At 61.1% G+C, this 436,148-nt stretch carries 428 protein-coding genes and 5 tRNA genes (1 of these 433 running past the window's edge); 244 read left to right on the top strand and 189 right to left on the bottom strand.

Annotation, left to right across the window (positions count from 1 at the left end; translation table 11 throughout):
• The coding region (locus BUA42_RS09465) for an acetyl-coenzyme A synthetase N-terminal domain-containing protein (protein WP_143152657.1) at positions 1-163 on the bottom strand (163 nt) is incomplete at its 3' end.
• Between the two features lie 491 nt (positions 164-654).
• Between BUA42_RS09465 and ade the strand changes: the two genes are divergently transcribed.
• Entirely contained in the window at positions 655-2,349 is a 1,695-nt protein-coding gene (ade, locus tag BUA42_RS09460) for an adenine deaminase (protein WP_072777518.1), read from the top strand.
• On the opposite strand, the gene BUA42_RS09455 is transcribed toward ade, so the two are convergent.
• A complete protein-coding gene (locus BUA42_RS09455) occupies positions 2,346-3,221 on the bottom strand; it encodes a LysR family transcriptional regulator (protein WP_072777424.1) in 876 nt (291 codons plus the stop codon). The two genes, ade and BUA42_RS09455, sit on opposite strands and share 4 nt — an antisense overlap.
• Before the next feature lie 106 nt (positions 3,222-3,327).
• Between BUA42_RS09455 and BUA42_RS09450 the strand changes: the two genes are divergently transcribed.
• Both BUA42_RS09450 and BUA42_RS09445 read left to right on the top strand, forming a co-directional pair.
• Complete coding sequence (locus BUA42_RS09450) at positions 3,328-4,881, top strand: proton-conducting transporter transmembrane domain-containing protein (protein ID WP_072777423.1); 1,554 nt, start codon at positions 3,328-3,330, stop codon at positions 4,879-4,881.
• 32 nt (positions 4,882-4,913) lie between these two features.
• Positions 4,914-7,301: a YbcC family protein gene (locus BUA42_RS09445; protein WP_143152670.1), complete on the top strand. Its 2,388-nt coding sequence runs from the start codon at positions 4,914-4,916 to the stop codon at positions 7,299-7,301.
• Positions 7,302-7,307: 6 nt separating this feature from the next.
• Here BUA42_RS09445 and BUA42_RS09440 read toward each other — a convergent pair whose 3' ends face one another.
• Positions 7,308-8,570: a 3-phosphoshikimate 1-carboxyvinyltransferase gene (locus BUA42_RS09440; RefSeq protein WP_072777421.1), complete on the bottom strand. Its 1,263-nt coding sequence runs from the start codon at positions 8,568-8,570 to the stop codon at positions 7,308-7,310.
• A 163-nt stretch (positions 8,571-8,733) separates the two neighbouring features.
• Between BUA42_RS09440 and BUA42_RS09435 the strand changes: the two genes are divergently transcribed.
• The gene (locus tag BUA42_RS09435; protein ID WP_072777420.1) at positions 8,734-9,732 is read left to right on the top strand and encodes an ArsJ-associated glyceraldehyde-3-phosphate dehydrogenase; all 999 of its coding nucleotides are present in this window, start codon (positions 8,734-8,736) and stop codon (positions 9,730-9,732) included.
• Positions 9,729-10,994 (top strand): organoarsenical effux MFS transporter ArsJ, encoded by a 1,266-nt coding sequence (gene arsJ, locus BUA42_RS09430; RefSeq protein ID WP_072777419.1) that lies wholly within the window; start codon positions 9,729-9,731, stop codon positions 10,992-10,994. Before BUA42_RS09435 ends, arsJ begins: the two co-directional genes overlap by 4 nt.
• On the opposite strand, the gene cobA (BUA42_RS09425) is transcribed toward arsJ, so the two are convergent.
• The 13 genes from cobA (BUA42_RS09425) to BUA42_RS09360 all read right to left on the bottom strand — a co-directional run bounded on the left by cobA (BUA42_RS09425) (position 10,991) and on the right by BUA42_RS09360 (position 27,751).
• Positions 10,991-11,890, bottom strand: coding sequence for a uroporphyrinogen-III C-methyltransferase (gene cobA, locus BUA42_RS09425; RefSeq protein WP_084066179.1), 900 nt, complete (start codon positions 11,888-11,890; stop codon positions 10,991-10,993). The genes arsJ and cobA (BUA42_RS09425) overlap by 4 nt on opposite strands.
• Positions 11,887-14,517 (bottom strand): nitrate reductase, encoded by a 2,631-nt coding sequence (locus tag BUA42_RS09420; protein WP_072777418.1) that lies wholly within the window; start codon positions 14,515-14,517, stop codon positions 11,887-11,889. The genes cobA (BUA42_RS09425) and BUA42_RS09420 overlap by 4 nt, the downstream gene beginning before the upstream one ends.
• On the bottom strand, positions 14,517-14,849 hold the full coding sequence (nirD, locus tag BUA42_RS09415; RefSeq protein ID WP_072777417.1) for a nitrite reductase small subunit NirD: 333 nt from the start codon (positions 14,847-14,849) through the stop codon (positions 14,517-14,519). Before nirD ends, BUA42_RS09420 begins: the two co-directional genes overlap by 1 nt.
• Positions 14,846-17,284: a nitrite reductase large subunit NirB gene (gene nirB / locus BUA42_RS09410; RefSeq protein WP_072777416.1), complete on the bottom strand. Its 2,439-nt coding sequence runs from the start codon at positions 17,282-17,284 to the stop codon at positions 14,846-14,848. Before nirB ends, nirD begins: the two co-directional genes overlap by 4 nt.
• 5 nt (positions 17,285-17,289) lie before the next feature.
• The gene (locus tag BUA42_RS09405; protein WP_072777415.1) at positions 17,290-18,975 is read right to left on the bottom strand and encodes an ABC transporter ATP-binding protein; all 1,686 of its coding nucleotides are present in this window, start codon (positions 18,973-18,975) and stop codon (positions 17,290-17,292) included.
• A 6-nt stretch (positions 18,976-18,981) separates the two neighbouring features.
• A complete protein-coding gene (locus BUA42_RS09400; RefSeq protein ID WP_072777414.1) occupies positions 18,982-20,058 on the bottom strand; it encodes an ABC transporter permease in 1,077 nt (358 codons plus the stop codon).
• 96 nt (positions 20,059-20,154) lie between these two features.
• A complete protein-coding gene (locus BUA42_RS09395) occupies positions 20,155-21,516 on the bottom strand; it encodes a CmpA/NrtA family ABC transporter substrate-binding protein (RefSeq protein ID WP_072777413.1) in 1,362 nt (453 codons plus the stop codon).
• A gap of 262 nt (positions 21,517-21,778) precedes the next feature.
• A complete protein-coding gene (locus BUA42_RS09385) occupies positions 21,779-22,954 on the bottom strand; it encodes a CmpA/NrtA family ABC transporter substrate-binding protein (protein ID WP_072777411.1) in 1,176 nt (391 codons plus the stop codon).
• The gene (locus BUA42_RS09380; protein ID WP_072777410.1) at positions 22,951-23,535 is read right to left on the bottom strand and encodes an ANTAR domain-containing response regulator; all 585 of its coding nucleotides are present in this window, start codon (positions 23,533-23,535) and stop codon (positions 22,951-22,953) included. The genes BUA42_RS09385 and BUA42_RS09380 overlap by 4 nt, the downstream gene beginning before the upstream one ends.
• Before the next feature lie 122 nt (positions 23,536-23,657).
• A complete protein-coding gene (locus BUA42_RS09375; protein ID WP_072777409.1) occupies positions 23,658-24,101 on the bottom strand; it encodes an RbsD/FucU family protein in 444 nt (147 codons plus the stop codon).
• Positions 24,102-24,159: 58 nt separating this feature from the next.
• On the bottom strand, positions 24,160-25,200 hold the full coding sequence (locus BUA42_RS09370) for a substrate-binding domain-containing protein (protein WP_072777408.1): 1,041 nt from the start codon (positions 25,198-25,200) through the stop codon (positions 24,160-24,162).
• 26 nt (positions 25,201-25,226) lie between these two features.
• The gene (locus BUA42_RS09365; protein WP_072777407.1) at positions 25,227-26,237 is read right to left on the bottom strand and encodes an ABC transporter permease; all 1,011 of its coding nucleotides are present in this window, start codon (positions 26,235-26,237) and stop codon (positions 25,227-25,229) included.
• Complete coding sequence (locus BUA42_RS09360) at positions 26,234-27,751, bottom strand: sugar ABC transporter ATP-binding protein (RefSeq protein WP_072777406.1); 1,518 nt, start codon at positions 27,749-27,751, stop codon at positions 26,234-26,236. Before BUA42_RS09360 ends, BUA42_RS09365 begins: the two co-directional genes overlap by 4 nt.
• 131 nt (positions 27,752-27,882) lie before the next feature.
• On the opposite strand from BUA42_RS09360, the gene mtnK reads away from it, so the two are divergent.
• The 6 genes from mtnK (at position 27,883) to BUA42_RS09330 (ending at position 33,665) form a co-directional block, all read left to right on the top strand.
• Positions 27,883-29,142, top strand: a complete 1,260-nt coding sequence (gene mtnK, locus BUA42_RS09355; RefSeq protein ID WP_072777405.1) for an S-methyl-5-thioribose kinase — start codon at positions 27,883-27,885, stop codon at positions 29,140-29,142.
• Entirely contained in the window at positions 29,139-30,242 is a 1,104-nt protein-coding gene (gene mtnA, locus BUA42_RS09350) for an S-methyl-5-thioribose-1-phosphate isomerase (RefSeq protein ID WP_072777404.1), read from the top strand. The genes mtnK and mtnA overlap by 4 nt, the downstream gene beginning before the upstream one ends.
• A gap of 3 nt (positions 30,243-30,245) precedes the next feature.
• Positions 30,246-31,244, top strand: a complete 999-nt coding sequence (locus BUA42_RS09345; RefSeq protein ID WP_072777403.1) for a sugar-binding transcriptional regulator — start codon at positions 30,246-30,248, stop codon at positions 31,242-31,244.
• Positions 31,241-31,921 (top strand): class II aldolase/adducin family protein, encoded by a 681-nt coding sequence (locus tag BUA42_RS09340; protein WP_072777402.1) that lies wholly within the window; start codon positions 31,241-31,243, stop codon positions 31,919-31,921. Before BUA42_RS09345 ends, BUA42_RS09340 begins: the two co-directional genes overlap by 4 nt.
• A gap of 10 nt (positions 31,922-31,931) precedes the next feature.
• Entirely contained in the window at positions 31,932-33,011 is a 1,080-nt protein-coding gene (locus tag BUA42_RS09335) for an aldo/keto reductase (protein ID WP_072777401.1), read from the top strand.
• A 99-nt stretch (positions 33,012-33,110) separates the two neighbouring features.
• Positions 33,111-33,665 (top strand): tetratricopeptide repeat protein, encoded by a 555-nt coding sequence (locus BUA42_RS09330; RefSeq protein ID WP_143152656.1) that lies wholly within the window; start codon positions 33,111-33,113, stop codon positions 33,663-33,665.
• Positions 33,666-33,706: 41 nt separating this feature from the next.
• Here BUA42_RS09330 and BUA42_RS09325 read toward each other — a convergent pair whose 3' ends face one another.
• The 6 genes from BUA42_RS09325 to BUA42_RS09300 form a co-directional block, all read right to left on the bottom strand.
• On the bottom strand, positions 33,707-34,306 hold the full coding sequence (locus BUA42_RS09325) for a dihydroxyacetone kinase subunit L (protein WP_072777400.1): 600 nt from the start codon (positions 34,304-34,306) through the stop codon (positions 33,707-33,709).
• The gene (locus BUA42_RS09320; RefSeq protein WP_072777399.1) at positions 34,303-35,304 is read right to left on the bottom strand and encodes a dihydroxyacetone kinase subunit DhaK; all 1,002 of its coding nucleotides are present in this window, start codon (positions 35,302-35,304) and stop codon (positions 34,303-34,305) included. Before BUA42_RS09320 ends, BUA42_RS09325 begins: the two co-directional genes overlap by 4 nt.
• A 30-nt stretch (positions 35,305-35,334) precedes the next feature.
• A complete protein-coding gene (locus tag BUA42_RS09315) occupies positions 35,335-36,348 on the bottom strand; it encodes an ABC transporter permease (protein ID WP_072777398.1) in 1,014 nt (337 codons plus the stop codon).
• Positions 36,349-36,355: 7 nt separating this feature from the next.
• On the bottom strand, positions 36,356-37,357 hold the full coding sequence (locus BUA42_RS09310) for an ABC transporter permease (RefSeq protein WP_072777397.1): 1,002 nt from the start codon (positions 37,355-37,357) through the stop codon (positions 36,356-36,358).
• Complete coding sequence (locus BUA42_RS09305) at positions 37,354-38,850, bottom strand: sugar ABC transporter ATP-binding protein (protein ID WP_072777396.1); 1,497 nt, start codon at positions 38,848-38,850, stop codon at positions 37,354-37,356. Before BUA42_RS09305 ends, BUA42_RS09310 begins: the two co-directional genes overlap by 4 nt.
• Positions 38,851-38,925: 75 nt before the next feature.
• Entirely contained in the window at positions 38,926-39,915 is a 990-nt protein-coding gene (locus tag BUA42_RS09300) for an autoinducer 2 ABC transporter substrate-binding protein (RefSeq protein WP_072777515.1), read from the bottom strand.
• Between the two features lie 228 nt (positions 39,916-40,143).
• Here BUA42_RS09300 and BUA42_RS09295 point away from each other — a divergent pair, with 228 nt between their 5' ends.
• Genes BUA42_RS09295 through BUA42_RS09270 form a run of 6 tightly spaced genes read left to right on the top strand, consistent with a single transcriptional unit; the run spans position 40,144 to position 46,722 of the window.
• Positions 40,144-41,118, top strand: a complete 975-nt coding sequence (locus BUA42_RS09295) for a sugar-binding transcriptional regulator (RefSeq protein WP_072777395.1) — start codon at positions 40,144-40,146, stop codon at positions 41,116-41,118.
• Positions 41,119-41,153: 35 nt separating this feature from the next.
• Positions 41,154-41,966 carry a sugar phosphate isomerase/epimerase family protein gene (locus tag BUA42_RS09290; RefSeq protein WP_245818984.1) on the top strand — a complete coding sequence of 271 codons (813 nt, stop codon included), beginning with the start codon at positions 41,154-41,156 and terminating at the stop codon, positions 41,964-41,966.
• Between the two features lie 19 nt (positions 41,967-41,985).
• Positions 41,986-42,999, top strand: a complete 1,014-nt coding sequence (locus tag BUA42_RS09285) for a thiamine pyrophosphate-dependent dehydrogenase E1 component subunit alpha (RefSeq protein WP_072777393.1) — start codon at positions 41,986-41,988, stop codon at positions 42,997-42,999.
• A 5-nt stretch (positions 43,000-43,004) separates the two neighbouring features.
• The gene (locus BUA42_RS09280; RefSeq protein ID WP_218588622.1) at positions 43,005-43,988 is read left to right on the top strand and encodes an alpha-ketoacid dehydrogenase subunit beta; all 984 of its coding nucleotides are present in this window, start codon (positions 43,005-43,007) and stop codon (positions 43,986-43,988) included.
• Positions 43,985-45,202: an acetoin dehydrogenase dihydrolipoyllysine-residue acetyltransferase subunit gene (locus BUA42_RS09275; protein ID WP_084066178.1), complete on the top strand. Its 1,218-nt coding sequence runs from the start codon at positions 43,985-43,987 to the stop codon at positions 45,200-45,202. The genes BUA42_RS09280 and BUA42_RS09275 overlap by 4 nt, the downstream gene beginning before the upstream one ends.
• Positions 45,203-45,228: 26 nt before the next feature.
• Positions 45,229-46,722: an FGGY-family carbohydrate kinase gene (locus BUA42_RS09270; protein WP_072777392.1), complete on the top strand. Its 1,494-nt coding sequence runs from the start codon at positions 45,229-45,231 to the stop codon at positions 46,720-46,722.
• 70 nt (positions 46,723-46,792) lie between these two features.
• On the opposite strand, the gene BUA42_RS09265 is transcribed toward BUA42_RS09270, so the two are convergent.
• A complete protein-coding gene (locus BUA42_RS09265; protein WP_072777391.1) occupies positions 46,793-47,695 on the bottom strand; it encodes a LysR family transcriptional regulator in 903 nt (300 codons plus the stop codon).
• A gap of 95 nt (positions 47,696-47,790) precedes the next feature.
• Between BUA42_RS09265 and BUA42_RS09260 the strand changes: the two genes are divergently transcribed.
• The 10 genes from BUA42_RS09260 to BUA42_RS09215 all read left to right on the top strand — a co-directional run bounded on the left by BUA42_RS09260 (position 47,791) and on the right by BUA42_RS09215 (position 57,018).
• Positions 47,791-48,456: a YceI family protein gene (locus BUA42_RS09260; RefSeq protein ID WP_072777390.1), complete on the top strand. Its 666-nt coding sequence runs from the start codon at positions 47,791-47,793 to the stop codon at positions 48,454-48,456.
• 198 nt (positions 48,457-48,654) lie between these two features.
• Positions 48,655-49,476: a fumarylacetoacetate hydrolase family protein gene (locus BUA42_RS09255; RefSeq protein WP_072777389.1), complete on the top strand. Its 822-nt coding sequence runs from the start codon at positions 48,655-48,657 to the stop codon at positions 49,474-49,476.
• On the top strand, positions 49,473-50,090 hold the full coding sequence (locus tag BUA42_RS09250) for an RraA family protein (protein ID WP_072777388.1): 618 nt from the start codon (positions 49,473-49,475) through the stop codon (positions 50,088-50,090). Before BUA42_RS09255 ends, BUA42_RS09250 begins: the two co-directional genes overlap by 4 nt.
• A gap of 20 nt (positions 50,091-50,110) precedes the next feature.
• Positions 50,111-51,175 (top strand): C4-dicarboxylate TRAP transporter substrate-binding protein, encoded by a 1,065-nt coding sequence (locus tag BUA42_RS09245; RefSeq protein ID WP_072777387.1) that lies wholly within the window; start codon positions 50,111-50,113, stop codon positions 51,173-51,175.
• 31 nt (positions 51,176-51,206) lie between these two features.
• Positions 51,207-51,740 carry a TRAP transporter small permease subunit gene (locus BUA42_RS09240; RefSeq protein WP_072777386.1) on the top strand — a complete coding sequence of 178 codons (534 nt, stop codon included), beginning with the start codon at positions 51,207-51,209 and terminating at the stop codon, positions 51,738-51,740.
• On the top strand, positions 51,737-53,056 hold the full coding sequence (locus BUA42_RS09235) for a TRAP transporter large permease (RefSeq protein WP_072777385.1): 1,320 nt from the start codon (positions 51,737-51,739) through the stop codon (positions 53,054-53,056). Before BUA42_RS09240 ends, BUA42_RS09235 begins: the two co-directional genes overlap by 4 nt.
• A 9-nt stretch (positions 53,057-53,065) precedes the next feature.
• On the top strand, positions 53,066-53,806 hold the full coding sequence (locus tag BUA42_RS09230; RefSeq protein WP_072777384.1) for a class II aldolase/adducin family protein: 741 nt from the start codon (positions 53,066-53,068) through the stop codon (positions 53,804-53,806).
• Complete coding sequence (locus BUA42_RS09225; protein ID WP_072777383.1) at positions 53,806-54,258, top strand: (2Fe-2S)-binding protein; 453 nt, start codon at positions 53,806-53,808, stop codon at positions 54,256-54,258. Before BUA42_RS09230 ends, BUA42_RS09225 begins: the two co-directional genes overlap by 1 nt.
• Positions 54,255-56,336, top strand: a complete 2,082-nt coding sequence (locus BUA42_RS09220; protein WP_072777382.1) for a xanthine dehydrogenase family protein molybdopterin-binding subunit — start codon at positions 54,255-54,257, stop codon at positions 56,334-56,336. The genes BUA42_RS09225 and BUA42_RS09220 overlap by 4 nt, the downstream gene beginning before the upstream one ends.
• 10 nt (positions 56,337-56,346) lie before the next feature.
• The gene (locus tag BUA42_RS09215) at positions 56,347-57,018 is read left to right on the top strand and encodes a GntR family transcriptional regulator (protein WP_072777381.1); all 672 of its coding nucleotides are present in this window, start codon (positions 56,347-56,349) and stop codon (positions 57,016-57,018) included.
• Between the two features lie 638 nt (positions 57,019-57,656).
• On the opposite strand, the gene BUA42_RS09210 is transcribed toward BUA42_RS09215, so the two are convergent.
• The 10 genes from BUA42_RS09210 to BUA42_RS09170 all read right to left on the bottom strand — a co-directional run bounded on the left by BUA42_RS09210 (position 57,657) and on the right by BUA42_RS09170 (position 68,114).
• Complete coding sequence (locus BUA42_RS09210; RefSeq protein WP_072777380.1) at positions 57,657-59,390, bottom strand: thiamine pyrophosphate-binding protein; 1,734 nt, start codon at positions 59,388-59,390, stop codon at positions 57,657-57,659.
• On the bottom strand, positions 59,387-59,713 hold the full coding sequence (locus BUA42_RS21315) for an AMP-binding enzyme (protein WP_218588621.1): 327 nt from the start codon (positions 59,711-59,713) through the stop codon (positions 59,387-59,389). Before BUA42_RS21315 ends, BUA42_RS09210 begins: the two co-directional genes overlap by 4 nt.
• Positions 59,710-60,918, bottom strand: a complete 1,209-nt coding sequence (locus BUA42_RS09205) for a class I adenylate-forming enzyme family protein (RefSeq protein ID WP_281249783.1) — start codon at positions 60,916-60,918, stop codon at positions 59,710-59,712. The genes BUA42_RS21315 and BUA42_RS09205 overlap by 4 nt, the downstream gene beginning before the upstream one ends.
• 23 nt (positions 60,919-60,941) lie before the next feature.
• Positions 60,942-62,447 carry a fumarate hydratase gene (locus BUA42_RS09200; RefSeq protein WP_072777379.1) on the bottom strand — a complete coding sequence of 502 codons (1,506 nt, stop codon included), beginning with the start codon at positions 62,445-62,447 and terminating at the stop codon, positions 60,942-60,944.
• Between the two features lies 1 nt (position 62,448).
• Positions 62,449-63,894, bottom strand: a complete 1,446-nt coding sequence (gene citF, locus BUA42_RS09195; RefSeq protein WP_072777378.1) for a citrate lyase subunit alpha — start codon at positions 63,892-63,894, stop codon at positions 62,449-62,451.
• Positions 63,887-64,699 (bottom strand): HpcH/HpaI aldolase/citrate lyase family protein, encoded by an 813-nt coding sequence (locus tag BUA42_RS09190; protein WP_072777377.1) that lies wholly within the window; start codon positions 64,697-64,699, stop codon positions 63,887-63,889. The genes citF and BUA42_RS09190 overlap by 8 nt, the downstream gene beginning before the upstream one ends.
• 15 nt (positions 64,700-64,714) lie before the next feature.
• Positions 64,715-65,458, bottom strand: coding sequence for a glucose 1-dehydrogenase (locus BUA42_RS09185; RefSeq protein WP_072777376.1), 744 nt, complete (start codon positions 65,456-65,458; stop codon positions 64,715-64,717).
• 4 nt (positions 65,459-65,462) lie between these two features.
• Positions 65,463-65,894: an ester cyclase gene (locus BUA42_RS09180; RefSeq protein WP_084066175.1), complete on the bottom strand. Its 432-nt coding sequence runs from the start codon at positions 65,892-65,894 to the stop codon at positions 65,463-65,465.
• Between the two features lie 15 nt (positions 65,895-65,909).
• A complete protein-coding gene (locus BUA42_RS09175; RefSeq protein WP_072777375.1) occupies positions 65,910-66,857 on the bottom strand; it encodes a glutathione S-transferase family protein in 948 nt (315 codons plus the stop codon).
• 108 nt (positions 66,858-66,965) lie between these two features.
• Positions 66,966-68,114, bottom strand: coding sequence for a CaiB/BaiF CoA transferase family protein (locus tag BUA42_RS09170; protein ID WP_072777374.1), 1,149 nt, complete (start codon positions 68,112-68,114; stop codon positions 66,966-66,968).
• 117 nt (positions 68,115-68,231) lie between these two features.
• Here BUA42_RS09170 and BUA42_RS09165 point away from each other — a divergent pair, with 117 nt between their 5' ends.
• Entirely contained in the window at positions 68,232-69,182 is a 951-nt protein-coding gene (locus BUA42_RS09165; protein WP_072777373.1) for a LysR family transcriptional regulator, read from the top strand.
• Here BUA42_RS09165 and BUA42_RS09160 read toward each other — a convergent pair.
• The 10 genes from BUA42_RS09160 to BUA42_RS09115 all read right to left on the bottom strand — a co-directional run bounded on the left by BUA42_RS09160 (position 69,179) and on the right by BUA42_RS09115 (position 77,315).
• Entirely contained in the window at positions 69,179-69,580 is a 402-nt protein-coding gene (locus BUA42_RS09160; RefSeq protein ID WP_072777372.1) for a FixH family protein, read from the bottom strand. The two genes, BUA42_RS09165 and BUA42_RS09160, sit on opposite strands and share 4 nt — an antisense overlap.
• Complete coding sequence (locus BUA42_RS09155) at positions 69,568-70,257, bottom strand: ATP-binding cassette domain-containing protein (protein ID WP_072777371.1); 690 nt, start codon at positions 70,255-70,257, stop codon at positions 69,568-69,570. The genes BUA42_RS09160 and BUA42_RS09155 overlap by 13 nt, the downstream gene beginning before the upstream one ends.
• Positions 70,250-70,990 (bottom strand): ABC transporter ATP-binding protein, encoded by a 741-nt coding sequence (locus BUA42_RS09150; protein ID WP_084066174.1) that lies wholly within the window; start codon positions 70,988-70,990, stop codon positions 70,250-70,252. The genes BUA42_RS09155 and BUA42_RS09150 overlap by 8 nt, the downstream gene beginning before the upstream one ends.
• Positions 70,975-71,865 carry a branched-chain amino acid ABC transporter permease gene (locus tag BUA42_RS09145; RefSeq protein WP_072777370.1) on the bottom strand — a complete coding sequence of 297 codons (891 nt, stop codon included), beginning with the start codon at positions 71,863-71,865 and terminating at the stop codon, positions 70,975-70,977. The genes BUA42_RS09150 and BUA42_RS09145 overlap by 16 nt, the downstream gene beginning before the upstream one ends.
• 1 nt (position 71,866) lies before the next feature.
• The gene (locus BUA42_RS09140) at positions 71,867-72,754 is read right to left on the bottom strand and encodes a branched-chain amino acid ABC transporter permease (protein WP_072777369.1); all 888 of its coding nucleotides are present in this window, start codon (positions 72,752-72,754) and stop codon (positions 71,867-71,869) included.
• A 4-nt stretch (positions 72,755-72,758) separates the two neighbouring features.
• Entirely contained in the window at positions 72,759-73,478 is a 720-nt protein-coding gene (locus BUA42_RS09135) for an ABC transporter ATP-binding protein (protein WP_245818983.1), read from the bottom strand.
• A complete protein-coding gene (locus BUA42_RS09130) occupies positions 73,471-74,241 on the bottom strand; it encodes an ABC transporter ATP-binding protein (protein WP_218588619.1) in 771 nt (256 codons plus the stop codon). Before BUA42_RS09130 ends, BUA42_RS09135 begins: the two co-directional genes overlap by 8 nt.
• Positions 74,241-75,155: a branched-chain amino acid ABC transporter permease gene (locus BUA42_RS09125; protein ID WP_072777366.1), complete on the bottom strand. Its 915-nt coding sequence runs from the start codon at positions 75,153-75,155 to the stop codon at positions 74,241-74,243. Before BUA42_RS09125 ends, BUA42_RS09130 begins: the two co-directional genes overlap by 1 nt.
• 12 nt (positions 75,156-75,167) lie before the next feature.
• The gene (locus tag BUA42_RS09120; protein ID WP_072777365.1) at positions 75,168-76,058 is read right to left on the bottom strand and encodes a branched-chain amino acid ABC transporter permease; all 891 of its coding nucleotides are present in this window, start codon (positions 76,056-76,058) and stop codon (positions 75,168-75,170) included.
• A 69-nt stretch (positions 76,059-76,127) separates the two neighbouring features.
• On the bottom strand, positions 76,128-77,315 hold the full coding sequence (locus tag BUA42_RS09115; protein ID WP_072777364.1) for an ABC transporter substrate-binding protein: 1,188 nt from the start codon (positions 77,313-77,315) through the stop codon (positions 76,128-76,130).
• A gap of 359 nt (positions 77,316-77,674) precedes the next feature.
• On the opposite strand from BUA42_RS09115, the gene BUA42_RS09110 reads away from it, so the two are divergent.
• The 4 genes from BUA42_RS09110 to BUA42_RS09095 are packed head-to-tail and all read left to right on the top strand — an operon-like array spanning position 77,675 to position 81,086.
• Positions 77,675-78,472, top strand: coding sequence for an SDR family NAD(P)-dependent oxidoreductase (locus BUA42_RS09110; RefSeq protein ID WP_072777363.1), 798 nt, complete (start codon positions 77,675-77,677; stop codon positions 78,470-78,472).
• A gap of 11 nt (positions 78,473-78,483) precedes the next feature.
• A complete protein-coding gene (locus tag BUA42_RS09105) occupies positions 78,484-79,080 on the top strand; it encodes a glutathione S-transferase family protein (RefSeq protein ID WP_072777362.1) in 597 nt (198 codons plus the stop codon).
• 18 nt (positions 79,081-79,098) lie between these two features.
• Positions 79,099-80,523, top strand: a complete 1,425-nt coding sequence (locus tag BUA42_RS09100) for an aldehyde dehydrogenase family protein (RefSeq protein ID WP_072777361.1) — start codon at positions 79,099-79,101, stop codon at positions 80,521-80,523.
• 32 nt (positions 80,524-80,555) lie between these two features.
• A complete protein-coding gene (locus BUA42_RS09095) occupies positions 80,556-81,086 on the top strand; it encodes a peroxiredoxin (protein ID WP_425435029.1) in 531 nt (176 codons plus the stop codon).
• Between the two features lie 173 nt (positions 81,087-81,259).
• On the opposite strand, the gene BUA42_RS09090 is transcribed toward BUA42_RS09095, so the two are convergent.
• From BUA42_RS09090 to BUA42_RS09080, 3 genes are all read right to left on the bottom strand, one after another.
• Positions 81,260-81,934, bottom strand: a complete 675-nt coding sequence (locus BUA42_RS09090) for a hypothetical protein (RefSeq protein ID WP_072777360.1) — start codon at positions 81,932-81,934, stop codon at positions 81,260-81,262.
• Positions 81,935-82,172: 238 nt separating this feature from the next.
• Positions 82,173-82,379 (bottom strand): cold-shock protein, encoded by a 207-nt coding sequence (locus BUA42_RS09085; protein WP_072777359.1) that lies wholly within the window; start codon positions 82,377-82,379, stop codon positions 82,173-82,175.
• Positions 82,380-82,952: 573 nt separating this feature from the next.
• Positions 82,953-83,180, bottom strand: coding sequence for a hypothetical protein (locus tag BUA42_RS09080; protein WP_072777358.1), 228 nt, complete (start codon positions 83,178-83,180; stop codon positions 82,953-82,955).
• Positions 83,181-83,277: 97 nt separating this feature from the next.
• Between BUA42_RS09080 and BUA42_RS09075 the strand changes: the two genes are divergently transcribed.
• The 3 genes from BUA42_RS09075 (at position 83,278) to BUA42_RS09065 (ending at position 85,703) form a co-directional block, all read left to right on the top strand.
• A complete protein-coding gene (locus tag BUA42_RS09075; protein WP_072777357.1) occupies positions 83,278-83,664 on the top strand; it encodes a hypothetical protein in 387 nt (128 codons plus the stop codon).
• On the top strand, positions 83,661-84,470 hold the full coding sequence (locus BUA42_RS09070; RefSeq protein ID WP_143152654.1) for a hypothetical protein: 810 nt from the start codon (positions 83,661-83,663) through the stop codon (positions 84,468-84,470). Before BUA42_RS09075 ends, BUA42_RS09070 begins: the two co-directional genes overlap by 4 nt.
• Before the next feature lie 342 nt (positions 84,471-84,812).
• On the top strand, positions 84,813-85,703 hold the full coding sequence (locus BUA42_RS09065; RefSeq protein WP_072777355.1) for a transglutaminase family protein: 891 nt from the start codon (positions 84,813-84,815) through the stop codon (positions 85,701-85,703).
• 60 nt (positions 85,704-85,763) lie between these two features.
• Here BUA42_RS09065 and BUA42_RS09060 read toward each other — a convergent pair whose 3' ends face one another.
• From BUA42_RS09060 to BUA42_RS09030, 7 genes are read right to left on the bottom strand one after another with little or no spacing between them, the layout of a single operon-like run.
• Positions 85,764-87,239, bottom strand: coding sequence for a M81 family metallopeptidase (locus BUA42_RS09060; RefSeq protein ID WP_281249782.1), 1,476 nt, complete (start codon positions 87,237-87,239; stop codon positions 85,764-85,766).
• Between the two features lie 30 nt (positions 87,240-87,269).
• Positions 87,270-88,223, bottom strand: coding sequence for an ABC transporter ATP-binding protein (locus tag BUA42_RS09055; protein ID WP_072777353.1), 954 nt, complete (start codon positions 88,221-88,223; stop codon positions 87,270-87,272).
• Positions 88,207-89,169 carry an ABC transporter ATP-binding protein gene (locus BUA42_RS09050; RefSeq protein ID WP_072777508.1) on the bottom strand — a complete coding sequence of 321 codons (963 nt, stop codon included), beginning with the start codon at positions 89,167-89,169 and terminating at the stop codon, positions 88,207-88,209. The genes BUA42_RS09055 and BUA42_RS09050 overlap by 17 nt, the downstream gene beginning before the upstream one ends.
• Before the next feature lie 2 nt (positions 89,170-89,171).
• Positions 89,172-90,038 (bottom strand): ABC transporter permease, encoded by an 867-nt coding sequence (locus tag BUA42_RS09045; RefSeq protein ID WP_245818980.1) that lies wholly within the window; start codon positions 90,036-90,038, stop codon positions 89,172-89,174.
• Between the two features lie 11 nt (positions 90,039-90,049).
• The gene (locus tag BUA42_RS09040; RefSeq protein WP_072777352.1) at positions 90,050-90,979 is read right to left on the bottom strand and encodes an ABC transporter permease; all 930 of its coding nucleotides are present in this window, start codon (positions 90,977-90,979) and stop codon (positions 90,050-90,052) included.
• Positions 90,980-91,010: 31 nt separating this feature from the next.
• Positions 91,011-92,591 (bottom strand): ABC transporter substrate-binding protein, encoded by a 1,581-nt coding sequence (locus BUA42_RS09035; protein ID WP_072777351.1) that lies wholly within the window; start codon positions 92,589-92,591, stop codon positions 91,011-91,013.
• A gap of 35 nt (positions 92,592-92,626) precedes the next feature.
• Positions 92,627-93,523 (bottom strand): MurR/RpiR family transcriptional regulator, encoded by an 897-nt coding sequence (locus BUA42_RS09030; RefSeq protein ID WP_072777507.1) that lies wholly within the window; start codon positions 93,521-93,523, stop codon positions 92,627-92,629.
• 146 nt (positions 93,524-93,669) lie between these two features.
• Here BUA42_RS09030 and BUA42_RS09025 point away from each other — a divergent pair, with 146 nt between their 5' ends.
• The gene (locus BUA42_RS09025) at positions 93,670-94,791 is read left to right on the top strand and encodes an NAD(P)/FAD-dependent oxidoreductase (protein ID WP_072777350.1); all 1,122 of its coding nucleotides are present in this window, start codon (positions 93,670-93,672) and stop codon (positions 94,789-94,791) included.
• A 413-nt stretch (positions 94,792-95,204) separates the two neighbouring features.
• Here the strand turns inward: BUA42_RS09025 and BUA42_RS09020 are convergent, their stop codons facing one another.
• The 7 genes from BUA42_RS09020 to BUA42_RS08990 all read right to left on the bottom strand — a co-directional run bounded on the left by BUA42_RS09020 (position 95,205) and on the right by BUA42_RS08990 (position 102,475).
• The gene (locus tag BUA42_RS09020) at positions 95,205-96,401 is read right to left on the bottom strand and encodes an oxidoreductase (RefSeq protein WP_072777349.1); all 1,197 of its coding nucleotides are present in this window, start codon (positions 96,399-96,401) and stop codon (positions 95,205-95,207) included.
• 279 nt (positions 96,402-96,680) lie between these two features.
• Positions 96,681-97,118, bottom strand: a complete 438-nt coding sequence (locus tag BUA42_RS09015) for a transposase (protein WP_143152653.1) — start codon at positions 97,116-97,118, stop codon at positions 96,681-96,683.
• Positions 97,119-97,317: 199 nt separating this feature from the next.
• Complete coding sequence (locus tag BUA42_RS09010; RefSeq protein WP_084066172.1) at positions 97,318-98,067, bottom strand: FkbM family methyltransferase; 750 nt, start codon at positions 98,065-98,067, stop codon at positions 97,318-97,320.
• The gene (locus BUA42_RS09005; protein ID WP_072777346.1) at positions 98,057-99,157 is read right to left on the bottom strand and encodes a glycosyltransferase family 4 protein; all 1,101 of its coding nucleotides are present in this window, start codon (positions 99,155-99,157) and stop codon (positions 98,057-98,059) included. The genes BUA42_RS09010 and BUA42_RS09005 overlap by 11 nt, the downstream gene beginning before the upstream one ends.
• Positions 99,154-100,080 (bottom strand): lysylphosphatidylglycerol synthase transmembrane domain-containing protein, encoded by a 927-nt coding sequence (locus BUA42_RS09000; RefSeq protein WP_245818979.1) that lies wholly within the window; start codon positions 100,078-100,080, stop codon positions 99,154-99,156. Before BUA42_RS09000 ends, BUA42_RS09005 begins: the two co-directional genes overlap by 4 nt.
• Positions 100,077-101,714 carry a sulfatase-like hydrolase/transferase gene (locus BUA42_RS08995; RefSeq protein WP_072777345.1) on the bottom strand — a complete coding sequence of 546 codons (1,638 nt, stop codon included), beginning with the start codon at positions 101,712-101,714 and terminating at the stop codon, positions 100,077-100,079. Before BUA42_RS08995 ends, BUA42_RS09000 begins: the two co-directional genes overlap by 4 nt.
• A 2-nt stretch (positions 101,715-101,716) precedes the next feature.
• Positions 101,717-102,475: a CDP-alcohol phosphatidyltransferase family protein gene (locus BUA42_RS08990; protein WP_072777344.1), complete on the bottom strand. Its 759-nt coding sequence runs from the start codon at positions 102,473-102,475 to the stop codon at positions 101,717-101,719.
• 87 nt (positions 102,476-102,562) lie between these two features.
• Between BUA42_RS08990 and BUA42_RS08985 the strand changes: the two genes are divergently transcribed.
• From BUA42_RS08985 to BUA42_RS08975, 3 genes are all read left to right on the top strand, one after another.
• A complete protein-coding gene (locus BUA42_RS08985) occupies positions 102,563-103,120 on the top strand; it encodes a cytochrome b (RefSeq protein WP_072777343.1) in 558 nt (185 codons plus the stop codon).
• A gap of 92 nt (positions 103,121-103,212) precedes the next feature.
• Positions 103,213-104,796, top strand: a complete 1,584-nt coding sequence (gene mdoH / locus BUA42_RS08980; RefSeq protein ID WP_072777342.1) for a glucans biosynthesis glucosyltransferase MdoH — start codon at positions 103,213-103,215, stop codon at positions 104,794-104,796.
• The gene (locus BUA42_RS08975) at positions 104,793-106,298 is read left to right on the top strand and encodes an OpgD/OpgG family glucan biosynthesis protein (protein ID WP_072777341.1); all 1,506 of its coding nucleotides are present in this window, start codon (positions 104,793-104,795) and stop codon (positions 106,296-106,298) included. Before mdoH ends, BUA42_RS08975 begins: the two co-directional genes overlap by 4 nt.
• Positions 106,299-106,317: 19 nt before the next feature.
• On the opposite strand, the gene BUA42_RS08970 is transcribed toward BUA42_RS08975, so the two are convergent.
• Positions 106,318-107,049, bottom strand: a complete 732-nt coding sequence (locus BUA42_RS08970; protein ID WP_072777340.1) for an endonuclease/exonuclease/phosphatase family protein — start codon at positions 107,047-107,049, stop codon at positions 106,318-106,320.
• Positions 107,050-107,141: 92 nt separating this feature from the next.
• Here BUA42_RS08970 and BUA42_RS08965 point away from each other — a divergent pair, with 92 nt between their 5' ends.
• The 6 genes from BUA42_RS08965 to BUA42_RS08940 all read left to right on the top strand — a co-directional run bounded on the left by BUA42_RS08965 (position 107,142) and on the right by BUA42_RS08940 (position 112,125).
• Positions 107,142-107,537, top strand: a complete 396-nt coding sequence (locus tag BUA42_RS08965) for a 6-pyruvoyl trahydropterin synthase family protein (RefSeq protein ID WP_072777339.1) — start codon at positions 107,142-107,144, stop codon at positions 107,535-107,537.
• Complete coding sequence (locus BUA42_RS08960; RefSeq protein WP_072777338.1) at positions 107,530-108,297, top strand: class I SAM-dependent methyltransferase; 768 nt, start codon at positions 107,530-107,532, stop codon at positions 108,295-108,297. Before BUA42_RS08965 ends, BUA42_RS08960 begins: the two co-directional genes overlap by 8 nt.
• Positions 108,298-108,370: 73 nt before the next feature.
• Positions 108,371-109,174: a RibD family protein gene (locus BUA42_RS08955; protein WP_072777337.1), complete on the top strand. Its 804-nt coding sequence runs from the start codon at positions 108,371-108,373 to the stop codon at positions 109,172-109,174.
• 56 nt (positions 109,175-109,230) lie between these two features.
• Positions 109,231-110,343 (top strand): GTP cyclohydrolase II, encoded by a 1,113-nt coding sequence (ribA, locus tag BUA42_RS08950; RefSeq protein WP_072777336.1) that lies wholly within the window; start codon positions 109,231-109,233, stop codon positions 110,341-110,343.
• Entirely contained in the window at positions 110,340-111,308 is a 969-nt protein-coding gene (locus BUA42_RS08945) for a zinc-dependent alcohol dehydrogenase (RefSeq protein WP_072777335.1), read from the top strand. Before ribA ends, BUA42_RS08945 begins: the two co-directional genes overlap by 4 nt.
• Positions 111,298-112,125, top strand: coding sequence for an inositol monophosphatase family protein (locus tag BUA42_RS08940; protein ID WP_072777334.1), 828 nt, complete (start codon positions 111,298-111,300; stop codon positions 112,123-112,125). The genes BUA42_RS08945 and BUA42_RS08940 overlap by 11 nt, the downstream gene beginning before the upstream one ends.
• 722 nt (positions 112,126-112,847) lie before the next feature.
• On the opposite strand, the gene BUA42_RS08935 is transcribed toward BUA42_RS08940, so the two are convergent.
• The 8 genes from BUA42_RS08935 to BUA42_RS08900 all read right to left on the bottom strand — a co-directional run bounded on the left by BUA42_RS08935 (position 112,848) and on the right by BUA42_RS08900 (position 123,483).
• Positions 112,848-114,389, bottom strand: a complete 1,542-nt coding sequence (locus tag BUA42_RS08935; RefSeq protein WP_178346885.1) for a mechanosensitive ion channel family protein — start codon at positions 114,387-114,389, stop codon at positions 112,848-112,850.
• Positions 114,390-114,506: 117 nt separating this feature from the next.
• Positions 114,507-115,886, bottom strand: a complete 1,380-nt coding sequence (locus BUA42_RS08930) for a GntP family permease (RefSeq protein ID WP_072777332.1) — start codon at positions 115,884-115,886, stop codon at positions 114,507-114,509.
• Positions 115,883-116,923, bottom strand: coding sequence for a patatin-like phospholipase family protein (locus BUA42_RS08925; RefSeq protein WP_072777331.1), 1,041 nt, complete (start codon positions 116,921-116,923; stop codon positions 115,883-115,885). The genes BUA42_RS08930 and BUA42_RS08925 overlap by 4 nt, the downstream gene beginning before the upstream one ends.
• 75 nt (positions 116,924-116,998) lie before the next feature.
• Positions 116,999-117,445: a hypothetical protein gene (locus tag BUA42_RS08920; protein WP_072777330.1), complete on the bottom strand. Its 447-nt coding sequence runs from the start codon at positions 117,443-117,445 to the stop codon at positions 116,999-117,001.
• 26 nt (positions 117,446-117,471) lie between these two features.
• Positions 117,472-118,527 (bottom strand): alpha/beta hydrolase, encoded by a 1,056-nt coding sequence (locus tag BUA42_RS08915; protein WP_072777329.1) that lies wholly within the window; start codon positions 118,525-118,527, stop codon positions 117,472-117,474.
• A complete protein-coding gene (locus BUA42_RS08910; RefSeq protein ID WP_072777328.1) occupies positions 118,524-121,601 on the bottom strand; it encodes an efflux RND transporter permease subunit in 3,078 nt (1,025 codons plus the stop codon). The genes BUA42_RS08915 and BUA42_RS08910 overlap by 4 nt, the downstream gene beginning before the upstream one ends.
• A gap of 10 nt (positions 121,602-121,611) precedes the next feature.
• Positions 121,612-123,087 carry an efflux RND transporter periplasmic adaptor subunit gene (locus BUA42_RS08905; protein WP_072777327.1) on the bottom strand — a complete coding sequence of 492 codons (1,476 nt, stop codon included), beginning with the start codon at positions 123,085-123,087 and terminating at the stop codon, positions 121,612-121,614.
• 18 nt (positions 123,088-123,105) lie between these two features.
• Positions 123,106-123,483, bottom strand: a complete 378-nt coding sequence (locus tag BUA42_RS08900; RefSeq protein ID WP_072777326.1) for a DoxX family protein — start codon at positions 123,481-123,483, stop codon at positions 123,106-123,108.
• Positions 123,484-123,594: 111 nt separating this feature from the next.
• On the opposite strand from BUA42_RS08900, the gene BUA42_RS08895 reads away from it, so the two are divergent.
• From BUA42_RS08895 to BUA42_RS08855, 8 genes are all read left to right on the top strand, one after another.
• A complete protein-coding gene (locus BUA42_RS08895; protein ID WP_072777325.1) occupies positions 123,595-124,500 on the top strand; it encodes a LysR family transcriptional regulator in 906 nt (301 codons plus the stop codon).
• Between the two features lie 443 nt (positions 124,501-124,943).
• A complete protein-coding gene (locus BUA42_RS08890) occupies positions 124,944-125,819 on the top strand; it encodes a helix-turn-helix domain-containing protein (protein ID WP_072777324.1) in 876 nt (291 codons plus the stop codon).
• Between the two features lie 1,690 nt (positions 125,820-127,509).
• Complete coding sequence (locus tag BUA42_RS08885) at positions 127,510-128,184, top strand: hypothetical protein (protein ID WP_143152651.1); 675 nt, start codon at positions 127,510-127,512, stop codon at positions 128,182-128,184.
• A 10-nt stretch (positions 128,185-128,194) separates the two neighbouring features.
• Complete coding sequence (locus BUA42_RS08880) at positions 128,195-128,428, top strand: helix-turn-helix domain-containing protein (protein WP_281249781.1); 234 nt, start codon at positions 128,195-128,197, stop codon at positions 128,426-128,428.
• Between the two features lie 406 nt (positions 128,429-128,834).
• Positions 128,835-129,185, top strand: a complete 351-nt coding sequence (locus tag BUA42_RS08875) for a hypothetical protein (protein WP_178346884.1) — start codon at positions 128,835-128,837, stop codon at positions 129,183-129,185.
• A complete protein-coding gene (locus BUA42_RS08870) occupies positions 129,182-130,858 on the top strand; it encodes an Ig-like domain-containing protein (protein WP_072777320.1) in 1,677 nt (558 codons plus the stop codon). The genes BUA42_RS08875 and BUA42_RS08870 overlap by 4 nt, the downstream gene beginning before the upstream one ends.
• Positions 130,859-130,872: 14 nt before the next feature.
• Positions 130,873-132,531, top strand: a complete 1,659-nt coding sequence (locus tag BUA42_RS08865) for a DUF4214 domain-containing protein (RefSeq protein WP_072777319.1) — start codon at positions 130,873-130,875, stop codon at positions 132,529-132,531.
• A gap of 861 nt (positions 132,532-133,392) precedes the next feature.
• Positions 133,393-134,235 (top strand): DUF6544 family protein, encoded by an 843-nt coding sequence (locus BUA42_RS08855; RefSeq protein WP_072777317.1) that lies wholly within the window; start codon positions 133,393-133,395, stop codon positions 134,233-134,235.
• A 25-nt stretch (positions 134,236-134,260) separates the two neighbouring features.
• On the opposite strand, the gene BUA42_RS08850 is transcribed toward BUA42_RS08855, so the two are convergent.
• From BUA42_RS08850 to BUA42_RS08780, 14 genes are all read right to left on the bottom strand, one after another.
• Positions 134,261-135,328: an alpha/beta fold hydrolase gene (locus BUA42_RS08850; RefSeq protein WP_178346882.1), complete on the bottom strand. Its 1,068-nt coding sequence runs from the start codon at positions 135,326-135,328 to the stop codon at positions 134,261-134,263.
• 10 nt (positions 135,329-135,338) lie between these two features.
• Complete coding sequence (locus tag BUA42_RS08845) at positions 135,339-136,070, bottom strand: alcohol dehydrogenase catalytic domain-containing protein (protein ID WP_084066169.1); 732 nt, start codon at positions 136,068-136,070, stop codon at positions 135,339-135,341.
• Positions 136,071-136,081: 11 nt separating this feature from the next.
• Complete coding sequence (locus BUA42_RS08840) at positions 136,082-137,170, bottom strand: alpha/beta fold hydrolase (protein WP_072777315.1); 1,089 nt, start codon at positions 137,168-137,170, stop codon at positions 136,082-136,084.
• Positions 137,171-137,245: 75 nt separating this feature from the next.
• Positions 137,246-138,337: an Acg family FMN-binding oxidoreductase gene (locus BUA42_RS08835; RefSeq protein WP_072777314.1), complete on the bottom strand. Its 1,092-nt coding sequence runs from the start codon at positions 138,335-138,337 to the stop codon at positions 137,246-137,248.
• Positions 138,338-138,412: 75 nt separating this feature from the next.
• The gene (locus BUA42_RS08830; protein WP_245818978.1) at positions 138,413-139,597 is read right to left on the bottom strand and encodes a serine hydrolase domain-containing protein; all 1,185 of its coding nucleotides are present in this window, start codon (positions 139,595-139,597) and stop codon (positions 138,413-138,415) included.
• On the bottom strand, positions 139,597-140,430 hold the full coding sequence (locus BUA42_RS08825; RefSeq protein WP_072777312.1) for a CPBP family intramembrane glutamic endopeptidase: 834 nt from the start codon (positions 140,428-140,430) through the stop codon (positions 139,597-139,599). The genes BUA42_RS08830 and BUA42_RS08825 overlap by 1 nt, the downstream gene beginning before the upstream one ends.
• A 638-nt stretch (positions 140,431-141,068) precedes the next feature.
• Positions 141,069-141,668 (bottom strand): alpha-ketoglutarate-dependent dioxygenase AlkB, encoded by a 600-nt coding sequence (locus tag BUA42_RS08820; protein ID WP_072777311.1) that lies wholly within the window; start codon positions 141,666-141,668, stop codon positions 141,069-141,071.
• A complete protein-coding gene (locus BUA42_RS08815) occupies positions 141,628-142,221 on the bottom strand; it encodes a Rossmann-like fold-containing protein (RefSeq protein WP_178346881.1) in 594 nt (197 codons plus the stop codon). Before BUA42_RS08815 ends, BUA42_RS08820 begins: the two co-directional genes overlap by 41 nt.
• 394 nt (positions 142,222-142,615) lie before the next feature.
• Complete coding sequence (locus BUA42_RS08810; protein WP_072777309.1) at positions 142,616-142,915, bottom strand: type II toxin-antitoxin system RelE/ParE family toxin; 300 nt, start codon at positions 142,913-142,915, stop codon at positions 142,616-142,618.
• 8 nt (positions 142,916-142,923) lie between these two features.
• Positions 142,924-143,190 carry a hypothetical protein gene (locus tag BUA42_RS08805; protein ID WP_072777504.1) on the bottom strand — a complete coding sequence of 89 codons (267 nt, stop codon included), beginning with the start codon at positions 143,188-143,190 and terminating at the stop codon, positions 142,924-142,926.
• A 456-nt stretch (positions 143,191-143,646) separates the two neighbouring features.
• The gene (locus BUA42_RS08800) at positions 143,647-145,290 is read right to left on the bottom strand and encodes a mechanosensitive ion channel family protein (RefSeq protein ID WP_072777308.1); all 1,644 of its coding nucleotides are present in this window, start codon (positions 145,288-145,290) and stop codon (positions 143,647-143,649) included.
• 15 nt (positions 145,291-145,305) lie between these two features.
• Complete coding sequence (locus tag BUA42_RS08795; protein WP_072777307.1) at positions 145,306-146,685, bottom strand: GntP family permease; 1,380 nt, start codon at positions 146,683-146,685, stop codon at positions 145,306-145,308.
• Complete coding sequence (locus BUA42_RS08790; RefSeq protein WP_143152650.1) at positions 146,682-147,032, bottom strand: hypothetical protein; 351 nt, start codon at positions 147,030-147,032, stop codon at positions 146,682-146,684. Before BUA42_RS08790 ends, BUA42_RS08795 begins: the two co-directional genes overlap by 4 nt.
• 504 nt (positions 147,033-147,536) lie before the next feature.
• Entirely contained in the window at positions 147,537-148,217 is a 681-nt protein-coding gene (locus BUA42_RS08780; RefSeq protein WP_072777304.1) for a FadR/GntR family transcriptional regulator, read from the bottom strand.
• Positions 148,218-148,368: 151 nt separating this feature from the next.
• Between BUA42_RS08780 and BUA42_RS08775 the strand changes: the two genes are divergently transcribed.
• From BUA42_RS08775 to BUA42_RS08725, 11 genes are all read left to right on the top strand, one after another.
• A complete protein-coding gene (locus tag BUA42_RS08775) occupies positions 148,369-149,307 on the top strand; it encodes a fumarylacetoacetate hydrolase family protein (protein ID WP_072777503.1) in 939 nt (312 codons plus the stop codon).
• A gap of 60 nt (positions 149,308-149,367) precedes the next feature.
• Positions 149,368-150,396, top strand: a complete 1,029-nt coding sequence (locus BUA42_RS08770) for an ABC transporter substrate-binding protein (protein WP_084066168.1) — start codon at positions 149,368-149,370, stop codon at positions 150,394-150,396.
• A complete protein-coding gene (locus tag BUA42_RS08765; RefSeq protein ID WP_072777303.1) occupies positions 150,393-151,202 on the top strand; it encodes an ABC transporter ATP-binding protein in 810 nt (269 codons plus the stop codon). The genes BUA42_RS08770 and BUA42_RS08765 overlap by 4 nt, the downstream gene beginning before the upstream one ends.
• Positions 151,199-152,065, top strand: coding sequence for an ABC transporter permease (locus tag BUA42_RS08760; RefSeq protein WP_072777302.1), 867 nt, complete (start codon positions 151,199-151,201; stop codon positions 152,063-152,065). The genes BUA42_RS08765 and BUA42_RS08760 overlap by 4 nt, the downstream gene beginning before the upstream one ends.
• A complete protein-coding gene (locus tag BUA42_RS08755) occupies positions 152,058-153,113 on the top strand; it encodes an Ldh family oxidoreductase (RefSeq protein ID WP_072777301.1) in 1,056 nt (351 codons plus the stop codon). Before BUA42_RS08760 ends, BUA42_RS08755 begins: the two co-directional genes overlap by 8 nt.
• Positions 153,114-153,174: 61 nt before the next feature.
• Positions 153,175-153,861 carry a fumarylacetoacetate hydrolase family protein gene (locus BUA42_RS08750; protein ID WP_072777300.1) on the top strand — a complete coding sequence of 229 codons (687 nt, stop codon included), beginning with the start codon at positions 153,175-153,177 and terminating at the stop codon, positions 153,859-153,861.
• Positions 153,862-153,889: 28 nt separating this feature from the next.
• Positions 153,890-154,714, top strand: a complete 825-nt coding sequence (locus BUA42_RS08745) for a sulfite exporter TauE/SafE family protein (protein WP_072777299.1) — start codon at positions 153,890-153,892, stop codon at positions 154,712-154,714.
• 275 nt (positions 154,715-154,989) lie between these two features.
• A complete protein-coding gene (gene dusA, locus BUA42_RS08740; protein WP_072777298.1) occupies positions 154,990-155,997 on the top strand; it encodes a tRNA dihydrouridine(20/20a) synthase DusA in 1,008 nt (335 codons plus the stop codon).
• Positions 155,998-156,115: 118 nt separating this feature from the next.
• A complete protein-coding gene (locus BUA42_RS08735; protein WP_245818977.1) occupies positions 156,116-156,778 on the top strand; it encodes a phytanoyl-CoA dioxygenase family protein in 663 nt (220 codons plus the stop codon).
• A 164-nt stretch (positions 156,779-156,942) separates the two neighbouring features.
• Positions 156,943-158,031 carry a calcium-binding protein gene (locus BUA42_RS08730; protein ID WP_072777296.1) on the top strand — a complete coding sequence of 363 codons (1,089 nt, stop codon included), beginning with the start codon at positions 156,943-156,945 and terminating at the stop codon, positions 158,029-158,031.
• 112 nt (positions 158,032-158,143) lie between these two features.
• A complete protein-coding gene (locus BUA42_RS08725) occupies positions 158,144-158,596 on the top strand; it encodes a hypothetical protein (protein WP_072777295.1) in 453 nt (150 codons plus the stop codon).
• Positions 158,597-158,668: 72 nt separating this feature from the next.
• Here BUA42_RS08725 and BUA42_RS08720 read toward each other — a convergent pair whose 3' ends face one another.
• The 3 genes from BUA42_RS08720 to ccmI are packed head-to-tail and all read right to left on the bottom strand — an operon-like array spanning position 158,669 to position 160,610.
• A complete protein-coding gene (locus BUA42_RS08720; RefSeq protein WP_072777294.1) occupies positions 158,669-158,899 on the bottom strand; it encodes a DUF1289 domain-containing protein in 231 nt (76 codons plus the stop codon).
• A 4-nt stretch (positions 158,900-158,903) separates the two neighbouring features.
• The gene (gene ruvX, locus BUA42_RS08715; RefSeq protein ID WP_072777293.1) at positions 158,904-159,377 is read right to left on the bottom strand and encodes a Holliday junction resolvase RuvX; all 474 of its coding nucleotides are present in this window, start codon (positions 159,375-159,377) and stop codon (positions 158,904-158,906) included.
• 3 nt (positions 159,378-159,380) lie between these two features.
• Entirely contained in the window at positions 159,381-160,610 is a 1,230-nt protein-coding gene (gene ccmI / locus BUA42_RS08710; protein ID WP_072777292.1) for a c-type cytochrome biogenesis protein CcmI, read from the bottom strand.
• Between the two features lie 185 nt (positions 160,611-160,795).
• On the opposite strand from ccmI, the gene BUA42_RS08705 reads away from it, so the two are divergent.
• The 5 genes from BUA42_RS08705 to BUA42_RS08685 all read left to right on the top strand — a co-directional run bounded on the left by BUA42_RS08705 (position 160,796) and on the right by BUA42_RS08685 (position 166,898).
• The gene (locus BUA42_RS08705) at positions 160,796-162,040 is read left to right on the top strand and encodes a sarcosine oxidase subunit beta family protein (RefSeq protein ID WP_072777291.1); all 1,245 of its coding nucleotides are present in this window, start codon (positions 160,796-160,798) and stop codon (positions 162,038-162,040) included.
• Between the two features lie 148 nt (positions 162,041-162,188).
• Positions 162,189-162,518, top strand: coding sequence for a sarcosine oxidase subunit delta (locus BUA42_RS08700; RefSeq protein WP_072777290.1), 330 nt, complete (start codon positions 162,189-162,191; stop codon positions 162,516-162,518).
• A 68-nt stretch (positions 162,519-162,586) separates the two neighbouring features.
• The gene (locus BUA42_RS08695; protein WP_072777289.1) at positions 162,587-165,604 is read left to right on the top strand and encodes a sarcosine oxidase subunit alpha family protein; all 3,018 of its coding nucleotides are present in this window, start codon (positions 162,587-162,589) and stop codon (positions 165,602-165,604) included.
• A complete protein-coding gene (locus BUA42_RS08690; protein WP_072777288.1) occupies positions 165,597-166,169 on the top strand; it encodes a sarcosine oxidase subunit gamma in 573 nt (190 codons plus the stop codon). The genes BUA42_RS08695 and BUA42_RS08690 overlap by 8 nt, the downstream gene beginning before the upstream one ends.
• 120 nt (positions 166,170-166,289) lie before the next feature.
• Entirely contained in the window at positions 166,290-166,898 is a 609-nt protein-coding gene (locus tag BUA42_RS08685) for a superoxide dismutase (RefSeq protein ID WP_072777287.1), read from the top strand.
• A 72-nt stretch (positions 166,899-166,970) separates the two neighbouring features.
• On the opposite strand, the gene BUA42_RS08680 is transcribed toward BUA42_RS08685, so the two are convergent.
• Entirely contained in the window at positions 166,971-167,480 is a 510-nt protein-coding gene (locus BUA42_RS08680; RefSeq protein ID WP_072777501.1) for a hydrolase, read from the bottom strand.
• A gap of 180 nt (positions 167,481-167,660) precedes the next feature.
• Here BUA42_RS08680 and rarD point away from each other — a divergent pair, with 180 nt between their 5' ends.
• Positions 167,661-168,611, top strand: a complete 951-nt coding sequence (gene rarD / locus BUA42_RS08675) for an EamA family transporter RarD (protein ID WP_072777286.1) — start codon at positions 167,661-167,663, stop codon at positions 168,609-168,611.
• Here the strand turns inward: rarD and BUA42_RS08670 are convergent.
• Positions 168,518-169,069: an LOG family protein gene (locus BUA42_RS08670; RefSeq protein ID WP_072777500.1), complete on the bottom strand. Its 552-nt coding sequence runs from the start codon at positions 169,067-169,069 to the stop codon at positions 168,518-168,520. The two genes, rarD and BUA42_RS08670, sit on opposite strands and share 94 nt — an antisense overlap.
• Before the next feature lie 112 nt (positions 169,070-169,181).
• Here BUA42_RS08670 and BUA42_RS08665 point away from each other — a divergent pair, with 112 nt between their 5' ends.
• The 3 genes from BUA42_RS08665 (at position 169,182) to BUA42_RS20940 (ending at position 171,886) form a co-directional block, all read left to right on the top strand.
• Positions 169,182-170,615 carry a LysM peptidoglycan-binding domain-containing protein gene (locus BUA42_RS08665; RefSeq protein WP_072777285.1) on the top strand — a complete coding sequence of 478 codons (1,434 nt, stop codon included), beginning with the start codon at positions 169,182-169,184 and terminating at the stop codon, positions 170,613-170,615.
• Between the two features lie 168 nt (positions 170,616-170,783).
• On the top strand, positions 170,784-171,368 hold the full coding sequence (locus BUA42_RS08660) for an HNH endonuclease (RefSeq protein WP_072777284.1): 585 nt from the start codon (positions 170,784-170,786) through the stop codon (positions 171,366-171,368).
• 68 nt (positions 171,369-171,436) lie between these two features.
• A complete protein-coding gene (locus BUA42_RS20940; RefSeq protein ID WP_143152648.1) occupies positions 171,437-171,886 on the top strand; it encodes a hypothetical protein in 450 nt (149 codons plus the stop codon).
• Positions 171,887-172,268: 382 nt separating this feature from the next.
• On the opposite strand, the gene eda is transcribed toward BUA42_RS20940, so the two are convergent.
• Together eda and edd are read right to left on the bottom strand one after the other, a co-directional pair.
• Positions 172,269-172,913 (bottom strand): bifunctional 4-hydroxy-2-oxoglutarate aldolase/2-dehydro-3-deoxy-phosphogluconate aldolase, encoded by a 645-nt coding sequence (gene eda, locus BUA42_RS08655; RefSeq protein ID WP_072777283.1) that lies wholly within the window; start codon positions 172,911-172,913, stop codon positions 172,269-172,271.
• Positions 172,914-172,955: 42 nt separating this feature from the next.
• A complete protein-coding gene (gene edd / locus BUA42_RS08650; protein ID WP_072777282.1) occupies positions 172,956-174,767 on the bottom strand; it encodes a phosphogluconate dehydratase in 1,812 nt (603 codons plus the stop codon).
• A gap of 198 nt (positions 174,768-174,965) precedes the next feature.
• Between edd and BUA42_RS08645 the strand changes: the two genes are divergently transcribed.
• From BUA42_RS08645 to BUA42_RS08635, 3 genes are read left to right on the top strand one after another with little or no spacing between them, the layout of a single operon-like run.
• Complete coding sequence (locus BUA42_RS08645; RefSeq protein ID WP_072777281.1) at positions 174,966-175,604, top strand: DUF6778 family protein; 639 nt, start codon at positions 174,966-174,968, stop codon at positions 175,602-175,604.
• A gap of 55 nt (positions 175,605-175,659) precedes the next feature.
• A complete protein-coding gene (locus tag BUA42_RS08640) occupies positions 175,660-176,856 on the top strand; it encodes an RSP_2647 family RNA methyltransferase (protein WP_072777280.1) in 1,197 nt (398 codons plus the stop codon).
• Complete coding sequence (locus tag BUA42_RS08635; protein WP_072777279.1) at positions 176,853-177,398, top strand: RSP_2648 family PIN domain-containing protein; 546 nt, start codon at positions 176,853-176,855, stop codon at positions 177,396-177,398. Before BUA42_RS08640 ends, BUA42_RS08635 begins: the two co-directional genes overlap by 4 nt.
• Positions 177,399-177,447: 49 nt before the next feature.
• Here the strand turns inward: BUA42_RS08635 and BUA42_RS08630 are convergent, their stop codons facing one another.
• From BUA42_RS08630 to BUA42_RS08615, 4 genes are all read right to left on the bottom strand, one after another.
• Complete coding sequence (locus tag BUA42_RS08630; RefSeq protein ID WP_072777499.1) at positions 177,448-178,629, bottom strand: LysM peptidoglycan-binding domain-containing M23 family metallopeptidase; 1,182 nt, start codon at positions 178,627-178,629, stop codon at positions 177,448-177,450.
• A gap of 61 nt (positions 178,630-178,690) precedes the next feature.
• Positions 178,691-179,332 (bottom strand): protein-L-isoaspartate(D-aspartate) O-methyltransferase, encoded by a 642-nt coding sequence (locus BUA42_RS08625; protein WP_072777278.1) that lies wholly within the window; start codon positions 179,330-179,332, stop codon positions 178,691-178,693.
• Positions 179,332-180,120: a 5'/3'-nucleotidase SurE gene (gene surE, locus BUA42_RS08620; RefSeq protein ID WP_072777498.1), complete on the bottom strand. Its 789-nt coding sequence runs from the start codon at positions 180,118-180,120 to the stop codon at positions 179,332-179,334. Before surE ends, BUA42_RS08625 begins: the two co-directional genes overlap by 1 nt.
• Positions 180,121-180,240: 120 nt before the next feature.
• The gene (locus tag BUA42_RS08615) at positions 180,241-180,897 is read right to left on the bottom strand and encodes an SDR family oxidoreductase (RefSeq protein ID WP_072777497.1); all 657 of its coding nucleotides are present in this window, start codon (positions 180,895-180,897) and stop codon (positions 180,241-180,243) included.
• Positions 180,898-181,010: 113 nt separating this feature from the next.
• Here BUA42_RS08615 and BUA42_RS08610 point away from each other — a divergent pair, with 113 nt between their 5' ends.
• Positions 181,011-181,601, top strand: a complete 591-nt coding sequence (locus tag BUA42_RS08610) for a biotin transporter BioY (protein ID WP_072777277.1) — start codon at positions 181,011-181,013, stop codon at positions 181,599-181,601.
• Positions 181,602-181,803: 202 nt separating this feature from the next.
• The gene (locus BUA42_RS08605; protein WP_072777276.1) at positions 181,804-183,219 is read left to right on the top strand and encodes a cryptochrome/photolyase family protein; all 1,416 of its coding nucleotides are present in this window, start codon (positions 181,804-181,806) and stop codon (positions 183,217-183,219) included.
• Positions 183,220-183,239: 20 nt separating this feature from the next.
• Here BUA42_RS08605 and BUA42_RS08600 read toward each other — a convergent pair whose 3' ends face one another.
• A complete protein-coding gene (locus BUA42_RS08600; protein ID WP_072777275.1) occupies positions 183,240-183,899 on the bottom strand; it encodes a hypothetical protein in 660 nt (219 codons plus the stop codon).
• A gap of 194 nt (positions 183,900-184,093) precedes the next feature.
• Between BUA42_RS08600 and BUA42_RS08595 the strand changes: the two genes are divergently transcribed.
• From BUA42_RS08595 to BUA42_RS08560, 8 genes are all read left to right on the top strand, one after another.
• Positions 184,094-185,302, top strand: a complete 1,209-nt coding sequence (locus BUA42_RS08595) for an SAM-dependent methyltransferase (RefSeq protein WP_072777274.1) — start codon at positions 184,094-184,096, stop codon at positions 185,300-185,302.
• A 1-nt stretch (position 185,303) separates the two neighbouring features.
• Positions 185,304-185,744 (top strand): TrgA family protein, encoded by a 441-nt coding sequence (locus BUA42_RS08590; RefSeq protein ID WP_072777273.1) that lies wholly within the window; start codon positions 185,304-185,306, stop codon positions 185,742-185,744.
• A gap of 6 nt (positions 185,745-185,750) precedes the next feature.
• Positions 185,751-186,887: an NUDIX domain-containing protein gene (locus tag BUA42_RS08585; RefSeq protein ID WP_072777272.1), complete on the top strand. Its 1,137-nt coding sequence runs from the start codon at positions 185,751-185,753 to the stop codon at positions 186,885-186,887.
• Positions 186,888-186,940: 53 nt separating this feature from the next.
• Positions 186,941-187,975: a cysteine synthase A gene (locus tag BUA42_RS08580; RefSeq protein ID WP_072777271.1), complete on the top strand. Its 1,035-nt coding sequence runs from the start codon at positions 186,941-186,943 to the stop codon at positions 187,973-187,975.
• Complete coding sequence (locus BUA42_RS08575) at positions 187,972-190,401, top strand: DUF3772 domain-containing protein (RefSeq protein ID WP_084066167.1); 2,430 nt, start codon at positions 187,972-187,974, stop codon at positions 190,399-190,401. The genes BUA42_RS08580 and BUA42_RS08575 overlap by 4 nt, the downstream gene beginning before the upstream one ends.
• Entirely contained in the window at positions 190,398-191,126 is a 729-nt protein-coding gene (locus tag BUA42_RS08570; protein ID WP_072777270.1) for an alanyl-tRNA editing protein, read from the top strand. The genes BUA42_RS08575 and BUA42_RS08570 overlap by 4 nt, the downstream gene beginning before the upstream one ends.
• Complete coding sequence (locus BUA42_RS08565; protein WP_072777269.1) at positions 191,126-191,503, top strand: hypothetical protein; 378 nt, start codon at positions 191,126-191,128, stop codon at positions 191,501-191,503. Before BUA42_RS08570 ends, BUA42_RS08565 begins: the two co-directional genes overlap by 1 nt.
• A gap of 66 nt (positions 191,504-191,569) precedes the next feature.
• Positions 191,570-191,659, top strand: a tRNA-Ser gene (locus tag BUA42_RS08560).
• Between the two features lie 242 nt (positions 191,660-191,901).
• On the opposite strand, the gene BUA42_RS08555 is transcribed toward BUA42_RS08560, so the two are convergent.
• The 20 genes from BUA42_RS08555 to iolD form a co-directional block, all read right to left on the bottom strand.
• Positions 191,902-193,395, bottom strand: coding sequence for a tripartite tricarboxylate transporter permease (locus tag BUA42_RS08555; RefSeq protein ID WP_072777268.1), 1,494 nt, complete (start codon positions 193,393-193,395; stop codon positions 191,902-191,904).
• A complete protein-coding gene (locus BUA42_RS08550) occupies positions 193,392-193,883 on the bottom strand; it encodes a tripartite tricarboxylate transporter TctB family protein (protein ID WP_084066166.1) in 492 nt (163 codons plus the stop codon). The genes BUA42_RS08555 and BUA42_RS08550 overlap by 4 nt, the downstream gene beginning before the upstream one ends.
• A 38-nt stretch (positions 193,884-193,921) precedes the next feature.
• A complete protein-coding gene (locus BUA42_RS08545; protein WP_072777266.1) occupies positions 193,922-194,911 on the bottom strand; it encodes a tripartite tricarboxylate transporter substrate binding protein in 990 nt (329 codons plus the stop codon).
• A gap of 99 nt (positions 194,912-195,010) precedes the next feature.
• Positions 195,011-195,889, bottom strand: a complete 879-nt coding sequence (locus BUA42_RS08540) for an isocitrate lyase/PEP mutase family protein (protein WP_072777265.1) — start codon at positions 195,887-195,889, stop codon at positions 195,011-195,013.
• A gap of 4 nt (positions 195,890-195,893) precedes the next feature.
• A complete protein-coding gene (locus BUA42_RS08535; RefSeq protein ID WP_072777264.1) occupies positions 195,894-197,168 on the bottom strand; it encodes a TRAP transporter large permease in 1,275 nt (424 codons plus the stop codon).
• Complete coding sequence (locus tag BUA42_RS08530; protein WP_072777263.1) at positions 197,165-197,662, bottom strand: TRAP transporter small permease; 498 nt, start codon at positions 197,660-197,662, stop codon at positions 197,165-197,167. The genes BUA42_RS08535 and BUA42_RS08530 overlap by 4 nt, the downstream gene beginning before the upstream one ends.
• Before the next feature lie 59 nt (positions 197,663-197,721).
• Positions 197,722-198,714 (bottom strand): TRAP transporter substrate-binding protein, encoded by a 993-nt coding sequence (locus tag BUA42_RS08525; RefSeq protein WP_072777262.1) that lies wholly within the window; start codon positions 198,712-198,714, stop codon positions 197,722-197,724.
• 438 nt (positions 198,715-199,152) lie between these two features.
• Positions 199,153-199,722 (bottom strand): hypothetical protein, encoded by a 570-nt coding sequence (locus BUA42_RS08520; RefSeq protein ID WP_143152647.1) that lies wholly within the window; start codon positions 199,720-199,722, stop codon positions 199,153-199,155.
• Positions 199,723-199,919: 197 nt separating this feature from the next.
• Complete coding sequence (locus BUA42_RS08515) at positions 199,920-200,297, bottom strand: hypothetical protein (RefSeq protein WP_178346879.1); 378 nt, start codon at positions 200,295-200,297, stop codon at positions 199,920-199,922.
• Between the two features lie 60 nt (positions 200,298-200,357).
• Complete coding sequence (locus BUA42_RS08510) at positions 200,358-201,266, bottom strand: dynamin family protein (protein ID WP_072777259.1); 909 nt, start codon at positions 201,264-201,266, stop codon at positions 200,358-200,360.
• 12 nt (positions 201,267-201,278) lie between these two features.
• Positions 201,279-203,342, bottom strand: coding sequence for a dynamin family protein (locus BUA42_RS08505; protein ID WP_072777258.1), 2,064 nt, complete (start codon positions 203,340-203,342; stop codon positions 201,279-201,281).
• 139 nt (positions 203,343-203,481) lie between these two features.
• Positions 203,482-204,711, bottom strand: coding sequence for a P-loop NTPase family protein (locus BUA42_RS08500; RefSeq protein WP_072777257.1), 1,230 nt, complete (start codon positions 204,709-204,711; stop codon positions 203,482-203,484).
• Entirely contained in the window at positions 204,708-205,625 is a 918-nt protein-coding gene (locus BUA42_RS08495; protein WP_072777256.1) for a PP2C family protein-serine/threonine phosphatase, read from the bottom strand. The genes BUA42_RS08500 and BUA42_RS08495 overlap by 4 nt, the downstream gene beginning before the upstream one ends.
• Positions 205,609-206,745 (bottom strand): FHA domain-containing protein, encoded by a 1,137-nt coding sequence (locus BUA42_RS20825; protein ID WP_084066164.1) that lies wholly within the window; start codon positions 206,743-206,745, stop codon positions 205,609-205,611. The genes BUA42_RS08495 and BUA42_RS20825 overlap by 17 nt, the downstream gene beginning before the upstream one ends.
• 11 nt (positions 206,746-206,756) lie before the next feature.
• Positions 206,757-208,115, bottom strand: a complete 1,359-nt coding sequence (locus BUA42_RS08485; RefSeq protein ID WP_072777255.1) for a serine/threonine protein kinase — start codon at positions 208,113-208,115, stop codon at positions 206,757-206,759.
• Positions 208,116-208,442: 327 nt separating this feature from the next.
• Positions 208,443-209,429, bottom strand: a complete 987-nt coding sequence (gene iolG, locus BUA42_RS08480) for an inositol 2-dehydrogenase (protein WP_072777254.1) — start codon at positions 209,427-209,429, stop codon at positions 208,443-208,445.
• Positions 209,426-210,268, bottom strand: a complete 843-nt coding sequence (locus tag BUA42_RS08475; protein WP_072777253.1) for a class II fructose-bisphosphate aldolase — start codon at positions 210,266-210,268, stop codon at positions 209,426-209,428. The genes iolG and BUA42_RS08475 overlap by 4 nt, the downstream gene beginning before the upstream one ends.
• Positions 210,265-211,107 carry a 5-deoxy-glucuronate isomerase gene (locus BUA42_RS08470; RefSeq protein ID WP_072777252.1) on the bottom strand — a complete coding sequence of 281 codons (843 nt, stop codon included), beginning with the start codon at positions 211,105-211,107 and terminating at the stop codon, positions 210,265-210,267. The genes BUA42_RS08475 and BUA42_RS08470 overlap by 4 nt, the downstream gene beginning before the upstream one ends.
• A 3-nt stretch (positions 211,108-211,110) precedes the next feature.
• On the bottom strand, positions 211,111-212,109 hold the full coding sequence (gene iolC / locus BUA42_RS08465; protein WP_072777251.1) for a 5-dehydro-2-deoxygluconokinase: 999 nt from the start codon (positions 212,107-212,109) through the stop codon (positions 211,111-211,113).
• Complete coding sequence (iolD, locus tag BUA42_RS08460) at positions 212,109-213,974, bottom strand: 3D-(3,5/4)-trihydroxycyclohexane-1,2-dione acylhydrolase (decyclizing) (RefSeq protein WP_072777250.1); 1,866 nt, start codon at positions 213,972-213,974, stop codon at positions 212,109-212,111. The genes iolC and iolD overlap by 1 nt, the downstream gene beginning before the upstream one ends.
• Before the next feature lie 110 nt (positions 213,975-214,084).
• Between iolD and BUA42_RS08455 the strand changes: the two genes are divergently transcribed.
• Genes BUA42_RS08455 through BUA42_RS08445 form a run of 3 tightly spaced genes read left to right on the top strand, consistent with a single transcriptional unit; the run spans position 214,085 to position 217,247 of the window.
• The gene (locus BUA42_RS08455) at positions 214,085-215,179 is read left to right on the top strand and encodes a Gfo/Idh/MocA family protein (RefSeq protein ID WP_072777249.1); all 1,095 of its coding nucleotides are present in this window, start codon (positions 214,085-214,087) and stop codon (positions 215,177-215,179) included.
• Between the two features lie 21 nt (positions 215,180-215,200).
• On the top strand, positions 215,201-216,097 hold the full coding sequence (locus BUA42_RS08450) for a TIM barrel protein (protein WP_072777248.1): 897 nt from the start codon (positions 215,201-215,203) through the stop codon (positions 216,095-216,097).
• 16 nt (positions 216,098-216,113) lie between these two features.
• A complete protein-coding gene (locus BUA42_RS08445) occupies positions 216,114-217,247 on the top strand; it encodes a Gfo/Idh/MocA family protein (protein WP_072777247.1) in 1,134 nt (377 codons plus the stop codon).
• On the opposite strand, the gene BUA42_RS08440 is transcribed toward BUA42_RS08445, so the two are convergent.
• Complete coding sequence (locus BUA42_RS08440) at positions 217,248-218,246, bottom strand: LacI family DNA-binding transcriptional regulator (protein ID WP_072777246.1); 999 nt, start codon at positions 218,244-218,246, stop codon at positions 217,248-217,250.
• Between the two features lie 150 nt (positions 218,247-218,396).
• Here BUA42_RS08440 and BUA42_RS08435 point away from each other — a divergent pair, with 150 nt between their 5' ends.
• From BUA42_RS08435 to iolB, 5 genes are read left to right on the top strand one after another with little or no spacing between them, the layout of a single operon-like run.
• Complete coding sequence (locus tag BUA42_RS08435; RefSeq protein ID WP_072777245.1) at positions 218,397-219,344, top strand: sugar ABC transporter substrate-binding protein; 948 nt, start codon at positions 218,397-218,399, stop codon at positions 219,342-219,344.
• A 60-nt stretch (positions 219,345-219,404) separates the two neighbouring features.
• On the top strand, positions 219,405-220,517 hold the full coding sequence (locus BUA42_RS08430) for an ABC transporter permease (RefSeq protein WP_072777244.1): 1,113 nt from the start codon (positions 219,405-219,407) through the stop codon (positions 220,515-220,517).
• A gap of 1 nt (position 220,518) precedes the next feature.
• Positions 220,519-221,313 (top strand): ATP-binding cassette domain-containing protein, encoded by a 795-nt coding sequence (locus BUA42_RS08425; protein ID WP_072777243.1) that lies wholly within the window; start codon positions 220,519-220,521, stop codon positions 221,311-221,313.
• Positions 221,314-221,322: 9 nt separating this feature from the next.
• Positions 221,323-221,559 (top strand): hypothetical protein, encoded by a 237-nt coding sequence (locus BUA42_RS08420; RefSeq protein WP_072777242.1) that lies wholly within the window; start codon positions 221,323-221,325, stop codon positions 221,557-221,559.
• The gene (iolB, locus tag BUA42_RS08415; RefSeq protein WP_072777241.1) at positions 221,552-222,361 is read left to right on the top strand and encodes a 5-deoxy-glucuronate isomerase; all 810 of its coding nucleotides are present in this window, start codon (positions 221,552-221,554) and stop codon (positions 222,359-222,361) included. The genes BUA42_RS08420 and iolB overlap by 8 nt, the downstream gene beginning before the upstream one ends.
• Before the next feature lie 47 nt (positions 222,362-222,408).
• Here the strand turns inward: iolB and BUA42_RS08410 are convergent, their stop codons facing one another.
• A complete protein-coding gene (locus tag BUA42_RS08410; RefSeq protein WP_072777240.1) occupies positions 222,409-224,070 on the bottom strand; it encodes a Na/Pi cotransporter family protein in 1,662 nt (553 codons plus the stop codon).
• Positions 224,071-224,231: 161 nt separating this feature from the next.
• Between BUA42_RS08410 and BUA42_RS08405 the strand changes: the two genes are divergently transcribed.
• From BUA42_RS08405 to BUA42_RS08365, 9 genes are all read left to right on the top strand, one after another.
• Positions 224,232-225,050 carry a DeoR/GlpR family DNA-binding transcription regulator gene (locus tag BUA42_RS08405; protein ID WP_245818976.1) on the top strand — a complete coding sequence of 273 codons (819 nt, stop codon included), beginning with the start codon at positions 224,232-224,234 and terminating at the stop codon, positions 225,048-225,050.
• 37 nt (positions 225,051-225,087) lie between these two features.
• Entirely contained in the window at positions 225,088-226,062 is a 975-nt protein-coding gene (gene phnD, locus BUA42_RS08400) for a phosphate/phosphite/phosphonate ABC transporter substrate-binding protein (RefSeq protein ID WP_072777238.1), read from the top strand.
• A gap of 66 nt (positions 226,063-226,128) precedes the next feature.
• Positions 226,129-226,923: a phosphonate ABC transporter ATP-binding protein gene (gene phnC, locus BUA42_RS08395; RefSeq protein WP_072777237.1), complete on the top strand. Its 795-nt coding sequence runs from the start codon at positions 226,129-226,131 to the stop codon at positions 226,921-226,923.
• Positions 226,920-227,735: a phosphonate ABC transporter, permease protein PhnE gene (gene phnE / locus BUA42_RS08390; protein WP_072777236.1), complete on the top strand. Its 816-nt coding sequence runs from the start codon at positions 226,920-226,922 to the stop codon at positions 227,733-227,735. Before phnC ends, phnE (BUA42_RS08390) begins: the two co-directional genes overlap by 4 nt.
• Positions 227,735-228,550, top strand: coding sequence for a phosphonate ABC transporter, permease protein PhnE (gene phnE / locus BUA42_RS08385; protein ID WP_072777235.1), 816 nt, complete (start codon positions 227,735-227,737; stop codon positions 228,548-228,550). The genes phnE (BUA42_RS08390) and phnE (BUA42_RS08385) overlap by 1 nt, the downstream gene beginning before the upstream one ends.
• 5 nt (positions 228,551-228,555) lie before the next feature.
• Positions 228,556-229,452, top strand: a complete 897-nt coding sequence (locus BUA42_RS08380; protein WP_143152646.1) for an HAD-IIA family hydrolase — start codon at positions 228,556-228,558, stop codon at positions 229,450-229,452.
• 113 nt (positions 229,453-229,565) lie between these two features.
• The gene (locus BUA42_RS08375) at positions 229,566-230,582 is read left to right on the top strand and encodes a medium chain dehydrogenase/reductase family protein (RefSeq protein ID WP_072777233.1); all 1,017 of its coding nucleotides are present in this window, start codon (positions 229,566-229,568) and stop codon (positions 230,580-230,582) included.
• A complete protein-coding gene (locus BUA42_RS08370; RefSeq protein ID WP_072777232.1) occupies positions 230,579-232,000 on the top strand; it encodes an amidohydrolase family protein in 1,422 nt (473 codons plus the stop codon). The genes BUA42_RS08375 and BUA42_RS08370 overlap by 4 nt, the downstream gene beginning before the upstream one ends.
• A 21-nt stretch (positions 232,001-232,021) precedes the next feature.
• The gene (locus BUA42_RS08365; RefSeq protein ID WP_072777231.1) at positions 232,022-232,588 is read left to right on the top strand and encodes a DUF6544 family protein; all 567 of its coding nucleotides are present in this window, start codon (positions 232,022-232,024) and stop codon (positions 232,586-232,588) included.
• 866 nt (positions 232,589-233,454) lie between these two features.
• Here the strand turns inward: BUA42_RS08365 and tcuB are convergent.
• From tcuB to BUA42_RS08345, 3 genes are read right to left on the bottom strand one after another with little or no spacing between them, the layout of a single operon-like run.
• Complete coding sequence (gene tcuB / locus BUA42_RS08355) at positions 233,455-234,543, bottom strand: tricarballylate utilization 4Fe-4S protein TcuB (protein ID WP_072777229.1); 1,089 nt, start codon at positions 234,541-234,543, stop codon at positions 233,455-233,457.
• Entirely contained in the window at positions 234,533-235,927 is a 1,395-nt protein-coding gene (gene tcuA / locus BUA42_RS08350) for an FAD-dependent tricarballylate dehydrogenase TcuA (RefSeq protein ID WP_072777228.1), read from the bottom strand. The genes tcuB and tcuA overlap by 11 nt, the downstream gene beginning before the upstream one ends.
• Positions 235,924-236,586, bottom strand: a complete 663-nt coding sequence (locus BUA42_RS08345) for a GntR family transcriptional regulator (protein WP_072777227.1) — start codon at positions 236,584-236,586, stop codon at positions 235,924-235,926. Before BUA42_RS08345 ends, tcuA begins: the two co-directional genes overlap by 4 nt.
• 74 nt (positions 236,587-236,660) lie before the next feature.
• Here BUA42_RS08345 and BUA42_RS08340 point away from each other — a divergent pair, with 74 nt between their 5' ends.
• Positions 236,661-237,734, top strand: a complete 1,074-nt coding sequence (locus BUA42_RS08340) for an AbrB family transcriptional regulator (RefSeq protein ID WP_072777226.1) — start codon at positions 236,661-236,663, stop codon at positions 237,732-237,734.
• Positions 237,735-237,745: 11 nt separating this feature from the next.
• Here the strand turns inward: BUA42_RS08340 and BUA42_RS08335 are convergent, their stop codons facing one another.
• Together BUA42_RS08335 and BUA42_RS08330 are read right to left on the bottom strand one after the other, a co-directional pair.
• Positions 237,746-239,122: a sensor histidine kinase gene (locus BUA42_RS08335; RefSeq protein WP_084066163.1), complete on the bottom strand. Its 1,377-nt coding sequence runs from the start codon at positions 239,120-239,122 to the stop codon at positions 237,746-237,748.
• Positions 239,119-239,793: a response regulator transcription factor gene (locus BUA42_RS08330; protein WP_072777224.1), complete on the bottom strand. Its 675-nt coding sequence runs from the start codon at positions 239,791-239,793 to the stop codon at positions 239,119-239,121. The genes BUA42_RS08335 and BUA42_RS08330 overlap by 4 nt, the downstream gene beginning before the upstream one ends.
• A 141-nt stretch (positions 239,794-239,934) precedes the next feature.
• On the opposite strand from BUA42_RS08330, the gene BUA42_RS08325 reads away from it, so the two are divergent.
• The 7 genes from BUA42_RS08325 to BUA42_RS08295 all read left to right on the top strand — a co-directional run bounded on the left by BUA42_RS08325 (position 239,935) and on the right by BUA42_RS08295 (position 248,220).
• Positions 239,935-241,047 carry a type 2 periplasmic-binding domain-containing protein gene (locus BUA42_RS08325; protein ID WP_072777223.1) on the top strand — a complete coding sequence of 371 codons (1,113 nt, stop codon included), beginning with the start codon at positions 239,935-239,937 and terminating at the stop codon, positions 241,045-241,047.
• Between the two features lie 68 nt (positions 241,048-241,115).
• Positions 241,116-243,131, top strand: a complete 2,016-nt coding sequence (locus BUA42_RS08320) for a tripartite tricarboxylate transporter permease (protein ID WP_072777222.1) — start codon at positions 241,116-241,118, stop codon at positions 243,129-243,131.
• Entirely contained in the window at positions 243,128-244,189 is a 1,062-nt protein-coding gene (locus tag BUA42_RS08315) for an isocitrate/isopropylmalate dehydrogenase family protein (RefSeq protein WP_072777221.1), read from the top strand. Before BUA42_RS08320 ends, BUA42_RS08315 begins: the two co-directional genes overlap by 4 nt.
• Positions 244,186-245,259 (top strand): 4-oxalomesaconate tautomerase, encoded by a 1,074-nt coding sequence (locus BUA42_RS08310; RefSeq protein ID WP_072777220.1) that lies wholly within the window; start codon positions 244,186-244,188, stop codon positions 245,257-245,259. Before BUA42_RS08315 ends, BUA42_RS08310 begins: the two co-directional genes overlap by 4 nt.
• Before the next feature lie 10 nt (positions 245,260-245,269).
• Positions 245,270-246,934 carry a thiamine pyrophosphate-binding protein gene (locus tag BUA42_RS08305; protein WP_245818975.1) on the top strand — a complete coding sequence of 555 codons (1,665 nt, stop codon included), beginning with the start codon at positions 245,270-245,272 and terminating at the stop codon, positions 246,932-246,934.
• A gap of 63 nt (positions 246,935-246,997) precedes the next feature.
• Positions 246,998-247,237, top strand: coding sequence for a hypothetical protein (locus BUA42_RS08300; protein WP_072777219.1), 240 nt, complete (start codon positions 246,998-247,000; stop codon positions 247,235-247,237).
• On the top strand, positions 247,234-248,220 hold the full coding sequence (locus BUA42_RS08295; protein ID WP_072777218.1) for a D-2-hydroxyacid dehydrogenase family protein: 987 nt from the start codon (positions 247,234-247,236) through the stop codon (positions 248,218-248,220). The genes BUA42_RS08300 and BUA42_RS08295 overlap by 4 nt, the downstream gene beginning before the upstream one ends.
• 5 nt (positions 248,221-248,225) lie before the next feature.
• Here the strand turns inward: BUA42_RS08295 and rraA are convergent, their stop codons facing one another.
• Positions 248,226-248,714 (bottom strand): ribonuclease E activity regulator RraA, encoded by a 489-nt coding sequence (gene rraA, locus BUA42_RS08290; RefSeq protein ID WP_072777217.1) that lies wholly within the window; start codon positions 248,712-248,714, stop codon positions 248,226-248,228.
• Positions 248,715-248,755: 41 nt separating this feature from the next.
• On the opposite strand from rraA, the gene BUA42_RS08285 reads away from it, so the two are divergent.
• The gene (locus BUA42_RS08285) at positions 248,756-249,499 is read left to right on the top strand and encodes a TSUP family transporter (protein WP_072777216.1); all 744 of its coding nucleotides are present in this window, start codon (positions 248,756-248,758) and stop codon (positions 249,497-249,499) included.
• Here the strand turns inward: BUA42_RS08285 and BUA42_RS08280 are convergent.
• From BUA42_RS08280 to hisD, 8 genes are all read right to left on the bottom strand, one after another.
• Positions 249,496-250,374: an NAD(P)-dependent oxidoreductase gene (locus BUA42_RS08280; protein WP_072777215.1), complete on the bottom strand. Its 879-nt coding sequence runs from the start codon at positions 250,372-250,374 to the stop codon at positions 249,496-249,498. The genes BUA42_RS08285 and BUA42_RS08280 overlap by 4 nt on opposite strands.
• Before the next feature lie 45 nt (positions 250,375-250,419).
• Positions 250,420-251,493, bottom strand: a complete 1,074-nt coding sequence (locus tag BUA42_RS08275) for a 4-oxalomesaconate tautomerase (protein ID WP_245818974.1) — start codon at positions 251,491-251,493, stop codon at positions 250,420-250,422.
• A gap of 17 nt (positions 251,494-251,510) precedes the next feature.
• Positions 251,511-252,182 carry a 4-carboxy-4-hydroxy-2-oxoadipate aldolase/oxaloacetate decarboxylase gene (locus tag BUA42_RS08270; protein ID WP_072777214.1) on the bottom strand — a complete coding sequence of 224 codons (672 nt, stop codon included), beginning with the start codon at positions 252,180-252,182 and terminating at the stop codon, positions 251,511-251,513.
• Positions 252,182-252,913, bottom strand: coding sequence for a PIG-L deacetylase family protein (locus BUA42_RS08265; RefSeq protein ID WP_072777213.1), 732 nt, complete (start codon positions 252,911-252,913; stop codon positions 252,182-252,184). The genes BUA42_RS08270 and BUA42_RS08265 overlap by 1 nt, the downstream gene beginning before the upstream one ends.
• 75 nt (positions 252,914-252,988) lie before the next feature.
• Positions 252,989-253,402, bottom strand: a complete 414-nt coding sequence (locus tag BUA42_RS08260; protein WP_072777212.1) for a universal stress protein — start codon at positions 253,400-253,402, stop codon at positions 252,989-252,991.
• A gap of 27 nt (positions 253,403-253,429) precedes the next feature.
• Positions 253,430-254,410: a zinc-dependent alcohol dehydrogenase gene (locus BUA42_RS08255; protein WP_072777211.1), complete on the bottom strand. Its 981-nt coding sequence runs from the start codon at positions 254,408-254,410 to the stop codon at positions 253,430-253,432.
• Positions 254,407-255,168: an SDR family NAD(P)-dependent oxidoreductase gene (locus BUA42_RS08250; protein WP_072777210.1), complete on the bottom strand. Its 762-nt coding sequence runs from the start codon at positions 255,166-255,168 to the stop codon at positions 254,407-254,409. The genes BUA42_RS08255 and BUA42_RS08250 overlap by 4 nt, the downstream gene beginning before the upstream one ends.
• Complete coding sequence (gene hisD, locus BUA42_RS08245) at positions 255,161-256,468, bottom strand: histidinol dehydrogenase (RefSeq protein WP_072777492.1); 1,308 nt, start codon at positions 256,466-256,468, stop codon at positions 255,161-255,163. Before hisD ends, BUA42_RS08250 begins: the two co-directional genes overlap by 8 nt.
• Positions 256,469-256,665: 197 nt before the next feature.
• Between hisD and BUA42_RS08240 the strand changes: the two genes are divergently transcribed.
• Positions 256,666-257,688, top strand: a complete 1,023-nt coding sequence (locus BUA42_RS08240) for a LacI family DNA-binding transcriptional regulator (protein ID WP_072777209.1) — start codon at positions 256,666-256,668, stop codon at positions 257,686-257,688.
• Between the two features lie 94 nt (positions 257,689-257,782).
• The gene (locus tag BUA42_RS08235) at positions 257,783-259,225 is read left to right on the top strand and encodes a cobyric acid synthase (RefSeq protein ID WP_245818973.1); all 1,443 of its coding nucleotides are present in this window, start codon (positions 257,783-257,785) and stop codon (positions 259,223-259,225) included.
• Between the two features lie 5 nt (positions 259,226-259,230).
• Here BUA42_RS08235 and BUA42_RS08230 read toward each other — a convergent pair whose 3' ends face one another.
• Positions 259,231-259,995: a DeoR/GlpR family DNA-binding transcription regulator gene (locus BUA42_RS08230; RefSeq protein ID WP_072777207.1), complete on the bottom strand. Its 765-nt coding sequence runs from the start codon at positions 259,993-259,995 to the stop codon at positions 259,231-259,233.
• 198 nt (positions 259,996-260,193) lie between these two features.
• Between BUA42_RS08230 and glpD the strand changes: the two genes are divergently transcribed.
• On the top strand, positions 260,194-261,789 hold the full coding sequence (glpD, locus tag BUA42_RS08225; RefSeq protein WP_072777206.1) for a glycerol-3-phosphate dehydrogenase: 1,596 nt from the start codon (positions 260,194-260,196) through the stop codon (positions 261,787-261,789).
• Between the two features lie 79 nt (positions 261,790-261,868).
• Positions 261,869-263,359 carry a glycerol kinase GlpK gene (gene glpK / locus BUA42_RS08220; protein WP_072777205.1) on the top strand — a complete coding sequence of 497 codons (1,491 nt, stop codon included), beginning with the start codon at positions 261,869-261,871 and terminating at the stop codon, positions 263,357-263,359.
• 18 nt (positions 263,360-263,377) lie between these two features.
• Here glpK and BUA42_RS08215 read toward each other — a convergent pair whose 3' ends face one another.
• The gene (locus BUA42_RS08215) at positions 263,378-264,370 is read right to left on the bottom strand and encodes an NAD(P)H-quinone oxidoreductase (protein ID WP_072777204.1); all 993 of its coding nucleotides are present in this window, start codon (positions 264,368-264,370) and stop codon (positions 263,378-263,380) included.
• A gap of 225 nt (positions 264,371-264,595) precedes the next feature.
• On the opposite strand from BUA42_RS08215, the gene BUA42_RS08210 reads away from it, so the two are divergent.
• Positions 264,596-265,885, top strand: coding sequence for an O-acetylhomoserine aminocarboxypropyltransferase/cysteine synthase family protein (locus BUA42_RS08210; protein WP_072777203.1), 1,290 nt, complete (start codon positions 264,596-264,598; stop codon positions 265,883-265,885).
• A gap of 65 nt (positions 265,886-265,950) precedes the next feature.
• Here BUA42_RS08210 and BUA42_RS08205 read toward each other — a convergent pair whose 3' ends face one another.
• Positions 265,951-266,643, bottom strand: coding sequence for a metal-dependent hydrolase (locus tag BUA42_RS08205; protein WP_072777202.1), 693 nt, complete (start codon positions 266,641-266,643; stop codon positions 265,951-265,953).
• A gap of 140 nt (positions 266,644-266,783) precedes the next feature.
• Between BUA42_RS08205 and bchE the strand changes: the two genes are divergently transcribed.
• The 7 genes from bchE (at position 266,784) to BUA42_RS08170 (ending at position 273,763) form a co-directional block, all read left to right on the top strand.
• Positions 266,784-268,448, top strand: coding sequence for a magnesium-protoporphyrin IX monomethyl ester anaerobic oxidative cyclase (bchE, locus tag BUA42_RS08200; RefSeq protein ID WP_072777201.1), 1,665 nt, complete (start codon positions 266,784-266,786; stop codon positions 268,446-268,448).
• A complete protein-coding gene (gene bchJ / locus BUA42_RS08195; RefSeq protein WP_072777200.1) occupies positions 268,441-269,031 on the top strand; it encodes a bacteriochlorophyll 4-vinyl reductase in 591 nt (196 codons plus the stop codon). The genes bchE and bchJ overlap by 8 nt, the downstream gene beginning before the upstream one ends.
• A gap of 231 nt (positions 269,032-269,262) precedes the next feature.
• A complete protein-coding gene (locus tag BUA42_RS08190; protein WP_084066162.1) occupies positions 269,263-270,444 on the top strand; it encodes an HWE histidine kinase domain-containing protein in 1,182 nt (393 codons plus the stop codon).
• A gap of 127 nt (positions 270,445-270,571) precedes the next feature.
• Positions 270,572-270,859 (top strand): Asp-tRNA(Asn)/Glu-tRNA(Gln) amidotransferase subunit GatC, encoded by a 288-nt coding sequence (gene gatC / locus BUA42_RS08185; RefSeq protein ID WP_072777199.1) that lies wholly within the window; start codon positions 270,572-270,574, stop codon positions 270,857-270,859.
• Positions 270,859-272,343, top strand: coding sequence for an Asp-tRNA(Asn)/Glu-tRNA(Gln) amidotransferase subunit GatA (gatA, locus tag BUA42_RS08180; RefSeq protein ID WP_072777198.1), 1,485 nt, complete (start codon positions 270,859-270,861; stop codon positions 272,341-272,343). Before gatC ends, gatA begins: the two co-directional genes overlap by 1 nt.
• 23 nt (positions 272,344-272,366) lie before the next feature.
• Positions 272,367-273,104: a hypothetical protein gene (locus BUA42_RS08175; protein ID WP_072777490.1), complete on the top strand. Its 738-nt coding sequence runs from the start codon at positions 272,367-272,369 to the stop codon at positions 273,102-273,104.
• Entirely contained in the window at positions 273,068-273,763 is a 696-nt protein-coding gene (locus BUA42_RS08170; RefSeq protein WP_072777197.1) for an N-acetylmuramoyl-L-alanine amidase, read from the top strand. The genes BUA42_RS08175 and BUA42_RS08170 overlap by 37 nt, the downstream gene beginning before the upstream one ends.
• Before the next feature lie 96 nt (positions 273,764-273,859).
• Here BUA42_RS08170 and BUA42_RS08165 read toward each other — a convergent pair whose 3' ends face one another.
• Positions 273,860-275,257, bottom strand: coding sequence for a helix-turn-helix domain-containing protein (locus tag BUA42_RS08165; protein WP_072777196.1), 1,398 nt, complete (start codon positions 275,255-275,257; stop codon positions 273,860-273,862).
• Between the two features lie 46 nt (positions 275,258-275,303).
• Positions 275,304-276,533 carry a multidrug effflux MFS transporter gene (locus tag BUA42_RS08160; RefSeq protein ID WP_072777195.1) on the bottom strand — a complete coding sequence of 410 codons (1,230 nt, stop codon included), beginning with the start codon at positions 276,531-276,533 and terminating at the stop codon, positions 275,304-275,306.
• Positions 276,534-276,709: 176 nt separating this feature from the next.
• Here BUA42_RS08160 and BUA42_RS08155 point away from each other — a divergent pair, with 176 nt between their 5' ends.
• The 7 genes from BUA42_RS08155 (at position 276,710) to BUA42_RS08130 (ending at position 283,001) form a co-directional block, all read left to right on the top strand.
• On the top strand, positions 276,710-278,242 hold the full coding sequence (locus BUA42_RS08155) for an acyl-CoA carboxylase subunit beta (protein ID WP_072777194.1): 1,533 nt from the start codon (positions 276,710-276,712) through the stop codon (positions 278,240-278,242).
• Between the two features lie 5 nt (positions 278,243-278,247).
• A complete protein-coding gene (locus tag BUA42_RS08150) occupies positions 278,248-279,126 on the top strand; it encodes an Abi-alpha family protein (protein WP_072777193.1) in 879 nt (292 codons plus the stop codon).
• Positions 279,127-279,540 (top strand): DUF6497 family protein, encoded by a 414-nt coding sequence (locus BUA42_RS08145; protein ID WP_245818972.1) that lies wholly within the window; start codon positions 279,127-279,129, stop codon positions 279,538-279,540.
• A gap of 214 nt (positions 279,541-279,754) precedes the next feature.
• Positions 279,755-279,901, top strand: coding sequence for a lipoprotein (locus BUA42_RS21155; protein WP_178346878.1), 147 nt, complete (start codon positions 279,755-279,757; stop codon positions 279,899-279,901).
• Between the two features lie 60 nt (positions 279,902-279,961).
• Positions 279,962-280,321, top strand: coding sequence for a hypothetical protein (locus BUA42_RS08140; protein WP_072777192.1), 360 nt, complete (start codon positions 279,962-279,964; stop codon positions 280,319-280,321).
• A gap of 337 nt (positions 280,322-280,658) precedes the next feature.
• Complete coding sequence (locus BUA42_RS08135; RefSeq protein WP_072777191.1) at positions 280,659-280,874, top strand: hypothetical protein; 216 nt, start codon at positions 280,659-280,661, stop codon at positions 280,872-280,874.
• Positions 280,875-281,000: 126 nt separating this feature from the next.
• Complete coding sequence (locus BUA42_RS08130) at positions 281,001-283,001, top strand: acetyl-CoA carboxylase biotin carboxylase subunit (RefSeq protein ID WP_072777190.1); 2,001 nt, start codon at positions 281,001-281,003, stop codon at positions 282,999-283,001.
• Positions 283,002-283,092: 91 nt separating this feature from the next.
• Here the strand turns inward: BUA42_RS08130 and BUA42_RS08125 are convergent, their stop codons facing one another.
• Positions 283,093-283,560 (bottom strand): DUF4174 domain-containing protein, encoded by a 468-nt coding sequence (locus tag BUA42_RS08125; protein ID WP_072777488.1) that lies wholly within the window; start codon positions 283,558-283,560, stop codon positions 283,093-283,095.
• 210 nt (positions 283,561-283,770) lie between these two features.
• On the opposite strand from BUA42_RS08125, the gene scpA reads away from it, so the two are divergent.
• The 6 genes from scpA (at position 283,771) to BUA42_RS08095 (ending at position 289,268) form a co-directional block, all read left to right on the top strand.
• On the top strand, positions 283,771-285,900 hold the full coding sequence (gene scpA, locus BUA42_RS08120; protein ID WP_072777189.1) for a methylmalonyl-CoA mutase: 2,130 nt from the start codon (positions 283,771-283,773) through the stop codon (positions 285,898-285,900).
• A gap of 123 nt (positions 285,901-286,023) precedes the next feature.
• Positions 286,024-286,638, top strand: a complete 615-nt coding sequence (locus BUA42_RS08115; RefSeq protein ID WP_072777487.1) for a VOC family protein — start codon at positions 286,024-286,026, stop codon at positions 286,636-286,638.
• A complete protein-coding gene (locus BUA42_RS08110; protein WP_072777188.1) occupies positions 286,635-287,114 on the top strand; it encodes a GNAT family N-acetyltransferase in 480 nt (159 codons plus the stop codon). The genes BUA42_RS08115 and BUA42_RS08110 overlap by 4 nt, the downstream gene beginning before the upstream one ends.
• Positions 287,115-287,157: 43 nt before the next feature.
• A complete protein-coding gene (locus BUA42_RS08105; RefSeq protein ID WP_072777187.1) occupies positions 287,158-287,841 on the top strand; it encodes a molecular chaperone DjiA in 684 nt (227 codons plus the stop codon).
• Positions 287,841-288,872 carry an endonuclease/exonuclease/phosphatase family protein gene (locus tag BUA42_RS08100; protein WP_072777486.1) on the top strand — a complete coding sequence of 344 codons (1,032 nt, stop codon included), beginning with the start codon at positions 287,841-287,843 and terminating at the stop codon, positions 288,870-288,872. The genes BUA42_RS08105 and BUA42_RS08100 overlap by 1 nt, the downstream gene beginning before the upstream one ends.
• 36 nt (positions 288,873-288,908) lie before the next feature.
• A complete protein-coding gene (locus BUA42_RS08095) occupies positions 288,909-289,268 on the top strand; it encodes a hypothetical protein (RefSeq protein WP_072777186.1) in 360 nt (119 codons plus the stop codon).
• Between the two features lie 3 nt (positions 289,269-289,271).
• On the opposite strand, the gene BUA42_RS08090 is transcribed toward BUA42_RS08095, so the two are convergent.
• The 4 genes from BUA42_RS08090 to BUA42_RS08075 all read right to left on the bottom strand — a co-directional run bounded on the left by BUA42_RS08090 (position 289,272) and on the right by BUA42_RS08075 (position 294,362).
• The gene (locus BUA42_RS08090; RefSeq protein WP_072777185.1) at positions 289,272-290,330 is read right to left on the bottom strand and encodes a YeeE/YedE family protein; all 1,059 of its coding nucleotides are present in this window, start codon (positions 290,328-290,330) and stop codon (positions 289,272-289,274) included.
• Positions 290,331-290,562: 232 nt separating this feature from the next.
• Entirely contained in the window at positions 290,563-291,543 is a 981-nt protein-coding gene (locus BUA42_RS08085) for an ABC transporter permease (protein WP_072777184.1), read from the bottom strand.
• Positions 291,536-292,573, bottom strand: coding sequence for an ABC transporter permease (locus BUA42_RS08080; protein WP_072777183.1), 1,038 nt, complete (start codon positions 292,571-292,573; stop codon positions 291,536-291,538). Before BUA42_RS08080 ends, BUA42_RS08085 begins: the two co-directional genes overlap by 8 nt.
• A gap of 82 nt (positions 292,574-292,655) precedes the next feature.
• Positions 292,656-294,362 (bottom strand): peptide ABC transporter substrate-binding protein, encoded by a 1,707-nt coding sequence (locus tag BUA42_RS08075; protein ID WP_072777182.1) that lies wholly within the window; start codon positions 294,360-294,362, stop codon positions 292,656-292,658.
• A 267-nt stretch (positions 294,363-294,629) separates the two neighbouring features.
• On the opposite strand from BUA42_RS08075, the gene BUA42_RS08070 reads away from it, so the two are divergent.
• From BUA42_RS08070 to BUA42_RS08045, 6 genes are all read left to right on the top strand, one after another.
• The gene (locus BUA42_RS08070) at positions 294,630-296,450 is read left to right on the top strand and encodes an ABC transporter ATP-binding protein (protein WP_072777181.1); all 1,821 of its coding nucleotides are present in this window, start codon (positions 294,630-294,632) and stop codon (positions 296,448-296,450) included.
• Between the two features lie 27 nt (positions 296,451-296,477).
• Positions 296,478-297,413, top strand: coding sequence for an exonuclease/endonuclease/phosphatase family protein (locus BUA42_RS08065; protein WP_072777485.1), 936 nt, complete (start codon positions 296,478-296,480; stop codon positions 297,411-297,413).
• Positions 297,414-297,418: 5 nt separating this feature from the next.
• Positions 297,419-298,585: an acetylornithine deacetylase gene (gene argE, locus BUA42_RS08060; RefSeq protein ID WP_072777180.1), complete on the top strand. Its 1,167-nt coding sequence runs from the start codon at positions 297,419-297,421 to the stop codon at positions 298,583-298,585.
• Positions 298,585-299,931 carry an NAD(P)/FAD-dependent oxidoreductase gene (locus BUA42_RS08055; protein ID WP_218588618.1) on the top strand — a complete coding sequence of 449 codons (1,347 nt, stop codon included), beginning with the start codon at positions 298,585-298,587 and terminating at the stop codon, positions 299,929-299,931. The genes argE and BUA42_RS08055 overlap by 1 nt, the downstream gene beginning before the upstream one ends.
• Before the next feature lie 77 nt (positions 299,932-300,008).
• Positions 300,009-301,181, top strand: a complete 1,173-nt coding sequence (locus BUA42_RS08050) for a M20 aminoacylase family protein (RefSeq protein ID WP_072777178.1) — start codon at positions 300,009-300,011, stop codon at positions 301,179-301,181.
• A gap of 18 nt (positions 301,182-301,199) precedes the next feature.
• Positions 301,200-302,363, top strand: coding sequence for a M20 aminoacylase family protein (locus BUA42_RS08045; protein WP_072777177.1), 1,164 nt, complete (start codon positions 301,200-301,202; stop codon positions 302,361-302,363).
• A 56-nt stretch (positions 302,364-302,419) separates the two neighbouring features.
• Here the strand turns inward: BUA42_RS08045 and rsgA are convergent, their stop codons facing one another.
• The gene (rsgA, locus tag BUA42_RS08040; RefSeq protein WP_072777176.1) at positions 302,420-303,448 is read right to left on the bottom strand and encodes a ribosome small subunit-dependent GTPase A; all 1,029 of its coding nucleotides are present in this window, start codon (positions 303,446-303,448) and stop codon (positions 302,420-302,422) included.
• A 211-nt stretch (positions 303,449-303,659) separates the two neighbouring features.
• On the opposite strand from rsgA, the gene BUA42_RS08035 reads away from it, so the two are divergent.
• From BUA42_RS08035 to BUA42_RS21535, 22 genes are all read left to right on the top strand, one after another.
• Positions 303,660-304,466, top strand: coding sequence for a glycosyl transferase (locus BUA42_RS08035; protein WP_072777175.1), 807 nt, complete (start codon positions 303,660-303,662; stop codon positions 304,464-304,466).
• Positions 304,467-304,641: 175 nt separating this feature from the next.
• Positions 304,642-305,904 (top strand): beta-ketoacyl-ACP synthase II, encoded by a 1,263-nt coding sequence (gene fabF / locus BUA42_RS08030; RefSeq protein ID WP_072777174.1) that lies wholly within the window; start codon positions 304,642-304,644, stop codon positions 305,902-305,904.
• A 3-nt stretch (positions 305,905-305,907) separates the two neighbouring features.
• Positions 305,908-307,068, top strand: a complete 1,161-nt coding sequence (mltG, locus tag BUA42_RS08025; protein ID WP_072777173.1) for an endolytic transglycosylase MltG — start codon at positions 305,908-305,910, stop codon at positions 307,066-307,068.
• 31 nt (positions 307,069-307,099) lie between these two features.
• Complete coding sequence (locus tag BUA42_RS08020) at positions 307,100-307,843, top strand: sulfite exporter TauE/SafE family protein (protein WP_072777172.1); 744 nt, start codon at positions 307,100-307,102, stop codon at positions 307,841-307,843.
• A gap of 246 nt (positions 307,844-308,089) precedes the next feature.
• Complete coding sequence (locus BUA42_RS21150; protein WP_072777171.1) at positions 308,090-308,431, top strand: hypothetical protein; 342 nt, start codon at positions 308,090-308,092, stop codon at positions 308,429-308,431.
• The gene (locus tag BUA42_RS08010) at positions 308,355-309,722 is read left to right on the top strand and encodes a DNA-packaging protein (RefSeq protein WP_084066160.1); all 1,368 of its coding nucleotides are present in this window, start codon (positions 308,355-308,357) and stop codon (positions 309,720-309,722) included. The genes BUA42_RS21150 and BUA42_RS08010 overlap by 77 nt, the downstream gene beginning before the upstream one ends.
• A 267-nt stretch (positions 309,723-309,989) precedes the next feature.
• Positions 309,990-311,165: a phage portal protein gene (locus tag BUA42_RS08005; RefSeq protein WP_072777170.1), complete on the top strand. Its 1,176-nt coding sequence runs from the start codon at positions 309,990-309,992 to the stop codon at positions 311,163-311,165.
• The gene (locus BUA42_RS08000; RefSeq protein WP_072777169.1) at positions 311,158-311,385 is read left to right on the top strand and encodes a GTA head formation protein, RCAP_rcc01685 family; all 228 of its coding nucleotides are present in this window, start codon (positions 311,158-311,160) and stop codon (positions 311,383-311,385) included. The genes BUA42_RS08005 and BUA42_RS08000 overlap by 8 nt, the downstream gene beginning before the upstream one ends.
• Positions 311,386-311,399: 14 nt before the next feature.
• On the top strand, positions 311,400-311,942 hold the full coding sequence (locus tag BUA42_RS07995; RefSeq protein WP_178346877.1) for an HK97 family phage prohead protease: 543 nt from the start codon (positions 311,400-311,402) through the stop codon (positions 311,940-311,942).
• Positions 311,943-311,972: 30 nt separating this feature from the next.
• The gene (locus BUA42_RS07990; RefSeq protein WP_072777168.1) at positions 311,973-313,154 is read left to right on the top strand and encodes a phage major capsid protein; all 1,182 of its coding nucleotides are present in this window, start codon (positions 311,973-311,975) and stop codon (positions 313,152-313,154) included.
• A gap of 171 nt (positions 313,155-313,325) precedes the next feature.
• Positions 313,326-313,919: a head-tail connector protein gene (locus tag BUA42_RS07985; RefSeq protein ID WP_072777167.1), complete on the top strand. Its 594-nt coding sequence runs from the start codon at positions 313,326-313,328 to the stop codon at positions 313,917-313,919.
• On the top strand, positions 313,916-314,251 hold the full coding sequence (locus BUA42_RS07980; protein WP_072777166.1) for a head-tail adaptor protein: 336 nt from the start codon (positions 313,916-313,918) through the stop codon (positions 314,249-314,251). The genes BUA42_RS07985 and BUA42_RS07980 overlap by 4 nt, the downstream gene beginning before the upstream one ends.
• Positions 314,248-314,658: a DUF3168 domain-containing protein gene (locus BUA42_RS07975; protein WP_072777165.1), complete on the top strand. Its 411-nt coding sequence runs from the start codon at positions 314,248-314,250 to the stop codon at positions 314,656-314,658. Before BUA42_RS07980 ends, BUA42_RS07975 begins: the two co-directional genes overlap by 4 nt.
• 35 nt (positions 314,659-314,693) lie before the next feature.
• Positions 314,694-315,110 carry a phage major tail protein, TP901-1 family gene (locus BUA42_RS07970; RefSeq protein ID WP_072777164.1) on the top strand — a complete coding sequence of 139 codons (417 nt, stop codon included), beginning with the start codon at positions 314,694-314,696 and terminating at the stop codon, positions 315,108-315,110.
• Between the two features lie 2 nt (positions 315,111-315,112).
• Positions 315,113-315,433, top strand: a complete 321-nt coding sequence (locus BUA42_RS07965) for a gene transfer agent family protein (RefSeq protein WP_072777163.1) — start codon at positions 315,113-315,115, stop codon at positions 315,431-315,433.
• Positions 315,430-315,639 carry a rcc01693 family protein gene (locus BUA42_RS07960; protein WP_072777162.1) on the top strand — a complete coding sequence of 70 codons (210 nt, stop codon included), beginning with the start codon at positions 315,430-315,432 and terminating at the stop codon, positions 315,637-315,639. The genes BUA42_RS07965 and BUA42_RS07960 overlap by 4 nt, the downstream gene beginning before the upstream one ends.
• The gene (locus tag BUA42_RS07955) at positions 315,626-316,276 is read left to right on the top strand and encodes a phage tail tape measure protein (RefSeq protein ID WP_072777482.1); all 651 of its coding nucleotides are present in this window, start codon (positions 315,626-315,628) and stop codon (positions 316,274-316,276) included. The genes BUA42_RS07960 and BUA42_RS07955 overlap by 14 nt, the downstream gene beginning before the upstream one ends.
• 12 nt (positions 316,277-316,288) lie before the next feature.
• Entirely contained in the window at positions 316,289-316,921 is a 633-nt protein-coding gene (locus BUA42_RS07950; protein WP_072777481.1) for a DUF2460 domain-containing protein, read from the top strand.
• Positions 316,921-317,808: a DUF2163 domain-containing protein gene (locus BUA42_RS07945; RefSeq protein WP_072777161.1), complete on the top strand. Its 888-nt coding sequence runs from the start codon at positions 316,921-316,923 to the stop codon at positions 317,806-317,808. Before BUA42_RS07950 ends, BUA42_RS07945 begins: the two co-directional genes overlap by 1 nt.
• The gene (locus tag BUA42_RS07940) at positions 317,805-318,254 is read left to right on the top strand and encodes a C40 family peptidase (RefSeq protein ID WP_072777160.1); all 450 of its coding nucleotides are present in this window, start codon (positions 317,805-317,807) and stop codon (positions 318,252-318,254) included. The genes BUA42_RS07945 and BUA42_RS07940 overlap by 4 nt, the downstream gene beginning before the upstream one ends.
• Entirely contained in the window at positions 318,254-322,159 is a 3,906-nt protein-coding gene (locus tag BUA42_RS07935; RefSeq protein ID WP_072777159.1) for a baseplate multidomain protein megatron, read from the top strand. The genes BUA42_RS07940 and BUA42_RS07935 overlap by 1 nt, the downstream gene beginning before the upstream one ends.
• The gene (locus BUA42_RS21535) at positions 322,156-322,524 is read left to right on the top strand and encodes a DUF7742 family protein (RefSeq protein ID WP_483869260.1); all 369 of its coding nucleotides are present in this window, start codon (positions 322,156-322,158) and stop codon (positions 322,522-322,524) included. Before BUA42_RS07935 ends, BUA42_RS21535 begins: the two co-directional genes overlap by 4 nt.
• Here BUA42_RS21535 and BUA42_RS07930 read toward each other — a convergent pair.
• Positions 322,434-322,817, bottom strand: coding sequence for a TraR/DksA family transcriptional regulator (locus tag BUA42_RS07930; RefSeq protein ID WP_245818971.1), 384 nt, complete (start codon positions 322,815-322,817; stop codon positions 322,434-322,436). The two genes, BUA42_RS21535 and BUA42_RS07930, sit on opposite strands and share 91 nt — an antisense overlap.
• Before the next feature lie 38 nt (positions 322,818-322,855).
• Here BUA42_RS07930 and cysE point away from each other — a divergent pair, with 38 nt between their 5' ends.
• Complete coding sequence (gene cysE / locus BUA42_RS07925) at positions 322,856-323,665, top strand: serine O-acetyltransferase (protein ID WP_072777158.1); 810 nt, start codon at positions 322,856-322,858, stop codon at positions 323,663-323,665.
• A 114-nt stretch (positions 323,666-323,779) separates the two neighbouring features.
• On the opposite strand, the gene BUA42_RS07920 is transcribed toward cysE, so the two are convergent.
• The 4 genes from BUA42_RS07920 to pdhA are packed head-to-tail and all read right to left on the bottom strand — an operon-like array spanning position 323,780 to position 327,738.
• Positions 323,780-325,090: a pyruvate dehydrogenase complex dihydrolipoamide acetyltransferase gene (locus BUA42_RS07920; protein ID WP_072777157.1), complete on the bottom strand. Its 1,311-nt coding sequence runs from the start codon at positions 325,088-325,090 to the stop codon at positions 323,780-323,782.
• Between the two features lies 1 nt (position 325,091).
• Positions 325,092-325,346, bottom strand: coding sequence for a hypothetical protein (locus tag BUA42_RS07915; RefSeq protein WP_072777156.1), 255 nt, complete (start codon positions 325,344-325,346; stop codon positions 325,092-325,094).
• Positions 325,343-326,725 (bottom strand): pyruvate dehydrogenase complex E1 component subunit beta, encoded by a 1,383-nt coding sequence (locus BUA42_RS07910; protein WP_072777155.1) that lies wholly within the window; start codon positions 326,723-326,725, stop codon positions 325,343-325,345. Before BUA42_RS07910 ends, BUA42_RS07915 begins: the two co-directional genes overlap by 4 nt.
• Positions 326,725-327,738, bottom strand: a complete 1,014-nt coding sequence (gene pdhA, locus BUA42_RS07905) for a pyruvate dehydrogenase (acetyl-transferring) E1 component subunit alpha (RefSeq protein WP_072777479.1) — start codon at positions 327,736-327,738, stop codon at positions 326,725-326,727. Before pdhA ends, BUA42_RS07910 begins: the two co-directional genes overlap by 1 nt.
• A 282-nt stretch (positions 327,739-328,020) precedes the next feature.
• Between pdhA and BUA42_RS07900 the strand changes: the two genes are divergently transcribed.
• Entirely contained in the window at positions 328,021-329,775 is a 1,755-nt protein-coding gene (locus tag BUA42_RS07900; protein WP_072777154.1) for a hypothetical protein, read from the top strand.
• A gap of 60 nt (positions 329,776-329,835) precedes the next feature.
• Here BUA42_RS07900 and BUA42_RS07895 read toward each other — a convergent pair whose 3' ends face one another.
• Positions 329,836-330,138 carry an FtsB family cell division protein gene (locus BUA42_RS07895; RefSeq protein WP_072777153.1) on the bottom strand — a complete coding sequence of 101 codons (303 nt, stop codon included), beginning with the start codon at positions 330,136-330,138 and terminating at the stop codon, positions 329,836-329,838.
• 152 nt (positions 330,139-330,290) lie between these two features.
• Positions 330,291-331,466: a phosphoglycerate kinase gene (locus BUA42_RS07890; protein ID WP_072777152.1), complete on the bottom strand. Its 1,176-nt coding sequence runs from the start codon at positions 331,464-331,466 to the stop codon at positions 330,291-330,293.
• Positions 331,467-331,591: 125 nt separating this feature from the next.
• Between BUA42_RS07890 and BUA42_RS07885 the strand changes: the two genes are divergently transcribed.
• The 3 genes from BUA42_RS07885 to BUA42_RS07875 all read left to right on the top strand — a co-directional run bounded on the left by BUA42_RS07885 (position 331,592) and on the right by BUA42_RS07875 (position 333,852).
• A complete protein-coding gene (locus tag BUA42_RS07885; protein ID WP_072777151.1) occupies positions 331,592-332,098 on the top strand; it encodes a peptidylprolyl isomerase in 507 nt (168 codons plus the stop codon).
• On the top strand, positions 332,091-332,639 hold the full coding sequence (locus BUA42_RS07880; RefSeq protein ID WP_072777150.1) for a peptidylprolyl isomerase: 549 nt from the start codon (positions 332,091-332,093) through the stop codon (positions 332,637-332,639). Before BUA42_RS07885 ends, BUA42_RS07880 begins: the two co-directional genes overlap by 8 nt.
• 247 nt (positions 332,640-332,886) lie before the next feature.
• Positions 332,887-333,852, top strand: a complete 966-nt coding sequence (locus BUA42_RS07875; RefSeq protein WP_072777149.1) for a DUF3179 domain-containing protein — start codon at positions 332,887-332,889, stop codon at positions 333,850-333,852.
• Here BUA42_RS07875 and BUA42_RS07870 read toward each other — a convergent pair.
• Positions 333,810-334,685 (bottom strand): GNAT family N-acetyltransferase, encoded by an 876-nt coding sequence (locus tag BUA42_RS07870; RefSeq protein ID WP_072777148.1) that lies wholly within the window; start codon positions 334,683-334,685, stop codon positions 333,810-333,812. The two genes, BUA42_RS07875 and BUA42_RS07870, sit on opposite strands and share 43 nt — an antisense overlap.
• A 77-nt stretch (positions 334,686-334,762) precedes the next feature.
• Entirely contained in the window at positions 334,763-336,013 is a 1,251-nt protein-coding gene (tyrS, locus tag BUA42_RS07865; RefSeq protein ID WP_072777147.1) for a tyrosine--tRNA ligase, read from the bottom strand.
• A 54-nt stretch (positions 336,014-336,067) separates the two neighbouring features.
• On the opposite strand from tyrS, the gene BUA42_RS07860 reads away from it, so the two are divergent.
• Positions 336,068-337,168: an anhydro-N-acetylmuramic acid kinase gene (locus tag BUA42_RS07860; protein ID WP_072777146.1), complete on the top strand. Its 1,101-nt coding sequence runs from the start codon at positions 336,068-336,070 to the stop codon at positions 337,166-337,168.
• Between the two features lie 272 nt (positions 337,169-337,440).
• On the opposite strand, the gene moaA is transcribed toward BUA42_RS07860, so the two are convergent.
• Complete coding sequence (gene moaA / locus BUA42_RS07855; protein ID WP_072777145.1) at positions 337,441-338,445, bottom strand: GTP 3',8-cyclase MoaA; 1,005 nt, start codon at positions 338,443-338,445, stop codon at positions 337,441-337,443.
• A gap of 80 nt (positions 338,446-338,525) precedes the next feature.
• On the opposite strand from moaA, the gene BUA42_RS07850 reads away from it, so the two are divergent.
• Positions 338,526-339,026, top strand: coding sequence for a hypothetical protein (locus BUA42_RS07850; RefSeq protein WP_072777144.1), 501 nt, complete (start codon positions 338,526-338,528; stop codon positions 339,024-339,026).
• On the opposite strand, the gene BUA42_RS07845 is transcribed toward BUA42_RS07850, so the two are convergent.
• The 3 genes from BUA42_RS07845 to glmU are packed head-to-tail and all read right to left on the bottom strand — an operon-like array spanning position 339,015 to position 342,888.
• Positions 339,015-339,698 (bottom strand): DNA alkylation repair protein, encoded by a 684-nt coding sequence (locus tag BUA42_RS07845; RefSeq protein ID WP_072777143.1) that lies wholly within the window; start codon positions 339,696-339,698, stop codon positions 339,015-339,017. The two genes, BUA42_RS07850 and BUA42_RS07845, sit on opposite strands and share 12 nt — an antisense overlap.
• An 18-nt stretch (positions 339,699-339,716) precedes the next feature.
• Positions 339,717-341,534, bottom strand: a complete 1,818-nt coding sequence (glmS, locus tag BUA42_RS07840; protein WP_072777142.1) for a glutamine--fructose-6-phosphate transaminase (isomerizing) — start codon at positions 341,532-341,534, stop codon at positions 339,717-339,719.
• 4 nt (positions 341,535-341,538) lie between these two features.
• Complete coding sequence (gene glmU, locus BUA42_RS07835; RefSeq protein ID WP_072777141.1) at positions 341,539-342,888, bottom strand: bifunctional UDP-N-acetylglucosamine diphosphorylase/glucosamine-1-phosphate N-acetyltransferase GlmU; 1,350 nt, start codon at positions 342,886-342,888, stop codon at positions 341,539-341,541.
• A gap of 105 nt (positions 342,889-342,993) precedes the next feature.
• Here glmU and BUA42_RS07830 point away from each other — a divergent pair, with 105 nt between their 5' ends.
• Positions 342,994-343,656: an HAD hydrolase-like protein gene (locus tag BUA42_RS07830; RefSeq protein ID WP_072777140.1), complete on the top strand. Its 663-nt coding sequence runs from the start codon at positions 342,994-342,996 to the stop codon at positions 343,654-343,656.
• Between the two features lie 84 nt (positions 343,657-343,740).
• Here BUA42_RS07830 and BUA42_RS07825 read toward each other — a convergent pair whose 3' ends face one another.
• Positions 343,741-344,196: a CreA family protein gene (locus BUA42_RS07825; protein ID WP_072777139.1), complete on the bottom strand. Its 456-nt coding sequence runs from the start codon at positions 344,194-344,196 to the stop codon at positions 343,741-343,743.
• A gap of 9 nt (positions 344,197-344,205) precedes the next feature.
• Entirely contained in the window at positions 344,206-344,664 is a 459-nt protein-coding gene (locus BUA42_RS07820) for a pyridoxamine 5'-phosphate oxidase family protein (protein WP_178346876.1), read from the bottom strand.
• 150 nt (positions 344,665-344,814) lie between these two features.
• Here BUA42_RS07820 and BUA42_RS07815 point away from each other — a divergent pair, with 150 nt between their 5' ends.
• From BUA42_RS07815 to gph, 43 genes are all read left to right on the top strand, one after another.
• Positions 344,815-345,978: an isovaleryl-CoA dehydrogenase gene (locus BUA42_RS07815; protein ID WP_072777137.1), complete on the top strand. Its 1,164-nt coding sequence runs from the start codon at positions 344,815-344,817 to the stop codon at positions 345,976-345,978.
• A complete protein-coding gene (locus tag BUA42_RS07810) occupies positions 345,978-346,277 on the top strand; it encodes a hypothetical protein (RefSeq protein WP_072777136.1) in 300 nt (99 codons plus the stop codon). Before BUA42_RS07815 ends, BUA42_RS07810 begins: the two co-directional genes overlap by 1 nt.
• Positions 346,274-347,836 (top strand): AMP-binding protein, encoded by a 1,563-nt coding sequence (locus BUA42_RS07805; RefSeq protein ID WP_072777135.1) that lies wholly within the window; start codon positions 346,274-346,276, stop codon positions 347,834-347,836. Before BUA42_RS07810 ends, BUA42_RS07805 begins: the two co-directional genes overlap by 4 nt.
• Positions 347,833-348,321 carry a lysozyme inhibitor LprI family protein gene (locus BUA42_RS07800; RefSeq protein ID WP_072777134.1) on the top strand — a complete coding sequence of 163 codons (489 nt, stop codon included), beginning with the start codon at positions 347,833-347,835 and terminating at the stop codon, positions 348,319-348,321. Before BUA42_RS07805 ends, BUA42_RS07800 begins: the two co-directional genes overlap by 4 nt.
• 1 nt (position 348,322) lies before the next feature.
• On the top strand, positions 348,323-349,924 hold the full coding sequence (locus BUA42_RS07795) for a carboxyl transferase domain-containing protein (RefSeq protein ID WP_072777133.1): 1,602 nt from the start codon (positions 348,323-348,325) through the stop codon (positions 349,922-349,924).
• 12 nt (positions 349,925-349,936) lie between these two features.
• Positions 349,937-351,877, top strand: coding sequence for an acetyl-CoA carboxylase biotin carboxylase subunit (locus BUA42_RS07790; protein ID WP_072777478.1), 1,941 nt, complete (start codon positions 349,937-349,939; stop codon positions 351,875-351,877).
• The gene (locus tag BUA42_RS07785) at positions 351,874-352,494 is read left to right on the top strand and encodes a glutathione S-transferase family protein (RefSeq protein WP_072777132.1); all 621 of its coding nucleotides are present in this window, start codon (positions 351,874-351,876) and stop codon (positions 352,492-352,494) included. The genes BUA42_RS07790 and BUA42_RS07785 overlap by 4 nt, the downstream gene beginning before the upstream one ends.
• Complete coding sequence (locus BUA42_RS07780) at positions 352,491-353,162, top strand: glutathione S-transferase family protein (RefSeq protein ID WP_072777131.1); 672 nt, start codon at positions 352,491-352,493, stop codon at positions 353,160-353,162. Before BUA42_RS07785 ends, BUA42_RS07780 begins: the two co-directional genes overlap by 4 nt.
• 48 nt (positions 353,163-353,210) lie before the next feature.
• Positions 353,211-354,065: a hydroxymethylglutaryl-CoA lyase gene (locus BUA42_RS07775; RefSeq protein ID WP_072777130.1), complete on the top strand. Its 855-nt coding sequence runs from the start codon at positions 353,211-353,213 to the stop codon at positions 354,063-354,065.
• Positions 354,065-354,589: a DUF6653 family protein gene (locus BUA42_RS07770; RefSeq protein WP_072777129.1), complete on the top strand. Its 525-nt coding sequence runs from the start codon at positions 354,065-354,067 to the stop codon at positions 354,587-354,589. Before BUA42_RS07775 ends, BUA42_RS07770 begins: the two co-directional genes overlap by 1 nt.
• Positions 354,586-355,362, top strand: coding sequence for a crotonase/enoyl-CoA hydratase family protein (locus tag BUA42_RS07765; RefSeq protein WP_072777128.1), 777 nt, complete (start codon positions 354,586-354,588; stop codon positions 355,360-355,362). The genes BUA42_RS07770 and BUA42_RS07765 overlap by 4 nt, the downstream gene beginning before the upstream one ends.
• Complete coding sequence (locus tag BUA42_RS07760; RefSeq protein ID WP_072777127.1) at positions 355,359-355,730, top strand: NADH dehydrogenase; 372 nt, start codon at positions 355,359-355,361, stop codon at positions 355,728-355,730. Before BUA42_RS07765 ends, BUA42_RS07760 begins: the two co-directional genes overlap by 4 nt.
• Positions 355,727-356,146: a VOC family protein gene (locus BUA42_RS07755; protein WP_072777126.1), complete on the top strand. Its 420-nt coding sequence runs from the start codon at positions 355,727-355,729 to the stop codon at positions 356,144-356,146. The genes BUA42_RS07760 and BUA42_RS07755 overlap by 4 nt, the downstream gene beginning before the upstream one ends.
• Before the next feature lie 187 nt (positions 356,147-356,333).
• Positions 356,334-356,699, top strand: coding sequence for an NADH-quinone oxidoreductase subunit A (locus tag BUA42_RS07750; protein WP_072777125.1), 366 nt, complete (start codon positions 356,334-356,336; stop codon positions 356,697-356,699).
• Positions 356,690-357,223, top strand: coding sequence for a NuoB/complex I 20 kDa subunit family protein (locus tag BUA42_RS07745; protein WP_281249780.1), 534 nt, complete (start codon positions 356,690-356,692; stop codon positions 357,221-357,223). Before BUA42_RS07750 ends, BUA42_RS07745 begins: the two co-directional genes overlap by 10 nt.
• Positions 357,220-357,435, top strand: coding sequence for a YodC family protein (locus tag BUA42_RS07740; RefSeq protein WP_072777123.1), 216 nt, complete (start codon positions 357,220-357,222; stop codon positions 357,433-357,435). The genes BUA42_RS07745 and BUA42_RS07740 overlap by 4 nt, the downstream gene beginning before the upstream one ends.
• Before the next feature lies 1 nt (position 357,436).
• Entirely contained in the window at positions 357,437-358,048 is a 612-nt protein-coding gene (locus BUA42_RS07735; protein ID WP_072777122.1) for an NADH-quinone oxidoreductase subunit C, read from the top strand.
• Entirely contained in the window at positions 358,048-358,221 is a 174-nt protein-coding gene (locus tag BUA42_RS21145) for a hypothetical protein (RefSeq protein ID WP_178346875.1), read from the top strand. Before BUA42_RS07735 ends, BUA42_RS21145 begins: the two co-directional genes overlap by 1 nt.
• Positions 358,222-358,638: a GFA family protein gene (locus BUA42_RS07730; protein WP_072777121.1), complete on the top strand. Its 417-nt coding sequence runs from the start codon at positions 358,222-358,224 to the stop codon at positions 358,636-358,638.
• 4 nt (positions 358,639-358,642) lie between these two features.
• Positions 358,643-359,044, top strand: a complete 402-nt coding sequence (locus BUA42_RS07725) for a nuclear transport factor 2 family protein (RefSeq protein ID WP_072777120.1) — start codon at positions 358,643-358,645, stop codon at positions 359,042-359,044.
• Positions 359,045-359,054: 10 nt separating this feature from the next.
• Complete coding sequence (locus tag BUA42_RS07720) at positions 359,055-360,284, top strand: NADH-quinone oxidoreductase subunit D (RefSeq protein WP_178346874.1); 1,230 nt, start codon at positions 359,055-359,057, stop codon at positions 360,282-360,284.
• Positions 360,281-360,574, top strand: a complete 294-nt coding sequence (locus BUA42_RS07715) for an NADH dehydrogenase (protein ID WP_072777119.1) — start codon at positions 360,281-360,283, stop codon at positions 360,572-360,574. Before BUA42_RS07720 ends, BUA42_RS07715 begins: the two co-directional genes overlap by 4 nt.
• Before the next feature lie 58 nt (positions 360,575-360,632).
• Complete coding sequence (locus BUA42_RS07710) at positions 360,633-361,844, top strand: NADH-quinone oxidoreductase subunit E (RefSeq protein ID WP_072777118.1); 1,212 nt, start codon at positions 360,633-360,635, stop codon at positions 361,842-361,844.
• 31 nt (positions 361,845-361,875) lie between these two features.
• On the top strand, positions 361,876-362,700 hold the full coding sequence (locus BUA42_RS07705; protein WP_143152644.1) for an NADH-quinone oxidoreductase subunit E: 825 nt from the start codon (positions 361,876-361,878) through the stop codon (positions 362,698-362,700).
• A 16-nt stretch (positions 362,701-362,716) separates the two neighbouring features.
• On the top strand, positions 362,717-362,935 hold the full coding sequence (locus BUA42_RS07700) for a DUF5337 domain-containing protein (RefSeq protein WP_072777117.1): 219 nt from the start codon (positions 362,717-362,719) through the stop codon (positions 362,933-362,935).
• 3 nt (positions 362,936-362,938) lie between these two features.
• A complete protein-coding gene (gene nuoF / locus BUA42_RS07695) occupies positions 362,939-364,237 on the top strand; it encodes an NADH-quinone oxidoreductase subunit NuoF (protein WP_072777116.1) in 1,299 nt (432 codons plus the stop codon).
• A 154-nt stretch (positions 364,238-364,391) separates the two neighbouring features.
• Positions 364,392-364,724, top strand: coding sequence for a hypothetical protein (locus BUA42_RS07690; protein ID WP_072777115.1), 333 nt, complete (start codon positions 364,392-364,394; stop codon positions 364,722-364,724).
• 91 nt (positions 364,725-364,815) lie between these two features.
• Positions 364,816-365,211 carry a DUF5333 domain-containing protein gene (locus BUA42_RS07685; RefSeq protein WP_072777114.1) on the top strand — a complete coding sequence of 132 codons (396 nt, stop codon included), beginning with the start codon at positions 364,816-364,818 and terminating at the stop codon, positions 365,209-365,211.
• 194 nt (positions 365,212-365,405) lie between these two features.
• Positions 365,406-367,424 (top strand): NADH-quinone oxidoreductase subunit NuoG, encoded by a 2,019-nt coding sequence (gene nuoG, locus BUA42_RS07680; RefSeq protein ID WP_072777113.1) that lies wholly within the window; start codon positions 365,406-365,408, stop codon positions 367,422-367,424.
• Positions 367,425-367,429: 5 nt separating this feature from the next.
• Positions 367,430-367,831, top strand: coding sequence for a hypothetical protein (locus BUA42_RS07675; RefSeq protein ID WP_072777112.1), 402 nt, complete (start codon positions 367,430-367,432; stop codon positions 367,829-367,831).
• Between the two features lie 7 nt (positions 367,832-367,838).
• Positions 367,839-368,867, top strand: coding sequence for an NADH-quinone oxidoreductase subunit NuoH (gene nuoH, locus BUA42_RS07670; protein ID WP_072777111.1), 1,029 nt, complete (start codon positions 367,839-367,841; stop codon positions 368,865-368,867).
• 11 nt (positions 368,868-368,878) lie between these two features.
• A complete protein-coding gene (nuoI, locus tag BUA42_RS07665) occupies positions 368,879-369,373 on the top strand; it encodes an NADH-quinone oxidoreductase subunit NuoI (RefSeq protein WP_072777110.1) in 495 nt (164 codons plus the stop codon).
• A complete protein-coding gene (locus BUA42_RS07660) occupies positions 369,370-369,780 on the top strand; it encodes a carboxymuconolactone decarboxylase family protein (RefSeq protein WP_072777109.1) in 411 nt (136 codons plus the stop codon). The genes nuoI and BUA42_RS07660 overlap by 4 nt, the downstream gene beginning before the upstream one ends.
• Positions 369,777-370,379, top strand: coding sequence for an NADH-quinone oxidoreductase subunit J (locus tag BUA42_RS07655; RefSeq protein ID WP_072777108.1), 603 nt, complete (start codon positions 369,777-369,779; stop codon positions 370,377-370,379). Before BUA42_RS07660 ends, BUA42_RS07655 begins: the two co-directional genes overlap by 4 nt.
• Positions 370,376-371,011: a hypothetical protein gene (locus BUA42_RS07650; RefSeq protein WP_072777107.1), complete on the top strand. Its 636-nt coding sequence runs from the start codon at positions 370,376-370,378 to the stop codon at positions 371,009-371,011. The genes BUA42_RS07655 and BUA42_RS07650 overlap by 4 nt, the downstream gene beginning before the upstream one ends.
• Before the next feature lie 88 nt (positions 371,012-371,099).
• The gene (gene nuoK / locus BUA42_RS07645; protein ID WP_072777106.1) at positions 371,100-371,405 is read left to right on the top strand and encodes an NADH-quinone oxidoreductase subunit NuoK; all 306 of its coding nucleotides are present in this window, start codon (positions 371,100-371,102) and stop codon (positions 371,403-371,405) included.
• 5 nt (positions 371,406-371,410) lie between these two features.
• Complete coding sequence (gene nuoL / locus BUA42_RS07640; RefSeq protein ID WP_072777105.1) at positions 371,411-373,483, top strand: NADH-quinone oxidoreductase subunit L; 2,073 nt, start codon at positions 371,411-371,413, stop codon at positions 373,481-373,483.
• On the top strand, positions 373,483-375,030 hold the full coding sequence (locus BUA42_RS07635) for an NADH-quinone oxidoreductase subunit M (protein ID WP_072777104.1): 1,548 nt from the start codon (positions 373,483-373,485) through the stop codon (positions 375,028-375,030). The genes nuoL and BUA42_RS07635 overlap by 1 nt, the downstream gene beginning before the upstream one ends.
• A gap of 13 nt (positions 375,031-375,043) precedes the next feature.
• Entirely contained in the window at positions 375,044-376,486 is a 1,443-nt protein-coding gene (gene nuoN, locus BUA42_RS07630) for an NADH-quinone oxidoreductase subunit NuoN (RefSeq protein ID WP_072777103.1), read from the top strand.
• Positions 376,487-376,644: 158 nt separating this feature from the next.
• Positions 376,645-377,379, top strand: coding sequence for a biotin--[acetyl-CoA-carboxylase] ligase (locus BUA42_RS07625; protein WP_072777102.1), 735 nt, complete (start codon positions 376,645-376,647; stop codon positions 377,377-377,379).
• Positions 377,380-377,391: 12 nt separating this feature from the next.
• Positions 377,392-378,165, top strand: coding sequence for a type III pantothenate kinase (locus tag BUA42_RS07620; protein ID WP_072777101.1), 774 nt, complete (start codon positions 377,392-377,394; stop codon positions 378,163-378,165).
• Between the two features lie 3 nt (positions 378,166-378,168).
• Positions 378,169-379,836 (top strand): ribonuclease J, encoded by a 1,668-nt coding sequence (locus tag BUA42_RS07615; RefSeq protein WP_072777100.1) that lies wholly within the window; start codon positions 378,169-378,171, stop codon positions 379,834-379,836.
• Positions 379,833-380,495: a phosphoglycolate phosphatase gene (gene gph / locus BUA42_RS07610; protein WP_072777099.1), complete on the top strand. Its 663-nt coding sequence runs from the start codon at positions 379,833-379,835 to the stop codon at positions 380,493-380,495. Before BUA42_RS07615 ends, gph begins: the two co-directional genes overlap by 4 nt.
• A gap of 96 nt (positions 380,496-380,591) precedes the next feature.
• Here gph and BUA42_RS07605 read toward each other — a convergent pair whose 3' ends face one another.
• From BUA42_RS07605 to BUA42_RS07590, 4 genes are all read right to left on the bottom strand, one after another.
• Positions 380,592-382,043 (bottom strand): DEAD/DEAH box helicase, encoded by a 1,452-nt coding sequence (locus BUA42_RS07605; RefSeq protein ID WP_072777098.1) that lies wholly within the window; start codon positions 382,041-382,043, stop codon positions 380,592-380,594.
• A gap of 218 nt (positions 382,044-382,261) precedes the next feature.
• Positions 382,262-384,025: a glycosyltransferase family 2 protein gene (locus BUA42_RS07600; protein WP_084066157.1), complete on the bottom strand. Its 1,764-nt coding sequence runs from the start codon at positions 384,023-384,025 to the stop codon at positions 382,262-382,264.
• A gap of 78 nt (positions 384,026-384,103) precedes the next feature.
• The gene (locus tag BUA42_RS07595) at positions 384,104-385,711 is read right to left on the bottom strand and encodes a peptide chain release factor 3 (protein WP_072777096.1); all 1,608 of its coding nucleotides are present in this window, start codon (positions 385,709-385,711) and stop codon (positions 384,104-384,106) included.
• 54 nt (positions 385,712-385,765) lie between these two features.
• Positions 385,766-386,251 (bottom strand): hypothetical protein, encoded by a 486-nt coding sequence (locus tag BUA42_RS07590; protein ID WP_072777095.1) that lies wholly within the window; start codon positions 386,249-386,251, stop codon positions 385,766-385,768.
• A 140-nt stretch (positions 386,252-386,391) separates the two neighbouring features.
• On the opposite strand from BUA42_RS07590, the gene BUA42_RS07585 reads away from it, so the two are divergent.
• Together BUA42_RS07585 and BUA42_RS07580 are read left to right on the top strand one after the other, a co-directional pair.
• Positions 386,392-387,171: an SDR family oxidoreductase gene (locus BUA42_RS07585; RefSeq protein ID WP_072777094.1), complete on the top strand. Its 780-nt coding sequence runs from the start codon at positions 386,392-386,394 to the stop codon at positions 387,169-387,171.
• 3 nt (positions 387,172-387,174) lie between these two features.
• A complete protein-coding gene (locus BUA42_RS07580) occupies positions 387,175-388,317 on the top strand; it encodes a hypothetical protein (protein WP_072777093.1) in 1,143 nt (380 codons plus the stop codon).
• 89 nt (positions 388,318-388,406) lie between these two features.
• Here BUA42_RS07580 and BUA42_RS07575 read toward each other — a convergent pair whose 3' ends face one another.
• From BUA42_RS07575 to BUA42_RS07555, 6 genes are all read right to left on the bottom strand, one after another.
• Positions 388,407-389,099 (bottom strand): M48 family metalloprotease, encoded by a 693-nt coding sequence (locus tag BUA42_RS07575; protein ID WP_072777092.1) that lies wholly within the window; start codon positions 389,097-389,099, stop codon positions 388,407-388,409.
• Between the two features lie 72 nt (positions 389,100-389,171).
• Complete coding sequence (locus tag BUA42_RS07570; RefSeq protein WP_072777091.1) at positions 389,172-389,603, bottom strand: OsmC family protein; 432 nt, start codon at positions 389,601-389,603, stop codon at positions 389,172-389,174.
• Positions 389,604-389,664: 61 nt separating this feature from the next.
• Positions 389,665-390,849, bottom strand: a complete 1,185-nt coding sequence (locus tag BUA42_RS07565; RefSeq protein ID WP_072777090.1) for a vWA domain-containing protein — start codon at positions 390,847-390,849, stop codon at positions 389,665-389,667.
• Positions 390,850-390,946: 97 nt separating this feature from the next.
• Complete coding sequence (locus tag BUA42_RS21140; protein WP_178346873.1) at positions 390,947-391,114, bottom strand: hypothetical protein; 168 nt, start codon at positions 391,112-391,114, stop codon at positions 390,947-390,949.
• A complete protein-coding gene (locus BUA42_RS07560; protein ID WP_072777089.1) occupies positions 391,111-392,481 on the bottom strand; it encodes a DUF2927 domain-containing protein in 1,371 nt (456 codons plus the stop codon). The genes BUA42_RS21140 and BUA42_RS07560 overlap by 4 nt, the downstream gene beginning before the upstream one ends.
• A gap of 2 nt (positions 392,482-392,483) precedes the next feature.
• The gene (locus BUA42_RS07555) at positions 392,484-392,936 is read right to left on the bottom strand and encodes a GNAT family N-acetyltransferase (RefSeq protein ID WP_072777088.1); all 453 of its coding nucleotides are present in this window, start codon (positions 392,934-392,936) and stop codon (positions 392,484-392,486) included.
• 278 nt (positions 392,937-393,214) lie between these two features.
• Here BUA42_RS07555 and BUA42_RS07550 point away from each other — a divergent pair, with 278 nt between their 5' ends.
• The gene (locus BUA42_RS07550; RefSeq protein ID WP_072777087.1) at positions 393,215-394,330 is read left to right on the top strand and encodes a THUMP domain-containing class I SAM-dependent RNA methyltransferase; all 1,116 of its coding nucleotides are present in this window, start codon (positions 393,215-393,217) and stop codon (positions 394,328-394,330) included.
• Positions 394,331-394,377: 47 nt separating this feature from the next.
• Here BUA42_RS07550 and BUA42_RS07545 read toward each other — a convergent pair whose 3' ends face one another.
• Positions 394,378-395,220 carry an AAA family ATPase gene (locus BUA42_RS07545; RefSeq protein ID WP_072777086.1) on the bottom strand — a complete coding sequence of 281 codons (843 nt, stop codon included), beginning with the start codon at positions 395,218-395,220 and terminating at the stop codon, positions 394,378-394,380.
• Between the two features lie 166 nt (positions 395,221-395,386).
• Between BUA42_RS07545 and dksA the strand changes: the two genes are divergently transcribed.
• From dksA to BUA42_RS07520, 5 genes are all read left to right on the top strand, one after another.
• Positions 395,387-395,809, top strand: coding sequence for an RNA polymerase-binding protein DksA (dksA, locus tag BUA42_RS07540; RefSeq protein WP_072777475.1), 423 nt, complete (start codon positions 395,387-395,389; stop codon positions 395,807-395,809).
• Positions 395,810-395,879: 70 nt separating this feature from the next.
• Positions 395,880-397,058: an FAD-dependent monooxygenase gene (locus tag BUA42_RS07535; RefSeq protein ID WP_072777085.1), complete on the top strand. Its 1,179-nt coding sequence runs from the start codon at positions 395,880-395,882 to the stop codon at positions 397,056-397,058.
• Positions 397,059-397,133: 75 nt separating this feature from the next.
• A complete protein-coding gene (locus tag BUA42_RS07530) occupies positions 397,134-398,102 on the top strand; it encodes an XdhC family protein (RefSeq protein WP_178346872.1) in 969 nt (322 codons plus the stop codon).
• Positions 398,099-399,097, top strand: a complete 999-nt coding sequence (locus tag BUA42_RS07525; protein ID WP_072777083.1) for a molybdopterin-binding protein — start codon at positions 398,099-398,101, stop codon at positions 399,095-399,097. Before BUA42_RS07530 ends, BUA42_RS07525 begins: the two co-directional genes overlap by 4 nt.
• 98 nt (positions 399,098-399,195) lie before the next feature.
• Positions 399,196-399,612 (top strand): Hsp20/alpha crystallin family protein, encoded by a 417-nt coding sequence (locus BUA42_RS07520; protein ID WP_072777082.1) that lies wholly within the window; start codon positions 399,196-399,198, stop codon positions 399,610-399,612.
• A gap of 56 nt (positions 399,613-399,668) precedes the next feature.
• Here BUA42_RS07520 and infC read toward each other — a convergent pair whose 3' ends face one another.
• The gene (gene infC, locus BUA42_RS07515) at positions 399,669-400,214 is read right to left on the bottom strand and encodes a translation initiation factor IF-3 (RefSeq protein ID WP_072777081.1); all 546 of its coding nucleotides are present in this window, start codon (positions 400,212-400,214) and stop codon (positions 399,669-399,671) included.
• 204 nt (positions 400,215-400,418) lie between these two features.
• Between infC and BUA42_RS07510 the strand changes: the two genes are divergently transcribed.
• On the top strand, positions 400,419-401,255 hold the full coding sequence (locus BUA42_RS07510; RefSeq protein ID WP_072777474.1) for a hypothetical protein: 837 nt from the start codon (positions 400,419-400,421) through the stop codon (positions 401,253-401,255).
• Between the two features lie 66 nt (positions 401,256-401,321).
• Here BUA42_RS07510 and BUA42_RS07505 read toward each other — a convergent pair whose 3' ends face one another.
• The 6 genes from BUA42_RS07505 to cobA (BUA42_RS07480) form a co-directional block, all read right to left on the bottom strand.
• The gene (locus BUA42_RS07505; RefSeq protein ID WP_072777080.1) at positions 401,322-402,182 is read right to left on the bottom strand and encodes a ferredoxin--NADP reductase; all 861 of its coding nucleotides are present in this window, start codon (positions 402,180-402,182) and stop codon (positions 401,322-401,324) included.
• Positions 402,183-402,291: 109 nt separating this feature from the next.
• Entirely contained in the window at positions 402,292-402,690 is a 399-nt protein-coding gene (locus BUA42_RS07500; RefSeq protein WP_072777079.1) for a DUF934 domain-containing protein, read from the bottom strand.
• Positions 402,687-403,457 carry a phosphoadenylyl-sulfate reductase gene (locus BUA42_RS07495; RefSeq protein WP_084066155.1) on the bottom strand — a complete coding sequence of 257 codons (771 nt, stop codon included), beginning with the start codon at positions 403,455-403,457 and terminating at the stop codon, positions 402,687-402,689. Before BUA42_RS07495 ends, BUA42_RS07500 begins: the two co-directional genes overlap by 4 nt.
• Positions 403,457-405,130, bottom strand: a complete 1,674-nt coding sequence (locus BUA42_RS07490; protein ID WP_072777078.1) for a nitrite/sulfite reductase — start codon at positions 405,128-405,130, stop codon at positions 403,457-403,459. Before BUA42_RS07490 ends, BUA42_RS07495 begins: the two co-directional genes overlap by 1 nt.
• A complete protein-coding gene (locus BUA42_RS07485) occupies positions 405,130-405,432 on the bottom strand; it encodes a DUF2849 domain-containing protein (protein WP_072777077.1) in 303 nt (100 codons plus the stop codon). The genes BUA42_RS07490 and BUA42_RS07485 overlap by 1 nt, the downstream gene beginning before the upstream one ends.
• Positions 405,432-406,238, bottom strand: coding sequence for a uroporphyrinogen-III C-methyltransferase (gene cobA, locus BUA42_RS07480; protein WP_425435027.1), 807 nt, complete (start codon positions 406,236-406,238; stop codon positions 405,432-405,434). Before cobA (BUA42_RS07480) ends, BUA42_RS07485 begins: the two co-directional genes overlap by 1 nt.
• Positions 406,239-406,361: 123 nt before the next feature.
• On the opposite strand from cobA (BUA42_RS07480), the gene BUA42_RS07475 reads away from it, so the two are divergent.
• Complete coding sequence (locus BUA42_RS07475) at positions 406,362-406,817, top strand: Lrp/AsnC family transcriptional regulator (RefSeq protein ID WP_072777076.1); 456 nt, start codon at positions 406,362-406,364, stop codon at positions 406,815-406,817.
• Positions 406,818-406,897: 80 nt separating this feature from the next.
• On the opposite strand, the gene BUA42_RS07470 is transcribed toward BUA42_RS07475, so the two are convergent.
• Positions 406,898-408,076 carry a cytochrome P450 gene (locus BUA42_RS07470; protein ID WP_072777075.1) on the bottom strand — a complete coding sequence of 393 codons (1,179 nt, stop codon included), beginning with the start codon at positions 408,074-408,076 and terminating at the stop codon, positions 406,898-406,900.
• Positions 408,076-408,816: a triose-phosphate isomerase gene (tpiA, locus tag BUA42_RS07465; protein ID WP_072777471.1), complete on the bottom strand. Its 741-nt coding sequence runs from the start codon at positions 408,814-408,816 to the stop codon at positions 408,076-408,078. Before tpiA ends, BUA42_RS07470 begins: the two co-directional genes overlap by 1 nt.
• A gap of 122 nt (positions 408,817-408,938) precedes the next feature.
• Between tpiA and BUA42_RS07460 the strand changes: the two genes are divergently transcribed.
• The gene (locus BUA42_RS07460; protein ID WP_072777074.1) at positions 408,939-409,847 is read left to right on the top strand and encodes an isopenicillin N synthase family dioxygenase; all 909 of its coding nucleotides are present in this window, start codon (positions 408,939-408,941) and stop codon (positions 409,845-409,847) included.
• A 73-nt stretch (positions 409,848-409,920) separates the two neighbouring features.
• Here BUA42_RS07460 and BUA42_RS07455 read toward each other — a convergent pair whose 3' ends face one another.
• The 5 genes from BUA42_RS07455 to BUA42_RS07435 all read right to left on the bottom strand — a co-directional run bounded on the left by BUA42_RS07455 (position 409,921) and on the right by BUA42_RS07435 (position 412,498).
• Positions 409,921-410,319: a HesB/IscA family protein gene (locus BUA42_RS07455; RefSeq protein ID WP_072777073.1), complete on the bottom strand. Its 399-nt coding sequence runs from the start codon at positions 410,317-410,319 to the stop codon at positions 409,921-409,923.
• A gap of 26 nt (positions 410,320-410,345) precedes the next feature.
• Positions 410,346-411,062, bottom strand: a complete 717-nt coding sequence (locus tag BUA42_RS07450; RefSeq protein ID WP_072777072.1) for a DUF3307 domain-containing protein — start codon at positions 411,060-411,062, stop codon at positions 410,346-410,348.
• A 49-nt stretch (positions 411,063-411,111) separates the two neighbouring features.
• Positions 411,112-411,744, bottom strand: coding sequence for a hypothetical protein (locus tag BUA42_RS07445; RefSeq protein ID WP_072777071.1), 633 nt, complete (start codon positions 411,742-411,744; stop codon positions 411,112-411,114).
• A gap of 64 nt (positions 411,745-411,808) precedes the next feature.
• Positions 411,809-412,132: a TfoX/Sxy family protein gene (locus tag BUA42_RS07440; protein ID WP_072777070.1), complete on the bottom strand. Its 324-nt coding sequence runs from the start codon at positions 412,130-412,132 to the stop codon at positions 411,809-411,811.
• A gap of 3 nt (positions 412,133-412,135) precedes the next feature.
• Positions 412,136-412,498: an SUF system Fe-S cluster assembly protein gene (locus BUA42_RS07435; RefSeq protein ID WP_072777069.1), complete on the bottom strand. Its 363-nt coding sequence runs from the start codon at positions 412,496-412,498 to the stop codon at positions 412,136-412,138.
• Between the two features lie 98 nt (positions 412,499-412,596).
• On the opposite strand from BUA42_RS07435, the gene tgt reads away from it, so the two are divergent.
• Complete coding sequence (tgt, locus tag BUA42_RS07430) at positions 412,597-413,724, top strand: tRNA guanosine(34) transglycosylase Tgt (protein WP_072777068.1); 1,128 nt, start codon at positions 412,597-412,599, stop codon at positions 413,722-413,724.
• A 6-nt stretch (positions 413,725-413,730) separates the two neighbouring features.
• Here the strand turns inward: tgt and BUA42_RS07425 are convergent, their stop codons facing one another.
• Positions 413,731-414,579 (bottom strand): hypothetical protein, encoded by an 849-nt coding sequence (locus tag BUA42_RS07425; RefSeq protein ID WP_143152643.1) that lies wholly within the window; start codon positions 414,577-414,579, stop codon positions 413,731-413,733.
• Between the two features lie 404 nt (positions 414,580-414,983).
• On the opposite strand from BUA42_RS07425, the gene lon reads away from it, so the two are divergent.
• The 5 genes from lon (at position 414,984) to BUA42_RS07400 (ending at position 418,634) form a co-directional block, all read left to right on the top strand.
• Positions 414,984-417,395 (top strand): endopeptidase La, encoded by a 2,412-nt coding sequence (gene lon / locus BUA42_RS07420; RefSeq protein WP_072777470.1) that lies wholly within the window; start codon positions 414,984-414,986, stop codon positions 417,393-417,395.
• A gap of 201 nt (positions 417,396-417,596) precedes the next feature.
• Positions 417,597-417,986, top strand: a complete 390-nt coding sequence (locus BUA42_RS07415) for an HU family DNA-binding protein (RefSeq protein ID WP_084066154.1) — start codon at positions 417,597-417,599, stop codon at positions 417,984-417,986.
• 19 nt (positions 417,987-418,005) lie between these two features.
• Positions 418,006-418,080, top strand: a tRNA-Val gene (locus BUA42_RS07410).
• Between the two features lie 49 nt (positions 418,081-418,129).
• Positions 418,130-418,426 (top strand): GCN5-related N-acetyltransferase, encoded by a 297-nt coding sequence (locus BUA42_RS07405; protein WP_178346870.1) that lies wholly within the window; start codon positions 418,130-418,132, stop codon positions 418,424-418,426.
• A gap of 132 nt (positions 418,427-418,558) precedes the next feature.
• Positions 418,559-418,634 (top strand) — tRNA-Val (locus BUA42_RS07400).
• A 32-nt stretch (positions 418,635-418,666) separates the two neighbouring features.
• Here the strand turns inward: BUA42_RS07400 and BUA42_RS07395 are convergent.
• Complete coding sequence (locus BUA42_RS07395; protein ID WP_072777066.1) at positions 418,667-419,491, bottom strand: LytTR family DNA-binding domain-containing protein; 825 nt, start codon at positions 419,489-419,491, stop codon at positions 418,667-418,669.
• 233 nt (positions 419,492-419,724) lie between these two features.
• On the opposite strand from BUA42_RS07395, the gene BUA42_RS07390 reads away from it, so the two are divergent.
• The 5 genes from BUA42_RS07390 to BUA42_RS07370 all read left to right on the top strand — a co-directional run bounded on the left by BUA42_RS07390 (position 419,725) and on the right by BUA42_RS07370 (position 422,086).
• Positions 419,725-420,663, top strand: coding sequence for a pirin family protein (locus tag BUA42_RS07390; protein WP_072777065.1), 939 nt, complete (start codon positions 419,725-419,727; stop codon positions 420,661-420,663).
• A 56-nt stretch (positions 420,664-420,719) separates the two neighbouring features.
• On the top strand, positions 420,720-421,460 hold the full coding sequence (locus tag BUA42_RS07385; RefSeq protein WP_072777064.1) for a helix-turn-helix transcriptional regulator: 741 nt from the start codon (positions 420,720-420,722) through the stop codon (positions 421,458-421,460).
• 88 nt (positions 421,461-421,548) lie between these two features.
• A complete protein-coding gene (locus BUA42_RS07380) occupies positions 421,549-421,773 on the top strand; it encodes a hypothetical protein (RefSeq protein WP_143152642.1) in 225 nt (74 codons plus the stop codon).
• 130 nt (positions 421,774-421,903) lie between these two features.
• Positions 421,904-421,980: transfer RNA gene (locus BUA42_RS07375), tRNA-Asp, on the top strand.
• Positions 421,981-422,009: 29 nt separating this feature from the next.
• Positions 422,010-422,086 (top strand) — tRNA-Asp (locus tag BUA42_RS07370).
• A gap of 6 nt (positions 422,087-422,092) precedes the next feature.
• Here the strand turns inward: BUA42_RS07370 and BUA42_RS07365 are convergent.
• The 3 genes from BUA42_RS07365 to BUA42_RS07355 all read right to left on the bottom strand — a co-directional run bounded on the left by BUA42_RS07365 (position 422,093) and on the right by BUA42_RS07355 (position 425,008).
• Positions 422,093-422,953 carry an alpha/beta fold hydrolase gene (locus BUA42_RS07365; protein ID WP_072777062.1) on the bottom strand — a complete coding sequence of 287 codons (861 nt, stop codon included), beginning with the start codon at positions 422,951-422,953 and terminating at the stop codon, positions 422,093-422,095.
• Positions 422,950-423,516, bottom strand: a complete 567-nt coding sequence (locus BUA42_RS07360; RefSeq protein ID WP_072777061.1) for a hypothetical protein — start codon at positions 423,514-423,516, stop codon at positions 422,950-422,952. Before BUA42_RS07360 ends, BUA42_RS07365 begins: the two co-directional genes overlap by 4 nt.
• Before the next feature lie 118 nt (positions 423,517-423,634).
• Positions 423,635-425,008, bottom strand: coding sequence for a M20/M25/M40 family metallo-hydrolase (locus tag BUA42_RS07355; protein ID WP_072777060.1), 1,374 nt, complete (start codon positions 425,006-425,008; stop codon positions 423,635-423,637).
• A 304-nt stretch (positions 425,009-425,312) separates the two neighbouring features.
• On the opposite strand from BUA42_RS07355, the gene hemA reads away from it, so the two are divergent.
• From hemA to ispG, 3 genes are all read left to right on the top strand, one after another.
• Entirely contained in the window at positions 425,313-426,536 is a 1,224-nt protein-coding gene (gene hemA / locus BUA42_RS07350; RefSeq protein ID WP_072777467.1) for a 5-aminolevulinate synthase, read from the top strand.
• A gap of 127 nt (positions 426,537-426,663) precedes the next feature.
• Entirely contained in the window at positions 426,664-428,259 is a 1,596-nt protein-coding gene (locus BUA42_RS07345; RefSeq protein ID WP_072777059.1) for a helix-turn-helix domain-containing protein, read from the top strand.
• A gap of 109 nt (positions 428,260-428,368) precedes the next feature.
• A complete protein-coding gene (gene ispG, locus BUA42_RS07340) occupies positions 428,369-429,490 on the top strand; it encodes a flavodoxin-dependent (E)-4-hydroxy-3-methylbut-2-enyl-diphosphate synthase (protein ID WP_072777058.1) in 1,122 nt (373 codons plus the stop codon).
• 36 nt (positions 429,491-429,526) lie between these two features.
• Here ispG and BUA42_RS07335 read toward each other — a convergent pair whose 3' ends face one another.
• Entirely contained in the window at positions 429,527-430,285 is a 759-nt protein-coding gene (locus BUA42_RS07335; RefSeq protein WP_072777466.1) for a DsbA family protein, read from the bottom strand.
• A 19-nt stretch (positions 430,286-430,304) separates the two neighbouring features.
• Entirely contained in the window at positions 430,305-431,642 is a 1,338-nt protein-coding gene (locus BUA42_RS07330) for a M48 family metalloprotease (RefSeq protein ID WP_084066153.1), read from the bottom strand.
• 57 nt (positions 431,643-431,699) lie between these two features.
• On the opposite strand from BUA42_RS07330, the gene BUA42_RS07325 reads away from it, so the two are divergent.
• From BUA42_RS07325 to BUA42_RS07315, 3 genes are all read left to right on the top strand, one after another.
• Entirely contained in the window at positions 431,700-432,854 is a 1,155-nt protein-coding gene (locus tag BUA42_RS07325; RefSeq protein ID WP_072777465.1) for a pyridoxal phosphate-dependent aminotransferase, read from the top strand.
• Positions 432,855-432,954: 100 nt separating this feature from the next.
• Positions 432,955-434,172, top strand: coding sequence for an N-acetylmuramoyl-L-alanine amidase (locus BUA42_RS07320; RefSeq protein ID WP_084066152.1), 1,218 nt, complete (start codon positions 432,955-432,957; stop codon positions 434,170-434,172).
• 114 nt (positions 434,173-434,286) lie between these two features.
• On the top strand, positions 434,287-436,148 hold the 5' portion of the coding sequence (locus BUA42_RS07315; protein WP_072777056.1) for a penicillin-binding protein 1A. Its footprint extends 691 nt past the window's final position; the window shows 1,862 of its 2,553 coding nt (coding positions 1-1,862); it begins with the start codon at positions 434,287-434,289; its stop codon lies off the right edge, out of view.

Below are 436,148 nucleotides of genomic sequence, written 5' to 3'. Positions count from 1 at the left end.
AGTCCAGACGCTCCGCCTGCTCGGCCCAGAACCCCTCACTGTCACTCACCGACCGCGCATACATCTCCTCATAACGCGCCGCATCAACATGGGCGCGCGATACCAATTCCGAAGATGGCGGGTACACCGTGTCGCCCGCGTCGGTTGTAGGTAGGTCTTTCATAATCTGGGTCTCCCTCGCATCACCCGGTCCCATCGGGCGGAAAATAGCGATCACAGATGCGTTATCGCCGCTCGACCACGATCATAGAGGGCTGTGAAAACAAATAAATAAGTAAATATAAATCATGAGGTTAGCTGTAAAATATTTTCAGACTATTCCGCAAAGCTGAAAACAAAATTACAGGACGCAACGTAACTTCTTCAAAAGCCACAAATCTTCAATTGCTCAATTTTCGGGCGAATCGCGCAAATGCGACAGGTCGCCCCAGTGGCATGTACCAAATAGTGGGTGTGACAAATTGATCCGGTATGCCGTTGTATGCCGACTAAATCCGGAAACGCTCACGCCGCAGGCCTGTGCCCGTCTTCTAAGCGACTCACCCCGCGAAGAAACGGGATGCGTCGTTTCCTGCTTTGGCGATCTTTCATGTTTTCGCTAACGTGATCCTCGAAGAGACGCACCTGAAAGACAAGGACACCCCCGTGGCAGACATGACCAAACTTGAACGCCGTATCGCGGTCGCCCGTGGTGACATGCCCGCCGATCTGGTTCTGAAGGGTGGACAGGTTCTTGACCTCGTCACGGGCGATCTGATGGACGGAGACGTCGCCCTGTGTGACGGGGTCATCGCAGGCACATCCGGCACCTACGCGGGCACACAAGAGATCGATGTGTCTGGCCACATCCTCGTGCCCGGCTTCATCGACACGCATCTGCACATCGAAAGCTCTCTGGTTACGCCGTTCGAATTTGATCGATGCGTTGCGCCGCACGGGGTGACCACCGCGATTTGCGACCCGCATGAGATTGCCAATGTCATCGGGGCCGAGGGCATCCGGTATTTTCAGGAGGCCAGCCGACATACTTTGATGGACATTCGCGTGCAGCTGTCGTCCTGCGTGCCGTCGACCCATATGGAGACCGCTGGCGCTACCCTGTCGGCCGAGGATCTGGCGCTGCTCATGCATCATCCGTCCGGTATCGGACTGGCTGAATTCATGAATTACCCCGGCGTGATCTTTCGCGACCCCGAGGTGATGCGGAAGCTGGCGCTCTTCGACGGCGGCCATATCGACGGCCATTGCCCGCAGTTGAGCGGGCAGGATCTGAATGCCTACATCGCCGCCGGGATATCGACCGAGCATGAAGCGACCACGGCGGAGGAGGCGCGGGAAAAACTGCAGAAGGGGATGCGGGTTCTGATCCGCGAAGGGTCTGTGTCGAAGGACCTGACCGCGTTGCAGCCTTTGCTGACCGAACGGACCGCGCCGTACATGTGTCTGTGCACCGATGACCGCAACCCGCTCGATATCGCGGAGGAGGGGCATCTGGATCACATGATCCGCACCCTGATCGCCAAAGGCACCGCGCCGCTCGCGGCCTATCGGGCGGCGTCGTTGTCAGGGGCAGAAGCCTTTGGGCTCAAGGATCGCGGTCTGATCGCGCCTGGCAAGCGGGCGGATATCGTTGTCCTGCGGTCACTTGAAGCATGCGACGTGCAACGTGTGTTCTGCGCCGGTGTCGAGGCCACTATGGACGCCTTTGCACGCCGCAAGACGACTGACCCTGTCGCGCGACACTCGGTCAAGGCGCCAAAAGTGACCCCCGCAGATTTCCGCGCCAAAGCCAACCGCGAGACGACGGACGTGATCGGCATTCTGGAGGGCAAGATCCTCACCGAGCATCTGCACGAAACCATCGCGGTAGAAGATGGCGACAAAAGGCCGGACGCCGCCCGTGACCTTGTCCGCATCGCGGTTGTCGAACGGCACGGCAAGAATGGCAACATCGCCACCGGTTTCGTCAAAGGCTTTGGCCTGCAGGGCGGGGCCATCGCCTCAACGGTATGCCATGACCATCACAATATTGCATGCGTCGGTGTAGACTACGACGACATGGCCTTGGCCGCCAATCGCCTGACCGAGATCGAGGGTGGGTTCGTGGTGGCGAAGGGTGGGCAAGTCCTCGCAGAACTGGCCCTTCCGGTGGCTGGCTTGATGAGCCTTGAGCCGTTTGAAACCGTCCGCGACAAACTCATCGATCTGCGGGCGGCCGCAAAAAGCCTTGGCGTTACCTTGCAGGAACCCTTTTTGCAGCTGGCCTTCCTTGCCTTGCCTGTCATTCCCGCGCTCAAGATCACCGATCGGGGTATGGTGGACGTCACGAAGTTCGAGATCATTTCCTAGGTGTTTGAGACATCCAGCAATTCCGCCAGAAGCGGGTTCGGGTAACGGCGGTTCAGCGTGACGGCGTAGAACAGCTCGTGCAGGTCCAGCATCGCCGCCTGTTTCAGCTCACCCCGTTTCAGTTCGTCCTGCACGACAATCGGCGGTACAACGGCCAGACCGGTGCCTTGCCGCGCGAGAAGACGGATCATTGCCATGTCGTCGATCTCGGCTGCGATCCGGGGCGTGGCCCGGACACGGCGCAGGAGGGCGTCAAAGCCGGCGCGGATTTGCGTCTCGCGCGTAGGCAGGATGAGGGGGTGCTCTGCGATCAACTGTTCCAGCGGCTGGTTGCCCGACACGCGGTCCTTCGTCCCGAAGAGACCCACGGTCTGGTCTGCCAGCTTCTGCGTCACATAAGACGTCAGCGCGTCCTGGGCGGGCGGGGTATTGGTGAGGAGCACGTCAAGGTTCAGGCTATCCAGAGCGGCGTAGAGCTCGGGCGCGCTGCCCGACCGCAAAATGACCTCCACGTCAGGACGCCCCAGAACAGGCTTCAGGAACGATAGCTGAAAGTTGCGAGACAGCGTCGACAGGGCACCGACGCGCAAGGCGCGGGCGGGGCGTGCGCTTTCACGCAGCGTGTCGAGCAATTCCTCGCCCGTGGCAAAGATGGTGTCTGCATGGTCCAGCGCGATCCGACCGGCCTCCGTGAGATGCAGCGCGCGGCCACGACGTTCGAACAGAGCCTGACCCAAACGGCCTTCGAGCTGTTTGATCTGCGCCGAAAGGGCCGATTGCGAGAGGTTCATGCGTTCCGCTGTGCGAGTGAGGTTGCCGTCATGCGCAACGGCCCAGAAATACCGCAGGTGATGATAGTTGAGATCGCTCATTCGTTCACATTAATAGAACGAAAATCATCAAACAATGTATTTTTATTAATACACCTCCTGCGCTACTTGCCCTTTACGACATGAGCAACGAGAGGGGTCTCGCACCATGATCACTGCACTTCCACTGCTGGCACCGGCGATCTTTGCCTTGGTTGGCCTGATCTACATGCGCACCGATATGGCGCGCGGCTCTGCGCAGTTGCGCATCGGCGAATATGCGGGCCTTGGGGCACTTGCAGTCTCGGTCATTTCCCTGGTCGTCTTGCTCACATCGGGTCCGGCAACCAGCGCATTGCTTGGCGCTTCGGATATGGGGCTGTCCGCCCGGATCGATGCCGTCAGCGTCACGATGCTCATGCTGGTAAGCTTCATCGGCTGGATCGTGATGCGGTTCGCAATCACCTATACCGATGGCGAGGCACAGCAGACCCGGTTTCTGGGGTGGCTGAGCCTTGGTCTGGCCTCGGTTTTGCTTCTGGTCACCTCGGGCAATCTCATCCAGCTCATTATCGGTTGGGGTGCGGTTGGCATCTGTGTCAACCGGTTGCTCCTGACATATCCCGAACGTGCAGCGGCGCAGCGGGCCGCGCGGAAAAAGGCGATCTGTTCGGCGGCGTCTGACGTCGGTCTGATTGCGGGCGCTTTCGCGCTGGCATCGGCCTATGGCACGGCGGATATCGCGACGATCCTCGATGCGGCACGTGCCGGTGAGGGCGGAACAGCGGCGATTGTCGCCGTGGCGCTTCTGGCGATCTCTGCCCTGTTCAAGTCGGCGCAAATCCCGACGCACGGATGGCTGACCGAAGTGATGGAAGCCCCGACGCCGGTGTCTGCGCTTTTGCACGCGGGTGTTGTGAATGCCGGTGGGTTCCTGCTGATGCGGTTCGCAGATGTGTTGCTGCTCGCGCCCGGTATTTTGTCTATCCTTGTGATGATCGGTGGTGTGTCAGCGCTCTTTGGCGGTCTCGTGATGCTGACCCAGCCTTCGGTGAAGACGTCGCTCGCGTGGTCCACCGTGGCTCAGATGGGCTTCATGATCATGCAGTGTGGTCTGGCACTTTTCCCGCTCGCGCTTCTGCACATCGTTGCGCACTCGCTTTACAAGGCGCACGCCTTCCTTGCTTCGGGCGGTGCTGTGGCACAGGTCAACTCAATCCGGCGTCCCGGTCCGGTCGCTATCCCGAACGGCAAAGCTGTGTTGAAGGCGTTTGCGATCGCACTGGCGATTTACGGGACAATCGGCCTGCTCTTGGGCATCGACGGGAAGTCGGCCCAGGCCATCGCCCTTGGCGCGGTTTTGGTCATGGGTGTGGCCTATCTGCTGGCGCAAGGTCTGGCCGATGCCGCCCCCGAGGTTCTGACGCGGCGTATGGCGCTTTACTCGGTCGCGACCACACTCAGCTACTTTGCGCTGCAGTCCATGGCGATCTGGGTGACCGCGGGGGCCCTGCCGGCGACACCGGCACCCGGCCCGCTGGAATGGGCGCTCATGGTACTGACGATCCTGAGCTTTGGTGCCGTCGCACTGGCGCAGGCCACCTTCCCGAATTGGGCGACACATCCGTCCGCGCAGGGCCTTCGCGTGCATCTGTCGAACGGGTTCTACCTCAACGCGGTGTTTGACCGGGTGACCGGCGGCTGGGCCGCGCGGTCCCGGTAATCCAGAGAACAGGAGTATTTGATATGCTGACGATGGTTGAACGGTTCTCTGGCCCCGCGCTCGAGATCATGGCGGGCGCGAAAACCGCCGCCTCCCACATCCCGCCGCTTTGGGCGCTCGACGCCACGGTCGCGGTGAACCCCTACGTGGGACAGGCGGGTGAACCCCTGCAAATGGCCGCCGCGCGTCTGGCGCGGGTGGCGGGTGTCCGTACGGTGCCGGAACGGGCGCATTTCAAGGCCAAGCTGGACGCCCATGACCTGAGCATCGGTGACCTTGAAGCCGGTCTCGCCGAGGTGCCGGAACTGCAAGCGTCGGTCGAAGACCTCATCGCGGCCATGTCGCAAGAGCCCGCCGCGCCCAAGACGCTGCCGACGATTGCGGACCTCGCGGAAGAGGTGTCCGACATCAACTGGCCGGATTTCGTGGCCGAGCGGATCGGGCACTGGGCCTCGGGCCATTACGACGTCGGTCAGGCCCTGTGGCCCGCGCCGAAAACGCGGGTGTGGCTGTCCTGGCGGTCCTTCGCGCAGCGCGACCTGACGCCCGAAATCTTTGGTCTGACCGGGTTTGCAAGCCGCGTCGCGTCCATGTCCATGTCCGCGCGGGGGGCTTTGACCAAATGCGCCGAGGACATGGGGATCACGGCCGCCGCGTCCGAAAGCTACTTCCACACGCTGCTGATGCGGCTGGGGGGCTGGGCGCAGTTGGCCTCGGGTGAGGCGTTCCGCGCGAACCTCAAAGGCGAAGGCAACAACGACATCACCGACCTTCTGACAGCCAAGCTCGTATTCGAAGCCGCGCTTCTGGCGAGCTACGAGGACAAGATCGGTGAGAAGTGGAAAGAGGTGCTTTCCGCCCATGCCGAACCTTTCGCGCCGTCGCAGGACGATCTGATCGACGCGGCGCTTCAGGCGGCTGCGGATCATGCCGCCGCCCGGAAACTGGACGAGACACTGGCGCAGCCCGCTGCAGAGAAAGTCGAGACACCGAAGGTGCAGGCGGCGTTCTGTATCGACGTGCGGTCCGAAGTGTACCGTCGCGCGCTCGAAGCGACAGGCAACGGGATCGAGACGATCGGCTTTGCCGGCTTCTTTGGGATCGCAGCGTCGCACAACGCCTTCGCCTCTGACGTGGAAGAGGTGCGCGGACCAGTGCTGATCAATCCGGGCGCGCAGAGCGCCGCGACCGATCCCGACGCAACCGACACGCTCACGCGGGTTGCGCGGCGGGTGACGCGGGCATGGGGTCGGTTCCGGCTGGCCGCCGTGTCGAGCTTTGCCTTCGTCGAAGCCACCGGGCCGCTATACGTGGGCAAACTCGTACGAGACGCGTTGGGCCAGAAAGGTCCGAATCTGGGCAAAGACCCGGCCCCGGCTTTGTCGGATCGTATCGGCACTGAAGACCGCGTCGGTATGGCGGGTGCAATCCTGTCGGGCATGTCACTCAAGTCCGGCTTTGCAAAACTGATCCTGCTCGCCGGTCACGGCGCAGGGGTCGTGAACAACCCGCATTCCAGCGCGTTGCAGTGCGGGGCCTGTGGCGGTCACGCTGGGGATGTGAACGCGCGGTTGGTGGCGCTGTTGTTGAATGATCCGGAGGTGCGCAAGGGCCTCGTAGAGAAGGGCATCGAGGTGCCGGAAGACACGCTCTTTATCGCCGGCCTGCACGATACGGTCACCGACGAGGTGATGCTGTTCGAACAGGATCTGCCAGCGGGTCACGCCCACGATGCGGACCTTGCCAACCTCAAGTCGGCGCTCAAGCTTGCAGCCAAAGCCACCCGGACCGAGCGTGCCGGACGGTTGCCGCGTGCTGAAACGCAGGCGTCCATCCTCGGCCGGGCCAGCGACTGGTCGGAAACACGGCCCGAATGGGGTCTGGCTGGCTGTTCCGCCTTCATCGCGGCTCCGCGTGGCCGGACGGCAGGGCGCAGCCTTGAGGGGCGGTCGTTCCTGCACAGCTACAACTGGCAAGAGGATGAGGGCTTCAAGGTTCTGGAGCTCATCCTCACGGCGCCCGTGGTCGTCGCAAGCTGGATCAGCCTGCAGTACTACGGTTCCTCCGTTGCTCCGGATGCGTTCGGTGCGGGCAACAAGCTATTGCACAACGTCACCGGCGGCATCGGTGTGATCGAGGGCAACGGCGGCGTGCTGCGCGGAGGCTTGCCGTGGCAATCGGTGCATGACGGCGACAAGTTCATGCATGATCCGCTGCGCCTGAGCGTTGCTGTTGAAGCCCCGCGCGAGGCGATCACCGAGATTTTGAACCGGCACGACGGTGTGGCCGCGCTGTTCGACAACGGCTGGCTAAAGCTCTTCGCAATGGACGAAGAAGGGCGGCTTGGCTGGCGGTACAAGGGACATGGCCAGTGGGACAGCCTGCGTGGTGGGCCCGAACAGGCGATTGCCGCTGAATGATCCGCGTCAGGGCTGGGTGATGTCGACCGACACGCCCAGCCCGCGCAGCACGTCCCAGTAGCTTGGGAAGGTCTTGTTCACGCAGTACGGGTCTTCGATCCGCACGCCGTGGACCATCAGTGCAGCCAAGGCAAAGCTCATGGCGATCCGGTGGTCGGCGTAGCTGTCGATCAGACAGTCGCTGATCTGTCCCGCCAAAGACGGATCACCTTGCACGACCAGATCGTCGCCCTCGACCGTAGCAAGATCGGCGCGAATTGCCGTCAGACCGGCGTGCACCGCTTCGATCCGGTCACATTCCTTCACGCGTAGGTTCTCGATCCCCGTGAAGCGCACGGGCGTTTCGTTGAACGCGGCAAGTACCGCAAGAGTCGGAATGGCGTCCTGCATTTGCGAGCCGTTGATGACGGACGGCATATGCGGGAAGGCCGTGATCATGTCGTAAGCCTTCGCGTCTGGCTGGTTCATACCGTCGGGCGCGATGCCGATATCTATGTTGCCGCCTGTCAGCTTTTCCATCGCCCAAAGATAGGTTGCGGCACTCGCATCCGGTTCAACCGGGTAGGCGGTGGCAGTGTACCCGCCGGGCTGAACCACGATGGTATTCGCGGTTGGAAACTCGACCGTCGCGCCGAACGCCCGCATGACCGCGGCCGTGATGTGCAAATAGCCAACCGCGCCGATCTGGCCTCCGCCGATGGTGATGCAGGTCTCGCCATCCCCCATCGCGGCAAGCATCATGATGGCCGAGATGTACTGGCTAGACAGTTTGCCGCTGACCTCGATATCGCCGCTGTGAAACGCACCGGTGCCCCGGACGATGACCGGGGGGCAGCCTGTCTCTGAGGTCGCGTCCACACCCATCGCGCGCAGGGTGTCCAGTAATGGCTCGATTGGGCGTTTCTGCATGTGTTCGTCGCCCGTAACGATGGTCTCGCCGTTCACCAAGGCGACCGCCGCTGTAAGGAAGCGGGTCGCGGTTCCCGCGTTGCCGAGGAAGAGCGGCTCAGCCGCGGGCGAAAGCGTTCCTGTCCCGTGCACCTCGACCGTGGTGTCGTCCACCTCGGTGATCTTGACCCCCATCGCACGGAGCGCGGCCATCATGTACTTGGTGTCGTCGCTGCGCAGGATGCCCGTGAGACGGCTTGTCCCACGTGCCAGGCCCGCCACGAGAAGCGCACGGTTCGTCACGGATTTTGACCCCGGCAGCGTCACACGCCCCGTCAAAGGCGCGGTCACGGGGGTTACTGTGGCAATCGGCAGGGGCATCGGACAGTCTCCGGCAGAGCGAACACAGGCGGGTTTACGCAATTTGGCCCGCGCCGCAATCGGAAAAGGTGGGTGTATCCGGTAGGGTTTCCGCTCATCTGTTACAAAACTGTGATGCGTGGCATGCTAACTGCGCGCAACTCTCAGATAACGGCGGATGCTCATGACCACCTACGCGCTAAACGGCCTTGGCCGCATCGGCAAACTGGCCTTGAAACCCTTGCTGGAGCGTGGGGCGCCGATTGCATGGATCAATGATGCTGTCGGCGACCCGGCGATGCACGCACATCTGTTCGAGTTCGACACGGTCCATGGCCGTTGGGATGCCACGTTCGCACATGATGCCGACAGCGTGACGATCGATGGCACACGCTTGCCGTTCATCGGTACGTCCGACCTGAGTGCGCTGCCCTTGGACGGGGTGGACGTGGTGATCGACTGCACCGGGATTTTCAAATCAGAGGCGAAAATCGTACCGTATTTTCAAGCACGCGTAAAGAAAGTTGTCGTGTCCGCACCGGTCAAGGACGGACCTACGGCGAATATCGTTTTCGGCGTGAATCATGACATCTACGATCCGGCCAAACACCACATCGTTACCGCGGCAAGCTGCACCACCAATTGCCTCGCGCCCGTCGTGAAGGTTTTGCATGAGAATATTGGCATAAAGCACGGAAGCATAACAACTATCCACGACGTAACAAACACGCAAACCATCGTGGATCGCCCCGCCAAGGACCTGCGTCGCGCACGGTCGGCCTTGAATTCCCTGATCCCCACAACCACCGGCAGCGCAACCGCGATCACGCTGATCTATCCCGAGCTTCAGGGGCGTTTGAATGGTCACGCGGTGCGGGTGCCGCTGTTGAACGCGTCGTTGACTGATTGTGTGTTTGAGATGGAGCGCGCCACGACCGAGGCGGAGGTCAACGCCTTGTTCGAGGCAGCGGCGGAAGGCGACCTGAAGGGCATCCTAGGCTACGAGACGCGCCCGCTGGTGTCGACCGATTACACCAATGACACGCGGTCGAGCATCGTGGACGCCCCCTCTACGATGGTGGTCAACGGCACACAGGTGAAGGTCTACGCGTGGTATGACAACGAGATGGGTTATGCACACCGCCTCGTCGATGTCGCGCTGATGGTTGGGAACAACCTGTGAACCGACCCGAGGGCCTTTCTGCCTATATCGCCGTGACGGCGGCCTATTGGGCGTTCATGCTGACCGACGGCGCGCTGCGCATGCTCGTGCTTTTGCATTTCCATACGCTGGGTTTTTCGCCGATCCAGTTGGCGTATCTGTTTGTCCTTTACGAGATTGCTGGCATGATAACCAACCTGTCCGCGGGCTGGATCGCCGCGCGGTTTGGGTTGACGTCTACCCTTTATGCGGGCCTCGGCATTCAGGTGCTGGCGCTTCTGGCGCTTGCACAACTGGATCCGACCTGGGCGGTGGGCGCGTCGGTCGTGTGCGTTATGGCGGTGCAGGGTGCGTCGGGCGTGGCCAAGGATTTGGCCAAAATGTCGTCCAAATCCGCGGTAAAGCTGTTGGCCCCGACCGAGGGCGGTGGTCTGTTCCGCTGGGTGGCGATCCTGACGGGATCTAAAAACGCGGTGAAGGGCCTTGGCTTCCTCCTCGGCGCGGCGATGCTCGCTCTTTTTGGCTTTGTCCCGGCGACCTACGCGATGGCGACGGTGCTGGCCGTGATCCTGATCGCCATCGTTCTGTTCATGCCGTCCGGGCTGCCCAAAGGACGCAAGGGCGCGAAGTTCTCCGAGGTGTTCTCGAAATCGTCCAACGTGAACTGGCTCTCGGTTGCGCGGGTATTCCTGTTCGGTGCGCGGGATGTCTGGTTCGTCGTCGGCATCCCGATCTACTTCTACGCAGTTCTGTCGGATGGAACGGAGGCAGGCAATCGCGCGGCGTTCTTTCTGATCGGGACGTTTATGGCCGGGTGGATCATCCTTTATGGCATCGTGCAGGCCAACACGCCGAAACTGTTGCGGGCCGCGCACCGCGACGCGGGTGCGCTTGTGCGGGACGCGCGGGTCTGGGCGCTTCGGTTGCTGGTGGTGCCCTGCGCCCTGACCTTGGCGGCGATACTGTCGCCCGAGCCACAAACTTGGCTTACGGTGAGTTTGGTGATTGGGCTGCTGGTCTTCGGCGCCCTCTTTGCCGTGAATTCAGCGCTGCATTCCTATCTTATCCTCGATTTCACGCACAACGAGCGGGTCACGATGGATGTCGGCTTCTACTACATGGCGAACGCGGGCGGGCGGTTGATCGGCACAGTGCTGTCCGGTCTGAGTTACCAGATCGGCGGCCTGGCGCTGGTGCTTGGCACCGCGTCCGTCATGGTCGCCTTGTCCGCGCTGGCGGCGACGCAGCTTCGGGCCGACGCGGAAATGGGTGTCGCAGGTTAAGCCAGAGCGGCGGCGGGTTCGGCGGCTGAGGTGACGTTCCCCGAATTGGCACTCGGCCAGGTCACGAGGATCATCGCGCAGCCGATAATGCGCTTCGACGCCAGAGTGTCGGCGAAGGTGGCGGCTGTTGCGGTGTATCGCCGTTCCGTGCGCTTTGACGCATCCACGACGATGTGCACCGGCGCGTCCTGTGGCAATCCACGCGCCAGAAGGGCCGCGCTGATCCGTGCGGACTGGCGCACCGACATATAAAGCGCCGTCGTCGTTCCAGGGCCGGCGAACCGCGCGCTTTGGGGCAGGGGATCGCCCTCACGGCTCATCCCCGTCGTAAGGATCAGAGTGTCGGCAATGCCACGTTCCGTCAGGCTTTGCCCCAAAGACGCGGCTGCGGCAGAGGCCGATGTGACGCCGGGCACGATTTCGACAGGGATGCCTTCGGCGCGGGCCGCTGCCAGTTCTTCGCCAGCGCGCCCGAATATGCCGGGATCACCGGATTTCAGACGCACCACGCGGCGACCTTTCAGCGCTTCCGATACGATCACCGCGTTGATGCGGTCCTGCGGCCACGCATGCGCGCCCACATGTTTGCCGACAAACACACATTCGGCGTCCTTGCGCGCCAAAGCAATGACGTCTTGACCGACGAGCCGGTCATAGAAGACGACATCCGCCTGCTGGATACGTTCGACAGCGCGGAGCGTAAGCAGGTCCTTCGCTCCGGGTCCCGCGCCGACCAATGCGATATGCGCCCGATGAGGCACGCCGCTCGTTGGTGCTACGGTCTTATCGTTGGAGAAAACGGGCGTCTCTGACTGCCCGAACACGCGCCGCAGGATGTTCGGCAACCGGATCGGGCCTCCGCGCGCAATCGGGGCGGATAGGGGGAAACGCATCATTCGGCTGCCTCCAATTTCGTATGAGCAGACAGAAGGGCTGCCAGTTCGGGGCGGCAGGAACCGCAGTTCGTTCCGGCCTGCAGCGCGGCGCCGATGGCATCGACATCCATGAGCCCTTGGGTTTCGATCGCGGTCACGATGGTGTTGATCCCCACGCCGAAACAGGAACACAGCGTCGGACCCGGATCGGGGCGATCCGCCGGGGACCGACCGGTCAGCACATCGGGCGCGACTTCACCGGGCAGGGTTGTGAGATAGTCCCGCATGACCGCGACAGGTCGCGGCGACACGAAGAGCGCAGCGATCAACCTGCCGTCCTCCTCGAACGCGACACGCGCGATGCTGCGGGCGGTGTCGGCGACGAGCGACATACTGGCGTCCGGCAGGCCGAAGAGGGTTCGGGCGGCGGTTTCCCAGTCTGCGACGGGCGACAGGCCTGCCAGCTCTGCGCGGGTGCCTTTGGAAGTGGCGGCCACAGCCCAGTATTCGGTGTCGAGCGCCATCTCGCGCGAGGAGACGGCGAAGCCGTACCAGGCGGCGTTGAATTTGGTAACGGAAACCGTGCTGGCTTTGCTTTCGGGCTGGCCGGACACCGGGTCGACATTGGCAGCGACGACCGCGTCGATCCGGCCCGTTGGTGCAGTTTCACCGGTCCAATGGATGGGGGCGAAAAGCTGACCCTTTGCGACCGCATCCGTGATGCGGACCCGGAGGGTTGCGCTGCCGGTTTCGCTTTTGACAAGGGCAAGGTCGGCAGCCTCCAGTCCGAGCGATACTGCATCCTGCGGGTGAATATCGACGAAGGGTTCGGCATAGTGTGATGACAAGCGGGCCGACAGCGCCGTCCGGGTCATCGTGTGCCAATGGTCGCGGACACGACCGGTGTTCAGGACGAAGGGAAACGCATCGGAGGGCACCGAGGCCGGCGCTTTATTCTGCACCGGCAGAAGCTGCGCCTTGCCGTCCGGATGGAAGAATCTGCCGTCCGCAAAGAAGCGACCGCCCGATCGGGTTTTTGTGACAGGCCAACGGGTTGGTTCGAATAGCTCATACTCTGCATCATGTAGCTGGCTGAGGGCAGAGATATCGAAGTCGCGCCCGAAACGACCGGCGATCCCGGACAATGCGGCATGCTCGCGGAAGATCTCTGCGGGGGTCTGGTAATCGAAGGCCTTGGCAAACCCCATGCGACGCCCGACGTCCGCGAGTATGTCCCAATCCGCGCGCGCGGCACCCGGTGCGGGCAGCACCGCGCGCTGGCGGCTGATGGTGCGGTCGGAATTGGTGACGGTCCCGTCCTTTTCGGCCCAGGCCGTGGCAGGGAGCAGCACGTCACAAAGTCGCGCCGTGTCGGTTTTGGCGGTGATGTCGCTGACGACCGTGAAGGGGCACTGCGCGATGGCGTCCCGCACTCCGTCCGCGTCCGGCAAGGACACTGCAGGATTGGTGTGAATGACCCAGAGCGCCTTGATCCGCCCGTCCTTCACCGCGTCGAACATATCGATGGCTTTCAGGCCTGGAGCGGTGGGCATCTTGGGGGCCGACCAGAAATCCCGCACCGCCGCGCGGTGATCGGCGTTTTCAAGGTCGAGGTGGCAGGCCAGCATATTCGCCAAGCCGCCGACTTCGCGGCCTCCCATGGCGTTCGGTTGACCGGTGACCGAGAAGGGGCCCATCCCGGGTTTGCCGATCCGGCCCGTCGCAAGATGGCAATTCAGGATGGCGTTGACCTTGTCCGCGCCGCTGGTGGATTGGTTGACGCCTTGGCTGAACACGGTGACGACACGTTCGGTGTTGAGCCAAAGCCGACAGAACGCATTCAGCTCTCCTTCGCTCAACCCTGTGGCGGCGACGTTGTCGCTGTAGGCTGACGTCAGCGTGGTGTCGAAGCCATTGGTATGCTTCAGAAAGTCCCTGTCAAACGCACCGCCTTCGTAGATCTTTGTGAAAAGGTGATTGAACAGCGCCACATCACTGCCTGGCTTGAGCGCGAGGTGCATCTCGGCGCCATCACAGCTTGCCGTGCGGCGTGGATCGATCACGACGATCTTGGTACCACGCTCTTTTTTCGCCGCGATGATGCGTTGATAGAGCACCGGATGGCACCAGGCGAGGTTGGAACCGACGAGCACGATGAGATCGGCTTCTTCGAGGTCTTCATAGGTGCCCGGTACCGTATCCGTGCCAAAAGCCCGCTTGTGCCCCGCCACAGTGGACGCCATGCACAGCCGCGAGTTCGTATCGATATTGGCGGAGCCGATGAAGCCTTTCATCAGCTTGTTGGCGACGTAATAGTCTTCGGTCAGCAACTGGCCCGAAACGTAGAAGGCAACGCTGTCTGGACCGTGCTCCGCAATCGTGTTTGAGAAGCGATCGGCAACGTGCTGTAGCGCTGTGTCCCAAGTGATTTCCGCACCATCCACGATGGGCGCGAGAAGACGGTGTGCCAAGCCGACCGTATCGCCAAGTGCCGATCCCTTTGAGCAGAGTCGTCCTTTGTTTGCCGGATGCTCCGGATCGCCCCGGACCGCCAGGCCACCGTGCCCGTCCGGGCGCAGCAGCACGCCGCAGCCGACCCCGCAATAGGGGCAGGTGGAGCGTGTTTCAGGAAGACCGGAGCCGTCCATCACGCGGCGCTCCGCTGTTCCACGGCGTCTCCGTCGATAAGGATACGGTTGTTTTCAAGACGCACGGGGTAGGTGGCGATGCGACCTTCATCGGCCCCTTGGGCTTCGCCCGTGTTCAGGTCGAACACCCAGTTGTGCAGCGGGCAGGTCACTTTCTGGCCATGCACGATGCCTTCGGCCAAGGGACCGCCCTTGTGGGGGCAGGCGTTCGATGCTGCGAACACTTCGGCCTCAGCCGTGCGGAACACCGCGATACATCCGATCCGCGTTTTGAGAAGGCGCGCGCCGAGGACGGGGATGTCCTCGACATGTCCGATATCGATCCAGTTCATTCTGCAGCCTCCAGTGTCAAATCCGCCAGAGGCGCGTAGGTGTCGGCCTTTTCTTTCGCGTGTTCTGCCCACGGGTCCTTGCGGTAGATGGTTTGCGAAAGCTCGAACCGGTCGACGAGCGTCTTGCGGTTTGCGAGATCGTCCACCACGGTTTCCTTGACCCAATCGAGGCCCACCTTGGCGACCCATTTGTAGATGCGGTCGAGATACTTGGCGTTTTCGCGGTAGGCCTGGGTGACGGCGAGGACGATCTCAATGCACTCCTCCTCGGTCGGGACCTGGCAAAGGAGTTGCGTCTCCTTGACGTCCATGCCAGCCGCGCCGCCGATGCCGATCTGGTACCCGCTGTCGACACAGACCACGCCGATATCCTTGCACGTCGCCTCGGCGCAGTTGCGCGGGCAGCCCGAGACGCCGAGCTTGACCTTGTGCGGTGTCCACGACCCCCAGAGCAGCTTTTCGAGCTTGATCCCAAGCCCCGTGCTGTCCTGCGTGCCAAAGCGGCAGTGATCCGTACCGACACAGGTTTTGACCGTGCGAAGGCCCTTGGAATAAGCGTGGCCCGAAACCAGCCCCGCCTTGTTCAAATCGGCCCAGATCGCGGGCAGGTCTTCGCCTTTGACGCCCAGAAGATCGATGCGCTGGCCGCCGGTGACCTTCACGGTCGGCACGTTGTACTTGTCCGCCGCATCGGCAATCGCGCGTAGTTCGGTCGGGTTGGTGATCCCGCCCCACATCCGGGGAACGACGCTGAACGTTCCATCCTTCTGGATATTCGCATGTTTGCGTTCGTTGACGAACCGGCTTTGGGGGTCGTCCTGATATTCGATCGGCCAATCCGCGATGAGATAGAAATTCACGGCTGGGCGACAGACATGGCAACCGTTCGGTGTGGTCCAGCCAAGCTCCTGCCAGACCGCCGCCTGGCTTTTGAGTTCCTGACTCTTGATCAGGCGCCGCACGTCTTCATGGGCCAGATCGGTGCAGCCGCACATCGGTTGCGCCTGCGGCATCTGGAAGTCGTCGCCCAGCGTGACTTGCAAGAGCTGTTCGACCAGACCGGTACAGGTCCCGCAGGATGCGCTCGCCTTGGTTTTGGCGCGCACGGACCCGAGATCGGTCGCTCCGCCTGAGATGGTGTCGGTGATGGTGGATTTGCAAATGCCGTTGCAACCACAGATTTCCGCGTCAGGCGGCAACGCTGCAACGGCTGAGAGAGGGTCCACGGCGGCACCCCCTTGATAGGCGGGGCCGAAGATCAGCGTCTCGCGCATCTCATCGATGCTTTCTCCGCTTCTGATCTTGTCGAAGAACCAGTTGCCGTCAGCCGTGTCACCGTACATGACGCACCCAACAAGCCTTTCGCCTTCGATCACCAGACGCTTGTAGACCCCGCGTCCCGGATCGCGGAAGACGATGTTTTCCCGCGTATCACCGTCCGCAAAATCGCCCGCGCTGAACAGATCACAACCAGTGACCTTGAGCTTTGTCGACAGCGATTTCTGTTTGAATGCGGCCTGCTCACCCAGAAGCGTCTGCGCGAGTACCTTCGCCTGATCGTAAAGCGGCGCAACAAGTCCAAACAGCGCGCCGTCATGCTCTACACATTCGCCGACGGCAAACACGTTCTCGTCAGAGGTGAGCATCTGGTCATCCACATGGATGCCGCGACCCACTGCCAGTCCGGCCCCTTTCGCTAGCGCGACGCACGGCCGGATACCTACGGCCATGACCAGCAGGTCGCATGGCAGTTCGGTGCCGTCTTCCAAGAGCAGCGCCTTGACCTTTCCGTCTTCGCCAAGGATTTCTTTGGAATTGGCCTGCAGGCAAATCTTGATGCCTTTGCTTTCCAGAGACTTCTTCAGCAGATACCCCGCTGCTTCGTCCAACTGGCGCTCCATCAGGTGGCCCATGATGTGCACGACGGTGACGTCCACACCGCGCGCCGCCATGCCCGCTGCCGCCTCAAGGCCAAGCAAACCACCGCCGATAACCACAACCTTGTTGTCCGGACCAAGCGACATCATTCGCTCGGTATCCTCAAGATCGCGGTACGCTATGACACCGTCCAGATCGTGCCCGGGCAGGGGGATCATGAAGGGATCAGACCCTGTGCCAAGGATCAGCTTGTCGTAAGGGACGTGACCGTTCTCGCCTTCGACCACCTTCAATTCGCGGTCGATCTTCAACACTTTCTCGCCGAAGCGGCAGGATACGTTGTGATCCGCATAGAATGCGTCGTCGTGTGTGACGATCTCTTCGTACGTCTTCTCGCCCGACAGAACCGGGGACAGCATGATCCGGTTGTAGTTGCCGCGCGGTTCGGCGTTGAAGAGGGTGATGTCGTAGGCATCCGGTGCGGCTTCGACCAGGTGTTCGATGACCCGGCCTGTCGCCATACCCGCGCCAATGATGACCAGTTTCTGTTTGCTCATGGCTTTTACTCCGCTGCCATCGGCGCAGGGGCCGGAGCTTTGGGTTTCGGTTTCGCGCCGTGCTCGTATTCCTCAAGGAAATCGAGTACTTCTTGGCGGTAGTTGTAGTAATCCGGGTGTTCGAGAAGCGCCTTGCGAGTCCGGGGGCGTGGCAGGTCGACCGACGTGATCTTGCCGATCGTGGCCTGCGGGCCGTTGGTCATCATGACCACGCGGTCGGCCAACAGGATGGCCTCGTCCACGTCATGAGTCACGCAGATGGCCGTCACCTTGGTGCGCGACCAGACTTCCATGAGAACCTCCTGAAGCTCCCAGCGGGTCAGGCTGTCGAGCATGCCGAAAGGTTCATCCAGCAGCAGGAGCTTTGGCGACAGGGCGAACGCCCGGGCGATGCCGACACGCTGCTTCATGCCGTTCGACAAGTCAGCCGCGGATTTGTCCATCGCGTCGCCGAGCCCCACGCGTTCGAGGTAGTATTCGACCACGTCCTGCCGTTCGGCCTGGCTGGCCTTCGGGTAGACCTTGTCCACGCCAATCGCCACGTTCTCTTTTGCGGTGAGCCACGGAAAGAGGTTCGGCGACTGGAAAACGACCGCGCGTTCCGGGTCGGCGCCCTCGACGTGGCGACCGTCCAGCTTGATCGCACCTTCCGAGATTTCATTCAGTCCGGCGGCCATGGTCAGGACCGTGGATTTCCCACAGCCGGAGTGGCCGATCAGCGAGATGAACTCGCCGCGGTCGATCTTGAGGTCGAAATTCTCGACCACGGTAAGCGGACCTTTCGGTGTCGGGTAGACCTTGTGAAGCTGGCTGAAGTCGAGGAACCGGTTCTCGATCATACCTTCCTGCGCCTTTGCCACCGCAGTCGGGACGCCGTGGATGGGTGTCACGTTCGGGAGGATCTTGCTGCCTTCGACCCGCGCTTCGATCCCAACATCCATCAGATACTTGGTCACATCCTTGCGCAGGGCCTTGAACGTCTCGTTCGTGTTCATCGCGATGCGATCGCGCGGGCGGGGGATGGTGACCTTGAATTCATCACCCAAGGTGCCGTCCGGGTTCAGCGCGATGATGCGGTCGGCGAGGATAATGGCCTCGTCCACATCGTTGGTGATGAGGACACAGGTCTTTTTGTCCTCTTCCCAGATTTGCTCGATCTCGTCCGCGAGGTTGGCACGCGTGAGGGCGTCGAGTGCCGACAGCGGCTCGTCAAGAAGCAGTACTTCTGGGTTCATCGCCAGGGCACGAGCGACGTTCACCCGTTGGCGCATGCCGCCGGACAGCTCTGCCGGGCGACGTGTGGTGGCGTGGCTGAGACCCACCATCTTGACATAGTGGTCGACCTTCGCGCTGCGCTCGGCAGCGCTGAGGCCGGGAAAGATCGCATCAACGGCAAGGCCGACATTTCCGTTCACGGTCAGCCACGGCATGAGCGAATAGCTCTGGAAAATCACGCCGCGTTCGGGACCGGGTTCCGTGACAGGCGCGCCCTTGAAGGTGACCTCCCCGGTGGTCGGGGTATCAAGGCCGGCCATCAGGTTGATCAGCGTGGTCTTGCCGGTGCCGGAGAAGCCGAGGAGGACAAGGAACTCGCCCTCTTCGACATCGAGATTGATGTCTTTCAGAACCTGCGTCTGACTGGTGCCGACGCCGTAACTTTTCGAGACATTTTTGAAGGACAGAATGCTCATCTGAGATCACCGATTGTTCGAGAAGGTGAAGAGCGACTGCAGGGCGTACATCACGCGGTCCAAGAGGAAGCCGATGATGCCGATGGTGAGCACAGCCACCATGATCTTGGCGAGTGAGGAAGACGATCCGTTCTGAAACTCGTCCCACACAAACTTGCCGAGGCCCGGGTTCTGCGCGAGCATCTCTGCCGCGATGAGCACCATCCAGCCAACGCCCAACGACAGGCGCAAACCGGTGAAGATGAGCGGCAGCGCCGACGGAAGGACCAGCTTCGTGATCTTGGTATAGGTGTTCATTTTCAACACCTTGGAGACGTTGATCAGGTCCTTGTCGATGGAAGCCACGCCAAGCGCGGTGTTGATCAGCGTCGGCCAGAGCGAGCAGAGCGTCACAGTGACCGCGGAGATGACAAAGCTTTTGGCAAATAATCCGCCTTCGGCTGCTGCCAGGGCCGAGACGACCATCGTCACAATCGGCAGCCATGCAAGTGGTGAGACCGGTTTGAAGATTTGGATCAACGGGTTGAGCGCTGCGTTGGCGGTCGGTGACAGACCGGCGGCGATGCCCAGCGGCACGGCGACAACCGTCGCGATCAGGAAGCCGAAGAACACGGTTTGGATCGACGTCCAAATCTGCTGGTAGTAGGTCGGCGCGCCTGTATAGGCGCGTTCGCGCGGTTCCTGCCCGTTGGCGATGCGGCGTTCGTTCAGTTCTGCGACCTTCGCTTCGAAATCGGCCTTCTTCGCCGCTTTGTCGAGCGCGTCTTCATGCAGGTTTACCGCTTCTTCCCAGACCTGCGCTGGTCCGGGGACCGCGCCGAGCGAGGTTTGCACTTTCGGTGCGAGGGTGGCCCAAAGCATGAGGAAGGCGCAGATGGCGAGGATCGGAACGATCAGCAGGCGCCAGATTTCCTTGACCTGCGCTTGCGGGTTGTCCCCGGCGGCGGCTTTCAGGATGGGGGTGAGCCAACTCAGACCCAGAACCTGGAACCATTTGTCGGCAGCATTGATGCGTGTGAACAGACGGGCTTTGCGCGCTTCGCGGTCTGCAACGTCAGAGAAATTCGGATCGACGGTTGTCATCGGGTCGCGTCCTTAATGGATGGGCTGGCGCGCTCATCGCTCGTGATCGAGCTCTTTGCGAAGAGAGCCGAAAGGCTCGATGAGCGCGCGGCCGTGTCAGCCTTGGATTTCGTTTCCAACGACGATCTGCTCACCTTTCAGACCAATCGGCAGGCTTTCGAGGTAGGCGTTCGGGGACCGGCCGTCGTAGGGAATCCCGTCGATGATGTCCTCTGCGGGCGTGGCGGCTTTGTAACCGTCGCTGTCCCACGGGAAGTCTGCTTCGTTTGCCAGTCCCTCGTCGACCAGGGCGCGTGCGGCGTCCAGGTAGATGTCCGGCTTGTAGACCGACTTCGCGATCTCGTCGTACCAGCTATCCGGCTTGGGCTCTGCGATCTGACCCCAGCGGCGCATCTGGGTCAGGTACCAGACGGCGTCCGAATAGAACGGGTAGGTCGCGTTGTAGCGGAAGAAAACGTTGAAGTCGGGGATATCGCGTTTGTCGCCCTTTTCGAACTCGAAAAAGCCCGTCATGGAGTTGGCGATGACGTCGTAATCGGCGCCCACATATTCGGGGCGGGACAGGATCTCCACCGCTTCGGGGCGGTTGGCGTTGTCGTTTTCATCGAGCCACATCGCTGCGCGGATCAGCGCCTTGACGACGGCCTTTGTGGTGTTCGGATTTTCATCCGCGAATTCTTTGGTAATTCCAAAGACTTTCTCGGGATTGTTCTTCCAAAGTTGATAATCGGTGATGACCGGCACGCCGATGCCCTTAAACACGGCCTGCTGGTTCCACGGTTCACCGACGCAGTAGCCGTGGATGGTTCCGGCTTCGAGTGTCGCAGGCATCTGTGGCGGCGGGGTTACGGAGAGGAACACGTCCGCACCGATCTGGCCGGAGATGTTCTCGGGCGAGTAATAACCCGGCTCCAGACCACCGGCGGCCAGCCAGTAGCGCAGTTCGTAGTTGTGGGTGGACACCGGAAACACCATGCCCATGTTGAACGGCTCGCCGCGCGCCTGGAAATCTTCGACCACCGGCTTCAGAGCGGCTGCGCTGATCGGGTGTTGCGGACGACCGTCTTCCATCGAGGGGATATGCGGGCGCATCTGTTCCCAGATTTCGTTCGACACGGTGATGCCGTTGCCGTTCAGATCCATCGAGAAGGGCGTGATAATGTGGGCTTCCGTCCCGTAGCCAATGGTCGCCGCAAGCGGTTGTCCCGCAAGCATGTGAGCACCGTCAAGCTGCCCGCCGATCACACCGTCCAGAAGCACCTTCCAGTTCGCCTGTGCCTCAAGCGTGACGAACAGGCCTTCGTCAAGGAAGTAGCCCTGTTCATAAGCAACGGCCAAAGGCGCCATATCGGTCAGTTTGATGAAGCCGAAGGTCAGCTCGTCCTTTTCGAGATCCTGCGCAAGCAGCGGGGAAGAGAGCGCGGTGGTGGCAGCAAGAGCCGCGATCAAGCGTATCATGGGAGATGTCTCCTACGTGTGGTGGCCGGGGAGGGCCGGAAAAACAAAAAAGCCGCTGACACACCCTGTCGATCAGACAGAGGGTCGAGCGGCTTTGCTCAGGATGTTCCCGTTCAGTGGGAAAATTCGGATCGGAGACGCCATTGCCTTCGATGAGGGAGATGTATCCAACGGCTCTGCGCTGCGGCAATGAAAATCTGATGAATTACGACCATCGTGCTGCGTTGCAGCATGGGTAGACGTGAAAGTGATTATTTTTTGGTCAGCTTTTCGCGGACGGATCAAAAATGCGTCCGTCGAAGAAGCGGTCGGGATGCAGAATCAACCGTCCGGTTTCCGACGCCACCGCTGTCGCGTGAGCCAGAGAGCCCTCCAGCTTCTCCGACGCGCCGGGCATGTCAGATGTCGTTTGGCTCAATTCCTGCCGGTATAGATCAGACCTGAAGACCGAGCCCGCCGCGCGCATTGCTTCACCCACGTCGAACCCGCTGCGCTGAGCCATACGCGCGCCGATCCATTTCGCCTGACTGCGCCACGGGAAATTGGCGGCACCCGCATTGAACTCCAGCAGATCGTCAACCTGGCGCTGGTCTCCGTTGCTGGAAATGGTCAATCGCCCAGACAAAGCCCTGTCGATCAGCTCGGACGATACGTCGAGATATTCCTTTCGGGACAACAATGTCGCTGCAGCGGTGCGGCTTTCCGGCAAGGACAACCAGCGCCCGGCTTTGAAGGTGGCGCGCATCAGGCGACCGAGGAGATGCGGTTCGGTCTCGGCCCAATCCGACCGCACGGCCAGCACCTTTTCCGGTGCAAAGGCCCAAATGGACTTCGCAGGCAAGAGGAGTGCCCCGGCACCGGACTCCACGGTGACCGAGCCCCATGGTTCGCCCACGCAGAAAGCGTCGATCTCACCGGCAGCCATCGCCTGTGCCATCAGTGGCGGAGGTACCACGCGGATGGTGACGTCCAATCCGGCAAGTGGCGTATTCTCGAACCAGTAGTGCAACAGCTCGACATGCATGGAGAACGGGAACGGGACGCCGACGGTCAGTCTGTCGTCGATCACAGAGGCCAAGGCGGCCCCTGCATGGGCGGCGTCATCGAAGCTGAAGTCGTGCCCCGCGCTGCGCAGTTTGTCTTCGAGTGGGCGACCGACCCCGATGACGTTGCCGTTCACAGATGTGACCGACACGGCGGACAGGGCCGTCCGGACACCGCCCAGCCCTAGCGCCATCGCCACCGGGACGGGGGACAGCATGTGGGCTGCATCGACGCGGCCGAAAGCGAGCATGTCACGAACGGATGACCATGACGGTGCCGCGATCAGATCGAGCGACAACCCCTCCGCTTCGGCAAATCCCAGGTCTTGCGCCACGATCAACGGCGCGGCATCGACCAAAGGCATGTAGGCGACAGGGAGAGTGACGGTCTTCACGACAGTAACCCAGAGGCCGTGACCAAAGCCTCGGCCACATCGGCCACCTTGCGCCCCTGGTCCATCGCGGTTTTGCGCAGCATGGCATAGGCTTCTTCCTCGCCCACGCCGCGCGCTTTCATCAAAACGCCTTTGGCGCGGTCGATCACCTTGCGTTCTTCCAGCGCGCGTCGCGTCTCGGCCAGTTCGGTGCGCATCTGGCGCACCATCTGGAAGCGCGCGATGGCGGCGTCCATGATCGGTTTCAGGCGTTCGGCCTTCAGCCCGTCAACGACATAGGCGGACACACCCGCCTCAATCGCGGCGGTCGCCAATCCACCTGCCGCGCCAGAGACGAACATCGCGACGGGGCGCTCCAACGGTCCGGATGCCAGTGTCAGCTCTTCGAGCATGTCACGGGTCGGATTGTCGATGTCGATCAGAACCACATCCGGTTCATGCGCCGCGATCTGGCGCGCAAGACCCGACACGTTGCCGATGACGAAAACGTCGCAGTCCTCGGATGCCTTGAGCGCATCGACAATCGCAATCGCGCGATCCCGATCCTCTTCCACCACCACAACTGTAAGCCGGTCTGCCATGCCGCGCAGTTTTGCGACGGTGTTTTGTGCGCGGCAAGGCAAACTGGCTCAGTGCGACAGTGTTTCAGTCGCAGGATGACCGAGAGCGGCCAATTGCCTGTTTTTGCATCACTTCCGATGCTTTAGAAGATCACGCCCTTGCGCAGGATGAAGCAGCCGAAGGGGCGGTCCTCGGAGCACTGCACCACGGCAAAGCTGTGGCCCGCACGGCGATAGAAAGCCTGCCGTTCAAGGCTTGCGAGGATGCCGCCCTCGGGCAGTCGCGGACCCAGAAGCTCCCACACGGCAGTATGGGCATCCGACAGGGTGTCGGGTTCGCCGTCGATCTCCATCCGCAGCACGGAATGGGTGTGAAAGGTATCAAGCGGCATAAGCGTCGTGATGAGGTCGGCGACGTGCACTGCGTCATGGCCGGGATACTGGATCACCTGCGTCTCGATGCAGCCAGCGGCGGACCATGTCGCCGGGTAGTTGCGGTCGGCAATGACGATCTCGTCGCCATGCCCCATCAGGGCCAGGGTCGAGAGAAGCTCGGGGGTGACGCGCGGGTCAATTCCGATCAGCATATGCGGTCTCCGTCAGGCGGTGCCCGATCCCGCATGGGCGGAACCGGGCGGTGTAAGGTCAGCGCGGCGGCAGCGGCATCCAGTCGGCCATCGCCACATCGGCATGCTGGAACTGGGGCATCTTCGAACCGAGGTCCTCCATGTTGCGGATGTCCTCATCATTCAGGAAAGCCTGCGTGATGAGCGTCGGCGGCACGATCACCGACGCGCCGGGGTCTTCGCCCGCCAGCATCAGCGCGAGCGCGCGGACCGAGACCTCCCCGACCACGGCCGGGTTGGTGGCGACGGTGGCTTTCCATCCACTTCCGGCCTCGCGCATGAGCGCAATGTCGGCTGTCGAGATGTCGGCGGAATAGATGCTCAGATCGCCGCCGATGCCGAGCTCGTCTGCCGCGATCTTTACGCCCTTGGCGAACTCATTATAGGGCGCGAAGAAGACGCTGATATTCGGGTTCGCTTGCAGCGCCGCGCGTGCCTGATTGGCGTTCGAGTTGGCAATCGGATTGTCGAGCGTGCCGATACGGGCCGCTTCGGTGATGCCCGGGTTGGCCTCTTTCACCTCTTCCCACGCGACGTGGCGACGGTCGAGCGGCGCGATGCCCGGAACGTAGACATAGCCAGCCGCGAAGCTGTCGCCGTTGTCTTCTATCGCCTGTTCAAGCGCGAGTTTGCCGAGCAAGTAGTCGGACTGTTCGATCTGCGGGATGGCCTCGTTTTCGACATTCACGTCAAAGGCGACGACCTTGATGCCCGCATCGACGGCGCGTTGGGCAGCTTCGCGCATCGACTCGGTCAGACCGTGCTGGATGACGATCCCGTCCACGCCCAAGGCGATGGCCTGATCGACCATGTCGGCCTGCAGCGCGGCATCCTGTCGGCTGTCGAAGACCCGCAGGTTCACACCAAGCGCCGCGGCCTGATTTTCGACCCCGGACAGGTAGGCCTGAAAGAAGTCGCCCGTGGACAGGTATCGCACCAGCGCGATGGTCACGTCGCCGGGATTGTCGAGCGGGGCAGGGGCCTCTTGCGCCGCCGCCGCGCCTGCGCCAAGCGCGAGGCTTGTCGCGCTGGCCAGGGCCATGAAGTGACGTCTCAGCATGTTGATATCCTCCCTATCGCTGATTGTCAGTGTCCCGCGCCCGTGCGGCGCGAGGACAGGTAGAAGGTGAAGACAAGGGCGGCGACAAGCACCGCGCCCTTGACGAAATCCTGAGTGTAGTAGGGCGCGTTCATCATCGTCATGCCTTGCAGAAGGATGCCGACGAAGAGCGCACCGATGGCGGTGCCGAAGGCATTGGGTCGTGCGGCACCAAGCACCGCAAAGCCGATTAGCGCGGCGGCGACGCTGTCGAGAAGAAGGTTGTTCCCGCTGGCAATGTCGCCCCGTCCAAGGCGCGCGGCCAGCAGGATACCCCCGATGGATGCGGTGACACCCGAAATCATGTAGGCCGCGATCTTGTAGGCGTTGACGGGTGTGCCCACGAGGCTTGCCGCTCGTGCATTCGATCCGATGGCGTACATCAGCCGACCGTGCCGGGTGAAGCCGAGGAAGAGCCAGATCAGGACCGCGATGCCGATGAAGATCACAACCGGCATCGGTAGGAGGCGTTCGATGAAAAGATCAAACCGGTGGCGACCCAACCACAGGAAAGCGGCAGAGAATGTGCCCTCGGCCACTGTGCCGTCGTTCAGCGTCATGCCAGTAGCAATGGAATTGCCCTGGGTCGGGATGCGTTGCAGACCGATAAGCAGGAACATCATGCCCAGCGTGGCCAGCAGGTCCGGCACCCTGAACTTCACGATCAGCAGCCCGTTGATGAAGCCCACAAGCGCCCCCATGCCGAGGCAGAGCGCTACGGCAACGATTGCGGAGTGTTCGAGGATCACCATGGAATAGGCCGACAGCATCAGCGCAGATGTGGCCACGGCTCCGATGGACAGGTCGAAGCCGCCAACCACGAGCGTGCAGGTCACACCAAGCGCGAGGATGCCGGTGATGGCCACCGATTGCAGGACAAAAGCGGCGGAAAGCGGCCCGAAGAACCCGGGCGCGGCGAGGCTGAAATAGACGATCAGACCGACGAGCAGGATGAGAAATCCATAGCGAATGGCGAAGTCGAGAAGGCGGTCGTTCATGGTTGTGCGCCCGTCGTCGGGATGTCGGACCCCGAGATGTCGGCGACCAGCGCCGCAAGGTCGATATTCTGGTTCCGGTGCTCCCCGACGATGGCGTTTTCGTGCAGCACGACGATACGGTCCGCGATCTCCAGCGCCTCATCGATCTCGGCGAGGAAGACCAGAGTCGCCCGTCCTTGGGCCGTGGCCCGGATGTGGCGTCCGATATCGCGGCGCGCGCCGATATCGACGCCCTGAAACGGCTCGTCGAGCAAGAGCACCTTGGCCTGCTCCAGCAGCCAACGGGCGATCATGACCTTCTGCTGGTTGCCGCCGGACAGCGTGCCGATGCTGTCTGTCACCGTCTGGCAGACGATGCCAAGCTGGTCGACCATCGCTTGAGTGCGGCCGCGTTGTCGGCGCGCGTCGAGAAAGGACCCGACGCTGAGGCTTTTGAGGAAGGGCAGGGTCATGTTGTCGGCGATGCCGAAATCGGGGACCACGGCGTTGGTGCCGCGATCCTTTGGCGACAGGAACACACCTTGCGCGATGGCGTCCTCTACCGATCTTGGCGAATATGCAGCGCCGCTGATGCGCATGGTCCCCGCCGCGGGGCCGGCCATGCCGAACAGGATTTCCGCCAGACGGCTCTTGCCGCTGCCGAGAAGGCCCACAAGAGCGACGACCTCACCATCGCGCGCCTCCAGGTTGATGGGCGCAGCGCCGCTGTGTAGCCGCAGGTCCGACAGTTCCAGCACCGGCGTTGTTCCGTCTTGCACGGTAACGTCCACCTCTGTCATCCGGTGGCCCAACATGGCGGTCACTGCGGCTTCGTAATCGAGAGGCGCGGTCTCGAACAGGCCCGATATCGCGCCATCGCGCATCACGACGATCCGGTCGGCAAGACGGCGGATGTCCGACATGCGATGCGAAATATAGAGGATCGCCACGCCCTGGTCGCGCAACCGGTCTATCAGCGCGAAGAGCCGGTCGGCTTCGGTAGCGGACAAAGACGAAGTTGGCTCATCGAGGATCAGGACCTTCGGCGCACGCGCCATGGCCCGGGCAATGGCGATCATCTGCCGGTCGGCGACCGCGAGGTCCGACACGCGCGCCTTGAGGTTCACGTCGATGCCCATGGCTGCGGCGACCTTGGCAGCTTCTTCGCGAAGCTGCGTTTCCCGGACAAAGAGCCCGTGGCCGCGTTCGACCAACCGGTCGAGCATCAGGTTATTGGCAACGTCCAGATCCGGGATCACACCGTCATCAATCGACTGATGCACGGTAACGACGCCTTTTCGGATGGCATCGGCGGCGTCATGTGGTGTGAAGCGGTCTCCGGCCAGCGTCATCGTGCCGCCATCCGCCGGGTGGTGGCCGCAGATCACTTTTACAAGCGTGGATTTTCCGGCGCCGTTCGCCCCCATGAGAACGGTCACCGACCCCGGTGTCAAAGACAGGTCGATGCCGCGCAGAACGTGATTCTTGCCGAACGATTTCTGCAAATCGCGTACGGAAAGCGCGTCGCCAGCCACCCCTGTCCTCCCTCTTGGTGACGATCACGGTAGGCGTGTCTGAATACATTTGTCAAATGGTTTGACATAAGTATAATTTGCCAGCTACCCATGCGTAAGAGGGAGATGATTGCAGAAGGGGGAGGCCGCCAATGGACGCACGTTCCGCGTATGAGGCGCTGACTGTTGAGACACTTCCAAACCGGCTGAGCAGCGTCGAGGTTCTGGCCGGAAAGGTCGGGCCGGACCCATCGGTATGGCAGGTGCAGGAGGTTGGTGACGGCAACCTCAATCTGGTTTTCATCGTCAGCGGACCAAACGGCGCGGCCATCGTGAAACAGGCCTTGCCCTATGTGCGGTTGGTCGGGGACAGCTGGCCATTGCCACTGTACCGCGCGTTCTATGAGTACCACGCGCTTACACGTCAGGCGGCGCGGGATCCGGGGTCCGTGCCGGAGCTCTACTATTTCGACGAGACGCAGGCGCTCATCGTGATGGAGTACCTCTCCCCGCATGTCATTCTGCGCCGCAAGCTTATCGCGGGGGAACGCGTGGGCGGGCTGGCCGAATTCCTCGGTCGCTACTGCGCCCGAACCGCGTTTCGCGGGTCCGAGTTGTCGATGGCCAGTCCCGACAAGAAAGCGGATGTGGCGCTGTTTGCGGGAAACGTGGAAATCCCGGCAATCACCGAATCGCTTGTGTTCACCGACCCGTATTACGACGCCGAGATGAACAACCACACCGACGGGCTTGACCCGGTGGTGGCCAAGCTGCGCGCGGATGTCGGTTTGAAGGTCAAGGCGCAGCAGGCGTTGCAGCGGTTCGTGTCGAACACCGAAACCATGGTGCATGGGGATTTGCATTCCGGGTCGATCATGTCGACGGGCAGCGACAGCCGGGTGATCGATCCCGAGTTCGCACAATACGGGCCTATGGGTTTTGACATCGGCATGCTCTGCGCGAACTTCCTCATGGCGTATTTTAGTCAACCGGCGCATCGCGGCGATGATCTGGCGGCCTATCAGGAGTGGATCCTCGGGGTCATCACGCAGGTGTGCGCCGTGTTTGAGAGCGAGTTTCGGCACCTTTGGAAAACCGAACGGACCGGGATCCTCTACCCGGCGGCCCTTTTCGAAGATCAGGGACACGACAGTTCTCCGGCCTGCGATGCGGTGCTTGCGGGCGTCTGGCGGGACGCCTGGGCGGTTTGCGGGATCGAGATGCACCGGCGGTGTCTGTCGCTTGCCCATAACGCGGATTTCGAAGAGATCGCCGATACGACGGTCCGCGCTCCTTTGGAGGCACGCAATCTGATGATGGGCGCTGCACTGATCCATGCGGCAGACACGCTCGCCGGTGCGGAAGACGTCTGTAACATGGCGCGCGAATTCAACGGAAAGGACGTTCTATGAAGATCGATGGCACACACTACCGATCCCTCTGGTGGAACGCCGAAAAGGACGTTCTGGAGATCATCGACCAGCGTTGGTTGCCGCACGATTTTCGTGTCGTGCCAGTGGCGACGATGCAGGACTTCGCCGATGCGATCTACCAGATGCGGGTGCGTGGTGCACCGCTGATCGGCGCCACGGCGGCCTATGGCATGGCGCTGGCGATGGCCGAAAACTCGTCAGACGCCAACATGGATGCGGCCTGGACCTTTCTTGAAAAGACCCGGCCCACCGCCATCAATCTGCGCTGGGCGCTGGATCGGTGTCGCGCGGCGCTGCGACCCTTGCCCGAGAGCGATCGCGCGGCAGCGGCCCTGCAGCTCGCGCACGAGATTGCCGACGAGGATGTCGAGATCAACCGCCGGATCGGTGAACATGGGTTGGCCCTGATCCGCGATATCGCCGCCAAGAAGCCCGCCGGCGAACCGGTGCGCTTGCTCACCCACTGCAACGCGGGTTGGCTGGCGACAGTGGACTGGGGCACCGCGACCAGCCCGATGTACCAGGCGCATGATGCGGGCATCGCCTTGCACGTCTGGGTCGATGAAACGCGCCCGCGCAATCAAGGCGCGCTGACCTCGTGGGAGCTTGGCAAACACGGCGTTCCGCACACCTATATCACCGACAATGCGGGCGGGCATCTGATGCAGCATGGGATGGTCGACATGGTCATCACCGGCACCGACCGCACGACCCGGCGGGGCGACGTGTGCAACAAGATCGGCACGTACCTCAAAGCGCTGGCGGCGCATGACAATGGCGTGCCGTTCTACGTCGCCCTTCCATCGCCGACCATCGATTGGACGGTGAGCGGCGGGGTAGCAGAGATCCCCATCGAGGAGCGCGATGCGCAAGAGATAACGCATATTCAGGGCGTGACGGAGGCCGGTGAGATCGGCACCGTTCGCGTCACGCCCGAAGGCACGCCCGGTGGCAATCCGGCTTTTGACGTGACCCCCAACCGTCTGGTGACCGGGCTGATCACCGAACGAGGTGTTTGTGCAGCGTCGGAAGAGGGGCTTGCCGCGCTGTTCCCGGATTTCGCTCAGGCGGCCGAGTAGGGCATGGCGGCCCCGGCACCTTCATTGGCCAAACCACGCGGTGTCGTCGACGCGACCCGTTTGCCCGTTCGTGACGACACGCCCTTCATCGAGGCAGCCTGGCTCTATTACCACGACGGGCTGAACCAGAACGACATCGCCGCCCGTATGCGGATCAGTCGGGCGTCGGTGGTGAATTACCTGAACGAGGCCCGCGCACGCGGCTGGGTGCGGGTGCATCTGGACAGCGATGTGTTCCGGGGACACCGGCTGGCGGCAGAGCTCTGCACCACCTACGGGCTGACCGAGGCATTGGTCGTGCCCGACAACCCCGAGGATCCCGACGGCGCCGGTCGCGTCACGCGCGCGGCGGCGGATTGGTTGCCACGGTTGCTGGAACCGGGGGATCGGCTGGGCGTGTCCTGGGGAGCGACGGTCTACCAGATGGCGCAACAGGTGCCGCAGCATCTCGTGCCCGATCTAACGGTGATCCAACTGCTCGGCTCGCGCCCGGCCGCGCTTGGGTTCGCGGCAGAGGCCTGCACGGCGATGCTGGCGCAAAAACTGGGTGGGCAATGCATCAACCTGCACGTGCCGCTGATCCTGTCGAACAAAGAACTGCGCGACGCGCTGTGCGAGGAACCGGTCGTCAAGGCACAGCTTGAAGCTTTGGCGACCTGCAACAAGACCGTATTGGCCTGTGGGACCTGTGATGCTGACGCGCACGTCGTTCGTAGCGGTATTCTCAGCCCGGACGACATTGCGGCGTATCGCGAGAAAGGCGCGGAAGGTGTGATCTGCGCGCGGCTGATCGATGGCGCCGGGCAACCTGTCGTGGCCGAGGTGGAAGAGCGGATGATCGGCGTGTCGCTCGACCAGATGAAAGGCAAGGATATGGCGCTTCTCGTGGCGGCGGGTCCCGGGCGCGCCCGGTCAGCCCGAGCCGCACTGCTTGGCGGGTTTGTGACGCATCTCGCGACCAGCACCAGTGTCGCCGAAGATTTGATGGACTTGGCGGCATGACGCCCGCCGCCCCTTTGCCGGACAATACCGAAACGCGTCAGACCCTGATTGACGCGTGCCTGTGGATGAACGATCGGCATCTCAATCAGGGCACTTCCGGCAATATTTCGGCCCGGATCGACAGGGGCATCCTGATCACCCCGTCAGGCGTGCCGTATGAAGAATTGACGCCCGCGTCACTGGTGACGATCCCACTCGACGAACCGCCATCGGAGACTGGACCCAAGCCGTCGACCGAGTGGCCGTTTCACCAGGGCATGCACCGCGCGCGCCCCGACATGCCCGTGGTTCTGCACGCACACCCGCCCTATTGCAGCGTCCTGGCAGTGCAACGGCGCAAGATCCCGGCGTGCCATTACATGATCGCGGCGTTTGGCGGGAATGATGTGCCCCTTGCGGACTATGCGCTCTTTGGCAGTCCCGAACTTTGTGCAAACATGGCCGAGATCATGCAGGATCGGCACGGCTGTCTGATGGCCAATCACGGGGCCACGGTGCTGGGCGAGACTGTCGAGAAGGCGCGGTGGCGTCTTGAGGAATTGGAGACGCTGGCACGCACCTATCTTTTCAGCAGCATCGGCGGCGCGCCGCACATCCTGAGTGATGACGAGATTGCAGAGGTGATGGACGCGTTTCAGTCTTACGGGCCGCGTCACACCGGCGAGACCACGGACTAGGGGGGAGATCATGGAATATCGCACTTTGGGTCGCACCGGGCTGAAGATCTCGGTCATCACCATGGGCACGTTCACCTTTGGCGGACGCGGGGCGTTCGGGCGCACCGCCAGTCAGGGAGTGGACGAGGCGCGGCGGCTGGTGGACACCTGCATCGACCATGGCGTGAACATGTTCGACACCGCCAACATGTACTCCACCGGCTTGTCGGAAGAGATCCTCGGCGAAGTGCTGGAAGGCCGGTATGACGACATCATGGTGACGTCGAAGGCGCGCATGCCGATCGGGGAGGGGCCAAATGACGAGGGCGTGTCGCGCTGGCATCTGATCCGCGAATGTGAGCGATCGCTCAAGCGGCTGCGCACTGACCACATTGACCTCTATTACATGCACGAATGGGATGGTCTGACTCCGGTCGAGGAGAAACTGGCGGCGCTCGATACGCTGATCCAGCAGGGCAAGGTGCGCTATGTTGGGTGTTCCAACTACTCGGCGTGGCAGATCATGAAGTCCCTCGCCGCCGCGCCCAGCCATGCGAGCCGTTTCGTTTCGCAGCAGATCCATTACACCATCGAGGCACGCGAGGCGGAATACGAATTGCTGCCACTTTCCGTTGATCAAGGGCTGGGCGTGCAGGTCTGGTCCCCGCTGGCCGCGGGATTACTCTCCGGCAAACACCGGCGCGACTCCGGTCCGGCCGAAGGGTCGCGGCAAGCGGCGGGATGGGACGAACCGCCGATCCGCGACATGGATCGGTTGTGGGATATCGTGGATGTTTTGGTCGAAATCGGTGAAGCGCATGACGTCGAAGCGGCGCAGGTCGCCTTGGCATGGTTGTTGACGCGACCGGCGGTGGCCTCCCTGGTGGTCGGCGGTCGCGTTCCGGACCAGTTCGAGCGCAATTTCCGAGCGGTCGATCTGAAACTCTCGGACGAGGAACTGACCCGCCTGAACGATGTCAGCCGCCTGCCGTTGATCTATCCTTACTGGCACCAGCACAATTTCGCCCGACCGCGGTTTTCCGAAGCGGATCAGGCACTGCATGCGGATTACCCGGATCGGCATTACGGTGGTGAGGACCCATTGGTATAGAGAACTGAAGCGCGGCACGATTGGGACACTCGTCTGCGACCTTGGTCATGGTGACCCGTGAAAGGCGCGCTGGTAGAGTAGCCGTGCGGAGGCACCGATATGACCAACCTTTTTGTAGCTATGTCAGTCACTATGATCGCCAGCGTAGCCTTTGCGGATCCTCCCGCCACGGTTGAAGACGACCTCGGGATCCTGAACCCGCAAGACACTGGGCGCGAGATGCTCACGCGCAAGATCGAGATGGGTGTGATTGACTCCATCACCTGTTCGCTTGGGATCAACGTCACGAAGAATGACAACTTCGAACTGGCCCGAGAGTTGACACAACGTTGCGCAGAAGCGGGGTACACAAAGGCGATGACCTGGATGAGCCAGCTTGAGAACAACGGCTTGGGCGGCGAATACAATCCTGATGCGTCAGCAGAATGGGACCGCCGGGCGGCTGAGGCGGGCGATCCCGTCGGCAAGTTCAACTACGGTCTGGACCTCATGCGTGGTCATGGCGTTGCGCAGGACGAAACGCTTGGGCGCGAATATGTCGATCAGGCTGCCAAAGACGGGCTGGAGATCGCAAAGCGGCTGCAGGGCGCGGATTACGATCTTGATGCGGTGACACCGGACGCCGACAACTGGAAGTACGGACCGCTGTTCTGAAGACTGGCTTTGTCGGCTGTTCTTCTCGTGATGGAACGCATCTACCTGTCCACCGCTGCCTTGACCACGCGCTGCATCGCCAACATCCCCGGATCGTCCATTCCGACGCTTTTCTCACCGAAGATTCGCGCGCGGCCGACGGTGGCGGGTTTGTCGCGGAAGTCATCGAGTGCCTTGTCCACGGCGTCGGCTGCGGCGGTGGACATGTCGTCGGCTCCTTCTGTGGCTTTCGCAACGTAGTCGAGACTGTCCAGCACGGTTTTGCCGCCAAGTTCGGCCTTACCGCGCTCTTTCATCTTGTCCCGCGCGCCTGCAATGAGATCTGGTACGGCGGCGTGATCAATTGCCTCTTGGCCCCGCAAGGTTTTGGCGGCGCTCATCAGCCCAGTCGCCATTAGCGTCCCGTAGGAGGACCCGGACGATTTGGTGAACGCCTGCGCACATTGGAACAGCGCCATGCCGACATCGTCGGGAAGATCGTCCTTCATCGCCAGGATAGCGCGCATACCACGGGTCATGGTGACACCGAGATCGCCATCTCCAAGCGCGCCGTCGGCGGCGTTGAGCATGTCGAAGTCGCGCTCCATGGCCGCCGCGATGCGGTCGATGGCGGCTAGAAGCGTGTCGCGGGTGATGGTCATCCGACCCTCCAGAAAGCGCAATCGCACGGCGCGTTCAGCAGCTTCTCCAACTCGTCATCCAGCTTGCACAGCGTAAAGGACACGCCCGCCATTTCCATGGAGGTGGCATAGCGGCCCACAAGTGGCATAACGATGGTCGCGCCCGCGTCTTCGAGCCGGGTTTTGACGATGCGGTAGAGGATGTAGAGCTCTTCCGGTGGGGTCGCACCCAGCGAGTTGACCATGACAGACACGCGGTCACCGCTTGCCAAAGGCATGTCGGCCAGCAGGCGATCCATCATCTCTCCCGCGATCTCATCCGCCGTCTGCAGCGTTCCGCGCCAGACGCCGGGTTCGCCATGGATGCCCATGCCCATTTCCATCTCGTCTTCGGCGATCTCGAAGGTCGGTTTGCCTGCTTGCGGCACCGTGCAGGGCGAGAGCGCCGCGCCGATGGAGCGGCAGGCGTCAGCGGCTTTCTGGGCGACGGTGGTCACGCCCTCAAGGTCGCGGCCTTCTTCGGCGGCAGCGCCTGCCATCTTGAACGCGTAGACCATACCCGCAACGCCCCGGCGCTTCTCGGCTTCCTCCGGCGGGGCGGAGGCGACATCGTCGGCCAGAAGCACCGTGGTGCAGGTGATATCCTCGAACTCGACCAGTTCTCCGGCCATGTCGAAGTTCATCACGTCGCCGCCGTAATTGCCGTAAAGCCGCAACACGCCTGCACCGCTGTCGGCGGCGCGAATGGCGTCTGCCATCTGTTCGGCAGAAGGGGAGGCGAACACGTCACCGATAGCGCAGGCATCAAGAAGCCCTTCGCCCACGTAGCCGGTGAACACGGGTAGATGGCCTGATCCGCCGCCGGTCACGATCCCGACCTTACCGTCTTTGCCGGTCTTGGCCCGCGCCACGACCTTGCCGCTGTCGCCGTGCAGACGGTAGTATTCAGGATGCGCGGCAGTCAGCCCCGCGAGCATCTCATCCACGTAGTCTTCGGGTTTGTTGAGTATCTTCTTCATCTTGTCCTCCCCTCGATCAGGATGCGGTCTTCATTTCGGTGTTTTCGCAAAACTGCCGCGCAGGGCGGTGACGGCGTGGGTGTTGATCACCATGACAAGGATGAGCAATGCTCCCCAGATCAGCTCTCGCGCGAAGTTGGACACCTGCAGCATGTTTAGGCCGCTCGACAGGAACTGCATCGACAGCACCGCGAGCACCACGCCGATCACCCGCCCGTAGCCGCCATAGGGATTCACGCCACCCAGAACGGCAATCAACACGGCGAGCAGCAGATAGGATGATCCGTAATCGGCCTTGGCAGAGTTCGCGCGGCTCATGATGATCAGCCCGGCAACGGACGAGAACAGCCCTGCGATGACGTAAACCTTGATCAGCATCCGGTTGATGTCGATGGCCGCGTAAAGCGCAGCAAGCGGGTTCGCCCCGAACATGGTGACCCGCAGGCCAAAAGCGGTCCGCGTCAGGATCAGGTGCAGCACAATGGCCAGAAGCGCGAAGAGGATGAGCGGCACCGGGATGCCGAGAACCTGCGCATTGCCGATCACCGCCACCGTATCCGGGAACCCCATCACGGCGCTGCCGCCGGTCATGGCGATGGCGAAACCTGTAAAGACCAGGCCCGAACCGAGTGTGGCCAGGATTGGTGGCAAGCCGAAGAACGCGACAAGGCAGCCGTTCACCAACCCGGCCAATGCCCCGATGCAAAGCGCCGCGGCAATGGCGAAGCTCAGCCAGATCACCGATTGCGACGCTGGCATCGCGGGGTCGGCGAATTGGGTCAGGATGATCGCGGCCACCACGGCGGACAGGTTCGCCACACCAACGACCGAAAGGTCGATCCCGCCGGTTAACATGGTGATGGTCATGGCCAGCGCGAGGATGGCGAATTCCGGGAACTGAAACGCCATGGAGGTCAGGTTCTGCGCCGACAGGAACCGGTCAGGCGACAGCACTGACATCAGGCCGAAGACAAAGACGGCGATGATGAGCAAGCGGAATTCCGGTGCTGAGGTGATGGTTTTTGTGGAGGCGTGGTCTGTCATGTGTGTCTTACCCCGCGCGCGCCGCGGCCCGCTTGGCCCGGTAGGCCGGAACGCCCGTGCCCAAGAGGATCAGGATGCCGATAGTCACCGATTGCCATGTGGTGGGAATCCCAACGACGATCAGGCTGTTTTGGACGATCACAATAAGTGCCACGCCCAGAAGTGTGCCGGTCAGCGTACCGTACCCTCCGATCAGGCGTGCGCCACCCAGAACGACGGCGGCGATCACCGACAGTTCCAACCCGACAAGCGAAAACGGGTCCGCCATGCGCCCGACCGAACCATGGATGATGCCTGCGAGACCAGCCAAGGCGCCGACATAGACGTAGACAAAGAACTGGGTCCATTTGACATTGATCCCGATCCGCCGCGCGCTTTCGACCGAGCCCCCGATGGCATAGATCGACCGGCCCAGCATGGTTTTCTTGAGAATGAACCACGTCAGCACGATCACGAACACAAGCGCCAGAGCGGCCCAGGGGATCGAATAGAAGTTGCCCGCTTCGGTCGTACCCCGCGCCAGCACCCCGCGCGAGAAATCGCGCATGTCGGGCGGCAAGTCCGAGATGCGCTGCGATCCGATGAAGGTGAGCAGGAACCCCCGGAAGATCGACAACGTCCCAAGCGTGACGATGAGGGTAGGCAGACCCAGAAACGCTATGAAAAACCCGTTGAACGCCCCCAGAAACGCGCCGAACGCCACAGACACCGCAAAGATCAGCGGCCACGGCGCGTCTGGCCAGATCGCGAGAAACAGCACTGTCGAGGAATACATCGCAAAGACGGCAATCGCGGTGAAACTCACGTCTATCCCGCCCGACACCAGCACCAGCATCGCGCCCACGGCCAGAATGCCGATCACGATCGACGCGCGCAGCAGGTCGGATACCGTCGTGATGGTGAAGAAACGCGGGTCAGAGAGCGTTGCAATGATGCAGAAAAGCGCAATGACACCGGCCACCAGTGTCTCGTTGCGGGTCCAGAAATCCTTGGGCAGCCAACCGGTCATGAGGCCAGCCTGTGCGCAAGGTCGTCTTCGGTGACAGAGCGGCCGTCCAGCTCATCTATGATGCGTCCGTCGCGCATGACGAGAATGCGATGACAGGTGGCCAGCAATTCCGGCAAGTCATCCGAGATCACGATGATCCCGATACCCTGCGATGCAAGATCGCGGATGATATCGTGAATGTCGGCCTTGGACCCCACGTCAACGCCGACGCTGGGGCCGTTCAGCACGAGCACGCGGGGCGCACGCGACAGCCACCGGGCCAATGCCACGCGTTGCTGATTGCCGCCGGACAGGGACTGGACGGGAGCCTCAACATCCGGCGCCTTCACCTTGAGTCGCTTCAACCAATCGGATGCCTCGTCCACAAGACCAGCCATATTCAGGAAACCGCCGCTTGTATGCGCGTCGAGCCGTCCAATCGCCACGTTTCGCAGGATGGACTGGCTGAGGAACAGGCCCTCGGTCAGACGATCTTCGGGTACGTAGCCGATCCGCGCCATAGAGGCCGCTTGCGGGTCACCGGTCGGCACGGGCTTGCCTTCGACGGTGATGCTGCCCGCATCTGGCGCGACCAAGCCGAACAGCGCCTTGGCAACGGATGTGCGCCCGCTCCCCAGAAGACCGGTGATGCCAAGGACCTCGCCGGTTTTCAGATCGAAACTTATGTCCGCGAACGACCCTTCCTTCGTGAGACTTTCGACATGCATCAGCGTTTCGGCGCCAGCCATGACCTCGCTTGGTGGAACCTCCGGCACATCACGGCCAGTCATGTGGTAGGTCAGCGATTGCGTATCGAAATCGGTCGCCGGACCCTCGGCCACCTTCTTGCCGTTGCGCAGAACGACCACTTTTTCAGAAACTTCAAGCACTTCAGCGAGCTTGTGGCTGACAAAGATCACCGCCACGCCTTCGTCCTTGAGCATGCGGATAATGCCCTGCAGGCGGCGCACTTCTTTTTCGGTCAACGCGGTGGTGGGTTCGTCCATGATGATGAGCTGCGCCTGCGAGGCCAGCGCGCGGCAGATCGCGACCAACTGTTTCTGCGCGACGGGAAGCGTCTCGACCCGGGCGTCGAGATCAATCTCGACGCCGATCCGGTCCAGCGCCTTGCGCGCGATCTCGCGCGTGGCGCGCGATTTGAAGAACCGTTCATGGGTCGACAACTGCGTCGCAAAGGCGATGTTCTCGGCCACGCTCAGGTTCGGGAAGAGTGAAAAATCCTGAAAGATCACCATGACCCCGGCGGCAGCAGAGATGCGCGGGTTCAAATAGGGGCGCTCTTTCCCCGCGATGCGCACGGTGCCCTCGGTGGCGGGCTCCACACCCGAGATGATCTTGATGAGGGTCGATTTCCCGGATCCGTTTTCGCCCGCAAGGCAGACGGCCTCGCCGGGCTGGACGGTGAAATCGACAGAGTCCAGCGCGGTCACCCCCGCGTACCGTTTGGTGATCGCGCGCAGGTCGATAAACGCGGTGTCATGGTCTGAGGACATGAACAACCAACTTGAATTCAGTGATTTTCGACAAAATGGGGCGGCGTGAAAGCCGCCCCTCTGTGCTGCAACGGATCAGAACGGATAATCGGCCATGTTGTCCGCGTTCACGTTCACCCAGGCTTGGCCATAGATGACCTTGCCATCGAGTGAGATGCTTTCGTAGCCCGGCAGGCCAAGGTCCATACCGTCGGTGACTTCTTCACCGTTCATCACCATGACGGCGAGCTTGTTCATCGCTTCGCCTGCGACCGCTGGATCCCAGAAGCCGATACCGTCGACCGCGCCGGTCTCAAGGTACTGGCCGGCAATCGAGGGCAGGGAGGTGCCGAAGACGCAGGTGGCGTCCTCCATGCCACGCTCTTCGATCGCGCGACCGATGCCGGCGACGTCGGTCGAAGCCGATCCCTGCATGCCCTTGATGTTCGGGAAGGCGCGCAGAACCTCTTGTGCCTTGGTGTAGGCCTGTTCTGCGTCGTCAAAGGTTTCGTTCTTGTCGCCAACCAGCGTCATGTTCGGATAGTTGGCTTCCTGATGGGCAATCGCGCCATCGACCCACTGATTGTGCGTCTGCGACGTCAGCGAGCCGACGAACACGGCGTATTCGCCTTCACCGCCCATACAGGTGGCAAGCTGTTCCATGAGGTTTGCGCCGAAGTCCTCGTTCACGAATGCTTCGAGGTCATAGGCTGTGTTCTGTTGCGCAGCCGCTTCGTGCGTGATGACGGCGATGCCCGCTTCCATGGCGCGACCGAGTACCGGCTCTAGGGCTTCTGGTGACATCGGAACCACGGCCAGAGCATCGACGCCCTGCGCAATCATGTCTTCGATCAGCGCAACCTGCTGCTGCGGATCAGCTTGTGCCGGGCCGACCTGGAACGCGTTCATCCCAGTCTCTTCGGCGAACTTGTTGACGCCTTCTTCCATGCGGTTGAACCACTGGATGCCTGCGATCTTCACGACGGTTGCGATGTTCTTGGAATGCGCTTCGGCCGCGGCTTGCGTGCCAACGAGCGCCGTTGACGCCAGCGCTGCAGCGGTCAGCATTTTGAGCTTGGTCTTCATCAAATCTTCCTCCCTATGCCCGTCTTTGCGGGTCGTTTCCCGGTCTGGCAGAGGTACCGCCACACCGGATGAAATCGTAACGTCGACCGTCGTTTCCGGCCGGTTGAAGCCCAGCCTTGCAGCGGTCTTGTAACACTTGTGCATTGACTGCACGTTTGTGACTATATAATCAGAAAAGCCTCGGTCAAGCCATTTTGTCGCAGGCCGCTGGGAGGAGTTTGTCGCGTCATGCTGATGCAGAAACGTCAGGCTGACAACGATATCGCGCAGGCGGCGTGGCTCTACTACGTGGGCAATCTGAGCCAGCAGGACGTCAGTAAAAGACTGGGTATTTCGCGGTTCAAAGTGCTGCGCATGTTGGCCGATGCGCGTGAACAGGGACTTGTACGGATTGCCGTCGAACACCGTACGGCACGTACGTTGGCCTTGGCAGATCGTCTGGTCAGCCTGTTCGGATTGCAGGAGGTGCAGGTCGCGCCCGTGGGCGATACCGCAGGCGATGACGTTTTGGCCCGCAATGCCGTGGCGATTCTGGCAAGCGGCTATCTTGCGCGCATCGCTGGATCAGATGCGCCGGTGACCGTTGGCGTGGGTTGGGGGCGGACGCTCTCTGCCATGGCCGACAACCTGACGGGCGTCCGCAACAGTGGCCTGACCTTCGTGTCGCTCATGGGGTCGGTGACTTACGCGTCGCACACTGCGCCCGGCGACGTGTGCGTCCGCCTTGCCGCGCAAACCGGCGGGCAGGCCATTCTGCTACCCGCGCCCTTTGTGGCCGACAACGCGGAGGCTTGTGAGAGGATCATGTCACAGCGGCTTGTCCGGGAGGCAATCGGTGTCGCCCGCCGCGCGGATCATGCGTTCATGAGCGTTGGAGAATGCCAGGAAGGTGCAATCCTGTTCGACAGCGACATCTTCAGCGCGGATCAAATCCAGCAACTCCGTGATGCAGACGTGGTCGGGGACTGTTGCGGCGTATTCTATAGGGCCGACGGTACGGTCGCGGATATCGAATTGAACCGGTCCACACCTTGCGTGCAACCATCCGACATGGCCGATATGGATACTGTCCTTCTTGCCGGTGGCTCAGGCAAACTTGCCGCGACATTGGCCGTGCTGCGTGCCGGATACGTGAAAAAACTCCTCGTGGACGAAGGTTTGGCCAATGCATTGCTGGCCGCTGAAGAGAATGGAGGCGCGTGATGGAAGGGTTCGGCGTTCATACCAGCATGTGGACCATGTCGTGGGACAGGGCCGGGTGCGAAACGGCGGTCGCGAAAGCGAAATCCTATGGCATGGATTTCCTGGAAATCGCGCTGCTCGACCCGCCCAGCGTCGATGCCGATCACAGCCGGTCCGTGCTTGAAGCGGCGGAAATGCGGGCCGTGTGCTCGCTTGGTCTGCCGGAAGCAGTCTGGGCCTCGCGCAACCCGGATGGCGCGGTGGAATTTCTGAAAGTTGCGTTGGACAAATGTGCCGCAATCGGAGCCGAGGCACTGTCCGGCGTGGTCTATGGCGGGATCGGCGAACGCTCGGGTCAGCCGCCGTCGCAGGCCGAACTCGACAACGTGGCAGACGCGCTGACACGCGCTGCAAGACACGCAAAATCGCTTGGGCTTTTGTTCGGGATCGAGCCGGTCAACCGGTACGAAACGCATTTGCTCAACACCGGGTGGCAGGCGGTCGACATGATCGAGCGGATCGGCGCGGACAATATGTTTGTCCATCTGGACACCTACCACATGAATATCGAAGAGAAGGGCGTCGCGCAGGGCATCATCGATGCGCGCGACCATCTGCGCTACATCCACCTGTCCGAATCCGACCGGGGCACGCCGGGCGCAGGCACCATTGCCTGGGACGAAATCTTCGGTGCGCTGCGAGCGGTCGGGTTCAAAGGTGGTCTGGCGATGGAAAGTTTCATCAACATGCCGCCAGAGATCGCCGTGGGCCTGTCCGTCTGGCGTCCCGTTGCCTCGGGTGAGGCTGAAGTGATGGAAAACGGACTACCGTTCCTGCGCAACAAGGCCCGGCAATACGGGTTGATCTGACTGGGGTCTTGGAAAACACATGAAAAACTCAACGCTGCCAAAGCTCTATGAAGACATGCGCCGGGTTCGCACGTTCGAAGAACGCGTAGGCGAGCTCTTCGTGCGGGGGCAATCCGCAGGGTCAATGCTGCACTTGTCTATTGGCGAAGAAAGCGCGGCTGTTGGTGTGTGTGCAGCGATGCAGGACGGCGACACGTTCACGACACACCACCGGGGGCATGGAATTTTTCTTGCGCGCGGGGCCGATCCCAACCGGATGATGGCTGAAATCGCAGGCAAGGACTGCGGCTATTGCCACGGCAAGGGCGGGTCCATGCACATCGCCGATATGGGACTTGGCCATCTGGGCGCGAACGCCATCGTTGGTGGTGGAATTCCGGCGGTCGTCGGTGCGGGGCTATCGGCGCGACATCAGAAAAGCGGCGCTGTGTCCGTTGCGTTCTTCGGCGACGGCGCGACCGGGCAGGGCATCCTCTACGAGAGCATGAACATGGCCGCACTGTGGAAGCTGCCGGTGATGTTTGTCTGCATCAACAACCAGTACGGCATGGGCACCCGCATCGATCAGGCGACCGCCAACCCGAACCTGCACGAACGCGCGGAGGCGTTTGGCCTTGCGGCGCGTACGGTCGATGGGCTTGACGTCGAAGACGTGGCCGAAGCGGCAACGGAATTGATGGACGGGGCCCGCGCGGGCACGCCCGCATTCCTGGCCGTGGATTGTTACCGCTTCTATGGCCATGCGCGGAAGGACAAATCCCCTTATCGCGCCGAGGCGGAAGAGGACGAGGGGCGCAAGAAAGACCCGGTCCTGCGCGCCCGCGAAAAGCTGATCGAAGCCGGGTTGATGACTGAGGCTGACCTTGACGCGTTGGACGCGACTGTCGCGAAAGAAATGGATGGCTCGATTGATTTTGCAGTCGCCGGGGAAGAGCCACAGATGGCGTCGATGTTCCGCGATGTCTACGACCCGTCGCAGCCCGAACCCGAACCTGTACGCGTCCGACTGGACCGCGTGCTGGCGCAGGGGTGACCGTCATGGCGATGCAAGAAACCACGTACCGTGATGCGCTGAAGCTGGCCCTGAGCGAGGCGATGACCGCCGACGACAGCGTGATCGTCATGGGAGAAGAGGTGGGCCGGTACGGCGGCGCCTACGGTGTCACGAAGAACCTGATCAGCGAGTTCGGACCGGAGCGTGTCATCGACACACCGATCTCCGAAGCTGCCATCGTTGGGGCGGCGGTCGGGGCCGCGATGACCGGGCTGAGGCCGGTGGCCGAACTGATGTATGTCGATTTCATCGGCATGACGATGGACCAGCTTGCCAATCAGGCGGCCAAGATTCGTTACATGTTCGGCGGTCAGATCGGAGTTCCGATGGTTCTGCGCACGCAAGGCGGCACTGGGCGATCCGCAGGCGCCCAGCACAGTCAGAGCCTTGAAGGGTACGTGATGCACACCCCAGGCCTTCGCCTTGCCATGCCTGCCACGGTGGAGGACGCCTATCACCTGCTGCGCCAGGCGCTGCAGCAACCCGATCCGGTCGTGTTCATCGAGCACAAGGGCCTCTACACCATGAAAGGCGTGCTTGACCCGGATGTCGAGCCTGCCGAATGGGGGCGCGCCAAGGTGCTGCGCGAGGGTAAGGATTTGGTGATCGTCACCTATTCGCGGCAAGTCCATCATGCGCTGGCAGCGGCGGAAGAGATGGCGTCCAAGCACGGGATTGAGGCTGCCGTCGTGGATCTGCGCACTCTGAATCCGCTCGATTTCGACACGATCCGCCCGCTGGTCGAGCAAGCTGGACGCGCGATGGTGGTGTCGGAGGGTGTCATGACGGGTGGCGTCGCCGCGGAGCTGGCGGCGCGGATCACCGAAGAGTGCTTTGATTTCCTTGAGGATCCGGTCGTCCGAGTGGCCGGTGAGGATATCCCGATATCCGTATCACCCCTGTTGGAACAGAACTCCGTCCCGACACCGGATCTGATTGTCGAGACTGCCCGAAAGATGTTTGCATGAGCACGGTGACAAAGCTCACATTGCCGATGCCGCGCCTTGGCGAAACGATGGAGGAGGGCACCATCGCCGAATGGCTGGTCCAACCCGGACAGGCGTTCAAGCGGGGCGATCCGCTTTTGGAAGTGGAAACCGACAAGACCATGGTGGAATATCCGGCCCTTGGCGCAGGTACGCTGGTCGAGACGCTGGTCGCGCCCGGGGATGTGGTGGATGTCGGCACACCGATCGCGGTGATCGAAACAGCCGACGCTTGGGACGGTATCGAAGAGCCGGACACCGCAGGGCCAGAACCGGACGCAGCAGAAGACACACGTCCGTCGCCGGTCGCGCAAGCGGCACGTTCTGACACCTCGCTAACCCGTGCGACGCCTCTGGCGCGCCGGATCGCGGAGCAAAACGAGATCTCGCTGGACACGGTGACCGGCACAGGACGGCGCGGTCGGATCGAGGCGGACGACGTGCGTGCGCTTCTGTCGGACGTACGGACACCGAGGCCGGTCGCCAATGGTGACACGACACGCCCTGTCTATTTCGTGCACGGCTTCGCTGGACTTGGCTCAAACTGGGCGGCACTGCGCGCGCGGCTGCAGCGATCCGGTGTCAAAGCGACGGCACCCGACCTGCCGGGTCACGGCGCGAACACAAATGACGCGACGGATGTGGAATCTCTCGTCGATTGGCTTGTTGCGGAGTTGGCCGCCCAACCGACACCGGTTCACCTTGTCGGTCATTCCCTCGGTGCCCACGTTGCGGTGAAGGCGGCGGTCGCATTGCCATCCAAGGTGGCCCTCTTGACCCTCATCGCGCCGGCCGGATGCGGCCTGGACATGAACGGACGGTTCACAAGCGGCATGACGCACGCGCCCGGGCCGGGGGAACTGGCGCATCTGATGCGCCTTCTCGGTCCGAAAGCGGCGGCTCTTGACTGGCAGGCGCTGTCCGCGATGGCGGAGGAGCTGCAGTCAGGGCGGCTCAAGGCGCTCGCCGATGACATGGTGCGTGACAACACCCAGCGCATCGACACAATCGCACCACTCGCAGCATTGGCGGGACAAGTTCCGGTCAGCGCGATCTTTGGCCTGCATGACACGATCATTCCGCGCGATCACGTGTTCAATCTGCCCCCGCATGTGGCGTGCCATATGGTCGATGCCGGGCATATGCCGCACTGGGATGCGGTCGACGCAGTGGCGGGTATCATCGCAAGACCCTGAGACAACGCGAAACGGAGGAGGGGAGTATGGCGTATTTTCTCACTGCGGACGGCGGCACCGAGAGCCTGCGCGCACGGATTTATGACCTGAGCGGCACGTGCCTGGCCTCGCATGCCGAACCTTATGAGACGACGTTCTCCCCCGGCGCCCGCGCCGAGCAAAACCCGGAGGATTGGTGGGCGTGCCTGTGCAAGGCCACACGTGCCTGTCTGGCCGAAGCCGGGCTGTCCGGGGACCAGATCGAGGCGATGGCCTATGCCACGACCTGCTGCACGGTGGTTGCTCTTGACGCCAACGGGCGACCTCTTCGGCCCGCGATCATGTGGATGGACGTGCGCGCCGATCAGGAAGCCGAGGCCGTCTTGGCGACCGGAGATGCGCGGCTGAAGCTGAACTCAGACGGGGCGGGGCCGGTATCCGCCGAATGGATGATCCCGAAAGCGCTCTGGATCAAACGCAACGAACCCGACGTCTACGATGCAGCGACAACCATCTGCGAATATCAGGACTACCTGACGCTGCGCCTGACCGGGGAACGCTGCGCGTCGCTGAACAACGTCGGCCTTCGCTGGCACTATGCGAACCGCGATGGCGGCTGGGCAGAGAGCCTTGTGTCGGCGCTTGGCATGGGCGATCTGGTCGAAAAATGGCCTTCTCGGGTCGCCGCACCGGGCGAAGTTGTCGGTCCGCTCACAAAAGAGGCCGCCGACGCGCTGGGCCTGACCACTAAGACGAAGCTTGTGCAAGGCGGAGCGGATGCCCTGATTGGCATGATCGGCTTGGGCGTGGCACAGCCGGGGCAGCTTTGCTTGATCACCGGGTCGTCACATCTGCAGTTCGGAGTGACGGAGAAACCGTTCCACGCGCCGGGGATGTGGGGTGCCTATGCCGACATCGTCTACCCCGATCGCTACATCATCGAAGGCGGGCAAACCTCCACCGGGTCGATCATCAACTGGTTGCGGCGCTTCGTGGGCGGCGACTTCGATTTCGACGAGATGAACCGCAGGGCCGCGGCTCTGCCGCCCGGATCGGATGGCCTGATCGTGCAGGACCACTTTCAGGGCAACCGAACGCCCTATACCGACGCGCTGTCCCGCGGGGCCATCACCGGTCTGACGCTGGCGCATGAACCGCATCACGTCTTCCGCGCGATCATGGAGGGGATCTCCATGGGCACCCGCGCCATCCTCGATGCCTTTGCCAAAGGCGGTTACGAAGGCAGCGAAATGATCGCCGGGGGTGGTGCCACCAATTCTGACCTCTTCATGCAGATCCACGCCGACACCGCCGGTATCCCGGTGCGGATTCCGGCTTCGACCGACGGTCCATCACTCGGCTCCGCCATCCTCGCCGCCCACGGGGTTGGCCATTTCGACACCATCGACGACGGTATCGCCGCAATGGTCAAACCGGGCCGCGTGATCGACCCCAATCCGAAAGCGGTCGCGGCCTATGAAGAGATCTACGCGCGCTACACCGCCCTCTATCCGGCTTTGAAGGGCGCGTTGAGTAAGTGAGGCGTTTTCCTCGCTGCAGGCCGCAACTACCCATTACGTGTCCTGCGCCGAACGCATGCGGATCTTTCTGTCAGCGACCTGCTGTTCGCAGTCTGGGTTTCAGAAAGTCGATCATTGCCCGAACCTTGCGGGGCAGGAACTCTCGGCTTGGGTAGAGCGCCCATGCACCTGTGTCGAAGGTGGTCGCGCTGCACTCCCAGTCGGGGAAGAGGTCGACAAGACGCCCTTGTGCGAGGTCGTCTTTCACCAGCCAATCTCCGAGAAGCACCGGGCCAAGGCCATCGCGGGCGGCGCGTCTGAGGCCAAGCGCATTGGAGATGAGCAGGGTGCCCCCGACAGGCACGGCGATGTCGTCTGTCCCGCGACGGAATTTCCACGTGCTGCGAAACTCCGGCAGGGCGAAGCGCAGGCAATCATGGGTCTGAAGATCGGTGGGATGGTCTATCGCGCCGGTGCGGTCGAGGTAATCAGGTGATGCGCAGACGCGGTAGCGTGTGGACATCAGCTTTGTGCTGATCACGTCACCTTCCGGCGCGCTGGCAAGCCGGATGGCGAGGTCGATCTTCTCCGCCAGAATGTCGACAGTGGCGTCGGTCGGCAGCAATTCGACAATGATTTTCGGGTAGAGATCGCGGAACGCAGCCAGGTGCGGAACGATCACCTCGTAGGCAAAGGCCACAGAGGCCGTCATGCGCAGGGTGCCGGACGGAAGCTCGCGCAATTGGCGGGCCTCGTCGGCGGCGTGATCCAGTTCAAGAAGCAGCGGGCCGACGCGCGACAGGTAGGCCGCGCCTTCCTCGGTCAGCGTCAGCGACCGTGCGTTGCGCTGGAAAAGGCGAAGTCCGATCTTGTTTTCGACTGACGCGACTGTGCGCGACACGGTCGAGGCGTCCACATCGATGACCCGCGCCGCGGCCGTGAAACTGCCGTGCTGCGCGACCAATGCCGCTGTTTTCAATGCGTCAACATCCATGCCTGCGATTTGTGCATGCTTATGATGCAAAGTCGATAGTCCTTTTGCGATTCTTGCATCGATATACGTTGGATCCAGTCAGAAAGGATCACCACATGAAAACTCTCGCACCCACTCTCGCCGCACTGGCCGCAATCACAACGATGGCTTCAGCAGAACCGAAGCAATGGACGCTCGATCTGGGGCATGCCTATGTCGGCTGGGAAATCGACCATATGGGGCTAAGCCGGACTGTCGGGCAGTTTCGGTCCTATGACGGCACATTTCTGATCGACGAGGAAGAACCCGCGAACAGCCAGATCACCTTCACAGTTGACCTTGCCTCGGTCGACAGCAACCACATCGGGCGCGACAATCACATTCGCAACGCCGACTATCTGGACGTCGAAAACCACCCCACGGCCACGTTCACGTCGACCGAGGTCGAGATGCTGACGCCCAGCTCGGGAAAGGTGCACGGGGACCTTGACCTGCGCGGGGTCATCGCGCCCATCACGCTGGATTTCCGAATGGTGCGTAATGCGCGGTATCCCGAGTTCATCCCGAACTACGACGAGGTGCGGGTCGTCGGTTTCGAAGCGACGGGCGAAATCCTGCGGCTGGATCACGGGATGGATTTTATCGCTTTTCTTGGTTCGCCCACGGGTCTGTCCATCGATCTCGATCTGCATTTCGATCTCGTCGATTGTGAGGGCGCGGCAGAGACAAACGTTCCCTGCAACTGGGGCCGCGTGGCCGGGTTTAAAGGACCGAATGAGTGAGGCAATGCTCTGATGACAGGGTCCGCGTAGGCGCTGCGCGGACCCGGTAAGGCATTCTGCTGGGCGTGTGCAATGCGTCTGGGACACGGGGCCCTGAACCTTGACCGGGCTCCAGAAATCAATCTTCGATCCAAGAAAGAATCATTTGACGTATTAAAAACCATTTTATATGTAAAATGTGTTTTATGGAGATATGGCATGGGATTTGTCAGATACAGGAACGGGTCGGGCGACCAGATCGGTTGGAAAGATGGCGACGGCATTCACCCGCTGTCGGGTGACCGTTTGGTCGATGCGCTGAACGCGGGCGCGCCAGGGCAGGGTGATCCGGTCACTGCAACCTCGGTCGACCTGCTTCCGGCAATGGACCCCGACGGGAAAATCCTGTGTGTGGCTTTGAACTATGTTGATCACGCCAAAGAGGCCGAACAGCCGGTACCGGAGTCGCCGATCCTCTTCTTCAAGTCACGCGAGGCCATGATCTCGGGTGACGAGGCTATTTCCCTTCCGGATCACATCACACAGCTCGACTACGAGGGCGAGTTGGCGATCATCATCGGCAAGGGCGGCTACCGGATTGCGCCGGAAGATGCGTGGGACCACATCGCGGGGGTCACGGCCTTCAACGATGTCTCTGCCCGCAACCTGTTCAAGGTAAAGGCCGGCGACAAAGAGCATCTGGACTGGTTCTCGGGCAAATGCCTGGAACGGTCGACGCCCATCGGACCCGAAGTCATCCCGATCGGCGATGTCATCGACGACTTGAAGGCCAAGCGCACGCGCATCCGCACGCTGGTCAATGGCGAGGTCAGACAGGACGCGGTCATCGCGGACATGATCTTTGACATCCCCACTCTAGTGGCCTTCGCGTCCAGCAGGGTCAGCCTCTCACCGGGCGACGTGATCGCGACGGGCACGCCGCCGGGTGTTGGCGCGGGGACAGGACGGTTCATCTCGTCTGGTGATGTCGTCCGCGTGGAAATCACCGGCCTGCCAGTGCTCGAGAACCGCGTCGCATGACCCTGTCCGCGCGCCTTCGATGCCTTGGTGCCGCCAGCCTGTTCGAGGCGGCGGGCAAGTCGGGCGCGATGGAGGCCGGAATCAAACCCGTGCGTCTGCCGTCCCGCGTCGTTGGTCGCGCCGTGACGGTCAAAGTCGGTGAGGGCGACAACCTGGCCCTGCACAGGCTTCTTGCCGAAGATCGCAAAGGCGACGTGATCGTTGTCGATGCCGGAGGACGCACGGATATCGCCATTTGGGGCGATGTGTTGTCGGCGGCTGCACGCGGTATCGGGTATCGTGGTCTTGTGGTCGATGGCGCGGTTCGCGATGCCGCGGCTATTGACCCCGATGCGTTCCCCATCTTCGCCCGCGGGACTGCCATTCCCGGACCCGGCAAACGCGATCCGGGGTCGCGCGGACAGCCGATCACATGCGGTGGGGTCATGGTCTGCGACGGCGACTGGATTGTCGGTGACGCGGACGGTGTCGTCGTCTTGCCCATGGAAAAGGCGGAAGACATCGTCATCCAGGCAGAAGCGCGCGAACGGCAGGAAGCCGACATGATCGCACGGCTGCTCGAAAGAAAAACCACGACACTTGAAGAATTGGGGCTCGATACCGAGCCGGCCTGAGACATCACTGGGAGGACCTCATGCACAAACTACTCACGACTGCGGCGGTGACCGCGCTCTGCCTGAGCGCACCGATGGAAAGCGCGGCTGACGAGATTGATGTCACCATCGTCGCGGGCCACCCGCCGATCTTCATCTGGGTCAAGAACCTGACGGAGACCTTCATCCCAACGGTGGATGCAGAGCTTGCCAAGACCGGCAATCATTCCATCGACTGGAACGAAGCCTATGGCGGTGCGCTGGCCAAGGTCGGCGGTGAAAGCGACGCGGTGGGAACCGGTCTGGCCGAGATCGCCTACAACCCGACGCTGTTCAACCCGTCGCTTTACCCGATGCAGAACATCGCCTACGTCGCGCCGTTCAATTCCAAGAACCCGCGTCTGACGACCGAGATCGTTGAGCGGTTGCAGGATCAGATACCAGCCATGAAGGCGGCGTGGGAAGAGCAGAACCAGGTTTATCTGGGCGGTGGGTTTGCGATCGACAGCTACCAGATCTTCACCACCTTCCCGATTTCCACACTTGCCGATCTGGAGGGTCGCAAGATCTGCGCTCCGGGACCTGCGGTGAACTGGGTCAAGGGCACCGGCGCGGTGCCAGTGTCGTCCAGCCTGACGGAATACTACAACTCGATCCAGACAGGCGTGTGTGACGGCGCGATCAACTTTGCCACTGCCGCCGCCCCGGGCGGGTTGGCCGAGGTGGCACCGAACATGACCATCGTCGATTTCGGCGCGCCCTACGCGGCGGCCTTGTCGGCCAACCTAGATTGGTACGAGGGCTTGCCAGAAGAAGTACAGGCGGCGTTGCACGCGGGCGCCGCGGCCTATTCCGATGCGGTCTTCGCCGATCAGGACGCGTTGATCAACGCGGCCTACGAAAAGATCAGGGCGGACGGTGGCACTGTATCGGAGCTGTCGGCCGAGGAACGCGCGGCGTGGGTCAACGCGTTGCCTAACGTCCCCAAGGAATGGGCCGCCGAACAGGACGCAAAGGGTTTGCCGGGCAGCGAGGTTCTGGCAGGTTTCATGCAGGCCCTCCGCGACGCGGGTCAGGAACCACCCCGGGACTGGGATCGGGAGTGATCCCTTCCACACCGCAGCGCGAGGCGAGCCGATGAACCACACAACCGCTGATCGTTGGACGCCCTTGACGGGCGTTGACCGGGCCATCGGTCTCGTGTCGGCGCTGTTGGCCTCGCTTGGTGCGATCTGGACACTTGGCCTGATGGTGCTGATCAATCTTGACGTCTTACTGCGATGGACGATTTCGGCGCCGCTGCCTGCGGTGCCGGAATTCGTTGCGCTGTCCATCACCGGGATTGTCTTCCTCCAGCTGGCAAATGCGCTGCGTGCGGACCGCTTCATCAAATCCGATGCGCTCGCTGTTCTGATTGCGCGCCGTTTCCCGCGTTTTGGACGGCTGACATCGGTTCTGTTTAATGGCATTGGGGCGGCGCTTTTCTTTTGCATCGCTTGGGCAACGGTGCCGATCTTCGAAAAGGCTTGGCGGCAGGGGACGTTCGTCGGCGCGATTGGCGACATCACGTTTCCGGTCTGGCCCATCAACCTTCTTGTCATTGTCGGGGCTTCGCTCGTCGCGCTTGAGTATTTGCTGCACGCGGCCCGTGACGGGAGGCCGGCGCCATGAGCTTTGAACTGGCGGTTGGCCTCGGTTCGGTCTTCGTGATGATCGGCTTCATCTGGATGGGGCTGCATGTGGCAGTCGCTCTGGCAGCGACGTCGTTTCTTGGCGTCTGGGTGATGAAGGGAAACGCGGATATCTCGGCCAAGCTGATCGGGTTGGCGGCGAAGGACTCCATCTCGTCCTACGTGTTCGGCGTGATCCCGCTTTTCGTTCTCATGGGCCTCTTCGTCGAACGCGCAGGCATTGGACGCGATGCCTTCGACGTGGGCGAACAGGCGTTCCGCAAGATCCGCGGCGGATTGGGCGTTGCAACAGTCGGGGCCAACGCCATCTTTGCCGCAATCACCGGTGTCTCCATCGCGTCGGCGGCGGTCTTCACCAAAGTCGCCGTTCCGCAAATGATCGACAGAGGCTACAATCCGCGCTTTGCGGTAGGCGTGGTTGCGGGGTCTTCCGTGCTTGGAATGCTGATCCCGCCGTCGCTTCTGCTCATCATCTACGGAATCCTTGTCGAGGTCTCTATCGGCGATCTGTTCATTGCGGGTGTCATCCCGGGCCTCTTGCTGGCCGTGTGTTATGCCGTGGGTATCCTCGTGATGGCGCGTGTCACGCCAGGCTTTTTGGGCAATCCGAAAGAAGGGGCCGCGGCCGAGGCGCCTCGGCTGTCCTGGCTCGATATCGCGCGCAAGATGGCGCCGGTTGTCGTGCTGATCGGCGCGGTGTTCGGCGGGATTTACGGCGGTGTCTTCACGCCGACCGAGGCCGGGGCCGTAGGCGCCCTTGGAGCGCTGCTCGTTGCGCTGCTCCGTCGCACGCTCGACCTGAAGTCTTTCTGGCGCATCCTTGTGGAAACCGGCCACGTCACGGCCTCGATTTGCATCCTTTTCGTCGCTGCCACCATGTATTCGCGGATGCTCGCGCTCTCCGGTTTCCCGAATGCGATGGGTGACTGGCTGACGGCGGCGGAGTTTGGGTTCTACGGCATCATCATCGCCTATGTGTTGATCGTTCTCGTGCTGGGCTCGATCCTCGACTCCACGTCGATCATGCTGATCATGGTGCCGCTCTTTGCCCCGCCGCTGCTGGCGCTGGGGGCCGATCTGGTCTGGTTCGGCATCGTCACCATCATCGCGGTCGAGATCGGGCTTTTGACGCCGCCCTTGGGTATTTCGGCCTTCGTGGTGAAGGCCAACTTGCAGGACGACCGGATCGGCCTGAAAGACATCTTTCTCGGCGCGGCCCCCTTTGCACTCATCATGGCGATCTGCCTGATCGCGATCATCGCCTTTCCCTGGCTGTCGCTGGGGCTCATCAGATAGGAGGTATTCATGCCGGATGGATCGACCATAACCTACTACGAGGACGTCGAAGCGCTGAAGCGTGAACTGGTTCTGGGCTTTCGCGCGATGGCGTTGAACAATCTGGGCCTTGGGCTCTTGGCGCATCTGACCGCGCGGATGCCCGGCGCCGACACCTACTGGACCTACCAGATCGGTCAATCGGTCGAAGAGGTGCGCCTGAGCGATCTGCGCGAATGCACCTTTGACGCCAAACCGGTGGATGGCAAAAGCCCAATCAACCCGTCGATCGCCTGCCACGGCGATGTCTACCGGGCACGGCCGGATGTGACCTGCATTCTGCACCACCATTCGAAGGCGTCCATCGCGATGGGGGCGATTGGCGCAAACCTGCAGCCCTACGACCGGAATTCGGGCCGCTGGCACGGAGAGATCGGGATCGTAGAGGATTTCGACGCCCCGGAGATTCACAATCAGGGAGGGTCAATGGTCGAAGCAATGGGTCACGGCAAGGCGCTGATCCTCAAGCACCACGGAGTTCTTGTGACAGGGCGCAATGTGCGTGACGCAGTCGTGGCCGCAGCCGAGCTCGACCGCGCGATGGAGGTGCAACTGATGGCGATGGCGGCGGGTGATCTGCACCTGATGCCGCAGGAAGAGATCGACGACTGCAAGAAGTTCCTCGCCTCCGACATGTTCGCCGACGGCACGTGGAACTGGTATATGCGCGTGGCCGAACGACAGGGCCTTCTGGCGGGCGTGGACGACTGATGCCGGAGCATCGGTTTCAGGTAAACGGAAAGCCCGTTGCGGTTGATGTCGATGAGGCGACGCCCCTGCTTTTCGTGCTTCGGAACGATCTGGGGCTCAAGGGCGCAAAACTGGGGTGCGGCAGCGGCCATTGCGGCGCCTGCACAGTAATCGTGGACGGCAATCCGGTGAACGCCTGCACGGCGCCGATGTGGAGCATGAACGGCGTTTCGGTCGAGACGGTCGAAGGGGCGGGCCGTGATGCGGTTTTTGATGCCTTCCTCGACGCACAGGCGGCGCAATGCGGCTACTGTATCCCCGGCATTCTGATGTCGGCCCGCGCGTTGCTGCAGCGCGACCCGCCCGCGTCGGCGGATGAGGTCGTCGCTCATCTGGCCGAACGTCATATATGCCGCTGTGGCACTCACCGGCGCATCCTCGACGCCATAGAGGCGGCAAGGCAGGCGGTATGAAACCCAACCCAAGCCTCACCTCAAATCCCGTTCCGGCCAAGTGGCTGTCCTTCTCCGGGGCGCGCGTGGAATTGCGGACCGGCAAGGTCGAGATCGGTCAAGGTATCGGTATCGCGCTCAAGCAGATCGCCGCCGATGAGCTGTGTGTACCAGTCGATTGTGTCGATCTGGTCGCCGGCGACACGCATCTGACACCTGACGAGCTTTGGACCTCTGCCTCGATCTCGGTCGAAATAGGAGGCGGCGCAGTCCGCACCATTGCCGCTGATGTGCGCGAGCGGTTCAGGGTTGCGGCGGCACGACGGTTGAACACTTCACCGGATGCGGTGGTGATCCGCAACGGTGTCTTCGAAACGGACGGGGTGGGTGGCGTCAGCTATGGCGATCTTGTCGCGGACGTTGATTTGACCGTGCCTGTCGATACCAGCATCGCACCGCTTCCACCCGTGCATCACCGTGCTGTTGGACAGCCCGTTCCCCGCGACGACCTGCCGGCCAAACTCAACGGCGCGGGTTTCATCCACGATATCGCGCTTGATGGGATGCTGCACGCGAGGGTCATTCTGCCGCCGCGACCGGGCTGCACCCTTGAGAATTGCGACGAGGCCTTCTTGCGCGCCCTGCCCGGTGTGCGCGACGTCGTCCGCGACGGCAGCTTTCTGGCGATCACGTCTGAACGCGAGGAATGGGCGATACGCGCTGCAGAAAAAGCCGAAGACCTTGTATCGTGGCAGGGGCCGAAGCTGCCGCTGTTCAGTCCGGTCGCGGACCTCTTGGATCGCTACGACGCCAGCCCCGAGCCGGTGTTGACCGAGGGCGGATCAGACGGCGGGGACGTGGTGCTGCGCTTGACCCGACCATTTCTGGCACATGCTTCGGTTGGCCTTGTCTGCGCGCTTGCAGAGTTCAAGGACGAACGCCTGACGGTCTGGTCTCAGTCACAGGGCGTCTTTCCCTTAGGCGTTGCGATCGCGCGCACATTGGATCTTTCAGCCCACGCCGTGCGAGTCATCCACGCGCCCGGAGCGGGGTGTTATGGTCACAACGGCGCTGATGATGTGGCGCTCGAAGCCGCATTGATCGCCCGCGCCGTGCAACGTCCAGTGCGGCTTGTCTGGACCCGGGCGCAGGAAATCCAGGCCGCGCCAGCGGGTCCCGCCATGCAGGTCACGCTGACGGCGGGAACCGATACAAACGGCCGCATTGATCGCTGGTCACACAAGATCAACGGCTTTACACACCTGACCCGACCCGGCTGGGGCGATGGGGTCAACCTGGCCAGCGCATGGGCGGTCGCATCCCCGCAAGAGCCGTCGCAAACGGCCGATCCGGGGCAGGTGCCGTTCGGCGGGGCAGGGTGCCGCAATGCGCCGCCGATCTACGACGTGCCGGCGCAGGTGGACTACGCGCTGATCAAGGAGCGATCCTTCAGAACATCGGCACTGCGCGCTCTTGGGGCGCACCTGAATGTCTTCGCCATTGAAAGCATGATGGACGAGCTTGCAGAGCGTACGGGGGCCGATCCGCTGGCGTATCGGCTTGACCATCTGACCGACCCGCGCGCCATCGCTGTCCTCAAGCGGGTGGCGGACATGGCTGGCTGGCCGCCTGCGCCCTCCGACGGGACCACCGGACGTGGTCTGGGGTTCGCACGGTACAAGAACAGCGCTGCGTACTGCGCTGTGATCTGCGATCTGGCGCTGGATGAACGCGTGACCGTGACCAGTGCCTGGGCGGCGGTTGACGCAGGGCAGGTGATCAACCCGGACGGCGTCCGCAACCAGATCGAGGGTGGTATCCTGCAGTCGATCAGTTGGACGCTCCATGAAGAGTTGCGCTGGACCGAGTCCGGCTTTGACGCGCCCGATTGGGAGGCCTATCCGGTGTTGGGCTTCGACGAAATCCCGTCGCTTGAGGTCGATCTCATGGACGCGCAGGATGCACCACCGCTGGGCGTCGGGGAATGTGCCACCGGACCCACTGCTGCGGCGCTTGGCAACGCGATCAAGCAAGCGCTGGGTGTCAGGATCGTTGACATGCCCCTGACGCCTGACAAGATCGCACAAGCCTTTGTCTGAAGGATCACCTATGCCACCGGCAACCACAGAAAAAACAACCGCCGCAACCACGATCTATCAGGATATCAAAGCGGATATCCTGCGCGGCGGGTTCCCGGCGGGCATCCGGTTGAATATCAAAGATTTGGCAGAACGCTATGAGAGTTCGATCAACCCGGTGCGGGAAGCGCTGTCGCGTCTCGCAGCGGAGCGCATCGTCGATCAGCGAGAGCAGAAAGGCTTTTCGATCCCGGTGATCGATGCAGCGGGGCTGGAAGAATTGGTGAAAACCCGTTGCTGGCTCGAAGAGATCGCCGTCCGCGAAAGCATCGCGAACATGACCGAGGATTACGAGCTTGATCTCGTCACCACGTTTCACCGCCTCGAACGCACCGAATTCTCGCTGCCCGATGGCAGCTCGAACCCGAAATGGGAAGAGCGCCACCGCGCCTTTCATCTCGCTCTGATCGCAAATTGCGGGTCGTCGTGGCTCTTGTCCTTTTGCGACCACCTGATGTTCCAGGCAACGCGGGCGCGCTACCTCGCCGTGTCGGAAAGCTCGGAGGCCGGACGGCTCAGAAACGAAGAGCATAAGGCGATCATGGACGCCGTGCTGGCCAAGGATGCCGACCGGGCGGTCGACTTGCTCAAAGCACACTACTCCAAAACGCTCGCGCTGGTCCGGGAAGTCTTGGATCAGTAACGCCAGATCACTCTCGCCGCAGCGCTCTGCACTGCTCTGAACACCCGCTGCCTGACATTTCGGTACTCTCTCCGGAGTTGAAACGCGTCCAACCTTTAATGGTTGGCCCCAATATCCCAAATTTGTCGTTCAGATCGGCCTCTACTTCGCGCAGATCACCGTGACCAATCCGCTTTTCATGCGCGCAGTTGTGAAAGTCCTGGCGAAGTTTGCATCCAGCATAGATTGACCGAATTCCATCAATGTGTAGGACATCCGTGATCACGTCAGTTAGTTCCACGGCTCGCCGCATTCCGAGCGATTTGAAAACCAGCGCCCGCGATTGGTGGGCTTATGTGTCCGATCTTGCAGCCCTATTTGCAGTGCCGCTCGGTCGAGACTCATGCTAAGGTCTTGCCGCCCCAGCGCAACCCAGAAGCGAAATATTCGAACGCATCCGACGACAGCATTGCTGAAGAAAGGATGTCGGAGCGGTGTCTTAGGCTGCCGCTCGCGGATGTGAGAGCGGCAATTCATGAAATGCGGTCGAACCTTACTGCAGTGCCCAAAGCGCTCCACCTTCCATTAAAAAATCGATGCCAACTTGGCGCGACGGCGTTGATCACTGATTTTCGAGAGTCAGCCTTTGACCAAATACACTATTGAAGGCCCCTTCGTTTCTTCTCTGCATCATCCCATGCCGTCAGCGGCTGGTAATCGGGAACAAAGCCGAGCCCTTTCTTCGCATCTGAGGATACAGCGCTTTGAGAGGTGATGACGTCGATCACGGCCGGTGCGTTTTCCAGGCCGCGGCGAATTGCTTCTACGAGATCGGCCGGATCCTCCACACGTTCACCGTGCGCGCCAAGCGCCCGCGCCATAGCGGCATAGTCGGAATGCCGCAGTGTCGTCCCGACCACGCGGCCGCTGTAGTTTACTTCCTGATCATAGCGTTCAATGTTCCAGGCGGCGTTGTTCGAGACAACAAAAACAACCTTCGCGTCGTGCCGCACCGCTGTGTCAATTTCCATCGCATTGATGCCGTAAGCACCGTCTCCGTTGACGGAAATTACCTGCCGCCCCGGAAAAGCGAGCGCAGCGGCCACGCCGAAGGGCACCCCGACACCGAGGCAGCCAAACGCGCCCGCATCCAGATAAGTACTGGCCTCCAATCCAACGCGCGCAAAGCTCAGTAGATCTCCGCCATCGGCAATTGCGATATAGTCCGCGTCTGCAACGTCGCGGATCGCGTCAAAGATGGCCATCGGGTGCACTTTCCCATCTGCGCCGGTTTGTGTTCCGGACGAGCCCTTGCCGTGCGCAATTCGCTCGCGGTGTTTCGCGCGCAACCCGCCAAGCCAATCGGCATCCCGTGTTCCTTTGTCGTTGACAAGCGCATCAGTCAGCGCATCAAGGGCTAGAGGGACTGACGCAAACAGTTCCGGCGTGCCGCGACGGTTGTCCACCAATTCTCCTGCGGTATCAGAAATCCGCAGAAACCGGGCTTCGGGAAAGACGGCGGGAGAGCCGAAGCCCAACTGGTAATCAAGTTTGCGCCCGAGCGTGACGACCAAATCCGCCTGCGCCATCGCTGCGGCCCGAACGGCACCGACGACTGCCGGGTGTTCGGCTGGAACCAATCCACGGCTTTCCTGTGTGTCGAGATAGAGGGCGTCAACGGCATCGAGAAAGCGAACGAGAGCAGGACCGGCTTCGCGCGCGCCACGGCCGGATACGACAAGAGGACGCCGTGCCGCGCGGATCGCCGATACAGCCTCGGCAACCAGTGACGGATCCGGTGCCACGCGCCGCTGCGGTTTGGGCATGACCCAATCGTCCGGTATCAGCGTTTCAAGAACTCGCGTGCGCAGAACATCTGTCGGGATCTCAAGGTATGACGGCCCCGGTTCGCCCGCATCGCCGAATGCGCGCGATATCGCTTCGTCAAGTTCGCGGACCGTCTGTTCGGGCACGCGTGCGGTCCGGGCATAGCGGGAAACCGGGCGCAGGATGTCAATATGCGGGATGTCCTGCAAAGGACCCATATTGGCCTGCGGGCGGGACGTGCAACCACCTATTAGCAAGACCGGAACCCTGGCAAGAGAGGCGTTAGCGATGGCGGTGACGCAGTTTGTAACCCCCGGGCCGGCCGTCACCATGGCAACCCCGATTTCGCCCGTCAACTCTGCGTGGGCGTGGGCCATGTGAACCGCAGCGCCCTCGTCGCGAACGTCGACAATGCGGATGCCGCGCTTTGCCGCATGATCCCAAATCGGCTGGATATGGCCACCCTGAAGACCGAAAATTCGGTCGACACCACGTTCAACCAACACATGTGCAATCCACGCGGCGACGTTGTCTTCGTCGCGGTTGAGGTCCTGGACTTCGGTCATGTTCTGTCTCCGGTGTGATGGGAAAGAAGGTCGCGCAGGACGCGGTGGAGTATCTTGCCCGTGGTATTCCTTGGCATTTCATCAGACGCTAGGAATGTAACTTCACGCGGTCGTTTGAACCCCGCGAGATGTCCGCGTGTCCATTCAACGAGCGTTTCCGCCGTGAGGACCGATCCTTCGCGCAGCACCACTGCTGCTGCAACACGCTCGCCCCACTTTTCGTCCGGAAGCCCGACCACGGCCACGTCCTTGATATCGGGATGCTGGCCAAGAACTGCCTCCACCTCGGTTGGATAGACGTTTTCGCCGCCCGAGATGATCATATTTTTTTACGGTCAATCAGGCGGATAAAGCCATTTGCATCTCGCAGCGCCATGTCTCCGACAGAAAGATATGAACCGCGGAATGCCTCTGCTGTTTTCTCTGGCAGGTTCCAGTAGCCCTCGAAGGCGTAGGGCGAAGAAGAAAAAAGCTCTCCTATTTCACCATCCGGGACCTCGTTGCCATTCTCGTCGAGAATCCGAATCGGAGCTGAGCCGACGACCTCCCGCCCGACGGTTCCAAGATGGTCAAACTGTTCATCAGGGTGAAGGAAAGTAACCCACCCCGCCTCGGTCGAACCGTAAAGCTCAAAGAGGCCGGAATTCGGAAACATCTCCATAACGGCGCGTTTGGTTTCGATCCGAGCCGGCGCGGACGAAATCATAAGCTTTTCCACGCGCGCGAAATCTGCAGTGCCGCGTCGCTCTTCAGGTACGTCCAGCATCATCGTGAAGTGCGTGGGCACCAGAGAAGAGAATGTAACATTCATTTCGCCGAAAGCTTTGAGGCAAAGCTCGGGATCGAAAGTCGCTCGTGAAAAGACGGTGACTGTGGCACCGATGTTTAGAAAAGCGGTGAAGAAGTTGAGCGAATTGGCGTGGCACATTGGCATAACCAAGAGCGCATCGTCCTTGCGAGACAGTCCAAGCTCGATCTCCGTCATAAACGCCAGCATCGCCATGCCACGGTGGCTACGGATCGCGCCCTTTGGGTTGCCTGTCGTCCCAGAGGTGTACATCAGACACCACGGATTGTCCGGCGTCACCGCAAGTCTCGGCTCATCGACAGAGGCGGCATTGATGAGTGTCTCATAACTCTGCCACCCCGGCGCGTCGTCTCCGATACGGATGAATTTGGCCTGAACAAGCGTTTCGCGCAGCGACTCAACCGCATCTGAGAGCGCCTCTTCAGCGATGAGAGCTGACACGTCACAGTCTTCGCAAATGAACTGCACCTCGGCGCTCGTCAGCCGGAAATTGATCGGCACTGCAACCAGTCCGATCTTGGCGACGGCAGTGTAAATTTCGGCCCATTCGACCCTATTGTGGGCAAGAACGGCCACGCGGTCGCCTTTAGTCAGCCCGAGTGACAGTAGCCCGTTCGCCAACCGGCACGCGCGATTGTTCCACTCGGAAAAGGTCATCGACCGTTCGAGGTCGCGCGCACCTAGTCGGGTCGGCTGCAGCCGGGCTTGCGTTGCGAGCATCTGACCGGCTGTGAGCAGCACTGTTACGCCGGTTCAGGCGTCCGCCGCCATTGGGCCGGACCGGCTTTGTGAATCGAGTTGCCTCCGGTATCGACGGCGACTGTGACAGGCATGTCTTCGACCTTGAGCTCGTAGATCGCTTCCATGCCGAGGTCTTGAAACGCGATCGGCTTGGCGGCCTTGATGGCCTTGGACACGAGGTACGCTGCGCCGCCGACGGCGATCAGGTAGACCGCCTTGTGACGAGCAATAGCCTCAAGTGCGACCGGTCCGCGTTCGGCCTTGCCGATCATCAGTCTCAGACCTGTCTCGGAAAGGATCCGATCCGTGAACTTGTCCATCCGGGTTGAAGTTGTGGGACCGGCGGGACCGATGGCCTCGTCGCCGACCGCGTCGACAGGACCGACGTAGTAGATTGCACGTCCCTTGAGATCGACGGGTAGGGTCTCACCCTTGTCGAGCATGTCGATCATCCGTTTATGCGCCGCGTCCCGCCCGGTGTAGAGGGTGCCGGAAAGCAGCAGCGTCTGTCCCGGTTCGAGCGAAGCAAGCACGTCATCCGTCAGGTTGTCGAGATCCACGCGCCGGGCATGGGCGCTGGCGTGATCGAGGACAATGTCGGGGTAATCCTTGAGCTCGGGCGGCGTGAAGTCGGCCGCGCCTGAACCGTCGAGTGTGAAATGGACGTGTCGCGTTGCTGCGCAGTTCGGGATCAGTCCGACGGGCAAAGAAGCCGCGTGGGTCGGAAAAGACCGGATCTTGACGTCGAGAACGGTGGTCACGCCACCCAGGCCCTGGGCCCCGATGCCGAGCGCGTTGACCCGCTCGGCGATCTCGAGGCGAAGCTCCTCTGTCTTGTTCGTTGGCCCGCGCCGCTGCAGATCGTGTAGGTCAATTGGATCGCTCAACGCTGCTTTAGCCAGCGCCATGGCCTTGTCGGCATTGCCTCCGACTCCGATGCCGAGGATACCGGGCGGGCACCAGCCCGCGCCAAGTGTCTCGACCGTGTTCACAACCCAGTCGGCGATTGAGCCAGACGGGTTCAGCGTGGTGAATTTCGCCTTGTTTTCCGATCCGCCGCCTTTGGCCGCAACTTCGACCTCAATCTTGTCGCCTGCGACCATCTCGACGGTCAGCATACAGGGCGTGTTGTCACCCGAGTTCTTGCGGTCGCCGAATGGATCGACCACGACCGAGGCGCGCAGCGGGTTGGTGTCCCGAAGATAGCCTTGCCGGGTACCCTCGTCGCAGATGTCCTGCAGGGAGCGTTTGAAATCCGTCTTTGCTTCGACACCATATCTTACATGGATATTGGCTGCGCCGGTGTCCTGACAGATGGGCCGCCGTCCGATGGCACACATGCGGCTGTTGACGAGGATCTGCGCCATCGCCTGCTTGGCTCCGGGATTTTCCTCGCGCTCCCAAGCGGCTGCCATCGCGCGAATGAAATCGGGCGGATGGAAGTATGAGATGTACTGCAGCGCGTCTGCAATTGATGCGATCAGGTGGTCTTCGCGGATTACTGTCATCTTAGGCCTCGTCGATGCGGCGGATTTCGTCGATGACAGTACCATCGCGATATTCCGACACGGCGACAACCGGTCCCTTTGGACGAGGCGGTACCTGTTTATCCGCCGCTTGCGCAGCCATCGCGGCAAGATCATGGACGCTGACCACCGGAAGGCCCGCGCTGACCAGTCGATCGTACAACTCCGCGCGCGCCGGGTTCACGGCCAATCCGGCCTCGGTTACGACCACATCGACAGACTGGCCCGGGGTCGTCAGTGTGGTGACCTTGGGCACGATCTTTGGAAAGCCCGCCGCCGTGAGACGGGTTGTGATGAGCGTCAGCTGCGCGCCTTGCGCCGCGTCGGCATGTCCACCCGATCCGCCGATCAGGACGCCACCGGCACGAGTCGTCACGTTGACGTTGAAATCGACGTCCACTTCCGCTGCGCCCAACACGACAGCAGACAATCGGTCGACCACTGCGCCGCCGACATGTGGTCCGGCGTAGGCCGATGCCGACATCGCCATGTGGTTGGCGTTCCGGCTGTAGGAGGACACCGCGGCAAGGTCAAAACACTGCACATCCATCAGGGCCCGAAAGAGACCGGACTCGAGCATGTCGACGTGAAAACCCGTGATCCCGCCGCAGGCGAAGCTCCCGGTGATGTTGCGCGCGCGCATCTCGCGGCCCACGGCGGCTGCGGTCGCAAGTGAAATGCCACCGGCTCCGGTCTGGAACGAAAAGCCGTCCTCCAGAAGCCCGCTTGCCGCGATGACGGCAGCCGTGTTTTCGGCGATGCCGAGGCTGAGCGCGTCAGTTGCCGGGGTCGTTGCGCCGGATGCGATGCCATCGGGATCACCGATTGACGGGATGACGACCACGAAATCGACCTTGTCCTGCGCGATATCAATGGGCGTGACGGGAAATGGCGCGAGCGTGTCGGTCACCGCCACAACGTAACGCGCGCTTTCCACATCCACCATCGGGTAGCCCAATGTTCCGCAGGGTGCGCGACCTGTGCGGCCGGACAGATTGCCCATCTCGTCGGCGGCCGGCGCCGCCACGAACGCCAAGTCGATGGGCATCTCACCAAGGTCGATGGCACGCGCACGCCCGCCATGGGATCGCAGCGTCACGGGGTCGTCCAGAATTCCTCGGCTGATCGCCTCTCCCACGGGACCGGAGATAAAACTTGCAGAGATGCGCCCGATCACGCCTGACTGGATGTGTTCGATCAGAGGCGCGTGAACCGGAAAGAGCGAGGTCACCGCAAGATGCAGATCGCGAAGTCCGGCCTTTGCCAGCATGGCCACCACGGTATTGATGACCGCGTCCCCGTTGCGCAGATGATGGTGAAACGAGATCGTCGCGCCGTCTTTCAAATCGGTCGCGGCAACAGCGTCGGACAGGCTCGTCAGGCACTTGTCCGGTCTGCGTCCCAACGTGTGAATTGCGCCTTCAGGCATCAAGCTCTCCCGCACGGGCGAGGATACGTCTTGCGGCTTCTTCGACGGGCTTGTCGATCATCTTGCCATCAACCGCTACCGCCCCTGCGGCACCCTGCGCCACAACGTCAAGCACGCGCCGGGCCCAGTCGCGTTCGGCATCGCTTGGGCGGAACGCTTCGGCGGCCGGGCCGACCTGTGCTGGATGGATGAGAAGCTTGCCACCGAACCCCATCTGCCGCGCCGCCCGTGTGTCCTCCCGAAGCCGCGCATCATCCTTCACTGCCGTGGTCACGCTTTCGACCGGTGGCAAGGCGCCTGCGAGTCGTGACAACGCCACCAGCCGAGACCGTGCGTAAAGCAGGGCCTCCCAAACGGGTTCCGCGCCGAGGTCCAATGCGAAGTCGAGATGGCCGAACACGGCACGGCGTGTCGCGGGGTGCGCAAGAAGTTCTGGCGCCGCTTCGAGGCCGCGAACTGTTTCGATCTGCGGGAGTACCTCGATATCACAACCTGCGGCATCACTCACGCGGGTCAGCGTATCGACTGTCTCGGCCTTGGGCAGCATCACGGCCGCAGCTTTCATTTCGGCAAGGAATGAAAAATCCGCATCGAAGTAAGGTGAGGCGGCATCATTGATCCGCACGACCACACGACCCCAATCAAGCGATGCATCGAGGATTGCCCGCCGTGCCTCTGCTTTGGCATCGGGGCGCACGGCGTCTTCAAGGTCCAGGATGACGCGATCCGCCCCTGAGCCGAGCGCTTTTTCAAAACGATCGGGTCGGTCAGCCGGGACAAACAAGTAGGTGATGGGAAACGACATGTCGCCTTTTCCTTGTCACACGGTGCGACCGCCGTCGACTTCGAAGACCGTGCCTGTGATGAATTCGGCCTCGTCAGATGCAAGGTAGAGACAGGCGTTCGCAATGTCCCTTGGCTCTGACATTCGGCCCAACGGAATTGTCGCGACGAATTTCGCGCGGTTCTCTGGCGTGTCGGGGACGCCCATGAAGCTTTCCAGCAGTGCAGTTGCACCTATCACCGGGGCAACGCAGTTCACCCGAATTTTGTCCGGCGCAAGCTCAACGGCCATCGATTTCGACAACAGGTTTACCGCGCCTTTGGTGGAGTTGTACCACGTCAGACCGGGGCGGGGCCGAATGCCTGCCGTCGAACCGATATTCAGGATCACTCCGCCACCCTGTTCGCGCATGACCGGAACACAGGCGCAGGTCATATGAAAGATAGAGCGGACATTGATATCATAGAGGCGCTCATATTCCTCTTCGGTGACGTCGAGCATCGGTTTGTTGCGATGGGTCCAGCCTGCATTGTTCACAACGAGATCAAGCGTCTCGCCGTGCCTGCGCGCTGCCATGACGGCGCCCTCGATATCGGAGGCGTTTGTCACGTCACCCTTAACGGAAACCCCACCGATGCGGTCCGCGACCTCGGCTGCGCCGTCCCCGTTGAGATCGAGTATGGTGACCTTCGCGCCCTCCTGCGCGAAGGTCTCGGCGATGGCTGCTCCGAAGCCCGAGGCTCCTCCCGTCACCAAAGCCGATTTTCCCGTCAGCCGCATTGGATCAGATCATCCCGATCTGCTGCTGCAAGCCCAGATTGTCGATGGCAGGCCATTGCTCGGCGATCATGCCGTCTTCCATACGGAAGAAGTCGAGCACCATGACATCAAACCGCTTGTTGGAAGCCGGATAGTCTCCGAACGGACCGGAATGCACGCCACGGAAACGCAGGTGAACGAGCACCTTGTCGTTCTCGGCGATCACCTCCTGAATATCGAGTTCGACGTCAGAGAAGGCGCCGAGAAGGACGTCGCCAAGTGCGAGCACCCCGTCCGGTCCTTTCACTTCGAAGGGCAGCGTGGTGTCCTGTCGGATGTATGTCGGCGCGACATTAGCTTCGAGCCACTCTTTGTCCTGCGTGGCAAAGGCTTTGAAATAGCCCCGGGCGCGCTGTTTGTTGGCGGCGAGGGTGTCGGTGTCGTTCATGTCTTTCATGTTCCTGTTTCCTGATCAGGCGGCGCTGCGGGCGCTGTTGGATTGTGCGATGGTTTCAAAGCCGGCGCGGGGGAAGTGAACGTGAAGCCGTCCGGCCTCGGGGCTGTCGATGGCGATGACGATTTCTTGCGTGTCCGCGCCGACCAGCGTGCCAGTCACCGGTACGCGGGCATTGTCGTCCGGTGTCACGGTGACGGTTGTTCCGACAGCAATTCCAGACGGATCGTTGTCGCCTAAACCCGGATGGGCAGGCGTCGCGGCTTTGGCAACGGCCAGCGCCTCTTCCGGTGTCATGTCGGTCTTGTTTCCGTGCCCGATGGCTGCGATCCGGTCCATCCAGGCAATGACCTCTGGGGCGAGGCCGAGTTGTGCGTCGATGGCCTCGGCACCGCAATTGGCACGCAATAGCCACAGTGAGTGATAGCAGGTGAGGTCCGCCGCGCTGAGGTGCTTGCCGGTCAAGTAATCGCCGTTCTCACGCAGCATCGACGCCAGCCAGTCGGCGAAGGCCGTCATCTGTTGGACATAGGCGGGCAGCATCGGTGCCATGCCTTCCTTGGACATGTCGTATCCAAGGTAGTTGTCCTTGCGGTCTTTCAGGAATTCTTCGGGCAGGTGCTCACCGATGTAGTCGACCAGCACGCCGATCGCCGGTTTCCAGGTCGATCTGTCCCACCAGAGCGACAGCGCTTTCGATATGCCTTCGCCCGTGGGGTACAGGGTCGGCGCCGGTTTGATCCGCTCGAGCGCGTGGAAGATCACCTCTGTGTCGCAGTAGATATCGGCTCCGACCTGAAGAACAGGAACCCGGCGATATCCTCCGGTCAGTGTGTCGAGGAGTGGTCGCGGGGGAACGGCTTCGACGATAACTGAGTTCCAGTCGAGACCTTTGTAGCCAAGGGTCAACCGGATCTTTTCCGAAAAGGGCGAAAGATCGTAATGGTGAAGGATGATGTCGGACACGCGGGTTTCCTCCCTTGGGTTGTCGTTGGCATCGCTGTCCGAATTCGTAGCATTCCGGCCAGACGCCGCGGTAAGACCGTTTCTTTTCGGCCTCTATAGGCAAATCTTCTAGGCCGTGGCTTTGCGGGCACGGGCGGTCGCGCCGAACTCGGCACGTAATGGAACGTCGTGATCTCCAAGATCGGGCACCGCGCGGTATTTCGTGACCTGACCTCGAACCACGGCGCCTGGCGCCAGCATCTCGATTTCACCAGCACTGGTGGTGACCGAAATCAGCCGGTTCTGCGGATGCGCCAAGAGATCGTCAAGATCGGAAAGCCGCCCGAACGCGATGCGCGCCGTTTGCAGACGCTCGATCATCGCCTCGCGGGTGAAGCGACTGAAGACTGCAGCCACCCGTTCTTCCAGTGCGGGTCGGTTCGCGACGCGCAAACTGTTGGTTATAAACCGTGAATCCACGGCCAAACCTTCGTCTTCAAGCACATCGGTACACAGCCGCTGCCATTCCCGCTCGTTCTGGATCGAGATCAGCACGGCTTTGCCATCAGCACATGCATACGCGCCATACGGCGCGATGGTGGGGTGCTTCAGTCCAACCCGCGCCGGGGGCTTGCCGCCGTAGCGTGTCTGAAGATACGGGACGTTCATCCAGTCGGCCATCGCGTGAAACAGTGACACGTCGATCGCGCGTCCTTGCCCGCTACGCTCGCGCGCAAAAAGCCCCTGAAGGATCGCCTGAAAGGCCGTCATTCCTGCGGCGATATCGCAAACCGACACGCCCACGCGCGCGGCGCCGTGCTCCGTGCCGTTGATGGCGCACAGCCCGCTTTCGGCCTGAATGAGCAGGTCATAGGCCTTTTGATCGCGGTAGGGACCGTCCTCGCCATAGCCCGAGATCGAACAATGGATCAGACGCGGAAAGCGAGCCAGCAACGCGTCCGCACCGAAACCAAGTCGCGCCGCCGCCCCGGGGGCGAGGTTCTGGATGAAGACGTCCGCACTTGCGATCATGCGGTCCAGAAGGGCGTGATCCTCAGGTTTTTTTACATCCAAACGGATCGATTCCTTGCCGCGATTCAACCAAACGAAATACGCGCTTTCGCCATTCACCAGCGCATCGTAACCCCGCGCGAAATCCCCCTCGGAGCGCTCGATCTTGATGACCCGTGCGCCCGCATCGGCGAGCCGGCCCGAGGCATAGGGCGCGGCCACTGCCTGCTCCAGAGCCACAACCGTGATTCCTTCAAGGTCCTGCATGGGATGCGTATCCTTCGTGTTGTCGTCATTGGTATCCCACGGTCGGCGAACTGTTCGGAAATACCCTCTTCCTCCCATAGCTAGAAGATTTTATTATGGGGTAGGGAGGAGCCAGATGTGGACATCAAACAACTCAGATACTTCATCGCTATTGCCGAAGAAGGTTCGCTCTCGGCAGCGGCACAACGGGTGAACGTTGCCCAGCCCTCGCTGTCGCAACACGTTCTGTCGCTCGAACGCGATCTTGGTGTGAAACTTCTCGAACGCAGTCCGCGCGGCGTGTCGCTGACACAGGCGGGGGAAGTTCTGCTCAGCCACGCCCGCGAGATCGCGGGTGCGCTCGAAAACGCGGTCGAAGCGGTCCGCCGTTCGGGATCGGAACCCATGGGCGACGTCAGTTTCGGCTTGCCGAGCTCGGTATCGATGGTCCTGTCGGTGCCTCTGGCCGAGACGGTGCGGTTGGAGCTACCGAAAGTGCGTCTTCGGGCCATCGAAGCGATGAGCGGCTTCATTCAAACCTGGCTCGAGGATCAGTCCATTGACCTTGGCATCCTCTACGACGTCAGCGCAGTTCGGCACCTGACCCACCGCCAGCTCATGACCGAAGACCTGTTTTTCTTCTCGGCGCCCGATGCCTGGCCCTTCGAGACCCGGGCGGGCACCGCCGTCCGACTGTCTGACCTGTCGCCCGTCGAATTGGTGCTTCCGTCAAAGCATCATGGGCTTCGGACCATGATCGACCGTTTCACCCGCAGCCAAGGCGTGCAACTCAGTGTGGCTACCGAGATGGACGCACTCAGCCAGATCAAAACGATGGTATCGCGCGGGTCGGGATACACCATCCTCGCACCTGCTGCGGCCATCGATTTTGTCGAGCGGGGCGAGTTGATCATGGCGCCCATCATCGAGCCGCGAATGACGCGTCCGGTTTATCTGGTGCGCAATCCCGCCAAGCCGGTAACAACGGCAAGCCGAGAGTTGGAGAGGATCACAATCGAAGTCATTCGCGACCTCGTGGCGCGGGGTATCTGGCGGGCCGAGGACCCACCCGAAATGACCGGCACCTAGTCGGAGCTGTGACCGGAATGCTCCGTGGGCAGATGGTCGGAAGCCGCGTCGTCGAATATTTGGGACAGGACGATCCGGTCGCGGCGTGGCGCGCTGACGTCCAGTGTCAGCGTCCAGTCGCCCAGCATTTGCAGGTCAAGGACGGCAACATACGCGCCTGGCCTCTCGGTGATGTCGGCCGGAACGGGTGGGATATTATGCGCCATCGGCATCGACGGCATGTCCGGCTTGATTGTGAATGAGGCGCCTTCAACCGGTACGCCGTTTTGGGTGAGGTTGAACTCACAGTTGAATCGCAGGTCGATCTCGGTTGGTGCACAGTTGGCGTCCGCAATAATCCGGTCGGCCACGGCTGGGGAGGCGAGCGAGATGAGGGCGGCGAGGGTCAAGCGGAACATGCAGTGGGCTCCTGTTTGGATGTCTTGTGGTCAGTTGGGGTGATCGGACGCAGGCGCCGGTCTTCAAGCACGAAGGCGCGGTCAGCAAGCGCAAGAGCGGCGCGACTGTCCTGATCGGTGAGCAGAAGTCCGATCCCGTCGTCGCGCAGACCGTTCATCATAGAAAAAGCGTCCTTCGCCGCCGCCGGGGACAGGCCCAGGGTCGGTTCATCCAGCACAATCAACCTCGGTCGCCCGACAAGCGCGCGTGCGAGGCTCAGCATCTGCGCCTCGCCGCCCGACAGCGTCCCGGCTGGTTGACCGAGGCGCGCCGCGAGGATGGGAAACCGGTGTAGAGTGTTCTGCAAGTCCGCGTGGCGTTTCTTGGCACCTCCGCGTCCCGCGCTGAGAAGCAGGGTTTCTTCAACGGTCAGTGTCGGCGCCAACTGACGGCCCTCGGGCACCAACGCCATGCCGTCCCGCTTGTGGAAAGGTTGCTTGGTCACCTCGCGCCCATGCCACAAAACGCGACCGCGTTTCACGGGCGTGAGACCGATCACCGCCCTAATTAGGCTGGACTTGCCGGATCCGTTCGCGCCGGTGAGAACCACAATCTCACCGGGTTGAACGGAGAAGCTGGCATCGTCGATGACTGACTCCCCGCGCCACGTAACGGTCAGGCCCTTCACCTCAAGCATCGACCGGGTCTCCCATCAGGCAGGCACGAATATCCGGCCGCGCCAGGACCGAGTCCGGTGTTCCGAAGCCGATCTTCCGTCCTGCCTGCAACACGACGAGATCGGTGCAGAGCGCGCGCAGCAAGTCGATCCGATGCTCGACAAGGACAACCGTGCGCCCCGGGATCAGATGTTCGGTCATGGCGCGGCTTAGTTGCCGCGCTTCTTCTGAAGTCGCACCGGCCGCCGGTTCATCGAGGAGCAGCAACCTTGCACCAGTCACGTGCGCCCGCGCCATTTCGAGGAGCCGCAGTTCGAATTGGGTTAGTCTGTCCGGCAATTCATGTGCCACGTGGTCAAGCCCAAAGACGGCCAGTCCGTCGCGCAGATGCGCGTCTTCGCGGCGTCGCGCTGACGGTCCTTGAAACAGGTGTCTGGTCGCGTGCAACGCCGCGCGCATGTTTTCGAGGATGCTCATCCGACGATAGACGCGCGGTGTCTGAAACGTCCTCACGATGCCCAGCCTTGCGCGTTCAGGTGGTGTCAGATGCGCAATCGGGCGTCCTTGGAAACAAACTGATCCTTGTGCTGGATAGTGACCCGTCAGGACATTGATCAGGCTCGACTTGCCCGATCCGATCGGGCCAGCAACACCCATTACGGTGTTCGATGCGACTGACAGATCGACCGCGTCCAGTGCCAACACTCCGCCGAATCGAAGCGTCAGATCGGTGATCTCTAGCGCCGCGCCCACGATCGCACCTTTGTGACAAGAGTTTCGTCGAGAATGCCCCGTGGCCGCAGGATCAGAATGATCGCGACCAGCCCCCCGAAGACAATCATCCGGTAGGCCGCGAGCGACCTGAGCGACTCCAGAAGACCAACGTCGATCAACACGCCCAGAAGCGGGCCAATAGCGGTGCCAAGGCCCCCGATCAGCCCGTAGGCGACCGCGTGAACGCCGGTCATAACACTGAACTGAGCAGGCTCTACATATGTCGCCATGTGCGCGAAGAGGGCGCCGCCCAATCCGGCGACCCCGCCCGCCGCGGCTGCCGCGCCGATCTTCCAGCGCAGGACGCGTATGCCCTGCATGCCCGCAAGGATGGGGTCTTCGCCGACCATGCGCAGTTGCGCCATGACATTCAGCCGCGCCGCCAGCCAGATGAGTACGATCACGAGCAGAAGCAACGTGGCGATAATCGCGAGATACGTCCCCGGCGCGATGCCAGCTTCGTAGACCCAGCGGATATCGCGAAATCCGTTCGCGCCGTCGGGTCCGGTGAGGTAGCCGTCGATGTCTCTCTGGTAGCGAAAAACGTTGAGACTGGCGCGGGTCAGCTCTGCAAAGGCGAGCGTCGCGATGGCGTAGTGCACGCCGGAAAGCCGCGCCGCGGGCCAGGCGACCAAAGCTCCGATGCCAGCGCCAAGCGCGGTGCCCAAAGCCAGTGCGACTGCAAACGGCCACCCCCAGACGGCGCTGGCGATTCCCGAGGCATAGGCGCCAATGGCAAAATATGCCTGCTGGCCAAAGCTGATCTCCCCGCCAATCAGCAAGAGCCACGCGGACAGGGCGAGGAAGGAGAACAGGCCGATGTTGGACAGCACCGATGTCAGGAACGGGTCCATGTCAAAGCTTCCGCTCTGCGCCGGTATCGCGGACGCCTGCAATCCCACCGGGCAATACGATGAGGCAGAGGAAGAGAAGCCCATACACCACGATCTCGCGCGCTGCCGCCCCGAGGTACCATTGTGCTTGGGCTTCGACGATGCCCAGAACCAGCCCGCCCAAAAGCGCCCCGCGAAGCGACCCGAGCCCGCCGATCATCATGGCGATCAGCCCTTTCATGGTGGCCCAAAGACCGAACTTTGGCGTGATCTGACCGTCGGTGGCCGCAATCAGCAGCCCTGCCACTGCACCGACGAGCGCGGCGAGGCAGAACGTCAGAAAAGCGACGCGATTGATGTTGATCCGCGATACGGCAGCGGCCTCGGCGCTGTCCGCCAGCGCACGCATCTCCAACCCGAAATGGCTGTGGTAGATCAACCGGTGCAGCACCAACAGAACCAGCCCGGCCGATAGGAGCACAAGCAAGTCGTCACCGCCAAGGAAGAGGCCAGCGATCTGGATGTCCGGCAACGGCGGGAGCGTGGGAAAGGCTGTCGTGCGCCCTGGGAAGGCCAGGGATACACCTTGTTCCAGCTGCATCCAGAGAGCGAAGCTCGACGCCATCGATGCCAAAGCGGCGTCACCGCGGATCGCAGCAAAGGAGAGCCGCTCGATATAGATGGAGGCCAAAAGTGCACCAATGAAAGTGGCCAAAGCCGCCTCGATCAGGCCAGCTGACCATTGGACGTGGACCCAGGCGCCAAGGAAGATTCCCACCATGATCGACGGCCCAAACGCGATGTTGAGCCGCCGCATGACGCCGAAAATCAGCGTAAAGCCAATGGCGAGGAGGGCGTAAGCCGACCCCGCCGCGATCCCGTCCAAGGTGTTCTGAACGAGATCCAGCATTTCATCAGCTCGCCTTGCGCGCCCCGAGATAGGCGCGCTGGATCACCTCATCATGGTCGACCGCACCCGGCTCGCCGCTGAACGTGACCTTGCCTTGTTCGAGAAGGTAGAAGCGGTTGGCGTATTTCAGCGCCATATGTGCGTTCTGTTCGACAAGAAAGATCGTGCGACCCTCGTCGCGCAATCCCCCGATGATCTCGAAGATTTCCTCCACGATGATCGGGGCCAGACCTGTCGACGGTTCGTCCATCAGCAGGATCTTCGGCTTTGCCATCAACGCGCGCCCGACCGCCAGCATCTGCTGTTCGCCGCCCGAAAGCGTTCCTGCCAATTGCTCGGACCGCTCGCGAAGGCGTGGGAAGCGGGTCAGAACGTCTTCCAGATCGCCCTCGACGCCGCCCTTTTCCTTGCGTCGCGAGAAGGCACCGGCGATCAGGTTGTCGCGTACGCTCATGTCGGGAAAGACCAGCCGGTTCTCGGGCACGGTCACGATCCCCTTGGACACGATCTGGTGCGGTTTCAGGCCAAGAATATTCTCTCCTTCGATCTTCATCGACCCGCCCTGCGCCTTCAGAATGCCGGCAATAGTCCAGATCAGCGTCGTCTTACCCGCTCCGTTGGGGCCAAGCAGACAGGTCAATCCGCCGTCATGAATGTCGAGCGAGACGCCCTTCAGCGCGGCGATCTTGCCGTAAGAGGTCTTGATGTCACGGATCTCAAGCACTGGCTCTCTCCATCTTTTCGTCATGGCCGCTGCCCAGATAGGCGGCACGGACCTGTGGATCGTCCTGAATGTCACTTGGCGTGCCTTCGGCGATCTTCTGTCCAAAGTTGAGCACCGCGAGGCGATCGGTGATGCCCATGACAAGCTCCATCATGTGCTCGATCAGCAAGACCGTGACACCTTGGTCACGCACCGCGCGGATGCGCTCGGCCAGAAGCTCTGCGTCCTCGAGGCTTGCGCCTGCCGCCGGTTCATCCAGCAGAAGAACACGAGGGGCGGAGGCCAGCGCACGCGCCATTTCCAATCGGCGCATCTCGCCAAAGGACAGGTTGCCCGCCAGCACATCACGCTTGGAATAGAGGCGCGAGAACTGCAGCAGCTCGTCGATGTCCGGCCCATGTTCGCCGCCCGGTTTGAACCAGCGCGACAGGAAGTGTTCTCGGCGCTGTTCATGCCCGTTCTGTGCGACCCACAGGTTCTGCGCGACGGTCAGGTTGCCGAAAAGGCGGATGTTCTGGAACGTTCGCGCGACACCACGCGAGGTGCGGCTGTGTTGTGGCAGGGCTGTCAGGTCCCAACCATCGAGGCTGACCGTGCCCGCCGTCGGCGTGTAGAGGCCGGTGATCAGGTTGACAGTCGTCGACTTGCCCGATCCGTTGGGGCCGATCAGGCCAAAGATTTCGCCTTCCTTGATGGTCAGGCTCACGTCATCAACTGCTCGCACGCCGCCGAAATGCTTGGAAAGGTTTTCAAGCGTCAGCATCATTCGGCCTCCTTCAATTCGAGCTTTTCACCGGTGCGGCGTTTGAAGATGCGCGGCATCCGTTCGCCCAGAAGACCCGTGGGTCGGAAATTCATGGCCAGAACGATCAGCGCGCCAAAGAGCAGCGAGCGCCAGTCGCCAAGGAACCGGAGGCCTTCGACCAGAAAGCCCTGGATAAAGATCACCGCGATCAGCGTGCCGAAGACAGACCCCAGGCCGCCAAGGATCGGGTAGGCGATTGCGAAGGTCGCCAGGAGAACCCCAAAGACCAGATGTTCGATGTGGGTCACCGTGTGGGCATAGATGCCGCCGCCCATCCCCGCGATCATGCCGCCAAGGGTCATCGCGCCGACTTTGACGGCGGTCAGGTTCAGCCCGATGGACTGTGCGGCCGTCTCGTCGTGGCCTACAGCCCGAAGAACGGCACCTGCGCGGGTATTGTCGATCCACCAAAGCGCGCCCATCACGACGGCGACCACGATCCAGATGAAGCCGGTGACGTGCCAGATCTCCCAGCCATTTTCCGGGAAGAAGCGGATCGCGCGGAAGCCTTCTGCTCCGTTCGGACCGATCAGTTCTCCGCCGCGCTCCACCTGCCAGGTGAAGTTGAAAAAGAACAGTCGAACCATCTCACCGAAAGCCAGTGTGGCGACGACCAGCATCAACCCCTTCACCCGCAACGCCGGGAAGCCGACGACGCAGGCTACGGCTGCAGTGAGGAACCCGGCGACAAGGATCGCGGGAAGGATGTGGAAACCGAACATCGCTGTGCACATGGCCGCGACATAGGCACCGATGGCGTAGAAGCCCGCCTGCGCCATGCTGACCTGCCCGGTCAGCAGGACGACGTAGGCCGATAGTCCCAAAAGCGTATGAACGCCGATGATCTGGAGAAGGCCGAGGTAGAAATCCATGATAGACGCCTCCTAGTCGCGCGTCTGGGCCGAGCCGAAGAGGCCGCCGGGACGCAGGGTGAGGAAGATGAAGAGCAAGAGCATCACGTAGATGTCGCGCTCGGTGACGCCGCGCAGCAGCAGGAAGATGTTCTCCGCCGCACCGACAAGAAGCCCGCCGATGATCGCGCCGGGGATCGACCCCAACCCGCCGATCACAACGACGATGAGGCCTTTCACGGTCAAGCCCATCGCAATGACGGGGGAAAGAACACCGACGGCGGCAGCGGTCATCGCACCGGCAATCCCGCCAAGGATACCCGCGATGCCGAAGGTCATCATGTTTACACGGGTCACGTCGATCCCGCAGAGCTGTGCGGCGCGTGGCTGTTGACTGACGGCCCGTGTCGCAAGCCCAAGCGGCGTGCGGTACAAAAGCCAGAATAGGATCGCCATCGCAACGACGCACATGAAGAAGACGAAAAGCAGATCGCCCCGGATCCAGATGTCGCCCGCCTCGATGATCGCGTCACGGAAGACGGATGGGTAAGGGTAGGGCAGGCCGTGGCTGGCATGGATCACCACCTCATCGATGAAGAGTAGCATGCCCACGGAGGCCAGCAGCGATGCCATGGGGTAGTGCGTTGGCGTGAAACGAAAGCAGCAAAGATAGACGACGAGTCCGATCGCGCCCGATCCGAGGGCGGAGGCGAGAAAGACAATCGCCGGATGCGCGTCGAATGTCAGAAACAGGACGAGGCCGATATAAGTCCCCGCAAGCGCGGCCGCTCCGTAGGCCAGGTTCAGCTTGCGCATAACCCCGAAGATGAGCGTGAAACCAATACCGATCAGCGCGTAGGTGGTGCCGAAGAGAAGGCCGTCCACTGTTGACTGGATCAGGTCGATGAAAAAGAAATAGTCCATGGGTCAGCCCCTCAGATTCGGCGGAAAGAATTTCCGGACGCGCGGGAGGACGCGCCCGGAGTGATCGGGTCAGCTGCCGGGATTGTGCAGAACTTCCCAGTTGCCACTTTCGGCGTTGACGAAGACATACGGTTTGACGGCTTCGCCATCGGGCATCCGCTTGTTCGCGCCCAGAAGGCCCGGCGCTTCTGTCAGGGTGGCAAGCCCGTCGCGGATCTTGCGGCGGTCTTCCTCAAGGCTCTCGGCAGTTCCTTCGATACCGGCGGCTTCGATCACGTCCTTCAGGATCATGATGTTTTCCCAAGCCGACGCGCTGTGCAGGTCAAGTTGGCCACCCTTGGCTTCGACAGCGGCTGCGGCGGCTTTGGCTTCGTCGTTGACCGGAGCAAATGAGGTCGGGATGATGATGCCTTCGGCCTCATTGGCGCAGCCAGTCAGCGTTTCAAGCGACGAAGATGAGGTCAGCCCAACCAGAACTTTGGGTTCGATCCGCTGGCGATCCATTTCGCGCAGCATCCCGCAAGTCGTGAAGGGGTGTGCGGAAATCGCGACGACATCCGGCTCCGCCCGGCGCATGCCGCGGGCCTGGTTTGAAAAATTGGTGTCGTTCAGCAACCACTGCGCTTCCCCGACAACCTCGAACCCATGGGCTTCGGCCGCGGTCTTCATCACCGAGTACCAAGTGAAGCGGGAATGGGCGAAGTCCTCTTCCACGCCGCCATAGATGGTTTTCGCGTCGGGATGGGTTTCGCGAATCCAGGCGAAAAGGTTGTCGTACATTGTCGCTTCGGACGGCGTGTTGCGGAATACCCATTCCGAGATGCCAGCGAGGCCGCCCTTGATTGCGACATCGGTGAAGACCGGGAATTGCAGACCCGTATCGCCCGCATCATCGACCTTGGCTTGAAGAATACCGAAGAGCGGCTCGGCCACGTTCGAGCAGGTCGGACCAACCGCGACCAGCGCATCGGTTGAGGCAATGCGGCGCAGGACCGAAATGCCCTCTTCGGCATTGCAGCGGTCGTCGTAGAATTCGGTCGCAAGCATCGCTTTGGAGCCATCGGCAAGCGTCACGCCGCCTTCGGCGTTGATCTTTTCCACGGCCGCAGCCATCGCCGCACCCGAGTTTTGGCCGAAGATGCCCACGACGCCAGACGAGGCGCCGAATCCGGCGATATTGATGGTCTTGTCCGCGGCCACGACCGGGGCGGCGGCAAGCGCCAGCACCGATGCGGTCACAAGAGTTGAGAGTTTCATGGCAGTCCTCCAGTTCCGTTTGTTCCGGCGGATGGCGGTGCCTGACACGTGAAGCCCTCCCTGATGCCGGTGGCCGGACATTGCCGCGAGACACAGAGATATTCCAAAGAGGGAATTTCCATGCCGTCTAGAGATTTTTCTTATATCGATGTTTGAGGGTTTTTGCGTGAATGCGTCAAATATCGAGAAATCAAAGAATTATACGAGAGATTTTGGATATTCTTGGCGTTGGGATTGGGCGTTCCCTGCTTCGGTATAGGGTTATCCTATGGATCATAGACAGCATTCGTATTTGTGTAACGGACGCGCCTGCGAGAGTTTGAGCGCGACTGTCGATGGTACGGAAAGGCGGCTCTAACATGGGCGAAAGACTGAAGGATAAGGTGGTTTTCTTCTCTGGCGCGGGCGCAATCGGTCCGGGTTGGGGCAATGGTAAGGCGGCGGCCGTGGCCATGGCGCGCGAGGGTGCAAAAATCTTCGCGCTCGACATAAACAAGGACGCTGTCGAAGAAACCGCCAAGATCATTCGCGAGGAGGGCGGCACCGTTGAGACGGCGGTCTGCGACGTCTCCAAGGCCGATCAGGTCGAAGCCGCAGTGACTGCCTGCATGGAAGCCTTCGGGCGCATCGACGTTCTGGACAACAATGTTGGCATCATTGATCCGGGCGGACCCGAAGAGCTGACGGAAGAGCAATGGGACCGGCTGATGGCGATTAACGTCAAGTCGATCTACCTGACGTGCCGCAACATTCTTCCGATCATGACGAAGCAGGGCGGTGGGTCGATCATCAACATCTCGTCCATCGCCTCGACCCATTCGCTGGGGTATTCCTGCATCAGCTATTCGGCCTCAAAAGGGGCCGTGAACGCCTTCACTCGCGACATCGCCCTGAATTACGGCCCCAAGGGCATTCGGTGTAACTCGATCCTGCCGGGCCTGATGAACACGCCGCTGATTCACGCGGGCAACGTCACCTCGGTTTATGGGTCGACCGAAGCGATGGTGAAAGCACGCGACGCGCTGGTGCCGCTCGGGCAGATGGGCGATGGTTGGGACGTTGCGTGGGCCAGTGTGTTCCTGGCGTCCGATGAGGCCAAGCACATCACAGGCATCGAGCTGGTCGTCGACGGTGGCATCACGCTGAAAGTCAAGTGAGGAAGGGGCGCATGCATCTCTATATCAACACAACGTCACCCTTTGTCCGGCTTGTGCGCCTTGCAATTGAGGAAAAGGGGCTTTCCGACAAGGTCGAGCTGGAAATCGTCGATCCCTGGGCCGACCCGGATACCTTCCTCAAGGCTAACCCGGCCGGTCGCGTTCCGACGCTCACCACAGATGAGGGTCATGTGATCGCTGAAGCGCATCTGATCCTACGCTACCTCGACGAGATCGCGCAGCCTTCGATTTATCCGTCCGAAGACCTGGCGCGCACGCTCGAAATTGCGGCACCTGCGCTTGGCGCAACCGAGGCGTCGACCGCGATCATCATAGGCCGCAAGTCGAGCGCAAACTTCGATACCGACATGGTCGGCTCCAAGCGGTTCCGCAGCATCGCGAGCGGGCTGGCGTGGCTTGACGCCAACCTCCCGCGCGATTTCGCCGACCGGCCCGACATTGCGAATTTCGCAGCCGTCACGTTGATCGACTATGTCGTCTTCCGCTTCACCGATCGTGACTGGCTGGCTGACCTGCCGAATCTTTCCGCATGGCGCGAGCGGCAGAAAGGTCACCCGTCCGTCGAAGCCACAATGCCCTACATCTGAGCCCCCGGGAAGCAGACCATGAACAAACAGATCACGTCACTTGGCAAGCTGGACCATTGGATCGATGGCGCATCGGTCGCGTCCTCCGGTGCCTACATCACGAACATCAACCCGATGACCGGCGGTCCCGGGATTTCTGTGGCGGCCGGGTCGAAGACCGATGTTGAGACCGCAGTCGCCGCTGCCAAGCGCGCGGCAGATGGCTGGCGCCGAGTCAACGCCGCCGAGCGCGGCCGCCTGATGATGGGCCTTGCCGCCAAGATGCGCGAAAGACGCGAAGATCTCGCACAGATGGAGCGCGCCGATACCGGCAAACCCATGCCCATGGCCTATGCCGAGGTCGACGGGTCGATTGCCTATTTCGAATTCTACGGCAGCCTCGTTTATCTGCCGACCGGGGACGTTCTTGACGTGGCTTCCGACCAGCACGTCTTCACCAAGCGCGAGCCCTACGGGATCGTGGGTGTCATAACCCCATGGAACCTGCCCTTGAACCAGGCGGCACGCGCCATCGCCCCCGCGCTTGTTGCGGGGAACGTCATCGTTGCCAAACCCTCTGAAATCACGTCACAGACCACGGTCGAAATGGCGCGTCTGGCGTCTGAGGTCGGGTTCCCCAGCGGGGTCATCAACATCGTGCTTGGAACTGGCAAGGACGTGGGCGAAGCGATCGTCAGCCACCCGGATGTGCGCAAGGTGGCATTCACCGGCTCGGTCGGTGTGGGACGTGCCATCGGCCATATCGCTGCCGACCGGATCATCCCGCTGACACTGGAACTGGGCGGCAAGTCGGCCAATATCGTCTTCGACGACGCCGATCTCGATACCGCCGCAACCGAAGCCGTTAAAGGCTTTACGCTCAACGCAGGTCAGGTCTGCTCTGCAGGTACGCGCGTTCTTGTGCAGCGTTCGGTCTATGAGAGCTTTCTCGACAAGATGAAAAAGGCGGTCGAAGCTATCGTCCCGCGCGACAACCTCGGCCCGATCATCACGCCCGCGCAGTTCCAGCGCGTTCAGGGATACTTCAAGGTCGCCGAAGAGGACGGCGCGCGGTGTCTTCACGGCGGTGCAGTGGCGGATGGGGACGGGTTCTACATCCAGCCGACGGTTTACGCTGACGTCTCGAACGACATGCGGATCGCGCAGGAAGAGATCTTTGGGCCCGTGGGGGTCGTCATTCCCTTCGAGACGGAAGAGGATGCCATCCGGATCGCCAATGACAGCGATTATGGCCTGATCGGCACCGTCTGGAGCCAGAACATCAGCCGCGCCCTGCGCGTGGCCGACCGCATTGACGCCGGGCAGATCTTCGTCAATGTCTGGAACACGATGTCGGTGCAGACCCCTTTCGGCGGCTACAAGAACTCCGGGTATGGGCGCGAGAAAGGGATCGAGGCGATCCATCACTACTCGCATCTGAAAACCGTCACCGTGAAATTCTGATCCTGCGATTGCCCGCAGTATTCGAGAGGACGATGATGACGCCGCAAAAGGTTCCGGACGCAACATTCCACACGCGGGTGCGCAACGACGCGTTGGGGGGTGATAATCCGTTTGAATGGAAGCGCCTGTCGTCTGCTGACGTGTTTGCAGGCAAGCGAGTGGTTTTGTTCGCTTTGCCCGGAGCTTTTACGCCTGCCTGTTCCGACAGTCACCTTCCCGGTTACGAGCGGCACTACGCAGACTTCGTGGCGCTGGGCATCGACAGGGTCGTCTGCCTCGCCATCAACGACGCTTTCGTCATGTTCCAATGGGCAAAATCCCGCAGCATCGAGAACGTGTTCATGCTGCCCGATGGGAATGGGGAGTTCACGCGCAAGATGGGCATGCTGGTCGACCGGTCGACTCAGGGGTTGGGGATGCGCAGCTGGCGATACTCGATGCTGGTTGACGATTGTACCATTCAACGGGTCTTCGCTGAGCCGGGCTTCAAGGATAATCCGGACGGAGTCCCGCTTGAGCGATCAAGCGCAGAGGTCATGCTGGCGTATCTGCAGAAGGCTTGAGGTCCGAACGTCGCGCATCACGTCAGAAACGACCTTGAACCGTTGAACGCTTGGCGTGGCGGCGTGTTCCGCAGACGGTGCACGGCCGTAATTTCGGAGCGATCTAAGAGAACCATCTGGCGTGCGTACACGGTGCTTTCATACGGAAGGCATGTGCGATCCAAACGCAACTGTCACAGCGTAGATCGGACAGCTTCGCGCAATTCTGGGTGGAGTATCCAGTTCCCCGGTTTATCTGCGTTTGACTGCTCGCCGCGGAACGCAAGAAGAGTGGCTCCTCCGAGGTCGTTTGTAGCCTCGCTCGACGGCGTTTCAACGGAAAGATAGTTGGCAACGAGCATCCCGGCGGCTGCGAACGCGCGGTTGGCTGAGGCGTGAGACTTGTAGCCCGCGGCGGTCGCCATGCGCATCTCTGTCAAGCCGCCGTCTTCAGCAAAAGCCAATGCCAAAAGCATTGCGCGTTGCGGGCGCGACAGTGCGACCTGACCAAGCGCTTCGACGTATTCCTCGATACTCGGAACCGCCGAACCACTGTCCTCATCAATTCTGCGGTCTTCGGTTCTTCGGGATTCCCGCGCGTCGATGACGTCGTGCAGGGCCGCGATCGCGGCTTCTTCAGTCGCGCCTCTCGCTTCCGCGATCAAGCCGCGCGCGTTCGTCGGTGGTTTTGGAAATGCCCGGGCGACGTATTCGCCCGAAAGACGACCGGATTTGATCTGGTATCTGCCATGCACGCCCAACTGCACGGCAGTGGGAGTGTCCCGCGCGCGCTCTTCGGTTTTCTTCGGCTTGTCCTTGAAAAGGTCGCGGCCGGTGGCCGTTCGGCCTTCTGTGCTGAAACGCGTCATGAGAATTCACTTCCAGATTGAAATTGGGAAATCAGACAGCCTCGGGCGTCTTCTGATGGTCAGCGCACACGCGTTCAGCGCGAGGCGATCGTACGATCAAAACAGGCTCCCATGAGAAGCCGGGCGTCTGGTGTAGAGTTTTTTCGGTGCGTAATGGCGGATCAACGCGGGTGGTTGAAAAGCGTCTTCCGCAAAAAGGAAAGCCGGGCACCGCAGTGGGTGCCCGGCAGCGCGTTCGTTACGCGAGCGCGATATTGGTCGCGCTTTCGCGGCCGTCACGGCCAGCTTCGACGTCGAAGGTCACCTTCTGAGCATCGGCAAGCCCGGTCAGGCCTGCGCGTTCGACGGACGAGATGTGGACGAAAACGTCCTTGCCGCCCGATTCCGGCTCGATGAAGCCGAAGCCTTTAGTTGAATTGAACCATTTCACGGTGCCATTGGCCATATCCGTGGTCTCCTGTTCTGGATGCTGCCCGCAGGGTGCGGCAGCCCGGCAAAGTCAGACTGAGAGATCGACTGAAGCCGGATGAACGGAAGCAGAGGGTCGCAGAGAAAAACGTTAGCGATAAACACATGGGCCTTTGCGAAGCAGAACACAAGGGCCATTGCAGTCACAGCAGCTTACATTGCGTTTTCCGGCGGTTATTGGCGGTCGCCATTGACAAACGGCGCGCAAATACCCACTTCAGTAGTACGAAACGGCTCTGCCGCGTGAGCAGGCGGTCTACTCACCGCCCCACAGCCGCGACGCTTCTTTTTCCCACATCACGTTTGGGGACCCCGCTCTGGGATGGCCTCGACGCAATAATGTGTCAGGTTCAGTTGCCCCGGATACACCCCAGCCGACCAGGCATTTAAGACAAGTGCTCCGTGGCGGCCGTGGACCTTTGGTCCAGACCAGGACATTCATGAATTATGACTTTCAAGGACTTAGGCGCGATTCCCGCCTCGTAATCCCGGAAATGCCAACACTGGCATCCATTCAATCGCATCACGATGCGCAGGTCGGTAGGGACTGTCATGTCCCGAAAGCAATGCCATCGGGAAGCGCCAGAACTGATGCCTTGGGCATGCCCACTGTCATGGATGTCACATGCAGCGAGGCCGTAACGGGCGTCGTTAATGCCAATCGTGTGATGAACATGCTCGATGGCACAGGAGAACCATCGACGTCGCGCAGGATCGCGCGCCCGCGTCGGGATTTCATCGCAAGCCCGTAGCGGATGGGTGCGATGTCCGTGCTCATTCCAAGCTAAACCAACAAACGCGCTGTGCCGGCAGCTGACTGCGACCCGGACAAACAATCACAGCGAAGCGGCGCTTTCTCCGCAGGAGGATATCTCATGAAAACACCTGAATGGCTCAAACCCGGCATCTCTGGCGCCGCAATAGGCGCCGCGTTTGTCGGCATCATCGGCTTCACATGGGGCGGCTGGGTGACCGGCGGAACAGCCCATGACAGGGCGATGTCGATGTCCCACAACGATGTTGTCGCTGCGATGGTGCCGGTCTGCCTTGACGTTGCCCGGACCGATCCGAACCGTGCGGCGAAGATTGCCGCGATCCGGGAAGCGCCGACATACCAACGTCGAACTGCCCTGATGGAAGCTGGTTGGGCGACGATGCCCGGCGCTGAGGCACCGGACCGCGACATCGCTCAAGCCTGTTTGGCGTCGCTCGATGTCGATGCCATGCCTGAGCTGCCGGAGACCGTGGTGGACGAAGGATGAGCGCTGTCTCCGGTACGATGGAACCGACACCAAGGAAACACCGCTTGATTTGGTCGGCGCTCGCTTTGGCTGGCACGATCGTCTTTCTTGCGTCCCCTGTGCTTGCGCAGGACGGCACCGGCGCAATCCCCGAAAATGCCGTGGCGCAAAACTACGGCGGTGGTTGGGACTGCGCCCTCGGGTACAAGCTTGACGGTGCTGAATGCCTTCCCATCGACATTCCGGAGAACGCCTACGCAACGGGGCGGGCATACGGGGCGGGCTGGGCGTGCAAACGCGGGTATCAGGAAACGGGAACCGCGGCCTGTGAGGCCATCCAGATCCCGGATAATGCCCACCTGCGCTCCTCCGGTTTCGATTGGCAATGCAACCGAGGGTTTCGGTCCGATCGTGACGACTGCGTGGCGATCGCACTGCCTGAAAACGCATATCTCACCGGCGAAATATCCGGCCCTGGCTGGGCATGCATACGCGGCTACACGGCGACGTCGGACGCGTGCGTTCCCATCGCCGTTCCCGCGAATGGCTATCTGACCAACGCGGACTTCGGTGCCGCCTGGGCCTGCGAACGCGGTTTCTTCGAAATGGATGGCCGCTGCGATCCCGTCGACCTTCCCGCCAACGCGTTCCTCGACCCGGAGTCCTATGGACCTGGATGGCGCTGCGAAAGGGGATATGAACAAGTGCGCAACGCCTGCGTCGCCATCGACCTTCCGGAAAACGCCCATCTGGATCGAACCGGAAACCGCTGGCGCTGCGACCGCAGCTTTCAGCTTTCGGACGGGGCGTGCGTTCTTGGACGATAGGATGGCAAGACGCATGCAAGCCGCCGCGCCGGCACGCGCATCGCAGTTGGCAATGTTCGGATACGCGAGAGGCGGAACAGTCGGCATGCTGCGATTAAGGAAACGCTAGGAAAGAAAATGAAGACGAACGTAGCGGAGACAGAGATGGAAATGGTGAGGGCAACAGCCGACATTGCCGCCGAACGCGTGTGCCTCAGGTGCAGCTCGAGGTTCTGGAGCGAAGGCTTCGGGGAACGGGTTTGTGCGCATTGCAAGAAATCATCTGTCTGGCGCTCGGCCATTTCAGAAGGCGACGGACACGGGCAACGCCGCTCCGGCGGCCGGTTTTCGTAAGCCCGGCAGATGCCATCCGTCATCATCACTCACGCCACCCGGTATCGATTCCGAAACGCAGTCACCCTTGGGCCGCACAGGATGATGCTGCGTCCGAGGGAGACGCCCGATCTCAGCCTGACGTCCTTCGACCTTGAGGTCACACCCGAGGCACGCATCGACTGGTCGCATGACGTGGCTGGCAACGCGATTGCGATGGCACAGTTCGATACGATGACCGACGCGCTGTCGATCCGGTCGCGCACGCGTGTAGAGCTTCGCGCCCCGGTGTGGCCGGTCTTCCCGATTGCAGCCTCTGCGGCGTCTTACCCGTTTTTGTATTCCTACGACGATTGGACAGATCTCGGTGCTTTGGCGACACCACAATACCTGGACGACAAGGGGCGGCTTTCGCATTGGGTCGAACAATTCGTTATGGGACGTCCGACCGATACGCTGTCTCTGTTGAAGGATATCAGCAACGGTGTGACCGCGGAGATTTCCTACCAAAGCCGGGAAACGGAAGGCACGCAGGGGCCACTGGAGACCCTAGACCGCGGGTGGGGATCCTGCCGGGACTTCGCAGTTCTCTTCGCCGAAGCCGTCCGAACGCTTGGGTTTGGCGCAAGGCTGGTCTCGGGTTACCTTTACAATCCATCCGGAGACCAGCTGGGCTCTGCGGACGCCGGATCGACACATGCGTGGACCGAGGTTTTCGTCCCCGGCGCGGGCTGGATTCCTTTTGATCCAACCAACAGATCCGTCGGGTCGACCAATCTCGTTCCCGTGGCCGTTGCGCGGAAGATCGAGCAGGTTGCGCCGGTCACAGGCAGCTTTCAGGGCCGTCCCGCCGACGTGTTGTCTATGGAGGTCACGGTCGATGTGAAAGACGACCTGCGCGAATTCTCCGAGACACCGTGATCGCAAATGGGACCCGTTTTGATCACGTCCCGAACCTGGACGTGTCCAGTGGAAACGCCTCTAGGCGTCCATGTCTCCGTCTAGCGGAAAGATCGGCCGAGGAACGTTTTCGTAGGGCAAAAGCCCGTAACGCGTCGTGCAGAGGGCGCCGCTGTCGCAGATGATGATTCGTCCGGCAATGGGTGCGAAAGCGGCCCGAAAGTGCTGCATGGATTTGAGCGCGACCACTGGTTTGGTCGCCGGATCTATGCCGAACGCTCGAAACTGCTGTAGGTCGAGCATCTGATGCGCGATTGAGACGATGAGAACGTCGATGCCAGCGACCCGTAGAACCGCCGTCTGACCAAAGCTGCGCTCCTGTCCGCCAAGGATCGGCCCGTCGCCAACGACGCGGCCTTCACCGCGCCACATCAGCGTGCCCGTCACCACAAGCGGGCCTCCGCCAAACTCGGGCGCAGTCTTGCCGCCGATGGCCAGAGTGCGTTCGTCCCCGATGTCGCCGTCCTGCAGAAGATTTGCTGCCTCTGGGTCGATCAGCGGACCGAAACAGGCATCATCGACGCGCGCGTTCAGAAGCGCCTCCAACAGTGCAGGCGCGTCACCATAGGCCCCGGACCCCGGGTTGTCTGCATAGTCTGCGATGATGAGCGGGCCAGCCCCGCTCCGCCAATCGCGTGCAGCCGCAGCCGCCTCCTGAACCGTAAGATACTGGTTCAGCGCCTCGTGCCTCCGGGTCCAGATGTCTTCCGCCAGCTCTTCGGCCATGGCAGAGAGAGATTCATTCCCGTCCTCTCCTGTAACCAGCACAGTCGGACCCACCTCTGCGATATCGGCACAGGGAAATCCACCATTGATGCTGATCGCATAGACACCCTTTTGCGCCTCGAAGGCGCGTGCCATTGCGTGCCGCTCGACCATCGGTCCGATGTCGGTCCGGCCTCCATTGGCTTCCTCCAGCATGGGCCGGTGCGCGCGGATCGTTCTTGGGTGGATATCGCCCGTCATTGTGCGATGCAGCAACTCTGCGGCGCGCCGACCCGTGGCACGCACGTCGACATGTGGATAGGTCGTGAAGGAGACAAGGATCTGTGCGTGTTCGCACATCGCACGCGACACGTTTGCGTGGGGGTCCAGCGTAACGGCGACCGGCAGGTCAGTACCAACAATCGCGCGCAAGCGCCGCAGGATCTCACCTTCGCCGTCGTCGTGATCCTCCGTCACCATCGCGCCGTGGAGCATGAGGAACACCCCGTCCCATTCACCAGTCCGGGCCATGTCGGTCAGCGGTGAGAGCAGCGTTTCGAACGCCTCCCGTGTGACCCTCCCGCCCGGACCAGCAGCGGCACTAATCACGTGGATGATGTCCCAGCCATGAGCCATGCCGACGTCGAAGAAACCCGCAAGCTCGGTGTTCTTGTCGCCCTTCGCGGCAACTGCTGCGGGACCCTCCAACAGGTAGCGGTCGCGGAATGCCTGCAAGCCGGTGTGTCGAATGTTGAAAGTGTTCGTTTCGTGAGAGATTTCGGCGGAAAGCACGCGATATGCCAAGTCTGGTACCCTTTCCGATCAGAGCGGATGGTGACAGGCCACCGCATGGCCTGTTTTGGACGAGAGTTCGGGTGTCTCCGTGCGGCATAGCGCGCTGGCTTGCGGACAACGGTCGGCGAAAGCGCACCCCGGAGGCAGATCAAAGGGGCTCGGAACCTCACCTTCGAGAGGCGCGATCAGGCGGCGCTTCTTCGGGTCCGGCTCAAAGGTGCTCTCCATCAGGGTCTTCGTGTACGGATGGCGGGCAGGCGCCTTGGTGTCCGGCAAGGCCTCGACCACCCGACCGAGATACATCACGAGGATCTCGTCGCAGAAGTACTTCACGAGGCTCAGGTCGTGCGAGATGAAGAGATAGGTCAAACCCAGATCAGCACGCAGATCTTCCAACAGTCCGATGATTTGCGCCTGAACCGACACGTCAAGCGACGCGGTCGGTTCATCCAGGACCAACAATGAAGGTCGCAGCGCAAGTGCTCGCGCGATGCCGACGCGTTGCTTCTGACCACCCGAAATCTGATGCGGGTAGCTGGTTGAGAGGCCGGGGTTCAGGCCAACCATCTCCAACAGCTCTGCCACCTCGTCAGCCATCGGCCTCGCAGGTTTCACACCTTGCACCTCGAAAGGCTCGGCTACAGCGCGGCTCAGCGTGTAGCGTGGGTCGATGGCGGAGTAGGGATCCTGAAACACCATTTGCATCCGGGCGCGTAACTTGCGCATCTCAGCCGATGTCTTTGCCAGCAAGTCGTCGCCGTCAAAGTTAACCCGGCCACCAGAGGGTTCGATCAGGCGCAGGATCAACCGGGCCAGCGTGGACTTGCCGCAGCCCGACTCTCCGACCACGCCTATCACGCGGCCGGACGCGAGGTCGAAGGACACGCCGTTGACCGCATGCATGGACCGCGCCTTGCGGAACGGGCCGCCGGCAGATGTGAAACGTTTGGACAGGTCGCGGACTTCAAGCAGGTTCGGCATGAGCAACCTCCGCGAAATGGCATGCCGCAGCGCTTTCGCCCACAACAGAGAAATCCGGCGCGTCTGTCGCGCAGATCGCCTCGGCCTTCGGGCATCGGGGGTGAAACGGGCAGCCCTTCGGATAGTTGAGAACCGTCGGCACCGTCCCCGCTATGCCGGTCAGGCGCGTGGCATCATCCAAACCGCGCGGAATGCAGGCGATCAGGGCCTGTGTGTAAGGATGGCGCGGGCGGTCGAAGATTTCCTCGACAGGTCCCTGTTCAACCGCGCGCCCGGCATACATCACCACGATCTTGTCGCATGTCTGCGCCACAACGCTCATGTCATGCGTGATCAGCACCAGCGCGAGGTTACGCTCCTTCACCAGATCGTCGAGCAGACGGATGATCTGCGCCTGCACCGTCACGTCGAGCGCAGTCGTCGGTTCATCCGCGATAAGAAGGTCCGGATCTGCGGCGAGTGCCATGGCGATGACAATCCGTTGCTTCATTCCGCCCGACATCTGGTGTGGATATCGGTCACAGATCAGCGCGGGTTCGGGAATGCGGAGGGTGCCCAGAATGTCGATGGTCCGGGCGCGGGCATCGGCGTTGGACAAGCCAAGATGCAGTTTGGCGACATCGTCGACTTGCGGTCCGATCTTCTTGAGCGGATCGAGCGACGTCATCGGGTTTTGAGTGATGAGCCCGATCTTGCCGCCACGGAGCTTGCGATAGGCGCGTTCGGGCAGCGCCGTGATATCCGCGCCGTCGAATTCGATGGAGCCGTCCGTGATGCGCCCGCCAATTAGGGGCAAAAGACCCATGACACTCATCGCGGTCAGCGACTTGCCCGATCCGCTTTCGCCAACAATGCCAAGAGTTTCGCCCTGGCTCACAGAGAAACTGACACCTGACAGTGGCTGCACGACGCCGAAGGCGACACCCAGATCGCGGACGTTCAGCATGGTCATGCCCCTCTTAGCCGGTCGCGGATATCCAGCGCACGGATCAGTTCGTCACCAAAGAGGTTCACCGCGATGACCGTGATGGCGACGGCCACGCCGGGGAAGATGATGACCCAGGGGCTCAGGAAAAGCTGTGCTGTGCCCGACGACATCATGGCACCCCAGCTTGGGGTGGGGGGCTGCGCGCCCAGGCCGAAAAAGCCGAGCGTCGCCTCAAGGACGATCCCGTCACCGATGGCAAGCATACCCACCACGATCACAGGAGCGATGGCATTGGGCATCAGGTGCCGGAGCAGAATATGCGACGGCTTGGCGCCTAGATTGATTGTGGCTTCGATGAATGTCTCGCGCTTCAGACGGACGATCTGGGCGCGGGTCAGGCGGGTGAACTGCGCCAGATAGGCAATTGCGATTGCGAAAGTTGTCGAGGTCAGACCGGGGCCGATGATGGCGACGAAAATGAGCGCGATCAGGATATCCGGGAAAGACCATGTCAGGTCCACCACGGTCATTACCGCGCGCTCGAAGAACCCGCCGAAATACCCTGCGGCCGCGCCAAGCGTCATGCCCGCTGTCATGGAAATTGCAATGGCCGTGGCGCTCACCGACAGTGAGGTGCGGGCCCCGTGGATCACGCGGCTGAGGACATCGCGTCCGAACTCGTCGGTACCCAGAAGATGCGGCCAGCCTGGGGCAGCGTTCGCGTTCATCAGGTTTTGGGCGGCGTAATCGAAGGGGGCGATCCACGGTGCGAAAATCGCGACCAGAACCAGCAGGATCAGAAACCCTCCGGCCACCAGTCCGACGCCCGAGGCAAAGGCGCGTCCGATGCTCATCCGGGCAAAGGCATCAAGCGAACGGATGGCCATGGCAGAAACTCTCATGATTTTTTCTCACGAATACGGGGGTCCATGGCAGCTTGCGCCACGTCGCCGATCAGGGTGCCCAGCATCACCGCAAGAGCGAGCATCAGAAGGCAGGCTTGCACCACCGGATAGTCGCGCTGCCCGAGCGCCCGGATCAGGAGCGAGCCAAGACCGGGGCGTCCGAAGACAAACTCGACCGTGACCGCACCGCCGAGGATCCAGCCGATCCGCAGGGCGAGGATGGTGACGACCGGGAGCAGGGCATGTGGCATCAGGTGGCGGAACAGGATCGTGCCGGACGACAGGCCCTTGGCATGCAGTAGGGTCACGAAGTCTTCACGCTGGGCATCCAGCAGCGCCACTCGTGTGACGCGCGCCACCAGAGCCACACCGCCGAAGCCGATGGTGAGCACCGGCAGGACCAGTGCATCCCAGCCACCGGCGCCCGACACGGGGAACCAGCCCAGATTGACCGAAAAGAACAGGATCAGCAGGAGGGCCAGCCAGAACCCCGGCACTGTCGACCCCAGCAGGATAAACCCACGCATGAAGCGGTCCAGAACCGGATTGCGGACAATGGCCGAGAGTGTCCCGAGTGTCATGCCGACGACCGAGGAAAAGAGAAAGGCCAGCCCGCCGAGTGTCAGACTGTAAGGCAGGTTCTGGGCCACCAGATCGGCGACCGGTCGGCGCAGCACGATGGCTTGGCCGAACTCGCCCTGAAACATGTTTCCGATCCAGACGAAATACTGAACCACCAGGTTCCGATCCAACCCGTACCGCGCGACCAGTTCGGCCCGGTCTTCGGCCGAGGATCCCACCCTGAGGAGGTTGTCGATGGGATCGCCCGGCAGAAGGTAGACGATCATGAAGATCACCACCGAGATCGAAAACGACACCGGAATGAGCATCAGAAGCCGAAAAAAGGTATATCTGAGGATCATCCCGTTGCCTTTCGATTGCGGCGTTCAGCCGTTATTCGACGACCTGAATGTCCATGAAGGTCTGCCCCCGGAAACGCGATCCGCGCACCGGATCAGGCACGCTGATCGCTTCGGCATTGAACGCGATGTTCTGGGTCGGCTGGTAAATGGGCACGAAGAGGTGCTGGCGCAGGATGTATTCGTGATAGGCCGTGAAGTTGGCGATCCGTTCTGCCGCAGTGGCGCTTTCGGTCATCGCCACATCGTTCAGACGTTGGCCTTCCTCATCTTCCCACATTGATACGTTGGGATAGCCAAGGCGATTGCCGCTAAAGAACCAGTCGAGAATGTCGGAATTGTTCCAATCATACGCGCGCACGGCCAGCTGGTGGGCATTGCGCCGGTACTCGTCGCGGATGGTCGAACTGTCGAAGACGGTTATTGTCGCCTCCATCCCGATCTCCGCAAGTTGCGCCTGCACCACCTGTGTGAGCCGGGTGAACTCTGTGCTGTTGGCAGTGAACAGGTTCACCGAAAGACGCTCTCCATTGCGCATACGCACGCCGTCATCGCCCATAACCCATCCGGCCTCGTCAAGAAGCGCGCCCGCGCGGTCAGGATCGTATTTGACGTTCAAGCTCGGATCGACGTCCGCTTCGGGAAGGGAAGAAATCAGGAAATTCCGCGCCGGGGCGCCGACCCCGCCATAAACCGCGGCCACGATACTGTCCTGATCGATGGCCATCGTCGTGGCTTGCCGAACAAGAATGTCGTCGAAGGGTGGCGCAGTCACGTTGATCGGCATGTAGCTGATCCCGGTTCCGGGCATCTGGATGACCTGGATATTCGCTTCGGCCTCGAGGATCGCGAGGAAATCCGTGGGTACGCCGAGAAGCAGATCGATGCCCCCGGTCCGCAGCTCAAGAAACGCGGTGGATTGGTCCGGGATCTCGCGGAAGGTGAAAGTTTCGATATAGCCGGGGCCCCTGTTTTCCGACAGGTCAGAGCCCCAGGTGTAATCCTCATTGCGCACGAGGACGGTTTCGAGCCCGATCTCGAAGGTCTGCATCTCGTAGGGACCCGTGCCAACCGCAGCTGTCACCCCGAAATCCTCTCCCAATTCGGCATAGGCCGTGGGCGATGGGACACCCATGAAGGCGCTCGCAAGGTTGTAGAGCAGGTTCGGCTCCGGCCGATCCATGTTGAAGCGCACGGTCAGATCGTCGATCACGTCGACCGACCCGATGGCCTCGACCAGATACTCATTCTCGGTCCCCGCATAGCTCGCGATCCACGATTGGACAGCGGCTGCGTTGAACGGTGTGTCGTCATGAAAAGTCACGCCTTCGAGCAGGGTGAAGGTCCATGCCATGCCGTCCGGTGTTTCTTCCCATTCGGTTGCAAGGTGCGGATGGAAGGACTGGTCGGCATCCTGTTCCACCAGCCGGTCGTAGATCAACGACGTCGCCGTATTCAGATTGCTGGCCGCAACCGGGTTGTAGGCCGTCGCGCCAAGTTCGCTGGCGGAAAACGCGATCGTCACATCCTGTGCAACCGCGTTGGTAGAAAACAAAAATCCGGCTGCTACGATAGCCGATCCTGTCAGAAGCTGGGTCTTGGTCGAATATCGCATAGCAGTTTTCCCTGATATCTATGTTTTTGTTGGACTTATGTGGTGCGACGGCCCTCCGTACGCGTGTGCGGCGCATCGCCGACATGGCCCGTGTAACGCCCGTAAAGCTTGGCGAAGGTGTTCATCCGGTCTTCGACGCTTGGCCCCAATTCCAGGAACACGCCATTGACCAGAAGGTTGGCAAGGCTCGCCATCTGCGCGGTCGACTCCCAGAACAGGTTGACCGATGTCGGAACGACGAACATCTCGTCCGACACGGCATGACCCCAGTCGCAATACGGGTCGGTGATCAGCGTAACGGGGAGGCCCGCCGCCTTGGCATCCTCGGCCAGCATCTGGGCGTGGCGCGAATAGCGGCGTGCCTCGAAGATCACGAGAGCGGCATCGGTGTCCTTCAGGGCCAACACTTCGGCGAAGTTGCCGGCGGCGAGGTCTAACAAGTGCACGCCTTCGCGGAGATATTGCAGCTGGTTGACGAAAATCTGCGCCATGCCGCGTTCGGTTTGGAAACCGGCGGCAAAGACGTTCCGGACTGTGGACAGACGCTTGACGGCGCGCTGCCATTCCGGGCTGTGCGCGATCTCGTAGACGGCGATAAGGGCGGCCATTTCAAGTTCCAGACCGCGGGCGAGCTGGTCTTCACCGGCCTTGGTGCGTTCCTGCAGATCGCGTAACCGATCTCCGATCAGCCAGGGCTGATCGCCCATATCATTCTTCAGATGGCGCTTGAGGTCCTTGAACCCATCATAGCCGATCGAGCGGCAGAAGCGCCCCACGGTCGGTTCGCTGACGCCGACCTTCGAGGCGAGGCTGGCTGCGGTCTCGAAGGGCAGCGCCGCCATGTCGGTCAGCATGTAATTCGCCACTGCGCGGTCCGCCTTCGTGGCGGTGTTCAGCGCCTCGGTCAGGCGATCGCGCAATGGCTTTGTCATGAAAGGTTCCAATCGGTTGGCGCAATGAGGCAAGAAAACTTGCAAAAAGTCAAATTATTTAATTTTTCTTGCAAACAGATCAAAACAAGCGCCATTTGTTTCGCTACGGCCCATCAGGTGATCGGCCCAAACAAGGGTCGAGCAGAATGATCCATGATTTCCTCGTGATCGGTGGCGGCATCTCGGGCGCATCCGTTGCCTATGAACTCGCCGAGAGCAGCAAAGTGCTCGTGCTCGAAGCAGAAACCTCGCTCGGCTACCACAGCACGGGCCGGTCGGCTGCGCTCTTTACGCGCAACTATGGAGGACCGGTCGTCCGCCAGATCAATATCGCCAGCGCATCCTTTTTCGGGTCGCCACCAGACGGGTTTTGCGACACGCCGCTTTTGACCAGACGCGGCGCGTTGACAGTGGCCGATGCCGAAAGTTTCGCCGTCACAGAGGACCTGCTTGCGATGTCTGAGCCGGGTGAGGAGGTGGTCGAAATCACCGCCGAAGAGGCCGTGGCACGTGCACCATACCTGAGACCAGACCGGATCGCGCGCGCAGTCCTTGAGGAGAATGTGTCAGATATCGACGTCGCGGGTCTTCACCAGAGGTATATCAAGGCGATCAAACAGCGCGGCGGAACGATCATGACCGGCGCTGCAGTGAAAGACTTGCGGTGGCAGGACGGCGCGTGGGAGGTTTCCACAAAGGGCCAAACGTATCGCGCGAAGACACTTGTTAACGCGGCGGGCGCCTGGGCGGATGACGTCGCGGTCATGGCCGGAATAGACAAGATCGGCCTCGTTCCCATGCGACGCACCGCAATCATCATCGATGCGCCGGAAGGGCTCGACCTTTCCGCCACTCCGGCTGTCGATTTCGCCGCGTCGGGCGCCTACATCAAACCAGAGGCGGGCAAACTCATGGCGTCCCCCGGAGACGCGACACCCACGACGCCACAAGACGTGCGCCCCGAAGAACTCGACATCGCGCATCTGGCTCATTTGATTGAAACCGAAACACTGATCCCCGTCCGCCGGGTTTCGCATTCCTGGGCGGGGTTGAGGAGTTTCGTGGCGGACGAGGCGCCGGTCGTCGGCTTCGCGCCATCCACGCCAAATTTCTTTTGGCTCGCAGCACAGGGCGGCTACGGCATCATGATGGCCCCCGCACTCGCCAGGTTCGCCGCAGACCTGCTGATGCAGCGCCCGCCGGGAGACGTCGGGTTCGATACCGAAGCGATATCACCAACACGGCAGTCGCTCTCGGGTCGCAGCTGAAGTGCTTTCGCAGGCTTCGGATGGGCCTGAAGATGTGGCTTATGGGTTGGAGATCTGCACGGATGAAAAGGGTTAATTTTCAGCAAAAAGCGGTGCGAAGTCTCGAAATTCTCTGACTGCAATTCCTGAAGGTTTTTGACGCCCGTTAATCTCGGCGTGGACAATTCACCATCAGATACAACCAACAAGGGCGGCACGGCACTTCACAGGCCTGCTATGACAGGTCGATGGTCTTATTGTTTTTGTGAGCCCATCCAAGCCATTTTCGAAAATGGCATCGCTGGTATTAGATTCGCTAGGTGAGCGGTAAGTGGCGATACATAGAAGTCTGCGTGGTTGCACGCGCGTTGAAGCTCTGCTCGTGTTTTTGGGGTCACTTCAACGTCTGCGTGCTTTGTCCGGACGTCAATGGATCAAGTGCCGAAGGCTCTATTCCAAGTCTCACGCCGTTTTTGATCCCTTGCCTCATACGCTTCGATTGCATCCGGTAGATCTTCAGGTGACAGATCGCCTCCCTGCTGGGCTATCCGAGTGATCTGCATTGTGTACCAAGCAGTCACCCCACCTTCGGGTGGATTGTCGAAAAGTGGAAACTCGGGATTGTCAGAATTTCCTGTCTGCCACTTTTTTGGCAGCTCCGGATCAAGGATGAGCGCCCGTGCGAGACCGACAAGATCAGCTTGTCCGTCTTCAATGGCTGTCATGGCTTGCTGTGCGGTCTTGAAGCCGCCGGTAACCATGAGTGGAATATCGGTCTTGGTTTTTGCCCGTTTGGCGAACTCCGCAAAGTAGGGGCCGGACCCGGCTCGATCCGAAGAAGACGGCGCTCCTGGAAAGTAGGTGCCACCGCTAATGTCAATGAGATCGGTGCTTGTATCATCCAATGCGGCCACAATCGCCAACGCTTCGTCTTGCCGCAAACCTCCCTTCAGTTGATCCGTTGAATTCAGTTTAATTCCGATTGGGAAGTTTGGCCCGACTGCTTGGCGAACGCAGTCCACGACCTCTAGTAGAAGGCGCATTCTGTTCTTAACGCCACCGCCATAGGCATCCATTCTTTTATTGAATAAAGGAGAGAGAAACTGGCTGAGCAGGAACCCGTGCGCAGCGTGGATTTCGACGCCTCCAAATCCAAATTGCTTCGCCAGCACAGCGGTACGCGCGAATTCCTCTGGTAACCGTCGGATTTCTTCTAGCGAAAATGCGCCGCACACCAATCCGTCAAGGTGCAGTTCACTCGGTCCTTTCGGCCTGCTGATCAAAGAATCCGACATCGCGCCAGCATGACCCAATTGCAGCCATAAATGTGCATTGTTTGTCGATCCCGCGCGAGCCAGAGATTTGAAAGCTTGGGGTGCCGAGTGGTCATTTAGAACCAGATTTCCCGGTTTCTCGGGGAAATGTGGTGTAGCCTGAACTTCGCCAACAACCGACAAGGCGAGACCACCCTGCGCCCAACGTCTATAAAGACGAATTTGATCATCTGTTACAGAACCGTGCCCATCGCCCAACGAGTCCGACATTGCAGATTTGGCAATCCGGTTCTTGAAGATCACACCGCAGGGCAGACGCAAGGGTTGAAACAGCCCGCTTTTGCTTGATGCGTTCATTTTGGCAAAGCTTTCGCATTCCGACGTGGAATATTTGCATAAGGCAATCACATTTATGGTTCCCGCATCAGATGTCAAACTTGGCTGGTTGCGCACCTGCAAGAACCGGCACTAATCGACAAGCACTGGACCACGATAGACGTAATACGCACCCTAGTCCTGCGAACGATCCGCTTCACGAATTGCTCTGTATTAGCCCACAGAATGAGAAATTCGTTTCACTCGCAGTTTTCTTCGGGGCCGACAGGTAGAAAGCGCTTCTTCAGAGTTTCAATCATGTCACGCATAAAAAATGCCCGACGAAAGCCCAATCTGGCGTTGGATAGGGTGGCAGATTCGGTGTTGCAAACGTACCTTTTCACCGTGGGTCCATTTCGAGAAATTGGCGTGCCTCTCGGAGAACAATGAACGCCCTAGAACGCAGCCACTTTGGTCGTCGCGCCGTGCTGCGATCAAGTGGCGGGCGTGGCGCAGGCCCGAGAATAGGGCTTCGTTGAGGCACTCGTCCTGCAGGCCATTGAAGCCTTCTTTGAAGCGCTTTTGAATTGGTTTGTTATGAACGAAGCAGTGCCATTCTACATTCCGGTTCCGCCGCAGTGTCAGGATGGCGTCTGTGCTCAATTCTGTCCCAGTGTCGCTGTCCACCGTGCAGTGACAGCCCCGCAGCTTAGCGATCCGGTCCAGTTTCCGGGCCGCGCGATGGATCGAGATCGACATTTTGGATACCATGGCATTCCATAAGAACGGGCCCCCGACCCGTTACTTGCGGATCGCTCAGCCAGAAAGTTTCTAATATATCGACCACTCGCCTTTTGGCCGGTGAGCCACGCCACCCTGGGAGACCGAATGGGTCTCGAGCCCAGCTAACGATCCGTGTCCCAATGGTCTTTTCGTCCACCGGTAACATGCCGAACTCCTAAACGAGCTGCGCAAAAACATCGCCGGAATTGGCCGACATGGGCAAATTCATTAGCTCTTTTCCTATCGCGTCCGCACCGATCCAGTCCGGGTGGATCAGTTTGTGATCCTCGCCCAGGCTGTAGTTGAACCAATACGGTCCAAGCGAGGACACGTATCGCAGACACTCCAGGGCCGTCTCACGCTGGATCGTCGTGAACTCGAAAGATAGGGCCGGGACGCAGCGGGTGAGGCCCCGCAACGCCGCAAGCTCGTGCCCCTCCACGTCAATCTTGATGAAGTCCGGAGCGCCGTGCCCAGCGATCAGATGATCCAGCGTCGTCACCGGCACCTCGATCCGTTCATCCCAAACCTGGCCCCGCCATTCGCTTGCACCCGCTGCCGCAGCGATGAATTCCGGCGACGCGGTCGACACCGTCGGATTGGCCGTGTTGACATGCAGCTCCAGGGAACCCGGACGTTCGCCAGCAGCAGCACAGACCAACGTCGTCCGGTCGGATCGGCCATGGATCAGGCGCAACGCACGAAACACGCGCGGCTGTGGTTCGAGAGCGACAACCCGAGCACCAAGTCGAAGAAAACTGCCGGTTCGGTCACCCACATGAGCGCCGATATCGAAGGCAAGACTGCCTTCGCGCACGAACTGGGCATTCAGCGCATCCATCCGTGCGTTGCGCGCGTCATCTCGGTAGTAGACGTCAAGCGACCGACCGATGGCGGTTTGCGGGCGGCGCGTCCTATGGATCATTGCGGCAGCTTCCCGTGGCATTGGCAGGCTCATTTGGCGGAACCACCTGATGGCGGCGAAGCACGGCCGCGACCTGCGCGGCGGTGTCGGTCCAGCTTGGCAAGGAAAGGCCGGCGGCCCTTGCGGCGGCGGCACTGGCTCTGCGCAGGTCGGGCTCGGTTAGCATGCGGCGTAGGGCCCGGGCGAAATCCTCGGGCGTATCCGGCGCGGTCAGCAGGCCCGCATCTTGCGGCACCGTGTCGGGGACTGCGCCGGTGGCGCAGGAGACGATAGGAAGGCCATGCGCCAGCGCCTCGTCGAAGACGATCCCGTAACCTTCGTAACGGGTCGCAAGGGCAAAGACGGAGGCCTTTGCATAAAGCCCTTCAAGCGCGCTGCGCTCGATCTGACCGGCAAGCGTCACACGGGCCTCCAACCCCAGTCGGCGGTTGAGCGTGCGAAGTTCTTCGGCGTAGCCCGGGTCGAGCGGAGCACCGGCGATCACCGCACTCCACTCTAGGTCGTCGATATGCGATAGCGCCTTCAAAAGCACATCGTGCCCCTTGCGGGGCAATTGGATGCCGACCGCAAGGATCAAGGGCGGTGTCGCCGGGGCGGCCGTCAATGTGGGCCGGTCGGTCCCGGGGCGCGCGATGCTGATCGCGGCTTGCGGGACATCGTACTTCGCCGTCAACAGGCCTGCTGTGTGCGGGCTGGGAACGAGCACATGGCGGGCATGGCCAAGATTATCGCGTTCGGTTTCGAAAAGGCGCTGGCGGTCGACCTCCGAAATTCCGGTTTCCTCGGCCAGCGGATGGTGGACGAGCGGAAAGAGCGGTGCGCGCAGCTTTGCCACTTCGCCGGTGTCGAGGGCCCCGAACGCCAGACCGTCCACGACCAGCGGGATGTCGGCGGGCACGCTGGACAACAGGTCCAGCGTACGGCGCATATCCGCGGCAGGTGGGTTGGGAAAGCTGCCCGGCAGTTCGATATGCCGGACCTTTATGCCGAGCGCGGGCAGGGCGTCTATCACCCTGCGGTCATAGATGGTACCGCCCGTCAGGTTGGTGATCTTGCCTGGAACGGCGAACGCGATCTCACCTGAAGTCATCGTGCCATCACCATAAGGGTTCCGGGCAATACCGCGAGGAGCAGCGCGACACCGAAGACGATGCTTGCGGCCACGCCATCGGCGGCGGAAAAACCGGCGAGCGGGAACACCAGCGCCGCCGCGCCCTCACGAATACCCCAGCCGCTGATTGTGAACGGGATCAGCATCGCGAACAATATCACGGGAACCAAGGCGGCAACCTCTACGGGCGACATGTGTATGCCCACGGACCGGCCCGCGAATGCGAAAGCGGCCAGATTGCAGAACGTGATCGCCGCCCCCAGAAGCACTTGGGCCGGCAGGACGCGGCCGGAGAACAGGGCCACGCCAAGCGGCCTGAGCCAGCGGACAACTCCGGCCGCCCAAGAAACGCGCATCGCGTTCAGGAAAAACGCAAGAACCGGCAAGGCGGCGCCGCCGAGGATTGCGGCCCCCAAGGCGGCGCTCCACCCCGGCGGCCAATCGAGTCCGCCGTCCGCCAGATATGTCGCAAGAAACGCGACAGTCAGCGTCAGGAACATCGCGATCTGCCCCGCGAGGCGCTCGAAAACAACGGCTTGCGTGGCGACCAGCAAGCCGGTTTGCGCCCGCGCTCGGACCGCCCGCGCGGCATCCCCCATGACAGCGCCGGGAAGGGCCTGATTGAGAGCCTGCGACAGAAAGTACTCCTTCACGGCAAATTTCGCTGGCAGGTCCTGGCCCAGTTGCGCCGCTGTCACCCGCCATCTTTGCGCGGAGAGCGCCGTCTGCACGAGCAGGGCTGCCGCCGCCGCCGCAAGCCACACGGGCGAAACCCCGGCGATGGCCTTGGCAACCGCCGGCCCGTCTACGGCGACCCAGAGCAAGACCAGAATGGCGCAGGTCATCCCGAGGCGCAGACCCAACCACAGGCGCGGTCGGCTGGACATCACGGCGCTCGTCATTGGCCGGACCTTGCGAGCGGGGTCGAGGTGAGCGAACGCACAAGGTGCGCCCGCAATTCCGACATCGGGCGCGGCGCGTCCAGAGCGCGCGGAATGAGCCCGGGTGCAAAGTTCTCGTCAGCCAGAAGATCCACAAGGTGCCGCGGCCCGATCACATGCATCGGCACATGGGGCCGTTCATCCAGCGCGACGAAACCCGCTGCCTGATGATCCCCGATGACAAGGATCAGCGGAGCGTTGTCGGCATGCCGTTCGGCGTGGGAAAAGACCGTCTGCAGAGCATAGTCGACCGCCGCTTTGTACTGCGCCCGCACCCGGTCGTGGTCGCGCCAAACGACGCTTGGCGGGTCGCTGGCCGCGACGACCGGGTCGAAGATCGTCCCGTCTCCCAAAGCGTCCCAGTCCAGGAGTGTCGGGACTGGCACCCAGGGCGCATGGGACGAACCCGTTGCGAGCTGAACGAACATGGGCCGGTCCGAGGGGCGCAAGATGCGGTCCATCGCAGCAAAGGTGAACTGGTCGGGCATGGTGATCCAGTTGAACGCTTCGCCCTTGTAGCCAAGGTCCTCGGCGGCGAGGATCGTTTCGAAACCCATCGTCTGCGACTCGGGCCAGGCCATCGTGATCTGCGGCATGACGGCGGCCGTGTGGAACCCGGCCCCGGCGGCCAGATGAAAGATCGTCTGGCGGCCAGAGCCGAGAACCGCGCGATAGCTCGTCTGGTTGTTGACCCACAGACCGTTGGCAAAACTCGCATGGCTGAGCCAGCTTTGCCCCCCTCGGGTAGGGGCGGTCAGAAAGGTCGAGGCCATGGCAAGGCCTTTGAAGCTCAGCCGGCTTTCGGCACTACGCAAGGTTTCCAGATGAAGGTCCGCGTAAAACGGCGTGTCGAAACTGGTGCGCCCGTAGCTTTCGACGAACACAACGAGGACATCGCGATCCACAAGATCGAAAAGGCCCGTCAGGCCGGCGAACGTATCCTCGCGTGCGGCGGCGCGGAACCGGCGCAGATCGGCCAGCGTGTCGCGGACCATTTCGTAGCGCTCGACAACGACGCGGGCGGTAAAGGCTGCCCCGGGCGGCTCGATCGGCAACGACCACCTGCGCAGGGTGGATCCGATCTCGGCCACGGCAACCGTGCCGGCGAAAACCGCGGCCAGACCGGCCATCGCGGCAATCGGGGTCGGTCGCGCCAGCCGCGCCCAGGTCGCGCAGGCCCACCAAAGCAAAAGGGCCACAGCCAGAACTGCCGCAACTGCCGCAATCACCGCCAGAACTGCTGCTGGCACGCCAAACGCCCCGACGACCAACTGATAGAGCGAAACTATCAAAGGCAGGTCACCCACGGGATTGAACCCGCGGTTAAGCGACATGAACATCCCGAAATCCGCGGCCTTCAATGCCGCGCTTGCGGTCAGGAGTCCGACAAGGGCGATACGAAGGGCAAATCCCGCGCGGCTTTGGCCGAACGCGAGAAGCGCCAGGAGGATTGCGGGCAATTCGAGCGGAAAGAGCATCAGCGCGCGCCACGAGACCGCGTCAGGATGGTTGGGCTGGATCAGAACAAGATGCAGCACAAGCGCTGCAAGCAAGGCCCAGAAGGCCGTGCGGACCCGTTCTTTCAAGACTGCCATGCTCACGTCCGGTTCCGATTAAGCCAGACGATATCGCGTCCGAACGACCACATGAGCGCGCCGATGACCGTGAGGACCATCGCATTCGTCACCGATCCCGGCACGCCCGGCACCAGCAATACTATCAGGACAGCGATCTGCGCCACGCACACCGCCTTGCGGCTGAACCGCTCGGGTAGGGGCGCGTTCAGCCACGGAAAGACGGCCAGCGCGATCCGGAAGGCGTAATAGGGAAGGCCCAGCAGAATGACGTAGGGGCTAGCCACCCCGACACGCGCCGTATAGATCGCCAGAAGCAGCGCGAATGCGGCATCGACCTCGACATCGAACCGGGCGCCGAAAGACGATGCAAGATTTTGCCGTCGGGCCAGCCATCCATCGGCGCCGTCAAGGCACAAGGACAGAACTGCAAGGAGCAGCAGCATCAGATCGGGTGATTTCGCCTCGAGTAGCGCCACGCCCAGAACGCTCACAATCGCGAGCCGGGCAAGCGTGATCAGGTTGCAAAGGCCCAACCGGTCATGGGGATAGGTACGGTGCAGCGTGACCGCGCCGATGCCGACCGCGCCCAAAAATGCGGCAGACACCAGAACAACACTGCTCCAAGCCGCGCCGAGGCCAAGCAGTATATCGCTCGCAAGGAAAATCACGGCCACGCCGACCAGACCGGCAAGGCAGAAAGCTGCCACCGGCCGGCGCAGGCCAAACCGGACAGGACCGTTCGCCTCGATCCGCGCATCCGGGGTCGCGATATCCTTCATCGTCCATTCCCTTTTTTTTTGACGGTTGCGAATTCTGCGCCTTGGACGGAGGCTATATTCGCGTAACTGACAAAATTGGAGTCACCCATGACGGACCAAGCCACGAAATACAATGTTCCTGCCCGTGTCATTCATTGGACGATGGCTCTGATCATCCTGGGCATGATCCCAGTTGGATTTCTGATGCTCAACGAACAAATCAGCCGCGAGGTGCGAAACACAATGTTCATTGCGCACAAGAACCTCGGTGTTCTTATGCTGGTGTTGATCTTTGTCCGGCTGATCTACCGCTGGCGGAACCCGCCCCGTCTTCGCCCGGTCGCGCTTCCGGCCATTCAGGAGTTCGCGGCCCATGCGACCCATGTGGCGCTTTACGTGATGCTGCTGATCATGCCGCTTTCGGGCTATATCCGCGTTCGCGCTGGCGGTTTTCCGATCGAAGCCCTGGATGCGCTCGGCGTGCCTGCGCTTGTCCCTCGGTCCGACGCCTTGGCGGAGGTCGCCAAGACCGTACATTTCTACGCCGCCTATGGGATCCTTATTCTGATCGCGATGCATGTCGGGGCGGCCGCCTTTCACGGGATAATCCGCAAGGATGGCATCTTTTCGCGCATGTGGCCCATTTTTTCGCGGGAATCGAACTAAATTCAGCATATGGCGCCACTTATACCTGTCGGTTGCAGATTTGCGCGCCATGTCGAGGACACGAGCCAGGGAAAATGTGAAGGTGTTAGTCAGTGTCCGTGTCTGAGCAAATCAGGAAGACAGTCTGGGTTCGCCCGGCGCTCGGCGCGCGCGTACCGAGGCCCGCCTTGCTTGTGTTCGTGTCGTTGCTGGCTGTCCTGTCCACGGCGATCGTGGTTGCTTTCGCGCAGGCGGTGGACGAGTGGACCTGGATCGCCTGGGCCGTGCTGCCCCTTATGGCGGTGAATGCCGTGTGGATTTCGGGCGGCGCAGCAACGGCGATCATCGGGGCTTTCGGGCCGCACAAGACACCACCCGAAGCACCGCATCGCTGGCGTGCCCGGAGCAAGACAGCCATTCTGGTGACGCTCTGCGGCGAGGAACCGAAGCCTGTCGCGCGGCATCTGGCCTCTCTGGCGTCTGGCCTCGCACGTCAGGATCTTGCCGATGCGACGGAGATCTTCGTGCTCTCCGACACCGGCGAGGGGGCCGCAACCGCGCGGGAAGACGCCGCGTTTTCGGAGCTGATCGCGGCAGGTTTGCTGAGCTATCGCCGTCGCCCCAACAGAACCAACAGGAAGCCAGGCAACATTGCCGACTGGTTCGTCGCACATGGCGCCTCCTTCGATCACATGATCGTGCTCGACGCCGACAGCCGTATGTCCCCCCACAGCATTCGCCATTTGATCTGGACGATGGAAGTCTCACCTCGGGTGGGGCTTTGTCAGGCAGGCATTTCCCTGGTTCCGGGCCGGACACGCTTTGGACGATATCAAAGGGTGACCTCGCGCCTGCTGTCGCGCACCTTCGGACAGGGCTTCGCGGCCTGGTCCGGCCCCACGGGCAACTACTGGGGCCACAATGCGATCATTCGCACCGAGGCATTCCGCGCCGCAGTGGACTTGCCCCGCCTCTCGGGCCCGCCTCCGTTTGGCGGCGCGATCCTGAGCCACGATTTCATTGAAGCCGCCTGGATCCGCCGCGCTGGCTGGGATGTTGTTCTCTGCCCCAACCTCATGGGAAGCGCCGAAGATGCGCCGCAGACGCTACAGGACTTCTTCAAACGCGACCGGCGCTGGTGCCAGGGCAACTTGCAGCATGTGCGGCTGCTGGCCGAGCCGGGATTACACGGGCTGAGCCGCTTTCACCTGATTTGCGGCATCTTCAGCTACCTTGCCGCGCCGATCTGGCTTGTCCTGCTCGCGCTGCTCAGCTCGGAATTGATCTCGGTCTGGGGATTCCTCCCGGTCCTGTCGATCGCGGCCGTACTGCTGGTGCCCAAGCTCTGTGCGCTGGTCCATGCGCTTCCCCGGGCGCGTACGACGCGCCGCAGGAGCGTCATTCTGCGGGCTTGGCTGGCCGAACTCGCCCTGTCCACCCTGCTGGCCCCGGTGATCATGCTCCGCCAGACGAGCTTTGTCGGCGCGATCCTGACGGGCAGGGACAGCGGCTGGAAGTCTCCGGAAAGACCGGGAATTCAGCTGCCGCAAGGCTGGCCAGAAGCCGCATTGGGCATCGTTGTCCTCGCTCTTACCATCGCCAGCGGAACGACCGGGGCATTCTGGCTCGCACTTGTGATTGTCCCTTTGCTCGCTGCCCCGATCATGATGCGCAAACTCAACGAGGTGCCCTCATGAACAGACGACATTTCGTATCTACCGCGGCAATGCTGCTGGCCTCGACGGCCCTGCCAGGCGGCGTGCGCGCCGGCGCACACCCCTCGTTGTTCGATCTCGCGCAGGCGGCACGAGGCCGCCCCTATGCCCCCAATACGACGCCGCTTGCGCCGCCCTTCGCCGATCTGGACTATGACGCCTTTCGCGGCATTCGCCCGCTGCCGGGCAAGGCCGCGATGATCCCGCATGGTGAACGCTTCGCATTCGACCTGCTGCCGCCGGGGCTCTATTTTCCCGATCCAGTCACCGTTGATCGTGTCACCCCCGACGGCACGCATCAGATCGCATTCAGCCCCTCTCTCTTTTCCTTCGAACCTCGCTATTTCGGCGCGATCCCCGAAACGAGCCCAGGCGCGGGATTCACCGGGCTGCGAATGCGATACCCGGTGAATGCGCCGGACCGCATGGACGAGGTCCTTGTCCTTCAGGGCGCGAGCTATTTCCGCGCCATTGGTCAGGCGATGGTCTATGGCCTCTCAGCGCGCAGCGTGGCGATCGGCACCGGCGGCTCCACGCCCGAGGAGTTTCCGCGCTTCACCCATATCCGGCTACACCCGGCCGAAGGCGACACTGTTCGGCTTGAGGGTATGATCGACAGTCGCTCGCTCACCGCCCATATCGACATGACCATGCGTCCTGGTGTCGAGACCGAGATGGACATCGTCGCGACGGTTTTCCCAAGGGTCGACATTGCCGATATCGGGATCGCACCCCTGACCTCGATGTACCTCAAGGGGCCTATGCTGGCGGCCGTGGCCGACGATTTTCGACCTCGTGTCCACGACAGCGACGTCCTTGCCATCCGCAACGGCGCTGGAGAGGTTCTATGGCGGCCCATCGCCAACCCGCGCGCCGTCGAGACATCCGCCTTTTCCGACGCTTCGCCCCAACGCTTCGGGCTCTACCAGACATCGCGCGGCTACGATGCCTTCCAGGATACCGAAGCGCGCTACCATGATCGGCCCTCGGCCTTTGTGGAGCCTTCGGGCGACTGGGGTCGCGGCGCTGTCATGTTGGTCGAGATACCGACAAGCGACGAGTTCATGGACAACATCGTCGCCTTCTGGCGCCCCGAGGCACCTCTGCGTGCTGGGCAGGACTACAGCTTCGCTTATCGGCTGGTCTGGACGCGCAGGGACCCCGATGTGAACGGACTTGCCCGGATCCACCAAAGCCGCAGCGGCCGGGAACATGACCGCCCCGGCCATCGCCGCTTTGTCATTGATGTGTCCGCTGTCACCGATGATCCCCAGCCGGTGATCTCGGCATCAGACGGCGCCGAGATCATTGCCACGAGCGCTTTTGCCCTGCCGGATGGCGGGGGGACGCGCATCACTTTTCTGCTGGCGCCCGGAGAAATCGACACGGCGGAAATCCGGCTCGGCCTGCGTGGCGCCGACGGCACGCCGCTCAGCCCCGTCTGGTTACATCGCTGGACCCGCGCCCGCGATGGTGGTGTGTAAGCTCATGAAAGCATCCCCTTTAGAAATCGATCTGACCGAAAAGCGGACGGTGATCCGAGGCCATGCGGATGCCCGGCCCGTCAAGAACCTCGGTGTCGGCAACCCGGGCCGGCGGACAGGTCAGAATGCGATCGAGCGGCAGAAACGGCCGGCGGATCGGGAAGGTTGCCTTCGCCGGTCCGCTGAATTTCTGACCAAGAAGCCGGGCCGACAGGGCCATCCCGCCCCAGGAGCGCCATTCGTTCAGATCGCCCACCAGGATCGTCGGCATCCGGGCCTTGCGAAAGATGTGCTGGCTGATCGTGCGCAGCTGCGCCAGCCGCAGGGCCTGGGTCAGCGAGAGGTGGGTTCCGACAATGCGGAACCGGCGACCGCCACGGACCAGTTCGGCCACGACGGCGCCGCGATGGCACCGCCCCGGCAAATCGACCAGCGCCAAAGAGGTTACCGTGATCGCCGGATGCAGGTAGAGCACGGTCCCAAGGAACCCATGGCTGCCGTCCGCCCACCGGTGCGCAGGCGCGCCATGAGCATGGCGCAAACCGGTAGCACGCGCGATCTCGGATGGCTCCATGAGTCCTCCATGAGGCGGACAATCCTCATCCGCCTCCTGAAGGATCAGCGCATCGACACCCGGACGCCACACCTCGTTCTCCAGTACCCGGACCGTGCGCGCCGGATCGACCCGGCCGTCATTGCCGAGGCAGCGGTGAACATTCCAGCTGATGCAGGTAAACGCCGCGTCGTCCATTGTATTGCTCCCTCACGACACGGCGCGGCACCCCCGCGGGAGTGCCAAGGTCACCTGTCAAAACCAAGTCAGACACAGTCAAAGGATGTCCCATGTTCGCCGTAGAAGTACGAGATCACATCATGATTGCCCATTCCCTGCCATCTCCGGTCTTCGGACCGGCCCAAGGCATGCATGGTGCGACCTTTGTCGTCGATGCGGCGTTCTATACCAAGGACCTCGACGAAAACGGCCTCGTTGTCGATATCGGCCTGGCGACCGAGGCGCTGTCGAAGGTACTCGCGCCGCTGAACTATGCCAACCTCGACGAGGTCCCCGCCTTCAAGGGCAAGATCACGACCACCGAGTTCCTGTGCCACCGCATCTGGACGCAACTGCGCGAGACCGTGAAAACCACTGGCCTCGGCGATGGCGGGCGGGTGTGCCGGATCAAGGTTTCGCTTGAGGAAAGCCACGTGGCCCGCGGATGGTACGAGGCCGATGTCTGACCTTGCCTTCGCCCCGGACTGGCTCGACCTGCGCGAACCCGCCGATCACGCGGCGCGTGATGCGACGCTGCTCGCGCAGGCGTCGGGCGGCTTGGACCCGACGTCCATCGTTCTCGATCTGGGGAGCGGCACCGGCTCCACCGCGCGCGCCTTCAGCCGTTTCGGTGCTTGCCCGCGATGGCGGTTCCTGGATGGCGATGCCCGGCTTCTGAGCATCGCCACCGCGCGCCATCCGATTGCGGAGGCGATTGTCGTGGACCTGCGGGACCCGACGACGCTGCCGCTCGACGGGGTCGGCCTGGTGACCTCCTCGGCGCTTCTCGACCTGATGCCGCGCGACTGGATCGAGGCACTGGCGCGTCGGCTGAGCCTCGCAGGAATACCGTTTTACGCCGCGCTCAATTACAACGGGGAAATGTCTTGGACACCCAAGCTGTCCGATGACGCCCGTGTCATCGAGGCATTCAATCGTCACCAACTGGGTGACAAGGGGATCGGACCTGCGACAGGCCCCGGCTCGGCACCCGCAGCACGGGCCGCGTTCGAACGCCACGGCTACCGTATTTCAACCGCGGAAAGCCCCTGGACCCTCGGTCCGGACGATGTCGTTCTGCAGGCCGAACTCCTCAAGGGGATCGCTGCAGCGTCAGGTGAAGCGGGCGAGGCCGGTACCGAGGATTGGCTGTCCGCGCGGCGTTCTGTCCTTGAACACGCGACCGCCCGCATCGGGCATACGGACATTCTGGCTGTGCCGCAGTGATAGGCAAGACGACATCATGCAGGCAACCGACGAGTGAGCAACCCCAAAGCCTAAGAACAGTAAGTGAGTAGAAATGCAGCGAACAAGCGTAACAAAGGCAGTGTGGGAGAGGCTCCTTGCGGTAAAGTCCGGGACGGCATGCCTGTGTTGCGGTGAGTGGTCCCAAGGAGAGCGCGAGGCGCTCGCGCTTTACGGGGCGCTCGCCGCTCCGACGCGAAGCCTGCAGCTGTTCGCGCAGATCGGCCAGTCCCTGGACGGCCGGGTCGCGACCGAGACCGGCGATGCTCGGGACATTTCCGGGGCGGACGGATTGGCGCATCTTCACCGGCTCCGGGCGCTTGCCGACGCTGTCGTGATCGGGGTGAAGACCGCACTGCATGACAGCCCCAGGTTGACAGTGCGCCTGGCAGAGGGCGACCATCCGGCTCGTGTCGTCATCGATCCGGATGGGCGCTTGCCCAACGATGCGGGCCTCTTGCTGGACGACAGCGCGCGGCGGATCGTGATCCAGGCCTGTGACATCCAGCGCCCCGCGGGGGTGGAGGTGATCCGCCTCGATCGCGAGGGTTGGATCGCGGCCCGGGACATCGCCAATGCCCTGAGCGACCTGGGCTTTCGCAAGATCCTGATCGAGGGTGGCTGCATTACCATCGCGCAATTCCTCGAGGCCGGGCTGCTCGACCGTCTCCATATCGCGATTGCGCCTCTCCTGATTGGGTCCGGGCCACAGGGCCTTACCACGACACCGATCCCCTCGCTTGCGCAGGCTCTCCGCCCTGAGACGCATACCTTTAACCTGGGCTCGGACGTCCTGTTTGACTGCATTCTCGCTGAAAACGCCCCCCTTGCCGGGGTGTGCCCGGAGGCTTTGCCATGAAAATAGACACCATTGTGCCCGGTATTTCAGACCCTAATGCCAAGATGAGGGCCACCATGCTCAGCCAAAGCCTCATGCCCAATAGGACCGAGCGCGTGAACCGTGCGCGGGGGGATCTTGCGATGGGCATGCCTTACATCCTTCGCCACGGGTCGGAGCGCACGGTGATGATCGCCATCGAAACGACGACCAGGGAGCGGTTCAACGCATTGGAGCGCGGTCTCGGAGCACCCGAGCTTGTGATTTCCTCCAAACGCGCGCGCTCGGTATTGACTGCGGCGGTGACCGCAAATCTTAGCGAAGGTCCGGTTCGGATACGACCGCCTGCCTCGGCCGATTTCGATTGGTACCAGCGACTTGCCGACCCTCGCCACGATCATGTCTCTGGCCCCGCTGGGCCGCTTCACGTGCTGCGCACAGGCGACGATACCCTGCAGAATGCCGGACTTGGCCTTGTGAAATCCGCTGAACTCATCCCGGCCTTTGCCCTCTTCCCGCTAGGCACCGAGCTGTTAGACCTGAACGACGTGCCTCTGACCCAGCTCGACGCGTCGGAGGCGTTGGCGGAATTGGCTGGCCGACCCGCGCTGTCCGCCGTGGCGGCGGCGTCCTTTCCGCTCGAGGCGCACGACGTGAGCCGGCTGCACGTGTTCCGCGACGCCGATGGGCAACGCGAGCACTACGCCATCGTGATCGGTCAGCCCGATCCCAACCGGCCGGTCCTTGCCCGGTTGCACTCCGCCTGCTTCACAGGCGACGTCCTTGGCAGCCTGAAATGCGATTGTGGCCCCCAGCTTCGTGCGGCCCTGTCGCGCATGGGCGAGGAAGGCGCCGGCGTGCTGATCTATCTCAACCAGGAAGGGCGCGGCATCGGGCTCGCCAACAAGATGCGGGTCTACGATCTGCAAAGCCATGGTCGCGATACGGTCGAGGCGAACCACCAGCTTGGCTTCGAGGATGACGAGCGCGATTTCCGCTTGGCCGCCACAATGCTCAAGCAGATCGGGATCACGGATATACGCCTGCTGACCAACAACCCCGGCAAGGTGGACACCCTTGCGGGCAATGGCATCCGGGTGGTCGAACGTGTGCCCTTGCAGGTCGGACGCACGGCTCACAACCGGAGTTACCTTTCCGTCAAGGCCCTCAAGTCAGGCCACCTTCTATGAGCGACGCACGTCCTTCAGCGCTCTGGATCGCCGCACCCGGCAAGGCCGAGTTGCGGGAGGTCGAGGTCGAGGCGCGTGTTAGCGAGGTCGAGGTCAAGACCCTGTTCTCGGGAATCAGCCGGGGAACCGAGGCCTTGGTACTGGCGGGCGCGGTACCGGAAGGAGAGCACGCGACGATGCGCGCGCCGTTTCAGGACGGTGAGTTCACTTTTCCTGTGAAATACGGCTACGCCGCCGTCGGCGAGGTTCAGAACACCGACCGCGAGGGTCAGATCATCTTTGCGCTCTTTCCCCACCAAACGCGCTTTAGCGTGCCGTCTGCCGCGGCCTTTTCCCTTCCCGCAAACGTGCCGCCCGAACGGGCCGTGCTCGCCGCGAACATGGAAACGGCTTTGAACATCCTCTGGGATGCCGGAGCCGGCCCAGGGGATCGCATTGCGGTGGTCGGCTGCGGCGTCGTCGGCGCGCTGGCCGGATATCTGGCCGCGCGCATCCCGGGCGCCGAGGTGACCCTGATTGACAAGAACCCGGCCCGTGAGGCGCTGGCCAGGCATCTTGGCTGCGGTTTCGCAACGCCAGAAACGCCGCTTGAGGACGCGGACATCGTCGTTCACGCCTCGGCCTCCGAGGCGGGCCTGTCCACCGCGATTGAGTGCGCTGGTCTCGAAGCGACGATTGTCGAGGCAAGCTGGTACGGCACGCGCTCCACGAACGTCCCTCTCGGCGGGCGCTTCCATCAGCGCCGCTTGCGGATCGTCGGGTCCCAGGTCGGGCGCGTTCCGCCGCACCGGGCGCCGCGTTGGGATTTCGGCCGCCGCCTGACAAAGGCGATCAGCCTTCTGGAGGACCCGCGCCTCGATCGCCTGATCTCCTCTGAGTCGGCCTTCGACGCCCTGCCACGGGACTACGCGGCGGTGCTGGCCGATCCCGATACGCTGTGTCACCGGGTCCGCTATGCGCCGTGATACGACCGACTGTCTCGATCCCGATGCCTCGGACAGGCTAAAGATCATGGCCGAGGCCGCTATGCTTGCCGGCGAGGGGTTGATCCGGGCCGCAAGGGACCGGTCGCGCCTCTCCATCACCGAGAAGACCGTCGGCGACTTCGTCAGCGAGGCCGACCACGAGGCGGAGGAGACGATCGCCACCTACCTGAACCAATCCTTCCCCGGCTATGGCTGGCTTGGTGAGGAGAGTGGCGAAAGGCTGAGCCAGGCAGACGGGCTGCGCTGGATCGTTGATCCGCTGGACGGCACGACCAACTTTCTGAAAGGTCTGCCGCATTGGGCGGTATCCATCGCGCTCTACCGGGGCGACGACCCGCTTTGCGCTGTCATCCACGATCCGATCAAGGCCGAGACCTTCTCTGCCGAACGGGGTTGCGGCGCGTATCTCAACGGTCAGCCGATCCATGTCGCACCATCTGCTCCACTGCCAACGATGCTTCTGGCGACCGGCGTTCCGTCTGGCGGACGCATCACCTATCTGCCTCACTGCCTCAGCGATCTCGACGCCCTGATGCCGCAGACTGCCGGAATTCGCCGCTGGGGGGCCGCCGCTCTCGATCTGGCCTATGTCGCCGCCGGACGGCTCGACGCCTATTGGGAGCGCAATCTCGGCCCTTGGGACATCGCTGCGGGCGCCCTGATCGTCGAGGAGGCGGGTGGCCAGATGCTCCCCCTCTGGCCGGATCGAACGCTCCTGCAATCGGGATCGTTTCTTGCGGGTCATCCCGACACGGTCGCGGGCATCCTGCTCTCGCTCGATCGGGGGATGCGATGACGTCGCAGGCCTATCTGCCCCGTCTGCGCCCACCATCTATCGGCAAATCTCGGCGACCGTCGTTCCGGCTCTACGTTCCCAAAAACTCACAATCAGTTCGCACCGCTTTCAGGGGTCAACAGCATTGTTCGCGGGCTTGAAGTTAGCAACGACAGAACCGCATTTGGGCCACGCAATGGCTGGCAACCGGAGCGGTCGTTCCAACAAGATGCCGCGTAGGTCAAACTGGGTTCGTCCTGGCCATTCAATGCGTGTCGTACCTGTTTAGGGGTCTTGGATCTTCCGGGCGAAGACGATGATCCAGCGCTCGCGTTTGACCGGATTGAGGTGTGGGGTGGGGTAGGTGTCAGATCCACCCAATCACCGCTTCCCACCTGTCTTTGCGCGGAGCAGGGTGGCGAATTGGACACCTTATGCGTATGATATGCAGTGCGGCTCCGTTCCAACGGGTCCGGTCCCAAGGAGATCGCTGAATGACCCTGAACGCAGCCAACCAGGCCGCGCGCCTCTCCACTGCGCCCATGATGGATGGTGGCGATTTTGCCATAAATTCATAGGTTTGTGCGGTATCTTGTGCGGCCCATGTTCATGTTCCGATCGCGTGATTTCGCGGTGTGTCGCGCGCGTGTCGTTGATGGACTGAGAACCAACGTTGCGGCGGAAGAATGCATGGGCACCTCTTCGAATTGCGTTTTTTCGATCTGCTCCGCGCTTGAAATCTTTCAAGCAGCACGCTGCTTTGTCTGTGAGACCGGACGCACGTCATCATCACCAAGGTAGAGAGTCTGTGATGGGAACGCGAAACCTATACCGAGATTGTCGACGATTTGCATGACTTCAAACAGCAAGCCCTCCTGTATCTCGAGAAACTCGTTCCAGTCCTTCGCACGCACATAGCCGAAGATCTCGATGTCTAGCGAATAGGCGCCGTAGCCGATGAAACGGACACGCGGTGTTTCCTCGATAAGGCGGGGGTGATTTGACAGCATATCGCGCAGGCCGGAGACCACCGCTTTTAATTGACGAGCGTCCGTTTCGTAGCGCAGTCCGATGGTGTGGCGCAGCAAAAACTGGTCCCGCCTGCTGAAATTCTCGAGATGGAGCGACGAGAATTCACCGTTCGGTACGGTGACGATAGTGCGGTCAAGCGTGCGGATGCGGGTCGACCGAATGCCGATCTCTTCGATCGTGCCGAGAGTCTGGCCGAAGCGGCAAAAATCTCCCACGCGGATCGGTCGATCCGCAATCAGGGACACGGAGCCGACAAGGTTTTCGATCAGCTTCTGTGCGCCCAGGGCAAGGGCGAGGCCGCCCACGCCAAGTGCTGCTAGACCTGCGGTGATGTCGAAGCCGAGGGCACGCAGCGCGAAGGCAGCGGAGACGACGATGAGGAGGGCTTTCAGGATCCGCGTGAAGAATGAGACCGCCGAGAACATGGAGGCTGCGCCGCGGCGGGACATGCTGGCGAGGGCTGCTTCGCCGATTGCATCGATCAGGCGCCAGACGAACCAGATCGCGGCGAGCCATGCAGCCAGCTCGACGATCCAGACGACTTGGAACCGCGCCACCATCGACACGCCGAGATAGGAGATGCCGGCGGTGAAGATCAGCGAGGCGATCAAAAGTTGTAGCGGCGGCTCTGACATTTCGACGAAGCGCGTAAAGCGGGACGATGGGCGATTGCGCCGGATCAGGCGAGAGACCAGGCGGCGGACCCTGAGAAGCGCCCAGGAGGCCATAAGGGAGAGGGCGGCGAAACCCGTTAGGAGGATCGCGTCTCGCGCGGAGATGCCGAGAAAGCTTGGCCCGCTGGGCAGGTTCAACAGGATGTCTTGCATCGTTCCCAGACCGGTGATCGTGGGGCTGCGCCAATCGAGCAAGGCTTCGACGCTTTCGGCGCCGACACGCCAGACCGGCACGTCGTCCAGCGTTACGCGGTGCGCTAGCAAGGGTTGCTGGGTGTCGCCGACGGTCAGCGTGCCGATCCGTTCGCGGTTCGGGGGCAGACCGTCTTGAAGACTGCCCTCTGGCTCGAGGCTCAGCTCGGTGGGCGTGTCGAGGCGGGCCGCTGCATTAAGCGCGGTTTCGATCCGCAGGATGTGGAAGTGGCGGAAACCGAATTCGCCCAGCCGGGCGGGTGTTTCGAGGTAGAGCGCCACCACTTCGTGGTCTTCGTCTGAGATAGCCTGCACCAGCCCGGTAACCATGCCCCGGGGCGTGTCGCGCCCGGCCGTGTCGGGCGGAAGGGCGGCCGCCTCGTCCATGGCCTCTCCCTCTGACACCGGCAGAATCTGGGCGGAGGCGGGTGCGGGCGGAGCCGTAACCCCGAGCAAAAACAGGGCGAGAGCGGCGAGTGCAAGGCGCATGCGCAAAATCCTTTCTCAGAACGAGCCGAAGAGGGTGCCGAGGATCACCACTGCGACGAGGGCGATCAGCGGGATGACGACAGCCACGACGGCGATGTCGCCGTAGCTGTCGCGGTGGGTGAGGCCACAGATGGCCAGAAGCGTGATGACGGCGCCATTGTGTGGCAGGGCATCGAGGCCGCCAGTCGCCAAGGTGGTCACCCTGTGCAAAAGGTCGGGTGAGAGGCCCATTGCCTGGGCCTGCTCCAGATATTGCGCGCCGACGGCTTCAAGCGCGATGCTCATGCCGCCCGAGGCCGATCCAGTGAGGCCCGCAAGCAGCCCGGTTGAGACGGCGAGCGAAACTAGCGGCCCGCCGCCCATCCCCTCAACCGCGCTGGATACGGTTGCGAAGGCGGGCAGGGCGGCGATCACGGCGCCGAAGCCCACAAGGCTTGCGGTGTTGAAGATTGGCAGGACGGAGGCATTGGCGCCTGCGGTCAGGTCGTCCTTGGGCGCTTCAAGCCGTCTGGCGTTCAGTGCCACGAGCAAAAGCGTGGCGACCGTGAGCGACACGGTGATGGCCCAAATTCCGCGCACCTCTGAAATCTCGGTTGCGCCGAAGCGCGGCTGCGCCAGGTACGACGTGTCGAGCGCAGGAAAGATGTGCACGGACAGAAGGTAGTTCAACGCGATCACAACCCCGATGGGCAAGGCGGCGAGGGCGAAGGGGGGGCCGTTGCTGTCGGGGGCGGCGCTGCCCTCGTCCACTGCCGGGCCATAGCCTTCGCGGGCCGTCTGTGCGCTGCGCTGGCGGAAGACAAGCCAGGCCAATCCGCCGACGGCCATGATCAGCGCGGCGATCACGCCAAGGCCCGGGGCGGCGAAGGGTGTGGTACCGAAATAGGGCAAGGGGATCGCGTTCTGGATCGCCGGGGTGCCGGGCAGGGCGGTCATGGTGAAGGTGAACGCGCCCAGGGCAATCGTTGCGGGGATGAGGCGTTTCGGAATGTCGGCTGAGCGAAAGAGAGCAACCGCGATGGGATAAACGGCGAAGGCCACCACGAAGAGCGACACGCCGCCGTAGGTGAGCACGGCGCAAGCCAGCACCACCGCCGGGATCGCCTGCGCGGCGCCGAGGCGGTCGACAATTCCGTTGGCGATCGACGTGGCCGCCCCCGAGCTCTGCATGAAGCGGCCGAAGACAGCGCCCAGAAGGAAGAGAGGAAAATAGGTGATCACGAAGCCGCCCATTGCGGGCATGAAGACCTGCGTATAGGTGGCAAGCCCCGGTTGCAGCGAAAACACCGCCGCGACCAGCGCCATCACCGGGCCCAGCACAAGTACGCTGGCGCCGCGGTAGGCGAGCAGGATCAACAAGCCGAGTGACAGGATGATGCCAAGAAACCCGATCATGCCGCTGCCGTCTTCCCGGGCACGTCGCCCTCTATGATGTCCCGCAGCATGTCGCCCGGATCGTACGTGTCGCGTTGGCCGATGTTGTCCGCGTGACGGTCGAGGAAGCGCGCGGCCTGTCTGTGGCCGCTGTCGAAGAGGTGCTGCAAATAAGCCCACTCCACGTTCAGCTTCGACGACGGTGCGAATTCCGACAGATGGTCATCCCCGTGCACGCGGTGCAGGCGCAGGCTCGAATACTGCCCCGCGGCTCGGGCGTTGGTGAGCGCGCGCAATTCCTTCAGCAGCGCGGAGTTAAAGGTGATTTCGTTCAGCCGGTTGGCGATGTCGCGGGCGCTGCGCGGCACGCCGTCGCGGGTGAAGGGGTTGGTCTGCACGATCAGCAGATCGCCCGGCTTTTCCAGCGCCACAAGCGGGAATAGCGCAGGATTGCCGACATATCCGCCGTCCCAATAGGGCTCTCCCTCGATCTCGACCGCGCGGAAGAGCGTGGGCAGAGCCGCGGAGGCAAGGACCGTCTTCAGAGTCAATGCGGGTTGAGTGAAGACCTTGGGGAGGCCTGTGCGGACATTCGTGGCGGTCAGGTAGACGCGCGGTGCGTCCGGCGTGTTTAGGGCGGCGAAATCGACGTGCCGCAAGAGGATGCCTTCCAGCGGGTGAAAGTTGGGCAGGGTGGTCTGGTACGGGCTGACGGCACGGCTCATCATGTCGAGCCAGTGGTAGGCCGGGCTGTCGTCCAGCGACCAGGTGCCGAGCCATCGCGCCATAGGTGTGCGCTGGATGGGCGAAGTGCGGCCGGCGAGGGAGACGTCTTTCCAGAACGCGCGGAGGGCGTCCTTGGCGTCCTGCCGCGTTCCGGTGGCGAGGGCGGATGCGACCACGACGGCGTTCATCGCCCCTGCGCTGGTGCCGCTGATCGCGGCAATCGGAAAGCGTGTTTCGTCCAGCAGACGGTCGATGACGCCCCAGGCCAGGGCGCCATGCGATCCGCCTCCTTGCAGGGCAAGGCGTATATCGTGTGTCGGTTGTTCTTGCATGATTCTGGTCCGAAATTGAGTCTCGATGGGTTGCGAAAGAGGTGCCGGAGTTGCGGAAGCGCACCCGCGCTGTTTCTAGTCGGCGGTCGCGGTGGATGCGCTGCGAGGCGCAGACGGTGGTTCGACAAAACGCGCGCTTGCTGCTGGCTTCAGGGTGATATCTGTTCCGATGTGAACGGAACCGTCCGGTTGGAAGTTGACAGGCTTGCAGCGAAAACCGGCCATCGGTCCGTAGAGCATATCGACGCAGATCTCGCCCTGGAAAATGCGCCAACTTCCGTCGAAGGTCCCAAGCGGGCTGCGCAATGCGAAACGCCCGCTTCGTCCCAACATGACGTCCATCAAACGCCCGTCGATCTCGGCTTCAAAGAACGTATTGGACAGCTTTTCCTCGAAATACCGGTCGGGCAGGATCTCGGCCGCTGCAGGGTGCGCGCTTGGCAGTGACAGGCAGATAACAGTTGCGATTCCGGAAGCTTTGGCCTTGATCCACGGCGCGGTTGGATTGGTTCGGTTTTGCACTTTGGTCTCCTATCTCAGCAGGTGGTTCATTCGGTCCGAATGGACGGGGCAAGCGGGCCCAGAAGGTCGAGTCCGCGCGGATTTCGGTCAGCAAGGAACATGTCGTTGCGGCGAAATCCGCGCAGCAGGGCGATGGCGTCGGGCGAGGTCACGGCGGTCATATGCCCGCGCGGGTCGCCGCCGCGAAGTTCGGTCAGATCGACGACCGTGATGTCGAGGCTGCGCAGGCGTTCGGTGTCGCTGAGCGATCCAAGCCTTTGCGGACGGCCAGATAGGCGGGCCGACAAGCGCAGCACCCGGTCGTCTTGGGACGTGATTACAACAAAGGGCTTGGGCAACGGTGCGATGCGCTCGACCTGGTTGAGGAAAAGGGTGATGTCGATATCCGGAGAAATCAGCATCACGCCTTCTATGCGGTGATTGATGCGTCGGTTGGCGACGGCCATCTGGCGCAGCGTTTCCATGATCAGCATCGCCCCCATGGAATGTCCGACAAGCAGGATGTCCTTGTCCTGTTCGCGCAGGAGCGTTCCAAGCAGCGCTTCGAAATCGTCGCGGGCGATGGCGATACTGTCGCGGTCGTGGATATAGCCAAGGGGCCGCGCAGCGGAGGCCCAGGCGAAGGTGATCTGTGGAGCCTGCATGTCAAAGTCATGTGCGATCTGGGCGTGGCGATAGACGGCTTCGCCCAGCGTGTAATTGTAGCCGTGCACGAAGATCACGACGTGATCGGTCGGGCCTTGCGCCAGAGCGTCGGCAAGAGCGGTTTCGTCGGCCAGTCGATGCGCGGAGGTCACGGTGAACTGGCGGTTGGGATCGGGCCGGGCGCCGGGGTATCGCACGTCGCCGGCCGCGCGATTGGGCGGGATGCCGATGTCGTAGGCGGCAAAGCTGAGTCTGTCCGCGCGGGATGCCGAAAAGTCCAGCGGTGGGTCGATGGGCACCCGGGCGGTTGCGACGTAAATGCGCTCGGTCTGGACCGGATCGGGCGCTGCAACTAAGGCAAGCTCGGCGCGGGGCGTGCAGGCCGCGAGCGTCAGGGCGGCGGCCACGAGGCTTAAAAGGCGGGAGACGGACGTCATGCCGCCTGCTCCCTGGCCGGTGCGGGCTCTTTCGCCGTCTGGCGGCCGACGAAGAGCAGCGAGTAGAGCACAGGCACGAAGCCCAGAGTCAGCACCGTGCCCACGGCAAGCCCGCCCGCCATGACCACGGCCATGCCGTAGAACAGCGGATCGTTGGACACGATCAGCGGCAAGAGGCCCAGGATGGTCGTGACGGTGGTCATCAGGATCGGGCGCAGGCGGCGCTTCGCGGCCTCGACGATGGCGTCGTTGCCCGTCCGGCCTTCGTTGCGTTCGATGTCGATGCGGTCGATCAGCACGATGGCGTTGTTGAGGATGATGCCCGCCAGGCTGAGAAGCCCCAGGATCGGCATGAAGCCAAATTGCGCATCGAAGAGCCTCAGGCCTAGTCCCGCCCCGAGAACAACCAACGGCACGGTCGCCATAATGATGAAGGGGCGGCGGAACGAGTTGAACTGCGCAATGAGCAGGACCACCACGATGGCCAGACATAAAGGCATGTTCACCAGAAGCGCCGCGCGACCTTCGCCCGACTGCACGAGGATGCCGTCAAATTCGATGGAATGGCCGGGAGGCAGGTCGGCGCGCAGCGCGTCGAGGTCGTCTGCGATCAGGGGCGCCATATCCTCGGCTCCCATGAGTTCGGAGCGGCCCTGCACTGTGACCGTACGCTCGAGTCCTTCGCGTTCGATCCGGGCGTAGCCGTTTTGCAGCGTGACATCGGCCACCTGCATTAGCGGAACGACGGTGCCATTCTGCGCAAAGACCGAAAGGCTACGCACACGGTCGAGGTCGGTGCGTTCGGCGTCCGCGGCGCGGGCGATGATCGGGATCGTGTCGTCGCCGTCGCGGAATTCCGACACGTTGCGCCCCGAAAAATACGCCGAAAGCGAGCGCGCCACGTCGGCAGAGGTCACACCCGCACGGCGGGCGCGGGTCTGGTCGACCTCGACCACCACACGTGGGATGCGGTTTTCCCAGTCCTGTCGGATGTCGCGAGCGCCGGGGACGGCGGCGATGATCTTTTCGATCCGGGTCGCGGTGGCATAGACGTGGTCGCGGTCCGGGCCCTTGACCTGCACTTCAAGGATGGCGCTGTCGGTGGGCCCAAGGAACATGCGCGTCACATGCGCCTGCAGGTGGCTGAAGTCGCGCGCCAGGTGGGAGCGAAGTTCGTCCATGGCGCGGTCGAGGTTTTCGGACGCGTCGACGTTCATTATCATCACCGCGCGGTTGGGTGCGGGATCGACCGGGGTCAGCGACAGAACGAAGCGCGGTCCGCCAGTGCCGACATAGGCGACCTGATCCTCAAGCCAGTCAAACCGGTCGCGCGTGAGCGTGGGCAACAGCGCCCGCATCTCGTCTTCGGTTGCTTCAGTCGTCACGTCGGCGGGCAGATAAATATAGGTGATCAACTGCGCGCGGTCGCTGTCGGGGAAAAAGCTTTGCGGCGAAGTGGCGACTAGGGCGGCGCCGCCGACGAGACCGGCCAGCATGATCCCCACAAAGATCGCGCGGATCCGCAGGATGCCTTCGATCAGGCGGCCATAGCCGCGCACCAGAGGGTCGAACATGCGTTCGTAATAGGGGCGCGTTACGCCGGTGTCGGCGGTGGCGAAGCGGTGCGACAATACGGGCGTGACGGTCATCGCCAGAAGCCAAGAGATCGAGAGCGTGATCGCGATCACGATAGAGATGGAGCGGGTGTATTCGCCCGCCACATGTTCGGCCAGCATGAGCGGCAGAAAGACGAGCACGGTCGTGGCAGTCGAGGACAGAAGCGGCAAGGACAGCTCCTTGCCGGTCTGTTTCAGTGCCTCGTCGTTACTGGCGCCTTGGCTGAGGCGCGCCTTGAAATCCTCGGCAACGACGACGCCGGCATCGACCAGAAGGCCAAGGGCAATGACCAGCGTCGCCAGGCTCATGCGTTCGAGCGGCAGGCCGAGAAACCCCATGACGGCGAGCGTGGACAGCATCACAATAGGCACGATGGCGCCCACGATGAGGCCCGTCCGCAGGCCCAGCAGGAGGACCACGACGGCCAGCACGATGCCCAGCGTTTGCAGAACGTTGATCGTCACGCCATAGACGGCGCGTTCGACCTGATCGGCCTGGAAGGTAATGATGTCGAGCGACATGCCCAGCGGCAGACCGGCCTCGATCCGTTCGAGTTCGGCGGCGATGCGCGGGCCGAATTCGAGCACGTTGTTGCCGTCCTGCATGGCGATGGCGAAGACGATGGCCGGATCGCCCTGGTAAAAGGCCGATTGCGGGGCGGGATCGACCAAAGTGCGCTCGAGCGTGGCGATGTCGCGCAAGGGGATGGTGCTGCCATCGGGGGCGGCGATCAGGGTCTCGCCGATCTGCGCGAGGTCGCGGTAATCGCCCGTCGGCTCAATGATCAGCGCACGGGGGCCGATGTCGATGGTGCCGCCGGGGCGGATGATGTTCTGGTTGGCCAGCGTCGCGGCGATGGCGTCGGGACTGATGGCAAGCTCGGCGAGACGCGCGTTGCGTGTTTCGATATAGATACGTTCGGGCTGCGCGCCGACGATGTCGATGCTTTTCACGCCGGTCTGGCTGTAAAGCCGGTCGCGGATGTGATTGGTCATGTCTCCCAGTTCGGCCAGCGTGTGATCGACGGAGCGCAGGGCAACGGTCACGACGGCCACATCGCCCACATCGTCGGACACGACCGGGGGTCGTGAACCGTCTGGCAGGTCTGCCTGGGCCAGCGCCACTTCGGCGCGCAGATCGTCCCAAATCTGGTCCAGCTCGAAAAACCGGTCATAGACCTCGACATGAATGATGGACGTGCCGGGTAGAGAGGAGGAGCGGATTTCCTCGACCTCGGGCATACGCCGGATGGCACGTTCGAGCGGTTTGGTCACCAGCTGTTCGACCCGTTCCGGCGATAGGCCGGGATAAGAGGTGGTCACGATCGCTTCGCGAATGGTGATCTGCGGGTCCTCCTGCGCGGGCAGGGTGAAGTAGCTGTAGGCCCCGAATCCCATGAGGACGGCGACGATGAAGAAGACCAGCCGCTGGTAGGTGAAGGCAAAGTGCGTCAGCATAATGGGGCCCCTACTGGTCGTAGCGGGCAACGCCGGTGCCGCGCAGGTGTACCGTCATGCCGTCTTCCAGGAAGGGAAGCCCGCGCGTGGCGACGACATCGCCGTCTTCCAACCCGTCCGAGACAAGAGCAACGCCGCCTTCGGTTCCAGCAAGTGTCACGGCCCGTCGCGACAAGGCCCCGGTGTCGGGATTAACGACGTAAACCGCATGACCTTGATCCAAGTCGGACAAAACGGCGCTGACCGGGACGGCAAGCGAAGCATCCGCGGGATCATCGCGACCAAGCAGAAAGGCGATTTCGACGCTCAGACCTGACCGAAGGTCCGTATCGGCCTCTGTCACGCGCAACGTCACGGGAAAGCCTGCCGTACTGACGGCGCGTGAGCCTATGTCTTGCAGTACCGCGCTTAGCGTTGCACCGGTATCATCGAGCGTGCGAATGCTGTGCTCGGAGCCCAGTTCCAGGCGCGTGACAACCGTATCCGGTACTGTTGCCGTGACCTCAAAACCGCCACCATTGCTTTGGATCTCCAAAACCGGCGCGCCAGCCGCAACGGTTTGCGCGGGTTCGACCATACGCAAGGCGACCGTTCCATCGTACGGCGCACGCAGAGTCGCATCCTTGAGGCGATCCTCAGCTGTTTCGATTCCGCGCAAAGCGATCTCGTACCGGCTGCGCGCCGCGTCGAGGGCGGCCGCGACCGTCTCCAGAACGGATTCCGATACCACATTGCGATCGAATAAGGTGCTCTGACGCTGGAATTCCTGTCTGGCTTCACTCAGCCGTGCCTCAGCTTCGATTAGCGCCGCGCGACGCTCTTCAAGAGCGATGTTAAGCAGATGTGTATCGAGCTGGGCCAGCACATCCCCGGCGGCAAAATGCTCGCCAATATCAACCGTCACTGTTGTGACACGACCGTCGACCTCGAATGCGAGGGACGTGCGATCAAGCGCCCGCACTTCGCCGGGAAGCGTGCGAACGGGCGCGTTTGTGAACGGCTCCGCTCTTGCCCAGTCGATGGTTGGCGGAACTTGTGGCGCCGCGCCGACCGTGACTTCGAGTGGCGCGGGAAAAGACAGGGCAGTTTGATCAAGGCCGGTGGCTTGCGCCACCATGAACGTAGGTTGGTAAAGCGCGGCTTGGCGTAAATGTTCTGCCGCCGCGGGTCGGTCCTTGTAGACCGTCGACAAGAGCGTACCGCTGATCACAAACATCGCCGCGATGCCCTGACCTAGTCCAAGAAGCGCGCCATAGGCGCGCGACGCCGTTGAAGCGCCCTTCGCAGGCCAGATGACCGCAAATCCGAACAGAAAAATCGCCCAGATGGATAAGGTGATCAGCGCGATTTGCTCAGTGCCGGTGAGCGCCATCACGGTTACCACGGCAATCGCGACAGCGCCAATCACCGAACCGGCAAACCCTGCCCGCAGGCCGAACGCAGCAGACACAAGGATAATTAGAATGAAAGCGGCATCAAAGGACATAGCGGCCTCAGGCTGATCTCAGATCTTCTGCGGTCGGCGCAAAACCAGAACCGCAGCAGTCAACAAGAGAAGCACCAGCGCCGGCACGATAGAGCCGCCGATGAAGAACAGGTGGGTGATCAAGGCGCCGAAAAGCACGCAACCTGCAATAAGCGCACCGAAGAAGGCCGTTGCCGGGAAGAGCAGCAGACCGGCGGCCAGAACCTCCAGCGTCCCGGTCAGGTACATGAACCAGGATCCATCAGACAGCTGCGCGAAGAGGGCGGCCATCGAGTCCGCGGATACCAGCTTCTGGCCGCCGACGACGGCAAACCCCACGGCAAGAAGCATCTGAGCGACCCATGCGGCGTATGTCTTCCACTTCTGGTTAGTCTTTGGTTCGGAATATGCAGTCATTCTTCATCTCCTTGGTGTTGGAAGTAAGATTGTGGCGCTCCTCCGTCTTGAAAAGCGCGCAAAATAAAACGAAGTGTTCCGAAATCGGAACGATTCAAAGAAGGCGTGGCAATGGCAAAGGCGATCATGGTGAACCTTGAAGACTTGCGGATCGTGTTCTTTCTGTACGAAGCGGGCAGCTTAAGTGCCGCCGCACGCCGGTTTGAAGTGCCAAAGGCAACTTTGTCGCGAAGTCTTGCGCGGCTCGAGGATCAAGCCGGGATTCCGTTGTTCGACCGGCAGTCGACCGGTCTCAAATTGACGCAAGCCGGTGAGATGCTTCTGCCTGCGGCCAAAGCTGCGACCGAAGCGGGTGCGACCGCCGACGACGTGTTGCGGCGCGCATCCGGCGAGCCGGAAGGCGAATTGCGGATAGCCGCCAGCGCGCTGTCCGCGCAACAGATTTTGGGTCCGATAATCGGCGAGTTTTCTCGGCTGTACCCGAAGGTCACAGTGCGCGTGAAGGTAACTGGACACGGCCCGGACCCGCTGGAGGAAGATTTGGACCTTGTCTTGCGGCTTGGTCGACCAGACGAGCCCTATCTCATCACACGACGCGTGATCGCCTCGACTTTCGGTCTCTACGGGCCGCCGGACTGCCAGGACAAGCCGTTCACGAAAGCCGAGATCAAGGAACTGGGGCGCATCGTGATTGACGTTCCAGGTGCGCCTCTTGATTGGGAAATGCAGGACACGAATGGGCGGCGGCTTCGGCTCGATGCGGCACCGATGTGTTTTGTCGGCGATCCAAGCGTCGCGCTTGGCATCCTTGCATCCGGCAAAGGAGTCGCTTTTTTGCCTGCGATCTTCGGGGACCGGAAAGTTCTGTCCGGTGAATTGGCGCGACTGTTTCCAGAGTTTTCCGGTCCGGATATCGAGATCTACGCCGCTTTTCCGCCAAAACGCGCTGAAATTCCCGCTGTCCGTGCATTTCTCGATCTGATGGTCGATATGAGTGAAGAAACACATACACGGTGAATGATCGATCAGAAGCAATTTAATAGCCCTTCCCGTACGAGGTGGAAAACAGCCCAACTTTCAACGTGCGAAGATCAGTGCGGCTGTTCCGGCTTGAGCCAGCGTGAGGCACAGAATGACGATCATGCATTTCATCGCGTTATGGATCTTCGGCGAATAGATCAGGGTCATGCGAGCATCCTTTCGAGTTGACCAAGTCTGCTTCAGTCTTTGCTGCGTGAAGAGTTAGCCAGTTGCGCGATGTGTGGCTTGAAAGGAGCGATCGGATTTTTGAACGGAGCGACTGGATTTGTCGTCGCGGTTTGCCGATTTCGGCTTTTTGCTCTTTTTTGCGCGGCTCGTGCGACGTGCACAAAGCTTGTCCACGGTGTCGAAAGAACGGCCTTAACTTGACCTACGACCAGATGCATTTACCCTGAAGATACGCCTGACCGGAGGCCGACATGGACACGAATGACATATTCGCGAATGCCAAGGGCACCGAGGGGCTCGCGCAAAGCTTTGTTCATAAGGAACAACGTTTGGATCGCGCTGGCATCACGTTGATGGCATTACCTCCCGGGCACGTTTCATTCGAGATCAAGACAAACAAGACCCTTCTCAATGTTCAGCCCTTCGGATCTCGATCTGCGGTCGATTATCAGCGCGTCGAAGGTACGGATTACCAAGGCGCAGTCCTGAATGGATGCGCTTTCGACATGTTCGCAAAAGGTATTTCGCTTGATTTGCAGGCTCGCAACTTCGATTGGGAAATTGTCCTCGAATTCGACGACGGCGTTCTGTCGAAGCTCGATGCCGAGGCGTATGATGGGTTTTGGGAAATGCCTGATATGGCGTATGGGCGGCGTGATGCGTCTGCGGCGCAAATCAGTACGCTAATGATCGAGCATATCCGATTTGGTGATCGCGACCCCGTGTACCTGGAAACCCTCGCTCTTGCGATGGTGCGACGTTGCATGACCGTCGGACGAGCTCCGCAAAGATTGGTATCGGCGCGTGGCAACGGCCCGCGTATTGAACGCGCGATTGCCCATCTGGAAGACAATCTCGCCTCCAAGCCCAGCGTCGCCGAGCTTGCCGACATCGCTGCCATGAGCCCGTCCTGGTTTGCAAAATCCTTTCGCCAAGAGACCGGAAAAGCAGTTCATGCATTCGCACGAGACCTTCGATTGGAGCGTGCAAAAGCGCAATTGATTGCAACCAACAAGCCAATTTCAGAAATCTCAAGGGAGTGCGGATTTTCAGATCAGTCGCATATGACCCGATCATTTCAAAGTGCCTTTGGCACGTCCCCAGCCAAAATCCGAAATGATCGTTAATGCCGAAGAACGACGCCGTGTCCGAGCGCCACGTTTGATGCAATTTCACGTTACAAGGCGTGAATATTTGGCGCGTGTGCTGTTTTCGCCGGATCTGGAGTATAGGAATAAATGCATGGCATAAACACTGGCTTGGCGATTGGGCCGCGCGTATTTGCTTCGTCACTGTGTGCCTCATTCAACCTTCGGCAACCAGACGATATCCAGCGTGCGACTGAAATTCAGGAAGGCTCCTGGAGTCGCCCCTTCGGCCTTCGCAGCACATCGTTCATACTCGTGTTGGACGGCGCTGATGGAGGGCGGTCCAGAAGAACCAGTGATGCTGGCACCGATGTACGCAGATCCTGTAGGGCAACCTCTGAAATGATTGTGAGCGCACCCGACCAAATCGAGGCAATTCTCGATCTGGTCATGATGCTTGTCAGTTTGTTCACGGCTCCAGGAGACGAGCGTTTACCTCCAGTTGCCTGGAGGTCCTCCTCCGATGCAAGGTTAATCTGATAACCGGGCATGGCGTAAGTTAAACCCGGCGCACTTGCGTTCTTCGCGCCAAATATCCTCACCAGACTTGCCGGAAATCTGGCTGCGTCGTGGCTGTTCTACTCTGGGATCCAAGAAGTTCACCAACGCCTTGAAAATTTCGTTTTCGCCTATGCCGTCGAGGGCAAGGCTATCGCCGAGATCTCTGCCCAGGACGAGTCCTTAATGTTCTGTCCAGTGAAAGAAGCAATGGCCATTAGCTTCTGGCGTTCTTCCGGCTAGGTATCGATCGAGAGTCTGGGCGAGGGAGAAGACCAGTCAAGCGCGCCACATATTACAAAATTTGTTGGAATTGAGGGCTACAGTCTTGCACTCGCTTTACTGCAACCCCACCCAAACTCCGCCAACTACCTGTCTTTGCACGGGGTAGGGTAGCGCGCCTCTAGTCTGCGCCTAAACCGGCTTTGGATTGCAGCATTTTCCTACGGACCCTTACGGGATGCACGGTACCGACCGCTGGATCAACGTTGCGCGGTTGCGGCCCGCTGACGGACACGGGCTTTCTGACTGGTGGATATCCAGTCGTTCACCTTCACCATCGCGGTAAAGCTTGGCCTTCGTGGTCGTGGTTTCAGCGAAACGCAGTGTTCGGATCGGGGCGTGGAAGCTTGTCTATAGATGCCTTGCTTGAACGTGATTCCCCAAGCGATCTCGGTGAACTTGTTGGCAACCGCGACTGTTGTCGCCTTACGGGACGTCGCGTCGGTGTTGTCGGACTCCTTTCCTCACGCCCGCCTATGGATTGGACGCTTGGCAATTTGGCGATCGCTCCGAGCACGGGGAACGAACGCAATAGCGCGTTCTTTGTGCCCTTGGACTGTTGGATTCACAGCTGTCCGACCTTCAGGTCCGCGTCTGTTGACCGATGGGCAACCGTTTTGAACGTGGCAAAGCCCCTGATTGGTCGCGTCGTGGCTTTGCACAATGCATCGGCTTGATCGCGCGCTGGCACATAGATACCGCCAGACAGGCGTCATGCATCACGTCAAGGTGTTCAGTCCCGGCCAGGGGATGATCAGATTGAGGGTGAATCAATCTTGACGGGTCTCCGATTCTGATCATCGTCCCTTAATGTAGTCCGACGGGAAGAAGTCATTGCGATGGGCGACGTCAAGGAAAGACGCGGCCCGTGTTCATGGAGACCAAGTTCATGACTTATGCAATCGTTGACACCGCAAAGATGTTTGTTGCGAACAAGGATGACGGGTTGCGGTTCCGAACATTCGCGGGCGGGGCCATGGTCCTCACGTCCGAGATCCTTGCGCAGAGGCCCACAGAGTTCCACTTTCATGCGGACCCCGCCGGAATCCACATCTCGGCGCAATACTTCCTGAGCGGCGAGGCAACGATCCTGATGGGCGATGGCCGCGCGGCGTTCTGGTCAGAGAACGGAATGTCCATCATCCGCTGCGACACGCCCGGGTTTCGCCTGCGCGTCGAAGCGGGGCAGACACTCAAACATGTGTGCGTGGCGATGTACCACCACGACCTGACCGTCCTGCATGCACCCAACGACAACGCACCGATGATGCGGCTGATGGCGATGGGCGACCCAGTGAATATGGCGGTTCCCGTTCCAGCGGGTCCGAAGATGCGCGGCAAGGCGGAGGCTCTGCACGACCTGAGCCGGGAAAACGGCATTGCCGGGTTGAAGGCCGAGGCCATGGCTATGGAGTTTCTAGCCGACGCGCTGGAAAGTTACAGCGCACTGACAAACGGCTCGGACATCGCGGACGACCCGGCGCCGTGGCGAAGCGGCGCGGCAGGTCAGGCAGGCCATCGACGCGGACCCGCTGGCGCCTCTTGGCACCGACGCTCTGCTTGAGCGTTTCGGTTTGGGCGACGGAATGGCGCGGCGGGTCTTCCGGGCCGAGATCGGCCTGACCCTTAAGGCCTATCACCGCCGCGCAAGGCTGATCTGGGCGCGCGACGCACTTGGGCGGGGCGAGACGGTCAAAAGCATAGCCTTTGCCTGCGGATATACCCATCTCGGCAACTTCACCCGCGCGTACCGGCAGGAGTTCGGCGAAAGCCCCACCGAGACACGGCAGCGCACGCGGCAGGGCTGAGGCATCCGCGCCACAGTGGTGGCGTTCCGAGTTATCATTTTTGGAAAGAGTTATCATTTTCTGTCCGTCGGCTTGCCGTAAGCCATTCGCTTTGCAAGAGTTTTCTTGTCTGAGAACCTGCGGCGCGAACAAGGCCACGCCGCTAAGATCCCGACCTCGGGACGATCCGGCGGAGCCTTTCCGCCTCGGCGCAGACGACAGGCCGGTTTGATCCTGCGCAGCGCGTGTCCGGGGTTGGATTGGGCGTCGCTGCTTTCGGTCCCCGAAACAGATGCGCCCGCCACCCCGACATGCTGAGCCCCGCGAAGTGAGGATACAGTTTTGATTTTCTCCGGTATTCGGCGCGCAGGTAACAAACAAATACCCGTTCTTCGCGCTCTTGCCTCATGTTGGAGCGCTTGAGCCGATGAGCAGCTTTACAGCCACTATGAACGACCTATCGACTGTCAATTTCGACCGTGTTGACGTCGTGACCTTCAAGGTGTTTTCGGACGTCACCATTGAAGATGACGGCGGCTCAGGTGTCGACGTTGTGTGGGGTCAGATGACGAGAGACGACTACACAACTCTGGAGCCAGCACTCTACTTTCCGACCTTTCTGGGTCTGGGCCTCATCAATCATAATGGGGTCGCATATCGTCTGATAAACTCAACCACGCCGGACAAGGCGGAAGACGGCGACATCACTCTCGCCGCGACGGGTGAAAAGATCGGGGAAATCTCCTTCGATTCCGGCACGTTTTTTTTCTTGCGGTGACGACCTTTGACGCAGGTCTCGTTGAGTTCCTTCTTGAGAACCTAACCTATAAACATCCGGGCACCGGTGACTATGCCTTTTACTTCAGCGGCTTACTGACCACGCCCTCGTCCGGATCCACGCTGGAGATCACCAATGATGCTCCTCAGCTTGACGCAACAGCTTCTGCCAATCTTCGCCCGACCGGTATTGCCGTAAATGTCTTTGATACCGCCGAACTCTCAGACAATGACCAAACGCTCCTGCTGCAACTCGATATCACGTCCAGCGTTATGGACGACGCCCTGTCGATCGCGGATCGTCTGCCCTGGCGCGACGGCTTTCTGGTCCGTAACGGCGACACGCTTGTCAATGACGCGACCGGCCGCGTAGTCTTCACGATCACCGGAGAGGGCACCGCGAGCCTCAGGTTGACAGGCGTCAGGCAGGACTTCGGGTTTGTCGATGAGATCGACGTCAGGCCCGTGCGCATGGTTCCGACCGACGATGCGGGCTCGGCGGCATTACGTGGCCTGTTGCTGACGCCCGGCAGTGAGGGGGAACGGACCGTGACGGTGACCGCTCGGGATTCCGACAACGTCTCGTCGAGCTTCGATTTCGCTGTCACCGCCACGTCCAACCTCGCCCCCACTCTGACCGGCCTGCCGACGGAACTCTTCGGCCTGACGCAGGTCACGGCACCGCTCGACCTGGCTGCCATCGACATCGAAGGTGACGACGCGACCGAGATCCTGACGCTGACCCTCACCCCGGACCTGGGCTATGCCAGCGCAACGTCGGGCGGTGGGGTCACGGTGGCCAAAAACAGCATGTTGGTCAGAAGCAGCGTGTCGCTCACCGGCACCGCTGACGCGCTCGACGCGTTCCTCGACGCGGGCGGGGTCAGCTTTCAGCCGTTCACGTCGAGCGACACCGATCTCGGTACCATTGCCGTCACCCTCTCGGACGGTGCCTTCATCGTAGACGCAGGCATGATCGCGATCACCGCGTCGGACACACCGCCGGCCTTCTCCAGCCCCAGGAGTTTTGAGGTCCGCGAAGGTGTGTTGACCATCGCGGACCTGTCCGCTGTCGACAACGCGGATACCGAAGGCGCGAGGCTCGTCTACACCATCGACACGGCGACCACCGATGCGGACGTCTTCGACATCGACCCGGTCACGGGGCTCCTGTCCTTCTGTACAGCGCGGGATTTCGAGGCACCCGCGGATTTCGACGGTGACAACCGCTATTTCGTGGGCATCAGGGTTACGGACAGCAGCGGGCTATTCGCGCAACCGCTGTTTTCGATCACCGTGACCGACGACCCGGCCCCGGTGGCCGAGGATGACGCCATAGCGCTGTCCAAATCGGAAACCCGCGAGATCGACGTTCTGGACAACGACAGCGATGGCGAGGGGCCGGTGACCTTTGCCAGCCTCGACCTGACCGGAACGCAAGGCGACGTGACCGATCTGGGCAACGGTCGCGTGCAGTACGACACCGGCACCGCCTTCGCGGGCCTGGCCGATGGCGCGACCGCAACCGACAGCTTTGCCTACACCATCCGCGAAAGCAACGGTGAAACCGCCACGGGCGTTGTGAATGTCACCATCTCCGGCGCGCCGCCGAACCTGCCGCCGACCCTTGCCCTGACGCCGGTCACTCTGTCTCTGCCGAAGACACGGACCTGAGCACGCGCGTCAAGGTGGCGGACGTGGTCGTCACGGATGACGGGATAGGTACGAATGACCTGAGCCTCGGCGGCGCGGATGCAGCCGCGTTCCAGCTGGACGGGATGGAGGTGTTCCTCAGGTCAGGCACGACGCTCGATTTCGAAACCGACCCTGGCCTTTCGGTGACGGTGTCGGTGGACGATCCGGCCATCGGAACCGGCCCGGAGGCCAGCGCGGACCTGAGCCTCGCGGTGACGGACGTGAACGAAGCCCCCGTGCTGTCGCTCGCCAATGTTCTCGGCAACCTCTCGGAGGCCGCCGACACAACCGCCCGCATCAAGATCGCGGACATCGTCGTGACCGATGATGCGCTTGGCACCAACACGCTGGCGCTGGCGGGGGCCGATGCGGGCCGTTTCGAGATCGACGGTGACGTGCTTTATCTCTCGGCAGGGAAGGCGCTCGATTTCGAGACCGATCCGCAGCTTGAGGTCACCGTCACCCTCGACGATCCCGCCTTCACGGGTCTCAAAGGGTCCGAAGGCCTCGTGCTCGCGATCACGGATGCGAACGACCCGCCCCAACTCACGCTCGCGAACGTCGTGAGCCAACTCGCGGAAGACATCGACACCAGCGTCCGGATCAAGATCGCCGACATCGTCATCATGGATGACGCGCTTGGGACGAACATACTGACCCTCTCGGGCCGCGATGCCGGTCTTTTCCAGATTGACGGGTCGCATTTTCTGCGCAAGGGGACCACCTTGGACAGCGCCGTCCCGGCGCAACTCCAAGTCTCGGTTCTGCTGGACGATGTGACGACCGGCGCCACGCCCGACGGCACCGTGACCTTTTCCGTCGGTATCCTTGAGGTCACCATTCCGCCTGTCATGCAGGATGACACGCCCCCGGTTCCGGAGGACGACACGGACACCAACGCTCCGCCGGTCGCACGGGACGACATGGTCTCGAGTGCCGCCTTCACGCCGGTCTTTGCCTTCGACCCAACCGCAAACGATACCGATCCGGACGGCGACCCTCTGTCGGTGGGACCTCTGACTGCAAGCGGACCGGGGTTCAGCTTTGAAACCCCGACTGGAGCCGGGCTCTTGACGAACGCTGGTGGTATCGTCCTGCGAAACAGCGACGGTAGCCTGTCTTATGCCGCACCGGTTGCCTTTACCGGTCTGGACTCATTCGAATACGCCGTGGAAGACCTTAGTGGCGCGACCGATATCGGTACGATTACCATGCGCGTGCTGGAAAGCGATTTGAGCGCAACAGACCTGCAAGCGCGCACGGTCGCCTACCTTTACGATGCTGCCTTCGACCGCTTTCCCGACCTGCCCGGTCTCAACTTCTGGATCGACGCACTCTTCCAGGAACTTCCGGAACAAGCGGACTTGGTCTCGATCGTCGACATCGCGCAATTCTTCCTCGCCAGCGCTGAATTCGAAGGTAGAATTGGCGGCCCCGTAGAAACGCTGTCGGACCAGGCATTCGTTGAGCTGATCTACCGGAATGCTCTAGATCGCGACGGTGACGCCGACGGCATCGCTTTCTGGGTAAACGCGCTCGGAACACCCGAATTCGACCGCGATGATCTGTTGGCGGCATTCGCCGTGAGCCCCGAAAACCAGTTGGGCGCCCCGGAAATCACAAGTCTCGTCGAGCTATCACCAGGTGAATGAAGCTTCGTCTGACGACAGTTGTGGTTTGAAAGCCTCCGACTTCAGTCATTGAGCATCCTCGAAAGGGACCCAGTCAGGAAAGGCGTAAACGCGCTCAATCTCAACTAGGAGTTGCCCGCAATCATTGAGTGAGCGGACCAGATGGCGCAACGGTCGCGCTTTGGGCATTCTGGACGATCCTAAACTGCTTATGATATGCACCGCGGGCAGTTTCCAACAACCGGTGGCCCCTAAGAGACCTTTGTATACCCTTGAACGCAGCCACCGAGGCCGCGCGCCTCTCTTGCGCACCCATGATCGATGGTGACGATTCTGATCAGATATCAGTTAGTTGCGGGGTCTCGCGTGCAGTGCGTGTTCACGTGTAAATCGCACTCTACCGTGTGGCGGAGCGTTCCTTTCGATTCAGGAGACATGCCCCTCTCGCAGTTCAAGAGTGCAGCCGCAGATCCGCATTGGCATGCGCCGGCGCAGGAGGCAAGACAAGGGCGCCCGTCGCCGAGAGACACCCTGCCAGACAACGATCAGTGCCGCCAACCCCGGACCGAAGGTTCTCAGGAGCTTCAGTGCCGACGCAGCATCGGTAAAGACAGCCGCGAAAGCCCAGAACGTCCAGCACAGCGCGAAGGTGGGCTCAAAGAAGCGTACAATCATAGTCGCTGTATCGCAGAGCCGGTCATGTCGCGCATCATCTTGGCGCCAGAAGCGTCTTTTCTCTGATCAGGATCAAGTTTCGCCCTGCGAATTCGGCGGATACATAGGTAGAGCGCATGGGATGACCAGCGCGATCTAACGACGGTTCCAAATTCATGGCACAACATGCCGTGCTCGCCGTTGCGGTGCAGACTGACAGGCCCTCACATGCGTCTTGTTTTCATACTCGTTCTCCTTGTCGTCGTCTTCGCGATTGCCGCTTTGATGGTCTGGCGGCACTCCGATCGGCGTGCCGATCGCGCCGAGATGGATCGACTGATAGCGCTGCAGCCCTCAGATCCTCCGGTCTTTTCGCACGACATGGTCGCCGATCTGCCGGAACCAGCACGACGCTTCTTCACCTTCGCGATTGCCGAGGGCACGCCGCTCTACACCGTCGCGGTGATCGAGATGGAGGGCCAGTTCGGGATGGGCGACAAGGTCGATCCCGGCTACATGCCGATGCGCGCGACCCAGGTGCTCGCTGCACCCGATGGATTTGTCTGGGCCATGTCCAGCAATGGCGCCATGCGCATGAGCGGTTCGGACAGCGGAGCTTGGACGCGCTTTTGGCTGTACGGCATCGCGCCCGTCGCGCGATTCGGGGGTGACCCGGATCACGCGCGCTCGGCCTTCGGTCGCTATGTTGCCGAGGCGGTCTTCTGGTCGCCTGCTGCCGTTCTGCCTGGCCCGAACGTCACTTGGGAGCCCGTTTCCGAGAACGTGGCGCGTTTCACAATGCGGCGGGGCGATCTGCAGCAATCCGTCGATGTGACCGTCGATGCAGAGGGCCGGCCGCTTCATGTCTCCTTCCTGCGCTGGAGCAATGCGAACCCTGAGAAAGTGCATCGTCTGCAGCCTTTCGGCGGGTACCTGTCAGAGTTCCGTAAGTTCGACGGGTTCACACTGCCGACCCATGTGGAGGCGGGCAACATGTTTGAAACGGATGAGTATTTCCCGTTCTTCATCGCCGATATCACCGATGTGAGCTTTCCGCAGCCCGACCGGTGATCGCGGTCGTTTTGCCCCGTGGCCTTCAGCGCGCCGAGGCAGCAATGCTGCGAAGGATTTCCCGTGCACGGTCTGGCTCTTCGAAAAGCGGCGAGTGGGCTGAGTTCTCGAAGACATGGTACTGCCTTTCCGGCGCGTCGAGATGGTCGTACAACTCTCGCGACAACGCTGGCGCCGCAGTGAGGTCATGGGCGCCGATGAAGAAGTGCATCGGGATTTCGAGCCTCTCGACCTGCTCGCCCAGATCGGTGCGCAGGATCTCTTCCCACAGGAGGCCCCGCGACCAAGCTTTGCCACGCCAGAGACCGATCTTTTCGCGCAGCGTGTAGACCGGCAGTCCCATGACTGGCAGGAACACGCCCGTGATGACTGAGGTCATGTCGCGTGTGGTTCCACCGCCCAGCCGGTGGGTCGCGGCGTCCCTCAATCGCAGATATGCGTTGGACATGCCTGTCTCCATCGACACCGACGCGTCTTCAAGGCGCCGGACCATGCCGCTGTCGCCTCGCTGTCGATAGGCCGCGATCATAACCTCTCGTGCCATGATCTCGGACCGAAGCTGATGGGCGACCTGCGCCATGCCGACATAGGAGGTGAATCGATCCGGCGCGCGGGCGGCCACCTGAAGTCCGAGGAAACTCCCCCATGAATGCCCGAGGAGTAAGATGCGATCCTGTCCGAACCGCGCCCGCAGGAAATCGGCCACTTCGATCGTATCGAGGATCAGGCGGTCGATCGTCAGATCGCCCGGATCGAGGTCTGGCGACCACGAAATCCCCGCTCCGCGCTGCTCCCACCAAACGACCGTGAAATCCTGCTCAAGGCCGGTCGGATGCGTGTTCTGAAGGAAGAACTCGGGCATTCCCGGACCACCGTGCAGGAACAAAAGAACCGGATTCGATGGATCGACGCTCTGGATGATCATGCCTTGCGGTACACCGCCGATCTCGACCGTCACGCGCTCGGATATGCTGCCGGGGATTTGCGCGCCGCGCGCATCGCGAAGAGGCGGGATAGTTCCAGGGCTCTTCAACCACAGGAAAGCCGCACCGGTCGCAACCAAAGCAAACAGGAAAAGAAATGCCCATCCCATCATTCGCATCCTATCGTCCGTCAGCGATCAGGTTGGCTTGGATTTTGGCAACTGCGCTGCCATCAAGCACCTGACCGCCGATGATCACGGTGCGCGGGTGCAGCAAGTTCTCCAGGCTGTCGCGAGGGTTGGCATCGAGCAGAAAAAGGTCGGCCCATCGTCCGACGGTGACGGTTCCGTCCTGATCGGGAAGCTCGAAGAAGTTCTGCGGTGAAACGGCGAAGGTGTAAACCGCTTCGCGCGGCGCCAGCCCGAGAGCGGAGTCGATGTGGCCCACCGTGCCGCCTTCGCCATGGAATAGCAGACTCTGTCCGGCCTTCGCCTTCGCGACCCGGTGCAGCATCTGATAGGGCGTAACCACCGGCAGGAACATGACGAGCCCATCCTCGTCCGTTATGCCATCCGGCACGCGGGTCAGGCGATCTGCAGGTAGACCGACATACTCCGAATAAGCACCGATGGTCGTGCGGTCGGCGACCCGGTCGCCGAGCGACCAGCCCTCGACGCGCGGTCCCGTTGCATCAATGAGACCGAGGAGATCGTGGCCGAGGACGAAGGGCAGTTTCTCCCTCACGCCCGGGTTGAGCCGCATGCGGATCTTGACATCTGCAAAGGCAGCGCTGGTGGCGAGGACGTGCGCACGCACCTGGCCGGGACCCGGTTCGGGGAGGCTGGCCACAGTCTTCAGCTCTAGGTTTTCAGGCCTTCCTAAGCTGGTCTGAACGACTTGGCGAAAAGACACGGCAAGGCCTCCTAGGTGGGTGCGGGTTGGATGAACGACATGATCCGGTCGGCGAAATCGTCGTCATGGCCCAGCCAGATGTGCCCGCCGCTCGAATAAACGGTGAGGTCTGCGCGCGGGATACGCCCGGCAAGCAGGCGGGCGGTGGCGGCGGTTCCGAACAGATCGTCCTCGCAGGACAGGATCAATGTGGGCACCGCGATGTCTTCGTACGCCGTGGGCGAGGGCGTGCCCGCCCAGAAGCCGTCGTTCCGCATTCCGTGGGTCTTGCGGCTGATCGGGAATATCTGGTCAAGTATCGTTCGCGCCCGCCGTTGCTCTTGCCTTGACACTGCGTCGAGCAGCGCGGGGGCAGTCGCAAGGAGGGTCCGGATCATCTGCCGTCGTGCCAGACGTGACACCGCCCAGAACGCAAAATCCGATCCGAATACGGCCTCGAGAACGAGCATCTGCATGGCCGTGAATTCCACCGGATCGCGGTTTGTCAGGTTCGCCGCCGGAACAAGCAGACCCAGATGCGAGCATCGGTCGGGATGGCGCAACGCGAACTCGGCCGCGGTCAGCGCACCCGCAGAACCACCCAGCACAGGCAGCCGCTCGATGCCCAGATGGTCTAGCAAATCGACCAGAGCGTCGGCCTGATGCACGGGCGAGGCGTGGTCGGGAAAGGCACTGCCGAGGTATCCGAACCGCGACGGCGCGACGATGCTGAACCCACGCTGACGCAGCTTCGCCGCGAACAGAAGCCCCTGGTCGAAGCCGCCGCCGGTGCCGTGGATCATCATCACGGGTCGGCCGTTCCCGGCCACCGCGTATTCCAAGGCTTCTGCGCGGCTGTCGATGGTTGCCGATTGCGCGAACAGGCGGCTTTCGGCTTGCGTACGTGCCTCGCGGAAAGCGCCGGTGGCATAGGCCGTCCCAGCCAATGCGAGGCTTCCGATCCCGGTAAGTACGGCGCGCCGCGTCGTCATTTCATGAGCCCGGGTGCAAGCGCGTTGGGCCGGGCTTCGATCCGCGGCCAGTCGCGCCGGGTCGATCACGCCGTCGAAGAACGCCTTGTCCGTGGGCGCAAAGATGGTGCTCGCCCGTTCGGTGTACATCTCCGGCCTTGAGTGCGTCGCAGAGGCGGTTTTTCAGATCGACCAACGATGCGGTCCGATTTGAAGCGGGCAAGGTCATACGAGGACCTCGCTGACAGGTCGCCTGAGCGACATTGGCAGCAGGGGAGCACGCCCGAAACGGATCACGAGGTCGGGCCGCGCATTTGGCATGCCAATCCAGACGGCGAATTCGGGACGAATGGTGAGGTCTTCGATCGGCTGGTTGATATGGGCATTGCGTATGCCCAGAGCGGTTGCCTGCAGCGCGAAGCGCTCAAAGCTGCGGCCGACCTTGATCCAGTGCTCGGGATCGTCGCGGTCGCCAACGAACACGGCCACACCGGCGGAGGACCGGATGTGATCGGCATATTTCTGGTTCTCGGCGTCTTTCGTGAAGAAGGTTTTGAACATCCGCGAGCCTATCCAGTCCGGCACGACCGGATTGCCGGAACAGGCCGAGAAGAGACCGTCTCCCATGTCCACCGCGCGGTCCGGAGTGAACCGAAGCCAATCCAGAAGCTCCTGTACGAAGGCGGGGTCATCCATCTGGGCGCTGTTGCCGGCGATGACGAAGTCGGCAACGGTGTCACGGTCCGCAGCGTCGGTGAAGAACAGGACGGACACGCCCTCCTCCTGCGCCGCGGCTTCGAGCAGCGCCATGTCCGCCGCCGATATCTGCTGACCGTCGTAGAGCGAGCGCGTGGATTGGCGAACCGGGATCGCCTCGTAAAGGGGAGCGGGCGCCGCGGTCGATCGGGTCAGGGCGATATCGATCCGGGGCTCGTCGCCCGCTTTGATGGCCACCTCGGCGGCGCGCCCGGTCGCCGCAGCGGCGATCACGAGGTTTTCCGCCGCGCATCCGAGGCTGACATAAAGATGATGGTCGTCCGGATCGACGACCTCAGTCCGCCGCGTGAGGTCCGGAAGAATGCTGACTTGCCCATCCAAAAGCCGGAACTTCCACGGCTGGGTGTTGTGCCCGTTGGCTGCCAACGTGGCCATGCGGACGAGCTCCTGAAGGTCGGGGTTCGCTGCAAGCAATCGGCGCTGCCGCTCGACCTCTTCGCGATAACCGTCCATCCGTGGCCACATGCCGTAGCCAACGGCGCCAAGCGCGGCAACGGACAAACCGCCCGCGATCAGCGCCCTACGCGATACCAATCCCATTTGTCCGCTCCTTATCTTGTTTGAGGTTTGAATTTTTTGCGAAGCTTGCCTGACCAAGGGCACCACTGCGCACACTCATTCCGATCCGTCCGTCCGCGCCAGCTCGATCGCCAGATCGGCAAGCGCCGCTTCAAGCGCGGGCACGAGATCGGTGCTGTCATCTACTATCCCCACATCGGTGTTGATCTGGAAGGCCACGGTCACATCATGATTGGCGTAGTGGCGCAGGCTCGAGACGTAGCCCGGTATCCAGCCGCCATGGCCGTAGACCGGCCCGCGCGGCGTGTCCGCATAGATCGCCACACCCGCGCCATAAAGGATGCCCGGCGCGTCAGGCGACACGGGAATGGCGTCGAGCAGGCGGTCGAGGTAGGGGCTCTCCATTGCGGCCCCGGTGAACAACGCTTGCCCCCAGGCGGCGAGGTCGCCTGAGGTCGAGACCAGCCCGCCGCCGGTCCATTCCATCGACGGATCCCAAAGCAGGGTTCCTTGTGCGTCAATCGTCCGAGGCGGGAGGTTGAAGAGATTGTCCTCGGCCACATACCCCACTGCGAGGCCATGAAGCGTGCGCTGGTTCGAGGGGCGTGTGTCGGCCAGCCCGAGCTGGTCGAGGAAGCGCTCGGTGACAATGTCGTAGTAGGACCGGCCGCTCGCTTGTTCGATGACGAGGCCAAGGAGCAGATACCCGGTGTCGGTGTAAGCCCCACCAGATCCGGCATCGAAGAGCGGCTCTGCGTCGAGGATGAATGCGATCGCTTCTTCGGGCGTGAGGGCAGCGGCACCGGTGACCAAGCGTGCGGCCATCTCGATCTGGAAACTCTCGAGGTGGACATGGTCGGGCAGTCCCGCACCATGGCGCATCAGATCGCCTACCGTCACCGTCGCATGGTTCGGAAGGCGGCCGAACCAGTCGAAGCCGCCGAGGTGTTCCGACACCAGGTCCTTGCGAGACAGGACGCGATCGCTTTCGAGGGACAGCAGAGTTGCCGCGACGAAGCTTTTGCCGATGCTCGCCGCAAGCATCGGCGTGTCGGGCGCCATTGGTCGGTTGGCTTCCATATCTGCAACGCCTGTTGCGGCAGTGACGATTTTACCATCTGGCAGCGCGACCGCGGCGGTCGCGCCCGGAAACCCATAGCGCTTGTGAAACTCGGATAGCAGGTTTTTAAGCGCGCCGTCTTCAGCCATGGCCGCCGTGCAGAAGAGCGACCCAGCGGCAGCAACCAAGGCAAAGCACTCCGCCTGGATCGATCGGCGCATCACAACCGCGTCTCGCCCGGGATGACTTCGGTCACGGCCCCTTCACGCGAGAACATCTGGTCGCGCCAGACCCAGACGACCACTGCGACGACGCCGACAAGGATGACGGTGTCCCAGGGTTGCGCATCGGGCCAGAACGGGTTGATGAGTTGCCAGTGAAACAGCACCGGTAGAAGCAGGCTGCCCCGGGCGGCGTTGAAGATCGGCGTGACGAGGATCGCCAGCGTGATATTGCCGATCAGGAAGGGCAGAAAGCTCCAGTTCTCATAGACGACGCCGGCAAGGTAGAAGGCCGGAAGGTGCCATACCCCCCAGGCCGTGCCGATGATCGCACCGGCCCAGAAGGGCGCCACGTGGCGCTGCAAAAGCGGCTGCGCCACGCCGCGCCAGCCAAGTTCTTCCACCGGGCCGAGAAACAGCATCATAATCATCACGGACAGCAGCGCCCCGGCCCCCTCGGGCGGCAGCGGCGTCAGGAGAGGGCCGCCCTTGATCAGCGATCCGGCTATGAAGACCAACGGGAGGCCCACTAGAATGAAGACCCACCAGACAGGCGGACAGCGCCACATCATCAGGCGTGAGAACAACCCGCGCAGCCCGTCGAGACCGGCGAAAGAGAAAACGACCAGAATCGCCGAGATTGCAGGCGCCCAGGTGGCGAGGAAGTAGAATGGATGACTGCCGCTGATCGCCCCAAAGCGGATGGCCATGGCGTCCGGCCAATAGATGTATGCTCCTATCACGCCCCAGGTGATCGCGAAGGTGATTGCAAGGAAGGCAACAACCTTGCCGAGTGCGCCGGGACGAGTTTGGGATGGAGAAACGTACGTCATGATGACACCTTAGAATCAACGGTGGTATCGCTACGCTTCTACGCTGGCCTTCGTAGGAATGCGCTGATCAGGATCAATTCAAACCGGCTTCAATGAGCGACGCCAGAAGACCACGCCGAGGCGATTCCTGAGAACGGCAGTACTCCAGCCAAATTGATGATCCTACAGATTGGGCATTTGTTTTGGAGGAGGGGAGCATATTGATTTTGCAGCAATCAGCATGGTGTCCGTCTGAACGTGAAATACGCTGGGGTTCGAGCAACTTCGCAGACGTTTTTTGACGGTCGTTTTTTCTTCGGGATCGTCCGATGGAGTAGGGGCAGGTTCACAAACCTACCCAATCACCGCCGTTGACCTGTCTTCACTCTCCGCGGGCTAGACCGGCCCAATCCGCGTGCAGTATGTGTGAAATATGGTCCCAACATTCGGTTCACGGACCATAGGAGACCCAAGAATGCTCAACGAAGCAGCCACCGAAGCCGCTCGACTTTCCATTGCGCCCATGATGGATGGTGGCGATTTAAGATATATTTCAGAGGGTTGAGTGAAGGCGTGTGCAGTGTATGTTCATGTTTCGATCGCGCAATGTCGTGCGGCGTCGTGTTCTCTTCGGTTCGTCGTGTTCGAAACGGCGAAACTCAATTCTCGAATTTCATTTGCCGAAATGTCAGCGAAATGCGCCGCATTCGTTGGGACTTCTGGCCTTCGACAAGATCCGTCTTTCTGGCTGGTATCGCATGGGTCCAGTCATGGCGGGCTTCACCTGCCATAACCAAAAGGCTGTCGGGCTGAAGCAGAAGATCCATGTGCCGGGAAGACCTCAGCGAGGCAAACCGCATCACACAGGCCGAGAGCAAGCTCAGGGATGCTATCGTCTCACCAAAGCAGGGTTGGCAGTCGATATGGGCAGAGATGCCCTGTCCGGGCTGATATTCGTTGATGATGACTTGATCCGGAACGGTTTGAAATTGGCCTTCAGAGGTCAACCGTTCCGCTAGGTGCTGAAACAGGTCTGGCAGTGGCCCAAGATAATCTTCCCGCCGGGCCTGCCGTGCTTTGTAGTCGTAGCGATAGCCGTAATGCTGCACCCGCCGTTTCAGATCGGTGCGCCAGGGGGCTGCGTCGATCTCACGGACGAGCCTTTCGGCCTCGTCTTCCGGGATGTAATTTTTCAGATAGGTCAGCCCGTCCGGCCACTCATCCGGAAAAAACGAAAGTTGCGAAGGCGGTGTGGCCATCGGCGGCGGACTCCTCGTTGGCGGTGTTTTGGTGGGTATATCCTGGGTATTCTCTGGGGTCGAAAGTGTAGATGTCCGGAGCCGCAAAGCCTGCTTTGCGTGCCGCATCGTCCATTTTGAACGCACCCTCATAGAATGGGCTATCCACGGTCGAGACGATCACAAGGCCGCCCGGTTTCAGGTGGTTTCGGGCGCTCTTGAGGAAGCGGGCTACCAGGACATGATTTGGATTTTGTCCGTAGCGTGGATCACGGGAGGCCACGTTTGGAAACTGGAAGATGATTGTTCGGAACTGGCGTTTCCCGATGGTGTCGGAGAGCCGTGTGGCATCCACGCCCGTTTTGACGCTGCATCCGAGTTTCAGAAGCTTGCGTGCATTGTCGTAGGCGGTGTCCGTCAAGTCTTCCTCTGCCTCGTACACTGTCGCCAGGATCGAGGAGGTTGGAACGCGCGGCTTGCCCGATATCGTCAGGGCAAAGCTCAGATTGCCCTCACCGACGAACAGAACGTTTCCCATCCGTAGGCGGGCAGTGAAGTCGAATTTCGCCGCCACCTTGGCCAGCTTCTTTGTTGACAACGCCGGATATCGGAGCGCCTGGTGAACGGCCTCCTGAAGCGTTGCGCCGCGAAATTCGTACATCGTGATCCCCAGCCCGGTATTGCGATACCTTGGCAGGCTGACGTATCGCGGTTAATCCTCGGTTAATCATGCGTTCGGCTGTAATCCGCAGGCCTATCGCTGTATCCGCGACTGTGGCATTGCGTTCGGTACGACATGCCGAAAAAGCGATAGGCTGGCCGTTAGATGCCCCTCTTTTGTCCAGTAAGGACGCACCATTCTGTTTCATGGTCTGAACGAAGCCAGTTCAAATCAGTCATCTTTGATAGCTCGACTCCGCATGGGCAGGGATAACTTGGCTCTGGACCGCAAGCTTTCAGCCTGGCCATTAGATCCGGTCTGCCAGCCTCTGCACGACATCCATTTTCTCGTGTAGGACGGCGATGATGATGGGGCGGTCGATTGCAAGCCAGAAGATGTAGTGACGCTGGCATCTATGGAGGCAGACTTCGTCAGGCATTTGCGGCAATGACCTTGGCGGCGCTCGTCGGCTCCCGATCTCGTCGAGGCAGTCCCCAAGTCGATCAAGGTACGTGTCCGCTTGTTCTGGTCCCCAGGTTTCTAACGTGTACCGCCAGATATCCCGAAGGTCTTCTTCCGCAGCAAGCGTGAGGTCGTAGCTCGCCATGGATCGGGCTAGACTCCTGCGCGCTTGCGCTCTTCGCGCCGGATCTCGTCAAGGGACTTGCCGGAAAGCTCGCCGCGCCGCGCCTGCTCGATCCTCGGTTCCAGGAAGTTGGCCAGTGCCATGAAAGCCTGGTCCTCGCTCATGCCGTCGAGGGCAGGGGCGTCGCCAAGCGCTCGACCCAAGACATAGTCCTTTATGCTCTGCCCCTTGAGAGCAGCGATGGCCTTGAGCTTCTGATGGTCTTCCGACGAGATGTCGATCGAGAGTCTGGGCATGCCAAGAGGGTAGTCGATTCTGGCCAACATTACAACATTTGTTGAAGCGGGAGAGTTCAGCAATGCCCCCTGTTTTGAGGCACCTCTACCCAAACACCGCCGTCTTCCTGTCTTTGTACGGGGTGGGGTAGCAGGACAGACGCCGTGTGCGTATGGTGTGCACAGCGGGTCCGTTCCGGTAGAGGGCGCAGACGAGGAGATCGCTGAATGCCTTTGAACGCAGCCACCGAGGCAGCGCGCTTATCTTCTGCGCCCATGATGGATGGTGGCGATTGAGACGGAAATTCAACAGGTTGTGGAGCGTCGTGTGCAGCTGATGTTCATGTTTCGATCGCGGGATTTCGTAGTCTGTCGCGTATTTGGGTCTTACTGATGGATACAGCGAGGTAAGTCGAACGAGCGTGAAATCGGGTCCCGAAATTCGAGATGAAAACCGAATGCGCTGACACGTGTCTCTCACGCGGCACGCTGCTTCAGGCTTAAAAGGGGACGAATGTCGTCGTTTCCTAGGTACACCGTCTGCGTGGGAAACGCGAAGCCGGTGCCGGTTCCTTCAACGATGTGCATCACGTCGATCAGTAGGGCTTCCTGTATTTCTAGGAATTCGTTCCAGTCACGCGCGCGCACATAGCCGAACATCTCGATGTCGAGAGAATATGCGCCATATCCGATGAACCGGACGCGTGGGGTATCTTCGACGAGGCGTGGATGGGCAACGAGCATATCACGCAGGCCCGATAGGACTGCCTTGATTTGGCGGGCGTCCGTTTCATAGCGCAGGTCGATGGTGTGCCGCAGCAGGAACTGGTCCCGCCTGCTGAAGTTTTCCAGGTGGAGGGACGAGAACTCACCATTCGGCACGGTCACGATCGTGCGGTCGAGGGTGCGGATGCGCGTCGACCGGATTCCGATTTCCTCGATGGTGCCGAGGGTCTGTCCGAAGCGGCAGAAGTCGCCGACGCGGATCGGTCGGTCGGCGATCAGGGATACGGATCCGACGAGGTTCTCTATCAGTTTCTGTGCGCCCAAGGCCAAGGCTAGTCCACCGACGCCAAGAGCTGCCAATCCTGCGGTGATGTCGAAGCCGAGGGCCCGCAGGGCGAACGCGGCGGAGACGACGATCAGGATGGCCTTCAGGATCCGCGTGAAGAACGACACGGCAGAGAACATCGAAGCCGCACCCCGGCGGGACATGCTGGCCAGAACCGCTTCGCCAATGGTGTCGATCAGGCGCCACACGAACCAGATCGCGGCAAGCCAAGCGGCCAGTTCGACGATCCAGACGACCTGGAACCGGGCCACCATCGACACGCCGAGATAAGAAATACCCGCTGTGAAGATCAGCGAAGCGATTAGAAGCTGAAGCGGCGGTTCGGACACTTCGATGAAGCGCGAAAACCGGGTCGACATGCGGCCGCGGCGGACGACGCGAGAGACCAGTCGGCGCACCTTCAGAAGCGCCCACGAAAGACCCAGACTCAGGGCAGCAAAGCCGATCAGAATGATCGCGTCGCGCGCACTGATCCCGAAAACACTTGGCCCACTTGGTAATCCTAATAGAAATTCCTGTACCGTTCCCAAGCCCGTGACCGTCGAGCTGCGCCAGTCCAGAAGGATTTCGACGGTCTCGGCGCTGATCCTCCAGACCGGAATACCGTCGAGCGTGGTGCGGTTCGCCAGAAGCGGTTGCTGCATGTCTGCGACGGTCAGCGTCCCGACGCGTTCGCGCATTGGTGCGAGGCCGTCATCGAGTACACCTTCGGGTGCAATGCTCAGTTCCGCGGGAGTCTCGAAACGGGCCGCTGCATTGAGTGCGGTTTCGATCCGCAGGATATGAAACTGACGAAAACCGAAATCTGCAATTCGGTTTGGTGTCTCGAGATATAGCGCAACTCGCTGATGATCTTCGTCCGACATGGCCTGCACGAGCCCGGTCACCAGCCCGCGCGGCGTCTCGCGTCCTGCCGTGTCGAGTGGGAAAGCCGGTTCGTCGGAGGTGACCGGCTCCTCCGACAGCGGGAGCATCTGGGCCTGGGCGAGTGTTGGATTGCCCACAAAGCCGGTGACGCAGATCAAAAGCCAAACCAATACCAAGCGCATAAGTTGTTTTCCTTCTCAGAAAGAGCCCAAGATCGTGCCGAGCGCGATGACGACCACCAAGGCGATCAGGGGAATACAGACAGCAACGACAGCGATGTCGCCGTAGCTGTCGCGATGCGAGAGGCCGCAAATCGCCAGCAACGTGATCACGGCGCCGTTGTGCGGCAGGGCATCTAGCCCGCCGGTCGCAAGTGTAGTCACCCGATGCAACAGATCCGGGGACAGCCCGAGCGCCTGCGCTTGCGCTAGGTACTGTGCGCCAACGGCCTCAAGCGCGATGCTCATGCCGCCTGAGGCGGACCCGGTTAGACCCGCGAGCAGTCCGGTCGAGACGGCGAGCGACACCAGCGGCCCGCCGCCGATTGTTTCGACGGCCTCCGACACCGTGGCGAAGGCTGGAAGCGCCGCGATCACCGCGCCGAAGCCGACAAGGCTCGCGGTGTTGAAAATGGGCAGCATCGACGCGTTGGCCCCGTTGGTCAGGTCCGTCTGGGGCGTGGCCAGACGCCTGATGTTCAGGGCAATGAGCAGCAACGTTGCGAAGGTGAGCGCGACCATGATGGCCCAGATGCCCCGAAGCTCGGAGATGTCCGTTTCGCCAAAGCGCGGCTCGGCAAGGTAAGATGTGTCGAGGGCAGGGAAGACGTGAACCGAGAGAAGATAGTTCAGCGCAATCACGACCACGATCGGCAGCGCGGCAATGGCGAACGAAGGGCCTTCGCCGTCCGATGTTTCAGGACTCGGGTCGTCCCATGGGCCATAGCCTTCCGACGCCATCTGTGCGCGCCGCTGTCGGAATACCAACCAAGCCAATCCGCCGCCGCCCATCACGATGGCGGCTATCAGGCCAAGCCCGGGCGCGGCGAAGGGTGTGGTTCCGAAATAGGGCATCGGGATCGCGTTCTGGATCGCCGGGGTGCCGGGCAAGGCCGTCATGGTGAAGGTGAACGCACCAAGCGCGATGGTCGCGGGGATCAGGCGTTTCGGGATGTCCGCTGACCGAAAGAGCGCGACGGCGATCGGATAGACTGCGAAGGCCACAACGAAAAGCGACACGCCACCATAGGTCAGGATTGCGCAGGCCAGCACGACGGCCGGAATGGCCTGCGATTTACCCAAGCGGTCGACGATCCCGTTTGCAATCGCCGTGGCGGCGCCTGAGCTTTCCAGGAAGCGGCCGAACACTGCTCCCAGAAGAAAGAGCGGAAAGTAGGTGATCACAAACCCACCCATCGCTGGCATGAACACCTGCGTGTAGGTCGCCAGGCCAGGCTGCAGCGAAAAAACCGCCGCAAGCAGTGCCATTACGGGGCCGAGTACGAGCACGCTGGCACTGCGATACGCAAAGAAGATCAGCAGTCCCAGCGAAAGGATCATGCCAAGGAATCCGATCATGAGGTGGCCTTCTTTCGGGGAATGTCGCCTTCGATGATGTCTGAAAGCATGTCGCTTGGATCGTAACTGTCGCGCTGCCCGATGTCGCCTGCGTGACGGTCAAGAAACCGCGTGGCTTGCGTGCGCCCGTTTTCGAAGAGGTGCTGCAGGTAGGCCCATTCCACGTTGAGTTTGGACGAGGGGGAGAAGTCGGACAGATGGTCATCCCCATGGACCCGGTGCAGGCGCAGATCCGTGTACCGCCCCGCGTCGCGCGCAGTCGTCAGGGCGCGCAGTTCCTTCAGCAGGGCCGAATTAAACGTGATCTCGTTCAACCGGTTCGAAATGTCCCGCGCGCTGCGTGGCACGCTACCGCGGGTGAAGGGATTGGTTTACACGTCCGACTACAACGCCGGTCTATACATTTTGGAATACGAGGGATAACGCGATAGCCCGTGCACGTTGCTACTCAGACAGTCCTGCGCCTGAATGGACAGGTCAGTGACCTCCTTGGCAAACATGCGTTCTAGAAACCTCATGCTGACGATGCCGTCGCAGTCCGCCCCCGAACAGGATCTCTTGTTTCCGGCCAAGAGTGAGAATGCTTCCTTGGCACGCCCTCGCCGTGGCTCTGGTCGCGGCCCCGTGGCGGGCATGTCGCGCAAAGACGTTCGGCAGAGCTTTTTCGTGTAGCATTGAGATCGCATTGTTGGGCCGGTAGCGCGGGTTCGGATGCACCCATGACGGAGACCGAGAAAAGGATGACTTCGCCCTTTGACGCCAGAAAGGGGACGTCATGCCGGTCGGCGCCTCGAAGCCGACCTCTCGGCAAAACCCGGACCCGGATTGCGCTGCGACCTTCTACCGGGCGACTAAGTGGCCTGCTGCCTTGTGATCCTGTCCTCTACCGTGGCGAGGTGACGGCGCAGGGCATCGGCGGCACATTTCTCTTCCCGCAGTTCGATACCACGGCAGATCTCGTCGTGTTCGTCAAAGCTCGCATAGTCGGGTAAGGGCCCGGGGGTGCTGCGTCTGATTTGCCAGGACGAGGTTCTCCGGACCAGATTGAGCGTTTCAAAAAGATGGATAAGGACCTGGTTCCGTGTGGCGCGGGCAATCGCTCGGTGAAAGCTCAGGTCCCAAACCTCGTAGCCCCGCCAGTCCTCTGATTTTCTGCACATTCTGGCGCATCGCTTGATTTCCTTCAGGTCCTGCTGGGTCGCGTAGGTCGCAGCAAGGGCTGCGATGCTCGGCTCTATTGCTATGCGGGCCTGTATGACTTCTCGCGGGGAAGAATGGTCCCCGAGAAAGGCGACATCCGCCAGATTCAGAACAGGCCGTGGACCGATAAATGTGCCCCGGCCGACTTGGCGCCAGATTTTGCCGTCATCTTCGAGAACGCCAAGCACCTTTCGCAGGCGGTCGCGTGAGATCCCGAGATTTGCTGCAAGCGTTCGTTCCACGGGCAGTTGATCGTTCATCCCGAGGCCAAGCTCATCGAGATGCGCAGACACGCGCTCAAGGTCGTCTGCAAGTTTCGCTCTTGGACCCATTCCCGACCAATTCCCTCATTGGTTGCGAAAATCGACTTACTGAAAGTTTTTTATAACAGATAATCGATAAAAGATAACCCGAATCGTTGGGGCTCGGTCAGCCGTGGGAGCGGTGCCGGATCCCGATGAAGATACGAAAGGCCTGCATGCGATGAAGTTGGTTACCTTCGAAGATCGGCAACATGACCATCAGCGCATCGGAGCCCTTATGGATAAGGGCATTCTGGATTTCCGGTGTGCGCTCGAACGCGCAGTTGACTTGGGTCTCGTAGACCAGGGAAGCCAGCTTCCGGGAAGCCTCCTCGAAGTCATTCAGGACTCCGGATCTGCCCTGGCAACCTGCCGGCGGCTTCACGATCTGGCGTCGGCAGGCCGGCTGAACGGATGTCTTGCCAGCGAGGGAGCTGCACTTGTGGCCCCCATCCCGAAGCCGCACAAGAACGTCTTCTGTGTCGGTCGGAACTACGCCGAACACATCGCGGAAGGCGATCGCGCGCAGAACCAGAACGTCGGAGTCACGGAGTACCCGGTTTTCTTTACCAAACCGCCCACCTCGATCGTACCGCCGGACGGGGACACGTTGATCTTCCCGTCCGTCTCAGAGTCGATTGACTACGAGGTCGAACTCGCGGTCGTCATCGGGAAGCCGGGCCGCAATATCCCGAAGGCCGAGGCGATGGATCATGTGTTCGGGTATACGATCGTAAACGACATCTCGGCGCGCGATATTCAGCGCCGGCACGGCGGACAGTACTTCAAGGGCAAGGGCATGGACGGGTCTTGCCCGGTCGGGCCGTGCATCGTGACCGACGACGAAATCGAAGACCCGCACAATCTATCCATCGGTCTGAGCGTCAACGGCGAAACCCGCCAGGACGGGACCACATCACAGATGATCTTCGACATCCCGACGCTGATCGCGTCGCTGTCCGAAGGCATGACCCTGGAGCCCGGCGACATCATCGCGACCGGGACTCCATCGGGCGTCGGCTACGCGATGGAACCGCCCCGGTTCCTCAAGGACGGCGACCTTATCATCTGCAGCATTTCCGGCATCGGCGAACTCCGCAACACGGTGCGCGCCATCTAATCGCCTGCGGTCGCCTGAGCGGACCGCAAGCGTGACAGTTTCAAGGGAGGAGAGACTACCATGATCACCAGGAGAACATTCGCCGCCGCTGCGCTTGCATCCGTTTCGGCACTCGGGCTGCTCGGCGGCGCTGCAACGGCGCAAGATCTGCGCGACATCACCTTCGTTCAGCCGAGCCCTTCGGCTATCAACTCGTTTCCCGTTTTCGTCGCCATCGGCGAAGGATACTTCGAGGAGGAAGGGCTGAACGTCACTGTCGAGGCCATCAACGGCTCCGGCGCGGTGCTTCAGGCGCTCTCCGCCGGTCAGGCGCATTTCGGACGTCCCGGGCCGGGGCCGCTCCTTGCCGCACGGTCGCGCGGTGTCGACGCCGTACACATCTATAACGTCGCAGCACGAAGCAACTTTGGCATCGCGGTTCCGCAAGATTCCGAGATCCAGTCGGTCGAGGAGCTGAAAGGCAAGGTCATCGGCACCGGCACCGCCGATGGTGCCGAAGTGGGCTTCGCACGAAATGTGATGACCGGTGCGAACATGTCCGAAGGAGCGGACTTCGAGTTTCTCACCGTGGGCGACGGCGGTCCGGCAACGGCGGCCTTCATGAATGGTGAAATCGCCGCCTACTCGTCATCGACTGCGGACACAGCGATCCTCAACCAGCGCGGGATGGCCGTAAGGGACATCACCCCGGTAGAGTTCGGCCGCTTCTTCGGCAACGGCATCGCGACAATGGCCGAGACGATCGAGAACGATCGCGACTTGGTCGAGGCATGGAGCCGGGCCTTCGCAAAGGGTCATGCCTTCGCACTGGACGACGCCAATCGCGAGGCGGTCCTCGCACATCTGGCGGCCGGCAACCCGCAGGAGGGGGAGGACAAGGAGTTCCAGTCCGCGCTGTTTGACGCGGTGCGTTCGAAGACAATCCCGACCGACGACTCCAAGCACTTGGGTTGGTATCCCGCCGAAGTTTGGAAGGAATGGGAAGACGCTCTCGTCAAGGGCGGTGAAATCTCCGGTCCCCTCGACGACCTGAGCGCGGCCTGGACCAACGAGTTCGCCGAAATCGGCAACGCGGCTGTCGGCGAATGAAACCGGCCGTCGCCTTAGAATACTCCGGTGCGCCAGTTGGCGCACCGGTCTACGATCTGGCCCATGTCAGCAAGACCTATGCGCGCAACGCTGTGGTGGCGCTTGAAGACGTCAGCCTGACGCTTCGCAAGGGCAGCTTTACCTCTGTCATCGGGTCCAGCGGCTGCGGAAAATCCACTCTGTTGAAGATCATGGCGGGGCTCATTCCGCCCACGAAGGGCCGGGTGGTTCTGCAGGGCGTGCCGGTTACAGGCCCCCGACGCGACATCGGAATGATGTTCCAGCAGGCGACGCTTTTTCCCTGGAAGACGGCAGTCGAAAACATCGTGCTGCCAATCGAGATCCGTGACGGAAAGGCCGCCGCGAAGAAAGCGGTGGAAAAAGCGCACCAACTTCTGGATGTCGTGGGGCTCAAGGGCTTCGAAAACGTCTACCCGAACGAGCTTTCCGGTGGGATGGCACAACGCGCCTCGATCTGCAGGATGCTCATCACCGAACCCGCGGTCCTTCTGCTCGACGAACCTTTCAGCGCGCTGGACGAGCTGTCGCGCGACATGATGAACATGGAGCTTCAGCGCATCTGCCGCGAGCAGAATGCGACGGCTTTTCTGGTCACGCACTCGATTCAGGAAGCCGTAATCCTCTCTGATGAGATCGTCGTGATGAAGCCGCGTCCGGGCCGTATCGCCGAGATTGTCGAGGTCGACCTGCCGCGGCCGCGCACACTCGACATGATGACCACGCCGAAATTTGGCGAGATCGTCGACTATATCCGCGGCCTTCTCGATAAGGGAGAGGACATGTGACCGAGTTTCAGACGAATAGCCCGGGGGATTTCGAAACCGTCCAGGATACGGTTTGGAAACAGGAGATCGCGTTTATCGATGCCGTTCCGCGCTGGCTGGCGATGAGTTTTGTCTTCGTGGTCTTCATCGGCAGCTGGCAGCTTGTCACCGCGCTGGAGCTTGTGTCGCCGATCATCCTTCCAACCCCGATGGAGACCTTGAACGACATGATCTTCGTCGGAAAGAACCTGTTGACCGGCGGGTACATGCTGGGCGCGCTTTGGATCACGATCCAAGAGGTGATTTACGGCTTCGCACTCGCCATCGCGATCGGGTTTTCGCTCGGTGTTCTCGTCGGCGAGACAGCCTTCGGCGAAAAGGCCGTGATGCCCTATCTCGTCGCCATCGATACCATGCCGAAGGTCGCCTTCGCGCCACTCTTTGTGGCCTGGCTGGGATTCGGCATCGAGTCCAAGGTCGCGCTTGCGGCATTCATCGCGACATTTCCCATCGTCGTGGGCACGGCGGCGGGCCTTCATTCCGCCGACGAAAACGCGCGGATGCTCTTCAAGACAATGGGCGCGAGCCGGATGCAGACTCTGATCAAGATGAAGCTGCCGACCGGGTTGCCGCAAGTTTTCACAGGTCTCAAGATCGGCGCCGTGGGTGTCATGGCCGGCGCGATCACCGGCGAGTTTCTCGGCGGCGGCAAGGGCTTCGGCGAACTCATCCGCGTGGCCGCGTCTCAGCTGAACACGCCACGCGTCTTCTCGCTCATCCTCTACCTGAGCCTCGTCGGACTGGCCGTCTTCGCAGCGGTCTCCTGGACGCAGCGCAAGGTTGTGTTCTGGCACAAGGAACGCGTAGGGGCCGGCGATGCCTGAGGCGGTGAACACTTCGCCCGAAGCGCTTCGCGGCTTTGCGTCAAACGTCTTCCGGTCGCTGGGTGTGCCCGATACGGATGCGGCAAAGGTGGCCGGGCTCATGGTAGAGGCGGACGCATATGGCTACGACACGCACGGCGTGTTTCGGCTGCGGCAATACGTTGCCCGGCTGCGAGAAGGCGGCTGCAATCCGACGCCCGACATTCGCGTCGTCGCCGAACGTGACGCCACAGCGCTGATCGACGGCGACGACGGGCTGGGGCATCTTGCGATGATGGCGGCCTGTGACCTGGCGATGAACAAGGCGCGCTCGGCGGGTATCGGTTGGGTCGGGATACGACGTGGCAACCATGCGGGACCCGCGGCGCTTTATGTCCGGCCGCAGACCGAGGTCGGGATGATCGGCCTATGCGCCGCAGTGGGAAGCGCCAATCACGTGCCGCCCTTTGGCGGGACCGAGCTTCTGCTCGGGACAAATCCCATCGCGGTCGGGGCGCCAAGCAGCAGCGTGGATCCATTCATCCTCGACATGGCGACCACTGTCGCGGCCATGGGCAAGATCAAGACACTCGCCCAGCGCGGCGAACAAATGCCGGAGGGATGGATGGTCGGTCGTGATGGTCGCCCGCTCACCGACCCACAGCGCAAGGACGAGGGGTTTCTCCTGCCCATCGGCGGGCCGAAGGGCTTTGGGCTATCCGTGGCGATCGGGCTGCTGGCCGGTACTCTGAACGGCGCCGCATTCGGATCGGATGTGGTGGACTTCACCAAGCATCCTGAAAAGTCCAGCAATACAGGACAGTTCGTGGCCGCAATCGACATATCGGCCTTCGTCGACCCTGACCTGTTCGAGTCATCAGTCGAACGGATTTTCAATCAGATGCGCGATGTCGCGCCTCTGCCGGACCATCCGGCCGTGCGGCTGCCCGGCGACGGAAAATCCGAAAGACGCAAGTCCGTCGAGACCGACGGTATTGCCCTACATCCCAAGCTTCGGGCAGAACTCGACAAAATCGCGTCCGAAGTCGGAGTTCCGCCACCAACCTGACCCGCTATCCAAAGAAAGCGCCGACGTTGTCGGCACACCGACACATGACAGGACAGAAAGCATGAACGCTCACGCCATTCCCACACCCTTCGTCACCACTCTGCCCATTCAAGGATCCGACCAGTTGTTTCCAGTGCGCCGGATCTACTGCATCGGCCGCAACTTTGCCGCTCATGCCGTGGAGATGGGGCACGATCCCGATCGAGAACCTCCCTTCTTTTTCCAGAAGAACCCCGACAACATCGATCTGTCCGGCACCTTTCCCTATCCCCCGAAATCAAACGACGTGCACCATGAGATCGAGCTTGTCGTTGCGCTGGGGCAGGGGGGGAGCGACATACCTCTGGAGGCTGCGCTCGACCATGTCTGGGGCTACGGTGTCGGCCTTGATATGACCCGCAGAGATCTTCAGGGCGAAGCGAAGAAAATGGGGCGTCCCTGGGAGATCGGAAAGGCGTTCGAGCACTCAGCTCCGATGACTCCCATTCGCCCGGCCTCCGAGATCGGGCATCCGTCCGAAGGGGCCATCACCCTGAAAGTCAATGGCGCGTTGCGGCAAAGCGGTGACCTGAACCAGATGATCTGGAAAACGCCCGAGATGATCGCCTACCTCTCGGAACACTTCACGCTCGGCGCAGGTGATCTGATCATGGCCGGTACGCCTGCCGGGGTCGGTCCTGTTGAGCGTGGGGACCGTCTTGAAGGCCATATCGACAGTGTGGGCGATCTCTCTGTGGTTGTGGCCTAGTCCGGACTTCGGCACAGACGACACCGGTATGGAAGCGGTCTGGAGTCTTCATGCGCTCGGCGTAGCCGCGGTCCTGGCGGCTATGGCGGGTGCCTTGTCGGGCATCCTCGCGGGGCTTTTCGGCATAGGGGGCGGGGCGGTTCTCGTCCCCGTGCTCTACGAGCTCTTCGGGTTTATGGGCGTCGATCCCTCGGTCCGGACCCATATGTCGATCGGAACCTCTTTTGCGATCATTTTGCCGACGGCTTTGACTTCGTTTCGGGCCCACGCAGCAAAGGGCGCGCCCGATCTTAGACTGTTGCGCCAATGGGTGTTGCTTGTGCCATTGGGCGTCCTTTCCGCAGGTTTCATTGTCTCGAACGCCTCGGGCGAAATGCTGCGCCTCGTTTTTGCAGTGATCGCGCTGGCGATTGCGGCAAAAATGCTTTTGGGCAGCGACGCAGTGCGCCTGGCCGACGACCTGCCCGGACAGCCCTGGCGAGGAGTAATCGGCTTTCTTATCGGTTTTCTGTCCGCGCTGATTGGGATCGGCGGCGGGAACATCAACAATGTGTTCATGACGCTGTTCGGCCGCAGCCTTCATCAGGCAATCGCAACCTCGGCAGGCCTCGGTCTTCTGATCGGATTGCCGGGATTGGCGATCTACGTGGTCACAGGGCTTGGGGTCGCCGGTCGCCCGATCGCGTCGTTGGGATATCTAAACTTGCTCGGGTTCATGTTCATTATGCCCATTGCTGTCTGGCTTGCACCGGTAGGTGCCCGGATTGCTCATGGCCTCAGCGATCGGCGCATGAAGCAACTCTTCGGACTGTTCCTTGTGCTGGTGGCGGTTCGATTTCTGGGGGTCCTTTAGACATGCCGTAACGCGCCAGTTCATTGAGAGCCCGTCAGGACGGGACCGAAGAGATTGAGATAGTTGGCGGAAACGGTCGCCAGAATCTGTTTGCGCCGTTGGAGGAACGGGCAGACCCGCCAAGTTAACCACTACCTTTGCTCCTCTTCAGACCACGCGCAATCTCCGCCGTTCGCTTGTCTTTGCGCGGGGCAGGGTGGCAGATCATCTTTCGTGTGCGTATGGTGTGCGCCAAGGTTCCGTCCTAGTGCTGGCGGACCCGAGGAGACCGTTGAATGCCCTTGAACGCAGCCACCGAGGGGGCGCGCCTGGCCGTTGCCCCTATGATGGACTGGACCGATCGCCATTGCCGGTACTTTCACCGGCAGATCAGTCGACAGGCTTTGCTCTACACCGAGATGGTGACGGCACCTGCCTTGGTGCGGGGTGGGGCGGTGCATTTGTTGGAGTTCGATGCGGATGAACATCCTGTCGCGCTGCAGCTCGGTGGGTCTGATCCCAGCGAACTGGCAGAGGCGGCGCGGTTGGGGGCGACGGCGGGGTATGACGAGATCAATCTCAACGTGGGGTGTCCGTCCGACCGGGTGCAATCCGGCACATTCGGTGCGGTACTCATGAAGACGCCCGCCCTCGTGGCGGACTGTGTGGCGGCGATGAAGGCCGCTGTGGACGTGCCGGTGACTGTGAAGTGCCGGATCGGTGTCGATGACCAGCTGGTCGAGGAAACACTGCCCGCGTTCATCCGGCAGGTCGCGGACGCCGGCTGCGACTACCTCATCATCCACGCGCGCAAAGCGTGGCTGCAGGGTCTGTCGCCGAAGGAGAACAGGGATATCCCACCGCTGGATTACGATCTTGTCCTGAGGATGAAATCGGAGTTTCCGCGCCTTGGCATGTCGATCAACGGTGGGCTCGAGACATTGGCACAGGCCGAAGATCTGCTGGCGCGCGGGATGGACGGTGTCATGATCGGGCGCGCCGCATACCATCACCCTTGGGAGGTTCTCGCCGAAGTGGATGAGCGCGTTTTTGGAATGAAACGAGCCTCTCACACGCGTTATGACGTGCTTGACGCGATGCGTTCCTATATCGATGCGCATCTTCAGCGGGGCGGCAAGCTGCACCAGATCACGCGGCACATGCTGGGTCTGTTTGCCGGGCAACCGGGGGCACGGGCATGGCGGCGCGTGTTGTCGGAACACGCGACCCGCCCGGGTGCGGATTTCGGCCTGATCGAGCGCGCGCTGGAGGCCATGCAGATCCCGGACCGGATTGCCGGATGAGCGTATGGTGACGGGCTGGCCCGCTCGCGGCTATGTCCGGTTTCCCTGGCACCCCGAGACCTTCCGATGGGCGCAGGCCGCGCGGCGCCGGGCTGTTCTGGTTTCTCAGGACTCAGCGATGCAGACCCGGTGGCTTCAATGCGAAGGCACTTGGTTTGTGGGTGTGGATGCCTTGCCCACCGACGCCACGGGCGCTGTTGACGGCGTTCCGCTCGCGGGACCTTTGGTGGATAGGATCGGTCCGCGTGACGACCTGCATCCTGCACAGCTGTCGATCATCTATCCCGGATATCCGCGCCCGCGCGCCGGGGAAAGCGACGCGGCCTTCCGCTATCGTCGCAACCGCGATGCGGCGCACATGGATGGCGTTCTTGCCGAGGGCGCTCCCAAACGCCGCTTCCTGCGCGAGCGGCATGATTGGATCCTTGGGCTTGCCCTGACCGAAACAACACCGGGTGCCAGCCCGCTTGTGGTCTGGGAGGGGAGCCACGTCGTTTTGCAGTCGGCATTCCAGACCGCGCTGGCCCGTTTGCCCGAGGAGGTTTGGGCGGACACGGATGTGACCGACATCTACACCGAGGCGCGAAACACTGTGTTCCAGATCTGCAAACGCGTTGCACTGTTTACACGACCGGGGGAAGCGGTTCTACTCAATCCGTTTCTGCTCCACGGCGTCGCTCCGTGGCAGCCCGCGAGCCATGCCGGACGGCACGGCCGCATGATCGCTTATCTGCGCCCGGAATCGCCTGAGTCGGGGCAAATCTGGATGTGGCAGAAATAAGGCACCGTCACATTCCGAAATGGCATATGCAACAATGCATCGCATTTTCTAGAAACTGTCTCGCGAACGCGGACAATGCCATGAAAATTGTCGATTTTCTTATGAGTTGATTGCGCACGAAAGGTATTTTGAATTGAATTTGTTTCGATCAGGAAAACCGCGTTATGGAACTCGCCGCACTTATTGGCCTTGCCATCCTCGGCACCAGCCTTGGTATTTGGGACACGTCCGACGATGATGATGACAGCGATGGTGATATCGCCTCCGGCGGATCTGACGGTGGTGACGGCGGTTCAGACGGCGATCCAGGAGTAGGCTCCGGTGGCAATTCCGATGACTTCGTCACGGTCGACGATGTGATCTTTGGCACCGATGGGCCTGACAACATCGTCGGCACAAGCGGTATTGATACGATCGTTGGCGCAGATGGCGATGACACGATCGAAGGAGCGGCTGGAAACGACATCGTCGACGGTCAGCTGGGAGACGATAGCGTGCGCGGTGGGTCGGGCGATGACCAAGTCTTCGGCAGCGACGGAAATGACACTCTGAACGGTAATTCGGGGAACGACCTTGTCGCCGGGGGTAATGGCGACGACGAAGTCTCGGGCAGCGAAGGTGATGACCAGGTTTTCGGTGACGCGGGTGATGACACGCTCGATGGGTTCGATGGCAATGACCAATTGGTGGGCGGCGACGGTGCGGATGACATCAGTGGTGGCGCCGGATCCGACACCGCCTTCGGTGGGGACGGCAATGACAGCATCCTAGGCGGTGATGATTCCGACGTCCTGATCGGCGAAGCCGGAGAGGACACGCTGGATGGCGATTCAGGAAACGACCAGCTTGTCGGCATCTGGGACGGCGATGAGGATGATTTCATCAACTCCTCCGACCTGAACGATCCCGATTTGCTCCTCGGCGGTGACGGAAACGACGAGATCCAGATGGGAACCGGTGATACCGCCTTCGGCGAAGGCGGAACTGATACGTTCATGACCGGCACATGGGTTGATCCGTCAAACGCGCCCGTGATTTTTGACTTAGAAAGCGATGAGCTGATTATGGTTGCGGTGCCAACTGGCACATCCGCAATCACCGACATCACGCTTGCAACGGATGGTGACAGCGGTGAAACTCTTGTTCAGGCCAATGGCCAAACGGTTGCAATCGTTTCCAGCGCTACTTCTGTGTCGCTGGATCAGGTCTTCCTCGTGGAAAGTGGCGCAATCCTTGCGTCTGTCGCCGCCTGATGAAAGCGGCGGAACGAATGGAGTTTGTTGGCGTCGATCGAGTGCTGTCTCGCAAGGCGCCCGTAGTCAGTGACGACTGCCGCGATGTTCGCGGTTCAAAATGGGGGATGAAATGAGAATTGTATTGTTGATATTTGCTTTGGTGGCGTCGCCTGCCTTTGCAATCGGAGATCTGCCTGACAAGCCGACCGTAGAGAAGCCAAACATTGAAAAACCGGAAAAACCGACGACGCCTAAGACGCCGGAGCCTCCCGAGAAAACTGATGAGGAACCCAATCGCCCGAATCCCAAGGTCGTGGTCACAAAACCCAAACCCAAGCACCCAGGACTGAGATGCTTCGATGACAACGGCGTGCGCAAGGTGAGCTTCACCAAGAACGTCGATCCGGAGTTCTACAAAATGGGTCGGAAATTCTGCGCCAAGGTGCCTTACGAGATCGAAGAGGTGTCGGTCCACTGTGTGCAGAACAACGGTACATACCAGGTCCAGATGTCCAAGAAGCTGCCGCACAAGGCCGTCTACAAGGCCAAGCGGTTCTGCATCTGCGTCTTCGGTCTGGATTGATCCGACCGTCTGAACACGAACAACCCGGAGCGCGATGCGCTTCGGGTGTTTCTTATTCTAAACCGAATGTGTTCAGCGCTTGAGCCGAGCAGCGCGCCCGCCGCGACGCACGCGATGTTCGCCGGCTCGACCCGGCAGTTCTGCCATGACGGCACGACGCGCGTCAGGTGACATCTTGGACCACGCGCCGATCTCGTCGATCGTACGCAGACAGCCGGTGCACAGACGGCTTTCGGGATGCACCACGCAGATCTTCACACAGGGGCTTTCGATCTCGTCCCGGCTCCAGATGTCGTCTTTCATATGCTCAGTCAGCCTCAATATGGCGCAGGCGATCCAGCGCTCCTTGCAGGATATAGGACGCGGCGACGTGATCGATCACCTCTGCGCGACGCTTTCGGGTCGTATCCGCCTCCAACAGTGCTCTTTCTGCCGCAACGGTGGACAGCCGTTCGTCCCAGAATGTCACAGGACCGTCCCATACCGCATTGAAATTGCGGGCGAACGCACGGGTCGACTGACAGCGCGGCCCTTCGCTGCCATCCATGTTGCGCGGTAGGCCCAGAACCAGTCCCGCAATGTCGCGCGCGGTGAGAATCGCCACAAGCGCCTCGGCATCCTGACCGAACTTGCGCCGCTTGATCGTCTCCAGTGGCGTGGCCACGCTGCGCATCCCGTCGGACACCGCGACACCGATGGTTTTTGTGCCCAGATCGATCCCCGCAATCGCGCGCATCCGCGGCAAGGCGGCGGCGAAGTCAGAGATGTCGTCAAAGATCACGGATCAAAGCACCAGCCCGGCCGCCCGCGCGCCCTCACGCACGATCTCGAGCGCGTCCGGGTTCTCCGCGAACACTTCCTGCGCGTTGTTCCAGACGGCAATCGCCTGTCCCTGATCGCCCAGTACCGCAAGCGAAGTAATCAGCCGCGCCCAATCCTCCGGCGGTCCGCCTTCTGTTGCCAGACGGTCCGACAGCTGGGCGACCATGCCGCGGATCATCTCCTGCCGCTCTTCCGGCGTCATCTCTCCGGCCGCTTCCACATCGTCGGCGGTCGGGCCGGGCAGGGCGGCGGCCCGAGGCACCTGGTAGTCGGACACGCCCGCGCGGAAGGCCATGTCCTCGATCTGCGCAAGGATCGGCGGCATCCACGCCGCGTCGGCCGGGCTTTGTCGCACCAACTGGTCCCACAGACGGAAGGCGATATCAGGCCGCCCGGTCTGCGCCATCATCAGCCCCATGTAGTATCGCGCCACCCCGTTCTGAGGATCGCGCGCAAGGGCCGCCTCCAGAACGCGCTCTGCCTCGGGCGAGACATAGCCTCCGGCGGCCAAAACCATCATGTCGGCCAGGTCCGCATAATCCGACGCTGTGGAGCTATCTCCCTTGATCGACAATACGCGCTCTTGCGCCTCGTAGGCGGCCACATAGTTCCCCATCGCGGCTTCCGACCGTGCCAGCAGGATATGACCCTGCAGGTCATTCGGTCGCTCGGCCACTGCGCCGCGCAGGCGCTGGACCAGATCGCCGTATTCCGGCTGCACATCCGGGTTGGCGACTTCGGGGATTTGCGCCTCGGCCTCTTCCTGCAACGGGCGGTTCTCCCGCGCCAGTTGCGCCATCTCCATACGTGATGACAGACCCAGATCGCCGTATCCCGGTGCGCCCAGCTGACCGTAGAGCCAGAACGACCCGCCCACGACCAGCGCCGCCACCAGCATCGCCACCGCGCCACCCAGCGTCTTTGGCTGATCGCCCCCGGCACCGGTGGCCTGAACCTTGGCATCCGCAGAAAGGATGCGCCGCGAAATCTCGGTCCGCAGCCGCTCGGCATCCTCGTCCGAGATCACCCCACGCGCCAGATCGCGGTCCACTTCGGTCAGCTGATCACGGTAGACCTGCACGTCGAACGCTTCCGCCGGGCCGGTGTTGCGCTGCCCGCGCAAGAGCGCCAGCACCAGCAGGCCCGCCATCGCCACGGCCAACCCCACGGTCGCGATCCAGAAGAAGGTCATGATGCGCGTCGTCCTCTTGTTGTTCCCCGGGATGTATAGCCGCAGGCCGCTTGAAAAAAGGGCAAAACCCCGTGACAAAGCGCCATGTCGCAAAAACGGGGAAACATGACGCTCAGAGTATCCGCCCGCCGGCCACTTCGGGCCACATACACCCTGAGGTCACCCCAAGCTTTGAGTCGTGCCACATGAAACGCTATTCCGCCTTTGCCGTTGCCCGCGAAGCCGTCCGCTACCACAGCGGTTGGGAGCGCGCGTGGCGCAAGGTCGAACCGAAAAAGCGCTACGATGTGATTATCGTCGGCGCGGGGGGCCACGGCCTCGCCACCGCCTATTATCTTGGCAAGAACTTCGGCATCACCAATGTCGCGGTGATCGAGAAGGGCTGGCTCGGCGGCGGAAACACCGGCCGCAACACGACGATCATCCGCTCGAACTACCTGCAGGACCCGTCCGCGGCGATCTACGAAAAGGCGCGCTCCCTCTACGAGACGCTGTCACAGGACCTCAACTACAACATCATGTTCAGCCCCCGTGGCGTGATGATGCTGGCCCAGACCGAACACGAGATTCGCGGCTACCGCCGCACCGCGCATGCCAACCGCCTGCAAGGGGTCGACACCCAGTTCATCGGCCCGGCCCGCGTGAAAGAGCTCTGCCCGATCATCGAGCTCAAGGGCCCGCGCTATCCGGTCCTCGGCGCGCTCTGGCAACCGCGCGGCGGCACCGCGCGCCATGATGCGGTCGCCTGGGGCTACGCCCGAGCCTGCTCCGACATGGGCATGGACATCATCCAGAAATGCGAAGTCACCGCCGTGCGCCAGTCGGGCGGCAAGGTCACCGGCGTGACCACCACCAAGGGCGACATCGACTGCGACAAGCTCGGCATTGTCGTCGCGGGCCATTCCGGCGTGCTTGCCGAGATGGCTGGCTTCCGCCTGCCCATCGAATCCGTCGCTCTTCAGGCGCTGGTGTCCGAGCCGATCAAACCGGTGATGGACGTGGTCGTCATGGCCAACACGGTGCACGGCTACATGAGCCAATCCGACAAGGGCGAAATGGTCATCGGCGGGGGCGCGGACGGCTACAACAACTATACCCAGCGCGGGTCCTTCCACCATGTGGAGGAAACCGTCCGCGCGCTCATCGAGACCTTCCCGATGATCTCCCGCCTCAAGATGCTCCGCTGGTGGGGCGGCATCGTCGACATGACCGGCGACCGCTCGCCCATCCTGTCAAAGACGCCGCTGGAGAACTGCTTCATCAACTGCGGCTGGGGCACCGGTGGCTTCAAGGCGATCCCCGGTTCCGGCTGGGGCATGGCGGAACTCGTGGCCAAGGGCCACTCGCCCCTGACCGCCGAATTCGGCCTCAACCGCTTCCGCGAGGGGCGGTTCATCGATGAGAGCGTCGCTGCGGGGGTGGCGCACTGATGGATCTTCAGAAGAACCTCCGCCCGGCGGCACGCCGGGCAGCGCCCGACCGCCCCCATGGGCGGGCGCTTCGCACCCACCCGCGGCCGGGCTCTGCCCTTTGGTCTGCAGCTTACCAGATGCACAAGTCCAATTCGGAGTCCGCAAAATGCTCCTCCTAACCTGCCCCTATTGCGGCGTCGACGCCGAGGAAACCGAGCTGCACGCAGGCGGCGAAGCGCATCTCAAACGCTTCGGACCCGGCGCGTCGGACGAGGACTTCACCGCCTACCTTTTCCACCGCGAAAACCCCAAAGGCGTGCATTTCGAACGCTGGCGGCACGCCAATGGCTGTGGCAAGTGGTTCCACGCGGCGCGGTGTACGAACACGCTCGAAGTCTTCGGCACCTACAAAGCACAAACCACCGAGCCGCCGAAAGACCTCCTCGACACCATCCGTGCAAAGCGCCCCGGCTTCCGCTGGAGAGACCTCGCATGACCCTTCATCTTGCCAAGAAAACTCCCGCCGGAGGCACCGACGCCTTCGCCAGCGCCAAGGCCTGACCCATGAGCACCCGCCTTCCCACACAGGGCCGCCTGATCAACCGCGACCGCGATGTCGCCTTCACGTTCAATGGCACACGCCTGACCGGCCACGACGGCGACACGCTCGCCTCGGCGCTGCTCGCCAATGGTCAGACCCTGATGGGTCGCAGCTTCAAATACCACCGCCCGCGTGGCGTGGTGGCGAGCGGGTCGGAAGAGCCCAACGCGCTGGTGAACCTTGGTGAGGGCGACACCCTCGAACCCAACCAGCGCGCCACCACGACCGAGATCTTCCACGGGCTGAAAGCCACCAGCCAGAACCATTGGCCGTCGCTCGACTACGATATCGGCGCGGTGAACACGCTGCTCGCACGCTTTCTGCCCGCGGGCTTCTACTACAAGATGTTCATCCACCCGCGCCCGTTCTGGAAATACGTCTACGAACCGTTCATCCGCAAATCTGCAGGCTTGGGAAAGGCGCCCGCCGCCGAGGCGCGCGACCCCGATCGTTACGAGCATTTCTACGCCTTCACGGACGTGCTGGTGATCGGCGGCGGCGTGGCCGGTCTGCAAGCCGCGTTGAGCGCAGCGCAGAGCGGCGCGAAGGTGCTGCTGCTGGAACAGACCCCGCATTGGGGCGGCCGCACGCCGGTTGACGGCGGCACCATCGATGGCAAGGACGCGGAGACCTGGATCGCCGAGACGGTCGCGGCGCTCGACGCCATGCCCAACGTCACCCTGCGCAGCCGTACGGTGGGGGCAGGGGTCTATGACCACGGCTACGTTCTGGGCTACGAGCGCCTCACCGACCACGCGCCCGAGGACAGAGGCCCGCGTCACCGCCTCTGGCGCATCCGCGCGGCACAAGTCATCACCGCCACCGGCGCAATCGAACGCCCGCTGAGCTTCGCCGGCAACGACATCCCCGGCGTGATGCTGGCCGCTGCCATGCGCGACTACGTGGTCAATTACGCGATCAACCCCGGCGACCGCACCGTCATTGTCACCAACAACGACGACGCCTACCGCACCGCCATCGCCCTGCACGAGGCGGGATTGAAAGTCCCTGCCATCCTCGACGCCCGTCCCAACGGCGGCGGCGCGCTGATGGAGGAGGCCAAGGCGCTGGGGCTGACGGTCAAGACCGGTGCGGCCATCGCCAAGGTCAAGGGTCACAAGGCCGTCCATTCCGTCCTCGTCACCCAGCAGGACAGCGACGGGTCCGAAACCACCGAGATCTTCTGTGATGCCGTCGCCATGTCGGGTGGCTGGTCGCCCGTGGTGCATCTCTGGTCCCATTGCGGCGGCAAGCTCACGTGGGACGCGACGCAAGCCGCCTTCCGGCCGGACCACGACAAGGCCCCGACCAGCCACGACGGGCAACCCTTCGTGATCCCGGCTGGCAGTGCCGATGGCGAAATGAACCTGAGCGCCATCCTGCAAAACGCTGCAAAGGCTGGACAAACCGCTGCTACCCGCACCGGTGCTGATAAGAGCAGCGATGCCGCGCCAACGGCCGAAGCACCGGATGAAGCGCCGCTTGCGCCGGTCTGGATGATGCCCGCAAACGCGCCGCTTAAGTTGCGCGCGAAGGCGTGGCTCGACTACCAGAACGACGTGAAGGTCTCCGACGTCCAGCTTGCCGCGCAGGAAGGCTTCGAAAGCGTCGAACATACCAAGCGCTATACGACGCTCGGTATGGCCACAGATCAGGGAAAGCTCAGCAACATCAACGGCCTTGCGACCCTTGCGAATGCATTGGGCGAAGATATCCCGCAGGTCGGTACGACGACCTTCCGCCCCCCCTATACGCCGATCTCCATGGGCGCCATCGCCGGCGAAGCGCGGGGTGACATCTTCCAACCGATCCGCAAGACCCCGATGCACGACTGGCATGACGCCAACGGCGCGCATTGGGAACCGGTCGGGCACTGGCGCCGCCCCTATGCGTTCCCGCGTAAGGGCGAGAGTGTAAAGGACGCCGTCAATCGTGAGGTGCTCGCCACCCGCAACAGCCTCGGCCTGCTCGACGCCTCCACGCTGGGCAAGATCATCGTCAAGGGCCCCGACGCGGGCCGCTTCCTCGACATGCTCTACACCAACATGATGAGCACGCTGAAACCGGGCAATTGCCGCTACGGGTTGATGTGCACCGAAAACGGTTTTCTCGCCGATGACGGCGTCGTCGCGCGGATCGATGAGGACACGTTCCTCTGCCACACCACCACCGGCGGGGCGGACCGCATTCATGCGCATATGGAGGAATGGCTGCAGACCGAATGGTGGGACTGGAAAGTCTGGACGGTGAACGCGACCGAGCAATTCGCGCAGGTTGCCGTTGTTGGACCGAACGCCCGTAACCTGTTGGAAAAGCTGGGCGGCATGGACGTGTCGAAAGACGCGCTTGGCTTCATGGAATGGAAAGACGGTGACCTTGCAGGCGTCCCGGCGCGCGTCTATCGCATCTCCTTCTCGGGCGAACTGAGCTACGAGATCGCCGTCCCAGCCAATTTGGGCCGGGCGTTCTGGGATAAACTCCTTGAAGCCGGAAAGGAGTGGGACATCACTCCATACGGCACCGAGGCGCTGCACATCATGCGAGCCGAGAAGGGCTTCATCATGATCGGCGATGAGACCGACGGCACCGTGATTCCGCAGGACCTTGGCCTCGACTGGGCCATATCGAAAAAGAAAGACGACTATATCGGCAAGCGCGCGCAGGCTCGCAGCCACATGACCGATCCAGACCGCTGGAAGCTCGTGGGGCTGGAAACGCTCGACGGTTCGGTTCTGAAAGACGGGGCCTACGCCATCGCCGGTGGCACCAATGCCAACGGACAGACCAACACCGAAGGCCGTGTCACCTCGACCTATTACAGCCCGACGCTGCAGAAGGGGATCGCGATGGGTCTCGTGTTGAACGGCCCCGACCGGATGGGCGAGGTCATCACATTCACCGATGGCGGCGACGATACGAAGACCGCGCGCATCGTCAGCCCGGTCTTCTATGACCCGGACGGGGAGAAGCAGAATGTCTGACGTACATCTGGCGCTGGGCGGCGCAAGCTTTGACGGGCTGGTGAAAATCACGGAACTGCCGGGGCAGGGTATGGTGACCTTGCGTGGCGATCTGGCGGACAAGACCATCGTCCAGGCGGTCCAGCACGCGTTCGGTGTGGCTTTGCCGGGCGTGCGGGAGACCGCCTTCGACGGTGAAAACGGTGCGCTCTGGATGTCACCGGACGAGGCCCTGTTGTTATGCCCCTACGCCGAAGCCGAAGATCGGGTCAGTGCGCTGACGGGCCATCTGCAAGGCGCGCACGCGCTGGCCGTCAATGTCTCTGACGCGCGTAGTGTGTTCGAACTGAAGGGGCGCATGCTGCGCGAAGTGATCGCAAAACTGGCACCAGTCGACATGTCGCCCGACGCGTTCGGACCAGGCATGGTCCGTCGCACCCGCATGGCACAGGTCGCCGCCGCTTTCTGGATGGACGATGCCAGCACGGCGCGGGTCGTGTGTTTTCGGTCGGTTGCGGGCTACATGTTCGACATTCTCAGCAACGCGGCTGAAGAGGCTTCCGCCGTGAACTATTTCGTGCGCTGACGCGTTGAGCGGTCATTGGAACGGATTATTCCCGGTTTGGCAAAGCAGTGGCCTTGACCTCTGTGGTCTGCCACATCAGGTATGCCTGTACAAAGTGACGCACCAATAAGGGGACCCCACATGGCTTTCGAACTTCCTGATCTGCCGTACGCGCATGACGCGCTGGCAAGCAAGGGCATGTCCAAAGAGACGCTCGAGTACCACCACGATCTGCACCACAAGGCCTATGTCGATAACGGCAACAAGCTGATCGACGGCACCGAATGGGCCGACAAGTCGATGGAAGAGATCATCAAGGGCACCTACGACCCGAACGCTGTCGCGCAGAGTGGAATCTTCAACAACATCAGCCAGTTGTGGAACCACAACCAGTTCTGGGAAATGATGGGTCCTGGCGACAACAAGATGCCGGGTGAACTCGAAAGCCGCCTCACCGATGCGTTCGGCTCGGTCGACAAGTTCAAAGACGAATTCAGCGCCGCAGGCGCGGGCCAGTTCGGCTCTGGCTGGGCGTGGCTCGTGGTCGACACCGATGGATCGCTCAAGGTCACCAAGACCGAAAACGGCGTGAACCCGGTCTGCTTTGACCAGACAGCGCTTCTGGGCTGCGACGTGTGGGAGCACTCCTACTACATCGATTTCCGCAACAAGCGCCCGGCCTACCTGGCCAACTTCCTCGACAACCTGGTCAACTGGGAAAACGTGGCAGAGCGCCTGTCGAACGCCTGACACCGCTCAAAATCATGAGCTTCAGAACCCCGTCGGATGATATGTCCGGCGGGGTTTTTCTTTGCGCGGGCGTTAACTCAGACGTGCGATCCCGACGACATAGTTCTTGCCATAGGCTTTCACGCATTTGGGGCAGGTGGTGTAGAAGAAATACACCTCATCACTGGCGCTGCCGTGCTCCTTGGCCAGTGCCTGCATGTCCACATGCCAGTCTTTGGCTTCACGATAGGGTCCTTCGAAGACCTTTGTGATGAATTCACCGCTCAGCCGGACCATCTCTTCGCCGGGCAGCGGTTCGGACACCGCGAACAGGTGTTCGCCCGTCCACGGGGACAGGTCCCGGCTCAGGACAAGCATGTTGTCGTTGTCCCAACCGCCATTCGCCTCGATCTTTTCCTGAACGCGGGTAAAGACCTTCCCCATATTTACCGGGATATGCATCACGGCCTTGGTGGTGGCACGGGCAAAGAGTTTGTCCCTGAATTCAAGCCGCCGACCGTCCCAGCCTTCGGGATTGAACTTCGGACAACACCCGGTTGTGTTTTCGCTGTCATCGAAATGCGGAACTGTGTTGGTCTGCATCATCCCCTCCATCATTGATGCCACGGAATTGTACCGCGCCCATCGCGGAGACGCGTTGTGATAGATCAATTCAGGGGTTTTCGGGCTACTCCGCCTGCCAGTGGCACCAGCGCGATGGCCGTCACACGCTCCTTGCAGGGCGCGTGACGGGGCGATACTTCCGGTGGGGAAGGAGCCCACATGACCGACACGCGCAAAGGCGTTCTGGCACTGATCGCCGCCTGCACCATCTGGGGGCTGTCACCGCTTTTCTACAAAGCGCTCAGCGATGTGCCACCGCTGGAGGTTCTGGCGCACCGAACCTTGTGGTCGCTGGTCTTCTTCGCGGGTGTCCTCATCCTGCAGGGGCGTCTCTCCGCATTGTTTGCGGCGGTAACGGACGGGCGATCATGGCGCATCGTGATCCTGGCGTCGATGATGATCTCTGTGAACTGGTTCCTCTTCATCTGGTCGATCCAAGTCGGCCGCGCCACCGAGTCCTCGATGGGGTATTACATCTTCCCATTGGTGGCGGTGCTGATCGGGCGGTTGGTGCTTGGCGAAACGCTCAGCCGTGCGCAATGGGTGGCCGTGTCCCTTGCGGCTGGGGCCGTTCTGATGCTGACCATCGGTCTGCAGGTGCTGCCATGGATATCGCTGGTGCTGGCGACCACCTTTGGTGTCTACGGGCTCGTGAAGAAGCGGCTGGATATGGGGCCGGTGGTGTCGGTGACCGCCGAAGTTCTGATCCTGACGCCCTTGGCGGTGGCGTGGCTCATCCACCTCCACACCGGCGCGGGCGGGGCGTTCGGTGGGGACCTCGCGCACTCTGCTTTGCTCATCGCGTCTGGCCCGATGACGGCGCTGCCGCTCATCCTGTTTTCCTACGGCGCGCGGCGGCTGGCGATGTCGACGGTGGGCATCGTGCAGTACATCAACCCGACGCTGCAATTCATCTGTGCCGTGGCCATCTTCGGAGAGCCGTTCGGGACGGTCCACCTTGCGGCCTTCGCCCTCATCTGGGCGGCGCTGGCGATTTATTCCACCAGTGCGATCCGTCAGGACAAGGCGCGGCGCAAGGCCTCCATCGTCTCGGATGTGGAGCCTGTGGTCGACACGAAATCGAGCAGCGAGGCATCGGCAAAGCCGTGATCCACCACATGGTCGAGCAGGGTGGTCAAAGGATCCCAGTAGCCTTCGACGCTCAACAGAAAGATCGGTTTCGCGTGGAGACCGAGCTGGCGCCAGGTGAGCACTTCGAAAAACTCGTCTAGGGATCCGGCCCCGCCGGGAAGCACGACAATGGCGTCGGCATTCATCAGCATGACCTTTTTGCGCTCGTGCATGGTTTCGGTGACGATGAAACGTGTCAGGTCGCGCTTGCCGACTTCCCACTCGAGCAGGTGCGTCGGGATCACCCCGAACGTGTCGCCGCCCGCCTCTTGCGCCGCACGGGCGGTGAGACCCATCAGCCCGACGTCCCCGGCACCGTAGACCAGCCGCCAGCCTTCCTCGGCAATGGCCCGTCCTAGGGCATCTGCCTCTCGGGCATAGGCCGGTCGGTCTCCGGCGCGTGAGCCACAATAGACACAGATCGATTTCGTTGACATGAGCGCGGTCCGGTGCAAGGGGATGTGAGTTGCCTCGTGATAACGGTGTTGGTAGATACGCTCAACTGCGGGACGGGCGGTTGGCGCATGTTCTGCAAGCATTTGGGGACTGATGAGCAAGTTTGCTTTGACCAAGGGACCGTCCGGTCTGGTTCTGGGCGGCGCAGCCGCGGTGGGTGCCATTGTGTTGGCACTGTATGTCAGCGGGTCGCTCTTTCCATCTTCTGAACCCGAGACGTCTGAACCGGTCGTTGAGGCCCAGCCCGCGCCGGTGACAACCGAGACGGTTCAAGCAGAGCCGGTCGCGCCGCCCGAGACGGATGATGCCGTGGCGGCCGTTTCGCCAGAGGTCGCAGAGGCACCTAGGGAACAGACAGTCGAAGCGACCCCGGATACTGCGCAGGATGCCGTTTCGGACGAACGGATCGACACCGCCGACGTGGCAACCCCCGAACCGCCCGATGCGCCTGCAACCGTTGCACCGACATTCGACATCGTCCGCGTCGCGCCGGATGGACAGACGCTTGTCGCAGGGTCGGCGCCCGGATCGCGGGATGTGCAGATCCTGATCGACGGGGCAGAGGCCGGTCGGACCGTGGTCGACGGTTCTGGCAAGTTCGTTGCGTTTCTCGACCTTCCGCGCAGCACCGCGCCGCGTGTCGTGACGCTCTTGGCCGAGGGGTCTGGCGGACCGGTGGAGGGTATGGATCAGGTGATCCTCGCCCCATCGGTAGAGGTCGCCGAAGCGCCTGAGCCGGCGCCGGTTCAAAGTGATGGCGCCATCGATCAAGTCGCGGTGGCGACACAGGCAGAAGTGGCCTCTGGCGCGCCGCAACCAGATCAGGTCTCGACAACCACGGAAGAGGTGGGTGCGGTCGAACCGGTCGTGACCGCGGAGGCACCTGCGATGGTTGTGACGGAAGAGACCGTCGCAGCCGAGACAGAACAGACGGCTGAGGCCGCGGTCGAAACCGCACTGGCGGAAGCGCCGTCCGAACCTGCAACCGCGCCGACCGTGATCCTGTCCACCGAAGACGGAGTTGAAGTGCTGCAAGCGGCAGGGCCGACACCGGACGTGCTGGACCGGATTGCGCTTGACGCCATCACCTATGAGGACGCGGGTGCAGTTGCCCTTTCGGGACGCGGTGCAGCGGATGAATTTGTGCGGGTGTACCTGGACAACCAGCCGGTGCTGACAACCGAGATCGCCGAGGATGGCCGCTGGCGCGCCGACCTGCCGGATGTGGACAGCGGCACCTATACGTTACGCGTCGACGCCGTGGATGCCGAAGGCACCGTGACCTCGCGCATCGAAAGCCCGTTTCGCCGGGAGGACCCGGTCGTGCTTGCGCTGGCGTCCGCCGCGCAAGAGACGCAAGCCATCCTGCGCGTTGTCACCGTTCAGCCGGGCAACACGCTCTGGGCGATTGCCCGCGACCGGTATGGCGAAGGCCCGGCCTATGTGAAGGTCTTCGAGGCCAACCGAGACCGCATCCGCAATCCGGACCTGATCTACCCGGGGCAGGTCTTTTCGATTCCGGACTGATCCGACCGTCACCTGCCTGTGATAAAGACATCGTAACACTGCGACATATACTGCATATTGCGGGGGTTGCCCGTCAGGATCCGCGATATATAGTATAGGCAGATGATCGGGACGGGGCTCCCGTCCTGACGCTGGAACAGGCAGACAGGGCAAGGGACGAGTCCACCGATGGATGGCACTTTCAGAACGGCTTTTGTACGCGAACCGGGCGCGTTGCGTCATCACCCGGCGCTTGTGCTGAACGCGGATTACAGACCGCTCAGTTATTACCCCCTGTCGCTCTGGTCCTGGCAGGATGCGGTCAAGGCGGCCTTCCTCGACAGGGTGGATATCGTCGCCGAATATGACGAGGTTGTCCGAAGCCCGTCGATGACGCTCCGAATACCGAGCGTGGTGGTGCTGAAAGACTACGTCAAACCGCAAAAGCGCGTGGCCTTCACGCGCTTTAATCTTTTCTTGAGGGACGAATTTCGCTGCCAGTATTGCGGCGCGAAGGGCGATCTGACCTTCGACCACGTCGTGCCGCGCGCCTCGGGCGGGATCACCTCGTGGGAGAACGTGGTCGCGGCCTGTGCGCCCTGCAATCTGAAGAAAGGCTCGAAAAGCCTGCGCCAGGTCGGATTTTCGCTGCGCAAACCGCCCCGGCAACCGGGCGCGCAGGAATTGCTGAACATGGGTCGCAAGTTCCCGCCCAACTATCTGCATGATAGCTGGATGGATTTCCTTTATTGGGACGCCGAATTGCAGGCGTGAGTCGACGGGGCTGACTGTCCGATAAGCGGACTTTTCTGCCGTTCGCGAAACAGAGGCAAAACTGGTCTTTGTTAAATGACAGCCACATTGGGCTTGAAAATATGCTTCAAAATAGTTGGCTCTCGGATGTCATTGTACTGAATGAAAGCAGTAACTTCGACCAACCAGGAGACGTAGATATCTTTCGAAATGCAGAGGAAATGTGCGACTATCTTGAGCATTGGTTTGTAGAGGAAAATCTCGGATTTGCTCTTTCGGGACTTGGCCTTCTAGTCGAACTACGTACGGATGGCCGAAAGGTTTTCGCGACCATTGCTGATGAGAAACCAGCAAAACCAGAAACACTAAGGCAATGGCTTGTCGCGGCGGCTTCTTCCATTCATGACGTCAGAAAGCACAAGGCGTCTCAAAAAGGATGGCATCCATTCCGGTCGCCAACGCATCTCGGATTGGCTGAAAGAAACGGCGTGTTGCCGCAATCCATTGAAGGCCTCATCGCTTATATCAGTATGAAGTAAATTGGGCTCCGACCAGACATTCGCATCGGATGTGCTCGCCTAAGGGTACGCTTGCTCGGTTTGAAGCAAGGTGTGGTGCGGTGGTGTTGGCGCAGGCCGTTGTCAGACATGCTATGATTGAAAAATAAGGTGACGTCACCTCAAGTTGGGTGGACATCCTCTCCCCCATGCAGAGCCTGTCGCAGGGCTCCGAACCTGCAACCACCGAAGCGGGCCTGTTGAGACGCGTCTCTCATGGTCTGAACGCGCAATGCGTCCGCAGAGAGAAGGGTGTCACTTGGGGTGCTTCATCGACAGACGGAGCGGGTATCGGATCCAATGGCGGGGTTTGTCTGCCAGACGTGTTAAGCTTTCCGATACGCACCGCGCGGTGGGGGGGGCCTTACACCGCCAGTTGCGAGGCCTCACGTGCCAGCTCTTCGATGCCGGTCCAGTCGCCCTTCGCGATCAGGTCTTTCGGGGCCACCCAGCTGCCGCCAGCGCACAGCGTGTTGGAGAGGCTCAGGTACTCCGGCGCGTTTTTCAGAGACACGCCACCTGTCGGGCAAAACCGCACCTGCGGGATCGGCGCGCCGATGGCCTTGAGTGCTGCGGCCCCGCCATTGGCCTCTGCCGGGAAGAATTTCTGCACCGTGTACCCGCGTTCGAGCAGCGCCATCGCCTCGGACGCCGTGGCCGACCCGGGCAGAAGCGGCAGATCCGCCGCCTCACACGCGTCGAGTATCCGGTCGGTGGCGCCCGGCGATACGCCGAACCGCGCGCCTGCGGCGACGGCATCGGTCACATCCTTTGGTGTGAGAAGGGTGCCCGCACCAACCACGCCACCTTCCACCTGTGCCATCTCGCGGATCACATCCAGCGCGGCCTTCGTGCGCAACGTGACTTCAAGGACCGGCAATCCCCCCGCCACGAGGGCTTCGGCCAGCGGGCGGGCAATCGCTGCATCCTCCACGACGAGGACCGGAATGATCGGCGCCAGGCGGCAGAGTTTCTCGGTCTCGATACTGGCTTGGGAGGCGGTAATCATATGTCTTTCCAGTCTTCTATATCAGTCTCTTGATGTGATGCCTTAAACAACGACACCCGCACCGGTCTCGGCCATTCCAACCGTCTTGCGGAAAGCAGCGAACAGTTCGCGGCCAACGCCGTGGCCATTTCCGCTGAGATCGGCCTGCACGGGGTCGCGTTGATCGAAGTCCTCGGCGAGGCAATCGATTTGACCGCTCACAGCATCCACCCGGACAATGTCGCCGTCACGCACCCGCGCCAAGGGACCACCGTGCGCGGCTTCGGGGCTGACATGGATGGCTGAGGGCACCTTGCCCGATGCGCCGGACATGCGCCCGTCCGTGACAAGCGCCACCTTCAAGCCGCGATCCTGCAGCACTGCCAGCGTCGGGGTGAGGCTGTGCAGTTCCGGCATCCCGTTCGAACTCGGGCCCTGAAAGCGCACGACAACGACGGTGTCTTCGGTGAATTCCCCATTCTTGAAGGCGGTTTTCACGTCTTCCTGATCGTGGAACACGCGCGCCTTTGCCTCGATCACGTGTCGTTCGGGCGCGACGGCGGAGGTCTTCATCATGCCCTTGCCGAGATTGCCCTCAAGTTGCTTCAACCCGCCTGTCGGCTGGAACGGGTCGCTGGCCGGGCGGAGGATCTTGGCGTTCTGCGTCTCGCCCGCGCCGGGTCCATAGACCACGCGGCCGTCCTGTACCTTGGGTTCCTGAGAGTAGAGCGACAGGCCATCGCCCCCGACCGTTTTCACGTCCTCATGCAAGAGGCCCGCCTTCAGCAACTCGCCGATCATGAACCCGAGGCCCCCCGCAGCGTGGAAGTGATTCACATCGGCCAGACCGTTCGGATAGACCTTGGCCATGAGCGGCGTGACCGACGAGATGTCGTCGAAGTCTTCGAGCCGCAATTCCACACCCGAGGCTCGCGCCATTGCGGGCAGGTGCAGGACGAGGTTGGTCGACCCGCCCGTCGCCATCAGCCCAACGATCCCGTTCACAAACGCGCGCTCGTCGAGGATATCGCATACCGGGCGGTAATCGTTGCCGAGCTGCGTGATCTCCAGCGCGCGTTCGGTGGCAGCAACCGTCAGCGCCTCGCGCAGCGGTGTGCCCGGGTTCACGAATGACGCGCCGGGCAGGTGCAGGCCCATGAACTCCATCAGCATCTGGTTGGAATTTGCCGTTCCGTAGAAGGTGCAGGTGCCGGGAGAGTGGTACGAGGCCATCTCCGCCTCCATGAGCTTGTCGCGGCCCACTTCACCGGCGGCAAACTGTTGGCGGACCTTGGCTTTTTCGTCATTTGGCAGGCCAGACGGCATCGGACCGGCGGGCACGAAAAGGCCGGGCAGGTAGCCGAATGTGCCTGCGGCGATGATCAGGCCCGGCACGATCTTGTCGCAGACACCGAGATACAGCGCGGAGTCGAACGTATTATGGCTGAGCGCCACACCCGCCGCCAGGGCGATCACATCGCGGGAGAAGAGAGACAGTTCCATCCCGACCTGGCCTTGCGTGACGCCGTCGCACATGGCGGGAACACCGCCCGCGACCTGCGCCGTTCCGCCCGCCGCGCGCGCCGTGGTTCGGATGATGTCGGGATATGTCTCGAACGGCTGGTGCGCGGAGAGCATGTCGTTATACGCGGTCACAATCCCGATGTTCGGGCTGCGTTCGGTAGCGAGCTTGTTCTGGTCCTGCCCCATGGCCGCGTATGCGTGCGCCTGGTTGCCGCAGCTCAGATGTGCGCGGCGGGGGCCTTCGGCGGCGGCCTGGCGCATCCGGTCCAGATACCGGCCGCGCGATGCCTCCGAGCGTTCCTGGACCCGCTCGGTCACCCGTTTGATCGTATCGTTCAAAGCCTGTGCCATATCGCCTCCGCGCGGTTTCGTCGGTGGATTTACCGGTGATGTAGTCAAGTTAGCGCTAACAGTAAAGGGCCGACGCTTATCCCGGTTCCGAGCGCATTTTCCGCAAATTGTACCGGTTTCGCCAAGATGCGGCCTCATAGCCCTGCCATACCGCCTGTCGAGGAAAACCGAGCAAGCGCCCCGCAAAGGAGCCACCCCGTGAAACAGATCATCAAACCGATTCTTGCCCTGTGCCTGGCCGCCGTGCTGACAGCCTGTGGCAATTCAAATTTCGCCAGCCGCGCGGCGATGCCGGACGATACGATGCTGGGCAACTCCGTCCCCGACGTCCGGATCGAGAGCTTTACCGTGTCTGTGCCCAACAGCCTGACCGTCAACGAACGCAACCTCTATTACCCCGTCGGCGACATCGTCTGGCGCGGTGACCCGCGTGGGGATCGGCGACAGCAGGTGAAGGCCATCTTCGAAACGGGCGTCCGCGCGGCTGCGCAACTGGTCGAGGGCAATCGCCCGGTGCGGATGGATGTGCAGGTGACGCGCTTCCATGCGTTGTCGGAAAAGGCGCGCTACATCACCGGCGGCGTGCATGACATCGATTTCAAGTACCGTCTGATAGACACCGAAACCGGTCTTCAGATCGGTGAGACAAAAGATGTGAACGCGGATCTCGAAGCCCTGGCCGGACGTCGCGCCATCGACGCCGAACAGCAGGGTCTGACGCAGAAATCCCGCATCACGGCGCATCTCGCGGAGGTCATCCAGACCGAACTGTCGGTGCCGGGCGGCTACAAGAACCGGGATCTGGGCATTTTGCAGGTGATCAATCAAATCCGCTGACACGACCGACGACAAACGGTTTTCCCTTTGGAGCGAGGGGCGTATAGGGGACGGTATGACACCGTCCCCTTTTCCCGTAATCCGGCTGAAGCCGAAAACCAAACCGCAGGCCATTCGCCGCGGCTATCCATGGGTCTTTGCCAACGAGGTGGTCACCGATCGGCGCACTCGGTCGCTTGAGCCGGGCAGCATTGCCATCCTCGAAGACGCCGAACGCGCACCCTTGGCCATCGTCGGCGTGAACCCCGACTCAAAGATCATCGGGCGGGTGCTTGACGCGCCGGATGGCGGTCCAATCGATCAGGCCTGGTTTGTGCAGCGCTTTCGCAAGGCATTGTCCCTGCGCGAGCGCCTGTTCCCGACCCCGTTCTACAGGTTGATCCACGCAGAGGCCGATGGCCTGCCCGGCGTCATCATCGACCGTTTTGGCGATATCGCCGTGGTGCAACCGAACGCCGCCTGGGCGGATCGGCTGTTGCCCGAGATGACGGCGGCGCTGGCCGAGGTCACAGGCGTGACCACGATCCTCAAGAATTCGGGCGGTCGCGGACGGTCTCTCGAAGGCCTCGACGATGCCGATGCCACGCTGTTGGGAGACGCGCCAACCGCGCCGATCCCGGTCGAGATGAACGGTGCGATCTACATGGCCGATCTGATCGGTGGCCAGAAGACGGGCCTGTTCTATGACCAGCGTCCGAACCACGCGTTTGCGGCGCGCCTTGCGCACGGCGCGCGTGTGCTTGACGTCTTCTCGCATGTCGGCGGGTTTGGACTTGCTGCGCTTGCGGCGGGAGCCACGCAGGTGCACTGCATTGATGGCTCTGAAAGCGCGCTCGATCTGGCCCGCGCCGGGGCCGGGCGGATGAACATGGACGCGGCACTGACCACGCAGCGCGCGGATGCGTTTGCGGCCCTGGCAGAGCTTGGCGACGCTGCGGAACGCTTCGATGTCGTCGTATGCGATCCTCCGGCTTTCGCGCCCTCGCAGAAGGCACGTGAGGCCGGGTTGCGGGCCTATGAACGGGTGGCACGTCTGGCCGCACCGCTGGTGTCCGAAGACGGCTATCTGGTGCTGTGCTCCTGTTCTCATGCCGCGGACCTCTCGGCCTTCACTGGTGCGTGTCTGCGCGGGATCGGGCGGGCCGGGCGGCGGGCGCAACTGATCCATACCGGGCAGGCCGGACCGGATCATCCGCTCCTGCCGCAACTGGCAGAGTCGGGCTACCTCAAGGCCCTGTTCTTCCGCTTGTGAAGGTCCTGTTGGATACAAACGTGCTGTACCCCACGGTCATGCGCGAGGTGCTTCTCGGTGTGGCCAAGGCAGGGCTGTTCGAACCGCTTTGGTCAGGGCGCATCCTCGAGGAATGGCGCCGTGCGGCGGTGAAGCTCGGGTCCGAAGGCGAGGCGCAGGCCGCGGCAGAGATTGCCATGGTATCGGCGGCATGGCCGAAGGCCGAGGTTGCGGTGCCATCGGGGCTGCTGGACCGGCTGTGGCTGCCGGACGTGCATGACGTCCACGTGCTCGCGGCGGCGATTGCGGGAAACGCCGATCTGATCGTCACGATGAATGCCAAGGACTTCCCGCGCGGTATTCTGGCGGAGGAGGGGCTGTCCCGGTCGGATCCCGACGGCTTTCTGATCGGACTTTTTGCGGCGCAGCCCGAAACGGTGACATCCGTGATCGACGCCGTGCATGCAGAAGCCGAACGGTTGTCGGGCGAAGAGTGGGACCGACGGAAGTTGTTGAAAAAAGCCCGGCTTCCCCGGCTCGGGAAAAAAATTACTGGGCGCTGACAAGATTATTCGTACGAATAATCTTTGACCTCTGAAGAAAAAATTAAAGTCAGCGCAGGTAGTCCATTGGATCGACGCTGTCGAAGCCCTTGCGCACCTCGAAATGGACGCGCGGCGGATCGAAATCCGCAACCTTGGCGATGGTCTGGCCGCGGCTCACCGCATCGCCCTTGGACACCGAGATGCCGTCGACATGCGTGTAAACCGTCAAAAGATTGTCCGGATGGCGCACGACAAGGATGTTGATGCCATCGGTATTCGTGGTGATCGCCGCGACCTGACCGCTTGCGGCGGCCTTCACACTGGTGCCGACCGACGCGCCGATATCGATGCCATCGTTCCGGCCCTTCGCGTATTCGCGGATGATGCTGCCCTGCACCGGAAAGCTCATCGCCGCGTTCGACGCGCTGGCAGCGGTTTGCGCCCCGACGTCGGCCACCGGTTCTTCCGGCTCGGCTTCGGCCTGTGACGCAGGTGCGGGCGACTCGTCCGGGAGAGGTTGAGACGCCGATGGCGGTTGCGGCGTGGGAGAGCCTGTGCCCGGCGCGGTCGGACCCGTACTGCGGGGCGGGGCCGCTGTGGCGACCGGGATCAGCAGGAACTGCCCCTCGCGCAGGGAGAAATCACTGTCGAGCCCGTTCCACTCGGCCAGAGACCGGACGGACACGTTATAAAGACGGGCAATGGTGAACGCCGTCTCGCCGCGTTTGACCTTGTGGCGTACCGGTTCGTTGCCCGTCTGCGGCGCGGGTTGGCGCGCGGGTGTTGGGGCGGAGCGTTCGATGGCGTCGCTGGCAAGCGTTGTGATGTCCACCTCAGAGGGCGGACGGATCGGACCCGTCGCAACGGCACCCGTCGCCGGGGATGGTTCCGCCACGCGGCGGGGCAGGGCGATGATCTCGCCTGCGCGCAGGACATCACCGGTCTGAATGCCGTTGAAGCGCGCCAGTTCTTCGGCCGGTAGACCGACCCGGCGCGCCAGCGCGCCCAGCGTGTCACCCCGTCGCGCCACGGCCACCTGATAATTGGGATATGAGATCACACCGCGATCGTCCGGATCGGGACGCTGCGCCGTGGCAGCACGGGCGGCGTCGGCCGTATTGAACCCGCCGTTCATGATGCCCCGCATATCCAGGTCGAGCGGTTCGGAACAGGCGGTCAGAAGCGCGAGCGCTGACAGGCCCGTGCCAAGTCGGAACGCGGATCGGCGGAAGAGCGGGTTGAAAGCCATGTCGATATCCTCAAATGCGCCGGTTGTTCCCCCGGTCGTCATACCTCTTACTATGCCCGCATTATGCGTCGCGAGCCACCCCTTCGATCAGTGGCACAAAGCGAACCGGGCGCAATTCGTCATATTCAAGCCCGTCGGGCGTTCGCCGCACCCGGATGAGGTGTTGCACGGTGTCGGACTGGCCCACGGGCAAGACCATGATACCGCCCACCTTCAGCTGCGCCAAGAGAGGGCCGGGCGGGTCCTCGGCGGCGGCGGTCACAAGAATGCGATCAAACGGGGCCTGGTCGGGAAGGCCGAAACTGCCATCGGCGGTAAAGGCGGTGACGTTGGTGAGGCCCAGATCGTCAAACACCTCGCGCGCCTCCCGGACAAGCCGCTGATGCCGGTCCACAGTGTAGACGCGGCGCGCCAGCTGGCTCAGGATCGCGGCCTGGTAGCCCGATCCGGTACCCACCTCGAGCACGGTGTCACGCGGTGTAACCTCGAGCGCCTGCGTCATCAGGCCGACCACCGATGGCTGGCTGATCGTCTGCCCGCAGGCAATCGGAAGAGGCATGTCCTCATAGGCGCGTTCGGCGAAATACCCCTTAATAAACGGTGCGCGGTCGATCTTTTCCATCGCGGTGAGCACAGAGTTGTTCGTCACGCCACGGGACCGCAGCGCATAGAGGAACTGCATCTTGCGTTCCGCGTCGTCCATCAGCCGAAGGCGTCCTGAAGGCGGGCAAGGTGATCCTCGGCGGTGAGGTCCGCGCGCATGGGTGTCACGCTGATATATCCGGCTAGGTTCTCGTGCGCGTCGCTGCCCGGTGCCGTTGGCGCACGCTGATCGCCGCCCTTGATCCAAAGGAAGCGGCGACCCGAGGGTGAGTTGTGCGGCTCCACCGAAAAACGCGTACCTTGCCGGATGCCCTGCGGCGTGATCCGTGTGCCTTTGACCACGGCGGCGGGAACGGGCGGGAAGTTCACATTGTAGAAGAGCCGGTAGCCTGACTGATCCTTCGGGTCATGGGCAAGAATCCGCCGGACAACCTCGGCCCCGTGCACAAGCGCCGCTTCGAACGGGTCTTCGGCGTGCAGATTGTCGGGTCCGTAATACTGCGACAGCGCAATCGCCGGGATGCCCTGCAGCGCGGCTTCCATCGCACCACCCAGTGTGCCGGAATAGAGCGCGTTCTCAGCCGAATTGTTGCCGCGGTTCACGCCCGACAGCACCAGATCCGGCGGGTTGCCCACCATCACGTCATGCAGACCCGCAAGGACGCAATCCGCCGGGCTGCCTTCAGCGGCATAGCGGTTTTCGCCGCGCATCTGGCTGACCATCATGGGGTGGGTGTAGCTGATGCAATGGCCGACGCCGGATTGCTCGAACGCGGGAGCGACCGTCCAGACCTCTCCGGTTTCTCCGGCGAGCTCTTTGGCGATGTCGAACAACACCTTCAGCCCCGGTGCGTTGATCCCGTCGTCATTGGTGATGAGTATGCGCATCGGCTCTGCCCCTGTTTTGATCTGCATAGGCGAAGGTCCCGCGTGCGGCAAGCTTCCGCCGGTGCGTGCGGCGTTTCCGTTGACGGAAACGGACGGATGCGTCACCGCATCCCGTTGAGGTTAGTCCGACAGGATTTCCGGAAGAAGGCGGGCCGCTTCGTCCTTCGGAGAGGCAAGCGGCGCCCGGTCTTCGCCGGGAAAAAACCGGGCTCGCAAGGCCGTTGCCATCGGTTTCGGTGACAGGATCCGCACCTTCGGCCCGGTGCTTTCCGTCTCGGCCTGCCAAGACCGCACCAGCGCCATTTGCGCGGCTTTGGTTGTGCCGTAATGTCCGAAAAACTTCTCGCCTGCATGCCCATCGTCAAAGAACGCGGCCACGCCATCGGGCTTCAACAGTGCCGACACATAAGGGATCAAATGGGACATGGCGTCGAGGTTGATCGACAGCGACTTTTTCCAATCCTTCGGGTCCATATGGCTCGCCGGCGTCAGGGGCGCGGCGTGGATGGAGGTATGGACCCAGAGCGCAATCTGGCCCCAGCGGTCATGAGTCGACCGGCAGAGCTGGGCCATTGCATCCGCGTTCGTGACGTCCATCGGGGCGAGCGTCGCGCTGCCGCCATGGGCCTGAATGCGGTCGTCCAGATCCTCCAGCCCGCCCACCGTTCGCGCGACGGCGACAACGTGATGGGTAGGGGCCAAGGCTTCAGCCAGGGCAAATCCGAGACCACGCGAGGCACCGGTGACAAGAGCGATGGGGCGAGATGTGTCTGTCATGGCGCTCCACATGCCTTTTTGGCGCAGCCACCGCAAGGGGCTCGTGCTTGACTTGGTTGTGCAATTGCAGAATTAACGAGGTCAAACACGGGACAGTAAAAGGAACGCTCACCATGACGCTGACACAAGCCGCCTTCGGGAAATCCACACTTCTGCGTCAAACCCTGCTTGCGCTGGGCGGGGCCGCGCTGATCGCGGCAGCCACGCAGATCTCGGTGCCGTTCTTTCCGGTGCCAATGACACTTCAGACGCTGGCGATACTTGTGATCGGGCTGAGCTTCGGCGCGCGGCTCGGCACGGCGACGCTTTTGACCTATCTGGGGTACGGTGCAATCGGCTTGCCGGTCTTTGCCAATGGCATGAACGGCCTCGCTTTTGTCGGCCCGACCGCGGGCTTCCTGTTCGGGTTTGTCGTGATGGCGGGGCTTGCCGGTCTGGCCGCGGATCGCGGAGTTGCAAAAGGATTTGTGTCGACGGCCCTCGTGACACTGGTCCTCGCTGCTCTGCTCTACGTCCCGGGCATTGCATGGCCGATGGCGGTTGCATCTGCCACGGGTGTCGAGGCCGGTTGGGTCGGTCAGGACATGGGCTACTACTGGACATACTTCACCGCACCGTTCCTGATCGGCGATGCCGTGAAAGCGATCCTCGCCGCGTTGATCGTCACCGGTGCGTGGAAAGCGCTGAAGGCGCGCCAGTCGTAAATTTGACCAACTGGTAAAATCATGGAAGCCCTCGCCGGATCGGCGGGGGTTTTTCTTTTGGCGGGTCGGGTGAGGGGCTCCGCCCCCGTCCGCCTGCGGCGGCCTCCCCCGAGGTATTTGGGAAACAGAGAAGCGGGAGAGGGCGTTTGACCTTTCCAAGGGTGCGCTTAGGTCGGTGACAAAGACGTGCGAGGGGCGGAAGATGGCTGAAACGACACTTGTCTGGATACGGCGCGATTTGCGGTTGAGCGATCACGCGGCGCTGAGCGCGGCGGTCAAGCGGGGTGGTCCAGTGATCCCGGTGTTCATCCGGGACGACGCTGTCGACGGTCTGGGTGCTGCGCCGAAATGGCGTCTGGGGCTTGGGCTCGAGAGTTTCGCGGAGGCGCTGGAAGGGGTCGGCAGTCGGCTCGTCCTGCGGTCGGGCGATGCGCGCGCGGTGATCCCGGCGTTGGTCGAAGAGACCGGAGCGACGGCTGTCTACTGGCAACGAGCCTATGATCCGGACGCGGTGGAGCGCGACAGCGATGTCAAGGCCGCGCTGAAAAAGGCGGGGATCGAGGCGGAAAGCTTTACCGGGCATCTGATGTTCGAACCGTGGACCGTCGAGACCAAGCAGGGCGCATTCTACAAGGTCTACACGCCGTTCTGGAAGGCTGTGCGGGACCGGTCGGTCGACAAACCGCTGTCTGCCCCGTCTTCCGTGCCCGCGCCAGAGACATGGCCGGACAGCGATACGCTTGAGGACTGGGCGCTGGATGCCGAGATGGACCGTGGGGCGCAGATCGTCCGGCCTTTTGTCCAACTGGGTGAGGCGGCGGCGCAGTCCCGGCTTGGGGCCTTCATGGCGTCCAAGGTGGCGGAGTACGACACCACACGGGACATTCCGGGTGTGGACGGGACGTCGAACCTGTCAGAGAATCTCAGCCTTGGTGAGATCAGCCCGGCGCAGTGCTGGCATGCCGGCCAGCGGGCATTGGACGAGGGAAAGGCCGGCGCGGAGACTTTTTTGAAAGAGCTGGTCTGGCGCGAGTTCGCCTACCACCTGATGTGGCACACGCCGCGCATTCTGTCGGACAACTGGCGCGAGGAGTGGGAAGCCTTCCCGTGGAACGAGGATGAGCGCAAGGCCGAGGTCAAGGCGTGGAAGCAGGGGCGCACGGGCATCCGGTTTGTCGATGCGGCGATGCGTGAGATGTATGTCACCGGCCGGATGCACAATCGCGGGCGGATGATCGTGGCGAGCTATCTGACCAAGCATCTGATGTGCCACTGGAAGATCGGACTGGAGTGGTTCAAGGACTGCCTGATCGACTGGGATCCGGCCTCGAACGCGATGGGCTGGCAGTGGTCAGCGGGATCAGGTCCGGACGCAACGCCCTATTTTCGGGTGTTCAATCCGGTGACGCAGCTCGACAAGTTCGACAAGGACCGGGACTACGTGAGCCGCTGGATCGCCGAGGAATACGAGAACCCGCACGAGGACGCGCTGGCCTATTTCGACGCGATCCCGAAGTCTTGGAACATGTCGCCTGAGGATGCATATCCGGAGCCGATTGTGGCTCCGGATGAGGGGCGCAAGCGGGCTCTGTCCGCGTATGAGGACCGGGATTTCTAGCGCGCTCGCGCTGATCCGGCTCAGGCTGCCAGGAAGACTTCCAAATCGTCGCGGTTGCTTTGCAGGCCTTCCGCGATATGGGCTGCCGAACAGAACTGTTCGTAGTTTTCAGTGCTCTTGCGGGCACGGCGTGGATGGTACCTGGCAAGGTCGCGTGCCGCCTGAGTGCCGTAGACGGGTTCCGTTCCCAGCTTTTGATCCTTGAACCACTGGTGACCGATCTCGTGATTGATCAGCGCGGCAAGGTCCCAGATGTCGAGGCGGATGCCCCGTGTGTAGAGCCGGAAGCGCACGCGTGTGGTGTTCAGGGCCCCGGTGGTCTGTGCCAGCGGTGTCTTCTTCCCGTCAGGTTTCAAGGCAACCGTAAAGCCCCGCTCCACGCGGTCGCGTAAGCCTTCCAGGCGACGATGCACATTGTTGACGTGGCGCACGCGCGTCGCTTCGCCGAAGAACTCGACCAGAAGCGGTTCGGCCATGAAGGCATCGACGCGATCCTGACGCGGTGCTTGGCGGACCTCATCGATGATTTCGAAGCCGGCATCGAGCAATTCCAGCGCCACGGGGTAGGCATCGTAGACGCGTTGATGCGCATCGGCCATGCTCAGCCCGGCTGTCTGCAACTGGTCACGCAGCTTGTTCCGGCGACTGCGAACGGAGGGTGTGATAACACGAATGGTCATAGCAATTATCTCCTGAAAAAGGAATTTGGTGTCGCGGCGCGAAAATATGCGCCGACTCGAAGATTGGTTGAAATTCAGGAATGGCGCAGGTCAGGATTTGCTTTTCCGGCGACCGTTCTAAGTCTGGTAGGAACTTGCCTGTCAACATAAGGCTCTGATAGGTGTAAATAAATTCAGACATCGGAAAGCGGTACATGATCCTGACTTCGACGGCGGACCAGCCGAATTTGCCCCGTTATTTTGCGCAGGTCTTTGGGATGGCAGACAAGCTTCGCAAGGGGCGGATCGATTTCATTCTGCCGGACGGGCGACATTTCCGGGCGCAAGGGGCAGAGCCCGGACCGGTGGCGGAAGTTCACGTGCACAACACCGATCTTTTTGCCCGGCTCATCCGGGACGGGGATCTCGGGTTCAGCGACGCCTATCTCGATGGCTGGTGGAGTACGCCGGATTTGCAGGCGTTCATGGATTTCGTCCATGGCGACAACAACGATGTCTATGACAGCTTTCCGGGGCTGACCTTTGTGCGGTGGTACGAACAGATGCGGTTCTGGCTGCAGTCGAATTCCAAGCGACAGGCCAAGAAAAACATCAGCTATCACTACGATTTGGGCAATGATTTCTACGCGCTGTGGCTGGACGACACGATGACCTATTCCTCGGCTCTGTTCGAGACGGGACAGGAAAGCACCGAGAAGGCCCAGATCGCGAAATACAAGAGCATGGTCGATCAGATGGGCGCGCAACCCGGGGATCATGTGCTCGAGATCGGCTGCGGTTGGGGCGGCTTTGCCGAATACGCCGCGAAGGAACGCGGTCTTAAGGTGACCGGGCTGACAATCTCTCGGGAGCAATACGCATACGCGGTCGACCGGATCGCAAAGGCCGGATTGTCGGATCGTGTGACCTTCAAGCTTCAGGATTATCGTGACGAAAAAGGCACGTATGACGGGATCGCATCGATCGAGATGTTCGAGGCGGTCGGGCAGAAATATTGGCCGACCTATTTCTCGGCGGTGAAGAACTGCCTGAAGCCTGGCAAGAACGCGACGTTGCAGATCATCACGGTAGAGGATTCGCGATGGGAGATTTACAACCGGGGCGTTGATTTCATTCAGAAATATATCTTTCCGGGTGGGATGTTGCCCAGTCCCAGCGTGTTGCGGACCGAGATCGAGAGCGCGGGATTGAACGTGGCGCGGTCCATAGAATTTGGTGAAAGCTATAGCCAGACGCTGCGCCGCTGGCACGAGACTTTCAACGAAAAGTGGGATCAGGTGGCGCGACTGGGGTTCGACGATCGATTCCGGCGCATGTGGAATTTTTACCTGACCTCTTGCGCGTCCACCTTCCTTAGCGGAAACTGCGATGTGACGCAGATAACGATCACGAGACCAACCTGACATGCCGACCGCCGCCAAAGCCATCGCAGCTCTCTGTTTGGCGGCCCTGGCGTATCTTTCTTCAGAGTTGGTGAAGACACTGATGCCCGAAATCACGAATTGGGGCTATTTCTCGATTTTCAACGCGGCTGTCGGGGCGCTTGTCGGCTGGATTGTCGTGGGCAAACGCGCCGGGCGGGGGACCAAGGACGCGGTGGCAAACGGGCTGACCGGGGTCGCGGCGATGCTGTTCTGGGTTCTGTTCATCCATGCCACCAACGAAATGGTTGATCTGTCGATGAAGCGACGCTTCGACGGACCTGTAGAGGCCTTCGCGGCGATCTTCGAGATCGGGATCGAATACGGGACCATTCTGGTGAACCCGATGATGATCACCACGTTTTTGCTTGGTGCATTCTTGACGGGCTATTTTTCGGAATACGCCGCGCGTCACTGGAAATAGCGCGGTTTGACGTCTTTTTTCTTCTATGGAACCCTGTGCCATGTTCCACTTCTTGAGGCGGTTCTGGGCTGCAACGACGGTGCCTTGGACGATCGCATTCAGGCAGCGCACCTGCCGAACCATCGTGTCTCCTGGGTGCAGGACGAAGCATATCCGATGATCGAACCCGTCACCGGCAGCGCCGCTTCCGGGATCCTGCTGTCGGGCGTCAGCGATGACGAGGCGGAACGTTTTTCCTACTACGAAGGCGCGTTTTCCTATCGTCTGTCCGAGGTGACTGTGGAGGTGGACGGCGCTCCTCATGAGGCTGTGTGTTATTACCCGACCAAGCATGATCAGACGCGCGGCGCGTCTTGGGTGCTTGATGATTGGGTGCGCGTCTGGGGGGAGATGGCGGTCGGCGCGGCGCGCGATGTGATGGCGCGCAGGGATCGGTACGATGCTGAAACTGCTGCAGGATTGCGACCATTTCTGATGGCCCGGCATTGGGCCCGCGCGATGGCGCGAACGGACACATCAGAGCCCAAAATCCGCTATTCCTCGCGCGATGAGGACGTCACGGTGACGGACCGCTTGCCGGGCTATCGCGGGTTTTTCGAATTGGCCGAGTTCCGCTATGACCACATCCGGTTCGATGGCTCCCGCAGCCCGACTGTCACGCGGGAGGCGTTTCTTGCCTTCGACGCGGCGCTCGTACTGCCTTACGACCCGCAGCGTGACGAGGTGCTGTTGATCGAGCAATTGCGCTTCGGGCCTTTGTGGCGGAGCGATCCGCACCCGTGGGTGTTCGAGCCGATTGCGGGTCTGGTCGATGCGGGCGAAGACCCCGCAGACACGGCGCGGCGCGAGGCCGTGGAAGAGGCGGGACTGGAACTGGGGCCGCTGGAACCCATCGCCAAGGTGTATGCTTCGCCCGGTTATTCGACTGAGTTCTTTCACTGCTTTCTTGCGGTGACCGACCTTGCCGGATTTGAACCGGACACGAACGGGGTCGTGTCCGAGCACGAAGACATCCGCAGCCATGTCATGCCGTTTGAGCAGGCGATGGCGCTGGTGAGCGAGGGAGAGGTGAATGCGGGTCCGCTGGTCATGATGCTCTATTGGCTGGCGTCGCACCGTGACCGGTTGCGGAGCGCTGCTTGAGTTCCGCGCGCCACGCGCCTACACCGATGTTGAACAGTTTTTGCGGGGGAAGCATGCGTTACGCGGGCGAACTGGCCGAGGCCATCGGGAACACTCCACTCATCAAGTTGCGCAAGGCGAGCGAACTCACCGGCTGCACCATTCTGGGCAAGGCCGAGTTCATGAACCCGGGGCAATCGGTCAAAGATCGCGCGGCGCTTTTCATCATCAAGGATGCGGTTGAGAAGGGCTTACTCAAGCCCGGCGGCACGATTGTGGAAGGCACAGCCGGAAACACGGGGATCGGCCTCGCTCTTGTCGGGGCATCGATGGGATTCACGACGGTCATCGTTATTCCCGAGACGCAAAGCCAGGAAAAGAAGGACATGCTGCGGCTTGCCGGGGCCGAGCTGGTCGAAGTTCCCGCAGCCCCGTATCGCAATCCGAACAACTATGTCCGGTATTCCGGCCGGTTGGCAGCTGAGATGGCCAAGACCGAACCAAATGGCGCAATCTGGGCCAATCAGTTCGATAATGTCGCCAATCGCCGGGCGCATGTGGAAACGACCGCCCCCGAAATCTGGGACCAGACCGACGGCAAGGTCGACGGGTTCATCTGCGCCGTGGGGTCGGGCGGAACCTTGGCCGGGGTTGCGCAGGTGTTGCAGCCGAAGGGCGTCAAACTGGGCCTGGCAGACCCGATGGGAGCGGCGCTCTATTCGTTCTACACAACCGGAGAGTTCGCCTCGGAAGGCGGATCGATCTCGGAAGGGATCGGGCAGGGACGCATTACCGCAAACCTCGAAGGATTCACGCCCGATTTCGCTTGTCAGGTGCCGGATGAAGAGGCGTTGCCGATTGTCTTCGATCTGATGAAGGAAGAAGGTCTGTGCCTGGGTGGGTCCTCCGGTGTGAACATCGGCGGCGCGATCAAGATGGCGCAGGACATGGGTCCGGGGCACACCATCGTGACGATCCTGTGTGACTACGGCACGCGCTACCAGTCGAAATTGTTCAATCCCGCCTTCCTCAAGGAAAAAGGTCTGCCCGTTCCGGATTGGCTTGATCGCCCGTCCCGCGACATCGTCACGGTGTTCGAAGACGCATGACCCGGGCCGCGGCTCTAATTCGGACGGTATTTCTGTGCGTGCTGCTAAGCGCGACAGCGCTTTTTGCACAAAACGAGCCAATTGATTTCGGCGAATGGGACGAGGTCGCGCAGCGCGCCGAGCAGGCGGTGGAATCCGCATCGGCATCGACGGAAGCACTCGAAGTGCTCCGGTCGGATCTGGCCAGTTACCGCGACTTATGGCTCAACATTCAGGCAAATGGTGATCCGCGCCTTCAAACCCTGCAATCGCAGCTGGATGCTTTGGGGCCGGTTCCAGAGCAGGGCGAAGAACCTGCCGAAATCAGCCAGCGACGAGAGCAACTGACGCAGCAGATCGACAGTCTGCAAGCGCCGTTGCTTCGCGCGGAAGAGGCTTTCACGCGGGCAGATGGTCTGGTCGCGGAAATCGACAATATCATCCGGTCGCGGCAGACCGACGCGCTGCTGCAACGCGGGCCGGAGCCGCTTGATCCGCGTCTTTGGGCGGTGGCCTATCAAGAGCTGACCGGCACCGTGTCAGAAGTTGCGGAGGAGGTTCGCGCGAACTGGCAAAACGAGGTGCGGCGCACCGAATTCATCAACGATCTGCCCGCCACGCTGGTGACGATGGCCATCGCGCTTTTGCTTCTGTTCCGGACGCCGGCTTGGACGACGAGACTGGGCCTATGGCTGCGCAGCAAGACGCGGCGGGGCACCGGTGTGTGGACGACGCTGGTCTCCCTGCTTCGGGTGGCCTTGCCTGTCGGGGCGTTTTTCATCGCGGTGCAAGCCGTCGATGTGAGCGGTGTGCTGGGGCCTTTGGGGTCGCAGATTTCCTTCCTTCTTCCCCCCATTCTACTGGTCGTTCTGTTCACGCGGTGGCTGGCTGCGGAACGGTTCACGCTGGATGAGACGCGCCACAATGTGGCTTTGGCCCCGGAGCGCCGGAAAGAAGCGCGCTACTACGCAAACGCGCTTGCGTGGTTGCTGGCGCTCAGCATGCTTGTCGGCGGGGTTGAGGAGTTTGCCGGCTGGTCGGAGACCACGCTGGCGGTGCTCAGCTTGCCGATCCACGTGCTTTGCGGGCTTGTTCTTTTCCGGCTTGGTCAAATCATGCGAAAAGCCGGACCGCTTGAGGGCGATGATCAAACCACGCCGGACTCGCTGAACTTCGTGACCCGCGTCACGCGCCTTGTCGCGCAGGGTGCGATGGTGATCGGGGTTGTCGGGCCGGTCCTGTCGGCGATTGGCTACTTGAATGTCGCCGAGGCGATGATCTTCCCGGCGATCCTGACACTTGGTTTGTTCGGGATCCTGCTGACACTGCAGACCTTCGTCCGTGACGTCTATCACCTCATCACGGGAAAGGATCTGGAGACCACGGAAAGCCTCGTGCCCGTGATTTCGGGCATCATCCTGATCATTGGCGCATTGCCGCTTCTGGCCCTGATCTGGGGTGCGCGGCTATCCGATCTGACCGAATTGTGGAGCACCTTCCGCGCCGGGTTCTCGATTGGCGAGACGCGCATTTCGCCCACCGACTTCCTGACCTTTGCGCTGGTATTCGCGATTGGCTTCGCCGCAACGCGCTTGCTTCAGGGCGGTTTGCGCGGCTCCGTTCTGCCGAAAACGCGGCTCGACAAGGGTGGTCAGACGGCAATCGTTTCGGGCACCGGGTATTTGGGGATCTTCCTGTCAGCCATCGTGGCGATCACCGCCGCGGGAATTGACCTGTCGGCGCTCGCCATCGTGTTCGGCGCATTGTCCGTCGGTATCGGCTTCGGGCTTCAGAATATCGTCCAGAACTTCGTGTCGGGGATCATCCTGTTGATCGAACGTCCGATTGCAGAAGGCGACTGGATCGAGGTGAACGGCCAGCAGGGTTTCGTGCGCGATATTTCGGTCCGCTCCACCCGGATCGAAACCTTCGACCGCACCGACGTGATCGTGCCGAATGCGGATTTCGTGTCAAACACGGTCACCAACTACACACGCGGCAACGTCGTTGGACGCCTCGTGTTGCCGGTCGGCGTGGCCTACGGGTCGGACACAAGGAAGGTGGAAGAGATCCTCTACAAGATCGCGCGGGATCAGGACATGGTCATGATGAACCCGCCACCGTTTGTCCACTTCGCGGGTTTCGGTGCGGATTCGCTCGATTTCGACATCCGCATGATCCTTCGGGACATCACCAGCATCATCGCAGTGCGGACCGAGATGAATCACCTGATCTATGAAGCCTTCAAGAAGGAAGGGATCGAGATTCCCTTCGCACAGCGCGACGTTTGGTTGCGCAATCCCGAAGCACTGCGCCCGCAGGACCCGGCTTCCACGCCGTCGGACGACAGCGAGCCGCAGGAGAACGCAGAGGACACGGCACCACCCAAAGACGCCGCACGCGCGTATCGCGATGCCTCTGATGCGCCCGAGGAGGATTCGACATGACGCCTTCGACTGAACCTGTGTACCGCCTGGACCCGTACGCCCGGGACCTCGCGGCCCGTGTGGTCGGCCACACGGACGAGGGCGGGCTCATGCTGGACCGATCGATCTTCTATCCAACCGGTGGCGGCCAGCCGGGGGACAGCGGATGGGTGACCTGGGACGGCAAGTCACTTGCCATCGCAACCACGGTCAAAGGGGCAGGGGAGGTCTGTGTCCTCGTGCCGTCCGAACCCACGAGCCTGCCGCCCATCGGTGCGCACGTGACCCAGCGACTGGACTGGGAACGCCGCCACAAACACATGCGCATTCACACGGCGCTGCACCTGTTGTCGGTGGTCATTCACCTGCCGGTGACGGGCGGCTCGATCGGGGCCGGACGCGGTCGGCTGGACTTCATGATGCCGGAGCCGCCGGAGGACAAAGTCGCGCTGGAGGATGCGTTGAACGCACTGATCGACCGCGACCTTGTTGTCTCAGAGGATTGGATCACGGACGAAGAGCTCGACGCCAATCCGGGGCTGGTAAAAACGATGTCTGTCCAACCGCCACGCGGGTCGGGCCGGATCCGGCTTGTTCGGATCGGAGAGGGGAGCGCACAGGTCGATCTGCAGCCCTGTGGCGGCACACACGTCGCACGAACCGGAGAGATCGGGCGCGTGGTGATCGGCAAGATCGAGAACAAGGGCAAACAGAACCGCCGGGTCAACATCGCGCTGGAGACGTAATGGCGCGGGGACTGGTTGCCGTGACGGGGGTGTTCGTGTTCCTCGTCGGCGCGCTTTTGGTGCTGTCGCCCGAAAGCTACCTGCGGGTCTACGCCACCGAATATGTGCCAGGCATGGACTTTCCCGCCCGTCGGTTTGCACCGGCGCTGTTGGGCATGGGGATCGTGCTGATGATGGCGCGCACTCTGCCAAACGGGCGGTTCCTTACCGCGTTATGTGTGATTACCGGTCTGGTCTTCTTTGTCGTCGCTGCCACGGGTGTGCACGCCTGGGCAACCGAGGCCGCAAAGAGCGCAATCCTTTGGGCCGCGGCGTTCGAAATCGCGCTTGGAGTGCTCCTCCTTGCGGCCGCGCGGAGCGTGAGGCGTGCCGAGTGATCATCTCGGAACAACCTGAAGAATCGCACTTGCATCCCGCATGCGCTTTCTCATACACACGGCCTCGGACAGGTGGCCGAGTGGTCGAAGGCGCGCGCCTGGAAAGTGCGTAGGCGGGAAACCGTCTCGAGGGTTCGAATCCCTTCCTGTCCGCCATCACAATTCCAGCAGGTTTCGTACCTTTGTGCAGAGCTTCGGATCGCAAACCACTCTCAAGTTTCAGCGATGCAAAAAAGGCAATTTACCTTACAGATAAAATTGGCAGAGCGCGTCGCTCCGTACATCTTTTCTGCGAAGATGCCGTAGCATCGATGTTCACTGGTTGCGCAGGCTGTCCGAAGTACTCTCAAAATGCGCCAGCAGATAGATGCGCTTTATCCTTGGAGCATCGAAACTGGTCATGCGCGACGTATCCGCCTCTTCACGAACGGGATTTGGGTCACGAACATGAATACCAGGGCAGAGGTTAACAGGAAAGAAATCGGGTGACTGATCAGATCGAATAGGAAGCTTCCGATGTCTTCCCGTGCGCCGATCATGGCGCGGCGGTAGTTGGCGTCGATCATCGGGCCCAGGATCACTCCGAGAATAATTGGACCGACCTGAAAACCGTATCGCTTGAGGACGTACCCTATGACACCGAACGCCAGGGCCCAGGTGATATGAACGGGATTGTTCTGGATGGCGTAGGCACCCACCGCTGACAGGATGATGATCAGCGGGATCAGGATCGCGCGCGGGCACTCGACCACCTTTGTGAAGATGCGAATGCCGGTCAGGCCGAAGACCAGCAGGAACAGGTTGGCCAACGTCAGGTTGCCGACGATGAACCAGAACAGATGCGGTGTGTCCGTCAGCAGCAGCGGCCCGGGTTTCAGGCCGTGAATGTAGAGCGCACCAATGATGATCGCCGTAACGGCATCGCCGGGAATGCCGAGTGTCAGCATCGGAACGAACGCCCCGCCTACCGCTGCATTGTTTGCCGTCTCGGGCGCAATCAACCCTTCCTTGGCGCCTTCGCCAAAAGGCACTTCGGGGTTCTTGGTGCTGCGTTTGGCATGATCGTAGGCCAGCAGCGCTGCGATGTCGCCACCTGTGCCCGGCAATGCGCCGATGAGCGTTCCCAGCCCCGAGGATTTCAGCCCCAGTACAAGATAGCGCCGCACATCGGACCATGCGGGAACGATCCGCGAGACCTTCTGCTTGATCGGCGCGGTCGAGATATGCTCAAGCTGCGCCAACGCTTCGGCCACGCCGAAGAAACCGATCATCGCCACGACAAAGGGGATGCCTCCCATCAGGTTGATCGAGCCGTATGTGAACCGCGTCTCGGCGGTCATCGGATCAAGTCCGACCATGCCGATCATCACCCCAAGAGCACCGGCGAAGGCCCCTTTGGCAAAGCTTTCGCCCGACAAGGTGCCGACGAGCAGGATGCCGATGATGCCCAGAAGCATGTAATCGCGTGAGGTGAACTTGATCGCGAAATCGGCAATCAGGGGCGCCGCAACGGCCAGCGCGAGAACGCCGATGAGACCGCCAATGACCGACATCACCGTTGAAAGGCCAATCGCTTCTCCGGCGAGGCCCTTGCGCGCGAGCGGATAGCCATCGATTGCGGTGGCAATCGCGCTTGGCGCACCGGGGATGTTGAGCAGGATCGCCGTTCGCGCCCCGCCGTAGACGCCGCCGACATAGACGCCACCGATCAGGGCGAGGGCTTCATTGACGTCCCATTTGAAGGTGAAGGAAATCAGGATCGATGCGGCCATCGTGACCGACAGACCGGGGATCGCGCCGATATAGATTCCCGCGAACGTGCCCAATGCGGTGAGCACCAGCAAAGAGGGGTCCAACCACGAGGTCGCGAAATAGCCGAGCGTCTCGATCATTGCCACAGGCTCCCCATGGGCAGGACGACCTGAAAGACGACACGGAAGAGGAGATAGATGACCCCGACACTAAGGAGCGATATCGCCATGGACCTGAGCGGGCCTTTTCGCCAAAGCGCCCAGATCGCGATAAACAACAGCCCGCCCGACGCGGGCAGAAAGCCCAGGACCGGGATTACGGCCACGTAAACGGCCACCAGTGCCGTGAACAAGACGACCCTCAGCGGGAGCAGGTAGGCCACCAGCCCCGAAATCCCGCTGTCATCCGCGCGGGGTTTGCGCAGCGTCTCTGACAGGATGACAAGCCCAGTCACAAGCATCACCGCAGAGGCAAGCATCGGCAAAACGCCGCCCGTGGTCAGCCCGTCGAGACCCGAAATCCGATAGGATTCCCAAAAGGCATAACCAGCGAACAGGACCAGAAGAAGCGCGAAAAGCCGTTCTCCGGGTCGGAGAGTGTCGGGTGTTTTCATTTCAGTGTTGGGCATGGTCGACCCGTCAGGTGTTGACAGATCGACCGATGTGATCAGGGCCGCGCGATGCCGAGCTCTTCGGGATTGACCTTGGCTGCGCCGGTATCCTGAAGCGCCCAGACCGTGACCTGCTGCCACTTGGCCAGGAAATCGACGGCTTCCTGCCCGCTCATGTTCATGACCACGTTGCCACGGTTCGCCATGAGTTCGAGAAACGTCTCATCGGTGGCCGCGGTCGAAAACGCCTCGGTCAGAGTTGCCTTCACATCATCGGGAACTTCGGCCCGTACGAACACGCCGTAGAACGGTCCCCACGGAAGGAAGCGCGACATTTCGGGGATCGTGTCGGTGATGGCGGGGACATCCGGCAATGTGTCGACCGGCTCGGGATTCACAACGGCAAGCGCGCGCATGTTGCCGGCTTTGATCTGCTCGGCCGCGGCAGAGATCCCGGTGGGCATGAAATCAACCTCACCACCCAGCATCGCGGTCAGGCCGGGGCCTTCGCCATCGAAGGGAATCGCGGTCACGTCGAAATCGGTCGCGTTCGAGATCAGAGCGCCGATCGTCGAAGGAAGACCGCCCGGACCGGTCGACCCCATCTTGACGGAGCCGGGATTGGCCGAGATGTCACCGAGTAAGTCAGAAAGCGTCTGGTACTTGGAATCCGCCGGAACGGCGATCACGCCTACGCCGCGGCCAAGGATGTTGATCGGGTACATGTCGCCATAGTCAATGTCTGAAACCCCCATGACACCGTGAAGCTGCGGGTTTTCGGCACCGTAAAGGAACGTGTAACCATCTGCGGGCGCGGCGTTCACGAAAGCGGTCGAGATCGCACCGGCACCGCCCGACTTGTTCAGAACCACGATCGGTTTGCCAAGCGCTTCTTCAGCGGCGGGGTTCACTGCACGAGCAACGGTATCGGTTGCACCGCCCGCGCCCCACATCACGACACCCAGAACCTCTCGTTCAGGATACTCGGCAAGCGCGGGGCTGGCCGCGACAACAACTGCCGCCAAGGCGGCCTTCAACATCTTCATGGTTTTCCTCCCTTAGGCACTTTGGCCTTTTCTTTTGTTTGCCGGAGGATACTCATCCAAAGATATGTCACGGTCAATCTTGGCGTCCCGATGGCACAGTCAAGTCGTGCGTTTGGATGAGGCGTATCGCTCTGACGCCTCGTAATACGCGTTGAACCCGATACGGTCGCGAAGCTCTGCGAAGTCCATTTGGTTTGGCCGCTGGTCATCGCGCATCGCGCGCAGAGTGGTCACCATGGCTTGCATAGCGGAGGCCATCAGGGACAGCGGATAGGCGGCGATTGCATAGCCGATGTCGTGCAGCGCTGCGTTGGGCAGGTCGGGCGTCGCGCCACCTTCGACGATATTCGCCATCTTCGGCCCGGGCAGGTTGCTGCACACGTCCCGCATTTCCGCCTCGCTTTGCGGCGCTTCGACAAAGAGGATGTCAGCCCCCAATTCCGCAAACTGCGCGGCACGGTCGATGGCTTCGGACAGGCCGTGTTCGTGGCGCGCATCGGTGCGGGCGAGGATCAGGATGTCACCTCCTGCAGCGCGCAGGGCTTCGCGCGCATCCACGGCAGCACGGATGCGGTCGAAGGCTTCGTCCCGAGATACCACGGCTTTGCCTGGTGTATGACCACACCGCTTGGGTGCAAGCTGATCCTCGATCATAACTGCGGCGCATCCGGCTTTGGCAAACCCGGCCACGGTGCGTCGTACGTTCATCGCGTTCCCGTAGCCGGTGTCGCCATCCCCGATGAGCGGAATGCCAATTGCGTCGGTGATATTGCGCGCCTGATCGACAACCTCTCCGTAGCTCATCAACCCGAGGTCGGGCGCACCGATGCGGCTGGCCGAAGCTGCGAAGCCCGACATGAAAGTCAGTGCATAGCCTTCCTGTTCGATCAGTTTGGCAGACAGCGCGTCGAAGCAGCAGGGCATCATATGGCAGCGATCCTCTTGCAGAAGATCGCGCAATGCTTGGGCTGTGCTCATGGCATCACCATTTGAACGGAATGTAGAGGGCTAGGTCGGGGAAGATGTAGAGGATACCCACTGTCATGATCATCATCACGAGGAACGGCCACACACCGCGCGCAACATTCGCCAGCGACGTCCGCGCGACGGACTGGATGACATAGAGGTTCAATCCAACGGGCGGCGTGATCAGTGCGCATTCGACCATGATGACCATGTAGATACCGAACCAGATCGGATCAAAGCCGAGGCCCAGTGCAGCGGGCAAGAGGACGGGCGTCATGATGAGGATCATCGACAGCGCTTCGAACACCAGCCCCATGAGCAGCAAGACCAAAGACACGACGATGATGAACATGATCGGATCGTCGATGGTTTGCGCCAGAAAGGCCGAGATGTCCTGCGGGATGCGGTAGAGCGCGATGGCTTTGCCAAAGATCTTGGCACCCGCAACAATCAACAGGATGGCGGCGGTCGTGATTGCGGACTCGCGGACCGCGTCCCAAAAGGTCGCCCATGTCAGCGTGCGCAACCAGAAGGTCACGATGAACAGCGCCGCGGCAAAGCCGACGGCGGCGGCTTCGGTTGGTGTGAACGCACCCGAGTAGAGACCCACAATGACCAATGCGGCAAGCGCAACGGAGGGCAGGGCCCGTTTCGACGCAGCCATTCGTTCCTGCCAGGTGGCTTTGGGCACGTCTTCGAAGTTGCCGGACAGTTTTGCATGCAGCATCGCGAAGAGCACGAAAAGCGTGACCAGAACGAGGCCCGGTCCGATACCCGCAAGGAAAAGCGCGATCACCGATTGCTCGGTGACAAAGCCGTACACGATCATCGGGATCGACGGTGGAATCAGAATGCCCAGAGTGCCGCCCGCTGCGAGCAAGCCATAGACGAATTTCTTCTCGTACCCGCGATTGATCATCTCGGGAATGGCGACGGTGCCGATCGTGGCGGCGGTGGCCACAGACGAGCCCGAGATCGCCGCAAACAATGCACAGGAGATGATCGTGGCGACGGCGAGACCGCCGGGCCAATGTCCGACCCAGGCCTGCACCGCGGCAAACAGGTCGCGCCCGACACCGCCTTTCAAAAGCAGGTTGGACATCAAGAGGAAGAGCGGCACGGCCAGCAGGATAAAACCGTTCAGCGTCGACAGAATCGACTGCGGTGCCATGAGCGGAGAGAAGCCGCCCAGCATGAGCATACCAAGACCCATGCCACCCAACGCAAAAGCAACCGGAACGCCGAGAAGCAGCAGCACGAAAAGCGCAACGAGGATGAGGACGATGGTCATTCGTGCGTCGCCCCCAGACTTGCGTTGTCCGTATCCCGCAAGCGGACCAGTTCGACAACGCCCTGTAGCGCGAGCAGGCCAAAGCCCACCGGGACGGAGGCTTCGGAAATCCAGATCGGAAGGTTAAGGATCGACCCGGTTGTGCGCCCGCGTTCGAAGCTGGTGTAGAAGATGTCGAAGCCCCAGAAGGCAACGATAGCGGAAAAGACGATCACGACAATCAGGGCGATATAAGCGCAAAGCCGCTGTCCGGTCTTTGGCAAAAGCGACGTTACCGCATTCACCGTGATGTGCCGCCGCAGCGTCAGAAGATAGGGCATCGCCAGAAGGCACCCCCAGACAAGGCACATCTGGCTAAGTTCCGCGGCCCAGATCGTCGGTTTGATAAAGAAGTACCGCGCGATGACCTCATAGGTGAGCATCGCGCCAGTTGCGGCCATGAGCACCGCGCCGATGACGCAGGCCAGTCGGGAAACTTGTGTGATGACGGACATGTGCAAGCCCCGAACGGACGGCCCGCTGGCCGCCCGCATCCAAAGGGTTGGAGAAAGGCTTAGGAGCCGGAGTTCACGCCCAGCGCATCGAGGATCGTTTGCCCGGCGTCGCCCGTGGCTTCGATATAGCTGTCGTAGACGGGTTGCGCGACGGCCTGCCAGGCGGCCAGTTCCTCATCCGTCAGATCGACGATGGTCATGCCGTTCTCTTCCGCAGCCGCGTAAGCATCCGCCTCGATCTGGCTCATCCGGTCACGCACATCGTTCTGCGCGACCCGGGCTGCCTCACGGATGTGGCCCTGAGTGTCCGCATCCAGTCCATTCCACCAGTCGCTGTTCACCACGACGACGAATTCGATGTTGGCGTGGTTGGTACGGGTGATGGTGTCCATGACCTCCCACAGCTTGCGGGACTTCACGCCGGACACGCCGGTCATGCCGACATCCACTGTGCCTCGCTGATAGGCGAGGTATTGCTCTGACCCGGAAACCAGCGTTGGCGCACCACCGGCGGCGCTGACGAAATCTCCAAGCGTCTTGCCGAAGACGCGCACCTTCTTGCCCTCCAGATCTGCAGGCGTGCGGATCGGCTCTTCCTGGGACAACAGGATCGCACCACCATAGGCCTGCCAGTAAAGCACCTCACCACCGGTTTTGGCGATCTCTTCCTCAAGCACCTCGCGCACGGGTGATCCCTCGGCCACAGCCGCGCGGACCTTGTCCTCGGTATTGAAGAGGAACGGCATGTAGAACACGTCAACCACCGGAGCATCGCCCACATAGCGCGTCAGCGAAGCAACACCGGCCTCGATGGACCCCGATCCGACCGCGGCAGGCACTTCGTTGTCCTTGTAGAGAGTCGCGCTGTCGTAAATCTCGACATCGATCGCGCCGCCCGTGCGCTCCTCGACCTCTTTTTCAAAGAGCTGCAAGTTCTCGCCCAGGTGGCTTGTCAGCGGCAACTGCAAAGAGATGCGCATCTTTTCGGTGGCGAAGGCCGACGTCCCCAAAAGAGACAGGCAGGCTGCTGCCAGAACAGTCTGTTTGATCATGATTTTCTCCTCCCATTTTGCGCGAAGATTAATTTGGGATACAGATTTTGCAACTGCTTGTGATCTTCGGTGGCGCTCACCTCGTTTGACAGCCTGTCTTAAAGATCGACTGTGGATCGCGAATTGTGATGAATTCGCGTCAAAATTGCTTGAGTTTGCAAAATCTCTGAGAACGACGGTTCGCCTAGTGGAACGTAGTTCTCAGCAAAAAGCACGGAGTATCAGGAGCTCGCTATATGATTGGCGCTGTACCAACATCGACGCATAGTTGCGGTATCAGAGCTTATTTCGAGCGCGGTGTGCACGATACAATCGTCGCTAGTTCGCTTCCTTTGCCAAGCTAAACCGTCTTATCGCTTCGGCGAGCGATCCACGCATTAGCATGCGGTGGTCTTAATGGTTTGAACCGATCGTTTCGCGGCAAACAGCAGATGTGTCTTAAAACATCCAGGCGCGTGCTGAGGCGGACACGTTCTGTTCGTCGATCGCGAATATGGCGCGTTTCTGGTTTGATGCGGCGATCATGATCCTGGTGGTTTCGTTCAAGGGAAGGACAAGGCAGGTGGGCTTGGCGGGCAGGTCCTTTGCCTTGCGATTGGCTTTCTCTTGACTGGCGTCGGCATCCGAAGCGTTCGCGATGCGCAGCGCGGTCAGTAGGTCACTGGGCCCTGACGCTTCGCACTCGCTGCCCCCGGCGCCGTACAGCAGGTACGCGGTGGACAGCGGTTTGAGCGTGTCGAACAGGGTGTCGGCACTGGCCTTTCCCAAGGCGCGGACGAGCTGTGCGCCGGTGCAACTGGGGCCGTTTTCGGTGAAGGCCTGACCGCGCCCTGACGGTCTCAGCGTGTAGGCGTGTCCGATAGTACACGCATGCCGGATCAGCGACGCGAAGTCGTTGGCGGTCTCGGGCGGCTGGGTTTTGACGTTTTTGTGCAGCGGATCCAACGTCACGCCATTCAATCTTCGATTGGCGATTGATAGACGCGCGGAAACGATCCCGTCGGCCAAAAGCGCGATTTCTCTGGGAAGTACGGTTTCGTCGATCAGTGCGTGGAGCGCAGGAGCGAGACTGTTCGCGTCGTGCTCTTCACGGCGCGCTTGTCTGACGGTTTCGGCGGTTCGGCTGGACAGCTTCGAAATCGCTGTTCTGAGCTGCGACATATCCGTGTCTCGGCCCTGCGGCTTATGTGCGGAGACTTGGGGCATCAGCTTGCAAGGGCCGTTTCCTGGAGCATCTGGCGGGCTGCACTCACCAAGTGTTCGGTCGCGGAGAAATCCTTGCAGGCGAACATCAGCACGTCGCTGTGATTTCGTGGAGCACGGACAAACAGGTGGCATTCGTTCGATGTGAGGATGATTGCATGGTCACTCGGGGCCGTCGTCGCAGCCTGCGACTTTGCGAGGGCGTCGGCGGTTTTGAAGGCGCGCTTGGCCTGCGCGCACATCTGGTCGAGGCTTTCCTGTGAACGCCGGTGATCCGACACGACCCGAAGAATGAGTTGCGTACGAAGATCGCCGAAGGCCGCGAGCGTGCATCCCCCGACTTTGCGTTTGATGGCGTTCAGATCTTCGTCAAGCTGCATTTCGACCCCCATGGCATCTACTTTGCAACCGCTTTGACGCTGCGGCGCTGTGTGGGTGGTTTACGCATGGCTTGCTGCGGAACTTGACGGGCGCGGCGTGCGTGGCCTGATCCGGGTTTTGATGCGGACCCGTTTGGGCCTGATCCGCGCGACGTTTTCACCATCCTCCGGTGCGGTCGCGGGCGGGTCCTGCACAACCTCGGCCACATGTTCGACCACAAGACCCGAGGACGCAGCAGCGGCTTTTGCCGACGCGTTCGACTCTTTGCCCTTGTCCGGCAGTTTGTTCAGAAGAAGTGCGATCAGGTGTTCGGTGAACTCGGCCGCACCGCTTTGTCGCCAAATCTCGAAGTCGTCGCCCGCTTCAATGGCCTGAAGCAGCGAGATCGTGAAGATGTCTCTGAATTTGTCGCGCGTTTCGGACTTGAGGCGGTTCAGGACGCGCGCGCCTTCCAGTTCGGTGCGCAACTTGTCGAATTGGGTCACCAATAGGATGTTGTTGCCGTTCGTCGACCCCGAGATCTGATCCCACATCGCAGCCTCGGACTGTCGCCAAGCCTGGGTCGCGTGGGTGCACCAGATGACGCAATCGATGTCTTCGATGATTGGACGCCAGGAGTCGACGGGCATGTTCGGATCGGAGATGCCCGGCATATCGATCAGGTCGCACACCTGCAGGATGTCCGCATGCCGATGCAGGCGGATCATCCGCGTGTTATCTGGGCAATTGTTTTCGAGATCCTCAATGTTGACGGGCTGCTCTGACCCGTCGTCGAGCACGGCGTAGGCTGCTGGTTCGCCTTCGGTGATCCAAACCGGGGGTAGACGCGTCGCCGTCACCCGCATCGGCAAAGGCGCTTCGCCCAGCAGGAGATTGGACAAGGTGCTTTTTCCACTGCTGAATTCGCCCATCAGGGCGAGGCGTGGTTTACGGTTGTTCGGAGTGCCGAAGTTGATGGGCTTGGTCATTGGGTCTCTCCGTCACGCAGCGATGGGTTGAAGCACCTTGAGCGCATTTTCGATTGTCTTTTGCCGGGCGTCTTCTGCCTCGTCGCCGAAAATGGCGTGGACGTGTTGGCTGTTGTCGGGGTGGGCCAGCAACTCCAAAAGGATGTCACGTTGTTCGTCGAAGAACTCTTGCAGGACACGGAGGCTTTCCAGTTTGATCGCGTCGGTCTGAACGGCCTTCAACTGGTACATGAAGTCCTCGGTCTCGGCCGTGATCAGTTCCTGAAAGCGCTTGGCAAACGCCTTGTACCCGCGCATCAGGCGCCACCACGAGACCCACCAGCTGTCGTTGAAATCAAGCGCGATGGTTTGGCCAAGGGCCACCGGGGCAGGGATATCGGGGGTGCTCGGAACACCGATTTGGATGCCTTCAACGGCGCTCCCGAAGCCTTTGTAGAGAAGCTGCGCGATCTCGGACACAGCAGCTTCGTAACGGGCTTTCGCGGTGGACTGCACGCGGCTGCCCATGACCTTGTAGGCCGATCGTAGCAGAATGCGCAGACCTTCGGGCTGGTATTCCCAGACCGCTTCGGGTCCGTATCGTTCGAGGTGATCGATCAGGGAATGCGATGCCCTGGCCACAAAGTTTTCGCGTGCGCGGTCCGCGCGCTCGTTGAAATCCCGGATCACCGTATCGAGTTCTACGTTCAGCACGTTGATGCTGTCTTGAACGATCCGTTCGAATTCCTGCTTGATCTCGCTCGCGTCGATTTGGGGGGCGTCCTCGCTCCCTTCGATCCGCACCGTGTTCGCGGCCTGTTGCGCTGTGGCGAGGGTGATGGCCGAGCTTGCGGTCTTCTGGACGAACTCTTCCCCCACCTTTTCCACGACACGGCGGGAAATGGCGTCAGACAGGGCTGGCAGGCCAGACAGTTCCCAAATCATTTCCGTGGCGGATTGCGTCGGTGCGTCCGGCTGGAGTTTGACTTCTGCCCATTTAAACAAGGCCTTGGAACTGGAGTCGCCAAGGGACTCGAGTTCGCCCGAAAGTACCTTGTTGGCCCAATAGGCACTTCCGAACAGAATTTCGACATTGTCCGGACCGTGGTGCTTGCGCAGCGTTTCACGGATACTGTCTTCGATTTCGGGAATGCTTTTCGCGGGATCGGTCAGTTCGTCGATCCTGTTGACGAAGACAATCAACTCGCGCGTGTCGATGTTCGAGATCAGCCGGATTAGGCCCATGTCGACCGAGGTCAGTGCCTGGCCGGCGGACAAGACCACGACGCAAACCCGGCTTTCCCGGATTGCGCGGATTGTGATCTGTTCGCGCATCATGAACGTGTCGTTCACGCCGGGCGTGTCGCGCAGACACATGCGGAACGGGAATGTCTCGGAGTTCAGGTAGAGGTCGGCGGATCGCGTGATATCCGCGAATTTCCCTAGGTCGGCGATGTCGCCGTCGTCATCCTGATCCGCGAAGTCGTCGCCGAGGCAGATATACCGTTCGAGCAAGTTCTTGTCGAAATAGCCGTATTCGTGCTCTTGACCCATGAGCAACTCGAATTTTCGCCCGAGCCGGTGGCGCGACTTGCTGCGCATCTCCTCGATCTGAGAGCGGATCTTCTGCAACTCGCTCTCTGCGCCTGCGCGCCCTGCCAGTTCGCCGATCCGACCGCCTTTCGCCAGCAGGCGGTCCCATTCGTCTTCCGTCATGAATTTGAACCGCGCCGCGACTTCGGGACGCTCTGTTCCGGGCTGCAGGTGCAGGGAGGTGACCACGGATGTCCATGGGTTGACGTCCGAGGGCAGGAGGTCGGACCAGCCTGCCATCGCGTTGACAAGGGCGGTTTTGCCGGCTTTCACTTGGCCGAGAAGCGTGACGCTTGGTTCGAACTCATCGAGTTGACGGTGCAACCGTTCGAACGAGCGCGCGGTGTTTTCACCCACGACGCCAGACAGGTCGTCTATCGCGCGCTCGACAGTGGCGACGCGGTCCGCGAAATCGCCAAGGCTTTTTGTGCCTGCCTTCAAGATGCTCGACTTGACCGAGCTTTTTCTTTCGACCGCTGGCGTGATCTTTGCTTCGATGTTCATCCGAATCCAGCCAGATTTTTAGGACGCGCCTGTCGTATGCCGCTGCTCAGGGGCATTGACGTCAGCAATCCGGTGTTAACGCCACAATGATGGTTCGCGTTTGTGTCCATGTTGGGGCAGCAATATGAAAATCCGCCCATCACGACGCCTGCAGATAGAAAGAGTTTTCAAGAAATTCCGTCTTGAGTTGCAACAGAACGGTCACCGCGTCGGTTGCGGCGTCTTCGTTCTTTTCAAGCTGGAACAGGAGGATCATTTCCTGCCCATCATGGGCATCTTCACGGGCCTTTTGCACGCGATGGTCATCCGTTTTGGACGTTGCAAAATGGTCCACCAACCGTGTCATCGTGTCGGCGCAGATGGTAATGGTCTTGTCGACGTCCATGGAGTCACGTGATGCTGCGGACACGAGCGCTTCGGCGCCCTCATCGATGATCGCGACGGCGCTTACAAGGGTCTTGTCTCCCCTTGCGGTGGACGTGACCTTTTTGGTCATTGGAACAACGACGCCGGGGTTGGACTGCCTGTCATCGGCGGGCGTGTCCGGCTTTTCATCCGCGATGTCAGGCGCAAAGCTTTCGATGAGCATTTGGGCTTGATCGAGGTCCTCGGCGCGCCCTTTTTCAATCAAACCCGAAACCGCTTCGACAAGGGCTTTGCCGCCGCTGGACGCCCAGAGCGCAGAGTCGGTCTTCGGTTGCGGCATCAAACCCTGCGGCGCCGCGACTGTAAGCAGGCCAAGAAATTCTTCCGATACAATGGGTTCCAGGGTAGACTTAATCTCCTCAAGTGTACCATCGGCGAGGTGGCGGTCGGTCTTTGTCAGAACAAGAAAACCGTGATCTTTCAGGCCGTCGGGAAGCGATTTCCAGAACTGTTGTTCGTCTTCGTTGAAACCCTCGGTGCACCAGAGAACGATATTGGCGTTCTGCGATATCCAACTCAGGGCCGCTTTCGGTGCATCGACATCGATGCGCACCTCCGCAAAGCTTTGCTGGCTTAGTTCGGGTGACGCGAGTTCCTGTCGGATACGGGTCGTTCCCGCAGGCATGTCATGTTCGCTGAGAAGTCCATCCAGTCGGGTTTGAGTGCCATCGCTGCCCTCGAAAGTCACAGTGTTTGCCGCACCTTGGGCAATCTCGATGACCGGCACCGGGCCGCTGTGGCTCACAATGGCGTCGCCAAGAAACATATTGAGCAGAGTTGACTTGCCGCTGCCGTCAAGACCCGTGATCACCGTGTGAACGGGTTTCCGAAGGTGAGAGGCGAGGTGGCGCGCCATGGGCGCGTATTGCGTCGGAAATCGGCCTTGGTCGAGCGCCGACTGAAGCGCGTCCGCAACCGAAGCTGCACTGTCTGGTGAGGTCAAGACCGTTTCCTCATGGATGCTTCATACTCAACTTCCTGCGTCGTGCGATCGAGCGTGGCGACGACCGTGTTTGGGCTTGCGCAGTGCGCGTCGACTGAGGCGACGGGGCTTTCGATGGGCATTCGCGGCGCAGGACTGAACTTCATGACACAGCACGCAACGTTGTCCTGATCCGGATCGTCGAGATGCGTGATCTGGGTCATCAGCGCCTTGCCGATAATTGCGGCAGACGCGTCTTGAACCTGAAACAGCACGTCCGAGATCTCTTCATCGGCGAGGTAATTCAGACCGTCGCTGGCAGCGATTACGATATCCCCTTCGTACAGAGCAATCGGCGCGTCGCTGCAATCGATCTGCGCGATCTCTTGTCCCACGATGGCAGAGGTCAGGCAATTCTGATCGCTTGCCATCGCGTCTTCGGGGTCAACAAGGTTGTTGTCGACGAGGTACTCGAGTTGCCCGCGCAGCGTGTGGATTTGGTTCAACCGGAAAAGCCTGTCCTGCCGGAAGATATACAGTGGCGAGTCGCCGATTGAGATCCAGTACAGCCTGTCCTGCACGACGACCGGGGCAAGAAGTGTTGTCCCCATCCCATGCGTCTCGGGCTTTGTCAGCGTATATTCCCCGACGCTCGCATTCGCGTGCGCTGTCGCTTCGTGAAGTATGTCGCTGATCCGGGTTTCGAGAAGATCGGGGTCGGTGGCGTAGGCCTTGATCCGCCGGAACACCTCGGACACCACGATGTTGCTTGCGATTTCACCGGAGGTGTGGCCGCCCATGCCATCACCCAGCACCGCAAATCCGACATCCGAGCCTTCGGGAAAATCGGATGCCACCGCGTCTTCCTGCCGCTCGCGACGCCCCTGGTTCAGAAGCGTCACGGCATCGCAGGCGAGCTTATCCGTGGATCGCATTCGTCTGGCCAGACTGTTGCGCGTCATCCCACGAGAAATCCGATCCGCAGAACGGAACGAAACGCAGCGTGGTTTCGCCGACGCGAATGGTGTCCCCGGCTGACAGCTCCTCGGTGCTCAGAACAGGGCGGTTGTTGCGACGCACGAGATTGGCTTTTCCGCCGTGGCCAATGAAAAACGTGTTCTGCTCTGTATCATAGGCAATGGCCGCGTGGTTCTCGCGCGAGATGGATGTGTCGCCGAAATCAAGACGAATGGCTTGGTTCTCCGCACGACCAATCTGTGCGACGCCTGTCGACAGGGTGAACGATGCACCGCGTCCTGGTCCCGCGGTGACGACCAGCCAACCCACGGGAAAGCGCACGTCCTGCGGTTCTTCGGCTCTGCGCAACCGTGCCACCGGATCACCGCCCACGGCGCCCGGGTTGAATCCAAGAAGCCGCGTGCGCGCACGCGCGTTTCCGCTTTTCCGAACGGGTGCCGCTGGTGCCGATGCCTCCGCCGTTTCCGCCTCGCCCTCAGGCTCTTCAACGAAGGTTTCTCTGAGCTGCGACATCACCTCTTGCCCTTCTCCGGGCGCTTCGTCACTCGCCGTGGACCGATGCAGCCGCAGGCGACTCTTGGGCGCGTCTGAGATGTTCACCCGGTTTTCCGAGCGGTCTCGCAGGGGCAAGGGAAGATCGTCGTCTTGATCGAGGGCGTCATTTTGCTCTTCTTCCACAACCGGAGCGACGGGCTCTGGTTTGCGGATTTGCTGGAGCATATGGCCATCGGTTTTCCGGCTGGGCACGATTTCGGGCGCAGGCAATTCGGACGGTGCGTCATGCGCGTCGGATTGTCCTGCCGAGATACCGGTTTCCTCAACCGCAGAGACATCTTCATCGTCTTCATCGATCGACTCATCGGGAGTCTCAACATCATCAAAGCCGCGCGATGCGTCTTGGTCCTGTTCCGGACGCAAGGCAAAGTCCTGTGAAAGCTCCAGCACATCCGCATCGTTCGTAGACGAGGATGACTGATCCAACGGTCCGTTCGGGCCGTCCGTTGCCTCGATGTCGTCGATCTCTTGGGCATCGGCCAGACGTTGCTGGCTGTCGATGATGTCTCGAATGAACCTCATTGACGTTCCTTTCAGGTTTTTTGTGTTGGGGCGGTGAGCGGTTTGCGCCGGGTGCGCCACGGCATCATCGCCCTGATCAGACTGCGAAGCGGATTGTTCACGTCCTGCTCGGAGATATCCTCAAGGTCGAAATCCGACTGGGCGGGCGTGTCGATGCTCTTGGATGACGACAACTCATCCTGTTCGCGCATCCATGCTTCGACATCGTGGATCGGATTACCGAAGAGATCAACGAACTGCTTGACCGAACTGTCTTGCGAGACGCTGAAATGCTCTTCCTTGGCTTTCTTCTTGCGGTTTTTCTTCGGGCTGGATTTTTTCACGTCACGGTTCGTCGTCTCGACCAGCTCTGCGATGGAGTCGACGAGGATCTCGACACGCGGCGCTGGTTCCTGTGCGGGCCTAACACGCGTGGGCTCTTTCGGTGTGTGGCGCTTTGCGGGGGTCGGTGCCACTTGAACCTGACGTGGCACTGTCCCATCGAGAACGCCAAGCCACTCATCCGCTGTCTGAAGCCTGTCCGATTGCTTGATGTTGAGGCAGGTGTCGATGGACGCAAGCAGGGTTTCATCAAAGTCGAGCGTGAGCCCGGCCAGCGGTTGATAAGGGTCCGGCTTGCCCGAGGCGAGCGCGGCCACGCGCCGCTGACTGTCAGGCGGCGCTTGACCGATGATCAGGTGGTAGAACGTGGCGGCCAGCGAATAAAGATCGCTGGATTTTTTCTGATCGGTGTCGTCGAGGTAAAACTCGTGCGGCGAATACCCGTCCTTGACGGACAGCAGGGCGGACAAGGCCCGGTCTTTTCGCAGGCAATTGTCACGCGCGGCGCCGAAGTCGATCAAGGTCAAGTTCCCGGCATCGTCGAGCATGAGGTTGTCCGGCGAGATATCGCGGTGCAGGATCTCGAGGTCGTGGATATACTTGATGGACTTCAGCGTATCGCGCAGCGCTTTCTGCAGAACATCGCGGGTCAGCTTTTCCGGCGCATCTTCGAGAAGCGTCAACAAGTCGACACCGTCTATGAAGTCCATTGCCAGGTAGGCGGTTCCGTTTTCCTCGAAAACCTGATGCACCCCGACAATGTTCGGATGATCCAGTTTGGCCACCCGCCGGGCTTCTTTCAGAAAGTTGGTGATAACACTTTGAAACCTCGGGTCCTCTGACGCAGTCCGCGCCTTCACGTTCCGGCCCTGACGGCAGCACAGCATTTCCGGGAAGCATTCCTTGATCACCACCTGACGATCCAGGCTGTCGCGTGCAAGGTAGGTGATGCCGAAGCCACCATCCCCGAGCATGCGTTCGATCTGGTATTGATTGCGCAGGAGAAGCGTGCCTGCGGGCAGGTCATTTAACGTCGTCTCGTCAGACATTCTGGCGACTTGGAGCACTGTGACAAACCTGGATAAGAACTGTTATGACGTCCCAATTAGCGAGATTTCATCAACAAACGTGCCAGTCGAATGTGATCAGAAGATGTTCAACTTGGGTCAAAAGTTTTATCGTCTTGTGAAATTCGAGAAGCGTAACGGCTTGAACTTGCAGGCAGCGTTGTACCGCCAGTATCGAATTGCCAGGTTTATGCGCATTCAAATCAAGACAGGGTTCTGCGGGCCGCGAGATCACGGATCGCAAGTGCGCAATTTATGAAGGATGGTGGATTGCTGTCCCAAAAAGTCAGACGAAGTCGCCAGTCCTCTTTACAACCTGATCGGTTTTCCGAGGTGATGTGATTGCGTTGCGGCGTCTGCGAGTTTTTGGGCTTGGACGCCGTCGTCGATGCCGGGATCTGGTGCGCGGCCGTCCGTAAGGGCCGCGACGAAGGCGGCGATTTCTGCGCGGTATGCGGGAGCGTAGCGTTCGAGGAAAAACGCCTTGTTCGGAGCGGTCGCGAAACCCGGTGCGGTCGCCAGTGTCAGACGGTGTTCCGGCTGGTTCGCGGCCTGCAGCATGCCGCGTGCACCATGAACCTCGATGCGTTGATCGTAGCCATAGACCGCACGTCGGGAGTTGTTGATCTGGCACAATGCGCCGCTTTCGGTTTTCAGGGTCACCATCGCGGTATCCACATCTCCGGCAGCGCCGATGCCGGGATCGACGAGGCAGGAACCGGTGGCGAAAACCTCGGTGATTTCTTCGCCAAGCAAGAAGCGTGCCATGTCGAAATCGTGGATCATCATGTCCCGGAAGAGGCCACCCGAGGTCTCGATATAGCTGATCGGCGGTGGTGCCGGGTCGCGCGAAGTGATCACCACAAGTTCGGGCCGTCCGATCACTCCTTCGGATAGCTTTCGCTGGAGAAGACTGAAATCCGGGTCAAATCGTCGGTTGAACCCGGTGAGGAACGCGACGCCTGCCGTCTTCACTGCGCGCGCGCATTCGGCGGCGCGGTCCGAGGACAGATCAAGTGGCTTTTCGCAGAAGATTGCCTTGCCCGCCTTGGCGAGCGCATGGATCTGATCGTAATGCGCGGTGGTGGGGGACGCGATGATGACGGCATCGATGTCCTGTGCGGCGATGATCTCATCGGAGCTTCTGACCTCTGCGCCGGACTTGGCGGCGAGCGTTTCGGCGGCGGCGGGTACCGCGTCGGCGACAGCGATCAGCGATGCGTTTTCGACAGCGGCGATGCTGCTCGCGTGAACCTGACCAATGCGACCACAGCCAAGCAAACCAAACCTGATCATGAAGAAACGCTCTCTCTGGATATGGATCGGAGCGCTTTTCGCGCCGCGTCTTTAAGCGCGGGTTCCACGGCGCTTAGGATTTGCACGCGATCGAATCCCTCTTCGTCGCTTTCGAGCGCGTCCCGGAGCGCCATTCCGAACACCATCCGCAATTCAGTGCCGATGTTAAATTTGCAGATATTCGAGCTGCGTGCGAGATGCGCGCGCTGCGCGAGGGGCACCCCGCTTCCCCCATGGATCACGAGGGGAATATCGGTCACGGCCTCAATCCGGCGGATGCGGGTTTCATCCAGACCACCCTCCTGGTTCTGTTGCAGATGGACATTCCCGACCGAAATGGCTATCGCGTCCACACCGGTCTCTCGCGCAAAGCGCTCCGCTTCGGCCGGATCGGTGCCATCAGACGCTTCTCCGCCGCTATAGCCCACAAACCCGATCTCGCCTTCGCAGGAGATCCCGGCAGCATGGGCGAGATCTGCGACCTGCGCGGTTTCGTCGATATTCTGCTCAAGCGGCTTGCGGGAGCCGTCGAACATGAGTGAGGTGAAGCCGGACTGCACTGCTTCCTTGCACTCGTCCAACGTGTAGCCGTGGTCAAGATGAGCCACCACAGGCACGCTCGCGTTTTCCGCAAGGTGGCGGAACATGCGGCCGAGTACGGGCAGGGGGGTGTGCTTTCGGCAGGACGGTCCGGCCTGCAGGATCACGGGCAGACCTTCGGCTTCGGCGGCTTCGACATAAGCGCGCATGTCTTCCCACCCCAGACAGACAAGACCACCTACGGCATAGCCGTTGGCCAGTGCGGGTGTCAGAACATCCTTGAGCGTAGCAAGGGTCATTTGAACTTCGCGACCATATCCATGATGCCCGGGATCGTGTGCAGTTGTTCGGCGTGAGTTGGCTGAAAATACTGCTTCAGACTGCGCTGGCTGAGACCGCCGAGAATGGTGAAGTAGTACATCTCGTACCCCGGAAGCACGCAGCAGGGGTGGTAGCCTTTGTCGATGCAGATCGTGGAGCCGTTGACGATGTGGTAGGCGTCCCCCGGCTCATTATCGACGCGCTGCAACATCTGGACGCCCGAGCCGTAATCCGGTTTGAAACGGAAATTGTAGGTTTCGTCATGGCGGGTTTCGTCGGGGAGGCGATCCGTGTCGTGTTTGTGGCTGGGAAAGCCGGACCATCCACCTGCACCGACAGTGAAAAGCTCTGACACCAGAAGCCTTCCGACGCGGTCGTGCTGTTTCTGGCCGAGGATGTGTTTGATCTTGCGGTGCGTCTTGGTGTCGTCCGATCCGTATTGCACAAGATCGATCTCGTCGGCACGGACAGCGAAAGGCTCCAGCTCATCGTCAAACTTGGCACCGGCCACGAAGACCTCCGCATTGTCCGATAGGCATGTCATGCGCGCTTCCTGTCCGGTCGGGACGTACACGCCTTCCGGTTCTCCGTCCCACACATCGACACCGCGCCCGCCGAGCGATGTGGCGTCGAAGCCGCCAACCGTCACATCGATCAACCCCGTGGCGGGGACGATGCAGGTCTCGTATCCTGGAACGGCGTATCCGAAGGTTTCGCCTTTCCTCAGCTTGACGATGTTGAAATAAGTCAGAGGCACCAGTGCGTCGTCGACGTCGACGATGGGTTTGTTCTCATTGTCGAACGGGGGGATGTGCATGGCTCAGGCCTCCTGGGAAGCGGTGTGATTTGCGATGAAGTGGTCGAGTTCGGAGGATGTTGGCATGGCCGGTGCGCAGCCCGGTCTCGACACGGTAACGGCGGCAGCGGCGGAGCCGCGGGTCACGGCTTCTTTCAGGTCTCGGCCGTCGGCAAGTGCCGCGAGGAACCCCGCCATGAAACTGTCACCGGCGCCGACGGGTTTGAGCGCATCGACACCAAAGATACCGGTCCGCATTTCGTCGCCCCCGGCGAAGGTGATCGCGCCTTTCTCACCCATCTTGTAGATAACAACGGCGACGCCGGAACTGGCGAGGTCGCGCGCTTTCGCAAGACCTTTGTCGATGCCGCCCGCCATGAAGCCGAACTCTTCGTCATTTCCGACGATGATGTCACTCATTGCACCGGCACGGGACAGCACGTCCTCTGCAACCTCGGGCGACGGCCAGGAATAGGGCCTGTAGTCGATGTCGAAAAGGACTGGCAGCCCCGCAGTCTTTGCGCGATCGAAGGCGTGGAAGGCGGCGCTGCGCGACGGCTCAGCCGCAAAGACGGTTCCGGCGGTGACCAAGGCTCCGAAAGGTGCGAGGTCCACGGCGTCGATATCTTCCACGGTCATTTCGAAATCAGCAGCGCCGTTGCGGTAGATGACGTTTTGAAACCCTTCGGTGCGGCTTTCGTAGATCGCAAGTGAATTGCGTGCCTCTCCGCCAACGGTCCGGACATGACGCGCATCGACGCCATACTTGGCTAGCTGGTTCAGGCAGAAGCGACCGACCGCATCGTCCGAGACCGACGTGACGATCGACGCCTGCTTGCCCAATTTGCAAAGGCCCGCCGCGATGTTGGCGGAGGATCCGCCAAGGGACGCATGGAACACCTCGGCCTCTTCGCTTTTGACGCCTGGTGGATGCGCGGAAAGGTCCATGCCGGCCCGACCCACAACAACGAAGTTGCCACGCTGGATCGAGGTCTGAACGGTGTCGAGAGGAAGACATGCCATCACACACCACGCCTTTGTTTTGCACGCTCGGCCTCGATCTCGGCGTGCTTTTCGCGGACCGACGCATGTTCTGACACTTCGGGCGTGCCGACCTCCCACCACGTGTGACCTTCTGTGGTCCAGCCGTCATAGGCATCGACATTCATGACGATGACGGACGTCTTGTCGGCAGCTTTCGCTGCTTTGAAGGCGTCGGCAAGCTGATCAGGGGTGTCGACCTTCACGGCGTTGGCCCCCATCGATGCGGCGTGCGCCGCGAAATCGACAGCGAACGCGTCGGGGATCGTGGGCGTGTCAGAGAACAGGTTGTTGAAGCTTTCATTCCCGGTGTTGTTCTGAAGCTTGTTGATGACCGCAAATCCACCGTTGTCGAGCACAAGCACGATGAGTTTCTTGCGGGTCAGGACGGAGGAGTAGATGTCCGAATTCATCAGCAAGTACGATCCGTCGCCACAGAACACGATCGTATCCGCGTCCGGTTCGTTTTCGGATTGCGCGATCCGCGCGCCCCAGCCTCCGGCGATTTCATACCCCATGCAGGAGAAACCGAATTCGACATCCACTGTGCCAATGTCGAGCGTGCGCCAGTTCGCAGTAACCTCGGCGGGCAGGCCGCCGGCCGCTGCCACGACGCGATCCCGCTTGTCACATAGCGCATTCACGACGCCAATCGCCTGCGCATAGGAATTGGGTCGATTGCCGGGGCGCGTGTTTTCGGCAACGTAGGCCTGCCATTTCTTTCTTTCGGACTGTGCGAATTCCAACCAATCGGAGGGTGCTTTGTAGTCCCTCATGGCTTGGCCTAACGCTTCGATCCCCAGCTTGGCATCCCCGACCACCGGCAACGACATGTGTTTGCCAGCGTCATGTCGTGCGGCATTCAAAGAAATGATGCGTGCGTCCTTCGCGAATGCCGTCCAGCTGCCCGTCGTGAAGTCTTGCAGCCGCGAACCGACGGACAGGACCACGTCGGCGGCCTCGGCCACCGCATTTGCGCTGTCAGATCCGGTGACTCCGACTGGGCCGATATTTAGCGGGTGTTCATCGGTGAAGTTCGCGCGCCCGGCGATGGTTTCGATGACAGGGATGCCATGGGTTTCGGCAAAGGCGGTCATCTCGGACACAGCGCCAGAATATTGCACTCCTCCGCCGGCGATAATCACCGGGCGTTTGGCAGCGCTGAGCAGCTCAACGGCATCCGTGATCTCGTCTGCGTCGGGCCTTTGACGCCGAGTGCGATGCGTCCGGTCTTTGAACAGCTCGACCGGAAAATCATAGGCCCAGCCTTGCACGTCCTGCGGCAGGGCGATGAAAGCCGGGCCGCAATCCGCTGGGTCGAGCAAGGTCGCGATGGCGGCGGGCAGGGACTGGATGACCTGTGCCGGATGGGTGATCCGGTCCCAATAGCGGGTGACCGGTCGGAAAGCGTCATTCAGGCCAAGGGTCGGGTCATTGAAGTCCTCGATCTGCTGGAGCACGGGGTCGGGCAGGCGAGTGAGGAATGTGTCGCCACAGAGCATCAGCAAGGGCAGCCGGTTGGCGTGTGCGAGTGCGGACGCGGTCAGCAGATTTGCGGTTCCCGGACCGGCGGATGCAGTGCAGAACATGAACCGGCGGCGCAGGTGATATTTCGCATAAGCCGCGGCGGCGAAACCCATCCCCTGTTCATTCTGTCCGCGATAGAGCGGGAGGGTGTCGCGGTGATCGTAAAGCGCTTCGCCAAGGCAGGTGACGTTGCCGTGGCCAAAAATTCCGAAACCGCCGCCGCACAACCGGACGCGCGCACCGTCGATGTCGATGAACTGGGCGTTCAAGTAGCGAATGATCGCCTGGGCCGTGGTCAGGCGGATCGTCTCCCCGCTCATGGCGTGTCCTCCCAAGGTTTCGGGATTGCGCACTCTTCGGTGCTTGACCCGATGTTTGATTTGAAGATACTCGTCTTGCAACCGGTTGCAAACCATTTCTCGGGGCAGCGATGACCGATATCGGAATAGGGATCATCGGGGGCGGATATATGGGCAAGGCCCATTCCGTCGCCTTCTCGGCTGTCGGCGCGGTCTTCGGCACCGCGCTGCGACCACGCCTTGAGATGATCGCGGCCTTGTCACCTGCTTCTGCCGAACGATATCGCAAGGCGTTTGGGTTCCGGCGCGCGGCAAAAGATTGGGCTGCGCTGGTCGCTGACCCGGCGGTCCAAGCGGTCGTGATCGCCTCGCCTCCCGATACACATCTCGATATCACGCGCGCCGCGGCTGCGCTCGGCAAGCCCGTGTTCTGCGAGAAACCGTTGGGGGCGTCCGTCGAAGATGCGCGCGCGATGACCGACGTTGTTGAAGCGGCGGGCGTGATAAACATGATTGGTTTCAATTATATACGCACTCCCGCGTCGCAATTCGCAAGACGGCTGGTGGCGGAAGGGGCTATCGGGGACGTGACGTGGTTCCGGGGTGAACACACCGAAGACTTCTACGCCAATCCGACCGCGCCGGCGTCCTGGCGGACAAGTGGCGACGGCAACGGGACAATGGGCGATCTGGCCCCGCACATGATCAATGCGGCGCTTGCCCTGATCGGACCCATCAACTCCGTCATGGCCGAGATCGAGACCGTGCACTCTGATCGCGACGGAGTTTCGGTCACAAATGACGATCAAGCGCAGATGATGTGTCGCTTTTCGAACGGTGCCATGGGGCATCTCTTTTTCAGCCGCATCGCGACGGGTCGGAAAATGGGGTACATCTACGAGATTACGGGCACCAAAGGTGCGATACGGTTCAACCAGGAAGACCAGAATGCGCTGTGGCTTTACAAGGCCGAGGGGCCGGAGGCCGAGCGCGGATTTCGGCAAATCCTGACAGGTCCGGCGCATCCCGATTATGAGCCATTCTGCCTCGGGCCGGGGCACGGAACGGGCTATCAGGATCAGATCATCATCGAGGCGCGGGATTTCCTTGAAGCCATCGACACGGGTCAATCGAAATGGCCCACGTTTCGGGACGGGCTGGCCGTGTCGGAGATCGTCGCAGCCGCCCGCGCCTCACAGGCGACAGGCCGCTGGGTCAGCGTTTGACGTCAACGGAGGAGATGGCGCGTGAGTATCAGAATTGGCAACGCCCCTTGTTCATGGGGCGTGGAATTCGCGGGTGATCCGCGCAATCCCCCGTGGCGTCAGGTGCTGAAGGAGAACGCGGAGGCGGGATACACGGGCATCGAACTTGGTCCGGTGGGCTTTATGCCAGAGGACCCGGTGCTGCTGGCCGAAGCGCTGGATGAGAATGGACTTGAACTGATCGGCGGTGTCGTGTTCCGGCCGTTTCATGATCCGGCGCAGTGGGACGATGTGCTGGATGGATCGGTCCGGACGTGCAAGGCGCTGGTCGCCCATGGGGCAGAACACCTTGTGCTTATCGACTCCATCTCGCCGCGCCGCGCGCCGTCCGCGGGGCGCTGGGACGAGGCCGAAAAGATGGGGGCCGCCGAGTGGTCGACCTATCGCGATCGCATCACCACTGTCGCGAAGATGGGGGCTGAAGAATACGGCCTCACTGTGGGTATCCATGCGCATGCCGCCGGGTTCATGGATTTCGAGCCAGAGCTTGAGCGGCTTCTTGATGAGGTGGATGAGAGCATTCTCAAGATCTGCTTCGACACCGGGCATCATTCCTATGCGGGGTACGATCCGGTCGCCTTCATGGAGCGGCACATGGACCGTATCAGCTATATGCATTTCAAGGACATCGATCCGGCTGTGAAAGCCGATGTGGTTGCCAAACGAACTGGATTCTACGACGCCTGCGGGCAGGGTATTTTCTGCAATCTTGGTGATGGAGATGTGGATTTCCCGCGCGTGCGCGAGATCCTGATAAAGGCGAATTTCAATGGCTGGTGCACGGTCGAGCAGGATTGCGATCCGACCTTGCCCGACACCGACCCGCTGGGCGACGCGAAGCTGAACCGCGCGTACCTGGCCTCTATCGGCTTTAACTGAGCGAAAGGACGGACCCATGACCAAACTCAGGTGGGGCATGATCGGTGGGGGTGAAGGCAGCCAGATCGGCCCGGCACACCGTTTGGGCGCCCAGGCCGACGGGCTTTTCTCGTTTGCGGCAGGCGCACTTGACGCCAATCCCGAAAAGGGCCGGGCCTATGCCCAATCTCTCGGCATCGCAAAGAACCGCGCGTATGGCGACTGGCAAGAGATGCTTGCCGGGGAGCAGGCGCGAGATGACCGCATTGATCTTGTCACCGTTGCCACGCCCAACAACTCGCATTTCGAGATCACCAAGGCGTTCCTTGAAGCCGGTTTCAATGTGCTCTGCGAGAAGCCGATGACCATGACGGTCGAGGAAGGCGAGGAGATTGTGCGCGTCGCACGCGCCTCCGGGAAAATCTGTGCAGTCAACTATTGCTACAGCGCCTATCCGATGGTGCGCCAGATGAAGGCGATGGTCGCGGCCGGAGAACTTGGGCGCATTCGGACCGTAGTGGCGAATTTCAGCCACGGGCATCACGCTGCAGGGGACGATGCTGAAAACCCGCGCGTGCGCTGGCGGTACGATCCTGCGCAGGCCGGCGTGTCCGGACAGATGGCCGATTGCGGGATTCATGCGCTGCATCTGGCGTCCTTCATCCTTGGCGACGAGGTGCGGGAACTGTCCGCTGATTTCGCCTCGACGGTTGCAGGCCGCGTCTTGGAAGACGACGCGATGGTCAATTTCCGAACCGAGCGTGGAACCGTTGGCCGTCTTTGGACATCGACCATTGCGCTTGGGCGTCAGCACGGTCTCGACATTCAGGTTTTCGGTGAGACAGGAGGGTTTCGCTGGGCGTCTGAACAACCGAACCAAGTCTACTATCACCGGTTGGGCCGGCGCGTGGAGATTATGGAGAAAGGCGAGGCTGGCCTGTCCGACGAAGCGTCACGGCTGAGCCGCGTGGCGATAGCCCACCCAGAGGGATTCCCACTCGCCGTCGCCAACATCTATGTCGATCTCGCCGCGCAGCTGAACAGCGGTGCGCCTGCCAATTTCCCGACTGCGGAAGATGGGTTGCGGTCGATGGCGGCGGTGCATGCGTCTGTGGCGTCAGCCGCTGAGCGCGGAGTCTGGGTGGATGCCCGTCCGCCGATGTTCCGTTGATCAGGGCAGCGGGCGCAGCGTGCCGCGTTCGATGATCTCGCACGCGAAAAGCCGCGCTTCGGGGAGCCGTTCGGGATCATCCAGCATCGCGACGACAAGTTCGATCGAGCTGTCGATGATCTGGCGGATCGGCTGGCGTATGGTCGTCAGATTGATGTTCTGCCATCCCGCCATCTTCATGTCGTTGAGCCCGATGACGCCGATATCTTTCGGCACGCTGAGACCTGCATCGGCAATCGCGCTGAGGGCGCCGATAGACAGGACGTCGTCGCCACAGAAATAGGCTTCTGCCCGATCTCCATCGAGCAGGTTGAGCATCTCAGCGCGACCTGCCTCAAAGGAATAGGCGGTGGCAAAGCTTTCGGTCGCCTCAGCAACAGTCTGGTCGTTCATCACATCCCAAAACCCCCGGCGTCGGTCGGCGGTCGAGGTGGCTTCCCAGGGACCGCCCAGAAAGCCAATCCGCTTGTAACCGCGTGCGAGAAGTGTGCGGGCCGCCATCCGTCCGCACTCGGCGTTGTCGATCCCGACCACATGCACGCGGGGCGCGCTGGCGAAGCGTCCGAAGGAATGAACAACCGGAATACGCGCTTCCTGGAAGGCGACGGAAAACTCGGGTGACAGGGTCGAGGACGCCACGACAACGCCGTCGACCGAGTACTGCCGGAGCAGTTTCAGCGAATTGTCCGGATCGGTTTCGTCGGTCAGGTTCACCAGCAAGGGACGCAGGCCGCGTTCCTGCAGGCTTCGGGTGAAAAGGTCGAAAACCTCGAGGAACATCGGATTGTAAAAGTTGTTGGAAATCAGCCCGATCAGTTTGGTCCGACCCGTGGTCAGAGACGAGGCAAGCGCGTTCGGGCGGTAGCCCAATTCTGCTGCGGCGCGTTCGACCTTCCTCCGCGTCTTCTGCGAGACGGAGGCGCCTTCGGTGAATGTGCGCGATACCGCCGATGTCGATACACCGGCATGAGCCGCGACCTCCTTGAGTGTTACGGGCATGACGTTCCTTTCCGATACTGGATTTAAGGTAGTCTCACCGTTGGTTGAAGTCATTTTTGCAACCGGTTGCATTTTTTGCGCCTGTATGCTTCTCTCAAGCTACGAGGGCGTAAGCCTTCAGGGAGAAAAACAGAGGTCAGGGAGGACCCCATGAAACAGATGATTGCGTCGCTCGCCATTGGCGCAGCGATTATTTCCGCCCCGGTTGCGGCGACTGCGGCTGGTCACGAAGAACTCAACTACGTACTGGTGAGCCACGCGCCTGACAGCGACACGTGGTGGAACACCATCAAGAACGGCATCGCTCTGGCCGGTGAGCAAGTGGGGGTGAATGTCGAGTATCGTAACCCGCCCACCGGCGATATTGCCGACATGGCGCGCATCATCGAGCAGGCGACTGCCTCTGCCCCCGATGGGATTATCACGACGCTCGCGGATTTCGACGTTCTTCAGGGTCCGATCTCGAACGCTGTCGATCAGGGGATCGATGTCATCATCATGAACACCGGCACGCCCGAGCAGGCGCGTGAGGTTGGCGCGTTGATGTATGTCGGGCAACCCGAATATGACGCGGGTCTCGCGGCGGGAATGCGGGCCAAGGGCGAAGGTGTGACGAATTTCCTTTGCGTGAACCACGCCATCCAACAGCCCACAGTGGGTGAGCGCTGCCGCGGTTATGCCGACGGTCTGGGCATCGAACTGGGCAACGCGATGATGGACTCGGGTACCGACCCATCGGAAATCAAGAACAAGGTGATGGCCTATCTGTCGGCCAATCCCGACGTGGATGGCATTCTGACCTTGGGTCCGGTTTCGGCTGACCCCACCATCGCAGCCCTCGACGAGATGGGCTTGTCGGGCGAAATCCACTTCGGCACGTTCGACCTTGGTGAAGAGATCGTAAAAGCCATCAAGAGTGGCACCATCAACTGGGGCATCGACCAGCAGCCGTTCCTGCAAGCTTATCTGCCGGTTGTCGTTCTGGCCAACTGGGACCGCTACGGCGTTCTGCCCGGAAACAACATCAACTCGGGTCCGGGCTTCGTGACCGCTGACGGGCTTGAAAAGGTGGAAGAGTTCGCGGGCGAGTACCGCTGATCCGCACATGAGGCGGCCGCCTTCGGGCGGCCGTTGTCCTTTTGGCTTGGGGAGGGGAAGATGGCTGACACGGCCACGACAGACGAACGCGTAAAGGAAATGTCGCGTCTGCGACTTTCACTCATGAGGCCGGAACTGGGCGGCATGGTTGGAACCGTCGCCGTTTTCGTGTTTTTCCTGCTCTTTGCGTACGACAGTGGCATGTTCGCCGCGCAGGGCATCATGAACTGGTCGATTGTCTCGGCGCAATTCATGATCATCGCGGTCGGCGCGTGCCTTTTGATGATCGCGGGCGAGTTTGATTTGTCCGTCGGGTCAATGATCGGGTTTGCCGGTATGATGATCGCGGTGTTCGGCATCGTGCTTGATCTGCCGATGTGGATCGCCATCCTGATCACCTTTGTGATCTGCGTATCGCTTGGCGCGCTCAACGGGTTCATCGTTATCCGCACCGGGCTTCCGAGCTTTATCGTCACGCTTGCTTTCCTGTTCATCCTGCGCGGGTTCACGATCTACATTCCTCAGACCGTCGAAAACAAAACCATCATCGGTGGTATCCGCGACGCGGCGGAAGGCGACTGGCTTGCACCGGTGTTCGGCGGGAAGATCTTTACCGGGTTCTTCCAATGGCTCGGTGATATCGGTGTCGTCGGCGTCTTCGAGCGGGGTTCGCGGGAAGGTCAGCCGGTGGTCGATGGATTGCCGATGCTGATCGTCTGGGCCTTGCTGCTGGTGGCCTTTGGGCACATCCTTCTGACGAGAACGCGCTTTGGGAACTGGGTCTTTGCGGCGGGCGGAGATGCCGAGGCCGCGCGAAACTCGGGCGTTCCGGTGAACCGGGTCAAGGTTCTGATGTTCATGTTCACGGCCTTCTGCGCCACGGTGTTCGCGACGTGCCAGGTGATGGAGTTCGGGTCCGCCGGAGCCGATCGTGGGTTGCTCAAGGAATTCGAGGCAATAATTGCCGTGGTCATTGGCGGAGCGCTTCTGACCGGCGGCTATGGGTCCGTCATCGGCGCAGCGCTTGGGGCGCTCATCTTTGGCGTGGTGCAACAGGGTTTGTTCTTCGCTGGTGTCGAAAGCTCGCTTTTCCGCGTCTTCCTTGGTATCATTCTGCTCGGTGCGGTGGTGCTGAACACCTACATCCGCCGCATGATCACGGGGGAGCGGTGAGATGAACGCACGGTCCGAACACGCCCCGATCGTCGAGATGCGGAACATCGAAAAGCACTTTGGCCCGGTGATCGCGCTGGCTGGTGTGTCGGTCGATGTCTATCCCGGCGAATGCCATTGCCTTCTTGGCGATAACGGTGCGGGCAAATCCACCTTCATCAAGACGATGTCCGGCGTACACAAACCGACCAAGGGCGAGATCCTTTTCGAAGGCAAGCCGATGAACTTTGCCACGCCGCGCGACGCGATGGATGCCGGAATCGCAACGGTGCACCAGCACCTCGCCATGATCCCGCTGATGTCGGTCAGCCGGAATTTCTTCATGGGCAACGAGCCGGTCAAGAAGATCGCCGGTATTCCGTTCTTCGACCGGGACCTGGCCGACCGGACAACCATGGAAGAGATGCGCAAGATGGGGATCAACCTGCGTGGTCCCGATCAAGCGGTTGGGACCTTATCCGGTGGCGAGCGTCAGACGGTTGCGATTTCGCGCGCGGTCCATTTCGGGGCAAAGGTCTTGATCCTTGACGAGCCGACATCAGCCTTGGGCGTGCGCCAGACCTCCAACGTCCTTGCCACCATCGACAAGGTCCGCAAACAGGGTGTTGCGGTGGTCTTCATCACCCATAACGTGCGCCACGCGCTTGCTGTGGGCGACAGGTTCACCGTGCTCAATCGCGGCCAGACCCTCGGTACGGCGCAGCGGGGTCAGATCACACCGGACGAGTTGCAGGATATGATGGCGGGCGGTCAGGAACTAGCACAGCTTGACGATGCGCTTGGCGGCACGGTCTGAGCAGGGCCCATGCCCGACACCGGCAAGCCCCGAAAACGGCATCCGGCGCTGAACCTGCGGGTATCGTTCTTTCTCCCGATGTGGCGTCGGATCGCGACCGTTGCGGTGATCACGCTTTGGTGCGTGATCGAGATCCTCTATGGCAATCCATGGTGGGCGCTTTTGGCCGCCGGGATCGGTGTCTATGCTGGATACGTGCTGTTTTTTGATTTCGACATAGAGGGTGAAGGGGCGAGCGATGAATGACCTGAAGCGGCGACCGTCAGGAAAGATCGGCAAGGTGCATGACATTACCCCCGAAAGCGCGGGCTGGGGATATGTCGGCTTTGGGCTGTACCACCTCCGACCTGGCGACACAGCGACAGAGGCGACGGGTGACCGTGAAGCCATTCTGGTGCTGGTTGAGGGCACGGCGCAGGTCTCTGCGGCAGGTCAAGAATTCGGTGTCATGGGCGAAAGACTTTCGGTGTTCGAAAAGCTGCCACCGCATGCACTTTACGTGCCCGGGTCAAGCGAATGGACGGCCACCGCAAAGACGGATGTGACCTTTGCGGTCTGCACCGCTCCGGCAATTGCCGAGCACGCGGTGCAGCGGCTTGGCCCGGACGGGATTGCGCTGACCCCGCGCGGCAAGGGCACGAACACCCGCTACATCAACAATATCGCAATGGAGGACCGCGACGTCGCGTCGAGCCTTCTGGTGACAGAGGTTTTCACTCCCGCAGGCCATTGGTCGTCGTTCCCAAGCCACCGCCACGACGAAGACGACTTTCCCCGCATGACCTATCTGGAAGAGACCTATTATCACCGGCTCGACCCGTCACAGGGGTTTGGCATCCAGCGCGTCTACACCGACGATCGGTCACTGGATGAGACGCTGGCGGTTGAAGATGGAGACGTTGTGCTGGTCCCGAAAGGTCACCACCCTTGCGGCGCGCCTTATGGCTACGATATGTACTACCTCAACGTCATGGCAGGCCCGCTGCGCAAATGGCGCTTCCAGAACGACCCTGACCACAACTGGATCGCAGAGCGCGATGCGGGGTAAAGGTACTCAAGTGAATACACTTTTATAGGGATTTGACCTAGAGGGCCTCATCCCAATATTCCTGCCTTGGACGGCTGCGCCAAGCGGCTATCAAGAAGATCGCCGGTTTCTTCCGCAATTGGGTACGCCACATAGGTGAGTTCAGCGTTTATCTGCTTTAACAGGCGAAGCGTTTCCTGATGAATATTCGTCGTTTCAATACTCGCCGCTTCGCCTGCTTGTAGGCGCTTCAGATGGCGTTCTTGCAGCCTTTGCTCTTCAAAACGAACACGATCTTTTTCTGCCACCAATTGGCGTGCGGCCTCGGCGTCTCCAGTGGTCAAAACACTCAGGGCGAGTTGGCCGTTGGTGACTACCTGGTCGTGGAAATCCTCTAGGTCGGACAACCCTTCGTTCGAAAAAGTCACGCCGGTGTTATGCATTCTTTCTGCCAATGTCAGAATGTTGACAGCAATCCGGTCTGCAGCCTCCTCGAGATTGTTGGCCATGGCCACCGTTTCGAGTGTTTTCTTGTCTTGTGCTGGCCGCAGGTCGGTTTCGCGTAGACGTGAAACGTATATTTTGGTCTCGAAATGCATCCGATCCACGTCGTCTTCGCGCATTCTGATAACGCGCGCCATGTCAGGATCCCATTGACGGAAGAGCTGCATCACGGGCACCAGCATGGCCTGTACAGTCTCGGCCATGAGAAGCAATTCGCGTTGAGTGCAAGCGAGTGCCAAAGGCGCGTGATCCAATGCCTTTGGGTCAAGCGCAGTCATGGTGTTCTGTGTAGGATCGGGACGCTTGGGCACCGCGCTTTCGCACAACCGCGCAATAACTTTCACGAACGGAAGTGCGATCAGAAGCAGCGCGGTGTTGATGACGACGTGCAGTGTGATGACTTGCTGGCTTGCCGACGGACCCAAGATCGTGAGGTCAAGAAGGTTGGCGAAAAGCATTCCCAAAAACATTAGTGTGATGGTTCCGCGCGCAATGAGGTTTCCAAGAGCCAGCAGTTTTGCAGGCCGCGTACTTGACCAAAGAAGACTGAGTGGTATGAGCGCGCCACCCAAGTTGGCTCCTATGACCAATGCGGCACCAACGGGTGCGGTGATCAAACCGGTAGATACGAATGTCGCGTAGGTCAGGACAGCCGCAAGACTTGAGTGCATTGCCCAAGCCAGAACTGTCCCCAAGACAAACGCGCTCAGGAGATCTGCCTCGAAGTACATCGCGACGGATTGGACGATCACGTTGTCGCTGATCGGCGCAGTTGCCGTGCGGATCATCCCAAGCGAAGTGAATACCAGGGCGAACCCGATCACGATGCGTCCAATCTGTTTTGTCCGCCGTGTACTTGCCTTCAAAAAGGTGACAACTCCGATAATCATTGCGAACGGGATGACCGCTTGCACCGGGAGCAATAAGATCTGGGCCAAAAGTGCCGACCCGAGATCGGCGCCAAGCAGAAGAGCTAGGGCAGAGTGTGGTGCCAGCAGGCCTGATACCGCAAAGCCTGCGCCAATCAGGGCGACGGCGGTTGAGCTTTGCATCAACATGGCCGCCAGCCCGCCACCAGCGGCTGCGGTGACGCGGTGTCCCGAGATGTTTTTCAAGCCGCGCTTTAATTCGCTCATGAAAGCGCGCTCCACCCCGGTACGGATCAATCTGACCGACCACAATAGTAGCGCCACGCCCGCCGCCAATTCTGCTGCAAGCATGATCATTCGCCGAAGATTCCACGTCGAATTGCTGCGGGAGTTGTGGGCAAAAAGAGCACCTCAAGTTCCACTTCTCATAAAAGGTCACCATCAAAACGATGTGTATGCAACAAAATATTTGCATTAATTTTTGAAACACCACAAATTCCCACCAGGGGAGGGGTCGCGTGCAAGACCGATCGATGCTCAATATTGCAGCGCGGAAGGTGGGCAAAAAGCTCAAGAAGCAGGAACGCCGTCGGCAAATTCTGTTAGAGCTGAAACTTCGCCCTCACGTGCGGATCAGTACCTTGGCTGAACGGTTCGACGTGTCGCCAGAAACATTACGGCGTGATCTGGATGCCTTGGCAGCGGAGAATTTGATTGATCGCGCCCACGGCGGGGCTTCGGCTCCTTCTCAGGGTCTTTATCCGCCTCTGAACGAACGCATTGCTGGCCGCGTCCACGAACGAGAACGCATCGCCGCGGTTGCTGCTCAATCCGTTCACGATGGCGAAACGGTTATGATCGATTCCGGTTCAACGACCATCGAGTTGGCCAAGGCGCTCGCGTTTCGAAGCGTCACCTGTACGGTGATCACCAACTCTCTTCCTGTTGCGATGACGCTTGGTCACGGTGCGGCAGACGTGATGCTATGTCCGGGAGAGTATCAATCCGCGGAAAGCGCTGTGATCGGGACCGAAACTCTCGAATTTCTGAGAAATTACCATGTTGATCGTTGCATGATCGGCGCGTCCGCTCTGTCTGAAGAGGGGATTTCGGAGACAGTACGGGGATTTGCAGCGGTCAAGCGGGAGATGTTGCGAAGGGCGGCGACATGCGCGCTTTTGATCGACTCAGAGAAATTTGGCATCACCGGGCTTGCATCGGCCGGAAAGTTGGATGAACTGGATGTGCTTTTTACGGACGCTCGCCCGAGAACCGGCTTGCTGGCGGCACTTAGGGCCGCGCAAGTGGACATTGTCGTGGCCGAAGCCGCGTCGTAGTCTGCAAAAAACCAAAAACAAATCATGGGAGGAAATAATGAAATTGAATATGAAGCTGCTTCTGGGCGCATCGGCTTTTGTGTTGATGTCACTTGGTTCAACAGCCTCCGCGCAAGACTGCCCGCGCGGTGATCTGGACGAACGGTTTTGCGATGTAGATGGTGATCTGGTCGCTGACATCCCGACCGATCCGAGCGAACTGGTCGATCCCGACACGCTGGTCTTTGCCTATACACCGGTTGAGGATCCGGCAGTCTATGCTGCGGCATGGTCGGACTTCATCGATCACCTTTCGGAAGTCACTGGAAAAGACGTCGTCTTCTTCCCGGTCCAGAACAACGCCGCCCAGATCGAGGCGATGCGCTCGGGCCGCCTGCACGTGGCGGGTTTCAACACCGGATCCAATCCGTTGGCGGTGAACTGCGCGGGTTTCCGTCCGTTTGCATTGATGGCAGCAACCGACGGTAGCTTTGGCTACGAGATGGAAATCATCACCTATCCCGGCTCCGGCATTGAAAAGGTCGAGGATATCAAGGGCGGCCAGTTGGCGTTCACCTCGCCCACCTCAAATTCGGGTTTCAAGGCGCCGTCCGCGATTCTCATGGCCGAGTACGACATGGTCGCCGACCGCGATTTCGAACCTGTCTTCTCGGGCAAGCACGACAATTCGATCCTGGGCGTGGCCAACAAGGACTACCCGGCGGCGTCTATCGCGAATTCCGTTCTGCACCGCATGACCGAACGCGAGGTTGTGAGCGAAGACCAGATCGTGTCGATCTACAAGTCGCAGACATTCCCGACGACAGGCTACGGCACGGCGCACAACCTGACGCCGGAGCTGCAGGAGCAAATCCGCGATGCGTTCATCAACTTTGAGTGGGAAGGCACTTCGCTGGAGGAAGAATTCTCGAAGTCCAACGAAGGTCAGTTCCTTCCGATGAACTACAAGGAATTCTGGGCGGTGATCCGCCAGATCGACGAAGCCAACGGTGTCAGCTACGCCTGCGAGTGATCGCCTTTTCTTGAATCGGCAGGTCCGAACTTCGGACCTGTCGCCAACCCTCGCGAGGGGATGTTTATGCTGCGCCTGAAAAAGCTGGTCAAAACCTACAAGACAGGTGACCAGGCCCTGAAATCCATCGACCTTGACGTGCCGAAAGGGCAGGTCCTTGCCCTGATCGGGCCGTCCGGGGCCGGCAAGTCGACGATGATTCGTTGTATCAACCGGCTGGTGGAACCAACGAGCGGTGAAATCCTGCTGGACGATGTCGACCTGTCGAAACTGGGATCGGGTGCGTTGCGCAAGGCGCGGCGCGAGATGGGGATGATTTTCCAGGAATACGCGCTGGTCGAACGCCTGACGGTGATGGAAAACGTGTTGTCCGGGCGGCTCGGCTATGTCGGGTTCTGGCGTAGCTTCCTGCGAAAGTACCCGCAATCCGACGTGGACGAAGCGTTCCGATTGCTGGATCGCGTCGGGCTTTTGCACATGGCTGACAAGCGTGCCGACGAATTGTCCGGCGGTCAGCGCCAGCGCGTCGGCATCTGCCGCGCGTTGATCCAGAACCCCAAACTACTGCTTGTGGACGAGCCCACCGCATCGCTCGATCCCAAGACGAGCCGCCAGATCATGCGCCTTATCACAGAGCTGTGCCAGGAGCGCGGGCTGGCTGCGATCATCAACATTCATGACGTGGCGCTGGCGCAGATGTTCGTGCCGCGCGTCGTCGGGCTGCGCTTCGGAGAGATCGTCTATGATGGTCTGCCCACGGGTCTGACCCCCGACAAGCTGACCGAGATCTACGGTGAGGAAGATTGGGAAGCGACCATCGAAAAGGTGGACGACGAAGACGAGATCGAGGCCGCGGAATGAGCCATCGCGAACTGGACGACATGCTGGGCACCAAATGGCGCAAGCCCAGATTTGTCCCGAACCCGTATCTGCGATGGACCCTGACCGTCGGTTTCATCGCCTACCTGATCGCCGCGTACATGACGATCGACGTGAATTGGGCGCGCGTCTACGAAGGCCTGGACCGAGGCGCACAGTTCGTTCTGGCGTTCACCAAACCCGATTTCGTGTCTCGGGCCGGTGACATCTGGAGTGGGCTATTGGAAAGCGTCGTCATGACGGTGGCCGCGTCTGTTGTCGGTATTCTCATCTCTATCCCCATCGGCCTTGGCGCCGCCCGCAACATCGCGCCCATGCCGATCTACCTGATCTGCCGTGGCATTGTGGCCATCAGCCGCGCACTTCAGGAAATCATCGTCGCAATCCTTTTGGTGGCGATCTTTGGCTTTGGTCCACTGGCCGGGTTCCTGACGCTGTCCTTCGCAACGATCGGTTTCCTGTCCAAGCTGCTCGCCGAAGACATCGAGTCGATGGACAAGGTGCAGGCCGAAGCGATCCGCGCCTCTGGTGCACGGTGGATGCAGTGGATCAATTACGGCGTTCAACCGCAGGTTATGCCACGTCTTGTCGGGCTTTCCATGTACCGGATCGATATCAACTTTCGCGAAAGCGCGATCCTCGGTCTTGTCGGCGCAGGCGGGATCGGGGCGACGCTCAACACTGCCTTTGACCGCTACGAGTACGATACGGCCGCGGCCATCCTGCTTTTGATCATCGGGATCGTCATGGCGCTTGAATATCTGTCGGGCATCATCCGTGCGAGGGTGCAGTAATGCCGGTACTCGAACGGAATGGCGGCCATGAGTGGCGCCGCCGCACGACCGGCGAGAGCCTGATCCGCTGGTTTGGTTGGCTGATCGGTGTCGCCGTTTTCGTGGTGTGCTGGCAACGGATATCCGAGGCGACAACCTGGTTCTTTGTGTGGGATGCACCACGCATCGCAGATGATATCTGGTCCCGCGCGACCCCGCCGCGATGGGAATACATCACACAACTCGGTCGTCCGATCTGGGACACGATAAACATCGCGACACTTGGCACAATCATCGCGCTGTTTTTGGCGGTGCCGGTCTCCTTTCTTGCGGCGCGCAACACCACGCCCTCGGCACTCTTCATCCGGCCCATCGCGCTTTTGATTATCGTTTCGACGCGCTCGATCAATTCTCTGATCTGGGCGCTTCTGCTGATTGCGATCATTGGACCGGGCGTTTTCGCGGGTGTCATCGCCATCGCAATCCGGTCCATCGGATTTTGCGCGAAACTCCTCTACGAGGCCATCGAGGAAATTGACCAGAGCCAGGTGGAAGCGATCACCGCCACCGGCGCGTCGCGCTGGCAAGTTATGGCCTACGGAATTGTCCCTCAGATCATGCCGGCATTCGCGGGCATCGCCGTCTTCCGCTGGGACATCAACATCCGCGAGTCCACCGTCCTTGGACTTGTCGGCGCAGGCGGCATCGGCCTGCAACTGTCCGCATCTTTGAACGTCTTGGCCTGGCCCCAGGTCAGCCTGATCCTGCTCGTGATCCTGGCCGCCGTCGTCATAAGCGAATGGGTTTCGGCCAAGGTTCGGGGGGCGATCATTTGATCTCCATGACGGTTGACCGGGCGTTCGCAGAGTACGAGGCCGTTCGTCATGTGCTGCCAGCCGCGGATACCACGAGCCGGGATACCGTTTACCTCGAAGATCTTTCCGATCTGTTCGACCAGTTTGATGTGTTCCTGTTGGACGCTTTTGGCGTGCTGAACATCGGGGAAGAAGCCATACCCGGAGTTCAGAAAAGGGTGGCTGATCTCGTCTCGGCAGGCAAACGTGCAATGATCGTCTCGAATGCGGCAAGCGTCCCATTGGCGTCACTGGTCAAAAAGTACCGGCGGCTTGGATATGATTTCGAACCGGAAGACATTGTCACCAGCCGACAAACGCTTGCGATTGCGTTGAAGTCCATGAATGATCGCCTTTGGGGCGTCATGGGTGGTGATCTTGACGGGCTCAACGATCTTGGTGTTTCGCGCACGGCCTCGCTACTGGACGACCCTGATGCGTACTATAACGCTGACGGGTTTCTGCTTATCGGCAGCGGGAGCTGGACGGAAGACCGACAACGCCGACTGGAGCAGTCCCTCGCATCGCGGCCAAGAACCATACTCGTCGGCAACCCGGACATCGTGGCGCCACGCAACGAAGGCTTTTCTGTAGAACCCGGCTATTTCGCACATCAGCTGTCAAAAAAAACTTCTGCGGTGCCGCATTTCTTTGGAAAGCCATTTCCAAACATTTACGAACTTGTCTTCGAGAGGTTGGGACAGGTCGATCGATCTAGGGTCGTAATGGTTGGAGATAGTCTGCACACGGACATTTTGGGTGCGCATATTGCCGGGGTTTCATCGGCCCTGGTCGCTGGATACGGATTCTTTGCGAATAGCGACGTCTCAAAAGCCATTGCACGATCGGGAATAACCCCGAATTTCGTTTTGGCACGTCCCTGAATTAGTCCGACAACCAACTGACACTTGATGTGCGTCAACCTATTTCCCGCGTCCGGGGTGTAGGCTTTGCAGGCGTCAATTGCGCGGTTTTCTGGAATAGGTGGGTTAGGGGCATGACGTTCTCGCAAGTCGTTTTGCATGGGTTTGGAGGACCGGAGGAGTTGTCGATCCGGACGCTCGACGCGCTTCCTGAACCGGGTGATGGAGAGGTGCGTGTTCGCGTTCTTGTCACGAGCGCAGCCTTTACCGACGTCATGATCCGCAAGGGGATGTATCCCGATGTGAAGGAGAAGCCGCCGTTTGTGCCGGGATACGATCTGGTGGGCGTCGTGGACAAGCTGGGTGCAGGCGTGTCCGGTTTTCAAACAGGTGACCGGGTTGCCGATCTGACCACGATTGGGGCGTATTCCGAATACATCTGTCTGCCGTCCGATCGTCTGACCCGCGTGCCAGAGCATGTATCCGACGAAGATGCCTTGGCGATGGTCCTGTCGGCCGTGACGCCCTATCAGATGCTTCACCGTGTGGCGCGGGTTTCGGCGGGGCAGAGCATCTTGATCCACGGTGCGGGCGGGGCCGTTGGCACAGCGATGCTGCAACTGGCGCGGGACGCGGGGATCCGGGCCTTTGGCACCGACATCGCGGAGAAGCACGACCTGATCGTCTCATTCGGTGGTATCCCGATCGACGCCGATGCGGCAGATTTGGACGACAGGTTGAAGGCCGCCGTGGGCGAGGGTGTCGACGCGGCATTCGACGCGCTCGGAGGCGACAGTTTCCCGCGGTCCTTGCACGCGTTGAAGCCCGGCGGGATGCTCGTGGCCTTTGGATTCACGAATGAGGTTTTGGGCCATGGCGGGTCGATCCCGTTGGATTTCGTGAAGCTGAAGCTCTGGGACTGGTTGCCCAACGGTCATGGTACGGCCTTTTATTCGATTGGCTCCATGCGGCGTCGGCATCCTGATTGGTTCAAGGATGACCTCGCGAAACTGTTCGCAATGCTGGCCGAAGGGCGGCTGACACCAGCTGTGGCCGAGGTCTTACCCCTGTCCGAGGTGCGGCGCGCGCATGAACGGCTCGAGGCGGGCGAGGTGCCGGGGAAGCTGGTTCTTCGGGTATCGCACCCATGAAAAAGTCTTTGCTCGGTAACATCATGGCGATCGCGGCGGTTTTGGTCATCGGGTCGGTGACGCACGCCGCGACGCTGGTCACAGATGTGACTCTGGTTGATGTCGAAACCGGTGAATTGGTGAACGGCCAATCGCTGCTCATTCGCGACGGCCAAATCGCTGAGATTGCCACCCAGATCGACGCAGAGGGGGTCGATGTGCTCGACGGGGCAGGCGGGTATCTCATTCCGGGCCTGTGGGATTCCCACGTCCACATCTTCTCGACCCCGACAGAACCGGACACGGCCCTGCCGCTCTACCTGATTAACGGCGTCACAGGCATTCGCGACATGGGCGGGCTCTGGCCGTTTGAAGAACAAAGAGCGCTGCAGTCGCGCATCGAAGCGGGCGAGATAATCGGGCCTCGGTTGATCCTGTCGGGGGCCTGGGTCGATGCAAGCCCGGGCTCATGGCCCGGTATGTTCCTCGCCGATACGCCAGATGACGCACAAGCGATCGTGGATCAGATCTCCTCCGAAGGGTGGGCCGCCGTCAAATCGTATTCAATGCTCAATGAACGCACCTATCTGGCGTTGGCCGAGGCGGCCGCTGCGAAAGGTCTTCCGCTTGTTGGCCATATCCCCGAGCGTGTCGCGCTGGGCACAGCTATTATGGCCGGGCAGGACGGAATGGAACACTTTGGTCGCATTCCGATGGCCTGTTCGACCGAAGAGGCAGGGATGCTCGACGCGCTACGGTACGCAATGTCCGAAGGTGCGGATGTATCACGCGTTTTCAGTATTATGGCAGAGCGCAACGGTATCATCCTGCGGACCTGGGACAGCGCCCTGTGTTCCGACATTCTAGGTCAGATGACCGACGCACGGCTTCACGTCAGTCCGACACTGGTTGTGGCCGATTTTTACCTGGGCAACTGGCCTGCACCCGACGCAGAGCGGATGCGTATGCTCCCTTCATCCGTACTGGAGGCATGGGGTAAACCCGACTTTCGCTTGGAGGCTATGACGGACGAACTGCGGGCCTTGGCCGAAGACAGCGTGGCGCTCGACCGGCATGTCTTTGGCATGGCCCATGCTGCGGGTGTCCCGATCCTCGCGTCTTCGGACGCGTCTTTTGCGAACCCGTATCTGTTCCATGGCTTCTCACTTCTTGATGAATTGGAGATTTACGTGTCGGCTGGCCTGACCCCTCGCGAGGCGCTCTTTACCGCGACGGTTGCCCCGCCGCGCTTTTTCGAGCTTGACGATCAGGACGGCCGCATCACACCGGGACGCCGTGCCGATCTTGTCCTTCTTGATGCCAACCCGCTCGATGGGCTAGCCACACTGCGCAGCCCGCGCGCGGTGATTGTGGGCGGAAAGGTCCTCGACCGGGCGATGCTGGAAGACATGCGACGTCGGCTTCTGCTAGCGGACTGAGCGGATCGGTGCAAAAAGCTCATGGGGCTGCGGCTCATGATGGCCCCGGTTTACGCAATGGCGGCAATTGCTCTCGTCGTTCTCTTTGCTTGTGTGACGCGTGGCAGCCGGGCCTTAGGCGGGTTCGGATGTAGCGTGCCGGATGGGTCGCTGACCCGTTTCTGGCTCTTTGGCGTGTTGCCCGTCGCCCTTGCAGACGGCCCCGACCACCACAGATCCGCGTTTGGCCGTCTGGTCACTGAGGCGGAGTCCTGGGAACCGGCCAGCCTGTTTCCCGGCGAGACCGTCAGTTGGGATGCGGTAGACGATAACACCGCACGCGCGACGGTGCGGTATGGCGCGTTCCGCCAGAGCGTCGACGTTGAGGTCAAGGCATTCTGTCATCCTACGAAGGCGGTCATCCTGCGTCGGAGCAACAAAAACTCCGAGAAGGTCTTCCGGGACAAACCCTTCGGAGGCACGCGCTCAGAGTGCCGGGAGTTCGAGGGCTGCAAACTCCCGAATTACGTCGAAGGCGGCGACCACTTTGGTATCCCGGACGACTTCCCCTTCTTCAAAGCCGAAGTGGCACGATTTGACGCGCGATGATCGCGAACGTTTGCGGTTCCGCGCGTGTGTTGTGCGAAACGTGTAGAGCTAAGTCATTCCTCCGAATTTCGGCAGAAGTCACATGCCTCTGATCTGTGTGACGATGCTTGCCAATGTGAGACCAGACGCCGAGCGCTTTTTTGGACGTTTAGCATGGATAAAGGCGCTGGCCTGCCGGTAGAGGCATATCGTGAACTTGACCGTCGCTCCCCGTTCCGAGCCTGCACGCAACTCGGTCGGATCTCGCAAGAAACGAGTGCCATCTTCGACTGGATAACGATCAATTAGGTCGACCTCGCAAGGCGGTCGCGTAGAGCGGAGGCTCCATTTGTTCAGCCGGTACTTCAAGGACAATACGCGCCGGATGTGCGCGAATGCGATGTGCGTCGGTGGGCTGCCCATTGCGGCGTGGCCTATGGACCGCCGCGCCTATCGGCGGTGCGCCCAAATGCGATAGCCGCACCGTGCTGTTGAGTCGAAGATCACATGATGCGGGAAGTTTTGATCAAAAGGGTGTTTGGAGCAGTTCTCGTCCGCCGAATTGACATGAACCTAGGTGATCCGGCGACCCTCACCCAGCCCTGTGAGATCAGAAACCCCAGACCGTCGAAGCTTCGACCGTCGATTCAGCTTTCACGAACCATAAAACAGCGATCAGCAAAGCTCTTGCAGACGCGACCTCCGGTGTGTCGAGACCTATCTGCGAAACGGGAAAGATGTTCTGCGAAATCGACCGACAGGTGTTGCCTTCCGACCATCCAAGACCAACTGTATGACCGGTTTGGATAGCGCCCATGACGCGCGGGTGTGCGTGTCGCTCGTGGCGCTATGCCAAAGCGGTCGCCTGAAGAAGAAAGCCCAAATTATCACACCGCACCCGACGGCCTCTGCGCATCCCGGATGAGGGCGGCGAGGCGGTAGAAGCCGTGGACCATTTTGGAATAGGGCGTTGTGACGAAGAACGCGAGGACGGTGCCCAGATGGATCGCCAGCAAGGGTGCCACCCAGCTGGTTCCGGTGGCGGCATAAAGCGCGAGGCCGGTCGCGCCCGTGGCGCCGAGCAGGAGAACGAAGGCCATTTCGCCGCCCCAGACTGATGCCGCGCCCAGGTCCGGATCGGCCTTGGTTTTCAGCCAGACGAGATACGTCGCGCCGATGGTCAGAAGTATGCCACCCGGAACGCCCAAGAGCTTTGGCAGGCTGAAGAGGCTGTAGGGGGCCTCCATTCCGAACCCGTAATGCAGCACGGTGCCGCTTGAGGTGGACGCGAAGCAAAGCAGAAACCCGTACATGACCGCGTGATGGGCGTGCCGACGCGCTTGCGAATAGCGGTCGCCGTCTTCGAAATTGCACCCGTTTGCGGCACCGCCGGACAAATTCTTCAAACGGGCGGCATCCTGAAACGCGCTTTTGAGATGCGCGAACGTAATCGGCCTGCCGTCCACGTCGCGCCAATAGCGGTGCAGACCGATCCCGACCGCGACGAGCGGGAGCAAAAACGCGGGCGTGAAAATGGCGACCATCGCGCCGTGTGAGAGATACGCATAGAAGCCCTCACCAGCCTCTGGCGTCAACGCGGTCAGCGCGAAAAAGAGCAGGGCAATGCCAACGACAAGCGCCCCCGCCAGCGCGACGCCGCTTTCCTGAAACAGACGCGCGAACCCCTTCGGCCACGCGTATCGTTCCCAGCTTTCGACGCGCACCTCTGCCAGTGCTGCGGGCAGGTTCAAGGCGAATTCATGCGGTTCCGTGTATTGGCAGGCGTAGTAGCAGCCACGGCAGTTGTGGCACAGGTTGGCGAGTTGCGTGATGTCGCCGTCGCTGAAGGCGCGTTGGCTGAACGCCGATGGAAAGACCGCGCAGTAGCCTTCGCAATAACGGCAGGCGTTGCAGATTTCGACCTGGCGGCGTGCCTCGTCCACCGGCGTGAGTGCGGGTGTGGTATCAAGCGACATGTTTCGCGGCCTCCTGTCCGGCGATGCGTCCAAAGACGGTTCCGATGGTCATGCCGAACCCGGCAAGGTAGCCTTCACCCAAGATCGAACCGGCCATGATCTCGCCCGCCGCCCAGATATTGGCGAAGCGTCCGGTCGGGCCTGACACGCGCGCGGTATCGTCCACCTTGAGGCCAAGATAGGTGAAGGTCACACCGGGACGCAGGGAGTAGCCATAGTAGGGCGGTGTATCGATGGGACGGGCCCAGTTCGTCTTTTCGGGTGTGAGACCGTTGGTCGACAGACCGTCCAGTTCGGTCGGCATGAAGGTGCCGTTCTGGCAGGCCTCATTGAATGCAGTGACCGTCTCGCGCAGCTTCGTGCCCGGGAGACCCAGTTTCTGTGCCAGCCCGTCCAGCGTGTCGGCGGTCTCGGGTGGAAAAACGGATGGCATGAAGTTGTTGATGCTCTTGCTGTCGATGATCGAATATGCCACTTGATCGGGCTGTGCCGCGACGAGGCGACCCCAAATGGCGTAGCGTTTCGGCCAGACGTCCTCGCCTTCGTCATAGAATCTCTCGCCGTCCTTGTTCACCACGACCGAGAACGGGACACAGTCGAGGCGGGTTACGATGCCGCCGTCGAACTTTGCGGCGCGTCCGTCGATGGCGACGGCGTGGCACTGGGTCGGGTCACCGACACTGTCCGCGCCTTGGTCGAGCATGTCGCGTAGAACTACGCCGCGATTGTAAGGGGTGCCCCGGATGAGAAAGTTGCGGGCGGCGGGACCCCAAGCGTCGGCCAACCAGTCAAGGTCTGCCTGAAACCCGCCAGAGGCCAGCACCAGCGCGCGGCCCTCGATACGAGTTTCCGACCCGCCGATCAGGACGTCGAGACCTTGAAACCGACCTTCCTCGACGACGACATGTTTCACTTCGGCCTCGTAGGCGACGGTCACGCCAAGGTCCTGCGCGGTGTTGTAATACGCGTTGACCAGAGCCTTGCCGCCCCCAAGGAAAAAGGCGTTTGTCCGGCTCAGGGACAACGTGCCGGACAGGGATTTCTGAAATGCAACGCCATGGGCTTCCATCCAGGGCAGACACTCTTCCGAGGTGCGGATCGTCATTCGTGCGAGATGTTCGTCCGTCTTGCCCTTAGTGACCCGGATCAGATCGTCAAAATATTCGTCTTCTTCGTAAGAGCCGGTTAAGACCGACAGTGGACCACGGTGCATGCAGCGGAAGTTCCGAGTGTGACGCGAATTGCCGCCACGGTAGGGTTTTGGTGCACTTTCGAGGATCAGAACGCGCGCGCCGGTTTCCGCGGCTTCAATCGCTGCGCAAAGACCTGCATTGCCGCCGCCCACAACGATCACGTCCCATCGGGTCTTGTCGAGCTGGGTCATGCGACGTCGCCTCCACGCAGTTTTCGAAGGCGTGCACGATGGGCCGCTTCGATATGGGTCTTCATGGCCGCTTCGGCGTGATCGCCGTTATGCGCGCGCAGTGCGTCGATAATCGCGGCGTGTTCCTGCAACGCTCCGGTCACGCGTTCGGCTTCTACGAGCGTCGAGGGCCCGAGTATGAGGAGCGTTTTCTGAATGGACTTCATGGCGCGGATCAGAAATTTGTTTCGCGCGGCGTTCAGCAAGACGGTGTGGAACCGGGCGTTCAGCGTGAAGAGGCGCTCTACGTCCTCAGGTGATTGCGCCATCGCGTCATTGATTGCGGCCAATTCATCGGTTTCGCTGTCATAGGCCGCGCGTGCCGCGAAACGGGCAGCCGTGCCCTCCAGAACTGCGCGCATCTCGTACAGCTCCGTAATTTCAGCGTAATCCAACGATCGGACCGTCGCGCCGACGCGCGGTTTGTGCGTCACAAGGCCATCGGCCTCCAACAGACGGATTGCTTCGCGGATCGGGGTTCTGCTGATGCCGAAACGCGACGCGAGATCGGTCTCGGTGAGGCGGTCGCCAGGTTGCAGACTGCCCAATCTGATCTCCGACAGAAGCCGCGCGTACGCGTCCTGACCTTGGCTGGCGTCATGTGATTTTGGATCAGGCATATCCGGCGGCGTGATTGTGGCTTCCCAAATTGGATACACTTGGATACAACCGGATGCAATAGGATCACCTCTTGATGCTGCATTCATTGTCTTCATCCGCGCGGGACCGCATCCTGACTGTGTGTCTTGCGATTGCAGGAACCGGAGCTTTCTGGGCAACCGGATTGCCACTGCCGTTTCTGTTCGGCCCGATGCTGGCGTGTCTGATCGCGGCCCTTGCCGGGGCGCGCCTGCGTGGCATGGGGCAAATCTCCGTCGCGGCGCGGACGATCCTCGGTGTCGCCGTTGGCGCGTCTATCACACCGGACTTGCTGGCTCGGTTGCCGCAGCTGGCCTACTCGGTGGCATTGATCCCGTTCTACATTGTCATCATCGGATTGATCGGCGTGCCGTTCTTCCGCCGGGTGTACAAATTCGACTGGGCAACAAGCTGGTACGCCGCGATGCCTGGCGGTTTGCAGGACATGGTGATCTTCGGCCAGGAAGCGGGCGGCGACGTGCGTGCCTTGTCACTGATCCACGCCACGCGGGTGTTGATCATCGTGACCGTGGCTCCGATCATCCTGACCGCCGGTTTCGGCGTGTCGCTGGACAACCCCATTGGCGCACCGGTGGTTACCTTGCCCATGGGCGAACTGGCCTTGATGGTTCTTGCCGCCCTTGTCGGTTGGAAAGGCGGAGAGAAGATCGGCCTCTTCGGGGCGTCGATCCTCGGTCCGATGATTGTCACGGCTATTCTGTCCCTGTCAGGTCTGATCCACGTGCGCCCGCCGTCCGAGGCCATTCTTGTCGCACAGTTCTTCATCGGTATGGGCATTGGTGTCGGCTATGTCGGCGTCACGTTGCTCGAGCTGCGCCGCGACGTTGCAGCGGGTGTGATTTTTGTCCTTCTTCTGGCGGCGCTGGCAGCCGGATTTACCGAGATCGCCTATGTTCTGGGTCTGGCGCCCCCGGTCGAAAGCTTTCTTGCCTTTGCACCGGGCGGGCAGGCCGAGATGACGGTTTTGGCGATTGTGGCCGGGGCCGACCTTGGGTTTGTCATTGTGCACCATTTGACCCGGATCGTCGTCGTCATCGCCGGGGCGCCGATTGCAGCAAGGCTACTTGGAGTCAACGAGCGCGCCGCGAAGGACCGTGGTGACACGTAGCCATGCGGTGTTCAGGTCTTGGTGGCGGCGTGGGCAAGCGGCAGACGCAGCACGACGGTCAACCCCTGACCGTCTGTCTGCAGGTCCAGAGAGCCGTCGTGCCGAAGCGCCACTGCATGTGCGATCGACAAGCCAAGACCGCTGCCATCGCTTGGCCCGGCTTGCCCGAACCGTGCGAGCGCTGTGCTGACGTCAGATGCGGCAAGACCCTTGCCGTTATCTTGTACGGTAATCTCCAGGTGATCTCCCTTTGATGCCAACGAGACCGCGATACGGGTCAGCTCGGGTCCCCCGTGTTGTACGGCATTGTCGATCAGGTTGGCCAACGCTTCTCCCAGCATCACCCGGTCCGCGACGACCGTGGCAGCGCTGTCTGGTACGCGGGACACCAGTTCGACGCCGCGCGTTTCCACCAGACTTTGAAAGGCCTTCACCGTTTCCGTGACAAGCTCGGTCACGTCGACCTCCGATTGCAGGGCCTGTGGCGGTGCCGCCTGTACGCGTTCGAGGGTGAGAAGCTTGTTGGCCAAAGCACTGGCACGCCGGGCGGCCTCGAGCACTTCGGTTGATCGCTCGCGCGCCGCCGCGTCGGTGGGCGCGCTGTGAACCGCCTCGGCCATGGCAAGCACTCCTGCGATGGGGTTGCGCAGTTGGTGTGCGGCGTTCGAGATCAGCGTGGATTGAGTCTCCATCGCCTGTTCGACCTGCCGGAACAGCGAATTCAGCCGTGTGACAAGGCCCACCGTTTCCGGCGGGACAGCGCGCTTGATCGGACGCAGGTCGTCCGAGCTGCGCCGCGATATGGCATCCTCCAATGCCAGAAGCGGGCGCAATCCGAGGCTGACCCCGAACCACACGACAAGCGCGACCGATCCGATCAGGACCGCGATCACCGTAAAGGTGCGCAGAACAAGATCGCTGACGAACGCATTGCGCACTGCAACGTCCTGCCAGACGGTATAGGTGAAAAGGCCGCTCACGCCGTCGATAGTCGTCTCGGACCGATACCGAAGCACGCGGACTTCGCGGCTGTGGTACCGACCGTCGTAATAGATCACCTCCGCCTCGGGCGCATAGGTGCCAGAGCTTGGAACCGGTGGTGTCGCGTAGCCCAGCACGTAGATGCCGTCAGGGGCGTAGACGTGGTAGAACACCGGGCCTCCGGAGGTGTCGGCCAGAATGTCAGATGTCTCCAGCGAGATCGCGTTGCCATTCGTGCGCTCCACATCCGCCGAGATGGCGAGCGCTGCGGACAAAAGGCTGCGGTCGAACAGATCCGCGGCGGTCGCCCGGGCGTTGCTGACCTGCCAGAACCCCACCGCGGTACCGATGGCGAGAAGCGGCAGAAGAATGATCAGCGTCAGCCGAAGGCGGAGCGACAGCGTCACGACGCGGCCTCCGGGGCGATGGCGTAGCCCAATCCGCGCTGGACATTGATGCGGACACCGTAGGGCTTCAGACGTTTGCGCAGGCGCGACAGGTGCGCTTCGATCGCAGCTTCTTCGATATCGCTTCCGGTGCCGTAAGTGTGCTCCAGCAATTGCGCCTTAGGGACCGTGCGCCCCTCGGCCGTGATGAGCGCTTCAAGCAGACTGACCTCGCGTCGGGGCAGGGACAGCGGCGCGCCATCGACCAGCACCTGACGCGCATCGAGGTCAAGCGTCAGGCGGCCAAAGGTCAGTTCCTTCCGAAAGGGTTGCGGGCTGCGACGCGACAGGGCGCGCACGCGGGCCTCAAGCTCTGCCATCTCGAACGGCTTGACCAGATAGTCGTCCGCCCCGGCATCCAGTCCGCGCACCCGGTCCACCGTGTCGGACCGTGCTGTCAGCAGCAAAACCGGCCGTGTATCGCCCCGGTCACGCATCCCGCGAAGCACGTCCAGCCCGTCCATTCCCGGCAGGTTGATGTCGAGGATCACCAGATCCGCCGGTTCGTCGCGCAGAAAATCTGACGCCTGCAACCCGTCGTCGAGCATATCCACCGCATGGCCCGCGTCCTGCAACCGGTAGGCGATGCCTTTGGCAAGACTGGCGTTGTCCTCCACCAAAACGATGCGCATTTGCGTGTTCCACTTTCCGCTTCGCAAGCTTGACGCAAGGTTCGCAGGGCACACCATGGTTATCAAGCGGGGAGATATGCCTCGCGGAGATGACCGTACGACACGTCCAGAGGGGGCGGTCGGCGGTTTTGGGAGGACAACATGACTGACAAGACAACTCTGCGCCACACGGCGCAAGCCGCCCTCGTGGGCGCAGCGACCCTGGCCTTGGCGACAACCGCAACGGCCGGCAGCCACGGCGGCGTCAACTACGAAGGCCAAACCATCGAATTCGTGATCCCGTTCTCGGAATCGGGCGGGTCGGCGCGCTGGGCCAATTTCTACGCGCCGCTTTTGTCCGAAGCGTTGCCGGGCAACCCGACGGTTGTCGTACGCTATCGTCCCGGTGCCGGATCCACCACCGGCGCGAATTGGTTCCAGGAACAGACAACCGATGACGGCACGCTGATTTTCGGCACTTCGGGATCGACGCAGTTCCCGTATCTTCTGGGCGATCCGCGTGTGCGCTACGAATACAATGACTGGCAGGTGGTGCTTGCCTCGGGCACCGGCGGTGTGGCTTACCTCCCGCCTGACGAAGCGGCGAAGATGGATGGTCTGGATGCAACGGGCCTGCAAGGTACCGACTACATCTGGGGCAGCCAGGGGGCGACACGGCTTGACCTCGTTGCCAACCTCGCGTGGGAAATGCTGGGTATGAATGTCGAGCCGGTCTTCGGTATCGAGGGGCGCGGCGACGGCCGTCTCATGTTCGAACGCGGTGAGGCGAATATCGACTACCAGACATCCTCGGCCTATCTGCGTTCGGTTCAGCCGATGGTCGATGAAGGTCTGGCCGTCCCGATGATGACATGGGGCGCGCTAGACAACGCGGGCAACATCGTGCGCGACCCGACCTTCCCGGACATTCCGTCCTTCAAGGAAGTGTGCGAAGCGACACCGGCCTGTGCCACAGAAGGCGATGCCTGGGACGCGTGGAAGGCGTTCTTCATCGCGGGCTTCCCGGCGCAGAAGATGGTGTTCCTTCCCGGAAGCGCCTCGGCGGATGTTGTGGAAACCTTCTCGCAGGCCTTTGATGATATCATCGCGCGGGATGACTTCGACACGCTGGCCGAGAAAACGCTTGGTGTCTATCCGCAGATGACCCGCGATGGTGCCAAGGCTGCATTCCAGTTGGGAACACAGGTGCCGGAAGAAGCGCGCGCCTTTGTCGTGAACTGGCTCGAAGAAAGCTACGGCGTCACTCTGGAGTGACACATGCCGGGCCTTGCCGGTGATCCGGCAGGGCCCTTTAGGCTTTCCCTTTATCGACAGGACCCGTGATGGACCTTTTGGCGACAGCGCTACCGGCGCTTGGCGAAGCGTTTTCGCTTATCCTCCAACCGCAGCAGATCGCATTCCTGATGCTGGGTGTGCTTCTTGGCCTCTCGGTCGGGATCTTTCCCGGACTGGGTGGCATCGCGGGCCTGTCGCTGGTTCTGCCCTTTATCTTTGGCATGGACCCGGTTTCGGGTCTGGCCCTGATGGTCGGTCTCATTGCCGTGGTTCCGACCTCAGACACCTTCGCCTCTGTCCTCCTTGGGATACCGGGATCGACGGCCAGTCAAGCCACGGTGCTTGACGGTTTTCCGCTCGCCAAGAAAGGGGAGGCTGCACGCGCGCTCTCTGCCGCCTTCATTGCGTCGCTGTTCGGCGGCCTTCTGGGCGCGATTGTCCTGACGTTCTTCATTCTGATCGCGCGCCCGCTCATCCTCGCCTTTGGCACGCCGGAAATGCTGATGGTGACACTCCTCGGTCTGTCGATGGTGGCCATTCTGGCAGGACGCGTCCCGCTCAAGGGCGTTGCGGCGGCCGGTCTAGGCCTCATGGTCGGCACGATTGGTGAATCCGACGCTTCAGGTTCGCTACGCATGGCGACCTACGACATTCCCTACCTGACCGAGGGTATCAAACTGGTCATCGTTGGCCTTGGCATCTTTGCCATCCCCGAGATCGTCGCGCTGTTGCGGCAGGATCGGGCGATTTCCAAAACCGGTGGGCTTGGTTCGGGCTGGATGCGCGGGATCAAGGACTGGTTCGCCAATATCTGGCTGTCGGTCCGATCCGCCGCCATCGGTGTCGTGGTCGGTGTCATTCCGGGTCTCGGCGGGTCTGTCGTGGACTGGATCGCCTACGGCTTCACCGTGCAATCGGCCAAGGACAAATCGCAATTCGGCAAGGGCGACATCCGCGGCGTGATCGGGCCGGAGAGTTCGAACAACGCAAAAGAGGGAGGGGGCCTTGTGCCGACGCTGATCTTCGGCATTCCCGGGTCAGGTTCGATGGCGGTCTTCCTCGGCGGCATCGCGCTTCTGGGTTATGATCCCGGCCCGCACATGGTGCGGAACAACCTCGACATCACGTACACCATCGTCTGGTCACTCGCGCTTGCCAACGTGTTCGGTGCCGCGCTCTGCATCCTGCTGTCCGGTCAGATCGCGCGGATCACGACGATCCGCTTCACGCTTGTCGCGCCCTTCCTTTTCATGCTGATCGCCTTTGCCGCATTCCAGTCGAGCCAGTCGCTGATGGACCTCGCGATGCTGCTCCTTATCGGGTGTCTTGGCATCTTCCTGCGCCGGTTCGAGTGGTCGCGGCCTGCGTTTCTCATCGGTTTCGTGCTGTCCTCGCAGGCCGAGAGCTTTGCCAATCAGGCGGTCCAGATCGGGCGCATCCAGTTCCGCCGCGATTTCTGGCAGGGGATGGAGTACATCTTTTCACCCGTGTCCATCGGCATCCTGATCCTTCTGGTGATCTCGGTCGTCATCGGCCTCCGTCAGGGCAAGCACATCCTTGGCGACAGCCGCCCCCCCACCGGATCGAAGCGCGCGCCGCTCATCTTCCTTCTGGCCGTGACCGCCTACGTCGCCATCGCGGTCCTCGATGCGTCGACGATCACAGTTCTGCGCGACAAGATCTTCCCCGTCACCATCGGCATCGTCACGCTGATCGCCTGTGCGGCCTTGCTGATCCGCATGATGCGGGTGCCCGAAACAGACCCGGTCTTCGCTGACCTGGAAGCGGGGGGTGACGACGCGGCGGCACCGCACGGGCTTTGGGCGACGCTGTCTTGGTTCGCTTTCCTTCTGGCGTTGTCCGCGCTTATTGGCTTTGTGCTGGCCTTGGCCGTCTTCTTGATGAGCTTCCTGCGACTGCGCGCGGGCATCAGCTGGGTGCGGGCGTCCATCCTGACCGCTGCCGGTGTGGGCGTTCTGATCTTCCTTGGCGGTACGCTTGGGCGTGATTTCCCTCCCGGCCTGCTGCAAGACGTCGTTGATCTTCCCTGGCCGCTCACATGACGCTGCATCTGCTTGCGCTGGCAGGTGATGGGATTGGTCCCGAAATCACCCGGGCGACGTGCGACTTGGTGCGCGCCGCCTGTGACGCGAGCGATGTGGAAGTCTCCATTTCAGAGGCCGAGATCGGCTTCGATGCCCTAGAACGGTACGGAACGACCATTCCCGAAGATGTGATTGCGCGGGCAAAGGCTGCGGACGGGGTGATCCTGGGACCGGTGTCGCACAATGCCTATCCGCCAATCAGCGAGGGCGGGTTGAACCCTTCCGGTGTCTTGCGCAAGGCGCTCAACCTGCATGCCAATATCCGCCCGGCCCGAAGCCACCCGGCGGTGGCGACGCCAACCGGGCAGGCCGTCGATATGGTCATCGTGCGCGAAAACCTCGAAGGCTTCTATGCCGATCGGAACATGGAGCACGGACCGGCGGAATTCATGCCGGTGCCCGGCGTGGCCCTGTCCATGCGCAGGATCACCGAAGCCAACTCTCGCGCCATCGCCGAAACCGGCTATGCCCTGGCGATGCGCCGAACAGCCAAGCGCGTTGCGGTCATTCACAAGGCCAACGTGCTGCGCCAGTCCGACGGTCTGTTCCTCGACACCGTGCGGGACGTTGCAAAAGGCTTTCCCGAAATCGAGACCGAAGAGGTGTTGATCGACGCCGCTGCGGCGCTGTTCGTGCGGGACCCGTCGCGCTTTGACGTGGTGATCGCCACCAACATGTACGGGGATATTCTGTCCGACCTCGCCTCAGAGCTTGCCGGGGGCTTGGGTCTGGCGGCTTCGCTCAATCACGGCACCGGGCACGCAGTTGCTCAGGCACAGCACGGCTCAGCGCCGGACCTTGCCGGTCAGGATATTGCGAACCCGGCATCGCTGATCGGATCCGCCGCCATGTTGCTGGACCATCTGGGACACCCTGCGGCGGCGCGCCTCATCCAAGCGGCTCTGGATGCCGCGCTGTCCCGGAGCGAAACGCGGACGCCTGACCTTCGAGGGACAGCTCGGACAAGCGAGATGACCGCCGCCATTCTTTCCCATATTTCGGACGGACCAATATGACACAACGCTCGATCCCGTTTCATTTCCTGCGTGGCGGCACATCGCGGGGGCCATACTTCAACCGCGCGGATCTGCCAGAGGATCGAGACGCACTGACAAGCGTCCTTCTGCAAGTGATCGGTGCCGGAAACCCGCGCAACATCGATGGCATCGGCGGAGGTGATGCCGTGACCACCAAGGTAGCGATGCTGAGTCCCTCGGAAGAAGACGGCGCCGATGTCGACTACTTCTTCGCGCAGGTCTCACCGACAGAGCTAGAGGTCGATTACGGACCCACATGCGGCAATATCCTTGTCGGCGTCGGGCCGGCCGCCATCGAAATGGGCATGGTGCCGGCGCAAAGCGGGACAACGCCCGTGCGCATCCGCGCGGTGAACACCGGTGCCCTCGTCGAAGCCATCGTCCAGACCCCAGATCGCGAGGTGCTTTACGCAGGTGATACGGAAATCGACGGCGTTCCCGGAACTGCCGCCCCCGTCGCACTGAATTTTCTTGGGGTCGTCGGCTCAAAGACCGGCACGATGTTTCCAACCGGGCGCGCGATTGATGTGATCGACGGGGTTGGAGTGACATGCATCGATGTTGCCATGCCGATGATGATCGGACGCCTCGCAGATTTCGGACTGACAGGACAGGAATCGAAAGCCGCCCTTGATGACAATACCGCGCTTTTTGAACGGATGGAGACATTGCGTCTTCAGGCCGGGCATCTGATGGGGTTCGGCGACGTCAGCAAATCGGTTGTGCCAAAGATCGGTCTGATCGGGCCACCCACCGGCGAGGCGCATCTTCTCGCGCGGTATTTCATGCCATGGAAAACGCATCCGACGCTTGCCGTGACCGGATCGCAATGTCTTGCCGCCTGTGCTTTGGCACCGGGAACCGTCGCCGACGGGATTGCGAAACCCGTGGCAACCGGGCCGTCCGTCATCACGATCGACTATGCGACGGGGCAAATGGACGTGACCGTCGATTTCGCTCGCAATGGCAGTGAACTGGACTTCAAGTCCGCCGGTATCGTGCGCACGGCGCGCCTCATCGCGCGCGGCGAGGTCATGGTCCGGGTGTGAGGGAGACAACATGAAGGACGATATGGTCATGGACCTCAAACTCTTTGACATTCTGGCGCAGACCTTCGTTGCCGAAGGGGTGAGCACCTGTTTTGCGCTCTTGGGCGATGCGAACATGAACTTCGCCACCCGCCTCGCCGAAGGTGGGTGCGAAATGATCTACGTCCGCCACGAACATTGCGCCGTCGCCGCCGCGATGGCGTATGCACGCAAGTCGGGCGAGGTCGGCGTGGCAACGACGACCTGTGGTCCGGGTCTCACGCAAGTGATGACTGCGCTTCCCGCAGCGGTGCGGGCGCGCATTCCGCTCGTCATTTTCACCGGCGAAGCGCCGTTGAAATCGGCGTGGTACAATCAGGCCATCGACCAGGCCCCGTTCGTGCTGGCCACTGGCGCGGATTACCACGTCTTGCATCATCCCGAACGTATGCCCGCAGCCATCCGTGACGCATTCCTGCAAGCTCGGCGCGAGAGACGTCCGGTCGTCGTCGGTGTACCGTTCGATCTGCAGAACCGCCCATGGGCAGGCGCACCGCCCGATCCGGTGACGTCGAAAGCGCTGGCGCCTAACCCATTGCCCATGCCGCCTCATCCCGAGAGCGTGTCCGCTGCGGTCTCCTTGATCGAGGCGTCGCAGAGGATCGTGGTGATGGCAGGCCTCGGCGCGGTAGAGGCTGGGGCAGGGGACGCCTGTCGTGCGCTGGCGGATCGGTGCGATGGCCTTTTGGCCACGACGCTCCCGGCGCGGGGGCTGTTTCATGACCATCCGTTCAACCTCAACGTCGCGGGCGGTTTTTCGACAGAGACAGCCCGCACTTGCTTTGCGGAAGCAGACCTTGTGATTGGCGTGGGGACGTCCTTGTCGCATCACAACGCCGACGGGGGAAAGCTGTGGCCCAACGCCCAGCTTTTGCACATCGACACCGACCCGGCGACGATCAGCCAAGGGCGCATCGCTGCCAACACGCATTTACGTGCGGATGCGCGTTTAGGGGTCGAGGCGCTTCTGGATCATTTGCCCACGCGGGCTGCAACATGGCGGACGGAAGACCTTGCGCACCGCATCGCCAATGCACCCGCCGATAGCACAGAGTTTCCGAAAGAAGCCGGGTTGCACGACCCGCGTGATGTTGTCGCCGCGCTTGAAGAGCACCTTCCAAAGCATTGGCAAATGGTCAATTCATCGGGACACTGTTCGTATTACGTCGCACAAATGCCGTCGCGCCCGCAGACGCATTTCCTGACCATCCGCGAATTCGGTGCCATCGGAAACGGGATCAGCTTTGCGATGGGGGTTGCCGCGGCCCGGCCCGACGACACCGTGGTGATGTTTGATGGCGACGGCAGTCTTCTCATGCATGTTCAAGAACTTGAGACAATCGCGCGGCACAAGATGAACATCCTGATCGTGGTGCTGAATGATGGTGCCTACGGGTCCGAGATCCACAAATTGCGGGCCGAAGGACTGTCCGACGAAGGCGCGGTCTTCGGCCGGACCGATCTCGCATCCATCGCGCGCGGATTTGGCATCGGCGGCGAAACAGTGACCGACCTCGATGCAATCCCCGATCTGGTTTCCGCGTTTGCTGCTGCGGGAGGGGCTGCCGTCTGGGATGTGCCGATATCGGACAAGGTCGCCTCTCCGGTCATCCGTCGCGCGCACCCGCCGAAATGACGATCTTTATTGACGCGGGCAGATGATGTATACAATAGTATACCGCGCTTGGGAGGACGCAACATGTCAACATCAATCGAGACCGCCATTGCCGAGGCACGTGCTTCGCTGCGCTCTGCACGCCAGATCCTGATCGAAGAGATACGCGCCTATCCAACGCCGATTTCGGGCTGTGACGCGCAATTCAACCACCTTCTCGCCCTCCGGCGGCGGGTCAGTGATGCGCTGGACGCGCTCGACGCCGAAGTCTTCGTACCAACACCCCGGACACCCTCACCACAGGCGGGCGTCGAAAGCCGATGAAGGTTCATATCCTTGATGACTGGTTCGACACGCTGAAGACGCTGCCCAGCTTTTCAAAGCTCGACGGACACGACGTAAAAATTTGGACGGATCATACCGAGGACTTGGACGTTTTGGCCTCGCGTCTTGCGGAAGCGGATGCGCTTGTGTTGTTCCGTGAAAGGACCGCGATCCACAAACCCTTGCTGGATCGGTTACCGAAGCTGAGGCTTATCAGTCAGCGCAGCGTCTATCCGCATGTCGACGTCCAAGCGTGCACGCAAAACGATGTTCTGTTGTGTTCCAAGATGAAAGGCGGTGCGCCGTCTCCGGCTGCGGCAGAGCTGACGTTTGCCCTGATCCTCGCCTCCGCCCGACAAATCCCGCAACAGATGGCGTCCATGCAGGCCGGACACTGGCAGCTCGCGCCGGGACAGACGCTGGCGGGTCGCCGGATCGGTCTTTACGGGTACGGGCGTATTGGCAAACAGGTAGGGAACTTCGCCCGCGCCTTCGGGATGGAGGTGGTCTGGTGGGGATCGGAAGACGGGCGCGCCCGTGCGCGCGCCGACGGGCAAACCGTGGCGAACAGTCGGCAGGCGTTCTTTGCCGATAGCGATTTCGTCTCGGTCCATGTACGCCTTACCCCCGAGACGCGTGGCTTGATCCGCGCCGAGGATCTGCTTGCAATGAAGCCAAGCGCCACCTTCGTGAACACGTCGCGGTCCCGCCTGGTGGAGCCGGGCGCGCTGGACAAGGTACTGGCCCAGGGCCGTCCGGGACGAATGGCGCTGGACGTGTTCGATGAAGAGCCGCACACCAACCCGGATGATCCGCTTTTGACCGCGCCGAATGTCATCGTCACACCGCATATCGGGTATGTCACGGAAGACGAATTGGACATGCAATTCGGCGACATCTACGACCAGATCGTTGCTTACGCGGCGGGCACTCCGATCCACATGATCAATCCGGAGGTTTGGGAGAAGGGCGCGAAAGCGTGACGGGGTCAGAAGCTTGGTTGCGGTCCGTCCTTTGGAAAAACGAGGGCCCCGTCCGCGTCGGCGACGACGTAATCACCGGGAGCGATAGCGACCCCGTCGATCCGGATCGCGCAGTCCACCTCACCTTCGCCCTTTCGGACACAGCGCGCCGGGGTGTGACCCATGGCCATGATGCCGATCGGTGTTTTCGACAGCATCTCGACGTCGCGCACGGCACCCCAGATGATGATACCGGCCCACCCATGCTCTGCAGCTTCTGCCGCGATGACATCGCCGCAGAGCGCGCGCCGCAAGGACCCGCCACCGTCCACCACGATGACACGACCCTCGCCTGGCGTATTGGCCAGTTCCTTCACGCGGCTGTTCACCTCGAATGTCTTCACCGTGACCGCAGGGCCGTGAAACGCAGGTGTTCCACCGTAATGGCGCAAGCCAGCGGGCAAGACGCCAAGCGCATCGCCGTGGTCATCGAAATGGTCGCATGTCGGTTTCATGATAAGTCTCTCCGAGGGTTGTGCGACCGACCGGGGGTCGCATGATTGAGTTTCTGCCCGAAGGCCTGTCCGAATTCGCCTTCTGGACAATCCTGATCGGCAGCTTTCTGGGGTCGTTCATCACCGCCGCGTTCGGGATCGGCGGAGGCGGTCTTTTGCTGGCGATCATGGCGACCGTCATGCCGCCTGCTGCCCTGATCCCGGTGCATGGTGTTGTCCAGTTGGGGTCGAACGCCGGACGCATGGCGATGCTGTGGCGCTCGATCTTCTGGGGCGCGCTGCCATGGTTCACGCTTGGCACGCTCGTGGGTGTTGTGTTTGGCGGGCGCGTCGTGATCGCGCTGCCGCCGCAATGGGTGCAGATTGGCATCGGCGTCTTCGTCATCTACACCGTCCTCGCCCGTGCGCCGCGGTGGTTCAGCCGATGGCCCGTCGTGACTGGCTTCATTTCCAGTTTCCTGACGATGTTCTTCGGGGCGACCGGGCTTTTCGTGGCAAGTTTCACCAAATCGCTCAAGCTCGCCCGCCATGCTCATGTCGCCACGCATGCCACGTTGATGACAGTGCAGCACGGGTTGAAGGTTGTCGTGTTCGGCCTTCTGGGTTTTGCTTTCGGTGAATGGGCCATGGTCAGTGTCGCTCTCATCGTGGTGGGTCTGATCGGGACATTCAGCGGACGGCTGGTGCTGAACCGTCTGACAGATGCGCGGTTCGGTTTGGCGCTGAACGTCCTTCTCATCCTAATTTCGCTGCGACTGATCTGGAGCGGTCTCACGTCGCTCTAGTCTTTCCGAAGCGCCGCAAGAAGATTGGTTGCAACAGTTCGCAGGTCAGCCTCTTCGTCCGGGGGCGCGACATCCAATCCGGCCATCCTTCGCTGCCACGCAATCGTGCCCTCCGTGACGTCAGCAAACAGCCCCAAATCGCGCAGCGTCTTCGACACTTCCTCCATCTCTGCCGCGCGGCGTGTGCCATGCACCAGCATGCGCTCAAAATTATACGTCGCCCGCTTCGGCCAATCCATCGCGGGATAGCTCTTGCCGAGGGAGGTCAGCACCTCGTCTTCCACCCCGGCCGCATGCGCGGCGAGCACACATTCGGAGATGAGCGCTTCGAGACCCTTCACCATGACAGAGCGGATCATCTTGATCGAAGAGGCGTGACCCACCAGATCGCTTACCACGCGGACATTCATCGGCAATTCAGTCAGCGTGTCCGACAGCGCGGCAGCCTGTGGTCCGGAGATCAGGCAGGGAACCCGATTCAATTTCGGATAGACCGGCGACATCACCGCGACGTCGACATAGCGACCGCCAGCGGCTTCGATCACTGCGGCCGATCCCCGTTTGGTTTCGGGTGCGCAAGAGTTGAGGTCAAGCCAGACGGTGCCGGAACCAAGATGCGGTGCCGCCGTTCGGGCGGCGACCCCGGCCTGGTCCGCTGTCACGGTGCAGAACACGAGGTCCGCGCTGGCCACCGCCGTGGCCGCGTCAGCGCAGTTCTCGACATTCAATACCGCCGCGCGCTCGGCAATCTCGGGCGCGGTGCGCGGGTCGGCAGACTTGATGTCATAGGCGCTGATTGCGCCCTTATGCGCATCGCCCCATCCACGCACGAAGGCAGACCCGGCTTCGCCGAACCCGATGAATGCTAATTTCATGCCAACTGTCCTTTCCGATCCCGGCCCAAGGATATGAGATCGGCATCACCCAAAGATCACACCATCCATCAGCTTGCGTGCCGTCCGCAGGACCGCTGCCGACACGATGTCGCCGCTGTCTGACAGCTTTGTCAGGACGCGTGTCTGGCCAAGCGGATGCTCGATCCGAAGCGTCTGTTCAGGACCACCCGTGACAGCTGCCAGTTCGGCCGAGACAGAGCCGGGCAGAAGGCAGGCTGTTGCCACACTGACAGCACCCAGAACGCCGATAGAGGCGTGGCAGCGATGCGGGATGAAGGTGCGCGTGCAGATCGTGCCGTCCTGGCGTGCGCGGCTGACTACCGTCATTTTCGGGACGGTCTTGTCGCGCACGTTGCCGAGGTTCATCAGCGGGCCGCAGGCCAGTCGGATCGCTTCGAGTTGTGCTTTCAACTGTGCGTCGCCGTCCAAATTCTCGCGCGGTTCGGCGCCGTCGATGCCCATATCCGTTGCTTTCAGAATGACGACCGGCATTCCGTTGTCGATGAGTGTGACCTCCACGCCCGCGACTTCATCTCGGGTGTTCCCGGTTGGCAGCAGAGCTCCGCAGGTCGACCCCGCACTTCCGACGAACTCCAACGCAACTGGAGCCGCGGTTCCCGGAACGCCGTCGATGGACGCGTTGCCTTCGTAAGTCGGGGCACCGTTGGGTGTTTCCACGGTCGCCATTGCGGTTTGTCCGGTGTTCTCCATGTAGATGGACACCCGCGTTTGGTCGCCTTGCACATCGACCAGCCCGCGCTCAATCGCGAAAGGCGCGACCCCGGCCAGGATGTTCCCGCAATTCTGTGCGTCGGACACAGTAGGCGTGTCCACGCCAACCTGCAGAAACAGGTAATCCACATCTACACCGGGACGCGAGGATCGTGAAACGACCGCGACTTTGGATGTGAGCGGATCGGCACCGCCCATCCCGTCGATCTGGCGCGGGTCCGGAGATCCCATCGCGCGGAGAAAAAAGGCATCCCGATCTGCTGGCAAATCCTCGGCCAGAAAGTACCCGCCCTTAGACGTCCCCCCGCGCATCCACATGACGCGCACGCCGTCAGACACTTGCGCCCATCCGTTCAAGTTTCGCATGAGAAAAGCAACGCAGATCACTCATATCGCAAGCCTTTCTCGGCTAGACGGTCCCTCATGTCATACATGTCGAGCCCCAGCTCACCTGACGCGAGGCGCGTGCGTTTCGCCTCTTCATTCGCCAATCGAGCTTCGGCCTTCTCCAAAACGGATGCTGCGTCCATGCGCTTAACCACGCAAACGCCATCGTCATCCGCGACGATCACATCTCCCGGTACGATTGCCGCGCGCGCGCAGACGACGGGGACATTCACAGACCCAAGCGTTTCCTTGACGGTCCCTTGGGCCGAGATCGCCTTGGCCCAGACCGGAAAACCCATTTCCTCAAGCGTCGCCACGTCGCGCACGCCGGCATCGATAATCAGCCCACGACATCCCCGCGCTTGTGCAGAGGTTGCAAGCAGATCCCCGAAATAGCCCGCGTCCGACGGGGAGGTCGTCGCGAGAACAAGCAAGTCGCCGGGCCGCACCTGTTCGATGGCCGCATGCAGCATCCAGTTGTCGGCGGGCGGCGCGAGAATGGTGACGGCCGACCCGGCAACCGAAGCGCCGCGATAGATCGGCCGCATATAAGAGGCGAGAAGCCCGGTGCGCCCCTGTGCTTCGTGCACCGTCGCGACGCCACAGCGCGCAAGCCGGTCGATGACCTCAGGCGCGGCCCGGTCGATGTGTTGCACGACCACGTTCATCAAAGTTCGTCCACCGTACGGGGGAAAACCGATTGAAACGCTTCGGCAAAGCGCGCCGGGCGGCCGCCTGCCTGCCCACCGGAGTTGCGTCGGAACTGGTTGCCCCGGTTTTCCGCCACGTTGGTGTAGTAATCCCAAAGGTGCTGTTGGCCTTCCATACACTCGATGGCGGCGCGCTTCTGATCCCACACCTCCGTGATGTCGAGCAGCGTATCGGGCTTCCAGCCCATCTGTTCTGTCTGGTGCGGCTCGAAAAGGTAGAGCTGCGGCGCGCCAAGCACCTGTTCACCCGGATTGTGCCCCCAAGCCTGCGCGATCATTCGGACCTCAAGCGCCACCTCGGTCGCGTACATGTGGTCGGTGTTGTAGGGGTCATATTTTGAGTGGCAAAGCATGAAGCGCGGCTGCACACTGCGCAACACATCGACGAGGCGCATCTTGCTGTCCTGGTCAACGACGAGGGGATAATCGCCCAGATCGAAGAATTGAATGTCGTGCACATTCAACGCCTTGGCCGCAGCTTCCGCCTCTTTTCGACGGATGGATTTCACCTCGCCGAGCGTTTTCCCGTCTTTCCAAAGACGCGCGCTTTCCCCGCGTTCGCCGTAGGACAGGCAGACAACGGTGACGTCATAACCGCGCGCCTGATGCAGTGCGATCGCCCCGCCGCAGCGCCAGACGAAATCCGCCGCATGCGCCGAGATCACCAGCGCGGACTTGCGCTCTGCCATGTCATCCTCCCCAAGCGGTCTCCCCGCATGAGACTGTGCGACATTCGGTGCGCGTGGGCAATTTGAAAAGCCGGGTCAGGCGCTGTCGCGCACCACATGTACGGCACAGGGCGCGTGGCGTACGACGCGGGCCGCCGTGGAGCCCAGGAAAAAGTCGCTCAGACCCGGTTTGTGCGACCCGATCACGATGCAGTCGAACGCGTTATCGGTGGCGTAATCGATGATGGTCCGGGCCGAGTGTCCCTGGATCAGAACCGGCGTCACGTCCTCCACATCGGCCAGCTTTTCGTCCATCCGCGTTTTCGCGTTGGCAAATCCCGCCTTGATCACATCTTCATCGACATAGGCGCTAACGGTACCCTGCGGCATCTCATAGACGTGCAGAGCGACGATACGGCCGGTGCCCCCGGCCAGAACACGTGCCACCTGCAACGACTGGGGCGAGATCCCGTGGTCGAGCGCCATGGGAACGAGGATCTTGTTGTACATGGGGGCCTCCGGTCTTGGCTCGGGCCGTCAGGCCCAGGGATGCAGCACGATTTTCGGCGACGCAACGACGCCGGCGCGCAGGTCTTTGAATGCCTGAATACCATCTTCCAGCGGCATTGTCCGGATCCAGTCGAGCGGACCGAGGCGACCGTCGTAGATCGCCTGTGCCGTATCGCGGAATTCCTGCGCGGTGTAGGTATAGGTGCCGATAAACGTGATCTCCTGCAACGTCATACGTCGCACATCAAGACCGCCTGTATCTTCGCCAAGCCCGATATGAGCGATCACGCCGCCGGGCAGGACGAGGGCGGAGGCGGTGGCCCGCGTCGCCGCGTATCCCACAGCGTCAATAATCATCGGTGCAGGCACGTCGCTTTGTGCAACGGCGGTTTCGCCACAGGCGTCGGCCAGAAACGCACGGCGGTGGTCGTTCGGCTCTACGATGGTCACGTCTTCGACCCCCATCGCCTTCAGCGCCAGTGATGCCGCCAGCCCGATGGCTCCGCCGCCCAGGACCAGCGCGCGGCGTTCCATCGCCGGATGAAGCGCGCCGAGCGCAAGCTTCGCCGCATGCCAGCTTACCGCCAACGGTTCCGCCAGCGCCGCTTTGCTCAAGGGCACATGGTCCGGCACCGCGACAAGGTTTGCTTCGGGCATCGCCACGTATTGCGCAAACGCGCCTTCGCGCGGCGGCATGGAGATGATTTGACGCCCGGGGCACAGGTTTTCACGCTGGCTTTGGCACGCCGGGCAAGTGCCGCAGGGCACCAGCGGATTGATCGTCACCCGCGTACCGGCCATCGGCCCGCCTTCTACAACACCGGCCGCCTCGTGGCCGAGGATCAACGGGGCAGGGCGACGGGCGTCATGGCCCAGGTAGGCATGCATGTCCGACCCGCAAATGCCTACAGCATCCACGCGCACCAGATGCTCACCCTCGCGCGGCGTTGCCGACCGGACTTCCCGGTACGCCAGCGCTTCAACGCCCTCATAGACCAGCGCTTTCATTTTGCGGTGAACCCCCCGTCAACCATCAGGACCTGCCCTGTAACATAAGCAGACGCTTCGGAGCAGAGGAAGAGCAGGGGCCCATCGATATCCGACATCTGCCCGTTGCGCCCGATGCAGGTTTGTGCCGCGTTCCGCGCGGCACGGTCTGGGTCGGAAAAGACGGCTTCGGTCAGTTCGGTCGGAAAGAACCCCGGCCCGATGGCATTTGCAGTGATCCCATCCCGCGACCACGCTTCGGCCATCGCGCGCGTCAATTGCGCGATCCCGCCTTTGGTCGCACCGTAGGCAATGCCGCCCGGAAAGGCGCGGGTGGTCTGGAGCGACGCGAAATTCACGATCCGGCCCCAGCCCTTTGATTTCATTCCCGGAACAAGCGCTTGAGAGAGAAAGAAGGGCGCAGAAAGGTTGAGCGCAAGCGTTTTGTCCCACCCGTCCTGCGTGACATCGTCCGCCGCCTCGCGCGTGTTCACCCCTGCTGCATGGACCACGATATCCGGTGCGCCGAACGGCGCGCTGATCGCGTCGCGCAGGGCATCCATTTGGTCACGGTCTGTGACATCGGCCACGTGGAAGGCGACGCGGTCGCCGATCTCGGCGACAAGGCTTTCCAATTCAGCCTGACGTCTTGCGATGCCGACGACATGCGCCCCGGCCGCCGCCAGAACCTTGGCCGCTTGCCGGCCAAGGCCAGAACTTGCGCCGGTGATGACCGCGACATGGCCCGTGAGATCGAACAGGCGTGACGGATCACCCATCTGCGGTCAGGTCGAAATTCACCCCCGGGAAGTATTTCGCCAGCCTCACATCCGCTGCACGAGCATGACCTTCCATGCCTTCGAGACGGGAAATCCGCGCGGTCGCCTCGGCCACGGCCTTTGACCCTTCGCGGGTTGCCCGCTGCCACGTGACGATCTTCATGTATTTGTGCACCGACAACCCGCCCGTGTAGCTGGCCGCGCCAGAGGTGGGCAGCACGTGGTTCGTGCCGGTCGCCTTGTCGCCGTAGGACACGGTTGTCTCTTCGCCAAGGAACAGCGACCCGTAGCAGGTCAGCCGGTCGAGCCACCAGTCGAGGTCATCCGCTTGCACGGTCAGGTGCTCCGGCGCGTACTGGTCTGAACAGGCCGCCATGTCTTCGCGATCCGCGCACAGAATGACTTCAGCATAGTCGCGCCACGCCGCGAACGCGTTCTCGCGGTTGAGCTCCGGCAGGTCGTCGATCAGACCCGGCACCATGTCCATGACCTTTTCGGCCAGCGCGCGGTCATCCGTCACCAGCCAGACGGGCGAGTTGTAGCCATGCTCTGCCTGGCTCACCAGATCGGTGGCCACGATCAGAGGATCAGCGGTTTTGTCGGCAAGGATCAAGCTGTCGGTCGGTCCCGCGATCATGTCGATGCCAACGCGCCCGAAGAGGATGCGCTTGGCTTCGGCCACGAACTGGTTGCCCGGACCCACGAGGATATTCGCTTTCGGCAAGCCGAACAGTCCGAACGTCATCGCAGCCACGCCCTGTACTCCGCCCATCGACAAGATCTTGTCGGCACCGCAAATATGCGCCGCGTAGACGATGGCCGGGTTGACGCCGACATCAGGGCGAGGGGGCGAACACGCGGTGATGTGACGACAGCCCGCGACCTTTGCCGTCGTCACCGTCATGATGGCCGACGCGATGTGGCTGTAGCGCCCGCCCGGCACATAACAGCCGGCGGCGTCGACCGGGATGGCTTTCTGACCGGCAATCATACCGGGCACAATTTCGAGCGTCACATCCGTCAGCGTGCTTTTTTGCGCCTCGGCAAATCGTTTCACGTTGTTATGGGCGAATTGAATGTCGCGCTTCAATTTCTCCGGCACTTCGGCGCAGGCCGCGTCGATCTCTTCCGGCGTCAGTAGGATGTTGCCCTCGTACTTGTCGAATTTCTTCGCGTATTCGAGCGCTTTCGCGTCGCCGCCCGCTTCGATATCGGCCAGAATGGTTTGTACCGTCTCGTGCACCTCAGAGGCGTCGGATTTCGCGGTCAAAGTCGCCTTCTTGAGGTATTCACGCGTCATATCTGGGATCCCGTTTTCATGTGTGACCGAACCGAAATGCTGCACTGCGACCCGTTGATTCGCAGGTGACTGTGCGATTCTGTCGCGAAGTGTAAGCGCTTACATTGCGCGCATGCAAGCCCTTACATTTTTCCGATGCCGGATTATGATCGCACTACCGCTTGCACGCACGGGCGTGTTTTGAGATGTGCCAAAAGATGACACGTACCCGCTCTGCTCCCACGCTTGATGACGTTGCCCAACTCGCTGGGGTTTCGACGGCCACAGTGTCGCGGTGTCTCAATGCGCCGGACCGGGTCGTCGAGGGGACCCGCAAAAAGGTCTTGGCCGCCGTCGACGAGCTTGGATACACACCGAATTTCGGTGCGCGCGCCATGGCCGCCAAGCGCACGTTCACGATCGGTGCCATCATCCCGACCATGGACAACGCCATCTTCGCGCGCGGTATCCAGGCCTTTCAGGAAGCCCTGTTCGAACGCGGTTACACGCTTTTGGTCGCAAGTTCGTCCTACGACCCACAGGTCGAGGCCGATCAAATCCGCTCGCTTGTGGCGCGGGGCGCGGATGGGTTGTTTCTGATCGGGTACGAACGCGATCCGGCCGTCTACGACTATCTCGCACAGCAATCTGTACCAGTACTGATCTCCTGGGCCTTCGACGCCCAGCAAAACGTGCCGACGGTCGGGTTCGACAACCGCAAGGGCATGCGCGCCATCGCCGAAGCGATCATCGGTCTGGGCCATCGCCGGATTGCCGTTGTGTCGGGGATGTTGGATGGAAACGATCGAACCACCGAACGTGTCGAAGGCATCCGCGAGGCGTTGTCAGCACACGGCATCGATCCTGACACCGTGCCAGTGCTGCAGACCCCTTATGAGATCGACAATGGCACGGAGGCGTTCAAGTCGCTGATGACATCGGCAACGCCGCCGACAGCGGTCATCTGCGGCAACGATGTTCTGGCTGTGGGTGCGCTGCTGGGCGCACAGGACCTTGGCCTGACTGTTCCCGCGGATGTGTCGATCACCGGGTTCGATGACATCGAACTGGCCCGCATCGTGACCCCGGCACTCACCACCGTCCACGTCCCGCACCGGGATATGGGGCGCAAAGCGGCGGAGGCCTTGATCGAGATGGTCGAAACCAAGGCCCCCGTCGCGTCTGTCGAAATCCCGATTACGCTCAAGATGCGCGGGTCTCTGGCCCCACCGAAAGAGTGAGTGATGTCCGATTTCCAGAGACGCGTCTCCGCCAGCCATGACCGCCCAAGGCACTGACCCACATCCGACCACGCAGCGCGCGTCCCGGGCCCTGATGATTCAAGGCACTGGTTCGAATGTCGGCAAATCCATGTTGGTGGCTGGCCTCTGCCGGGTTGCCGCACGGCGCGGGATCTCGGTTGCGCCCTTCAAACCGCAGAACATGTCGAACAACGCGGCGGTGACAGCGGATGGTGGGGAAATCGGCCGCGCTCAGGCGTTGCAGGCCGTGGCATGTGGACGAGAACCGACGGTCCACATGAACCCGGTGTTGCTGAAACCCGAAAGCGACCGGGCGTCTCAGGTTGTGGTGCAAGGCAAGGTGCGCGGTCGCCTGCAAGCCAGTCGGTTTCGCGAAGATCGCGGGGCCTTGCTGGACGTGGTTCTGGACAGTTTTCATACGCTTGCGGAAACGGCGGACCTTGTCATTGTCGAGGGTGCGGGAAGTCCGGCGGAAGTCAATCTGCGCAGGGGAGACATTGCCAACATGGGCTTCGCCTGTGCCGCCGATGTGCCGGTTATTCTGGCTGGGGACATCGACAGAGGCGGCGTCATTGCCCAGCTCGTCGGAACACATGCCGTGTTGTCACCGGAAGACAGGCGACAGATTGCAGGGTTCCTCGTCAATAAGTTCCGAGGGGATGTATCGCTGTTCGATGACGGGTACGCCGCAATCGAACACCATACGGGCTGGCCGGGTTTCGGGGTGCTGCCTTGGTTCGACGCCGCGCATCTCTTGCCAGCCGAAGACGCGGTCGACGTGGGCCGGAGCGGCGCAGGGCAGGGCTATCACGTTGTCTGCCCGATGCTGTCACGGATCGCCAATTTCGACGACCTGGACCCCTTGCGGGCCGAGCCGGATGTACGCGTTTCAATGGTACCGCCGGGCCGTGCCCTTCCGGGCGATGCCGATCTGGTTATTCTGCCGGGCACGAAATCCACCCGCGCTGACCTTGATTTCCTGCGGCAGCAGGGGTGGGATATCGACCTTCGCGCGCATCTGCGCCGTGGAGGAACAGTGCTTGGCATCTGCGGTGGCTACCAGATACTCGGAACCCGCATCGACGATCCGGAAGGCATAGAAGGCCCGCCGGGGACGACCGAGGGTCTGGGCTTGCTCAATGTCACCACGCGGATGCAACCGGGCAAAACGCTCACTCGTGTTCAGGCACGGCACGCGGCAACCGGCGCGGCCATGGACGGCTACGAAATCCACATCGGAGAGACGACCGGGCCCGACTGTGATCGCCCGTTTTCACATTTTGATCAGGTGCCCGATGGCGCGATCTCGGAAAGCGGGCGCGTGATGGGGACTTACCTGCACGGCCTTTTCAGCAAGGGTGCATTTCGGCATGCGTTTCTGGCAGAGCGGGGTCAGCACTCGGGCGGAGCGGACTATACGGCCACGGTCGAGCAAACGCTGGACGCACTTGCAGAGCATATGGAAAGCCACCTCGATATCGACGCAATTCTGAAGGTGGCACGGGCGTCGAAGTGATCCTCTCAGATTTGCGCGACCACGACTTCGGTTCCCCACTCGGCGCACTTGGCTGCGAGGTTCTTGGGCAGCGGGACGTCCGTGAAAATCACATCGACCGACCGTAGCGACGCAATCCGGGCGGGCGCGCTGCGCTGGAGTTTGGAGGCATCCGCGACCAGGAACGTGCGTCGGGACTGCTGCAAAATCGCCTGACTCACGCCGACCTCCTGAATGTCGAAATCAAGCAGATCTCCATCATGGTCCAGCGCGGAACATCCGATGATCGCCAGATCGAACTTGAATTTCAGAATGGTGTCCGTCGCCAGTGACCCGATCAGCCCGCCGTCTGCACGACGCAGACTGCCACCGGTGACAATGATCTCGGAATCCGCATGCCCTGACAGGATGTTCGCGACGTTCATATTGTTGGTCACCACGAGCAGGTTCTTGTGCACGTCTAATTGTCGAGCAACGGCCTCGGTGCTGGTGCCAATATTGAGAAATAGCGAAATGTCGTTCGGAATACGTGCTGCACAGGCCCGGGCGATTGCCATCTTCGCGTTTTGGTTCAGCTGCCGCCGTTCTTCATAGCCGATATTGCTCGTGCCCGAGGGCAGCACCGCACCACCGTGCACGCGCTCAAGCTGACCGGTTTCGGCCATCTCGGTCAGATCGCGCCGAATGGTCTGTAGTGTGACGCCGAATTCTCGCGCCAAGCCTTCGACGGTGACTTTTCCCTCTTCCTCGGCGATGCGCAGGATGTCGCGATGACGAAAATTCTGAGCCATTCCAATCTTCTACTTACTTCGACGCAGCGCGGTTGGTTCTCGTGTTACGACAAACCCGGCACGTAATAAAGTGCGGAGATGTTCGAGTTTGTTTCCATTCTGCTGAAATCGATCAAAAGCGAAAATTGATCCCTTGCGAAATCGGTCGAAATTTTGCATATCATGCGCATGTAAGTGTGCGTTTCGAGGGGTGTCGCGATGTCGCGTCAAACAGCAGAGCCAACCGATCTGTTCGTCATCGGCGGCGGGATCAATGGATGCGGCATTGCCCGCGATGCGGCCGGACGCGGGTTGTCTGTGACACTGGCGGAAATGAACGATCTTGCTTCGGCGACCTCCTCCTCATCGACCAAGCTCTTTCATGGCGGATTGCGCTACCTCGAGTATTTCGAATTTCGCCTTGTGCGCGAGGCACTGATCGAACGCGAGGTGCTCTTGCGTGCGATGCCGCACATCTCATGGCCGATGCGGTTTGTGTTGCCTTATCATAAAGATATGCGCTTCGATTCAGAAACGCCAACGTCCCGGCTGCTCAGCTATGTGATGCCTTGGATGAAAGGCCGTCGTCCCGCTTGGCTTATCCGCTTGGGGCTATTTCTGTATGACAACCTCGGCGGGCGTGAAATTCTGCCGGGCACCTGCACGCGCAATCTTGAGGGCACTCCGGAAGGCGCGCCGCTCCAGAAGCGATTTGCGAAAGCCTATGAATACTCCGATTGCTGGGTCGAGGATTCCCGACTGGTCGTGTTGAACGCGCGCGATGCGGAAGCGCGGGGCGCCAAGATCATGACGCGGACCGAGGTCCTCAGCGCAGCGCGCGAGGACGATCTGTGGCGTATCGAAACGCGCAATACCGAAAACGGAGAAACCAAAATTCATCACGCAAAGATGCTGGTGAATGCCGGTGGACCGTGGGTCGGTGACATCATCCAGACGAAAGTGCGCCTGAACTCCAAGGAAGGCGTGCGTCTTGTCCGCGGGTCTCACATCGTCACACGTCGTTTGTTCGACCATGACAAATGCTACTTCTTCCAGGGCACCGACGGACGGATCATTTTTGCGATCCCGTACGAGACCGACTTCACGCTTATCGGCACCACCGATGCCGAACACTTTGATCCGTCAAAGAAACCGTCCTGCACGCCCGAAGAACAAGCCTATCTGCTCAACTTCGCGAACCAGTATTTCGAGGACACTCTGACCGATGAAGATGTTGTCTGGACGTATTCCGGCGTGCGCCCGCTTTATGATGACGGTGCAAGCAGCGCTACAGCGGCCACCCGCGATTATACGCTGAAGGTCGATGCCGATGGCGGCGCGCCGATGCTGAACGTGTTCGGGGGCAAGATCACCACCTATCGCCGCCTGGCCGAAAGTGCACTCGAGAAGATCGGGAAACACTTGCCGCTCGCGAAAGGCGCGTGGACCGCTGGGGTGCCGTTTCCGGGTGGGGACTTCCCGGTGGATGGGGTCGACCGATTAGTCGAGGACCTGAAAGACGTTTATCCGTTTCTCAACGACTTCTGGGCGCGCCGCCTGATCCGGGCATACGGCACAGAGGCAAAGGAGGTGCTGGGCGATGCGAAGACGGCGCAGGATCTGGGCGTCGATTTTGGCGCCACGCTGACCGAGGCCGAGATCGTCTGGCTCATGCATAACGAATACGCCGTGACCGCCGAGGATGTCGTCTGGCGGCGCAACAAACTGGGTCTGCGGCTCAGCACGGACGAGATCGACACGCTTGATCGCTGGATGGCCGCGCACCGCAACGGTTCTGCCCAGGCTGCGGAGTGACGCCAGCACAGGCCGGATTGCATAATTCCCGGTCGCCTGAATAATTACCAAAAACCAACACACTCGGGAGGTCCGCGCCATGACGCATATCCTTGCCATCGATCAGGGCACGACATCGACACGCGCGATTTTGTTCGACACAGATCTCAACGCCGTCGCGTCGGCGCAGGAAGAGTTCGAGCAGCATTACCCGAACAGCGGTTGGGTGGAACACGATCCCTCCGACCTCTGGTCAACCACAGCCGCCACTTGCCGCGCGGCCATCGAAAAGGCCGGAGCAGGCACCGACGGGATCGCAGCGATCGGGATAACCAACCAACGCGAAACGACGCTGGTCTGGGACCGCAAGACCGGCAAGCCGGTGTTCAACGCGATTGTCTGGCAGGACAGACGCACGTCCGAGTTCTGCAAGACACTGAAGGCGGAGGGATTCGAGCACACCGTCACCAATCGCACCGGCCTCCTGCTCGATCCCTATTTCAGCGGCACGAAGCTTGCCTGGATCCTCGACAACGTGGAGGGCGCCCGCGCGCGGGCCGAGGCCGGAGAGCTCGCGTTTGGAACGGTCGACACCTGGCTTGTCTGGAACCTGACTGGCGGCAAGGTGCACGTCACCGACGCCACGAATGCGGCGCGCACGATGCTATACGACATCCGCAAGGGTCGGTGGTCTCAGACGATCTGCGACAAGCTGGGCATCCCGATGTCCATGCTTCCAGAGGTCAAGGACTGTGCCGCCGAATTCGGCGAAACGCGTCCCGATCTCTTCGGCCGCGCGATCCCGATCCTCGGCATCGCAGGCGACCAACAGGCTGCAACCGTCGGGCAGGCGTGTTTCAAACCGGGCATGCTCAAATCGACCTACGGTACAGGATGTTTCGCACTTCTGAACACGGGCGACACGCCGGTGACGTCTGCAAACCGTCTGCTGACGACCATTGCCTATCAGTTGGACGGCAAACCGACCTACGCGCTTGAGGGGTCAATCTTCATTGCAGGTGCGGTCGTTCAATGGCTGCGCGACGGGCTCAAGATCATCCGAGACGCAAAGGAAACGCAGCCTCTGGCCGAGAAGGCCGATCCGACGCAGGATGTCGTGCTGGTTCCGGCCTTCACCGGGCTCGGTGCACCATACTGGAATGCCGAATGCCGAGGTGCGATCTTTGGACTGACCCGCAATTCCGGGCCGGAAGACTTTGCGCGGGCCGCATTGGAAAGCGTCGGCTACCAGACCCGCGATCTGCTTGAAGCGATGAAGGCGGACTGGTCCGGTTCCTCCGAGACCGCGCTGCGTGTCGATGGCGGGATGAGCGCGTCGGACTGGACGATGCAATTCCTGTCCAACATTATCGACGCGCCGGTCGAGCGGCCCAAGGTGCTGGAAACGACTGCGATGGGTGCCGCGTGGCTGGCGGGATACAAGGCTGGCGTCTTGCCGGATATGGAGGCCTTTGCCGCCCAATGGGCCGTCGATGCGCGGTTCGATCCCGACATGTCATCCGAGGTGCGCGACGGCAAATACGCCGCATGGAAACGCGCGGTGGATGCCACCATCGGGTTTGCGGGCTGAAAGCCGCCTGCAAAGCGCTCAGCCGCCGACCTTCAAGACGATTTTCCCGATATGGGTAGAGCCTTCCATCCGTGTGTGTGCCTCGGCGGCATCGTTCAGGGCAAATTCGCTGTCCATCACCGGCGCGATCCGACCTGACGCCAAATGCGGCCAGACCTCGGCCTGCAGGTCACGTGCGATGCCAGCTTTTGCGGCGACCGATTGGGGCCTGAGTGTCGATCCGGTGAGGGTCAGCCGTCGGGTCATCATCTGGACGAAATTCATCTCGACTTTCGGCCCTTGCAGGAACGCGATCTGCACCAGCCGCCCATCGTCAGCCAAGGCTTTGACATTGCGGGGAATGTAACCTCCGCCCACCATGTCGAGGATCACATCCGCGCCGCCCTCGGCACGCATGGTTTCGACGAAATCGACGTCACGGTAGTTCCACGCCTGCTCGGCGCCAAGCGCACGGCACGCCGCGCATTTTTCCTCTGACCCGGCGGTGGTGAACACGCGTGCCCCACGCATCGCGGCAAGCTGGATCGCGGTCGTGCCGATCCCGGATGATCCGCCATGCACAAGCAGCCGCTCCCCTGCGCGCAAACCGCCCCGTACAAAGACATTTGACCAAACGGTAAAAAACGTCTCGCACAGGGCCGCCGCCTGATCCATCGGCATGCCCTCCGGCACTGGCAGTGCGTGGTCGGCATAGGTGACAACGTATTCCGCATAGCCGCCTCCGGGCAAAAGGGCAGTCACCGCGTCGCCGATCTTCCAGCGCGACACGCCATCGCCGACAGCGACCACGGTACCGGAACACTCCAGGCCAGGCAGGGGCGATGCATCGGCGGGCGGAGCGTAATTCCCCGCGCGCTGCAACGCATCGGGGCGGTTCACCCCGGCATAGGCCACTTTGATCAGGATCTGTTCCGCGGCCGGCGCGGGGACCGGCACAGTCGTCGGCCTGAGCACCTCCGGTCCGCCGAATTCGGTGATTTCGATCGCGGTCATCGTATCGGGCAGGGACATGAGAGAGGCCTTTGTACTTGGGTTTGTGCGCCCCTCGTTTTCGCAGATTGGTCCAAAGCTGCAAGCCGGTTGGCGGCTGGTCCGGAATTGGATGGGGGATCGGAGGCTCGTTAACTCGCCGCATTACGGAAAGAAGCCAGCTTATCCGCGCTCCGGGCAGTTGTGAGCCGTCGCGCGATGGCCTAATCCTGTGCGCAACGAATTATCCTTTTGGGGGACACCAAAATGAAAGACGGACCCGAATACGGCTTCGATACGCTTCAAATCCACGCAGGGGCGCGGCCCGATCCCGCCACCGGCGCGCGGCAGACGCCGATCTATCAAACCACGGCCTACGTGTTCCGCGATGCCGATCACGCGGCGGCTTTGTTCAACCTGCAGGAAGTGGGGTACATCTATTCCCGCCTGACCAACCCGACGGTGGCCGCGTTGCAGGAACGCGTGGCGACGCTCGAAGGCGGTGTCGGCGCGGTTTGCTGTTCCTCGGGTCACGCGGCGCAGATCATGGCGCTCTTCCCGCTGATGGGGCCGGGCAAGAACATCGTCGCGTCGACGCGCCTCTATGGCGGCACGGTCACGCAGTTCAGCCAGACGATCAAACGCTTCGGTTGGTCCTGCACCTTCGTTGACTTCGACGATCTGGACGCGGTGAAGGCCGCGATTGATGATGATACGCGGGCCGTGTTCTGTGAATCCATCGCAAACCCGGGCGGCTACATCACTGATCTCGACGCGGTGGCGAAGATCGCGGATGACGCGGGTCTGCCGCTCATTGTCGATAACACCTCCGCCACGCCGTATCTCTGCCGCCCGATCGAACATGGCGCGACACTGGTGGTGCATTCGCTGACGAAGTACCTGACCGGCAATGGCACTGTGACCGGCGGTGTCGTGGTCGACTCGGGCAAGTTCGACTGGACCGCGTCGGACAAGTTCCCGTCGATGAGCGAGCCGGAACCGGCCTATCACGGTTTGAAATTTGCCGAGACGTTCGGACCTCTGGCCTTCACCTTCCATAGCATTGCCGTGGGTCTGCGCGATCTTGGAATGACGCTGAACCCGCAGGCGGCGCATTACACGCTGATGGGGATCGAGACGCTGTCGCTGCGGATGCAGAAGCATGTCGAAAACGCGATGGAGGTGGCATCCTGGCTCGAAGGTCATGCCGCGGTTGAGAAGGTGACCTACGCGGGACTGCCGTCCTCGCCTTATAACGACCGCGTCGCCAAGATCTGCCCGAAAGGGGCGGGGGCCTTGTTCACGATTGCTCTGAAGGGGGGCTACGACGCTTGCGTCAAATTCGTGGATTCGCTCGAGATTTTCAGCCATGTGGCAAACCTTGGCGATACGCGCAGCCTCGTGATTCACTCGGCGTCCACAACCCACCGGCAACTCACCCGGGAACAGCAGGAGGCGGCTGGCGCAGCGCCGAACGTTGTGCGGATTTCCATCGGGATCGAGGATCCGGAAGACCTGAAGGCCGATCTGGATCGCGCGTTGAACGCGGTGATGTAACTCTGGCGGCACCGCGCGCCGAAACGCGGTGCCCACGCCCGTTCGAACGGGCTTTTCCGCTCAAATCAGATCGTGATCGGCTGCATGACCTGCGGTTCGATCACATCCACGTCCGGCAGTGCCCGGATCAGACCCTCTGCCGACTGCTCAAGCAGCGGGAACGTCCTGTAGTGGCAGGGGATGAGCGTTTTGAAGTCGAAATACTTCTTCGCCACATAGGCCGCGCCTGACATGTCCATGGTGAAATACCCACCCGCCGAAAGGATACCGATATCGGGCTTGTGGTAATCCCCGATCCATTCCATATCGGCCAAGATTCCAGTGTCGCCCGAGATGTAGACCGTATGGCCTTCACCGCGCAGGATGAATCCGGCCTCGGCACCCATGTACGCATTTTTGCCGTCCACCTGCATGGATGACGAATGCGTCGCAGGCACGAGCGTGGCTGCCACGTTGCCAAGCGTGATGGTCCCGCCTTTGCCGAACGCGTGACCTTCGACAGCGCCGAGACCGTGCAGGTGCTTTCCCAATTCGAACAGAGCAGACACCGGCGCGCCCGTCTTTTTCGAGATCTCGACGATGTCGGTGGTGTGGTCGAAATGGCCATGCGTGACAAGGATATGCGTCGCGCCAGCGATGGCCGCTTCGTGGTCTTGCCCCTCCATCATCGGGTTCCCGTTGAGCCACGGATCTACCAGCAGGATCTGGTCTCCGATTTCAATTCGGAAGGATCCGTGCCCAAGCCAAATGATATTCATGTGTCGATCTCCCTACTCCCTGACCCCGTAACGCTACCACAGGCAGAGCGGGTGAGAAGGGGGCCTGTTTCCTTGATCCATGTCAAACAAAATGGACGCACATACTGTCAGAATTAGTTTACACATTCGGGAGAGTCGCCATGCGCATTTTGTTTGTCCATCCAAACTACCGGTCTGGCGGGGCCGAAATCGCTGGCACATGGCCCCCGGCGTGGGTGGCGTATCTGACAGGGCATCTGCGGCAGGCGGGCTTCGATGACATTCACTTCATTGATGCGATGACCGATAATATCTCGGACGCCGATCTGGCGAGGCGGATGGAAGAGATCCAGCCGGATGTGGTGGGTGTCACCGCGATCACCCCGTCGATCTACCGCGCCGAAGACGTCCTGAAAGTGGCAAGCGAAGTCGTGCCGGATGCCGTGCGGATGCTGGGTGGCGTGCACGCGACGTTCATGTTCAAGCAGGTTTTGTCGGAAGCGCCGTGGGTCGATGTGATCGTGCGGGGCGAAGGCGAGGAGATCTGCACCGAGTTGATGCTTGCCATCGAGGACGGGCGCTGGCCTGCGGACAAGCACAAGATCAAGGGTCTGGCCTTTCACGACGAGGGTCAGATCGTCGCGACCCCTGCGGCGAGCACGGTCAAGGATCTGTCGAAGATCAAGCCGGACTGGTCGGTGCTGGAGTGGGAGAAGTACATCTACATCCCGCTGAACACGCGCGTGGCGATCCCGAACCTCGCGCGGGGCTGTCCGTTCACCTGTTCCTTCTGTTCGCAGTGGAAATTCTGGCGCGACTACCGCGTGCGCGACCCGAAAGATGTGGTGGACGAGATCGAAGACCTTGTGGAAAACCATGGGGTTGGCTTTTTCATCCTCGCCGATGAGGAACCCACCATCAACAAGAAGAAATTCGTAGCTTTCTGTCAGGAATTGATCGACCGGGGCCTGCCGGACCGGGTGAAATGGGGCATCAATACGCGTGTCACGGATATCTACCGCGACCGCGAGCAGCTCAAGTTCTACCGTAAGGCGGGGCTGGTGCATGTGAGCCTCGGCACCGAGGCCGCGGCGCAGATGAAGCTCGACATCTTCAACAAGGAAACAAAGGTCGAGGAAAACAAGGAAGCGATCCGCCTGTTGCGCGAGGCCGATATCCTCGTGGAGGCGCAATTCATCGTTGGCCTTGATAACGAGACGCGCGAGACGCTGGAAGAGACCTACCAGATGGCGTGGGACTGGCAGCCCGATCTGGCGAACTGGTCGATGTACACGCCCTGGCCCTTCACGCCGCTTTTTCAGGAGTTGAAGGATCAGGTCGAGATCTACGACTTCTCCAAATACAACTTTGTAACTCCGATCATGAAACCAGCCGCGATGGAGCGCGGGGACCTGCTCGATGGTGTGATGAACAACTATCGCCGTTTCTACATGAAGAAGGCGCTGTTTCATTACCCGTGGCGCGGGACTGGGTTCCGACGCCGGTACTTGTTGGGATGCCTCTACGCATTCCTCAAGGCCGGCGTCGGACGCACCTTCTACGATCTGGGCAAGGCAGGTTACTGGGGGCCGCAGACCAAGAATTCGGTCGATTTCCATTTCGACGAGACGCGGGAACTGGCCGAGGCGCAGCTTGAGGATTGGGAAGCGTCCGCCGACAAGGCTGCGGCGGCGAAAGAGCGACGTGAGGCAGTGAAAGCGCAAATGAAAGAACGCGCGGTAGAGCGAAGCCAAGAATTCAAGATGCCGAACGGGGCCGAGGTCAAGGCGTGCGGCGGCGGCAATCAGCAAATGGAAGATGTCTGAGACTGGCCAAGCCGGGGCCATGATCGGCCCCAACGCCATTCTGCAACTCTTGCCGCAGATCGCCCGGATCGGCGGGGAAGCACGCGTGGCGCAGATGCTGGCCGAAGCGGGGATTTTCGACGTGCCGGATGGCACGCACATGATCCCCGAAGGCGACGCGGCGCGGCTGCATCAGGTGTTGCGGCGGGATGAGCCGGATTTGGCCCCGCAGCTGGCGGCCAAGGCGGGGCGGGCCACAGCGGACTACATCCTTGCGCATCGGATCCCGGAGTTTGCGCAAATCCTTCTGAAATTGCTGACCGCACCTCTGGCAGCGCGCAGCCTGTCTAGGGCCATTGCCAAACACGCGTGGACCTTTGCCGGGTCCGGGGAATTCCGGGTCGTTTCGCCATGGTGCTTCGAGATTGCGCACAACCCGATCGTGCGCGGGGAACATAGCGCGACACCGCTCTGCCATTGGCATACCGCTGTTTTCGAACGTCTGTATCGGGTGCTTGTTCATCCACACGTGACCTGTGAAGAGACCACCTGCTGCGCGACGTCGGCTGATGGTATGTGTCGCTTTGAACTGACGCTGCCATAGCGGCGTTTCCCGCGCGCGAACTACGCCGTCATCGAAGGACGGCAGAAAAGCCGTAAACCTTTCAGCCACATCTGGACATCCGATTGCGCCGCTTTACTTTTCACCGACCATGGTGCGCATTTTCGCGGAACCGACGCGTGTGATGGCCTGCGGTCGGGGTGGCAGGCGGGTCGTCATGAAGACTGCGGGATGAACGTGCGCTGACCATGCGGCAGAGGGAGGACAGTTGCCATGAACGCGTTTGATCAGGACCCTATCGCCGGGTTTCCTGTTGCAGTGCCAGACGGACATGGCGCGGTGCTGAACGATCAAAAACGTCTCAACGCGCTGCAGCGCACCGAAGTGATGGATTCCCTGCCAGAGGAGGCCTTCGACCGGGTCGTGCGACTGGCGACGCACATCATCGGGGTCCCGGTCGGGCTTGTGTCCTTCGTTGATGGCACGCGCCAATTCTTCAAGGCTCACAAAGGCTTGCCGCCTGAAGTTGCGAGCGCGTCTCAGACGCCTTTGAGCCACTCGTTTTGCCAATATGTGGTGTCCAAGGACCAACCTCTGGCGGTGGCGGACGCCCGCACGCATCCGCTGTTGAAAGAGAACCTGGCCGTGCCCGACCTGGGTGTGGTGGCCTATCTCGGCGTACCGGTACATGCGCCCGGCGGCGAACCGCTTGGGTCGCTCTGTGCCATCGACGGCGAAGCACGTGATTGGAATCGGCAGGACTTGGATGTGCTGCGCGACCTGACCGCAATGCTCGAAACCGAATTGCGTTTGCGACAAGAGCGGGAGTCGATCCAGCTCTTGGCAAATGAACTGAATCACCGCGTCAAAAACCTTTTCACGATTGTTGGCGGCATGATTTCGATGACGGCACGGTCGGCAGACACGCCGTCGGACATGGCGCAGGCATTGCAAGGTCGGCTTTCCGCGTTGAGTTGGGCCCATGAATTGATCAGCCCGGCCTTGCTCAAGGGCAATGTCGAACAGGTCTCCATCGAACTCGAAACGCTGGTTTCGCGATTGCTTGAACCGCATGTCACTCACGGCACCAACACTGTGGAGTTGCGCCTTCCGGACATTGGCTTGAACGGACGTGCTGTCACCGACCTCGCCCTTGTCTTCCACGAATTGGCAACAAACGCGGCGAAATACGGCTCGCTGAGCCATCCTGACGGCACGCTGATCGTCTCGGCAAGCATTGAGGGCGACACTCTGATAATGCATTGGCAGGAAGTCGGCGGTCCGAGTGTTGACGGTGCGCCCTCGGAAACGGGATTTGGCAGCAGGCTGATCGAGATCGCAATCGGGTCGCAATTGGGTGGATCGCTCGACACCGAATGGTCGCACGATGGTGTTCAACACACGCTGCGCTTACCGCTTGGCATTTTCTCATCGCAGCGCGCGAAATCCGCCTGATCCTGCGGCGGAGGCCCTTGGCGTGTCCCTGCGGCGGTGCCGGACGCATCCGCCACTTGAACCCCCTTCACCACAACGCTAAACGCGTCGCCACAGGCCATTTTGCAATTTAAAGGGACGACGCGCCATGTCCATCGACACCGAAACCGCCGCCCGCGTCGCGAAACTCGCGCGCATCCGCGTCGAAGACGATGCACTGCCAGCCTTGGCGCAGGAATTTTCCAACATCCTCGGTTTCATCGAGCAATTGAACGAGGTCGATGTTGAAGGCGTGGAGCCGATGGTCAGCGTGACGCCGATGCGCCTCAAGCGCCGTCAGGACGGCGTGACCGACGGCAATATGCAGGAGAAGATCCTGTCAAACGCGCCCGATGCCCGCGAAGGGTTTTTCGCCGTGCCGAAGGTGGTGGAATAATGACCGATCTGACGAAGATGAAAATCGCTGAGGCGCGCGACGCGCTGCGCGCCGGAGACGTCACGAGCGTGGAACTGACCGAAGCGTGCCTGAGCGCGATTGAGAGTGCCGATGCGCTCGGCGCGTTTGCGCACAAAACCCCGGAGATCGCCCGCGAACGCGCGGCGGCCGCGGATGCGCGGATCAAGGCGGGAGATGCACCCGATCTGTGCGGTATTCCTCTGGGAATCAAAGACTTGTTCTGCACCAAGGGCGTGCCAAGCCAGGCCGCAAGCGCGATCCTTGAGGGGTTCAAACCGGAATACGAAAGCACCGTGTCGCAGAAATTGCAGGACGCTGGTACTGTCATGTTGGGCAAGCTCAACATGGACGAGTTTGCCATGGGGTCGTCGAACGAGACTTCGACCTATGGCAACGCCGTGAACCCCTGGCGGCGTGGCAATGACGATGCGGCGCTGACGCCGGGCGGGTCGTCGGGCGGATCGGCAAGCGCCGTGGCCGCTGACCTCTGCCTCGGCGCGACCGGCACCGACACCGGCGGGTCCATCCGTCAGCCCGCCGCGTTTGTCGGCATCACCGGCATCAAACCGACCTACGGGCGCTGCTCGCGCTGGGGCATCGTTGCCTTCGCGTCCTCGCTCGATCAGGCCGGTCCGATGACCAAGGATGTGCGCGACGCCGCGATCATGCTTGAAGCGATGTGCGGGCATGACCCCAAAGACAGCACCTCCGCCGATCTGCCTGTCCCGAACTTCGAGGCAATGCTGACCGGCGATGTCAAAGGCAAGACCATCGGCATCCCGCGCGAATACCGCATGGACGGCATGCCCGACGAGATCGAGGCGCTCTGGGCCGAAGGCCGCAAGATGCTCGAAGATGCGGGCGCGGTGATGAAGGATATAAGCCTGCCGCACACCAAATACGCGCTACCCGCCTATTACGTGATCGCGCCGGCCGAGGCGTCGTCGAACCTCGCGCGATACGACGGCGTGCGCTATGGCCACCGCGCTAAGCTTGCCCAAGGCGATGGCATTACCGAGATGTACGAGAAAACCCGTGCCGAAGGTTTCGGAGCCGAGGTGCAGCGGCGCGTGATGGTCGGCACCTACGTGCTGTCGGCGGGCTTCTACGACGCCTATTACAATCGCGCGCGCAAGGTGCGGACGCTGATCAAGAAGGATTTCGAGGACGTCTTCGCGCAGGGCGTGGACGCGATCCTGACGCCTGCAACACCGTCTGCGGCCTTCGAGCTGGGCAAGGAAATGACCGATCCGGTCGAGATGTATCTCAACGACGTCTTCACCGTGACGGTGAACCTCGCCGGTCTGCCGGGCATCGCGATACCCGCCGGTCTCGACAAGTCGGGCCTGCCGCTGGGCCTGCAGTTGATCGGGCGACCTTGGGAAGAGGGCGACCTGCTGAATACCGCTTGCGCTTTGGAGCAGGCTGCAGGATTTGTGGCGAAACCCACCAAATGGTGGTAAACGGCGCAAAAAAGAGGCAGGACATGCGACAATCCCGATCTTCCTGGCGCGTGATGGCTGGCGGCGTGGCACTGCTTGCTCTGGCCGCTTGCGCGTCCGAAATTCCGGACAGCGCACGTGGCGTCGGGTTCGACGATTATGACTCGTATCAGCAGCGCCGCGATGCGGTGCTCGAAGGACGGTCTGCGCCGACGACGGTCACCGCGCCGCCGAGGGTCACCGCCCAGCCGCTCACAGCCACCGCGCCCGTGGCGCCCGCCACACCACGCCCGTTGGATGCCACCACGGCAGAGGCGCGTCGGGCGAACTCTGGCGTTGATCCGGTACAGGCGTCGCCCAGCAATCCTGCGCCGCAAATCGTTGAAAACGCGGTCGGCATCTCGGCCGAGAATGATTTCAACGCGGTGTCCGAAAGCCGCAGCATCGAAAGCGACGCGGCGCTGATCGCGCAGAACCGTGCGCGCTACCAGATCATCGCGCCCGAAGCGCTACCGACACGGCCGGGAACCAATACGCCCAATATCGTGGCCTATGCTCTTCAGACCAACAATCCCAAGGGCGCGCCGATCTATCGCCGGTCGGCCTTCGTCACGGAAGCGCGGCATCAACGCAACTGCGCGGCGTTCCCGTCGTCCGACCTTGCTCAGGAAGCCTTCCTCGAAGCAGGGGGGCCCGAACGGGACCGCCAGAACCTTGATCCGGACGGTGACGGCTTCGCCTGTGCGTGGGATCCGGCCCCGTTCCGCGCGGTGCGCAACTGACGCCGGTCTGGCATCCGTCTCCGAATTGTGGCCCGCGCAGGGACGGGGCGAAACCCGATCTCGTGGTACTGCACTATACGGCGATGGACGATGCCGAAAAGGCCCGCGATTGGCTCTGCAACGAAGAGGCGCAGGTCTCGGCCCACTACGTGATCGCGCCGGACGGCACTGTCTGGCACCTTGTCGACGAAGACGCGCGCGCCTGGCATGCCGGGGCAGGGGCCTGGGGGCCCGTTGAGGACGTGAATTCTCGGTCGATCGGGATCGAGATCGCCAATACGGGCAGCACACCATTCTCCGCCAATCAGGTCGATGCGGTCGAGTCCCTGCTTGCCGAGATCCTGCAGCGCCATGATATCCCGCCGGAGCGCGTGATCGGCCATTCGGACATGGCGCCGGGGCGCAAGATCGATCCCGGCCCGCGATTTGACTGGCAAAGACTGGCGCGGCAGGGGCTGTCGATCTGGCCGGATGCGGAGGGCAGCGGTGAGTTCATGCAGAACGCGCGTGTGTTTGGCTATACGGCGGACGTTCCGGAAGATGCGCTGCTCAACAGTTTTCGCCTGCGCTTCCGCCCCGGCGCTGCTGGCCCGCTTGACGACACGGACCGCGCTCTGATGGCAAATCTCGCGCAGCGCTGGCCGGTCAAGCGGTCCTGATCTTCTCTGGTTCAAAAATATCCCGGGGTTTGGGGCAGAGCCCCAAGCGTTTCGGCCTCCCGAAACGCAGCGATGCGTTTGCGCATCGCCCCTCGCTCAACTCAATTCGTAGGGCAATATTCCGCGCCGATGCGGCTGGATCGTCAGGTTGCGCTCCAAGGGTGGCACCGACCGTTGATGGCAATTCGCCCGCTCACAGATGCGGCAGGAAATCCCGATCGGCTCAAACGCACCGTCGCGGTTCAGATCCAACCCATCGGCGTACACGATCGCGCCCGCGTGTTTGACCTCGCAGCCCAAGGCAATGGCGTAGCGGCGCACCGGCGCGCCGAAATGGCCGCCGGTTTTCGACACGTCCCGTGCCAGAGAGATGTAGCGCACCCCGTCCGGGGTTTCGGCCAACTGGCGCAGGAAACGGCCCGGTGTCTCGAATGCACGGTGGACGTTCCAGAGCGGGCAAGCCCCTCCGAAGCGGGCGAATTGTAACCGGGTGGCGGAGTGACGCTTGGTGATCGTGCCGGCTTGATCGACGCGGACGAAAAAGAACGGGATGCCCTTCGCGCCCGGGCGTTGCAGGGTCGAAAGGCGGTGGGCCACCTGCTCGATGGAAGCACCAAAGCGGCGGGCCATCAGTTCCAGATCATGACGCGTGTCATGCGCGGCTTGCAGGAATTGCCCGTAGGGCATCACGGCGGCCCCTGCGAAATAGTTGGCAAGCCCAAGCCGCGCGATATCGCGGGCGGCGTCAGACTGGAAGCGCCCCAGATCGAGCGTCGCGTCGAGCAGTTTGCCGTGCCGCGCAAGCGCCAGTTGCAGCATCATCTGGAAGGTCTGTGTCTCCGGCGCGGCGAGGTTCGACAGGGTCAGTTCCTGCCGCAGCTCATCGAATTTGCGCAATTCGGGGATGTTGGCGAAACGGACATGCAGCCCCTCGTTCTCCAGCCCCCGGATCGCGGCGCGCACGCGGTCTGATCCAGTAAGCTTCGTGGCCACATGCTCCGCAGCCTTGTCAACGGCATCGATGTAGTTGTCGCAGTAGTGGAAGAAATCGCGCACCTCTTCCCAGGGGGAAGGCTGAAGCTGCGCGCCTTCGCGACCCAACGCTTCGTCCAGAGAGGCCAGCCGTTCATGGGTTTGGCGATAGGCGCGGTGCAATTCGAGAAAGGCGCGGGCTAGGCCCGGCGCGTTGGACGCCGTCAGGCGCAGGTCGGCGATGGGCGGGGCGGCATCGGCGAATACCGGGTCGGCCAGTGCCTCGCGCATGTCCGATATCATGCGCTCCGCATCGCCCTGACCCAGCTCGGTCACATCGACGCCGAACTCCTGAGCCAGCGCCAGCACGACGGTTGTCGACAGCGGGCGTTTGTTGTTCTCCATCTGGTTCAGATAGGGCAGGGACACGCCCATCTTGGTTGAGAAATCGCGCTGGGTGATCCCGAGCCGCGTGCGGATTTCGCGCAGCTTGGCACCGGCGTAGAGTTTCTGGGTGGCCATGGCGTCCCTTTGCAAGTTTGCAGCGTCTTGCCAAGGGTTTGCAAATTCACCCGGCGGTGTCCAGCCCCGCCAGACGTGACGCCCGCCAGATCACGAAACGGATCGCGATGATCGCGCCGCCCGCGGTGCCGAGCATGATCCAGAGCAGCGGCCAGGGACCGGACCCAGGCACCAGCAAGGCCCCGGCCAGGGCGGACAAGGCCGCGCCGCCGCCCAGCATGATCGACCCGCCAAGACCCGATGCCGTCCCCGCCAGATGCGGGCGCACCGACAGCATGCCTGCGGTAGCGTTGGGGATGACCATGCCGTTGCCCAGACCCACGAAGGTCATGAAGCCGAAGAAGGTCCATTCACTGCCCAAGCCAAGCCAGAACACAAGGATGGAGAGGGATACACCGGTGCCGTTGATCAGCGATCCGACATAGACCATCCGGTTGACGCCGATGCGGGACGAGTAGCGGCCCGAAATGAAGTTGCCGAGAAAGTAGCCGATCGCCGGAGCGCCGAAGAAGAAGCCAAGCTCGGCCGGTGTCATGCCGAACACCTCGGTGCCGACAAAGGGCGCGCCGCCGAGATAGGCGAAGAACGCCCCAGACGCGAGACCGGAGGCCAGCGCGTAGCCCCAGAAGCGCGGGCTGGTGAGCAGTTCGGGGTACTGCTTGAATTGCTCTGTCAGGGTCAACCCGCTCGCCCGAGCCGTTTCGCCCAGATCGGCCCAGGAAAGCCAGGCCATGCCCAGTCCCAGAAAAAGCAGGAGCCAGAAATTCGCTTGCCAGCCGAAGACCTGATCAAGCACGCCACCAAAGGCGGGACCGATCATCGGGACGACAGCCATGCCCATGGTCACATAGCCGATCATCGATGCGGCCTGATCCTGCGGGACGCAATCCCGCACCACGGCGCGGCTCAGGACCATGGCGACCACAACGGAGGCCTGCGCCATGCGGAACGCGAGGAACGTGTAGATATCGGGCGCATAGATGCAGCCAACCGTGGCAACGCAGAACGCCAGAAGGCCCCAGAGGATCACCGGGCGGCGGCCCAGTTTGTCCGAGATTGGACCGATCACCAGCTGCAGTACCGCGTTCACGCCAAGATAAACCGCGACCGACAACTGCATGAGCCTGTAGTCGGTTTCGAAATGGGCTGTCATGTTCGGCAGCGACGGCAGAAAGATGTTCATCACAAGCGCTGAAAGCCCTGCGAGCAGGATCAGTGTGACAATATGCGGCGGTGTGGTGCGGTCCAGAAATCGGACCTTGGAGGCATAGCTCATGTCTCTTCGCTACGCCCGAGATTGGGGAATGTCCATATATTAGGCACGTCGGCGGTTCTTTGCAAATTTGCAAATTGCAGGGCCGAGCGTTTTCAAGGTTTGCAAATTTGCTCATTAGCTCTTGAGCCAATGCCGCGCCGCAGTATGTTCGCGCCAAAGCGAAAAAGGGACAGTCCATGAAAGATATTCTGCAAGAGCTGGAGACCCGCCGCGCCGCCGCGCGACTGGGGGGCGGTCAGAAACGCATCGAGGCGCAGCACGCGCGCGGCAAGCTGACGGCGCGGGAACGTGTCGAGCTTCTGCTCGATGAGGGCAGCTTTGAAGAATACGACATGTTCGTCACCCACCGCTGTACGGACTTCGGAATGGAGAAGAACAGACCGGCGGGCGATGGCGTGGTCACAGGCTGGGGCACGATCAACGGGCGCATGGTCTATGTGTTCTCTCAGGACTTTACCGTTCTGGGGGGATCGGTGTCGGCGACCCACGCGATGAAGATCTGCAAGATCATGGATATGGCGATGCAGAACGGCGCGCCGGTGGTCGGGATCAACGACTCGGGTGGCGCGCGCATTCAGGAAGGTGTGGACAGCCTTGCGGGCTATGGTGAAGTGTTCCAGCGCAACATAATGGCGTCGGGCGTGGTGCCGCAAATCAGCGTGATCATGGGCCCTTGCGCGGGTGGCGCGGTCTACAGCCCTGCGATGACGGACTTCATCTTCATGGTGAAAGACAGCTCTTACATGTTCGTCACTGGTCCCGACGTGGTGAAAACTGTGACCAACGAACATGTCACGGCAGAAGAACTTGGGGGCGCATCGACGCATACCAAGAAGTCCTCGGTCGCGGATGGCGCATTCGAGAACGACGTCGAAGCGCTGGCCGAGGTGCGGCGTCTGGTGGACTTCCTGCCGCTCAACAATCGTCAGCCGCCCCCGACACGTCCGTTCTTTGACGATGTGGACCGGCTGGAGGCGTCCTTGGATACGCTTGTTCCGGAAAACCCCAACACGCCCTACGACATGAAAGAGCTCATCCTGAAGATCGCCGATGAGGCGGATTTCTACGAGATCCAGGAAGACTTCGCTAAGAACATCATCACCGGGTTTATTCGTCTGGAAGGGCAGACCGTTGGGGTGGTCGCGAACCAGCCGATGGTGCTCGCGGGCGTGCTCGACATCGACAGCGCCCGCAAGGCGGCACGGTTCGTGCGGTTCTGCGATTGCTTCGAGATCCCGATCCTGACGCTGGTCGACGTGCCGGGCTTCCTGCCGGGGACGTCTCAGGAATACAACGGGGTGATCAAGCACGGAGCGAAACTGCTCTTTGCCTATGGTGAGGCGACGGTGCCAAAGGTGACCGTCATCACCCGCAAGAGCTATGGCGGGGCGTATGTGGTGATGGCGTCCAAGCACCTGCGCGCGGATGTGAACTATGCCTGGCCGACCTCCGAGATCGCGGTGATGGGCGCAAAGGGTGCGACCGAGATCATCCACCGTGCGGACCTTGGCGACCCGGACAAGATCGCGGCGCATACGGCGGAGTATGAAGACCGGTTCGCGAACCCGTTTGTCGCGGCGGAGCGGGGGTTCATCGACGAGGTGATCCAGCCGCGCTCGACCCGCAAACGGGTGGCGCGGGCATTCGCGGCGCTGCGGTCGAAGCAGCAATCGATGCCGTGGAAGAAGCACGACAACATTCCGTTGTGAGAGAAATGACTGATGATGAGCTAAAGGTTGGTGCCAAAGTAGACGGCTTTGAGATTCAGTCTCGCGGTCGAACGACAGCGCGTTTGATCAATGCGCTCTGCGATCTCGGCAGCCCATTCACTGAGAGTGCTGGTTTGCTTGGTGACATGGTCAGAACCTATCGAGAAGAAAACGCGGTACGTGCTCTTCAGCGCGTTCGTGCGATTAGTCATAAAGCTGGCAAAAACCTCAATCCTCCAGCTGCGAAGTTTACTGTGGACTGGATTGAAGGGGTATCTTTAGAGGAAGATGATGTCTTAGTTGAGATGTGGGCAAATCTGTTTGTTTCGGAAGCCGAAAATAAAGCCCGCTCGCACTTTCTTTATAAGCGATTTCTTAAAGAGATCACCAAGTCTGAGGCCGAGTTGCTCCAAAGGCTTAGGAAGCATGGCGAAAGTAGCGATGTCTATCGATTCCCTGACGACGCAGAATTTGTGTGGAAGCATTTGGAAAATGACCCCAAAGGATTGTTTTTTGTAGACTTTTCCTATTCAGATGAAGCGAAACTTGAGTCCTACCTTAAGCAAAAGGTAGAAAAAGCTGGACTAAAGATACAGGAGTTCAGTGTTTATCGATTTGACGAAAACCCGAACTGGGGGCTGGAGGCCATAATCGAACCGCATGCTACAAATGGATTTGTGCACACGACTGACGATTGGGCATCGCTCGATATGCTTTCTGCACAGGGTTTAATTGAAAGGACAGAAAAAAGACTGATTAGGCGCGCTGAGATTGAGCCATCAGGTGAAAACCTCGTCCTTGAGATAACCGGGTGCTATTTGACGCAAGTTGGTTGTGGCTTTCTGGATGCTGTTGACCCTCATGAACAGGTTGCGGCCGGATAAATGAGCGATCCGAGAGCGATATTCTTGCCTCTGACCGTACCGCTCGTGATGATTTTGGCGGCGGGCGGGGAAGTAAATAAGCCAACTCTTGAGGTGCCCTCGGGCCAGCCCGTCACGTTCCACGAAATGCTGTGGGATCGCCCCGGCGGGGGGCTGATCTATCGGTTCCGGTTCATCGCGCCAGAAATCGGCGCAGAGGGGCGCGAGTACGAGGATGTGGAGGCAGACATGGAGCATCTGTGCGAGACCTTCGCGATCCCGCGGGTCGAGACGACGACCGGTCCGAAGCCCAAGCAGATCGTGATTTCCTTCAGCCAGTCCGAGATTGAATTCGGCGAGGCCAGCCCTGATGTGACCCAGTTTTTCGAGGCGTATCGCATCGAAAACGGGTCCTGCATCTTGGAGTTTTTCTGATGGCTCCACAATATGTTGCGGCCCAGTCTTCAGTCCCGGTGTGGTTTGAGTCTTTTGCGCCACAAACCGCTGGTCTGTTGTCCTGTGGATATCTTTTTCAGCGGGTTCTGCGGTATCTTGGCGGCGACTGCACCCAAGCAGTCACTACCTCGAACCGAGGACAGGCAGGGCCATCAGGTCTTGTTGGGTCCTTTGAACCTGACAGGAGAACAAGATGTCCAAGAGCATCAAGCTTCTTGCCGTTGTCGGCATCTTTGCCGCGCTTACAGCGTGCGGACAAAAGCAAGCCGAAGAAGAGTTTGTGGTTATCGACCCAGAGCCGATCAGCTACGAGCCCAAACATACCGGTAAGTACAAGTAAACTGATTTCGGGGCGGGCGACCCCCGCCCCCTTTTCGGCGATTGCGCGTGGGGGTGTCCCATGCTGAAACATCGCGGCTTTCCGGGGCGTCTTCCGGGTACGGATTTCCAGTTCACCATTCGCAGACCGAACCCCAAGGGGGTGACGCCGCTGATCCGGCGCGAACGCTATCGCGATCGGCGTCCACCCGACCGCCGGGCCGACTTGGCCTTCATGGCGGCGCTTTGGCGGCAGTTCGGGGATGAACCTTTCGAGCGCGGCAACCTCGATGCGGGGCGGTTGAGCTGGCTGTTCGGGCGAGAAGTGCTGCCCTTTGACGATCCGTTCGACCCGGAAAGCTATGAGTCGCTGCTGATTATTGATGAAAAAACAGCCAGATCGTCCTTTCCCGAGGCGTTTGAGGACGGGGAATGGGCATGAAGTCGCTTACGCAGGGTCAATTTGCGCGGGAAAAAGCCGATACTTTGAGTTGTGTTTTTTCATTTGTTGACCCGTCACACGGTTCTGACACTGTGGATATGTTCCTAGTGACGCGGCGTTGGCAGATTGCGCCGTATGTTCACCGTTACCCTTCCCCTGTCGGGCGCCTTGGTCATACCCCATGCCAAGCGCCCGACTTTTTCCGTTCGAGATCAGTGGTTTCGCTGCAGCGGCGGGGATCTGCTCAAATTGCTCGCAATCGCGTGAGCGGCTGGAACCATCGGTCGATCCGGGATGTATGCTGTGCACAGGCACGGACATTCAAAGGAGCAGAGACATGGACATTCGAAAATCACCCGTTTCACGCGCGGTCGCGGTCTGCGCGCTTCTGGCGCTCGCGGCCTGCGGCGAAACTGTCGGCCAGCAAGCGATCGGCGGTGGCGTCGTTGGCGCAGGAGTTGCGGCGGTTGCCGATGGCAACATGGCGCAGGGCGCAGCCATCGGGGCAGCTGCAAACGTCGCCTATTGCCAAACTTATCCGGAACGCTGCTGACGCGCCTGCGCAGACAGCGGTTTCACATCTTGCGACCGTCGAGGCCCCGCGCCTCGGCGGTCTTTTTTATGCCATCGCCGCGGCGTTGTCCGCCGGCCAAGAAAAGACTGACGGAAAGGGACATCCATGTTCGACAAGATCCTGATTGCCAACCGGGGCGAGATCGCCTGCCGGGTGATCAAAACGGCCCGAAAGATGGGTATCAAGACGGTGGCGATCTACTCGGACGCGGACAAGCATGCGCTGCATGTGGAGATGGCGGACGAGGCGGTGCATATCGGCCCGCCGCCCGCGAACCAGTCCTACATCGTCATCGACAAGGTGATGGACGCAATCCGTCAGACCGGCGCGCAGGCGGTGCATCCCGGATATGGCTTTCTGTCGGAGAACCCGAAATTCGCCGAGGCGCTTGAGGCGGCTGGCGTTGCATTCATCGGGCCGCCGAAGGGCGCGATTGAGGCGATGGGCGACAAGATCACCTCAAAAAAGATCGCGCAGGAAGCGAACGTGTCTACGGTGCCTGGATATATGGGGTTGATCGAGGATGCGGATGAAGCGGTGAAGATCTCGAACGAGATCGGCTATCCGGTCATGATCAAGGCCTCCGCCGGTGGTGGTGGCAAGGGGATGCGGATTGCGTGGAACGATGCAGAGGCGCGCGAGGGCTTTCAGTCGTCCAAGAACGAGGCAGCCTCATCTTTCGGAGATGACCGCATCTTCATCGAGAAATTCGTCACCCAGCCGCGGCACATCGAGATCCAGGTGCTGTGCGACGCGCATGGCAACGGGATTTACCTGAACGAACGTGAATGTTCGATCCAGCGCCGGAACCAGAAGGTTGTCGAGGAAGCGCCGTCGCCGTTCCTGGATGAAGCCACCCGCAAGGCCATGGGGGAGCAGTCCGTCGCTCTGGCCAAGGCCGTGGGTTACACCAGCGCGGGTACGGTCGAATTCATCGTAGATGGTGACAAGAACTTCTATTTCCTTGAGATGAACACGCGCCTGCAGGTGGAGCACCCGGTAACCGAATTGATTACCGGCGTTGACCTTGTGGAACAGATGATCCGCGTTGCGAATGGCGAACCGCTGTCGATGACGCAGGACGATGTGAAGATCGACGGCTGGGCGATTGAAAACCGGCTTTACGCGGAAGACCCGTATCGCAACTTCCTGCCATCGATTGGGCGTCTCACGCGCTATCGCCCGCCGGCCGAGGGGCCGCTCGGCGACGGGATCGTGAGGAACGACACCGGCATTTTCGAGGGCGGCGAGATCAGCATGTATTACGATCCGATGATCGCAAAGCTGTGTACCTGGGGTCCCAACCGCGACGCGGCGATTGAGACGATGCGCAATGCGCTCGACAGTTTCGAGGTCGAGGGGATTGGGCACAACCTGCCGTTTGTCGCTGCAGTGATGGACCATCCGAAATTCATCTCGGGCGACATGACGACGGCCTTCATTGCCGAGGAATATCCGGACGGGTTCGACGGTGTGACGCTGGGCGCAGACGCCTTAAAGCGTGTGGCGGCGGCCTGCGCCGCGATGAACCGGGTGGCCGAGATCCGGCGGGCACGGATCTCTGGCACGCTCGACAATCACGAACGCCATGTGGGTGAAGACTGGAACGTGGCTTTGCAGGGCGAAAGCTTTGACGTGACGATTGCCGCCGATCACGAGGGGTCCACGGTCCGATTTGCGGATGGCGCGGAATTGCGTGTTCAGGGAAACTGGACGCCCGGGGATCAGCTTGCGCGGATGACGGTGAATGGCGATCCGCTGGTGATGAAAGTGGGCAAGATCTCGGGCGGGTTCCGCATCCGGACGCGAGGAGCAGAACTGAAGGTGCATGTGCGTAGCCCGCGCCAGGCTGAACTCGCGCGCCAGATGCCCGAAAAGCTGCCGCCAGACACGTCGAAGATGCTGCTGTGTCCGATGCCGGGTCTGATCGTGAAGGTCGATGTCGAAGAGGGCGACGAGGTGCAGGAAGGTCAGGCGCTTTGCACTGTCGAGGCGATGAAAATGGAAAACATCCTGCGCGCGGAACGGAAAGGCGTCGTGTCCAAGATCAACGCTGCGGCGGGTGACAGCCTTGCCGTGGACGATGTGATCATGGAATTCGAGTAACTTCGATGATCTCTGCGCGTGCCAATGCTGACCCTGATGTCAGTGCCGAACGCATCGGCACTGGTGCAACGGGTGCGTTCGAGGCGAGAAATTACAGGCCGGATGCGCGCCTGTCGCGGATCTCCTGTTGGCGGATCGGCATCTTGTCGATGGAACGTGTGAGTTCCCGCACGCTCCACGGCAGCGGTTTGCGGAGCTTCACCTGCCCGTCCTTGCCGATCAGGGCAAGCATGAAACCACGCGGACGCAGTTTGGTCCGCACATCCGATTGCGCCGCCGGGTCGGTGTCGACGATGATGACCACATCGCGTTCGACAAGCTCATCAAGTTCGCGCGTGAGGTACTGCATCTGCTGGACGAAAGACGGATCGGCCGGGGACTCGGCGAAAACGAGCACGGGTCGCTTGAGCCAGCGGAAATCGTCCAGGTTGACGTCGGCGGCTTCCAGAATGATTTCGTCCTCCGGATTTTCGACCGGAAGAGAAGGGTCTGTGGCAAAGGCAGCGGTCGCAAAGCCAAGTGCCGTAGCTGCCACACAGGCGGACAAAATTTTGTTCATGTCATCAAACATAGTGCGCCGAATATTCAATGCGAAGGGACATAGCGTTGCGTCACGAGAATTTTTTCCTGTGACACGCACCGCATACCGTCCCGGCGGCGGGCGCATGTACGCTGTTTTCGCGGGTTCGCCCGCATGTGAACACCACGATCGAGCGGTCAGTTTCCTGAGCGCGCAAGCCGTGGACGACAACAAGAGGATCAGAGGACAATGACAGCCAAGAAAGAGACGTGGCGCGCCCTTGCCGAGAAAGAGTTGCGCGGTCGTCCGCTCGACGATCTGACATGGCAAACGCTGGAAGGCATCGAGGTGCAGCCGCTCTATGCGGCTGAGGATATCGAGGGCCTGCCGCATCTGGGCACACTTCCGGGCGAGGCGCCGTTCACCCGCGGGGTGAAGGCGACGATGTATGCAGGCCGTCCCTGGACCATCCGGCAATATGCAGGGTTTTCGACCGCCGAGGAATCGAATGCCTTTTACCGCAAGAACCTTGCGGCAGGGCAGCAAGGCGTGTCGGTGGCCTTCGATCTGGCGACGCACCGGGGGTATGACAGTGACCATGAGCGCGTGGTCGGCGATGTCGGCAAGGCAGGCGTGGCGATCGACAGCGTCGAGGATATGAAAATCCTCTTCGACGGTATTCCGCTCGACACGGTATCGGTGTCGATGACAATGAATGGCGCCGTGATCCCGATCCTAGCGAATTTTATTGTCGCCGGGGAAGAGCAGGGCGTGGATCGTGCGTTGCTGTCCGGCACCATTCAGAACGATATTCTGAAAGAGTTCATGGTTCGCAACACCTACGTGTATCCGCCGGAACCGTCGATGCGGATCATTGCGGATATCATCGAATACACGTCGAACGAGATGCCAAAGTTCAACTCGATCTCGATCTCGGGCTACCACATGCAGGAGGCGGGCGCGAACCTTGTGCAGGAGTTGGCCTACACGCTGGCGGACGGCAAGGAATACGTGAAAACCGCGATGGCGCGGGGCATGGATGTGGACAAGTTCGCCGGGCGTCTGTCGTTCTTTTTCGCCATCGGAAAGAACTTCTTCATGGAAGCGGCCAAACTGCGTGCGGCACGTCTGCTCTGGTACCGGATCATGGATGATCTGGGCGCCAAGAACGACCGGTCGAAGATGTTGCGGACGCATTGCCAGACCTCTGGCGTGTCATTGGCTGAGCAGGACCCGTATAACAACGTGATCCGTACGGCCTATGAAGCGATGAGCGCGGTGCTGGGGGGCACGCAGTCGCTGCACACCAACGCCTTGGACGAGGCGATTGCACTTCCAACTGAATTCTCTGCGCGAATTGCGCGAAATACGCAGTTGATTTTGCAGGAAGAAACTGGCGTGACTAACGTGGTCGATCCGCTGGCCGGATCCTACTATGTCGAGAAGCTGACACATGATCTTGCCGAAGAAGCGTTGAAGCTGATTGAGGAAGTCGACGAGATGGGCGGCATGACCAAGGCGGTGGCGTCGGGTATGCCCAAGCTGCGGATCGAGGAAACCGCGGCAATGCGGCAGGCGCAGATCGACCGCGGCGAGGATGTGATCGTCGGGGTTAACAAGTACCGTCTGGAAAAGGAAGACGAGTTGGACATCCTGGATGTCGACAACGTCAAGGTGCGGCAATCGCAGATTGCACGGTTGGAAAAGATCCGCGGCACGCGGGATCAGGCGGCCTGCGACGCGGCACTGGCGGAACTGGAACGCCGCGCTGCCGAGGGTGGCAATCTATTGGAAGCAGCGGTGGAGGCGTCGCGGGCGCGGGCATCGGTCGGAGAGATCAGCATGGCAATGGAAAAAGTGTTCGGCCGCCACCGGGCGGAGGTAAAGACCTTGGCGGGCGTCTATGGCGCGGCCTATGAGGGGGATGAGGGGTTTGCCGCCATCCAGCGCGCTGTCGAGGCGTTCGCCGAGGATGAGGGGCGCCGTCCGCGGATGCTTGTCGTGAAGATGGGGCAGGACGGCCATGACCGCGGTGCCAAGGTGATCGCGACCGCCTTTGCCGATATCGGCTTTGACGTCGATGTCGGACCGCTGTTCCAGACGCCTGCCGAAGCGGCGCAGGACGCCATTGACAATGACGTGCATGTCATCGGGATTTCCTCTCAGGCGGCAGGTCACAAGACGCTGGCTCCGCAACTGGTGCAAGAGCTGAAGGCGCAGGGCGCGGGCGATATTCTGGTGATCTGTGGAGGTGTGATCCCGCAGCAGGATTACCAGTTTCTTTACGATGCCGGGGTAAAGGCGATCTTTGGACCGGGGACGAATATTCCCGAAGCGGCGCAGGATATCCTGCGTCTCATCCGCGAAGCGCGGGGGTAAACATGCTCGGATCGGCTTTGCCGATCCGACCGGTTGGGGGCTCTGCCCCCAAACCCCCGAGGTATTTTTTGAAACAGAGAAGTGACAGAGTCTGACGCTATCAAGGGAACCGGGGGAGAGATGATGCTGCAACTGGATCATATCGCCGTTGCCGGAGAGACACTGGCGGAAGCTGTCGCACATAGCGAGGCGGCGCTGGGTATCCCTTTGGGTCCGGGCGGGCAGCACGCGTATTATGCCACGCATAACCAGTTGGTAGGCCTGGCAGATGGTCTTTACTTCGAGGCCATCGCGATTGATCCGTCGCAACCGGAGCCTGCCCATCCGCGGTGGTTCGGGTTGGACCGGTTCAAGGGACCAGCGCGGCTCGACAAGTGGATCCTGCGTTGTGCGGATATCGGCGCGGTGCTGGAGGTATTTCCCGATCTGGGGGAGCCGGTCCACCTGACCCGTGGGGACGTCAGCTGGACGATGATCGTGCCTCAAGACGGCATGCTGCCGTTCGACGGTCTTTTCCCGGCAATCATACAGTGGCACACCGACACGCCGCCGGGGCAGGCCTTGCCCGCAACGGAGGTGCGGCTGAAGACGTTGCGCGTTGAGACACCTGATGCAGACGCGTTGCACGACGCTTTGGCGCCCGTTTTTGCAGACGCGCGGGTTGAGATGATCACGGCCACCAACCCGCGTCTGACAGCGATCTTCGACACGCCGCAGGGCGAGCGGGTGCTGCGGTGATCGTGCGCCCCGCACGGGTGTCTGATGCGGCGGCGGTTACGGCGTTGGTCAATGACATCGTCGACAACACCACCGTCACGTTCACTTCGGTTCGCAAGGTCGAGGCAGACATCGCCGCGGATATCGCGTCCAGAGGCGCGGCCTTTCAGGTTGTCGAAATTGACGGAGAGGTCGCTGGATTCGCGACTTATTTCCCGTTTCGGGCCGGGGTCGGATACGGCCATACCAAGGAGCATTCGATCGTGCTTGGCCCGCACGCGCGGGGCCGGGGTTGTGGGAGCGCGCTGATGGCGGCGCTGGAAGACGTGGCCCGGTCGGACGGGGTTCATTCCCTGATCGCCGGGGTCTCTGCGGAAAACGATGTAGGGCGGGCCTTTCACGCGGCGCTTGGATTTGTGGAAGTCGGCGTGTTGCCCGAGGTCGGTCGCAAATTCGACCGCTGGCTTGATCTTGTGCTGATGCAGAAAATACTCTGATGCCGCACTGACAAGGATCGGTGCATCCTCTATTGTGCCGCCCATGTCACTTTGGACACGCATATCCGACGCCGTGGCGGCACTTGCCAGCGGAGAAAGCCTTTCTGAAGTTTTCGACCGGCTGCGCACACCGCCCGAGCGCACGGTGGCGTTTACCATCGCCGTCATCGCCCTGTCGGCGAAGATGGCCAAGGCGGATGGTCTGGTCACACGCGACGAGGTGATGGCCTTTCGGGAAGTGTTTCACATCTCGCCCGAGGACGAAGCTGGCGCTGCGCGGGTGTTCAATCTTGCCCGGCAGGACGTGGCCGGGTTCGAGGAGTATGCGCTGCGCATTCGCGACATGTTCGGCGAGGACCGCGGGACGCTCTGTGATCTGATGGAGGGCCTGTTCCATATCGCGATGGCGGATGGGACCTACCACCCGGGCGAGGAAGCTTTCCTGTTGCGGGTGGCCGAGATTTTCGACCTGCCGGACGGGTCGTTCCGACGGTTGAAATCGCGTTTTGTCCCGGATGCCGACCCCGATCCATTCGAGGTTCTGGGTGTCGATCCGCAGACGCCTATCGAAGATATCCGCAAGGCGTGGCGGCAGCTGGTGCGAGACAGCCATCCCGATGTCATGACGGCGCGCGGTGTTCCGGAGGAAGCGGTCAAAATGTCGGAGAAGCGCCTCATCGCCATCAACCGTGCTTGGGAAGACATCTCTGCCCGCGAAAACGCATGATGCGGATCGCCACGTACAACGTCGAGTGGTTCGACGACCTGTTCGACGATGCCGGGCGGCTGATCGTCGATGGTTCGTGGTCCGCTCGCCACAACGTTACCAAGGAAGCGCAGATCGAAGCGCTGGCTATCGTCTTCACGGCACTTGACGCGGACGCGGTCATGGTGATCGAGGCACCGGACACCAACCGGCGGCGCGACACGGTGAAGGCGCTTGAACACTTTGCGCGGAGCTTTGACCTGCGGGCGCGTAACGCGGTGATGGGGTTTGCCAACGAGACCCAGCAGGAACTCGCGCTGATGTACGACCCGAACGTGTTTGCGGCTGCGCATGATCCGATCGGGCCGGCGCCGATGGCTGGGGCACCTTCCGTTCAGGCTGCGCCGCGGTTTGATGGCACTTTCCGGATCGACCTCGATATCGATGCGACCGAGGACAAGGTGGTGTTCTCCAAACCGCCGCTGGAGGTTGCTCTGACCGTGCGTAAGACCGGCGAGGTGGTGCGGTTGATCGGGGCACATCTGAAATCAAAAGCGCCGCATGGGGCGAACGGCCACGATGAGATCATGCGCCTGTCGATTGCCAATCGTCGCAAGCAGCTTGCACAGGCGATCTGGTTGCGCACCCGCGTGGATGAGCATCTGGCGGCAGGGGAACCGATGATCGTGCTGGGCGATCTGAATGACGGTCCGGGGCTTGATACCTACGAGAACCTCTTCGGGCGCAGTTCCGTCGAGATCCTGCTCGGGGACGGGAGCACCGCGCTTTATGATCCACACGCAACGCTGGCCTTGTCGCGGAAACTGGGCCCGTCCCCGACTACAGCACGGTTTTACATCTCGCAGGATGAGAAATACCTGCAGGCTTTGCTGGATTACATCATGGTATCACCGGATCTGCGCGCCAGGGCAGAGCGCTGGCGCATCTGGCATCCGTTCGACGACCCGGTGTGCTGGAAAATGCCCGAGTTGCATTCGGCGCTTCTGACGGCGTCGGATCATTTCCCGGTGACGCTCGATATCGACCTATGAGGTGAAATCGGGATCGGTTTGGCCTATATTGCGTGCATGAAACACGCTGTCGCCTTTGCTCTTGCCACTTCGTTGCTGACGTCGTCGGTTGCCGCGGACGAGGGAACCAGCCTCATGGAAGAGGGCGCAAAGCTGTTCTTCCGTGGTTTGATGGAAGAAATGGAACCAGCTCTGCGTGAGCTTGAGGGGTTGGCCGATGATATCGAGCCAGCCATTCGCCAATTCGCCCAGGAGATGGGACCGGCGTTGCGCGAGCTGATGGAGACGGTGGAGGACTGGTCGGCCTACGAGCCTCCGGTCGTGCTGCCAAACGGGGATATCCTGCTCAAGCGGAAGCCGGACACGCCGACACCCGACGCGTTACCGGCGCCGGGTGCAGGTGAGATTGATATCTAGGCTTTACTCAGCCGGGTGAGCGTAGACGCGACCGCCACTTGGCGCGCGGTTCAGCACGACGTTTGCGATCAGCGCGCCCGCTGCGATTGCGGCAATCGCCAGGATGGCCGCGATTGACAGAGTGGGCACACCGGCAAGACCGGCACCGACAGTGCATCCGCCCGCCAGGACACCGCCGACGCCCATCAAGCTTGCCCCGAATGCGTAGCGGCCGGTTTCAGCGGGTGCCGAGAAGGACTGCCATTGGAAGCGGCCGAAAACGAGCGCGGAGATCAGTGCTCCGACGAGAACACCGCCGATCAGGCCGACGCCAAAGTTGGCGGGGATGGAGGTGGAGGCGATGGTCCAGAAGAGGGTGTCCGCGAAAGGTGCGGTGAAGGACAGGCTTTGCAGGGCGACGGGATCGAAATCGTCGTAAAGCACGAAGCCGGTGCCGATCCATCCCGCAGGAACCAGCGCGCCAAGCAGGGCCGCGAAGCCGAGTGTGCTCAACCGGTTGCCGGAGCGCAGCGCGACAACGAGCGCGGCTGCGCCAAGGATCGCTGTCCAAACCAACGCGCCGCCGGGCAGGGACGCGACGGACACCACTTCACCCATTGGCAAGGTGACGGAGCCGAGCGCGGTGCGTACCGGGGCCAACACACCTTTAAGCGTCGCGTGCGCAACGACAGCGAAGACAAGCAGCACAAACACGGCGCGCAAATTACCGCTGGCCGACAGAACCGTTAGGCGCGAGACACAACCGCGCGTCAGCACCATGCCAGCGCCGAACATCAGACCACCCAAGGCGATGGCGAGCACCGGGAGGTCAGCCGCCATGAAGCGGTGGTCGTCAAAACTGATGAGGCCGGTCAGAACGCCGATCTGAGTACCGACGACGGCGACGGCCAAAGCGGTGAGCCAGACACCCATCGCCTGACGACGGTCGTCACCGACAAGGCCGCGGCGGAAGCAGAACTTTGTGATTTCGGCGAGAAGACCGAAAAGCACACCGATGATCAGCCCAAGCCCAATCGCTGCCTGCGGCGCGGTGAGCGTTTCAAATCCGAGAGATTCGTACATGTCTGCCTCCAAAGCGGAACAACGTTCCAAATGGAGGACGGTTTCCCATGGATCAAGTGTATGTGCGCGTCAGAGAGCCCATTGCGGGAGAACACCGTTCTGCATTGGTTGCGCTTGGCGCAAAGGCGTCCTCATTCCGGTGTCAGCGCGCTGACACGTTTCCAGCTTCCAAAGCGCTGACAGTGCAATGATCCCTATTTTGTCTGTCTCGGCGGATAGCGCGGCGAAACCGTCAGCGACCGCGAATGCGGGGATCCAGTGCGTCGCGCAGGCCGTCGCCCAAATAGTTCACGCTGAGAACGGTCAGGGAGATCGCGATGCCCGGCAGGATCACACGCTCGGGAAACTGTTGCATCCGTTGCACGGCGTCGGCCAGCATCTTACCCCAGGTCGGGAAGTCCGAGGGGAAACCGACACCTAGGAAACTGAGCGCGGATTCCGTGATGATCGCGGTGGCAAGGCCAAGCGTGGCAGAGACCATGATCGGGGACAGCACGTTGGGCAGAAGGTGCCGCTGTACGATCCGGAACGGCGTGGTGCCGATGGCACGGGCAGCGACGATGAATTCACGCTCTTTGAGCGCAAGGATATCGCCGCGCACGATCCGCGCTGTGGGCATCCAGCTTGTCACGGCGATGATTCCGACGATCAGCACGAACATGCCGCCCTCGGGGCCAAACGCTTCGCGCAAGGGTTGGCGGAACAAGGTCACCGCGACCAGCAGAAGCGGCAGGATGGGCAGGGACAGGAACAGATCGGTCAGGCGCATCAGAATGCCGTCAGCCTTTTTGACGAAACCCGCCAGAACGCCAACTGTGGTGCCGCTGAGAAGGCTGAGGATCATCGCCGCCCAGCCCACCGCCATCGACGTGCGTCCGCCCTGCAGGATTTGGGCCAGCTGGTCGCGGCCCAGCTGATCGGTGCCGAAGGGACGGTTCCAGCCAACCTTGGCGGTGCTGTCCCAGAGCGCATTCCATATGGGCCGCATGTCCTTGTTGCGAATGTCGAGCTTTTGCGCGTCGACTTGCCAGATCCAAGGACCGACAACGACAGCCAGGGTGATAAACAGTAGGAACCCGCCGCCGAACATGGCGCCCTTGTGCTTGCGGAACTGGTCCCAGACATCCTTCCACTGGCTGCGTGGTGGTTCGAGCGGACCCTTGTCGGCCAGCGCTTCGATCGGGGTTGGGGTGGCTTGAACGGGCTCAGTCATAGCGGATCCTCGGGTCAAGCAGGCCGTATAGAATGTCGGCGATCAGATTGAAGATCACGATCAATACGGCAAAGATGAAGGTCAGCGTCATGACCATAGGCAGGTCGTTGGCAAAGAGGGCCGTGATGAGCAACTGACCGATGCCGTTCACCTTGAACACGTTCTCGGTGATAATCGCGCCTCCGAAGATCGACGGCACGTTCAGGGCGATCACGGTGATCACAGGGATCATCGAATTGCGCAGAACGTGGACCGCGACAACGACACCTTCGCTCAGCCCCTTGGCGCGGGCGGTCCGGACGTAGTCCTGGTTCAGGTTGTCGAGCATCGATGCGCGCATATAGCGGCTGATCTGGGCGGTGGTTTGCAAGGCCAACACCATGACCGGCAGGATCATCTGCTGGAGCTGGAATTTCAGGCTTTCCCAGTCGTTCACCACATGGGTCGTGTCATAGATCGACGGGAACCAGCCGAGCTGGACCGAGAAGATCACGATCAGCAGCGGACCGGTGAAGAAAGGCGGTATCGAGAAGCCAATCATCGTGATGAATGTGCCGGACTGGTCGAACACGGAGTACTGTCTATAGGCGGAGTAGATGCCGATGGGCAGCGCGATCAGGATGCCGACGACATATGCCATCCCGACCACCCAGAGCGTCTGCGGGATACGCTGGATCACGATATCCATCACCGGGCTGCGGGTCTGCCAGGAGATCACGCGCAGTTCGCCCTGGTAGAGCTGCGTATCCGGCAACCAGCCAAGAAGGGCGCTGTCACGGGTCAGCCAGTCGATGAAGACCTTGGGTTCCAGCCAGAAGACCTGAACCAGCCATTTCCAGTACTGCACAAGGGGCGGCTCGCCGACGCCGAGTGCCTGGCGCATCTTTTCTTTGACGTCGGGCGGGACGGTAAGCGGCACCTGCGCCATGGGGTCGCCCGGCGCGAGTTGCAGCAGCATGAAGATGACAAAACTAATGAACAGAAGCGTCGGAACGGCAAGGACAAGTCGTCGGACGGCAAATGTGAGCATCAGGCGGCGCCTCGGGTCATGAGTCTTTCGGAAAAAGGAATGCCGGGCAGGAAGGATCCCGCCCGGCGTTTATGTCATGAGATCAGTTTGACTTGATACGGTGCCAGTCCGCGACGTTCCACAACTCGCTGTCCCAGACGTTCAGAACAACGCCGCCGAGGGAGTTGGAATGCGCCGAGAGACGGCCGCGGTGCACGAGCGGGATCATCCCGCCGTTGTCGGTCACCATTGCGCTGAGTTCACGACCGATGCGCTGACGCTCCGCCATGTCAGCAGTCTGGGTGAGTTCGGCATGAAGCGCGTCGAACTCTTCCATGCAGAAGCGCGAGATGTTTTCACCCTGCCACTGGGTGTCCGGACGCGGCGCGTTGGCGCAGAGAGCGTTCCCAAGGTAGGTCTGCGGGTCTGTGCCGTTGAAGGTGTTCGCGTACATCTGCACGTCCGCGTAGAACTTCTGGAACGTGTCAGGCGAACCTGCATCGCCGCCGAAAAAGACCGACGCGTCGACGTTGCGCAGTTCGGTTTCGATGCCGATCTGGCCCCACCATTCCTTGATCAGCGCCTGGAAGTCCTGACGGACGGCGTTGGTCGAGGTCTGGTACAGGATCGACATGGGCACGCCATTGGCTTCGCGGATGCCGTCGCCGTCTGTATCGACGAACCCTGCTTCATCCAGAAGAGCGTTCGCGCCGTCGAGGTCCTGCGTTTCACAGCCTTCGAAGGTGGAGGCAAAAGCCTCGGGTGCCGGAACCCAGGAGCAGCCGACCTTACCCGCCTGACCGTAGCCGATTTCGACGAGGAGCGGGCGGTCGATGGCCATGGACATGGCTTTGAAAACGGCCGGTTCCGTCAGGAACGGATGCGGATGCGTTGCGGTCGAGCGTTCGCCTTCGGGCAGGTCAGGGCTCGGGTTCGTCTGGTTGATCATGATGCGTTCAAGCAGTGGACCAAAGCCAGCAATGGCCGTGCCTTTACCGCCAGCTTCCATCTGCGCGATCACATCGGGTGCCAGCTGCAGGTTCCAGGCATAGTCAAATTCGCCTGTTTCCATCACGGCCTGACCAGCTGCGCGGGCATCGCCGCCGCCTTTGAATGTGACGGATGCGAAGGCTGGCTTGTTCGGGTCACGGTAGTTCGGGTTTGCCGACATGGTGATCACGTCGTTCGGCTTGAACTCGTCAACGACGAACGGGCCGGTGCCAATCGGGTTGAAGTTCTGTTCCGTGCAGGTCGACGCCGCCGCACCGAGGCAGCCTTCGAACTGGGCCTTCTGCAGGATCGGGCTTTCGCCGCCGACAAACGGACCATAAGGGTTCGGGGTCGGGCCTTCGAAAGTCACGACGACAGTCAGATCGTCGGGTGTTTCGACGCTTGTCACGCCGTTGAACTTGGTGACCTGTGCACAACCACCTTCCGGGTGGGTGCAGTACTCATGAGTGAATGCCACGTCAGCCGATGTGAACGGTGTGCCGTCCGACCATGTCAGGCCGGGAGTGATGTTCCACGTGATCGATGTGAGGTCTTCGCTCACGCCACCATTGGCCACGGTCGGAATTTCCGTTGCGAGCCAAGGGACGAGTTCGCCTCTTTCATTATAGCGTGCAAGCGGTTCGATGATCATGGACGCCGATTCGACGTCCTTTGTGCCGCCCGACAGGAAGGGGTTCAGGATCGACGGCGCTTGCCAATAGATGATCCTGACTTCACCGTCCGCACCACGCTCGGCGAACGCGGCAGGTGCGAATGCGGTGGCCGCCACGGCACCCATCAATAGGGATTTGAGTTTCATTTTTCTCTCCTTGTTGGACACAGTTTTTCCCGTGTCGTTTTTGGTTTGTGGGGGCAAAACGGCAACGTGACGTTGCCGAAACTGGTACTGTTTGCGCTAGCATCGCCGCGCTAAGGCGACGAATTCCCCCTGTGCACTCATCGAAACAGCTTTTGCGCAAAATGCAAGACCCACGCGACGGAATGCTGTTTGACCCCGCAGACAGCGTTTGACTCTGCCTGAACTGCGGTTAGCGTTTGCGCAATCACGACAGAGAGGATCGCGCCAATGCCTGATGGCACCATCGCCCGGATCGAGAACCTGCGGGTGGAATTCCAGACCAAGGCCGGCACTGTGGCTGGGGTCGAGGACGTTTCTTTCGAAATCAATCCAGGCGAAACCGTGTGTGTCGTCGGGGAATCCGGATCCGGGAAGTCGGTGTCGTCGCTGTCGTTGATGCGGCTTATCGATTTCGGCGGGGGCGATATCGCAAACGGGCGACTGCTTTTCGACCGGGCGGGCGGCGGCGAGATTGATCTTGCCGAAGCGGATCAGGACTTGATGCGCACGATCCGCGGCAACGAGATCGGGATGATCTTCCAGGAACCGATGACGGCCCTGAACCCGGTTTTCACGGTAGAGCGGCAGCTGACCGAAGGGTTGCGTCTGCACAAGGGCTTGTCGAGATCCGAGGCGACAAAGCGCGCCATCGATCTGCTGCGGCAGGTGCGCATCCCGGAGCCTGAGCGGCGGATCAAGCAATACCCGCACGAATTGTCAGGAGGTATGCGGCAGCGGGTGGTGATCGCGATGGCGCTGGCCTGTGAGCCGCGCCTTTTGATCGCGGACGAACCGACGACCGCTTTGGACGTAACCATTCAGGCGGAAATCCTTGCGCTGATGGACCGCCTGAAGCGGGAGACCGGCACCGCGGTGATGTTCATCACGCATGACATGGCCGTCGTCGCGCAAATGGCGGATCGCGTCGTGGTCATGTTCCGCGGGAACAAGGTCGAAGAGGGTACAGTCGAAGAGATATTCGAGAACCCGCAACACCCTTATACGCAGTCGCTTCTCGCGGCGGTGCCCAAGCTTGGAGAGATGTCGGGCACCGATCTGCCGCGACCGATGCGGCTTTTGGGGCGGGACGGGTCCGAAGTGCCGCCCATCACCGGGTCAGACGAAGTGCTGCTGGAGGTGAAGAACCTGACAACCCGGTTCGAGGTCAAGGGTGGCTTTTTCCGCCGCACCGTGGCGAACGTGCATGCGGTCGAGGATGTGTCCTTTTCGGTGAACAAGGGACAAACGCTGAGCCTTGTCGGGGAATCCGGCTGCGGAAAATCGACGGCGGGGCGGTCCATTCTACGGCTCGTTGAGCCGCTAAATGGCAGTGTCTTGCTGGACGGCAAGGACATCATCGCACTGGACCCGCATGGGCTGCGCGAGGCACGGCGGGATATGCAGATGGTGTTCCAGGATCCTTTCGCGTCGCTGAACCCGCAGATGCAGCTTTCCGATCAGGTGTCAGAGCCCTTGCGCAATTTCGGGGTCGGGTCCGCCGATGAAATGCGCGAGCGGGTCGAAATGCTGTTCGACCGCGTGGAGCTGCCACGCAGTTTCATGCAGCGCTACCCCCATGAACTGTCAGGTGGCCAGCGGCAACGGATCGCGATCGCGCGCGCACTGGCCCTGAACCCCAAGTTGATCGTCGCGGACGAGGCGGTGTCGGCCTTGGACGTGTCGGTGCAGGCGCAGGTGCTGAACCTGATGCTGGAGCTGCAGGCTGACCTTGGCGTGTCCTATCTGTTCATCAGCCACGACATGGCCGTCGTCGAACGTGTGAGCCACCATGTGGGCGTGATGTATCTGGGGCGGATCGTCGAGATCGGGCCTCGCCGGGCAGTCTTCGAAAACCCGCAGCATCCTTATACTCAGGCTCTGATGAAGGCGGTGCCGATTGCCGACCCGAAGCGTCGAAAATCCGAGAAAGACCTGAACTTCAAGCCGATCCCGTCACCGATCCACGGCCTCGACTACGAGCCTGCGCCATCGGAATACAAAGAGGTCGGACCCGGCCACAAGGTTTTGCTGACTGACAGCGGGTACTGATTGCATGTCGCGCCAGGTGGGTGGCGTTTGAGACGGGTCGTCAGGGCGGTTCTGCGCGGAAGCCTGTCTCTTGTCGCGCTTCTGACCCTTGTCGCCTGTGCGCTGCACGTCACTCACAGCGACGGCGCGGAAGCGCGCGCTGCGCCGGAGGGCGCGGCTGTGCGAGTGGCCACCTACAACGTTCATTACATCCTGCTTCGCGAAGAGACGGGACTGTGGTCAGTGGGCGACTGGGACCGGCGCAAGGGACCTCTGGACATGGCGTTCAACGCCGTGAACGCAGATGTCATGGCGTTTCAAGAGATGGAAAGCTGGTCGCGCGGGTCGGATGGTTCGGTCAATCTGAAGCGCGATTATCTGGTGCAGAGAAACCCCGAATACGGCGTGGCGGCCAGCGGCGACTGGCGAGAATTTCCATCGACCCAGCCGATCTTCTATCGCAAAAGCAGGCTGCAACACGTTGATCAAGGATGGTTTTTCTTTTCCGAGACACCGGACATCCTCTATTCGCGTACCTTCAATGGATCGTTCCCTGCCTTCGCGTCCTGGGCTGAATTCCGTGACCGTGAGAGCAATCAGCGCTTCAAGGTTGTCAACATCCACTTCGAATACAGCAGTCGTTCGAACCGACGCTTGTCAGCCAATCTGGTGCGCGACCGGATCACGCCGTGGATCGCTGCGGGTGAAACGGTGTTTCTGGTCGGGGACGTGAACGCGTTTTATGGATCGCGCACGATGCGCATACTGGAGCAGTCGGGTGTGACGTTCGACAGGGTTCCCGGAGCGACATACCACTTGAACCGCGGCGTGCATCTTGTTGGTGCCATTGATCATTTGGCACGTGGACCCGGCATTGATCTTTTGCAGGGTCCGATTGTCCTACAACAAAGGTTTGACGGGGAATGGCCATCGGACCACCATCCTGTCTTCGCCGACTATCGGCTGCCCGACGCAATACAGTGAGCTTTATGACCGATCGCCTTTCCCCGCGTGACATTCTTGACCATCTAATCGGTTTCCCGACCGTCAGTCGCGATACGAATTTGCCGCTGATAGACTGGGTTGAAGAGTATCTGACCGGTCACGGCATTTCCTGCCATCGACATATCAAACCGGACGAACCGATAAAGGCCGGCCTGTTTGCGCATGTCGGGCCGGAGGTGGACGGCGGTGTCGTATTGTCGGGCCACACGGATGTGGTGCCGGTGGACGGTCAGCCCTGGACGGTGGAGCCTTTCGCGGTCACCGAAACGGACGGCAAGCTCTTCGGTCGCGGAACTACGGATATGAAGGGCTTCGATGCGCTTGCCATCTGGGCAATGGTCGAGGCGCATCACCGCGGCGTTTCGCGCCCGTTGCAGATTGCGCTGAGCTACGACGAAGAGATCGGCTGTACCGGAGCGCCGCCATTGATTGACGCGATGCAGGGCGTCGTCCCGCGTGCGGACACGGTGATTGTCGGGGAACCAACGATGCTGAAGGCGGTGACAGGCCACAAAGGTGGGACAACCTTTTGGGTGCATGTTCACGGGTTCGAAGTGCACTCGTCGATCATGCACACCGGGGTCAACGCGATCATGTACGGGGCGAAGCTGATCGAGTGGGCCAATCGGCTGAACGCGGAAAGCGCGGCAGCCACTGCGGGACCTATCGCAGCGCAGTTTGATCCGCCTTACACCAACGTGCATGTCGGTCAGATCAAGGGTGGCACTGCGCATAACATCACTGCGAAGGATTGCGAATTTGGTCTTGGCTTTCGGGTGGTGCCGGGCGAGACGCTGGCGCAGTGGGAAGACAAGCTGCGTGCCGCTGTGGCCGAGATCGAGGCAGAGATGCAAGCGGTCCGGCCGGAGACGTGGATCGAGGTCAAACCGGCCTTCGCCCTACCACCCTTCAAACCCGAAGACGGCGGTCAGGCGGAAACACTTGTCCGGCAACTGACCGGTGACAACGGAACGCAGTACGTGTCCTACGGTACCGAAGCGAGCCACTTCCAGTCCGCCGGATACTCGGTTGTCGTCTGTGGACCTGGCGATATCGCGGTTGCGCATCAACCGGACGAATACATCACCGTTGCCCAGTTCGAGGCGGGGCAGGACTTCATGCGGCGGTTGCTGGACAGTTTGTCGGGATGATGCCGTTTCCGATTTCCGAAGCGGTGCCGATCGCCTTTCCCGGACCGCCGCCAGCGGAGACGGATGTTGTTGTGATTGGGGGCGGGGTGATCGGTGTGTCCACCGCACTCTTTCTGGCGCGGCTCGGGCGTCGGGTGGTCCTGCTCGAGAAAGGGCGCATCGCTGGTGAGCAGTCTTCGCGGAACTGGGGATGGATCCGACAGCAGGGGCGCGATCCGCATGAGTTGCCGATCATGGTCGAAGCCAACCGGCTGTGGACGGAATTGGCGGGTCAGACCAATGTCGACATCGGGCTCGTCCGTTCCGGCGTGACCTACGTGGCCGAAAGCGAGCGGTCACTTGAGCAGTATGCAGCCTGGCTTCCTTTCGCGCAGGCTCATGGCGTCGACACGGAACTTCTGGATAAATCGGCGCTGTCGCGACGGTTTCCGGAGTTGGCGATAGGTGGTTTTGCGGGCGCGCTGACCACCCCGTCCGATATGCGTGCAGAGCCGTGGGTGGCCGTGCCAGCGCTCGCCGGGATCGCGACGCGAGACGGCGCGGTCATTGTCGAAGGCTGCGCGGCGCGGACGCTAGATCTCGAAGCGGGACGGATCACTGGGGTGTATTGCGAGGCTGGGCGGATCGCCTGTTCAGAGGTCGTCGTTGCGGGTGGGGCATGGTCATCGCTGTTTCTGCGGGCGCATGGCGTGACCATCCCGCAATTGTCGGTGCGGGCGAGCGTCGGGGCGACGACACCGATTGCACTGCCACATCAGGGTGCTGCCGCCGCAAGAGACTTTGCCTTTCGAACCCGCGCAGACGGGGGAGTGTCGCTAGCCGCGGGCGGCTTTCACGAGCTGTTCATCGGACCGGACGCCGTCAGGGCGTTGCCAAAGTTCCGCAAACAACTGCTGTCCGATCCTTTTGGCACGCGGTTTCTGCCGGCTGCGCCGAGTGGCTATCCCGATGCGTGGACGACCCGCAGGCAGTGGGACGCGGATAAAGCCAGCCCGTTCGAGGCGATCCGCGTGCTGAACCCAAAGCCGCATGCAGGAAAGCTGCGCAAGGTTGCGGCAGCGGTGGAGCGTCTTTTTCCCGAGGTCGGACCGATCCGGTACCGCGCCATGTGGGCGGGAATGATCGATGTCATGCCGGACGTCGTCCCGGTTGTAGACCGCGTGGCTCAAGTGCCCGGACTAACCATCGGGATAGGTATGAGCGGGCACGGGTTTGGCATTGGTCCAGCGATGGGTCGGGTCCTCGCAGATCTGGTGTGCGGCAACCCTGTTGGCCATGACTTGAGCCGCTTTCGGCTCGATCGTTTCACGGATGGCAGCGCGATCGACCTGGGTCCGGCCCTCTGACACAAGCTGTATCCTTGTTTGCACAATACGGTTGAGGCACGTTGGATTATGACTGCCGGTGCCGAAAGGGGACCTTCATGCCTGTCAAGAACAGCCTGGCCGACATGGCCGACGAGATCACCGAATGGCGCCGTCATCTGCACGCGCATCCCGAGCTCATGTTCGACGTGCAGGAAACTGCCGGGTTCGTGGCGGAGAAGCTCAAGAGCTTCGGCGTGGATGATATCGCCACCGGCATTGGCCGGACAGGTGTGGTCGGCGTCATCAAGGGAAAATCGACCGCCTCTGGTCGTGTTGTCGGGTTCCGGGCCGACATGGATGCGCTGCCAATCCATGAGGCGACAGGGCTGGACTATGCCAGCACGCATCCGGGCAAGATGCATGCCTGCGGCCATGATGGGCATACCGCCATGCTTCTTGGTGCGGCGAAGTATCTGTGCGAGACGCGCAACTTCGATGGCACGGTTGTTCTCATCTTTCAGCCCGCCGAAGAGGGGGGCGGTGGTGGTCGGGAGATGGTCGAGGACGGCCTGATGGAACGCTGGGGCATCCAGGAGGTGTACGGACTTCACAACTCACCCGGCATCCCTGTCGGCCAGTTTGCCATTCGACCGGGGGCCTTGCTGGCTTCGGCGGACGAGTTCGAGATCCATGTCACGGGACGCGGCGGGCATGCCGCGGCACCGCACGAGGCGGTAGACACGACCCTTGTCGCGGCTCAGATCGTTGTATCTTTGCAGTCCATTGTCTCTCGAAATATCAATCCCTTGCGGCGTGTCGTTGTGACAGTGGGCACGTTCAAGACGGACAGCAACGCATCGAATGTCATCGCGCATAAGGTGCGGATGTGCGGCACGGTGCGGACGCTGGAGGCGGAGTGCCGAGACTTTGCAAGGGAGCGGATCACGCGGTTGGCGGAGGATACCGCGTCTGCCTTCGGCGCAACGGCCGAGGTGACGTGGCAAGAGGGCTACCCCGTGACCGTCAACCACGCCGCCGAGACCCGCCATGCTGCTGATGCCGCTCGGGCGGTTGCGGGCGACGTGGATGATGACGTCGATCCGATCATGCCCGCGGAGGACTTCTCCTACATGCTTGAAGCCCGCCCGGGGGCGTATATCTTCCTTGGCAATGGGGACACGCCGATGTGCCATCACCCCGAATACAATTTCTCGGACGAGGCCATCCCTGCCGGAAGCAGCTGGTTCGCGGAACTCGCTGAGCGGCGGATGCCGGCGACGTCCGACTAGACAGGAAGGACAGTACAGATGCCGGTTAAGAACCGATTTGCCGAATTGCAGGATGAGATCACCGCGTGGCGCCGGGATATGCATGAAAACCCCGAGATCCTTTTCGAGACGCATCGCACCAGTGCGCTTGTGGCCGAGAAGCTTCGGGCCTTTGGATGTGACGAGGTCGCGACTGGGATCGGGCGCACCGGCGTCGTGGGTGTCATCAAGGGCAAGACGGACAGCAAGGGCAAGGTCATCGGGTTGCGCGCCGACATGGATGCGCTTCCGATTCATGAGCAGACGGGGCTCGACTACGCGTCCAAGACGCCCGGCGCGATGCACGCGTGTGGGCATGACGGGCATACTGCGATGTTGCTGGGTGCCGCGAAATACCTGAGCGAGACGCGGAATTTCGATGGCACTGTCGTCGTGATCTTCCAGCCTGCCGAAGAAGGCGGCGGCGGCGGCAAGGAAATGTGCGACGATGGCATGATGGAACGGTTCGGCATCCAGGAGGTCTACGGGATGCACAACTGGCCCGGCCGTCCAGTCGGCAGTTTCGCCATTCGCCCCGGCGCCTTTTTCGCGGCGACTGATCAGTTCGACATCACGTTCGAAGGCAAGGGCGGACACGCGGCGAAACCGCATGAGACCGTCGACACGACAGTGATGGCTGCGCAGGCGATCCTGGCGCTTCAGACCATCGCCAGCCGCAATGCCGATCCGATCGATCAGGTCGTGGTGTCTGCGACATCTTTCGAGACATCGTCAAAGGCGTTCAACGTCATCCCTCAGCGGGTTCAGATCAAAGGCACGGTACGCACCATGTCGAAGGACATGCGCGATCTGGCGGAGCGCCGGATCAAGGATATCTGTGCGGGCGTTGCGGCCACATACGGCGGTACGGCAGAGGTGACTTATCACCGCGGTTATCCCGTGATGGTCAATCACGAAGAGCAGACGGAATTTGCCGCGAAAGTGGCGGCCTCGGTGTCGGGCGGCTGTGATGAAGCGCCTCTGGTGATGGGCGGCGAGGATTTCGCCTTCATGCTGGAAGAGCGTCCCGGGGCCTACATCCTCGTCGGTAATGGTAATACTGCGATGGTGCACCACCCGGAGTACAACTTTAACGACGAAGCAATCCCCGCTGGCTGTTCGTGGTGGGCGGAAATCGTCGAGCAGCGCATGCCTGCTGCGTGAGCCGTGCCCCTATGGTGATTTGATAGGCTGACCTTTAGGGGTCAGCCTTTCGCGCTTCAATACCCGCGCTTCTTCGAGGCGTCCGCCATGGCGCCTTTCACCATCTTCCCGAAGGATTTCTGGCGTGCGCGGGTGTCGGCAACGGATTCGGAATTGTAGGCATCTTCTCGTTTCAGCTTTTGCCAACGGTGAAATCGATCCGTGTCCAGTTGGCCAGAAGCGAGCGCAGCTTTGACGGCGCATCCGGGCTCAGACGCATGGGCGCAGTCGGAGAACTTGCACTGGGCGGCAAGCTCTTCGATATCGTCGAAGAGCTCGTCGATGCCCTCGCTGGTGCCGGAGAGCTGAAGTTCGCGCATTCCCGGTGTGTCGATGAGCCAGCCGCCAAACCGCGTCCGACGCAAGGCGCGGTAGGTTGTGGTGTGGCGGCCCTTGGCATCATCTTCGCGGACGGTCTGCGTTGACGCCTCCTCTCCGGTCAACGCGTTGCGCAAGGTGGTTTTGCCAACGCCGGAGGAGCCAAGCAGCGCGAGGGTCTGGCCTTCACCGCACCACGGTTTCAATCGCGCCACGTCGTCCCGGTCTTTTGCGTTCAGCGCGATGGCTGTCAGCAGGGGGGACAGACGTTCGGCCTGACGTCGAAAGTCTTCGGCGTCGTCGGTCAGGTCGGCCTTCGTGAGGACGACAAGAGGCAAGGCTCCTGAAGCGAGGATCAGAGCGACGTACCGTTCGAGCCGCGCGATGTTGAAGTCGTCGTTGCAGCTTGTGACGACCGCGACCGTGTCGACATTCGCTGCGATCCTTTGATCGGAGGCGACGTGGCCAGCGGCCTTGCGAGACAGGTCGGTGACTGGCTCAAGGCGGCGAAAGGCCGTGGCACCGTCGGTGAGCACCCAATCGCCGACGGCGTAATGGCCGGTTGGTTCGGCCGGGGTCAGACGCAAGTCTGCGTCCTGGGTCAGGGCAACAAGTTGGCTGCGATGCACTTCAGATATGCGGGCCGGAAAGAGCGCGGTGTCGGCATCGGTGAGTTGCCGCGCGAAATGATCCGACCAGCCTAGGTCGGCAAGAGAGGCATGTGTCACGTAAGGTATCCTAATTCTGAAAAAGGGCAGCGGCCAGAACACGACCGCATCAAATGGCCGGGTGTCCCGATCAGGCGGGCACCCCAAGGGCGAGCACACTCTCCATACGACCCTCCTGCGCATCAGAATTCGTGCGGCAACGGTATCTGGCGAATGCGCATACGGCAAGTGGCGTCTGGTCAATCGAAACGCGCGTTGCTAAGCGGGCACCATGTCACACGCCGCGCCAGCCACCGTTGCCTGCATCAAATGGGGTACCCTTTTTGGGCCGGAATACGTGAACCGGCTCTATTCCGGTGTGCGGCGCAACCTGTCCCGGCCGGTGCGGTTTCTGTGCATGACCGAAACTGCGGAAGGTTTGCACCCGGATATCGAGATCCTCGATCTTCCAGTTGAGCCTTTTGCCGAACCGATGGCCGAAGCGCTGAAAGTGGCGAACAGGCAGGGGGCGATGCGCAAGGTTTCGCTGTTCAAGCCAAGGTTGATTGCCGATCTGGAGGGACCGGTTTTGGGATTCGACCTTGATGTGGTGATCACCGGCGCGTTGGATCCGTTGCTTGATCTCGCGCCGGGACACATCGTCATGCGCCACGACTGGACAGAGGCCCGGAAAGGGCGGCCGACTGGGCATGGGTCTGTATTCCGGTACGATCCGGCGGTTCATGGATTTCTTTACGACGACATCGCGGCGCGCCCGTATGAAGAGGTCGAAACCGCGCGGGGATCGGAGCAGCGTTATACGTCGCACAAAGCGATGGAGAACAGTGTTTTCACCTATATTCCAGAGGATTGGGTGGTAAGCTTCAAGTATGACTGCAATCCGTTTCCCAGCAATTTCCTACATGCGGCAAGGTTACCTGAGTCTGCGAAAGTGGTGTGCTTTCATGGACGGCCCAAGATGCCGGAGGCGATTGACGGATATAGGGGGTCTCTGATCAGATTTGCGCGACCGACGCCTTGGTTGCAGGAACACTGGGTTGACCGTACGCGGGCGGATCTGGGCGACGCTTGGGGTTGAATGGCAAAACCCAATGGTCGCGCTTCACCAGAATTTAATAGAGACGGCCCAGATTTTTCTGCGAAAAATCTGAAAAAGGCGGATCGTTCGCTCCGCTGGAACAGTACGCGGTCTTGCTCCTTTCGACGCGAACGCGGTATGAGCGGGCAAGAGGCATTGAGGGAAGGGCAACGCCATGCGCAGAGTGGTTGTGACAGGCTTGGGATTGGTGACGCCGCTGGCGGACGGTGTGGAGGCCAGCTGGAGCCGTCTTTTGGACGGGCAGTCCGGTGCCAGTACCATCTCGAAGTTCGATGCGAGCCATCTGGCCACGACCTATGCCTGTGAAGTTCCCTACGGAGACGGGTCTGACGACACGTTCAACCCTGACGCCTATCTCGAAAAGAAAGAGCAGCGCAAAGTCGACGAATTCATCCAGTTCGGGCTGGCTGCCGCGCAGCAGGCGGTCAAGGATTCCGGTTGGATGCCGGAAGACGAAGAAAGCCGTCTGCGGACTGGGGTCATGATAGGATCGGGCATCGGCGGACTCAACTCGATCGCCGATACGGCTTTGTTGATCCGGGACAAGGGTCCGCGCCGAGTGTCGCCTTTCTTTATTCCCGGTGCCCTGATCAATCTGATCTCGGGCAATGTGTCGATCAAATACGGGTTCAAGGGACCGAACCACGCAGTTGTCACGGCCTGTTCCACCGGGGCGCATGCCATTGGAGATGCAGCGCGGCTGATCATGTTTGGCGACGCGGATGTGATGGTGGCGGGCGGCGCCGAAGCTGCGATTTCGGAAATCGGGATCGCGGGTTTCAACGCGTGCAAGGCTTTGTCGACGAAGCGCGGCGATGACCCTAAAGCGGCAAGCCGCCCCTATGATGCGGACCGGGACGGCTTCGTGATGGGCGAAGGGGCTGGGGTGGTCATTCTGGAGGAATACGAACACGCCAAGGCGCGCGGTGCCAAGATGTACGCCGAGGTCTGTGGATACGGTTTGTCTGGAGACGCCTACCACATCACCGCGCCGTCCGAGGACGGAGAGGGCGGTGAGAGGTCCATGCGGTCTGCGTTGAAGCATGCCGGGATTTCGCCAGCGGATATTGACTATATCAACGCCCACGGCACCTCGACCATGGCGGATGTGATCGAGCTTGCCGCGGTTGAGCGCATGATGGGCGATGCGGCGGGCAAGGTCACCATGTCGTCGACCAAGTCCGCAACCGGCCATTTGCTGGGCGCGGCGGGCGCGATCGAGGCGACCTTTTCGATCCTTGCGATCCGCGATCAGGTTGCGCCGCCGACGATCAATCTGGACACGCCTGCGGTGGAGACAAAGGTGGACCTTGCGCCAAATGCAAAGCGGGAACGCGAGATCACGTATGCGTTGTCGAACTCCTTTGGCTTTGGTGGCACGAATGCCAGTGTCGTTTTCGGACGGGTGGACCGCTAGATCATGTGGCGACACATTGCGTCTAACGCGCTGACCTTTCTGGTCGTTCTCGTCTTTCTGTTCGGCGGCGCCCTGATTTGGGCCCAGAACGAATATGTCTCGGAGGGACCGCTCGATCAGCCGATTTGTGTGCAGGTCGATCGTGGATCGAATTTCCGCCGTGTGTCCGAGCAATTGGCCGAAGATGGTGCGGTATCGAGCGCGGCGCTGCTGCGCATCGGTGCGGATTACGCTGGCAAGACGAGCGAGTTGAAGGCGGGGTCGTTCCTCGTGCCGGAAGGCGCATCGATGTCGGAGATCGTGGATATCGTCACCCGCGGCGGTGCGAGCACGTGCGGCACGGAGGTGGTTTATCGCGTCAGCATCGCGCGGGCGACGGTGCAGGTGCGCGAGTTGGACCCGGCGACAGGGCGCTTTGTTGAGATTGCCGAATTCAACCCGGCGGAAGACGCGGTGCCGGCCGCGTATACCGAGGTCAAGGCCGAGCCCGACACGCGGTATCGCGTTGCCTTGGCCGAAGGGGTCACCAGTTGGCAGATCGTGCAAGAATTGGGCCAGATCGATATTCTCGAAGGCGAAGTTGCCGACATTCCGGCTGAAGGGTCACTGGCACCGGACAGCTATGAAATCACGCCGGGCGAGACACGGGCTGATTTGATCGCGCGCATGCAGTCCGCGCAGGATCGGATTTTGGCAGAGGCGTGGGCGAACCGTCAGGATGATCTGCCCTATGAGAGCCCGGAAGAAGCACTGATCATGGCGTCGATCATCGAGAAGGAAACCGGAACGCCGGATGAGCGGTTTCTTGTGTCGAGCGTGTTTGTGAATCGTTTGCGCCAAGGCATGCGGCTGCAGACAGACCCGACGGTGATCTATGGGATCACGCGTGGCGAAGGTGTGCTCGGACGTGGCATTCGCCAGAGCGAGTTGCGGGCAGAAACGCCGTGGAACACCTACGTGATCCCCGGACTTCCACCAACGCCGATTGCCAATCCCGGTCGGGCGGCCATCGAGGCAGCCCTGAATCCGGACACGACGCCGTATATCTTCTTTGTCGCCAAGACCCTTGATCCGTCGGATGGGCATAATTTCGCGGTGACGCTGGAAGAGCATAACCAAAATGTGGCCGCGTATCGTGCGCTTGAGGCGCAGCGGGACAATTGACGCGGCCCTGCGCTGATCGCGTGATGCCATCATGGTGTTGATGGATCTGCTTCTGATCGGTGCGCTGGTGTTCCTGATTGCCGGATCGGTCAAAGGCCTGGTCGGGATCGGATTGCCGACGGCGGCCATCAGCATGCTGACGATCTTCATCGACCCGCGCACGGCGATTGCCATGGGGCTTGTCCCGATCGTGGTGTCGAACGCGTGGCAGGTTTGGTCGATGGGCGACGTTCGTGGTGCGTTTCAGCGATATTGGGTGTTCGCCGCAGCGCTGGGGGTCAGCGTCTTCGTGACGGTATCCTTATCCGCCGAGGTGTCGGATCGGGTGATCTTTCTGGCGCTGGGACTGTCGATTGTCGCTTTTGCGGCTCTGAATCTGCGGTTCACGATGCCGGCGATCCCGGATCGGTATGACCGGGCGGCACAACTGTGCCTGGGGACGCTAGGGGGCATTCTGGGTGGATTGTCGGGTGTTTGGGTGGCACCCGTTATCATGTATATGAGCGCGCGGCAGGTGCAGAAGGACGAGTTTGTTCGGGCGACTGGGCTGCTGCTGTTCATTGGCGGCGTGCCGTTCTTCGCAGCCTATGTGCTGGAGGGACTGCTGACGCCGTCGCTTGCTGCCGTGTCGCTGGCGCTGGTCCTGCCGACACTCTTAGGATTTGCACTGGGCGCGCGGCTGCGGAACCGCATGTCGAACGAGAAATTCCGCAAGGTGCTGCTTTACGTTTTCCTTCTATTGGGACTGAACCTGTTGCGGCGCGGGCTGTTTTGAGCGGCGTGCGTTGTGGTTAAGCAAACCTGAATCACTTCAATTTGTGGTCTGTCCCTCTGTTTTGTGGCGGTCGCGCGCAATGTTTGCGTTCGGGTTAAGGCGTCGTGCGCGGTATTAGGCCGGCGTTATCGCCGCTGCCGGTATCCCGTCATGGCCTGCTAGGCATCAACAGGTTGCGGATGCGTCCGTGGGCTGCCGGTGCGTCGATGGACGGAGATCCATTCAGCACAGGAGGCAGAGATTGGGATGGTACTGATCACTGCAGACGAAGAGGGCGACGCGCTCGACCAAGAGCGCGCTGCCATTGCGCAGGAGCTGCGGACCATCCGTGAGATGGTCATGCGACTGCGCGAGACGGTGGAGGCCGGTGAATTTGGAACGGGGGTCGAGGCAGGGAAGATCCTGTCCGATCTGCGGGCCTGGCTGAAACACGCCAAGGAAACGGAGGTGCACATTGCTCGCCATCGCAGAGAAACTGCAAAAATCAGCGGAAGCTACGGACTCGACCTTGATGCAGCAAGGGACGTTATCGGGTGCCGCCTGGATCGCCTCCGCAGATGCTGCCGTGAGGGAGACGTTTCTGAGTGAACTTGAACAGATCCCCGGGGCGCTTTTGGCGCTGCCGTATCTGTTCGAGTTCTGGGCCCATGCGCACCAGCTGCCCCCCGAGGGTGACTGGCGTAATTGGGTGGTCCTTGGTGGGCGCGGCGCGGGGAAAACCCGCGCCGGTGCCGAATGGGTGCGGTCACAGGTCGAGGGCGCGCGCCCGATGGATGAGGGGCGCTGCAAGCGGATCGCTTTGGTGGGAGAGACCATCGAGCAGGTCCGCGAAGTGATGATTTTCGGAGATAGCGGCATCATGGCCTGTTCGCCGCCGGATCGGCAACCCGAGTGGTTGGCGATGCGGAAGATGCTGCGCTGGCCGAACGGTGCCTTGGCGGTCGTGTGTTCCGCGCATGATCCGGAATCGTTGCGGGGCCCGCAGTTTGACGGGGCATGGGTGGATGAATTGGCCAAGTGGAGGCGCGCGCAAGAGGCGTGGGATATGCTGCAATTCACGTTGCGGTTGGGGGACGATCCCAAGGTCTGCGTGACGACAACACCGCGCAATGTGGGTGTTCTGAAGACTTTGCTGGCGTCTTCGTCAACGGTGGTGACGCGCGCGCCGACCGAGGCGAACGAAGCCTATCTGGCGTCGTCGTTTCTGGAGGAGGTGCGCGCGCGGTTTGCCGGGTCGCGGCTCGCACGGCAAGAACTGGATGGCGATCTGCTTGACGAGGTGGACGGGGCGCTTTGGCCTCTGGACGTTCTGGAGGCGGCACGCTGCGAGGCGTTACCGGAGTTCGATCGAGTAGTGGTGGCGGTTGACCCGCCGGCAGGATCATCGAAACGGTCGGATGCGTGCGGGATTGTTGTCGCCGGTGTGGTGACTGATGGACCGCCGCAGGACTGGCGGGCGGTTGTGTTGGAGGACGCGTCGGTTCAGGGCGTGTCGCCGTTGATCTGGGCGCGGCGGGCAATTACGGCGATGGAACGCTGGGGCGCGCAGGCTCTGGTCGCAGAGGTCAACCAAGGTGGTGACATGGTGGAAACCGTGTTGCGGCAGGTGGATCCGATGGTGCCTGTTGTCCGGGTGCATGCATCGAAATCGAAAGGGGCACGGGCGGAGCCTGTTGCGGCCCTTTACGAGCAAGGTCGCGTGTCGCATCACGGCGTATTCGACAGGCTTGAAGACGAAATGAGCCAGATGACGCGCGCGGGGTTTCAGGGGACGGGGTCTCCGGACCGTGTGGATGCGCTTGTCTGGGCGTTGACGGATCTGGTGATTTCGCGGGCGGCGGAGTGGCGTCGGCCGCGTGTGCGCACGCTGGTGCGGTGACCGTTCGGTATAGTTTCCAGCCGTTAACTTTTGATTGGTAGGTTGGTTTCATCAACGAAGCGCACTGTGGTGCGAAAGAAAAACGACGAAAAATCAGGTGTTTGGGAGCGGGCCTTGCGTTTTGGCGGGCTACGGACGGGACGCTTGTGTCTGGGTGGGCCAGAGACCTTTGGGGGCTTGGGTCTTTGGTGAGGCGCCGGTTGGGGTGGGTCGAGAGCGCACCCCGACCGCGCCGGAAACGGAACGACATGCGAGGAGCAGGACGGAATGGTTTGGAATGTCTTTCGGCGGGAACGCAAGGACGGGGTCGCGGTTGAGGCCAAGGCCAGCGCCACCGGACCGGTTGTGTCGTGGCAGAACATGGGACGCGTTGCCTGGTCCGCGCGGGATACATCGTCGTTGACCCGGACGGGGTTCACCGGAAACCCGGTGGGATTTCGGGCGGTGAAACTTATCGCTGAGGCGTCGGCGGCGGTGCCACTGGTCCTGCAAGACGCGCAGCAGCGGTATGAGATGCATCCGGTTCTGGACCTCTTGCGGCGGCCGAATCCGGCGCAGGGGCAGGCGGAGTTGTTCGAGGCCTTTTATGGCCAGCTCCTGTTGTCTGGGGACGGATATTTCGAGGCTGTTGGTGTTGAGGGTGTGCCGACCGAGTTGCATGTGTTGCGGTCGGATCGGATGAAACTGGTTCCCGGCTCCGATGGCTGGCCTGTGGCTTATGAGTACGGCGTTGGCGGGAAGTCGCACCGCTTTGACATGACTGGGGACACCGCACCGATCTGTCATGTGAAAGCGTTTCATCCTCAGGACGATCACTACGGGCTGAGCCCGATGGTCGCTGCAGCGCAGGCCCTGGATGTGCACAACGCGGCATCGCGATGGTCGAAAGGGCTTCTGGACAACGCGGCCCGGCCATCGGGGGCGATTGTCTATCACGGGACGGACGGCGTGTCGGGGATGGGGACGGATCAGTACGACCGGTTGGTCGACGAGATCGAGAGCCATCATATGGGCGCGCGGAATGCGGGGCGTCCGATGCTGTTGGAAGGTGGTTTGGACTGGAAACCGATGGGGTTCTCACCGTCCGACATGGAATTTCAGAAGACCAAGGAAGCGGCGGCGCGTGAGATTGCGGTGGCGTTTGGAGTGCCGCCCATGTTGCTCGGGATCCCTGGTGAGGCGACCTATGCCAATTACGCCGAAGCGCATCGGGCGTTCTACCGGTTGACGGTGTTGCCCTTGGTGGCGCGGGTATCGGCGGCGGTGTCAGCCTGGCTTTCAGGACATGTGGGCGAAGCGCTGGTCTTGAAACCGGACCTTGACCAGGTGCCTGCGCTTGCCACGGAGCGCGATGCGCAGTGGGCGCGAATTGCGGGCGCGGATTTCCTCTCGGCTGCGGAGAAGCGGTCGTTGCTTGGATTGCCGGTGGCTTTCGATGAGTGAGCAACGGGTTGGTTTTGAGGCCTTCGATTGCGCGCCTGCGCTGAAGCTCGATGCGCATGAGCGGGTGACGCAGCTGCGTTTCGAAGGGATTTCAGCGCGGCTCGATCGGATCGAACAGATGATTGAGCGGCTGGAGAAACGGGTTTGGCTGGCCGTTTACGGCGTCGCGGCGGCAGTGTTGGCAGAGGTGTTCCTGAAGTTTGTGCAGGTGGCACCGTGACTGGGAGTTTGGGGATGGAACTGGAACGGAAGTATTGCACATTTGACGCGGCGGTGACGGTCACGGACGGGTGCGTGATCGAAGGTTATGCGTCACGTTTCGGGCAGTGTGATCAGGGAAATGATGTCGTTTCTGCAGGAGCTTACGCGGCGTCTTTGAAGCAAATGGCGTGCGGTGGGCGTGCAGTCAAGATGCTTTGGCAGCATGATCCGGCGCAGCCCATCGGGGTTTGGGACGAAGTGCGCGAGGACGAGACGGGCCTTTATGTGAAGGGCCGTATTCTGGACAGCGTGGAGAAGGGCCGAGAGGCGGCGGCGCTGGTTGCGGCGGGGGCGATTGACGGATTGTCGATCGGCTATCGGACCAAGGCCGCGACAAAGGACAAACAGGGCCGACGGGTTCTGACGGAACTGGAGCTTTGGGAGGTGTCGTTGGTGACGTTCCCGATGCTGCCCAGTGCGCGGGTGGCGGCCAAGGGGGAGACCCCGGAGGCGGCCGGTCTGCGAGAGGTGGCGCGCATGATCGAGACGGCGCGCCGGACATTGGTGGACGGCTAGGGCCGACCTTTAGACCAAGGGAAAATCGGGATGAGTGAGACCGGGACAGAGTCGCGGATCGGGGAAGATGTGTCTCCGTTCACCCAAGTGGGCACCGCGCTGGCGGGTTTGGTGCAGGACGTCAAGCGCCAGCGGGACGACTTCAATCGAAAGCTACAGGAACAGGAAGAGCGGATGACGATGCTTGATCGAAAAACAGCAGTAACGGGCCGACCGGCCTTGGCGGGCGGCGTTGCCCAGACGGATGTGCATTACGAGGCGTTTGATGCCTATCTGCGCACCGGCGATGATGATGGCCTGCGCGGGCTGGAGTTGGATGTGAAATCCATGTCTACGGTGGTGAATGGCGACGGTGGGTATCTTGTAGATCCGGTCACGTCCGAGACCATACAAGGCGTTTTGTCGTCCAGCGCGTCTTTGCGCGCGGTTGCATCGGTCGTGAATGTCGAGGCTCCGAGCTATGACGTGCTGATCGATCAGGTCGATGCGGGTGCTGGTTGGGCCGACGAAGTGGGAGCACGCTCTGAGACCGGGACGCCGACAATCGACCGCATTTCGATCAAGCTGCACGAGCTGAGTGCGATGCCGAAAGCGTCTCAGCGTCTTTTGGACGACACGGCCTTTGACATCGAGACCTGGCTCGCGGGGCGGATTGCCGACACGTTCAGCCGTGCAGAGGCGGGTGCTTTCATCACAGGTGACGGTGCAGACAAACCGACGGGTATCCTGACCCATCCGGCGGTGGACAACGATGTCTGGGCCTGGGGCAACATCGGTTACGTGCCGACGGGTGTGGATGGCGACATCGGAAATGGAGATGCGTTGATCGAGCTGGTCTACGCGCTGGGGGCTGAGTACCGCGCGAATGCGACCTTTGTGATGAACTCGAAAACCGCGGGTGCACTGCGCAAGCTGAAGGACGCGGACGGTCGTCACCTGTGGTCGGACGGGTTCACTTCTGGAGAGCCTGCGCGGCTGCTGGGCTATCCGGTGCTGATTGCTGAGGACATGCCGGACATTGCCACCGGTGAGGATGCGATTGCATTCGGAGATTTCCGCGCGGGTTACACCATTGCGGAACGTCCGGACCTGCGCGTGCTGCGCGATCCGTTCAGTGCCAAACCGCACGTCCTCTTCTACGCGACCAAGCGTGTTGGCGGCGATGTCAGCGACTTTGCGGCGATCAAACTCCTGCGTTTTGCCACGGCTTGACGAGTGACGACGAACACGGGGCAGCGCGGTTAGCGGATCGCCTGTCTCGTGGGACGCGCGCCAATGGCCGGCGTTGTCTAGCCGCTCCCCTCCGTCCGAGCAACGGCGGTGGCGCGCGTCCGACTTGGGTCCCGGCGACGGACATGGGGACAGGTTTACGGAGAACATGAGATGTATTTGATTGAAGAAAGCCAGATACCTGATGCGGCTTTGCCGGTGGCGCGGTTGCGGGACCATTTGCGCCTTGGAAGCGGATTTGCCGAGGATAGCCTGCAGGATGATTTGTTGCTTGGTTTCCTGCGCGCGGCCATTGCGGCGGTCGAGGCGCGGACAGGCAAGGCACTGATCGCCCGGGACTTTTTATGCAGCTTGCAGCGCTGGCGTGATGTGACCGGGCAGGTGCTTCCGATTGCGCCCGTGCGGATGGTGACGCAGGTGCAACTGGTGGATCGGTTTGGCGTTGGAACGGTCGTGGCATCGGATCGGTATTCGCTGGTCGAGGATGCAAGCGCGCCTTGCCTACGCCCGGTTGGCACGGTCTTGCCGTCGGTGCCTGAATACGGAAGCGTCGAAGTGCGGTTCGAGGCGGGCATGGCGCTGGCCTTCGGGGACTTGCCCGCAGATCTCGCGCAGGCAGTGATGCTGCTGGCCGCGCATTATTACGAATACCGCGATGAGACGGCGCTAGGCCAGGGCTGCATGCCTTTCGGTGTGACAAGCCTGATCGCGCGTTACCGTCCCGTCCGGCTGGGGTTTGGCGCATGAGCCACCGTTTGACATCAAGGCTGGTGCTTGAGCGGCTGATATCGGTGCCGGATGGCGCGGGTGGTCAGCACGAGAGCTGGGAGGCGCTGGGTTCGATATGGGGGGAAGTGACGCCCCGGACCGGGCGGGAAGGCGTCGGCGAGACGGGACAGGTCTCGGTGACGGGCTTTCGGATCATCGTTCGCGCTGCGCCATCTGGGCATTCTGAACGGCCATTGCCGCAGCAGCGGTTTCGGTCTGGCGAACGGGTGTTTCGTATTAATTCGGTTACGGAATCGGACCCGGCGGCGCGGTTCCTCATCTGTATCTGTGACGAGGAGTTGGCGACATGACCTATGCGGTTGCGGCCGCTTTGCAGGCCGGGGTTTTCGAGACATTACGGGACGATGCGGAGGTTAGCAGTCTTGTCGGTGACAAGATCTATGACGCGGTGCCCAAGGGCCAGTTGCCAGAGCTTTACGTCGCTTTGGGTCCGGAGAAAGCGCTCGATGCGAGTGACAAGACGGGGCGCGGGGCATGGCACGAGTTTGCGGTCTCTGTGATCTCGGACGATGCGGGATTTCAGGGTGCGAAAGAGGTGTCGGCGGCGGTGTGTGACGCGCTGATTGACGCGGAGATCGCTTTGGCGCGGGGGCGTCTGGTGGCGCTGAACTTCAAGCGGGCACAAGCGCAACGGGAAAAGGCCGGGCGGCGGCGGATCGATCTGATCTTCCGCGCGCGGGTTGAAGACGACGCCTGAACGCGTCGCAGTTTTCAGGACAAGGAGTGTGAGCGATGGGTGCTCAGAACGGGAAAGACCTTTTGATCAAGGTCGATGTGGATGGAAATGGAACGTTTGAAACGCTGGCGGGTCTGCGTGCGACGCGTGTAAGCTTCAATGCCGAAACGGTCGATGTGACCTCTTTGGAGAGTGACGGCGGCTGGCGCGAGTTGCTCGCCGGAGCCGGCGTGCGCAGCGTCGGAATTTCAGGTGCGGGCGTGTTCAAGGATTCGATCACCGATGCGCGGGCGCGGCAGATCTTCTTTGACAGCAAGACGCCAGCGTTTCAGGTAATCGTTCCCGATTTCGGTGTGATGGAAGCGCCGTTCCAGGTGACCGGTTTGGAATATGCCGGGTCACATAACGGGGAAGCCACGTATGAATTGTCGCTGGCGTCGGCTGGCGCAGTGGCCTTCACGGCGGCGGCGTAAAGATGGCGAACCCCTGGCGCGGAGAAGTGAGCTTGGTGATCGACGGGGAGCCGCGGGTTCTGCGGCTGACGCTGGGGGCCTTGGCAGAGCTGGAGGCCGGGCTGGGCGAGGCGTCTTTGGTTGATCTGGTGGCACGGTTCGAAGGCTCAGGATGTTCGAGCCGGGATGTGCTTGCTCTGATCGTGGCGGGGCTTCGCGGCGGTGGGTGGACCGGGACGGCACAGGATTTGCTTGCCTCGGACATCGAGGGTGGACCCGTGGTTGCCGCGCGGGTGGCGGCGGAGTTGCTGACGCGGGCATTCACGCCCATCGGTGAAGGGTGAACCGGTTTCACTGGTCCTCGCTCATGCACGCCGGGATGCGTGGATTGGGCCTCAAGCCGGATGAGTTCTGGGGGCTGACGCCTGCCGAGTTGCAATTGCTTTTGGGTCGTAGGGACGGAGTTACACCGATGAGGCGGGACGGGTTGGATGCATTGATGGCGACGTATCCGGACAGCGTGAAAGGGAGGGATGATGATCGAGATTGAAGCACTGGACGGGTTTGAGGCGCAGGTGGATGCACTGAGCGACGCTCTGGTCGGAGCGACGAGCATAGCCGGTGGATTTCAGGCGGAGATGGCGAAGGTCAGGGAGTCGCTGTCGGAAACCGGGAAAGGTGCGGCCAAGCTGGAAGGCGCATTGAACCGAGGTTTGAGCCGCGCGATCGATGGCATCGTATTTGACGGGATGAAGCTTTCTGACGCGCTGGGAGGGATTGCGAAATCGATGATTGGCGCGTCCTACAAGGCGGCTGTGAACCCGGTGAAAGAGCATCTGAGTGGGATGGTGATGCAGGGGATAGGGAACCTGCTGCCCTTCGCGCAGGGTGGGAGTTTTGCGCAGGGGCGTGTGATGCCGTTCGCGGATGGCGGTGTGGTGAGTGGACCGACCACCTTCCCGATGCGGGGCGGCATGGGCCTGATGGGTGAGGCCGGGCCAGAGGCGATCATGCCATTGGCGCGCGGGCCGGACGGAAAGCTGGGTGTGCGCGCGGGCGGCGGTGGGCGTCCGGTGAACGTGGTGATGAACATCTCGACACCGGACGTGCAAGGTTTTCGTCGCTCGCAAAGCCAGATCGCGGCGCATATGGGCCGCGTGTTGGGTTCGGGTCAACGGAACCTTTGAGGAGGGCGAATGATGCAGTTTCACGAGGTAAGGTTTCCGGTGGCGCTGAGCTTTGGATCGATTGGTGGCCCGGAGCGGCGAACAGATGTGGTGACGCTCGCAAGCGGGTTCGAGGAGCGCAACACGCCTTGGGCGCATTCACGCAGGCGCTATGACGCCGGGATCGGTTTGCGATCGATGGACGATATCGACGCGCTTATCGCGTTTTTTGAAGCGCGGCGTGGTCAGATGTACGGATTCCGCTGGAAAGACTGGTCTGACTTCAAGTCCGGCAAACCGTCTACAGCTGTGTCCGCGACGGACCAAGTTTTGGGAACGGGCGACGGTGTGCGGACAGAGTTCGCATTGCTGAAGGCCTATGCCTCGGGCGAGGCGCGCTATGACCGACCCATCGCCAAGCCCGTCGAGGGCAGCGTTCGACTGGCCGTGGACGGTGTCGAGCAAACCCTTGGAACTGATTTTGGTGTCGACTTTGCGACGGGCATGGTCACCCTTTCTGGCGCTGCACCCGCAGGGGTATCGGTGACGGCGGGGTACGAATTCGATGTGCCGGTCCGGTTTGATACTGACCGTATCCAAACAAGCGCCGCTACGTTTCAGGCGGGCGAAGTTCCGGATGTCCCCGTGATCGAGGTGCGTGTCTGATGCCGGGGGCGGAAGCGTTGTATGCGCATTTGGCACAGGGGGTCACCACCGTCGCGCGGTGTTGGGAGGTGCGGCGTAGTGATGGTCAAAGGCTGGGCTTTACGGATCACGATCTCGATCTGACGTTCGACGACTTGGTCTTTCGGGCTGAGACAGGGATGAGTGCGGCCGCGCTGCAGCAGGGTACGGGACTGGCGGTCGACAATTCTGAAGCCGTTGGTGCCTTGAGCGACGCAAGTGTCACCGAGACGGATATTGCTGCGGGGCGGTTCGATGGTGCGGAGGTAATCGCGTGGCTGGTCAACTGGGCTGATGTGAGCGCGCGAAAGGTACTCTTCCGCGGCTCTTTGGGCGAGATCACACGGACCGGGAATGCCTATTCTGCGGAGCTACGCGGTTTGACGGAGTGGTTGAATCGTCCCGTGGGGCGCGTGTTTCAACATCCGTGTTCTGCGGTTCTTGGAGACAGCGCATGTGGCGTTGACTTGAGCGATCCAGCATTGCGGGCCGAGGCGACTGTGGTGGAAAACACGGACCGTGGCGGGGTTGTTCTGTTGGTGACAGATGCCTTCGATGCTGGATGGTTCCAGCGCGGACGGCTGAACGTCCTTGATGGGGATGCCGAAGGTCTTTGGGCGTCGCTGAAAAGAGACGTGCTTTTCGAGGACGGGACACGGCAAGTCGATTTCTGGGAGCCGTTTCGGGCTCAGTTGGCAATTGGGACCCGGGTTGAATTGGTTACGGGGTGCGACAAGCGGTTCGAGACCTGTCGCACCAAGTTCGACAATCTCCTGAATTACCAGGGCTTCCCGGACATTCCTCAGGAAGAGTGGATCATGGTGCATCCTACGATGACGTCCAAGCGAGACGGCGGGAGCCTGAGATGACTCCGACGGATATCGTCACAGAAGCGCGGCTGTGGATCGGGACGCCCTACATGCATCAGGCGAGTGCATGCGGGTTGGGGACGGATTGCCTTGGGCTGCTGCGCGGTCTTTGGCGAGTGTTCTTGAACCGTGAGCCAGAGCTCGTTCCCAGCTATTCGGAGGATTGGGCCGAACCGCAGGGCAAAGAGGTGCTGATCGAAGCGTGTCAAAGACACATGGATCGCAGACCAGTCTACGAGGACGGCTTGGGAGACGTGCTTGTCTTTCGTATGCGGCAGGGATCGGTGGCCAAGCATCTGGGTATTCAATCGGGTGAAGGCACAGGTGCCCGTTTCATTCATGCGTATTCCCGTCACGGTGTTGTGGAGACGTCGTTCAGTGCGCCATGGCAGCGCCGATGTGTTGCCCGTTTCGCATTTCCTACAAGTCAGACAAGAGGTGCGTGATGGCGACACTGGTATTATCCGCCGCTGGTGCGGCATTGGGCAATTCAATTGGCGGCTCGGTTCTGGGCCTGTCAATGAGCGCGGTGGGGCGTTTTGCCGGCGCGACGCTTGGTCGGGCCATAGATCAGCGCATCTTGGGTTCCGGTGGTCGGACGATCGAGACCGGGCGGCTTGACCGTCTGCGTCTGAGCGGCGCAGGTGAAGGACAGCCGATCCCACAGGTCTACGGTCGGATGCGGGTGGGTGGCCACGTCATCTGGGCGACCCAGTTCAAGGAACATGTGTCCAAGTCAGGTGGCGGCGGGAAGGGCGCATCGCGGCAGCCAACGATCAAGGAATACAGCTATTCCGTCAGCCTTGCCGTGGCGCTGTGCGAAGGTGAGATTACCAGTGTGAACCGCGTTTGGGCGGACGGGGCAGAGATCTCGATCTACAACCTGGACATGCGGATGTATCCGGGTACAGCAGACCAGTTGCCCGATCCCAAGATGGAAGCAGTCGAAGGGGCCGGTGCAGTTCCCGCGTATCGCGGTACCGCATATGTCGTGATAGAAGATTTGGACCTTGCGCCATTTGGCAATCGTGTTCCCCAGTTCAGCTTCGAGGTGACGCGACCGGAGCAATCCGACCCGAGCGATGTGCCATTCAATCTTCGGGCAGTTGCGATGATACCCGGGACGGGAGAGTACGCCATTGCAACTGAGCAAGTTGCCTTGGACGCCGGAGGTGGCGCATCGCATGTCGTGAACGTAAACAGCCCGTCGGACCGTCCTGATTTCATCACCTCACTCAAACACCTTCAGGACGAAGTGCCTGACTGTGAAGCGACATCTTTGGTCGTGAGCTGGTTCGGGTCCGACCTTCGGTGCGGTGAATGCCTGATCAGGCCGAAAGTCGAGCAGATCGGTTTGGACAGCGCAGAGATGCCTTGGCAGGTGAACGGTTTGCGACGGGCGGACGCCGAGATCGTTCCGGTGGAGGACGGACGCCCGGTCTACGGTGGCACGCCCTGCGATGTCTCAGTCGTTCAGTCGATACAGGAGTTAAGGGCAACTGGGCTTCAGGTTTTGTATTATCCCTTCATCCTGATGGATCAAATGCCGGGGAACGCGCTTGCTGACCCTTGGACGGGTGAGGCGGATCAACCGAAACTGCCGTGGCGCGGGCGGATCACGGCGAATGTTGCGCCCGGCCAGCCCGGTAATCTTACGGGGACCGTAGCGATCGACCAGCAAGTCGCTTCGTTCTTTGGTTCGGCTGCAGTGGAGGATTTCGATACTGTCGATGGCGTGATCGTCTATTCCGGACCTCAGGAGTGGCGCTACCGGCGGTTCATCCTTCACCAAGCGCATTTGTGCGCCTTGGCTGGTGGGGTCGAGGCATTCTGTATCGGGTCGGAAATGCGTGGGCTCACCCAGCTTCGGGGAGCTTCGGAATTTCCGGCCGTGTCGGCGCTAAAGCAGTTGGCCGCGGACTGCCGGGTCATATTAGGGCCGAATGTGAAGATCAGCTATGCAGCTGATTGGTCGGAGTATTTCGGGTACCATCCACAGGATGGGTCCGGGGATGTGTATTTTCACCTCGACCCGCTTTGGGCGGACCCCAACATCGATTTTGTAGGGATCGACAACTACATGCGCTTGTCGGATTGGCGGGATGGCGATGCGCATGCGGACGCTCATTGGGAGTCGATCTACAACCTTGACTATCTGACGGCAAATGTCGCTGGCGGTGAAGGGTACGATTGGCATTATCCGTCACAAGACGCACGGGATGCTCAGGATCGGTGGCCGATTTCTGACGGAGCACACGATGAGCCTTGGGTCTATCGGTACAAGGATATTCGTAACTGGTGGTCGCAGCCTCACCACAATCGGGTGGGCGGTGTGCGGTCCCTTGCGTCGACGGAGTGGGTGCCGGAAGCAAAGCCCATCTGGTTCACGGAGATCGGTTGCGCGGCGGTCGATAAGGCGACGAACCAGCCCAACAAGTTCATCGATCCAAAAAGCTCGGAAAGCACTTTGCCGCATTATTCCAATGGTTTGCGGGATGAACTTATTCAGCACCAGTATTTGCGAGCGGTGACCGACTTCTGGACGGACCCGGACAACAATCCGGTCTCGACGGTGTACGGTGCGCCGATGATCGATATGGGGCGAGCTTTTGTGTGGGCCTGGGATGCACGTCCTTACCCGTGGTTTCCGAATGTAGACGAGATGTGGTCTGACGGGCCCAATTATCGCCGGGGCCATTGGTTGAACGGGCGTGTGTCGGGGCGGACTTTGGCCTCTGTCGTGTCCGAGATCTGCGACAGGGCCGGGTTGCAGGAATACGACGTCTCTCGGCTGTATGGATTTGTGCGCGGATACCTTGCGCCTGATGTGGCCGACGCGCGGCGCGCGTTGCAACCGTTGATGATGGCCTACGGGTTTGATGCGATTGAGCGGGATGGCGTGCTTGTGTTTCGAAATCGCAAAGGCATGCGCGCCGTGCCTCTCGAGAAACACCAATTGGCGCTGCACGATGAGCTTGGGTTCGAGATCGTCGAGAACCGCAGTTCCGAAGCCGAGATGTCAGGACGGGTGCGGCTGAACTTTGTCGAAGCGGATGGCGATTACAGAAACATCGCCGAGGAATCTGTCTTGCCGGATGAAACGACACATGCGGTCGCTGAAAGCGAGGTTCCGATCCTGTTGACGCGCCCCGAGGGCCGGCAGTCAGTCGAGCGCTGGTTGAGCGAAGCACGTGTGTCGCGTGATATGCTCCGCTTTGCTCTTCCGCTTTCGCAGCAGGCTTTGGGGCCGGGTGACGTTGTCAGCCTGCCTTCGGGCGAGGATGGGCTCCTTGCACGCATTGATCGTGTGGAACAGACGACGCATCAGCTTGTTGACGCGGTTCGGATCGAACCTGAGGTCTATCACCCTGCCGATTTCCCGGAGGATCCGACGCCCACGCGGCGCTTTGTATCGCATGGGCCGGTTCTGCCACTGTTCCTTGATCTTCCGCTCATTCGTGGTGATGAAATACCCCATGCGCCGCATCTCGCTGTCTCTGCTGCGCCGTGGCCAGGAAATGTGGCTGTCTACGATGCGGCCGACGACTCAGGCTATGCTTTGAATGGAATCGTGACAGCCCAATCGACCCTTGGTGTCACGATGACTCCAGTCACGAAAGCGCCGTCGGGAGTGGCCGATTTGGCTAACGCAATCGACGTGAAACTCACTTCAGGCCAAGTGGCGTCGGTATCGGATGCGGGATTGCTCGCAGGTGGCAACCTCGCGGTGATTGGGTCGGGAGATCCGGATCAGTGGGAAGTGCTGCAGTTTCGTGATGCAGAATTGATTGGCGAAAACACGTGGCGGCTGTCGCATCTCTTGCATGGGCAATTCGGGACGGACGCTGTCTTGCCAAACACGCTGCCAATCGGATCATATTTTGTATTGCTGGACGGGATGCCGCAACAAATCGACTATCCCTCTGCGCTGCGCCGGCAAACCCGGCATTTCAGGATTGGACCTGCGAGCAGAACGTATGATCACGCCTCGTATCGCCATGTTCAGAAGGCGTTTGAAGGCAACGGGTTGCGCCCGTACAGTCCGGTGCATCTCAAAGCGGAGCACGCCGGAAGTGACATCACGCTGACTTGGGTGCGTCGTACCCGATTGGACGGTGACGACTGGGCTTTGGCTGACGTCCCGCTGGGCGAGGACGTGGAGGCGTATCGTGTGGAGGTTATCGCGGGCAAGACATCGTTGCGGATCGCTGAGGTTGCCGAAACGTCTTGGACCTACACCGCGGCGATGCAGGCCGAAGATGGCTTTTCCGGAATGGTGTCGGTCCGCGTTGCGCAGGTATCATCGCGGTTTGGACCCGGACCGTCGGCTCTGATCAGTTTCTCAGTGTGAAACCTGTCCTTTACAATGATGTCCTGGCGACCGTGGCCTTTCTGGTGACGGTTCCAGCAGAGCATCGAGAATGTGAGCTCAAAAAGTTGATCCGGAATGCGGATGCAGCCTGCCACTACGTGCGACTTTCCGGAAGAGCGCATCATACCTACGGCGATGGCACTCTCATGGCGACAGCTCTTCGGCAGGACGTGCGCGGACCGGTTGATTTTGAGACGGAAGACTGCCTTTCGACATGGTTGCTTGTACTCGACGCATTGCGGCACAGATGCCGTCAGCCTGACGCACAATCGATGCAGCGTGTTACGGTCGGATCGAAGTCCAAGCGTTTCGGTGCAATTGCTTCGCCGCAATCTTCGCAGTAGCCGAAGTCATCTTCGTCTAGGCGCTGCAATGCCCTGACAAGACCTTGACGATACGCGTTGCGGCGGGCCTGCGTCGCCTTTGCCATCGACTGGCTGAGCAACGCGTCCTGCCGCGACAGTCGGCCCACGGCCTGCTGATCCAACGATACGACGGCCTGACCTTTTTGCCCGAGGTCATCCTCTGCATCCAGCGCATCCAGTCGTTCTAGTATCTTGGTCCGAAACGCATTTTTGCGCGTTTCATCCATTTCATTGATCCCTGCCATCACAGCTTTGCGTTGTTTCGTGAGCACTCTATCTGCTATATCTGTGCCGTCAAAGGAGACATCGCATGGTGGAAACGCGCGCAAAACTTGCCTCGGTAGACCCGGTTTGGGCCCGCATTGTCCGGGAAGCTGATGAGGCCGTTATCAAGGAACCGCTTCTTGGCGGTTTGATTCATTACTCCATTCTGCATCATCCGAGCCTTGAGCGGGCGTTGAGCTATCGTATTTCGCTCAAGCTGGCGAATGGTGAGATGACGGAACAGATTCTGCGTGAAATCTGTGACGAAGCCTTTGCCTCCGACCCCGATTTGGCGATGTCGGCGCGTGCCGATATCGTGGCCGTTTACGAGCGCGACCCGGCCTGCCATCGGTTCCTGCAACCGCTTTTGTTTTTCAAAGGCTTCCAGGCGATCCAGTGCTACCGGGTCGGAAACTGGCTCTGGCGGCAGGGGCGCCACGATCTGGCGTATTTTGTTCAAATGCGTTGCTCTGAGGCATTTGGAGTCGACATTCACCCTGCGGCGCGGATCGGCAAGGGCATCATGATCGACCATGCGCACTCGATCGTCATCGGCGAGACGGCGGTGGTCGGGGACAACGTCTCCATGTTGCATTCCGTCACACTGGGCGGCACCGGCAAGGAAGAGGAGGATCGTCACCCGAAGATCGGCGATGGCGTTCTGATCGGTGCGGGCGCAAAGGTGCTGGGCAATATTCGGGTCGGCAATTGTTCGCGGGTTGCGGCCGGGTCCGTCGTTTTGGAAGAGGTGCCACCGTGCAAGACCGTAGCAGGCGTGCCTGCGCGCATCGTTGGAGAGGCGGGGTGCGCTCAGCCGTCGATCAGCATGGACCAGATTTTGCGGTCTGGCGCGTGATCCCTTAAGGCGGCGATGCGTCACCGCATCGCTGCGTTTCCGGTGCCGGAAACGGGGGCTCTGCCCCCGGCCTTCGGCCTCCCCCGAGGTATTTGAAAAACAGAGAATCTCCTTTCAGGCGAGCATCGCCATCGGGTTCTCGAGATTATCAACGATGGCCTGCAACAACTCTGCCCCTAACGCACCATCGATCACCCTGTGATCCACGGAAAGCGTCATCGACATCAGTGTCGCCACGCCAACCGACCCATCGTCGGCCACCACCGGTGTTTTCAATCCCGCGCCGACCGCCAGGATCGCGCCATGCGGCGGGTTAATCACCGCGTCGAAATTTTCGATCCCGAACATCCCGAGATTTGAGATCGCGAAGCTGCCTCCCTGATATTCGTGCGGCGCGAGTTTGCGGTCACGGGCGCGGACGGCGAGATCCTTCATCTCGGATGACAGCGCCGACAGCGATTTCTGTTGTGCGTCTTTCAGGACAGGCGTGAACAATCCGCCTTCGATGGCCACGGCCACCGCCACATCCGACGGCTCCAGTTGCAGAATGCGATCCCCGGCCCAGACGGCGTTGGCGGCGGGCACCTGTTGCAGCGCCAAAGCACAGGCCTTGATGATGAAGTCGTTGACGCTCAGTTTCACGCCGCGTTTTTCCAGCTGCGCATTCAACTGTGACCGAAACGCGAGCAACGCATCGAGCCGCACGGAGCGGCGCAGATAGAAATGCGGGATCGTCTGCTTTGCCTCGGTCAAACGCGCGGCGATGGTTTTGCGCATCCCGTCGAGCGGAATTTCTGTGTACGCGCGTCCCTCGTACATCCGTGCCACCGCGCTTGCGTCGGCAGGTTTCGGCGTCGGGGCAGGGGCTTGAGACTCTGCAACCGCCGGGGCGGCCGCTGCGGCTTGGGGTGTGGCCCCTTCAACATCCGCTTTCACGATCCGACCGCGTGGACCGGAGCCCTTGACCTGGCTCAGATCCAGCCCCTTATCGGCAGCGATCCTGCGGGCGAGGGGGGAGGCGAAGATGCGCTCGCCCGACTTCGCTTCGGTCTGAGGTGCGTCACCACGACCGTAGCCTCGTGCCGGGGCCGTTTGCTCTGAAGGCTCAGCTGGTGCGACATGAGACGATGCCGGTTCGTCTTTCGGCGCAGGCGCAGGCACGTTCAGGTCATCGGCGCTTTCGCCCTCTTCGAGCAGAACCGCAATCGGCGTGTTTACTTTCACATCCGCGGTGCCTTCGCTCACCAGCAGCTTGCCGATCACGCCTTCGTCGACGGCTTCGAACTCCATCGTCGCCTTGTCGGTCTCGATTTCGGCAATGATGTCGCCCGAGGACACGGTGTCGCCTTCTTTCACCATCCATTTTGCGAGGGTGCCGTCTTCCATCGTCGGGCTAAGCGCGGGCATGAGGATCTCGATGGGCATATCAGCTCTCCTCGATCAGGGTGATGAGATCGTAGGGCGCACGCGGTGTCCGGCCGGTTTTCAACGCTTCCACTGCGCTGGTTATCTGGCGGCGATGTGCGCCGATCCACTCATAGGCCGTCTGATGCGACGGGCGTGCTTCGTGTGGAACCTTGTCCATCAGGCATTCAGGCACGAAGGCCGCGCCATGTGGTGTCACCACGTGATAGGCTTCGCGCGCCACGTCGCGGGTTCGGACCATAAGATCAGCGGTCATCGGTAGCAGACCTTCTTGGCCGCCTCGATCACCTCGGCGGTCGTCACCAGCGCGTGTTTTTCAAGGTTCGCGGCATAGGGCATCGGAACGTCCTTGCCGGTCAGGTTCAAAACGGGCGCATCGAGGTAGTCAAAAGCGCGCTCCATGATGATGGCGCTCAGGTGGTTGCCGATCGCGCCGACCGGCCAGCCTTCCTCCACCGTGATGCAGCGGTTCGTCTTCTGCACCGATGCCAGCACCGTGTCGTAGTCGATGGGACGCAGGGTGCGCAGGTCGATCACCTCGGCCTCGATCCCTTCGCCTGCCAGCTTCTCGGCCGCGTCCATCGCGTAGGTCATGCCGATGCCGAAGCTGACAATCGTCACGTCAGAGCCTTCGCGCCAGACGCGGGCTTTTCCGAACGGCACCGTGTAGTCGTCGATCTCGGGCACTTCGAAGGTCTTGCCATAGAGGATTTCGTTTTCGAGGAAGATCACCGGGTTCGGGTCGCGGATCGCGGTCTTCAGCAGGCCTTTGGCGTCTGATGCGGAGTAGGGCATGACCACCTTCAGTCCGGGGATATGTGCATACCACGCCGCGTAGTCTTGGCTGTGCTGCGCGGCGACCCGTGCCGCCGCTCCGTTGGGGCCGCGGAAGACCATCGGTGCTCCCATCTGCCCGCCGGACATGTAAAGCGTCTTTGCTGCGGAATTGATAATTTGATCAATGGCTTGCATGGCGAAGTTAAACGTCATGAACTCGACGATGGGGCGCAGGCCGCCAAACGCCGCACCAACGGCGATGCCAGTAAAGCCATGTTCGGTGATCGGTGTGTCCATCACCCGGCGTGCGCCAAATTCGTCCAGAAGACCCTGGCTGATCTTGTACGCGCCCTGGTATTCACCGACCTCTTCGCCCATGAGGAACACGTCCTCGTCGCGGCGCATCTCTTCGGCCATCGCGTCACGCAACGCTTCGCGCACTGTCATCTGGCGGGTCTTGATGCCTTCGGGCCACGGCGCTTCGGCTTTCGCGATCGCCTTCACGGGCTCAGGGTGCGCCATGCCTGCCGCGGGCTGATCTTCAGAGCTTTGCGCCTTGTCCTTGGCAACCAGTTGCTGCGGTGGGGCGGTGGGTTCGGCATCCTCCACGCTTTCGCCATCCTCCACGAGCACCGCGATGGGTGTGTTCACGCGGACGTTCTCGGTGCCCTCGGCCACGAGGATCTTGCCGACGATGCCTTCATCGACCGCTTCGAACTCCATCGTCGCCTTGTCGGTTTCGATCTCGGCCATGATGTCACCGGCGTTCACGGTGTCGCCTTCCTTGACCAGCCACTTGGCCAGCGTGCCTTCTTCCATCGTTGGCGACAGGGCGGGCATCAGAACTTCGGTCGCCATCAGACTGCCTCCTCCGCATAGATGTCTGTCCACAGTTCGTCCAAGGCGGGTTCCGGGCTTTCCTTGGCAAAATCAGCACTGGCGTTGACGATGGATTTGATGTCCTTGTCGATGGCTTTGAGGTCGTCTTCGGACGCGTGTTTTCCGGTCAACAGCATCTCGCGCACGTGTTCGATGCAGTCGCGCTCCTCGCGCATCTTTTGCACCTCTTCGCGGGTCCGGTACTTGGCCGGGTCCGACATGGAGTGCCCGCGGTAGCGGTAGGTTTTGACTTCGAGGATATACGGCCCCTTGCCTGAGCGGCAGTGTGCGACAGCCTTTTCGCCCGCCGCCTTGACCGCCAGCACGTCCATTCCGTCGACCGCTTCACCCGGAATGCCGAACGCTTCACCGCGCGTGTGCAAATCCGGGGTAGAGGTCGACCGCCGCATCGCGGTGCCCATGGCGTACTGATTGTTTTCGATGACGAAAATCACCGGCAATTGCCACAGCGCGGCCATGTTGAAGGTCTCGTAAACCTGCCCCTGGTTCGCTGCGCCATCGCCGAAATAGGTGAAGGTCACGCGGTCCGTGCCCTTGTACTTGTCGGCGAAGGCTAGACCGGCGCCCAAAGGCACTTGAGCCGCGACGATGCCGTGACCACCGTAGAAGTGCTTCTCTTTCGAGAACATGTGCATGGAGCCGCCCTTGCCCTTGGAATAGCCACCCTCGCGCCCGGTGAGTTCGGCCATGACGCCGTTCGGATCCATTCCACAGGCGAGCATATGCCCGTGATCTCGGTAAGACGTGATGCGCTTGTCGCCCTCGTCGGCAGCGGCCTCAAGCCCGACCACCACGGCTTCCTGTCCGATGTAGAGATGGCAGAACCCTCCAATCAGGCCCATCCCGTACAACTGGCCCGCCTTTTCCTCGAACCGCCGGATCAGCAGCATGTCGCGGTAGTAGGACAGCAGTTCCTCGGCCGAAACGTTCGGCAGATCCGCGGATTTGGCCTTGGTCTTGCGTGCCGCCATGCGCGCCTCCCTGAGCATAATGGTTTAGCATTAAACTTTTTCGCAAGACTAAGGCGACCGGCGCGCGAAAGGCAAGGGGGGTATTGGGCGCGGTTTTGCTGATCTGCATTCGTGATTCGCGACCCTCATGAGGCGCTGCGCTGACAATCCGCCGAAGCAACCAGCACTGTTCCGTGCGCACGGACAATTGTGGCCCAATTTGGGCAGAATTAACCAATTCTACAGACAAAAAGGCAGAAATAAGGAGAGATTTGGACAGCATCGCCGCTCAGGACCACAGAAATGCCAGAAATCGACGCGTTTGGATTCATGGGTTCGCAAGCCTCGCAGGGTCTGTTCGGGGCCAATGTGCTGGCCACCCGATCCACGCTGGAGCAGGGTGGAGAGTACGACCGGCTGATCGAGGAACTGGGCGTCGGATCCTTCCGCTATCCTGGTGGATCGCTGACCGAACGCTATTTCGACATCACCAACCCGAATGCCAGCTTTGTCTCAGACCGCGACACCGGTGAGGTCCGCCAATTCATCCCGCTCGATGACGCGCTGGCCTACGCCGAAGAAGAAGGGCTGTCTGTCACGATTGTCATCCCGACGCGCGACCTGCTGTCCGACGCGACGGATGCCAACGGCGATCGGTTCGCGCAAATCGACGAAGACGCGCTTCGCGGCTTCGTGCGCGACGTGGTCACCGGCGTGCATGGTTCGGCCGAGATCGAAGCGTTCGAGCTCGGCAACGAATACTGGGGCAGCGGGCAGATGTCCTCGGTTGAATATGGCCGGTTGGCCAGCGAAATGGCCACTATTGTCGATGACGAGTTGTCGGCCCAAGGTTCGGATGCGGATATCATCGTGCAGTCCGGTGCCAACTTCAATTTCGCGCGCCTCTCCGATGGTTTCCCGGAGGGGATGTCCGGTGCAGAGATCCTGGCCGATCTGAACGAAACCTACGGGCTGGACCTGTCGGATGACAGCCTTTTCGGTTCTGGCGAAGTGAACTGGACGCATGTCGCCAATGAGATGATCCTTTCAGAGTTCGACACCCCGGAGGAGCAGGCGGCCGTCGATCAGGTCGCGGTACACGTCTACTCGCGCGGACAGGTCAACGAAGGGCAGCGCAGCTTCTTCCTTAACGTGGTTGAGGAGACCTGGGGCGAGGATCTGCCCGAGGCCGGGATCGCTGTGACTGAATGGAACACCGCCGGAAACACAACCGCGCTTGAACGTGATGTCGATTACGGCCTCCACCAGTCGCATGAAATGCTGAACATCATGGAAGAATTCCTGCGCTACGATGTGCAGAATGCCCATGTTTGGCCGCTGATCCAGAACACACCGAACACGTTGAGCGTCGATAATGGCGAAGCCGAACTGTCGCCCGGTGGCGCGATGTTCAACATGATGCAAGACGCCTTGCCCGGCAAAACGGCACTCGACCTGACGCCCGAAGCGGGGGCGGATACGGAGGTTGAGGAGGATGGCCTCGCGGTGCACGGGTTCTGGGAACCCAATGAGCTTTTGTTCTACATCGCGGCCACCGACGAAGACGGGGCAGAAACGACCGTCGATTTCTCGGGCCTCGTGTCGGATGCCGGAAGGGTCGAGATGTCCGTTCTCACCGTCGCGGAGGGCGACGCCATCGGGTCACACCGATCTGACGCCGTAGTGGAAGAGCTCGAGGCGGACGCTTTTCTCGACGGCACCGATCTGTCCGTCCAACTCGATCACGGTGAGATCATGCAAGTGCGGATGTTCGGGTTCACCCCGTCCGCCGAATTCCAGGATCTGATCTCGGACGAAGCGCCGGACGCGCTGCCGGACCCGATGATCGACCCGTTCGTCGACGAAGGCGCCCTCGCACCCGACGCGGAGCCGACCTCCTTCCCGACCCTGTCATCCACGTCTGCGCAGGCCCGTCTGGCAGAGGAGGAAGCCTTTGCCGAGGAGGAGGAGACAGAGGACGACGACAGTGATATGGACGGCATCGCCGATCTGGTCGCCGCGCTGCCGTTCCTCGGCTTGCTCACGCTTTTCATGTGACACGCCGGTCTTCTCGGTCACCCAAGGGCGACCATCAATTGCGATTAGCACTTCAGATGTTTAGCGAACGACGATCTCGTCCGCGCGGATCATGCCCAGCATGTCCCGCGTGCGTTCATCCAGAAGATCGAGGTCAAGATACGTGTCCGACAGCCGACGCGTCAGGTTTTCCATCCGCGCAACTTCCGCCCGCAGTTCCTTGAGCTCCGCTTCGAGGTCGCGGGTTTCGACGACGATCTCTGCCCGGCGAAAGACCCCGTAGTCGCCCTGTACCGCCGCAAAGATGAAATAGGCCCCGACGCAGAACGAGCCTGCGAAGAACACGAGAGCGCCAAGCGCCGGTCGGGTACGGGTTTGTGTCATCAACTGCCTCTATCCGCGTCTCTCGCCGGACGCGCCTTCGGACCATGGCATAGCCAGTTGCGACAGGGAATTGCCTTTCGACCGCTTTTTGCAATTTCTCGCGCGTTCCCGGTGGGTTGTGGCTTTCAGGACTCGCTTCTCATCGGCGACACTCAGCCTAGGGCGGCCACACCCGGCAAAGTCTTGCCTTCCATCCATTCCAGGAAGGCGCCACCGGCTGTCGAGATGTAGGTAAAACTCTCTGCCGCGTCGGCCTTGTTCAACGCCGCGACCGTGTCGCCCCCGCCCGCGACCGAGACCAGCTTGCCAGATCGGCTCAGGCCCGCTGCATAGGCCGCCGCCGCGTTGGTCGCGGCATCGAAGGGCGGGATTTCAAACGCGCCAAGGGGTCCGTTCCAGATCAGCGTCTTGGCCCGGTCGAAGGCCTGGCAGATATGCGCCACGCTGTCCGGTCCCGCGTCGAGGATCATCGCGTCGACCGGGCAGTCTTCGGTTTTGACCACCTCCGACGCCGCACCTTCCTTGAACTCGCGCGCAACGACAACGTCGCGCGGCAAAAGCAATTCGCATCCCGTGGTCGTGGCTTTCTTCGCGATCTCCAGCGCGGTGTCAGCCAGATCGTGTTCACACAGCGATTTGCCGACGTCGATGCCTTGCGCCGCAAGAAACGTGTTCGCCATGCCGCCGCCAATCACAAGGATGTCGACCTTTTCGACAAGGTTGGACAGAAGCTCGAGCTTGGTCGACACCTTGGCCCCGCCCACCACCGCGACAACCGGGCGGTCTGGTGATCCAAGGGCGCTTTCCAAGGCACGCAGTTCGGCCTCCATCAAACGGCCGGCGCAGGATGGCAGAAGGTGCGCCACACCTTCGGTCGATGCATGTGCCCGATGCGCGGCAGAGAAGGCGTCGTTGCAATAGACGTCTCCCAGCGTGGCGAGGAACTGTGCCATCTTCGGATCATTGGCTTCTTCCATCGCGCTAAAACGCGTGTTCTCGACCAGCACCACGGCATCGGCGGGCAACTGATCAATCATCTCGCGCGAGGGGCGTTCGACGAATGTCACCTCGCGACCCAGCGCCTTTTCGAGCGCGGGCAAAGTGACGCGGAGGCTCATGTCGGGGTTCGGTTGACCCTTGGGCCGACCGAAATGCGCCAGAAGGATGGGCGTGCCGCCCTTGGCAAGAATGTCAGTCACCGTGGGGATAATCCGTTCGATCCGGGTCGCATCGGTGACGGTGCCATTCTCAACCGGGACGTTGATGTCCACGCGCGTCAGCACTCGTTTGCCGGCAAGGTCCATATCGTCGAGCGTTTTCCAGGCCATCTTTCCCTCCAATCGCGTTTGCCCACCGTGATGGCGGGCTGCGCGGCGGAGGTCAATGCGGTCCTTGGCTTTCCGGATGGCGGGCCTTAAGTCTTGCCGCAACATCAAATGCGAAGGAGCGCGGCATGGCCGAGATCAAAGACCCCGAAAACACGATCCTGATCGAATTGAAGGACGGCACCGTCACAATCGAGCTGTTACCGGACGTGGCCCCGAAACATGCCGAGCGCATGAAAGAGCTCGCGCGCGCAGGGCAATATGACAATGTGTGTTTTCACCGGGTGATCGACGGCTTTATGGCGCAGACGGGCGACGTGGAGCATGGCGACATGGAAGACGGCTTCAATATTCGCCGCGCCGGAACGGGCGGATCGGACCTGCCGGACCTGCCAGCCGAGTTTTCCAAGCTGCCGCATGACCGCGGGACACTTGGCGCAGCGCGGTCGCAGAACCCGAATTCGGCCAATTCGCAGTTTTTCATCAACTTTACCGACAACCACTTCCTGAACGGTCAGTACACGGTCTATGGCCGCGTGATCTCGGGGATGAAGCATGTGGATGCCATCACCCGGGGTGAACCGCCCGCGAACCCGGACCGGATGATTTCGGTCAAGGTGGCCGCCGATGCGTAACCTCGCGTTCGCCCTGTCGCTGCTCGCCTCGCCCGCTCTGGCGACCGGCATTCAGATCGAGATCGACGGAGAGGCCTCGGGCACCGTCACCATCGACCTGTTCGAGGACGTTGCACCTCAACACGTCGAACAGATCACGGCACTCGCCGCCCAAGGGGCCTATGACGGCGTCGTGTTTCACCGCGTGATCGACGGTTTCATGGCGCAGACCGGCGATGTGGAGTTCGGCCAGATCGACGGCGGCGACATGCGCATGGCGGGGCGCGGTGGCTCTGACCGGGGGGATCTGCCTGCCGAGTTCTCGGATATTCCGTTCGATAGGGGTGTCGTCGGCATGGCGCGGTCGCAGGATCCGAACTCTGCCAATTCGCAGTTCTTCATCATGTTTCAGGAGGGGTACTTCCTGAATGGCCAATACACGGTTGTGGGCCAGGTGACGGACGGCATGGACGTGGTCGACGCGATCAAGCGGGGCGAGGGCCGCAACGGTGCCGTGATCGGCAGACCCGATGTCATGGCGGATGTGACGGTCATCGACTGATCAAATTGAGCGCGGCCCTTCGGGACCGCGCGCTGCTCTGCGCCGCCGGGGCGATGCCCCGTCGGCTGTGGGCCCGGGTTTTACCGGATGGTAAAATTCCCTGTGTGCGACCACGCGGTGACCGTTGCGTCTGCATATTTTTCGAAAAGAAGAAGGGACTATCGCGCTCTCACAGCTGCGTGTGAGGGACTAGGCAGGTTTGCCGTCTTGTCGCAGAGTGACGTCGGTCATCCAAGGGAGACACGACATGCGCAAGGTAATCCTGGCCGGTCTGGTATCGGCGTTTCTGGCGGGCGGCGCCTGGGGCAGTCCGGAATTCTGGCGCCATGAATGGCCGAACACGGATTTCGAGACGAGCTCGGTCGAGAACTGGGTCGAGATCCTGTCGGGCGGGCCGTCGAAAGATGGGATCCCGGCTTTGGATAGCCCAAATTTCATCTCCATCGACTCAGAATCCCGCATCGGAGCAACTGAACCGGTGATCACGCTCGAGATGGGGGGCACGCCGCGCGCCTATCCGATCCGTTATCTCACCTGGCATGAAATCGTGAATGATGTCGTCGACGGCGTACCGGTGGCCGTCACCTTTTGCCCTCTGTGCAACTCCGCCCTCACGTTTGACCGCCGCGTGGACGGTCAGGTGCTGAGCTTTGGCGTCTCCGGCAAGCTGCGCCATTCGGACATGGTGATGTATGACCGCGAAACGGAAAGCTGGTGGCAGCAGGCCATCGGTGAAGGGATTGTTGGTCATTTTACCGGGGCCGAGTTAGAGACTTTACCAAGCTGGATGGAAAGCTGGGCCGAGTTCAGCACGCGCAACCCCGACGGGTTGGTGATGGCTGAGCCGGGCTTTAACCGCGACTACGGGCGCAATCCGTACCGTGGTTATGACAGTTCGACCAAGCCGTTCCTGTACTCTGGGGAAATGCCGCCGCACGGGATCGACGCCCTGGCGCGGGTGATCCGGGTCGGAGACCGCGCCTGGCCGATGGCGCGGTTGGCCGACGCAGGTGAGGTGCGCGAGGCGGGCGTCGTGATCTCGTGGCGTGCCGGTCAGGCCTCGGCACTGGATACGGCGCGGATCAGCGCGGGGCGCGATGTCGGATCGATCCGTGTGCGCGATGCAGACGGGCAGGATGTCCCGCATGACGTGATGTTCGCGTTCGCCTATCACGCCTTCTGGCCGGATGGCGAATGGATGCTTGGAAACTGACGCCGCAGCCCTTTGGGCAGCCTCAGCCACGTTCCGCCAAGCGTGCGCGCCGTTGCGCCGCTTCGCAGTTTGAAACGATCGAGGCTGTCCGGCCCGGTCAGCAAGCCAAGGTCGAGCGTCGTATAACCGCGCGCCGCGAGCCAATGCACCATGTGCCAAAGCGTCAACTGGTGCGCTGCGACGGACCGGCCTTCTGGCGTGGTGACGCCGAGGTGATAGGTGGCCCAGGGACGGTGGCAGAGAAAGAGCATTGCCGCGACCGGTGTCTTTCCAAGTCGCGCCACGACGACCCGCACCTGTCCCGGATTCTCCTGTGCAAAGGTTTCGAGCAGGCGCGTTGGCCATGATCGGTAGCGGCGCACTTTCTGCTGCGCGCGGTCGTGGGTGATCAACCAGCGATGGGCATTTGGCGAAAAGCTCTGGACCTGCACCGTGAGCGAACTGCGTTCGGCCTTGCACAGCGCGTTGCGCCATTTCTGATGCAGCTCTGCGCGCATCTGGTCCGGGTTGGCCAGCGAAAGAAGCGCGATCCGCTTCGGTGCGGCAAGCCGGATGTGACCCGATGGCGGCGCGGTCGCGTGGCCCGCGTTGACGATCAAGGGGCCCTTGAGGTCCAGGTCTTTCAGGTACGCCCAGCTGTCATCGGGGTGCAGGCCAACAGGGCCGCGCGAGATCAGGTTCACGGGTCCGAAAAAGGGCAGAACCCGCGTCTGGATCAGGCAGCGCGCCAGTGTCCCATCGCGTTGCATTGGCGCATCGATGAGTACACGTGTTCCCAAAGCGCGCAGCGCATTGGCGTAGGCGTCGGATTGTGGAAGGGGATTGGCGGGCATGGCGTACCATGCCGCGCCGGTCTTTCGGTAACGTTAATGGCGGTGCCGCTTTGCAAGGATAACGCGCTTGCGCGGGATCATCCCATCTTGACCAAGGCGTGCCGCTTCTTTCCGGCACTGAGTTTGATCGGCTGTACAAGCGCGGCTGCGTCGATCATCAATCCGGCATCAGTCAGCGGCGCGTCGTCCAGTTTAGCGCCATTCTCGGCGATCAGGCGCTTTGCTTCCTTGCCCGACTTCGCCAATCCTGTTTTCACGATCAACTGCACCACGGAGATGCCGTCGCCGATCTCGTCATCGGTCAGCGAAACGGTCGGCAGGTCCTCCCCGATGCCGCCTTTCTCAAACACCTCGCGCGCGGTGGCTTCGGCGGCTGCGGCGGCCTCGGCTCCATGGCAAAGGGTGGTGACCTCGTTGGCGAGGATGATCTTTGCGTCGTTGATCTCGGACCCGGCAAGCGCACCCAAGCGGTCGCATTCGTCGACCGGCAACTCGGTATAGAGTTTCAGGAAGCGGCCCACATCGGCATCCGTCGTGTTGCGCCAGAACTGCCAGAACTCGTAGGGCGAGCGCATGTCGGCATTCAGCCACACGGCACCATCGGCCGATTTGCCCATCTTCTTGCCATCGCTGGTGGTCAGAAGCGGCGACGTCAGGCCGTAGATCTCGTGATCCAGCACCCGGCGTGTGAGGTCGATCCCGTTGACGATGTTGCCCCACTGGTCCGATCCGCCGAACTGTACCAGACAGCCGTAGCGGCGGTTCAGTTCGAGGAAATCGTAGGCCTGCAGGATCATGTAGTTGAATTCGAGAAAGCTCAGGCTTTGCTCGCGGTCGAGGCGGGATTTCACACTCTCGAAGGACAGCATGCGGTTGACGCTGAAATGCCGCCCGATGTCACGCAGGAAATCGAGGTAGTTGAGATCGTCCAGCCATTCCGCATTGTTCAGCATCAACGCGCCGGTTTCGCTGTCATCATACGAGATGTACTTTGCAAAGACCTGCTTGATGCCGTCGATATTGGCGTCGATTTCTTCCGGGGTCAGCAACGGACGCTCGTCTGCGCGGAAGCTGGGGTCGCCCACCTTTGTCGTCCCGCCCCCCATCAGCGTGATCGGCTTGTGCCCGGTCTTCTGCAACCAGCGCAGCATCATGATCTGGATGAGACTGCCCACGTGCAATGATTTCGCTGTGGCGTCAAAACCGATATAGCCCGGCACCACCCCCTTGATCAGCGCCTCGTCAAGGCCCTGATAATCGGTGCAATCGGCAAGGAAGCCGCGCTGCATCATGGTGGCCATGAAGTCCGATTTGGGATGGTAGGTCATGTGATTGCCTCGTTATAGATAGTGGCGGCAGCTATAGGGGCGCGAGGGGCAAAGGTGAAGGGCAAGTTGGCGGAACCCATATGGGCGCTGGGCGCGATGTCAGGCACGTCGTTGGACGGTGTGGACGTGGCGATGATCCGCACCGATGGGCGGACCATCTCGGAGTTCGGAGCTTCGGGCTATCGCCCCTATTCCGCAGAGGAACAGGCCATCCTGCGCGCGGCCCTGGGGCAGTGGCCCGGCGACGAGGATGTGGCCGCGGCCGAACATGTCGTTCTCGATGCGCATCTCGCCGCGCTGCGGGGCTTCGACGGGGCAGACGTGGTGGGATTTCACGGTCAGACATTGGCGCATGAGCCGCAGGGGCGGGGAACGCATCAGGTGGGCGATGGCGCTGCGCTTGCGGCGGCCTTGGGGGGCACAGTTGTATCGGATTTCCGATCCTCTGACGTGGAGTTGGGGGGGCAGGGTGCGCCCCTCGCACCGTTCTTCCATTGGGCCTGCGCGAAATGGATAAAAGCTGACGCACCGCTGGCCTTTCTGAACCTCGGTGGCGTGGGCAATCTGACCTGGGTCGATCCGCACGCGGATGCGCCAGAAGCAGACGGCGCACTTCTTGCGTTCGACACCGGACCGGCGAACGCACCGATCAACGATCTGATGATGGAACGGCGTGGCGTGCCCTTCGACAAGGACGGTGCATTGGCGGCGCAGGGAAACGTCGTGGATGGCGCTTTGGAGCTGTTCCTGGACGAAGGGTATTTCCTCAAGATGCCGCCGAAGTCACTCGATCGGAATGACTTTTCCCTGATGCTCGATCTGGTGCGGGAACTGGGCGATGCAGACGCTGCGGCCACGATGACGGCGATGGCCGCGGCCGCCGTGATGCGTGGCATGGAACACTGCCCCGTCCCACCGTCAAAAGTGCTTGTCACGGGTGGCGGGCGAAAGAACCCGGTGATGATGGCCATGCTGGAGACGGCGCTGGATTGCCCGGTACGCCCCGTGGAGGTGGTCGGCCTCGATGGCGACATGCTCGAGGCGCAAGCCTTTGCCTATCTCGCAGTGCGTGTGATACGCGGATTGCCCACGTCGGCCCCGGGAACGACCGGCGTCAGGGCGCCGGTGGGAGGCGGGATCGTCAGCCGTAACTGAGGGAAATTGTGCGCCTTCGGCGCGCTGCTCTGGCCGTCTGCGCCTCCGGCGCATCCAGCGATTGGGGCTCTGCCCCAAACCCCGAGGTATTTCTGAAACAGAGAAGACCACAATGGTGCCGCGTTCATTGCGTCATCGTGCCTGCGGTGAAGGTTGGATGCGCCCTCGGCAAACCAAAATAAGCCCGTTGCCATAGTGTAAGAGGCGGGTCTTCTCTGTTTCGCAAATACCTCGGGGAGCGCGAGGGGCTGGCCCCTCGTACACGCAACGCTTCAGCCGCCGGTATGGCTCATATGGCGTGAGACGCGGCCATCGACTGTTTGGCGGGAATAGTCGAAATCGTGTCCCTTGGGTTTGAGCGCGATCGCGTCCCGGATGGCCTGCTCCAGCGGTTGGTCGCTTTTCGGGTGGTTGCGCAACGCGCTGCGCAGGTCGGCGTTGTCTTCCTGCCCGAGGCACATGAAGAGCTCCCCTGTGCAGGTCAGTCGTACGCGGTTGCAGCTTTCGCAGAAGTTATGCGTGAGCGGCGTGATGAAGCCGACCTTCTGGCCGGTTTCTTCCAGCCGGACATAGCGCGCCGGGCCGCCGGTGCGCTCGGGCAGATCGGTCAGTGTGTATTCCTTGCTCAATTCGTCGCGCAGATCGCTGAGCTTCCAATATTGACCAAGCCGATCCTCGTTGCCGATATCGCCCATCGGCATGACCTCGATGAAGGTCAGGTCCATGTCGCGCGCGGCGCACCATTCGGTCATGGTGAAAAGCTCATCCTCGTTGAAGCCCTTCAGCGCAACCGCGTTGATCTTGACGCGCAATCCTGCCTTCTGGGCCGCGTCGATGCCGCTGAGCACCTGCGGCAGACGCCCCCATCGGGTGATATCCGCGAATTTCTGCTCGTCCAGCGTGTCGAGCGACACGTTCACCCGGCGCACGCCCGCGTCGTAGAGATCGCCTGCGAAGCGTTCGAGTTGTGACCCGTTCGTTGTCAGCGTCAGCTCCCTGAGCGTCCCCTCGTCCAGGTGGCGCGTCATCGCGCGGAAGAAGGTCATGATGTCCCGCCGCACCAGCGGCTCGCCGCCGGTGATCCGCAGCTTTTCAACGCCCAGACGAATGAAGGTCGAGCACATGCGATCAAGCTCTTCCAGCGTCAGAAGCTCTTTCTTTGGCAGGAAGGTCATGTTCTCCGACATGCAGTAGACGCAGCGGAAATCGCAGCGGTCGGTGACGGAGACGCGCAGATAGTTGATCGCGCGTTGGAAGGGATCAATGAGCGGTGTCATGCCGGGGAGCCTAGCCTTTCGCCGGAAGCTGGGCAAGTATATGACAGCGGCGAAAAACAGGACGAAGGTCGGAGGCTGGCATGCAGAAAAAGTTCGCGATTTTTGGAGTGTGTTTGATGCTGACCGGATGTGGCACGGGGCTGTTTCCGCCGATAGGGACGCCGAACTCAGCGACAGACTCCGATGGGCAGATGCGACCGCAGGCGCGGCCCGGTGTGGTCGAGGCCGCCGTTCGCACACCACCGGTGACCGCCCGTACCGTCGAGGAGTTCGACACGACAACTGCGGAAGAGCGGCAGGCAGCCGCTGCCGCAACCGGCACTGCCGAGCGATCGGTTGGGGCAACGATCGTGTCGCTGGGCGATCCGGCGCGTCCAGGCTTCTGGATCGAGACGCCTTTGGTGTCCTCTGCCGGGCAGGGGCGCGTTCTTTATCCCGGGACGGGACAATCGGCGCAGGTCGAGCTGATCCCGATTGACGGGCCGGCGACGGCGGGCAGCCGCATGTCGTTGCCCGCCATGCGCCTGGTCGGGGCACCTTTGACCGGTCTGGTCGAAGTTCAGGTGTTCTCAGGCGGGTAGAAGGCGAGCGGCTTCTTTGCGGGCGAATGGTTTCATCCGATCGGCGTGGCGCACCAGAAACGCGCGCGTGCGGTCCGGGTCGTGTCGGGACAGGTCTCGCAACCACCATGCGACCGCTTTCTGGATGAACCATTCGGGGTCGTCCACATAGCCTGCGGCCCATCCAAGGATGCGGTCGCGCGCCTCCAACTCCGATTGTGACGGGTGGTTCTGCTTGGTCCAGGGCAGGGTAATCACAAGCGCCGCACGTCGGGTCCACAAGTGGTCGCTTTTTGTCCAGGTCTCGACCGTGTCCAGCCGGCCGGGGTCAGCGATGAGGCGTTTCTGACCGGCAATGCAGGCGTGATCCGCGATGGCCCAGCTATCGAAATCGGGAACCCAGCTTTGGATCAACGACCAAGCGCCTTTGTCGGATGGCTTGATCCGCGCCTGGGTGAGCAGCTTGGCGGCCGCGACCCGGGCTTCGAAGATATTGGTCTGCCAAAGGTCTTCGGCGAGTTTCAAACGGGTTTCGAGGTCGAGCGACCGGCGCCACTCACGGACCAAAGTATCGGTGTCAGGATTTGCGACACCAAGATATCGACGCGGCACCTTGTGATAGGCCGCCATCTGCTCCGCACGTCCCGGTTCTGCCAGCGCCTTCAGCTGCGTCAGCGCGTCGTCTCGGGTCATGGCGTCACGCGTGTCCCGTCATTCGACCGTAACGGACTTCGCGAGGTTCCGCGGTTGATCGACGTCCGTGCCCTTGGCGACAGCGGCGTGGTACGCCAGCAGCTGTGCGGGTAGGGCGTAGAGAAGCGGGGTCAGGATCGGGTCGACTTCGGGCAACACGACCGTGCGCCAGACGTCGTCCCCCGCAGCCTCGGCACCGGCGGCATCGGTGATCAGGCAGACACGACCGCCGCGCGCCATCACTTCCTGCATGTTCGACACCGTCTTCTCGAACAACGCGTCGCGCGGCGCCATGACGACCACTGGTACGGTCTTGTCGATTAGCGCGATGGGGCCATGCTTCAGTTCACCTGATGCATAAGCTTCGGCGTGTATATAACTGATTTCCTTTAGTTTGAGCGCGCCTTCGAGAGCGAGCGGATACATCAGACCGCGCCCGAGGAACAAAACGTCGCGCGCCTCGGCGATCTGCGTCGCGGCGTCGGCCATGACCGGGTCTCGGTCGAGCGCTGCGTTGAACAAACCCGGCAAGGCCCTCAGGTTTGACAGCGTAGATGCCAAATCCGTGTCGCTGATCGTGCCGCGCTGGTTTGCGGCGTTCAACGCGAGCAAAAGCAACGTGTTGAGCTGACAGGTGAAGGCCTTCGTCGAAGCGACCCCCACTTCGACACCTGCGTGGATGGGCAGGGCCACGTCGCTTTCGCGGGCAATCGAGCTCTGATCGACATTGACCACGGATAGGATTGTTTCGGCCTTGCCTTTGCAATAGCGCAGCGCGGCAAGCGTGTCGGCGGTTTCACCGGATTGCGAGACGAAAATCGCCACCGTGCCTTTGGAAATGGGGGGCTCGCGGTAGCGGAACTCGGATGCGATATCCACCTCGACGGGCAGGCGTGCGATCTGTTCGAACCAGTATTTGGCGGTGAGGCAGGCGTAATAAGCCGTGCCGCAGGCCACCATCACAAGGCGGTCGACCTTGGCGAAATCGGGCAGGGTGTCGGGCAAGAAGATTGTGTTGCCATTCAGGTATCCGCGCAACGCATCGGCAAGCACGGTCGGCTGTTCGGCGATCTCCTTGGCCATGAAATGCTTGAACCCGGCCTTGTCCACGCGTGACGCATCAAGGCTCACTTCGCGCAGTTCGCGGGTGACGCGGGTGCCGGACTCATCAAAGATATCAAGCGTCTGCCGGGTGAGGATGGCGCAATCGCCTTCCTCGAGATAGGTGATGCGGTTGGTCAGCGGAGCCAGAGCGATGGCGTCGGAGCCGACATACATCTCGCCGTCGCCATGTCCAACGGCAAGAGGGCTGCCCTTGCGGGCGGCGACAATCAGGTCGTCTTCACCGTCGAAAAGAAATGCAAGCGCGAAAGCCCCCTCAAGGCGCGACAGGCATTTGCGGGCGGCATCCACGTGGGTCATGCCCTGCTTCATGTAGTGATGCGTCAAAAGCGCGATGGTTTCGGAGTCGGTGTCGGTCTCTGGCGTGATCTGATACGCGGCGAGTTCGGCGCGCAGTTCCTTGTAGTTCTCAATGATGCCATTGTGCACGACAGCCACCGGACCGGACTGGTGCGGGTGGGCGTTGTTTGCGTTCGGCGCGCCGTGGGTGGCCCAGCGGGTATGCCCGATGCCGGACTTGCCGGGAAGCGGGTCGTGGACCAAAAGGTCAGACAGGTTGACGAGTTTGCCCACCGCGCGACGCCGGTCGAGCGTGCCGTTGTTGACCGTCGCAATCCCCGCACTGTCATAGCCGCGGTATTCCAGCCGTTTGAGCGCCTCTACCAGAATGGGGGCCGCTTCGTGCTGACCCAATACGCCGACGATGCCACACATATCGTTACCCTTTTGCCTGTTTGGCTTTCTTGGCGCGGAGGATCGCAAACAGTTTGCGCGCAAAGCCTTTCTTGTTTTGCTGCTCGGTCCGGGCGATGGCCATCGCGCCATCGGGGACGTCTTTGGTGACCGTGGTCGAGGTCGCCGTCATGGCTTCGTTCCCGACTGTCACCGGGGCCACGAGCATGGTGTTCGACCCGATGAAGGTGTCACGGCCAATGGTCGTCTTGTGCTTCATCACCCCGTCGTAGTTGCAGGTGATGGTGCCCGCGCCAACATTCGTCCGGGCCCCGATCTTGGCGTCGCCAATATAGGTCAGGTGATTGACCTTCGCGCCTTCGTCGAGATGCGCGTTCTTGATTTCCACGAAATTGCCGACGTGGACGTCTTCGGCAAGTTCCGCGCCGGGGCGCAGGCGGGCAAAGGGACCCACGGTCGAGCCACGACTGACATGTGCGCCTTCGAGGTGGCTGAAAGCCCGGATCCGCGCACCGGACTCGACGGTGACGCCGGCGGCAAAGATAACGTTCGGTTCAATCTCCGTATCGCGGCCGATGACGGTATCGAACGATAAGAAGACGGTCTCGGGGGCCTGCATCTGCACCCCGTTTTCCATCAGCGTCTGGCGCGTGTTGGCTTGAAAGGCAGCCTCAGCCAGCGCCAGTTCCACTCGAGAATTGATGCCAAGCGTTTCTGACTGATCGCAGGTCACGACGGTCGCGGATAAACCACGGTCTCTGCCAATACCGACCACGTCGGTGAGGTAATACTCGCCCGCCGCATTATCATTGCCGACGGCTTCGATGAGCGAGAAGAGCATTGTTGCGGACGCGCAGACGACACCCGAATTGCACAGCGTGACCGCACGCTCCGCTTCGGTCGCTTCCTTGTATTCAACGATCCGCGCGAGGGTGTCGCCTTCAAGGATGAGCCGACCATAGCGTGCGGGGTCTTCCGCATCGAAGCCCAGCACAACGATGTCATGCTGCGCACGCGCCGCGGTCATTGCTTCAAGCGTTTCGGTCGTGATGAAAGGGGTGTCGCCATACAGAACGATCACGTCGCCGTCGAACCCATCAAGCGCGTCTTTGGCCTGCGCAACTGCATGCGCCGTTCCGTTCTGCTCTGCCTGATGGACAGTGATGACGTCCGGGTCGAAGGCGCGTGCGGCTTCTTCCACGAGCTGCGCCTCGTGCCCCGTGACCACGATCGTGCGCTCGGGCTCAAGCGCCGACGCCGACAGCATCGCATGGTGCAACATCGGCGCGCCGCCGATCTTGTGCAGAACTTTGGGAAGGTCGGACTCCATCCGCGTGCCTTTGCCCGCAGCAAGGATGACCAAGGCTATGCTCATCAGGTTTCTCTTTGTGTTTTGCCTCCGCTCCTTTTATCGGTCTGGCCCAGTGCCGCAAGGCAGCTAATTTCACACTAGATTGCGAGTTGTGACAGGAGAGACGCGGTGCGCACGGTGATTTTCGACCTCGACGGCACGCTTGCGGACACAAGCGGTGACCTGATCGCAGCGGCCAACCATTGCTTTGAACGCATGGGCTTTGACACACGGCTCGACCCGGCAACCGATGCGGGAACGGCTTTGCGCGGTGGTAAGGCGATGCTGACGCTTGGGTTGGAGCGGGCTGGGCAGTATTCCGCCGATCTGGTGGAGACGTGGTATCCCGAGCTTCTGAGCGCTTATGGTGACGCCTTGGATGTCCATACGGTCATGTATCCCGGCGCGATGGAGGCGGTGGAGACGCTCAAGTCGAACGGGATGGTTGTGGGCATCTGCACGAACAAGCCGGAGGGTTTGGCCGAAACGCTGATGTCCCGGCTTGGCGTCCGCGCCGCGTTCGGGTCACTGGTAGGAGCCGATACCTTGCCCACACGGAAGCCCGACGCCGCGCCTTACGTGGCGGCCGTCGAACGGGCAGGCGGTGTCGTCGCGCGAAGTTGTCTAATCGGAGATACGAAAACCGACCGCGATACGGCGCGCGCGGTAGGTGTGGCTTGCGTTCTGGTGGGCTTCGGCCCGTCTGGCGAAGATATGGCTGCCTTGGAGCCGGACGCAATCATCCAACATTTCGATGAACTTCCGGGTGTGGCGAACCGACTTCTCAGGTGAGGTGTCGGGCCTAAAGCCGAACTCCTCGGGCAAGACCCGAGGAGTTTCAGACGAGTATACTTCGGATCAATACAACGACAGGCGTCAGTCTGATCCATAAAGCGGTACGGTCGACATCGACACTTTGGCCGACCCATCGGTCAATTCCGCCGCATGAGCGATATAGATCAGCGTCTGATTGGCCTCATCGAAGATACGTTTGACGCGCAATGACTTGAGGATAATAGACCGGGACGTCCGGAACACGTCTTCGCCGCTGTCGCTCCGGTCGATATTGCCGATCGTGATCGGACCCGTCTGACGGCACGCGATTGATGCATTCGACGGGTCTTCGAACCAGTTGCCCTTGCTCAGACGGTCGATGATGCCGCGCTCGAAATACGCGATGTGGCAAGTCACGCCCGCCACATCCGGATCCGCGATGGCTTCGATTATGATGTCGTTACCGACCCAATCGACCCCAACCTCGCCGACCTGCTCAGCGTTAGCCGATGTCGCTGCGATCAGGCCCAAAAGGCCGGCGATCCCAAATCGTTTCATGGACACTCCTTAGAAATGAATGACGCCGTAATCTCCGGTATCGGGCGTGTCGTCGGTCACGTTCGCCTTGATCGTCTCAAACAGATATTTGACGGTGCCATCGGTCACCCACACCTCGGCTTCCCGCGGAGTGTATTTCATCAGACGTACCGAGTCATCCTCGCGCCCGTTCTTGAACCAGGCGGCGGCCATCGGCGTCCACAGCTCGTCCAGTTTGTCTGTGTCGTCAGAAGCCGACAACGTTCCCTTGACCGTTCCGTACATATGACCGGACGAATCGCACAGGTAGATGTCAGAGGCAGCGCCGTTTTTGGACGCTTGAAATGTGTCGTGGTCGGAAGAGGTGATGAACCAGATTGCGCCGTCCTCCTGGCGCGCGATCGGGGCCATTGGAACGGGGCTTCCGGTGCCCGCGTCGAGCATCACCGCGCGGATTTTGCTCAGTCTATTCCAGAATGTGTCGGTCATGTCGGCGGTCATGTTATGCCCTTTCGCATATTGATCTCGTTCGCGACACCAACGCGGGCGGCCACCACAGGTTCCTTGCGCTTGACCTGAGAGGATGACTTCCACTAAGATTTGAACAAGTGTTCAATAAATCGCTTTGGGGAGAGGCGCATGTTCAACGCGACCATGCAGTTTGATCTTGGGGAAGACGTTAACGCCCTGCGCGAGATGGTGCATCGCTGGGCGCAGGAGCGCGTGAAGCCGATGGCGGCGGAGATCGACCGCTCGAACGCCTTCCCATCCGAGCTCTGGACCGAGATGGGCGAGCTCGGCCTTTTGGGCATCACGGTGGATGAAGAGTATGGCGGGGCGGGCATGTCCTATCTCGCGCATACCGTTGCCATTGAGGAGATTGCCCGCGCGTCCGCGTCGGTTTCCCTGTCCTACGGCGCGCATTCCAATCTTTGCGTGAACCAGATCAAGTTGAACGGCAACGAAGACCAGAAAGCGACTTACCTGCCGAAGCTAATATCGGGTGAGCATGTCGGCGCGCTGGCGATGTCGGAACCCGGGGCGGGATCGGACGTCGTGTCGATGAAATTGCGCGCGGAAAAGCGCAACGATCACTACCGTCTGAACGGCAGCAAATACTGGATCACCAACGGCCCGGATGCGGACACGCTGGTGGTTTATGCAAAGACCGACGCTGACGCCGGGTCCAAGGGGATCACAGCGTTCCTGATCGAAAAGACATTCAAAGGCTTCTCGACCAGCCCGCATTTCGACAAGCTTGGCATGCGTGGATCGAACACGGCAGAGCTCGTATTCGAGGACGTAGAAGTGCCGTTCGAGAACGTGTTGGGCGAAGAGGGCAAGGGTGTCCGCGTGCTGATGTCCGGCCTGGACTATGAGCGCGTCGTGTTGGCCGGTATTGGCCTTGGCATCATGGCCGCCTGTCTGGACGAAATCATGCCGTACATGGCCGAACGCAAGCAATTCGGTCAGCCGATTGGCAATTTCCAACTGATGCAGGGCAAAATGGCGGATATGTATACCGCGATGAACTCGGCTCGCGCGTATGTCTATGAGGTTGCCAAGGCCTGTGACCGGGGTGACGTGACCCGGCAGGACGCCGCGGCCTGCTGTCTCTATGCGAGCGAAGAAGCGATGAAACAGGCGCATCAGGCGGTGCAGGCGATGGGTGGCGCGGGCTTCCTGTCTGACGCGCCGGTGAGCCGCATCTTCCGCGACGCCAAACTGATGGAGATCGGCGCAGGCACGTCCGAGATCCGGCGGATGCTGGTGGGACGGGAAATGATGGCGGCGATGCGGTGATGCCGCGCTGGGCGTGGTTTGTGCCGCTTGGCCTTGTCACGCTCGTTGGCGCTTTGCTGGCGTTCCGCTACGGATGGATCGCCGCCACGATAACGGAGACCGACGTGATCAATGCCTACGCAAATCGCTATCTGACGCAGGACGGCGGACCCGAGGCGCGCGTTGGAGATTGTGTCGGGTTGGCGGGCCAGGTGGACGGCGCGTGGATCACCGTGCGCTGCGGTAGCATCTCCTACCACGTGAACCGCTTCGGGGCTCTGATTTCCACCGATGCAGCCAGCCAAAGGCCGTCGATATGACGACGCGCCCGATGCTCAAGCCTGCGTCCTACGAGGCGCTCTGCAAGCGGTTCGACTGGGATTTGCCGCCGATCCTGAACATGGCGCAGCAGGTCTGCGATGGCTGGGCCGTGACGGAGCCGGACCGTGTCGCCTTGATCGAGGTGACGCCGGAGCATACGCGGCGCGTGACGTATGGCGATCTCTGGTATCGCTCGCGGCAGGTGGAGACCGCCCTGATCGAGCGCGGGGTGATGAAGGGGGACCGCGTCGGCGTGCTCCTGTCGCAATCGCCGCTCTGTGCCGCCGCCCATATCGCAGCGTGGCGGTTGGGCGCGATCTCGGTTCCGCTCTTCAAACTGTTCCGGACCGACGCCTTGAAAACCCGGATCGATGACGCGGATCTGGGCGTTGTGGTCACTGACCTTGAAGGCGTCGTGCAACTGGCCGGACTGGGTGTCGCCACGATCACGCGAAGCGATCTGGGTGCGTCAGGCGGCACACGTGCCATGGTCGAAACCGGACCCGACGATGCGGCCTGTCTGATTTACACGTCCGGCACCACGGGAAAACCCAAAGGCGCGCTGCACGGGCATCGGGTGCTGACCGGCCATCTGCCGGGGGTCGAGATGAGCCACGATTTCCTCGGGCAAGAGGGCGATGTGATCTGGACGCCTGCCGATTGGGCCTGGATCGGTGGGTTGTTTGACGTGTTGATGCCGGGGCTTGCGCTGGGCGTGCCGGTAGTTGCGGCGCGGATGCAGAAGTTCTCAGTCGAAGAGTGCCAGCGCATCTGCGCGACCGCGGGCGTGCGCAACGTCTTCTTCCCGCCGACCGCGCTGCGGATGCTCAAGGCGGCGGATGCCAGGATCGATGGCCTGCGATCCGTCGCAAGCGGCGGCGAACCGCTCGGCGCTGAAATGCTCGCATGGGGCCGCGATGCCTTCGGGACCACGATCAACGAATTCTACGGACAGACCGAATGCAACATGATCGTGTCGTCCTGTGCCGCGTCTTTTGATCCGGTTCCCGGCGCGATGGGGCGTGCAGTGCCAGGGCATCCGGTTGCTGTGATCGGACCCGACGGACTGCCCTGCGAAGGTGAGGGCGATATCGCGGTGCGGCGGGGATCGGCGTCGATGATGCTGGAATACTGGCGGAAACCGGACGCCACGAAGGCCAAGTTCCGTGGCGACTGGATGCTCACCGGGGATCGCGGTGTCAAAGAGGGCGACACGATCCGCTTTGTTGGACGGGAGGACGATGTCATCACCTCCTCCGGCTACCGCATCGGCCCGGCCGAGATCGAGGATTGCCTGCTGACCCATCCAGATGTCGCCACCTGCGGCGTTGTGGGCAAGCCTGACGCGCTGCGGACCGAGATCGTGAAGGCGTATGTCGTGCGCAAGGCAGGCTCCGACGTGTCGGAAGCCGATCTTCAGGCATGGGTTAAGGATCGCCTGGCAAGCTATTCATATCCAAGAGAGATCGAGTTCCTGGATGAGCTGCCAATGACCGTCACGGGAAAGGTGATCCGCAAAGACCTGAAGGCACGCGCCATCAAGGAAGGGCGGCCATGAAGAAGATAATGACGTCGATATGGCTCATCTGCATGCCGCTGCCCGCCGTTGCACAGGACATGCGGATCGATCCACAGATCGTGCGGAACTGCTTTGAAAATACGGGGATTGGAGCGCTTTACCCACCTTGTCTGGGACAAGCGTCTGGCCTGTGTCAGGAACGCCCGGGCGGAGCGACGACCATCGGGATTTCCGCTTGCATACAGGCGGAGACAGCCGAATGGGATGCGATCCTGAATGAGCAATACGTGGTTACGCAGGAATTGAACGCCATGGCCGATGCAGAGGGTCTGTCACCGGTCATGGACCGCACCGACAGCTTGCGGGATGCGCAGCGCGCGTGGATCGCGTTTCGGGATGCCGATTGCGCGGCCCGCTACGCGATCTGGAAGGGCGGCACGATCCGCACCATCGTTGCCGCGAATTGCCACCTGACAATGACGGCACAGCGCGCGATCGATTTGCGCGACATGCGGGGGCAATGAGATGAAACTACGATCACAGGCCATAGCGTCTTCAGAGCAGTTCAAGACCAATGAAGCGGCACACCTCGATGCGCTGCGCGTCGTGCAAGAGGTGGCGGAGCGTGCCGCGGCCGGGGGCGGTGAAAAGGCGCGCGACCGGCATGTCTCACGGGGCAAGATGCTGCCGCGCGACCGGGTGGCGAACCTGCTCGACCCCGGCTCGCCGTTTCTGGAGGTTGGCGCGACGGCGGCGCATGGGATGTATGACGGGGCTGCGCCGTGCGCCGGAGCTATTGCTGGCGTAGGCCGGGTGAAGGGCCGACAAGTCATGGTGGTGTGCAACGATGCCACTGTGAAGGGCGGCACCTATTACCCGATGACGGTCAAGAAACACCTCCGCGCGCAAGAGATTGCCGAGGAAAATCATCTGCCCTGCATCTATCTTGTCGATAGCGGTGGTGCGAACCTGCCCAATCAGGACGAGGTCTTCCCCGACCGCGACCATTTCGGGCGTATTTTCTACAATCAGGCGCGGATGAGCGCCAAGGGCATCGCGCAGATCGCGGTGGTCATGGGCTCTTGCACGGCAGGCGGAGCCTATGTGCCCGCGATGTCGGACGTGACGATCATCGTGAAAGAGCAGGGTACGATCTTCCTCGCCGGGCCGCCTTTGGTGAAGGCGGCAACCGGCGAAGTCGTGACCGCCGAAGACCTCGGCGGGGGTGACGTGCACACGCGACTATCCGGTGTGGCGGACTACCTGGCGGAGGACGATGCGCACGCGCTGGCTTTGGCCCGGCGGGCGGTGGGGTCGTTGGGTGCCGGACGGACGTCCAGTCTACGTCAGGCAGCGGAGGACCCGGCCTATGATCCGGACGAGATCTTCGGCGTCGTCCCGGGCGATCTGCGCACGCCTTACGACATCCGGGAGGTGATCGCGCGCGTGGTGGATGGCTCCTATTTCGACGAGTTCAAACCGCGCTTTGGCGAGACGCTTGTTACCGGCTTTGCCCATGTCGATGGCTGGCCGGTCGGGATCGTCGCCAACAATGGCGTGCTCTTCTCAGAGGCGGCGCAAAAAGGCGCACATTTCGTCGAGCTGTGCTCTCAACGCAAGATCCCTCTGGTATTTTTGCAGAACATCACCGGCTTCATGGTGGGCCGGAAATACGAGAACGAAGGTATCGCACGGCACGGCGCCAAGATGGTGACGGCGGTGGCCTGTACTTCGGTCCCGAAGATCACAATGCTGGTGGGCGGATCGTTCGGGGCAGGCAATTACGGGATGGCGGGCCGCGCCTACCAGCCGCGCTTTCTCTGGACATGGCCGAACAGTCGCATCTCCGTCATGGGCGGCGCGCAGGCGGCGGGTGTGCTGGCAACCGTGAAGCGCGACGCCATCGAACGCGGCGGCGGCACGTGGTCGACAGAGGACGAGGCCGCATTCAAGCAGCCGACCATCGACATGTTCGAGGAGCAGTCGCACCCGCTCTATGCCTCGGCCCGGCTTTGGGACGATGGCATCATCGATCCACGCAAGACACGGGCTGTTCTTTCACTGTCGCTGGAGGCCGCATTGAATGCACCCATCGAAGACACGCGCTTTGGCGTGTTCCGGATGTGAGGAGGGATGGCGATGTTTGACACCATCCTCATAGCCAATCGGGGCGAAATCGCCTGTCGCGTGATTGATACCTGCCGTCGACTCGGCGTGCGTACCGTGGCGGTGCATTCCGACGTGGACGGGCAGGCGCGCCATGTGGAGATGGCGGATGTTGCCGTGTCCTTGGGCGGCGCGACCCCGGCGGAGAGTTACCTGCGCGGCGACGCGATTATCGATGCCGCCCGCAAGACCGGTGCGCAAGCGATCCATCCGGGCTACGGGTTCCTGTCCGAAAACCCGGATTTCGTCGATGCGGTCGAGGCGGCGGGTCTGGTCTTCATCGGCCCGTCCGCCAAGGCGATCCGTGCGATGGGGCTGAAGGACGCGGCCAAGGCGCTGATGGCAGAGGCTGGAGTGCCGGTGGTGCCAGGCTACCATGGCGAGGATCAGGAGCCCGGCCATCTGGAGGTCGAGGCGGAGGCCATTGGCTATCCGGTGCTCATCAAGGCCGTCGCGGGCGGCGGCGGTAAAGGTATGCGGCTGGTCGAGAGGGCCGAGGATTTCGTCAGCGGCCTGGAAAGCGCCAAGGCCGAAGCGCGCGGCGCGTTTGGCAACGATGCCGTGCTCATTGAGAGATTCATCACCAGCCCGCGCCATATCGAGGTGCAAGTGTTTGGCGATGGAGACCGCGCCGTGCACTTGTTCGAGCGCGACTGCTCGCTGCAGCGGCGGCACCAGAAAGTGATCGAGGAAGCGCCAGCGCCGGGCATGACCGAGGAGATGCGTCAGGCGATGGGGCAGGCGGCGGTCCGTGCGGCCGAGGCAATCGGGTATAAGGGTGCGGGCACCGTAGAATTCATCGTCGACGGCTCCGACGGGCTGCGCCCCGATGGGTTCTGGTTCATGGAGATGAACACGCGCTTGCAGGTCGAACACCCGGTGACCGAATTGATCACTGGCGTTGATCTGGTGGAATGGCAGTTGCGCGTGGCGGCGGGTGCGCCTTTGCCATGCGCGCAAAAGGATCTGTCGATCACCGGTCACGCGTTCGAGGCGCGGCTTTATGCAGAAGATGTCCCCGCAGGGTTTCTGCCCGCCACCGGGCGACTTCAACATCTGGTCTTTCCACCGGATGTGCGGGCCGACACGGGCGTCCGAACGGGCGATGTGATCTCACCGCATTACGACCCGATGATCGCCAAGGTCATCGTGCACGGCACCACTCGCGACATTGCACTGCGCAAGTTGCGACAGGGGCTGGCACAGACCGAGGTGGCGGGAACTGTGACCAACCTCGCTTTCCTCGGCGCGCTGGCGCGGCACGAGGGGTTTTCGACCGGCGAGGTTGATACCGGCCTGATCGGGCGCGATATGGCCGCGCTGACGGCGGTGCCCGAGGCCGGTCCGGCAGTCATTGCGCAGGCTGTCCTGGCTTTGACCGGCCTCGAGCGCGCGCCCGCGCGGCTCGACGGCTTCACACTCTGGGCTCCGGTGGCGCAGGATGTCCCGGTCGAGATCGACGGAGACCCCGACACGGTACGTGTGACAATGCGGGCACCGGGCGAGATCGACGTGGATGTGGGGGGCGAAGTCGTTGAAGCGCGGTTCGGGGCCAATGGCTGGCGCATCGATGGGCAACCTCTGCGCCGCGTCCATGTGAGCGGTGCGTCCGCGACGGTGTTCGGCGCGCATCCGGTCTGCGTCAGACGGCTCGACCCACTCGATGTAGAGGCAGGCGCTGGCGCATCGAGCGATGTGATCGAAGCCCCGATGCCGGGGCTCGTACGCTCGGTCTTTGCAAAGGCCGGTCAGACCGTCGCCCAAGGGGATCGCCTTGCGATCCTCGAAGCGATGAAGATGGAGCACGCGCTGCTGGCCGCGCGCGATGGTACAGTGGCAGAGGTCATGACCGAGGCCGGCGCGCAGGTCGAGGCCGGGGCGGCGCTGATCCGGCTGGAGGCGGAAGACGGGTGACGGTGCTGCGCCCGACACTGATCGGTTACGCGCCCAGCGTCTACACCCGCGCGGTGCGCATGGCAGCAGCGCATCACCGGGTAGCGTACGATTGGGAGGCCTGGAACCCCTTTGACACACCGGATGGCCCGCACCCGTTCGGGCGTGTACCGGTCTGGAAGGACGGCGATTTCACGCTCTACGAGACGGCGGCGATCCTGACTTATCTCGATGCGTTTGCAGGCCACCAGATACATGAATCGCGCGTTGCAGCGCGGGTGCAGCAGGTTGCCAGCATTGCTGACAGCTACGCCTACTGGCCTTTGGTCCGGCAGGTCTACGCCCATGCCGTGTTTCGACCATCGGAGGGCGAAGTCGGCGATGCGTCCCAGATCGCACAGGGCATGGCGGCAGCCCCACGGGTCTTGGCGGCGCTTGACGCGATTGCAGCGGAAGGTGCGGTGCTCAATGGAACGGCATGGACTCGCGCGGACTGGCATCTTGCCCCGATGATTGCGGGTTTCGTTGCGTATGCCCCGGCGCAGGACTTTTTGCAGGACTACGCGGCGTTGGCGCGGTGGTTTGGCGCGTTGTCGGAAACCCAGGCTTTTGTCCAGACCACGGAGGCGATGGCATGATCCGACTGCATCACTGTCCGCAGACACGCTCTATGCGCACACTTTGGCTGCTCTATGAGTTGGGTGTCGAGTTCGAGGTTGTCCTGCACGCGTTCGACAAGTCTTTGCGTGATCCAGAATACCTCAGTTTGTCTCCGGCTGGTCGGGTACCTGCGCTGGAGATCGACGGTGAGCGCATGTTTGAAACGGGGGCGATCACCGAGTACCTGTGTGAACGCTTTCCCGAGGCCAATATGGGGCGCAGGCCGGAGGACCCGGACCGCATGGCGTGGCTCGTCTGGGTGCATTTCGCGGAAACGGTTAGCCAGCATGCGGCGGCGCTGACCCAGCAGCATGTCGCGCTTTACGATGACAGCATGCGCAGTCCGGTCGTGATGAAGCTGGAGGCGGCGCGGCTTGGCAAATGCTATGACGCAATCGAAGCGCGGTTGTCGACGCCGGTCGAGAACCGTGATTACCTGCTGACCAGTGGCTTTTCCGCGGCGGACGTGTCCGTGGGGCAGGCCGTCTACATGGCGCGGCATTTCCGCAAACTGGACGATCACCCGGCGGTGGCCGACTGGTACGAACGCATCACCGAGCGCGAGGCGTTCCAGAAATCGCTCCCGGATGCGCGCGCGCGGCTTTATACGCAGGACTTCTACCCGGCGTGGGAGACGGGGGGCTGAGGGTGGTGTCTGCATATTTGGAAAAAGAAGAAGCCGGGGGACAGCGCGGTGTCTGAGCGAGTCGAGATATTCGAGGTCGGGCCGCGCGACGGGTTACAGAACGAGAAGCGTCTGATCCCGACGGCGGAGAAGATCGCGCTGGTGGATTGCCTGTCCCGCGCCGGATTCCGCCGGATCGAATGCGCCAGCTTCGTCAGCCCCAAATGGGTGCCGCAAATGGCGGATTCGGGCCAGGTTCTGGGGGGCATCACGCGGGTTGACGGAGTGTCTTATGCCGCGCTCACGCCCAATATGCGGGGCTTTGAGGCGGCGATGGCCGCGAGGGCGGATGAGGTGGCGATTTTCGGTTCAGCCTCTGAAGGGTTTTCCAAGGCGAATATCAACGCGACGATTGACGAAAGTCTGGATCGTTTTCGCCCGGTCGCGTCCGCGGCTTTGGAGCAGGGGGTGCCGGTGCGCGGTTATGTGTCCTGCGTGGTCGAATGTCCGTATGACGGGCCAGTGGCCCCGTCAGCGGTTGCGCGCGTGGTGGCCGAACTGCGCGACATGGGGTGCTATGAAATCTCGCTGGGCGACACGATTGGCCGTGCGACACCTGACGGCATCGTTGCGATGCTGCGCGCAGTCTTGCACGAATTGCCAGCCGATAAGCTGGCCGGCCATTATCACGACACGGGTGGGCTCGCCTGCGACAATATCGAGGCATCTCTGGAGTTTGGGCTGCGCGTCTTCGATGCTGCGGTGGGCGGGCTGGGCGGCTGTCCCTATGCGCCGGGTGCGGCCGGTAACGTGGCGACCGAGGCCGTGGCGGCGCGGCTGGAGGCGCTGGGCTACGTGCATGGGCTGGACATGACTGTCGTCGCCGAGGCCGCCGAGATGGCGCGCGCGATGCGGATTGGCTGATGGCCGGGTTCTATAAGGTGACAGAGCGGTCGATGGGAATGAGCGATGCTGTTTGGCGACGGCATGCCAATTCATTGTCGGCCTGGACGCGCATCCTGTCCGGATTGCCGCTCATCGCGCTAGCGATCTGGTCCCGCGTCTGGATCGGGTGGGGTGCATTGATTGTGCTCGCGGCGGTTGCGGTCTGGATCTGGTTGAATCCGCGCGTTTTCCCCGAACCTCGGAATTTCGATGCCTGGACCAGCCGCGCGGTTCTGGGGGAATACGTCTTTCTCAATCGCCGCGATACCGTCGCGGCCCACCACATCCGGATGGCCAACGTGCTATCGTGGTCGACACTGCCCGGTCTGATCCTGTTGGTGGCAGGTCTGTGGAGGCTCGATCTTGTCTGGACCTTTGCGGGTACGGTGCTGACCATTCTGCCGAAGTTGTGGTTTCTCGACCGGATGGTGTGGCTTTATCAGGAGTTCCTGCAAGGGGGAGCATCGGTACTTGGGATCACGCATGAAGGGGATGGCCTATGACCTTGATACGGACCGACGTTGATGCGCGCGGCGTAGCGACGCTGACGTTGGCTCGGGCCGACAAGCACAACGCCCTGTCGGCAGAAATGATGACCGCGTTGGAGAAGGCGGCACGTGATCTGGCGGAGGATGGATCGGTCCGCGCTGTTGTGCTTGCCGCCGAGGGAAAAACGTTCTGCGCCGGCGGCGATCTGGCCTGGATGCGGGCGCAGTTCGACATGGACCCGGACACCCGACGCACGGAAAGCCGCCGCATCGCAACCATGCTTGGGGCGCTTTACGACCTGCCGCAACCGCTGATCGGGCGGGTACATGGCAACGCGTTCGGCGGCGGGGTCGGGCTTGTTTCGGTTTGCGACGTGGCGATTGGTGTGGATGGCACCAAGCTGGGCTTCACCGAGACGCGGCTTGGCTTGATCCCGGCCAATATCGGCCCCTATGTCATCGCCCGGATGGGCGGCACGCGGGCGTCCGAGGTGTTCATGTCGGCGCGTCTTTTCGATGCGGCCGAAGCCGTACGGTTGAACCTGCTCAGCCGTACGGTTGACGCGGGCGATCTGGACGCGGCGGTTGAGGCAGAGGTGTTGCCCTATCTGTCCTGCGCGCCGGGGGCCGTGGCCGAGGCGAAAGCGCTGATGCGGGACCTGACAGGCCGCGTGACCGAGGCACAGATCGATATGGCCATCGATGCGCTTGCGCGGCGCTGGCAGTCCGATGAGGCTCGCGAAGGGGTGGGCGCGTTTTTCGACAAGCGCAAACCGGATTGGCAATGACTGTTTCCGCAGCTCACCTCTATGCAACCTTTTGCCTTGCCACGGTTTTCTTTCAAATTGGACTGATCGCCGGTCTGCCGCTTGGCCGGTACACGCAGGGCGGCAAACACGACGGCGCGTTGCCACTGTCGGGGCGCCTCATGGCCGCGCTGTCGATCCCCGTACTTCTGTTCATGGCACTCGCCATCCTGTCAGCGGCCGGGTTTCCGGGCCTTGGATGGCCACAATGGACGGGCTGGGTGGCGTTGAGTGTGACATGTGTCATTGCTGTCCTGAACTGGATCACGCCAAGCGAGGAGGAACGCCGCGTTTGGGGACCGGTCACCTCGGTCATGGCGGCGTTGGCGATCGTCGTGATGACCGCATGACCCAATCCCTGCACCTCGTGGCTGTGGTTGTCGACGATTACGAAGACGCAATCCGGTTTTACACCGATACGCTCGGCTTCGAGTTGGTCGAGGACAGTTATCAGCCGGAACAGGACAAGCGTTGGGTCGTCGTCAAGCCGCGGGGGCCTGGCACGGCGTCCGTCCTGCTGGCGCGGGCATCGAATGACAGACAGGCGCGGTTCGTCGGCGATCAGACTGGCGGACGGGTGTTTCTGTTTCTGCAGACCGACGATTTCGAACGGGACTACGCGCTTTACACAGAACGCGGGGTGAGATTTGTCCGACCGCCGCAGCACGCGCCTTATGGCACCGTCGCTGTATTCGAGGATCTGTACGGGAACCTTTGGGACCTGGTCGAGTTCAGCCGAAAGAGCGGTGACGGTGAGGAGACCTGACCTATTGCCGCACTCCGCGTTCCGGGCGCGAATATCGGCGGTAAAACATTGAACCGAAACGCATTTCCCTGACGTGATCGCGCTTTGGGTGCGGTTGACCCTGCCCACAGACGGGAGTACACGGTGGGAGTGCCAAGTTAGCCACTTGGAAGCGCGCCGAGGAGCGTGAAAGAAAAGGAGCCTCGTCTTGGAAGACATGCTGCGAGAATACCTTCCGATCCTTGTATTCCTGGTAATTGCGATCGGTTTGGGACTGGTTCTCATCCTTGCTGCGGTGATCGTCGCGGTCCGCAATCCGGACCCGGAGAAGGTGTCGGCCTACGAATGCGGGTTCAACGCATTCGATGATGCGCGGATGAAATTCGATGTGCGGTTCTACCTCGTGTCGATCCTGTTCATCATTTTCGATCTCGAAATCGCGTTTCTGTTTCCATGGGCCGTGGCGTTTTCGGATATCAGTATGACAGGCTTCTGGTCGATGATGGTTTTTCTTGCCGTTCTGACCATCGGCTTTGCCTATGAATGGAAGAAGGGAGCACTCGAATGGGAGTGATGACCGGAGCCAACACAGCCGAAGTGGACAAGGAATACGCCACGCAGGCGCTGAATTCCGAGCTGCAGGACAAGGGTTTCCTGCTGACGTCGACCGAGGACATCATCAACTGGGCGCGCACCGGATCGCTGCACTGGATGACATTCGGGCTGGCCTGCTGTGCGGTCGAGATGATGCATACCTCCATGCCGCGTTATGACCTTGAGCGGTTCGGCACGGCACCGCGCGCGAGCCCGCGCCAGTCGGACCTGATGATTGTGGCCGGCACGCTGACGAACAAGATGGCGCCCGCCCTGCGCAAGGTCTACGACCAGATGCCGGAACCGCGCTATGTGATCTCCATGGGGTCGTGCGCCAATGGCGGCGGCTACTACCATTACAGCTATTCCGTTGTGCGTGGCTGCGATCGGATCGTGCCGGTCGATGTTTACGTCCCGGGGTGCCCGCCGACGGCCGAAGCGCTGCTTTATGGGATCATGGCCTTGCAACGGAAAATCCGCCGGACGGGGACGATCGTGAGATGAGCTTTGAGATCGGCGATCTTGTACGCCTGAAATCTGGCGGCCCGGTCATGACTGTAGAGGCGTTGGCAGGCGAGGACATGCTGTCGGCCACATGGTTCGTGCCTTCGGACCTCAACAAGCTGAACGCTTGGTTTTCGGCCAAGTCGCTCAGCCCGGCAACCAACAAGGACGAGATATGGCAGCAGATCATGTCCGAGACGCGGGAGAATTGACATGTCCGAAGTGCTGAAGGAACTCGGCCAGCATATCGAGCTGAAGCGCCCGGATTGCGTGCTGGCGTGGGACGTCACCCATGATGAGTTGAACGTGGATGTGGCCCCGTCGAACATCGAAGGCTTCGTGGAGTTTCTGAAGAACGACTCCACCTGCAAGTTCTCGACCCTGATCGACATCACGGCGGTCGACTATCCGGAGCGCGCCAAGCGGTTCGACGTCGTCTACCACTTCCTGTCGATGTACCAGAACCACCGTATCCGCCTTCGGGTGAGTATTCGCGAGGACGAGATGGTCCCGTCCGTGACGGAGGTGCATCCCAGCGCCAACTGGTTTGAGCGCGAGGTGTTCGACATGTTCGGCATTCTCTTCTCGGGCCACCCGGACCTGCGGCGCATTCTCACCGATTACGGCTTCCGGGGGTATCCGCTGCGCAAGGATTTCCCGACCACGGGCTATACAGAGGTTCGCTACGACGAAGAGAAAAAGCGCGTTGTTTATGAACCGGTGAACCTGGTTCAGGAATATCGCCAGTTTGATTTCATGTCCCCATGGGAAGGCGCGCAATACGTGCTTCCGGGGGATGAGAAGCAGGAAGAGAAGGCGGACTGATGGAGTTTGTCATCTGGCTCGCGATCACGGCGGCGACGGTCATCCCGTTGATGAAGCTGCTGCCGCATTTCGGATATGACGCGAAATGGGCTTTTGTCGCGGTCATTCCGTTGGGTGCAATCGTACTGTTGTGGGTCATGGCGACGAAGTTGAATGAAATGGAGAAACGCTAAGTGGCACTGAACGGGTCCTGCCTGTGCGGAGCATGCACCTTTACAGCGGAAATGGGTCCGTTGGGGGCTGGAATATGCCATTGCGGGATGTGCCGAAAGTGGTCTGGCGGGATGTACATGTCGGTCGATTGCGGTGAGTCGGTCAAATTTGCGGAACGCGCGACGCTCGGCTCATACAAAGGGTCCGAATGGGGAGAGCGCATCTTCTGCACGACTTGCGGGTCATCGCTTTTGTGGCAAACGCAGGACGGCAAAAACCAGCATGTCTCGATCCAGTGTTTTGAAGACCCGTCGCAATTCGATCTGAAGATCGAGTTGTTTATCGATAGAAAGCCCTCGAACTATGCATTGGCGGGCACACGCAAGACCATGACCGAGGCTGAGGTCTATGCGATGTTTGCGCCGAAGGAGAACTGACGTGATGGACGGTAGTTCCGTGGACAGCAAGCGGGCCTTCGATGAGGTGTTCGCACAGGCGGTGGCCTATTCGGAAGCGGTCTACTACGCGCGTGCGGACGTGTTCAAAGGCATGTGCCACGAGCGGTTCAGCATGACGCTGATCAACGATGACGGCACAACCCTGCATTGGGACAAAGCGTCCTATCTGGAGCGCGTCTCGGGCCGGACGGCGTTCGAGGGTAATGCGTCGTACGAGATCAAGGGCATTGACGTGTCCGGCGGGACAATGGCGCGCGTGCATCTTTGGGTGGATGTGCCTTCGGCGCGGTATGAGGATCATCTTGGATTTGTCCTGGTCGACGGATCCTGGAAATTGTTGACCAAAGTGTTCCGGACGGCGGTCCGTCTGGATGCGGCGGAATGAGGAGAGCATGATGGACGGCTCCAAGTTTGACGACGGCAGCATCGACGCGCTGTCCGGGGAACAGAAAATTCGTAACTTCAACATCAACTTCGGCCCGCAACACCCTGCGGCGCATGGTGTTCTGCGTCTGGTGCTTGAGCTTGACGGCGAAATCGTGGAACGCTGCGATCCGCATATCGGCCTGCTGCACCGCGGGACCGAGAAGTTGATGGAAAGCCGCACGTATCTGCAGAACCTGCCGTATTTCGACCGGCTGGATTACGTGGCGCCGATGAACCAGGAACACGCGTGGTGTCTGGCGATCGAAAAGTTGACTGGGGTTGAGGTGCCGCGACGGGCGTCGCTGATCCGGGTACTCTATTCCGAGATCGGGCGCATCCTGAACCATTTGCTGAACATCACGACCCAGGCGATGGATGTCGGCGCGCTGACACCGCCGCTTTGGGGCTTCGAAGAGCGCGAAAAGCTTATGGTGTTCTACGAGCGCGCCTGCGGGGCGCGTCTGCACGCCGCCTATTTCCGCCCTGGCGGCGTACATCAGGACCTTCCCGGCGACCTGATCGACGACATCGATCATTGGGCCGACGAATTCCCCAAGGTCATCGCCGACATCGACGGGCTTCTGACCGAGAACCGTATCTTCAAGCAGCGTAATGCCGACATCGGTGTCGTGACCGAAGAGGAAATCCTCGATTGGGGATTCTCTGGTGTCATGGTCCGCGGGTCCGGCCTTGCGTGGGACTTGCGCCGTGCGCAGCCTTATGAGTGCTACAACGAGTTCGAATTCGAGATCCCGGTCGGAAAGAACGGCGATTGCTACGATCGCTACCTCGTCCGCATGGAGGAGATGCGTCAGTCGTTGCGGATCATCAAACAGGCCGTCGAGAAGTTGCGTGCGCCCGAAGGGCAGGGTGATATCCTCGCCCGTGGCAAGATCACGCCGCCGAAACGGACCGAGATGAAGACCTCGATGGAAGCGCTTATCCACCACTTCAAGCTCTACACCGAGGGCTTCCATGTACCTGAAGGCGAAGTGTATGCGTCGGTCGAAGCGCCGAAAGGCGAATTCGGCGTTTACCTCGTCGCGGATGGCACCAACAAACCCTACCGCGCAAAGCTGCGCGCACCCGGTTATCTTCATCTGCAGGCGATGGATCACATCGCATCCGGCCACCAGTTGGCCGATGTGGCGGCGATCATCGGTACGATGGACGTGGTGTTCGGAGAAATCGACAGATGATCTTTCGACCGGTTGCTGCGATTGCCGCTCTGAGCTTTGTTGCGGCCTGCGCGATCCCGCCTCAGGGGGTCACGCAAGAGGATGTCGCGAACTTTGACATCGCTGTCGCTTCCATTGGCTGTGACCTCGTCAGCGAGAGTGACTACCTTCCGGTCGAATTTCAAACCGGCCTGACCCGCGAACAGGTCATCCAAACCGCCCAATACCGCGTCTCTACGGAAGATGCCGTTGCGCTGGAAGGCGGCGGTGTCCGCCTTGTGACGGGCGCTTGCGCGCCGGACGCCACCTGATGCGACGGCACTCCACGAAGACCTGCTGACTGCGCGATGACGCAATAGGACCAGACCCATGCTACGACGCCTCCATTCCGAGCAACCCGACAGTTTCGCCTTTACCCCCGCCAATCAGGCGTGGGCAGACGCGCAGATCACGAAGTACCCCGAAGGTCGCCAGGCGAGCGCAATCATTCCGCTTCTGTGGCGCGCGCAGGAGCAGGAAGGCTGGCTGACACGTCCGGCTATCGAGACAATCGCGGATATGCTGGGCATGGCCTACATGCGCGCGCTCGAGGTTGCGTCATTCTACTTCATGTTTCAGCTGCAACCCGTTGGTTCTGTTGCGCATATTCAGATCTGCGGCACCACGTCCTGCATGATCTGTGGCGCTGAAGACCTCGTCGCGGTCTGCAAGGAAAAGATCGCACCGAAGCCGCACATGCTGTCCGCCGATGGGAAGCTTAGCTGGGAAGAAGTCGAATGCCTCGGCGCATGCGCGAACGCACCGATGGCGCAGATCGGCAAGGATTACTACGAAGACCTGACGGCAAAACGGTTTGGCGAGATCCTTGATGAACTCGCCGCTGGCAAAGTGCCGGTGCCCGGGCCACAAAACGGACGCTATGCGGCGGAACCGAAATCAGGTCTCACAAGCCTCACCGATTTCGAAAGCGGGCGGCACCAGTATAACGCGTCGGTGCAACTGGCCACGGATATCGGCGATACCGTGAAGCGCATCGATGGAACCGAGGTCCCGCTCATCACACCGTGGCAGGGCAAAGCCGCCAACAAGGCGCAACCGCCGAAGCCCGGACCAGATGCGATGATGCCCCCGTCCGGTCCTGACGGACCGCAGGGCGGCCGTGCCAAGGGCGATGCCGCCGCGCCACGGGACATTGGCGATGCGTCCGACAAGCGGTCCGAAGCGCCGGGACAGGCCGAAGGTGTCGAGGCGGTCGCAAAACCGCCCTTGAATGTGGCCGACGCACCGGCAGGCGTTAAGCCGCAAGCCTTGGATGGGCCGCGTGATGGCGGCGCTGACGATCTCAAACAGATCAAGGGTGTCGGGCCGAAGCTTGAGCAACTGTGTAACGATCTGGGCTTCTACCACTTCGATCAGATCGCAGGTTGGACCGCCGAAGAAGTGGCCTGGGTCGACGAAAACCTGAAAGGTTTCAAAGGCCGGGTTTCGCGCGACAATTGGGTGGAACAGGCCAAGACACTTGCCTCGGGCGGCGAGACGGAGTTTTCTTCTCGTGTAAAGACAGGTGATGTCTACGATTAAGGGCATCTGAACACGGACAGGGAGATTTCGAATGCAACAAAAGAATTCCGGCATGAGCTGCCAACTGGGATCATGGGCGATGGCCGCAGGCGTCGGCCTGTTGATCTTTGTCCTCCTGCGCGTCCTCGGGAGCACGGGTTGGATGGGTTCCATCTTCCTGGGTGGTGTCGCGTTCCTGGTGCTTGGACTTGTTTTCAGCTGGCTCTTCTGCCGTGACCTGCCGGAAGCACGGGGTCCGGGCAACATCGACGCGAGCAACGCGAGCCAGACATCTGCACCGGCGCCAAAAGCCGCTGCACCGAGCGCCCCGGCGCCGAGCGCGCCGTCTCCGCAAGCCGATCCTGCCCCGACCGCGTCCGAGGCCACATCGCCTGCCAGCGCGACGAAGACTGCCGTAAAGGCATCGACACCTCTGCCCGGACAAGCGGACTTGGCGTCGCGCAAGGGTGAATGGAAATACGAAGGCGGCGCGGCGGCGGCAACGTCCGTTGCGGCACCTGCTGCGGCCGCCTCGACCGCCTCGACACCGGATTACGATGGCGACGGCAAGGCAGAAGGCGCAGACGAAGGCACGAAACCTGCGACCTTGTCCGAAGCCCGCGAGGGTGGTGCGGACAACCTCAAGGAAATCAAGGGTGTCGGCCCGAAGCTTGAAAAGCTCCTGAACTCCATGGGGTTCTACCACTTCGACCAGATTGCCAATTGGACGGCGGATGAGGTGGCGTGGGTCAACGCCAACCTTGAAGGGTTCAAGGGCCGCGTGACCCGTGACAACTGGGTGGAACAAGCTAAAATTCTGGCCTCTGGTGGGGAAACCGAATTCTCCAAGCGCGTTGACAAAGGTGGCGTGTACTAGGGGTTGAGACGACCATATGGATCGAAATTCGGAAGAGGCGCGCCGGGGACGGCGCATCGCGCTGATCATCGCGGGGATAGGCCTCTTCTGGATTTTGATCACAGCCATCGGGTCCGAATACGGCTGGAGCCAGCGGACCCGGGCGTTCTTTGATCTGCTCGTGTTGGCGGGCTTTGGCGGGGCGCTTTGGATGACCTACCAACTCTGGCGGTCACGCCGGAATGACAAGGATTGAACAATGCTGAGCGATCAGGACCGGATCTTTACCAATATCTACGGGATGCACGACCGGACCCTCAAAGGAGCACAGGCGCGCGGCCACTGGGATGGCACGGCCAAGCTGATTGAGAAGGGGCGCGACTGGATCATCGACGAGATGAAGCAATCCGGTCTGCGCGGGCGCGGGGGCGCGGGTTTCCCGACCGGTCTGAAGTGGTCCTTCATGCCGAAAGAAAGCGACGGACGGCCGAGCTATCTGGTGGTGAACGCAGACGAGTCCGAGCCGGGCACCTGCAAAGACCGCGAGATCATGCGTCACGATCCGCACACGTTGATCGAGGGCTGCCTCATCGCGAGTTTCGCGATGAATGCGCATGCCTGCTACATCTACATCCGCGGCGAATACATCCGCGAGAAGGAAGCGCTGCAGAACGCCATTGACGAGGCCTATGATGCAGGCCTTTTGGGCAAAAACGCCGCCGGATCGGGCTGGGATTTCGACCTCTACCTGCATCATGGTGCAGGCGCTTACATTTGCGGCGAGGAAACAGCGCTGCTTGAAAGCCTCGAAGGCAAGAAGGGTATGCCGCGCATGAAGCCGCCATTCCCAGCGGGATCCGGTCTGTACGGGTGCCCGACCACGGTGAACAACGTGGAATCCATTGCCGTGGTCCCCACCATTCTGCGGCGGGGTGGCGAATGGTTCTCGGGCTTTGGCCGTCAGAACAACGCGGGCACCAAACTCTTTGCGATTTCGGGCCATGTGAACAACCCGTGCGTCGTTGAAGAGGCGATGTCGATCACGTTCGAGGAGCTGATCGACAAGCATTGCGGCGGCATTCGCGGCGGCTGGGACAACCTCAAGGCGGTGATCCCCGGCGGATCGTCTGTTCCTTGCGTGCTTGGCGAGAATATGCGCGACGCGATCATGGATTTCGATTACCTGCGCGGCGAGCTGGGTTCGGGCCTCGGCACGGCGGCAGTCATCGTGATGGATCAGTCGACCGACATCATCAAGGCGATCTGGCGGCTGTCGAAGTTCTACAAGCACGAAAGCTGCGGCCAGTGCACGCCGTGCCGCGAAGGCACCGGCTGGATGATGCGCGTCATGGACCGTCTCGTGCGCGGCGAGGCGGAGGTCGAGGAGATCGACATGCTCTTCGACGTGACCAAGCAAGTCGAGGGCCACACCATCTGCGCGCTTGGGGATGCAGCGGCGTGGCCGATTCAGGGTCTCATCAAGAACTTCCGCGACGAGATCGAGGACCGTATCAAGGCGCAAAAGACCGGGCGCATCAGCGCGGTTGCGGCGGAATAGGCGCTTCTCGCGGAATTCTTGCGGTTGTGTGCGGACCAGTCAAAAGGCGCGTAACGGCGCCTTTTTTCATGTTCACAACCTGCAAAGAGCTGCGGGCTTGCAAGCCATAGAGGACTAAGCGCATGGTACGGCAAGGTTTTCGAAAGGGACGACGATGAAATCTGCTTGGATCTCGGGAGCTTTGCTGCTGGCCTTGGTGGCTTGCGGTCGGGGCGAATTGGACACTGTGGTCTATGAAGGTGCCCGCTTCACGGGCGATCTGCGGTCCGAGCGCGGTGACCGGGCGGCGTTTGTGGCGAGCGGCGGCCCGGCATCGGTGAGCATCGAAGGTGCTAAACAGGCTGCCGAATTCCAGGTGGTCCAACACTGCATCCGGTACTTGGGCAGCTCGGATGTGGCTTGGACAAACGGGCCGGATGTCGAAGACGCCGCTTTGACGATCGACAACAACAAAGTTGTTTTGTCAGGGCGCTGTATTGAGCCATAACTTGCTGAAATACTGTGCATATTGGCCTTGGTTATTGAATAGCACGTCGCAATCTCCCCATATACGGTTCACGTGATGCGTGGATTGAGTGATGCGACTTCTGACAACAGTGATTTTGGCGGCCGGTCTGGCTGCAACAAGCGCGGCTGCGAAGCCGCCCTTGCGTGACATCGCCGAGATTGACGACACGATCATGGTGGTCGCCATTGCGGACGAAATCCGGAAATCCTGCGACGACATCAGTCCGCGTCTGATGCGGGCGTATTCTACGTTGTCTGGCCTGAAGGCGCTTGCCCGGGAAAAAGGTTATTCGGAAGAAGAGGTCGAAGACTACGTGACCTCAAAATCCGAGAAGGCGCGGATGCGCGCCAAGGCCGAAAGCTTCCTCGCGGCGCAGGGGGTCGCGGTCGATGACAAGGCGGCGTTGTGCCGCTTTGGAAAGGCGCAGATCCAGTCCCAGACCAAGATCGGTCAGCTCCTGAAATAAAACGACAATCCTCGCTCTGGCGGTCTTTTGCGCGGTGCCCCTGCGTCAGGGGGGCGCGTCGATTTTGCCCGGTTTCTTTTTGCCTCTGCATCTGGCCTATTCCGGTCAGTCGCGCTAGAACGCAGCGACGTTAGCCGATAGCCGATTTGCCAAGGCATCGACTGCGCCAGCCAAATGGGAACAAAGGGCCGGGCATGTCTGATTTGCGCAAGATCATCATTGATGGAAACGAGATCGAAGTGGACGGTGCGATGACACTGATCCAGGCCTGTGAACAGGCCGGGATCGAGGTGCCGCGCTTCTGTTACCACGAACGGTTGTCCATCGCGGGCAATTGCCGGATGTGCCTTGTCGAAGTGGTTGGCGGACCACCCAAGCCTGCCGCCTCCTGTGCCATGCAGGTGCGCGATCTGCGCCCCGGGCCGGAAGGCCAGCCGCCAGTGGTCAAGACCAACTCGCCCATGGTGAAGAAGGCCCGCGAAGGGGTGATGGAGTTTCTGCTCATCAACCACCCGTTGGATTGCCCGATCTGCGATCAGGGCGGCGAATGTGACCTGCAGGATCAGGCGATGGCGTATGGTGTCGATTTCAGCCGCTTCCGCGAACCCAAGCGCGCGGTCGAGGACCTGGACCTTGGCCCGCTTGTCGAAACACACATGACGCGCTGTATCTCCTGCACCCGGTGCGTGCGCTTCACGACCGAAGTCGCGGGCATCACCCAGATGGGCCAGACCGGCCGGGGTGAAGATGCGGAGATCACCAGTTATCTGGGCGAGACTCTGAATTCGAACATGCAGGGTAATATCATCGATCTGTGCCCGGTAGGTGCGTTGGTGTCGAAGCCCTACGCTTTCACGGCTCGTCCCTGGGAATTGACCAAAACGGAATCCGTCGACGTGATGGACGCGCTTGGGTCGAACATTCGTGTCGACACCAAAGGCCGCGAAGTCATGCGGTTCCTGCCGCGCAACCATGACGGCGTGAACGAGGAATGGATTTCCGACAAGACACGCTTTGTCTGGGACGGTCTGCGCCGCCAGCGGCTCGACAAGCCGTACGTACGGGAGAACGGCAAACTGCGCCCGGCAAGCTGGTCCGAGGCGTTGACCAAGGCCGCTGAGGCGATGAAGGGCAAGAAACTCGCCGGTCTTGTTGGCGACCTTGTCCCGACCGAGGCGGCGTACGCCCTGAAACTTTTGATCGAGGGGCAGGGTGGTCATGTCGAATGCCGCACAGATGGCGCGAAGCTGCCAGCGGGCAACCGCTCGGGCTATGTCGGGACCGCTTCCATCGAAGATATCGACGCCGCAGAGAAGATCCTTCTGATCGGCACCAACCCGCGTGACGAAGCGCCGGTGCTGAACGCACGCATTCGCAAAGCCTGGGCATCGGGTGCAGACGTGGCACTTGTCGGCGAGGCCGCGGACCTGACCTACGACTACGAATACATGGGTTCGGATCGCGCTGCGCTGGCGCACGTCGCGGGGCTCGATTTCGGTGACATGAAGGACAAGAACGCTGTCGTCATCGTCGGGCAAGGCGCCCTGCGCGAAGCGGACGGTGCAGCCGTTCTTGGCACTGCGATGCAGATTGCAGAAGCCTCCAACGCGAAGTTCATGGTTCTGCATACGGCCGCAGGCCGCGTTGGCGCGATGGATGCGGGATGCACCACCGATGGCGGTCTGGACACGACCATCGATGGGGCCGAGGTGATCTACAATCTTGGCTCTGATGAGGTCGATATCGCCGACGGTCCTTTCGTGATCTACCAGGGGTCGCACGGTGACCGGGGCGCGCACCGCGCCGACATCATCTTGCCGGGAGCGGCGTACACAGAAGAGCAGGGGCTCTTCGTGAACACCGAAGGGCGTCCGCAACTCGCCCTGCGGGCCAGCTTTGCGCCGGGCGACGCCAAAGAGAATTGGGCCATCCTGCGTGCGCTGTCGGCGGAACTGGACGCGACACTGCCCTTTGACAGCCTGGCGCAACTGCGCAAGGCGCTCATCAAAGATGTGCCGCATCTGGCCAAGATCGACACCGTGCCGGAAAACGAGTGGCGCGCTGAGCCCGCAGGCAAGCTGGGAGCTGCTGAGTTCCGCAACGCGATACAGGATTTCTATCTGACCAACCCGATCGCGCGCGCCAGCACACTGATGGCAGAGCTTTCTGCGGGCATGAAAGCCCGCAAGGACACCAAGATCGCGGCGGAGTAAGCGGGATGCGCCAAGCGGCGGGCATAACTCCGGTGGCATTGGTCATGCTGGGCAGTCTGTCGGCATGTGACGCGCCAGAGCCGGCGAACTCGCCGTTTGCGCCCACATACGAGGGCGTGACCACTACTTTGCTGGATGGCGATCTCGTGCAGTTCAACGTCGCGATGCGAGGGGCACGCGGACCGACGGACGTTGAGGATTACGCCGAATGCGCTGCGGCGCAGTACACGCTGATCCGCGGCTTCGGCTTTGCGCGGCATTTGCGCACAAATGTATACGAAGAGGGTGGTCTCTGGCGGGGAGATGCGGTTTACACCATCTCGCCGGCGCTGCCCCGTGGTGTGCGGACCATTGACGCTGAGGTCGTGGTCGCATCCTGCGTTGAAAACGGAATACCGATGGTTTGAGGACGTGATGGCTGACTTCTTTACCACTCCCCTGGGGATCGGCGTGATCATCGTCGCTCAGTGCCTTGCGGTACTGGGTTTCGTCATGGTGAGCCTTCTCTTCCTCGTCTACGGCGACCGCAAAATCTGGGCCGCTGTGCAGATGCGGCGCGGGCCGAACGTCGTGGGCGCTTACGGCCTTTTGCAAACGGTGGCCGACGCTCTGAAATACGTGGTGAAAGAGGTCGTGGTGCCTGCGGGCGCGGACAAGCCCGTGTTCATGCTGGCCCCCATGACGTCCTTTGTCCTCGCGATGATCGCCTGGGCGGTGATCCCCTTCAACGATGGTTGGGTGCTCGCGGACATCAACGTGGCCATCCTCTACGTCTTCGCCGTGTCCTCGCTCGAAGTATATGGCGTGATCATGGGTGGATGGGCGTCTAACTCGAAATACCCGTTCCTCGGCTCGCTTCGGTCGGCGGCGCAGATGATCTCTTACGAGGTGTCGCTGGGCCTGATTATCATTGGCATCATCATCTCGACCGGGTCGATGAACTTCGGCGCCATTGTGAACGCGCAGGACGGAGCGTACGGCTTCTTCAGCTGGTACTGGTTGCCGCATTTTCCGATGGTTTTCCTGTTCTTTATCAGCGCGTTGGCAGAGACAAACCGCCCACCGTTCGACCTGCCCGAAGCGGAATCCGAACTCGTTGCGGGCTACCAGGTGGAGTATTCCTCCACGCCCTTCCTGCTTTTCATGGCGGGCGAATACATCGCGATCTTCCTGATGTGCGCGCTGATGAGCCTGCTTTTCTTCGGCGGCTGGCTATCGCCGATCCCGGGTCTGCCCGATGGCGCGCTCTGGATGGTGGCCAAGATGGCGTTCTTCTTCTTCATCTTCGCGATGGTGAAGGCTATCACCCCTCGCTACCGGTATGACCAGCTGATGCGGATCGGCTGGAAAGTGTTCCTGCCGTTCAGCCTTGTCTGGGTGGTTTTCGTGGCCTTCGCGGCCAAGTTCGAATGGTTCTGGGGCGCCTTCGCGCGCTGGGTCTGAGGAGAGACAAGATGGCAAATATCGACTACGGACGAGCTGCCAAGTACTTTCTGTTGCAGGACTTCTGGCAGGGCATGAAATTGGGCCTGAAGTATTTCTTCGCGCCCAAGGCCACGCTCAACTACCCGCACGAGAAGGGGCCTTTGTCCCCGCGGTTCCGTGGCGAACACGCGCTGCGCCGCTATCCGAATGGCGAAGAGCGCTGCATCGCGTGCAAGCTCTGCGAGGCGATCTGCCCCGCGCAGGCGATCACCATCGACGCGGAGCCCCGCGATGACGGCTCCCGCCGCACCACGCGCTACGACATCGACATGACGAAGTGCATCTACTGCGGCTTCTGCCAGGAGGCGTGCCCGGTGGACGCGATTGTCGAAGGTCCGAACTTCGAGTTTTCGACCGAGACCCGGGAAGAGCTTTACTACGACAAGCAAAAGCTCCTCGACAACGGCGAGCGCTGGGAAGCCGAGATCGCGCGCAACCTCGAATTGGATGCGCCGTACCGATGACCGACACCAAAACCCCTTTCGAGCTGATGATGCAGCAGGCGCAGGAGATGGCGCGCGCCTTCAACCCTGCGCTCACGTCCTTCGACCCCAAAGGGTTCGAGAAGATGTGGCCGACTATGCCGAAGGACGCCATGGAGATGTGGTTTGGCAAGGGGATCAGCAAGGATGGACTGGATGCAAAGACACGCCTGTTGCTGACGTTGGCCGGAATGACCATGCAGGGCGCGCAGGCGGAAACGCCGTTCCGGATGACCGTGCGCCACGCGACCGAGGCCGGGGCCACGAAAGACGAGATCGCCGAGACCATCGCACAGATGTCGATGTTTGCCGGCATTCCCGCCATGACCCGTGCCATGGAACTGGCGCGCGAGGTGATGGAAGACGATACAGAGGAGGGCGACGCGTGAGTGTCTTTGCCTTTTACCTATTCGCCCTGAGCACGATCGCAGGTGGACTGTTCACTGTCATCAGCCGCAACCCGGTGCATTCCGTGCTCTGGTTGATCCTTGCGTTCCTGTCCTCCGCTGGCCTCTTCGTGCTTCTGGGGGCGGAATTCGTGGCGATGCTTCTGGTGATCGTTTACGTGGGCGCCGTCGCCGTTTTGTTCCTCTTCGTCGTTATGATGCTCGACGTGGATTTCGCCGAACTGAAAGCGGAAATGGCGCGCTACGTGCCGCTTGCCTTGCTGATCGGCGTGGTGATCCTGATGCAATTCGCGCTGGCCTTCGGTGCATGGGAATCGAACGCCGCCGCCGAAGGATTGCGGGCGCAGGTGACACCGGTGGATCGCCACAACACGGAGGCCCTGGGCCTGATCCTCTACGACCAGTATTTCCTGTTGTTCCAACTCGCGGGCCTGATCCTGCTGGTCGCGATGATCGGAGCCATCGTGCTGACCCTGCGACACCGCTCTGACGTCAAGCGCCAGAACGTCCTCGCGCAGATGTATCGCGATCCGGCAAAGGCGATGGAACTGAAAGACGTGAAGCCGGGGCAGGGCCTTTGATCAAAGCTGCGATCATATCAATTGCTGCCGCTTCGGCGGTTACTGTTATGTTAAGCGATGAGGCTATCGCGTGCACATGGAGCCCCTTAGTCGTCGAGATCATGACAGCTGACTCTGATTTGCACACGGATGATGTGGCCTCGAGGCTTTTTGATGACGAAGACGAGGTAGGACTGTTTCCAATGGCTTATGGCAAGCAGTGTAGTTTTGCTTTTGGTGGCGCGCTCGATTCAGTCTTTGGCTCTCCTGTGACGAAGCTTGCGAATGGTTTGCTGGCTCAGACAGTGCTTATTGCTGAGGGATGCACTCCCGAGTCGCATCTGCTTGTCTCTGATTGCGAGTCCGGTCAGGCAGTCCGACTTCGGAATAATGAACACGATAGCACGGATCTGGACAGTGGCATTTTCCCGAAACTTATCGGGGATTTGATCGTTCCAAAGGGTGCTTTGGATATTCATTCTGACCGTTCAATCACTGAACTTGCCCAAGATGCGATGAGCTTGGGCATCGGAGTAGATGTGATCGAGTTTCCTGCTTCCTTTGAAGTGAAGGTTGGAGCCGCAGACAGGGTCGACCCCGCTTGTGGTTGTCGGCATTTCTTTCCAGATAGTTTCGGGTCAAGCGGGCACTGACCCGCGACAAAAACAAATTGTCCTGGACAACTGCGTCCGGGACGCGAGCTGAACGAGAAAACGACGGGGCACACCCCGGAGGGACGTGATGATAGGACTAGAGCATTATCTGACAGTGGCAGCGGTGCTGTTCGTGATCGGGATTTTCGGGCTGTTCCTGAACCGCAAGAACGTGATCATCCTCTTGATGAGCATCGAACTGATGCTGCTTGCGGTGAACATCAACCTTGTCGCGTTCTCCAGCTTTCTCGGCGATCTGGTGGGGCAGGTGTTCACGCTCTTCGTGCTGACAGTCGCTGCGGCCGAAGCCGCCATCGGTCTCGCGATCCTCGTGTGCTTCTTCCGCAACCGTGGCTCCATCGCGGTTGAAGACGTCAACGTGATGAAGGGCTGACGACCATGGAAACGCTCATCCTGTTTTCCCCGCTTGTCGGTGCCATTCTCTGCGGGTTCGGCTGGAAGTTCATCGGTGAGACCGCCGCCATGTGGGTGGCTACGGGTCTTCTGTTTTTCGCCTGCGTGCTGTCCTGGATCGTGTTCCTGACCCATGACGGCGTCACGGAAACGATCAACATCCTGCGCTGGATCGAATCCGGCACGCTGAGCACCGAATGGGCGATCCGGCTGGACCGTCTGACGGCGATCATGCTGATCGTGGTGACGACCGTGTCGGCCCTCGTGCACCTCTATTCCTTCGGTTACATGGACCACGACCCGCAGTGGAAAGAGGGTGAAAGCTACAAGCCGCGCTTCTTCGCCTATCTGTCGTTCTTCACTTTCGCCATGCTCATGCTCGTGACGTCGGACAACCTCGTCCAGATGTTCTTCGGCTGGGAAGGGGTGGGCGTCGCTTCCTACCTTCTGATCGGATTCTACTACCGCAAACCCTCGGCCAACGCTGCCGCGATCAAGGCGTTTGTCGTGAACCGCGTCGGCGATTTCGGCTTCGCATTGGGCATCTTCGCGCTCTTCTTCCTCGTGGACAGCATCCGCTTTGACGACATCTTCGCCGCCGCGCCGACGCTGGCCGAGACGCAATTGACCTTCCTCTGGACCGAATGGAACGCGGCGAACCTGATCGCCTTCCTTCTATTCATCGGCGCGATGGGCAAATCGGCGCAGCTTTTCCTGCACACATGGCTGCCCGACGCGATGGAAGGCCCGACGCCGGTGTCGGCTCTGATCCACGCAGCGACAATGGTGACGGCGGGCGTGTTCCTCGTCTGCCGCATGTCTCCGCTGATGGAGTTCGCGCCCGAAGCGATGGCCTTTGTGACCTTCCTCGGCGCGTCGACGGCGTTCTTTGCAGCCACTGTGGGCCTCGTGCAAAACGACATCAAGCGCGTGATCGCCTATTCGACCTGCTCGCAGCTTGGCTACATGTTCGTGGCGGCCGGTGTGGGCGTCTACTCGGTCGCGATGTTCCACCTCTTCACGCATGCGTTCTTCAAGGCGATGCTGTTCTTGGGCGCAGGCTCGGTCATCCACGCGATGCATCACGAGCAGGATATGCGCAACTACGGTGGTTTGCGAAAGAAGATCCCCTACACGTTCTGGGCGATGATGATCGGCACGCTGGCGATCACCGGCGTGGGTATCCCGCTGACAGGTTGGATCGGCTTTGCGGGCTTCGCCTCCAAAGACGCTGTCATTGAGTCCGCCTATGCCGCTGGCCCCATGGGCTACGCCTTCTGGATGCTGGTCATCGCGGCGCTGTTCACCAGCTTCTACAGCTGGCGGCTGATGTTCCTGACCTTCTACGGCAAACCGCGCGGCGACAAACACACGCATGAGCACGCGCATGAAAGCCCGAAAGTCATGCTGATCCCGCTGGGCGTTCTCGCCATCGGGTCGATCTTCGCGGGCGCGATCTGGTACAGCAGCTTCTTCGGCAAGACCAACGAAGTGGTGAAGTTCTTCGGCGGCGCGTATGGCGAACCGACCGCGGAGCTGGTTGAACAGGTCGCAGAGCGCAGCCCGAAGGCGTCCGAGTTGCACTACGTAATGGAAAGCGCGCCGGGTGAGGCCGCGATCTATATCGCACCGGAAAACACCATCCTGCACGAAGCGCATTACGTGCCGACCTGGGTCAAGCTCAGCCCGTTCATCGCGATGCTGATCGGCCTTGGCACAGCTTATGTGTTCTACATCCGCGATCCGTCGATCCCCAAGCGTCTGGCCGAGAACCAGCGCCCGCTGTACCAGTTCCTGCTGAACAAATGGTACTTCGACGAGATCTATGACTTTCTGTTCGTCCAGCCCGCAAAGAGCCTCGGCAATCTGCTTTGGAAACGCGGCGATGGAAACGTGATTGACGGCTCGATCAACGGCGTGGCCATGGGCTTCATCCCGATGCTGACCCGTCTCGCCGGTCGGGCGCAGTCCGGCTACATCTTCACCTATGCGTTCTTCATGGTGATCGGCATCGCAGCGCTCATCACTTGGATGACGCTCAGCGGGGGAGTGGAATAATGGATAATCTTCTTTCCATCGTCACCTTCCTGCCGGCGCTGGCGGCATTGATCCTGATGGTGTTCCTGCGCGGCGATGACGAGGCGGCGAACCGCAACGCCAAGTGGCTGTCCCTGATCGCCACGAGCGCGACCTTTGTGATCTCGCTCTTCATCCTGTTCCAGTTCGATCCTCAGAACACCAGCTTCCAGATGGTGGAAGAGGGCGAATGGCTGCTGGGTCTGCAGTACAAGATGGGCGTTGACGGTATCTCGGTGCTGTTCGTGATGCTGACTACGTTTATGATGCCGCTGGTCATCGCAGCGTCGTGGGAGGTCACCCACCGCGTCAAGGAATACATGGTCGCCTTTCTGTTACTGGAAACGCTCATGCTCGGCGTCTTCATGGCGCTGGATCTCGTGCTCTTCTACCTCTTCTTCGAGGCGGGCCTCATTCCGATGTTCCTGATCATCGGCATCTGGGGTGGCGCGAATCGCATTTATGCGAGCTTCAAGTTCTTCCTCTACACCTTCCTTGGCTCGGTGCTGATGCTGGTGGCAATGGTGGGCATGTTCGCGGATGCAGGCACGACCGACATTGAACAGCTGATGCTGCACCAGTTCGGGTCCGAGACGTTCAGCATTCTGGGTGTGCAGATTGTCGGCGGCTTGCAGACGCTCTTATTCCTGGCGTTCTTCGCCAGCTTTGCCGTCAAGATGCCGATGTGGCCGGTCCACACATGGCTGCCCGACGCGCACGTGCAGGCCCCGACCGCCGGATCGGTGGTTCTGGCCGCGATCCTTTTGAAGATGGGCGGCTACGGATTCCTGCGCTTCAGCCTTCCGATGTTCCCGGTCGGAGCGGACGTACTGACGCCCTTGGTGCTGTGGATGTCGGTGATCGCCATCGTCTACACCTCGCTTGTGGCGCTGGTGCAGGAGGACATGAAAAAGCTCATCGCATATTCGTCCGTCGCCCATATGGGCTACGTCACGATGGGCATTTTCGCGGGCAACCAGCAGGGCATCGACGGTGCAATCTTCCAGATGATCAGCCACGGCTTCATCTCGGGCGCGCTCTTCCTCTGCGTCGGCGTGATCTATGACCGGATGCACACGCGCGAGATCGACGCCTATGGCGGCCTCGTGAACCGGATGCCGGCCTACGCTCTGATCTTCATGCTGTTCACCATGGCCAATGTCGGCCTTCCGGGCACATCCGGCTTCATCGGTGAATTCCTGACACTTGTGGGCATCTTCCAGGTGAACACCTGGGTCGCGCTGATTGCCACTTCGGGTGTCATCCTGTCGGCGGCCTATGCTTTGTGGCTCTACCGCCGGGTGGTCATGGGCGATCTGATTAAGGAAAGCCTCAAGACCATCACCGATATGTCCCGCCGCGAGCGCGCGATCTTTGCGCCGCTCGTGATTGCAACGATCCTCTTTGGCGTCTATCCCGCCCCGATCCTCGACACGATCGGACCGTCGGTCGAGGCGCTTGTTTCCAACTATCAGACCGCACTTGCCGAGGCGCCATCGCGCCTGATCCAAGTCGCGGCGAGCCATTAAGGAGGTCTGAGCGATGCTAGGCTCTGATCTGACCGTCATTCTGCCGGAAATCATTCTGGCCGTGTACGCCATGCTCGCCCTGATCGGCGCGGTCTACACCATCAAGGACGGCGCGGCCTCCATGCTGGTCTGGATCACCTCGGCGCTTTTCCTTGCTGTTGCGGTCTGGATCGGGCTGAACGGTGCGGGCACCAATGTGGCCTTCAACGGCATGTTCGTAGATGACGGCTTCGCACGGTTCTCGAAGGTGGTGATCCTCGTCTCTGCCGCCGCTGTCCTTCTGATGAGCGAAGGATACATGGCGCGCCGGGGTCTCTTGAAGTTCGAGTATCCTCTGCTGATCGCGCTTGCCGTGGTCGGCATGATGATGATGGTGTCGGCGGGCGACCTTATGGCGCTCTACATGGGGGTGGAACTGCAGTCGCTCTCGCTTTACGTGGTTGCCGCCCTGCGCCGGGACAGCCTGAAATCCACCGAGGCGGGTCTGAAGTATTTCGTCCTCGGCGCGCTGTCGTCGGGATTGCTGCTTTACGGGGCGTCGCTGGTCTATGGCTATTCTGGCACCACGCTGTTTTCGGGCATCATCCAGACCGCGAGCGAGGGCCAGGTGTCGCTTGGGCTGCTCTTCGGGCTTGTCTTCCTGATCTCGGGCCTTGCCTTCAAGGTCTCTGCCGTGCCGTTCCACATGTGGACGCCAGACGTCTACGAAGGCTCGCCAACACCGGTCACGGCCTTCTTCGCCACCGCGCCCAAGGTCGCCGCCATGGCGCTTTTCGCTCGGGTCCTGCATGACGCCTTCGGTGATGCGGTGCGCGACTGGAGCCAGGTCATCGCGCTTTTGTCGGTGCTGTCGATGTTCCTTGGCGCCATCGCCGCCATCGGTCAGCGCGATATCAAGCGCCTGATGGCGTTCTCTTCGATCGCACATATGGGTTACGCGCTCATGGGGTTGGCGGCTGGCACGGCCTTCGGAGTGCAGGCGATGCTGATCTACATGGCGATCTACGTGACCATGAATGTCGGCACCTTCGCCTTCATTCTGTCGATGAGCCGTGACGGCCAGCCGGTGTCCAATATCGGGTCCCTCAATATGTATTCCAAACGCGAGCCGGGCAAGGCTCTGGCGATGCTGGTGCTTCTCTTCTCGCTTGCGGGCGTGCCACCACTCGTCGGCTTCTTCGGCAAGCTGTACGTGCTCCGCGCAGCCTACGAGGCTGGCCTGGCGTGGTTGGCGATTGCGGGTGTCATCGCATCTGTGATCGGGGCGTTCTACTATCTGCGGATCGTCTTCTACATGTATTTCGGTGAAGAGCGGGACGATGCTTTGGACAAAGGCCGGTCACCGATTCTCTACGGGATGCTGATGGCAAGCGCGATCATCATGGTCGCCGGGGTGGTGAACCTTTTCGGCATCGAAAGCGTGGCCGCCGCCGCCGCGGCGACCCTTGTCGAATAAACCGGTCCGGACGCGGCAATATCGTGACGCGCCAAGGGCGCGTCGCTACGGTTTTTGCGACCCGCTACGCGGATCGCGCCTAGGGGGCTCTGCCCCCGTCCGCCGGTGGCGGACTCCCCCGAGATATTTCGGAACCGGAGAAGCATGCGGGGTGCGCCGTGTCTGACTGGCCCGCGGGATATGACCGGCAGGTGCTGGCCCGGGTGGACAGCACAATGACCGAGGCGGCGCGTCAGGCAACGGAATTGGCCGGGCCGACATGGATTTGCGCGTTGCGCCAGTCGGCCGCGCGTGGGCGGCGTGGCCGGGATTGGGTGAATCCCGAGGGAAATTTCGCCGCCACGCTTGTGCTGCCCACGTCCGAGCCGCCCGAAATGCGCGCGTTGCGCAGCTTCGTCGCGGCCCTCGCGCTTTTCGATGCGCTGGTTGCGGTGTCGGGCCGGGTGGATGGTCTGTCGCTGAAATGGCCGAACGATGTACTTCTGGCCGGCGGCAAGGTCGCGGGCATCCTGCTGGACAGCCTTCCAGATCACCTGTTGATCGGGATCGGCGTCAATCTTGTGCAGGCCCCGATGGCTTCGGAGGTCGAGGCGAGCGCGGTGCCACCGGTCTCGGTTCTGTCCGTGCTGGGCGTTGAGGTCGGACCGGACGTGTTTCTTGACCATCTCGCCGCGCGGTACGCCGAACACGAGCGGAGTTTCGTTACGCTCGGTTTCGCGCCCATACGCGAGGCCTGGTTGGCGCGGGCCGCGCGTATGGGAGAGACCGTGACGGCCCGCATGGGCACCCGTGAGGTCCAGGGCCGGTTTGACACCATTGACGCGCAGGGCCGGATCGTATTGACCACCGCCCAAGGCCGCGAGGCGATCGCGGCAGCGGATATCTTTTTCTGACGGGGCAGGGACATGCTTCTGACCATTGATTGCGGCAACACCAATACCGTCTTCTCGATCTGGGACGGTCAGGAGTTTCTCTGCACATTGCGCACGTCGACCCATCACGGGCGCACGGCGGATGCCTACTTCACGTGGTTCTCGACGCTCATCAAGCATTACGGGATCGAGCTCGACATCACCGACGTCATCATCTCGTCCACGGTCCCCCGCGTCGTCTTCAACCTGCGTGTTTTCTCGGATCGGTTCTTCGGTCTGCGGCCGCTGGTCGTGGGCAAACCCGAATGCCTGTTACCACATCCGCCCCGCGTCGATGAGGGCACCATTGTCGGCCCCGACCGGCTGGTGAACACGGCAGGCGCCTATGACCGGCACGGCGGCAATCTGATCGTCGTGGATTTCGGCACCGCGACAACGTTTGACGTCGTGGATCACGACGGTGCCTATGTCGGCGGCCTGATCGCGCCGGGCGTCAATCTGAGCCTTGAGGCATTGCATATGGCCGCCGCGGCGCTTCCGCATGTCGATATCTCCAAGCCCCAGCGCGTTGTCGGTACCAACACGGTGGCGTGTATGCAGTCGGGCGTGTTCTGGGGCTATGTTGGCCTGGTCAAAGAGTGTTGCGCGCGGATCAAGGCGGAACGGGGTCAGGACATGAAAATCATCGGCACGGGCGGCCTTGCTGCATTGTTTGCCGAGACCGAAGACTTATTTGATGAGCTTGAGAACGACCTCACCATGCATGGCCTGACGGTCATCCACAATTATAACAAAGAACACGGGTAAATCATGAGCGGTGAACGGATTATCTACCTGCCCCTTGGCGGGGCCGGTGAAATTGGCATGAACGCCTATGTCTATGGCTATGGCAAACCGGATGAGGAACGACTGATCCTTGTCGATCTGGGCGTCACCTTTCCGGACATGGACGGCTCACCCGGTGTTGATCTGATTCTGCCGGACATCACCTGGCTGAAAGAGCGGCGGGACCGTCTCGAAGCAATCTTCATCACACACGCGCATGAGGATCACGTGGGCGCGGTCGGCTACCTTTACGAAGAACTTGGCGCGCCGATCTACGCGCGGGCGTTTACGGCGCATATCGCGCGGCTCAAGATGGATGACCACGGGTATTCGCCCGAAAGCGTGCGCACCGTCTCGGCATGGCCCGAGACCGTTGAGGTGGGTCCGTTCAAGGTTGGTTTCGTGCCAATTTCGCATTCTATCCCGGAAAGCTCAGGTCTGGTGATCGACACGCCGCAGGGGCGCGTGGTGCATTCGGGCGACTTCAAGATCGATGTAACCCCGGTGGTGGGGGAACCGTTTGACCGGGACCTGTGGGAAGAGGTGGCAAAGCCGGGTGTGAAGGCGCTTGTCTGTGATTCCACCAATGTCTTTTCCGAACATGCCGGGCGGTCGGAGGCCAGTGTCGGTCCCGAGATCGAAAAGCTGGTCCGCGACGCCAGCGGCATGGTCGTTGCGACCACCTTTGCATCCAACGTCGCGCGGGTGAAGACGCTGGCCGAAGCGGCGGATCGGGCCGGGCGGTCGATCTGCCTCTTGGGGCGTGCCATGCGTCGGATGATCGAAGCGTCAATCAAGACCGGCGTGCTTGATAGTTTCCCGACGGTTGTCAGCCCTGAAGAGGCGACGCAGATCCCGCGCGAGAACCTGATGCTTATCGTGACCGGCAGCCAGGGTGAACGGCGCGCCGCCTCTGCTCAGTTGGCGCGCGGCAAGTATAATGGGATCACGATGAAAGAAGGCGACACGTTCTTGTTTTCTTCGAAAACCATTCCTGGCAATGAGCGTGGCGTCATTCGGATCATGAACCAGTTTTCCGAACAGGGCGTGGATGTGGTGGATGACAGTTCGGGGCATTACCACGTCTCGGGCCACGCCAACCGGCCGGATATCCAGGAAATGCACCGCCTACTGAACCCTCAGGTCGTCCTTCCGATGCACGGCGAGCATCGGCATTTGCGCGAGCATGTGAAGCTTGCTGGCATGGCCGGGCGCACCGGCGTTTTGGCGGTCAATGGCATGATGATTGACCTCAGCGGAAACGAACCCACGGTTGCCGAATATGTGGAAACCGGGCGGACCTATCTTGACGGTACGACCAAGATCGGCGCGCTGGACGGCGTTGTGCGGGATCGCATTCGGATGGCGCTGAACGGGCATGTGATCGTGACGGTGATCCTTGACGAAGACGATGAGCTTCTGGGTGAGCCGTGGTGCGAAGTCATGGGCCTACCCGAGATGGGGCGCAGCAACGCGTCTTTGGTGGATGCGCTGGAAGAAGACCTGTCGCAATTCATTGGGCGGGCAGGGGCAAAAACCATCACGGATGACGACAAGCTCGAAGAGGGGCTGCGCCGTGTGGCACGTCAGACCACGCAGAATGAAATCGGCAAGAAACCCGAAGTATCCGTGATCATCTCGCGGCTCGCATGACACGCGCAGTTGTCTTCGATCTGGATGGCACGCTGATCGACAGCCTGCCGGACATGACGGTTTCGGCCAATACCTTGCTGGCCGAACACGGTTTGCCACCGTTGGACCGGTCTCAGGTGGCGGGTTTCGTGGGTTTCGGTGTGCGCGTGTTTATGAACAGGCTGATCGCGGCGACAGCTCTGAAGGCATCAGAGTACGACACGCTCTTGCAGCGGTTCATGGCGCTATACGTGCAAGCCACCGACCATACCGAGGTGTTCCCGCACGTGCGCGAAGCACTGGATGCGTTGCGCGATCAGGGGTGTGTTCTGGGGCTATGCACCAATAAACCGACGGCTCCGATGAAAGCGGTCTTGGCGGCGTTGGACTTAGCCGAGTATTTCGAAGTGGCAGTTGCGGGTGACACGTTGTCGGTCCCGAAGCCGGACCCGGCCCCTTTGAAGCTGGCCTTCGAAAAGCTTGGCGCGACAGAAGCGGTTTACGTTGGCGACAGCCCGGTGGATGCCGAAACCGCGCAGCGTGCACGGGTGCCGTTTCTGCTGTTCAGCGAGGGAATTCGCACTGTGTCCTTAGACGAAATCCCGCATGACAAACTGTTTCATGATTTCAGAACGTTGCCGGAAAGTGTTAATGCGCTCTTCGCGTCCTATCCGCACTAGGTCAACAGGCCTCAGCTGGCATTTGACCGGGTGGCGCCGCAACTTGCCCGTCGGCAAGTTGCCAGCAGCGCGACCCGCATCCATCTCCGCTACGGCTTAGCCCGCGCGACGCTCGTCGAAACTCTTGGCGATGAAGGACGGCAAATGGTCGCCCATGCCCACCACATTGTTGTCCCGTCCGGAGCGATCACCGCGCCGATTGCGGGGGCCGCGGGATTTTTCTGACTGCGCTGGTTTTTCCGATTTGGTGTCTTCCGGAGCTGCCTGAACTTGGACGTCGACCGTTTCGGTCGGTTGCGGGTCAGCCTGCTTTGCGCGGCCACGACCGCCGCGCGACCGGCGCGGTTTGGTGTCTTTCTGCTCGCTTGACCGGGCCTCTTCCTTCTCGGGTTCAGCCTCTTGAAGCGGGTTTTCGATGCGGGGAATTTCCTTCTGGATCAGCTTCTCGATCGCATCGAAATTCTTTTCGTCCTTCGGTCCGCAGATCATCATCGCCTTGCCTGCGCGTCCGGCACGTCCGGTCCGACCAATACGGTGAACGTAATCCTCGGCGTGGCTGGGCACGTCGAAGTTGAAAACGTGGCTCACCGCCGGCACATCCAGGCCGCGTGCGGCAACGTCAGAGGCCACGAGGAAGCGCAGATCACCATCGCGAAAGCCGTCGAGGGTTCTGGTGCGGTGTGATTGGTCGAGGTCCCCATGGATCGGGGCCGCATCGAACCCATATTTCTTGAGCGACTTGGCGACGATATCCACATCCGTCTTGCGGTTGCAGAAGATGATCGCGTTCGAGCACGCCTCGCCCTCATCTTCGATGAGCTTGCGGAGCAGCTTGCGTTTTTCCGTACCTTCACGGTCGCGGCGGCTGGCCTTGAACATGACAACGCCCTGTTCGATCGTCTCTGACGCGGTCGCCTGGCGGGCAACCTCGATCCGCGCGGGGGCGGACAGGAACGTGTTGGTCAGGCGTTCGATCTCTGGCGCCATAGTGGCCGAGAAGAAAAGCGTCTGACGCGTGAAGGGTGTCAGCGAAAAGATACGTTCGATGTCTGGAATGAACCCCATATCGAGCATCCGGTCAGCTTCGTCCACCACCATCACCTGCACACCGGTGAGCAGCAGTTTCCCGCGCTCAAAATGGTCAAGAAGGCGACCCGGTGTGGCGATCAGAACGTCGACGCCCTTGTCGATGAGCAGGTCTTGTTCCTTGAAACTGACACCACCGATAAGCAGCGCCTTGGTCAGCTTGACGTGTTTGGCGTAGGTGTCGAAGTTCTCTGCCACCTGCGCCGCCAATTCGCGCGTTGGGCAAAGCACAAGGCTCCGCGGCATCCGCGCCCGCGCACGTCCGCGTGCCAGCAGTGTGATCATCGGAAGGGTGAAGCTTGCCGTTTTCCCTGTTCCGGTCTGGGCGATGCCAAGCACATCACGACCTTCAAGAGCGGGGGGTATGGCGCCTGCCTGAATGGGGGTGGGAGTGTCGTATCCCGCTTCTTCGATTGCCTTCAGGACTTTCGGGTTGAGGTTCAACTCAGAAAATTTTGTCATGTGTATCCGTTGTTCACGGACTGACTGCGCCCGTGCGTCTGACTATGATCCGGCCCGGATGGCCCCGTGATAACCACAGAATTGATCTGGCTGGTATGTAGCCCTGTTGCCACGCACCGTCAATCCAAGCACGGCACGCTGCTTCAAAGTGACAGGTTTGCGCCGGTTTGGTGGTCAAACTGCAACGAATGCGTGAACTCGATGCCGTCGATGACCTGTCAACCTGCCAGGCGGACGCCGAATACGCGCTCAAGAGCGGCATCCGGATCGAATTGAGGGGTTAGCAAAAGGTCGTTGCGCTTCAGTCGCGCGCGCAGATCGCTGCTGTCGAGGCACATCTCGTCGAAGAACATGCGCAAGCCTTCGTCGCCCTCTTCTTCGTGCAACCAGCTGAGCAACCGGCCCACCGATTTCATTGGCTCGTCCGGCTGGATGCGGTAGGACCCTTTTTCCCGTCGGAAGGCAAGCTTGGCCATGAAGGACTCCCAATCGGGCGCATGCAGATGACCGACATGAACGTTTTCGACTTGGGCAACATTTGAGACGTCCTGACCATGAAATCGCACGCGATGGATTTTCAAGCGCACTTCGCCAAGCCCGGTTCGGACAAAAATCTTCCCTGCCGTGTGGCTCAGGAACCCGCCGCGCAAGTAACTGCCGAAAGTCGGGTACGCGTCATGCAGCGCCTGCGCCGCGTTATCGCTCGCCGGACGCAATTTGAAATGCGTCGGCATGGCACCGGGGACCTTTGAGGCCAGCGCCTCCGCCGGAAAGAGGCGTATGGCCGCCGCGTCATCCGCCACGGACTTCAGCGTCGTGCTCAGCTTCTTGTCCGACAAGATGAACTCGTCGATGTCGATATGACCCAGCCAATCCACGTCGCCTTCAGCTTGCCGAAGGGCATGGGTGGCGTTGAAGGATTGGCGCACCTGATGGGTGTCTGGCCGGTCCTTCCCGAGTTGGCGCCAATACGCCGCGTCGCACACCGTCAGGCGGACTTTTGGGTTTTCCCCCAAGAGCGCGATGACGTCGGTGTCGGGTGTGTCTAGGAAGAGGTATATCCGTCGCGCACCAAGATCGATGTGATAGGCCACAAACCGTGCCACGTCCAACAGTGGCGCATTTGTCGTGCAGACCAGGCCCCAGGACGGTGGGATGTGCGTTTTCGCCAGCACATCCTTCGGTACGGGGAGCAAAGTCTCGGCCCTGCTGTCGTCTATCCCGGACTGCTCAAGACGGCGCAATTTGCGGGCGCGTAGGCGATGCAGGCGGCGAAACACGGTGCGCGGATCATCGATCAGACGTTGCAGCATATCGTGCGCAAGGGGGCGGATCACATCGTCGCGGTCTGCTTCTTCCCACAACCGGCCGATCATGTTCACGTCGAGCCCGCCGTTGGTCAAAGAAAACCCGTTCATATCCAGCGGCAAGGGCGCCTTTGATCGGCCACCCAGCGTGAACGGCCGCTCCGGATCGCGCCCGGAATAAAGCCGTTCGCTTTCGTAGAGCTTCATCGTGCCGAACAGCGTCGATAGCGCGAGGCCCGTACTGCGTTGCGTGGGGGTTTTGCCGTGGTCTCCAAAGGTGGTCAGGCTCGACACCTTCCACCGCAGGTCCATTTCCCTTAGCAAGCGTTGCGATTGCTCCGCCCAGAGACGGACAAACAGGTCGGCAGCGTGGGGAGGTTGGTTATTCTTGCGAAGATGCGCGATGAGCAGCGCATTTAGGTGAAGAAGGGCATTTTGCCCTTTGAGTTCTTTGGAGATTTCCAGGTCTTTGCGCGCGTGTTCGGATTGCTGTTTCGCATCCCGCGACGGCACCTTCACCTTCTTCTTCGACAGCGCGTCCAGATCGCAATCGAGTGGTGGCAGGGCTTCGCCCTGTGCAAAGGTCAACGGCGCCCGACGCGCGTTCATCTGGTTCAAAATGCCGGTCATCCCTTGTGGATAGGCGGGATTTGGCGGCGCTTTCTTGCTGCTCATGGTGAAAGAGTGCCGCTTGACGCAGGCCGGATCAAGCGTCTTGAGAGACCTTGGTTCGCGAATTCACAACCGTGCCCTTCAGACCATCATTTCCTTCGTCGCCGACAAGGTCACGTCCGGGTAGTCACGGACAATGCGGTCAATGTCCCATTGCAGGCGGGTGAGGTAGACCACGTCGCCGTCATTGTCCGCGGCCATGTGCTGCTTGTTGGCGTTGACGAGCTTTTCCACGGCGTCTTTGGGTCCATGCACCCAACGGGCGGAGGTGAATTGCGACGCCTCGAAGCGGACGGGCAGCCCGTATTCCAATTCGATCCGACTGCCCAGCACCTCGAATTGGAGCGCACCGACGACACCCACGATAAAGCCCGAACCGATCATCGGTTTGAACACCTTGGCCGCGCCTTCCTCGGCGAATTGCATCAGCGCCTTTTCAAGGTGTTTTGCCTTGAGCGGATCACCAGCGCGGACGGTTTGCAGAAGCTCTGGCGCGAAAGAGGGGATGCCGGTCACTTTCAGCGTCTCGCCTTCGGTCAACGTGTCACCGATGCGCAGCTGGCCATGGTTCGGGATACCGATGATGTCGCCGGCCCAGGCTTCTTCCGCCAACTCGCGGTCAGCGGCGAGGAACAGGACAGGGTTCGATACGGCCATGGGCTTCCTGGTCCGCACATGGGTCAGTTTCATGCCGCGGGTGAAGTGCCCGGACGCCAGACGCAGGAACGCCACGCGGTCGCGGTGCTTTGGGTCCATGTTTGCCTGAACTTTGAAGACAAATCCGGAAACCTTTGTTTCATCTGGGGAAATCTGCCTTGGCGTTGCGGATTGCGGCTGCGGTTCCGGGCCATAGGTTCCGATACCGTCCATCAGTTCTTTCACACCAAAAGAGTTGATGGCTGAGCCAAACCAGATAGGCGTCATATGCCCTTCCAGAACCGCTTGCGGGTCAAGCGTGGGCAGCAGTTCGCGCGCCATTTCGACCTCTTCCTTCAGCTGTTCCAGCAAGTGCGCGGGCACATGCTCGGCCAGTTTTGGGTCGTCGAGCCCTTCGATGGCGATGCTTTCGGCAACCTTATTGCGGTCGGCGCGGTCCATCAGTTCCAGCCGGTCGCGCAAAAGGTCGTAGCATCCCAGGAAGTCCCGCCCCACGCCGATGGGCCAGCTCGCCGGGGTCACGTCGATGGCCAGGTTTTCCTGGATCTCGTCGATGATCTCGAACGTGTCGCGGCTTTCCCGGTCCATCTTGTTGCAGAAGGTCAGGATCGGCAGATCGCGCAGGCGGCACACCTCAAAGAGCTTTTGCGTCTGGCTTTCCACGCCCTTCGCGCCGTCGATCACCATCACGGCTGCGTCCACGGCTGTCAGCGTCCGATAGGTGTCTTCGGAAAAGTCCGAGTGGCCCGGTGTGTCCACAAGATTGAAGCGGAAGGTCTTGAAATCGAACGACATCGCAGAGGCCGAGACCGAGATGCCCCGGTCCTGTTCCATTTTCATGAAGTCCGACCGCGTACGCCGTGCTTCGCCCTTGGCGCGCACCTGTCCGGCCATTTGGATCGCCCCGCCGTAAAGCAGAAATTTCTCGGTTAGGGTCGTCTTTCCCGCGTCGGGATGCGAGATGATCGCAAAGGTCCGGCGGCGGGCAATTTCAGGTGGCAATTCAGGGCGATTTGAAGCGGTGTCCAACATGAGCGCGCGTATAGGCGCACCGCTCAGTCTTGTCCATAAAGGACCGGCGCCGGTTTACCCGTTCACGCGAAGCCGGACCGGCACCGTGTGCGCCGGTTGAGCATAGGCTGCATGCGCAGGAACCATCGGGGACGGGACGACAACCGGTGCAAACGGCGCATCGCGCGCCTGACTGTCAATCAGCACGTACTCCGATCCCATCTGCAGCGTGGTCTCCGACACTAGATACAGCTGACCCTGAGACATGGCTGCATAGACGTCGGCGCGGCGGCCCGTGGTGGTCATGAATATCAGATGCGCGAGAGTGGTCAGTTCTTCGCACGGCAGGTTCGCCGCCAATTCCATGCTAAAGGCATCGCATGCGCTGTTGCAAGATGTAACGGGCGACCATTCAGCGCCGAGTTTGACCTGGTAAACGTCACCGAGGTGCAGGTGATCCAGACTGCTGATCGCTTCGCCACGGCACACGCCGAATTCCGCCCGAAATGACTGCGCGGGGCACGCGTAATATGTGGGCGGTGTCGCGGGTGTGGTGGTCATTGTCTTCGGTGCTCTGTAGTCTGGTCTTGCGGGCCAGGGCGTTAACCTTGCGCACCTTTAAGGTCCGCTGAAAATATGGCAGATCTATGAATGCGGCGCGGCATTTCGCCGACAAATTGAGGAAAATGGGGAGGTTTCATATGGACCTGGGCATAAGTGGGAAGCGCGCGCTTGTATGCGCATCAAGCAAGGGATTGGGTCGCGGATGTGCAGAAGCGCTGGCCGAAGCCGGGGTCAATCTTGTGATGAATGCTCGGGGTGGAGATGCCCTCGAAGCGACGGCGAATGAGATCCGCACCGCTTACGGGGTGGACGTGACCACGGTCGCAGCGGACATCGTGAGTGAAGACGGCCGTGCCGAGGTTCTAAAAGCAGCGGGGGATGTAGATATCCTCGTGACCAACGCCGGTGGCCCGCCGCCGGGTCTGTGGTCAGACTGGGATCGCGAGGATTTCATCAAGGCGCTGGACGCCAACATGCTGACGCCCATTGCGTTAATGACTGCGCTGATGCCGGGCATGATCGAACGCGGCTGGGGCCGCGTGGTGAACATCACGTCGCAATCCGTCCGGGCACCGATCCCGCAGCTTGGCTTGTCGAACGCGGCGCGCACCGGACTGACCGGATATGTTGCGGGCACCGCACGGCAAGTGGCGCCGCACGGGGTGGTCGTTAACAATCTTCTGCCGGGCATTCACGCAACCGATCGCGCGGACCAGTTGGACAGCGGCGTGTCCAAGACGCAGGGCATCAGCATCGAAGAGGCACGCAAGCAGCGCCAACAAACGATTCCGGCGCGGCGCTATGGCACGCGGCACGAATTCGGTCAGACCTGTGCCTTCCTGTGTTCGCAGCACGCGGGCTTCATCGTTGGGCAGAACGTGCTGATCGATGGTGGCGGCACCAACATCACGATGTGATCCATGGCACGGGGTCCGGACGGGCAGGGGCAGACACAGGGTTTCTCCCTGAAAGATGAGCTGTTCAATGCTGACACGGTTGGCGACCTGGCGCAGGAATACGCTGTCCTGCCCGGGTTCGATGCAGATCGGTTTCACGCCAGGGCCGTCGCAGGCCTTGCAGAACGGGGCCTGCTTGAACGTCTCGACTGGTTGGCCGATTGCATCGAAGAGCAACTCCCGTCCGATTTCCCAGCGATGGCGGAAGCGTTGGAGGCGGCAATGCCGCCCGCGCTTAGCGCCGACAAGACCGACGACGATTTCGGCCGTTTCATCCATGCGGTGCCGGGCATTCTTGCCGTGCGCCATGGGATGGAGGAGTACCGGGAGCGCGCGCTCGATCTTCTGGAGGCCGCCACGCAGCGGTTTTCCATGGAATTCTACATCCGGCCCTTTCTCAATCGCTGGCCCGATGAAACGCTGGCCCGTCTGGATCAGTGGACGCAGCATCCGCATTACCACGTCCGACGCTTGGTGAGCGAAGGCACGCGACCCCGGCTGCCGTGGGCGGCGAATATCGACCTCGACCCGATGGTGCCGCTGCGCTTTCTTGATGTGCTGCATGCTGATCCGACCCGGTTCGTGACGCGGTCGGTCGCCAATCACATGAACGATCTGTCCAAGATCGCGCCGGAGAGGGTGGTCGAAGTCCTGGAAGCGTGGCGGCGCGTCGGGCGGCAAGACGCCAAGGAGCTCGATTGGATGACGCGGCACGCACTTCGCACGGCGGTCAAGCGGGGCGAGGCGGGCGCGCTGCGGCTGCTGGGATATGATCCTGAGGTGCCCGTTTCGGCAGCGCTATCGCTTGAACCAATCCCCGTGCGGATCGGAGACGCGTTCGAAATCGCGGTAACACTGACATCGAAGGTCGATCTGCCGGTGATGGTGGATTACCGGATCGCGTTCCATCGTCCGAACGGGCGCGCGGGTGAGAAGGTGTTTAAGCTGAAAAGCGCACGGTTGAAGGCGGGCGAAGCGATGACACTGGCCAAGTTGCATAAGCTGAAGGCCGGGGCGTCGACGTTCACGCTCCATCCGGGACCGCACAGGATCACGGTGCAGGTCAACGGTGTGGATCGGGCGGAAGGACTTCTTGAGCTTATTTAGGGCGCTGGACTGAAGCCGGGCCTACGCTCCGGCCTTACGCTCAATGCTCTTGGCCGTATCACGGTCGCCTGGTGGGAAAGAGAAGAAGATCAGGGCGTGATGCTGGTCCAGCGCGCCTCGAGTTTTTCAAGCGCCTCAATCCGTTCCGACGTCTTTGGGTGCGACATGAGCCAAGCCGGCACTACGCCTGACCGCGCCTTGGTCAGGTCTTCGAGCTTTCCAAACAGCGATTTCTGCGGCCCGATGCCGATCCCGGCCTTGTGGAGCAGGGCGGCGGCGTAGGCGTCGGCTTCGTATTCATCGCCTCGGGACAGGCGGGCTGCCAGCAACGTGGCGATACCGTTGGCGATCCAGACACCGATACCCGGCAGAAAACGCGAGAGCACCATCGCAAGTGCGGTCCGCAGAGCGTTCTGACCCGAGAAGTCGATCATTCGACGACGCGTGTGGCCCAAGGCCACGTGTCCAAGCTCATGCGCGATGACACTGGTCAGTTCCTCGGCACTTACCTCACCGTTTTGGTATTTGCGGTAAAAGCCACGTGTGATGAAGATGCGCCCATCCGGCGCGGCGAGGCCGTTCACCGGGTCGATCTCGTAGATGTTGACACGGATGCGATCCAGATCGAGCGCGGCGGCCAGACGGTCCGTCAGCTTTTTCAGCTTGGGATCGGCCAGCTCGGTCGAGCGCGCGTCAAGCTCGCGCTTCGTGCGCCAAACCGAGAAATGATACATGACCAGCGCATAGATGATGGCCAGAAGGATCGGGGTGAATTTGATCATACCCGTGATATGGGGCGGCGTTCCGAGAAGGGCAAGCGCGGCATCACCTGGTATGCCGCGCTTCAGACGTTCTTAGCCGACGAGTTTCGCGTCCATCGTGATATCGGCTGCTGCGAGCACCTTGGACACAGGGCAGTTTTCCTTGGCGGTGTTTGCGGCTTCCTGGAAGTCCGCCTCGCTGATGCCGGGGATTTTTGCGGTCAGGTCGAGATGGATTTTGGTGATTGCAAACCCGCCATCCTTTTCTTCAAGGCTTACCTTGGCTGTGGTGTCGATGGCTTCGGCTGTTGCGTCGTAGTCGCCCAAGATCATCGACAGAGCCATCGAGAAGCATCCCGCATGGGCTGCCCCGATCAGCTCTTCGGGGTTCGTGCCGGGTTTGTCTTCGAACCGGGTGTTGAACCCGTAAGGCTGGTCCTTCAGCGCGCCGGACTTGGTTGAAATCTGGCCCTTGCCGTCTTTCAGGCCCCCGGTCCAATGGGCGGATGCGGTTTTCGTTATCATCTACGGTCTCCCCGTGGTTGGTACGCAGGGCCAACCTTTGGGTGCCGCCGGCGGTTCCGTCTTATTTGGCCAGGTCCTTGATCCCGCGACTGATGCCTTCGAGCGTCATCGGCACCATGGCGCCCTCGAAGATTTCGCGGATCATCTGGATCGACTGGGTATACTGCCAGTATTTCTCGGGCGTCGGATTGATCCAGAGATGATGCGGCCACTGCGCGCGGGCGCCTTCGAGCCAGACCTGTCCGGGTTCTTCATTCCAATGCTCATTCGCCCCGCCCGCAAAGGCGATCTCATAGGGCGACATGGAAGCGTCGCCGACGAAGATGCACTTGTAGTCCGAGCCGTAGGTGTTGAGCACCTCATGCGTCGGCGTCACCGCATCCCAGCGGCGGCGATTGTCCTTCCAAACGCCTTCGTAGAGGCAATTATGGAAGTAGTAATGTTCGAGATGCTTGAATTCGGCCCGCGCGGCGGAGAACAGCTCTTCCACCACTTTGACATGCGGGTCCATCGACCCGCCGACGTCGAGAAACAGGATCACCTTGACCGCGTTGCGTCGCTCCGGCCGGGTTTGCACGTCAAGATACCCATGCTCCGCCGTCGCGCGGATCGTACCGTCGAGGTCCAGCTCGTCCAGCGCCCCGTCGCGCGCCCATCGGCGCAGACGTTTGAGCGCCACCTTGATGTTGCGGGTGCCCAGTTCCACGCTGTCGTCGAGATTGCGGAACTCGCGCTTGTCCCAGACCTTCACCGCGCGCTGGTGGCGGGACTCGCTTTGACCAATCCGAATACCTTCCGGATTGTACCCGTACGCCCCGAAAGGCGAGGTGCCAGCCGTACCGATCCATTTGCTGCCGCCCTGGTGACGACCCTGCTGCTCCTTGAGACGCTCTTTCAGCGTCTCTATCAGCTTCTCGAACCCGCCAAGCGCCTCAATCTCGGCTTTCTCTTCCTCGCTGAGATGTTTTTCTGCCATCTTGGTCAGCCAGTCTTCCGGCAGTTCCAGCGCCTCCAGAACCTGATCGAGACGGATCGCTTCCAGCCCTTTGAAGGTTTCCGCAAAGGCGCGGTCGAACCGGTCTATGTGGCGTTCGTCCTTCACCATCGCGCTGCGGGCGAGGTAGTAGAAGGCCTCGGGATCGTAGGTCGCCAGCCCCGCGCGCACCGCTTCGAGGAAGCTCAGGTATTCGCGAAGCGAAACCGGAACACCGGTTTTCCGCAAGGTGTCGAAAAAGGGGACAAACATGATGCCTGATGTAGCAACGACCGCTGCGACAGACCAGCGCTTGGCTCAACTTCGGTCCAAAAACATCTAGGGCCCTTCAGGGCAGTGCCCCGAAGACTCAGAAAACCAGTTTCTCGATTGCAATGGTCAGGACAAGGCCACCCAGCGAAAAGGCGATCGCATAGACCGCGCCGTATTGCCATTTGTCCGCGCGGTTGCCGCCGCGTTTCTTGGCGGTCATCACCCCGACAATGGCCCCCAGAATTGCACCTGCAATGACGATCATAAACTGCCTCTGGCCCTGTTCAGCGGGTTCAGCGCGCTGATTTCACGCAGCTTTGCGCGCACCGCCCAATCCGAGCCGAACCCGTACCGTGCCCATCCCAGACTGTCCAGACGCACATCGGCCCCGGCAGATACGCGACCCGACAAGTCGAGCGCTTCGGCGCGTAGCATAAGGAGTGTCGAAAGAAGCGCTGCGTTTTCGTGCTGGGCTGCCAGATCGATCGCCGTACTGGTCAAATGCAGTGCCTCGTCCGGACGATCTTCGCTGAGGGCAAAAGCAGCCAGCTGTGACGCGACATAGGCGCGGTGGAGGCCGGTCTCGGACGACCGGGCAAAGAACGCGTCCGCCTGCAGGAACTGGTGCCGTGCCGCTTCGGGATTGGTGCTTTGCAGGATACGTCCCATCGCATAGTGCGTGAAGCCGCGCCGATGATCGTCCCAGCCCATGGCGGTGGCGATACTGAGCGCTTCGTTCACTGCCGCACGACGCGCATTCGGGCTACTGCCGGGGCCTAGGGCGCGCTGAATGGCCTCGATCCACGGTCGCGGCGTGCGCGAGAGCCGCGTCGCGGGGCGACCTTCACCTGCCGGATTGATCCGGGCGAGAATGGTCGGAATGCGGTTCATCACCTGCGTTCGATTCATTCCGTTGCGCAGCATTGGATCGTAGTAGGCGCGCAGGATCAGCATGTCGTATCCGGTCAGAACCGTGTGGACATTGTCATCGTTGAAAACCGAATTCGGTAGGCGATACAGGTCGTTCAACGGGCCAAGCGCTTGTGCCAGTTCTTCATGCAGGCAATCGCGCGCCTCTTGCGGACTCGCATCGTTTGGCAGGAAAATCCCAAGCCGTGTGCGGTCGGTGATCCGACCCCAGTTCACACGATTGGATCGGCGGGCCTGACGATACTCTGCGAACGTTGACACATTTGGCACGACAAAACACGCCGCCTGAGGCAGGAACCGCTGGATGTTTGCACGGCTGACCGCGTTAATGGTGATGTTTGCCGTGTCGCTTGTGGTGTAGGCGATGTCGATCCCGGCCTCGTTGCGTAAGCGGTGCAAAAGCCGGTTGAGATCGCTGGGAACGGTCGGTTGCACTTCGCCGACAAGACGTACGGTGATCGGGCCTTCGAAGCGTGTGAAGACGTCGAGCGCGCGTCCGGACTCCAGCCCCATTGAAAGGTCCATGAAATCACGGGCGATGTCGGCATTGGATGCCGTGGTCACCTGAGGGCGTGGCACGGAAAACACCTTCATCGCTGGCAGGCTCGTGTCCACAAATGCCGCGCGGGTGGCGGTCTCATTCGGCGAGATCGGTACACAGGCGGCAAGCAACAGGTACATGGGAAGCAGAAAACGCCGCATGCTCAATCCCGCTGATACTTGATGAACGGGGTGAGGGTGCCGATCCGGTCGTAAAGCTGTCTTGCGGTGTGATTGAAGTGCTGGGTTGTCCAATAAACCGAAGGTGCACCGGCGTTATCTGCCGCCGCATAGACCGCTTCGATCAAGGCCCGACCGACGCCCATGCCACGAACTTCGGGCGCGGCGAACAGATCCTGCAGATAGCAGACGTTTTCGATCTTCCAACAGTGGCGGTGAAAAAGGTAATGCGTCAGCCCGACAAGCGCGCCGGCGCGCTCTGCGACCAAACCATGGTAATCCTGCGGGTCGTCGCCAAGAAGCCGCGCGAAGGTGCTGTCATACACCGTGCCCGGCAACGACGTTTCATAAAACGCCAGATAGGCCCGCCACAGGACGCACCACGACTCGTAGTCTTCCGCGCGCAAAGAGCGCACGTTGAAATCGGTTTGGGACACGTGTGAAGCCTGCCTGCTTGTTGCGGATGGTTTTTTGTTCCGCAGTTATTTGTCCTCTGTGGGGGCAGGGTACGGCGAAACCGTGGTTTTTGCCTAGCCACAACGAATCGGTGCGAATCACTTTTTGGGGGCGATGCGCCTCTTCGCTTGAAATTGTATTAAAAACAGTTATTTAAGCTGTGCAAATGCGCAACATTTCGTCCAGCCGCCAAGCGCACGAGTCCCCATCGTGAATATGCCTCTCGTCGGCTCGTCGCCGACCCGCTACACGAGGACATATGTCAAACACCGCACCCCTTGAGATCTTCCTGTCGTCCCCGCCCGGACTTGAACCCGTATTGCGGGACGAGGTCCAAGCGGCTGCGTTTGCAAATGCAACCGTCACGCCGGGTGGTGTCACGGTGGACGGTGACTGGTCCGAGGTTTGGCGCGCGAACCTCGTGCTACGTGGTGCGGGGCGCGTCCTTGCCCGAGTGGCACGGTTCCGGGCGATGCACTTGGCACAGCTCGACAAACGATCGCGCAAGGTGGATTGGACAGCGTTGTTGCGGGCGGATGTGCCGTACCGCGTCGAGGCGACGTGCCGAAAGTCGCGCATCTACCATGCCGGAGCCGCGGCGCAGCGCGTGTCGACCGCGATTTCCGATGCCCTTGGGGTGCCGCCGTTGGAAAAAGCCGGATTGGTGGTCCGGGTGCGGATCGAGGATGACCTCTGCGACATCAGCCTCGATACCTCGGGTGAGGCTCTGCACAAACGGGGTTACAAACAAGCCACCGGAAAGGCCCCGATGCGCGAGACGCTGGCGGCCCTGTTCCTGCGCGCCTGCGGGTATGATGGCGCGGAACCCGTGATCGATCCGATGTGCGGATCGGGAACCTTTGTGATCGAGGCGGCAGAGATGGCACTGGGGCTTGCGCCAGGGCGCGCGCGGTCTTTCGGCTTTGAGCAGCTTGCCTCATTCGAAGCACAGCGCTGGAACGATTTGCGTAGCGAGGCGTCGGCGAGAAAGACCACGGACCTTCGGTTCTTTGGATATGACCGCGACGCTGGCGCGGTGTCGAATGCGACCGCGAATGCGGAACGGGCAGGGGTCGCCGATGTGGCGTCCTTTGCACAGCAGGCGATTGCGGATTTGACGTCGCCGGACGGCCCGCCGGGACTGGTGATCATCAATCCGCCCTACGGTGCACGGATCGGCAATCGGAAGTTGCTCTTCGGGCTCTACGGCACGTTCGGCACGGTGATGAAAGAGCGGTTCAAAGGCTGGCGCGTCGGCATCGTGACCTCGGACAAAGGCCTTGCCCGAGCAACCGGATTAAGCTTTCGGCAGGTCAGCGCGCCCATTCCACATGGCGGTCTCAAGGTGCAACTGTTCCAGACAGGAAAGCTCTGAACACCGCGCCTGTAACGGCGCATCACCGCTTCCGGAAACCGGGTAACCTACCGCCGTTCGCGGCGCGCCATGAAGGCCAACCGTTCGAACAGGTGCACATCCTGTTCGTTCTTCAGAAGCGCCCCGTGCAGTTTCGGAAGCGCGTTCACGCCGTCCCGTTTAAGGTCTTCGGGCGTCATATCTTCGGCCAGAAGCAGCTTCAGCCAATCCAGCACTTCGGAGGTTGACGGCTTTTTCTTCAGCCCGGTCTGCTCGCGCAACTCGTAGAACTGCGTCAGTGCCGTGGTCAGCAGCGCTTCCTTGATGCCCGGATGATGTACCTCAACGATCTGGCGCAGCGTGTCGGCGTCGGGGAAACGGATGTAGTGGAAGAAACAGCGGCGCAGGAATGCGTCGGGAAGCTCTTTTTCGTTGTTCGACGTGATGATCACGATGGGTCGCTGGCGCGCGGTGATCGTCTCTCCGGTCTCGTAGACGTGGAACTCCATCTTATCGAGTTCCTGCAGCAAGTCGTTCGGGAACTCGATATCCGCCTTGTCGATCTCGTCGATCAGCAGGACGACCTTCTGATCCGCCTCGAACGCCTGCCAGAGTTTTCCCTTGCGAATGTAGTTGCGCACATCATTAACGCGCTCGTCACCCAGCTGGCTGTCGCGCAGGCGGCTGACGGCGTCGTACTCGTAAAGGCCCTGCTGCGCCTTGGTTGTGGATTTGATGTTCCATTCGAGCATCCGAAGGCCAAGCCCCGCCGCCACCTGACGGGCCAGTTCGGTCTTGCCCGTGCCGGGTTCACCCTTCACCAGAAGCGGCCGTTCGAGGGTCACGGCGGCATTGACTGCAATGGTCAAATCGTCCGTTGCGACGTAGCTGTCGGTGCCTTCAAATCTCATTCTTTTCCTGCCTCGCGTCTTTATGACCCATCGCAACAAATTCACTTATTTGTGGTGTTATTGCCTAGTGACAACCTTTGGGCCTTCCATTAAGTGCTGCCCCTAGGGGTGCCAGATATCTAGAAGGAATTCCATGGCTGATACTGGCTTAGATAAGGGGACCAAGATGAAAGCTGAAACTTTCCTGCCCGACGATTACCGTCCCGCTGAGGATGAGCCATTCATGAATGAGCGTCAGCTTGAATGGTTTCGCCGCGAACTGCTTGAGCAGCGCAGCGAACTGTTGAGCGACAGCAAATCCACCATCGCCGGACTGCAGGATGGCACGCGGAATATTCCAGACGTGGCCGACCGCGCGTCTGAGGAAACAGACCGCGCACTCGAACTGCGCATCCGTGATCGCCAGCGCAAACTCGTGGCCAAGATCGACGCCGCGCTGCGCCGCATTGACGAGGGTGAGTTTGGATATTGCGCGGCCACCGGGGAACCGATTTCGCTCAAGCGCCTCGTCGCGCGTCCGACCACCACGCTGAGCCTTGAGGCGCAAGAGCGTCACGAGCGCCGCGAAAAGGTCCACCGCGACGATTGATGTCGTTGCACCGTGGAATTTCAGCGCGCCGGAGCCCCCGCTCTGGCGCGTTTTTCTTGGGGCAGGTGACTTGGACCTGAGATCGCGTGACATAACCGTCATCGGTGGTGGCATCGGTGGTTTGGCGTGCGCCATCGCGCTTCGGATGCACGGTGCCAATGTCGCTGTGCTGGAGCAGTCGGAAGCGATATCCGAGGTCGGTGCAGGGATTCAAGTCTCGCCAAACGGCTTGCGCGTGATTGAGGCGCTGGGTCTCGCGGACGCGCTTGCCGCACGGTCTGTGCAAGGACAGGCGGTGTCGCTGCGCAACGGCACCACCGGGGCCGAGGTAGCCCGGCTCGACCTGAGACGGCTGTCGTCAGATCAGACGTACCTCTTCGTGCATCGTGCTGACCTGATTGCGCTTTTGCTGGAAAAGGCGCGCGATATGGGCGTGTGTATCCGCCTTCTGCAGACCGTGGACACGGTGACCCCCGGCGACAGGCCACGCATCGTGATGGCGACCGGAGATCACCGCGACGCCGATCTGGTTGTGGGTGCGGACGGCATACACTCCGCGGTTCGACCGGTGCTCAATGCGCCCCAAAAACCGTTCTTCACCGGCCAAGTCGCGTGGCGCTGTATCGTGCCGAACGTCACCGGGCATCCCCCGCATGCGCGGGTGCACATGGGGTCGGGACGTCACATGGTGACCTATCCCTTGCGGGATGGATCGATCCTGAACGTGGTCGCTGTGGAAGAACGCTCTGAATGGGCCTCGGAAAGCTGGTCTCAAACAGACGATGCCGACAATCTTCGCAAGGCGTTTGCGTCCTTTGACGCCGAGGTGCATCAAATCCTGAGCCAGGCTGAAAACCCCGGACTTTGGGGGCTCTTCCGCCACCCGGTTGCAGAGAACTGGTTCGGCCAGAACTGCGCGATCTTGGGGGACGCGGCGCATCCGACCCTTCCGTTTCTTGCGCAGGGGGCGAACATGGCACTTGAGGATGCGTGGGTTCTGGCGGATGCGCTGGCGACGGAAAACGATGTGGCAAGCGGGCTAGAGCGATATCAGAAAAGACGCGAAGCGCGTGTGTCACGGGCCATCAAGGCAGCCAGCCAGAACGCGCGGAATTACCACCTGAAACCGGGTCCGGTTCGGTTCGCCGCACATTCGGCGCTTGGCCTGATGAGCCGGTTTGCTCCTGGTCAGATGCTTGGGCGGTTCGACTGGCTTTACGGGCATGACGTGACGCGGCCTTCAGGGTGAGTACAACCAACGCAGCAGAAGACAGCGGCGCAGGGCATGTTAGACTTGCCCTGAATATGGGAGGAGATCACCGGGATGGATCGGTTCGACAAGTGCCCTGAAACGGCACTCGCCTGGCATCGAAGTGGCAAGGGCGCAGTCCTTGCGACCGTCATCGAAACCTGGGGCAGCGCACCGCGCCGCGTCGGGTCTCAACTTGCGATCTCCGGTGAGGGCGAGATCGAGGGATCGGTCTCCGGCGGATGCGTTGAAGGCGCTGTCGTGGTCGAGGCCATGGATGCGCTGGAGGAGGGCAAAGCGCGCGAACTGGAATTCGGCGTAAGCGATCAGGATGCCTTTGCGGTGGGTCTGGCATGTGGCGGGACGATCCGGGTGCTGGTCGAACCAATCGGCGAGGTCCTTCCAGAAGCCTTGCTCGCAGAGCTTGTTCAACACCGGTCGGACCGAACGCCCGTCGCCTATGTGGCCGACCTCGACAACAACGAACGCTCACTGACGCGCGATGGTCACGATCAGGCCTTCCGGATGGACCGGTCCGGGTTTGTCGAGGATAGCCGCACCTTTGTTGCCATCCACAATCCGCCGCTGCGGCTGATCGTGGTTGGGGCCGTCCACATCGCGCAAGCGCTTCTCCCGATGGCGCGTATTGCTGGTTACGATCCGACACTCATCGATCCGCGCGAAGCCTTCGGGTCGGAAGGGCGCTTTCCGGGTGAGACGATCCTTCATGACTGGCCGGATGAGGCAGTGCAGAAACTGGGGCTCGATACGCGCACGGCGCTTGTTCTGCTGACCCATGATCCAAAGCTCGACGATCCTGCGCTGGAACAGGCCCTGCGGGCGAATTGCTTCTACATCGGCGCGCTTGGATCGACGCGCACGCATGCCAAGCGCGTCGAGCGTCTGGCGGCCGCGGGCTTTACGCAAGACGAAATCGATCAGATCCACGGGCCGATAGGCCTCGACATCGGCGCATCCGGGCCCGCCGAAATTGCGGTGTCTATCCTTGCCGAGATGACGCGCGTCCTGCGGAAGGGCGCATGAAATTCGGACCGGTCCCCCTCGATGACGCCGAAGGCGCAATCCTTGCGCATTCGGTGGCGCTGACGAAGGGACGTTTGCGCAAGGGGATCACGCTCGATACCGAGGCCGTCGGAAAGCTCCGCTCTGCGGGCGTCACCGAGGTCACAGTGGCCCGGATGGAACCATGTGACATGCACGAAGACGCGGCAGCCGAGATGCTCGCCCACGCGCTGGTGCCCGACCCGGATAGCGCGTCTCTGCGTCTCGCCCCGGCCAGCACCGGGCGCGTCAACATCTACGCGACCACCAATGGCGTGATCGAGATCGACGCGGACAAGATCAACGCGGTGAACGCTGTGCATCCGATGGTCACTGTCGCCACGGTACCGGAATGGCAGCGGATGTCGTCGCGTGGCATGGTGGCGACGGTCAAGATCATCGCCTACGCGGCGCCCGGGGATGCGGTCGAGGCCGCCCGTGCCGCTGGTCGAGATGCATTGCGCCTGCGGCCCGTCACACGGACGCGGGCGATGCTGATCCAGACCGCCGTTGGTGGTTCGGACGACGGCAGCAAGGGCCAGCGCGCCATGGCGACACGCTTTGACCGGCTTGGCGTGACACTTGGTCCAAAAACCGTGGTGCCACACCGGATTGACGCGTTGTCCGACGCACTTCAAGCCGCGCGGGGAGAGTATGACCTTCTGTGCATCCTCACCGGTTCGGCCACGTCCGACCTGCACGACGTCGCCCCGGAAGCGGTTCGCGCAGCGGGCGGCGAGGTGGTCCACTACGGCATGCCAGTTGACCCCGGAAACCTGTTGTTCTGGGGGCATCTGGGATCCATTCCGGTCTTGGGCCTTCCGGGATGCGCCCGGTCACCCGCGCTCAATGGCGCGGACTGGGTGCTGGAACGGATGCTCTGCGATGTGCCGGTCACACCAGCCGACATCATGGGGATGGGCGTCGGGGGCTTGCTCAAGGAACCGCCCAGCCGACCCAAACCGCGCGAGAGTTGATCGGTATGCATGCCGGATTTGAGATGTATCAAGGCGACATCCGACCAGACTGACTAAGCTCCCTCTGTGACTGCCATCGAGCAACAGGAGGAGTTGATATGGTCGAAACAAATCAGGCATCCGGCTTTTGGCCGAGCCTCTACAGCCCACTGCGCGGGATGGGGACCCGCATCGCCGAGTGGCTGTCTCCGGCGTCCGACGCAAGCTCTGACGAAGACGCGTATCGCATCTCGATCGAGTTGCCCGGGGTGAGCGAGAAGGACATCAACGTGACCGCCGAGTCCGGGATGCTCGTCGTGTCTGGCGAGAAGACGTCCGAACGCGAAGACAAGGGCGACACATGGTACTTCTCCGAACGGCAATACGGATCGTTCCGGCGCTCTTTCCGTCTTCCGGCGGATGCGGATGAAGCGGCCATCTCGGCGCAGGTGAAAGACGGTGTTCTGGACATTGCCGTTCCGCGCAAAAAGCCCGAGGCCAGCAGCGCGACCTCCATCCCGGTGAAAAAGGGCTAGGCAAAAAGAAAGCGACCCGGCTGGGTCGCTTTCAAGAATTAAGTATCCTGTAAAGGCTATTTGGCGACGGGTCCGATCATCATGACCATCTGCCGGCCTTCCATCTTCGGCATGTTTTCAACCTTGCCGATTTCCTTCACGTCTTCGGCAACGCGTTCAAGCAGCTCGCGGCCGAGGTTCTGGTGCGCCATCTCGCGCCCCCGGAAACGAAGGGTCACTTTGACCTTGTCACCGTTTTCCAGAAACTTGAAAACATTGCGCATTTTGACTTCGTAGTCATGCGTGTCGGTGTTGGGCCGGAACTTGACCTCTTTCACCTCGATGATCTTCTGTTTCTTCCGAGCTTCAGATTCGCGCTTCTGCTGCTCATACTTGAATTTGCCGAAATCCATGATTTTGCAAACCGGCGGATTGGCGTTCGGGGAAATCTCGACAAGGTCGAGACCCGCCTCTTCGGCAAGAACCAAACCGCGTTCTGGTGTGACCACCCCGACATTTTCTCCATCTGCACCGATCAAGCGGATTTCGGGTGATCTGATGCGATCATTTACGCGGGGGCCGGTGTCGCGCTGTGGTGGCGCGTTGTGTGGTCTGCGGGCTATGGGAATGCTCCTTCAATGCAGTTCAAATCAAGGTCGTAAAGTAGACGCCCTACCGCGCCACTTCAAGCGGGTTTTCGGCGGATATGGGCCGATCTTCAAGCCTTTCCCCCTTGTTGACGGCCGGTTCGAAACTCACATGTATGCCACAAGCCCGGGCCGTTTGGGCCGGGGCAGAGAGATATGTAAATGGGGGTCTTGGATCCAATGAAAAACCTGATCATCGTGGCAGGTGTTGTCGTGGTCGGTGCTGGCGTGTGGTATTTCACGCAAAGTGGCGACGCGCCAGAGGTCGTTGATAATGCGACAGCACCCACTTCAGAGGCGGTCGAGGCAACGGAAAGCGCGGTGGAAGACACTGCGGCCGCTGTCGAAGAAGAAGCCGCCGCTGCCGAAGAAGCGGTCAGCGAGGCTGTTGAGAGTGTGAACCAGGCCGTGGAAGAGGCCGTGACGGAAGCCACGGAAGCCGCCGACGCCGCGATCACCGAAGCGACCGAAGCTGCGAATGAAGCGGCGGAAGCGGCAAGCTCTGCCGTTGAAGGTGCGCTGAATGCGGTGAACGAAGCTGCCGGAGCCGCCGCCGAAGCCGTCGATAACGCCGTTGATACGGCCACCGGCGCTGCTGATGAAGCGGTGGATACCGCTGCTGAGGCAGGTGAAGCGACGGTCAACGCCGCGGAAGAAACGGCCGGCGAAGCCGCCCAAGCAGTTGAAGAAACCGCAACAGAAGCCACCGAGGCCGCGACCGACGCGGCAGGTGATGCGGCTGAAGCCGCCGGTGACGCGACCGAGGCGGCCACGCGAACTGCAGAAGACGCTGCCGCAGGCGCAGCGGATGCGGCATCCGATGTCGGGGCAGAGATTTCCGATCTCTTGACGGTTGAAGGTTTCGATTTCGACCGCGTGATCGAGTACATCGACAATTCAGAGCTTTCCATGATCATTAAAACAACAACGAAAGCAGCACTCGAACAGGCGCGGGAAAGCCCCGAAGTCCTTGAGGGGGTTTTGGAAACCCTGCGCGGTCAGCTCGGCATCGAGTAACACACGTCACAAAACAAAAAGCCGCGCAGGGTGCCCTTGCGCGGTTTTTTTGATGGCTTTCGCGCCCTAGTCCAGGAACGCTTTCTCGACGACATACTGTTTTGGGTCGGAATTCGCGCCTTCCTCCAGCCCGTAGCCTTCGAGCATTTCCTTGATCTCAAGGTTGAAGGCGAGGTTGCCGCATACCATCGCGCGATCGGTTTCCGGGCTCAGCTCGGGCACGCCAAGATCCTCGAAACACTCTCCACAGCGCATGAGGTCGGTGATGCGGCCCATCTTCGGGCTCTCTTCGCGTGTTGTTGTCGGGTAATAGCGCAGCTTTTCGTGGAAACCTTCGCCCATCAGTTCGGCCAACAATTCGTCGGTGCGGATCTGATCGATGAGTTCTTTCCCGTACTGCAACTCACCCACTTCGCGGCAGGTGTGCGTGAGGATGACTTCTTCATAGTCCTCGTAGGTTTGCGGGTCGCGCAAGAGCGAGGCAAACGGCGCAATGCCGGTGCCGGTCGCGAAAAGCCAGAGACGTTTGCCGGGCAGCAGCGCGTCGTGCACCAATGTACCAACCGGTTTTGGGCGCAGGATGATCTCGTCGCCCGGCTGGATGTGTTGAAGACGCGAGGTCAGCGGGCCGTCCTGCACCTTGATCGAGTAGAACTCGAGCTCTTCGTCCCAGCTGGGCGAGGCGATGGAATAGGCGCGCAGAAGCGGCTTTTCCTTGCCGGTCTTTTCGTCGGTCTGCATGAGCCCGATCATCACGAACTCGCCCGAGCGAAACCGCAAGGACGCGGGCCGTGTCACGCGGAACGAAAACAGCCGGTCCGTCCAGTGCTGGACCGACGTCACGGTCTGCGTGTCCGGAACGGCGAGCTTCTTTGGCGCGGGCGCTTTGGTGGCGGTGGCTTCGGTCACTGGGCTTAACTCTGTCATGTTGCGTTGCCGGTTCGTCTAAACCGGTCCCCTACATCTATCTTTGATTTGCATCAGACAACACCCGGACGCGGGCGCCCGGGTGTCGCAGCTGGCGAAAGCGTGGTTTTCAGGCCGCGAGACCGCGCAAACGTGCCTGGTAGTCGTGCGTCTTCCAGTCAGCGCGGGCCAACCATTGATCCTCCGGCTGGCGCGCGGCGAGGTCGGCGTCGATCTCCACGTCGTCAAAGCCAGAGCGCCGTGCCATCGCATATTGGTCGGCGATCACATGGCCTTTTGCGCGCAGGTGGCCTTGAAACCCGTGCTGGCGAATGAGCCGGGCGAGCGTAAAGCCACGACCGTCGGCGAAGCTGGGAAAGTCGACGCGCACAAGTTCCATACCCGACAGCAGATCCGGCAGCCTGGCGGGATCGGTATCCGAGGACAAGTCAATCGTGTGATCTGACGGGATCCACTGGGCGGGGTCTTCGAATGTTTCAAATCCCTGGTCGGTGACGATGATGCTCATGTCAATTCTCCTGTCTGGAGGCGCGTTCTGTGCAATCCGCATTCTGTTTTAGTCGTTCCGCGCCAACGCCCTGCGCGGCTGTCTTCACCTTGTGCAACAGGTGTCGTGCAGGGCGCGCAGCCGATAGACGCATAGCCTTTTGCAATCAGCGGATGGCGCGGCAAGTCATGGGTGGCGAGATGCGCGGCGATACGGGCCGGTTTCCAGTCGATCAGCGGGTTGATCTTGATCCGCCCGGTTCCTGCGTCGAGGTCGAAATAGTGCAGCCCCGACCGGGTTCCGGCCTGATGACGTTTGCGCCCGGTGATCCACGCGTCATAGCCGCTTAGCGCATCGTTCAGCACCTGCGTCTTGCGCAGGTCGCAGCAAGCATCCGGGTCCGAGAAGCGAAGCGCACCGTACGGATCCTGCGCTGCAAGCGTACGGTCCGACGCGCGGATCGTCTGCACATTGGTCAGGCCAAGATGATCTGCAAGCTGCGTCTGGTAGGTCATCGTTTCGGGAAAGAGCAGTGCGGTGTCGATGAAGAGCACCGGCACATGCCGATCAATATGAGCGATAAGGTGCAACAGCACCGCCGAGTCGGCCCCGAAACTCGACACCATGGCCACCCGGTTGAACTCGCTACGCGTCAGCACCGCTTCGAGGAAGTAGGACGTCCCGAAATGCCGATATCTGGCGTTAAGCGCATCGACCCGAGCCTGCGCCTCCATGCGCGCGTCAAGCGGCAGGCTGTCTTCCTTGCGATGATCGTCAAGGCCCAGCATCAGGCGGCCTTCGCGCGCTTTTCGGTCTCGCCGTAGAGCGCGGTTTTGAAGGGGGCCATGCCCACGCGGCGGAATGTTTCAAGGAACGTCTCCTCCGCGCTGTCGCGTTCGGACAGGTAGGTATCCACGATGCGCTCGATGGCCGGAACGATCTCGTCATAGGCGAAACCCGGGCCGGTGCGCTGACCGACTGCCGCCGTCTCTGTGTGATCGCCGCCAAGCGTGATCTGGTAATTTTCCACCCCGGCGCGGTCGAGACCAAGAATGCCGATATGGCCGACATGGTGGTGGCCGCAGGCGTTGATGCAGCCCGAGATCTTGATCTTCAGATCGCCGATCTCGTTCTCGAGCTTCAGCTCATCGAAGCGTGTGGCGATTTCCTGCGCGATGGGGATCGACCGCGCTGTTGCCAGCGCGCAGTAGTCCATGCCTGGGCAGGCGATGATGTCGCTGATCTTGCCGATGTTTGCGGTGGCGAGCCCGTGTTGCTTCAGCGTCGCATGCACGACGGGCAGGTCGGCCTTGTGAACGTGCGGCAGGACGATGTTCTGCTCATGGCTGACGCGCAACTCGTCGTGTCCGTACTGTTCCGCCAGATCGGCCATGACGCGCATCTGGTCCGATGTCGCGTCGCCCGGTGTGGCCCCGTGCGCCTTGAGGCTGATTTGCGCGATGGCGTGACCGTCGGCGCGGTGTGCAGTGACGTTACTGTCCACCCACGCGCGGAACACCGGATCGTTGGCGTAAGCCAGGTCGAACGGAGCGGTGTCGCGCCTGGTGAAGGCGGGTGGCGCGAAATCAGCCTTGATCTGCGCATACAACCGCTGGTCAATGCCGGTGAAAGCGGGGCGGAGCAGGGCAAACCGCTCTTCCACCCGGTGTCGGATGTCGTCGAGCCCGTGTTCGTGCACGGTGATCTTGATGCGTGACTTGTACTTGTTGTCACGGCGTCCGAGCAGGTTCCAGACGCTCACCACCGCTTCGAGATACGGCAGGAGGTCGGCCTCGGGCAGGAAGTCGCGGATCACCTTGCCAACCATCGGTGTGCGGCCAAGACCACCGCCGACGATCACCTCGAAACCCGGCGTGCCCGCATCGTTGCGCACCATGCGTAGACCGATGTCGTGGGCACGGGTGACCGCGCGGTCGTTGGGCGACCCCGTGACGGCGATCTTGAACTTGCGCGGTAGGAATTGGAATTCCGGGTGGTCCGTGGACCATTGGCGGATCAGCTCGGCCACCGGGCGCGGGTCTGCAGTCTCGTCCGCCGCGGCGCCTGCGAAATGGTCCGCCGTCACGTTCCGGATGGTGTTGCCGGAGGTCTGGATGGCGTGCATCTGCACCTCGGCCAGCGCATCGAGCATATCCGGTACGTCGCGCAGTTTGGGCCAGTTGAACTGGATGTTCTGGCGCGTGGTGAAATGCCCGTATCCCTTGTCCCACCTGTCTGCGATCATCGCGAGCTGCCGCATCTGGGCGCTGTTCAATGTGCCATACGGCACCGCGACACGCAGCATGTAGGCATGCAGTTGCAGGTAGAGGCCATTCATCAGGCGCAACGGTTTGAATTCGTCTTCGGTCAGCGAGCCGTCGATGCGGCGCTCGACCTGCGCGCGGAACTGACGGTTGCGTTCGGCAACGAAGGCCGCGTCGAAATCAGAATAACGGTACATCAGCGCAACTCCTCCTGTTTGCCGTGAGCATAGTTGGACGGGCCCTTGGTGCGGAATTTCTCGCGGAAATGGGTTGCTTTTGGACCAGTTTCGCTGACGGCGACGTCGGCCAGGTAAACGCCAACCACTTCTGAGGTCCGGGCGCTGGCATCGATAAGCCGCACCTGCGCGTCGGCCTCGTCCGTCAGGACTTCTGCGTCGGTCAGGCGGCGGGACCATTGATCGTCCGCGGTGAGGTAGACAACATCGCCGTGCAGCAGGTCATTTGCTGTCACGACTTTGGGTGTGAAAATCGCGGGCATCAGATCATCTCCTGTTGCTGGGGCATCGTGTGGGTCATCCGGGCGTCGCGCGGTGCGAGGCCGTACATCAGAAGCGCGGGGCCGGTGACGTCGGACGCAAAGAGAGCCGAGGGCAGGGTGGCCAGTGTCGCGGTCACAATGCGCTCGTCGGCGCGGGACGCGTTTTCGACGATGGTTACAGGGGTCTGCGGATCGGCACCGTGCATGAGAAGCCGCCCCTGAATGAACCGCGCCGCGCGTTTGGCCATGTAGATTGCGGCGACTTCCCCGCTGCGCGCGAGTGTCCGCCAGTCCTGATCAGCGTAGCCTTGCATGTCATGACCGGTGACAAGGCGCACAGCGGTGTTGCGACCACGCTTGGTCAGGGACTGGCCCAGAGTTGCAACGGCTGCGGAGGCCGATGTCAGACCGGGCACGATGGTATAACCGATGCCTGCCGCGTGAAGCGCGTCAAGCTCTTCGTCCAGGCGTCCAAAGACGGTGGGATCACCGGATTTCAGACGGACAACCCGCGCGCCGGTGCGGGCCTCTTCAATGATCAACGCGTTGATCGCGGATTGGGGGATGGAAGGGCCAAACCCTTCTTTCCCGGCATTGCGCAATCGCGTGTGAGGGCCGACAAGCGCGAGGATATCCTCGCTCACCAATCGGTCGTGAATCACCACATCGGCGGTTTGCAACGCGCGCAGGGCCTTGACCGTCAGAAGCTCAGGGTCACCCGGGCCGGCGCCGACGAAGGCCACGGGATGGGGCGTGGGGTGAGAGATTTCCTGCAACATCCGGCTGTCCTCTGCGACGCTGTTCATGCATCAAAAATAGATTTTTGTTCTACTTGAATGCTAGATGCTTGCGGAAATAAGAACGTCTGTTCTATCAGGGCGCAGCTGTAGAACAATTGGACCTCGGATTGCACGAAAGGCGGAACAGCGGTGAAAATTGACGATGTGGATCGGAAAATCCTGATTGAGATGCAGACCGATGCGGCGCAGTCGCTTGACGATATTGCGCGCAAAGTGGGGTCATCGAAGACGCCGGTCTGGAACCGAATCCGCAAGATGCGCGATGCGGGTGTGGTGGGGCCGCAGACCGTGCGTCTTGATGCCGATGCACTGGGGTTCGAGGCCTGTTTCTTTGTCCTGATCCGCACCAGCGAACACGAGGCCGAGTGGCAGCGCGCCTTCCTCAAAGCGCTGCAGGACCGGCCCGAGGTCCAGGAGGCGCACCGGCTGGCCGGAGATATCGACTACATCCTGAAGGTCCGGGTGAAGAACGCGCGCGCCTACGATGCGTTCTATCAGGCGCTCATTGCGGAAGTGCGGGTTCACAACGTCACGGCGCTCTTGTCGATGGAAGAGATCAAATCGACGACTGCACTGCCGTTGTAGTGGTCGGGATTTGCATATTTGGGAAAAAGAGAAGCGCAGGAGGTTCTTCCTGATGCGGAGGCCACCCTGCCAGCCTGCTGCTAGGCAGTGGTCACCATCAACCGCTCGAGTCCGTGGAAGTGATAGCTGTCGGCGAAGACCGGTGGTTCGGCGATGCTCAGGCTCGGGCACCGGTCGAACAGGATGGGCAGCGCGATTTGCATTTCCAAGCGCGCGAGCGGAGCGCCGACGCAGAAATGCAAGCCGCCGCCGAAGCTCGTGTTCTGCGTGATGGCACGTGTCGGGTTGAACTGGTTCGGGTCTTCCCACTGCGCGGGATCGCGGTTGGCAGCGGCGAGAAGCAGCGCCACCTGATCGCCGCGTCGGAAGGTGTGGCCGAAGGCGTCGACTTCCTCGTAGGCGTATCGTGTGAACATGTGCAGGGGCGGGTCGAAGCGCAGGATCTCCTCGCAGGTCAGGTCTGCGGTCTCGGTCGAAATCGTGATCGCGTGGTTCAACAGCGTTTTTACCCCGTTGCCCAGCGTGTGCACTGTCGCCTCATGACCGGCGTTCAGAAGCAGGATGCAGGTTGTGATGAGCTCCTCCGTCGACAGCTTTTTGCCGTGCTCCTCTGCTGCGATGAGATGGGTGATGAGGTCATCCGCCGGCTTGGCGCGGCGGCGGTCGATGTAGTCGCGCAGGAAAGTGGTGAACTCCGTTGCCGCCTTGGCCGCCCTGACCTCTGTCTCGTGGCTGCGGCCCGCCTGATACATGGCAACCATGGCGTTTGACCACCGCAGCAGCTGATCCGCCATTTCGTCCGGAACGCCCAGCAATCGCGCGATCACGATCACCGGAATCGGTTGGCAATAGGCGGGCAGGAGGTCGAACGGCTGGTTCACGGGGAACTGATCGATCCTGGCATGGGCCAGGGCCGCGATCTCGGGGGCGAGCGCCTTGATCCGGCGCGACGTGAAGGCCCGAAGCACAAGACCGCGCAGCCGCGTGTGGCGGGGCGGTTCAAGCTCGAGCATCGAATGGGCTTCGACATCATAGAACGGCTTCAAATACGCTGGTGGGGTGACCGCCTGCTCTGGCGGGACCTCGCGCCCGAACCGACGGTCGCGAAACAGCGCGTGAACGGCGGCATACGAGACGGCGCATGGCATGGCATAGTCTTCCCACCACACCAGATCGCCCGCCTGCCTGAGACGATCATAGAACGGGTAGGGGTTCTGAACGAATGCGGGGTCTATCGGGGATTGGACGACCCGCAGCATCACCGCGCGTTCAGGGCATCGACAATCGGCACGAAATCCCCGGCGGTCAAACTGGCCCCGCCAACCAACGCGCCGTCCACATTGTCGACGGCAAAGATCTCGTCGGCGTTCGATCCCTTGACACTGCCGCCGTAGAGCAGACGCACGGCGCTGCCGATCTCATTGCCGAACCGGCTGATGAGGCTCGACCGGATGAAGCCGTGAACCTCGCCGATCTGCGACGTCGAGGGGACCTTGCCGGTGCCGATGGCCCAGACCGGCTCGTACGCGACGACAAGGTTTGCTGCTGTGCTGTCGTCGGGCAACGATCCGGCAAGCTGACGACCGATCACGTCGAGCGTCTTGCCTGCCTCGCGCTCTTCCAGCGTTTCGCCGACACAGACGATGGCTTTCAGTCCCGCACCCCAGGCCGCGAGGGTCTTGTAGGCGACAAGGGCATCGCTTTCGCCATGATCGGCGCGCCGTTCCGAATGGCCGAGGATCACATAGGTCGCGCCCGCGTCGCGCAGCATGGCGGCGGACAGATCACCGGTATGCGCGCCGGACTCTGCGCTGTGGCAGTCCTGGGCGCCGATGGCGACAAGTCCGGCCCGTTTGCTTGCGCTGAAGATGAGCGTGGCCGGTGGGCAGATCAGCACTTCCGCGTCGCCTTTGGCGGCGTCTTGCAACGCATCCAGTTCACTCAGGGTGCTTTGGACCCCATTCATCTTCCAATTCCCGGCGGCAAGTTTGCGGCGCATGTCGGCTCCCTCTGGATCAGCTTCGCCCGCATCATCGCGGGCCAAGAAGCGACGTCAAGGCCTGTTGCGCGGCTGTCCGCGTGGTGCCAGAAGGGCGGTGATCGGCATGGGAAGGGCAGAACATGATCCCCAGACTGGACGCAGCGGCGCTTTTGGGAGGTGACCCCGACGCTTTGGCACAGATGCGTGTTGCCGCCGAGGAAGTGGGCTTTGCGACCGTGCACAACACGCCCTTTTCGTCGGCGCGCATGCGGTTTGTCCTCGCCGCATATCGTGCGTTCTTCGATCTTCCGGTAGAGATCAAGGATCAGGTCAACATGGCCAAGACCGGGTCGAACCGGGGCTGGGGCGCGCCGCAATCCGAACAGGTCGATCCGGACGCGAACCCCGATTACAAGGAAGTTTTCGATTGCGGCTACACGCTGCCCGACGGCGATATGCGGGTCGCGTTGTCGGTCTACGCACCGAACCACTGGCCGGATCGCCCGGCGGGGTTCGAGGCCGTGATCCGGGCCTATTACGCGGATGCGCTGGATGTGGCGCGCGGCATCCTGCGCGGGATTGCCCTGTCGATTGGCGCGGATGCCGGTTTTTTCGAGGACAAGTTCGATTGCCCGATGGCTTTGCTGCGCGGCAACTATTATCCGCCGCGCCCTGACTGGGCCGGTGACAAGGATTTCGGGATCGGCGCGCACACGGATTACGGCTGTCTGACACTTCTGGCGACGGACGGTCAGCCGGGTCTTGAGGTCCAGCCCCGTGGCTCGGACGACTGGCTGCCGGTGCAGGCACCGCCGGGGGAGTTCATCATCAATTTCGGCGAGATGCTCGAGATGTGGACAGCCGGACGCGTCGTCGCGACCCTTCACCGCGTCAAGGGCGGAGCCGAGGAACGGATTTCGGTACCGCTCTTTTTCAATCCGAATGTCGAGACCAACGTCGCGCCGATCGGGTCAGGCAAGATGATCCGCGCAGGGGATCACCTGACCAAGCGCTATGCCGAGACCTATGTGCATTTGCAGACAAGGTAGAAGGGGGCTCTGCCCCCGCGCCTTCGGCGCTCCCCCGGGATATTTGTGAACCAGAGAAGCGAGAGGCGTTTCGTCAGGCCTTGAGGTTGGGCGCGCCGTTTTCGTGTTCGCCGGCGAGGTCTTCGACATCCTTGAACTTGATGGATTCACCGCACCCGCAGGCGTCCGCGACGTTCGGATTGTTGAAGTGAAACCCGGATTCGAGCAGCGAAGTTTGATAGTCGATCTCGGTCCCGAAAAGAAACATCTGCGCCATGGGCGCGATCATCACGATGGCGCCGTCCTGATCCACCACCTCGTCATGCGGATCGGCCGCGTCGACGTAATCCATGGTATATTCCATGCCAGCGCAGCCGCCTTTCTTGACGCCAATGCGCAAGCCGGCGTGGCCCTTCGACTCCATCAGCTTGCGCACCTGCGCAACCGCTTTCGGGGTGAGCGTGACGGCTTGTTTTCCGGGAATGCCAAACATGGTGTGCTGTCTCCTTCCCTGTGAAATTAGGGGCTGGTCGCGGCAAACTCAAGAAGGCTCTCTGTGGCAAATCCGACCGCCAGCGCCCAGCCGAAAGACGCGAGTGTGCCGATGATCACGTATTCGCCCTCTTTCTGGCCCTGCGCCGCGGTGTCAAAGCGCAAGACGGACTTGGCCGCGATCAGGAAACCGACGGCTGCGGTTTCGTTCACCATGAGAAACAGAAAGATCAGGGCGCGTTCGAGTTGCCCGATCATGCGCCCCGCCTGCGCAAGCCCTTTGTTTTGGTCGATCTGCGCGGTGTAAGGCTCCATCAACAGACCGACAGCGTAGCCGCCCGCGAAAATCGCGACAATCGCTCCGGTGATCAGGATGACATGCGGCAGGGCAGCAGTGACATGGTCGGCCCAGAGACCGGTTGAGATGGCATCGGGCCAGACCCAGACCACGGCAGCGATCGACAGGACATGCGCCCCCTGGTCCGTGAGGAACGCGGACAGCGTGTTGCGGCGGGCCTCCGTCAGCCCCCATGTCTTGATCGCGTCGATGATCAGATGCAGCCCGGCGATGGCGAGCGCCGTTTGCCACGCCCCGCCCAGCGCTGCGGCGCTTAGGGCGAAGACAATGGCGATGTGCAGTGCGAAAAACCCGAACTCGGTTTTGCGGCGCACCATCGTGTTTGTCTGAACAAGGAAATCGGCCAGCACGTGCGCGAACAGGAGGGCGGTGAATGTGGCAATCATGGGAAAACCGACAAGCGTTTTGGGTTGCTATGGGGAAATGAAACCGGTTTCACTTGTCAGTTTCCGATGGGTGTTCTTCAATTGCGGCCAGTGCGGCGGTGAGCGCCGAATACCCCGCCGCCTTGAGCGTCTGGTTTACCGACTGCCGTGACACGCCGAGGTCTTTTGCGATCACGCTCTGCGTGGGCGCGTTCGGGGCGAGGGCCGCCGCAATCGCCCGAGCCTGCGTCGGGGTCCAGCCCTGCGCGACATGATCGGCAAGGATGGCCGCCGCGTGGCGCGCCCCGCCTCGGGCGTCGCCCATCCGTGTTCCGCTGTCGAGTGTGCTCAAAAGACGTCCGCTGTCGGTGAACACCGCGCCGTGGGCGGCATTGATGTCACCTGTGTCGGGAATGTTTCCTGTCCCGACCGCGATGGCGATGCGGGTCGTCGGATGGAAGGGCAGCGCCATCACGCGGGCCTGAACGGCTATGGCGGCGCGCAGGGCGAACTGGGGCGCTCTCAGCGCGATTTGCCAGCTATCGCCACCGCGACGCGCGAAGTACGTTGATTTGGGGTCACCGGTCCACTCCGCGATGTCGCGGCACTGTTGCTTGATCGCACGCATGGTGCTGTCGAGATCGAAGGCCGACAGGGCGCTTGATCCGATAATGTCGCCGGTGAGGACCGCGTAGTGCACCATACGTCAATCAATAATGGTTTCTTATGGAGAAAGCAATCAAATTTGATTGACGGCAGGCGGGCGCTCAAGACGCGTTCTGCTCAATCGACAGGCGCGCCCAGCGGCAGGCTTCGTCGGGATCGTCCAGAGCGGCGTCGGGCAGGATCCAGTACGGCATGTTCACCGTCTTGCCCTCGTATGTCGTCCACTGCTCGGCACCTTCGGCGGCCAGCTGATCCGCAAGGTCGCCGCGCGCCTTGACCATGATCGCATCGCCAGGACCGATCAGCGCAAAGATGGTGCCTTCGGAATAGATGCCCAGACCACCGAACATCTTGCGGGTGGTCACGCCGGGTACGTCGCGGAAGAGGTCACGGACAAACGCGATTTGTTCGTCGGTGACCGCCATGGCTTACATGAAGCCCAGTTCAAGCCGCGCCTCGTCGGACATCATGTCCATGCCCCAGGGTGGCTCCCACGTCAGATCGACATCGACATGCTTCACGCCGGGCAGGGGTTCGATGGCTTCGGCCACCCAGCCCGGCATTTCTCCGGCAACCGGGCATCCCGGCGCGGTGAGGGTCATGATGACGCGCACCTCGTTCTCGGCATTGATGTCGATGGTATACACGAGGCCAAGATCGTAGATATTCACTGGAATTTCAGGGTCATACACGGACCGACAAGCTTCGACGACCTGATCGTACAGCTCGTGATCCGTGCTGGACGGCGCAATCAGCGGGGCACCTTCGATGTGAGGACTCGCGTCGTTCATGGTGGCTCATTCCCTCTTTCCTGAGCAAAGATATAGGGAATACGGTGAGCAGGGTAAAGGGTTGGCAAGCGCTCTGTGCTGGGGCATGGGAAGACCCCATGACCAAGACCTCATTCACCTTGCAGGCGACCGATGGGTTGGCGCGGACCGGACGGATCGACACGCCGCGCGGTACGATCCGTACGCCAGCCTTCATGCCGGTCGGCACAGCGGCGACCGTGAAAGCGATGATGCCCGAGTCGGTGGCGGCGACGGGGGCGGATATCCTTCTGGGAAACACCTACCACCTCATGCTGCGTCCGACGGCTGAGCGGATCGACCGGCTGGGCGGGCTGCACCGGTTCATGAACTGGGACAAACCGATCCTGACGGATTCCGGTGGGTTTCAGGTGATGAGCCTCGCGGATTTGCGCAAGCTCACCGAAAAGGGGGTCACGTTCAAATCCCACATCGACGGGTCAAAGCACGAGCTGACGCCGGAGCGGTCGATGGACATCCAGCGGCTTCTGGGGTCGGACATCGTGATGTGTTTTGACGAATGCCCCGCCTTGCCGGCGGATCGCGACCGGATCGCGGAGTCGATGCGGCTGTCGATGCGGTGGGCGCAGCGGTCGCGCGACGCCTTCGGGGATCGGCCAGGGTATATGTTGTTCGGGATCCAGCAAGGTGGGCTGGAGGAAGATCTGCGTGCGGAATCGGCGGAAGCTCTGAGAGCCATCGGGTTCGACGGCTACGCTGTTGGTGGCCTCGCTGTCGGCGAGGGGCAGGAGGCGATGTTCGGCTGTCTGGAATACGCACCGGGGCAACTGCCCGAGGACAAACCGCGTTACCTCATGGGTGTTGGCAAACCTGACGATATCGTCGGTGCCGTGAAGCGCGGGATCGACATGATGGATTGCGTGCTGCCGTCACGGTCTGGCCGGACAGGGCAGGCGTGGACGCGGCGCGGGCAGGTGAACATCAAGAACGCCCGGCATCAGGACGATCCGAGGCCTCTGGATGAGGATTGCACTTGTCCTGCGTGCCGCAACTACAGCCGCGCCTATCTGCACCACGTCTTCCGGGCACAGGAGATGATCTCGGGCATGCTCCTGACCTGGCACAACCTGCATTACTATCAGGAACTGATGCAGGGCATGCGGGAGGCTATTGCGGCGGGTCAGTTTGCGGCGTTCGAGGCGGACTTTCACGCGCTGCGAGCCGAAGGCGATATCGCGTCGTTCTAGTGCGCCTCAGGCCGGTCGCATCGTCGCCGGCGCAGCGGCCCGTTTTGCGCGTTTGAGATACCGTTTCAAAAGCGCCCCATAGACGGTGCGGTCCTTTTCGCCTGTGATGCGGTTGTGCAGGTAGTCTGCATAATCCTCTGCGTAGGGGCGGGTCCAGAAGTCCCAAAAATCATAAGGCGCGGCGCGCAGAATTGTCACGTCGAGGTGAAGGCGCGCACGGTTGTCATTGAGCGGCACCAATCGCAAGTCGACATAGCGATACGCGCGACCGGGCGCCACGGGTGGGTCGGTCACGCGGATGGCGTTGTCCCCGAGGCTTTGAACCTTCAGCGGAAGACGCGTGTCCGCGCCGAAGACGTGCATATTGGCCTCGTTTATCCATGCCGCATCGGCCAGCTCGACGCCGGGATCGCAATTTGGGAAGAAGTGCCGCTTGGCTTCGTTCACGGGGAGGGGCACATCAAGCTGCGCCGTCCCGTGGTAGGTCAGCGACACAGGCACACGTGCCCAAAGCGCCGGGAGTGTCAGCGCCTGAAACAAGACAAAAACGATGAATGGGGTCATGTTCGTCGAGAAGATTTCGGCTGCCATCACCGCCAAGAAAAGTGTTGCCGCGAATATCATCCCATCGACATAGCCGCGCCAGCGTCTTGGCACGAGTGTGGCGGTTACGGTTGCGACAAGGAGATAGCTGAGGCCAAGGACGACCGCGATGAATGCAAGGACCAAGAGCGATGGAAGAATGTAATAAAGCAGCGCGTCCTGTGTAAGTGCGAGTGCGCTCACGCTATCCGGTGCATTGGAAACCCAATCCGCAATCTCGCGCGCGGTGAGCTTGAACTCTCTCAGGGACATGAATGGACTGAGGGCAATCCCAAGCATTCCATGCGCTGCAATCCAGCGTCCGTTCCGAGAAATGAATGACCGACGCCGCTCTGCCATAGAGGTCCCCTGAGTAATCACGATACCGCATGATGCGACAAAGCTGGGCAACACAAAGGCCGGTCTGCGGCAATTTCTTTGGCGGTTGGCCGTTTCAAACCTGCTCAACGGAAAAAGAAGTTCCAATCCACGGCATTTCCTCGGCCCAGACAAAACGCGCCTTGCACCTCTGGGCGGAAGGGCGCAATCTGGCGCGCGAGTGACCCTGGGTTGATTTTCACCATGTCTCAACCCACCTTTACACTCCGAGACCGGAGATGGCCGGAGCTGCCGCAAAGCGGGGCTGGCGCCATCTTGCCAACAACAAGGATACGAGCATGCAAGAGCCTCTGAACGCCTCCTACCCGGTGCTGCCGCTGCGCGACATTGTGGTGTTTCCCCACATGATCGTGCCGCTTTTCGTGGGACGGGACAAATCCGTTCGCGCGCTGGAAGAGGTGATGGCGGATGACAAGCAAATCCTGCTTGCCAGCCAGATGGACCCGTCTGACGACGATCCGCAAACCGACGGCATTTACAAAGCCGGTGTGCTGGCCAACGTGCTGCAACTGCTGAAACTTCCCGATGGCACCGTCAAAGTGCTGGTCGAAGGCCAGCGTCGCGTGCGCATCACGAATTACCTGAACAATGACGATTTTTTCGAAGCGTCGGCCGAATACCTGACCGAAATGCCGGGCGACCCCGCCGCGATCGAGGCGCTGGTGCGCACCGTGGCGGAAGAGTTTGAACGCTACGCCAAGGTCAAGAAGAACATCCCCGAGGAAGCTTTGGGTGCCGTGTCGGACGCAGACGAGCCCGCGAAACTGGCGGACCTGGTGGCCGGGCATCTGGGCATCGAAGTAGACCAGAAGCAGGAGCTGCTTGAGACGCTGGCGGTGAGCGAGCGTTTGGAGAAGGTCTATGGCCTGATGCAGGGTGAAATGAGCGTTCTGCAGGTCGAGAAAAAGATCAAGACGCGCGTCAAATCCCAGATGGAGCGCACGCAGCGCGAGTATTACCTGAATGAGCAGATGAAGGCCATTCAGAAGGAACTGGGTGACGGCGAGGACGGCCAGAACGAGGTCGCGGAACTGGAAGCGAAGGTTAATGAGACCAAGCTATCCAAGGAAGCGCGCGAAAAGGCCGACGCAGAGATCAAGAAGCTCAAGAACATGAGCCCGATGAGCGCCGAAGCGACCGTCGTGCGCAACTACCTTGACTGGATGCTGTCGATCCCGTGGGGCAAGAAGTCCCGCGTGAAGAAAGACTTGTCCAATGCCGAGAAGATCCTCGATGCGGATCATTACGGGCTTGAGAAGGTCAAGGAACGGATTGTTGAGTACCTTGCGGTGCAGCAACGCTCGAAGAAGCTGAAAGGCCCGATCATGTGCCTTGTCGGCCCTCCGGGCGTGGGTAAGACATCGTTGGGCAAGTCAGTCGCTAAAGCCACGGGTCGCGAGTTCATTCGCATCTCACTGGGTGGTGTGCGCGACGAGAGCGAGATCCGCGGCCACCGCCGGACCTATATCGGCTCCATGCCGGGCAAGATCATCCAGGCGCTGAAAAAGGCGAAGACGACGAACCCGCTGATCCTGCTCGATGAGATCGACAAGATGGGTCAGGATTTCCGGGGCGACCCGGCGTCGGCCATGCTTGAGGTGCTCGATCCGGAACAGAACGGCACGTTTGTGGACCACTATCTTGAGGTCGAATACGACCTGTCGAACGTGATGTTCCTGACTACGGCGAACTCTTACAACATGCCGGGGCCGCTTCTGGACCGGATGGAGATCATTCCGCTGGCGGGCTATACCGAAGATGAAAAGGCCGAGATTGCCAAACGTCACCTGATTTCGAAGCAGGTGAAGAACCACGGTCTCAAGAAAGGCGAGTTCGAGTTGACGGACGAGGCTCTGACTGACGTTATCCGCTATTACACGCGGGAGGCGGGTGTTCGTAACCTTGAGCGGGAAATCTCGAAGCTCACGCGGAAAGCGGTGACGAAGATCATCAAGAAGGAAGAGGAGAAGGTGGTTGTGACCCCCGAGAACCTCGACGACTTCCTTGGTGTTCGGAAGTATCGTTACGGCCTTGCCGAGGATGAGAACCAGGTCGGTGTCGTGACGGGGCTGGCCTATACGTCCGTGGGCGGTGATCTGCTGCATATCGAGGCGCTGAGATTGCCCGGCAAGGGTCGGATGAAGACCACCGGTAAGCTGGGTGATGTGATGAAAGAGTCCATCGACGCGGCGTCCAGCTATGTGCGGTCGATCTCGCCCAAGATCGGGGTGAAGCCGACGCAATTCGACAAGATGGATATCCACGTGCACGTGCCCGACGGCGCGACGCCCAAGGATGGCCCGTCGGCTGGTCTGGCCATGGTCACGTCCATCGTGTCGGTTCTAACCGGCATCCCGGTGAAGCGCGATATCGCGATGACAGGTGAGGTGTCCCTGCGCGGGAATGCAATGCCGATCGGCGGTCTGAAAGAAAAGCTGCTTGCTGCACTGCGTGGCGGGATCAAGACCGTTCTCATCCCGAAAGAGAACGAGAAGGATCTGGCCGAGCTCCCTGACAACGTGAAGAACGGTCTCGAGATCGTACCGGTCGAACACGTGTCGGATGTGCTCAAGCTTGCCTTGGTCGACACGCCGGAGGAGATCGAGTGGGACGAAGCGGCGGAAGAAGCCGCAGCGGCAGCGCGTTCCGCTGACGCCGCAGGACAAGGAACGTCGGCGACGGCGCACTGATCCGACGCGAAAACGTAACGTCAACGCCGTCCCGGTTGGGGCGGCGTTTTTCGTTGTACTGATGCACTGTAGCGCCAGATGATGCGTGGTTTTCAGGATTTGGTGCCGATTTCCGAACTCCACACTGGATAAAGTGTCCCGTTCTGCTATGGTCGGCGCATATTCGCCGATAAATACGAGCAGACACAAAGGAAGGCGCACATGGCGACGACGAGCAAAACAGAAGCACCATCCCGTAAACGCACCGCGACACCGTCGCGGGCGAAGGCACCGGTCACGCAACCGGATGTCGTTGTGAGTGAGACGCCAACAGTTTCGGCCCCCGAGTTGAAGAAGAAAGAGTTGATCGACGCCGTCGTGGCGCGCAGTGGTGTGAAGAAGCGCGATGCGAAACCGGTGATCGAAGCGATGCTGGCCGTCCTCGGTGAAACCATCGCGGATGGACGTGAACTGAACCTTGCACCTATGGGCAAGATGAAGGTCACGCGCATGAAACGCACGACAAAAGCGCATGTGATCACCACGCGATTGCGCCGGAACGAAAGCCATCAGGCGTCCTCTCCGGACCCCCTTGCACAGGCTGCTGAGTGAGGCTAAGACCGCTGCCATCGGGTGATTAGCTCAGTGGTAGAGCGCTTCGTTCACATCGAAGATGTCAGGAGTTCGAATCTCTTATCACCCACCAGGTTTCTGAAAGGCGTGCCGCTTGGCACGCCTTTTGCATCTGAGGTGACATGGACCGCGCAGCATTGGAAAACGAATGGATGCGCCTGACGCGTGAGGCATTGCCAAAGGCCGCCAAAACACGCGACTGGCCCGTGAGCCTCGACCATTGTTTTCAACGGATTTGCCTGGACCACGCCTGCGGTGGTCGCTGGTACGACCACATTTCTGACAGGCCTGCCTACAAGGCGGCGGGGGATGACATCCTGCAAGCCGCCGTCGATCTCGCGCAGGATATTCTGGCGGATGAGGTCGATCTACACGCGCTGAACCGCCAAAGCCTGAAATGGCGGGGCAAGCTTGGCTGAGGCGGGGGCTGTTCAAGTGGCCTGCACAGGATCGTCCCGGTGGGGATCAGGTACCGATTTGCCATCGCGGGGTGCCCCGATGCAGACGAAGGCTTGCATCGGCGGAAACCTTGGCCTAAACGACACGCCATCGGGTGATTAGCTCAGTTGGTAGAGCGCTTCGTTTACACCGAAGATGTCGGGAGTTCGAGTCTCTCATCACCCACCATATTTGCCCTATTTCGGTTAAAAAGCAGGGCGTTAGTCGCCGTTCCTGACGTGCTTCTGCAACCAGTCCTGAACGTCATTGACCCGCGTTCGCGCCACCGGCACCTCGGTGTCGTCGCGTAAGCGCAGGATCATGCGCCCGCCTTTGCGCTCGGGCGTGATCGCCGGATCACGGGCGACCCACCAGGAGCGATGTGGCTGAACGCCGTCTTCGACACGTGTCTGGGCCACAATGTCGCCAAGCCGTGCGCGCGACATCAACTGCTTGTCGTGGAAGGTGAGGTGCACATGGTGTTCGCGCGCCTCGACATGAATCAGACCGGAAAGGTCAAGGCGCTCACCCCCCACGATGACATGCCGGGCATCGCTGTCGCGCTGCAACTCCTTGCGTACATTGGGCATGATGAACTTGAAGAACACGGTTTCGAGCGCCTGAACTGCCAGAAAGAAGAAGATCATCTGAGGCAGGATCGCGCGGCCATATGCGCCGTTACTGATCCATGTGACCGCCGCCTCGCAGGCAAACACGGTCGGCAGCAATGAGATCCCACCCATGACAGGCAACGGGGCGCGCAGATTTGGCCACCGCTTGCTCGCTGCGGAAAAGGCCATCAGCAAGAGGTGATAAACCGCCAGGTAGAACATGAAGGCCGTTGGCCAGAGAAGGATGTCGAACCAGAGCGGGATGTAGGCACGCGTACCGGACGGATCGGTGGCAAAAAAGCTGAGGAGGCAAAGACTGATGAAGATCAGTGTGCGTTCGTGCCGAAGAACGCGGGCGTACGTCAGAAGGTCGAAGGACACCCGCGAAAAGGTCAGGTCCCAGAATTTGAGCTCTCGTGTGAAAAGGTCAGTCACGTCAACAAATTCAGTCGCTTGCCTTAAGTCATCCGCCCATGAGCATGGATCACCATGCGCCGCCCATCGGCGATGTTGCCGTGAGGGTTGAGTAGGTTCAAGCCTTAGTTTCGTCAAAGTTTTGCAGATATGTGCGTATTCGCACAATAACTGGCCGCAGGCGTGCCTTTTGTGTGCGGGCGCAATGACTTACTTTGCGGGCAACGCACAAGACAGATGTGAGAGGATACGATATGAGCTGGAATCCTGCACTGGATCCACATTGCCCGACCGGTGATGAGGTCGATGCCATCGACACGTTGATTGTTCCCCGCGCCCGCGATCTGGGCGGGTTCGAGGTGCGACGGGCCTTGCCCGCGCCGAAGCGCCAGATGGTGGGGCCGTTCATCTTCTTCGATCAGATGGGCCCGGCCGAGTTTTTGCCTTCGCGGGGGTTGGACGTGCGCCCGCATCCGCATATTGGCCTCGCGACGATCAGTTACCTGTACCGGGGGCGCATGCATCACCGCGACAGCCTCGGTACGGATCAATGGATCGAACCGGGTGCCGTCAACTGGATGGTGGCCGGCCAAGGGATCACGCATTCGGAACGCACCGACGATGCGACCCAGAAGGACCCGATGCCGTTCTTCGGCATTCAGACCTGGGTTGCCTTGCCGAAGGACCACGAGGATCGCGCGCCGGAATTCGTGCATGCGGCTCCGACCGAACTGCCGTTCCTCGAAGGCGAGGGCAAGGAGGTGCGTCTTATCCTCGGCAACGCGTACGGTGAAAAGGCCCCGGTCGAGACGGCGTCCGAGATGTTCTATGCCGATGCCGTGCTGCAGCCCGGCGCGGCCATACCACTTCCCGACGACCATGAAGATCGGGGTGTTTACGTGGTCGAAGGGTCCGTGACCGTGGCTGGTGACACTTATGAGGCCGGTCAGATGATGGTTTTTCGTCCCGGTGATCCGGTGTCTCTTCATGCCGGAGCACAGGGTGCGCGGCTGATGCTCTTGGGCGGCGCCACGTTGGAGGGGCCTCGCTACATCTGGTGGAATTTCGTGGCGTCCTCGAAAGAGCGGATCGAAGAGGCAAAAGAGGCCTGGCGGCGCGAAGATTGGGCAGATGGGCGGTTCCAGTTGCCTCCTGGCGATGACAGCGAGTTCATTCCTTTACCAGACCGGTGACCGGACACCTCGACATGGTATAAGTGCCTTCATGCCGCTGTGTGAAGGTACGTACCATGTCCGAGTTTCTGGCGTTACATGACATCATATGCCGTATGCGTGCGGCGCAGGCCCCGAGGGATGTCTGGAAGCTGGTGGTGGACAGCTTTCATGCCCGCGGGATCGAGAAGATCAGCTACCACCGTTACCAAACGCCGTTGACCTCGGACGATGAGACCAGTTCGATTCGGGTGATCGCAGATGGCTTTTCGTCCGATTGGGTCTGTCATTATATCGAAGCAAAGCTTTTCCTGGTGGACCCCATTCCAGGCTATGCCCGTTTGGCGGCCACACCGTTTTTCTGGTCCGACATTCCGAAGCTGACGCGCATCGGTGAGGTCGAGAACGCGTATCTGAAAGAGATGGAAGAAGCCAATCTCGGCGATGGCATTGCGTTTCAGGTCTTTGGCCCGGCGATGAACAACGCGTATGTCGGGCTTGGATTTGCGCAGGGAACGCCGCGACCGTCCCCGACCGAGATCGCAGAGCTGCAATGTATCGCGCAGACTGCCCACATCCGGGTGTGCGAGCTACAGCTGATGGATTTCGAGACCCGGTTCGAGCTGTCACGGCGCGAGCTAGAGATCCTGCGCTGGATCGCGCGCGGCAAGAGCAATTCGGTCATCGCGGATATCCTTGAGGTGTCGCATCACACGGTCGACACGCATGTCCGGCGGGTCTTCGACAAGCTCGGCGTGACCGACCGCACATCCGCCGCGCTGCGCGGGGTGGGGTCCGGGCTCATTCTTCCCCCTTGAACCCGCCATTGTCCCGTAACTGCGTGACTGACAGATGCGGTGTACTGCGCCATTCAAGGCCATCCACAAAAAACGGGTGGGGATGGCAATGCTCCTCGATCACGATCAACAGGCTGTCATCGACAACCTGCGTCACACACAGGGACCTGAAAGCGTCGTAGAAGCGCTTCAGAAGGCGGCGGCACTCACGGAACACGCCGCCTACGAGATTGCGAGACAGGGCAACGGTCCAACCGTGGCAGAGCTGATCCTGTCGGCCGCGCGGTTGGAGCGAATCTCGCGACTTGTGGCGCAGAATTACGGGATCGAGTGATTGCAGTCGGCGGTCGGAAACTTTGTCCGGCCGCCGCGCCAAATTAACCGATTTCCGGACTTGAAACCGCTTGACGGGGCAGGGCGCTGACCCTAGAACCCGCGTCACGCCCAGATGCGGGCGGCAGTGAGCGGTTGTAGCTCAGTTGGTTAGAGTACCGGCCTGTCACGCCGGGGGTCGCGGGTTCGAGCCCCGTCAACCGCGCCACCACTGCCAAACGGATCAGCGTGAAATGCGCGGTTGTAGCTCAGTTGGTTAGAGTACCGGCCTGTCACGCCGGGGGTCGCGGGTTCGAGCCCCGTCAACCGCGCCACTTTCCTCAGACAGTCTTCAGGAAGTCGAGCAGCGCGTTTTGCGTGGCGTCGGGCGATTGGTCCGGAAAGAAATGCCCACCTGCGATGGCCGCGTGCTGCATGTTGTCGAGGCGGGATTCCCATGTGGCCGGGACATCCAACAGCTTTGCCATCGCGCCGTCCTGTCCATAGAGGACAAGCGCGGGGCAGGTGACCTTGCGGTCGAGGTCCTGCCGGTCATGTTCCCAGTCGATCTCGATCGCGGCGCGGTAGTCATCGCACATGGTGCGGATGCAGTCGGGATCGCGCCAGCTTTGCCGGTAGAGGGTCAAAAGCTCTGGATCGAAATCCTCCAGCGACGCTTTGCCGAAGCCGAGCAGGCATCTCTCGAAATACGCATCGGGATCATGCCCGATCATGGTTTCGGGAAACGGGGCCGGCTGGGCCAGAAAAAGCCAGTGGTAATAGGCCTTTGCGATGTCGGTTGTCATGTTCGTCAAAAGGTGTTCGGTGGGGACGATGTCCATGACCGTGAGGGACCGAACTTTCGACGGGTGATCCAACGCCATGCGATGCGCCACGCGTCCGCCACGGTCGTGACCCGCGACATGAAAGCTGTCGTGACCCAGAGATGCCATCAGGGCGACCATATCGTCCGCCATGGCGCGAAAGCTCATGTCTTCGACTCTTTCAGGTTTCGTGCTCTCTCCGTAGCCTCTGAGATCAGCTGCAACGGTGAAGTGGTTTTTCGAGAGGGCGGGCAGAAGCGGGCGCCACATGACATGGGTCTGCGGAAACCCGTGCAGCAGCAGGAGTGGTGCACCATCCCCGGAGGTTGTGTAGGCAATTGTCTGTGAGGTGTGGGTAAACGAGTGGTCGGCGATCATTTCCCGTCAGAGGAAACCATCTTCACGCTGGACCAGTCAACACTCGCGAGTTCCGTGCCGCGCTGTTGTGCGAAAGCAAAGATCTCTCCGATGCTTTCTACTCCGATCGCGGCGTAGGCGCTGTCGACATAGCTGCCCGGCGAGTTGAACAGGACAACACCGGCAATCGCGCCGACTACCAGACCTGCCGCATTCCGGCGACCCGTCGCGCGGGGATTGAAGATGCGGAACATGTTGCCGAGGAAGAAGAAGACCAGACCAAAGGCCATGATCGTCAGACCGTTCATGGCGTATGTCAAAAACTCGCCCGGCCAACCGGATTGCAGAAGAAGGTCACGCACCGTGTCCGGGTTCTGCAGACCATATAGCGCCGACAGCACCAACGCGCATCCAAGCCCGGTCATCATGATGGGGCTTTCCGATGTCTCGCGGCGCTTTTTTTCGACTTCCCATGGTTTTACGTCCATCCGCTGAGTCGGCTTCGCTTTCGCGAATTTGGGATCCAAACGACGAATGCGGTCGTTGAAATCAGCCTGTGTCTGTTTGCGGATCGTGCGTCTCATGGCGTTAACTAATCGTTACCAAATGTGTTCTCATTTGGGTAAGTACGGGGCTGTGATATGAAAATACGCTCGAAATTGAGGCATATTGCCGGGTGACGCGACGTAAAATGGGCAAAGACTACACGCTTAGGTTGTGAAGGATTCTTGCCCAGCTGCGTGTGCCTTTGTGAAAACTCTCGATGTCGTACTTCTCATTCGGGCTATGCAACTGGTCATCGTCTTTGCCAAAACCGATGAGCATGGACTCTGTGCCGAGCAACGTCTGAAAATATCCCGCGACAGGAATTGAACCGCCGCTGCCGATGAATGCCGCTTCGTCGGGCCATTCATCGCTCAGCGCTTCCCGCGCCTTTTCGAAGGCGGGATTGTCGATCGACATGACAGATGCTGGCGACGCGCCGTGTTCCTTGAACGCGACAGTGCAATCCCTTGGCACCATTGCCTCGACCATCTCGCGGAAAGTCTTACGGATGGCATGGGGGTCCTGTGTTCCGACAAGTCGAAAGCTGATCTTGGCACTTGCCTTTGAGGGGAGGACCGTCTTGAATCCGTCCCCCTGATACCCGCCGCCAATGCCATTGACCTCGCAGGTGGGCCGAGACCACAACATCTCAAGCGCGCTGCGCCCGGCTTCTCCCGCTAGGTCGCTCAGGCCAACATCACCAAGGAACGCTTTGTAATCGAAACCAAGCTGTTCCCATTGCGTCATCAGTTCGTCTGGCAGCTCGGGCACACCGTCGTAGAACCCCGGCACCGTGACGCGGCCACTCTCGTCATGCAGGGCGGCAATGATTCGGGTCAGCACACGGATCGGGTTCATGGCAGCGCCGCCGAACATGCCCGAGTGCAGATCCTTGTTCGGACCGATAATCGTCACCTCTTCGCCCAAGAGGCCGCGCAGCATGGTGGTGATCGCGGGCACGCGGCTGTCGAACAAACCGGTGTCGCAGATCAGGGCGATATCCGATTTCAGCTCGTCGGCGTTTTCCTTGAGGAACGGAATGAGGGAGGGCGAACCGGATTCCTCCTCGCCTTCGAAGAAGAACGTGATCTTGCAGGGCAGGGTGCCATGCACTGCCTTCCACGCCCGGCACGCTTCGACGAATGTCATCAGTTGACCCTTGTCGTCAGACGTCCCACGCCCGCGCAGTACTTTGCCTTTCGGCGTTTCCTCGATCTGAGGATCGAACGGATCGTTGTCCCAAAGATCAAGCGGATCGACAGGCTGCACATCATAATGTCCGTAGAACAGAAGGTGCGGCCCAGGCCCGTCGATATGTCCCACCACCATCGGATGGCCGGGCGTCTCGCGCTTGGATGCGTCCGCACCGAGCGAGCGAAGGTCCTCTACCAACCAATCCGCAGCGCGGTCGCACTCTGCCTTGTACGCCGGGTCGGTTGAGATCGACGGAATGCGGAGCAAGTCTTTCAGCCGTTCGAGGCTGGCATCAAGGTCAGAATCAATTTGGGACAGCACCGGATCGAGGGTCATCTGAAAAGCTCCATTCTGCGCGTTTTGTCGGACCCTATCAGCGCGCAGGCGACTGTCCAGCGATATGCCGCGGCATCGTGCGGAGGCGAAGTTCTTGGCTCAATATCCTTATCACATGCGGTTTTTCGAAGGTTTACCGCCAGACCTCGGATATCAGTTGACTTAGATCAAGGCTGCGACGGTTGGTCGTTCCTTAGAAACGTTGTCACCAAGGGATGTGATCTATATCCATTCTAAAACCTGAATGCGGCATGGGGGGTGCTTCGCAAGCCCCAGACTTTCGCAGGCTTATAAGGAGATGCCGGTGAGCTATACCGCCCAACTCGATGACGCGCTGAACCGTCTGCACGAAGAAGGTCGTTACCGGACGTTCATCGATATCGAACGCCGCAATGGTCAATTCCCGCACGCCGTGTGGCGCAAGCCGGACGGGACGGAGCAGGACATTACGGTCTGGTGCGGCAACGATTATCTGGGCATGGGCCAGCATCCGGCGGTTCTAGCCGCGATGCACGAAGCGCTGGAGGCCACTGGTGCGGGGTCGGGCGGTACGCGGAACATCTCGGGCACGACGGTATATCACAAACGCCTTGAGGCCGAACTCGCCGATCTTCACCACAAGGAAGCGGCGCTGCTGTTTACCTCGGCCTACATCGCGAATGACGCAACTCTGTCGACGCTGCCGAAGCTATTTCCGGGTCTTATCATCTACTCGGATGCGCTGAATCACGCGTCGATGATCGAAGGGGTGCGCCGCAATGGTGGCGCCAAGCGAATCTTCAAACACAACGATGTCGATCATCTGCGCTCACTGCTCGAGGCCGATGATCCCGACGCCCCGAAACTCATCGCGTTCGAATCGATCTATTCGATGGACGGCGATTTCGGCCCGATCGAGGCGATTTGTGATCTGGCGGACGAATTCGGTGCGCTGACCTATATCGACGAAGTGCACGCAGTCGGCATGTACGGCCCGCGCGGTGCGGGTGTGGCCGAACGGGACGGTCTGATGGACCGTATCGATATCATCAACGGCACTCTGGCCAAGGCTTATGGCGTCATGGGTGGCTATATCGCTTCGTCGGCGAAAATGTGTGACGCGATCCGGTCTTACGCGCCGGGCTTCATCTTCACCACATCTCTGCCGCCCGCGGTGGCGGCTGGTGCGGCTGCGTCGGTCAACCACCTGAAAACGGATCAGAGCTTGCGTGACCAGCACCAGTTACAGGCGCGCATTCTGAAGATGCGGCTCAAGGGGCTTGGCCTGCCAATCATCGATCACGGCAGCCACATCATCCCGGTGATGGTCGGTGATCCGGTGCACACGAAACAGCTGTCCGACATGATGCTTGAACGGTTTGGAATCTACGTTCAGCCGATCAATTTCCCAACGGTTCCGCGCGGCACGGAGCGTCTGCGCTTCACGCCGTCGCCTGTACATGGACCCAAGGAAATCGACACGCTGGTCCGCGCGATGGACGAACTTTGGGCGCATTGTGCGCTGAATCGCGCCGAACTGAGCGCTTAACGCGCGGAAACCGTGCAATAAACCTTGTTGTATGTTAGCGTAGCAGTAATAAAACGCGCGACTCGACTCACCGAGAACGCGCAGGACAGGCAGCGCGTAGACGGTGGAACGGCAAGGGGCAGCGAGTATGATTGGGCGAAAATCCCAAAAATCATCGCACGAGACAGTTGAAGCCAAACCACGCGGATTCGATGATTTCGAACTGCGTCTTGGTGACGTCATGCGTGGGGAACGCGCCACTCTTGGAAAATCGCTTCTGGATGTTCAACGCGAGTTGCGCATCAAAGCCAGCTACATCGCCGCCATTGAAAACTGCGATCCGAGCGCGTTCGACACGCCGGGCTTCATCGCAGGGTACGTGCGGTCCTACGCACGGTATCTCGGCATGGATCCGGACGACACCTTTGCGGTGTTCTGTGCCGAGAGTGGCTTCGAGACCGCGCATGGCATGTCCGACGCGGCGTCGTCGCGCAAATCGATTGATACAGCAAAAGCCAAGGGGCCGTCAGTCGCGCGCGATCCCTTCGCGCAGCCGGCGATGCCGTTTGCGCCAAGCGGGGACTCCTTCCTGTCCCGGATCGAACCCGGTGCCATCGGCTCCACTTTCGTGTTGGTCTTGCTGTTGGGTGGGCTTGGCTACGGTGGCTATTCCGTTTTGCAAGAAGTGCAGCGGGTGCAACTCGCGCCGGTCGACCAGACCCCGGTGGTTTTGTCGGACCTCGATCCCTTGCAGACAACCTTGCAGCCGACCGAAACCGGCCCGGATGCCGGCGCGATTGCAAGCTCCGGGGCGGGTGTCTTTACGCCACCCGCGACGGTTGAGGCCTTCGACCGTCTTTACCGACCGCAGGCACTCGACGTGCCGGTTCTGGTCGCGCGCGACGCCCCGATTTCGACCCTTGATCCCGACAGCGTCGGGGCATTCGCCAGCGTAACGCGCCAGGAATTGCCTTCGATCGATCGCGAACCGGATCCGGGTCCGTTTGGTCAAGCGGCTGGCACAACAGCGCTTCCGTCGGAAGGTATCACGCTGGTTGCGGCACGTCCGGCCTGGGTAAGGGTGCGGGGCGAAGACCGATCCATCCTGTTCGAACAGGTCATGCAAGCGGGGGATACCTGGTCGGTACCCGCTTCGGAAGCCAACGCCCTTCTGAACGTCGGCGAAAGCGGCGCGGTCTATGTCGCGGTGAACGGCCAAACAGTCGGACCGGTTGGACCGAGTGGGACCGTAACGTCCGATCTGCTATTGGATGGGCCGACGCTGGCGGCTGCGCTTGAACCGGCCGACCTTCAGGCCGACGGTGATCTGTCGCGTGTTTTGGCCGCGCTCGGAAACGACACAAGCCAGCCTACAATCGGGCAACCGAAGATCCTCGAAGATACAGCGCCGGGTGTGACGCTCGTCGCCGTGCGCCCGGCATGGGTGCGTGTCCGCGCAGGCGATGGCAGCGTTATTTTCGAGACGATCATGAATGCGGGCGACACCTATCAGGTGCCCGTAACCGAGGAACCGCCGACGCTGCGCGTGGGCGAATCCGGCGCGATCTATTTCGCGATGAACGGCCAGACCTACGGACCTGCCGGTCCACGCGGATCGGTGACGTCGAACGTTGCATTGTCTGTCGACACGCTGAGCCAGACATATTCGGTCGCCTCTATCGAAGCGGATAGCGACCTGGCCCGCGTTGTGGCCGAACTCGCCGTGCCCGGCGCGACAGACTGACCCTTTTCAGCACCTGCAGATTGGCTTGAAGGCGTGCGCCCGCGGGCCTAGCTATACGGTTGGAACAACTGTACAGTTTGGTTGACACATCCCGCCGGAGGAACCCTAAATGAGCCTCAATCACGTCCGCCCGTGGCGCAACATCTACCGTCGCACGTCACGACAGATCATGGTGGGCAATGTGCCTGTGGGTGGGGATGCCCCGATCTCTGTTCAGACGATGACCAACACACTCACTCCGGACGTGAAGGCCACCGTGGCGCAGGTGCAGGCGGCGGCGGATGCGGGTGCAGACATCGTCCGTGTGTCGGTGCCGGACGAGGACAGTTCCAGAGCGCTCAAAGACATCGTGCGCGAAAGCCCGGTGCCCATCGTCGCCGACATTCATTTCCATTACAAACGCGGGATCGAGGCGGCGGAGGCGGGGGCCGCGTGCCTGCGGATCAACCCGGGCAACATCGGCAGTCAGGATCGCGTGAAGGAGGTCATCAAGGCCGCGCGCGACCACAACTGTTCGATCCGCATTGGCGTCAATGCTGGGTCGCTCGAAAAGCACCTTCTTGAGAAATACGGCGAGCCGTGCCCGGATGCGATGGTGGAGTCAGGCCTAGACCATATCAAGATCTTGCAGGACAACGATTTTCACGAATTCAAGATCAGCTGCAAAGCCTCGGACGTCTTCATGGCGGCAGCAGCCTATCAGCAACTGGCCGAAGCGACCGACGCACCGATCCATCTTGGGATCACCGAGGCAGGTGGCCTGATGTCGGGCACAATCAAATCCGCGATTGGTCTGGGCAACCTCTTGTGGATGGGCATTGGCGACACGATCCGTGTGTCCTTGTCTGCCGATCCAGTGGAAGAGGTGAAGGTCGGGTATGAGATCCTCAAGTCGCTTGGCCTGCGCCATCGGGGCGTCAACATCATTTCCTGCCCAAGCTGCGCACGTCAGGGGTTCGACGTGATCAAGACGGTCGAAGCGTTGGAAAAACGGTTGGAGCACATCAAGACGCCCATGAGCCTGAGCATCATTGGCTGCGTGGTGAACGGTCCCGGCGAGGCATTGATGACGGATGTGGGCTTTACCGGGGGCGGTAACGGGTCCGGGATGGTCTACCTCGCGGGAAAGCAGAGCCACAAGATGTCGAACGATCAGATGATCGACCACATCGTGGAACAGGTGGAACGGAAAGCAGCTGAATTGGACACGGCGAAAGAAGCGGCAGAGTAGGGCGCGGTGCCTCGAGGGCGCTGCGCCAATTGGCGATCAGCCGTCCTGCCGTGTTTCGTCGACGATCTGCTGCATTGCCGCCAGTGGTAGGTAGCCACGCACGAGTTGATCCCCCATCACAAAAGACGGCGTGCCGTTGATCTGTAGCGCGCGGGCGAGGTCGCGGGTTTCGGCAAGTTGTTCGGTGATGGCATCGCTGTCCATCGCCGCAATCACCGCATCAGCGTCAAGGCCAAGCGTATCGGCGAGGCGGCGTAACACCGGCTCTTCCATCTCGGAGTTGAGCGCAATCAGTGCATCCTTGGCTTCTGCATAGGCATCGTCTCCGGCCACTTCGCGCACCGCGAGCGCAAAGCGCGAGGATATGACCGAGTTTTCACCGAGGATCGGGAATTCCTTGGCGACGTAGCGAATGTTCCCGTCGAGTTCGAGAAGCTCGGCCACCTCGGGATGCGCGCGACGACAAAAACCGCAGCGATAATCGAAGAACTCGACAATGGTCACGTCCCCGTCCGGGTTGCCGCCCACCCATGAATATCCGTCGTTGTAGATGGCCTCGGAATTTTCCGCGATGAGTGCGATGTCGCCTTGGGCTTGCTCTTCGGCTTGCCGGGCTTCCAGCACGTCGACGGCTTCCATGATGACTTGCGGGTTCTCAAGCAGATAGGCCCGGACTTGCGCACCGAACGCCTCGCGCTCGGCCTCTGTCATGTTGTCGAAATCAAGATCGGACGCGAATACGCCGGTGCCGATGGCAAGCGCAAGAACGGAAGAGGCGAGGCGGGTTTTCAACATGGTCACTCCAATTGGAAAGCTAGCGGCGTCCAGCGCTTTGGGCTGCACTTAACACATCTTGGGCGCGTTTCCACGGGCCTGATCCGCGTGGCAATGCCCCCTCTGCGCGTTTGGCGTGGATCGTGGCGTCATTTAATCGGCCCTGCAAGGCATAGCGTTCGGCGGTCACGAGTGACGCCATCGCGTTTTGGCCGGTTTTTGCGTAGGCGACGGCCAGATCCCGCAGGATCCGCGTATCGCGGAAGTCACGCCCGCGTGCCGCTTCCAGCACGTTGAGGGCTTCAGACGCATTCCCGGCCGCCAGATGCGCCCGTCCCAAGCCGCCGAGGATCAAGGGTTCGCGCGGCGCCAGTCGTGCTGCGGCCGAGTACACCGCAACCGCATCACCAGCGCGACGGGATTCCAGAAGGATCTGGCCTTTCAGGTCGCGGAGGAACGGATCGTTCGGACGCGACGCGATAGCGGCGTCGATGTTGCTCAACGCCCGCCGCAAGTCGGATTGCCGATGGTAAGCCACGGCCTTGCGCATCTGTGCGATATCCGCCGAGACGCTGTCGTCAGCCCGCCGCAGGGTCCATTGTGGCGCGCGGGTGAAGGCGGTCAGCTTTCCCTGCGCGCGTGCGAACCAGTATTGGGCTGATGGGTCTGGTGCGGTCTTTGCCGAAACACTGGCGACCAAGCCCTTCAGCGCGCGAAGGCGGTCGCGCGTCAGCGGGTGCGAGCGCATGTAGGGGTCCTGCCGTCGCTCTGATAACGCTTCCTGACCGCGGAAAAAATCCTGCACCTCGATCGCGCCTTGCGGATCGACGCCCGCGCGGACGAGGTAGCGTATCGAGCTGATATCGGCCGAGGATTCTTCGGCCCGTGTGTGGGCCAGAAAGTTCCGCATGACCGAGGATTGCGTGCCGATGGCGACACCTGCTGCCGCCTGACCGCCCCCTGCCGCCGCAGCGGCGGCGGCCAACACCATGCCAAGCCCCGCCGCGGTGCGCGCCGATCGCATATTGCCAAGGCGTCGCGCGATGTGTCCGTTGGCGATATGCGCTGCCTCGTGGGCGATCACGGCTCGCAACTGCGCGGCGCTGTCGAGCCTCGACATCAGACCAGCATGAATGAAGATGTGCTGCGTATCGATGATGAATGCGTTCAGGCTGCTGTCATTGACCAGCAAGATGCGCACTTGATTTGGGCTGAGCCCCGCTGCGCGCAGGACGGGCGCGCCAAGCTGTTTCAACGCGTATTCGACATCGGCGTCCCGAAGGAGTTGAACCGCGTGGGCAGGTGACAGCGCCAGCGTCGCCGCGAAACACAGGGCGAGACCCGTCACGCGCAAGAATTGCAGTGTCGCTCTGAACATTGACCTTGCCCTGCCTTCACCCATAGGTCTGCCAAGGTGCACCTTAGGGAGAGAATGATGCGGAACTCAAGGCGTGGAGCGGTTGATCCCTTTATCGTGATGGATGTCATGGAAGCCGCGCGTCAGGCCGAGGATGCGGGGCGACACATCATTCATATGGAAGTTGGACAACCCGGAACGCCTGCACCTGCGCGTGCGCGGCAAGCCTTGGCTGACGCGATGAAAGATGACGCGCTTGGATACACGGTCGCTCTGGGCCTGCCATCCCTGCGCAAACGCATCGCGCAGCTTTATGGTGAGTGGTACGATGTCGACCTCGACCCTGCGCGCGTCGTGGTAACACCCGGATCGTCCGGTGGCTTCATTCTGGCGTTCACGGCTCTGTTTGATGCGGGCGACCGCATCGCGCTAGGCGCGCCGGGCTATCCATCCTATCGCCAGATCATGAAGTCGCTCGACCTTATGCCGCTGGAGATCGAGACACGGGCCGAGGCGCGGTATCAAATGGAACCGTCCGATTTGGCAGGTCTGGAGTACGAAGGCATGATGGTGGCCTCGCCAGCAAACCCGACTGGTACAATGCTGGGCCGCGACGCGCTTGGCGCACTGGTCGATGCGGCGCAGGCCAAAGGCGCCGCGTTTCTGTCGGACGAAATCTACCACGGAATCGAATACGACAAGAAAGCGGTCAGCGCGCTTGAGATCAGCGACGATGTTTGCGTCATCAATTCCTTTTCCAAGTATTTCAGCATGACGGGCTGGCGGGTCGGCTGGCTGGTCATCCCCGACGACACGGTGCGGCAGGTCGAACGGCTGGCGCAAAACTTGTTCATCTGCGCGCCGCATGCGGCACAGGTCGCGGCCCTTGCCGCGATGGATGCAAGTGAGGAACTGGACAGCAACATGGAGGTCTATCGGGCCAACCGTCAATTGATGCTCGACGGGTTGCCGAAGGCGGGCTTCACCCGGATCGCCCCGCCGGATGGTGCGTTTTATGTCTATGCGGACGTGTCCGAGTTCACCGATGACAGTCGTGGTTTTGCGCAGGCGATTCTAGAGGAAGCGGGCGTGGCGGTGACTCCTGGCCTCGACTTCGATCCGGTGCGCGGGAGCGGGACATTGCGCTTCTCATATGCGCGCGCGACCGAGGACATCGTCGAAGGCCTGGACCGCCTCAAGCGGTTCATGACGGCGCGCGGGCACATCGATTGAACCTTTCGACGCGGAAACCGGCCATTCCCATGGTTTTGGAACATCCGAATTCCGTGTACTGTGTCTCCAAAGGTCCAGTCAGAGACCACGAGAATCAGGCATGAGCGGTGTAATCACACGATTTCTGGCAACCTTTCTGGCTGTGATCTGCGCGACCCCGGTCCTTGCGCAGGACCTGGGTGCCTTGGCGCGTTTCGAGGTGGGGTCGATCGAGGATCGCTGGGGTGGCGCGGAATTGCGGCTGGAACTCAGTCAGGGCGTGCCGTGGCGTGTTTTTACTTTGACGCAACCAAACCGGCTGGTGATGGACTTTCGCGAAGTCCAGTGGGGCGACGTCGACACAAACGCGCTGATCGCGGCGGACCGTGTCACCACGTTGCGGGTCGGCGGGTACAGGCCCGGATGGTCCCGGCTTGTGGCTGAACTTGCGGAACCGATGGCGATCGACACGGCGGCGCTTATCACCGATGACACGACAGGGCGGGCGGTGATTTCGGTAATAATGGAACAGACCGATCAGGCGGCGTTCGATGCCGTGGCGGGCGCGCCGCGTGAAGCAGGGTGGGACCTGCCGGAACCCGCGCGCGTCGACAGGATCACGCCACGCGATCCCAACCGATTGAAGATCGTTCTCGACCCTGGCCATGGCGGTATCGATCCGGGTGCCGAGCGGGGTGAGGTGCGCGAGGCCGATCTGATGCTGACTTTCGCGCGTGAATTGCAGGAAGTGCTGCGCCGCGCCGGTGGGTTCGATGTGTCTTTGACCCGCACGGGCGATTACTTCGTGTCACTGGAAGCGCGTGTGGCGCGGGCGCGGGATGCGGGGGCCGACATCTTCATTTCGCTCCACGCTGATGCGCTGGCCGAAGGGGAGGCGACGGGAGCCGCGGTGTATACCTTGTCTGACGAGGCGTCCGATGCCGCGTCCGAGGCATTGGCGGAACGTCACGACCGGGACGATCTGCTTGCCGGGGTTGACCTGAGCCAGTCGGACGACCGTGTTGCGAATGTCTTGATGAGCCTCGCCCGACAGGAAAACGCGCCCCGCAGCGAGGCGCTGGCCAAACATATGCTGGACGGAATCCAGAACGCCGTCGGTCGCGTTCACAAGCGGCCCTTGCGGAGCGCCGGGTTCAGCGTTTTGAAGGCGGCCGACATTCCGTCTGTCCTCTTGGAAGTGGGGTTTCTGTCTACCGACGAGGATTTGAAGAACCTCAATGACCCGATCTGGCGACAAGGCATGGCCGCAGGCGTTCGCGACGGGCTGATCGCGTGGCGTGACGAAGACACTGCCTTGGCACCGCTGAGGCGCAAGTAAACTCGCTTGTGACCCTGCGTCATAGGCAACCGAATGCCGGTCAGCACCTGAATGTGTTTTGACCATAACGCCCCGATTTTGTAGGGGTTGGACACCGCAGTACAGGGGCACCGCGTGACCAGATTCATCCTGTCTTTCTTTGGGGCGATCTTCACCCTTGTGACCATGGGCGCATTGATGGTGGCCCTGGCCGTTGGGGCTGTGTTCTGGATGTACGGGCGCGATTTGCCGAGTCACGAAAGCCTCGCGCAGTACACGCCGCCCACGATCAGCCGGATCTATTCTGTCGAAGGCCGGATCATCGATGAATTCGCCGAAGAACGACGCCTGTTCACACCCGCGAACGAAATCCCCGATCTGGTCAAGCAGGCCTTCATTTCGGCTGAAGACAAGAACTTCTACGAACATCAAGGCTACGACCTGCGCGGCATCGCGGCGGCGGCGTTTGACGCGGTGGCCTCGGGCGGGCGCGACGTGCGCGGTGCCTCCACGATCACGCAACAGGTGATGAAGAACTTCCTTCTGTCCGGCGACCGCCGGGTGGAGCGCAAGATCAAAGAGATCATCCTTGCCTCGCGGATCGAAGACACCTTGTCGAAAGAGAAGATTCTCGAACTCTACATGAATGAGATCTTTCTTGGTCAGAACTCCTATGGTGTGACCGCTGCGGCGCAGACCTATTTCAACAAGCCGTTGACAGAGCTCGCCCCGCACGAGGCCGCGACGCTTGCGTCGATGCCGAAGGCGCCCTCCGAATTTCATCCCGTCCGCCGCAAGGACCGCCTGTTGTCGCGTAGGAACTTCGTTCTCGAGGAGATGTTCGAGAACGGCTATATCGACGAAGCGACATACAACGTCGAGGTCGCGATGCCATTGAGATCGGTGCAGAACGGGGATTACGAACCGTTCCGGGCCGCACTTCCGCCCCGCAACTACTTCACTGACGAAATCCGCCGCCAGTTGAGCGTGGATTTTGGAGAGGGGGAGTTCTTTTCGGGTGGCTTCAGTGTGCGCGCGACGCTTGATCCGGAGTTGCAGCTTGAGGCCGAAGACGCGTTGCAGCGCGCTCTGGAACAGTATGACCGCGGCCAGGGCATCTGGCGCGGTTCCGGCAAGACCATTCCGGTTGAGCTTTTGAACGATGAGGCGTCATGGCGCGAAGCCTTGAGCGAGGTTGATATCGCGCGCGACATCCTTCTGGAAAACCCGTGGTATCCGGCCGTTGTACTTGAGATCGGCAACAACGATGCGCGGATTGGCATCGAAGGCGTGGCCGACGACGAAGATGGTCACTGGATCCCAGCGCGCGACGTGGAATGGGCGCGCAAGCGCAATGACGACGGGTCGCTGGGACGCCGTGGACAGGTTGCCGGTGATCTGGTCGAGGTCGGGGATGTGGTGCACGTGCGCCGCATGACGTCGGATGACGATGGCAGTTTCATCCGCTGGACCCTCCGGCAGGTGCCGCAGGTGCAGGGCGCGTTCATGGCGATGGACGTGAATACCGGGCGCGTGATCGCGATGCAGGGAGGGTTCAGCTACCAGCATTCGGTCTTCAATCGTGCCACGCAGGCACAGCGCCAGCCGGGATCGAGCTTCAAGCCATTCGTGTATGCGGCCGCTTTGGACAGCGGCTATTCCCCGGCAACAATCGTGGTGGACGCCCCGATCGAGATCAACACGCCACAGGGCGTCTGGCGTCCTCAGAACGCGTCGAACCGGTTCTACGGGCCGACGCCGCTGCGCACCGGGATTGAACAGTCGCGTAACCTGATGACCATTCGCCTTGCGCAAGAAGTTGGCATGGACGTCGTCGGCAGCTACGCCGAGAAGTTCGGCGTCTATGACCGCATGGGTCAGGTGCTTGCCAACGCGCTCGGTGCTGATGAAACGACGCTCTACAAGATGGTGGCGGCCTACGCGATGTTCGCAAACGGTGGCGAACGGGTGGAACCGACGCTGGTTGACCGCGTGCA

The organism is Marivita hallyeonensis (genome assembly GCF_900129875.1).
Lineage (GTDB): Bacteria > Pseudomonadota > Alphaproteobacteria > Rhodobacterales > Rhodobacteraceae > Marivita > Marivita hallyeonensis.
This window is presented reverse-complemented; position numbering and strand designations above follow the sequence as displayed.

Excerpts from the sequence above, each read along its gene's own strand:
- ade (WP_072777518.1), top strand. The coding sequence starts at position 655 with ATGACCAAACTTGAACGCCGTATCGCGGTCGCCCGTGGTGACATGCCC.
- BUA42_RS09455 (WP_072777424.1), bottom strand. The coding sequence starts at position 3,221 with ATGAGCGATCTCAACTATCATCACCTGCGGTATTTCTGGGCCGTTGCG.
- BUA42_RS09450 (WP_072777423.1), top strand. The coding sequence starts at position 3,328 with ATGATCACTGCACTTCCACTGCTGGCACCGGCGATCTTTGCCTTGGTT.
- BUA42_RS09445 (WP_143152670.1), top strand. The coding sequence starts at position 4,914 with ATGGTTGAACGGTTCTCTGGCCCCGCGCTCGAGATCATGGCGGGCGCG.
- BUA42_RS09440 (WP_072777421.1), bottom strand. The coding sequence starts at position 8,570 with ATGCCCCTGCCGATTGCCACAGTAACCCCCGTGACCGCGCCTTTGACG.
- BUA42_RS09435 (WP_072777420.1), top strand. The coding sequence starts at position 8,734 with ATGACCACCTACGCGCTAAACGGCCTTGGCCGCATCGGCAAACTGGCC.
- cobA (WP_084066179.1), bottom strand. The coding sequence starts at position 11,890 with ATGATGCGTTTCCCCCTATCCGCCCCGATTGCGCGCGGAGGCCCGATC.
- BUA42_RS09420 (WP_072777418.1), bottom strand. The coding sequence starts at position 14,517 with ATGGACGGCTCCGGTCTTCCTGAAACACGCTCCACCTGCCCCTATTGC.
- nirD (WP_072777417.1), bottom strand. The coding sequence starts at position 14,849 with ATGAACTGGATCGATATCGGACATGTCGAGGACATCCCCGTCCTCGGC.
- nirB (WP_072777416.1), bottom strand. The coding sequence starts at position 17,284 with ATGAGCAAACAGAAACTGGTCATCATTGGCGCGGGTATGGCGACAGGC.
- BUA42_RS09405 (WP_072777415.1), bottom strand. The coding sequence starts at position 18,975 with ATGAGCATTCTGTCCTTCAAAAATGTCTCGAAAAGTTACGGCGTCGGC.
- BUA42_RS09400 (WP_072777414.1), bottom strand. The coding sequence starts at position 20,058 with ATGACAACCGTCGATCCGAATTTCTCTGACGTTGCAGACCGCGAAGCG.
- BUA42_RS09395 (WP_072777413.1), bottom strand. The coding sequence starts at position 21,516 with ATGATACGCTTGATCGCGGCTCTTGCTGCCACCACCGCGCTCTCTTCC.
- BUA42_RS09380 (WP_072777410.1), bottom strand. The coding sequence starts at position 23,535 with ATGGCAGACCGGCTTACAGTTGTGGTGGTGGAAGAGGATCGGGATCGC.
- BUA42_RS09375 (WP_072777409.1), bottom strand. The coding sequence starts at position 24,101 with ATGCTGATCGGAATTGACCCGCGCGTCACCCCCGAGCTTCTCTCGACC.
- BUA42_RS09370 (WP_072777408.1), bottom strand. The coding sequence starts at position 25,200 with ATGCTGAGACGTCACTTCATGGCCCTGGCCAGCGCGACAAGCCTCGCG.
- BUA42_RS09365 (WP_072777407.1), bottom strand. The coding sequence starts at position 26,237 with ATGAACGACCGCCTTCTCGACTTCGCCATTCGCTATGGATTTCTCATC.
- mtnK (WP_072777405.1), top strand. The coding sequence starts at position 27,883 with ATGGACGCACGTTCCGCGTATGAGGCGCTGACTGTTGAGACACTTCCA.
- mtnA (WP_072777404.1), top strand. The coding sequence starts at position 29,139 with ATGAAGATCGATGGCACACACTACCGATCCCTCTGGTGGAACGCCGAA.
- BUA42_RS09345 (WP_072777403.1), top strand. The coding sequence starts at position 30,246 with ATGGCGGCCCCGGCACCTTCATTGGCCAAACCACGCGGTGTCGTCGAC.
- BUA42_RS09340 (WP_072777402.1), top strand. The coding sequence starts at position 31,241 with ATGACGCCCGCCGCCCCTTTGCCGGACAATACCGAAACGCGTCAGACC.
- BUA42_RS09335 (WP_072777401.1), top strand. The coding sequence starts at position 31,932 with ATGGAATATCGCACTTTGGGTCGCACCGGGCTGAAGATCTCGGTCATC.
- BUA42_RS09330 (WP_143152656.1), top strand. The coding sequence starts at position 33,111 with ATGACCAACCTTTTTGTAGCTATGTCAGTCACTATGATCGCCAGCGTA.
- BUA42_RS09325 (WP_072777400.1), bottom strand. The coding sequence starts at position 34,306 with ATGACCATCACCCGCGACACGCTTCTAGCCGCCATCGACCGCATCGCG.
- BUA42_RS09320 (WP_072777399.1), bottom strand. The coding sequence starts at position 35,304 with ATGAAGAAGATACTCAACAAACCCGAAGACTACGTGGATGAGATGCTC.
- BUA42_RS09315 (WP_072777398.1), bottom strand. The coding sequence starts at position 36,348 with ATGACAGACCACGCCTCCACAAAAACCATCACCTCAGCACCGGAATTC.
- BUA42_RS09310 (WP_072777397.1), bottom strand. The coding sequence starts at position 37,357 with ATGACCGGTTGGCTGCCCAAGGATTTCTGGACCCGCAACGAGACACTG.
- BUA42_RS09305 (WP_072777396.1), bottom strand. The coding sequence starts at position 38,850 with ATGTCCTCAGACCATGACACCGCGTTTATCGACCTGCGCGCGATCACC.
- BUA42_RS09300 (WP_072777515.1), bottom strand. The coding sequence starts at position 39,915 with ATGAAGACCAAGCTCAAAATGCTGACCGCTGCAGCGCTGGCGTCAACG.
- BUA42_RS09295 (WP_072777395.1), top strand. The coding sequence starts at position 40,144 with ATGCTGATGCAGAAACGTCAGGCTGACAACGATATCGCGCAGGCGGCG.
- BUA42_RS09290 (WP_245818984.1), top strand. The coding sequence starts at position 41,154 with ATGTCGTGGGACAGGGCCGGGTGCGAAACGGCGGTCGCGAAAGCGAAA.
- BUA42_RS09285 (WP_072777393.1), top strand. The coding sequence starts at position 41,986 with ATGAAAAACTCAACGCTGCCAAAGCTCTATGAAGACATGCGCCGGGTT.
- BUA42_RS09280 (WP_218588622.1), top strand. The coding sequence starts at position 43,005 with ATGGCGATGCAAGAAACCACGTACCGTGATGCGCTGAAGCTGGCCCTG.
- BUA42_RS09275 (WP_084066178.1), top strand. The coding sequence starts at position 43,985 with ATGAGCACGGTGACAAAGCTCACATTGCCGATGCCGCGCCTTGGCGAA.
- BUA42_RS09270 (WP_072777392.1), top strand. The coding sequence starts at position 45,229 with ATGGCGTATTTTCTCACTGCGGACGGCGGCACCGAGAGCCTGCGCGCA.
- BUA42_RS09265 (WP_072777391.1), bottom strand. The coding sequence starts at position 47,695 with ATGGATGTTGACGCATTGAAAACAGCGGCATTGGTCGCGCAGCACGGC.
- BUA42_RS09260 (WP_072777390.1), top strand. The coding sequence starts at position 47,791 with ATGAAAACTCTCGCACCCACTCTCGCCGCACTGGCCGCAATCACAACG.
- BUA42_RS09255 (WP_072777389.1), top strand. The coding sequence starts at position 48,655 with ATGGGATTTGTCAGATACAGGAACGGGTCGGGCGACCAGATCGGTTGG.
- BUA42_RS09250 (WP_072777388.1), top strand. The coding sequence starts at position 49,473 with ATGACCCTGTCCGCGCGCCTTCGATGCCTTGGTGCCGCCAGCCTGTTC.
- BUA42_RS09245 (WP_072777387.1), top strand. The coding sequence starts at position 50,111 with ATGCACAAACTACTCACGACTGCGGCGGTGACCGCGCTCTGCCTGAGC.
- BUA42_RS09240 (WP_072777386.1), top strand. The coding sequence starts at position 51,207 with ATGAACCACACAACCGCTGATCGTTGGACGCCCTTGACGGGCGTTGAC.
- BUA42_RS09235 (WP_072777385.1), top strand. The coding sequence starts at position 51,737 with ATGAGCTTTGAACTGGCGGTTGGCCTCGGTTCGGTCTTCGTGATGATC.
- BUA42_RS09230 (WP_072777384.1), top strand. The coding sequence starts at position 53,066 with ATGCCGGATGGATCGACCATAACCTACTACGAGGACGTCGAAGCGCTG.
- BUA42_RS09225 (WP_072777383.1), top strand. The coding sequence starts at position 53,806 with ATGCCGGAGCATCGGTTTCAGGTAAACGGAAAGCCCGTTGCGGTTGAT.
- BUA42_RS09220 (WP_072777382.1), top strand. The coding sequence starts at position 54,255 with ATGAAACCCAACCCAAGCCTCACCTCAAATCCCGTTCCGGCCAAGTGG.
- BUA42_RS09215 (WP_072777381.1), top strand. The coding sequence starts at position 56,347 with ATGCCACCGGCAACCACAGAAAAAACAACCGCCGCAACCACGATCTAT.
- BUA42_RS09210 (WP_072777380.1), bottom strand. The coding sequence starts at position 59,390 with ATGACCGAAGTCCAGGACCTCAACCGCGACGAAGACAACGTCGCCGCG.
- BUA42_RS21315 (WP_218588621.1), bottom strand. The coding sequence starts at position 59,713 with ATGATCATCTCGGGCGGCGAAAACGTCTATCCAACCGAGGTGGAGGCA.
- BUA42_RS09205 (WP_281249783.1), bottom strand. The coding sequence starts at position 60,918 with ATGCTCGCAACGCAAGCCCGGCTGCAGCCGACCCGACTAGGTGCGCGC.
- BUA42_RS09200 (WP_072777379.1), bottom strand. The coding sequence starts at position 62,447 with ATGACAGTAATCCGCGAAGACCACCTGATCGCATCAATTGCAGACGCG.
- citF (WP_072777378.1), bottom strand. The coding sequence starts at position 63,894 with ATGCCTGAAGGCGCAATTCACACGTTGGGACGCAGACCGGACAAGTGC.
- BUA42_RS09190 (WP_072777377.1), bottom strand. The coding sequence starts at position 64,699 with ATGTCGTTTCCCATCACCTACTTGTTTGTCCCGGCTGACCGACCCGAT.
- BUA42_RS09185 (WP_072777376.1), bottom strand. The coding sequence starts at position 65,458 with ATGCGGCTGACGGGAAAATCGGCTTTGGTGACGGGAGGAGCCTCGGGC.
- BUA42_RS09180 (WP_084066175.1), bottom strand. The coding sequence starts at position 65,894 with ATGAAAGACATGAACGACACCGACACCCTCGCCGCCAACAAACAGCGC.
- BUA42_RS09170 (WP_072777374.1), bottom strand. The coding sequence starts at position 68,114 with ATGCAGGACCTTGAAGGAATCACGGTTGTGGCTCTGGAGCAGGCAGTG.
- BUA42_RS09160 (WP_072777372.1), bottom strand. The coding sequence starts at position 69,580 with ATGTTCCGCTTGACCCTCGCCGCCCTCATCTCGCTCGCCTCCCCAGCC.
- BUA42_RS09155 (WP_072777371.1), bottom strand. The coding sequence starts at position 70,257 with ATGCTTGAGGTGAAGGGCCTGACCGTTACGTGGCGCGGGGAGTCAGTC.
- BUA42_RS09145 (WP_072777370.1), bottom strand. The coding sequence starts at position 71,865 with ATGGACCCGTTCCTGACATCGGTGCTGTCCAACATCGGCCTGTTCTCC.
- BUA42_RS09140 (WP_072777369.1), bottom strand. The coding sequence starts at position 72,754 with ATGCTGGATCTCGTTCAGAACACCTTGGACGGGATCGCGGCGGGGTCG.
- BUA42_RS09130 (WP_218588619.1), bottom strand. The coding sequence starts at position 74,241 with ATGCTGACGCTTGAAAACCTTTCCAAGCATTTCGGCGGCGTGCGAGCA.
- BUA42_RS09125 (WP_072777366.1), bottom strand. The coding sequence starts at position 75,155 with ATGGATTTCTACCTCGGCCTTCTCCAGATCATCGGCGTTCATACGCTT.
- BUA42_RS09120 (WP_072777365.1), bottom strand. The coding sequence starts at position 76,058 with ATGGACTATTTCTTTTTCATCGACCTGATCCAGTCAACAGTGGACGGC.
- BUA42_RS09115 (WP_072777364.1), bottom strand. The coding sequence starts at position 77,315 with ATGAAACTCTCAACTCTTGTGACCGCATCGGTGCTGGCGCTTGCCGCC.
- BUA42_RS09110 (WP_072777363.1), top strand. The coding sequence starts at position 77,675 with ATGGGCGAAAGACTGAAGGATAAGGTGGTTTTCTTCTCTGGCGCGGGC.
- BUA42_RS09105 (WP_072777362.1), top strand. The coding sequence starts at position 78,484 with ATGCATCTCTATATCAACACAACGTCACCCTTTGTCCGGCTTGTGCGC.
- BUA42_RS09100 (WP_072777361.1), top strand. The coding sequence starts at position 79,099 with ATGAACAAACAGATCACGTCACTTGGCAAGCTGGACCATTGGATCGAT.
- BUA42_RS09095 (WP_425435029.1), top strand. The coding sequence starts at position 80,556 with ATGATGACGCCGCAAAAGGTTCCGGACGCAACATTCCACACGCGGGTG.
- BUA42_RS09090 (WP_072777360.1), bottom strand. The coding sequence starts at position 81,934 with ATGACGCGTTTCAGCACAGAAGGCCGAACGGCCACCGGCCGCGACCTT.
- BUA42_RS09085 (WP_072777359.1), bottom strand. The coding sequence starts at position 82,379 with ATGGCCAATGGCACCGTGAAATGGTTCAATTCAACTAAAGGCTTCGGC.
- BUA42_RS09080 (WP_072777358.1), bottom strand. The coding sequence starts at position 83,180 with ATGAGCACGGACATCGCACCCATCCGCTACGGGCTTGCGATGAAATCC.
- BUA42_RS09075 (WP_072777357.1), top strand. The coding sequence starts at position 83,278 with ATGAAAACACCTGAATGGCTCAAACCCGGCATCTCTGGCGCCGCAATA.
- BUA42_RS09070 (WP_143152654.1), top strand. The coding sequence starts at position 83,661 with ATGAGCGCTGTCTCCGGTACGATGGAACCGACACCAAGGAAACACCGC.
- BUA42_RS09065 (WP_072777355.1), top strand. The coding sequence starts at position 84,813 with ATGCCATCCGTCATCATCACTCACGCCACCCGGTATCGATTCCGAAAC.
- BUA42_RS09055 (WP_072777353.1), bottom strand. The coding sequence starts at position 88,223 with ATGCCGAACCTGCTTGAAGTCCGCGACCTGTCCAAACGTTTCACATCT.
- BUA42_RS09050 (WP_072777508.1), bottom strand. The coding sequence starts at position 89,169 with ATGCTGAACGTCCGCGATCTGGGTGTCGCCTTCGGCGTCGTGCAGCCA.
- BUA42_RS09045 (WP_245818980.1), bottom strand. The coding sequence starts at position 90,038 with ATGGCCATCCGTTCGCTTGATGCCTTTGCCCGGATGAGCATCGGACGC.
- BUA42_RS09040 (WP_072777352.1), bottom strand. The coding sequence starts at position 90,979 with ATGATCCTCAGATATACCTTTTTTCGGCTTCTGATGCTCATTCCGGTG.
- BUA42_RS09035 (WP_072777351.1), bottom strand. The coding sequence starts at position 92,591 with ATGCGATATTCGACCAAGACCCAGCTTCTGACAGGATCGGCTATCGTA.
- BUA42_RS09030 (WP_072777507.1), bottom strand. The coding sequence starts at position 93,523 with ATGACAAAGCCATTGCGCGATCGCCTGACCGAGGCGCTGAACACCGCC.
- BUA42_RS09025 (WP_072777350.1), top strand. The coding sequence starts at position 93,670 with ATGATCCATGATTTCCTCGTGATCGGTGGCGGCATCTCGGGCGCATCC.
- BUA42_RS09020 (WP_072777349.1), bottom strand. The coding sequence starts at position 96,401 with ATGAACGCATCAAGCAAAAGCGGGCTGTTTCAACCCTTGCGTCTGCCC.
- BUA42_RS09015 (WP_143152653.1), bottom strand. The coding sequence starts at position 97,118 with ATGTCGATCTCGATCCATCGCGCGGCCCGGAAACTGGACCGGATCGCT.
- BUA42_RS09010 (WP_084066172.1), bottom strand. The coding sequence starts at position 98,067 with ATGATCCATAGGACGCGCCGCCCGCAAACCGCCATCGGTCGGTCGCTT.
- BUA42_RS09005 (WP_072777346.1), bottom strand. The coding sequence starts at position 99,157 with ATGACTTCAGGTGAGATCGCGTTCGCCGTTCCAGGCAAGATCACCAAC.
- BUA42_RS09000 (WP_245818979.1), bottom strand. The coding sequence starts at position 100,080 with ATGACGAGCGCCGTGATGTCCAGCCGACCGCGCCTGTGGTTGGGTCTG.
- BUA42_RS08995 (WP_072777345.1), bottom strand. The coding sequence starts at position 101,714 with ATGGCAGTCTTGAAAGAACGGGTCCGCACGGCCTTCTGGGCCTTGCTT.
- BUA42_RS08990 (WP_072777344.1), bottom strand. The coding sequence starts at position 102,475 with ATGAAGGATATCGCGACCCCGGATGCGCGGATCGAGGCGAACGGTCCT.
- BUA42_RS08985 (WP_072777343.1), top strand. The coding sequence starts at position 102,563 with ATGACGGACCAAGCCACGAAATACAATGTTCCTGCCCGTGTCATTCAT.
- BUA42_RS08975 (WP_072777341.1), top strand. The coding sequence starts at position 104,793 with ATGAACAGACGACATTTCGTATCTACCGCGGCAATGCTGCTGGCCTCG.
- BUA42_RS08970 (WP_072777340.1), bottom strand. The coding sequence starts at position 107,049 with ATGGACGACGCGGCGTTTACCTGCATCAGCTGGAATGTTCACCGCTGC.
- BUA42_RS08965 (WP_072777339.1), top strand. The coding sequence starts at position 107,142 with ATGTTCGCCGTAGAAGTACGAGATCACATCATGATTGCCCATTCCCTG.
- BUA42_RS08960 (WP_072777338.1), top strand. The coding sequence starts at position 107,530 with ATGTCTGACCTTGCCTTCGCCCCGGACTGGCTCGACCTGCGCGAACCC.
- BUA42_RS08955 (WP_072777337.1), top strand. The coding sequence starts at position 108,371 with ATGCAGCGAACAAGCGTAACAAAGGCAGTGTGGGAGAGGCTCCTTGCG.
- ribA (WP_072777336.1), top strand. The coding sequence starts at position 109,231 with ATGCTCAGCCAAAGCCTCATGCCCAATAGGACCGAGCGCGTGAACCGT.
- BUA42_RS08945 (WP_072777335.1), top strand. The coding sequence starts at position 110,340 with ATGAGCGACGCACGTCCTTCAGCGCTCTGGATCGCCGCACCCGGCAAG.
- BUA42_RS08940 (WP_072777334.1), top strand. The coding sequence starts at position 111,298 with ATGCGCCGTGATACGACCGACTGTCTCGATCCCGATGCCTCGGACAGG.
- BUA42_RS08935 (WP_178346885.1), bottom strand. The coding sequence starts at position 114,389 with ATGGACGAGGCGGCCGCCCTTCCGCCCGACACGGCCGGGCGCGACACG.
- BUA42_RS08930 (WP_072777332.1), bottom strand. The coding sequence starts at position 115,886 with ATGATCGGGTTTCTTGGCATCATCCTGTCACTCGGCTTGTTGATCCTG.
- BUA42_RS08925 (WP_072777331.1), bottom strand. The coding sequence starts at position 116,923 with ATGCAAGAACAACCGACACACGATATACGCCTTGCCCTGCAAGGAGGC.
- BUA42_RS08915 (WP_072777329.1), bottom strand. The coding sequence starts at position 118,527 with ATGACGTCCGTCTCCCGCCTTTTAAGCCTCGTGGCCGCCGCCCTGACG.
- BUA42_RS08910 (WP_072777328.1), bottom strand. The coding sequence starts at position 121,601 with ATGCTGACGCACTTTGCCTTCACCTACCAGCGGCTGGTCTTCTTCATC.
- BUA42_RS08905 (WP_072777327.1), bottom strand. The coding sequence starts at position 123,087 with ATGTCCTTTGATGCCGCTTTCATTCTAATTATCCTTGTGTCTGCTGCG.
- BUA42_RS08900 (WP_072777326.1), bottom strand. The coding sequence starts at position 123,483 with ATGACTGCATATTCCGAACCAAAGACTAACCAGAAGTGGAAGACATAC.
- BUA42_RS08895 (WP_072777325.1), top strand. The coding sequence starts at position 123,595 with ATGGCAAAGGCGATCATGGTGAACCTTGAAGACTTGCGGATCGTGTTC.
- BUA42_RS08890 (WP_072777324.1), top strand. The coding sequence starts at position 124,944 with ATGGACACGAATGACATATTCGCGAATGCCAAGGGCACCGAGGGGCTC.
- BUA42_RS08885 (WP_143152651.1), top strand. The coding sequence starts at position 127,510 with ATGACTTATGCAATCGTTGACACCGCAAAGATGTTTGTTGCGAACAAG.
- BUA42_RS08875 (WP_178346884.1), top strand. The coding sequence starts at position 128,835 with ATGAGCAGCTTTACAGCCACTATGAACGACCTATCGACTGTCAATTTC.
- BUA42_RS08855 (WP_072777317.1), top strand. The coding sequence starts at position 133,393 with ATGCGTCTTGTTTTCATACTCGTTCTCCTTGTCGTCGTCTTCGCGATT.
- BUA42_RS08850 (WP_178346882.1), bottom strand. The coding sequence starts at position 135,328 with ATGGGATGGGCATTTCTTTTCCTGTTTGCTTTGGTTGCGACCGGTGCG.
- BUA42_RS08840 (WP_072777315.1), bottom strand. The coding sequence starts at position 137,170 with ATGTACACCGAACGGGCGAGCACCATCTTTGCGCCCACGGACAAGGCG.
- BUA42_RS08835 (WP_072777314.1), bottom strand. The coding sequence starts at position 138,337 with ATGGGATTGGTATCGCGTAGGGCGCTGATCGCGGGCGGTTTGTCCGTT.
- BUA42_RS08830 (WP_245818978.1), bottom strand. The coding sequence starts at position 139,597 with ATGCGCCGATCGATCCAGGCGGAGTGCTTTGCCTTGGTTGCTGCCGCT.
- BUA42_RS08825 (WP_072777312.1), bottom strand. The coding sequence starts at position 140,430 with ATGACGTACGTTTCTCCATCCCAAACTCGTCCCGGCGCACTCGGCAAG.
- BUA42_RS08820 (WP_072777311.1), bottom strand. The coding sequence starts at position 141,668 with ATGGCCACACCGCCTTCGCAACTTTCGTTTTTTCCGGATGAGTGGCCG.
- BUA42_RS08810 (WP_072777309.1), bottom strand. The coding sequence starts at position 142,915 with ATGGCGAGCTACGACCTCACGCTTGCTGCGGAAGAAGACCTTCGGGAT.
- BUA42_RS08805 (WP_072777504.1), bottom strand. The coding sequence starts at position 143,190 with ATGCCCAGACTCTCGATCGACATCTCGTCGGAAGACCATCAGAAGCTC.
- BUA42_RS08800 (WP_072777308.1), bottom strand. The coding sequence starts at position 145,290 with ATGCGCTTGGTATTGGTTTGGCTTTTGATCTGCGTCACCGGCTTTGTG.
- BUA42_RS08795 (WP_072777307.1), bottom strand. The coding sequence starts at position 146,685 with ATGATCGGATTCCTTGGCATGATCCTTTCGCTGGGACTGCTGATCTTC.
- BUA42_RS08780 (WP_072777304.1), bottom strand. The coding sequence starts at position 148,217 with ATGGGTCCAAGAGCGAAACTTGCAGACGACCTTGAGCGCGTGTCTGCG.
- BUA42_RS08775 (WP_072777503.1), top strand. The coding sequence starts at position 148,369 with ATGAAGTTGGTTACCTTCGAAGATCGGCAACATGACCATCAGCGCATC.
- BUA42_RS08770 (WP_084066168.1), top strand. The coding sequence starts at position 149,368 with ATGATCACCAGGAGAACATTCGCCGCCGCTGCGCTTGCATCCGTTTCG.
- BUA42_RS08765 (WP_072777303.1), top strand. The coding sequence starts at position 150,393 with ATGAAACCGGCCGTCGCCTTAGAATACTCCGGTGCGCCAGTTGGCGCA.
- BUA42_RS08755 (WP_072777301.1), top strand. The coding sequence starts at position 152,058 with ATGCCTGAGGCGGTGAACACTTCGCCCGAAGCGCTTCGCGGCTTTGCG.
- BUA42_RS08750 (WP_072777300.1), top strand. The coding sequence starts at position 153,175 with ATGAACGCTCACGCCATTCCCACACCCTTCGTCACCACTCTGCCCATT.
- BUA42_RS08745 (WP_072777299.1), top strand. The coding sequence starts at position 153,890 with ATGGAAGCGGTCTGGAGTCTTCATGCGCTCGGCGTAGCCGCGGTCCTG.
- dusA (WP_072777298.1), top strand. The coding sequence starts at position 154,990 with ATGCCCTTGAACGCAGCCACCGAGGGGGCGCGCCTGGCCGTTGCCCCT.
- BUA42_RS08735 (WP_245818977.1), top strand. The coding sequence starts at position 156,116 with ATGCAGACCCGGTGGCTTCAATGCGAAGGCACTTGGTTTGTGGGTGTG.
- BUA42_RS08730 (WP_072777296.1), top strand. The coding sequence starts at position 156,943 with ATGGAACTCGCCGCACTTATTGGCCTTGCCATCCTCGGCACCAGCCTT.
- BUA42_RS08725 (WP_072777295.1), top strand. The coding sequence starts at position 158,144 with ATGAGAATTGTATTGTTGATATTTGCTTTGGTGGCGTCGCCTGCCTTT.
- BUA42_RS08720 (WP_072777294.1), bottom strand. The coding sequence starts at position 158,899 with ATGAAAGACGACATCTGGAGCCGGGACGAGATCGAAAGCCCCTGTGTG.
- ccmI (WP_072777292.1), bottom strand. The coding sequence starts at position 160,610 with ATGACCTTCTTCTGGATCGCGACCGTGGGGTTGGCCGTGGCGATGGCG.
- BUA42_RS08705 (WP_072777291.1), top strand. The coding sequence starts at position 160,796 with ATGAAACGCTATTCCGCCTTTGCCGTTGCCCGCGAAGCCGTCCGCTAC.
- BUA42_RS08700 (WP_072777290.1), top strand. The coding sequence starts at position 162,189 with ATGCTCCTCCTAACCTGCCCCTATTGCGGCGTCGACGCCGAGGAAACC.
- BUA42_RS08695 (WP_072777289.1), top strand. The coding sequence starts at position 162,587 with ATGAGCACCCGCCTTCCCACACAGGGCCGCCTGATCAACCGCGACCGC.
- BUA42_RS08690 (WP_072777288.1), top strand. The coding sequence starts at position 165,597 with ATGTCTGACGTACATCTGGCGCTGGGCGGCGCAAGCTTTGACGGGCTG.
- BUA42_RS08685 (WP_072777287.1), top strand. The coding sequence starts at position 166,290 with ATGGCTTTCGAACTTCCTGATCTGCCGTACGCGCATGACGCGCTGGCA.
- BUA42_RS08680 (WP_072777501.1), bottom strand. The coding sequence starts at position 167,480 with ATGCAGACCAACACAGTTCCGCATTTCGATGACAGCGAAAACACAACC.
- rarD (WP_072777286.1), top strand. The coding sequence starts at position 167,661 with ATGACCGACACGCGCAAAGGCGTTCTGGCACTGATCGCCGCCTGCACC.
- BUA42_RS08670 (WP_072777500.1), bottom strand. The coding sequence starts at position 169,069 with ATGTCAACGAAATCGATCTGTGTCTATTGTGGCTCACGCGCCGGAGAC.
- BUA42_RS08665 (WP_072777285.1), top strand. The coding sequence starts at position 169,182 with ATGAGCAAGTTTGCTTTGACCAAGGGACCGTCCGGTCTGGTTCTGGGC.
- BUA42_RS08660 (WP_072777284.1), top strand. The coding sequence starts at position 170,784 with ATGGATGGCACTTTCAGAACGGCTTTTGTACGCGAACCGGGCGCGTTG.
- eda (WP_072777283.1), bottom strand. The coding sequence starts at position 172,913 with ATGATTACCGCCTCCCAAGCCAGTATCGAGACCGAGAAACTCTGCCGC.
- edd (WP_072777282.1), bottom strand. The coding sequence starts at position 174,767 with ATGGCACAGGCTTTGAACGATACGATCAAACGGGTGACCGAGCGGGTC.
- BUA42_RS08640 (WP_072777280.1), top strand. The coding sequence starts at position 175,660 with ATGACACCGTCCCCTTTTCCCGTAATCCGGCTGAAGCCGAAAACCAAA.
- BUA42_RS08630 (WP_072777499.1), bottom strand. The coding sequence starts at position 178,629 with ATGGCTTTCAACCCGCTCTTCCGCCGATCCGCGTTCCGACTTGGCACG.
- BUA42_RS08625 (WP_072777278.1), bottom strand. The coding sequence starts at position 179,332 with ATGGACGACGCGGAACGCAAGATGCAGTTCCTCTATGCGCTGCGGTCC.
- surE (WP_072777498.1), bottom strand. The coding sequence starts at position 180,120 with ATGCGCATACTCATCACCAATGACGACGGGATCAACGCACCGGGGCTG.
- BUA42_RS08615 (WP_072777497.1), bottom strand. The coding sequence starts at position 180,897 with ATGACAGACACATCTCGCCCCATCGCTCTTGTCACCGGTGCCTCGCGT.
- BUA42_RS08610 (WP_072777277.1), top strand. The coding sequence starts at position 181,011 with ATGACGCTGACACAAGCCGCCTTCGGGAAATCCACACTTCTGCGTCAA.
- BUA42_RS08605 (WP_072777276.1), top strand. The coding sequence starts at position 181,804 with ATGGCTGAAACGACACTTGTCTGGATACGGCGCGATTTGCGGTTGAGC.
- BUA42_RS08600 (WP_072777275.1), bottom strand. The coding sequence starts at position 183,899 with ATGACCATTCGTGTTATCACACCCTCCGTTCGCAGTCGCCGGAACAAG.
- BUA42_RS08595 (WP_072777274.1), top strand. The coding sequence starts at position 184,094 with ATGATCCTGACTTCGACGGCGGACCAGCCGAATTTGCCCCGTTATTTT.
- BUA42_RS08590 (WP_072777273.1), top strand. The coding sequence starts at position 185,304 with ATGCCGACCGCCGCCAAAGCCATCGCAGCTCTCTGTTTGGCGGCCCTG.
- BUA42_RS08580 (WP_072777271.1), top strand. The coding sequence starts at position 186,941 with ATGCGTTACGCGGGCGAACTGGCCGAGGCCATCGGGAACACTCCACTC.
- BUA42_RS08575 (WP_084066167.1), top strand. The coding sequence starts at position 187,972 with ATGACCCGGGCCGCGGCTCTAATTCGGACGGTATTTCTGTGCGTGCTG.
- BUA42_RS08570 (WP_072777270.1), top strand. The coding sequence starts at position 190,398 with ATGACGCCTTCGACTGAACCTGTGTACCGCCTGGACCCGTACGCCCGG.
- BUA42_RS08565 (WP_072777269.1), top strand. The coding sequence starts at position 191,126 with ATGGCGCGGGGACTGGTTGCCGTGACGGGGGTGTTCGTGTTCCTCGTC.
- BUA42_RS08555 (WP_072777268.1), bottom strand. The coding sequence starts at position 193,395 with ATGATCGAGACGCTCGGCTATTTCGCGACCTCGTGGTTGGACCCCTCT.
- BUA42_RS08550 (WP_084066166.1), bottom strand. The coding sequence starts at position 193,883 with ATGCCCAACACTGAAATGAAAACACCCGACACTCTCCGACCCGGAGAA.
- BUA42_RS08545 (WP_072777266.1), bottom strand. The coding sequence starts at position 194,911 with ATGAAGATGTTGAAGGCCGCCTTGGCGGCAGTTGTTGTCGCGGCCAGC.
- BUA42_RS08540 (WP_072777265.1), bottom strand. The coding sequence starts at position 195,889 with ATGAGCACAGCCCAAGCATTGCGCGATCTTCTGCAAGAGGATCGCTGC.
- BUA42_RS08535 (WP_072777264.1), bottom strand. The coding sequence starts at position 197,168 with ATGACCATCGTCCTCATCCTCGTTGCGCTTTTCGTGCTGCTGCTTCTC.
- BUA42_RS08530 (WP_072777263.1), bottom strand. The coding sequence starts at position 197,662 with ATGTCCGTCATCACACAAGTTTCCCGACTGGCCTGCGTCATCGGCGCG.
- BUA42_RS08525 (WP_072777262.1), bottom strand. The coding sequence starts at position 198,714 with ATGATCAAACAGACTGTTCTGGCAGCAGCCTGCCTGTCTCTTTTGGGG.
- BUA42_RS08515 (WP_178346879.1), bottom strand. The coding sequence starts at position 200,297 with ATGCAGCTTGACGAAGATCTGAACGCCATCAAACGCAAAGTCGGGGGA.
- BUA42_RS08510 (WP_072777259.1), bottom strand. The coding sequence starts at position 201,266 with ATGACCAAGCCCATCAACTTCGGCACTCCGAACAACCGTAAACCACGC.
- BUA42_RS08505 (WP_072777258.1), bottom strand. The coding sequence starts at position 203,342 with ATGAACATCGAAGCAAAGATCACGCCAGCGGTCGAAAGAAAAAGCTCG.
- BUA42_RS08495 (WP_072777256.1), bottom strand. The coding sequence starts at position 205,625 with ATGCGATCCACGGATAAGCTCGCCTGCGATGCCGTGACGCTTCTGAAC.
- BUA42_RS20825 (WP_084066164.1), bottom strand. The coding sequence starts at position 206,745 with ATGAGGTTCATTCGAGACATCATCGACAGCCAGCAACGTCTGGCCGAT.
- BUA42_RS08485 (WP_072777255.1), bottom strand. The coding sequence starts at position 208,115 with ATGTCTGACGAGACGACGTTAAATGACCTGCCCGCAGGCACGCTTCTC.
- iolG (WP_072777254.1), bottom strand. The coding sequence starts at position 209,429 with ATGATCAGGTTTGGTTTGCTTGGCTGTGGTCGCATTGGTCAGGTTCAC.
- BUA42_RS08475 (WP_072777253.1), bottom strand. The coding sequence starts at position 210,268 with ATGACCCTTGCTACGCTCAAGGATGTTCTGACACCCGCACTGGCCAAC.
- BUA42_RS08470 (WP_072777252.1), bottom strand. The coding sequence starts at position 211,107 with ATGCACATCCCCCCGTTCGACAATGAGAACAAACCCATCGTCGACGTC.
- iolC (WP_072777251.1), bottom strand. The coding sequence starts at position 212,109 with ATGGCATGTCTTCCTCTCGACACCGTTCAGACCTCGATCCAGCGTGGC.
- iolD (WP_072777250.1), bottom strand. The coding sequence starts at position 213,974 with ATGAGCGGGGAGACGATCCGCCTGACCACGGCCCAGGCGATCATTCGC.
- BUA42_RS08455 (WP_072777249.1), top strand. The coding sequence starts at position 214,085 with ATGACCGATATCGGAATAGGGATCATCGGGGGCGGATATATGGGCAAG.
- BUA42_RS08445 (WP_072777247.1), top strand. The coding sequence starts at position 216,114 with ATGACCAAACTCAGGTGGGGCATGATCGGTGGGGGTGAAGGCAGCCAG.
- BUA42_RS08440 (WP_072777246.1), bottom strand. The coding sequence starts at position 218,246 with ATGCCCGTAACACTCAAGGAGGTCGCGGCTCATGCCGGTGTATCGACA.
- BUA42_RS08435 (WP_072777245.1), top strand. The coding sequence starts at position 218,397 with ATGAAACAGATGATTGCGTCGCTCGCCATTGGCGCAGCGATTATTTCC.
- BUA42_RS08430 (WP_072777244.1), top strand. The coding sequence starts at position 219,405 with ATGGCTGACACGGCCACGACAGACGAACGCGTAAAGGAAATGTCGCGT.
- BUA42_RS08425 (WP_072777243.1), top strand. The coding sequence starts at position 220,519 with ATGAACGCACGGTCCGAACACGCCCCGATCGTCGAGATGCGGAACATC.
- BUA42_RS08420 (WP_072777242.1), top strand. The coding sequence starts at position 221,323 with ATGCCCGACACCGGCAAGCCCCGAAAACGGCATCCGGCGCTGAACCTG.
- iolB (WP_072777241.1), top strand. The coding sequence starts at position 221,552 with ATGAATGACCTGAAGCGGCGACCGTCAGGAAAGATCGGCAAGGTGCAT.
- BUA42_RS08410 (WP_072777240.1), bottom strand. The coding sequence starts at position 224,070 with ATGATCATGCTTGCAGCAGAATTGGCGGCGGGCGTGGCGCTACTATTG.
- phnD (WP_072777238.1), top strand. The coding sequence starts at position 225,088 with ATGAAATTGAATATGAAGCTGCTTCTGGGCGCATCGGCTTTTGTGTTG.
- phnC (WP_072777237.1), top strand. The coding sequence starts at position 226,129 with ATGCTGCGCCTGAAAAAGCTGGTCAAAACCTACAAGACAGGTGACCAG.
- phnE (WP_072777236.1), top strand. The coding sequence starts at position 226,920 with ATGAGCCATCGCGAACTGGACGACATGCTGGGCACCAAATGGCGCAAG.
- phnE (WP_072777235.1), top strand. The coding sequence starts at position 227,735 with ATGCCGGTACTCGAACGGAATGGCGGCCATGAGTGGCGCCGCCGCACG.
- BUA42_RS08380 (WP_143152646.1), top strand. The coding sequence starts at position 228,556 with ATGACGGTTGACCGGGCGTTCGCAGAGTACGAGGCCGTTCGTCATGTG.
- BUA42_RS08375 (WP_072777233.1), top strand. The coding sequence starts at position 229,566 with ATGACGTTCTCGCAAGTCGTTTTGCATGGGTTTGGAGGACCGGAGGAG.
- BUA42_RS08370 (WP_072777232.1), top strand. The coding sequence starts at position 230,579 with ATGAAAAAGTCTTTGCTCGGTAACATCATGGCGATCGCGGCGGTTTTG.
- BUA42_RS08365 (WP_072777231.1), top strand. The coding sequence starts at position 232,022 with ATGGGGCTGCGGCTCATGATGGCCCCGGTTTACGCAATGGCGGCAATT.
- tcuB (WP_072777229.1), bottom strand. The coding sequence starts at position 234,543 with ATGTCGCTTGATACCACACCCGCACTCACGCCGGTGGACGAGGCACGC.
- tcuA (WP_072777228.1), bottom strand. The coding sequence starts at position 235,927 with ATGACCCAGCTCGACAAGACCCGATGGGACGTGATCGTTGTGGGCGGC.
- BUA42_RS08345 (WP_072777227.1), bottom strand. The coding sequence starts at position 236,586 with ATGCCTGATCCAAAATCACATGACGCCAGCCAAGGTCAGGACGCGTAC.
- BUA42_RS08340 (WP_072777226.1), top strand. The coding sequence starts at position 236,661 with ATGCTGCATTCATTGTCTTCATCCGCGCGGGACCGCATCCTGACTGTG.
- BUA42_RS08330 (WP_072777224.1), bottom strand. The coding sequence starts at position 239,793 with ATGCGCATCGTTTTGGTGGAGGACAACGCCAGTCTTGCCAAAGGCATC.
- BUA42_RS08325 (WP_072777223.1), top strand. The coding sequence starts at position 239,935 with ATGACTGACAAGACAACTCTGCGCCACACGGCGCAAGCCGCCCTCGTG.
- BUA42_RS08320 (WP_072777222.1), top strand. The coding sequence starts at position 241,116 with ATGGACCTTTTGGCGACAGCGCTACCGGCGCTTGGCGAAGCGTTTTCG.
- BUA42_RS08315 (WP_072777221.1), top strand. The coding sequence starts at position 243,128 with ATGACGCTGCATCTGCTTGCGCTGGCAGGTGATGGGATTGGTCCCGAA.
- BUA42_RS08310 (WP_072777220.1), top strand. The coding sequence starts at position 244,186 with ATGACACAACGCTCGATCCCGTTTCATTTCCTGCGTGGCGGCACATCG.
- BUA42_RS08305 (WP_245818975.1), top strand. The coding sequence starts at position 245,270 with ATGAAGGACGATATGGTCATGGACCTCAAACTCTTTGACATTCTGGCG.
- BUA42_RS08300 (WP_072777219.1), top strand. The coding sequence starts at position 246,998 with ATGTCAACATCAATCGAGACCGCCATTGCCGAGGCACGTGCTTCGCTG.
- BUA42_RS08295 (WP_072777218.1), top strand. The coding sequence starts at position 247,234 with ATGAAGGTTCATATCCTTGATGACTGGTTCGACACGCTGAAGACGCTG.
- rraA (WP_072777217.1), bottom strand. The coding sequence starts at position 248,714 with ATGAAACCGACATGCGACCATTTCGATGACCACGGCGATGCGCTTGGC.
- BUA42_RS08285 (WP_072777216.1), top strand. The coding sequence starts at position 248,756 with ATGATTGAGTTTCTGCCCGAAGGCCTGTCCGAATTCGCCTTCTGGACA.
- BUA42_RS08280 (WP_072777215.1), bottom strand. The coding sequence starts at position 250,374 with ATGAAATTAGCATTCATCGGGTTCGGCGAAGCCGGGTCTGCCTTCGTG.
- BUA42_RS08275 (WP_245818974.1), bottom strand. The coding sequence starts at position 251,493 with ATGCGAAACTTGAACGGATGGGCGCAAGTGTCTGACGGCGTGCGCGTC.
- BUA42_RS08270 (WP_072777214.1), bottom strand. The coding sequence starts at position 252,182 with ATGAACGTGGTCGTGCAACACATCGACCGGGCCGCGCCTGAGGTCATC.
- BUA42_RS08265 (WP_072777213.1), bottom strand. The coding sequence starts at position 252,913 with ATGGCAGAGCGCAAGTCCGCGCTGGTGATCTCGGCGCATGCGGCGGAT.
- BUA42_RS08260 (WP_072777212.1), bottom strand. The coding sequence starts at position 253,402 with ATGTACAACAAGATCCTCGTTCCCATGGCGCTCGACCACGGGATCTCG.
- BUA42_RS08255 (WP_072777211.1), bottom strand. The coding sequence starts at position 254,410 with ATGAAAGCGCTGGTCTATGAGGGCGTTGAAGCGCTGGCGTACCGGGAA.
- BUA42_RS08250 (WP_072777210.1), bottom strand. The coding sequence starts at position 255,168 with ATGGGTGATCCGTCACGCCTGTTCGATCTCACGGGCCATGTCGCGGTC.
- hisD (WP_072777492.1), bottom strand. The coding sequence starts at position 256,468 with ATGACGCGTGAATACCTCAAGAAGGCGACTTTGACCGCGAAATCCGAC.
- BUA42_RS08240 (WP_072777209.1), top strand. The coding sequence starts at position 256,666 with ATGACACGTACCCGCTCTGCTCCCACGCTTGATGACGTTGCCCAACTC.
- BUA42_RS08235 (WP_245818973.1), top strand. The coding sequence starts at position 257,783 with ATGATTCAAGGCACTGGTTCGAATGTCGGCAAATCCATGTTGGTGGCT.
- BUA42_RS08230 (WP_072777207.1), bottom strand. The coding sequence starts at position 259,995 with ATGGCTCAGAATTTTCGTCATCGCGACATCCTGCGCATCGCCGAGGAA.
- glpD (WP_072777206.1), top strand. The coding sequence starts at position 260,194 with ATGTCGCGTCAAACAGCAGAGCCAACCGATCTGTTCGTCATCGGCGGC.
- glpK (WP_072777205.1), top strand. The coding sequence starts at position 261,869 with ATGACGCATATCCTTGCCATCGATCAGGGCACGACATCGACACGCGCG.
- BUA42_RS08215 (WP_072777204.1), bottom strand. The coding sequence starts at position 264,370 with ATGTCCCTGCCCGATACGATGACCGCGATCGAAATCACCGAATTCGGC.
- BUA42_RS08210 (WP_072777203.1), top strand. The coding sequence starts at position 264,596 with ATGAAAGACGGACCCGAATACGGCTTCGATACGCTTCAAATCCACGCA.
- BUA42_RS08205 (WP_072777202.1), bottom strand. The coding sequence starts at position 266,643 with ATGAATATCATTTGGCTTGGGCACGGATCCTTCCGAATTGAAATCGGA.
- bchE (WP_072777201.1), top strand. The coding sequence starts at position 266,784 with ATGCGCATTTTGTTTGTCCATCCAAACTACCGGTCTGGCGGGGCCGAA.
- bchJ (WP_072777200.1), top strand. The coding sequence starts at position 268,441 with ATGTCTGAGACTGGCCAAGCCGGGGCCATGATCGGCCCCAACGCCATT.
- BUA42_RS08190 (WP_084066162.1), top strand. The coding sequence starts at position 269,263 with ATGAACGCGTTTGATCAGGACCCTATCGCCGGGTTTCCTGTTGCAGTG.
- gatC (WP_072777199.1), top strand. The coding sequence starts at position 270,572 with ATGTCCATCGACACCGAAACCGCCGCCCGCGTCGCGAAACTCGCGCGC.
- gatA (WP_072777198.1), top strand. The coding sequence starts at position 270,859 with ATGACCGATCTGACGAAGATGAAAATCGCTGAGGCGCGCGACGCGCTG.
- BUA42_RS08175 (WP_072777490.1), top strand. The coding sequence starts at position 272,367 with ATGCGACAATCCCGATCTTCCTGGCGCGTGATGGCTGGCGGCGTGGCA.
- BUA42_RS08165 (WP_072777196.1), bottom strand. The coding sequence starts at position 275,257 with ATGGCCACCCAGAAACTCTACGCCGGTGCCAAGCTGCGCGAAATCCGC.
- BUA42_RS08160 (WP_072777195.1), bottom strand. The coding sequence starts at position 276,533 with ATGAGCTATGCCTCCAAGGTCCGATTTCTGGACCGCACCACACCGCCG.
- BUA42_RS08155 (WP_072777194.1), top strand. The coding sequence starts at position 276,710 with ATGAAAGATATTCTGCAAGAGCTGGAGACCCGCCGCGCCGCCGCGCGA.
- BUA42_RS08150 (WP_072777193.1), top strand. The coding sequence starts at position 278,248 with ATGACTGATGATGAGCTAAAGGTTGGTGCCAAAGTAGACGGCTTTGAG.
- BUA42_RS08145 (WP_245818972.1), top strand. The coding sequence starts at position 279,127 with ATGAGCGATCCGAGAGCGATATTCTTGCCTCTGACCGTACCGCTCGTG.
- BUA42_RS21155 (WP_178346878.1), top strand. The coding sequence starts at position 279,755 with ATGTCCAAGAGCATCAAGCTTCTTGCCGTTGTCGGCATCTTTGCCGCG.
- BUA42_RS08140 (WP_072777192.1), top strand. The coding sequence starts at position 279,962 with ATGCTGAAACATCGCGGCTTTCCGGGGCGTCTTCCGGGTACGGATTTC.
- BUA42_RS08135 (WP_072777191.1), top strand. The coding sequence starts at position 280,659 with ATGGACATTCGAAAATCACCCGTTTCACGCGCGGTCGCGGTCTGCGCG.
- BUA42_RS08130 (WP_072777190.1), top strand. The coding sequence starts at position 281,001 with ATGTTCGACAAGATCCTGATTGCCAACCGGGGCGAGATCGCCTGCCGG.
- BUA42_RS08125 (WP_072777488.1), bottom strand. The coding sequence starts at position 283,560 with ATGAACAAAATTTTGTCCGCCTGTGTGGCAGCTACGGCACTTGGCTTT.
- scpA (WP_072777189.1), top strand. The coding sequence starts at position 283,771 with ATGACAGCCAAGAAAGAGACGTGGCGCGCCCTTGCCGAGAAAGAGTTG.
- BUA42_RS08115 (WP_072777487.1), top strand. The coding sequence starts at position 286,024 with ATGCTGCAACTGGATCATATCGCCGTTGCCGGAGAGACACTGGCGGAA.
- BUA42_RS08105 (WP_072777187.1), top strand. The coding sequence starts at position 287,158 with ATGTCACTTTGGACACGCATATCCGACGCCGTGGCGGCACTTGCCAGC.
- BUA42_RS08100 (WP_072777486.1), top strand. The coding sequence starts at position 287,841 with ATGCGGATCGCCACGTACAACGTCGAGTGGTTCGACGACCTGTTCGAC.
- BUA42_RS08095 (WP_072777186.1), top strand. The coding sequence starts at position 288,909 with ATGAAACACGCTGTCGCCTTTGCTCTTGCCACTTCGTTGCTGACGTCG.
- BUA42_RS08090 (WP_072777185.1), bottom strand. The coding sequence starts at position 290,330 with ATGTACGAATCTCTCGGATTTGAAACGCTCACCGCGCCGCAGGCAGCG.
- BUA42_RS08085 (WP_072777184.1), bottom strand. The coding sequence starts at position 291,543 with ATGACTGAGCCCGTTCAAGCCACCCCAACCCCGATCGAAGCGCTGGCC.
- BUA42_RS08080 (WP_072777183.1), bottom strand. The coding sequence starts at position 292,573 with ATGCTCACATTTGCCGTCCGACGACTTGTCCTTGCCGTTCCGACGCTT.
- BUA42_RS08075 (WP_072777182.1), bottom strand. The coding sequence starts at position 294,362 with ATGAAACTCAAATCCCTATTGATGGGTGCCGTGGCGGCCACCGCATTC.
- BUA42_RS08070 (WP_072777181.1), top strand. The coding sequence starts at position 294,630 with ATGCCTGATGGCACCATCGCCCGGATCGAGAACCTGCGGGTGGAATTC.
- argE (WP_072777180.1), top strand. The coding sequence starts at position 297,419 with ATGACCGATCGCCTTTCCCCGCGTGACATTCTTGACCATCTAATCGGT.
- BUA42_RS08055 (WP_218588618.1), top strand. The coding sequence starts at position 298,585 with ATGCCGTTTCCGATTTCCGAAGCGGTGCCGATCGCCTTTCCCGGACCG.
- BUA42_RS08050 (WP_072777178.1), top strand. The coding sequence starts at position 300,009 with ATGCCTGTCAAGAACAGCCTGGCCGACATGGCCGACGAGATCACCGAA.
- BUA42_RS08045 (WP_072777177.1), top strand. The coding sequence starts at position 301,200 with ATGCCGGTTAAGAACCGATTTGCCGAATTGCAGGATGAGATCACCGCG.
- BUA42_RS08035 (WP_072777175.1), top strand. The coding sequence starts at position 303,660 with ATGTCACACGCCGCGCCAGCCACCGTTGCCTGCATCAAATGGGGTACC.
- fabF (WP_072777174.1), top strand. The coding sequence starts at position 304,642 with ATGCGCAGAGTGGTTGTGACAGGCTTGGGATTGGTGACGCCGCTGGCG.
- mltG (WP_072777173.1), top strand. The coding sequence starts at position 305,908 with ATGTGGCGACACATTGCGTCTAACGCGCTGACCTTTCTGGTCGTTCTC.
- BUA42_RS08020 (WP_072777172.1), top strand. The coding sequence starts at position 307,100 with ATGGTGTTGATGGATCTGCTTCTGATCGGTGCGCTGGTGTTCCTGATT.
- BUA42_RS21150 (WP_072777171.1), top strand. The coding sequence starts at position 308,090 with ATGGTACTGATCACTGCAGACGAAGAGGGCGACGCGCTCGACCAAGAG.
- BUA42_RS08010 (WP_084066160.1), top strand. The coding sequence starts at position 308,355 with ATGCAGCAAGGGACGTTATCGGGTGCCGCCTGGATCGCCTCCGCAGAT.
- BUA42_RS08005 (WP_072777170.1), top strand. The coding sequence starts at position 309,990 with ATGGTTTGGAATGTCTTTCGGCGGGAACGCAAGGACGGGGTCGCGGTT.
- BUA42_RS08000 (WP_072777169.1), top strand. The coding sequence starts at position 311,158 with ATGAGTGAGCAACGGGTTGGTTTTGAGGCCTTCGATTGCGCGCCTGCG.
- BUA42_RS07995 (WP_178346877.1), top strand. The coding sequence starts at position 311,400 with ATGGAACTGGAACGGAAGTATTGCACATTTGACGCGGCGGTGACGGTC.
- BUA42_RS07990 (WP_072777168.1), top strand. The coding sequence starts at position 311,973 with ATGAGTGAGACCGGGACAGAGTCGCGGATCGGGGAAGATGTGTCTCCG.
- BUA42_RS07985 (WP_072777167.1), top strand. The coding sequence starts at position 313,326 with ATGTATTTGATTGAAGAAAGCCAGATACCTGATGCGGCTTTGCCGGTG.
- BUA42_RS07980 (WP_072777166.1), top strand. The coding sequence starts at position 313,916 with ATGAGCCACCGTTTGACATCAAGGCTGGTGCTTGAGCGGCTGATATCG.
- BUA42_RS07975 (WP_072777165.1), top strand. The coding sequence starts at position 314,248 with ATGACCTATGCGGTTGCGGCCGCTTTGCAGGCCGGGGTTTTCGAGACA.
- BUA42_RS07970 (WP_072777164.1), top strand. The coding sequence starts at position 314,694 with ATGGGTGCTCAGAACGGGAAAGACCTTTTGATCAAGGTCGATGTGGAT.
- BUA42_RS07965 (WP_072777163.1), top strand. The coding sequence starts at position 315,113 with ATGGCGAACCCCTGGCGCGGAGAAGTGAGCTTGGTGATCGACGGGGAG.
- BUA42_RS07955 (WP_072777482.1), top strand. The coding sequence starts at position 315,626 with ATGATCGAGATTGAAGCACTGGACGGGTTTGAGGCGCAGGTGGATGCA.
- BUA42_RS07950 (WP_072777481.1), top strand. The coding sequence starts at position 316,289 with ATGCAGTTTCACGAGGTAAGGTTTCCGGTGGCGCTGAGCTTTGGATCG.
- BUA42_RS07945 (WP_072777161.1), top strand. The coding sequence starts at position 316,921 with ATGCCGGGGGCGGAAGCGTTGTATGCGCATTTGGCACAGGGGGTCACC.
- BUA42_RS07940 (WP_072777160.1), top strand. The coding sequence starts at position 317,805 with ATGACTCCGACGGATATCGTCACAGAAGCGCGGCTGTGGATCGGGACG.
- BUA42_RS07935 (WP_072777159.1), top strand. The coding sequence starts at position 318,254 with ATGGCGACACTGGTATTATCCGCCGCTGGTGCGGCATTGGGCAATTCA.
- cysE (WP_072777158.1), top strand. The coding sequence starts at position 322,856 with ATGGTGGAAACGCGCGCAAAACTTGCCTCGGTAGACCCGGTTTGGGCC.
- BUA42_RS07920 (WP_072777157.1), bottom strand. The coding sequence starts at position 325,090 with ATGCCCATCGAGATCCTCATGCCCGCGCTTAGCCCGACGATGGAAGAC.
- BUA42_RS07915 (WP_072777156.1), bottom strand. The coding sequence starts at position 325,346 with ATGACCGCTGATCTTATGGTCCGAACCCGCGACGTGGCGCGCGAAGCC.
- BUA42_RS07910 (WP_072777155.1), bottom strand. The coding sequence starts at position 326,725 with ATGGCGACCGAAGTTCTGATGCCCGCCCTGTCGCCAACGATGGAAGAA.
- pdhA (WP_072777479.1), bottom strand. The coding sequence starts at position 327,738 with ATGGCGGCACGCAAGACCAAGGCCAAATCCGCGGATCTGCCGAACGTT.
- BUA42_RS07900 (WP_072777154.1), top strand. The coding sequence starts at position 328,021 with ATGCCAGAAATCGACGCGTTTGGATTCATGGGTTCGCAAGCCTCGCAG.
- BUA42_RS07895 (WP_072777153.1), bottom strand. The coding sequence starts at position 330,138 with ATGACACAAACCCGTACCCGACCGGCGCTTGGCGCTCTCGTGTTCTTC.
- BUA42_RS07890 (WP_072777152.1), bottom strand. The coding sequence starts at position 331,466 with ATGGCCTGGAAAACGCTCGACGATATGGACCTTGCCGGCAAACGAGTG.
- BUA42_RS07885 (WP_072777151.1), top strand. The coding sequence starts at position 331,592 with ATGGCCGAGATCAAAGACCCCGAAAACACGATCCTGATCGAATTGAAG.
- BUA42_RS07880 (WP_072777150.1), top strand. The coding sequence starts at position 332,091 with ATGCGTAACCTCGCGTTCGCCCTGTCGCTGCTCGCCTCGCCCGCTCTG.
- BUA42_RS07875 (WP_072777149.1), top strand. The coding sequence starts at position 332,887 with ATGCGCAAGGTAATCCTGGCCGGTCTGGTATCGGCGTTTCTGGCGGGC.
- BUA42_RS07870 (WP_072777148.1), bottom strand. The coding sequence starts at position 334,685 with ATGCCCGCCAATCCCCTTCCACAATCCGACGCCTACGCCAATGCGCTG.
- tyrS (WP_072777147.1), bottom strand. The coding sequence starts at position 336,013 with ATGACCTACCATCCCAAATCGGACTTCATGGCCACCATGATGCAGCGC.
- moaA (WP_072777145.1), bottom strand. The coding sequence starts at position 338,445 with ATGACACCGCTCATTGATCCCTTCCAACGCGCGATCAACTATCTGCGC.
- BUA42_RS07850 (WP_072777144.1), top strand. The coding sequence starts at position 338,526 with ATGCAGAAAAAGTTCGCGATTTTTGGAGTGTGTTTGATGCTGACCGGA.
- BUA42_RS07845 (WP_072777143.1), bottom strand. The coding sequence starts at position 339,698 with ATGACCCGAGACGACGCGCTGACGCAGCTGAAGGCGCTGGCAGAACCG.
- glmS (WP_072777142.1), bottom strand. The coding sequence starts at position 341,534 with ATGTGTGGCATCGTCGGCGTATTGGGTCAGCACGAAGCGGCCCCCATT.
- glmU (WP_072777141.1), bottom strand. The coding sequence starts at position 342,888 with ATGAGCATAGCCTTGGTCATCCTTGCTGCGGGCAAAGGCACGCGGATG.
- BUA42_RS07825 (WP_072777139.1), bottom strand. The coding sequence starts at position 344,196 with ATGAAACGATTTGGGATCGCCGGCCTTTTGGGCCTGATCGCAGCGACA.
- BUA42_RS07820 (WP_178346876.1), bottom strand. The coding sequence starts at position 344,664 with ATGACCGACACATTCTGGAATAGACTGAGCAAAATCCGCGCGGTGATG.
- BUA42_RS07815 (WP_072777137.1), top strand. The coding sequence starts at position 344,815 with ATGTTCAACGCGACCATGCAGTTTGATCTTGGGGAAGACGTTAACGCC.
- BUA42_RS07810 (WP_072777136.1), top strand. The coding sequence starts at position 345,978 with ATGCCGCGCTGGGCGTGGTTTGTGCCGCTTGGCCTTGTCACGCTCGTT.
- BUA42_RS07805 (WP_072777135.1), top strand. The coding sequence starts at position 346,274 with ATGACGACGCGCCCGATGCTCAAGCCTGCGTCCTACGAGGCGCTCTGC.
- BUA42_RS07800 (WP_072777134.1), top strand. The coding sequence starts at position 347,833 with ATGAAGAAGATAATGACGTCGATATGGCTCATCTGCATGCCGCTGCCC.
- BUA42_RS07795 (WP_072777133.1), top strand. The coding sequence starts at position 348,323 with ATGAAACTACGATCACAGGCCATAGCGTCTTCAGAGCAGTTCAAGACC.
- BUA42_RS07790 (WP_072777478.1), top strand. The coding sequence starts at position 349,937 with ATGTTTGACACCATCCTCATAGCCAATCGGGGCGAAATCGCCTGTCGC.
- BUA42_RS07780 (WP_072777131.1), top strand. The coding sequence starts at position 352,491 with ATGATCCGACTGCATCACTGTCCGCAGACACGCTCTATGCGCACACTT.
- BUA42_RS07770 (WP_072777129.1), top strand. The coding sequence starts at position 354,065 with ATGGCCGGGTTCTATAAGGTGACAGAGCGGTCGATGGGAATGAGCGAT.
- BUA42_RS07765 (WP_072777128.1), top strand. The coding sequence starts at position 354,586 with ATGACCTTGATACGGACCGACGTTGATGCGCGCGGCGTAGCGACGCTG.
- BUA42_RS07760 (WP_072777127.1), top strand. The coding sequence starts at position 355,359 with ATGACTGTTTCCGCAGCTCACCTCTATGCAACCTTTTGCCTTGCCACG.
- BUA42_RS07755 (WP_072777126.1), top strand. The coding sequence starts at position 355,727 with ATGACCCAATCCCTGCACCTCGTGGCTGTGGTTGTCGACGATTACGAA.
- BUA42_RS07745 (WP_281249780.1), top strand. The coding sequence starts at position 356,690 with ATGGGAGTGATGACCGGAGCCAACACAGCCGAAGTGGACAAGGAATAC.
- BUA42_RS07740 (WP_072777123.1), top strand. The coding sequence starts at position 357,220 with ATGAGCTTTGAGATCGGCGATCTTGTACGCCTGAAATCTGGCGGCCCG.
- BUA42_RS07735 (WP_072777122.1), top strand. The coding sequence starts at position 357,437 with ATGTCCGAAGTGCTGAAGGAACTCGGCCAGCATATCGAGCTGAAGCGC.
- BUA42_RS21145 (WP_178346875.1), top strand. The coding sequence starts at position 358,048 with ATGGAGTTTGTCATCTGGCTCGCGATCACGGCGGCGACGGTCATCCCG.
- BUA42_RS07725 (WP_072777120.1), top strand. The coding sequence starts at position 358,643 with ATGGACGGTAGTTCCGTGGACAGCAAGCGGGCCTTCGATGAGGTGTTC.
- BUA42_RS07720 (WP_178346874.1), top strand. The coding sequence starts at position 359,055 with ATGGACGGCTCCAAGTTTGACGACGGCAGCATCGACGCGCTGTCCGGG.
- BUA42_RS07715 (WP_072777119.1), top strand. The coding sequence starts at position 360,281 with ATGATCTTTCGACCGGTTGCTGCGATTGCCGCTCTGAGCTTTGTTGCG.
- BUA42_RS07710 (WP_072777118.1), top strand. The coding sequence starts at position 360,633 with ATGCTACGACGCCTCCATTCCGAGCAACCCGACAGTTTCGCCTTTACC.
- BUA42_RS07705 (WP_143152644.1), top strand. The coding sequence starts at position 361,876 with ATGCAACAAAAGAATTCCGGCATGAGCTGCCAACTGGGATCATGGGCG.
- BUA42_RS07700 (WP_072777117.1), top strand. The coding sequence starts at position 362,717 with ATGGATCGAAATTCGGAAGAGGCGCGCCGGGGACGGCGCATCGCGCTG.
- nuoF (WP_072777116.1), top strand. The coding sequence starts at position 362,939 with ATGCTGAGCGATCAGGACCGGATCTTTACCAATATCTACGGGATGCAC.
- BUA42_RS07690 (WP_072777115.1), top strand. The coding sequence starts at position 364,392 with ATGAAATCTGCTTGGATCTCGGGAGCTTTGCTGCTGGCCTTGGTGGCT.
- BUA42_RS07685 (WP_072777114.1), top strand. The coding sequence starts at position 364,816 with ATGCGACTTCTGACAACAGTGATTTTGGCGGCCGGTCTGGCTGCAACA.
- nuoG (WP_072777113.1), top strand. The coding sequence starts at position 365,406 with ATGTCTGATTTGCGCAAGATCATCATTGATGGAAACGAGATCGAAGTG.
- BUA42_RS07675 (WP_072777112.1), top strand. The coding sequence starts at position 367,430 with ATGCGCCAAGCGGCGGGCATAACTCCGGTGGCATTGGTCATGCTGGGC.
- nuoH (WP_072777111.1), top strand. The coding sequence starts at position 367,839 with ATGGCTGACTTCTTTACCACTCCCCTGGGGATCGGCGTGATCATCGTC.
- nuoI (WP_072777110.1), top strand. The coding sequence starts at position 368,879 with ATGGCAAATATCGACTACGGACGAGCTGCCAAGTACTTTCTGTTGCAG.
- BUA42_RS07660 (WP_072777109.1), top strand. The coding sequence starts at position 369,370 with ATGACCGACACCAAAACCCCTTTCGAGCTGATGATGCAGCAGGCGCAG.
- nuoK (WP_072777106.1), top strand. The coding sequence starts at position 371,100 with ATGATAGGACTAGAGCATTATCTGACAGTGGCAGCGGTGCTGTTCGTG.
- nuoL (WP_072777105.1), top strand. The coding sequence starts at position 371,411 with ATGGAAACGCTCATCCTGTTTTCCCCGCTTGTCGGTGCCATTCTCTGC.
- BUA42_RS07635 (WP_072777104.1), top strand. The coding sequence starts at position 373,483 with ATGGATAATCTTCTTTCCATCGTCACCTTCCTGCCGGCGCTGGCGGCA.
- nuoN (WP_072777103.1), top strand. The coding sequence starts at position 375,044 with ATGCTAGGCTCTGATCTGACCGTCATTCTGCCGGAAATCATTCTGGCC.
- BUA42_RS07620 (WP_072777101.1), top strand. The coding sequence starts at position 377,392 with ATGCTTCTGACCATTGATTGCGGCAACACCAATACCGTCTTCTCGATC.
- BUA42_RS07615 (WP_072777100.1), top strand. The coding sequence starts at position 378,169 with ATGAGCGGTGAACGGATTATCTACCTGCCCCTTGGCGGGGCCGGTGAA.
- gph (WP_072777099.1), top strand. The coding sequence starts at position 379,833 with ATGACACGCGCAGTTGTCTTCGATCTGGATGGCACGCTGATCGACAGC.
- BUA42_RS07605 (WP_072777098.1), bottom strand. The coding sequence starts at position 382,043 with ATGACAAAATTTTCTGAGTTGAACCTCAACCCGAAAGTCCTGAAGGCA.
- BUA42_RS07600 (WP_084066157.1), bottom strand. The coding sequence starts at position 384,025 with ATGAGCAGCAAGAAAGCGCCGCCAAATCCCGCCTATCCACAAGGGATG.
- BUA42_RS07595 (WP_072777096.1), bottom strand. The coding sequence starts at position 385,711 with ATGTTGGACACCGCTTCAAATCGCCCTGAATTGCCACCTGAAATTGCC.
- BUA42_RS07590 (WP_072777095.1), bottom strand. The coding sequence starts at position 386,251 with ATGACCACCACACCCGCGACACCGCCCACATATTACGCGTGCCCCGCG.
- BUA42_RS07585 (WP_072777094.1), top strand. The coding sequence starts at position 386,392 with ATGGACCTGGGCATAAGTGGGAAGCGCGCGCTTGTATGCGCATCAAGC.
- BUA42_RS07580 (WP_072777093.1), top strand. The coding sequence starts at position 387,175 with ATGGCACGGGGTCCGGACGGGCAGGGGCAGACACAGGGTTTCTCCCTG.
- BUA42_RS07575 (WP_072777092.1), bottom strand. The coding sequence starts at position 389,099 with ATGATCAAATTCACCCCGATCCTTCTGGCCATCATCTATGCGCTGGTC.
- BUA42_RS07570 (WP_072777091.1), bottom strand. The coding sequence starts at position 389,603 with ATGATAACGAAAACCGCATCCGCCCATTGGACCGGGGGCCTGAAAGAC.
- BUA42_RS07565 (WP_072777090.1), bottom strand. The coding sequence starts at position 390,849 with ATGTTTGTCCCCTTTTTCGACACCTTGCGGAAAACCGGTGTTCCGGTT.
- BUA42_RS21140 (WP_178346873.1), bottom strand. The coding sequence starts at position 391,114 with ATGATCGTCATTGCAGGTGCAATTCTGGGGGCCATTGTCGGGGTGATG.
- BUA42_RS07560 (WP_072777089.1), bottom strand. The coding sequence starts at position 392,481 with ATGCGGCGTTTTCTGCTTCCCATGTACCTGTTGCTTGCCGCCTGTGTA.
- BUA42_RS07550 (WP_072777087.1), top strand. The coding sequence starts at position 393,215 with ATGTCAAACACCGCACCCCTTGAGATCTTCCTGTCGTCCCCGCCCGGA.
- BUA42_RS07545 (WP_072777086.1), bottom strand. The coding sequence starts at position 395,220 with ATGAGATTTGAAGGCACCGACAGCTACGTCGCAACGGACGATTTGACC.
- dksA (WP_072777475.1), top strand. The coding sequence starts at position 395,387 with ATGAAAGCTGAAACTTTCCTGCCCGACGATTACCGTCCCGCTGAGGAT.
- BUA42_RS07530 (WP_178346872.1), top strand. The coding sequence starts at position 397,134 with ATGGATCGGTTCGACAAGTGCCCTGAAACGGCACTCGCCTGGCATCGA.
- BUA42_RS07525 (WP_072777083.1), top strand. The coding sequence starts at position 398,099 with ATGAAATTCGGACCGGTCCCCCTCGATGACGCCGAAGGCGCAATCCTT.
- BUA42_RS07520 (WP_072777082.1), top strand. The coding sequence starts at position 399,196 with ATGGTCGAAACAAATCAGGCATCCGGCTTTTGGCCGAGCCTCTACAGC.
- BUA42_RS07510 (WP_072777474.1), top strand. The coding sequence starts at position 400,419 with ATGAAAAACCTGATCATCGTGGCAGGTGTTGTCGTGGTCGGTGCTGGC.
- BUA42_RS07505 (WP_072777080.1), bottom strand. The coding sequence starts at position 402,182 with ATGACAGAGTTAAGCCCAGTGACCGAAGCCACCGCCACCAAAGCGCCC.
- BUA42_RS07500 (WP_072777079.1), bottom strand. The coding sequence starts at position 402,690 with ATGAGCATCATCGTCACCGACCAGGGATTTGAAACATTCGAAGACCCC.
- BUA42_RS07495 (WP_084066155.1), bottom strand. The coding sequence starts at position 403,457 with ATGCTGGGCCTTGACGATCATCGCAAGGAAGACAGCCTGCCGCTTGAC.
- BUA42_RS07490 (WP_072777078.1), bottom strand. The coding sequence starts at position 405,130 with ATGTACCGTTATTCTGATTTCGACGCGGCCTTCGTTGCCGAACGCAAC.
- BUA42_RS07485 (WP_072777077.1), bottom strand. The coding sequence starts at position 405,432 with ATGCCCGCGATTTTCACACCCAAAGTCGTGACAGCAAATGACCTGCTG.
- cobA (WP_425435027.1), bottom strand. The coding sequence starts at position 406,238 with ATGAACAGCGTCGCAGAGGACAGCCGGATGTTGCAGGAAATCTCTCAC.
- BUA42_RS07470 (WP_072777075.1), bottom strand. The coding sequence starts at position 408,076 with ATGCTGCGGGTCGTCCAATCCCCGATAGACCCCGCATTCGTTCAGAAC.
- tpiA (WP_072777471.1), bottom strand. The coding sequence starts at position 408,816 with ATGCGCCGCAAACTTGCCGCCGGGAATTGGAAGATGAATGGGGTCCAA.
- BUA42_RS07460 (WP_072777074.1), top strand. The coding sequence starts at position 408,939 with ATGATCCCCAGACTGGACGCAGCGGCGCTTTTGGGAGGTGACCCCGAC.
- BUA42_RS07455 (WP_072777073.1), bottom strand. The coding sequence starts at position 410,319 with ATGTTTGGCATTCCCGGAAAACAAGCCGTCACGCTCACCCCGAAAGCG.
- BUA42_RS07450 (WP_072777072.1), bottom strand. The coding sequence starts at position 411,062 with ATGATTGCCACATTCACCGCCCTCCTGTTCGCGCACGTGCTGGCCGAT.
- BUA42_RS07445 (WP_072777071.1), bottom strand. The coding sequence starts at position 411,744 with ATGGTGCACTACGCGGTCCTCACCGGCGACATTATCGGATCAAGCGCC.
- BUA42_RS07440 (WP_072777070.1), bottom strand. The coding sequence starts at position 412,132 with ATGGCGGTCACCGACGAACAAATCGCGTTTGTCCGTGACCTCTTCCGC.
- BUA42_RS07435 (WP_072777069.1), bottom strand. The coding sequence starts at position 412,498 with ATGAACGACGCGAGTCCTCACATCGAAGGTGCCCCGCTGATTGCGCCG.
- tgt (WP_072777068.1), top strand. The coding sequence starts at position 412,597 with ATGACCAAGACCTCATTCACCTTGCAGGCGACCGATGGGTTGGCGCGG.
- BUA42_RS07425 (WP_143152643.1), bottom strand. The coding sequence starts at position 414,579 with ATGTCCCTGAGAGAGTTCAAGCTCACCGCGCGCGAGATTGCGGATTGG.
- lon (WP_072777470.1), top strand. The coding sequence starts at position 414,984 with ATGCAAGAGCCTCTGAACGCCTCCTACCCGGTGCTGCCGCTGCGCGAC.
- BUA42_RS07415 (WP_084066154.1), top strand. The coding sequence starts at position 417,597 with ATGGCGACGACGAGCAAAACAGAAGCACCATCCCGTAAACGCACCGCG.
- BUA42_RS07405 (WP_178346870.1), top strand. The coding sequence starts at position 418,130 with ATGGACCGCGCAGCATTGGAAAACGAATGGATGCGCCTGACGCGTGAG.
- BUA42_RS07390 (WP_072777065.1), top strand. The coding sequence starts at position 419,725 with ATGAGCTGGAATCCTGCACTGGATCCACATTGCCCGACCGGTGATGAG.
- BUA42_RS07385 (WP_072777064.1), top strand. The coding sequence starts at position 420,720 with ATGTCCGAGTTTCTGGCGTTACATGACATCATATGCCGTATGCGTGCG.
- BUA42_RS07380 (WP_143152642.1), top strand. The coding sequence starts at position 421,549 with ATGCTCCTCGATCACGATCAACAGGCTGTCATCGACAACCTGCGTCAC.
- BUA42_RS07365 (WP_072777062.1), bottom strand. The coding sequence starts at position 422,953 with ATGATCGCCGACCACTCGTTTACCCACACCTCACAGACAATTGCCTAC.
- BUA42_RS07360 (WP_072777061.1), bottom strand. The coding sequence starts at position 423,516 with ATGAGACGCACGATCCGCAAACAGACACAGGCTGATTTCAACGACCGC.
- BUA42_RS07355 (WP_072777060.1), bottom strand. The coding sequence starts at position 425,008 with ATGACCCTCGATCCGGTGCTGTCCCAAATTGATTCTGACCTTGATGCC.
- BUA42_RS07345 (WP_072777059.1), top strand. The coding sequence starts at position 426,664 with ATGATTGGGCGAAAATCCCAAAAATCATCGCACGAGACAGTTGAAGCC.
- ispG (WP_072777058.1), top strand. The coding sequence starts at position 428,369 with ATGAGCCTCAATCACGTCCGCCCGTGGCGCAACATCTACCGTCGCACG.
- BUA42_RS07335 (WP_072777466.1), bottom strand. The coding sequence starts at position 430,285 with ATGTTGAAAACCCGCCTCGCCTCTTCCGTTCTTGCGCTTGCCATCGGC.
- BUA42_RS07330 (WP_084066153.1), bottom strand. The coding sequence starts at position 431,642 with ATGTTCAGAGCGACACTGCAATTCTTGCGCGTGACGGGTCTCGCCCTG.
- BUA42_RS07325 (WP_072777465.1), top strand. The coding sequence starts at position 431,700 with ATGCGGAACTCAAGGCGTGGAGCGGTTGATCCCTTTATCGTGATGGAT.
- BUA42_RS07320 (WP_084066152.1), top strand. The coding sequence starts at position 432,955 with ATGAGCGGTGTAATCACACGATTTCTGGCAACCTTTCTGGCTGTGATC.